Here is a 455,921-nt window from a genome sequence, read left to right as displayed (position 1 = left end):
TTACGAGATCCTGGTCAACCTCTCGGAGAGCCAAGACCGGCGCATGCGGATGAGCGACCTGGCGGACGCGACGATCCAGTCACGCAGCCGGCTGTCGCACCAGATCTCCCGCATGGAGGCCAAGGGCCTTGTGACCAGGGAGGATTGCCGCGACGACCGGCGGGGCACGTTCGCGGTGCTGACCGACGAGGGCTGGGAGACGATCCAGCGGGTGGCGCCGGACCACGTGGCGAGCGTGCGCGAGCACTTCGTCGACCGCCTCAGCGACGAGCAGCTCGAAGCGCTCGAGGCGGCCTACGAGCCGATCCTCGAGCATCTGAGGAAGCTGCGCTGACACTCAACCGATATGCGCGACGGCTCACGGACGTTCCCAAGCGCTCGCTACGATCCGCTCATGCTCCGAAAGCTTCTGATCGTGGCGGTTCTCGCACTGGTGTCGGCGTGCTCGTCGGGCGGCGGCGACGCACTGCCCGCCGGTCCCGACCTGATGAAGAAGGCCGCCGAGGCCATGAAGGGCGTCAAGTCGGCCAGCTTCTCGATCGCGACGGAGGGCAAGCCGAAGGTGCCGGTCAAGAAGGCCGACGGCAGGCTAACGGCCGCCGGTGACGCCGACGGAACGATCACGATCGAGGTGCTGGGAACCCTGCAGGAGGTCAGCTTCGCCCTGATCGGGGACACCGTGCACTTCAAGGGGCCGACGGGCGGCTTCCAGAAGATGACGCGGCAGCAGCTCGCGCAGTTCTACGACCCCTCGGTGATCCTCGAGCCGACCAAGGGCATCGCACAACTGCTCGCCTCGTCCACGGATCCCAAGGTGGAGGCGCTGGAGGGCGACTCGTACCGAGTGGCCACGACGTTCCCCGGGCAGGTTCTCGGGCAGATCATCCCGGGCGTCACGCAGGGCGTGAACGGCAAGGTCTGGCTCGACAAGGCCACCAGCAGGCTCACCAAGGCCAGCCTGCCGTTGCAGGGCGGCACGGTGACGGTGTCGTTCAGCGACTACGACGCGCCGGTCACAATCACGCCGCCCGCCGCCGGATGAGGGGCGCCCGCCGGGTCGTGCTCGGCGCCGGGGGCGCGGTGGTGCTGCTGGCCGCGCTCGACGCGTACGTGGTGGTGACGGTCCTGATCGACGTCGCCGAGGACGTGGGCATCCCGCTGAACCACCTGGAGCGGGCCACGCCGATCGTCACGGGGTTCCTGCTCGGGTACGTCGCCGCGATGCCCCTGCTCGGCCAGCTCTCCGACCGGTACGGCCGGCGGCCGCTGATCCACGCCTGCCTGGCCGCCTTCGCGCTGGGCTCGGTGCTGACGGCCCTGGCCGCCGGCGAGGTGATGGTGGTGGCCGGGCGTACCGTCCAGGGGGTGGCCGGCGGGGCGCTGCTGCCGATCACGATGGCCCTCATCGGCGACCTGTGGGACGAGCACGAGCGGCCGGTGGCGCTGGGGGCCGTGGGGGCGGCCCAAGAGCTCGGCAGCGCGCTCGGGCCCCTGTACGGCGGGTTGCTGGCGGGGATCCCGGCCACCGTGGTGGCGGGGGTGGAGCTGGGCGGCTGGCACGCCATCTTCTGGATCAACATCCCGCTCGCCGCCCTGGCCGCCGTCGCGGTGCAGCTCACGGTCCCGTCCGGTACGGCTGGTCGAGCGGCCCCCGCGAACGACCACCCGATCCCGCCGCCAACCGACACCGCCACCGCGCGCCTCCCGGCGAGCGCCGCCGACGCGACAGAGTGCCTCGGCACCGACCCCACCACAAACCCGACGGCAACCGCCACGGACGCGGCAGCGCGGACGGCGGGCGCCACGCGCGTGCCGCCGGGCTCGGCCGACGCCCTCGGCACCGCCGGACAGGAGGTCGCCACCATCGGCGTGGCGGGGCAGGAGGCAAGCGACCGGGGCCGGTCCGAGCCGTCGGCGAGGCGGATCGACGTCGTCGGCGGGGCGTTGCTGGCCTTGGCGCTCGGCCTGCTGGTCGTGGGCCTCTACAACCCCGACCCGGCCAAATCCGTGCTCCCGCCCTGGGGCCTCGTCGTCATCGCGGCCGGTGCGGTGACGGGTGGGGTGTTCGTGTGGTGGGAGATCCGCTCGCCGGTCCGCCTCCTCGATCTCTCCGCCACCCGCAAGGGCCCTCTGCTCGCCACCCTGGCCGTGAGCTTACTGGCCGGGGCAGCGCTGCTCGTGACCATGGTGTTCGTCCAGCTCACCGCCCAGACCCTGCTCGGCGAGGACCGGCTGGAGGCGTCGCTGGTCCTCGCCAGGTTCCTGGCCGCGCTCACCGTCGGGGCCCTGCTGGGCGGTCTCCTGGGCCGCAGGCTGGGCGACCGCACCGTGGCCGTGGCGGGCATGGCGCTGGGGGCGGCGGGCTACTGGCTGATGAGCCGGTGGCCGCTCGAGCTGGAGAGCGCGGGTCTCGTCGTGGACATCGACCTGGTGGTGGCCGGTCTGGGCCTGGGCGTGGTCATCGCTCCGGTCTCCTCGGCCGTGCTGCGCGTGAGCCCGGCGGCCCAGCACGGCGTGGCGTCGGCGGCGGTCGTGGTGGCCAGGATGATGGGCATGCTGATCGGCATCGCGGCGGTGTCGGCGTGGGGGTTCTACCGGTTCCAGTCGCTGACCGCCCACCTGGACACGCCCCTCCCGTTCGGTGTGGACATGGTGACGTACCAGCGGAAACTGGCCGAGTACACCGCGAAGGTGCAGGCGGCGCTGCATACGGAGTACACGGAGATGTTCCTGGTCACGGCGTTCATCTGCCTGCTCGGCGCGGCCGTCGCACTGCTGATGCCACGTCCCGGGGGTTCTCGCAGACCCGGGTGAGCCCGGGCCTCAGGCCGACCTGGTGATCGCCAGAATCGCCATGTCGTCATCGCGCGGACCGCCGGTCCAGCGCTCGACATCACGTACCAGGGCCTCGACCACCTCGTCCGGCTGCCGGAACGGGCCCTGGCCGCCGAGCCGGCGCGCCGGTTCGTAGAAGGTCCCGGAATGGTCCCGGGCCTCCGTCACTCCATCGGTGACCAGCAGGAGCGTGCTCCCGACCGGGAACGGCCAGTCCTCCGGCTCCGGCTGCGGCGCACCCAGGCTGCTCATGCACAGGGGAAGGCTCGGCTCGCCCGGGTCCAGCGAGGAGACCGTGTCGCCCTCGAGGAGATACGGCGGGGGGTGGCCGTAGTTCAGCAGCCGCACGCGGTCCGCGCCCGGTGTGATCTCACCGAGCACGGCCGTGACGAACCCCTCCATCCGGATGTCCTCCTCGCGCGACGAGGCCTCTTTGACCAGTGCGCGCTCCACACGCTCGGCCAGCACCACAAGGTCGGTTGCCTGGTCCGCCGCCTCCCGGAACGCGCCCAGCAGTACGGACACCGTGCCGACCGCGCCCAGGCCCTTGCCCCGCACATCGGCGATCAGCAGCCTGGTGCCGTACGGCGTGTCCTGTACGGCGTACGCGTCTCCGCCGATCAGTGCCTCGAACTGCGCGGTCCTGTAGGCAGCGGCGATGGCCAGCCGGCCGACGTATGTCGGCGGTGTGGGCAGTACGGCACGCTGGGCGGCCTCAGCGACGGAACGCACCGCTTTCAGACGGCGCTCATGGCGAGCGACCACGAGGTTCACCCCGAGGCCGACGAGCGCCGTGAACACCGCGTTGAGCAACGAGAACGTGCCGGGAGGATGACCGAAGTAACCGTCCTTGATCAACAGCGCCAGCTCGGCCAGGACGAGGGCCGCCCCGACCGCGATCGTCTGCCGTAGCGAGAGCAGCGCTCCGGCCAGCACGACCGCGGCCCCCATCTGGTAGTCGCCCCAATAGTCACGCGGAGACAGGAGGTTGACGAAGATCCCTGTGGCGATCAGGGCGACCGGTACGAGCGAGACATACCATGGCCACCTAGTGGTGAGCCGGTTCATCCGCGCCCCGATCTACGTCATTCCCCAGGTCCTGGCTTGATCCTTTCTAGTGAACGGTGAATGGCGTGTCGAGGCGACACTCCCAGGTCGTGCGCCGTAAGGGCCTATGGCGAGAGCCGGTGCAGGTCGCGGGGGAAGGCGGTGGTCTGACGGATGTTGGCGGCGCCCGTCAGCCGAGCAGTCCACCGTTCCAGCCCGAGCGCGAACCCGCCGTGCGGCGGCATCCCGTACCGGAACGCCTGCAAGTACCCTTCGTACGCCTCCGGGCCCTCCCCCCGGGCGGCCAGCGCCGCCAGGTAGTCCGCGTGGAGGTGCAGCCGCTGACCGCCCGTCACCAGCTCCAGCCCACGGAACAGCAGGTCGAACCCGTTGGAGTACCCGGGCCGCGCGGGGTCGGGGTGGGTGTAGAACGGCCGCTTGGACATCGGATACCCGGTGACGAACAGGAACTCCGACCCGTGCTCCCGCGCCGCCCACTCACACAGCCATCGCTCCTGCGCGGGCGACAGGTCCGGCTCCGGCGAGCCCGTCAGCTCCTGCGCCTCGGCGAAGTGGATGGCCGGGATCTCGGCGGGCACCTCGGGCAGCACGGCTTCGAGAAGCTCGACGGCGGCGGAGGCGCTGCGCCGTACCGACTCCAGCATGCCCGCCACCACCTCCCGCAGCACCGCCATCACGTCCCGGTGGTCACGGATGAAGCCCAGCTCGGCGTCGAGGCTGGTGTATTGGGCCAGATGGCGTACGGTGTCGTGCGGCTCGGCGCGGAAGACCGGCCCGACCTCGTACACCCGCTCGAACACCCCCACCATCGCCTGCTTGTAGAACTGCGGCGACTGCGCCAGGTAGGCGGGCCTGCCGAAGTAGTCGATGCCGAAGACGTTCGCGCCCGACTCGGTGGCCGAGGCGACGATCTTCGGGGTGTGGATCTCGGTGAACCCGAGTCCGTCGAGCGCCTCCCGGAACCCGGCCACGCTCGCGGCCGAGATCTCCAGCGGCGCCCTGAGCAGCGGGTGCCGCAGCGCCACGGGCGCGTGGTCGAGGATCGTCGGCAACCCGGCCGGCACGACGGGCCGGTACAGGTCGAACGGCGGAGTCGTACACGGCTCCGACAGCACCTCGATCTCCGGCTCCACCAGCTCGACGCCCCCGGGCGCCTGCGGGCTGGCCTTCACGGTGCCGGTGACCTCGACGACGCTCTCCTCGCCGGGGAGCTCGCGCGCGGCCACCACCTGGGAGAGGCCGGTACGGTCCCTGACGACGAGGAAGGACACGGATTTCAGCTGCCGGCGGCGATGGACCCAGCCGGCGATCGTCACTCGTTGCCCGGCGTGCTCAGCGAGCTCCGCCGACAAGACACGAGAGATCATTACAGCTCCTCATAAGGAATTGCATGACCCCTTGGGAGTGCGGGGGAGAAGGGAACTCCCGGTGCCACCGCACTTTCGCCGCCTCGCGAAGAGGCGGCCTCCACGACCCGATGACGGGGGTCAGACCGGCGGGGCATTGCCTCCCCGCACTCAGGAGTGTCTTCACCAGCGGAGCACGGGACCGCCTTCGCAGCTACCGGCGGCTCTCTGGACCCCTGCGGATCCGCTGGTTACTCGTCTCCGTCGACGCGTTGCCGTAAATCCTACGTGCCCGGCAACGGCAAAGCCATTACTTGTCCTTCTTGGCGCCGCGCTTCTCCCGGATCTTCATCGTGACCTCGATCGGCGACCCCGCGAACCCGAACTCCTCGCGGATCCGCCGCTCGATGAAGCGCCGATACGTGTCCTCTAGCCACCCGGACGTGAACAGCACGAACTTCGGCGGCTCCACGGAGGCCTGCGTGGCGAAGAGGATCTTGGGCTGCTTCCCGCCCCGCACCGGCGGCGGCGTCTGCTGCACGAGCTCCGTCAGGAAGGAATTGAGCCGCGCCGTCGGAACCCGGGTGGACCACGAGTCGAGCGCCTTCTCCAGAGCGGGCACCAGCCGGTCGACGTGCCTGCCGGTCTTGGCGGAGATGTTGACCCGCAGTGCCCACGGAGTGCGGACGAGCTGCCGGTCGATCTCCTTCTCCAGGTAGTAGCGGCGGTCCTCGTCGACCAGGTCCCACTTGTTGAACGCCACGACCATCGCCCGCCCCGACTCGATGACGAGGCCGATGATGCGCAGGTCCTGCTCGGTGAGCGCCTCGCTGGCGTCGATGAGCACGATCGCCACCTCGGTGCGCTCCAGCGCCGCCCGGGTGCGCATGGCCGCGTAGTAGTCGGCTCCCTGCAGCTCGCGGTCGCGCCGCCGGATGCCGGCCGTGTCGACGAAGCGCCAGGTGCGCCCGCCCAGCTCGATCAGCTCGTCCACCGGGTCGCGGGTGGTGCCGGCCATGGGGTCGACCAGCACTCGCTCCTCCCCCGCCAGCTTGTTGAGCAGGGAGGACTTGCCGACGTTGGGCTTGCCGAGCAGCGCGACGCGGGCCGGGCCACGCTCGTGCTCGAAGCTGACGGCGGGCGTTTCGGGCAGCGCGTCGAGCACCACGTCGAGCAGGTCGCCGCTGGACCGTCCGTGCAGAGCCGAGACGGGGTACGGCTCGCCGAGCCCCAGCGACCACAGCGCGGCGGCCTCCAGCTCGAGCTGCTGGTTGTCGACCTTGTTGGCGGTCAGGATGACCGGCTTGCCGGACTGCCGCAGCACCGAGCCCACGACCTCGTCGGCGTCGGTCGCGCCCACGGTCGCGTCCACGACGAACACGATCACGTCGGCCAGCTCGACGGCGACCTGGGCCTGCTCGGCGATGCGCAGGTTCATCCCGGTGGCGTCGGGGTCCCATCCGCCGGTGTCGACCACGGTGAAGCTGCGGCCGCGCCAGTTGGCGTCGTACGTGACCCGGTCGCGGGTGACTCCCGGCACGTCCTCCACGACCGCCTCGCGGCGGCCGATGATGCGGTTGACCAGCGTGGACTTGCCGACGTTCGGCCGCCCCACGATGGCGACGACCGGCAGCGGCGTGGTGTCGCCGTGCTCGGTGATCTCAAGCTCGTCGAGGTCGGCCTCGACCCAATCCCCCGTTGGCACGATTGAATTCCTTAATGTGAGTACCGCACCTGAAAGCCTCAGGTGCGCTCTTTAACCAGCCTCAACACCTCAGCGATCACTTCCTCAAGCGACAGCGGGGTGGTGTCGAGCTCGACGGCGCCATCCGCCATCGAGAGTGGGTCCGTCTTACGTGTCGAGTCCAGGGTGTCACGCCTGGCCATGGCCTCCTGCTGCGCCTCCACCGTCGAGCCGGCCAGCTCGGCGTTGCGCCGCATGGCACGGGCCTCCGCGCTGGCCGTCAGGTAGACCTTGACGGTGGCCTCGGGGCAGACGACGGTGCCGATGTCGCGGCCCTCGACCACGATGTCACCGGCGCCGATGATCTCCCGCTGGAGCGCGACCAGGCGTGCCCGGACCTCGGGAACGGCGGCCACGACGGAGACCGCTCCGGTGACCTCGGCCTCCCTGATCGGCCCCGCCACGTCGACGCCGTCGACGTGGATCGTGGGGCCGTCGGGGTCGGTGCCGGAGTCGATGCGCGGCTCGCCGCAGCGGGCCGCCACGGCGGCGGGATCGGCCAGGTCGACGCCCTGCCGGACCATCCACCAGGTCATCGCGCGGTACATCGCCCCGGTGTCGAGGTAGCGCAGGCTCAGCGCCCTGGCGACTCCGCGCGACACGCTCGACTTACCCGACCCCGAAGGGCCGTCCATGGCGACGACCAGACCGGTCACGGCCTCTCCCTCTTCACGAGCTTTCCAGCAGACACCAGGTCCTCGCCGTTTGGGTGGACCGGCTCGGATGCGTTCGATCCCGTCACCGCATCACCAAGAGAGAGTACCGTGTCCGGCTCAATCGGCGATCCAGCTCCCGTGGAAGCCGAGCGGCACCCTGGCGGGCAGGTGCACGGTGGCGACCGGCTCGCCGGTGAAGTCCTGCGCCGACAGGATCATCAGGTCGGCCGCTCCGCGGGCGGGGTTGTTGACGAAGGAGAGCACGTACCCGTCGTCCTCGGCCTCTCCGGAGGCCACGAACACCGGCTCGCCCACGTACGCGCCGCGCCCGAACTGCCGCGGCTCCTGTGTCCCCCGCTCCAGGTCGTGCTTGATGAGGGTGTTCTCGAACGCCTCGTCGGGCAGGTCCTCCAGCTCGGTGTCGCCCGGCGTGAGCACGCCGTCGAGGTCGCCGCCGACCGCGGTGTAGCCGTAGCGGTACGGCCGGCCGGTACGGCGCTCATCCATGCGCGGGAACTCCTGCGACCTGTCATCCAGCCGCGTCTCGCGGACCTTGCCGCCGGCCGGGTCGATCCGCCACCGGTCGAGCGTCGGCAGGCCGCCCTGGTCGAGCCGGCTGTCCACGAACCGCTTGGGGTGGCGGACCACGTCCACGACGACCTCGTCGCCGTCGTCGTAGGCGTTCAGCGTGTGGAAGACCCAGCACGGGTCCACCTCCACCCACCGCAGGTCGCCGCTCCGGCGCGACATGAGCCCGATCCGGGCGCCGTGGGCGTCGTTCCAGGCGTACGGCAGCGGAGATCCCTTCTGCGCGTGGTCCATGCTGAACGTGACCGGCAGGTCGTAGATCACCACGTACCGCTCGGTGAGGGCGAAGTCGTGCAGCATCGGGGCGTCGGCGATCGGGATGTTCCTGACCTGCGTGACCGTGCCCTCGGGGTCGATCACGATGTGCTGGTGGTGGTCCCAGCCGAAGAAGTAGGCCAGCGCGTGCAGCTCGCCGGTGGCCGGGTCGAGGTGGGTGTGCGCGGCGTACCCGCCGGGCAGGCCGCCGTCGAAGTCGCACGCGCCGATGGTGTCGAGCTCGTAGCTCAGCTCGTACGGCAACGCCCCCGCCTCGACGGTCGCGAACGTGCGCCCAGCCAGCCCGATGACGTGGGTGTTGGCGGCGAAGTCCATGCCCGCGTGCACGGGCCCGGGCCTGGGCGGCTCGCCGAGCCGTGCGGCGACGTCGGCGCTGCGTACCCAGCGGTTGCGGTACCACTCGGCGCGGCCGTCGCGCAGCCGCACGCCGTGCACCATGCCCTCGCCGACGAACAGGTGGCTCGCCCTCGGGTCGTCGAGGCCGAACGGGTTGGGCCCGTTACGCAGGTAGCGGCCGTTGAGCTCGGCCGGGATCTGTCCGGTGACCTCCAGGTCGAAGGCGGTGATCTCGTCGCTCACGGGAGCGAATCCGCCGGTGTACGGGGTGGTCATGGTGCGTTCCTCTCGTCGTGGGCCAGGAAGGGGGTGAGCACCGAGTCGTAGAGCAGCCGGTAGCGTCGCGCCGCCGTGGGTTCGTCGAAATGGCCGAGGATCTCCAGGCTTACGGCGCCGTGGACCGCCATCCAGAGCACGTCGGCGATCTCCACGGCCTCTCCCCCGCGCAGCGCGCCCGCCTCCAGGCACTTCCCGACGCCCCGCACGAGCAGGCCGAACGTGCGCCTGGCGGCCCCCACGGCCTCGTCACCCGGCTTGAACCCGGCCATGGCCCCCAGGAACATGACCCGGTAGTAGTCGGGCTCGGCCAGCGCGTAGGCACGGTAGGCGTCCAGGCCTCTGCGCAGCGAGGTCAGGGGATCGTCGCCGTCGTCGAGCTCCTCGAGCAGCCGCCGCTCGAACCTCGCGAACCCCTCCAGCCAGAGCGCCTCGCTGAGCCCGTCCTTGCCGCCGAAGAGCGTGTAGATCACCTTGGTCGAGCAGCCGACCTCGCCGGCGATCCGCCGCACGGTCAGCGCCGCCGGCCCCTCGGTGACGAGCAGGCGGGTGGCGGCGTCGAGGATCGCGGCCCTGACGACGTGCTGCCCCTCCTGCTGGGCCTGCTGGTACGCGGTGGTCACGGTAACGCCGTTTCTGATCGGTAACACTGTTACCCACCTTTTCTACGCTCACCCCGGAAGCACGTCAAGGACTAAGAACGGACGTCGCGGTTAGTGGGCCCCATGTGAGCGATGCGAGAGTCACCGTGGTGGTGGCCAGCAAGGACCGGCTGCGGGCACTGACACGTACGCTCCCCCTGCACCCGCGCCCGGTGATCCTGGTCGACAACGGCTCGACCGACGGGACCGCCGGATTCGTACGGCGCCACTTCCCGGACGTCCATCTGGTCGAGGCGGGCACGAACCTGGGCGCGCCCGCCCGCAACGTCGGCGTCCGGATGGCCGAGACCCCCTACGTGGCCTTCGCCGACGACGACTCCTGGTGGGCTCCGGGAGCGCTGGAGCGGGCCGCCGACGTGCTGGACGCCCATCCGCGGCTGGCCGTCCTGGGCGCGCGCGTGCTGGTGGGCCCCGAGGAGCGGCTGGACGCGGTCTCGGCGCAGATGCGCGACTCACCGCTCGGCGTGGAGCCGGACCTGCCGGGGCCGAGCGTGCTGGGGTTCCTGGCGTGCGGGGCGGTGGTGCGCAGGGAGGCGTTCCTGGAGGCGGGCGGGTTCGACGACGTGATCTTCTTCTTCGGCGAGGAGGAGCGGCTGGCCGTGGACCTGGCCGCGCGGGGGTGGGGGCTGGCGTACGTGGACGATGTGGTGGCCCATCACCACCCCTCGCCGGCCAGGGACCCGCGCGGCCGGCAGGTGCTGGCCGCCCGCAACGCCGTGCTGACCGCGGTGCTGCGCCGCCCGTGGCGGGTGGTGGCGCGGCGGTCGTTCGACGCCCTGCGGGGCGGGCCCGCGGGCTGGGAGGGGCTGCGTAGCGCCGTGCCGAGGCTGCCGCGGGCGCTGGCCGAGCGGCGGGAGCTGCCGCTCGCGGTGGAGGCGGCGCGGCGGAGGCTGGAGCGGTCCGGTGGCTGATCCGCGTACCGGCGCACCGTGTGAGCTTGGCGACATTTCAGGCAAATTCCCGCCGCAGGACGTTACGTCCCGTGAGCAGAGGGCAGCAGAGAGTTATGAAAACAACAATTAACCCGATCGAGCTGCAGAAGCACCTCGGTGGCGTCGACTACCCGGCCAACAAGCAGGATCTGATCCGGGCGGCCCGCGAGCACAACGCGAGCCAGGAGATCATCAAGGCCCTGGAGACCATTCCCGACCGTGACTACGACGGCCCGAACGCCGTCAGTGCGGCGGTCACCAAGCGCTGATCGTGGGGAGCGCGCGGGGCGGGGCCGGACGCGGCCCCGCCCCGCCGTGCTGTTCAGGCGGGCCCGGCGCTCAGCGCGAGCGCCCAGACCGGCGCCAGCCCGCGCTTGAGCAGCTTGAACGTGGGCATCGGGCTGCTGCTCACGACCTCCTTGTACGTGACCGCCGCGCGTCCCTTGAGGTACCCCCTGCGCGGGCTGTCGTCCGGCCGGGTGAACTGGATGACCGCGTCGTTCCTGCCCAGGGAGATGGGCTGGTGTATGTATCCGAACCTGAAGCCCCTGGGGGTCTTGCCGCGCAGGGTGGCGGCGAGCGAGTCGGCCGCGTGCAGGCCGGTGGGGATGCCGCCCTGGCAGGTGCCGTGCAGCACGCCGAACCGTTGGCTGACCGCGGCGGCGTCGCCGACGGCGTACACGTCGGGGTGGGACACCGAGCGAAGCGCGAAGTCCACCACGATCCGGCCGCGGGCGTCGACCGTCAGCCCGGACTCGGCCGCCGCCGGCAGGCCCCTGGTGCCGGTGGTCCAGAGCGTCGCGTCGGAGTGGACCAGCTCGCCCCCGGCCAGCTCGACACCGTCCGGCAGTACTTTGGTGATGTCCACGCCGGTGCGCACTTCGACGCCCAGCCGCCGCAGCGCCGCGTCCAGGTAGGCACGGGCCCGCTCGCCCATCATGGAGCCGGGCCGCCCCCTGGTCAGCAGGACGACGCGCAGGTGGGGGCGGGCCTCGGCGATCTCCGCGGCCGACTCGACCCCGGTCAGCCCGCCGCCGGCCACCACCACGGTGCCACTCTCGAGCGTGTCGAGGTGTTCCGCGAACCGTACGGTGCCCGCGTAGTCGTCGTAGACGTGGGCGTGCTCGGCGACGCCGGGCACCGAGGTGTCCGTGACGGTGCCGAGCGCGTAGATCAGCTTGTCGTAGCCGAGCACGCGCCCGTCCTCCAGGCGTGCCTCACGGCGCTCGACGTCCAGCCCGGCCACGCGGCCCTGGACGAACTCGATGCCGGTGCCCGCGACCACCTCGTCCAGCGGGTAGTCGGCCAGCCGCTGCCCGGCGGCCGTCTGGTGCAGCCTGAGGCGCTCGGTGAACCTGGATGAGGCGTTCACCAGCCGCACCCGTCCGCCCGTGCGGCGGGTCCTGACGGCGACCCTGATGGCCGCCGCGACGCCGGTGTAGCCCGCTCCCAGTACGAGAATGTCGGTCATTTTCCTTACCTCCTCGGTTCGTGGCTGAAGACGTATCGAGGAGGCGCGGATGTGACATCGGGCTAATCGGCGGCGGGCGTTGTTCGTGACGTCGACGTAGTGGGCCGGCAGCGTCATCGTCTTGGTGTCCACGATGAACTGCTCCTTGAGCACCGGTCCCTTCCGCTCGGAGACCGGCAGGGCGACCTTCTGCCCGGACCGGTTCAGCGGGTCCTAGGCCCTTGGTGGTCCTGGCGTCCTCGGCGGCCGCGTCGATCCACGCGCGCCCTGAGGGCCTCGGGATCGGCGTTCTGCTTTCACACGGGTCACGGCATCGCGCGCTCGCACCGCGGCGCGACAGCGAAGCTGCCGGAGGGAGGCCCTAGGGGACCTGCCAGCCGCGCTCGCGCAGGGCGTCGATGAGCGTGGGCACCGCGTCGGGCTGCACCGACAGCTCGGCGATGCCCAGGGGCAGCCCGGGGGCGTGCTCCAGGCGCACGTCCTCGACGTTGACCCCGACCTCGTCGCACACCTGGAAGAGGCGGGCGAGCTGACCGGGGCGGTCGCCGATGACGACCTGGACGACGGAGTAGGAGGAGGCCGGGCCGCCGTGCTTGCCGGGGATGCGGTCGTGGCCCGCGACGCCGCGCTTGAGCAGCTGGGTGATCTCCCCGGTGGCGGTGCCGTCGCCCTCGGCCAGCGCGCGCAGGGCGCCGGCGGCCTCGGCCAGGTCGGCGGCGACGGCCTCGAGCACCTCGGCGACCGGGGCGGCGTTGCCGGACAGGATGCCGAGCCAGAGCCCGGGGTCGCTGCCCGCGATCCTGGTGACGTCGCGTACGCCCTGGCCGGCCAGCCCGAGCGCGACGTCGGCGGCGTCGGCCAGCCGGGCGGCCACGGCGGAGGCGGCGACGTGGGGCGCGTGGGAGACGACGGCGACCGCGCGGTCGTGGTCGGTCGCGCTCACCTCGACGGCGTTGGCCCCGCACAGCTCGATCAGCCGCAGGACGGCCGCCTTCGCCTCGGGGCCGGACTCCTCGGTGGGGCACAGCGCCCACGGCCGGCCCAGGAACAGGTCTGCCCTGGCCGCCCCCGGACCCGACTTCTCACGGCCGGCGAGAGGGTGGGAGGCCACGTAGGAGGCCAGGTCGCAGCCGAGCTGCGCGGCCCGATCAAGGGGCTCGACCTTCACGCTGGCGACGTCGGTGTAGAACCTGGCGGCGCCGATCCGCTGCAGCTCCAGCAGCTCGGTCGCCACGTGGGCGGGAGGAACGGCGATGACCGCCAGATCCACCTGCTCGGAAGGCCCCTCGCCCGGCTGCCACTCCTCGCCGGCACCGAGCTCCCGTGCCAGCCGTACGGCGCCCTGGTCACGGTCGGCGAGCAGCACGCGTACGCCGCGCTTGCGCAGCGCCAGGGCCGCGGAAGTGCCGATGAGACCGGTGCCGACGACGAGCACGGTACGAAGTTCCATCTCGATGTCCTGATTTATCCGGCTATTGGAGGGTGTTGGAGTATTAGGTGTTTCGTGGTGCGCTTTCCAGGTGCTTACTGCGCGATATCCTGCCGCAACGCCACCGCGCCACGCAGGTAAACGTGCTGAATCTCGGACCGCGGGCGGTCGGTCTCGACGTGGGCCATGAGGCGCACCACGCGGGGCAGCGCGCCCGGCACGGCGATCTCGGTGCAGCAGATCAGCGGCACCTCGTGAAATCCCAGCTTACGCGCCGCGAGCGCCGGGAACTCGGCCGTCAGGTCGGGCGTGGCCGTGAACAGCACGCTGATCACGTCGTCCGTGGTCAGCTGATTACGCGCCATGAGCGCGTTGACCAGCTCGGTCGTGCCCGCGATGATCGAGTCGCGGTCGTCGGCGTCCACCTGGATCGCCCCACGGATCGCGCGCACCATGTGGTTCGTCCCCTTCTATAGCGGGAGAGCCCGTGCGGAGATTCGCACGGGCTCCTGCGTTCAGCCAGATTACAGCTTCACGGCAGCGTAAAGTTCGCCGACCTCCGTCAAGGTCAGCGCTCTGACCGTCCCGGGCTTGGTACGGCCCAGCTTCACCGGACCGAACTCGATCCTGGCCAGGTCGATCACCCGGTGTCCCGCCTCCTCCAGCATGCGCCTCACGACGTGCTTGCGGCCCTCGTGCAGGACGACCTCGACCAGCGCCTGCTGGCCATGCTCCTGCACGATGGCGAAGGAGTCGGCCCTGACGAGACCGTCCTCCAGCTCGATGCCCTGCTTGAGCCTGCGCCCCAGGTCCCGCGGGATCGGGCCCGGCACCTTGGCCCAGTACTTCTTCTGCACGCCGTAGCTGGGGTGCGTCAGCCTGTTGGCCAGCTCGCCGTCGTTGGTGAGCAGCAGCAGTCCCTCGGTCTCGGTGTCGAGCCTGCCCACGTGGAACAGCCTCGGCGCCAGCTCCTCGACGAAGTCGGCCAGGCACGGCCGACCCTGCGGGTCGTTCATGGTGGAGACGACGCCGATGGGCTTGTTCAGGGCGTAGTAGACGAGGTCGGGAGCGGTGGGGATGCGCTTGCCGTCCACGTGGATGACCTGCGTCGCCGGGTCGACCTTGGCGCCGAACCGCCGTACGACCTGGCCGTTCACGGTGACCCTGCCCTCGCCGATCATCTCCTCGCACGCCCTGCGGCTGGCCACGCCCGCCTGGGCGAGCACCTTCTGCAGCCGCACCCCGTTGGGGACCTCGGTGGTGTCGCGCTCGTCGGTGTAGCCCTCGGGGTAGAGGTCGCGGTCGCGGATGGGCTGGCGCGCGGCCTTCACACGGTCGCGCTGGGGGCTGCCGCTTCCGATGGTCTGTACGTCGTCGCGCCGGGACGGACGCGGGGCCCGCTCGGTCCGGGCGTCGGTGTCGCGCTTGCCGTACCTGGAGCGAGTGGAGGCCGGGGCGGCGCCTTCCCTGCGCCCGCTCCGATCGGCCCGGAACCCGCCGCGCTCCTCACGCCGCCCGGCACCGGAATCACCGCGCTCGTCACGACGCCCGGCACCGTAACCGCCGCGCTCCTCGCGACGCCCGGCACCGTAACCGCCACGCTCGTCACGGCGGCCGGCACCGTAACCGCCACGCTCCTCGCGACGCCCGGCACCGTAACCGCCACGCTCCTCGCGACGTCCGGCGCCGTAGCCGCCGCCACGCTCATTGCCGGACTCGTCACGCCGCCCGGCAGAGTAGCCTCCGCCGCGCTCGTCACGACGCCCGGCACCGTAGCCACCGCGCTCGTCACGCCGCCCGGCACCGTAACCGCCACGCTCCTCACGACGCCCAGCACCGTAACCGCCACCGCCGCGCCCGTCCTCGCGGCGCTCGGTGCGGTATCCGCCTCGGTCGTCGCGGGGCCGCTCGTAGGACTCGCGCTGGCGCTCGTCGCGCCCGTAACGGCCCTCACGGTCGCCGTAACGGCTCCCACGGTCGTCACGCGGGGCCTCGCGGTCGTCGCGCCGGTACCCCTGATCGCGCTGGCCGCGCGAGGACCTCTCCTCACGGGCACCGGAGCCGTACCGGGCACGCGACCCACTCCGGTCGGCGCGAAGGGAATCACCGGAACCGCCGCGGAAGTCGTCGCGCCGGCCCCCACCGCGGGAGTCGCCGCGGGCGTCGTTGGAACGGGAACCCGAACCGGAGTCGGAACGGAAGGCGGGACGTCCGCCGCGGCCCTGACTCGAGCCGCCGGTACGTCCGCGACCGCGTCCATCACCGGACGGGGTGCTTCGCCTGTTGATCACTTTGTTGTCTCCTCGAGGTTTTCCACGTCGTCGGGGAGGAAGGGCGCGAGCTCGGGGAGCTCGCTGAGGTCCCGCAGTCCCAGACGTTCAAGGAAGTATGAGCTTGTCCGGTAGAGCACTGCCTGGCTCTCCGGGTCGGTGCCGGCCTCCTCGACCAGCCCTCTCGCGACGAGCGTCCGCATGACGCCGTCGCTGTTGACGCCGCGCACCGCGGCTACGCGAGCCCGGCTCACCGGTTGCCGGTATGCCACGACCGCGAGTGTTTCCAGTGCGGCCTGGGTCAGCCGCGACTGCTGGCCGTCGCGTACGAACCGCTCGACCAGAGCCGCGCAGTCGGCCCGCGTGTAGAACCGCCAGCCACCCGCGACTTCCCGCAAGTCAAAACCCCGGCCGGCAGCGGTGTATTCCGCCGCCAGCCCCCGCAACGCCGCGGCGACTTCGTGGGTGGGCCGCTCCAGCACCTGAGCCAGAGTCACCTCGGCGACGGGTTCGTCAACCACCAGCAGGATAGCCTCCAGCGCCGCCTCCAGCGCCGGCCCCTCCCCGGGCTCCGGGGCGTCCACGTCCTCGGACGCGCGCGTCGCGCCGATTTCCGCCGCGCCACGACCCGCCGATCCGGCGCCCGGGGGACCCGGCGCATGGGCGGCATCGGAGGCACTCCCCGCCGGAGCCGCCTCCGACACATCCACGTCCTCCGACGCGCGTGCTGCGCCGAGCTCCGCCGGAGCGACGGCGGAAGCATCCACGGCCGGGCCGGCGCCCACGCTCGACTCCGCCGCACCACTGTCCACGGAGCCGGTGTCCGACGCCGGGGTGGGCGTCTCGCCGGAAGACGGCGAGACGTCATCCAACGGTGCGTCGTCCTCAGCCGCCTCATCCTCCACAGCCGGGGCGGAGGGCTGGGCGAGGGAGCCCGGGAGGCTCATCCAGGCGGGCAGCGGCGGATCAGAATCAGGGGATCGGCGAGGGGTGGGCAGTGGGTTGTCAGTCATTGCGTGGTTTCTCCGCGGATTCCTCGTAATCGTCGCCCACCGCGACGTCGCCGTCGTCAGCGCCGGTCCAGGTTACGTGCAAGTCCCCCAACGCCTCGACTTGCTCGAACGTCACCGCCGACTCACGGAAGAGCTCCAGCACGGCCAGGAACCGGGCGATGACCTCGAAGGTCCCCTCGCAGTCGGCCACGAGCGCGCGGAAGGTGGCGCGCCGGAGCCTGCGCAGGTGCATGACCAGGATGGCCGCCTGCTCCTTGACGCTCGCCAGCGGCTGGTAGATGTGCCCGACGCTGACGGTGGGCGGCAGCTTGGGGGTGAAGGCCTTGGCGGCGATCTTGGCGAGCTGCTCGGGCCCGATGCCCAGGATGAGCTCGGGCAGCAGGTTGGCGAACTGCGACTCCATCGGCACCGTGCGGGGAAAGCGCAGCGCCTCCTCCGCCATCCGCCCCGCGAAGAGCTTCGCCACCTCCTTGTACGCCTTGTACTGCAGCAACCGCGCGAACAGCAGGTCCCTGGCCTCCAGCAGCGCCAGGTCCTCCTCGTCCTCGACCTCGCCCGAAGGCAGCAGCCGGGCCGCCTTCAGGTCCAGCAGGGTTGCCGCGACCAGCAGGAAGTGGCTGGTCTGGTCGAGGTCCCACTCGGGCCCGCGCGAGCGGATGTAGGCGATGAACTCGTCCGTGACCTTGGAGAGCGAGACCTCGGTGATGTCCAGCTTGTGCTTGGCGATGAGGCCAAGGAGCAGGTCGAAGGGCCCTTCGAAGACGTCCAGGTGGACCTGGAACCCTTGAGGCTGCTCGGCTTCGGTCACCTGGCCATTGTGGCAGGCGCAGGCCAGCGCGAGAGCACTTCGCGGGCCAGCTCACGGTAGGCGTTCGCGCCGAGCGAGGACGGGTCGAAGGTGGTGATGGGCTCGCCGGCGACCGTCGCGTCCGGGAAGCGGACCGTACGGTTGATCACCGTGTGGAACACCTTGTCGCCGAACGCCTCCACCACGCGGGCCAGCACCTCGCGCCCGTGCAGGGTGCGGGCGTCGTACATGGTGGCCAGCAGTCCCTCGATCTCCAGGTCCTCGTTGAGCCGCTCCTGGACCTTGGAGATCGTGTCCATGAGCAGCGCCACGCCGCGCAGCGCGAAGAACTCGCACTCCAGCGGCACCATCACGCCGTGGGCGCACGTCAGCGCGTTGATCGTGAGCAGGCCCAGCGACGGCTGGCAGTCGATGAGACACACGTCGTAGTGCGGCAGCAGCGGCTTGATCACCCGGCCGAGCACCTGCTCACGGGCGACCTCGGTGACGAGCTGCACTTCGGCGGCCGACAGGTCGATGTTGCTGGGCAGCAGGTCGAGGCCCTCGACGCCGGTCTCCAGGAGCACGTCCTCGGCGGTGACGCCCCGCTCCATCAGCAGGTTGTAGACGGTCAGGTCGAGCTGGAGCGGGTTGATGCCCAGGCCGACCGAGAGCGCGCCCTGCGGGTCGAAGTCGACCAGCAGCACCTTGAGGCCACATTCGACGAGCGCGGCCCCCAGGTTGATGGTCGTCGTGGTCTTGCCGACGCCACCCTTCTGGTTGACCATCGCGACCACGCGCGCCGGGCCGTGCACCGAGGGCGGCACCGGCTCGGGGAACACGGGTCTGGGCCGCCGCGTGGGCCCCAGATTGACGCCGTTGGAAGGCGTGTTGGTCTTCGTGTCGCCCCAGGGGTTGTCGGGGGTCCCCGGGGTCGAACCCTTGGTCGTCACAGTCACCAGCTCGAACCTCCCTGACGATCCCGAACCGGACCGTCCGGACGGACACTATGGCGTCGCCACTTTATGCGGCAAGGCGGCACGCCGAGGGTGGCGCACGTCGCAAAAGACTATAGATCACTGCCGGGCACGCGGATGCGCGGCGGCATAGACCTCGCGGAGCTTGTCGACCGTGACCAGTGTGTAGACCTGTGTGGTCGTCACGGAGGCGTGGCCGAGCAGCTCCTGAACCACCCTAACGTCAGCGCCGCCGTCCAAGAGATGGGTTGCGAAGGAATGGCGAAGAACGTGGGGACTTATCCTGGCGAGTCCGGCACGTTCGGCGGCGGCCTGGAGCACCTCCCACGCTCCCTGCCTGGTCAGGCGGCCTCCCCTGGCGTTCAGGAACACGGCGGGAGTGCCGCGTCCGTGCGCGAGCAGCCCTGGACGGGCCCGTACGAGGTAGGCGTCGAGCGCGGAGCGGGCGTAGCGGCCCAAGGGCACGACGCGTGTGCGGCCGCCCTTGCCGCGCAGGCGCACCTGGTCGTCCTCGAGGTCGTCCACGGCCAGCCCCACGGCCTCGGAGATGCGGGCGCCGGTGCCGTACAGAACCTCGAGCAGGGCGCGGTTGCGCAGCGTTAGGGGCGCGCCGTCGGGGCCGGAGGCGGCGATGAGCCGCTCGACCTCGTCCACGGCGATGGCCTTGGGGAGCCTGCGGAGCTGGCGCGGCGGGCGTACCTCGTGGGCGGGGTCGTGGGCCGTGACGCCTTCGCGCAGGGCGAAGCGGTGCAGCCCGCGCACGGCGGAGACGGCGCGGGCCGCCGAACTGGCGACGAGCGCGGGGTGCTCGCCGTCGCCCTCACGCAGCGAGGCGAGGAAGGCCAGCACGTCGGCCTCCCCCACCTCGTCGAGCTTCAACCGGCCGCGCGCCTGCAGGTGTTGGACGTATCGCCGCAGGTCACGGCGGTAGGACGCGAGCGTGTTGGCAGCGAGGCCCCGCTCCACCGCCAGATGGGCGAGGTAGCTGGAGAGCACCGCCTCCACGAGCTGGTCCTTCCGTCACGCCTCAGGGGCGTCGGCGGGGCGCAACAGGGCGAACCCCTCAACCGAAGCCGCGTACGCGGCGAGGATACCGGCCACGGCCGGGGAATTGTGGATCATTCCCATGAGCGCCTTCTCGACCGCGTCCGGCAGCGGCACCCACTCCACCGGCATGTCGATTTCCTCATGCCGGTGGACGAAGTCGGTCTCGACCTTGGTCAGGTCGCGGGCGAGGAACACCCTGATCCGCTCGTCGCTCATGCCGGGCGAGGAGCACAGGTCGATGAGCGTGTGCCAGGTGTCGGCGCGGTAGCCGGCCTCCTCGGCGAGCTCGCGGGCTGCGCCGGCGACGAGCGATTCGCCTTCGACGTCGCGGAGCCCGGCGGGCAGCTCCCACATCAGCAGGCGGGTGGGGTGGCGGTACTGCCTGATCATCAGGACCCGGTCCTGGTCGTCGAGCGCGAGCACGGCGACCGCGCCCGGATGCACCACGTAGTCGCGGTCGGCGACCTCGTCGCGGGGCATCTTCACCGTGTCCGTGACCACCTTGATGACGTGGCCCCGGAACCGCTCCTTGGAGTCGACGACGTCCCAGGTCTCGGGCGTGTCTTCTATGTTCACTGGCCCACCTTCGCGCCGACCCGGGCGTCCGCGTACTCCAGGGCGGCGGTGATGAGGCCCTTGAACATCGGGTTGGCCCGCGTGGGGCGCGAGCGGAACTCGGGGTGCGCCTGGGTGCCGATGAAGAACGGGTGGATGTCGGAGGGCAGCTCGGTGTACTCGACCAGCCGGCCGTCGGGCGACAGGCCGGAGAAGACCAGGCCGACCTTCTCGAGCTGCTCGCGGTAGGCGTTGTTGACCTCGTAGCGGTGGCGGTGGCGCTCGTCGGCCTTGGCCTTGCCGGCGTACAGCTGCCTGGCCAGGGTGCCCTCGCCCAGCTTGGCGGTGTAGATGCCCAGCCGCATGGTGCCGCCCATGTCGCGCTCGCCGGCGACGACGTCCTCCTGGTCGGCCATGGTGGAGATGACCGGGTGCTTGGTGTCGGGGTCGAACTCGGCGGAGTTGGCGTCCTCGATGCCGGCCATGTTGCGGGCGGCCTCGATGACCATGCCCTGCATGCCGAGGCAGATGCCGAGCAGCGGGATCTTGCCCTCGCGGGCGTGGCGGATCGCGCCGATCTTGCCCTCGATGCCGCGCACGCCGAACCCACCGGGGATCAGCACGCCGTCCGCGCCGTCGAGCTCGCGCTCGGCGCCCTCGGGGGTCTCACAGTCGTCGCTCTTGACCCACCGGATGTTGACGCGCGCGTCGTTGGCGAACCCGCCGGCCCGCAGGGCCTCCGTGACCGAGAGGTACGCGTCCGGCAGGTCGATGTACTTGCCGACCAGGGCGATCGTGACCTCCTTCGCCGGCCGGTGCACCCGGCGCAGGAGCTGCTCCCACTCCTTCCAGTCGACGTCGCGGAACGGCAGGCCGAGCCGGCGCACCACGTACGCGTCGAGCCCTTCGGAGTGGAGCACCTTCGGGATGTCGTAGATCGAGGCCGCGTCCACGCAGGAGACGACGGCGTCCTCGTCCACGTCGCACATGAGGCTGATCTTGCGCTTTATCGCTATCTGCACGGGCCGGTCGGAGCGCAGCACGATCGCGTCCGGCTGGATACCGATGCTGCGCAGCGCCGCCACGCTGTGCTGGGTCGGCTTGGTCTTGAGCTCGCCCGAGGGGCCGATGTACGGAAGCAGCGACACGTGCAGGAAGAACACGTTGTCGCGCCCGACCTCGTGCCTGATCTGCCGCACGGCCTCCAGGAACGGCAGCGACTCGATGTCGCCGACCGTGCCCCCCACCTCGGTGATGACCACATCCACCTCAGGACCGGCCATGCCCCTGATCCGGTCCTTGATCTCATTCGTGATGTGCGGGATGACCTGGACGGTGTCACCCAGGTACTCGCCCCGCCGCTCCTTGGCGATGACATTGGAGTAAATCTGCCCGGTGGTCACATTGGCCGAGCCGTGCAGGTCGGTGTCGAGGAAACGCTCGTAGTGGCCGACGTCGAGGTCGGTCTCCGCGCCGTCGTCGGTGACGAACACCTCGCCGTGCTGGAACGGGTTCATGGTCCCTGGGTCGACATTCAGGTACGGGTCGAGCTTCTGCATGGTGACCCTGAGACCGCGTGCCTTGAGCAGGCGACCGAGGCTGGATGCCGTGAGCCCCTTGCCGAGACTGGAGGCGACACCGCCGGTGACGAACAGATGCTTGGTTTGCGATGCGCTGCGCAAAGGGGCTCCCGTGGCTCGAGGTGTGGTCGAACTGTCCACGGGCTCTCAGGATATCAAACAACGCCCCCGACATGCCCGAACGGTTAAACCTAGCGGTAACTTTGGTCCTTATGTCATTAGTACGGCGAGCAGTGGGCACGCTGGTTCACCGTGCCTACGGGGCGATCCGCCGCGCCGGCGCCATCACTCCGTTGAGTCCTGCGGGCTACCGATTCCGCCGGCTCGGCGACGGAGTCAGCATCGCCTTCCCCCCGGGCGCGATCTTCGGCGAGCAGTGGATCGAGATCGACGACCACACGCTCATCGGTGAGCGTGTGTCGATCTCGTGCGGCATGATGCCGGGTCCGGACCTCGGGCCCGACTCGATCCTCCGCATCGGCCGCGGCTGCTCGATCGGCCGCGGCTCGCACATCGTGGCCCACCAGTCGGTCGACATCGGCGAAGACGTCTTCACCGGTCCGTACGTGTACATCACCGACCAGAACCACGTCTACGACGACCCTGACGTCCCGATCGGGCGCCAGTGGCCCCGCAACAGCCCGGTCTCGATCGGCTCCGGCTCGTGGCTGGGGGCCGGCGCGATCATCCTCCCCGGCACGACGCTGGGACGCCAGTGCGTGGTGGCGGGCGGGGCGGTGGTCCGCGGCACGTTCCCGGACCACAGCGTGGTCGCCGGCGTCCCGGCCAAGGTGGTACGCGGCTACACGCCGGAGCTCGGCTGGCACAACCCTTCCCTCCCCATCCCCTTGAACCGCCGCGCCACCGCCTCCTGACCCCGCGTCCCCCACCGCACCTGCCCACCCGACCCACCGGCCCCACGCCGCCGTCCTGCGCCACCGGTCTTGCGCCTCCGGCCCACGCCGCCGTCCTGCACCACCGCCCTGCACCACCGGTCTTGCGCCGCCGGTCTCGCGCGGCCGTCCCTGCGCCTCCTGTCTCAGCGCTCGGCCGCCAGACGCCCAGGGACCCGCCCACCCCGCGCGGGCGACCACGATCCGGGCATCAGGACGCACACCGGGACAGCCACCCTCCCGCACCACACCCGGCGCCGGGTCGGCGAGAGGCACGACGGCACAGCCCGGCGCAACGCGCGCGGCAGCCAGGCGGCAATGGCAGCAATGGAGACATAGCGGGCGGGGCACCTGAACGGACCGCAGGCGCGCAGCACGAGCACGCGCAGGCCAAGGAGCAAGGCGTCGGGGGAGGCCGGACCCGGGCGAAGCGTGAACAACCGAGGGATAGACCGAACAAGCTTCTGCCGGATAGCGTCGAATCATGCGGACCGCCATCTGTGAGCGCCTGGGCATCGAGTTCCCGTTGTTCGCCTTCAGCCACTGCCGCGACGTGGTGGCCGCCGTCACGAACGCGGGCGGCTTCGGGGTGCTGGGCGCGATCGCGTACTCGCCCGAGCAGCTCGACACCGAGCTGACCTGGATCGACGGGCAGGTGGGCGGCCGGCCGTACGGCGTGGACGTGCTCGTGCCAGGCAAGCTCGACGCATCCGCGCTCGACCGGCAGGCGCACCTCATGGACTTCGTCCCCGACCGTCACCGAGACTTCGTCACCCACCTCCTGTCCAAGTACGGCGTGAGCGCCCCCGTTCAGCCGCTGACGGCGGTGGCGGACGAGATCGGCAGGCGGGTGACGGCGGCCGGGGCGACGGGGCTGATCGACGTGGCGCTCAAGCACCCGATCGGGCTCATCGCCAGCGCGCTGGGGCCGCCTCCGCCCGAGATGGTCGCCAAGGCCAGGGAGGCGGGCGTGCCGGTGGCCGCGCTGGTCGGCACGGTGGAGCACGCCCGCAGGCAGGTGGCGGCGGGCGCGGACCTCATCGTGGCGCAGGGCACCGAGGCGGGCGGGCACACCGGCGAGGTCTCCACGATGGTGCTGGTGCCGCAGGTCGTGGACGCGGTGGCCCCGATCCCCGTGCTGGCGGCGGGCGGGATCGCGTCGGGCCGGCAGATGGCGGCGGCCATGGCCCTCGGCGCGGAGGGGGTGTGGTGCGGCTCGGTCTGGCTGACCACGGAGGAGGCGGAGACCTCGCCTTCGGTCAAGCGCAAGCTGCTGGCCGCCTCGTCGCTGGACACGGTCCGGTCCACGTCCCGTACGGGCAAGCCGGCCCGGCAGCTCAAGTCGGCCTGGACGGAGGAGTGGGACTCCGGCCAGGAGAGCCCCGGTCCGCTGGGGATGCCGCTGCAGCTGCTGGTGGCCGAGGGCGCGATGGCCCGCATCGAGGCGGCGGCCGAGAAGGGCGATCCGGGTGCGCTGGAGCTGGTCAACTATTTCGTAGGCCAGGTGGTGGGCCAGCTCGACCAGGTCAAGCCGGCCCGCGAGGTGGTCTACGACATGATCAGCGAGTTCGGGGAGGCGGCGGAGCGGCTGCGGCGCCTGTCCGGCTCCGATTAGCTGAGAAGACGTAGAGGTACGGGTGGCGCGCCCGGACCTCGCCGGCGGCGGCCGCCCTGGCCAGGCGCCAGCGCGCCGTCGGCCAAAGTGCCTTGTGGCGGAGTGAAGCGGGCCTCGGGCAGCGGGGTCCGCACGCAGCCGCGCGGCGCATCACCGGAGGGTGGCCATGAATCCCTCAAGGCGGGCGATCCCTTCGCGGAGATCCTCCGTTGACGCGGCGTACGAGAGCCGGACGTGTGTCTCCGCGGTGTGCGTGCCGAAATCCCGGCCCGGGGTGAGGGCCACGTGCGCCTCGTGCAGCGCGCGCTCGCAGAACTGCCAGGAGGTGAGCCCCGTGCGGCTGACATCGAAGTACACGTAGAACGCGCCATCGGGTGGGACGGGCACCGGCAGCCCGATCCGCGCCAGCCCCTCGAGGACGAGCGCGCGCCGTTCGGCGAACTGGGCGCGGCGGGCCTCGCAGACCGCCAGGGAGCCGGGGGTGAAGCAGGCCAGGGCGGCCTGCTGGGCGGGGGCGGAGGCGCAGAGGAAGTAATTCTGGGCCAGGCGTTCCATGGCCGGCACCAGGGGCTCAGGGACGACGCACCATCCGAGTCGCCAGCCGGTCATGCCGAAGTACTTCGAGAAGCTGTTGATGACGATGGCGCCGGGATCGAGCGACAGCACGCTGCGCGGTGGCCGGCCCTGGTGGTCGGGGTCGCTCAGGTTGAGGTAGATCTCGTCGACCAGCCGCCACGCGTCCCGCTCGCGGGCGAGTGCGCAGATCGCGGCCAGTTCGCCGGCCGGAACGGAGGTGCCCGTCGGGTTCGACGGGGTGGCGACCATGATCCCGCGGGTCCTGTCCGTCCAGGCCGACTTCACCGATGCCGCATCCAACTGGAAACGGGTCTCGGCCGTGGCGGGGATGAGCGTGACGTCGGCGCCGAAGCTTTCGGCGATCTGCCGGTTGCAGGGGTACGACGGGTCTGCGATCAACACCTCGTCACCGGGGTTGACGAGTGCCGCGGTGGCCAGTACCAGGGCAGCCGAGGCTCCCGCGGTGACGATGACCCGGGACGGGTCGACCTCGACGTCGTGTTCGTCCAGGTAGAAGCGCGCGATCGCCTGCCTCAGCGACGGCAGGCCGAGCGCCGCGGTGTAGGGCATCGGCCTGCCGTCCATGGCCTCGCGCATCGCGTTCAGGACGGCCGGGGGCGCGCCGAAGTCCGGTTCGCCGAGGCTGAGCTTGATGACGTGGTGTCCCTGGGACTCCAGCGTCGCGGCGTGCTTGCCGAACTCCATCGCGTAGAACGGGGAGACGGCCTGCGCACGCTCCGAAATCCTCACGCCACGGCCTCCGATTCGCTCATCTCGTCTTCCTGTCGAGGCAGGGGTCGCGACGCCGGGTCGGGCCAGGCACGGCGACCAACGGAACCCTTGGGCATTTATGGGAGATTGTCCCTGTTTCTGCCTTTCAAGCTGCAAATTTTATACTTTGTGGCGCGGCAAATGATGCCGATCTTCCCCTTGTGTCGGCCATATCGTGCAAGAATCGGCCTCGATATTGCGCTCTACAGGTACGTTGTTGCGGCGTCACCCCCGGTGGAGAGTTGCCGGGCCCAGGCCGTACGGGCCGCGGCGGCCAGCACCAGCCGCTCATGTGGCGGACGGGGCCCGACCGGACGCCAGGTGAGCTCCGGGTCGCCGGTCGAACTGCTCCGCGTTCGCAGCGCCACCAGATCGTCCTGTCCGATGAGCGCATGGCGGAACAACGTGTGGCCGCCGTGCTCCTCCGTCACCGTCCCGGGCCTCCATCCGTGCTCGTCCAGGCGCGCGAGGACGGCGGCGGCATAGCCGCGGGCGCGCTTGGCGGGGAACCACAGCAGGCGCTGCCCTGCGAGCTGTGACCAGGTCAGCTCCGCGTGACGGGCGAGCGGATGCCGGCGGTGCAACACAACGCCCAGGGGCTCGTCGTTGACCGTGCGCAGCACGAGGCCCGCCTCGTCGACGGGGGTGCGCAGGATGCCGAAGGCCAGGTGACCGGCGCGCAGCAGAGCGCTCTGTTGTTGCGAGTCGACGGCCTCGTAGGTGATGCGCACCGGGTGGCCGCACGTGATGATCGCCTCCGCGCGGGCCAGGGTGGTCTCGGGCACACCGCGGCACACCCCTACCTGCGCCGTCGGGGGAAGGGCGCGCGCCGCCGCGATCGAGGCGTTCAGTTCGCCAAACGCCCGGTGGACGCCGTCCAGCAGCAACCGCCCCGCCTCCGTCGGCTCCATGCCCTGTGGCAGGCGCCGGAAGAGCGGCGTGCCGATGCGCCGTTCCAGGATGCGGATCTGCTGGCTGAGGCTGGGCTGGGCGATGCGCAGGCGGCGGGCGGCCTCGGTGACGGTGCCGGCCTCGGCGACCGCGGCGAAATAGCGCAACTGCCGGAGCTCGACCTCCGGTACGTCCTCCATGCCCCTCCTGTACCTATAGGTGCCAGCCTATGGGGGGATCGCGATCTGGTCTTGGCGCTGAAGGAGTGTCGTGCCGTTGACTGGGGTCATGTACGTCATCGTGATGCGATACCGGGCGCCGCTGGAGAAGATCGACACCCTTAAGGACGGGCATTACGCCAACCCCCATGGGCTGTTCTCGCAGGGAATGGTCCACCTCGCCGGGCCGTTGGACCCCCGTACCGGCGGGGTGATCATCGCCGACGGCGAGCGGCTGGCCATCGAGGCCGCTGTGGCCTGCGACCCGTTCGTCACCAGCCAGGCCGCTACCGCCGAGATCCTCCGGTTCCATCCGACCTGGATGGACGGAAAGCCTCTCGATCCGTCGTACGCGCCGTGAACCGGTGCCCGGGGCGGATGTTCGGGAGCGCGGACGATGCGAAATCGCGGGCACCGGGTCAGGGTGTCCCGCTCGGAAACACGGTTTCGTGGTGTGTACTGGGGTTCTGCCGCGCCGTTCCCGGTCACGCCTGCGACGATTCTGCGTTGGCATCGTGACCTCGTGGCGGGTAAATGGACCTTCACCGCCAGGCGGTGCCCGGGACGTTCTGAGGAGCCGCCCCACCGCCCTGTCAGGCGCGGATGGCGTCGGCGTGCTCCTCCACCCAATGACGCAGCGCCTCCAGGGGCACCGCGACGCTGCGCCCCAACTCGGTCAGGGCGTACTCGACGCGGACCGGGACTTCCGCGTACACCGTGCGCTCCACGAACCCGTACTCCTCCAGACGGCGCAGCGTGCTCGTCAGCACCTTGGGCGCGATGCGTTCAAGCCGCCGCCGCAAGTGCCCGTAGCGCTGGGGACCGTCGGCCAGGGCACCGATCGCCAGCGCCGACCACTTGTTGGCCAGCACCTCCAGGATGTCCCGGCACGGGCACTGCTCCATGTACACGTCGTGCTCGCGGTGCTTCCCCGTGCCGCAGGCCACGCTCACTGCTGCCTCCCAACGTCATAGCTCTCCAAAAGAGAGTTATGACCCTTGCGGGTGCGTACCGGATGGATCCTACGGTGAGCGGGCAGCACGCCACCAGCAGGAAGAGTGATCTATGACCGGCCCCCTCATGACCGCCATTGCCCAGAACGCTTACGGAGGTCCCGAAGTGCTCCGCCCGGTGGAAGTGGCCAGGCCCGAGCCGCTGCCCACCGAGGTGCTCGTCAAGGTCCACGCGGTCGGTCTCAACCCGATCGACTGGAACACCCGGGCCGGCCGCGGCCTGCCTGGCGTGTTGCGCCTGCCCATCGTGCTGGGCTGGGACATCGCGGGGGTCGTGGAGAAGCTGGGACCCGGCGTGCACACCCTACGGGTCGGCGACCGGGTCTTCGGTCTGCCCTGGTTCCCCAGGCAAGCCGGCGGGTGTGCCGAGTACGTCACCGCCCCCTCGCGGCAGTTCGTCCGCATCCCCGACAACCTCGACTTCGTCCAGGCCGCGGCCGTGCCGCTGGCGGCGCTCACCGCCTGGCAGTCGCTCCGGGACGCCGCCCGCCTGACTGCCGGGCAGCGCGTGCTGATCCACGCCGCCGCGGGCGGCGTCGGCCACCTCGCCGTCCAGTTCGCCCGCCACCTCGGCGCGTACGTCATCGGCACCGCGAGTGCCGCCAAGCATGACCTGGTACGCCGGTTGGGCGCGCACGAGGTCATCGACTATGCCTCGGTGGCCTTCGAGGACTCCGTCGAGCCGGTGGACGTGGTCCTCGACCTGGTGGGCTGGGCACGGCCGGACACGGGGCCGCGGTCCCTGCGGGTACTCAGGCCCGGCGGCGTCATCGTCACCGTGGCCCCCGGCCAGGCCCCCGAGCTGTCCCGTCTCGCGTACGAGCGGGGCGTGCGCGTGGCCGATTACCTCGTCGAACCCGACCACGCCGCGCTGAGCGAGATCGCGGCTCTGCTCCAGCAAGGCACCGTCCGGACCGTTGTCGACCGCACCTTCACGCTGTCCGACATCGCCGAGGCACACCGTGTCGGCGAACGGGGCCACACGGCCGGAAAGATTGTCCTTCAGGTCGCCGGCTGACCGGTCTTACCGGCGATCTGCCCGGCGGCCGGAAGCGGCGGCTGTTGATCGGGCTGAGCCTTGATGGCCAGCGCTTCCAGGGCGGCGGGCAGCTCTTGCTCCACGACGATGTCCCCCAGGGCGAGGGCGGACAGGAACCCGCTGGCGGCGATGGAGTCCAGGGCGTTCAGCAGGGGGCTCCAGAAGCCGCCTGCGTTCAGGAAGCCCACCGGTTTGCGGTGGAAGCGAAGCTGGCGCCAGGTCCACACCTCGAAGATCTCTTCGAGGGTTCCGAGCCCTCCGGGCAGGGCCAGGAAGGCATCGGCCTTCTCCGCCATGATCGCCTTGCGCTGGTGCATCGTCTCGCAGACGTGCAGCTCGGTGATGCCGTCGTGGGCCCACTCCCGATCGACCATGCTCCGCGGGATCACGCCGATCACCTCGCCGCCGGCCTCGCGGGCGCCGTCGGCCAGGGCCCCCATGAGCCCGGCGCGGCCGCCGCCGTACACCACGCCGATGCCCCTTGCGGCCAGCTCGCGGCCGACCTCGGCGGCCAGGTCGGAGAAGCCGGGGTCGGTGCCGGGGGACGATCCGGTGAAGATGGCGATGCGTTTCATATGTCTCCAGTGCCTCGCGGATCCGAGTCTCAAGATCGCCCGCTGCTGGGCGTTCTGCGGTCCCATGTCTGTTGGATGGCGGGGTAGATCGTGGCCAGGTCGGTGGGAACGGCTGTCTTGATCTGGCGGGTCCGCTCGTCGGCGAGCACCTCTTCAGCTCCGGCTTCGAGGGCGTCCAGCGTGGTGGTCGCGACGGTCTCGGGGCTGGCCTTGGTGTCTGTCACGCGGGCGGCCATGTCCGTGTCGATGTAACCGGAGTGCACGGCGACCACCTGTGTTCCCTGTCGGCGGAGCTCGACGCGGGCACCGTTGGTCAGCGCCCACGCGGCCGCCTTGGACGCCGCGTAGGAACCCATCGCCGGATTGGTGAAGAAGCTGGCGGCCGACAACACGTTGACCATCGCGCCGCCTCCGTTGCGGCGCAGGACCGGGGCGAAGGCGCGGCACATCGACAGCGTTCCGAAGTAGTTGACCTCCATCTCGGCGCGGCCCGCTTCCATCGAGGGCGCGGCCAGCAGCGGGCTGTCGGCCAGCACACCGGCGTTGTTGATCAGGAGCGTCACGTCCGCGCACCGCTCTGCCGCGTCCGCCACCTGGTCAGGGTCGGTGACATCCAGCCGGATCGGCACCACGCCGGCGTCGGTGACCGTGGCGGGATCACGGACACCCGCGTAGACACGTCGGGCTCCACGCTTCAGCAGCATGCGGGCGAACGCCGCGCCAAGGCCGCGATTGGCACCGGTCACCAGGGCGACACACTCGTCAATTCGCACGCCCGTCCTCCACGCATCTCATCCGTCCCCGGCAATCCTTCATATCTGACTCACATTCTGTCCAGTCTTGTCACAGTCAGATGGCGTTCGATAGGAATGCTATATGACAGAAGGACATTCACTGACGAGTCGGTCCGTGCGGAGCCTGCCCGAGGAGCAGCCGTGACCGAGTCGACCCCCACAGCCCTGCAGCGGGAGATCGCCCGAAATCTTCAGGTGGGCGCGGCCTTCGACGCAGAGCAAGAGATCGAACGCCGTGTGGCCTTCCTCGCCGACCAGCTGACCTCCACCGGCCGGCGCTCCTTGGTGCTGAGCATCAGCGGCGGTGTGGACTCCATGACCGCGGGCCGGCTGTGTCAACTCGCGGTCGAGCGAGTCCGTGCCACCGGCCGGGAGTCGACGTTCTACTCGATGCGGCTGCCGTACGGCGTCCAGGCCGATGAGCAGGATGCGCAACTGGCGCTGGAGTTCATCCGGCCCGACCAAGTGCTGACCGTCGATGTGCAGCCCGCCAGTGACGCCACGCTGGAGGGGATGCTGGCCGGCGGCGTGCTCTTCCGCGATGCGCGCCACCAGGACTTCGTGCTCGGCAACATCAAGGCCCGGCAGCGCATGATCGCTCAGTATGCGGTGGCCGGAGCACATGACGGCCTGGTCGTGGGCACCGATCACGCCGCCGAGGCGGTCTCCGGCTTCTTCACCAAGTTCGGCGACGGCGCGGCCGATGTGGTCCCCCTCACGGGCCTCACCAAGCGGCGCGTACGGGCCATCTCGCAGGCCCTCGGTGCGCCATCCGCGCTCGTTCACAAGATCCCGACCGCGGACCTGGAGACACTCGCCCCAGGCAGGCCCGACGAGGAGTCCCTCGGCGTCACCTACGACGACATCGACGATCTCCTGGAAGGCAAGCCGGTCGATGAGGCCGCCTTCGCCACCATCGTCCGCCTCTACCGGCTCACCGAGCACAAGCGACAGTTGCCGATCGCCCCCTGAGTCTCCTGTCACCACGGAATCCAGCACTACCGTGCCGCGTCCCGGCCCGGAACCGGCATCGGTCTCAGTCTCGGCTGGGCCTGGTGGTTTCCCGGATGCGGGGCTGGGCCGCGCGGGGACGCATGATGAGTGCGGCGACGTAGTACGTGCACGGCCCGGGGCCCGCGTTGGCGTAGACGTGGGTGACGTCCGCGGCGAAGTAGGCCGAGTCGCCCTCGTTCAGCTCAAGGGACCTATCACCGATGGACAGCCGGAGGACGCCGGACTCAACGACGATGTACTCGTGGGAGCCCGGTGCGTATGCCGGGAATCGGCCGGCGTCGCAGCCCGGCGGCAGGGTCGTACGGATCCACTCGAAATTTACCCCCGGCACCACAGGTGAGACGATCGTCCGCCGCCACCCGCCAGGCTCGTCGATGCCGTCCTGTTCGGCGGCGCGGCGCACGATCACCCGATGGTCCTCGGGCTGAGCGATGAGATCGACGAGAGCCACCCCGAGTCCGTCCGCGATGCGGGCGAGAACCACGATCGTGGGCACCTTGTGCCCGCGCTCGACCGAGGACAGCATGCTCACGCTCACATCGGACGCTTCGGCCAGCTGCTGCAGGGTCAGCATCCGGTCGTGCCGCAACGACTGAATGCGCCTGCCCAGTGCCACCAGATCCAGCATTCCTCTATAATAGCATTAGGTTTCGCTATAGAGAAATGAGGATGTCGTGACAGCCTCCGAGGCGATCATCCGCTCCGCACTTCCCGCAGATCTCAAGGACGTGGCCGAGATCTTCGCGTACTACGTCACCTCCACCGTGATCACCTTCGAGCAGACCCCGCCACTGGTCGCCGACTGGCAGCAGCGGCTCGACCACTTCACTGCCGAAGGGTTGCCGTTCCTGGTCGCCGAACGATGCGGCGAGGTGGTCGGGTACGCCTACGCCGGCCCGTGGCGTCCCAAGCCGGCCTACCGCTACACGGTGGAGAACTCGATCTACCTAGCCCCTGACGTGACCGGCAGGGGTCTGGGGAGCGCTCTGCTCGGCGTCCTGATAAACCGGTGCACGATGGCGGACCTTCGCCAGATGATCGCCGTCATCGCCGACAGCGGAAGCCACGCCTCGGTCGCGCTGCATGAGCATTTCGGCTTCACTCATGCCGGCCGGCTGATCGGCGTCGGTCACAAGCACGGCCGCTCGATCGACACGGTGCTCATGCAGCGAACACTGACCCCGGGCCAGGGCTGATGAGCCTGCGAGCGCAAGGCCCCGTGGCGCCCGGGCCGGTGTCCCAGCACGATCGGGCCGCCGAGTTGCTGGTGGGCGGCATCGAGCAGGCGGGCGTAGTCGGCCTCGCGGAAACCCTTGCTCGCCGCGGCCACCGTGATACAGCAGCATGCGTGGCATTGAGCTTCAGCGTCAGCTGTGTCTCCTGCTGGGCATCGCGCTGCGAGGAGGCCGCCTCCCAGGCGGCGGCGCCGGGGGCCGGTCCCCATTCAGGCGGAGAGGTCCCGGCAGGAGGGTGCGCGCCGGGACTTTTGGCGTTCACGCCCGAGCCCGTGTCAAGATGCGCGTGTGGTCGGGACACCGCCTGAGCTGGAGCGTGGCACCGGAGTCCCCGCGCACGTGCAGATCGAACACTGGTTGCTCGATTCGATCGCCGGCGGCGAGCTGGCGCCGGGCGACCGGCTGCCCGGCGAGCGGGAGCTGGCCGGGCGGCTCGGCGTGAGCAGGATGACGCTCAGGCAGGCGCTGGCCACGCTGGAGCGCGACGGCGTGCTGATCAGGGTGCCGGGCAGGTCGGGCGGCGCTTTCGTGGCCGAGCCGCGCATCGAGTGCGACCTGACGGGGCTGGCCGGGTTCACGGAGCAGATGCGGCGGGCCCATCTGCGGGCCGAGGCGCGGATCCTGACGGCCGCGACGGTGCCGGCGCCGCGGGCGGCGGCCGTGGCTCTGGAGGTCGAGGCGGGCTCGCCGGTGCACGAGGTGGCCAGGGTGCGCTCCGCCGGGCTCTCGCCGGTGGCGATCGAGCGCTCCTACTTCCCCCCGCTGCCCGGGTTCCTCGACCAGGACCTCACCGGCTCCCTCTACGCCCTGCTGGCCGCACACTACGACCTGGAGCCTCGTACGGCGGTGGAGCATCTCGACCCGGTGACCGCCCGCCCGGCGGAGGCCGCCGAGCTGGGCATCGCGCCCGGCGCGCCGCTCATGCTGATCGAGCGGACGGCCTACGCGGGTGACGGCACGCCGGTGGAGTTCGCCCGCGACCTGTTCCGTCCCGACCGGGTCCGGATCTCGGTACGCAGCGGGGTCACGGCACCAGAGGGCTCCTGACCACGACACCCGGCACCCAGAGGCCCTCGACCTCGATCTCCACCTGGGCTCCCGGCCCGACCGGCAGGTAGGCGTAGGCGATGGACTCCTTGGCCGTGTAACCGTACCCGCCGGAGGTGACCCTGGCCACGACATGCCCGTCCAGCCGTACGGGCTCGTTGCCGAGCGCGACGGCCCTCGGGTCGCCCAGCGTCACGCAGCGCAGCCGCCGCTCGGGCGACGGGTCCAGCGCGTCCTTGCCGAGGAAGTCCTTGTCCGGCTTGACGCAGAACCCCAGCCCCGCCTCGTACGGCGTCGTCTCGGGTCCGATGTCGGCGCCCCACACCCGGTACCCCTTCTCCAGCCGGAGGCTGTCGATGGCCCGGTAGCCGCCCGCCACCAGCCCGTACGGCTCCCCCGCCCGCCACAGCTCCTGCCACAGCGCCGGCCCGTACTCGCTGGAGCAGTACAGCTCCCAGCCCATCTCGCCCACGAACGTGACCCGCAGCGCCAGCACCGGCACGTCCCCGACGGTGATCTCCCGCGACGACATGAACGGGAAGTCCATCGGATCCGGGGTGAGCCCCGCGATGATCTCGGGCGCGCGCGGGCCCCACAGGGCGAAGCAGGCGTACTGGCCGGTGACGTCCGCGATCCTGGCCGCCGAGCCGGTGAGCTCGGCCTGCTTGCGCAGCCAGCCCAGGTCGTGCGAGCCGAGCGCGGTGCCGGTGACGATCAGGAACTCCTCCTCCCCGCGCCTGGTGACGGTGAAGTCGCACTCGATGCCGCCGCGCCGGTTGAGCGCCTGGGTGTAGGTGACGGCGCCGGCCTCGCGGGCGACGCGGTTGTCGCACACCCACTCCAGCAGGTCGGCCGCGTCCGGACCGGTGACCTCGATCTTGGCGAACGAGCTCTCGTCGAACAGCCCCGCCGTGGTGCGCGTGGCCCGGTGCTCGACCCCGATCGCGGGCGACCACAGCCGCCCGGCCCACCCGTCGGGGCGCTCGTCTGCACCGCTCTCGTTTGAGGAGTAGTAGTTGACCCGCTCCCATCCGGCCTTCTCGCCGAAGACGGCCCCGTGGGCGGCGTGCCAGCCGTACGCGGGCGAGACCCGCAGGGGGCGCCCCGCCGACCGCTCGTGGCCGGGGTAGCGGATGTCGTAGTACGTCTCGTAGTTCTCGACCGCCCGTTTGATCGTGTACGACGGCGAGTGGTACTGGCGGCCGAAGCGGCGGATGTCCATGTGCCAGAGGTCCATGCCGGGTTCGCCCGCGACGATCCACTCGGCCATCACCTTGCCGATGCCGCCGGCGCCCGCGATGCCGTGCGCGCAGAACCCGGCCGCGACGAAGAACCCGCCGACCTCCGTCTCCCCCAGGCAGAACTCGTTGTCGGGGGTGAACGCCTCGGGGCCGTTGATCAGTTTGCGGATGCCGACGTCGGCCATCGCCGGCACGCGAATCCGGGAATTGTCAGAAATTTCCTCGAATCTTGGCCAATCTTCGGACAGGAGACGACCGTTGAAGTCAGCGGGCACGGCGTCGAAGGCGTTCAGGGTTGCCGTCCAAGGGGCGCAGGTGCGCTCGTACCCGCCCATGACCAGGCCCTGCACCTCCTGCCGGTAGTAGACCAGCAGGTCGGGGTCGCGCAGCGTGGGCAGTCCCGTGTGGTCGTGGCAGGCGTCCGTCACCACGTACTGGTGCGACATGGGCACGATCGGGATCCGCACCCCGGCCATGCGGCCGATCTCGGCGGCGAACATGCCGCCGCAGTTCACCACGATCTCGCAGTCGATGTCCCCCTGGTCGGTGCGCACGCCGGTGACGCGGCCGTTCGCCGTCTTGATGCCGAGCACCCTGGTGTGGGTACGGATCACCGCCCCGCCCTCGCGGGCCCGCTGGGCCAGGGCGTAGCAGAGCTGGGAGGGGTCGATCTGCCCGTCGGTGGGCAGGTACGCGGCGCCCACGACCCCTTCGGGATCCATGAGGGGGAACAACTCGACGGCCTCGGCCACCGAGATCTCCTCCAGCGGCAGCCCGAACGTCCGCGCCCAGCCGATCTGCCGGCGGATCTCCGCCATGCGCTCCGGCGTGGAGGCCAGCTTGATGCCGCCGCACTCCGTCCATCCGGCGTCGAGGGTGCGGTAGAGCTCGACGGAGTACTGGTTCATCCTGGTCAGCGTGGGGTCGGCGCGGAGTTGGCCGACCAGGCCCGCCGAGTGGAAGGTGGAACCGCTGGTGAGCTCGTCCCGCTCCAGCAGGACGACGTCGCGTTCGCCGAGTTGAGTGAGGTGGTAGGCGACGGACGCGCCGCCCACCCCGCCGCCGATGATCACGATGCGGGCCGAGTCGCTCATGGGGGCGAGGCTAGCCTTCGGACAGTAAAAGGTCTAGACCGTTTAGCGGCGCGCGTCCTAGCATCGAGCATGGCCCTGCCCGAGGTGCTCGACCGCATCCCCTTGCTCTCCGGCGTGCCGCGTTCCGTCGAGGAGCTGCCAGGGGGGCTGACGAACCACAACTACAAGGTCACGACCCCCCGTGGGGTGTACGTGGCACGCGTGTGGGCCGGCGACGGCTCGCTGCTGGGGATCGACAGGGACGCCGAGCACGCCTGCTCGCTGGCCGCCGCGGCGGCCGGGGTGGGGGCGCCGGTGCACGAGTACCTGCCGGATCTGGGGGTGCTGGTGGTGGGGTTCCTGCCGGGGCGGACGTTCACGGAGGCCGATCTGCGGGACCCGGCGAACCTGCGCCGGGTGGCGGCGGCGTGCCGCCGGCTGCATGCCGGGCCGCGGTTCGTACGGGACTTCGACATGTTCGAGGTTCAGCGTCATTACCTGGGGATCGTGCGGGAGCGCGGTTACCGAATTCCTGCGAAATATCTCGATTTCATGCCTGCTGTTGACCAGATCCGGAAATGTCTGGAAATACGGGCGGAAGGCACCGTTCCCTGCAACAACGACCTCCTCCCCGGCAACATCATCGACGGCGGCCGCCGCCTCTGGCTGATCGACTACGAGTACGCGGGCAACAACGACCCCTGCTTCGAGCTCGGCAACATCTGGAGCGAGTCCGACCTTCCGCCCGGCCACCTGGAGGAACTCGTCACCGCGTACTACGGCCGCCGCCTGCGCCACAAGATCGCCCGTGCCCGCCTGCTCGGCCTCATGTCCAAGTACGGCTGGACGCTCTGGGCCTCCATCCAGGACGGCGCGAACGAGAGCATCGACTTCGACTTCTGGTCGTGGGGCATGGAGAAGTACGAGCGGGCGGTGACCGAGTTCACCGGATCGGGCCTGTCGGACATCATGGACGAGGCGGCGCGGGCAGACTAGGGGCATGTTCGCCGCACTGACCGGCCTGGGGCTGTCCACGGCCGCCGGGCTGAACGCCTACATCCCGCTCCTGGTCGTGGGCGTCCTGGCCAATTTCACGGACGCCGTGAAGCTCCCCGACGGCTACTCCTGGCTGTCCAACTGGGGCGTGCTGGCGGTGATCGCCGTCCTGCTGGTGGCCGAGTTCGTCCTGGACAAGGTGCCCGCCGTGGACAGCATCAACGACACCATCCAGACCGTGGTGCGCCCGGCCTCGGGCGGAGTGGTCTTCTCGGCCACGAGCGCGGCGGCCGAGCTGGACCACTCCACCTGGATGACCGAGCACCCGTGGGCGAGCTGGCTGCTGGGCATCGTGGTGGCGCTGGCCGTACACGCGATCAAGGCCACCGCCCGCCCGATGATCAACGTCGGGACGGCGGGCGTGGGCGCCCCGGTGGTGAGCACGGCGGAGGACGCGGGCTCGCTCGGCATGAGCCTGGTCGCCGTCTTCGCCCCCGCGCTGGTGATCGTCGCGCTGCTCGTGTTCGCCGTGCCGGCGTGGTGGCTGATCAGGCGGGTACGCCGATTCCGCGCCCGCAGAAGAGCGGCACGAGGTCAGCTCTGAGCGCGGCCGCTCCTCCACGAGGTCAACTCTGAGCGCGCAACCACTCCTCCACGAGGCTCACGAACTCGCCGGGACGTTCCTCGTGCAGCCGGTGGCCGGCGCCCTCCCAGTACACGACCTTGGACGCGGGATCCTTGAGCAGGCCCGACTCCCAGCTCGCCCGCTCCTGGTCCGACCAGATTGACAGCACGGGGCAGCGCCTGCGCGCCAGGTAGTCGTCGCTGGCCGGGCGGACGCCGATGGCGTCGTGGGCCGTGAACATGGCCTCGAACGCCTGGGCCAGCACGTGCGGCGGCATGCCGTACAGCCTGCGCTTGTGCCAGCGTCTGATGACCGGGGGCGTGCCGGCGTTCGTGCACCACTCGTCGATCCGCTCGGCGACGGCGTGGGGGTGCTCGCCGCGCAGGCCCGCGATCATTTTGGGGAAGCTCCGGGCGATCTCGTCCGTCATGCCGTAACCGGGGTCGACGGCGACGAGCCCGCGCACCAGCTCGGGGTGCTCGACGGCGAGGATGGACACGACCTGGGCGCCCATCGAGTGCCCGACGGCGATCACCTGAGGGATGCCGAGGCTTCCGAGGAGGACGCGTAGGTCCTCGGCCATCGTGCGCGGGGTGTTGCCGTCCTCGGGAACGGACGAGTAGCCGTGCCCGCGCAGATCGACGGCGACCACCCGGTGCGCGGCGGCCAGCGCGTCGATGTGCCAGGACCACTGGTGGGAGTCGGTGCCCCACCCATGGACGAGCAGCAATGGCGGCCCGTCCCCGTCATCGGTGTAGAAGAGCCGGATATTTCCGCCTACGTCCGCGTACGGCATCTACCGACCACCGCCCTGTGACATCGCTAGACAGCACTGAAGCACAGCCCCATGCTTCAATCAAGTGCTTGCTTGGTACGCGCGCTGCGCCGGACCCGCCCCCGCGCACTATCCTTCAAACCATCAACACCGACAGGGGGTGGCGGAGATCAGCGAGTTGCTTGTCGTCCTACTGGTGATCCTGGCGTTCTTCCTGTTGCTGGGAGGTGTGGGCATCTATCTCCTCGTCAAGCTGGGCAGGAAGGCGGCGTCCAAGGCCAAGCAGGCCACGACGCGGCTCACCACGCACGTCAACGCCATGGGCACGGGCGACGCCGCCGAGGTCGAGCGCCTCCGGCTCGACCTGCGCCGCGAGGTGTCCCTCGCCCGCCAGGCCGTCGAGCACGCCCTGAGCCAGGGCTGGGGCCTCGGTGACCTGCCCCGCCTCATGGCCGATCTGTCTGCGCAGGCGGACGTCCATGACGGGCAGCTCGGCATGTACGCCCAGCAGCGCCGCATGTCGCCGTACGTCGACCACGCCACGCTCGGCCGGCTCAGGGAGCACCAGGCCAAGCTGACGGCCATGTGCGCCCGCATCCGCGCCGACCTCCTGGGCGACCAGGTCCGGCACACGGCCACGGGCATCGCCGACCTCAGCTCCCGCACCGACCTCGAGATCGAGGCCCGCCGCCACGCGCCCGACCCGCTGGACCAGATCGACGAGCTCTACCGCCGCTCGATGGAGGAACGCAAAGACCTGCCCTGACGACTACGGAACGTGGCAGCATTGATTCGCCACGTGAGCCGGTCGAGGGAGGCACGACGATGACCACGGCACTTCCCGAGTGGTTCTACCCCGGGCCTCCCGGGGGCTGGACCGCCGACATGCTCGACCACCTGCCTCCGGAAGCGCCCCGGCACGTGCAGCTGATCGACGGGGCACTCGTCGTGCGGTCGCCGCAGACGTGCTTCCACATGGTCACCGTGCGTCTGTTCGAGCGGCACCTCCGTCCGCCGAAGGATCTGGTGGTCCTTCGGGGGATGACGGTGACATTGGGCGCACGCCAGCGTCCGGAGGCGGATGTCCTCGTGGTCAACGAGTGGGCGTTCACCCTCGCCACGACCTCCGTCAGCCCCACAGACGTCCATCTTGTGGTGGAAGTGGCGTCAGACGACTCGCTGGAAAGGGATCGCACCACCAAGCGCCACTCAAATACGCCGCGGCGGGCATCAAGCACTTCTGGCGCGTGGAGCAGGAAGGTGACCAGCCCGTGGCCTACACCTTCGAGCTCGAGCCCGCAGTCATGACGTATGTCCCCACCGGCATTCACCGTAAGCGGCTGCGGGCTGACATCGGATTCGACGTCGACATCGACCTCACCCTGGAGTGGCCGCCACGCTAGGCGTCGCCCCACTCGCGGTAGATGAGCGCGGCGAGCTCGGCTTCCGTGGCGCCGCCGTTGGCCAGGGCCTTGGTGGCCTGGGCCTGGGCCCGGGTGGGGAGGCGGCCCTCGAGGAGGACGGGCAGCGACAGGCGCCGGAGCAGCACCTCGGACTCCGAGATCCCGTACGGCCTGCGTGTGACGGCCACGTTCACCCGCAGCGCGTGCTCGTTGCCGGGCGGGACTGCGGGGCGGTCGATCTCGATGGCGGAGTAGCGGAAGCCGTTCGCCAGGTCGCAGGGCGCGCATCCGGCCGGGCCCCTGCTGAGCCGGCCGCGACAGTCGGGGCAGGTCAGGCGGTCGTAGGCGGCGTCCACCACGCGCCAGGGGTGCTTGTCGGGCTCGTCGGCGATCATCTCGGCGATCAGGCGCTCGTCGGACGGCAGGGACGTGCCGAACTCGCGCTCCAGGAACGCCCGCCAGCCCTCCTCGACGATCTCGTCCACCAGCCCGGCGCACCGTGCGCATGCGGGGGCACCGGCGGGCTCCCAGTAGTCGCAATGCGGGCATCGTCGCATGTCCCGCACCGTACAAGCGTGCCGGAGCCGCCGCACCGCATTTACGCGCGCGCCATTAATGGGTTGCGTGGCTCTCGCATGGCCCGGCATACTCGGCCGAGTTGATCGCTGAGCCTTGGTGCGAAGGGAGGGTGAGACCGTGACGACGACTGTTCGCGTGCCGTTTTCCGCGTCCCAAACCCTCCCACCGGGCGTCCGCCACTGATCTGATCGGCGCACCGGTGGGCCTCACACCTGGAGCAATCCCACCGTGCCGAAGCACTCGCAGCACCGCACCCGCGGCAAGCACGCCCTCGACGCCGACGACATCGAATGGCTGGAGAGCACTCCCGAGACCGACGACGGTCCGCCCGAGGGTGACCGCTGGTCCACCTGGGACCAGAGCACACCGACGGAGAAGGGACCCAAGCCGTACCCTGACTGGCTGGTCACCGAGTTGGCCGCCGTCGACACCGAGCACGGCGTGCTCAAGACCGGCAAGGAAGCCGACGTACATCTAATCTCCCGGGGCGTGCCCGGAACGGACCGGGTCTGCCTGCTGGCCGCCAAGCGCTACCGTTCCTCCGACCACCGGCTCTTCCACCGCGACTCCGGCTATATGGAGGGCCGCAGGACCCGTGAGAGCCGCATGAACCGCGCCATGGCCAACCGCACGGCGTACGGCAAGCAGGTGATCGCCGCCCAGTGGGCGGTCGCCGAGTTCTCCGCGCTGTGCCGGCTGTGGGAGCTGGGGGTTCCCGTGCCGTACCCGGTGCAGATCGTCGGGACGGAGATCCTGCAGGAGTTCATCGGGACGGCTGACGGGTACGCGGCACCGCGGCTGGCGCAGGTGTCCGACGACCTGGACGACCTGTGGGAGCAGCTCGTGGCGGCCATGGTAACGCTGGCCAGGGAGGGGCTGGCCCATGGAGACCTGTCGCCGTACAACCTGCTGGTCCATGACGGCAGGCTGGTGATCATCGACCTGCCGCAGATCGTTGACGTGATCGCGCACCCGACCGGCCCGTCCTTCCTCGACCGGGACGCGCACAACGTCGCCACCTGGTTCGCCGCCAAGGGCGTTCCGTCCGCCGACCCGGACTCCCTCGCCGCCCTCCTTCGGAAGGAGGCCGGGCTGGCCTCGTAGAGGTGGGTTCTCCGGACCTGCGCGCAACCCCGAGGACGGCCACAGCGGTCTCTTCACGGCACCGGCGTCGGGCGGTCGCCTCATGCGTCCGGACGAAGCGGTGCGCCGGCCCTTCCCGTTGCCGCATGCGAGCACTGTCCGAGCGCCGCCCGGCGCGACGATCGCACGGCCCGAGCACGCGACGCGAAGGACCACACGTCCTCAGCGCATGACGCGACGGGCCGTGCGTTCCTTCAGCGTGCGGCTGACCACACGTCCGGAGCACGCTACGCGCTGGGCAGGGCGCCCTTTCCGGAGCACTCAACGCGCTGAGCAGCGCGCCCTTTGGGTGCGGCGACGCGAAAGGCACCATGCCGCCGCAGCCATCCAGCCGCCGCCATCCGCTTGATCACCGCATGGGCGTAGGGTGGTAATTGGGCGGCGCGGCTGGTGAGGTCAACCGTCCAGCCGCCGTCGCGGACTTCCGCCTTTCCCTGGAGAAGGGCATCTCATCTGGAGAGCCGCGATGCGTGCCATCGTCATCGAGAAATTCGGCGGACCGGACTGCCTGGTCTACACCGAACTGCCCGACCCCGAGCCTCTCGCCGGTCATGTCGTCATCGACATCAAGGCATTCGGCATCAACCACGCCGAAATGCATATGCGCAGAGGTGAGTGGGCTGAGGCGGCGAAGGTGATCGGCATCGAATGCGTGGGGCTGGTGAAAGCCTGCCCCGGCGGCGAGTTCCCGATCGGTGCCAAGGTGGCAGCGCTGATGGGTGGTCTGGGACGTACCATCAACGGCAGCTACGCCGAATACACACGGGCACCGGTCTCGAACGTGGCACTGATCGAGTCCGACCTCCCTTGGGCCGAGCTCGCGGTCATCCCGGAAACGTACGCAACGGCTTGGACCTGCTTGTTCCGCAACCTCGAGATCACCGCCGGGCAGACACTGGTCATCCGCGGGGCGACCTCCTCCTTCGGCCAGGCCGCGCTCAATCTGGCGGTCAACGCCGGCGTGCGCGTCATCGCCACCACCCGCAACCCCGGGCGGTCCGCGATGCTGGAAGAACTCGGCGCACAGCGCACCGAACTGGAAGGGCCCGACCTGTCCGGACGTATCGCCGAGGCCAAGCAGGTGGACGCGGTGCTGGACCTGGTGGGCAACAGCACCATCCTCGACTCCCTGGCGATGCTGCGGCGCGGCGGTCGCGCCTGCCTGGCCGGCTGGCTGGGTGGCCTCGATCCGATCGCCGACTTCAACCCGCTGCTGCAAATGGCAAGCGGCGTCTACCTGACCTTCTTCGGCAGTTTCGTCTTCGGAACCCCGGGCTTCCCACTGTCCGACGTCCCCTTGCAGGAAATCGCCGAGCAGGTGGCGGCGGGTCAGCTCAAGGCCAAGCCGTCGCGCGTGTTCGGGTTCGAAGAGGTGCGCGAGGCGCACCGCGTGATGGAGGCCAATGAGGCCAGGGGCAAGATGGTGGTCGTCAACGCCTGAACGGCGGCGTGCATGATCCGGCAGGTCGAGCAGGCCATACAAAGATCTTCGGGGGTTGTCATGGTGGCTGTCCATCATCGCTACGCCGACGTGCAGGGCCGGCGGCTGTTCTACCGTGAGGCCGGACCGGCCGGCGCGCCGGCACTGGTGCTCCTGCACGGCTTCCCTACCAGCTCGTTCATGTTCCGCGACCTCGTCCCCGCCCTGGCCGACGACTACCACGTCATCGCCCCCGACCACCTGGGCTTCGGGCTGTCCGAAGCGCCACCCGCCGGCGAGTTCGCCTATACCTTCGACGCACTCGCCGCCCTGACCGCCGCCCTGCTCGACCACCTCGGCCTGTCCCGCTATGCCGTCTACGTACAGGACTACGGCGCCCCGATCGGATGGCGGCTCGCCCTGAACGACCCCGCAGCCATCACCGCGATCATCACCCAGAACGGCAATGGCTATGAGGCCGGCTTCGTCGACGCCTTCTGGCAGACCGTCTGGGACTACCAGCGCGAGCAGAACCCGCAGACCGAGGCGGCGATCCGTAAAGCCCTCACACTCGACGCCATCAAGTGGCAGTACCTCACCGGCGTATCCGACCCGACCCTCGTCAGCCCAGAAACCTGGCACCACGATTACGCCCTGGTCTCCCGCCCCGGCAACGACCGCATCCAACTGGCGCTGTTCCTCGACTACGCCACCAACCTGCCGCTCTATCCCCGCCTGCACGAATACCTGCGCACCCACCGGCCACCGCTCCTGGCCGTCTGGGGCAAGGGTGATGAGATCTTCGGGCCCGCCGGGGCCCGCGCCTTCGCCGACGACCTGCCCAGCGCGCGAATCCACCTCCTCGACGGCGGTCACTTCCTCCTGGAAAGCGCGCTCGACGAGGTCACCCCACTCATCCGGGACTTCCTCGGCGACATCGACTTCCGCCCCTGACCCGCGCTCGCGCGGCAGGTCGGGCTCCGGCTCTCCTACTCCTACAGCTCGGCAACCGACTGCCGGCCTTCGTCGAGACGCCGCGGCGGGCACTGGACTGGTGACCCGGCGCTGACTGCTTGACGACACCCCGATACGGATCGTCCGGGTGGAACCTCATCGCGATGATGGCGCAGTTCATCTGCCGGCCGTCGCCAACCTTGGTCTCGTGTCCCAGGGAGGCCATCTCATTCTCAGCGGCCCGCCGAACGGAGCAGCGGCACGGCGAAGGCTGGGGCAGCGCATACGGCCGTCACCGTGATCAGTAGCGGTCAACGAAGGCGACAGCGACCAGGCCACGCTGTGGGCCAACCCTCCACCGACCTGGTAAGCGCTCTCGAACGTCTACTCTGGCCTGGTCTGAAGCAGTCGCGTGTACTTTGACACCGGTCTTACCGGCAGCCCGTAGACGAGGAGGCCGTCATGCACGATGCGATCGTTCACCCCAGCGGCGCCCGCATGCGCTGGGTCGAGCTACCAGGAGCCGATCCGGCGCGCGTCTACGTTCACGGGCTCGGTGCCACCTCGGCTCCCTACTACGCGGAGGTCGCCGCTCACCCCCTCCTGCCGCGAAAGCGTTCTCTTCTGATCGACCTGCTCGGCTTCGGCATCAGCGACCGGCCGCGCGACTTCGCCTACACCCTCGAGGCCCACGCCGACGCCCTGGCCGAGGCTCTGCGCAAGGCCGGGGTCGCCGGGGCGTCGATGATCGCCCACAGCATGGGCGGTGCGGTGGCGATCGTCCTGGCCGCACGCCATCCGGAGCTGGTCGCCAACCTGGTCCTCGTGGACGCCAACCTCGACCCGTATCCGCCGGCCCCTGCCCGGCCGGGCACCAGCGGGATCGCGAGCTACACCGAGGAGGAGTTCGTGTCGCACGGGTGGAAGGAGGTACGCGACCGCGTGGGGCCCCACTGGTGGTCCACGATCAGGCTCGCGGACCTGCGCGGGCTCCACCGCACGGCCGTCAGCCTGGCCGCGGGCACCGCGCCTACCATGCGCGAGCTCCTCAAGGCCCTCCCGATCCCCCGCGCCTTCCTGTATCCGGAGGGCGACCCGCCCGAGGACGCCGACGGCCTGCGGGCGAGTGGCGTCCAGGTCGTCGGGATCCCCGAGTCGGGGCACGACATCATGCTCGACAACCCCGAGGCCTTCGCCCACACTCTGGCAGCTCTCCTGCCGTAACCGGACAGGCTCGCACCCTGACGGCCTGCCTCCCCCGGCCCCGGTTGACCGTCTCCCCAAGATCAGGGCAGCCCAAGTTGCGCGACTTCCGCCCGGGCATTGCCGACACGACCGGCGGATAGCGAACCCGGCCAGAGCGGCGAACCCGGCCGGGGTGGCGGACACGGCCGACCGCTTGGCGGCCACCGCGAAGTCACGCGCCAGGCAGCCGAGGGGCGCCTTTCCACGTCGCCCTCCCTCGCGCGCGAGCGGCGCCTCCCCATGTCGCCCCCAGGCGAGCGAACGGCGCCCCCGTCACGACGCAGACGAGCGAGCGCCGCCCCCACACGTCACGCGTCAGGCGCGCGATGGGGAGCTCCCCTCGTCAGGTGCCCAGCGAGGGGCGCGCGCCGGGTGGCGCGCCTGCCGTCACTTGACCCCGGCCTCGCGCATGTCGCGCAGCTCGCGCTTGAGCTCCTTGATCTCGTCGCGCAACCGGGCCGCCACCTCGAACTGCAGATCGGCCGCCGACTGGTGCATCTGCTCGGTCAGCGAGTCGATCAGGGACTCCATCTGCGCCCGCGGCATCTCGCCCGCGATCGCCTTGGCGTGCTGGCCGGCCTGCCGTGCCCCGAAGCCGGGCACCGGCGCCTTGCCCCGCGACTGCTGCCGGCCGCCGCCGAGCAGGCGGTCGGTGTCGGCGTCCTCGCGCTGCAGCGAGTCGAGGATGTCGGCGATCTTCTTGCGGAGCGGCTGCGGGTCGATGCCGTTGGCCTCGTTGAAGGCGATCTGCTTGGCCCGCCGCCGGTTGGTCTCGTCGATCGCCCGCTCCATCGACGGGGTGACCTTGTCGGCGTACATGTGGACCTGGCCGGACACATTACGGGCGGCGCGGCCGATGGTCTGGATCAGGGACGTCTCGGAGCGCAGGAAGCCCTCCTTGTCGGCGTCGAGGATGGCCACCAGCGACACCTCGGGCAGGTCGAGGCCCTCGCGCAGCAGGTTGATGCCGACGAGCACGTCGAACTCGCCCGTGCGCAGCTCCCGCAGCAGCTCGATGCGGCGCAGCGTGTCGACCTCGCTGTGGAGGTAGCGCACCCGGATGCCGAGCTCCAGGAGGTAGTCGGTCAGGTCTTCGGACATCTTCTTCGTCAGCGTGGTGACCAGCACGCGCTCGTCGCGCTCGGCCCGCTCGCGGATCTCGTGGACCAGGTCGTCGATCTGCCCCTTGGTCGGCTTGACCACGATCTCGGGGTCGACCAGGCCGGTCGGGCGGATGACCTGCTCGACGACCTCGCCCTTGGCCCGCCCCAGCTCGTACGGCCCCGGCGTGGCCGACAGGTAGACGGTCTGGCCGATGCGCTCCAGGAACTCCTCCCACTTCAGCGGCCGGTTGTCGAGCGCCGACGGCAGCCGGAACCCGTGCTCGACCAGCGTGCGCTTACGCGAGGCGTCGCCTTCGTACATGGCGCCGATCTGCGGCACGGTCTGGTGGGACTCGTCGAGGACCAGGATGAAGTCCTCGGGGAAGTAGTCGAGCAGCGTGTTGGGCGCGCTGCCGGGCTCGCGCCCGTCCATGTGGCGCGAGTAGTTCTCGATGCCGGAGCAGGTGCCGATCTGCCGCATCATCTCGATGTCGTACGTCGTGCGCATCCGCAGCCGCTGCGCCTCCAGCAGCTTGCCCTGGCGCTCCAGCTCCTCCAGCCGCTCGGCCAGCTCCGCCTCGATGCCCGTCACGGCGGCGGCCATGCGCGTCTCGCCCGCGACGTAGTGGGAGGCGGGGAAGATGTAGAGCTCCTCGTCCTCCGTGATGACCTCGCCGGTCAGCGGGTGCATGGTCGAGAGCTTCTCGATCTCGTCGCCGAACATCTCGATGCGCACGGCCAGCTCTTCGTACTTCGGGATGATCTCGATCGTGTCGCCCCGCACCCGGAACGTGCCCCGTGTGAAGGCCACGTCGTTACGCGTGTACTGCATGTCGACCAGGCGGCGCAGGAGCTGGTCGCGGTCGATGTCCATGCCGACGCGGAGCCTGGCCATGCGGTCGACGTATTCCTGCGGCGTGCCCAGGCCGTAGATGCACGACACGGAGGCGACCACGATGGTGTCGCGGCGGGTGAGCAGCGAGTTGGTGGCCGAGTGGCGCAGCCGCTCGACCTCGTCGTTGATCGAGGAGTCCTTCTCGATGTACGTGTCGCTCTGCGGGACGTACGCCTCAGGCTGGTAATAGTCGTAGTAAGAAACGAAATATTCGACCGCGTTGTTGGGCAGCATCTCCCGCAGCTCGTTGGCGAACTGCGCGGCGAGCGTCTTGTTGGGCTGCATGACCAGCGCGGGCCGCTGCAGCCGCTCGATCAGCCAGGCGACGGTGGCCGTCTTGCCGGTGCCGGTGGCGCCCAGCAGAACGTTGTCCTTCTCCCCGGCCTTGACGCGGCGCTCCAGCTCGGCGATGGCCGTCGGCTGGTCGCCAGAGGGAGTCATCTCGGTGACGACCTCGAACGGCGCCACCTTCCGCTGCAAATCTGTGACCGGTCGCATGTTGCCACTGTAGGCCGCCCCACCGACAGAAACGCCACCCCGCCCACCGGCCTGGAAACACTCACATGTCAGGCGGACCGCTCCCCTATCCGGGGGAAGGGAGTCGTGGAGAAGACCACCTCGACGGGCACCTCGAAGTACTCGGCGATCCGCAGCGCCAGGTAAAGGCTTGGGCTGTATTCGCCCCGCTCCAGATAGCCGACTGTCTGGTAGTGGACCCCCAGCGCGTCGGCGAGCTGCCGGCGGGTCACGTGCCGTTCGGCGCGCAGCAGCGCGATGCGGTTGTGGAGCTCTCTTTCCGCGCCCATCAACACTCCAGATAGCAGTTCTACTACATCGATAGCACATCTAGTACAGGAAGCAATAGGTATATGACATCCCATTGCAAGCGAACAGTAAGTCATACCCGATACGGTCGGATCCGCCTGTAGCGGAAAAGGAAGGTTCGATGTCACGACCCAGAGAGGCACTGATCCAGGCAGGGCAGGGCATAGCCCAAGCGGTGGCCCAAGGGGGTGACGTACGGCAGGCGATGGGGCAGGCCATGGGCCAGGTCGTCGACCAGGCGGGCCAGCTGACGGGCCAGGCCCGGGGCTTCGCGCTGAACCCGCACGACTTCGCCGCGGCCCGAGACGGCGGCGCCTCCGTCGGCACTCTCATCGAGGCCAGGTCGGCCTCGCTGAACGAGGCGGGCGAGATCGTCAACCGCAGCTTCGCCGAGAACGGCATGCACGTCATCTCGCCGGTGGTGATCCCCAAGGGCAGCACCGCGAAGGTGATCGTGCCCCTGGGCATCCTGGTGGTGCTGGGCCTGATCGGCGCGCTCGGAAACGTCATCCCGAACACCGATCTGGTCTTCGGCCCCCACTACTGGGTGGTGCTGGTCCTGGCGGCCGCGTTCCTGTGGTGGCGGCGCAGCGTGGTGATGGTGCCCGAGGGCTGCAAGGCGCTGATCACCCAGTTCGGCAAGCTGGTGCACATCGCGGACCCGGGCCGGGTGACGCTGTTCAACCCGTGGAAGCGGGTCAGCTACATCGTCAACACCACCCGCGAGTACCCGTTCAACGCGCCGATCAGCGAGGCGCCGACGCAGCAGGGCGTCAAGGCGAGCGTGGACCTGTTCCTGCAGTTCAGGATCGAGAACCCGGCGGAGTTCATCTTCGTGCTCGGCTCGGTCAGCGGCTTCCAGTCCAAGCTGCAGAACGCCATCAGCGAGGTCACCCGCTCCCTCATCTACGCCCAGCGGGCCGAGGAGATCTACGACCTGGTGGGCGAGAGCACGGTCGGCATGCTGGACAGCCTCAACCAGCAGTTCCTGCCCGCCGTACGGCTCACCGACGTGAACATCACGCACGCCGAGCCGTCCAGCCAGGAATACCGCATGGACCTGGCCGCCCCTGAGATGGTCCGCGTCGCCAAGGAGGCCTACACCTACGAGTACGAGCTCCAGCTGCGCAAGGAGCAGAACGAGGGCGACCTGGTCAAGGAGCTGGCCGGACTGCAGGAGACGCTGAGCGCCATCCAGGCGGAGATCGCCGGCTACCAGGCCCGCATGGACACCGCGCTCGAACGCGCCACCCATCAGGCCACGGCGCAGGCCAGGCAGCGCCTGGTCGAGGCCGAGTCCACGGCCAACGCCAACTCCGCTCTCCTGGAGGCGCAGGCTCTGGACATCCGGGCGCTGTCGGCCGCGGAGGCGCCCGAGATCCTCGACTACCGCTTCCAGCAGGACCTGCTGAACAAGCTGGAGTCGGTCGCCACCAGGCTGCCGCAGGTGGTGCAGGTGGGCGAGCAGACCGACATCGACTTCCTGGCCCTGGCCCAGCAGCTGGTGGGCGGCAAGGACGCGGCGCTGTTCTCGGCCGAGGACATGGCCGCGATCCGCTCCAGGCTCGACGAGATCGGCGAGCGGGTGCGGGGCCGCGAGGGCGAGATCGTCGCCCTGCTCAAGAAGGCCGCCGCCGACGTGACCGAGCCCCAGGACCCGCCGGAGCCCGACGCGGAGCTCGAGCGGACCGTCGAACGCCTGCTGCCCGGCAAGGGGGGGATCTGAGATGACACGCGAGTTCTCCAAGATCAAGGAGTCGCTGGCCTCCTGGGGCGACATCCGCCAGCTGCTGCGCGGCGGCGAGCAGGGCCAGCTCGTGCCCGTCGTGATCCCCAAGGACCGGCGCGGCTTCGCGTGGATGGCGCTGGTGTTCCTGGCTCTGTACTTCGCCGGGATGGCGGTCCTGACCGACCTCACATTGCTCCCCGCGCTGGCGGCGCTGTTCTTCCTGGTCGTGGCGCTGGTCACGATGTGGCGCAAGGCCATCATCGAGATCGAGGAGGGCACCACCGGCGTGCGCAGCCGCTGGGGCGCCATCACCGGCACCCTTCCGCCGGGCCGCCACTACCTCTGGCTGCCGTGGGACCGGGTGGACGCGGTCGTCGACACCTCCACCGAGATCCCGTACTCGGCGCCGATCGTGGCCTGCCCGACGGCCGAGAACGTGCCGCTGAAGTCGATCGAGTTCTTCCTCAAGTTCCGCATCGTGGACCCGGTCGCGTTCGTCCGCACGATCGGCGCGGGCAACTTCGACCTGGTGCTCTCCAGCGCGGTGCAGGACGCGATCAGGCAGCGCAGCCGCAGGGTCAACACCGAGCGCGCGTACGACCTGCGTGGCTCCGACGTCGGCGACATGCAGGACGCCCTCAACCGCCAGCTCGGCAGGTACGGCGTGCGGGTCACGGGCGCCAACATCCCCGACGTCCAGCTGCCCGACCAGTACCAGCAGCACCTGGCCACCCGCGAGAAGGTGGCCAAGGAGCTCTCGGCCTACGAGCGCGAGTGGGAGCTGACCCGCAAGCGCCGCATCGACACCCTGTTGATGGAGATCGAGCGCTCCAAGAAGACCCGTGACGCCCGTGTCGTCGAGGTCAAGGCCGCCCACAACAAGGCGCGCAAGGACGTGGCGCGCATGCTGGAGGAGCAGGAGACCGAGGCACAGCGGGTGACGTGGGAGATCGAGGCGCGCGGCCGGGCCGAGCTGACCGCCGCCGAGAACGAGGCCAAGGCGCTGCGCCGGCTGGCCGAGTCGTACCGGGACAACCGGGCCGTGCTGCAGTACGAGCTGGCCCGCAGGCGCCTGGACGTGGGCGCCAAGCTCGCGGAGAACGCCCCCCAGCCGCTGGTCGTACGGACCCAGCAGGGCCAGTCGGACTCCGCGCTCTCCACCCTCCTTCTCGCCCAGTTGCTCCCCCGCATCTCGGGCACAGGTACCGGCCAAATGAACGGCCACACACCTTCCGCTTAGGAGAACCCCATGGTGTTCCGCAAGTTAATGGCCGCGTTCGGCGCGGGTGTCGAGGTGGACACGGTGCTGACGAACACCGGCGTGCGCCCCGGCGAGATGTTGCGCGGCGTCGTCCACTTCCGCGGCGGCAACTCCGACTACAAGGTCGAGGGCATCTACGTCGACCTGACCGCGGTGGTCGAGGTCGAGTCGGGCGACAACGAGTACAAGACGACCTACAGCTTCCTGCGTCAGCAGGTCGCGGGGACGTTCCAGCTGGCCGCGGGCGCGCAGCACCAGCAACCGTTCGAGGTCGCGGTCCCGTGGGAGACGCCGATCAGCGCCATCGCCGGGCACCCGCTGCACGGCATGAAGCTGGGCGTCCAGACGGAGCTGGCGCTGGCGGGCGCGCTCGACAAGGGCGACCTCGACCCGCTGTTCGTCAGCCCGCTGCCCGCGCAGGACCACGTGATCGGCGCGCTCGACCGGCTGGGCTTCCGGTTCAAGAAGGCCGACCTGGAGCGCGGCACGCTGTACGGCTCGACGATGCCGTTCTTCCAGGAGATCGAGTACTACGCGGGCGGGCAGTGGCGGCGCCACTTCAACGAGCTGGAGCTGACGTTCATCGCCGGGCCGCGGCAGATGGACGTCATCCTGGAGGCCGACAAGCGGGGCGGCTTCCTGACCTCGAGCCACGACGCCTACAACCGCTTCACCGTGCGCTACGACGACTCGCCCCACTCGGCGGACGCGGCGCTGCAGCGCGGCCTGGAGGCGATGGCCCGCCACCGCGGCTGGTTCTGATCCGCCGCCTGGATCACCGCCGCCCCGCCGATCGACGGCGGGGCGGCGCGACCGCTAGGTGATCGCTCCTTTGCGCGCCCTGGCAGTCGCATGGCGCGGTCGTTACCATGACCTCGGGGACTGATCGTCGGACGGCGGGGCGAGGCGATGACACGGTTCATGGCGGCGGTGAAGCGGGCCGCCCCATGGGCGGCGCAGAATGCCGACGGCGCCATCGCCCTCCTGCTCGCGATCGTGATCGGCGTGCTGGGCGTGATGCCCGACGAGATCGTCCCGATCAAGGTGCAGACGCAACTGGTCAACGCCGCCACGCTGGTCATCATGGCGCTGGTGGCGACCGCGCTGCTGCGCGACCGCGCCCGTCAGGCCCCGGTCGAGGAGACGATCACCTCGGGCGCGCTGGCCGACCTGCCCGTGCGCCTGGCGCGCATGGAGGAGATCGAGACGCTGGTCGGCAGCACCCGCAAGGCCCTCGACTCCCTCCAGCTCGTCAGGGTGCTGGGCAGCAAGCAGGAGATCGCCCAGTACCACGCCGAGGCGCGTAAGGACACGCCCAGGTGGAGCTTCAAGGGCGGCACCGGCACCTATCTGCGCGCGGTCACCCTGCCCGAGTGCGTCGCGGCCGCCCGCAGGGACAAGCGCCACCTCACGGTCAGGGTCGAGGTGATCGACCCGTCTAACCTCGAGGTGTGCGAGACGTACGCGCACTACCGCCGCTCGCTGTCCGACGCCCCCGACGGCACCGGGGAGACGTGGACGGCCGACCGGGCCAGGAAGGAGTCGTACGCGACGATCCTGGCCGCCTTCTGGCACCGCCAGCGCTACGGCCTGCTCGACATCGCGGTGGGCCTGTCGTCGACGATGACCACGTTCCGCTGGGATCTGTCGGCCACCCGCCTCATCATGACGGTCGAAGACCCGAACAAGGCGATGACCGCGCTGGCCGGCACGTTCTACTACGAAAACTGCGACACCGAGCTGCGGCTCAGCTTCGAGCAGGCGCGGCGGGTGGCTCTGGAGATGTACAAGCGGGTGCCTCTGAGCGATGAGCCCACCATCGAGGAGGTGCAGGAGCTGTTCGAACGCATCGGGGTGCCCCTGCCCAAGTCCTACAACGGCCATGACGTCGTCGACATCGCCCGCAAGGCGTTGCGCGCCGTCGATCCCTATGGTGAGCCGCTTCCAGTCGCTCACCGACGAGACGGAACGTAAGCACCGGTCATGAGCCATCACGCGGTCCAGCAGCGCGTCCTCGGGGGCAAGGCCAGGTCGTGGGCGCTCGAGGCGCTCTCGGCCGGCGACCTGACCGCGGTGCGTCACCCGCTCGGATTCGTGTGCCTGCCGCTGGAGCGCGACGGCGGCGAGGGGGTATGCGTCCACCTGTGGTCCGACTCGCTCGCGCACGCCGAGAGCACCACCTCGCAGATCCACTGCCACAGCTGGGACCTGGTGAGCCACGTGCTCTACGGCCAGGTGCGCAACGTGCACGTGGTGGTCACCGACACCGGGGCGGACGCCACGCACCGGGTGTTCGAGGTGGTCAGCGGGGCCGACGGCGACCGCATCTCGCCGACCGGGCGCACCGTGCGGCACGCGACGGGCCTGGTGGAGGTGTTCGGTCCTGGCGATACGTACACGCTGGCCGCCGGCCGCTTCCACAGCAGCGTCGTGCCCGAGGGCGGCGAGGCGGCCACGATCGCGCTGGGGCGGGGCCGGCCCGGCAGCCGCGATCTGTCACTGGGCCCGCTGGGCGGCGGGCCGCACCACGTGGCCAGGCAGCCGCTGGACGCACGCGAGACCGAACTGGCCGTACGCCTGATCACCGCGCACCTGACCTGAGAGGCACCCGATGGACCTGGATCACGCTCGCACGGTCGCCGTCGAAGCCGCCGAGGCCGCGGGAGCGCTGCTCCTGGAGGGCATGCGGGGCGCGGTCGGCGTCCGGGCCAAAGGGGACGCGGGCGACGTGGTGACCGATCTCGACCTGGCCTCGGAGAAGCTGCTGCTGGAGCGCATCCTGACGGCGTACCCGTCGCACGCGGTGATCGCCGAGGAGTCGGGGCTGGTCGGGGCCGCGGGCGGCGAGTGGACGTGGCTGGTCGACCCGCTCGACGGCACCAACAACGTGGCGATCGGCCTGCCCGCCTACGTGGTGGGCGTGGCCCTGTGCCGCGACGGGCGTCCCGTGCTCGGGGTGGTGCACGACCCGGTCTCCGCGCAGACGTGGTCGGCGATCCGCGGGCGCGGCGCCCTGTCCTCGCCGGCCGGGTCGTCCTCAGGGGTACTGCTGGCGCCCCCGCACGTCCCGAGCCCGCACGGGCCGCTGCTGGCCTGGACCCAGGGCTACGACGTGCCCAGGGACGACGCGACGGTGCGCGCGCTGAAGTCGGCGCTGGAGCTCAACGCGCGCAGGCTGCTGCAGCTGTGGGCGCCGCTGCTGTCGTGGGCGATGCTGGCGCGTGGCGACATCGACGGCATCGTGGGCTACCGCGCCGAGGCGGTGGACCTGCCGGCGGGCGCGCTGCTGGCCAGAGAGGCGGGCATCGAGATCAGGGCGCTGGACGGCGGACCGTTCGAGGAGTGCTTCGACGGCACGCCCGACGACCGCAGCTTCGTCGCCGCCCATCCGCGGGCCTTGCCAGGGCTCCTCTCCGTCCTCGAATGAGGAAGAGTCCGCAGAAGATGTGTGTCTTTTGCCGATGAGTTCCGCCGCCGTTCGAGGTCTATTCAGAGAGAACGGCACAAGGGGAGGAGCCCGACATGATGACCACAATCGAGCTGGCGCAGGTGCTCTTCGCGACCGCTCTGCAGCCGTCCGACCGTCTGTCCCCGTTCCAGATCCGGGAGGCCGTGGACGAGCGGCTGTGCGCGTGCGGCGGCGACGCGGGCTGGTGCGCGGCGTACGTGGCGCAGGAGGCCGGCGACCACCCGGAGACGTACGTCGTGCGGATGCGCTGGGCGCTGGGCGCGGTCGCCGGAGCCTACGAGCCGGCCGCCGCCTGATCCGGGCCCGCTCAGCCGACGTGCACCAGCGCCCACACTGTGGCGAGCAGCCCCACCACGGCCAGGCCCGTGCCGGTGAGCAGGAAGCGGCGCATCGGCACCTTGACCTCGTGCCGGCGGCACGACTCGAACCACAGCAGCGTGGCCAGCGACGCCCACGGCGTGATGACCGGGCCCACGTTGGTGCCGGCCAGAAGGGCCAGCAGCTGGTTGCGATCGGTGGGCGGGATGACGGTCTCGACGGCCTTGTAGGCGGGCAGGTTGTTGATCGTGTTGGAGAGCCCCGCGCCGACGGCGGCGGTGCGGTAGGGGTCGCCCTCCGTGCCGACCATCCACGTCATGAGGTCGGACAGCCCGTGCCTGCTGAGCGTGGGCACCACGAGGAACAGCCCCGTGACGAAGATGATGAGCTGCCACGGGATGAGGCTCCAGGTGAGGCGGTGGCGGGCGCGCAGCAGGAACGCCCCCACGACGATCGCGGCCGCCGCCGTGGCGGCGACGGCCACGTGTGCCTTGAGCATCAGCAGGACGATGAACAGCAGGCAGCCCGCTGACGCGGCCCCGAACAGCACGCGGTCGGCCACCGGCTCCAGCAGCGGCGGCGTGTACCGCAGGTCGCGCCGCTGGCCGCGGCGCCAGTAGAACACCCACAGGAACGCCATCGTCACGGCGATCGAGGCCAGCTGCGGCGCCCACATGCGCGCGGCGAACTCCTGGGCGTCGAGGCCGATCTTCTCCATACCCAGGAGGTTCGTCAGGTTGGAGACGGGGAGCAGCAGGCTCGCGGTGTTGGCCAGCCAGATCGTGGTCATGGCCAGGGGCAGGGCGGCGATGCGGGCCTTGGGGGCCAGGGCGAGCATGACGGGGGTGAGCAGGACCGCCGTCGTGTCCAGATTCAGAAATATCGTGATAAATGACGCGAAGGCTGTGCAGAGAAAAAAGAGGGCGGCGTAGTTACCGCGTCCGAACACCGCCATCCTCGCCGCGATGGCGTCGAAGACCTGGGCCTCCTTGGTGAGCTCCGCCAGCACGATGATCGCGACCAGGAAGATCAGCAAGGGGCCGATCTCGTCGAGGCTGGCGAGCGCGTCCTCCCAGGGCAGCAGCCCGGTCACCGGGAAGAACACTCCGAGAACCAGCAGCCCGATCCTGATCAGGTCGAGGGTGCCAAGACGCCGCCACACCCGTCCGATCCTATGGCCTCGCTGAAACCCGCTGTCTCACAGGGGATACTGGGCTCATGGCGCGTGACGGCAGGCCGACCGAGATCTTCGTCAGCTACTCCCCGGCCGACACGGCCTGGGCCACCTGGATCGCATGGGAGCTCGAGGCGGCGGGCTACCGGACCATGATCCAGGCGTGGGACTTCGTCCCGGGCACCAACTTCATCGACTTCATGGACCGGGGCGTCAGCGAGGCGCAGCTGGTCGTGGCGGTGCTCTCGCGCAACTACCTCACCTCCCGCTACGGCCGGCTGGAATGGCAGGCGGCACTGCGGGCGGACCCCGACAACCCCTCCAACAAGCTCGTCACCATCAGGCTGGAGGACGTCCGGCTCGAGGGCCTGCTGTCCACGATCACCTGGGTCGACCTGCTGGGCGTCACCGACCCTGGGCAGGCCAGGGCGCTGCTGCTGGGCAGGGTGCGGGAGGCGATGGCGGGCAGGGCCAAACCGGAGGCGGCGCCCGCGTTCCCCGACGGGTCCAGCGTGCCGGCGCCGCCCCCGACGCTGCCGGAGCCGGGTGAGCGGGCCAGGGCGCGGCGCGCGCCGGTGACGGCGCCGAAGTTCCCCCCGGCGGTGAGGGCCGACCGGGGGCGCGAGTCGATCAGCGTGCTGCACATCGGCGGCCCCAGGTTCGGCAGGGCGCTGCCCGATCCCGGCGAGCCGTTCACGCCGGAGGACATGCAGGCGCGGATCTGGGCGGATCTGACCGCCATGTACGACCGCGGCATGCCTCGTCCCGACCTCATGGTGGTCAGCGGCGACCTGACCGAGTCGGGCAGCCTTGGGCAGTTCGGGCAGGCTACCCGGTTCGTGACCGACCTGCGGCTGCTGATCGGACTGGAGCCGCACCGGCTGGTGCTGCTGCCCGGGCCACGCGACGTGACCAAGGCCGCGGCCAGCGCCTACTTCATGACCTGCGAGGCCGACGACGTGAGCCCGCAGCCTCCTTACTGGCCCAAGTGGCGGCATTTCGCGGGGTTGTTCGGCGAGGTGTACCAGGGGCTGGACGACCGGGTGTTCGACGGCGGGCAGCCGTGGACGCTGTTCGAGGTGCCCGACCTGAGGGTGGTCGTGGCGGGGCTCAACTCCACGATGGCGATGAGCCATCTGGAACGCGACGCGTACGCGCTGCTCGGCGAGGCGCAGGCGGCCTGGTTCGCCGAGCGGCTGCGGCCGTACGAGGAGGGGGCGTGGCTGCGGCTGGGCGCGATCGGGCATCCGCCGGGCGAGCTGCGGGACGCCCCGGCGTTCGACCGGCTGCTCGCTCACCGGCTCAACCTGCTCTTCCACGGGGGTGCGGCCGACGCGGCCGAGGGCAGGATCGCCGCACCGCGCTCCGGGCGGCACCAGGTGGTCGAGATCACCCCTGACGGGCTGCGTACGTGGCTGCCCGACGCGGTCGTTCCCGAACTGGTCCCGCATCGGTGGAGGGCCGTGCGGGCCACGTTCACCGGCGAGAGCCCGTCGGCCGAGCCGCCCGCGCCCAAGCCGGACGAGCGCGCGCCCAGCCCGGTCGAGCTGCTGCTCGACCGGATCGCCGAGGTCTGCGAGGCCAGGCACGAGCGGGCCAGGATACGCAGGTTCGACTCGCATCTGGTGGTCACGCACCCCGAGGACGGGTTCGTCCGCCAGACGATGATCGGCGCGTACGTGGGCGAGCTGACCGGGAGCGCGGCCGACGGGTTCGTCCGGCAGGCGCACGCCACCGGCCTGGCCGCCGAGCTGGTCTATCAGGGGCCGCCCGCCTCCCGGGCGCTCCGCGACGACCTGATGCGCAAGGGCGTGCGGCTGCGCAGCTTCACCGAGTTCCAGGGCCTGCTCGACCTGACCGGCTACGTCAGCGAGCAGACGGCCAGGCTGACGACCGACCGGCGCTACCCGCCCGGCCTGTACGTGCCGCAGCGCTACCGTGAGCTCGACCGCCCGGGAAACCAGGTCAAGCAGGGCCTGACCGACGAGCTCATGCGGCTGCTGAACACCGACCACGGCCGCTTCCTGCTGCTGCTCGGCGACTTCGGCCACGGCAAGACGTTCGCGCTGCGCGAGCTGGCCCGGCGCATCCCGGCCGAGCTGCCGCACCTGACGCCGATCCTGATCGAGCTGCGCGCCCTGGACAAGTCGCACTCGGTGGACGCGCTGGTGGCGGCCCACCTGGCGAGCCATGGCGAGGAGTTCATCGACCTGAAGGCGTTCCGCTATCTGCTCAGGCAGGGGCGGATCGTGCTGCTGTTCGACGGGTTCGACGAGCTGGTGACCCGGCTGACGTTCGACCGGGCGGCCGATCACCTGGCCACGCTGCTGGCGGCGGCCGAGGACAAGGCGAAGATCGTGGTCGCCAGCCGCACGCAGCACTTCAAGTCGCACAGCCAGGTGCTGACCTCGCTCGGCGAGATGGTCGGGGTGCTGCCGCAGAGGCGGGTGCTCAGCGTCGAGGACTTCACGCACGACCAGATCCGCTCCTACCTGGCCAACCGGTTCGACGACGGCGACGAGGCCAGGGCCCGCATGTCGCTGATGGGCGAGATCGCGGACCTGCTCGCGCTGGCGCAGAACCCGCGCATGCTGAGCTTCATCGCCGACCTCGACGCCGACCGCCTGCGTACGGTGGCCGGCGCCCGCCACACGATCAGCCCCGCGCTGCTGTACGACGAGATCCTCAGCTCCTGGCTGGCCTTCGAGGAGCGGCGGGCCAGGGTTCCCGGCTCGGCCACCGCGCTGACCGTCGACGAGCTGTGGCGGGCGGTGACCGCGCTGGCGGTGCGGCTGTGGGACACCGGTGAGTCGCTGCTGGGCGTGGACGAGCTGACCGAGCTCGGCGAGACGCTGACCGACCTGGCCGACGGGCAGTTGTCGGCGGCGCACGCGGCGTACCGGATGGGCTCGGGCAGCCTGCTGGTGCGGACAGAGGAGGGGATGTTCGGGTTCATCCACGCGTCGGTGATGGAGTGGGTGATCGCCCGCCACATCGCCCTGGACAACCTGGCGCTGCTGTCACGCAGGCCGCTGTCGGCGCTGACGGTGGAGTTCCTGTGCGACCTGGCCGACGTGCGGGCGCTGCGCGCCTGGGTGGCCGACCCGCCGGGCGACGACGTGTCCAGGGCGAACGCGGTCAAGATCTCCGCCAGGCTGCGCACCCCCGCCCGCGCCGACCTGCGCGGCGCCAATCTGAAGGGCGAGGACCTGTCGGCCAGGGACCTGCGCGAGGTCGATCTCACCGGCGCCGACCTGTCCGAGGCCACCCTTGCGGGCACGAACCTGTCCAGGGCCACCCTGCGCGAGGCCAGGCTGGTCGGGGCGCGGCTCGACGGCGCGGCGCTGACCGGGGCCGACCTGACCGGCGCCGACCTGTCGGGGGCGCGGCTGGCGCAGGTGGACCTGAGCGACGCGGCGGTCGAGGGCGCCCGCTGGCACCGGGCCTCGCTGATCAACGTGACCGGCACGCTGCCCCATCTGCACGGGGCGGCGGTCGTGCCGGGACAACCGGTCGAGGTGGAGTTCGCCCCGGCCGGCATCGGCGTCCCCTACGGCTACCACTTCCAGACCAGCCGCCTGCCCGAGCCCATCGCCTACAGCCCCGACGGCAGCACGATCGCGATCGGCAACGAGGACGGCGGCGTGCTGCTCTGCGTCGGCGGCGCGCCCGTGCGCACACTGCAGGGGCACCGTGGCCGCGTCTACGCGGTGACGTTCGCGGGCGACCTGCTGGCCACGGGCGCGAGCGACGGCACCCTGGTGCTGTGGGACGCGCTCACCGGCGAGCGCCTGCGGCGGCTGACCGGCCACCCCGATGGCGTCTGGCCGGTACGCCTCAGCCCTTCGGGCGACCTGGTGGCGGCAGGAGGCGGCGACGGCGTCGTGCGCGTGTGGGAGAGCGCCACCGGGCGGCTCGCGCACGAGCTGGGCGGGCACCGGGCGCCGATCTACACGGCGTCGTTCGGCCGCTCGACGCTGGTGACGGGCGACGCCGCCGGTGTGGTGCGGGTCTGGGACCTGTCGTCGGGGCAGGTGAAAGAGACCCTCGACGGCCATCGCGGCAGCGTCTACCGCGCCGTGCACAGCCCGGACGGCCGCCTGCTGGCCACCGGCGACGAGGCCGGCACCGTACGCCTGTGGGACACCGCCACGTGGACGCCGCAGCACGTGCTGACCGGGCACGCGGGCAGCGTCTACTGCGTGACGTTCTCCCCCGACGGCTCGCTGCTGGCCACGGGAGACACGGCGGGCGGCGTGCGCGTGTGGGAGGCGTCGGGCGAGTCGCTGGGCGTGCACACCACGCACGCGGCGGCCGTCTATCAGGTGACGTTCAGCCCCGACGGGCAGACGGTCGCCAGCGGCGACTCGGACGGCGTGGTACGGCTCCAGCCCATCGGCGGCGGCCGGCGGGTCGAGCTGACGGGGCACCGCAGCTCGGTCTGGCCGTTCGTGTTCCGGCCCGACGGGCAGCAGCTGGCCACCAGCAGCAACGACGGCACCGTGCGGCTGTGGGACCCCGAGTCGGGCAAGTGCCAGCGGGTGCTGCGCGGACACGGGCGGCGCATCTCGTCCGTCAGGTTCAGCGCCGACGGGTCGATGCTGGCGACCAGCGGCAACGACGGCGTCGTGCGCGTATGGGAGCCGCGCACCGGACGGCGGCTGCGGGAGTTCACCGGCACGGCCGACCGGCTCATCTCGGCCATGTTCTCCCCTGCCGGGCCGGTGCTGGCCACCTCCAGCAACGACGGCGGCGTGCACTTCTGGAACGCCACCACCGGCGACTACGAGCGCGAGCTGCACGCCGAGACCGACCACGTCTGGGCCGAGGCGTTCAGCCCCGACGGCAAACTGCTGGCCACGGCCAACGACGACGACAGCGTCAGGATCTGGTACCGCCCGACCGGGCGGCTGGCGGGCAACCTGGCCGACCACCGCGGACGGGTCCGCTCGATCGCGTTCAGCCCCGACGGCGAGTACGTGGCCACCGGCTGCGACGACAAGCTCGTACGCCTGTGGCACGTGGCCTCCGGCGGCCGGGTGGCCACCCTCGAAGGGCACACCGACCGGGTCTACTCGGTGGCCTTCTCCCCCGACGGCCGCCACCTGGCCAGCGCCGGCAACGACGGCCGGGCGATGCTGTGGGAGCTGCGCCCCGGGCAGGCCTGGCAGCCCCGGCTGGTGCACGAGCTCCGGCACGAGGGGCGGCTGTGGAGCGTGGCGTTCAACGCTTCGGGCGACCGGCTGGCCACCGGCGGCGACGACCTGGTGGTGCGGGTCTGGGAGACCGCGACCGGGCGGACGCTGCACGAGCTGGCCGGGCACGCCCGGCGGGTGTGGTCGGTCGCCTTCAGCCCCGTCTCCGACCTGCTGGCCAGCGCGGGCGACGACGGCGTGGTGATCCTCTGGGAGGGCGGCGAGCGGCGGGCGACCCTGCTCGGGCTGACCGAGGGGTGGGCGGCGCTGGCGCCCGACGGCCGCTACAAGATCCAGGGGGAGCCCGCGGGGCAGTTCTGGCACGTCATCGGGATGTCGCGGTTCGAGCTGGGCGAGCTCGACGCCTACCTGCCGGGGGTGCGGCAGGTGCCGCTCGACTCACCCTTCTGAGACTCCTGGGGCTCGTCGTTCCGCGGACGGGTCTTCCGCCGTGCCGGACATCGGGCGGCCGAGCAGGCCGGAGGCCACGGTCTCCACGTGCGGCGCCAGGTCCGCCGCCGCGGCCCCGGCCAGGGCTGGGGTGGCGACCACCGAGCGCAGGATGCCGATGCCGACCAGCCAGGCGCTGAGCAGCTCCGCCCGCAGCTGCGCGTCCTCGCCCTGCACCAGGTCCTCCAGCGCCCGCACGTACGTGTCGCAGACCTCCTGGCGGATGCGCTGCCTGGTGTCCTCGTGGGCCGACGAGCGCAGCATGGCGACCAGGGGGTGCTCCCCGCCGTACATGGCCCAGTCGGCGAAGACGACCGTACGCAGCATGCGGGCGACCAGCTCCTCCTGCGGTCCCTCCAGCAGATCTTGCGGGATGTCGGCGGTGGCCTCGTCGAACAGCCCCTTCTTCGAGCCGAAGTAGCGGAAGATCAGGGTGGCGTCCACGCCGACGTCCCCGGCGATGTCGCGGACGCTGGTGGCGTCGTAGCCCCCGCGGGCGAAGCGCAGCCTGGCGGCCTCCAGCAGGCGCGCCCGGGTGGCCTCCCGATCTCTCTTCGGCACGCGGGTTCCTCCCCGTAGTCATCGAGCGTTGACATTGTACGCCTCGGCTGTGCTACGTTCCCCAAGTCAGCGTTCGATGACTTAAAGGACGAAATATGGGGACATATGTCGTGGCGGGTGGCACAACCGGAATGGGGCGCGGGCTGGCCCTGCACTTCCTGCGCCGAGGCGACCGGGTGACGGTCGTGGGCAGCGACCCTGCGAAGGGCCGGCTGGTCCTCGACGAGGCCGCCCGCATGGGGGCCGGGGACCGGGCCGCGTTCATCCAGGCCGACCTGACCTCGGTGGCGGCGAACGTACGGGTGATCGAGGAGGTCAAGGCGCGGCACGACGCCCTGGACGGGCTGGTCCTCACCGCGATACGCCACTTCTCCCGCCGAGTGGAGACCCCCGACGGCTTCGAGGCCACCTTCGCCCTCTACTACGTCAGCCGCTTCCTGCTCAGCTACGGCCTGACCGACCTGCTGGAGCGAGGCGAGAACCCGATGATCGTGAACATCTGCGGCGTCGGCATCACCAAGGGCGCCATCCACTGGGACGACCTGTCGCTGGAGCGCGGCTACGGCTCCATCCAGGCCATGCTCCAGGGCGGCCGCGCCACCGACCTGCTGGGGGTCGCGTACGCCGCCAACCACCCGGACGGGCGCACCCGCTACCTCCTGCACCACCCCGGCTTCACCGACAGCGGCACCGGCAGCCTGAAGCAGCCCACCAAGACGATCATCAAGCTGCTCGCGAAGCTCATGGGCCAGCCGGTGGAGAAGAGCATCCAGCCGATCATCGAGCTGATGGACGACCCGCCGGGCAAGGGCCTGCTCGCCTACGACCGGCGTACCCCCGTCGACCCGTCACTGCCGACCCTCGACCCCGAGAACGCCCGCCGCCTCTACGAGCTGACCCGCCACCTGCTCGGCTAGCTCGCTCACCACCCGCCGCACGAGGACCACAGGGGGCGGGCTCAGCCGCGGGCGGCGCGCCTGGTCAGCTCCTCCCAGACCTCGTCCACCCGGGCGTCCAGCTCGTCGAGCGCGCCCTCATTGAGGATCACGATGTCGGCCACGGCCAGCCGGTCCTCCCGGCTCGCCTGGGCGGCGATGCGGGCCATGGCGTCGGCCTCGGGCATGGCACGGTGCTCGGCCAGGCGCCTGATGCGGGTCTCGTCGGACGCGTCGACGACGATGACCACGTCGTACATGGGCGCCAGGTGGTTCTCCGCGAGCAGCGGCACGTCGTACACGGTGATCGCGTCGTCGGCCGCCCGGCTCTGCAACTCCGCCACCCGCTCCCCCACCAGCGGGTGGACGATCGCGTTGAGCGCGGCGAGCCGCTCTGAGTCGGCGAAGACGATGGAGCCGAGCTTCTCCCTGTTGAGCGACCCGTCGGGGCGGAGCACCTCGTCACCGAACGTGGCCACCACCCTGGCCAGCCCCGGCGTGCCGGGCTCGACCACCTCGCGCGCGATCCGGTCGGCGTCGATCACGACGGCGCCCTTGGCCGCGAGCCGTTTCGACACCTCGCTTTTGCCGGATCCGATCCCGCCCGTGAGCCCTGTCTTCAACACGGGAAAAGCCTACGGCGTCATCATCGTAAGTATGACGTCCGCGATCGTATGGGCCGCGCACGAGCAGGCCGCGGCCGTGGGAGACGACTGGGTGGGGCCGCAACACGTCGTCCTCGCCCTGCTGGCCGGCGACTCCGTGGCCGCGCGGGTGCTGGCCGGGGCGGGGCTGGACCGCGCGCACGCCCTCGAATGCCTGCCCCAACATGCCAAGCCCGCGCACCGGGCGGGCGGCTTCGCCAACCCGCGCTTCCACAAGCTGTACGGCATCGCGACCGGCCTGGCCCTCGCCGCGGGCCACCGGGTGCCGTCACCGGAACACTGGCTCCTGGCCCTGGCCTACGACGTCGAGGTGGACCGGGACCCGACGACGCTGCACCTGTTCGGGGTGGATCCCGCGGCCGTGGTCGAGGCGCTGCGCGCGCACGGGGTCCAGCCGCCGCCGCTCGACCCGCCCGTGCACGTGCCGTGGCGGGGCCGCCACCAGATCGTCGTGCCCGCCTCGGCCCTCCAGTCCGTGCTCGACCGGCTGAACGCCGACCATCCCGCCGGCTCTGAGTGGCGGTGGGGGTGGAACTGGGTGGACGACGACATGGGCCGCGCCATGATCATCGCGGAGGAGGGGATCGATCTGGCTGCCTACGCAGGTGGATCAGCGTCAGGTGGTCGTCCATCCGCTCCCGGTGCGTCTCCCGGTAGCCGAGGCGGCGGTAGAGCTTGAGGTTGGCCTCGGACAGGTGACCTGTGAACAGGTCGAACGCCTCCGCCTCCGGCACCGCCTCGTGCAGGGCCGTCAGCAGGGCCGTGCCGAGGCCCTGGCCCTGGCGGTCGGGGGCGACGACCAGGCGGGCGACCAGGCAGGTCGTGCCTGACACCTGCCCGCGCACCGACCCGACGACACGGCCCGCGTCGAGCGCCTTGAGCACGACGGCGCCCTCGATGACCTTGCGGACCTGCTCGAGCGACTCGACGAGCGGCGGGATGTACGGGTCGCCGTACAGCTGGGCCTCGCTCACGTAGGCCGCCCGCTGCACGGTGAGGATCTCGCCCGCGTCCGCCGCCACCGCCCGTTCGATCAGCACGGGCAGCACATTACCGCCACTCGTCACGAATACATGCCCGCGCTGAGCTCTCTCGGGCAGGAGGTGTCCTTGTCCGGGAGTACACCGTTGACGAGGTAGTCGTGCACGTGCGTACGCAGGCAGGTCGCGCGGAGCTTGTCGGCCCCCTGGAGCAGGTACGCGCCGGGCCCGTCACCGTGCCACAGCACCCGTGCCCCGGGGATCTCCCCGAGTGGCTGGGCGGAGGTGTCCAGCCGCCCGACGCCGACCAGCACCTGCCGGCCGTTGCGCACGTCCGGCGCGTGGGGGGGCCAGCTGGGGGCGGCCTGCCGCGGTATGCCCAGGCAGCGCGCGACCTCGTACCGGGCGGCCATCCACCCGACCCGCGGCGCCACCTCGCGCAGCCGCGTCTCCATGTCGAGGAAGCGCCGGTAGCCCGGCACGGCGGGCATGAAGTCGTGGCAGAACATGGAGCCCGCCACCGTCCCGGGCGGTGCCGGCGCGGTCACGGTGGCCATCGCGGCCAGCGCGCTCGCGTCGCCGTCCTTGGCCGCGGACAGGGCCTGGGCCAGCGCCGGCCAGTGCTGCGGGGCGAGCCCGGCGTTGACGGCGGCCAGCAGCCGCCTGGTCTTCACGGTTCGCCCTGGGCCGGCGCTGAGCGGCGTGCGGTGGCGCAGGTCGTCCAGGACCGACACGGCGTCATCGCCGTTGAGCGGGCAGCTCAGGCTGGTCCTGCACCAGTCGCGGAAGGCGATGAGCCGCTGCTCGGCCGCCCGCGCCTCGGAGGTCAGCCTCTGCTCCAGGTTGGGCTCGGTGTGGTCGAGCCCGCCCTCGAGGTACATCCGCCCGGTCCGGTGCGGGAACAGCTCCAGGTACGCCTGCCCGTACACGGCCCCGTAGGAGGAGCCGAAGTAGCGCAGCCGCGGCTCAGCGAGCGCGGCGCGCAGGGCCTCGAGGTCGTGAGCGACCTGCCAGGACGTGAGGCCGTCGTAGAGGGCCCCGGCGGCCTCCCGGCAGCTGTTGTCGTAGGCGGCGTTGTCGCGGGCGTAGGAGTGCCATGCGGCCTTCCCAGGGGCGAGGAGCAGGCGTAGCGGGTCGGGCTGCGCCACGGAGCAGTGCACCATGGCCGCGCTCCCCCGGTCGCCGAGCCCGCGCGACTCGACGAGCACCACGTTGAACCACCTGGTCAGCTCGCTCACGGTGTCGGGCTGAGCGCGCACCGCCTCGATGGTCGGGCCATAGCCGGTGTTCACCACCAGGGCGCCGAGGTTGTGCTCCGGGTCCTGCGCGGGCATCAGCGCGAGATCGATGTCGGTACGGGCCGCGCGCGGCCTGGCCCAGTCGACGGGCACGGACAGCTTGGCGCACTGCAACCCGTCGCCACAGTCCTGCCACTGGGGAAGGGCCGATGAGGCCCCGCCCCTCGCCGCCGGCGCGACCGCGGCGGCGGCCGCCAGAACAGCCGTCACGAGGATGGTCACCCGCTGAGCCTTGCCCACCGCATCGCCCCTGAGCGTCCGTAGGTGTCAACAGCGCCCGTCAGTCTGGCAGCGCCGGACCCGGCGGGTGGCGGGCTCGCGAGGACCTCCAGGTAAAATCTACGGCCCGCTCAGCGGAGCGTCCGGAAAAAGTGGCGTATGCCCGCCACCAGCGGGTCCGGCGCCGCCATGGCGACCATGTGGCTGGGGCTGTGGGCGTCGCCCCAGTACACGATGTCGTTGTCCCGCTCGGCGATCCGCCGCATCAGCGCGGACCCGCCGTGCGTCACACCGGTCGGCACGGCGGCCTGGTGGATCGGCAGCCCGGCGGCGCCCTCGTAGTACGTCCACGACGACGATCCGCCGGTGTCCGTCAGCCAGTAGACGCTCGCGTTGGTGAGCACCAGGTCCCGGTCGATCGGCTCGGCGCCCGAACCCCACCCGTCGAACTCCTTGAACCTCTCCACCAGGTACGCGAGCTGCGCCACCGGCGAGTCCGCGAACCCGTGCGCGAGCGTCTGCGGCCTGGCGGCCAGGTAGGGCCCGTACCCGCTGCCTCCGGTCATCCACGCCGTCATCTCCTCGAGCTCGGCCAGCTCCTCCTTGCCGAACCCTTCGAGCTGTGCGGGGTCCCCGGTGGGGATGCCCAGCCCGGCCGTGATGAGCGAGCCCACGACGTGCTCGCCGTCCAGGGCGGCCAGCTGCGGCGTGACCAGCGCCCCGGCGTCGTTGCCGTGGGCGCCGTACCGCTCGTATCCGAGCCTGCGCATGAGCTCGGCCCACGTACGGGCCACCCGCTCGATGCTCCACGGCCGCGCGCCGGCCGGTTCGGGGAACGGCGAGAAGGCGAACCCCGGGAGGGAGGGCGCGACGACGTGGAAGGCGATGCCGGGGTCGAGTCCGTGCCTTCGGGGGTCGGTGAGCGGGCCGATGACCTCGAGGAACTCGGCGACGGAACTCGGCCAGCTGTGCGTGATGATCAGCGGCAGCGCTTCGGGCTCGGGCGAGCGCACGTGCAGGAAGTGGATCTGCTGCCCGTCGATGTCGGTGGTGAACTGCGGGAACGCGTTCAGCCTGGCCTCCTGCGCCCGCCAGTCGAACCCGTCGGCCCAGTACTCGGCCAGCTCGCGCAGGTACGCCACGGGCACGCCCCTGCTCCACCCGCCGGGCAGCTGGCGCGCCCACCTCGTACGCCGCAGCCGCGCCCTCAGGTCGTCGAGGTCTTCCTGGGGGATGTCGATGCGGAATGACTTGATCTGTTCCATGGGGACGACCGTAGGAGCCCATGCGGCAAGATTTGTTCCGCATTCGCACCGGCTTTGAGCACGCCGCGCGCAGGCGAGCCGCTGGAAGGCCCCTCGTGCGAGGCGAGCCAGGCGCAGAAGGCGGAAGGCCCCGCACCACGTCGGGTGCGGGGCCTTCCGGAAAGGAACTCAGTCAGAGCCAGATGGTCAGCTCTGGCCGCCGGCGAGCTTCTCGCGCAGAGCCGCGAGAGCCTCGTCGGAGGCGAGGGCGCCGCCGGCCGGAGCCGACGTGGAGCCGCCCGCCGGAGGCTGCGACTCGCCGCTGTAGGAGGACGGCTCGGCCTCGCCGGCTTCCGCCTCCGCCTTGCGGGCGTCCTCGATCTGCTTCTTGTGAGCCTCGAAGCGCGTCTGGGCCTCGGCGTACTGCCGCTCCCACTCCTCACGCTGCTTGTCGAAGCCCTCGAGCCACTCCCCGGTCTCCGGGTCGAAGCCCTCGGGGTAGATGTAGTTGCCCTGGTCGTCGTAGGTGGCCGCCATGCCGTACAGGGTCGGGTCGAACTCGACCTCGGCCCCGACGCCCTCGTTGGCCTGCTTCAGCGAGAGGCTGATGCGACGACGGTCGAGGTCGATGTCGATGATCTTGACGAAGATCTCGTCGCCGACCTGGACGACCTGCTCCGGGATCTCCACGTGGCGCTCGGCCAGCTCGGAGATGTGGACCAGGCCCTCGATGCCCTCCTCGACCCGGACGAACGCGCCGAACGGCACCAGCTTGGTGACGCGGCCCGGCACGACCTGGCCGATCTGGTGGGTGCGGGCGAACTGCTGCCACGGGTCTTCCTGAGTGGCCTTGAGCGACAGGGAGACGCGCTCGCGCTCCATGTCGACGTCGAGGACCTCGACCGTGACCTCCTGGCCGACCTCGACAACCTCGGACGGGTGGTCGATGTGCTTCCAGGACAGCTCGGACACGTGGACCAGGCCGTCGACCCCGCCGAGATCGACGAAGGCGCCGAAGTTGACGATCGAGGAGACGACGCCCTTGCGGACCTGACCCTTCTGGAGGGTGTTGAGGAACGTCTGGCGAACCTCGGACTGCGTCTGCTCGAGCCAGGCGCGGCGCGACAGGACCACGTTGTTGCGGTTCTTGTCGAGCTCTATGATCTTCGCCTCGAGCTCGCGGCCGACGTACGGCTGCAGGTCGCGGACACGGCGCATCTCGACCAGGGACGCCGGGAGGAAGCCACGCAGGCCGATGTCGAGGATGAGACCACCCTTGACGACCTCGATGACCGTGCCGGTGACGATGCCGTCCTCGTCCTTGATCTTCTCGATCGTGCCCCAGGCGCGCTCGTACTGCGCACGCTTCTTGGACAGGATCAGGCGGCCCTCTTTGTCCTCCTTCTGGAGAACCAGGGCTTCGACGTGCTCCCCGACCTCCACGACGTCAGCAGGGTCGACATCGTGCTTGATCGAAAGCTCGCGCGAGGGGATGACACCCTCGGTCTTGTAGCCGATATCGAGAAGAACCTCGTCTCGATCGACCTTGACGACGGTGCCCTCGACGATGTCGCCGTCGTTGAAGTACTTGATGGTCTCGTCGATCGCCGCGAGGAAGGCTTCCTCGGACCCGATGTCGTTGACCGCTACCTGCGGGGTGCTCGAGGTGGCCTCAGTGCTGGACGTCATGTGTGGAATTGCTCCGAACGCGGACAGGATGTCGATGTGGCGGATGCGCGGCAGGCCCTCTTCCGCATCAAGCCGAGGAATTACGACATCGACGTGACCGAGCGCGAGCCCGCTCCGTCTGAGGCGCGCGCGAGCCCACAGCGCAGCGATCAGCATATGAGACGTTGGCCACGCGGTCAATCCAGGGGGCAATCAATACGCGATGACCTGGAGCCCACGCTTGGCGATGATATTACCCCGAAGTTTCTCCGGTATGGAGATCCGGTCCGGGTCGCCGTCGGAGACGTAGCGCTCGCCGGGGTGCTTGTTCAGCCACTCCAGCCAGTACTGCGAGCACCACTTGCGGCACTCGCCCTTCTTGCCGTTGCTCTGGATGCGCTGGATCGCTCCCCTGTCGAACTTTTTCGCGTAGGGCGAAAGCGACGGCTCGGCTCCAGCGAGGAACACGCCGGCGAAATCATAACGGGTGCCGTCCCAGGAGCCGGTGCGGGCGAGCTTCTTCGGCCGGGGCACCGAGCCGTACGGCAACGCCATGGTCTTGGCTGGCGGCGCGCCGAGCTTCTCGATCAGGCGCTCGAGCCGGACGATCTGCTCGCGGACCTTCTTCTTACTGAGCACGCGCAGGCTGGGGTGGCTCCAGGTGTGGTTGGCCACCTCGTAGCCGTGGTCGACCAGCCACTTCACGGCCACTGTCTGGGCCCCTCTGTCGACCAGCCCGAACGGCTCCCGGTTGACCCAGAACGTGGCGACCGGCCGGAAAGAGGGGTATTTCCTGGCCACTTCCTGAATGATGCCCACCGCCGTGTCGGGCTTGGGGTTGCCGCTCGCGTCGAGCGCGAAGTGGCTCGGGTGCCCGTCGTCGAACGTCAGCACGACGGGGAACCTCCCCGCCGGCACCCTGATGTCGCCGGTGGCGAACTCTCTGGCGGTGATCGGCACGTAGCCCTGCTCGGCGAGCTTCTCCAGCTCCTTCCTGAGCTGGTCCGGCGTCCGGTCGATCGAGGCCAGCCGCTTGGCGAGGATCCGGTGGTACATCAGCACCGGCACCAACCCGGCCTCGTTGGCGTGCACCTGCCGGGCGAAGTCGGGTGTGGCCACGACCCCCGGCGGCTGGCCCACCGGGGAGGGGTTCGGCGGCTCGACGCTGCCCTGGACCTTGGCCACGGTCCTCACCTTGGCCTGCGGACGCCTGTCGCCGGGTAAGAGGCCTAAGCCGATGACGGCCACTGTGACCACCACGACGTTCGCGATGCCGATGATCCGCGTGAGGGACGCTGATATCCGCACAGAACTCCCGACCGCTCGGTGAAATTACGTTCAGGCTAGTGCAGATCTACCCAAAAAATTCAGTGTCCTGCGTCCTCCCAGGTGCGCCCGACGCCCACGGACACCTCCAGCGGGACCCGCAGCTGGTAGGCGGCGTTCATCTGGTCGCGTACGAGCTGCGTGAGCTGCTCCAGCTCCCCTGACGCCACCTCGAACACGAGCTCGTCGTGGACCTGCAGCAGCATCCTGGAGGTCAGCCCCTCCTCGCGGATGGCCTGGTGGACGTTGAGCATGGCGACCTTGATGATGTCGGCGGCCGAGCCCTGGATGGGGGCGTTGAGCGCCATCCGCTCGGCCATCTCGCGGCGCTGGCGGTTGTCGCTGGTGAGGTCGGGCAGGTAGCGGCGGCGGCCCATGATCGTCTCGGTGTAGCCGTCGGAGCGTGCCTGCTGGACGATGGCGTGCAGGAAGTCGCGCACGCCGCCGAACTCCTCGAAGTACTCCTCCTTCAGCGCCCGCGCCTCCGCCACCGGGATGTTGAGCTGCCCGGCCAGCCCGAAGTCGGACAGGCCATAGGCCAGGCCGTAGTTCATGGCCTTGATGCGGGCCCGCAGCTCGCCGTCGATCTGCTCGGGCGGCAGGTCGAACACCCTGGCCGCGGTGGCCTGGTGGAAGTCGTGGCCGGACTCGAAGGCCGCGATCAGCGACTCGTCGCCCGACAGGTGCGCCATGATGCGCAGCTCGATCTGGCTGTAGTCGGCCGTCAGCAGCGTCTCGTAGCCCTCACCGACCACGAAGCCCTGGCGGATCCGGCGGCCCTCGGCGGTGCGGATCGGGATGTTCTGCAGGTTGGGCTTCTCCGACGACAGCCGGCCGGTGGCGGCGATGATCTGGTTGAACGTGGTGTGGATGCGCCCGTCGTCGGCGATCTCCTTGATCAGGCCCTCTACGGTGGTGCGCAGCTTCTGCTGGTCGCGGTGGCGCAGCATGATCGTCGGCAGCTCGTGATCGGTCTGTGTGGCCAGCCAGGCGAGCTGGTCGGCGTCGGTGCTCCAGCCGGTCTTGATCTTTTTCGTCTTGGGGAGGTTGAGCTTGACGAAGAGGATCTCCTGCAGTTGCTTGGGCGAGCCCAGGTTGAACTGCTCGCCGACGGCGCGGTGGGCCTCCTCCACGGCGTGCTTGACCGCGGCCCCGAACTCGGCCTCCAGCCCCGCGAAGTATTCGCCGTCGACCGCGATGCCCGCACGCTCCATCTCGGCCAGCACGGCCAGCAGCGGCTGCTCGACGTCGGTCATCAGCTGGGTGCCGCCGCGGCCGGCCAGGAAGCGCTCCAGCGCCTCGGCCAGCTCGCGCACGGCGTGGGCGCGCAGCGCGAGGTCCTTGGCCGGGGCGTCCTCGTCATCGCCGAACAAAGCGGCCTGCCCGGTGGACTCCTCCTCGGCCCGCAGGTCGCGGTTGAGGTAGCGCCTGGCCAGGTCTTCCAGCGCGAACGTGCGCTGACCCGGCATCGCCAGGTAGGCCGCGAGCGCGGTGTCGCAGCTCAGGCCGCGCAGCTCCAGGCCCTGCGCCCAGAGCGCCAGGATGGGCCCCTTGGCGTCGTGGACGGCCTTGGGCTTGGTGTCGTCGGCCAGCCAGGCCCGCAGGGCCGTCTCGTCGGCCTCGGTGAGCTTGACGGGGTCGATGTAGGCGGCGGTGCCGTCGGGCGAGGCGACGGCGATGCCGTCGATGCGGCCGGTGCCGCTGCCGTAGGCGCCCTTGAAGGCCAGCCCGGCCCGGCCCTCGGGCAGCGCGGACAGCCAGCCCGCCACCCGGTCGGGGCCGAGCAGCACGGTCTCGACCTCGAAGCCCTGGTCAGGCTCCTGCTCGCCGGAGCCGAACACCTTGAACACCCGCTCCCGCAGCTCGCCGCGGAACTGCAGGCTGTCGAACAGCTTGTTGATCTCCTCGCGCTCCCAGGTGCCCTGCGTGAGGTCGCCGAGGTCGGCCTCGAGCGGGACGTCGCGGAGCAGCTCGGTCAGCCGCCGGTTCATCAGCACCTGGGCGACGTGCTCGCGCAGCTTGTCGCCGACCTTGCCCTTGACCTCGTCGACCCGGTCGACCAGCGCGGTCAGCGAGCCGAACTCGCGCACCCACTTGGCGGCGGTCTTCTCCCCCACGCTCGGGATGCTCAGGAGGTTGTCGCTGGGATCGCCGCGCAGGGCGGCGAAGTCGGGATATTGCGCCGGGGTCAGGCCGTACTTCTCCACGACCGCCTCGGGCGTGAACCTCGTCATGTCACTGATGCCGCGCCGTGTCATCAGGACGGTGATGTGCTCGTTGACCAGCTGCAGCGCGTCGCGGTCGCCGGTGACGATCAGGACGTCCATCCCCTGCTCGAAGGCGCGGGTGGCGAGCGTGGCGATGAGGTCGTCGGCCTCGAATCCGGCCTTGGACAGGCGCGGGATGCGGAAGGTGTCGAGCAGCTCGAAGATGAGCTGCATCTGACCGCGGAAGTCCTCGGGCGTCTCGCTCCTGTTGGCCTTGTATTCGGAGTACGCCTCGTGGCGGAAGGTCGGCTCCGACCTGTCGAAGGCCACCGCCACGTGGGTCGGCTGCTCGTCGCGCAGGACGTTGGTCAGCATCGAGGTGAACCCGTAGACCGCCTCGGTGTGCTGACCGTCGGTGGTCATCAGGTTGGCGTCCTTCAGCGCGAAGAACGCGCGGTAGGCCAGGGAATGCCCGTCAAGCAGCAAAAGGCGCGGGCGGCTGGGGGTCACTTCACTCTTCGGCACACACGCAGCCTAGTCTGCGTCTGCGACAGAAAACCTGAGCTCGGAAGAGTGGAGACGTCCCTTTGACGCAGACCAACCCCCTGGACTTCTCGGTGTACGGCGCCACGCACGAGGGCACTCTGGCCGATCGCATGGGCATCGAGTTCCTCGAGGCCGGCCCCGAGCGGGTGGTGGGCCGGATGCCGGTCGAGGGCAACACCCAGCCCTACGGCCTGCTGCACGGCGGGGCGTCGGCGGTGCTGGCCGAGACGCTCGGCTCGGTGGCGGCGGCCATCCACGCGGGCCCCGAGCGCATCGCGGTGGGGATCGAGATCAACGCGACCCATCACCGCCCGGCGACCTCCGGGTACGTCACCGGTGTCGCGACCAGGCTGCACGGCGGCCGGACGCTGGCGACGTACGGCATCGAGATCACCGATGAGCGGGGAAAACTCGTCTGCACCTCTCGCCTCACGTGCATGCTGCGCGACAGGTGAAACTTGCGTCCCTTTGCGCGCAGCGCCTGTGGGTCGCTACGGTGGTCCGAACGCGAGCCCGCGGGAAGGCCCAGTAGATAACGTGTACGGCCGGGGAAGCCCTACACGGCCCCAAAGGCCGCCCCCGCGGGCTCGTCCATGTTTCCCGCTGATCGTTACGCATTCGTATGACAAAGCGCCAGGCGTCTACCCCGATTTAGCCCCTGACCAGGCTTGTTGTTTCCTCACATGAGTGACACGCACATGTCACTAATTGGTGACGAACGATACTGAACCGGGCGACACCAGAATAAGCTCCCGCCACAGCATCCCAGTTGTGCCTGCGATGCCCGCGTGTCGAGATGGAGGGGCACAACCCCGCCTTGACCTACTTGAGGGAGCACCATTGCGCAGAGCCGTGATCGCGTTCACGGCCTTCCTGGGTGGACTCGTCTTCCTGCTGGCCGTACCCGCCCAAGCGAGTACGGCCGACTGCCAGGGACTGAGGGGAACACTCAAACTCCAAGGCCAGCCAGTGAACGGCGCGAAAATCGCCGTGACCACCGAGAGCGGACAACCCGTCAAGGAGGTCACAAGTAACACACAGGGCACGTGGGATGTTCAGGTCGACAAACCAGGTAAGTACAAGGTCACCCTGGATGTCAGCAGCCTTCCGAAGAATGCCGAGGTGCGGGGCGGCAACAATGTCCGCACGCTGACGGTCTTCGAGGGCAACTGCTCGGCGGTCCTGTTCGCGCTCCAGCCCAAGGGCGCCCCGGGTCAGCAGCAGGCGGACACCGGCGGGGAGACCACGTTCTGGGAGCAGGCCGCCCAGCTGACGTTCGAGGGGCTCAACCTCGGCCTGATCATCGCGCTGGCCGCGCTCGGTCTCTCGCTCATCTACGGCACGACCGGCCTGACCAACTTCGCCCACGGAGAGCTGGTCACGCTCGGCGCGATCCTCGCCTACGCGTTCAACGTGGGCTTCGGGCTGCATCTCATCCCAGCCGCGCTGATCGCCGTCGTGCTCGCCGGCATCCTCGGCTACTTCCAGGACCGCTTCTTCTGGGGCCAGCTGCGCAGGCGCGGCACCGGCACCATCGCCATGATGATCATCTCGATCGGCGTGGCGCTCCTGCTCCGCTATGTGTTCCTGATCTTCTTCGGCGGCCAGAACGAGGCCTACGCGCAGTACACCGCGCAGCCGGGCATCGAGGTCGGCCCCATCACGGCGGCCCCGAAGAACTTCGTCGCCATGGGCATCGAGCTCGTGGTCCTGGTCATCGTCGGCCTGGCGCTCCTGCGCACCCGCACCGGCAAGGCGGCTCGCGCCGTGGCCGACAACCCCGCGCTCGCGGCCTCGTCCGGCATCAACGTCGACCGGGTCATCCGGATCATCTGGACCGCGGGCGGCGCCATCGCCGGGCTGGCGGGCATCATGCTCGGCCTGTCGCAGAGCCTCAAATACACGATGGGCCAGGACGTCCTGCTGCTCATCTTCGCCGGCGTGACGCTCGGCGGGCTCGGCACCGCGTTCGGCGCGCTGGTGGGCTCACTCGTGGTCGGCCTGTTCGTCCAGGTCTCCACCCTGTGGGTGCCGCCGGAGCTCAAGTCCGTCGGCGCGCTGGTCGTACTCATCATCGTGCTCCTCATCCGGCCGCAGGGCATCCTGGGCCGCCGCGAGCGGATCGGCTGATCGGGGGAGGATCAGAATGGACTGGATCACGATCATCAGCACCACCCTCAAGGCCGCGGTCGGCGTCGAGACGGTGCTCTACGGAATCGCCGCCATCGGCGTCAACATCCACTTCGGCTACACGGGCCTGCTCAACTTCGGCCAGGCCGCCTTCATGGGCGTGGCCGGCTACGGCCTGGCGGTCACCGTCACCGTCCTGGGCCTGCCGTTCTGGCTCGGCATCATCGTCGGCCTGGTCGCCGCCGTGCTCCTGGCGATCCTGCTGGGCATACCGACCCTGCAGTTGCGCGCCGACTACCTGGCCATCGTCACCATCGCGGCCGCCGAGATCGTACGGCTCATCTTCCGCTCGGTGGCGTTCAAGGACGTCTTCGGCGGCTCCGACGGGCAGCGCGGCTTCTCCGACGGCTTCTACGCGCTCAACCCCTTCCCGGAGGGGCAGTACGGCTTCAACCTCGGCCCGGTGCCCCTGTTCTTCAACAACCGGCAGCTGTGGGTCATCCTCGTCGGCTGGGTGCTGATCGCCCTGGCCTGCGCCATGGTCTACCTGCTCATGAAGAGCCCGTGGGGCCGCGTGCTCAAGGCCATCCGCGAGGACGAGGACGCCGTTCGCAGCCTCGGCAAGAACGTCTTCTCGTACAAGATGCAGTCGCTCATCCTGGGCGGCGTCATCGGCGCTCTGGGCGGCTTCCTCTACGGCCTGGCCTACGCCTCGGTGCAGCCCGACGTGTTCGGCACCGAGACCACGTTCTACATGTACACGATGGTCATCCTCGGCGGCGCCGCCCGCGTGCTCGGCCCCGTCATCGGCTCGATGCTCTTCTGGGTGCTGCTGGTCCTCGTCTACGGCGTGCTCTCCGAGGCGGTCGGCGCGGGGTACATCACCTTCCTGGATGTCAACCAGGTCGGCGCCGTGCGCTGGATCCTGGTCGGCCTCGGCTTGATCCTGTTGCTCATCTTCCGGCCACAGGGCATCTTCGGTGACAAGAGGGAGATAGCGATCGATGCACGCTGAAACCACCACCACCGAGCGCAAGGCCGCGGCCCTGGCGGCGTTCAAGGACCTGGCGCACGACCCCGGCGTGCCCAAGCCCGACCCCATCCTCGTCGTGGACAACGTGGTTCGCCGCTTCGGCGGCCTGACCGCCGTCGAGGTCGGCCACGTCGAGATCCAGCGCGGCTCCATCACCGCGCTGATCGGCCCCAACGGCGCCGGCAAGACCACGTTCTTCAACCAGCTCACCGGGTTCGACACGGCCGACTCCGGCTCGTGGACGTTCAACGGGCGGTCCATGAACGGCGTGCCCGCCCACAAGGTGGCCCGCGCCGGCATGGTGCGCACGTTCCAGCTCACCAAGGCGCTGTCCCGCCTGACGGTGCTGGAGAACATGCGCCTGGGCGCCCAGCAGCAGAAGGGCGAGAACTTCTTCCGCGCGCTCGTGCCGGGGTCCTGGCGCGGCCAGGAGGACGCGATCACCGAGCGGGCCGAGGAGCTGCTCACGCGGTTCAAGCTCGACGCCAAGCGCGACGACTTCGCCGGGTCGCTGTCCGGCGGCCAGCGCAAGCTCCTGGAGATGGCCCGCGCGCTCATGGTCCAGCCCGAGCTGGTCATGCTCGACGAGCCCATGGCCGGGGTCAACCCGGCGCTGACCCAGTCGCTGCTCGGCCACGTCAAGGACCTGCGCGAGCAGGGCATGACGGTGCTGTTCGTCGAGCACGACATGGACATGGTCCGCGACATCAGCGACTGGGTGATCGTCATGGCGCAGGGCGCGGTCATCGCGGAGGGGCCACCCGGGACGATCATGTCCGACGAGCGCGTGATCGACGCCTACCTCGGGGCGCACCACGACGCGCCGCTGTCGGAGAGCGAGCTGGAGAGCCAGCTCCACGAGGCGGAGGCGGCGCTGGAGGCCGAGATCGAAGAGGAGACGCAGAAGTGACCGTGCCTGAATCCAAGGCGGCCGTCACCGACCGCAGCGCCCACCTGGAGGGCGCCGAGGACGCCGTGCTGCGGTGCGACGAACTGATCGCCGGCTACCTGCCGGGCGTCAACATCCTCAACGGCTCCGACCTCTACGTCAAAGAGGGCGAGCTGATCGGCATCATCGGCCCCAACGGCGCCGGCAAGTCGACGCTGCTCAAGGCCATGTTCGGGCTGGTCACCATCCGCAGCGGCACGGTGCTGCTCAAGGGTGAGGACATCACGAACATGAAGGCCCACTCGCTGGTCTCCCGCGGCGTCGGCTACGTGCCGCAGACCAACAACGTCTTCCCCAGCCTCACCATCGAGGAGAACCTCGAGATGGGCGCCTTCCAGGTGCCGGGAAAGTTCAAGGAGCGCTTCGAGTTCGTCACCGAGCTGTTCCCGGCGCTCAAGGAACGGCGCAAGCAGCGCGCCGGGTCCCTGTCCGGCGGTGAGCGGCAGATGGTGGCGATGGCCAGGGCCCTCATGACCGAGCCGTCCGTGCTGCTGCTCGACGAGCCGTCGGCCGGCCTGTCGCCCAAGCTGCAGGACCTGGTGTTCATCCAGGCCCAGCAGATCAACAAGGCGGGCGTCACGGTGATCATGGTGGAGCAGAACGCCCGCCGCTGCCTGCAGATCTGCCACCGCGGCTACGTCCTCGACCAGGGCCGCAACGCCTACACCGGCACCGGGCGGCAGCTCGCCAACGACCCCAAGGTCATCGAGCTGTACCTCGGCACGCTGGCCAAGGCGTAATCAGGATCAAGACGGCGAAGGGGCTCCCGCGGGGCCCCTTCGCCGTTCTTTAATGAGCGCTGTGAAACGTTTAGCGACAGTCGCGCTCATCATCCCCGTCCTGCTCGTCGGTTGCCAGGACAACGCCTCGTCCGCGTCGAAGTACAGCACCGGCGGCGATCCGACCGACAGCCCCTGCGCCCGTGTGGTCTCGGCCATCGGGTACGCCAACCTCATGCTGAAGCCGAAAGGCCAGGAGGACCAGCAGTACTTCGAGGACGCCGTGATCGGCCGCCTGGCCGAGCTGCGCGGGATCACGCTGGAGTTCGGCGACCGGATGCCCGACTCGCTCAAGGGGGCCGTGCAGACGATCAAGACCACGACGGCGGGGTTGTCCAGGAACGACGTGCCGCGGGAGCGTCAGGTGGCCCTGCTCAAGCAGTACCGGGTGGCCGCCGACCAGATCGTGGCGGGATGCGGATAGCGACGAGAAGGGCCCGGCCATGGCGGCCGGGCCCTTCCGTGTGAGGCGGCGGTACTAGCCGGCGATGTTGCCGGTGCGGTACTCGAGCGCCTTGGTGGCGTACTTGTTGTTCGCGCCGTACTGGTAGATGCCGATGGTGGCGACGGCCGGGTCACCGGCCTCGTTGAACTCGACCGGGCCGCTGACGCCCTCGTAGTCGATGTCCTTGCCGGCCTTCAGCAGGTCCACGCACTCCTTGAAGCTCTTGCACTTCTCGCCGCCCTTGCTGACCTCGGCCAGCTTGGCCGCGATGTCCACGCCGGCGTCGCTCTTGGCGGCCTCGGCGGCCAGCGCGAGCAGGTTCGCCGCGTCGTACGACTCGGGGGCGTAGCTGAAGTCCTGCAGCTTGGGGTCGATGGCCTTCAGCTTGCTCTGGAACTCCTCGGGAGCCGCGGCGCCGGGGATCGTGCCCTTGACCCCGTCGAGCGTGCCCTTGGGCATCTTCACGTAGTTCGTGTTGGACGTGTTGCCGTCCACCATGTACCACTTGTGCTTGTCCGCGGGCAGGCCCTGCTTGACCAGCTCCGCCACGACCTTCGCCGTCTCCTCGAACCCGATCAGCACGATGCCCTTCGGGTTCTTCGCCTTGACCTTCGCCACGTCGGCGGAGAAGTCGGCCGCCTTCGGGTCGTAGTCCACGCGCTCGACGACCTCGGCGCCGCCGTCGGTGACGGTCTTCTGCACCTGGTCGGCCAGGCCCGTGCCGTACGAGTCCTGCATCGCGAGGATGCCGACCGTGTCGTTGCCGTCGGACACCACGAGGTCGCCCAGCACGCGCCCCTGCAGCTTGTCGGGCGGCGAAGTACGGAAGTACAGACCCTTGTCGTTGATCGTGGTGAACTTGTCAGAAGTGTTGGCCGGCGAGAACTGCACCACGCCCGCACCCGTGATCTTGTCGATCACCGACTCCGACACCGACGACGACGCGGCGCCGATGATGGCGTCGGCCTTCTGCGCCAGCAGCTTGTCCACCGACTGCGAGGCGATGTTCGTGGTCGTGTCACCCGAGTCAGTGTCGTACTTGGTGACCGGCTTGCCCAGCACGCCCCCAGCCTCGTTGATCTCCTTGACAGCGAGGCTGACTCCCGCGATCTCGGGCGGGCCGAGGAACGCCAGCGAACCGGTCTGGGGCAGCAGCGTACCGAGGGTCAGGGTGCCGTCGCCCTTCGCGGCGGCGGGCGCCGACGAGGATGGCGCGGCAGACTGGGAAGTCTGCGTGGCGGTGTCGCCGCCGCCACCGCCGCAGGCTGTCAGGGCGAGGCTGGTGGCAGCCACGACAGCCAGCGCCCGCCCCACGGGAGCAATGCGGATCATGAAGTGTCTCCTTCATTTCCAGGCCGGGATCCGTCAGCACCGCCGAGCGTTCCCGAACGAATGCAGGAAACGTACAAAACCGCAGCGTGCTCCAACTAGATGCGCTGAGGAACTGTCGGCACTTGGATGCGGAGTCGTAATCACTCCTCAACTTACGGGAGCTGCGGAAGGACGCTTAATGTGCGGTGGGTGAAGCGCTTTACGGTTCCCCTCGTGATGGCGGTACTCCTCACCGGTTGCGGCTCCTCCGAGCCGCCCGCCCAGCCTTCCGCCAAGCCCCCCGGCGGCGTATCCGTCTCGCTGGCGCAATGGCGTTCGGACGAGCCCGTGCACGCGATCGAGGTGGCCGTCCGCAATACCACCGACACACCGGTCTATTTCGCCGACGTCCAGCTCGTCACGCCCTCATTCAAAACGCTCCCGGCGCAGCGGATCGACAGCGCCATCAACAAGACCGAGCGTACGGACCTGCGCATCACGTTGGGCCCCGCCAACTGCCTCCCCAAGGGCCTGCCCGAGGTACAGCCCGCCACGGTCGTGGCGCACCTCAGCACCGGCTCGGAGCCGCCGCACAAGGTGGTGTTCGACGTGCCGCACCCGGACCCGCTCCTGGCCAGGCTGCTGCGGGACGAGTGCTCCGAGTTCCTGATCAAGGAGGCGGCGGACATCGAGTTCGGCCCTGAGTGGGAGGAGTCGGGCAAGGCCATGCGGGGGAACCTGGTGATCACCAGGCGCGGCGAGGGCGCGGTCACGCTGAACGACATGGGCGGGACCACCCACTTCATCGTCACGCCCAGGCACCGGCCCCTGGGCGTGCTGGCGGCCGGGCAGCAGCGGCTGGAGGTGCCGATCACGCTCACCCCCGGCCGCTGCGACCCGCACGCGTTCGCCGAGGCCAAGAAGGCGTTCCTGTTCCCCGTGCGGGCGAGCATCGACGGGGGCCAGGAACGCGTCGTCATCGTGGTGCCGCCCAAGCCGCTGCAGGATCGCCTCATCACGTACGCGCTGAAGACGTGCGGCCTGGGCTGAGGCTCAGCCCTCGATCTTGCCGGTGCGGTACTCCAGCGCCTTGCCGGGGTACTTGTTGTCGTCGCCGTACTGGTAGACGCCGATCGTCGCCACCGCCGGGTCACCCGCGTCGTCGAACTCCACCGGGCCGCTGATGCCGTCGTAGTCGATGTCCTTGCCGGCCTTCAGCAGGTCCACGCACTCCTTGAAGCTCTTGCACTTCTCGCCGCCCTTGCTCACCTCGGGCAGCTTGGCGGCGATGGACTTGCCGGTGTCGTCCTTGGCCGCCTCGGCGGCCAGCGCGATCAGGTTCGCCGCGTCGTACGACTCCGCGGCGTACGTGAAGTCCGAGAGCTTGGGGTCGAGCTCCTTGAGCTTCTTCCTGAACTCCTCGGGCGCCTCGGCGCCGGGGATGGTGCCCTTGACGCCCTTGAGCGTGCCCTTGGGCATCTTCAGGTAGTTGGTGTTCGACATGTTGCCGTCCACCATGTACCACTTGTACTTGTCGGCCGTCAGGCCCTGCTTGACCAGCTCCGCCACGACCTTGGCGCCCTCCTCGAAGCCGATCAGCACGATCGCCTTGGGGTTCTTCGCCTTGATCTTGGCCACGTCGGCGGAGAAGTCGGCCGCCTTCGGGTCGTAGTCCACGCGCTCCGCGACGCTCGCGCCGGCTTCCTCGGCCGTCTTGGTGATCTGGTCGGCCAGGCCGGAGCCGTACGAGTCCTGCATGGCCAGGATGCCGATGGTGTCGTTGCCGTCGGCGGCGATCAGGTCTCCGAGCACCCGGCCCTGCAGCTTGTCCGGCGGCGCCGTGCGGAAGTACAGCCCGTTGTCGTTGATCGTGGTGAACTTGTCGGAGGTGTTGGCCGGCGAGAACTGCACCACGCCCGCGCCCGTAATCTTGTCAATGATCGACTCCGACACCGACGACGACGCGGCGCCGATGATGGCGTCGGTCTTCTGCGCCAGCAGCTTGTCCACCGACTGCGAGGCGATGTTCGTGGTCGTGTCACCGGAGTCCGTGTGGACCTTGGTGACCGGCTTGCCGAGCACGCCCCCGGCCTCGTTGATCTCCTTGACGGCCTGGTCCACCCCGGCGAACTCGGGCGGGCCGAGGAACGCCAGCGAACCGGTCTGCGGCAGCACCGTGCCGAGGGTCAGCGTGCCGTCACCCTTCTCCGCGGGAGCCGAGGAGGCCGCCGCGGACGGGGCCGCCGAGTCGGACTGCTTCGCGGCCGTGTCACCACCGCCTCCACCACAGGCGGTCAAAGCCAGGCTCGCCGCGGCCGCGACGGCCAGTACGCGCCCTGTTGGAGCAATGCGGATCATAAAAGAGACTCCCCCTATCTCAACGAAGGAACGATCACCTTCGCTGGGTTTTCCGAGCTCAGCATGCCTGTTCGGGGAGGAGGTGGGGAGTTCTTACGCCGCTTTTATGCGGATTCGTAATGTCCCAAACACTCCCCGTAATTGTATGTTTCGTGAGAGTTACGGACTTCTGTCAGTGATGGTGACTTCAGGCCGAAATTTCGGGATCCAGGCCGCAATAAGGGGGCTTCAAGCCTTTGGCCTTGCCCCACGTCCACAGTCCGGCGTCGTATTCGGAGACAGGCCGGCCCAACTCGACGCCCGCGAACATGGGCGGCCCAGATACGTCCGCGGCAGCGCCGTACCGAAGACCAGCCCGCCATCCCCCCGGGGCGAGACCGAGGAGGACAGCGCGGACCCCGCAGCGGTCGCCCCTGAACACGCCACAGCACGGAGGCCCGGCACGCGACCTACCGAAAGACTCCCTCAGCCCCGCTCAGCCGCGTCATCGATAACGATCTGAGCAACCTCACGCATGCTCAACCGCCGATCCATCGACGCCTTCTGGATCCACCTGAACGCCTGAGGCTCACTCCAGCCGTGCTGCGTCATCAGCAACCCCTTGGCGCGCTCCACCAGCTTCCGCGTCTCCAGCCGCTCCGACAGGCTCGACACCTCGGCGGCCAGCGCCACCATCTCCTCGTGCCTGCTGACCGCCATCTCGATCGCCGGCACCAGATCCGCCTTCGTGAACGGCTTCACCAGATAGGCCATCGCCCCCGCGTCCCTGGCCCGCTCGACCAGGTCACGCTGAGAGAACGCGGTCAGGATCAGGCACGGCGCGATCCGCTCGGCCACGATCCGCTCCGCCGCCGAGATGCCGTCGAGCACGGGCATCTTCACATCCAGGATGACGAGGTCGGGCTTCAGCTCGGCGGCCAGCCGGATCGCCTGCTCACCGTCCCCGGCCTCGCCCACGACGACGTAGCCGTCCTCCTGGAGCATCTCCTTGAGGTCGAGGCGGATCAGGGCCTCGTCTTCCGCGATCACTACTCGCCGCTGCGTACTCACGAGCAGAAGAGTACCGATGTCCGGTAGATTAGATCCACGCCGGTGCGGCTCGGGGCGTTACACTCCCAGACCGTAGACCGGACAAACCCCGCCCGCCCCGGTATTCCAACGGCAGAGAAAGCGGATTCAAAACCCGTACAGTGTGGGTTCAAATCCCACCCGGGGCACCGATCAACCGCCCGGCTTTCACGGCCGGGCGGTTTTTGTCGTACCCGGCTGCGACACTCTCCGCATGCATGATCTCGCTGTGCGCAACCGTACGCTCCGCCTGCTGGACTCCGGTCTCAGCATCCGCGAGGCAAGCCGCCAGACCGGCGTCAACATGAACACCATCCGTCGGTGGCGCGACTTGCCTGAGACGCACCCTCCCACAACCCGCAGTTGCCCCCGTTGTGCACCGATTCCGCTCTCTCCGACGCCCGCCGACAGCTACGCCCATCTGCTCGGCCTCTACCTCGGCGACGGCCACATCGTGCACTGCCCCAAGGGGGTCTACCTGCTCACCGTCTACTGCGACGACAACTGGCCCGGCCTGATCGAGGAAGTCGCCGCCACGATGGCACAGGTGATGCCCGCCTCAGCAGTGAGCCGACGCAAGCGCAACGGTTGCACTGAGGTCAAGAGCCTCTCGAAGCACTGGCCGCACCTGTTCCCCCAGCATGGGCCAGGCAAGAAGCACAACCGGCCGATCGTGCTCGAGCTCTGGCAACGGGAGATCGTCACATCCCATCCTGGGCGGTTCGTCAGGGGCCTTATCCACTCCGATGGCTATCGCGGGATGAATCGGGTGCGCCGTCCACTCCCCAGCGGCGTGCGCTGGTACGAATACCCCCGCTACCTGTTCAAGAACGAGTCCTCCGACATCCTTGCCCTCTGTGGTGAGGCGCTCGACTTGCTCGGCGTCGCCTGGCGCTTCAACAACCGCAACGAGCTGTCCGTCGCCAGGCGCGAGGCCGTCGAACTGCTGGATGCCTACGTCGGTCCCAAGTACTGACGCTTCACGGTGTCCAGTCGGGCGAGCGGCCCAGGAGGGCGACGACCTGGTCCAGGGCCGAGGCGTCGGCGGGGGCGGACAGGCCGGGGAGGAATGCCTTGCCCTCGCCGCGCGACTGCGGCGTGTCCGGGACCTGGCGGGCCAGTGGGAGTGCGGCCGCGGCGAGGTCCTCGTCCACGTTGGGCGGGAGGCCCAGGGCCTTGGCGAAGTCCCAGCCGTGCACCACGCAGTCGATGAAGTGGAAGCCGATCGCCAGCTCCGCGGGGAACGGCCCGCCGTCGCGTACCTCCGGCAGGTAGAACGGGCGGTCCAGGACGCCGCCGGTCGCGAAGGCGGCCAGGACGGCGCGGGCAGAGGCGGCGTGCTCGGCCGCCGGGTCAGCGCCCAGTGGGCGGGGCCGCCAGCCGGCCAGGTCTGACCGCTGCCCCGTGGCCGCGAAGGCGAAGCCGTGGTTCTGCGCGATCTGGTGTTCCAGCAGATCGCGTACGGCCCATCCGGCGCACGGCGTCGGCCTGTCCAAATCGTCCGGCTTGAGGGTGTCAAGGAGGTCGATGGTGGCCTGCACGGATCGCCGGTTCAGTTCAATGATGTCTACCAAGGCACAATTCCTTCATCGTCGTAGAACCCGCCCGTCGGTCCGTCGGGGCCGAGGGTGGCCAACCTGATGATGATGGCGGCGCCGTCTGCGGCAGTGCGAGTGATTTTGTACGGCAGGTCCTTGCTGAAGTCGGTGGCGCAGGCGCCCGGGGCGGCGGCGTTGACCAGGATGCCGTCCTTGCGGAGCTCTTTGGCGTACTGGACGGTCAGGGAGTTGAGCGCGGTCTTCGACACCGGATAGGTGGCCATGGGTGGCAGGCCGGACATGTAGTGGCCGGGGTCGGTGTGGTGGGCGAGGGAGCCGACGCCGCTGGAGACGTTCACGATGCGGGCCGCGGGTGAGCGTCTGAGCAGGGGGAGCATGGCGTTGGTGACCATGAGGACGCCGATGACGTTCGTCTCGAACACCTCCCACACCGTCCGTGGGGACGTGGCGCTGGGCGGGACCCACGCGGTGCCCGAGATTCCGGCGTTGTTGACGAGCACGTCGAGGCGGGTCAGCGCGGCGGCGGCCGCCTCGATCGTGGCCGGGTCCGTGACGTCCAGTACGACCGGCCGCACGTCGCCGTCCGCCGCGCGGAGCCGGGCCGCGGCCTCCTCGCCTCGCTCGCGGTCGCGGGAGCCGAGCAGCACCGTCATGCCCTCGCGCGCGAGCCCGGCGGCGACCTCGTACCCGATGCCCTTGTTCGCCCCGGTCACCAGGGCGGTGGTCTTTTCGGTCATGTCGGGTAGCACACCACCGCTCGCCGCGTTGGGGCCAACACCGGGTGGGTCATGGCCAATACCCTGAAGGTATGGAAACGCGCGAGCTGGCCTACTTCGCCGCTGTCGCGGAGGAGCTGCACTTCGGGCGGGCGGCCGAGCGGCTGGGCATCGCGCAGCCGCCGCTGTCGAGGGCGATCCAGAAGCTGGAACGGCGGCTCGGGGTCATGTTGTTCGACCGGTCCGGGCGGCAGATCGCGCTGACGCCGGCGGGCGAGGTGCTGGCCAGGGAGGCGGCCAAGGTCCTCGACGCGGTGGCCGCCGCCGCGGTGCGCACGCAGCGGGCCGGGCGCGCCGAACCCCGGCTGGTCGTGGCGCTGAAGGCCGGCGGCGACGGTGGCCTGCTGCCGGAGATCCTCGCCGCCTACCGCGCCCATCCCGACGCCGTGGAAGTGGAGCTGGTGCTGTGCGCGGTGACGGAGCGGGCGCGGATGCTGCGTGACGGCACGGCCGACGTGGCGTTCCTGCACAGCCCGTACGAGGATCTGACGGGGTTCGACAGCGAGCCGCTCCGGATCGAGGGCAGCGTGGCGATCCTGCCTCCCGGGCATCGCCTGGCGGGGCGGTCCTTCGTGCGCCTGGCCGACCTGGAGGACGACCCGGCGCCCTGCTGGCCTGGCCAGCAGGGCGGCATCCGTGATGCCACTGTGTTGATGCAGCTGGTGGCGTTGGGCCGGTTGATCGCGGTGGCGCCGGAGTCGGTGGCGGAGCACCTGCGGCGTGACCTGGTGGCCGTGCCGGTGCTCGACGGCGCGCCGACGACCGTGGCGCTGGCCTGGCCGGAGGGGACGCGCTCGCGGGCGCTCGGGGCATTCGTCCACACGGCGACGGCCATCGCGACACGTCATCCTGCCGCTCAAGCCACCGTCTCAGCCCCACACCCCACCGCCGCCACCGTCTCGGCCCAGCACTCCGTCGCCGGCGTCGTCTCGACGTCCGCGACCACCGCCGTGGGACCGCTTTCGGCGCCGCTGGACGCGCTGCCGCCTTCCGCCGCCTCGGACGCGGAGGTGCCTTCCGCGACCCTGGACGCGCGGCCACCTTCCGCCGCGCGCGAGACGGGGTCGCCGCCTTCACAAGGTCGCAAAAGCCGTGGTGAGGAGCTTTCGGGATCGCTCCCACCGGGAATAGCCGTCTCAAGATCGATGCAGACGGGGGTGGGGCGGGATGCCGTTGAGCGTGGCGGCGCGGGAGGCGTTCCTGGCGGAGCCGCACATCGCGAGCCTGGCCGTGGAGGCGGGTGACGGGCGGGCACCGCTGATGGTGCCCGTCTGGTACTCCTACGTCCTGGGCGGCGATATCCGGTTCCTGACGGATGGGGACTCCCGCAAGGCCCAGCTGATCGCGAAGGCCGGCAGGTTCTCGATGCTGGTGCAGCGGGTCAGCCCGACATATCGGTACGTGTCCGTTGAAGGCCCCCTCATATCTTCCGAGCCCACGACGCTGGAGGACCTGACCCGCATCGCCTCCCGCTACCTACCGCCCGACGCGGTGGAGGGCTACGTGCAGGGCTCGGACCTCCATGTGCTCATGACGTTCAGGATGCGGCCCGAACGCTGGCTCTCCGCCGACCTGGGCGCTCTCGGCTGACCCGGGCACCCTCCCACGGACCTGCGCGCTGCCCGCTGACCCGTGAAACGGTATTTTTGGGCCCGTGACTGCTATCGATCCCACCTCGACCGGCGCGTTCGGCGTCGGACTTGCGACCATCGCCGCCGACGGCACCGTACTCGACACCTGGTTCCCCGCCCCTGAGCTGGGCGACGCGCCCGCGACGGGCACCGAGCGGCTCTCCGCCGGCGAGGCCCCCGAGCTGGACGAGCTGACGGAGCTCGCGGGTCCCGACGCGGCACGGGGCGTGGAGGTGGTGGCGGTGCGCACCGGCATCGCCAAGCTCTCCGAGGCGCCCGTGGACGCCCACGACGTCTACCTGCGACTGCATTTGATCTCCGCGCGCCTGGTCAAGCCGCACGGAGTGAACCTCGACGGCATCTTCGGCCTGCTCGCCAACGTCGTGTGGACCAACTTCGGCCCGTGCCCGGTGCCCGGCTTCGAGCAGACGCGCCTGCGCCTGCGGGCCAGGGGCGCCGTGACGGTGTACGGGGTGGACAAGTTCCCGCGGATGGTGGACTACGTGCTGCCTTCCGGCGTGCGGATCGCCGACGCCGACCGGGTGCGTCTCGGCGCCCACCTGGCCCACGGCACGACGGTCATGCACGAGGGCTTCGTGAACTTCAACGCCGGCACGCTGGGCGCCTCCATGGTCGAGGGCCGTATCTCGGCCGGCGTGGTGGTCGGCGACGGCTCCGACGTGGGCGGGGGCGCCTCGATCATGGGCACGCTGTCGGGTGGCGGCAAGCAGGTCATCTCGATCGGCGAGCGCTGCCTGCTGGGCGCCAACGCGGGGATCGGCATCTCGCTGGGCGACGACTGCGTGGTTGAGGCGGGGCTCTATGTGACGGCGGGCACGAAGGTCGCCCTCCCGGACGGCACGGTGGTGAAGGCGGCCGAGCTGTCCGGCTCGAACGGGATCCTTCTGCGCCGCAACTCGCAGTCCGGCGCGGTGGAGGCGGTCCCCCGCACGGGCGACGGCATCGAGCTCAACGCCGCTCTGCACTCCAACTGACACGCTGCCACGCGGGCGGCGGCCGTCGTCACCAACGCCGCCCGTGGTACACCCCGCCCGTCGATGTACCGGCCCGCCCAAGCCACGGAGACGGCCCGCGGCGCGCCGTTGCGGCGGCGCGCCGGTGAGGCGGGTGAGCGTCTCCCTGGAGGGCCCTCAGCCACGGTCGGCGGGTGGTGCCCGCCGTGCGCAGCCGTCAAGGAACTGAAGCGTCTCCCTAGAGCACGACTCGCCGTGCGCAGCCGTGAAAACCCTGAAAGCCCTTGATAGAGATCAGTGGGCGTGGGAGACCGCGGAGCCGATGGTGTGGACGCGGAGGGCGTTGGTGGAGCCCGGGGTGCCGGGAGGGGAGCCGGCCACGATGACCACCTTGTCGCCCTTCTCCAGGCGCCCGGACGACAGTAGCGACGCCTCCACCTGCCGCACCATGTCGTCCGTGTGGTGCACGAACGGCACGTGGAACGTCTCCACCCCCCACGTCAGCGACAGCTGCCCCCGCACGTGAGGCGACGACGTGAACGCCAGCAGCGGGATCGGTGAGCGGTAGCGGGCCAGGCGGCGCGCCGTCTCGCCCGACATCGTGAACGCCACCAGCGCCTTGGCGCCGACGATGGCCCCCACCTCGGCGGCGGCCCGCGCGATGGCGCCGCCGGTGGTCTCCGGCATGCGCTCCAGCGTGTGGGTGGCGCGCAGGGACGTCTCCTCGGCGGCGCAGGCGATGCGGTCCATCGTGGAGACGGACTCGATCGGGTAGTTGCCGACCGACGTCTCACCCGACAGCATGACCGCGTCGGCGCCGTCCATGACCGCGTAGGCCACGTCGGAGGCCTCGGCGCGGGTGGGCCGGGGGGCGTTCATCATCGAGTCGAGCATCTGGGTGGCGACGATGACCGGGTGGGCCTTCTCGCGGCAGAGCTCGATGATGCGCCGCTGCACGATCGGCACCTGCTCCAGCGGAAGCTCCACGCCGAGGTCGCCGCGGGCCACCATGATGCCGTCGAAGGCATCGACGATCTCGGGGAGGCGGTCCACGGCCTGCGGCTTCTCGATCTTGGCGAGCAGCGGCAGGCGTACGGCCTCCTGCTCCATGATGTTGCGCACCACGTCGGCGTCGGAGGGGCGGCGCACGAAGGACAGGGCGATCATGTCGCAGCCGGTGCGCAGCGCCCAGCGCAGGTCGGCCTCGTCCTTGTCGGTCAGGGCGGGGGCGCTGACGTTGACGCCGGGGAGGTTGAGGCCCTTGTTGTCGGAGATCATGCCGCCGATGACGACGCGGGTGACGATGCGCTCACCGTCGACGCGGGTCGCCTCGAGCACGAGGCGGCCGTCGTCGACCAGGATCGTGTCACCGGGGCGTACGTCGTTGGGCAGCCCCTTGTAGGTGGTGGAGACCTGCTCGCGGTCGCCCGGCACGTCCTCGGTGGTGATGGTGAAGACGTCACCGAAGCCCAGCCGGACGGGGCCCTCCTCGAACGTGCCGACGCGGATCTTGGGGCCCTGCAGGTCTGCGAGCACGCCTACACCGCGGCCGAGGTCGGCCGCCACCTCCCTGACCCGGTCGTAGACCTCTCTGTGCAGGTCATGGTTGCCATGGCTGAGGTTGAACCGTGCCACGTCCATGCCTGCGGCGATCAGCTCGCGCAGGCGTTCCTTGGAAGATGTGGCGGGGCCTAGGGTGCAGACGATTTTCGCGCGACGAGTCACGAGTCCTACCTTAATTGGTACAGACCACTTGGCAGTCACTGACGACGGAGAACGTAGCCGAGATAAGAGAACAGAACGAAAACGGCGCCCCCCAGTCGTGCCAAGTTCGTGTACTCCTCGGGGTAGACGACGCCGTCGACGCAGTGTCGATCGTACGCCGCCACCGCCACGCGACGAACCGCCCCCGACCAGGCAGGGCGAGAAAAGCGAAGCGCTTCACACCATCGCGGCTTCCGCGAAGATGCGATACGTCATGGTTCGACGGTAGCCGCCTTCCAGGCGTCCACGACGCCGTGGCCGAAGAAGCCGTTGTCGGCCTGGGTGCCCCCGCAGTCCTGCGTCACGGTCTGGCCGTAGGTCTTGTACACGTACTGGCGGGGCGTCGGGCACGCCTTCTGGGTCGCCGTCTTGTACAGCAGGTCCTCGACCGTGGCGGGAGAGAGTTCGAGGCCGCCCTTGCCTGGCTTGCCGAAGCGGCTGATGAGGATCGCGGCGACGCCTGTGGCGTGGGGGGCGGCCATGGAGGTGCCGTCGAGGTACTGGTAGTAGGAGCAGGGGCCGGCCGTGCAGTCCTTGACGACGTCCGGGCCCTTGGGCTCGCCCTTCGCGTCGATCCGGCCGGCGGCGCGCAGCACGCGCTCGGGCGCGGCGGCCAGGATCGACCTGGTGGCCTTGGCGCCCTTGCCGTCCAGCGCGTCGCCTCCGGGCGCGGCCAGGTCGGTCTGCTCGACACCGTAGTCGCTGTAGATCGCCTTGCGCCCGGAGGGACCGAGCGCGGAGACGGAGATGACGCCGCCCGACTCGGCGGGCACGTCGATGCAGGAGTTGTCGATCTGGCGGACCTTCTTCTCGCCCGTCGGGTAGCCGGGGCTCTCCTTGTCGACCTTGGGGTTGCCGAGGTCCACGGATTCGTTGCCGAGGGCGGAGATGAGCGTGACGCCCCGCTGGCGGGCGTAGTCGAGTGCCCGCTGCATGCCGGTGATGATGGCCTGCTGCTCGAGCTGCTGCTTCTTGGTGTCGGCCTTGTTGGCCTTGCAGTTGAACAGCCAGGGGTCGACGTAGTAACTCATGTTCACGACGTCCACGCCGATGTCGCCGGCGTAGGCGAGCGCGTCGAGGCTGGGCTTGAGGAAGAAGTACCCGGAGTCCTGCCCCGCCCGGATGTTCACGATCTGCACGTTCGGGGCCACGCCTGCGATGCCGATGTGGTTGATGGGGGAGGCGATCGTGCTGGCCACGTGGGTGCCGTGGCCGTCGTCGTCCTCGTCCACGGGGTCCTTGCAGCTGCTGACCTCGCAGGGGCCGTCGAGCGTCTCGCCGTTCTCGTCCTTGGGCTTGTCGGTGACGAAGTTGCGGCTGAGCCCGCGGTTGAAGTTCGGGGCGATGTCGGGGTGCTTGCCGTCCACTCCGGTGTCGATGACGCCGACCAGCACCTGCTTGCTGCCCGGCGCCTTGGCGTTGGCGCGGTCCGCGCCGATCATCCGCATGTCCCACTGGCGGCCCGCCAGCGGCTCTCCCGCGCGGTTCCTGGTGAACGATCCGGCGTCGGGGAAGGACTTGGATCCGGTACGGCCGGCGGCGGGTGCCATGACGCGGTTCGTGGTGAAGCCGATGCTCCGGTCCGGGGAGACCCCGACGATGGCCCGGTCCGCGCCCACCTGCTCCACGAACCCGCCGCTGCCCGAGGCCAGCAGGTAGCCGAGCCTGGCGTCCTCTCCCACCGTGGTCCCGCCGGCCCGCTCGACGGCCTCCCGCGCCAGGCGCTGCTGGCCTTCGGCGTAGAAGACGAGGTATTCGGCGCCCTTGGGGGCGGCGGGCTTTCGCGGGGCCGTGGTCGAGGTCGGGCTCGAACAGGCGGTGAACATGGCCACGGCGGCCAGCGCCATCAAGCCAGAGGCGACTCGCCGCATACTTCCCCCATTCACCCAGTGCCGCAGAATCTGCATCTTCCCGGCAGCCATCGGCTGAAGCAGCCTACTAGCGAAATTTGGGACGTGAAGGAGTGAAGCGGACCTCAGCCATGGGGTCCGCTTCGCATCGGGTCAGGACGAGGTGCCCCGGCATGGGCTCCGCCCGGGGTCAGGCCGGGGTGCTGGGCGTGGGCTCCGCCCGGGGCTCCGCTTCGGTCACGGGCTCCGCGGCGTGCGCCAGACGCAGATTCTTCAGGAACGTCAGGAGCACGGCCGCGGCCAGCATGATCGGTCCGACCCAGGCGAACACCCCGGTGATCGCGTCGGAGAAGGCGAGCTGCGTGGCGTGCCGCACGGCCTCGGGCAGCGCCCGGATCGCCTCGGGCGTGAGCGCAGCCTCTCCCAGCGCGAGCCTGCCGCTGAAGACGCCACCCAGCACGGCCATTCCCACGGCCCCGCCGACGCCCCTGGCGAACGTGACGGCCGAGGTCGCCGCTCCCCTGTCCGCCGCCGGGGTCGTGGTCTGCACGGCGAGCAGCACGTTCTGCATGACCATGCCGAGCCCGAACCCGAAGAGCACCATGTACGCGCCGGAGACGAACCCGCTGGTCCCGAGGTCCATGGTCGAGAACAGGATTCCGGCGATCCCGGCGAGCGTGGCCCCCGTGACCATGAACCACTTGAAGCGGCCGAACCGGTGCACGAGCTGCCCCACGACCGTCGACGAGACGACCATCCCGCCCATGAGCGGGAGCAGCAGCAGCCCCGAGTCCGCCGCGCTCGCCCCGGCGGCCAGCTGCAGGAACATCGGCAGGAACGTGGCCGCGCCGAGCATCGCGGTGGCCATGAGCACGACGGCGGCCACGGGGATCGTGAACGTGCTGTCGCGGAACAACCGCAGCGGCAGCACCGGCTCGGCCGCCGTCCGCTCCACCAGCACGAACAGCACCGCCAGCAGCACCGCGCCCGCGCCCAGCCCGATGATGACCGGCGAGGACCAGGCGTGGACGGTGCCGCCCCAGGAGGTGAAAAGGGTCAGGCAGGTCAGCAGCCCGGAGATCAGCACGGCGCCGAGCCAGTCGATCCGGTGCGGGGAGACGCGCCGCGGCAGCTTCAGCACGGCGAACGCCACGGCCAGTGCGATCAAGCCGAGCGGCAGGTTGATGTAGAAGATCCAGCGCCAGGAGACGTGCTCGGTGAGGTAGCCGCCGAGTATCGGCCCGGCGATCGAGGCCAGCGCGAAGACCGAACCGAAGATGCCCTGGTACTTGGCGCGCTCTCGGGGCGTGGCCAGGTCGCCGACGATGGTCATGTTCAGCACCATGAGCCCGCCCGCCCCGATGCCCTGGAAGGCCCGGAAGGCGATGAGCTGGCCCATGGACTGCGCGAAGCCGCACAGGGCCGAGCCGATGACGAACAGGACGATGGCCGACAGGTAGAGGTTCTTGCGGCCGTACATGTCGCTGAGCTTGCCGTAGAGGGGCGTGGCGATGCCCGAGGTGAGGGCGAACGCGGTGACCAGCCAGGACACGCTCTCCAGGCCGTGCAGCTCGCCCACGATGGTCGGCATGGCGGTCGCGACGACCGTCTGGTCGATGGCGGCCAGGAACATGGTGAGCATGAGTGAGCCCATGCTCACCATGAGTGACCGCCGTGGGGCGGCCTTCGCCGCCGTTGTGGATAGCATTGAGTTGTCTCCTTGCTTCTTTCGCGAGGGCAGGAGTTATCCGCGGCGATCGGGGGTGCCACCCCGGTCGCCGCTTTCTTCTATGGGTCAGAGTCCCTTTTCGAGCAGCGTGAACGCCTCGTCGAGCAGCTCCTCCACCGAGCCGCCCGCCTCCAGTGACTCCTGGACCGCCGAGATCGTCGCGCCGAACGACGCGATCATGAGCAGCCTGGCATGTATCGGGCTGGCGACGCCCGGACGGCCCCTGACGGCTTCGAAGACGGTCTCCATGATCTTCGTCTCGTCCACCGCCCTGGCCTTGGCCGTCAGCTCGGGGTAGCGCTTGCGCAGCTCCATGAACGGCTCCATGTCCGCCCAGATCGGCCGGACCCGGACGGCGAGGGAGCGCATCACCGCTTTCAGCGCCTGGAAGGCCGGCTCGTCCGCAGGCCTTTCCGCGAGCATGTCGACGACCTCCTCAGGGCGCCAGACCGGCTCCATGATGAGCGCCTCTTCCTTGGAGGCGAAGTAGTTGAAGAAGGTGCGCGGCGAGATGTCGGCCGCCGCGCTGATCGCCTCCACGGTCGCGGCCTCGATCCCCTCGGCAAGCGCGATCTTCACGGCGGCCATCCTGATGGCCTGCCGCTTCTCGGCCCGGCGACGGTCTCGACGCTGCTGTGGACTTTCCATACTTTGCACTGTACGCAACTCCTGCAGAGTGTGCAAGACATGCATGGTATGCAAATGCGAAAGCGCCCACCGTACGGGGCGGGCGCTTTCGGGGACGGAGCGTAGGTCAGCGGGTGAGGTCGAGCTTGACGCCGCCCAGCATGACCTGGCGCGGCATGGGGCGGTTCAGGAACTCGTGCGGGAACCCCAGATCCACCCTGCTGGCCTCCTCCAGCGTGGCCAGCTGGCTTTCACTGAAGCGCACCTCCAAGGCCCCCAGGTTGTCCTCCAGCTGCGCCAGTGTGCGCGCCCCGATGATGGGCGCCGTCACCCCGGGGTTGAGCGTCGTCCAGGCCAGCGCGACCTGCGACGGCGTCACGCCCAGCTCGGAGGCCACCCGCTTGACCACGTCGGCGATGTCCAGGGCGCGCTCGGTCAGCGACCCGTTGGCCGCCGCGACGTTCTTGCGCGTGCCGGACGGATCGGCGGAGACCTCCTGGGCGAGGTCCGCGCGGCTGTACTTGCCGGTCAGCACCCCGCTGGCCAGCGGCGACCACGGGATGACCCCGAGCCCCATCTCCCGGGCCATCGGGATGAGGTCCCGCTCGACGGTGCGCTCGACCAGGCTGTACTCGATCTGCAGCGCGATCAGCGGCGCCCACCCGCGCAGGTCGGCGATGGCCTGCATGCGGGAGACCTGCCAGGCGGGCGCGTCGGAGATGCCGGTGTAGAGCACCTTGCCCGCCCTGACGAGGTCGTCCAAGGCGCGCAGGATCTCCTCCACCGGGGTGGTGAAGTCCCAGGCGTGCAGGTAGAGCAGGTCGATGTAGTCGGTGTTCAACCGGCGCAGGCTCGACTCCACCGACTGCACCATGCTCTTGCGGTGGTTGCCGCCGGAGTTCGGGTCGCCGGGCCGTCTGGCCAGGGTGTACTTCGTGGCCAGCACCAGTTGCTCGCGCCGCCCCGACGCGAACTCGCCCACCAGCGTCTCCGAGGTGCCCTCCGTGTACTGGTTGGCGGTGTCGATGAAGTTGCCGCCCCGCTCCACGTACGTGTCGAAGATCCGGCGCGACTCGTCCTTGTCCGAGCCCCAGCCCCAATCCGTGCCGAACGTCATGGTTCCCAGCGCCACCGGCGAAACGCGCAGGCCGGACCGCCCGAGCAGGCGGTAAGTATCAAGAGTCGTCATGCCGTCAAGGCTGCTCCGCCGGGTGGCGGCGGGGAAGGGAAGACTCGTCCTGGGAAGAGCCTTCCTAGGCAGGCGCGTCGTAGGATCGAGGAGATGAACACCGTGGATCAGACCCGCGAGCTCGCGGCCTTTCTCCGCATCCGCCGCGAGCGCCTGACCCCCGGCGACGTCTCCCTGCCCGCCCGCCGCGCCCAGCGCCGCACTCCGGGCCTGCGCAGGGAGGAGGTCGCCGAGCTGGCGGGCGTCAGCGTCGACTACGTGATCCGCCTGGAGCAGGGCCGCGGGCTGCGCCCCTCTCCCGAGGTGCTGGAGGCACTGGCAGGCGCGCTGCGGCTGAGCGAGGACGAGCGGGCCTACCTGTTCGACCTGGCCCGCCAGCGGCCCACCAGGCAGGCTCTCCCGGCGGACGAGGCCGGTCCGCTGGCACAGCTCGTGCTGGACCTGTCGCCACTGCCCGCCATGCTGGTCAACCACCGCTTCGACATCCTGGCATGGAACCCCGAGATGGCGGCGCTGATGTCGATGGACCTGGCCACGCTGCCCCCGCCGCAGCGCAACACGCTGTGGCTGTGCATGCTGCATCCAGGCCTGCGCGACTTCTACCGCGACAGGGAGCGCACGCTGCGCGAGGGCATCGCCGACCTGCGGGCCTCGTGGGCGGCCCACCCCGACGACAAGGCACTGACGGAGCTGATCGACGAGCTCACCACCGGCAGCGAGGAGGTCGCCCGCCTGTGGGCGCAGCGCGACGTCCGGGTCAACGGCCGGGGCCAGAAGCGGCTGCTGCACAAGACGAAGGGCCCGCTGACCGTCGCTTTCGAGGTGCTGGCCCCGATCCAGTCACCCGAGCAGCGGCTGGTCATCTACCGCGCCGCCGACCCCGCCTCCCAGCGCGTCCTCGACGCCATCGCCCGCGAATGCACGTGAAAGGCCGGGGTCGCGACGAACGCGACCCCGGCCCTGAAAGGTCACACCAGCGGCCGCGCGGTCGGCAGGATCGGGTACGGCAGCGCCGTCTCCCCGGTCAGATACCGGTCCACGCCCGAGGCGGCGGCCCGCCCCTCGGCGATGGCCCACACGATGAGCGACTGCCCGCGCCCCATGTCGCCGGCCACGAAGACGCCGTCCACCTTGGACATGTACGTCTTGTCGCGTGAGACGTTCCCCCGCGCGTCGTAGAAGCCGTCACCGCCGGCCTCGGCGAGGTCCTGCAGCAACGCGCCCTTCTCCGGCCCGAGGAAGCCCATGGACAGCGTCACCAGCTCGGCCGGGATCTCCCGCTCGGTGCCCGGGATCGGCTTGAACCCGTTCTGCGGGCCCTCGACCTCGACCAGCCGCAGCGCCCGCACGTTGCCCTCGGCGTCGCCGGTGAACTCGGTGGTGGAGACGGCGTAGACCCGTGCTCCCCCGCCGTCCTCCAGCTCCTCGTGCGCGCTCTCCATCTTGAACAGGATGGGGAACGTCGGCCACGGCTGGCTGCCGGGCCTGGCCGCGGGCGGCCGCGGCATGATCTCGAGCTGGGTGACGGACTCGGCGCCCTGCCGGATCGCCGTGCCGATGCAGTCGGCGCCGGTGTCGCCGCCGCCGATCACCACCACGTGCTTGCCCTCGGCCGAGATCGGCGCCTTGTCGAAGTCGCCCTCCTGGACCTTGTTGGACAGCGGCAGGTACTCCATCGCCTGGTAGATGCCCTTGAGCTCGCGCCCGGCCACCGGCAGGTCGCGCCACTGGGTGGCCCCGCCCGACAGCACCACGGCGTCGAACTGCTCGCGCAGCTCGGCGGCGGTGATGTCGACGCCGACGTTCACGCCGGTGCGGAACTCGGTGCCCTCGGCCCGCATCTGCTCGAGCCGGCGCTCGATGTGCCGCTTCTCCATCTTGAACTCGGGGATGCCGTACCGCAGCAGGCCGCCGATCCGGTCGGCCCGCTCGAACACGACCACGTCGTGCCCGGCCCTGGTGAGCTGCTGCGCCGCGGCGAGGCCCGCCGGGCCTGACCCGACGACCGCGACCCTCTTGCCGGTCTTGACGGCCGGGGGCTGCGGGGTCACCCAGCCCTCGGCGAACGCCCGGTCGATGATCTCGACCTCGACCCGCTTGATCGCCACGGGGTCGGAGTTGATGCCGAGCACGCACGCCGCCTCGCACGGGGCCGGGCAGAGCCGGCCCGTGAACTCGGGGAAGTTGTTCGTGGCGTGCAGCCGCTCGATCGCCTCGCGCCAGTCGGTGCGGTAGACGAGGTCGTTCCACTCGGGGATAAGGTTCCCGAGCGGGCAGCCGTTGTGGCAGAACGGGATGCCGCAGTCCATGCAGCGGGCCGCCTGCTTGGTCAGCTTCTCCTGCGAGAAGTCCTGGTAGACCTCGCGCCAGTCGCTGATGCGGACGTCCACGGGGCGGCGCGCCGGCAGCTCCCGGTCATGCGTGAGAAAACCCTTGGGGTCAGCCATTCGGTACGCCTCCTTTAACCCTGAACAGTGGTTGACAAGCACAGCCCGCCATGGCGGCCTGGCTCATGACGGCGGGTCATGACTGCACCGCGGCCGCCATGACGGCCTCATCGATGTCCCTGCCTTCGATGCGGGCGGCCTCGGCGGCCGCCAGCACCCGCTTGTAGTCGCTCGGCATGATCTTGCCGAACCGGGCGAGCGCCGCGTCCCAGTCGGCCAGCAGCTCCTTGGCGACCGGCGAGCCGGTCTCCGCGAAGTGCTTCTCGACCGTCTCCTTGAGGAACTCGCCGTCCTCCTCGGTGAGCGTCTCGATGGCGACCATCTCGCGGTTGACCCGCTCGGGCTTCAGGTCGAGCAGGTACGCGATGCCACCCGACATGCCGGCCGCGAAGTTGCGCCCGGTCGAGCCGAGCACCACGGCCCGGCCGCCGGTCATGTACTCGCAGCCGTGGTCGCCCACACCCTCGACGACCGCCGTGGCGCCGGAGTTGCGGACGCAGAACCGCTCGCCGACGACGCCGCGGATGAACACCTCGCCGGACGTGGCGCCGTACAGGGCGACGTTTCCGGAGATGATGTGGCCGTCGAGCGGGGCCTCCTCGTGCGGCCGGACGGTGACCCGCCCGCCGGACAGGCCCTTGCCGAGGTAGTCGTTGGCGTCGCCGGTCAGCCTCAGCGTGATCCCGCGCGGCAGGAACGCGCCGAACGAGTTGCCCGCCGAGCCGGTGAACGAGATGTCGATCGTGTTGTCGGGCAGGCCCTTGCCGCCGTACCGCTTGGTCACCTGGTAGCCGAGCATGGTGCCGACCGTGCGGTTGACGTTGCGGATGGGCAGCTCCAGCGTGACCGGGGTGCCCTCGTTGAGCGCGCCCTCGGCGAGCTGGATCAGCGTGTTGTCCAGCGCGTGCTGCAGGCCGTGGTCCTGCTCGACGAGCCTGCGCAGCGCGGTGCCGGCGGGCAGCTCGGGCTGGTGCAGGATCGGCGACAGGTTGAGGCCGCTGGCCTTCCAGTGGTTCTCGGCCGCCGACATGTCGAGCATCTCGACGTGGCCGATCGCCTCGTCGAGCGAGCGGAAGCCCAGCTCGGCCAGGTATTCGCGGATCTCCTCGGCGATGAACTCGAAGAAGTTGACCACGAACTCCGGCTTGCCGGTGAAGCGCTTGCGCAGCTCGGGGTTCTGCGTGGCGACACCCACGGGGCAGGTGTCGAGGTGGCAGACCCGCATCATCACGCAGCCGCTGACGACGAGGGGCGCGGTGGCGAAGCCGTACTCCTCGGCGCCGAGCAGCGCGGCGATGACGACGTCGCGGCCGGTCTTGAGCTGGCCGTCGACCTGGACGACGATGCGGTCGCGCAGGCCGTTCAGCAGGAGCGTCTGCTGGGTCTCGGCCAGGCCGAGCTCCCACGGCGCGCCCGCGTGCTTGAGCGACGTGAGCGGCGACGCGCCGGTGCCGCCGTCGTGCCCGGAGATGAGCACCACGTCGGCGTGGGCCTTGGACACGCCCGCCGCGACCGTGCCGACGCCGACCTCGGCCACGAGCTTGACGTGCACTCGGGACTCGGGGTTGGCGTTCTTCAGGTCGTGGATGAGCTGGGCCAGGTCCTCGATCGAGTAGATGTCGTGGTGCGGCGGCGGCGAGATGAGGCCGACGCCCGGCGTGGAGTGCCTGGTCTTGGCGATCCACGGGTAGACCTTGTGGCCGGGCAGCTGGCCGCCCTCGCCGGGCTTGGCGCCCTGGGCCATCTTGATCTGCAGGTCGGCCGCGTTCACCAGGTATTCGCTGGTGACGCCGAACCGGCCGCTGGCGACCTGCTTGATCGCGGACCTGCGGGTGGCATCGTAGAGCCGCTCTGGGTCCTCGCCGCCCTCGCCGGTGTTGGACTTGCCGCCGAGCCGGTTCATCGCGATGGCGATCGTCTCGTGCGCCTCCATCGAGATGGAGCCGTACGACATCGCGCCGGTGGAGAACCGCTTGACGATGCTCTCGACGGGTTCGACCTCTTCGATGGGAATCGGGCTGCCCCCGCGCAGCTTGAACAGGCCGCGCAGGGTCATCAGTCGCTCCGACTGGGAGTCCACGAGGTTCGTGTACTCCTTGAAGATCTCGTAGCGGCGGGTCCTGGTGGCGTGCTGCAGCTTGAAGACGGTCTCGGGGTTGAACAGGTGAGGCTCGCCCTCGCGCCGCCACTGGTACTCGCCGCCGACCTGGAGCCTGCGGTGGGCGTTCTCCGCGCGCGGGTAGGCGTGGCGGTGCCGCTGCTCGACCTCCTTGGCCAGCACGTCGAACCCGACGCCGCCCAGACGCGAGGTCGTGCCGGCGAAGCACGAGTCGATGACCTCCTGGCTCAGGCCGAGCGCCTCGAAGATCTGCGCGCCGGTGTAGGAGGCCACCGTGGACACGCCCATCTTGGACATGACCTTGATGACGCCCTTGCCGTACGCCTTGATCAGGTTACGCACGGCCTTGCGCTTGTCCATCTGGAGCGCGCCGGTGTCGACCAGGTCCTCGATGGTCTCGATCGCGAGGTACGGGTTGATCGCGCCGGCGCCGTACCCGATGAGCAGCGCCATGTGGTGGCACTCGCGGGCCTCGGCGGTCTCGATCACCAGACCGATCTTGGTGCGGGTCTTCTCCTGGATCAGGTGGTGGTGCACCGCGCCGGTCAGCAGCAGCGACGGGATCGGCGCCAGCGTCTCGGACGAGCCGCGGTCCGACAGCACGATGATCCGCGCGCCGCCCGCGATCGCCTCGGACGCCTCGGCCTTGATCTCCTCCAGGCGGTGCAGCAGTGCCTCGCCGCCGCCGGCGACCTCGTACAGGCCGGTGATGACGTACGGGTGGAAGCCCGGCAGGTCGTGCTCGTCGTTGATGTGGATGATCTTGGCGAGCTCGTCGTTGTCGATCACCGGGTACGGCAGCACGAGCTGGCGGCACGACGACGGACCCGGGTTGAGGAGGTTGCCCTCGGGGCCGATGGTGCTGGCCAGCGAGGTGACCAGCTCTTCACGGATGGCGTCCAGCGGCGGGTTCGTGACCTGCGCGAACAGCTGCGTGAAGTAGTCGAACAGAAGCCGCGGCTTCTCGCTCAGCACGGCGACGGGCGTGTCGGTGCCCATGGAGCCGATCGGCTCCTGGCCGGCCTTGGCCATCGGCGACAGGATGATGCGCAGCTCTTCCTCGGTGTAGCCGAAGGTCTGCTGCCGCTTGACGAGCGCCTCGTGCGTGGGGATCTCCCGCTGCCGCGCGGGCAGCTCCTCGAAGCGGACGAGCCCCGCGTGCAGCCAGTCGGCGTACGGCAGCTCGGCGGCCAGCTCGGCCTTGATCTCGTCGTCCTCGATGATCTTGCCGCGGGCGGTGTCGATGAGGAACATGCGGCCCGGCTGGAGGCGGCCCTTCCTGACCACGTCCTCCGGCTTGAAGTCCAGCACGCCGGCCTCGGAGGCCAGCACGACCAGGCCGTCGGCGGTCACCCAGAAGCGGCCCGGGCGCAGGCCGTTGCGGTCGAGCACGGCGCCGGCCAGAGTGCCGTCGGTGAACGTGATCGACGCGGGGCCGTCCCACGCCTCCATCATCGAGGAGTGGAACTCGTAGAAGGCCCGGCGCGCGGCGTCCATCTCGGTGTGGTTCTCCCACGCCTCCGGGATCATCATCAGCACGGCGTGGGGCAGGCTACGGCCGCCGATGTGCAGCAGCTCGAGGACCTCGTCGAAGCTCGCGGTGTCGCTGCCATCCGGGTCACAGATGGGGAAAAGTCGCGAAATTTCGCCCGGGATGTGGGCAGACTGCAGCATCGCCTCGCGGGCCCGCATCCAGTTGCGGTTGCCCTTGACCGTGTTGATCTCGCCGTTGTGGGCGATGTAACGGTACGGGTGGGCCAGCGGCCAGCTCGGGAACGTGTTGGTGGAGAAGCGTGAGTGCACCAGCGCGATCGCCGTCTCGTAACGCTCGTCGCTCAGGTCGGGGAAGAACGGCTCGACCTGGTCGGGCGTGAGCATGCCCTTGTAGACGATCGTCCTGGCGGACAGCGAGGGGAAGTACACGTGGGCTTCGTGCTCGGCCCGCTTGCGCAGGCAGTACGCGAGCCTGTCGAGCTCCAGCCCCTCCCGGCCCTCAGGGTCCGAGACGAACAGCTGGGCGAAGTGCGGCATGACGGCCCTGGCGCTCGGCCCGGGCAGCGCGCGGTCGACCGGCAGCTCGCGCCAGCCGAGCACGGTGAGACCTTCCTCGGCGGCGATCTCCTCGATCAGGCCCTTGGCGATGCTCCTGGCCTGCTCGTCGATCGGCAGGAAGGCGATGCCGGTCGCGTACGCGCCGGCAGGGGGAAGCGCGAACGGCACACTCGCGCGATAGAACCCATCGGGGATCTGCGTCAGGATCCCGGCTCCGTCGCCGGTGTCCGGCTCGCTACCCTTGGCCCCCCGATGATCAAGATTGCACAGCGCCGTCAGCGCCTTGACCACGATCCCGTGCCCTCGGCGCCCGGCGACGTCGGCGACCATGGCGACACCGCAGGCATCATGCTCGTTGGCGGGGTGGTAGAGGCCCTGGGGCTCGGGGAACCCGAGGTGGGCAGCAGGCATTTAATCCCTCCCGTCGTCATCGTCTGTCTCGAACTGCTCTACAGGCGGGGACGACGTTGGCCCTGCTGCATATCGTGGGTAGAGATTACCCCACGCTGCCGGAATGGTGCCCAGCACGTCCGCATTGCGAACATTCGACCTCATCCCACCATCCGAACTCTCTATCCCAAACCCCGGATCCGGCCTCCAAAATTCCCGCTGGACAGCCACGTTTTCCGGCACGGGGAACGACTCGCACTCGGTGCCCACCCACCCGCCACACACCACGGTCAGGCATCTCACTTGACACACCGCCGAGACCGCACGCTGATCCCTCCGGCATCGCTACTCATACCTCTAGCCTCCTGCGCGCCCCCTTGCTCAAGCTCGCCCCCCGGCCCCTCAGGCGGAGGCCCTGCGAGACGTCGTATGGCGGCGATCGGCGCAACGCGGTCAGTGGCCAAAGCGCCCCACCGCCCGAAGCGCGGAGGGCATCGACGTGCGGCCGGGATCTGCGGTCGAAGAGGCTCGATAGGGTTGCCTCATGGAGCGTGACGGGGTGGAGCGCCTGCTCTGCGAGGCCGGGGCGGACAGCAGGCGGCTGAGGCACGCCCTGACCCTCCTGTGCGACGCCCAATGGTGGACGCTGGCGGACCTGGTCAGGGAGACCGCCACGTCCAGGCGTAGCATCGAGACCCTGCTGCGCGAGCTTCCCCTGGAGCGGAGGGGCGACGCCTTCCGGGTCCCCCTCACCCACGCCCCCGACTACCAGGACCTCATCGCCCTGGCCCCGCCGCCCGAGGACCCGGTGGCCCACCTGCTCCCCCACTACACGCACGAGCTGGACCGGCTGAAAGACCTCGTGGCCAGGGCCCCGCGCGCCCGCCACGTCCTCGACCACGTCTCGGCCACGCCGGAGACGATTCTGCGGCGGGCGCTGCTGCTGGGTGCCCGGTTCTGGCTGCCCGGCACGCGCCTCCTCTGCGTGGGCGACCACGACCTGACCTCCCTGGCGGTCAAGCTGGTCCACCCGGAGACCGACGTCACGGTGGTCGACATCGACGAGCGCATCCTGGCCTACATCGACGACCAGCAGCTGGGCGTCCGCACCCGGTGGGCCGACCTGCGCCTCGGCCTGCCCGCCTCCGCCCGTGACCACGACCTGGCGCTCACCGACCCGCCGTACACGCCGGAGGGCACGGGCCTGTTCGTGGCACGCGCCGCCGAGGCCGTGAAGGACAACGGCCGCGTCCTGCTCGCGTACGGCGCCAGCGAACGCACCCCGATGCTGGCGCTGAAGGTGCAGCAGGCCCTGACTGACCTCAACCTCGCCTACGAAGCCATCTATCCCGACTTCAACCGATACTTCGGAGCAGAGGCCATCGGTTCCGCCGCCGACCTGTACATTCTCCGCCCCACCACCAAGACGCGTCCGGCCGTGACATCCCGCCTAAGCCGTCAAACCACCGCCATCTACACACAGGGCCCACAGTCGGTCGAAAGCGCCCACAGCGTGCCCTCAGGGCCGGTGGAGGGCATTCAGGGCTTCGACCCCGACCTGCTGGTGGGCGACTGGCCCAAGGAGCTCACCCAGCCCCGGGCCCGGCTCTCGACCTGGCTTTCCAAGCCGTACGCCGCCGCCCCGGACCGCGTGGCCGTCGCCCTGCCGCCCGGCCTCGAGGCCGCCCTCCCGCGCCTGCTGCTGGCGACCCGCGCATCCCACGTACGCGTCGTGGGGTCCGCCCTCCCGCCCCTGCCGGACGTGCTGTCCACCGTCTACAAGCTGAGCGCCGGGGGCGACGTCCTGGACGCCGTACGCCTGCCGCAGCCGGACGGCGAAGCGGCCTCGGTGCTGCGCAGGATCCTGGACAACGGACACGCCAAGCTGGCGAACACCTGGCGCGAGGCCCTCATCGCGGTGGCCCGCGCCCAGGACACGACCCTCACCAAGAACGAGGCCCGCGCCCTCATCGGCGAGGCGGCCCCATGGGCGGAGGGCCTGACGCCGCTGGAGGCCCCACTCCACCGCCTGTCCAGCCTTCCTGAGGCCGTCACCGCGACCGTCATGGCCCTGACGACGACCACCTGACCTCCGCTCTGCCGGTCTGGGCCTCAGCCTCATGTCGGCCTTGAGGTCAGGTCGCGGCGACGATACGGCTCTGGACCACTCGTCCGAGCCCGTCAAGCGCCACGAGGGCGGTGACCAGGTCCTGGTCGGACGCCGTCCCTCCAACCCAGCTCACGGTCACGTAGTGGCCCATCGCCCGCGCCTGGGCCCGGCTGCGGGCGGCCTCGAACACGACGTCCTGCCGTACGAACCCGTCCTTGCCCAGCGCGGACACCAGCGCGTCGGCCGCCCGCCCGTCGCTCATGTTGAAGATGACGAACTGGCCCGCCGCCGTGCTCCCCTTGTACGTGGCCTGGAGCGCCTGCGTGCAGCCCGTGGCGGAGGTGCCCCAGAGCACCTCGTCGCAGTCGGTGACCTGCCGCGTGGAGTCCAGGCGCATGGCGCCCAGGGTCTGGGTGGCCGGAGTGAAGACCTCTTTCGGGGTCAAGGGGCTGGCGTCGTTCTGGCGGCTGTCGATGGCGGCGTAGAAGGCGGAGGTGGGCTCGGCGCGAAAGCTGGCCGGCCTGGGGTCGTCGCGGCGCAGCCACAACCAGCCGCCCACGGCGATGACGGCCAGGCCGGCGACCACAGCGGGGATGATGACACGAGGCGACATCAGCCGACCACCTCCGTGACCGCCACCACGTCGAAGCACCTCGGCGGAGCGCCCCTGCCGGCCGTGACGACATCACGGCGCATCGGCCGAACACCGCCGGATCGAGGGCAAGACGGGGCATCGACCAGACGCCGCCGGATCGAGGGCAACGAGGCGGAAGGCACCAAGCGACAGACCGCATCGGAACGTGGCGTCGTGGGAGGCGTCAGGCGGTCGGCGCTCCGGCCTGAGCGACTCGGCCGGCAGCAGGCGGCGGCCGGAGCCGGGTCCGGGCGGCGCGACGCGGCGACCTGGGCAACGTCGTCTGAAGAGGCGACCGAGGCCACACGGCATGACACGACGACCGGGGCCAGGCGGCATGACACAGCGACCTGGACCACGTGGGATGACAAGGTGACCGGGGCCTGAGGGCGTGACACGGCGACGTGGATCAGGCGGCGCGACACAGCGACGGAGCCCAGGCGGCGCGACACGGCGACCTGGACCATCGGGCGTGACAAGGTGACCGAGGTCAGGGGAGGCGATGCGGCGACCGGGGCCAGGGGGTGTGACGTCAAGAGGATGGTCCTGTGATCGATACGACGCGGCGGTATACGGCCTTCTCCGCCCCGCGCAACGCCAGCGTGAGCGAGACGTAGTCGTCCTTGGGGCCGGGCTCCGCGCCGTCGACCCTCCCGAGCCACACCAGGCCGACGTAGTGGCCGAGCGCGTAGCCGCCCGCCTCGGAGTAACCGCCCGCGGGGAAGGCGGCCTTGGGGGATTCAAGGGGTCGCGTCCACCCGCCCCGGTAGAGGGTCTTCAACGACTCGACCAGGTCGGCGGCGGACTTGCCGTCTTTGAGGTTGAGTAACGTGTACTGGCCGACGTAGCGGCCGTCGGAGCTGGCGTAGAGGCCGCGGGCGGCCTGGGTGCATCCGGCGTCCGACGTCTGCTCGAGAAGGCTCGCCCCCCACAGCGCCGCGGAGCAGTCGGTGTCGAGTTTCTTGGCGACGAGCTTGAGCTTGAGTTTCTTGGAGACGGAGAACTCGCTCTGGCCGAACACCTCCTTCTCGGTGAGCGCCCGCTCGTCCTTGGCCCGATCCGTGACGGGGTCGAACAACTTGGGCGAGCCCCAGCCCCTGAAGACGTGCGGCAGCGCCGTGTCGGGCCCGATCACGGCGGCGCTGGCCTGACGCTCCGGGGAGTAGGTGCCGAGCGACCTGACGGCGGCCACCAGCCCGCCCATGCCCGCCAGCGCCGCGACGACCGAGGCGATGATGACGAGGAGCCGTTGCTGCTCCGGCCGTAGCCCCCAGTCGGTGAGCAGGGGGAACTGCCAGTCAGAGCGTGGAGTACGCCGCCGCTTACGCGAGAACTCCCCCGACCGCCCGCCACCGACCTCGGCCGCGGACCCCCCACCATCGGCGCCCACCCCCGAAAGTGCGGCCCCGTCCGCGGATCCTCGACCAGAGGTGCCACCGGCGGCATGGCCACCATTCGCCCTTTCGGCGGACCGCCGACCCCGGGACCCGGTAGCCGAATGACCACCACTTGCCCCATCGGCTGACCGCCCCTCGCCCCCGAAAGCACCGCCATCCACCCAAGTCCGACCATCAGCCCCAGCAGCCGGAAGGCCTCCGTCAGCCGGACGTCGACCATGGGCCCCAGCAGCCGAAGCGCCAGTATCGGCCGGACGTCGACCATGAGCCCCAGCAGCCGAAGCGCCACCATCGGCAGTTACCCGGCCGCCATGGGCCCCCGCAGGCGAAGCGCCACCATCGGCGGGACCACGACCATAGGACCCATCGGCAAAAAAGCCGCCATCGGCCGGTCCTCGACCGTGCGCCCCGGGAGCCGAAGCGCCACTTTCCGTCGTCGAGTTGCCGCGATCGGCATCACCTGACGAGCGACCGCGACGCATGCGCGCCGCCCTCCGGCCACCACGAGACCCCGACGAGCGCCCGCCGTCATCGGCACCGGCCACCGACCGGCCACTGTCGGCACCAGCCTCCGGCCAACCACCAGAGACGCGGCCACCGCCCCCGCTTCCCGTGCCCGCCCCGGACCAGTCACCACTTTCCACGCCCGGCGACCGACCACCATCAGCCGCAGCCCAGCCGCCACCAGCACCACCGGCGCCCGACCTGGACCAATCGCCACTCTCCACGCCCGGCGACCGACCACCATCGGCCACAGGCCAGCTGCCACCAGCCCGACCAGCACCACCCGCGCTCGACCCGGACCAGCCGGAGCCGTCCGTGCCCTGCGCGGACCAGCCGCCACCATCCGAACCGTGCGCGGACCAGCCACCACCATCCGCGCCACGTCCAGACCAGCCATCACCGTCCGAAGCTGACCAGCCGCCGGTATCGGTGCCTCGGGCGGGGCGAGCGTCGTCCGGTCCGGTCCGGCCGTCGGGGCCGGGCGTCTGGCGGCCCCCGCGCGGGCGCCCCCCGCCGTCCGTGCCCGAGGAGGGTCTGCCGTGCGACCCGGGGCCGCCTCGTCTGCGGGCCATCACACCCCCGCCGCGCCGATGAGGTTGCCGACGCCGAACGTGACCGCGGCGGCGGCCCCGCCCACGGCGAGCTGCCGCAGCCCCGAGAACCACCAGCTGCGTGCCGTCACGGCCGAGACCAGCGCGCCAGCCGCGAACAGCGCCAGGCAGGACACCACGGCGGACACCATCAGCTCCCGGGCTCCGAACAAGTACGGCAGCAGCGGCAGCACCGCACCGACGCTGAACGACAGGAACGACGCCACCGCGGCCACCATCGGCGAGGGCAGCTCGCCCGGGCCGACGCCCAGCTCGTTGCGGGCGTGGACCTCCAGCGCACGGTCGGGGTTGCGGGAGATCTGCCTGGACACCTCGGCGGCCAGGTCAGGCGCCACGCCCTTGTCGACGAAGGTCTGCGCCAGCTCCGCCTGCTCGGCGTCAGGGTAGCGGGCCAGCTCGCGCCGCTCCACGGCGATCTCGGCCTGGGCCAGCTCGCGCTGGCTGGCCACCGAGACGTATTCGCCGCCCGCCATGGACAGTGCGCCGGCGGCGAGCCCGGCGACGCCTCCAAGGGCGATGACCTTCGTGTTGGCCGTGCCGCCCGCGATACCCGCGATGAGCGCGAAGTTCGACACCAGGCCGTCCATCGCGCCGAACACCGAGGGCCGCAACCAGCCTCCGGTGACGTCGCGATGCTGGTGGTGGATCTCCGCGCGACTACTCATCGAGGGTTCTTCTCCTTCGTCACGACTTCGCCGTCAGAGTCGGAGGCTTCGTCCGGGACCTCAGCCTCGGAGGCTTTCGGCTCAGAGGCGTCCGTCCCCGAGTCCTCCGGCTCAGAGGCCTCCTTCTCAGGAGCAGCGTCCGTGCCCGAAGGCTCGGTCTCGGAGACCTCCGACGCCGCGCCGTCCGGCGTGTCGTCCTCCGTTACCCGATCCTCCTCCGACCGGTCGGCGTCCGGCGCATCGGCCCCCGAACCGCCGTCCTCCGACGTCTCTGCCGTCGAGCCGGCCTGCTCGGCCGGCAGCACGATCTCCGCGCTGTCCCGCTTCCTGGCCAGCCAGAAGTACGCCAGCGCCGCCACGAACAGCACGATCGACGTCCACTGGTTGAGCCGCAGCCCGAGGAACGTCACCGCGTGGTCCACGCCGCCGACCGGGTCGATCCGCAGCCCCTCGATCCAGAAGCGGCCCAGCGTGTAGCCCGCGACGTAGAGGGCGAACAGCCGCCCGTGGTGCAGCGCGAAGCGCCGCCCCGCGAAGAGGAGCACGAAGCCGAGCGCCACGTCCCACAGCGACTCGTACAGGAAGGTCGGATGGTAGGTGGCCACGCCCTCGTAGCCTCGCAGCCGATGGTCGGCGTCGATCTCCAGGCCCCACGGCAGCGTGGTCGGCGAGCCGTACAGCTCCTGGTTGAACCAGTTTCCCCACCGGCCGATGGCCTGGGCGAAGGCGATGCCGGGCGCGACCGTGTCGGCGACGGCGCCCATGGAGATGCCGCGCCGGCGCACGGCAAACCAGACGCCGAGCGCACCGAGCGAGATCGCGCCCCAGATGCCGAGGCCGCCCTCCCAGATGAACAGCGCCTGGATGGGCTCCTTGATCGCGCGGCTGCCGAAGTAGGTCTGCCAGTCGGTGATGACGTGGTAGAGGCGGCCGCCGATCAGGCCGAAGATGACCGCGGGGACCGCGATGTCGACGATCGTCCCCTTCTGGCCACCGCGGGCCTGCCAGCGCCGCTCGCTCAGCCAGACGGCGACGATGACGCCGAGCACGATGCATAGCGCATAAGCCCGGATCGGGATTATTCCGAGATACCAGACCCCTTGGGAAGGGCTGGGAATCGAGGCAAGGGGCATGTCACGTGAGGGTAGCGGAAGAGAGCCTACTTAGCCGCCCCAGTAATCGCTTGGCGCAGTTGCTGCGGGTTGAAGAGTGCGGAATTGTCGATTTCCGTGCCGTTCAGTTTCACCGTCGGCGTATGGTTGAGCTTCTGCGCTTCGATGATCTTCTTGCTGAACGACAGCTGCGCGTCGGCGTTCTTCTCCGTGGTGACGCACTGCTCGAAGCCCGGTGCGGTCACCCCCGCCTCCTTGCCCCAGTTCTTCAGCTGGTCGGGCGTGAAGCCCGCCTCGGTCTCAGAGGGCTGGTTCTGGTAGAGCAGGTCGTGGAAGGCCATCCACTGCTTGCCGTCCGCGATGCACCGGGCGGCGGCGCCCGCGCGCACGGAGTTGGACTTGGTCGGCTCCTGCGAGAAGATCGTGATCGGGTGGTAGACGACCTTGGCCTTGCCTTCCGCGGCGAGGTTCTTGAACGTCTGCCCGCTGACCCGTTCGAGCTCCTTGCAGGCCGGGCACTGGAAGTCCTCGAAGATGTCGACCACGGGCTTGGTGACGCCCTGCTTGGCCATCACGACCGACCCGTCGGGCTGCACGGTGATCGGCGCGAGGCCGCCCGCGGCCTGCTCCGATTGCGAGCTGCTGGCCGCGTACCACCAGCCGAGCCCGACCGCCGCCACCGCGACCACCCCGGCGGTCACGTAGGTGGCGACCCGCCTGCGCTTGTCACGGACGCGTGCGGCGGCCTGCTGCTCCTTGATCTTCTCGCGCGCTGTCTTGGCCCTGGTGCGCTCAGCTTTGTTCATCGTCGTACTCCCCCTCATTACGATTGTCGCCCCCCAGGCCCAGGGCTCCGTCGAGCGCGTAGCGGCCCGGCGGGAAACGCGTGATCCAGGCGCCGAGCAGCACGAGCCCGAAGTCGCGCAGGATGTCGAGCAGGTATGCCGGCTCCTGTCCCACCCCCAGCTGGCCGCCGCCGCCGAAACAGCCGCAGTCGATCCGCAGGCCGTGCGTCCAGGCCCAGGCGATGCCGAACACGAACGCGAACATGAGCAGCCCGGCGATCACCGCGGCCACCCTCGTCAGCAGACCGACGACCAGCAGCAGGCCGACGACGATCTCCAGGATCGGCAGGGCGTAGCCCACCGTGACGGCGATCGACTCGGGCAGCAGTTGGTATGCCTTGACCGCCACGACCGAGTCGGCCGGGTTGCCGATCTTGAGCGCGCCCGCCGCGATCAGCACCCCGCCCAGGACCAGCCGGGCGACGGTCGTCACCCAGGGTATCGCTGAAAAGGCGCTGCGTGACGATAGTGACGCGTCCACAGGTCATCTCCTCTTTCTCTGTGCCGGGATGGGCACAGTACCGGGATCCCATATGACCATGCGGCAGATAAGCACTGACTAAGCCGAGGTTCTTGCCGGAATTACTCAGCCAAGTTAATATTTACTCATGTCAGTAACGGTCACTGGCTCCGCCAGGCGGGCGCAGATCGTGACCGCGACCATCGCGACGATCGCCGAGCTCGGCTACCAGCAGGCGTCGTTCGCCCGGATCGCCGAGCGCGCCGGGCTCAGCAGCACGCGCCTGATCTCGTACCACTTCGACGGCAAGGACGAGCTGATCGGCCAGGCCATCACCACGATCTACGAGGAGCTGTCGGCGTTCATGAGTGAGCGGGTGAGCGCCCGGCGCACGGCCGGCGCGGCGCTGGAGACGTACATCCGCTCGCTGGTGGAGTACATCAGCGAGCACCGCGCGGAGATGCGCGCGGCCATGGAGATCTTCCTCAACTTCCATCCGCAGGGCGGCTCGTCGGCGCGGGAGGCGGCCATCGACCTGTCGGTGCTGTCCCACGTCGAGCGGCTGCTGGCCTGGGGGCAGGAGACCGGAGAGTTCGGCGAGTTCAACGTACGGGTGACCGCCATGGCGATCCAGCGGGCGCTCGACGGGCTGCCGTTCCTGCTGGAGGCCGACCCGGACGCCGATCTGGCCGAGTACGCCGACGAACTGGCGGGGCTGTTCGCCCGCGCGGTCAAGGCATGAGCACGCGACTCAGGGGCCTGCTCACCCTGGCGGTGGACATCGGGCTCCCCATCGGTCTCTATTACGTGCTGCGCGCCTTAGGCACCGGCTACCACACCGCGCTGCTGATCAGCTCGCTCATCCCGGGCGTGAGCGTCGTCTCCGACCTCGTACGCCGCCGCAGGCCCGACCGCCTGGGCCTGTACATGACGGTCATGATGCTGAGCAGCGCCCTGATCTCCCTGCTCGTCCACGACACGCGGTTCCTGCTGGCCAAGGACGGCTGGTTCATGGCGGTGGCGGGCGTGTGGTTCCTGGCAAGTGCGCGCGGCGAACGCCCGCTGGCGTTCGTGTTCACCCGATTCGTGCTGGAGGGCCGGGTCGGGCCGAACCGCGAGTCGTGGGACGTGCTGTGGGAGCGGCTGCCCGCCTTCCGCAGGACCTGGCGGGTGGTCACCGTCATTTACGGCATGGGCCTGCTGGTGGACGCCGTGGTGCGGGTCGTCATGGCCTACACGCTGCCGGTGGACGTCGTTCCCGGGCTCAGCGGCGTGCAGTACGGCGTCTGGCTGGCGCTGATCCAGGTCGCCATCAACATCTACCTGGTGCCCACCGGCCTCTACAACCGCCACTCCAAGCTCTACGCCGGGCTTCGTGACGAGCTCAGCCACACCTGAACCTGGCCTCACCCCAATCCGCGTGGTCGTTGCCGTTCCCGTCGCCGCCGTCCCCGGCCACGAGGTCCACGTACCGGGCGCCGGACAGGTCGGCGCTCAGCTCGTACGCCGCGTCGGCGGCCCTCAGCACCGGGCTGCGCGCCTTCTCCACGCCGTCGGCCACCACGCTGAACTGCACCGACCCCCGCGTGGCCTGCACGTCGTCAACCCCGACGAACGCCGTGAATCCCGTACACGCTCCCCTCAGATAGAAACGGACTTTGGCCGGCGCATGCATGCCGAGTCCCTTGACGAACGTCCGCCCGCCGATCACGATCGGCCCGCCGTCGGCCTCGCCGGTGTCGCCGTTGGACCGGTCGCGCTCGACCGGCCCCCAGCCGTTGTCGGCGCTGACCCACCGCAGGTCGCTCGCGTAGGCGTCCCCGGCGGGCGGCGGGGGCAGCGTGCGCGCGGTGCCTGAGGCGGTGAGCCGCTTCGCCGCCCCTCCGGCGGTGTAGGTCGCGGTGGCCGTGAGCTCGTAGGCGCCGTAGGCGGCGTCCGAGGGTGGGGTGACCTGCCAGATGGTGGTCAGCTTCCCGCCGGGCTCGACGGCGCCGGTCCCGTCACCGCTGACCGCCCACCCGTCCGGTACGCCCAGCGTCACGCGAACATCCCCGGCCGCCACGTCCTCGAGGTTCGTGAACGTGGTGACGACCTCGCCGGCCGCCCCCTGCTCGAAAACGGCGGCGGGCGCCACGTCCAGCGACCCGCACGCCGGCGCGTCCGGCGCCGGGCCGAGGTCGGTCACGGAGAAGTCGTCGAGGATGAAGTCGGCCCCGGCCTGCTCGGCCTTGAGCGAGCGCAGCCCGACCCACACGTCACCGCACCCTCCTGCCACGCGCTCGGTGAACGTCGCCGTGGCGCGCCGCTCCGGGATCGGTGTGCGGCGCGTCTCGACGCCGGCACCGCCCTTGTCGTAGCCGGTCACCCACTGGTACGTGTCCGCCTGCGCGCTCTGGTAGCGGAACGACACCTCGTACGCGTGTCCCGGCGCGAACCGCGCCGTCCACGGCAGCGTGCGGTAGATGAGCCCCTGCCGCTCCTCGTGCGCCTTCAGCGACCAGTTCCCGTCCAGCACGTCGTCGACCGCCTTGCCGTTCCAGCCGGCCTGCGTGTACGGCTCGTGCCGCTCCGACAGGTGCGTGCGCGCGTCGAACGACCCGCCCGCGTCGCCCTTCACGAACGGTCCCCAGCCGGGCTCGACCGACTCGAACGTCTCCACCTCTCCCGCCGGCTCCCGCTGGAACAGCCGCACGTCGTCCACCCGCACGTCCCCGTCGGCGGCGGCGGCCGTGATCCGCAGCGTCGCCGATCCGCCCGGCGCGGTGAACGTCACCTTGGCCCGCTGGAAGAAGGTGTCGTGCTTCTCGTCGGAGGCGATGTAGTTTCTGGCCGTGGAGCGGCTGACCGTCACCGAACGCCCGGCGACCTCCAGGGTGGTCTCGCGGGTCTTGCCCGGTTCGACCTCGACGAACGCGGAGGCGGTGTACGTACGGCCCGGCTCCAGGCCCCTCAGCCGCTGCTCGAGCCGCGCCCGCGCCCCGCCGCCGAGCAGCGCCACCCGGTGGCCCAGGTCGTTCTTCCTGACGCTCACCGGGCCCGAGACGGTCCACCCGCCGAGCCGGTCGCCGTTGAAGCCGGGGTCGCGCACGCCGCTGCCCTGCCCCCAGCCCGGATCGGCCTGCTCGGGCGCCCTGCCGGGGTAGAGCACGTACGGCACGCCCGCCTCCGCCCGTAACGTGATCTTCCCGTCGACCGGAGTGACCGTGCCCGCCTTGACGCGGCCCTGGTCGGTGAGCTCGTAGACGGTCATCGTCCGGTCGGCGTCCCAGGTCGTGGCCCCGCCTGCGGGGTTGTAGTGGTAGTACTTGCCCTGCCACGGCAGCAGGTACGCGGACCCGTCGAGCACCTTGCGCCCGCCGGCGAACAGCTCACGTTCGCCGTTCCGGTACGTGCCGCGCACGCCGCCGGTGAAGACGATCTCGTCCGCGTCCCAATCCATGATCTTGTAGTGCTGCAGGAACTTGGCCGGCAGGTTGTTCTCCCAGATGTTGCGGTAGAAGGCCGTGAAGTCGTTCTTCGCCTGCCAGCCCTCGAACTCGACGATGCGGGCGTTGCCGAGGATCGGGTGGGCGTTCCAGACGTCCTTCTCGTCGTTGCGGATGAACCGGATGATCTGCGAGTTCAGCCCCTTGTTGGTGGCTCCGCCGTAGTTGAGGTCGTTGGCCCAGTGCGACCACAGGGACGACCGTTCCAGCTTGTCCGACCACTCGGTGCTCACCTGCCAGCCCTGCTCGCGCAGCTCGGCCAGCGTGCGGTCGGCGACCCAGCCGTGCGGCCTGAACACGTCCACGTACAGGACCGCGAGGTTCCTGTCGGTCTCCGCGCGCAGCTGCGCGAACCGCCGGGCGAGGGTGCCCCTGGTCAGGTCACCGCGCTGGTCGATCAGGTACGCCTGGTCGAGCCAGTTCCAGCCCTTGGTGTCCTTGTTGACGAGCTGCTCGCTGAAGCTCCTGGCCTCGGGGTAGGACTCGGTGGCGTTGACGTGCACACCGAACGTGGCGTTCCAGCCCTTCCCGGCCTTGACCAGCGTGTTCAGGTCCTTCAGGCCGCCGGCGCGCCGGTTGTAGTTGCCGCCGTAGTCGGGGTGGGCCGAGTCGTGGCCCTCCGACTGGTAGCCCTTGAGCAGCGCGAGCTGGCCGAGGCCATCGGTGGCCAGCGAGATGCGCTTGACGTCGTCGAGCGTGCGCAGGAACGGGTGCGTGGCCTGGCTGGAGAAGTTGAAGGGGATGTGCGTGACCACGCGGTCCCTGGTCTGCTCGGCGCCGGGCGGTTCGACGGCGATGTCCCTGAACGCCACCGCGCCGTCCTGCCAGTCGAGCGACCCGTCCCCGTTGGCGTCCGGGGTGACCACGACCTTGGCCCAGGGCGGCTCCTCGGTGAACGGCGAGCCGGTCGCGCGGTGCGTCCACTGCCCGCTCCACACGCCCACGGTGACCGTGCCGCCGGCGTCCTTCCTGGCCTGGTGCCAGAACCTGGCCGCGTCCTTGTCGGTGACACCTGAGGGGCGGTCGAAGGTGGAGTTCGACTCGACCGCCGCGGCCAGCCGGTCGGTGTTCACGATCGCGTACGTCGCCCCGACCGGCCCCGTGTCGGGCGCGGTGTCCGCCGTGACCCGGGCGAAGACGTCGGCGGTGCGGGTCGGGTTCGGGTCCAGCCGGGTGAACGCGGTCGCCGCGCCCGGCTGCGCGCTCGACACCGAGACCAGGTCGTGGCCCGGCAGGTCGATCGTGTTGACGCGGAACGCCTCGGTGTCGGCCACCGAGTCGATCCTGAACGTCGTCACCCGGCCACGGACCCCGATGCTGGCTCCCAGGAAGACACCCTCGAGGCCGGGGAAGGACAGCCGGTAGCGCGCGGTCGCACCGTCGTTCCCGGTCAGCGTCACGGCGGCGGTACGTACCTGGCCGTTGAGCACGACGGCGGGCACGCCCGCGCTGCCGCCGAGAAAGGCGCCGCCGGCCCGGTCGATGTAGCGCAGGACGCGCGGGAAGCCGGGGTCCAGCTCCACGCTGAGCGCGGACGACGAGATCGTGATCGGGTTGGCCACGTCCGCGGGCCTCGGCGGCACGTTCTGCGCCGTGGGGCTGGGCGGGGGCGCTCCGGCCGGAGACGGCTCAGGGGACGACAACGCGTAGGTGGGTGCGGGCGTGGGGTCGGCCTGCGCCGGGGCGGTCATGCTCGCGGCGGTGAGTGTGAGGGCTGCCGCGAAGATGACGGGACTGGGACGCATAGGTGTCCTTTCGGGTCATGCGTCACATCGCTCGGGGACCCGATCATCACCCGCGCCGGACCGCACGCCAAGGACTTAAGCGCCAGAACCTTGCACTAACCGCCAAATTTCGTCATACGGGCGGTAAAGTCCCGTACGCCTTACCGGCGTACGCCCTGGGCCATGTCCCTGGCCAGCTCGGCGATGGAGGCCCGGCCCGCGGCCTCGTCGGGCGCGTCGAGGAGGCGCCGGATGAACGCCGACCCCACGATCACACCGTCGGCGTAGGTCGCCACCTCGGCCGCCTGCGCTCCCGTGCCGACCCCCAGACCCACGCACACCGGCAGGTCAGTGTGCGCACGGGTGCGCTCGACCAGGCCCTCGGCGGCGGAGTTGACCGTCTCCCTGGCACCTGTGACGCCCATCAGCGAGGCCGCGTACACGAAGCCCGTGCAGCAGTCGACGACGGCCTTGATGCGCTCCTCCGTCGAGCTGGGCGCCACCAGGAACACCGTGTCGATGCCCGCGCCCGCCGAGGCGGCCCGCCACGGCTCCGACTCCTCCGGGGTGAGGTCGGGCGTGATCGTGCCCACGCCGCCGGCGTCGGCCAGGTCGCGGGCGAACCGCTCGGCGCCGTACCTGTCGATCGGGTTCCAGTACGTCATGACGAGCGTGGCGGCGCCGGTGGCGGCGACGCCCTCGACCGTGCGCAGCACGTCGGCGATGCGCGTGCCGTGGGTCAGCGACCTGTGCACCGCGTCCTGGATCGTCGGCCCGTCCATGAGCGGGTCGGAGTAGGGCAGGCCGATCTCGATGACGTCGCAGCCGGCCTCCACCAGGGCCGCGGCGGCGGCGACGTCGCCGCCCTTGGAGGGGAAGCCCGCGGGCAGGTAGCCGACGAGCGCGGCCCGGTTGTCCGCCTTCGCCTTGGCGAAAACCGTCTGAAGAGTCGTCATGTCTGTCCGTTTCGAAGGTCGAGTCTCACCATGGTGCCCTGCCGTACCCCTACCCCCGAACCAGCGTCTTGGGAGGATGCGCGGCGGGCGGCCCGGCGCAGGCCGTCGGCGGTTAGAGGTTGAAGTACTTCATGGCCGTGCCCATGTCCTTGTCGCCGCGCCCCGAGAGGTTGACCAGGATGGTCGCCTCGGGGCCGAGCTCGCGGCCCAGCTCCAGCGCGCCCGCCAGGGCGTGGGAGGACTCGATGGCCGGGATGATGCCCTCGGTCCTGGCCAGCAGCGAGAACGCGGCCATCGCCTCGTCGTCGGTGACGCCGTGGTAGGTGGCGCGGCCGGAGTCCTTCAGCCAGGCGTGCTCGGGGCCGACGCCCGGGTAGTCGAGCCCGGCCGAGATCGAGTGGGACTCGATGGTCTGGCCCTCGTCGTCCTGCAGCACGTAGGTGCGCGAGCCGTGCAGCACGCCGACCGAGCCCGAGGTGAGCGTCAGCGCGTGCTCGCCGCTCTCCAGGCCGCGCCCGGCGGCCTCGTAGCCGTGCAGCCGCACACCCTCGTCGCCGATGAAGGCGTGGAAGATGCCGATCGCGTTGCTGCCGCCGCCGACCGCCGCGCACACCGCGTCGGGCAGCCTGCCGGTCAGCTCCAGCATCTGGCGGCGGGCCTCGACGCCGATGATGCGGGCGAAGTCGCGCACGATCTCGGGGAACGGGTGGGGCCCCGCGACCGTGCCGAACAGGTAGTGGGTGGTGTCGACGTTGGTCACCCAGTCGCGGAACGCCTCGTTGATGGCGTCCTTCAGCGTCTGGGAGCCGTTGGTCACCGGCACGACCTTGGCGCCGAGCAGCTTCATCCTGGCGACGTTGAGGGCCTGGCGCTCGCAGTCGACCGCGCCCATGTAGATCACGCACTCGAGGCCGAGCAGGGCGGCCGCGGTGGCCGTGGCCACGCCGTGCTGGCCCGCGCCGGTCTCGGCGATCACGCGCTTCTTGCCCAGCCGCTTGGTCAGCAGCGCCTGGCCCAGCACATTGTTGATCTTGTGGGCGCCGGTGTGGGTGAGGTCCTCGCGCTTGAGCACGATCCGCGCGCCACCGGCCTGCTCGCTGAAGCGGGGCACGTCGGTCAGCGTGGTCGGCCTCCCCGCGTACGTGCGCAGCAGGTGATCGAACTCCCGCAGGAACTGCGCGTCGTTCTTGGCCTTCTCGTAGACCGCGGCCACCTCGTCGAGGGCCGGGATGAGCGCCTCGGGGACGAACCGGCCGCCGAAGATGCCGAACTTGCCGTGCACGTCGGGGTCGTCGCCGTGTGCGCCGTTGCCCGCCAGGTCGGCGGCGGTCAGGATGCTGCCTTCGTGTGCCATTGCTATCCCTCTGCTGAGTGGTCGGGACGCGTCGATGGATGGGCGCCCGCGGTCACCAGCGCCTCCACTGCCTTGCGCGGGTCCTTGCCGGTGACCAGGCTCTCTCCCACGAGGACGGCGTCGGCGCCGGCCCTGGCGTAGGCGAGCAGGTCATGCGGGCCCCGCACGCCCGACTCGGCGATCTTGATCACATTGTCGGGGATCTTCGGCGCCAGCTTCGTGAAGACCTCGCGGTCGACCTCGAGTGTCTTCAGATTGCGCGCGTTGATCCCGATGACCCGGGCGCCGGCGGCGATCGCCCGCTCGAGCTCCTCGTCGGTGTGCACCTCGACCAGCGGAGTGAGCCCGATCGACTCGGCCCGCTCGATCAGCGACACCAGCGCCTCCTGCTCCAGGCAGACGACCATCAGCAGCGCCAGGTCGGCTCCGTGGGCCCTGGCCTCCCAGAGCTGGTAGGAGGTCAGGATGAAGTCTTTACGCAAGATCGGGATGTCGACCCGGGCGCGGACCGCCGCCAGGTCGTCGAGGCTGCCGCCGAACTTGCGCCGCTCGGTCAGCACGCTGATGACGTGAGCGCCACCCTCTTCGTAGTCGGCCGCCAGCGCCGCGGGGTCGGCGATCGCGGCGAGCGCGCCCTTGGACGGGCTCGACCGCTTCACCTCTGCGATCACCGAGATCCTGTCACCCCCGAGCGCGGCCATCGCGTCCCTCGGAGCCTGCGCCCGCTCGGCCCGCCGCTTGAGATCGTCAATGGACACGGCCTCCTGACGGGCGGCGAGGTCGGCGCGCACCCCGTCGAGGATGTCGTCGAGGACACTCGGCCCTTCCGTCCGCTCACTCACGCGATTGGGGTCCCTCCGGTCGACAGTGGGGGCGGCGGAGAGTTCGCGTCGCGTCCGCTCTCTGCCTTGTCCTGCGATGGTATCGGCCCGTGTGGGGTCGCCTCACCACAGGCCCCCGAAGTAGGGAGGACCTAGGGAGCGAGGAACGCCCCGAACGGCAGGTTTCGGACGACCCAGTAGACCATGATGAGGGCGATGAAGGCCCACAGCCACGCCGGATGGGCGAGCGTGGTGCGTCTCGGCCGGCCCTGCCAGGCGCGTACGACCCATCTCCCCCACCAGAACAGCAGGAACGGAATCATGGCCACGGCGAGGGGGTTCAGCCCGAGCGCGGTGACGGGGTCGAGGTGGGCCAGCGCGTGGATGGTGCGCAACGTGCCGCAGCCCGGGCAGTAGAGGCCGGTGATCCACAGGAACGGGCAGGTCGGGTAGTGGCCGGGCTGATTGGGATCCACCACGCCGACGAACGCGAACACGACGCCCGTCGCGCCCGCAACACCGAGCGGCGCGAGCAGACCCTTGAGGCGAGCCGTGCCGCGTCGCTCGGTGGTTGCGATGCTCATGTTGCCAGTATCCGCCTTCCGGCTCAGTAGCTCGTGGTCGGGACGCTGGACGCCAGGAGGACGAACACCACGACGTAGAAGATGATCAGCAGCACCCACATGATGATGCCGACGATCAGGCTCCGCTTCCACCAGGTCTTCGCCTCTTCGGACGCCTGCACGGCTCCCTGGTAGTCGCCCACCTGCCACTTCGAGTTGACCTGCGACGACTTGACGATCGACACGATGCCCAGCGGAAGGCAGCAGAACAGGGTGGTGATGATGGCCCAGACCAGGTGGTTGTCCGGCGGGGTCCCCCCGGCCGGAGGCTGCTGGCCGTAGCCGCCGCCGTAACCGCCGCCGCTGGGCGGCTGCTGACCATAGCCGCCACCGCTCGGGGGCTGCTGACCGTAACCACCACCGTAACCGCCGCCGCTGGGCGGCTGCTCGCCATAGCCGCCACCGCTCGGGGGCTGCTGACCGTAACCACCACCACTGGGGGGCTGCTGGCCGTAACCACCACCACTCGGGGGCTGCTGGCCGTAGCCGCCACCGTAGCCACCGCCGCTCGGGGGCTGCTGACCGTAGCCGCCGCCCGGCGGCTGGGCGCCGTAACCGCCGTCGCCCTGGTTGCCGTAACTCATACTAATGACCCCTCATGTCGTCATCTTCGTGGTGAGTTGCGCGCGGCAGCCTAGCGAGGATGCATCTCCTACGTGGAAAAACGTCCATTTTGCGGACAATTCGTAATCGGACCGCAAGCGGGTCGTCACGGTCCGGCTACGCAAACTGCAGATGAAGCGGTCAGTAATTCGTGGACGACGTGGCGGCGGCGCTGAGCCCGATGAGGGACAGCAGCATCCCGCCGAAGATGATCCACCCCAGCACCCAGAGCACGACGGTGATGTACGAGGTGACCAGGCCGCCGACGGCCATGCCCGAGCCCTCCTCGCCGGTCTTCTTGATCCGGTTGAGCGCGATGTGGCCGAGGATCACGCCGGGGATGCTGGTGAGGCCGCAGAAGATCAGGCCGATGATGCCCAGGACCAGTGAGGCCACCGCCATGCCGTTGGTCGACTTGGCCGGCTGGGGCGGCGCGCCGTACTGACCGTAACCCTGCTGGCCGTAGCCCTGCTGGGCGTAGCCGCCGTAGCTCGGAGGCTGCTGGCCGTACCCGCTACCGCTGGGGGGCTGCTGGCCGTAGCCGAGCGGCTGCTCCTGCGGATAGCTGGGCGGCTGCTCGCCGTAGCCCCCCTGGCCGTATCCGCCGCCACTGCTCGGGGGCTGCTGGCCGTACCCGCCGCCGTAGCTGGGCGGCTGCTGGCCGTAACCTCCGCCTCCACTCGGAGGCTGCTGGCCATAGCCGCCACCCCCATTGGGGGGCTGCTGGCCGTATCCGCCGCCCGGCGGCTGCGCGCCGTAGCCGCCGCTACCGCCCTGATCCCCGTAGCTCATGCGCTTGGCTCCTCAAATGTTCGTGGCGAGTTGCAACGGCAGGTTACTGAGAAAACGTTTGCCAAGGAGACACAGGTTCAAAACAGTAAAGAAATCGTCATAGCGTATGGCACCCACCCCGCGGCCGCCGGGCGCAGCGGGGGCTGGGCCTGCAGGTCTCAGCTGGGGTCTGTGGGGTCGTCACCACGATCGAGCGCGTCCCAGAGCGCCCTGTCGTCCTTGGCCTGGACTCGGGCCTTGCCGGCGGTCCTGTCGTAGCGTGCCGACATCCCCGCCCACTTGCCACCGCGTACGACGGCGACGATCCCGCCGGCGATCATCAGGACCGCGCCGGCGGCGGCGACCGCCGGCCAGAGTGGCGTGATCTCCCAGGGGAGGCCGGCGGCGCCGCGCAGCACGTTGCGCTCGCGCAGCAAGGCAGTCACGGTGTCACCGCTCAGCCCCGTCCACGTCCCGGCCGCCGCGCCCGCCCCGCACAGGGCGATCAGCGCACCGACGACGCGCCGCCCCGCGCCCTTGGTGGCCAGCACGGCCACGATCCCGGCCAGCCCCGCCAGCGCCACGGGCGTCAGCACGGGGCTGAGCTCCCCGCCGGTGGGCGCGCCCGTGCCTCCCGCTTCCAGGAGCCGCACCCAGGTGCGGCTCGCGGCGAACAGCACGAGCACGCATCCCAGGGCGGTCGCCCCCACCCAGCCCCACAGCTCTCTGTGCCCCATCTGGCCCTGCTAACCGAGCGCGATCTCGAGCTGGTCGGCGTCGAAGCACGTGCGGTCTCCGGTGTGGCACGCGCCGTCGACCTGGTCGACCTTGACCAGGACGGCGTCGCCGTCGCAGTCGAGCGCGACGGACTTGACGTGCTGGACGTGGCCGGAGGTCTCGCCCTTCACCCAGAGCTGGTCGCGGCTCCGGGACCAGTAGGTGGCCCTGCCGGTGGTGAGCGTCCGATGCAGCGCCTCGTCGTTCATCCAGGCCAGCATGAGCACCTCGCCGGTGTCGTACTGCTGGACGATCGCGGCGACGAGGCCGTCGGGGTTTCGCTTCAACCGCGCGGCTACCTTGGGATCGAGGGACATGCCCCCATTCAACCAGCCCACCCCGACGCCCCGGCCCGGCGCCCTCGACCCGCACGAGCGTGCGGCCGCTCGGCCGATCGCCGTGAGCGACGGTGGCCGTCGCCCCAAGGCAGGCGACGCGTCACGGACCGCCGCCGGCACCCTTGGTCGACATGGGCGTGCCGGCCGCGCGGCCGTTGACCGTGGACGAGGGTGGCCGTCCTGGGGAGGCGGGATCTCATGGTGTCCTGACCCCCAAAGCGCTCCGGGCGGCGCTGGGTGATGAGGCCGCCGCCACCCCCACGGGCGCGCCCCATCGCGTGCGGGCGTGCCGCCACACGACGGATCGCCGTATGGGACGGTGCCCAGCCCCCCGAAGCGCTCCGGCCACGCGGGAGGCGGGGTCAGGTCAGGGCCTGGGAGAGGGTGTCGTAGATCGGGAACAGCGGCGCCAGGTTCGTACGGCGGAGCCGCCGGAGCACCTGGCCGTCCGGGGCCACCAGGGCCATCGTGCCGTTGCGCTCGCGCAACGTGGCCAGCAGGCGCACCAGCACCCCGAGGCCCGTCGTGTCGATGAAGGTCAGCCCCGTCAGGTCGACCACCAGCCGCGGCCTGGGCGCCGATGCCGCCTCGTCGAGGCACTCCCGGACCTGCGACACGTTGTCCACGTCCACCTCGCCCATCAGGCTGACCACCACGAGATCGCCGTGTTGACGTCGCGTCATCCGCAGGATATCCACGCCCATGCTCCTCATGACCTCTCCTGTGGGCGGCCCCGCCGAAAAGGTACACCTGTCCGCGGCTCGTCACGGTAGGTTTTGCAGAGAATGCGCTACGTGATGACGCCGGACGGAGTAGCTTCGGGGGCGCGACGCGTGCAGGGAGGACTCCAACGTGGTGCAGGGCTCCGTCCTCGATCCCGACCTGGGGGATCACGTGTGCCTGCCGTTCGAGGGCGAGCGCGACCGGATGGCGGCCACGGGGGAGTTCACGGTGAACGGCCTGCGCCGCCGTACCAAAGTGATGATCATCACCCATGCCGACAGCCCCGAGCGGACGCGCGGATGGCTGGCGCCGCTCGTGCCGGGGTTCGCCGACGCCGAGTCGGCCGGGCAGGTCGAGATCCTGGCCTGCGCCGACACCCACTTCACCGATGGCTACCTCGACCCGGACCGGGTGCTGAAAAAGCTGATCGACGCCAAGGACCGGGCGCGCAGGCACGGCCAGCACGGCGTGTACGCCCTGGTCGACGCGTCCTGGGGGGTGCGCGACGCGGCCGGGCAGGCGGCGTTCGAGGCGGCGGCCAACGAGCTGTTCGGCGAGCGGTGGCTGGCCGCCGTCTGCCAGTACGACCGCAACCTGTTCCCCCGTGAGGCCATCGATCGCGCCACGTCCGTGCACCCGATCGCCCCCGAGCAGGCACTGCTGCGCTTCGCCAACGAGCCGTGCGGGCTGCGGGTCTGGGGCGACGTCGACCTGACCAACAGGCAGGCGTTCGCGTCGCTGCTGGGGCGGCTGGAGAAGGAGCCGGCGGAGGTCGTGATCGACGCCTCCGGCCTCGCCTTCATCGACGCCGGCTCGGCGCAGCTGCTGGCCGTCACGGCCATGGCCAGGCCCCGGGGGTCCACCGTGGTCGTCTGCGGCGACTCCATGGCCAGGGTGCTCCGGCTGATCAGGGCGGATCAGTTCATCACCGTTCGCCGGGTGGGCGATGCGTAGACAGGTGCTGTGCGCGAGCTTCGCGCGCGGGCGCATCACGCTCCTTCGCAAGGCGGTCGCCGAGCACGCCGCCTACGAGGGGCTGAGCGGGCGGCGCCTGGAGGACTTCGTGCTCGCGGTCAACGAGATCACCACCAACGCGGTCGTCCACGGCGGGGGATACGGGCGGCTGCGGCTGTGGTCGCACGGCGGGCGGTTGTGGTGCGAGGTGACCGACGAGGGGCCCGGGCTGCCGGCGGGGTGGATGGGCGACACGCGGCCGCCCACGGGGTTCGAGTTCCGCGGGCGGGGGTTGTGGTTGACGCGGATGTTGTGCGAGCACGTCACGATCGTGTCCGGGCCCAGGGGCACGACCGTGACGTTCGCCGCCGTGGATCACTGATCAGGAATGGGCGGCCGAGACCCACGACGCGTGCAGGTCGGCGTACACCCCCGGATCCTTGACCAGCTCGGCGTGCGGCCCGCGCTGCACCAGGCGGCCCGCGTCGAAGACCAGGACCTCGTCGGCGTTCTCCGCGGTCGACAGGCGGTGCGCGATCGAGATGGCCGTACGGCCCCGCGTGACGCCCTCCAGCGCCCGCGCGAGCCGTACCTCCGTCGCCGGGTCCACCGCCGAGGTGGCCTCGTCGAGCAGCAGCAGGTCGGGGTCGGCGAGGTAGGCGCGCGCCAGCGCGACGAGCTGCCGCTCGCCGGCCGACAGCGACTCGCCGCGCTGGCCCACGGGAGTGTCCAGGCCCGCGGGCAGGCCCTCCAGCCAGTCGGTCAGTCCCAGCTCGGTCATCGCGAGCTCGATCTCCTCGGTGGTGGCCGACGGCTTGCCGTAGCGGACGTTCTCCTCCAGCGTCCCGTCGAACAGGAAGCCGTCCTGCGGCACCATGACGATCCGCTCGCGCAGGGAGGAGAAGCGGATGTCGCGCAGGTCGCTGCCGTCCACCGTGACCCGTCCCGAGACCGGGTCCATGAGGCGGGTCAGGAGCTTGGCGAACGTGGTCTTGCCCGACCCCGTCTCCCCCACCACGGCGACCCGGGAGCGCGGCGGGATCTCCAGCGTGAGCTCATGCAGCACGGGCGCGCCGCCGGGATAGGAGAAGTGCACGTCGTCGAAGGCGACCGAGATGGGGCCGCGGGGCAGCTCCACGCCCTCGTGGCCGGGGTCGGCCACGTCGGCCGGGGTGTCGAGGACGCCGAGGATGCGGCGCCAGCCGGCGACGGCGTTCTGCGCCTCGTTCAGCACCTCGGTGGCCGTCTGCAGCGGCGAGACGAAGAGGGTGACCAGGAACAGGAACGCCACCAGCTGCCCCTGCGTGATGTCCCCCGACAGGCCGAGCCGCACGCCGAGCAGCACGATCCCGGCGATGGCGACGGCGGCCACGATCTCGGTCAGCGGGAAGACGAAGCCGACGATGGTCTGCGCCCTGGTCTGGGCGCTCCTGTTGGCGTTCACGGCCTTGTCGATGCGCTCGGCCGTGCGGCGCTCGGAGGCGTACGCCCTGATGACGGCTGCCCCGACGACGGACTCGCTGACGGCCGCCAGCATGTCGCCCGTGCGCTCGCGCACGATCGTGTACGCCCGCGACAGCAGCTTCTGGAAGCGGGGCAAGGCGATCATCAGCGGGACGAAGCAGGCCCAGACGAGCAGCGTGAGCTGCCAGGAGTAGACGAACATCAGGACGGTGGCCACGAAGAGCTGGCCGAACGCCACGATGATCATCAGCCCGCCCCACTGCATGAAGTTGCTGATCTGGTCGATGTCGTTGGTGACACGTGAGACCAGGGCGCCGCGCCGCTCGGTGTTCTGGGTGAGCACCGACAGGTCGTGCACGTGGCGGAACCCGCGCACGCGCAGGGTCGCGAGCGACGACTCCGTCGCCTTGTAGAGGCGGACGTTCATGATGTACGCGGCCAGCGCCGTGAGCAGCACGGCCACCGCGCACACCAGGACGGCCTTGGTGATGTAGGGAATGTCCGGAGAGCCGCCCTTGAGGCCCGTGTCGATCGTCTGCTGGACCGCGATCGGCACGATGATCTTGCCAGTGGTCGCGACGACGGCCAGCGCCAGCGTCCCCGCCAGCCCCTTGCGGAACTCGGGGGTGAGCGCGAGCCCCTGCCGGATCGTGGCCAGCGCGGAACGTTCAGAATTGCCGTGGATACTCTGCACCGTCATGCGCTGACCTCTTTCTCTTCCACCTCGATGGCCGCACGCTCGGCCTCCTCGCGCTCGTAGGCGGTCACCAGGTTGCGGTAGCCGGCGCAGCGCTCGAGCAGCTCCTCGTGTGTCCCGCGGTCCACGACACGGCCGTGGTCCAGGTAGACGACCTCGTCCGCCAGGGCGATCGTGGCCATCCGGTAGGCGACGACCACGACGGTCGACGCCTCGGCCGCGTCCCGCAGCCCGTACAGGATCTTGGCCTCGACCTGCGGGTCCACACTGGAGGTGGCGTCGTCGAGGATGAGCAGGCGCGGCCGGCGCACGACGGCGCGGGCCAGCGCGAGCCGCTGGCGCTGGCCGCCGGACAGCGACGCGCCGCGCTCGCCGACCCGGGTGCCGAGCCCGTCGGCCAGCCTGGCGACGAACCCCTCGGCCTGGGCCAGCCGCAGGGCCGCCCACACGTCCTCGTCGCCGATCTCCAGCCCGAGCGTGATGTTGCCGCGCACGCTGTCGTCGAACAGGAACGTCTGCTGCGGCACCAGCGCCACCGACTCGGCGATGCCGCCGTAGGCCAGATCTCGCAGGTCCACGCCGTCGAGCAGCACCCGTCCCGCGTCGGGGTCCACGAGCCTGACCAGCAGCTGCACGAGCGTGGACTTGCCCGATCCGGTGGGCCCGACCAGGGCGACGGTACGGCCGGCGGGCACGTCGAAGGTGACGTCGTGCAGCACCTCGGCCTCGCCGTAGGCGTACGAGACGCCGGAGACCTCCAGTGCGGCCGGGGCGGAGGACCCGCTGTCGGCGGTGCCGTACTCCATGGAGCCGGTCGCGTCCAGCACGGCCTGCACCCGCTGCCAGCCGACGACGCTGCGCGGCAGCTCGGCCAGCACCCAGCCGAGCGCCCTGATCGGGAAGGCCAGCAGCGTGAACAGGTACGCCACCTGCACCAGGCCGCCGGAGTCGATCGAGCCGCCCGACAGCCGCATCGCGCCGACGGCGAGCACCGCGAGCACGCCGATCGTGGGCAGGGCCTCCAGCAGCGGGTCGAACAGCCCGCGCACGCGCCCGACCGCGATGTTGGCGTCGCGCAGCTCATGGGCGCGCCGCCTGAACCGGTCGGTCTCCAGCTCCTCCCTGCCGAGCGTCTTGACGACGAGCGCGCCGTCGAAGCTCTCGTGCGCGATCTCGCTGACCTCGGCGCGCAGCTGCTGGGCGCGGGTGGCGAGCGGGCTGAGCTTCCGCTGATAAATCAGATTAAGTACGGCAATAGCCGGAAAAATCAGGAAACCGACCAAAGCGAGCATGAGATCCGTGAACACCATGGCGATCGCCGCGGTGAACAGCATGACGATCACACCCACGGCCATCGGCAGCGGCGCGAGCGGCGCCCAGGCGGCCTCGGCGTCGGCGCTGGCGTTCGACAGCAGTTGCCCGGTCGGGTGCTGATGGTGCCAGGACAGTGGCAGCCGCAGGTACTGCTTGGTGACGTCCCTGCGCGACCTGGCCTGCATGCGGTACTGGATGACCCCGGCGAGGATGCGCCGCCCGGCCACGCCGAACGACTTGAGCAACGCCGCGCCCAGGATCAGGAACGTTCCTGTCCACAGCGCTCCTGAGGCGACGCGGTCCTGGGCGAACGCGGGCAGCACCACGTGCTGCGTCGCCCAGCCGAGCGCCCATGCGGAGGCCACGGTCATGCCGCCGTAGAGCCCGCTGGCCAGTACCGCGAGCGCGAATACCGCCTTCTCTGTGCGAATGGCCACCCCAAGGACGCGGAGCCCTTGACGCATCACGGCCGAGGTGACCTTGGTCGCCACGCGGAACTGATCCCTTCAATCTGCCATTTGTACCTAAGTCACTATCACTCCAGATCTGCACGTTATTCCCGCGGGTAGGGTTGCCCATGTGACTCATGCTCGCGATGAACGCTCGGCGCTCTGCGACCTGTTCGACCGCCTCGGCCCCGACGCGCCGACGCTCTGCACGGGCTGGAACACCTACGATCTGGCCGCCCACCTCGTGCTTCGCGAGCGCAGGCCCGACGCGATGGGCGGCATCGCGATCAAGCCCCTGGCCGGCTACACCGCCTCCGTGCAGAACGGTCTCAAGGCCAGGCACCCCTACCCCGAGCTGGTCGGCCTGGTGCGCAAGCCGGGCGGCGTCTACGGGCTGCTGCCGTTCCTCGACGACGCCGTCAACACGCTGGAGTACTTCGTCCACCACGAGGACGTGCGCCGCGCCCAGCCGGAGTGGGAGCCCCGCGAGCTGCCCGGCGACCTCGAACGGCTCATCTGGAAGCGCGTCGCCTCGGGAGCCCGGCTGATGCTGCGCAGGGCGCCGGTGGGCGTGGTGCTGCACCGGCTCGGCGGCGGCGTGGTGCTCGGCGGTCCCCGCGGGGGCGCCAGGGTGGAGGTCACGGGCCGGGCCGCTGAGCTGCTGATGTTCTGCTTCGGGCGGCAGCGGCACGCCCGGGTCGAGCTGACCGGCGACCCCGAGGCCGCCGACCGGCTCCGCGACGCCTCTCTGGGCGTGTAGCCGATCCGTCGCGTGATCCGGCTTGCCTATCGCAGAAATCCCGGTGTGGTAGGGGCTCGCACTCGGCTTCTAGCCCGTACCATGGCTAAGGAAAGAAGCCCCCCGGTTATGATCATGAACATCTTCATAGAAGATGCCAGTGATCGCCCAGATCCGGGTATATACGGCTGGGAATGGACTGCAGGAGGCCCCCATGCAGGTCAAGAAGGTGCTCACCTACGTGGCTGTCGCGTTCGTGGTGTTCTACCTTTTCACCAAGCCGGCCCAGGCCGCGGCGGCGGTCAACGGAGTGTTCGATGGAATTCTCCAGGGCGCCAACCAACTGGCCGTCTTCTTTACAAATGTTCTGACCTGACGCGGGCTTCTGTCTGCGTCAGATGCTTCCCCGCGCTGCCAGATCGTGTTACGCAGGCAGGATGAGAGATCGCCCTAGCGGCACAAAGATCAATCAGCTCGATCCCCATGCGCGGCGGATCCTCGAGCGAACCGAGCTCGAGGGCATCGAGCTGATCCGTTTTCTCTACGCCGACCACGGTGGCGTGATCCGGGGTAAAGCGGCATCCCGGTCGCGGTTGGCCGAACGGCTCAGCACGGGCATCGGGCACACGGTGGCCATGATGGCGATGAACATGCTCGACCAGCTCCAGGACGTCGAGCACCTGGGTCCGGTGGGCGAGGTACGCATCGTTCCGGACCCCGCCACGTACGTCCCGCTGCCCCACGCCCCCGGCGCGGCCGCGATGCTGTCGGATCTGCGCCTGCCGGACGGCACGCCGTGGGGGGCCTGCCCGCGCACCTTCCTCAAGGACGCCATCGCCGAACTGGCCACCGAGGGTTACACGCTGGTCGCGGCGTTCGAGCCGGAGTTCTCCCTCGGCCGCCGCCTGCCGGACCCGTCCGGCGGCCCCGACCGGCTGATCCCGCTCGACGACTCGCTCTGCTACGCGAACGCCGGGTTCGACACCGCCCACGACTACACGATCAAGCTCATCCACGCCCTGGAGCAGCAGGGGCTGCGCGTCGAGCACTACCATCCCGAGCTGGGGCCCGGACAGCAGGAGCTGTCCGTACGTCACGCGCCCGCGCTGCGCGCCGCCGACAACCACGTCCTCTACCGCGAGACCGTGCGCGGGGTCGCCCTGCGCATGCAGATGTGGGCCACGCTCGCCCCCAAGCCGCTGGCCGACCAGGCGGGCAACGGGGCCCATCTGCACCTCTCGCTGTGGAACGACTCGCAGAACGTGTTCGCCGAGGAGAGCGAGGTGCGCGACGGGTTCATCGGCGGCCTGCTCGCCCACCTGCCCGGCCTGACGGCGCTGACGTGCGGGAGCGTCAACAGCTTCCGGCGGCTGGCGCCCCGCACGTGGTCGAGCGCGTACGCCGTCTACGGGCCCGACAACCGGGAGGCCGCGATCCGCGTGTGCTCCCCCCTCGGTGAGACCGGCGAGCCCAACCTGGAACTCAAGCCCTCCGACTCCTCCGCCAACCCGTACCTGTCGCTCGGGGCCGTCATCCACGCGGGCCTGGACGGCATCCGGCGCAAGCTGGACCCCGGAGCCGCCGTGGACGTGGACCCTGACACGCGGCCCGGCCAGTACACGCGCCTGCCCTCGTCTCTGGACGAGGCGCTGGACGCGCTGGAAGCCGACGAGGTGCTCATGGAGGCGCTGGGGCCGCTGCGGCGCAGCGCGTACCTGGCGGTGAAACGTTCGGAGGCGGCGGCGTTCGGGGCCAAGGACGTCGCGTACGAGCTGTTCCACCACATGCGGGTGTTCTGAGGGGTCACCACCCGGCTGACGGGCGCGCGGCACCGCCCCGCGACACGGCGCCGCCCTGCGATACGGCAACGCGCAGCGATGCGACGCCGCAGCACGTCGCGGCGCCGCATCGCGACGGACACGCGCCCAGCCACCGGCGACGCGGTCAGCGGACCGGGTGGCCCGCCAGCCGGAGCGCGTCCTTGACCTCGGAGATCTTGAGCGTGCCGAAGTGGAACACCGAGGCCGCGAGCACCGCGTCGGCGCCCGCCGCCACCGCCGGAGGGAAGTCCTCCAGACGGCCGGCGCCGCCGCTGGCGATCACCGGGACCCGCACCGCGGCACGCACCGCCCGCAGCATCTCCAGGTCGTAGCCGTCGAGCGTGCCGTCACCGTCCATCGAGTTGAGCAGGATCTCGCCCACGCCCAGCTCCTCGCCGCGCGCCGCCCACTCGACGGCGTCGATCCCGGTGCCGCGCCGCCCGCCGTGCGTGGTCACCTCGAACCCGCTGGCTGTGCCCGGCGCACGCCGGGCGTCCACGGACAGCACGACGCACTGGGCGCCGAACCGCCGGGACGCCTCGGTGAGCAGGTCGGGCCGGGCGATGGCGGCCGTGTTGAGGGACACCTTGTCGGCCCCGGCCCGCAGCAGCCGGTCGACGTCCTCGACGGCGCGCACGCCGCCGCCGACGGTCAGCGGGATGAACACCTGCTCGGCCGTCCTGCGTACGACGTCGAGCATGGTCCCCCGCTCGCCGGACGACGCGGTGATGTCGAGGAAGGTGAGCTCGTCGGCGCCCTCCTCGTCGTAGCGCCTGGCCAGCTCGACGGGGTCGCCGGCGTCGCGCAGGTTCTCGAAGTTGACGCCCTTGACGACGCGTCCGGCGTCCACGTCGAGACAGGGGATGACTCTCACGGCTACGGTCATGCTCGAACAGCCTCGATTTCGATCTCGACCAGCATCCGAGGGTCGACCAGCCCGGCCACCCTCACTCCAGTGCAGGCGGGGCGCACCTTCCCGAAGACCTCGCCGATGGCCTGGCCCACGAGGTCGAAGTGGCGCTGCTCCACCACATAGTAACGGACCATGACCACGTCCTCGCAGGTCAGACCGCCTGTCGTGACGGCCTCCAGCGCGATGTCGATCGCGGTCAGGCTCTGTCTGTAGGCGTCGCCCACATGGCGTACCTCTCCGGCGACCGTGGCCGTGCAACCGGACACGATCACCCGATCACCCGCAATGACCGCGCGGGCGTAGCCGTACCTTTCCTCCCAGATGCCGCCGGAAAACACCCGCGACCCAGTGCTTTCCATGCCGAAGATGCCAACGCTCATCTCGCCCCCTCCCGGCAAGAGCTACACGCGTACTGCGGCAAGCGCGTTTTCCAGTGTGAACGCGTGAGCGTAAAGGGCACTGCCCACGATGGCCCCCTCGAGTCCGTCGGGGACGAGGGACGCCAGTGCGACCAGGTCATCCAGAGAGGAGACACCGCCGCTGGCCACGACGGGCCTGCCGGTGCGGGCCAGGATGCGGCGGTAGAGGTCGAGGTTGGGTCCCTGGAGCATGCCGTCCTTGGTCACGTCGGTGACGACGTAGCGGGGGCAGCCGTCGGACTCGAGCCGGTCGAGGACCTCCCAGAGGTCTCCGCCTTCCTCGGTCCAGCCGCGGGCGGCCAGCGTGGTGCCGCGCACGTCGAGCCCGACCGCGATCTTGTCGCCGTGCTCGGCGATGACCTTCCGGCACCAGTCGGCCTTCTCCAGCGCGGCGGTGCCGATGTTGACCCGGCGGCAGCCGGTGGCGAGCGCAGCGGCCAGGGAGTCGTCGTCACGGATGCCGCCGGACAGCTCCACGTTCACGTCGAGCCGCCCGATGACGTCGGCGATCAGCTCCCGGTTGCTCCCCCGGCCGAACGCCGCGTCGAGGTCGACCATGTGGATCCACTCGGCGCCCGCCTCCTGCCAGGCCAGCGCGGCGGCCAGCGGCTCGCCGTAGCCTTTCTCCGTCCCGGCCACACCCTGCACCAGCTGCACGGCCTGGCCGTCGACCACGTCCACGGCGGGCAGCAATACGAGCGACATTCAAATCCTCCGGTCGAAAGCGAGGGTCACGACAACGGGCGCGAGCAGCAGTGACAAGACGAACACGCCGAAACTGAGGAAGACCGATCCCCACAGCAGCCAGACGAGCGCCTGGACGAACAGGAAGCCCAGCCCGAGCACGATGTTCTGGGCGCGGTGGCGGCGGGCGATCAGGCCGCCCTGGCGGTAGAACCGCACCGGGCGCGGGACCAGCCTGGCCAGGAACGCGCGGCGGCGCGCCCTGCGCGCCTGCCGCTCCTCGTTGGCCCGGATCGCGCGCGCCCGCTCCGCTTCCCGCTCGGCCCTCCGGCGCGCGCGCTCCTTGCTCATGGTGTCCCGAATCCGGTTCTCGAGGCGCTCACAGCGTCTGCAGCCAGTTCTTCAGAAGCACGGCTCCGGCGTCGGCGGACTTCTCCGGGTGGAACTGGGTGGCCATGAGCGGGCCGTTCTCCACGGCGGCCACGAACGGCACGCCGTGCTCGGCCCAGGTGACGACCGGCTCGGCGAACCCCTCGCCGGTCTGCAGCTCCCACTCGCGCACGCCGTACGAGTGGACGAAGTAGAAGCGGGTCGCGGCGTCGAGCCCGGCGAACAGGACGCTGCCCGCGGGCGCCTTGACCGTGTTCCACCCCATGTGGGGGAGCACGGGAGCGTCGAGCCGTTCGACCGTGCCCGGCCACTCGCCGCAGCCCTCGGTCTCCACGCCGTGCTCGACGCCCCTGGCGAACAGGATCTGCATGCCGACGCAGATGCCCAGCACCGGACGCCCGCCGGCCAGGCGGCGGCCGATGATCCGCTCGCCGTGGACGCTCTTGAGCCCGGTCATGCACGCCTCGAACGCGCCGACCCCCGGCACCACCAGGCCGTCGGCGTTGAGGGCGGTGTCGAAGTCGGACGTCACGGTCACGTCGGCGCCCACCCTGGCCAGCGCCCGCTCGGCCGAGCGCAGGTTGCCCGAGCCATAGTCGAGGATGATGATGTTCTTCTTCACCACCACAGCACTCCCGCCGTGATCGCCATCGCCGCGCCGAGGGCGCAGACGGCCGCACCGATCTTGAGCCCCTGCTTGAACAGGGAGAACACGCCGCCGATGAGGAACAGCCCGATGAACACCATCACGCCGGCGATGAGGTTGTCGGTCATAGGACGCCCTTGGTGCTCGGCACGCCCGTGGCGCGCGGGTCGAGCTCGGACGCCTCGCGCAGCGCCCTGGCCAGCGCCTTGAACTGGGCCTCCACGATGTGGTGGGCGTTGCGCCCGTACGGGACGTGGACGTGCAGGCAGATCGCGGCCTGCGCGACGAGCGACTCCAGGATGTGGCGCGTCATCGTCGTGTCGTAGTCGTGGCCGATCATCGGCGCCATGCCCTCGGGCTCGGAGTGCACGAGGTAGGGCCGGCCGGACAGGTCGACGGTGACCTGGGCCAGCGACTCGTCCAGCGGGCACGACGCGCTGCCGAACCTCCTGATGCCCGACTTGTCGCCCAACGCCTCACGGAACGCCGCGCCCAGTGCGAGCGCGGTGTCCTCGATCGTGTGGTGGGAGTCGATGTGCAGGTCGCCCTCGGTCTTGACCGTCAGGTCGAACAGCCCGTGCTTGCCGAGCTGGGCCAGCATGTGGTCGAAGAACCCGACCCCGGTCGCGACCTCGACCCGGCCGGTGCCGTCGAGGCCGACCTCCACCAGGACCGAGGTCTCCTTCGTAACGCGCTCGACGCGGCCTACGCGACTCACAGGACTCCTTCCAGCGCGGCCCGGAAGGCCGCCATCTCCTCGCCGGTGCCGATCGACACACGCAGCCATTGTGGCGGGCCCACCTCGCGGATGAGCACTCCGCGCTCCAGCAGCCCCTCCCACGCCGCGTGCCGGTCGGGGAAGCGCCCGAACAGCACGAAGTTCGCGTCGGAGTCGGCCACGGCCAGACCCTTGGAGCGCAGCCACGCGACCGTGTCGTCGCGCTCGCGCCGCAGCACGTCGACCGAACCCAGCAGTTCGGCGCGGTGCCGCAGCGCCACGCGCGCGGCCGCCTGGGTGAGCGTCGACAGGTGGTACGGCAGCCGCACCAGCAGCAGCGCCTCCACCACGGCCGGGTGGGCGGCCAGGTAGCCGAGCCGGGTGCCCGCCATGGCGAACGCCTTGGACATCGTCCTGGTGACGATCAGCCTCGGGTGGGCGGGCAGCAGGGTGAGCGCCGACGGCGTGCCCTCGCGGGCGAACTCGGCGTAGGCCTCGTCCACCACGACCATGCCCTTGGCCGCCGCCAGCACGGCCTTGATCGTCTCGAGCGGCTGGGCGGTGCCCGTCGGGTTGTTGGGCGAGGCCAGGAACACGATGTCGGGCTGGTGCTCCTCGATCGCCGCCGTCGCCTTGCCGGGGTCGATCGAGAAGTCCTCCTCTCGGCTGGCGGAGATCCACTCGGTGCTGGTGCCGCTGGTGATGATCGGGTGCATCGAGTACGACGGCTCGAACCCGATCGCCGTGCGCCCGTGGCCGCCGAAGGCCTGCAGGATCTGCTGGAGCACCTCGTTGGAGCCGTTGGCGGCCCACACCTGCTCGGTGGTCAGGCCGTGGCCGAGATAGCCGGCCAGGTCGGCGCGCAGGGCCGTGGCGTCCCTGTCGGGGTAGCGGTTGAGCTCACCGGCGCTCGCCCTGACCGCCTCGGCCAGGTCGGCGACCAGCTCGGGCGAGGGCGGGTAGGGGTTTTCGTTGGTGTTGAGCCTGACGGGGACGTCGATCTGGGGCGCGCCGTACGGCGACTTACCCCGGAGGTCGTCTCGGATGGGCAGGTCGTCGAGGTTCACGCGGTCTCCGTGGGAACTTGCCAGTCGAATCGGGCACGGATGGCGGCGCCGTGGGCCGGAAGGTCTTCGGCGTCGGCCAGGACCGCCACATGGGCCGCCGCGCCCGCGAGCGCCTCGCGGGTGTAGTCGACGACGTGGATGCCGCGCAGGAACGACTGCACCGACAGGCCGCTGGAGTGGCAGGCGCAGCCGCCGGTGGGCAGCACGTGGTTGGAGCCGGCGAGGTAGTCGCCGAGCGACACCGGCGCGTACGTGCCCACGAAGATCGCCCCGGCGTTCCGGATTTTTCCGGCTATCTCCGCCGCGTTCGCGGTGTGGATCTCCAGGTGCTCGGCCGCGTAGGCGTCCACGACCTTGATGCCGTCGTCGATGGAGCCGACCAGCACGATGCCCGACTGCCTGCCGCTCAGCGCCTCGGCGATGCGATCGGAGTGCTTGGTCGCCGACACCTGGCCCGGCAGTTCCTTCTCGACCGCGTCGGCCAGCTCGACGCTGGTGGTGACCAGCACGGCGGCGGCGATCGTGTCGTGCTCGGCCTGGCTGATCAGGTCTGCGGCCACGTGGACCGGGTCGGCCGTCTCGTCGGCCAGGATAGCGATCTCGGTCGGGCCCGCCTCGGAGTCGATGCCGATGCGGCCCTTGAGCAGCCGCTTGGCCGCCGCCACCCAGATGTTGCCGGGACCGGTCACCATCGTGGCGGGCGGGCACTCCTCCGTGCCGTAGGCGAACATGGCCACCGCCTGCGCCCCGCCCACCGAGTAGACCTCGTCCACGCCGAGCAGCGCGCACGCGGCAAGGATCGTGGGGTGCGGCAGCCCGCCGTACGCCTGCTGCGCTGGGCTGGTCACGGCCAGCGAGCCGACGCCGGCCTCCTGAGCGGGCACGACGTTCATCACGACGCTGGACGGATAGACCGCGCGGCCGCCGGGCACGTACAGGCCCACGCGCTCGACCGGCACCCAGCGCTCGGTCACGGTGCCGCCGGGCACGACCTGGGTGGTGACGTCGGCGCGCCGCTGGTCGTGGTGGACCAGCCTGGCCCGCCTGATCGACTCTTCCAGCGCGGCCCGCACCTTGGGGTCGAGCTCGCTCAGCGCTCGCTCGATCGCCTCGGCGGGGACCCGGGTGGTGGCGATCTCGACACCGTCGAACCTGGCGGTCAGCTCCCGTACGGCTGCCGCCCCGCGATGGCGCACGTCGTCGCAGATGGGCCGCACCTTCTCCAGGGCGGCCTCGACGTCGAGCTCGGCGCGGGGCAGCACGTCGCGCAGGTTCTCCGGCAGAGAACCGCGCATGTCGATACGGGAAATCACCCGTACAGTCTACGGAGTCCGCCCGCTGAATCAGGTTCTGTCCACCATCCGGGACGCCGCCGCCGGGGTTCCAGGCAGGAGTACGGCGTGTCACAAATGGGCGGCCGTGGGCGGCGCTCGCCGACGTCGCGCCCACGGCCGCCGCGACCCCGGACCGGGCCTGCCGGGGCAGCCGCCGCGACCGTCACGGGGGGGTACGGCCACGGCCGGGAAAGTTCAGGGCAACTCCACTGCCCGCCACGGGCCCTCCGCTAACGCACCACACCAAAAAAGCACCAAGCGGTTTTTGCCGAGCGAACCGCCGAGCACGTGTCGCAGCGGGAGCCGCGTCACGACGGCCTTCGAGGTCATGTGAGTACTTTCACATTGCGTGTCCATTATGTCCGACCCCATACGCTTGCCGCGTGGGACAGTGGCGAGGCCCTGACGGGCTCCTGGTAGAGGCGATCATTCTGGACGATCGCCCGCTCCTGCGTGTCTCCCACCAGGTCAACGGCAGGACGTACCTGCGCGGCTACTGCGCCACCGTCTCCGAGCTGGCCGCCCACGGCGTGGATCTGGCCCAGCTCGTCGAAGACACCGCCTTTGACCATCTGTAGACCCCGGCTGGTCACTGTCGATCAGCCGGACGGGTAAGGCATGCACCATGGTTCGGCTGCCGGCCTACACGCCGATGCTGGCCCAGCTCGGCTCCCTGAACTCCGTCCAGGGCGCTGACTGGGCCGTGGAGATGAAATGGGACGGCGTGCGCGCCCTCGCCTTCATCGAGAACGGCGCCGTCCGCCTGATGTCGCGCAACAGCAAGGACATCACCCCCGCCTACCCCGAACTCCAGCTCATGGCCGGCGCCGCCGGCAGGCGCGACGCCGTGATCGACGGGGAGATCGTGGCGTTCGACGAGACCGGGCGGCCCAGCTTCGAGGCGCTGCAGCCCCGGATGCACCAGCGCAACCCCGCGGCGATCGCTGAACTGTCCAGATCGGTGCCGGTGACGTACATGGCGTTCGACATCCTGCACCTCGACGACGACAGCGTCATCTCCCGCCCCTACACCCAGCGCAGGGAACTGCTCGAGACCACGTTCACGCCCGGCTACCGCTGGGAGGTGCCGGTGTGGTTCGCCGACCACGCCGGGCTCGCGTTCGACTCCTCCAGGCAACTGGGGCTCGAAGGGGTCGTGTGCAAGCGGATGGGCTCGCCGTACCGGCCGGGCCGGCGCAGCGCCGACTGGACGAAGGTCAAGAACGTGCGCGCCGTCGAGGTCGTGGTCGGCGGGTGGAAGCCGGGGGGCGGGCGGCGGTCCGGAATGATCGGGTCGCTGCTGCTCGGCGCGTACGACCCCCAGGGCCGGCTGCGGTACGTGGGCCACGTCGGCACCGGGTTCACCGAGTCCATGCTGCGCGACCTGGGCGAGCGCCTCGCGCCGCTGGAGCGGCCGGAGCCGCCGTTCGACGAGGCGGTGCCGCGCGAGCACACCAGGGACGCCCACTGGGTGGAGCCCCGCCTGGTCGGTGAGGTGCAGTACGCCGAGGTCACCGGCGACGGCCGGCTGCGCCACCCGTCCTGGCGCGGGCTGCGACCCGACCGTGAGCCGCACGAGGCCACCACGGCGGAGATCACGCCGGGCCGCGACACCGACGCGGCAGCCGGCTGACCGCGGCGACACGCATTCACTCAATTACATTCCGCCTTCATAGCATGACTTAGAGTCATCGAGAGGTTCTCGATCCGCTCAAAGGGGGCACTGTGTCGAAGACTCTGGTCACCACGCTGATCACGCTGGCCGGCGGCGCGCTCGCGGTGCCCGCGGCCGCGGCCGCGGCCGAGCCACCGCCGCCCGCGTCGCCCGCCAAAGACGGTTCCTGGGGCGCCGTGTCGTCCCCGCTGATGCGCCCCGGCCGCGCCGTGCGCTACTGGAACGCCGGCAAGCAGGCCAGGGCCAGCGGCGCGGACCTGCCGGCGACCGTGCGGAAGTCCGCCCAGGGCGCGGCGCGGCACAGCGTGCCCACCAGCAAGCGGCTCACCCCGGACGGGGACGCCAACGGCTACGCCCGTGTGCACCGCCCCTACAGCGGCTCGGCGGTCAGCAGGAGCACCGGCCGGCTGTTCTACGTCAACGCGAGCGGGCGCGACGACGCCTGCAGCGCCTCCGTCGTGCGCTCCGCGGCCAAGCTGCTGCTCGTCACCGCCGCCCACTGCGTTTACGGGGTGCCGATGGGCTCCTCGACCGGCCAGTGGCACAGCCACTTCGCGTTCGTGCCCGCGTACGACGGACGGGCGAGCACCATGCGGCAGCGCGAGCCGTACGGGCGGTGGGGCGCCCGCCGGGCGTGGAAGCCCGACGGCTACACCGGCCTGAGCGGCGGCGACTGGAACTCGATCTACGACATCGCCCTCATCGAGGTCGGCAAGAAGAACGACCGCACGCTCCAGGACGCGGTCGGCGGCCTCACCCCGATGCTCAACCAGGGCATCCGGCACACCATCGCGACCACGGGCTACCCCGGCGTGTCCGGCAGAAGGCCGTACGACGGCAAGGACCAGCTCTGGTGCCTGGGCAAGACCGAGCCGTCCGGGGGGATCGCCGAGGGCGCCGTCATCTTCCCCTCCGGCACCGTCGCCGCGTCCGACGACGGGCGGATGGAGACGTACAACTGTCACCTGTTCAGGGGCCACAGCGGCGGGCCCTGGCTGCTCAAAGGCACCCGCGACCTGGTCGGCGTGCTGTCGGCGGGCAGCGAGGACGGCGAGGAGGGCGGCTTCTCCGTCGCCAACGCCCTCAACGCCGAGGGCTACGGCGCCATCGTGAAGAACGCCGACCCGGGCGGGGTGTATGACGCGCTGTCCATCAGCGCCTCAGGCCCGAAGCGTCCGGTCAAGCCCGGCGGCGTCGCCACCGTCACGGCCACCGTGACCTTGCGCGGGCTGATGTCCGCCGCGCAGGTGCCGGTCACGTTCACGCTGCCGCAAGGCACGACCCTGTCCTCGGTGGACGGCGCCTCCTGCAGGCACACGGACAGGCAGGCCACCTGCACGATCGCCGCCATCCACCCCGGCCGGCCGGTCCAGTTGTCGGCTCACGTCCAGGTCTCTCGCGACGCCGCGGCCTCACCGAGCATCACCGCCCACGTCGAATCCACCCGCCTCGACCCGTCCCAGAGCGACAACACCAGCACGATCACCGTTCCGTTGGCCACTTGATCGCCAGGTCACGACCGGCCGGCCCGGCGCCGGACGATCCCGGGCGCGGTGCTCGATCATGCCCGGTCATTACGGCGGAGCACGGGAGGACGCCACCCGCCGCCGTCACGACCGGCCCTCACTTCAACGCCACTCGGCCGCACGGGCCCGGACCGTGACGTCGCACTCTTGCCCGTCCGGGTGGGTGAATCGGGCCCCGGTCAGGCGGACGGCTCCAGAACGGGCTCCTTCAGCGTCCGCGCCATCAGCCAGGCCAGGGCCGGGAAGACGATCAGGCAGGCCAGCGCCGTCCTCAAGGTCGTGGCCTCGGCGAGCGCGCCCACCAGCGGGCTGGTCAGGCCGCCCACGCTCACCGCCAGCCCCAGGGTCACGCCGCCCGCCGTGCCGACCCGGGTGGGCAGGAAGTCCTGACCCAGCGTGACATGCAAAGAGAACGGGGCATACAGCGCGATCGACGAGGCCGCGACGAAGGCGTACGCGATGGGACCGGGCGCGAGCACCACACCCGCGACCGCCGGGACGGCCAGCGCATAGGCCAGGCGCATCGTGCGCACCCTGCCCCAGCGGGCCGCCAGCCTGCCGCCCAGCACGGTCCCCACCGCACCGCCCGCGAACAGCACGAACAGCGCCACCGCGCCCGCCGCCCCGCCTCCCATGAACAGGGCCACGAACGTGCTCAGCCCGACGTACACGATCGAGCGGAAGACGATCACCAGCGTCAGCCTGACGAACGACGGCCAGTCGTCCCGGCCGGACACCGGCGCCGCGCCCCGCGCCGCCCGCCCTCCCCCGGCCAGCGCCCGGACCGCCGGAAGCGTCGCCACCGCCCCCACCACCGCCGGCGCCGCGAGGAACGGCGAGGCGCCCAGCCCCCACCCCGCGAGCAACGGCGTCACCAGCACGGGAGCCGACGCGAAACCCAGCGTCCCGCCCATCGAGAACCAGCTCATCCGCACATGGCTGCCCTCGCTCGCGATCCTCGCCAGCCGCGCGGACTCCGGATGGTAGGCCGCCACACCCAGGCCGGACACCGCCACCGCCAGCCAGGTCAGCACGTAGGAGTCCGTCACGCCGCCGAGCGCCACCCCGGCGCCCGCCACGACCATGCTCAACGGGATCAGCCACGGCATCCGCCACCGGTCGGTCAGCATGCCGAACACCGGCTGCACGATCGACGACAGCAGCGTCGCGGCCAGCACGATCCCGGACACCGCGACGTACCCGTAGCCGCGCCCGGCCACCAGGAACGGCACGAGGGCGGGCACGGCGCCCTGGTAGAAGTCCACGGCCGCGTGGCCGGCGGCGAGCATGGGGATCCTGTTCACGCTCCGATCATTTCCCGGCAGCGGCTGGCTCGCTTCCGATAAAATGCCAATCCATGACGGAAATCCGCCACCTCTCCGAGGCGCCCACAGGGCGGCGGCCGCTCGCGCCGGGAGCGGGCATCGACGCGCACCGGCACGACACCCACCAGATCGTGTACGCCTGCCGCGGCATGCTCTCCGTCACCACCGGCGCGGGCACCTGGGTGGCCCCGGCGAACCGGGCGATCTGGATCCCGGCCGGCACGGTCCACGAGCACCGCGCCCACGGCGACACCGACCTGCGCCTGGTGGGCCTCACGGACAACCCCCTCGGCCTCGACCGCCCCGCCGTCCTCGCCGTCGGCCCCCTGCTCCGCGAGCTGATCATCGCCTACACCACCGACGACGACGCCCGTGGCGGCGGCGATCCCGGCGCCGGCGACCGCGACGATGGCGGCGAGCGCAGCCGGTTGTGGGCGGTGCTGCTCGATCAGCTCAGACGGGCGCCCGAGCAGCCGCTCCACCTGCCCACCGCCCAGGACCCCCGGTTGGCCGCCGTCTGCGCGATCCTGCACCGCGACCCCGCCGACGGCAGGACCCTCACCCAGCTGGCCGGGCAGGCCGGCACCAGCGACCGGACGCTTGCCAGGCTGTGCCGGCGAGAGCTCGGCATGAGCTTCCCGCAGTGGCGCACCCAACTCCGCCTGCACCACGCGCTCCTGCTCCTCGCCGACGGCGCCCCCGTGACCACCGTCGCCCACCGGTGCGGCTGGGCGTCGGCCAGTGCGTTCATCGACGTGTTCAGGCGGGCGTTCGGGTACACCCCGGGCCGGGCCTTTACAATGTAGATTCGCTACAATGGGCTCCCGTGAGCAAATCGAAAGGCAAGGGCGGCACCCCGGCCACCATGGCGCTGACCAAGGCCAAGGCCGAGTTCACGCTCCACCCCTACGAGCACGACGCCTCGGCGCAGGCCTACGGTGAGGAGGCGGCGGACGCGCTCGGCGTGCCGTACGAGCGGATCTTCAAGACGCTGGTGGCCGAGGTGGAGAGCGGACTCGCGGTGGCGGTCGTGCCCGTGTCGGGCAAGCTCGACCTCAAGGCCCTGGCCGGCGCGCTCAACAGCAAGCGGGCCGCCATGGCCGACGCCGCCAAGGTGGAGCGGGTGACCGGCTACGTCGTGGGCGGCATCAGCCCCCTGGGCCAGCGCAAGCAGCTGCCCACGGTCGTCGACTCCTCGGCCCTCGACTTCGAGACGATCTACTTCTCGGCCGGGAAACGCGGCCTGCAGATCGAGACCGCCCCCGACAACCTCATCACGCTCACCAGGGCCGTCACCGCCCCCATCGGCAAGCACGGCTAGCCGGTTCGCTCCGGACATAGGGGCGGGCTGATCGCCGGGGGGCGGACGCCGTTCCCCGCCGTCGAGCGGCGGCGGCGCCGCTACTCGTGCCGCCGTGGCTGCCCGAGCTCCGAGTCCAGGGGCGACTGGCCCAGCAGCCACATGAAGAGCCGCCGGTGCCGCCGGAAGAAGGGGTGGTCGCCGCGTCTTCCCCGTCCCTCCTGGCCCTCGCGCCGTCTCTCCTCCTCCAGCGCCTTCTCGAGCCCGGGCGTGTTGCCGCCGCCGAAGCGGGCCATGTCCGGCCCGGGAAAGCCCCTGGGCTCGACACGCCGCAGCGCGGGCCCCATCGAGTCCACCCAGATCGGCCCCGGCAGCGACGCCCCCTGCACCGCCCCGTAGTACTGGTCCCCGATCTGCACGTCCTGCAGCGGGAACCGGTACGAGCCCCGGATGTCCCCGACGCTGACCGCCGCGGCGAGCGCGGGCGTGTAGCCGGCGAACCAGGCCGACGTGTAGGCGTTGTTGGTGCCCGTCTTGCCGGCGGCCGGCCGGTCGATGCCCTGCCCGTGCATGGTGCCCTTGGTGAACACGCCCTGCAGCACGTAGTTGACCGCGTCCGCGACATCCTCCTCGAGGGCCCGCTCGCAGGACGGCGGCACGTGCGTGCGCCGCCCGTCCCTGCCGATGATCTCCACGATGGCCAGCGGCCGGCAGTAGACCCCCCTGGCCGCGAACGCCGCGAACGCCGCCGCCACCGTCACCGGGTCCATCTCGTTGACGCCCAGCGTGAACGTCGGCACCTCCTTCAGCGGCTGCCCGTCCGCCCTGGTGATGCCGAGCGCCTTGGCCGTGCGCACCACGTTGCAGAGGCCGACCTTGCGCTCCAGCATCATGTAGAAGATGTTCACCGACTTCCAGGTGCCGGTCTCGATGCTGTGCGGGCCGCCCGAGCCCTCGCCGCTGGCGTTGAGTATGCGGGTGTCCGGGTCGTTGACGGGCCGTCCCGCGCAGTCGCGGTAGCCCTGCGAGGGCACGAGCTCGCCCGGCGTCATGAACCCGTCGTTGAAGCGCCACCCCTGCTTGAGCGCCGTGGCCAGCGTGAACACCTTGAACGTCGACCCGGCCTGGAAGCCCTGGCCGCCGCCGTGGGCCACGTCCGCGCCCAGGTTGAAGGTGGTCTTGGGGCCGTTCTTCCGGTTGCCGGGGTTGCGACCGAACCGCTTGCTGGCCGCGATCGCCCTGATCCGCCCGGTCCGCGGCTCGACCATGGCCTCGGCGGCCACCTCGGTGTCCTCGGGCGAGACATAGCGGTGGATGGCCTGCTCGGCGGCGCGCTGCGCGATCGGGTCGAGGCTGGTCCTGATCACCAGGCCGCCCCTGGCCATCCTGGCCCGCCGCTCGGCCGCCGTGTTGCCGAACACGGGGTTCGACAGGAGCTCGCGCTGCACGTACAGGCAGTAGAACGGGTACGCGCTCTGCTCGCACCCGCCGGGCTCGGGCCTGAGCCTGATGCCGAGCGGCGAGGCCTTGGCCTGCGCCGCCTGCTGCTGGGTGATCAGCTTCAGCCCGGCCATGCGCTCGAGCACGAGGTCCCGCCGCATCTTCAGGCGCGCGAGATGCGCCCGGCCGAGCGAGGGATCGGTCGAGTACGGCATGCGCACGGCGCCCGCCAGCGTGGCCGCCTGGCCCAGCGTCAGCCGGGAGGCCGACGTGGAGAAGAAACGCCTGGCCGCCGCCTCGATGCCGTGCGCTCCAGCGCCGAAGTAGGCGATGTTGAGGTAGCGCTCAAGGATCTCGTCCTTGCGGTACTTCTTCTCCAGGGCCAGAGCCAGCCGCAGCTCGGTGATCTTGCGGGCCAGGTTCGGGGCGCGGGCCCTGTCACGCTCGGCCTCGGTGCGGGCGCTCTCGACCAGGATGTTCTTGACGAGCTGCTGCGTCAGGGACGAGCCGCCCTGCCTGATGCCGCCGGCCTGGGTGTTGGTGAGCAGCGCCCGGAGCGTGCCCCTGACGTCGAGGCCGCCGTGCTCGTAGAAGCGGGCGTCCTCGATGGCCACGATCGCCTGGCGCATCACCGGCGCGACGGCGCTGAGCGGGACGGCTGTCCTGTTCGCCTCGTAGAACTGGGCGAACGGCCGGCCGTCCTTGTCCAGCAGCCTGGTCACCTGCGCGAGCGGCTCCTCGCGCGGGGCGGGCGGCAGCTCGACGAAGGTGTTCGCGACGCTCTTGGCGGCCAGGCCGCCCCCGCTCACCACGGGCGCGGCCAGTGCCGCGGCCAGCACCCCACCGAGCGCCCCCGCCAGCCCAAGTGCGCCGACGGATCTGAGTACGGTCACGTAACTTGGTGTGCGACGACCTGATCCGTGCCAAACGACCGCTTGTCACCTGTTTACCGTGGCCTGCGGGACCCTTACCGCTCGCGGCGGATGTGCAGGCCAAGTGACGCGAACTGCTCGAACGGCCGGTGGTAACCGCGTTCGATGTGGTGCACGCCGCGCAGCGTCGACGGACCGTCCGCCACCGCGGCCGCCAGCACGGCCGAGAACCCGGCCCTGATGTCGGGCAGCGTCACATCGGCGCCCTTGAGCTTGGACACACCGCGGACGACGGCCGAGTGCCTGGCGTTGGTGTCGTGGTAGCGGCAGGCCGGGCCGCCCAGGCATTGATCGAACACCTCGATCTCGCAGCCCATCTTCTGCAGCGCGGGGACGTACACCAGGCGGTTCTCGAAGACCGTCTCGTGCAGCACCGACATGCCCTGGCTCTGCGTGAACAGCACCATGAGCGGCGTCTGCCAGTCCGTCATGAACCCGGGGTGGGTGTCGGTCTGCACGGCCGCCGACCGCAGCCCCTCCGGCGGCGCGGTGGCACACAGGTACTCGTCGTTGATGTCGAACTGGGCGCCCATCCTGGCCAGCGTGGTGATCGCGGTGACCAGGCGATCCTGCGGGCAGCCGTGCACCCGCACCTCTCCCCCGGTGACCAGCCCCGCCGCCAGGTACGAGAACGCCTCGATGCGGTCGCCGGTCAGCCAGGTGGAGGCGCCGTGCAACCGTTCGACGCCCTCGATCACGATCCTGCGGTCGGGCGAGAGCTCGATCCTGGCCCCCATCCGCTGCAGGAACAGCGCCAGCTCCACCACCTCGGGCTCCATCGCGGCGTTCTTCAGCACCGTCTTGCCCTCGGCCAGCACGGCCGACATCAGGACCGTCTCCGTGGCGCCCACGCTCGGGTACGGCAGCTCGATCCTGGTGCCCACGAGGCGGTTGGCCTTCGCGAAGATGCCGGTGTCGCCCACCTCCACCTCGGCGCCCATCGCGCGCAGGGCCTCCACGTGGAAGTTCACCGGCCGCCGCCCGATCGGGTCGCCTCCCACCAGCGGGACGAACGCCTCCCCCGCCAGGTGCAGCAGCGGGCCGAGCATGAGGATGGGGATGCGGTTCAGCCCCGTGAAGGCGTCCGGCACCCTCGGCTCGATCTCCCGGCCGCGCTCGATCCTGATCTCCGTGCGGGAGATCTCGACGTTGATGCCGAGCGCCCGCAACATGGCGGCCGTGATCTCCACCTCGCCCACCTCGGGGGCGTTGTGGATGCTGCTCTCACAGCCGCCCAGCATGGCGGCGACCATGTGCTTGGAGACTCCGTTCTTGGAGCCGCGTACCTCGACGTCCCCCCGGAGCGGGCCGGAGGGTTCTATCAACCAGACCTCTTCTTGCATCACGAAGCGAGCCTAGCCGGGGGATACCATCGAGCTGATTCGAATACACATGTGAGGGGGAGTGGCGTGACGAGGGAAGTACGCGCTTTTGCGGTAACTGTCCTCACACTCGCCACTCTTGGAGCAGCCGCCGGGCTCCTCTGGTCGGGGCTCACGCCACGGGCGCCGTACCAGGTCACGGAGCATGGGACGGTGCTGGCCGACCCGTCCACACAGGCGCTGATCGCGGCCGACGGCTGGTTCGCGGTGATCACCGGCGGGCTGGGGCTGCTGTGCGGCGGGGTCGGGTGGTTCATCGGGCGGCGATGGATGCTGCCGGTGCTCCTCGGGCTCTGCGCGGGCGGGGCGCTGGGCGCGATGCTGACGTTGTGGGTCGGGTCCACGTTCACCATCGGCGCGGTCGTGATCGAGGCCGCCGCCCAGCCCGGCACCAAGATCGTCCCCGGAGCGCTGAAGCTGACCGCCTCGGGGGTGCTGGTCTCCTGGCCGCTGCTCGCGGTGGGGTTGTTCGGGCTGCTTGAGGGCATGCACGGCTACCGCGAGTCACCGCTACGCCACCCGTACGGGGACCCGCCCGAACCCCTCTGACCGCCACGAGCCGTGTCACAGGGCCTGGAGCGGCGGGTGGCGTAGACCGTACCCGGTGGCCTGCTCGAACGCGCGGGCCACCCGCAGCACCCTGGCGTCCTCGAAGGGCCTGCCCACGATCTGCACCCCCACCGGCAGCCCGTCGGACGTGAACCCGGCGGGCACGGACGCGGCCGGGGCGTGCAGCACGCTGATCCAGTAGGCCGAGCGCATCCAGGCGAGGTAGTCGGGCAGCTTCTCCCCGTTGATCTCGTCGACATAGGGCTGCTCGATCGGGAACGGCGGCACCTGGCTGACCGGCGCGATCAGCACGTCGTACGTGTCGAAGAAGGCGGCCATCCGCTGGTAGAGGCGGCTGCGCGCCTGCTCGGCCCTGGCCAGGTCGGCGCCGGTGACCTTGCGGCCCTGCTCGACGTTCCACGCGGTGTTGGGGCCGAGCCCGGTCAGGTCGCCGAAGGACAGCGCGTAGTTCCACGCCCGGTAGGTCCTGAACGCGTCCTCCGCCTCCCACAGGTCCAGCTCCACCTGCTCGACGCGAGCACCCAGCCGCTCGAACACGGCCGGCGCCGTCGCGGTGACCTCCGCCGTCCTCGGGTCCACCGGCAGCCCGCCCAGGTCCGGGCTCCACGCCACGCGCAGGCCCGCCACGCCCTCCTCGGGCTCCGGGGTGAAGACCTCCTTGATCGAGTACGGGGAGCGCCGGTCGAACCCGGCGATGACCCCGAACATCAGCGTGACGTCCTCGACCGTCCGCGCCATCGGCCCCTGCACGGACAGGGTGTACCAGGCGGCGGTGTCGGACGGGTCGGGGACGCGCCCGGGAGTCGGGCGCAGGCCGACCACGTTGCAGAACGACGCGGGGTTACGCAGGGAGCCGCCCATGTCGGACCCGTCGGCCAGCGGGACCATGCCGGTGGCCAGGGCCACCGCGGCGCCCCCGCTGCTGCCTCCGGCGGACTTGGACAGGTCGTAGGGGTTCCTGGTGGCGCCGAACACCTGGTTGACGGTGTGGGATCCGGTACCGAACTCCGGGGTGTTGGTCTTGCCGATGGTGATGGCCCCGGCGGCGCGGAGCCGCTGGACGATCACGTCGTCCTGGGCGGGGACGTTGTCGGCGAAGAGCGGCGAGCCGTAGGTGGTGCGGATGCCGGCCGTGTCGACGAGGTCCTTGTGCGCGACGGGCAGGCCGTGCAGGGGTCCGGCCGGCTCCCGCTCGTCGGCCGCCTTGGCCGCGTCGAGCGCCTGCTCGGCGACCAGGGTCACGATGGCGTTGACGTGCGGGTTGACCTGCTCGATGCGGTCGAGGTGGGCTTGGACGACCTCGACGGCGCTCACCTGCCTGGACTTGATCAGGTGTGCCAGCTCGGTCGCGCTCAGGTAGTGCAGTTCGCTCACTCTTGCGATCCTGCCCCACGAGCTGCGGGGCGGCGACGGCGAGGGTTGCCCACCCTGCCCACGACCGCTCGTCGGATCACCACCTGAACGGTCACCTCCCGGTGCCGCCGCGTCCCGCTCGGGGCTCGTTTCCCGCTCAGGCGGGTGTCGCATCCTCGCTCGAGCACCGCACCCCCCGCTCAGGCGGCCTACACCTCGCCACCCAGGCGGCCCACTGTGCGCGCGTCACGGCGGCCGGCCCACGCCGCCCGGTGAGCGTCTCCCTGGACAGGGGCCGGCCACGTGCGGCGGGTGGACCCTCCCGCGCGCAGCCGTAAAGGATGGCTTGAAGGACCCCACAGCGGGAGTTTGCGTCAGGCACCCAGGCAGGCGGGGCCGAGGAGTTGCTTCAGGTCGCCCATCAGGGCAGGCGAGGGCGTCACGCGCAGCCGGTCGCCGACGCGCATCACCGTCGTCTTGGGCCCGTTGTGGACCTGCAGATGCACCTCCGACGTGCCCGGATGCGTCGTCAGGATCTCCTTGAGCCGCCCCACCACCTCAGGCGTGCAGCGGGCCAGCGGCAGGCTCACCAGCAGCGGCCCGCCCGCCTCCTGCGTCAGGTCGGGCGCCGTCACCTCCATGGCGATGATCTTCGCCACGTCCTCCCGCTTGTCGATCCGCCCCTTGACGAACACGATCGCGTCCTCGGCCAGGATCGTCGAGCACAGCTGGTAAGCCGACGGGAAGATCATCACCTCGATCGAGCCTTCGAGGTCCTCCAGCTGGGTCAGCACCCACGTGTCACCCTTCTTGGTGATCTTGCGCTGCACCCCGCTCAGGATCCCGCCCACGGTCACGACCTGCCCGTCGGCCCGGCTCTCGTCCTGGACGGCGGCGATCGAGCAGTCGGCCCCCGCCGCGAGGATGTGCTCGACGCCGAACAGCGGGTGGTCGGACACGTAGAGGCCGAGCATCTCCCGTTCGAACTGGAGCAGGGTGTTCTTGTCCCACTCCCCCACCGGGATCTGCACGTCGAAGGTCTGGTCCTCGCCGCCGTCGATCGCCCCGAACAGGGAGTCCTGGCCGATGGCCTCGTTCTTCTTGATGTCGATGATCGCGTCCACGGCCTGCTCGTGCACCATGACCAGGCCCTTGCGCACATGGCCCAGGGAGTCGAAGGCACCCGCCTTGATCAGCGACTCGATGACGCGCTTGTTGCAGACGACGGCCGGGACCTTGCGCAGGAAGTCCTTGAATTCGGCGAAGCGGCCCTTCTCCTTGCGCGCCTTCAGGATGCCGTCGACGACGTTGGCGCCCACGTTGCGGACGGCCGACAGGCCGAAGCGGATGTCGGTGCCGCGCGGCGTGAAGTCGAAGTCGGAGTCGTTGACGTCCGGCGGGAACACCTTGATGCCCATGCGGCGGCACTCGTTGAGGTAGAGGGCCGACTTGTCCTTGTCGTCCTTGACGCTGCTCAGCAGCCCCGCCATGTAGGCGGCCGGGTAGTTGGCCTTGAGGTACGCGGTCCAGTAAGCGACCAGGCCGTAGCCGGCGGTGTGGGCCTTGTTGAAGGCGTAGTCGGAGAACGGCAGCAGGATGTCCCACAGCGCCTTGATGGCCGCGGCCGAGAAGCCGTTGTCCTGCATGCCCTTTTCGAAGAACTCGAACTGCTTGTCCAGCTCGGACTTCTTCTTCTTGCCCATCGCGCGCCGCAGCAGGTCGGCGCCGCCAAGCGAGTAGCCGGCGACCTTCTGCGCGATGGCCATGACCTGCTCCTGATAGACGATCAGGCCGTAGGTCGTGTCGAGGATGTCCTTCAGTGGCTCCTCGAGCTCGGGGTGGATCGGGGTGATCTCCTGCTGGCCGTTCTTGCGCAGGGCGTAGTTGGTGTGGGAGTTGGCGCCCATCGGGCCGGGCCGGTAGAGCGCGAGGGCGGCGGAGATGTCCTCGAAGTTGTCGGGACGCATGAGCCTCATGAGCGAGCGCATGCCGCCGCCGTCGAGCTGGAAGATGCCGAGCGTGTCGCCGCGGGCCAGCAGCTCGTAGGACTTGGGGTCGTCGAGCGGCAGCTTCAGCAGGTCGATCTGCTCGCCGGTGGTGGCCTCGATCATCTTCAGGCAGTCGTCGATGATCGTGAGGTTGCGCAGGCCCAGGAAGTCCATCTTCAGCAGGCCGAGCGTCTCGCAGGTCGGATAGTCGAACTGCGTGATGATCGCGCCGTCGGAGTCGCGGCGCATGATCGGAATGTAGTCGGTCAGCACCTCGGCCGACATGATCACGCCGGCGGCGTGCACGCCGGTCTGCCTGATCAGGCCCTCCAGGCCCTTGCCGAGGTCCATCGTCGCCTTGACGTCGACGTCTTCCTCGTAGAGCCTGCGCAGCTCACCCGCCTCGGCGTAGCGCGGGTGGTCCTTGTCGAAGATGCCCGACAGCGGGATGTCCTTGCCCATGACGGCGGGCGGGAACGCCTTGGAGACCCGGTCGCCCAGCGCGTAGGGATAGCCCAGGACGCGGCCCGCGTCCTTGATGGCGGCCTTCGCCTTGATGGTGCCGAACGTGGCGATCATGGCGACCTTGTCGGCGCCCCACTTCTCGGTCACGTAGCGGATCACGTCGCCGCGCCTACGTTCGTCGAAGTCGATGTCGACGTCGGGCATGGACACGCGCTCGGGGTTGAGGAAGCGCTCGAAGATCAGGCCGTGCGGGATCGGGTCGAGGTCGGTGATGCCCAGCGCGTACGCCACCAGCGAGCCGGCCGCGGAGCCACGGCCGGGGCCGACGCGGATGCCGTTGTTCTTCGCCCACATGATGAAGTCGGCGACCACGAGGAAGTAGCTCGGGAAGCCCATCTGGATGATGACGCCCAGCTCGTTCTCGGCCCAGGCGCGGTGCTCCTCGTCGACGCCCTCGGGGAAGCGCCGCTCGAGGCCCTTCCAGACCTCCTGGCGGAAGAACTGCTCCTCGGTCATGCCGTCGGGGATGGGGAAGGTCGGCATGAGGTTCTTGAACTCGAAGAACCCGGCCGGGTCGACCTTCTCGGCGACGAGCAGCGTGTTGCGGCAGCCCTCGGCCCACAGGTCGGAGGAGTCGACCGCGCGCATCTCGTCGGCGGCCTTGATGTAGTAGCCGCTGCCGTCGAAGCGGAACCGGTCGGGGTCGGACAGCTGCTTGCCGGTCTGGATGCACAGGAGGGCGTCGTGGGAGGCGGCGTCGGACTCGTAGGTGTAGTGCGAGTCGTTGGTGACCAGCGGCGGGATGCCGAGCTCCTTGCTGATCCCGGTCAGCCCGTCGCGGACCCGGCGCTCGATGTCGAGCCCGTGGTCCATGATCTCCAGGAAGTAGTTTTCCTTGCCGAAGATGTCCTGGAATTTCGCGGCGGCCTTGAGCGCCTCGTCGTACTGGCCGAGCCGCAGCCTCGTCTGCACCTCACCCGACGGGCAGCCGGTGGTGGCCATCAGGCCGTCGGAGTGCTCGGCGAGGATCTCGGCGTCCATCCGCGCCCATTTGCGGACGAACCCCTCGGTGTAGGCGCGGGAGCTGAGCTTCATCAGGTTGTGCAGGCCCGTCTTGTCGCGCGCCCAGATCGTCATGTGGGTGTAGTAGCCACCCGCCGAGACGTCGTCCTTCTTCTGATGCGGCTCGCCCCACAGCACCGGCTTCTTGTTGTGGCGCAGCTCCGGCGCCACGTACGCCTCGATGCCGATGATCGGCTTGATCCCCGCGCCGGTGGCCTGCTTGTAGAAGTCGTACGCGCCGTGCATGTTGCCGTGGTCGGTGATCGCGATCGCGGGCATGCCCAGCTCGTCGACCTTCTTGAACATCTGCTTGAGCCTGGCGGCCCCGTCCAGCATCGAGTATTCGGTGTGTACGTGCAGATGGACGAACGACTCACTGGACGACATGGAGCGGCGTCTCCCGGTCTCGATGCGGTTGTGCGCTCCGACTCTAGTGGCCTGGACCGACATCCCGGAGCGCGTGGCGCGCACGTGCTCTGACCGGCGCGCCGGAACTCCCGCGATCAGCCTCACGGATATCTTCGTACTCACCGTAAGTAGCTGAGGGGACACTCCGTGCGGACGCAGACCGACGAGGGATACCGGCACGCGCTCGGCAACCGCCAGGTCCAGATGATCGCCATCGGCGGGGCGATCGGCGTCGGGCTGTTCCTCGGTTCCGGGGGCCGGATGGCCGCCGCGGGGCCCGCCCTGGTGCTCGCGTACGCCGCCGCCGGGGTGGCCGCGTTCTTCGTCATGCGGGCGCTCGGCGAGCTCGTGCTCTACCGCCCCGTGTCGGGTTCGTTCGTCGAGTACGCGGGCGAGCTCATCGGCCCGTGGGCGGCCTTCGCCAGCGGCTGGATGTACTGGATCAACTGGGCGTTCACCGGCATCGCCGAGCTGACCGCCATCGCCGCCTACATCCATTACTGGGCGCCCGCGTTCCCGCAGTGGCTCACGGCGCTCATCGCCCTGGGCTCCGTCCTGGCGGTCAACCTGCTGTCGGTACGGCTCTTCGGCGAGCTGGAGTTCTGGTTCGCCATGCTCAAGGTCCTGGCGATCACCGTCTTCCTGGTCGTCGGCCTGGTCCTGGTGGTGTTCACGATCGGCCAGGCGACCCCGCACAACCTCGTCGCCCACGGCGGCTTCTTCCCCAAGGGCTTCCCCATGGTGCTGATGAGCCTGCAGTCGGTGGTGTTCGCGTACTCGTCAATCGAGCTGGTCGGCATCGCGGCGGGCGAGACGGCCAGGCCGCACCAGGTCATGCCGAAGGCGATCAACGGCGTGGTGTGGCGCATCGCGATCTTCTACGTGGGCTCGGTGGCGCTGCTGGGGATGGTCCTGCCGTGGACCGCGTACCACGCGGGCGTCTCGCCGTTCGTGACGGTCTTCTCGGGCCTCGGCGTACCGTGGGCCGCCGACGCCATGAACCTCGTGGTGATCACCGCCGCGCTCTCGTCCTGCAACTCCGGCCTGTACGCCACGGGCCGCATCCTGCGCTCGATGGCCATGAAGCAGGAGGCGCCCCGTTTCGCGGGCAACCTGAGCTCCCGGTTCGTCCCGCTCGGCGGCATCCTGTTCACGGCGAGCATGTTCCTGGCCGGGGTGGCGCTGTTCTACTTCCTGCCCGAGCGCGCCTTCAACATCGCCACGGCCGCCGCCTCCCTCGGTGTCATCACGACCTGGGGCGTGCTGGTCTACTGCCAGATGCGGCTGCGCAGGACGGGACACCGTTCGGTGTTCCCGATGCCGGGCACGCCGTACACCAACTGGCTCACGCTGGCGTTCCTGGCGCTTGTCGTGCTGCTGATGCCCTTCGCCGACGAGGACCAGCGGGTGGCGTTCTTCCTCATCCCCGCACTGATCGTGGCCATCGCCCTGGGCTGGCAGGTGGTCAATCGCCGCCGTACCCGGAATCGCGGCACATCGCCGATCACCTGACTGGGTAGTCTCGATGTCGCTACTAGGGAGCAGCCGCTCGGGGGAGGCCGCACTGGACGAGGCGACACGGAAGACGCCGAAATGGACGCCGGAATCGACGGGGCGAGGGATCATCCAGACCGCGGCGGCGGTCGCCGCCGGCATCGCCCTCGCCTTGGCATGCTTACCTCTGGGCGTCTTCCCGAAGCTGGCCTGCGCCCTGCTGGACGCGGGCTGTCCGGCCGCCAGGGAGCCTGCCGGGCGGCTGCCGCAGGTGACCCGCCTGACGCCCGTGCAGGTGGCGCAGGGCGGCATGTACGTGGCGCTCGGCGACTCGTACTCCTCCGGCGAGGGCGTCTACGACCTCGACAAGAAGCCCGTCAACGACGGCGCCGACCGCTGCCACCGGGCGTCGGGCTCGTACGTGCCACTGGTGGCGCAGGCGTACCGCTTCGGCGGCGGCACCGCCTTCTACGCCTGCAGCGGCGCCACCACCGGCCAGCTCCTGTCCGGCCAGTACGGCCAGCGGCCCCAGATCACCCGCGTGGGCCCCTCCGCCAGCCTGGTGACGCTGAGCATCGGCGGCAACGACACAGGCTTCACGAAGGTGCTCACGGGCTGCATCGTCAAACTGCCGTGGTCGTCGGCGTGCGTCGAGCAGGACGCCGCCGTCGCCCGCCGCATCGAGGAGCTGGGCCCCAGCATGCTCAAGGTGCTGCGCGAGCTGCGGGTGCGGGCGCCCAACGCGCGCATCATCGTCCTCGGCTACCCGCGCCCGTTCCCCAAGGAGCCGGCGGCGAGCGTCGACAACCTCAGCGCGGCCGACCAGAGCTGGCTCAACGAGGTGACTCGCCGCCTCAACGACACGGTGGGGTCGGTGGTGGCCGACTTCGACCGCGCGATCGCGGCGTTCGGGGCGCCCGGGAGTGTGGAGTACGTGGACGCGTACGAGGCGTTCACGGGGCACGAGGTGGGGCGGCCGCAGCCGTACCTGAACGGGTTGAACGTGAACATGGAGGAGCTCACGGTCAACGCCCGCAGCTACCACCCGACGGGCGACGGCTACCGCCGCTTCGCCGAACTCATCACCAAGCAGATCGCCGCCGGCCCCGGCCGCCCCATGAACAACTTCGTCCTGGCCACCCCCTGACCCGCGCATGGGGTCACCGGGCTGAGCGTTCCTCGGCCAGGTGGAGGCCCGCCTCGATGACGGCGTTCATGATGGGCGCGAGCCGGGCCTCTCCCAGCGACGGCGCGCGCAGCGCCATCCGGGCCACGAGCGCGCGCTCCCGGGCGAAGTCGCGCCCCGCGAACCCGCCCACCGGCTTGATCCGCTGCACGATGCCCGCCAGCGCCGCCCGCCGCTCGAGCAGCGTGGCCAGGGCGGCGTCCACCCGGTCGATCGCCTGCCGGCACTCCGGCAACGTGGCGGGCGCCTCCGGCCGGAGCAGCGCCCCGACGACCGTCACGGCCTCCTCGGCCACCCGCAGCGCCGACGCCCCGGCCGGCGACTGAGCCGGCTCCGCGCGGCTCTCCGCCCCCGCGGACACGAACTCCAGGGCCCCGCCCTTCGAGAGCTCCACCGCCTTGGCACCGGTGAAGGTCCCGAGCCTGGCCCCCGTACCGCCGGCACCGGCCGCGTCCACCACGAGGCCGTCGGCGCCCGCCGCCACCGCAGCGGCCGACAGCCCCACGTCGCTGGACACGTCGGCGAGCACAGGACGCCCCGAGGCGGCGCGGGCCGCGCGCATCAGCCCCAGGTCCAGCCGGCCGCCCTCGCACAGGAGCACCCGCCCGTCCCCCGCGTCCGCGCAGTAACCGGCCAGCTCCAGCCACTCCTCCATGGAGGCCGACGCCCGCCGCTCCACCACCACCGGCAGCCCCAGCCCGGCCGCCGCGCGCACCAGCGGGATGTCGCGCGTCCACGACGAGCCCACCACCACCGCGTCCGCCCTGGAGGCGATCGCCGGCAGATCGGCCGCGGAGTACGGCTCCACCAGCGTGGCGTGCTCTCCCAGCGCTTCGTACGCGTCCACCTGCCCGTGGTACGCCCGTAGATTGACCCGGCCGCCGATCACCACGGCGGGCCCTTCGCCCACGAGCAGGTCGCCCACCGCCACAGAGCGCCGTTCCAAGGTCGATGACATTCTCGACTCCCCCAACTCGGGCCGGCCCCCAGAAGCCGGCGAGAAAACCAAAAAGGCAGAGACGGGTGTCTCTGCCTCGTGCCGGCTCCAGGTGGTCGCTAGCTGACGACCGGCTCTCCCGGAGCCGGCTCGGTAAACGCGTAGCGACAAGTCATGTCTGAAACCCTACACCCATGCCTCTACCTGCTGCGCGGTACCTCTCACATGACGGACTGACCTTCAGGCGAGTCGCCGTTGATCCCTCGCTATGGGAGTATTTCTTGGCCAGGAGGAGGGTTTGAGGCCGTTGATGTCGGATCGCAAGCAGGACGGACGCCGCATCGCCGGCCGCTACCAGCTGCAGGAACCCATCGGCAGGGGCGGAATGGGGATCGTCTGGCGCGCCTACGACGAGCTCCTTGACCGCACGGTCGCGGTCAAGGAGGTCAGGTACGCCGCCGCCCTGGGCGAGGAAGTGCAGCTGCTGAACCGGCGCACCATGCGCGAGGCGAGGGCGGCGGCGAGGTTCGAGCATCCAAACGTGATCGTCGTGCACGACGTGATCGAGGAGGACGACCGTCCCTGGATCGTCATGCAGCTCGTCCAGTCACGCTCGCTGGGCGCCGTGATCAAGCAGGACGGGCCGCTGGAGACCAAGCGGGTGGCCGAGATCGGCCTGGCCGTCCTGGACGCGCTGCACCGCGCCCACGAGGCGGGCGTCCTGCACCGCGACGTCAAACCCGAGAACGTGCTGCTGGCCGACGACGGCCGCGTCGTGCTCACCGACTTCGGCATCGCCACGCTGGAGACCGAGACGCAGCTCACCGTGACGGGCCTGGCGGGCACGCCGGCGTTCATCGCGCCCGAGCGGCTCAAAGGGCTGCCGGCCCGGCGCGAGTCGGACCTGTGGTCGTTAGGAGCGACGCTGTACACGGCCGTGGAGGGCCGCTCTCCCCACGAGCGGGGGATGGCCCTGGCGACCATGCACGCCGTGCTGACCGACGAGCCCGACCCCATGCCGCACGCGGGCCCGCTCGCCGACGTGATCAGCGGGCTGCTGCTGAAGGAGCCGGTGCAGCGGCTCACCTATGAGGAGGCGCAGCGGATGCTGCGCCAGGTCATCGCGCAGGCGAGCCCGCCGCCGACCATGCAGTTCCCCGCGGCTCAGACGGTGCGCGTCCCCACCCCGTTCCCCAAGACCGCACCGCCGCCGCCTCCGCCGAGCAAGGAGCCCTCCCCGGACAGGGCGCGCCCGTACGGCGAGCCGCGCGTATATGGCAAGCCGCGTACGTACGGCAAGCCGCGCCCGGCTCCCGTCGAGGACGACACCCCGACCGACCCGAACGCATCCCGATCGCCGGCACCGGCGCCGGCACCGGCCGTCCCCGAGACCGGCGCGCGGATCACACCCGCGCCGACCGTGGACCCGGTGCCTCATGCCGAGTCCACGATGGACGCGGCCAAGCCGGACCGGCTGCGGGCCGGGCCGGTCGTCGCGGCGGGCGTGGCGGTCGTGCTGGTCGCCGGGGTCGGCGGCTATCTCGGTCTGCGCTCGACCCCGGAGGACCGTACGCCGAAGAGGGACACCTCCCAGGCCACGGTCGCCACCACGCCCCCTTCCCAAGCTTCGGCGAGCCCTTCCCAGTCCTCGCCGAGCGCCTCCCCGCCGCCGCCGCCGTCGGCCACGGTGTCCCCGAGCGAGAGCCCGAAGCCCGAGAAGTCGGAGGACCCGCTGCCCAAGGGCTGGAAGCTGTACACGGACGACGAACTGGGCTTCTCCGTCGGCCTGCCCAAGGGCTGGGACGTGCTGACCCGCAGCGGCAAACAGGTCAGGTTCAGGGGCCCGGGCGCGGCCTCCAACGCGTACCTCCTGATCGAGGATGGGGGCAAGTCCGGCAAGGACCCGTACAAGGACTGGAAGAAGCAGGAGCCGGTACTCAAGAACAACTTCGGCGGCTACAAGAAGATCGGCATCCACAAGGTCGACTACCAGAAGGCCGCCGCCGACTGGGACTTCACCTGGAAGACCAACACCGGCCTGACCCGCGTGCGCAACCGGGGCTTCATCACCGAGAACGGCAGGGCGTACGCGATCTACTGGCACACGCTGAAGAGCCACTGGGAGAAGGACTACGACTTCTTCGAGGGGTTCTGCGCCACCTTCAAACCGGCCAAGTAGGCTTCACGGCGTGGAACGGCAGGTCAGCAACCGATACCGCCTCATCGAGCCGCTCGGCGAGGGCGGGATGGGCGTGGTCTGGCGAGCCTATGACGAGCTGCTCGACCGTACGGTGGCGATCAAGGAGGTCCGCTACACGGGCGTCGGCGACGCCAAGCGGGCCGAGCTCAACAGCAGGACCATCAGGGAGGCCAGGGCAGCGGGCCGGCTTGACCACCCGTCGGTGATCGTCATCCACGACGTCGTCGAGGAGGACGGCCGCCCGTGGATCGTGATGCAGCTCGTGCGCTCGCGCTCGCTGGCCGAGGTGCTGCGCGAGCAGGGGCCGCTCACGGTGGGGCAGAGCGCGGTGATCGGCGGGCGGGTGCTGGACGCCCTGCGCGCCGCGCACGCCACCGGGGTGCTGCACCGGGACGTGAAGCCGGAGAACGTGCTGCTGGCCGACGACGGCAGGGTGGTCCTGACCGATTTCGGCATCGCCTCACTGGAGGCCGAGGCGGGGCTGACGGCGACCGGCGGGCTGGTGGGCACGCCCGCGTACATGCCCCCTGAGCGGCTGAACGGCGAGCCCGCCCGGCCTGAGTCGGATCTCTGGGCGCTGGGAGCCACGCTGTACGCGGCCGTCGAGGGCGAGCCCCCTTTCAGGCGCGACTCGTGGGCCGCGACGGTGGCGGCGGTGCTGCGCGACGAGCCCCGGCCGCCGGCCAGGGCGGGCGCGCTGGAGCCGGTCATCATGGGGTTGCTGCGCAGGGACCCGGCCGAGCGGATGCCCGCCGGCGAGGCCGCGAGGCTGCTGTACGAGGCCGCCGCCACCCGCCACCCGCCCGGCGGCGGTCCCCACCCGCCGGGCGGCGACCATGGGACGGCCGCCTGGCAGCCGACGGCCGACAGCGCGCCGCACCCCACACTCTCCCGGCGCGCCAGACGTGGCGGCAAGGCGCTGCGGATCGGCCTGCCCGCCGCCGTGGCCACCGTCGCGGTGCTCGGCACGGGCGGCGTCCTGCTCTCCGACCGCTGGACGAACGCCCCCACGACGACCAGCCCGGCGCCCACCGGCACCCCTGAGACCACTGAGCCGGCACCCACCGACACCCCCGCGACCGCGAGCGCGGAGCCGACGCCCACGGTCACCGCGCGGCCGGTGCCCGCCGGCTGGCGGACCTTCACCAGCGCGGCGGGCCGCTTCTCGATCGACATGCCCGAGCAGTGGCAGGCGAAGAAGAACCCCACCAGGGACAGCATCTCCTTCAAGGGCCCCGGCACCTCCGGAGCGTTGATCGTCGAGTGGACCGTCCCTGAGTTCGCCTGGAAGGACCCGGCGCGGCAGTGGCTCGCGCTGGAGAAGGAGATCCAGGCGAAGGGCGAGTTCCAGCGATACTCCCGCGTCGGCATCACCTCCACCAAATACCTCGGCCTGAAGGCCGCCGACTGGGAGTTCACCCGGGTACGCGACGGCGTGCTGATCCACGTGATCAACCGCGGCTTCCGCACCGCCGACGGCCGCCCGTACGCCCTCTACTGGGAGACTCCCGACTCCCGCTGGGCCGCCGACAGGCGCTACTTCGAGACGTTCGCGAAGACGTTCAGGCCGCGATGAAGGAGCAGGCGCACTTCTGGCGGCATCCGGCGGTGCCGGGCACCGACCTGCTCAAGGCCCGCTACGTCACCCACCGCTTCACCCGGCACGTTCACGACGGCTACGCCATCGGCGTGATCGTCAGGGGCGTCGAGGAGTTCGACTACCGCGGCACCCTGCTGCGGGCGGTCGCCGGCGAGGTGGTGCTGGTCAACCCCGACTCCGCGCACACCGGCCAGGCCGGCACGCCGGACGGCTGGTCGTACCGCATGCTCTACCCGTCGATCGACACGCTGTCCGGGATCGCCGCCGAGCTGGGCGCGCCCTACGCGACACCGCACTTCCCCGAGCAGGTGGTGCGCGATGAGGGGGTGGCGGCGCTGCTGGCCAGGGCGCACCAGGCGGCCGAGCTCGGCGACGCGCTGGCCGCCTCGACGCTGAGCCGTACGTTGTTCGCCCGGCTGGTCACCCGCCACGCGACTCCCCGCCCCGCCGCGGTCCTGCCCGCCGAGGGCGGGCGGGCCGTGCGGGAGGCGCTCGACCTGCTGCACGTGAGCCTCCTCGACCCGCCGACGCTGGAAGACCTGGCCGGCGCGGTGGGCGCGCGGCCGTTCGCGCTGCTGCGGGCCTTCAAGGCCGCGACGGGCCTGCCGCCGCACGCCTACCTCACCTCGCTCCGGGTACGCCAGGCGCGCCGGCTCCTCCAGTCCGGGGTACGCCCCGCGCAGGTGGCCGCGGAAGTGGGCTTCACCGATCAGGCCCACCTCAACCGGCATTTCAAGCGCATAGTTGGCGTTCCGCCCGCCGCCTACCAGCGTGCCGCAGGAACGTACAAGACCGGCGGTTCACCCGCCTCCTAGCCTCTCTCACCATGGAACAGACAACACACCGTTCCGCCGCCGTGCGGGACGGCCTCGGCGTGGGCGTGCCCGTGGGGCTGTCGGGCGTCGCCTTCGGCGCCGCGGCGATCAGCGCGGGCCTCAGCGTGCCGCAGGCGTGCGTGCTGAGCCTGCTGACGTTCACCGGCGCCTCCCAGTTCGCGCTGACGGGGGCGGTGGGCGCGGGCGGCGACCTGGTGGCCGCCACTTTGAGCGCGCTGCTGCTGGGCGGCCGCAACACGCTCTACGGCCTGCGCCTGGCCGACCTGCTGCGGGTACGCGGGCCGCGCCGGCTGCTGGTGGCCCACGGGGTGATCGACGAGACGACGGCCGTCACGCTGGCCCAGCCGACCGAGGAGGCGGCGCGGACCGGCTTCACGGTCACGTTCGCCAGCCTCTACATCACCTGGAACCTGACCACGCTGGCGGGCGCGTACGGCGCGTCGTCCCTGGGCGACCCCGGCGTGCTGGGGCTGGACGTGGTGGGCCCGGCCGCGTTCCTGGCCATCCTCTGGCCCCGCCTGGCAGACGGCGCGCAGCTGCGCCGGCTGGCCGCGGTCGCGGCGGCGATCGCGCTGTGCGCCACCCCGTTCCTGCCGCCCGGCGTGCCCGTGCTGCTGTCAGCCGCTGCCGTTCTGGTGGTGATGGCGCGATGACGCTGTGGTGGGCCATCGCCGCGGTCTGCGCGGGCTGCTACGCGCTCAAGCTGGCCGGGCTGGCGGCGCCGCGCCGGGTGCTGGAGCATCCGGTGATGCGCAGGTTCGCGGAGCTGGTGCCGGTGGCGCTGCTGGCGGCGCTGATCGCGGTGCAGATGTTCACGGAGGAGGGTGGGCTGCGCTTCGACCCGGCGCGCACGGCCGGACTGGGTGCCGCGGTCGTCGCGCTGCTGCTGCGGGCGCCATTCCTGGTCATTCTGGCCGCGGCGGCCGTCGTCACAGCGCTTGTCCGGCTCTTTCTGGGGTAGTCGCGGTGCATGACCGATTCAGCGGGAATGGTCGGTGGACGATATCGGCTGCTCAGGACGATAGGCCGGGGCGGCATGGGCACGGTGTGGCACGCCCACGACGAGGTGCTGGGCAGGGACGTGGCCGTGAAGGAGGTCCTGCCGCCCCCCGACCTCACGGATCCCGAGCGCGATGTGTTCGCCGTACGGACGTTCAGGGAGGCCAGGGCGGCCGGCCGGGTGGCGCATCCGGGCGTGGCCACCGTGTACGACGTCCTCGAGGAACGCGGTCACCCCTGGATCGTCATGCAGCTCGTGCACTCCCGCACCTTAGGCGAGCTGATCCGCGACGACGGCCCGATGACCCCCGTCGAGGCCGCGGACATCGGGCTGCAGCTCTTCGAGGCGCTGCGCGCGGCCCATGCGGCGGGTGTGCTGCACCGTGACGTGAAGCCGGACAATGTGCTGCTCACCGAGGACGGGCGGGCCGTGCTCACCGACTTCGGCATCGCCACCACGGAGGACGAGGCGCCCGTGACCCGTACGGGCATTCTGATCGGCACCCCCGCCTTCATGGCGCCGGAGCGCGCGGCCGGCGCCCGGGCCACGCCCGCCTCGGACCTGTGGTCGCTGGGCGTGACGCTCTACATGGCCGTCGAGGGCCACTCGCCCTTCCAGCGGGACAACGCCCTGACCACGCTCGGCGCGGTCATGCACGCCGAGCCGGAGCCGCTGTCCCGCGCGGGCGTGCTCGCCCCCGTGCTGCTCGGCCTGCTGCGCAAGAACCCGGCGGAACGCATGTCGCTGGAGGAGGCCGAGCAGCGGCTGGCCACGATCATCGCGGGCGGCCCACCCGAGCAGACGGGTCCCGTCCCGGTGCCCGCGGTGGCGCCGCGACCGCGGCGGAGCGCGCTGCCGATGGCCGCGATCGCCGGGGGCGCGCTGGTCGTCGCCGCCGCCACGGGCGGAGCGGCCTGGTGGTCCAACCGCACACAAGACCTGCCCCGCACCCCGCGCCCCGTGCCCGCCGTCGTGACCGCCCCTTCCTCCACCCACCCCGAGCCGACCCCCGAGACGTCCCCCCAGACCACCCCCGAGACCACGCCTCAGACGACCCCGCAGACGGCCTCCACGCCCCCCGCTCAGCAGAGCTCACAGCCGCCCACCAGGGAGCGGCAGCCCGAGAGGACGCCGACCGGCCAGCGCAAGAGCCCCAGCCGCGCGCCGACGCCCACCGAGAGCAAGAAGGAGCAGCAGAAGGAGAAGGACCAGACGGCCTCCCAGGGCCCGGGCTCGGTCGAGCCGTCGGACTAGGGGGCGGAAGGTCCAAGCGGCGCTGACCGTGCAACCCCCGTGAGGCCCGGCCCTGTCTCCGGGGCATGAGCGAGATCGACCTGTCGGTGGTGATTCCCGCCTACAACGAGGAGGCCAGGCTCGGCGCCACCCTGGCCTCCGTCTGCACCCACCTGAGCACGACGCCGCTGAGCTGGGAGCTGATCGTCGTCGACGACGGCTCGGCGGACGGCACACTGGCCGTGGCGGCGGCCGCCGCCGGCGCCGAGCCCCGGATGCGCGTCATCCGCTGGCCCGCCAACCGGGGCAAGGGCCACGCGGTACGACGCGGTGTGCTGGTCTCGCGCGGCCGCCAGGTGCTGTTCACGGACGCCGACCTCGCCACCCCGATCGAGGAGTTCGGCCGGTTGAGGGCGGCGCTGAGCCAGGGAGCCGACGCGGCCATCGGCTCCCGCGCCCGCCCCGGGTCCCGCATCCTGGTGCGCCAGCACCCCGTCAGGCACCTGCTCGGCACGCTGGGCAACCGGCTCATCCGGGCGATGGCCCTGCCGGGGGTCGCCGACACGCAGTGCGGCTTCAAGCTGTTCGACGGGGACAAGGCGCGCGTGGTGTTCGGCCGCGCGCGGCTGGACGGGTGGGCCTTCGACGTGGAGATCCTGCGGGCGTTCGCGCGGCGGGGGTGGCCGGTCAGGGAGGTCCCGGTGCGGTGGTCCCACCGGCCCGGCTCCAAGTTACGCGCCCATCACTACCTGCTGACGCTGGGCGACCTGTGCTTGTTGCTGTGCGAGCGCCGGTGACTCGCCGCAGGGCCGGCCTCGTCGTGGCGTGCGTCTATCTCGCGCTGGCCGTCTTCGTGTACGTCCACCTGTGGGCCGACCCGTCGCGCCGCTATCTCGTCGACGGAGGCCAGGACCAGCACCAGTGGGAGTGGTTCTTCGCGGTCACCGCCCGCAACCTGGCCTCCTGGGACTCCCCGCTGTTCACGACCCTGCAGAACTACCCGCTCGGCGTGAACTTGATGGCCAACACCGTCATGCTCGGCGTCTCCGCGCCGCTCGCCCCCGTCACGCTCGCCTTCGGCCCCTCGGCGACGTGGGCGATCGTGCTCACCGGAGGCCTCGCCGGCAGCGCCGCCGCCTGGTACCGGCTGCTGTCGAGGCACGTGGTGAGCTCCCCCGTCGCGGCGGGGGTGGGGGGCGCGTTCTGCGCGTTCGCGCCGCCGATCATCTCGCACGCGAACGCGCACCCGAACTTCGTCGTGCTGTTCGCCATCCCGCTGATCATCGGCCGGTTCCTGCTGCTGGCCCGGCACCGCCGCGTCTGGCGTGACGGGACCGTGCTGGGGCTGCTGGTGACGTACCAGATCTTCCTGGGCGAGGAGGTCCTGCTGCTGGCCGCGGCCGGGCTCGCCGTGCTCGCCGCCGGGTACGCCGCCGCCCGCCCCGACGCGGCCCTGGCGGCGCTGCGGCCGCTGGTGGCGGGCACGGCGGTGGCAGCCGTGGTGAGCCTGACGCTGAGCGGGCCCGCGCTGTGGTTCCAGTTCGCCGGGGCGCAGAGTTACGCCTCACTGATCCACGGGCCCGCGGGCAACGACGTTCAGGCGCTCGTCTCGTACGCCGGGAGGTCGCTGGCGGGCGACGCGGGTGTGGCGGCGGCGCTGTCGCTCAACCCCACGGAGCAGAACGCGTTCTTCGGCTGGCCGCTGGCCGTCCTGGTCGCCGGGGTGGCGGTGTGGCTGCGGCGGATTCCGGTGGTGCTGCCGCTGACGCTGGTCGTCGTGGTGTCGGCGGCGCTGTCGCTCGGGCCAGAGATCACTTTTTACGGCGAAAAATCGAGTTATCTGGGGCCGTGGTGGTGGATGTCCCAGCTGCCACTGTTCGAGTCAGTGCTGGAGTCCCGCTTCACATTGGTGTGCGTGCCCGCCGTCGGGGCCCTCCTGGCGATCGCGGCCGACCGGGTGCTGGAGATGTCGTGGCGGGGCGCGCCGGCGCGGGTGCTGCTGGGGCTGGCGCTGGCCGAGGCACTGCTGCCGCTCGCGCCGAAGCCCCTGGTGGCCGCCGACCGCCCGGACACGCCCGCGTTCTTCACGACCGGAATGTGGCGCTCGTACGTGCGCCCCGGACGCTCCCTGGTGCCCGTGCCGCCACCCGACGCGGCCGACGCCACCGCGCTGCGCTGGCAGATCGACGCCGGGCTCGGCTTCCTCCTCCCCGAGGGCTACTTCGTCGGCCCGGTCGGCCCTGACCGGCAGGGCGCGTACGGCGCCCCGCCCCGCCCCACCGCCTCGCTGCTGCGCGACGTACGCGACAGCGGCGAGATCCCGGCGATCGGGCCGGCGGAACAGGCCGGGATGCGGACCGACCTGGCGTACTGGCGCGCCGACGCGGTCGTGCTCGGCCCGCACGAGCACCAGGACGCGCTCCTGCGCACCCTCACCACTCTCCTGGGGCAGCCCCGGTTCGTGGGCGGTGTGTGGGTCTGGGACGTGTGATGCAACCTTTCCCGCCCCCGGCGCTGTCTCAGGGAGAGAAGGATGATCGAGGAGGTGGCGGGTGCACGCGGCGGAGGAGCGGGACTACGTGGACTACGTGACCGCGCGGCTCCCATCGCTGCGGCGGCTGGCGTACTACCTGTGCAAGGACGCCCACCGCGCCGACGACGTGGTGCAGATGGCCATCACCAGGCTGTACGTCCACTGGAGACGCGCCCGTGCGGCCCGCGACCTGGACAGGTACGTGGACGCGATGCTGGTCAGGTGCTTCCTGAACGACCAGCGCCTCGGCTGGTGGACTCGCGTCAGGCTCGCCGGTTACTCCCACGAGGTCCCCGAGGCCGCGGGACACCCGCCGGACGTCGAGACCCGCTCGGTAGTGCATGCCGCGCTGGCCAAGGTGCCGCCGCGGCAGCGGGCGGTGCTCGTGCTCCGGTTCCTGTGCGATCTGCCGGTGACGGAGGTGGCCGAGATCCTGGGCTGTTCGACGGGCAACGTGAAGAGCCAGGCTGCCCGCGGCCTGGCCGCGTTACGCAGGCTGCTCGGCGACGATCCGGCGTCGATGGTGGAGGGAGCGATGCGACATGGACGCCCGTAAGCGCGAAACCGGGCGGACGCGCGGCTCTGAGGACGCGCCGGCACGCGAACCGGACGGCTCCGGCGAGTGGACGCGCGCCTTCGACGGCACCGGCCCCGGCCTGGACGGGGGGCGGCTGCTCGATCCGCTGCGTGACGTGGAACCCGCTCCGACGGGACGAGTCAACGTGGCGGCCGCCGTCCGGGCAGGGCGGCGGCGGGCGCGTACACGCGCGGCGCTCGGGGCTGCGGCGGCCGTGAGCGCCGTGGTCGCGGTGATCGCCATGACGACCGTGCTCGGCCGCCAGGCCGCCCAGCCCGCGCCCGCCGTCGCCCGGCAGTCCGGGTTCGACGTGCTGACCAAGGCCTTCACGGTGGGCTCCGCCGGCGGCTTCACCCCCGACACGTACGCGACGGGCCGCCTCGTCCAGCGGGTGACCCTGCGCCCCGCCGACCCGTCCCGCTCGGGGGACGCGGTGATCGAGCTGTACGCCCAGGGCGTCCTGCCCAGGAGCGCCGACGGACCGGCCGCGCCTTCGGTCAACGGCCGCCCGGCGATCTGGCCGCGCGATCCCGTCCTCAGGAAGGGAACGGCGGAGGTGGCCTGGCAGTGGGGGCCGCAGGCGTGGGGCGTCGTGTCGGTCAAGGGCGGTGACCGTGAGATCGCCCACCGGGTCGCCCAGAGCGTCCTGCCCGGCGGCGACGAACGGGTCGACGTGCCGTTCACCGTCCCGGGAGAGCCGGGCGTGCTGGTGGGCGCGGTCACCTCCTACAGCGCCCCGTACAAAGTGGGGCTCCGCTACGACGACGCCGGCTCGTGGCTGGAGGTCGGGGTCGAGGAGAGGACCTCGGCCCTGAAGCCCGGCACCACCGTGCGGGGCCTGCCCGCCGTGCGCGAGGAACGCCGCGTCACGGTGCTCAGGGACGGCTACGCGGCCTACGCCGAGGCCGGGCGCGCCGGCTGGGCGGATCGGCTGGGCGAGCTGGCGTCGGCGATCACACTGGCCCCGGACAGCGGGTGGCCCGGTGAGCCCTCGCCCGCCTGCACACGTCCGGGGAGCGGTACGGGAGCGACGACGCCCGCCTGCGCGACCGCCTCGCCCCGCTGAGTGGCACGGCCCGTCTCTTCAGGGCGGGTCAGGACTCGTCGCGGACGATGTCCAGCGCTTTCTGCAGGTCCTGCGGGTAGTCCGTGCTGAACGACATCCACTCCCCCGTGGCCGGATGCTCGAACCCGAGCGCCACGGCGTGCAGCCACTGCCGCGTGACCCCCAGGCGGGCCGCCAGCGTCGGGTCGGCGCCGTACAGGAGGTCGCCGACGCAAGGGTGCCGGAGCGCCGCCATGTGCACCCTGATCTGGTGCGTGCGCCCGGTCTCCAGCTTGATGTCCAGCAGCGAGGCCGCGCGGAACGCCTCGACGGTGTCGTAATGGGTGACCGACGGCTTGCCCCCGGCCACCACCGCGAACCGCCCGTCCCCGGAGGGGTGCCGGTCGATGGGCGCGTCCACCGTGCCCCTGAACGGGTCGGGATGTCCCTGCACCAGCGCGTGGTAGCGCTTGTCGACCGTGCGCTCCTTGAAGGCCCGCTTGAGCCGTGAGTACGCCACCTCGCTCTTGGCCACCACCATCGCCCCCGTGGTGTTGGCGTCGAGCCGGTGCACGATGCCCTGCCGCTCGGCCGCCCCGCTGGTGGCGATCGTGTGCCCGGCCCCGAGCAGCCCGCCGATCACGGTCGGCCCCGTCCAGCCCACGGTCGGGTGGGCGGCCACCCCGATCGGCTTGTTGACCACGACGATGTCGTCGTCCTCGTACACGACCGTCATGCCCGGCACCGGCTCCGCGACCGGCATCGGCGTGGTGACCGGCGGCGGCATCGTCACGTCGAGCCACGCTCCCGCGTGCACCCGGTCCGACTTGGCCGGCTGCTGCCCGTCCACCAGCACCTCGCCCGCGCCGATCAACTCGGCCGCGCGGGTGCGGGAGAAGCCGAACAACCGCGAGAGCGCCGCGTCGAGCCGCTCGCCCTCCAGGCCGTCGGGGACGGGAAGGCTGCGCTGCTCACTCACCCTTCGCCACCTCCTTGGACCCGTCGATCTGCACGTTCCGCCAGGCCAGGAGCACCGCCAGGATGCCGCCGCAGACGATGGCCGAGTCGGCGATGTTGAAGACGGGGAAGTAGTCGATGACGGGGAAATGCCCCGGGAGCACCTCGATGAAGTCGACGACGTGCCCCTGGAGCTGCGTGGAGCGCCCGATGCCCGAGGGGTAGCGCAGCAGCCGGTCGGTGAGGTTGCCGAGGGCCCCGCCGAGCAGCAGGCCCAGCGTGAGCGCCCAGGCCCGGCTGCCGAGCTTGCGGGCGGTGCGCACGATGGCCACGACCACGCCCGCGGCGATGAACGTGAAGATGAAGGTCATCCCGGTGCCGATGCTGAACGCGGCACCGGAATTGAAGATCACCCGGAACTGCAGCACGTCCGGGATGACGACGAGGGGCGCCCGGCCCTCGAGTGTGCGCAGCACCACCGTCTTGGTGATGAGATCGGCCGCGTAGATCACGGCCGCCAGCACGACGAGGACGGCGAACAGGCGGCCGCGGGGCCGGCCCGCAGGCGCTACCGGCGCTCCTCCTTCTGCTTGCAGGCCACGCACAGCGTCGCCCTCGGGAACGCCTGAAGGCGTTCCTTGCCGATCGGCTTGTGGCACGATTCGCACACTCCATAGGTCCCTGCGTCGATCCTGGCGATCGCACGTTCGTTCTGCGCGACCAGATCGCGCGCATTCAGGGTAAGGGCGATCTCGCGTTCGCGCTCGTACGTCTTGGCGCCGGCGTCCGCCTGGTCGTCGCCGGCTCCCTGGGTGACGTCTCCAGAGGCTATCTCCGTCTCGTGGCGGTGGATGTCCGCGTTGAGCTCGTCGATCTCGGTCTGGAGCCTGCCGCGTACCTCGGCCAGCTCCTGTTCCGACCACATCGACGGTGTAGCGGTGGTCTGCGTGACTGCCGCCATGGCTGCCTCCATTGCTGATCAAGGCCGTAAATGGTGCGGGCAGCTTAGGATCCTCATAACGGAACGGCAAACGACCCGCCGGACGGTTTACCTCCCCCGTACTATCCCGCCCCGCGCATTCAACTCCTCAACAGGGGCGTCCATTCCCACATCTTTGTCGGTTGCGTACCGACGCGGTCTCCGGAAGATGTGCCAAGGGAAACCAGGAAGCCTTCGCCTCCACTCTGCGTTATGGTTTGAGACTGCAAGGCGTTGATGGGGCCCGACTGTGAGGGATATCACCCCGGAGCCGCCGGAAGAACGGCTCGTGCGAGCTCATTAGACCCGGCAGCAGATCAAATGAAGAGGGCCTCCCCCCGGGCGAGGCCAAGAAGGGTGGTACCGCGGAGCCGTGTGGCTTCGTCCCTTCACGCTAGCCTTGCCGGCCGATGATGCGTGGAGGTCACGCCCGAAATGTCTTCCCCAACGTTCCGCTCTCTTCCCGCGCAGGTCGACCTGCCCGCGCTCGAGCGCGAGGTCCTGGACCGCTGGCGGGACGGGAAGATCTTCGAGCGTTCCGTGGAGCAGAACTCCGGTAACCCGTCCTGGGTCTTCTACGAGGGTCCCCCCACCGCGAACGGCCTGCCCGGCGTGCACCACGTCGAGGCGCGGGTGTTCAAGGATCTCTTCCCGCGCTACAAGTCCATGCGCGGATTCAGCGTTCCGCGTAAGGCCGGATGGGACTGCCACGGCCTGCCGGTCGAGGTCGGCGTCGAGCGCGAGCTGGGCCTGACCGGCAAGAAGGACATCGAGGAATACGGCATCGCCGAGTTCAACGCGAAGTGCCGCGAGTCGGTGCTGCGGCACGTGGACGCGTTCGAGCAGATGACCGAGCGCATGGGCTACTGGATCGACCTGTCCCAGGCGTACCGGACGATGGACCCGTCCTACATCGAGTCGGTGTGGTGGTCGCTGAAGGTCGTGTGGGACAAGGGGCTGCTGTTCCGCGACTTCCGCATCACGCCGTACTGCCCGCGCTGCGGCACCGGGCTGTCCGACCACGAGCTGGGCCAGCCCGGCGGCTACGAGAACGTCTCCAGCCCGTCGGTCTACGTCCGCATGCCGGTGACCTCCGGGCCGCTGGCCGAGCTGGGCGCCGCCCTGCTCGTGTGGACGACGACGCCGTGGACCCTCGTGTCCAACACGGCGGTCGCCGTGCACCCCGACGTGACGTACGTCGCGGCCCGCACGCCGGACGGCGAGGTCCTGGTGGTCGCCGAGCCGCTGCTGCCGGTGCTGGGCGAGGGCGTGACCGAGGTGGCCCGCTACACGGGACGCGAGCTGGAGCACACCGCGTACTCCCGCCCGTTCGACCTGGTCGACATCCCCGGCGCCCACTACGTCGTGCTCGGCGACTACGTCACGGTCGAGGACGGCACCGGCCTGGTCCACCAGGCCCCGGCGTTCGGCGCCGACGACCTGGCCGTGATCAGGCGGTACGACATGCCCGTCGTCAACCCGATCGGCCCCGACGGCCGCTTCCTCGACGACGTTCCCATGGTCGGCGGCCGGTTCTTCAAGGACGCCGACGAGGAGCTGACCGAGGACCTGCGCGCCCGCGGGCTGCTCTACCGCGGCGGCCACTTCGAGCACGCCTATCCCCACTGCTGGCGCTGCCACACCGCGCTGCTCTACTACGCCCTCCCGTCCTGGTACATCCGCACCACGGCGGTCAAGGACAAGATGCTGGCGGAGAACGCCGACACCAACTGGTACCCCGAAACGATCAAGTGGGGCCGGTACGGCGAGTGGCTGCGCAACAACGTCGACTGGTCGCTGTCGCGTTCGCGCTACTGGGGCACGCCGCTGCCGCTGTGGGTGTGCTCCGAGGACGAGTCCCACGTGACGTGCGTCGGCTCGCTGGAAGAGCTGGGCAGCCTGGCCGGCCAGGACATCTCGGCGCTCGACCCGCACCGCCCTTACGTCGACGACGTGACCTTCGGCTGCCCGTCGTGCGGCGCTCCCGCCAAGCGGGTGCCCGACGTCATCGACGCCTGGTACGACTCCGGCTCCATGCCGTTCGCCCAGTGGGGCGAGCGCGGCAAGCCGGAGGGCCTCTACCCGGCGCAGTTCATCTGCGAGGCCACCGACCAGACGCGCGGCTGGTTCTACTCGCTGATGGCCGTCGGCACGCTCGTCTTCGGCCAGTCCTCGTACGAGAACGTGCTCTGCCTCGGCCTCATCCTGGCCGAGGACGGCCGCAAGATGAGCAAGCACCTGGGCAACATCCTCGAGCCGATCCCGCTGATGGACCAGCACGGGGCCGACGCGCTGCGCTGGTTCATGGCCTGCTCGGGCTCGCCCTGGGCGGCGCGCCGGGTGGGGCACAACGCGCTGGAGGAGATCGTCCGCAAGGTCCTGCTGACGCTCTGGAACACCTCGTCGTTCTTCACCCTCTACGCGAACGCCGAGTCCTGGTCGCCGTCCATGCTCGCCGAGGCCACGCCGGTGGCCGAGCGCCCGCTGCTCGACCGCTGGGTGCTGGGGGAGCTGCACAGGACGGTGGCCGAGGTCACGGCGTCCCTGGACGAGTACGACACCCAGCGCGCCGGCCGCCGCCTGGCCGACTTCCTCGACGACCTGTCCAACTGGTACGTGCGCCGCTCGCGCCGCCGGTTCTGGCAGGGGTCGCTGGAGGCGTTCGCGACGCTGTACGAGTGCCTGGAGACGGTGACGCGGCTGATGGCCCCCATGACGCCGTTCATCACCGACTACCTCTGGGACGTCCTGCGCTCCCCCGAGGCGCCCTCCTCGGTGCACCTGACCTCCTGGCCCACGGTGCGCGAGGACCTGCTCAACCCGGTGCTGTCCGACCAGATGGCCCTGGTACGGCGCCTGGTGGAGCTGGGCCGCTCGGCCCGAGCCTCGTCGGGCGTCAAGACCCGCCAGCCGCTCCGCCGGGCCCTGGTGGGGGCGCACGGCTGGCCGTCGCTGCCCGGGGAGCTTCGCGGGCTGGTGGCTGACGAGCTGAACGTCCATGCGCTCGAGGACATGTCCGGGTTCAGCGCCGATCTCGTGTCCTACTCCGTCAAGCCCAATTTCCGGGCCCTGGGCAAGCGCTTCGGCTCCCAGACCAAGCTGGTGGCCGCCGCGGTCGCCGCCGCCGACCCCACCCGCGTGGCCCGTGCCCTGCGCTCCGGCTCCACGGTCATGGTGGAGGCGGACGAGCTGGGCGAGATCATGCTCGGCCCCGACGACGTGATCGTCAACGAGCAGCCCCGTTCGGGCTGGGCGGTGGAGACGGGCGCGATCGGCACCGGCGCGGGCGAGACGGTGGCCCTAGACCTGGAGCTCACGGACGACCTGCGCCGCGCCGGCCTCCTGCGCGAGGTCATCCGCCTGGTCCAGGACGCCCGCAAGTCGACCGGCCTGTCGATCACCGACCGCATCGACCTGTGGTGGACCACGTCCTCTCCCGACCTCGCCACGGCCCTGCGTACCGAGGGGCACGTGGTGGCGGAGGACGTCCTGGCGACCACGGTCACGGAGGGCACGGCCCCGGACCTTCCGTCCCACACGGACGAGGACCTGTCGCTGTCCTTCCAGCTCCGCCGCGCCTGACACCCGGGGTGGTGGGCCTTTCGGCCCACCACCCCCTCTTGTGCCGGCCTTCCTCGGCCTGTCGACCCTCGATCGACGACTCGACAGGCACCTGCTCGTGCCGCTATCACGTACAGATGCGTATTCGGCAGGCGACGAGCGCTGATGCCCGAGCGATCGCCGACGTCCACGTGCGGTCCTGGCAAGCCGCCTATCGAGGACTCGTCCCCCAGGACTACCTCGACGACCTGGACCCCGCGGAACGGCAATCCGGCTGGGAACGCCGGCTGGCCGAGACAGCCTGGCCCGGCAGGGGAGTCCTCGTGGCCGAGACCGGCGGCGACGTCGTCGGGTTCGCCGGGCTGCTGCCGACGCGGGACGAAGACGAAGACCCCGCGTCCGTGGGCGAGATCGCCACGATCTATCTGATCCCGGAGACCTGGGGCCGCGGGATCGGCAGGGCGCTCATGAACACGGTCCTGGCCACCCTTGCCCAAGCCGGCTACCACCAGGCCACTGCCTGGGTATTGGACACCAACGTCCGCGCCCGGCGTTTCTACGAGGCGGGCGGATGGCACGGCGACGGAGCCACGAAACGGGACACCACCCGGGGCTTCGTCCTCACCGAGCTCCGCTACCGGCGCCTCCTCGCCTGAGCGAATCGACCGGGATCGCCTGGTAGGCCGGCGGTTCATCGGCACGGCGGGAGCCGGGCTGGTCCAGTTCGTATGTGGTTGTCCCGGCCATCGAACCACGGACCCACGTCGCCCGCCGGCCGCATCGGTCAGGGCGCCCGCATTCCCGCTGTCTCGGGCTCACGTCACGAGGCCCCGACCACACGACCGCGGATGCTCGCTCGGCAGGCCCGAGGCACCGACGCTCAGCTCAGCGGCTCGCGGTGGCTCTCAGCTCACGGTCTCACGGTCGTGCTGGCAGACCGAGCAGCTCGTCAGCCCGGCGGCCTCCGCTGCGGCCAGTGTCATCGTCTCCACGCCCGTCTCCCCCGCGCCCCTGATCAACGGGCAGGCGGTGCTGTGGTAGCGGCGGGTGCCGACGATGACCTTCACCATCCGGGGGCGTTCGCCCTTGCCGCCCTGGCCGGCGCCCGCGGGGCCGGTGGACTCGTCGCCACCCTTGCCGGCTCCGGCGGCCTCAGGTTTGGAGGCGCCGGTCTTGGGCGCGGGCGTGGCGCCCGTCTTAGGGGCGGCCGAGGCGCCGCTCTCGGATACGGCCGAAGCACCCGTCTTAGGAGCTGCCGAAGCCCCAGTCGACGGTGTGGCCGGCCCACCCGTCTTGGGAGCGGGCGAGGAACCGGCCTTGGACGCGGCGCCGGTCTCCTCCCCTCTGGACGCCTCACCCTTGCCGGCGCCCGCATTGGGCGTGTCCCCCTTGGGGGCGGGCGGCTTGGCCGCGCCCGCACCCGTGGCGGGTGGCCGTTCGGGGCTGGTCTTGCCCGTCGGCACCGGCTTGGCGCCCCGGCCCGTACCGGAAGGGCGTCCCTCCGGCGACCTGGCGGCCCCGCCGGGGGGCAGCGGGCCCTTGGGCTTGGCCTGCGACTCGGCCGAGGACGCGGGCCGCTCGGGCACCACCAGGCTCTCCCCGGACGAGGCAGGCGCCTTGGCGGCCCCAGAAGGACGCTGTGGCGGCCCTGAAGCCCCGCTCGGGGCTCCCGGACGGGTCGGCACCGCCGAAGAAGGCACGCGCGGCTGCGGCGCCGTGGCAGGCCCCGAGGAGTCGTCCTCGTCGTCCACCACCGGCGGCTGCCCAGGCTTGCCCCCGGCCCGCTCAGGCCCACCAGCGCCCCGCTCAGGCGCACCGGAGGACTGCCTGGGCCCGGCCCCGGCGGACGGCCCGGACGCGGCCGAAGGCTGTCCCGGCTTCGTCCCGGACGGCCGGGGTGTGCTCGTGGACTGACCGGGCTTGCTCCCGGGCTGCCCGGGCGTGCCGGTCCGTTGCGACGGCTTGCCCGCCGGTGCTCCGGCCTTGCCAGGAGCAGGAGAGCCCGGCTCGCCCTTGGCAGGCGATGCGGAAGCCGTGGCAGGCGACCCGGAAGCGGGCGCGTCCGTGGAGCGTCCACCCGCAGAAGGCGTGCCGGAAGAGGCGCCGCTCGTGGACGAGGCGCCCGTGGAGGGCGCGCCCTTGGCGGGGCCGCCGGCGGAAGGAGCCGCCGAAGAGGGGCGGGGCGGCGTCGAGTCGGGCCTGCGCGCGGAGGGCGGCGGCCGGAAATAAGAAGTCTGTTTGTCCGCCTGATCGTCGTCAGACTCGGCGGCGGAGGGCCGGCCGAACCACCCGGTGGCGCCTTCCTCGTGGGCGGCGGCGGGCTCCGGGGTGGGGGTGGAAGCCTTCGTGTCGGGCTTCGGCGGGGCGACCGGCGGACGTACGTCCCGGGTCTCCGCGGAGTTTTCCGCCCGGCTCTCCGCCCTGACGGCGGGGCCGGCGGCGGCAGCGGACTCGGGGTCGGCGGCAGGCGGCAACTGCCGTCCACCGAGCGCTGCGTCAGGCAGGCACGTCGTGCAGGGCGTGAAGCCCTCCTCGCGTGCCTCCTCGTACGTGAGCTCCTCGCTGTCCCGACCGCTCAGCTGCCGGCAGCCAGGCATGTGGTAGCGCTTGCGTCCGGGGATCACCAGCACGATCGCATCCGGCGAGATGCCGCTCGCCGCGGGGCGGCGAGGAGCGGCGGCGGGAACGGTCGCCGTCCGCTGCGGCGCCTGAGGATGCGGTTGGGGTCGCGGTGGCTGCTGGGGAACCGTAGGACCGGTCTGGGTGTACGGCATGCCCGGCGGCATGAGCCCTTTCGGTGGGGTGGCCGGCGCAGCGGCCTGCCCACCACCGGGAAAAAGCTCGTTTCGCCGCAGGAACGCCCCGATCACGAGGAACAGCGCGGACAGCACGCTGACCACGATGGACCACATGATCAGGAACGGCTTGGCCAGTACGAAGCCCGCGATCAGCAGCACGACCGCCGCGAGCACCAAACCAGCACTGATAAGGATCACAGGGGAGCTCTTTCGAGTGACAGGTCCTAGTGACCCGCTACTTTACCGGCGGTCGTTGTGAGGACCGTCACCGCCGGGAAAGACGCCCTGCGGAGCCTCGCCGCCGAACGGGTTGGGACCACCGGGAAGAGGCTGCTGGCCGCCCTGCGACACGGCGTGCGACATGGCGGGAGCCTGACCCTGCGGACCACCGGACATCACCGGGAACCCACCGCTGCCCTCGGCGGAGACGTTGAGCTCGGCGAGCTGGTTTTCCAGGTAGAGCTTGAGCCTGCTGCGGTATTCGCGCTCGAAGCTCCGCAGCTCCTCGACCTTGCGCTCGAGCTCGTCGCGGGTCTGCACCAGCGAGCCCATCGCCTGGCGGTGGCGCTCCTGCGCGTCGCGCTCGAGCGTCTCGGCGCGGGCGCGGGCGTCGCCGATGACCTGCTCGGCCTGGCGGCGCGCCTTGGTGAGGATCTCGTCGGCCTCGCGCCTGGCGCGGGTGACCGTCTCGTCCGCCTCCCGGCGGGCGTCAGAGATCGCCTGGTCGGCGGTCTGCTGGGCGAGCGCGAGCACGCGGGCCGCGGTGTCCATGTTGTCCTCGGCGGGAGGCATGCTCATGGCCACGGGGACCGGCTGCTGCACCGGCGGCGGCTCCGGGGCCCGCATGGGCTCGGGCTGCGGCGGGGGAGCCATCATCTCGGGCTTGGGCTGCTCCTGGACCGGGGCGGAGGCCATGGGCATGTTCATGCCGCCCGGCACCTTCCCGCGCAGGCACTCCGCCAGCTTCGCACGGAGCTCTTCGTTCTCTTGGATCAGACGGTCGAGCTCAGCTTCCACCTCGTCGAGGAAGGCGTCGACCTCTTCCTCGTCGTAGCCCGGCCGCAACCGGGTGGTACTGAACTGCTTGTTCCGCACATCAGCGGGCGTCAGCGGCATTTTTTGGTCTCCTTGGCGCGCTTGGAGTCTGTCCGGAGGGACGGTAACCCGAATCACTTCAGCGCGGACACGAGTTGGATCACGACCGGTGCCACACCGGCCCGGCTCATCACAGCAATCCCGCGATCTGGATCAGGATCAGCACGACGATGAACAGGACAGTGAAGCTTAGGTCAAAGGCCACCGTACCCAACCGGAGCGGGGGAATGAAACGGCGGAGGAACTTGAGTGGTGGGTCGGTTGCGGTGTAAGTGGCCTCGGCCAGCACCAGCACGATGCCGGAAGGGCGCCACTGACGGGCGAAAGCCTGCACCGTCTCAAAGATCATCCTGCCTATGAGCAGCACCAGATAGAGAGACAGGACTACGACCAAGATCTGACCTACGATCCCCACGGCCTGGCCGCGCCTCCACTTCTGATGTGCCCTCCCGGTCTCGGCGAGACCTGGTTGGGTTCGATAGACATACAGAGACTCTAACTCTGATTGAAGAACCCGCGTTCCGCGATTCGGGCCTTGTCCTCGGCGGTCACCTCGACATTGGCAGGGGACAACAGGAACACCTTGTTGGTAACACGTTCAATGCTGCCATGTAGGCCAAAGACCAGACCTGCCGCGAAATCGACAAGCCGCTTGGCGTCGCTGTCAACCATCTCGGTCAAGTTCATGATGACCGGGGTGCCGTCGCGGAAGTGCTCTCCGATGGTACGCGCCTCGTTGTACGTCCGCGGGTGGAGGGTCGTGATGCGGGCCAGATCGGTCGTGCGGCGCTCCAGGACGGCCGCAGCGGGCCTCGGCGCGGGCACTCCTGCGTCAGGCTCGTCGTCGCGGTCCTGGACCGCCACGGGCCGTTCCTCGCCGGTTCGCTGCACCTCGTCGTCGTAGGCGTACTCGTCCGTGTACGTCTCATATCTCTCGTAGCGGTCGTCCTCCACGAGACCGAGGTAGACCGCCATCTTGCGCATCGCGCCGGCCATCGCTACGTCGTCCTCCTGCTCATGGTCGCACTCGCTCGGGTCCGTCGCCGGAGCCCGAGGCGGTAGCCGTACCCCCTTGGAGCTCACCGCTGATCGACCTCTACTTGATCGTGGGCCTGGAGACCCACTTGAGGGGACATTACCTGACGAAGGGCTTGCGACGGCCGAGCAACGCCGTACCGACCCGCACGTGTGTCGCGCCGTACGCGATGGCTTCCGTGAGGTCTTCGCTCATACCGGCCGAAATCATCGTTGCACGTGGGTGCTGCTCCTCCAGGCGCGTGGCGACCTCGCGCAGTCTGGCGAACGCCTTGGCGGGCTCCTCGTGCAGCGGCGCCACCGCCATGACGCCGCCCAGCCACACGCCTTCGGCCAGGGCCACCTCGTCGGCCAGCTCGAGCACGTCGGCGGGCCTGGCGCCGCCCCTGTCCGGGTCGTCGTCGAGCGCGACCTGGATGAGGCAGCCGATCCTGCGGCCCTGGAGCACCGCTTCCTTGCTGATCGCCTCCACCAGCCGCAGGCGGTCCACTGAGTGGATCACGTCGGCGTACGAGACGACGGAGCGGACCTTGTTCGTCTGGAGCTGGCCGACGAAGTGCCAGGTCAGCGAGAGCCCGGCGAGCTCGTGCGCTTTGGGCGCGGCCTCCTGGTCGCGGTTCTCGCCGATGTCGCGCACGCCCAGCTCGGCCAGGATCCGCACGTCCTCGGCCGGACGCGTCTTGGTGACGGCGATCAGCGTGACCTCGCCGCGGTCGCGCCCCACCGCGTGGCAGGCCGCCGCGATGCGCGCGTCGACCTCGGCGAGCCCGGCCGCGATCTCGTCCCTTCTCACTGACTCTCCCTTCCACTACAGGCCCGGCACAGGGTACGCCTTCGCGCACACGACGGCGCCGCTCCCGGAACCCTGCCGGGGAGCGGCGTCAGGCGCCCGGGCTATTTGAGGAAGTCGGGGACGTCGAGCTCCTCCTCCTGCTCCTCGAAGATCACCCTGGGACGTTTGGCGGGCTCCGACATGCGGGAGGTGATGGGCGTGGGCGGATTGGCGGGCTCGGGTGTGGGCCGGGGGATCGAGACGGGGGCGGACGGCTCCTCGGCGAGGGGCTCGTCGAGCGCGGGCTCGGGGGCCGGCGCCGACTCCACCGGCCGCACCGGCTCGGGACGCGGCGGCTCGGGACGGGACTCCGGGCGGGGCTCTGGCCTGAACTCGGCGCGCGGCTCAGGACGCGGCTCAGGGCGGAATTCGGGACGCGGCTCGGGCCTGAAGTCCGCACGCGGCTCCGGACGCACCTCAGCGCGCGGCTCAGGGCGCGGTGCGGGCTGCTCCGACTTCACGCTGGGGGAGGCGAGGCTCGGCCGGACAGGGGACGACACGGGCGGCGCGGCGGGCGGGGCGGCGGGGCGGCTCGCCGGGCGGGGCAACGGCTTCTCCACCGGCGGCGGCACGTCGTCGAAGCCTGCCGCGATCACCGTCACGCGCACCTCGTCGCCGAGGGCGTCGTCGATGACCGTACCGAAGATGATGTTGGCGTCGGGCGCGGCCGCCATGGACACGAGCTGCGCGGCCTCGTTGATCTCGAACAGGCCGAGGTCGGAGCCGCCCGCGATCGACAGCAGCACGCCGTGGGCGCCGTCGATGCTGGCCTCCAGCAGCGGGCTGGAGACGGCCATCTCGGCCGCCGCCACCGAGCGGTCGTCGCCGCGGGCGTGGCCGATGCCCATGAGCGCCGAACCGGCGCCCGACATGACCGACTTGACGTCGGCGAAGTCGAGATTGATCAGACCGGGAGTGGTGATCAGGTCGGTGATGCCCTGGACACCCGAGAGCAGCACCTGGTCGGCCGCCTTGAAGGCGTCGAGCACGCTAACCTGCCGGTCGGAGATCGACAGCAGCCGGTCGTTGGGGATCACGATCAGCGTGTCGACCTCGTCGCGCAGCGTCTCGATGCCGGCTTCGGCCTGCATGGCCCTGCGCCGCCCCTCGAAGCTGAACGGCCTGGTCACCACGCCGATGGTCAGCGCGCCGAGCGACCTGGCGATGTTGGCCACGACGGGCGCGCCGCCCGTGCCGGTGCCGCCGCCCTCGCCGGCCGTCACGAAGACCATGTCGGCCCCCTTGAGGACCTCCTCGATCTCCTCGCGGTGGTCCTCGGCCGCCTTGCGCCCCACGTCGGGGTTGGCGCCGGCCCCCAGTCCGCGCGTGAGCTCGCGGCCCACGTCGAGTTTCACATCGGCGTCACTCATCAGCAGCGCCTGGGCGTCGGTGTTTATCGCGATGAACTCGACGCCCTTGAGTCCCTCCTCGATCATCCGGTTGACGGCGTTGACTCCGCCGCCGCCGATGCCGACGACCTTGATGACCGCGAGGTAGTTCTGCGGTGCTGCCACGACGAGGGGCCTTTCCGCTCGTTGACTTGCCATTTCGGTGCGGATTGTCTCCGCTTTTGTCACTTCGGATAACTCTCAACCTCAGGTTGAGATTTAGATTTATGTCAACCTGAGGATTGATACGGACAGTAGGAGTCCCCTGCCTGGCGGGTCAACTAACCGCGCCGCAAGCACGTCCGGCGTGTCGCGGGCTGTCCGTTTCGCTCCGAAGTCGCGCCTGGTCGGGGGCTCCTGCGCCCGAGTACGACTTAAGGCTCTCACGCCGGGACCCCCACCTCGCACAAGCTCGGCCATGCCTTGCCGCGGACTTGCCCACTCTTGATCACTTCAGCGTCACCACATCAGGAGAGCTGACGTCAAACACGGTGGCTTTCTCGCGTTTGAGCAGCGAAATCAGGATGCGGCCCTTCTCCTTGGGCCGGTCGGCACCGCCCCAGATGACGGTCCGCCCGTCGGACAGCTTCAGGGTCACGCCTTCGGCCGTTCCCGCGCGTACTTCCCTGACCTTGGGCGCCACCTCATCCGGGACCGCCTGGATGACCTGGAGCGCCGCCATCATGGCGGGATCGCCCACCGCGGGTGTGTCGACCTTGAGCACCGGCAGTATCGGCGGCGGCGCGGACTTCACCTCGATCACCACGCCCTGCTTGTCGACGATCGCGAACTTGCCGCCCGCGGGGATCGAGGCGACGGGCTCGCGCTCGACCACCTCGATCTTGAGCGTGCCCGGCCAGACCCGGTCCACCTTGGCGCTGGCGAGCTGTCTGATGGCCAGCACGCGGCCCTCTACGTCGGCGAGGTTCACGGTGGCGAGGGGATGGAGGTCGGCCACGCCGGCCTGCTGCTTGATGCGCTCGCTCGGCACTGTGAGATTTCCCACGATCTCGATCGAGCGCACGCCCAGGACGGGCGAGAAGAACACCAGCCAGGCGGCCGAGCCCACCACTCCTGCCGTGAGCAGCACCAGGAACGCCGTCCGCGCCTTCATCGTCCTCCCCATGCCGGCCCCTGAGCGTCGGCACAGAACCTACGCCGACGCGCGTCGCAACACCGCACGCCACGCCCAAAACGGTCCATGCGTCGCCTCGCGCGACCGCCGCTTCCCAAGGGCCCCCGCCCCACGGGGGAAGGACTCTTTCGATGCCGCCCACCGTCCCCGCGGAGGTGTCCTCCGCGGGGAGCAGGGACGGATCGACCCGGACGGCGGGACAGCGGCGGCTCAGCTTCTCCGCGTACGGCCGGTGGGTGGTGGCCCGGCGCTCGTCGAGCACCCCGGCGGCGGCCAGGACGAAGCCATCGTCGGACGCCCAGGGTGCAGCGCCCCCGGAAGTGCGGTCAGAGGGAAAGACGGGCCACGATCTGCGGGCCGAGCTCCGTGACGTCGCCCGCGCCCATGGTGAGCACGATGTCGCCGGGCCGCGCCCGCTCGGCCACCAGCGCCGGCACCGTGGCCCGGTCCGGCGCGTACACGACCTGCTCAGACGGCAGCGGCACCCGCCCGGCGACCAGCGCGCCCGAGACCCCAGGCTCGGGATCCTCGCGGGCCCCGTAGACGTCGAGCACGATGGCCTCGTCGGCCAGCCCGAGCGCCGCGCCGAACTCGTCGGCGAAGAACCGGGTGCGCGAGTAGAGGTGCGGCTGGAAGACCGCGATGACCCGGCCGTCGCCGGAGTAGGAGGCGACCACGTCGCGGGCGGCCTTCAGGTCGGCGGCCAGCTCGGTCGGGTGGTGCGCGTAACTGTCGAACACCGCGATGCCGCCGGCCTCGCCCTTGGCCTCGAAGCGCCGCTTGGCCCCGGTGAAGGCGCCCAGACCCTGCCTGATCTCCTCGAACGGCAATCCGAGCTCGTCGGCCACGGCGATCACCGCGGTGGCATTGAGCGCGTTGTGCGCGCCGGGGACGGCCAGCCGCACGTCGCCCCGGCCTTCGATGTCGAAGACCGTGCCGAACCCGTCGGGCCTGACCCCCCGCACGCGGTAGTCCTCGCCCTGCAGGCCGTACGTCTTGACCCGCAGCCCGCGCTCCCGCGCCCGGCGCGCCACCTCGGCCGAGCCCGGGTCGTCGGCACAGGTGATGAGCAGCGAGCCGACCCGGTCGGCGAACCTGGCGAAGCTGTCGTGCACGGCCCGCGGGTCGCCGTAGTTGTCGAGGTGGTCGGCCTCGACGTTGGTCACCACGGCGATGTCGGGCGCCAGCATGAGGAACGAGCCGTCGCTCTCGTCGGCCTCGGCCACGAACACCTGCCCCTGGCCGTCGTCGGCGCCGAGCCCGGTGGTGACGAGCTGGCCGCCCACGCAGTAGGACGGGTCGGCCCCGCACTTCTGCAGCGCCACGGTCAGCATCGAGGTGGTGGTCGTCTTGCCGTGGGTGCCCGCGATGGCCACGGCGGTGCGCCCGGCCATGACGGAGGCCAGCGCGGCGGCCCGCGGGATGATCCGCAGCCCCTGCTTGAGCGCTTCGCCCAGCTCGGGGTTGGAGTCGCGGATGGCGGTCGAGACGACCACGGTGTCGACGTCTCTCACGTGCGACGCGGCATGGCCGATGTGGATGGTGGCGCCCAGCTCACGCAGCTCGGTGATCAGCTCGGAGCTGCGCGCGTCGCTGCCGGACACCCGCACACCGCGTTTCAGCAGGATGCGGGCGATGCCCGACATGCCCGCGCCGCCGATGCCGATGAAGTGCACCCGCCCAAGCTCCGCTACGGCGACGGGATCGACCAGCTTCACGAGACTCATCGGGCTATCTCCAACACTTTCCTGGCGAGCATGATATCGGCGTCCTTGCGTCCCAGTCTGGACGCCGCCTCGGACATGGCGGCGACCCGCTCGGGATCACGGAGGATGGGCAGCACGTTGTGGATGATCCATTCGGGTGAGAGGTCGGCGTCGTCGACCGTCAGGCCGCCGCCGCCCTGGGCGATGCGCCCGGCGTTGATGGCCTGCTCGCCGTTGCCGTGCGGCAGCGGCACGTACGCGGCGGGCAGCCCGACCGCGGTCAGCTCCGCGCATGTCAGAGCGCCGGCGCGGCACAGCACGAAGTCGGCGGCCGCGTAGGCGAGGTCCATGCGGTCGACGTAGGGCAGCAGGACGTACTGCGGGTCGCCCGGCGGGGGCTCGCGGTCGACGGTGTTCTGCGGGCCGAGCACGTGGAGCACCTGCACCCCCGCCCTGCGCAGCACCGGGGAGGCCGCGAGCGCGGCCTCGTTGAGCGACCTGGCCCCCTGCGAGCCGCCGAACACCAGCAGCGTCGGCCGGTCGTTCTCCAGCCCGAACCAGGAGCGCGCCTTGTCGCCCATGGACAGCCGGTCGAGGTTGACGATCTCGCGGCGGATCGGGGTGCCGATGTATTCGGCCTTGGGCAGCGTGGTGTCGGGGAAGCCGGCGAAGACGTGGTCGGTGAGCCGGGCGCCGAGCCGGTTGGCCAGCCCGGGGCGCGGATTGGCCTCGTGTACGACGATCGGCAGGCCGCGCCGCTTGGCCGCCAGATAGGCGGGGGTCGCGACGTAGCCGCCGAATCCGACGAGGATGTCGGCCTTGACCCGGTCGAGTATGCCGGCCGCCGCGTTGATCGCCCCTGCCAGTCTCCCCGGCACGGTGAGCAGGCTCGGAGTGATCGCCCTTGGCAACGGCACGGCCGGCACCAGCTCCAGCTCGTAGCCCCTGGCGGGAACGAGCCGCGTCTCCAGACCGCGCTCCGTGCCCAAACAGGTGATGCCGACGCCCCGGTCAAGATGGCGCAGCGCGTCCGCAAGGGCGAGCGCGGGCTCGATGTGCCCGGCCGTCCCCCCACCGGCGAGGACCACCCTCATCTCGGTCACTCCCTAACGTGTCACTCGGCCTCTGGTCGTACCCCCCAGGCCAAGCCAGCTTAGGGCCCGGGCGGCCGGTCCGGGGCCACGAGCTGCCAAGGCTTCTCGCGCACCCGGCTCGCGTTTGGCGAACGACAACAGCATGCCGAGCGCGGCGAGCGTGGGCAGCAGCGAGGAACCGCCGTACGAGACCAGCGGCAGGGGGATACCGGTGATCGGCAGCACACCGAGCACGGCGCCCATGTTGACGGTCGCCTGCCCGACGATCCAGGCCACCATGGCTGCGGCGGCGAGCCTGGTGAAGGCGTCGTTGACGCGGACGGCGACCCGCAGCCCCGCGTACCCGAGCAGCCCGAACAGCGCCACCACCATCAGCGTGCCCATCAGCCCGAGCTCCTCGCCGAGGATGGCGAAGATGAAGTCGCTCTCGCCGTGTGGCAGCCAGCTCCACTTCTGCCGGCTCGCGCCGAGCCCGAGCCCGAACCAGCCGCCCGAGCCCATCGCGATCTGCCCCTGTACGGCCTGGTATCCGGCGTTCTGCGCGTCGGCCCACGGGTTGAGATAGGCCCCGATGCGCGCCATCCGGTACGGCTCCACCTTGATCATGATGACCGCGGCGAGCACCGCCAGCGACAGGATGCCGCCGAACAGCTTCACCGGCGCCCCCACCACCCACAGCAGCGCCAGGAAGATCATGAACAGCACCAGCGTGGTGCCCAGGTCGCGGCCGAGCATGACCATGACGGCCAGGATCGCGGTGCCGGGCATGAGCGGGATCAGCATCTGCCGCCACTCGATGCGGCCCAGCCGCGCCCGCCTGGCCAGCAGGTCCGCGCCCCACAGCACGAGCCCGAGCTTGGCCGGCTCGGACGGCTGGATGGTGAACGGGCCGACGTAGATCCACCGCTGCGCGCCCAGCTCGCTCGAGCCGATGAACAGCACCATGACCAGCGCCAGGATCGACAGCGCCATCATGGGATAGCCCGCCCAGCGGAAGAACTTGACCGGCAGCCGCGAGCAGCCCCACATCAGCGGCGCGCCCACGGCGGCCGACAGCGACTGCTTGAAGAACCACGAGAACGGGCTGCCGGTCTTCTGCAGCGCCTCGATGCTGGAGGCCGACAGCACCATCATCAGGCCGAGCGCGAGCAGCAGCGCACTGCACATGATGATCAGGTAGTAGGTGGTCAGCGGCTTGTCGAGCAGCTCCTTCAGCGCGCCGAGCTGCTCGCGCGCCCAGCTGCCCGGCCCCGCGACGGCGCGCGGCTCCTCAGCGCTCGCGCTCACGTCGCAGCCTCAGCTCGTGTACGGCGCGTGCGAAGGCCTCCCCCCGCGCCGGATAGTTGGCGAACATGTCAAGGGAGGCCCCCGCCGGGGAGAGCAGCACGGTGTCCCCGGGCGAGGCCAGCCGGGCGGCTTCGGTGACGACTCTTTCCATCGCACCAGTGTCCCGATCGGCGATGTCCACGACGGGGACATTCGGCGCGTGTCGCGCGATGGCTTCCGCGATGGCCGCGCGATCGGCGCCCAGCAGCACCGCGCCGCGCAGTCTGGGGGCCGCCTGGCGTACCAGCTCGTCGACGTCGGCGCCCTTGAGCAGACCGCCCGCCACCCACACGATCGACTGGTACGAGGCCAGCGCGGCGGCGGCGGCATGCGGGTTGGTCGCCTTGGAGTCGTCGATGTAGTCGACCTCGCCGATCCGGTCGACGTGGGCGAGCCGGTGGGGGTCGGGCACGAAGTCCCGCAGGCCCTGGCGTACCGCCTCGGAAGGGACGCCGAGGGAGCGGGCCAGGGCGGCGGCGGCCAGCGCGTTGGCCACGTTGTGCGGCGCGAAGGGACGCACGTCCTCCAGCGTCGCCAGCTCCTCGGCCGCCTCCACGGGGTCCTCCACGAACGCCCGGTCGACCAGCAGGTCCTCCACCACGCCGATCTCACCCCGCCTGGGCACCCGCAGCGTGAACCCGACCGCTCCCGGGTAGGGCGCGGCCAGCCTGGTCGCCTCGGGGTCGTCGGCGTTGTAGATGACGATCTTTGCCCGCTCGTAGATGCGGCCCTTGGCGGCGGCGTACTCCTCCATGGAGCCGTGCCAGTCGAGGTGGTCGGGGGCCACGTTGAGGATGGCCGCGGCGTGCGGGGCCAGCGTGCTCGACCAGTGGAGCTGGAAGCTGGAAAGCTCGACGGCCAGCACGTCGTACGGCTCGGCGACGGCCCGCACCACGGGGACGCCCACGTTCCCGACGGCCAGGGCCTTGCGGCCAGCGGCCAGCAGCATCGAGGTGAGCATGCGCACGGCGGTGGTCTTGCCGTTGGTGCCGGTCAGCGCGAGCCACGGCGCCGCCTGCGCCGGCCGCAGCCTCCAGGCCAGCTCGACCTCGCCCACCACCTCGACGCCCGCTTCGAGCGCGGCGGCGATCAGCGGGTGGTGCGGCGCCCAGCCGGTGGTGACCAGCCGCGTCGCCCCCTCCGGGACCTCCATGGCCCCGAAGCGGGTCTCCACGCCTGCCGCGGCCAGCTCGGCGGCCGCGGCGAGCTGGCGCTCGCCCTCCACCGCCTCCACGACCACGACCCGCTCGCCGCGCTCGGCCAGGACCCTGGCCACGGCGGTGCCGGAGACGCCGAGCCCGGCCACACACGTCACACTCATGCCCCTGGCATCCACTCGACGTAGAACAGCCCGAGCCCGAGAGCCGAGCAGAGCATCGCGATCAGCCAGAACCTGACCACGATCGTGGTCTCCGCCCAGCCCTTCAGCTCGAAGTGGTGCTGCAGCGGGGCCATCCTGAACACCCGTTTCCCGGTCATCTTGAAGAACCCGACCTGGATGATCACCGACAGGGTGATCATCACGCACAGGCCGGCGAGGATGATCAACAGGAGCTGGGTACGGGTGGCGATGGCCAGCCCGGCCAGCACGCCGCCGAGGGCCAGCGAGCCGGTGTCGCCCATGAAGATGCGCGCGGGCGGGGCGTTCCACCACAGGAACCCGATCAGCGCCCCCAGCACGGCCGCGGCCACCACGGCCAGGTCGAGCGGATCTCGTACCCAGTAGCAGTTGGGGCCGAGCTGGTCGATGCAGTTGTTGCGGAGCTGCCAGTTGCCGATCAGCACGTAGGCCGCGAGCACGACGCCGGTCGCGCCGCTGGCCAGGCCGTCGAGGCCGTCGGTGAGGTTCACCGCGTTGGAGAACCCGACGATCATGAAGAGCACCCAGATGGTGAACCCGACGATGCCGATCGACGGGCCGATGTCGCGGAGGAACGAGATCCGGGGCTCGGCGGGGGTGATGCCGTAGACGTTCGGCTGGCGGACCACCAAGAACGCGAAGACCGCGCCGACGACGAGCTGGCCGAGCGCCTTGGCGCCACTGCGGAGGCCGAGGCTGCGCTGCTTGTAGATCTTGATGAAGTCGTCGAGGAACCCGACCGCGCCGAGCCCCGTCATCAGGAACAGCACCAGCATGCCCGACACGGTCGGGGCGGCGAAGGTGGCCAGATGGGAGGCTCCGTAGGCGAGCAGCGAGGCCAGCACGAACACGGTGCCGCCCATCGTGGGGGTGCCCCGCTTGCCGAGGTGGGCCTGCACGCCGTCCTCGCGGATCTCCTGGCCGTAGCCGCGCCGCGAGAACAGCCTGATCGCCAGCGGAGTGCCCAGCATCGAGAGGATCAGGCCCACCGCACCGGCGATGATGATCTCGGTCACTGGGCGGCACCTCCGAGCAGCAGCTCGGCTGTCCGTTCCAGTCCCATGGCTCTCGGTCCCTTCACCAGTACCGCATCACCCGGCCGCAGCCATCCGGCCAGCTCGGCCGCGGCCGCCTCGGCATCGGGCACATGCACAATTCGCATCGCCTGCGCAGGATACGCGGCCCCAGCCCCCGGCGGTCCCCCGCTCGGCGGTCCCCCGGCCGGCACCCCTGCCACCACAGGCCCGCCCACCGGCGCCCCACCCGTCGGCGGCTGCCCAGGCATGACCCCGCCCACCGGCGGCTGCCACCCTTCCGGCGCGGCGCCGCCCTGGGGGCTGCCTTGCTCGTGAGCGGCCGCGTGCCACTCCTGCGGCGCGCTACCGCCATCCGGCGCCTGCCAGCCCTGCGGGGCGGCGCCCGGCGCCTGCCACCCGGGCTGGGGCGCCCCCTGCTCCGGTACAGGCCCGTGCCAGCTTTGCGGCGTGCCCTGGGAAGGGGCGGAAGGCGGCGGTGCGACCGGAGGCCCTGCGGGGCCCTGATGGCCTGCAGACGCGTGCGGTCCAGGCGTGTGCGGTCCGGAGGCGGGTGGGAGGCCGGCTGCGGCGTCGGCCGCCGCCTGGGCGTCCAGAGACGCCTGGGCAGCCGCCTGGGCCTCGGCGGCGGCCGCGCGTGCGCCCTCCAGCACGGGCCCCGCGTCGGGACCCGCCACGATCAGCCCGGCCAGCCCTGAGCCGCCGGCCAGCCGGCCCAGCTCGGCGTTGAGCGCGGGCCCTTCCTCGCCCAGCTCCCGCAGCGCCGCGATGACGGCGAAGCGCCGTCGCCCCCGCCCCAGCACCGCGAACGCGTCGAAGGCCGCCCGCATCGAGTCAGGATTGGCGTTGTACGCGTCGTTGACGACCGTGACCCCGTCGCCCCGGTCCGTGACCTCCATCCGCCACCGGCTGCGCGGCGTGGCCTCCGACAGCTCCTCGGCGATGGTCGCCACCGGCAGGCCCAGCTCGTAGGCGGCCGCGGCGGCGGCGAGGGCGTTCGCGACCGCGTGCTCCCCGTACAGCTTGAGCGACACGGGCGCGGACCCCGAGGGCGTGCGCAGCGTGAACGAGGCCCGCCCGCGGGCGTCGACCAAGACGTTGTCGGCCCGGATGGAGGCGGACTCGGCGCGCCCGAAGTACGTGACGCGCGCCTCCGTGCGCGAGGCCATGGCCCGCACCATCGGGTCGTCGGCGTTCAGGATGGCCACGCCGGTGCGCGGCAGCGACTCCACCAGCTCGCCCTTGGCCTTGGCGATGGCCTCCTTGCCGCCGAACACGCCGAGGTGCGCGGTGCCGACGTTGAGCACCACGCCGATCTGCGGCGGCGCGATGCGGGTCAGCTCCTTGATGTGGCCGATGTTGCGGGCGGCCAGCTCCAGCACCATGAAGCGGGTGTCGAGGTCGGCCCGCAGCACGGTCAGCGGGTGGCCGAGCTCGTTGTTGAAGCTGCCGACGGGGGCGATGGTGGGCCCGACCCGGGCGGTCAGCTTGGCCAGGAGGTCCTTGGTCGTGGTCTTTCCCGCCGAGCCGGTCACGCCGATCACGGTGACCTTGGGCAGCGTGGCCGCCTGGGCGGCGGCCAGCTCGGCCAGCGCGGCGGCGGCGTCGGGCACGATCACCGCGGGGGCGTCGACCGGCCTGGTGGCCAGTACGGCGACGGCTCCGGCCCTGATCGCCTGCGCGACGTAGTCATGACCGTCGACCCGCGCGCCCCTGAAGGCGACGAACAGCGATCCCGGTTCGACGGCCCGCGAGTCGATCACGACGGGCCCGCGCACCACAGCGCGGGGATCGGCCATGCCCGACAGGGCGCCCGAGGTTATCTCGGCGATCCTGGCCAGAGGCAACGGGATCATCAGTGCTTCCTGCTTTCCGTGCTTTCCTTGCGTTCGGCAATCGCCTCGGCGACCACTTCGCGGTCGTCGAAGGGGATCACTTCGCCTGAAACGTACTGACCCTGCTCGTGACCCTTGCCGGCCACGACGATCACGTCGCCGCGTCCGGCCCGGGCGATCGCCAGGCCGATGGCGGCCGCGCGGTCGGGCTCAATGATCACATGAGCGCGGTCGTGCTGCGGAACGCTGAGCGCTCCCTCCATCATCGTCGCGAGGATGGCGAGCGGATCCTCCGAGCGCGGATTGTCGCTCGTGAAAATGGCCACATCCGCCAAGCGAGCTGCGAGTTCGCCCATGATAGGCCGTTTGCCCTTGTCGCGGTCGCCGCCGCAGCCGAGCACGATCGTCAGCGTGCCCGCCGTGACCGACCTCAGCGAGCGCAGCACCGACTCCACGGCGCCGGGTTTGTGTGAGTAGTCCACGACGGCCTGGAACTCGTCGTCCGCGGCCGTGATCCGCTGCATGCGCCCGGGTACGCCGGTGAGCGTTCCCACGCCGTGCACGGCGGTCTGCAGCGGCACTCCGGCCTCGACCAGGGTGACGATGGCGCCGAGCGCGTTGGCGACGTTGAACGGCCCCGGCAGCGAGATCTGCGCGTCGGCCTCGACCCCGCCGGGACCGACCACCCTGAACGCGCTGCCGTCCGCGCCCAGCCTGGCGTCCAGCGCCCGCCACCGGGCCTCCGGGTCGCCCAGCGCCGAGAACGTGGTCATCGGCACCTTGGCCAGGTCGAGCAGCTCCCGCCCGTAGCGGTCGTCGATGTTGGTCACGCCGGCCCGGCTCAGCTCCGGCTGGAACAGCCGCACCTTGGTCGCGAAGTAGTCCTCGAAGTCCTTGTGGAAGTCGAGGTGGTCCTGGGAGAGGTTCGTGAACAGGGCGACGTCGTAGAAGAGCCCGTCGACCCTGCCGAGCGCGAGCGCGTGGCTGGAGACCTCCATGACGGCCGCGCTCACGCCCTCCTCGCGCATCAGGGCGAACAGGCCGTGCAGCTCCGACGCCTCCGGCGTGGTGAGCGTGGGCTCGAAGCGCACGTCGCCCGCGTGGATCTCGACGCCGCCCACCAGGCCCGCCGTGTGGCCCGCGGCCCGCAGGCCCGCCTCGATCATGAACGTGGTGGTGGACTTGCCGCTGGTGCCGGTGACGCCGAGGATCTGGATGTCGTGGGCCGGCTGCCCGTACACCCAGGAGGAGACCTGCCCGAGCAGGGCGCGCGGGTCGGGCACGATCAGCACAGGCAGCCCGGTCGCGACGGCCGCGTCGCGACCGTCCTGGTCGGTGAGCACGGCCACGGCACCCTTCGCCATCGCGTCGGCGGCGAAGGCGGCGCCGTGGGCCTGCTTACCGGGCAGGGCCACGTACAGGTCTCCGCGCCTGACGTTGCGGGAGTCGATGGTGACGCCGGTCAGGGCGGCATGAGGCGACCGCGACGAGCCTGAGCCGGCGTCGAGCATGGTCGCGAGCCCGGTCAGCGGACGGGGCGGGCTGGTCGTGGGACGCATAGACGACGGGGGACGCACGGCGAGAGCGTACCTTCCCTGCTCACTGTCCCGCGCGCATCCGCACCGGCGGAGCGGTGGAGCCTGTGGGAGGAATCTTCTTGCTCTTGATGGCGAACGTCATCACGTCCTTGAACACGGGGGCCGCCAGCTGCCCGCCGAAGTGGCCGTTCTTCGGGTTCTGCAGCACCGACAGCACGACCAGCCGGGGCTGGTCGGCCGGCGCGAACCCGACGAACGAGGCCGTGTAGCCCTTGTAACGGCCGAGCTTGGCATCGTAACGGTTGGCCGTGCCCGTCTTGCCCGCCACCCGGTAACCCGGGATGGCCGCGAGCAGTCCCGTGCCCTCCGCGCTCACTGCGCTCTCCAGCATCGTCGTGATCTCCTTGGCCGTCGTCGCGCTCACCACCTTGGTCTGCTTACCTGCGGGAGCGGGAACGAACCTGCCTGACGTGTCGGTCGTGCCGGCGACGATCTGCGGCTCGACCTTGATGCCGCCGTTGGCGATGGCCTGGTAGACGCTGGCCATCTGCAGCGCGGTCACCGAAACGCCCTGCCCGTAGGCGACGGTGCAGTTCTGGCTGCCCGACCAGTTCTTGTAGTCGGGCAGCAGGCCGGCCTCCGCACTCGGCACGCCACCGCCGGGCTTCGAGCCGAACCCGAACGTCTTCAGCATCCGGTACAGGCGCTCGCTGCCGACCTTGCGCGCGGCCATGATCGTGGCCACGTTGCTGGACTCGGCCACGGCCTGGCGGAAGGTCATCGACTCGGACTTGTGCGCGTGGGCGTCACGCAGCACCTGGTCGGCGCACTTGATCCGGTCGGGGACCTGGAACACCGTGTCGGGCGTCACCTCGCCGGCCTCGATCGCGGCGGCCGCCGTGATCACCTTGTTGGTGCTGCCCGGCTCGAACACGTCGGCGGCGGCCTTGTTGATGTACGTGGAGGCGGGGGCCTTGCGCCAGTTGTTCAGGTCGAGCTCGGGGGCGTTGGCCATGGCGATGATCTGGGCGGTCCGCACGTCCATGACGATCACGGTGCCGCTGTCGGCGCCGGCCTTCTTGACCTGCTTGGCGATGGACTCCTGGGCGGCCCACTGGATGTCGCGGTCGATGGTCAGCCGCACGGACTGCCCGTTCACAGGGGCGGTGCGCTGGCTGCTGGTCATCGGGATGCGCAGACCGTCGCGGCCCGTCTCGACGCGCTGCTCCCCGTCGTGCCCGGCCAGCAACGTGTTCTTGGCCTGCTCCATCCCGCCGAGGCCGTCGCCCTCGTCGCCGACGAACCCGATCAGGCTGCCCGCCAGGTCGCCCGCCGGATAGACCCTGCGGTAGGTCTTCTTCGCCGACAACGCGGGCACACGGGCCTGCAGCAGGCGGCTGGCCACGACGGGGTCGACGTCCGTGGCCAGGCGCTGGTAGCGGGTGTTCGTCCTGGCCAGCTTCGCGGCGATCTCCTGCTCGCTCTTGCCGAGCTGCTGCGCCAGGAGCTTGGTCCATTTCGCCCGCGACTCGGCGAGGACCTTGGACGGGTCGATCGACACCTCGCGGGCCTCGACGGTGACGGCCAGCCCGTGGCCGTTGACGTCGGTGATCGAGCCGCGTTTGGCGGGGATCTCCTCGGTGTGCAGGCGCTGGCCCACCGCCGCGGCCTCGTACACCTTGGAGTCGAGTCCCTGCATCTGGATCAGCCGCCCGGCGAAGATCGACAGGATGAACGTCATGCCGATCAGGCCGATGTTGATGCGCCTGCGCGGGTTGCCCAGCCGCAGCACGTGCGGCGGCCTGGGCGGTTGCGGTGGCGGCCTGCGCGGCCCCCTGGGCGGCGGCACGTCCCCGCCGCGGCGCACCCCCACCCGTTCACGGCCCCGCGCCGGCTCCGGCCTGGGGCTGCCCGCCTGAGTGCGCCGGGCCCCTTCCGCTCTGCTCCCGTCCTCCGGCCTGCCGCGCCGCGGTGGGTCGTCCTCCTGCCTGCCGCGTGCCCGCTCGTCGCGTCCCTGATCGCGTCCCCGGAGCCGATCGGAGTCATCGCGTCCGCGGGGAGCACGCCCCCTGGGACGATCGCCCTCATCACGTCCCTGCCCGGCCCGCTCCCTCGGGCGGTCGTCCTCGTCGTGCGGGCGCCTGCGCGTGCCTGCCTCCCCGCGTGAGCTCCCGCGGGAAGCCTCACCGCGGTTGCGGCCCGTCGCGCCGTCCTGCCGGGCACGGTCCTGGCCGCCTTGACGCGCCCCACCGGAGTCGCCGGAACGGGAGCGGCCGGCACGGCCCTGACCGTTGCGGCCGGCGTCGTCCCGGGACGAACGGCCGGAACGACCCTGATCGGCGCGACCGGTGTCATCCCGGGAGGAACGGCCGGGACGGCCCTGACCGGCATCGTCTCGAGGGGGACGGCCGCGCGAGTCGTCACCGGAATCGCGCGGCGGGCGCCCCCGGGGCTCGTCGTCGGGACCGAACGGCAGGTCGAGAGGGTCCTGTGGGCGCTTGCGCGGCTGGCGCGGCGGGTTCTCCGGCGACGCCGGGCGGCCCGTCCCCTCAGAGCGGGAAGAGCCCCCTTGGCGCCCCGACCGTCCCGGACCGCCGGGCGTACGACGAGCGGCGCCGGGCCCTCCTTGAGAGCCGGCGCCGCCAGCACCGCGGCCGGGACCCTGCCCCCTGCCGCCTGAATCCCTCACCGTTCCGTGTCCGCCTGGCCGGCCGGGTCGTCATCGCCGGTCCAGCTGTTGACGTTGTCCCAGTCGCGGTGTTGCCCCTGGCTCTCAGCCATCTTCGAGAGGTTGTCCGGCTGCGTCTTGAGCAGGTACTCCTCGTCGATCTTCTCTTTCTCCTGCCGCGCCACCGCGATCTCGTCGCGCAGCTTGGCATCGGTGATGGCGTCCTTGGCGAGCATGGTGTTGAGCAGCAGCAGGCTCACCAGGCCGCCGCAGAGCAGCCCGACGACGAGCAGCACGAACGGCGCGCGCTGCCGCCGGGCGGGACGCCGCCGCGGCACCGGCCGCCTGAGCTTCGCGTCCGCCGACGTGGGCCGCGTGCCCGCGGCGCGGCGCACCCGCTCGGTTGCCGGCCGCTTCTCGCCGACGTCCGTACGCGCGCGCGTCGAGGCATCCGTCCGCACGCGCGCACCGCTGTCCGCACGCGTCCGCTCGGCGCCGTCCGCACGTGCCCGCTCGGCGCCGTCCGCACGTGCCCGCTCGGCGCCGGATCGCTTGCCGTCGAGTTCGAGGCGCGCCCGCTCGGCGGCCGACAGCTTGCTCTCGACGTCAGGACGGGGCCGCGGCTTGGACTGGTGTGTCGCCCCGAGCCGGCGCGTGCCCGTCTTGGGCCCGGGCTTGGGTACTGCGCGGCGGACGGGCGCACCCCGGCCGGTCTCCTGCTCAGTCGTCAACACGGATCCTCTCTGCCGCCCGTAGCCGGGCCGAGGCCGCCCGCGGGTTGCGGGCGAGCTCTTCTTCGCTTGGGAGCTCGGCTCCCTTCGTCAGCAGGCGGAACCTCGGCTGGTGAGCCGGCAGCGGAACGGGCAGCCCGGGGGGGCTCGTGTCCTTGGTTCGCGCCGTGAGGGCCTGCTTGGTGAGCCGGTCCTCGAGTGAGTGGTAGGAGAGCACGACGACTCGCCCACCGAGCGCCAGCGCGTCGAGTGCCGCGGGGAGCGCCTCCTCCAGGGAGGTCAGCTCCGCGTTCACCTCGATGCGTAGCGCTTGGAAAGTCCTCTTGGCGGGGTTTCCCCCGGTGCGCCGGGTCGCGGCGGGAATCGCCTCGCGCACGATGTCCGCAAGCCGCTTGGTCGAGGTTATTGCCTCTTTAGCCCGTTCCTTAATGATCAGGGCCGCGACACGCGGGGCGAATCGTTCCTCGCCGTAGTCACGCAGAATGCGGATCAGCTCTGCCGCGGAGTAGGTGTTGACCACTTTCTCCGCCGTCAGCTCCTGCTCCGTGTCCATCCGCATGTCGAGCGGCGCGTCGTAGGAGTAGGCGAACCCGCGCTCCGCCTCGTCGAGCTGCGGCGAGGAGACTCCCAGGTCGAACAGCACTCCGTTGACCGTGGTGCGCCCCGTGCGGGCGAGCACCTCGGCCAGGTCACCGGAGGATGCGTGGACCAGGGTGATCCTGTCCGTGTACGGGCTCAGTCTGCGGGTCGAGTAGTCGATCGCGAAAGGGTCGCGGTCGATACCGATCAGACGGACCTCGGGAAATGTGGCGAGCAGGGCCTCAGAGTGGCCACCGAGACCGAGGTTGGCGTCGACGACGACGGGCGACGCTCCGGACAGCGCGGGACCCAGCAGCTCCAGAACGCGCTCGAGCATCACCGGAACGTGACCGCCCGTGCCAGCGTTGTCCTGCATCTCCAACCCCCCTCTCGCGTCCTTGCTCGCGGATGACGCGTATAGATCGATCGCCGGTCACAGAGTCCCCACCCGGTGCCGTCCGGCCAGGTCCCCATCCGCACCCTCTTCGTGGACGCCTGCCATCTGACACCGGGGAAGGTGCATCAGCTGACAGGCAGTGGTTGCGGGTGGAGACCTCGCCGAACGACAACATCGACGGATCGACCGTGGCTACTACAAGATCCCTGGCAGCACCTCCTCCGACAGATCGGCGAACGCCTGCTCCTGCGCGTTGAGATAGGTGTCCCAGGCCTGCGCGTCCCAGATCTCCAGCCGGGTGTTGGCCCCGATGACCACGCAGTCACGCTCCAAACCCGCGTACTGACGCAGGCTCTGCGGGATCGTGATGCGCCCCTGCTTGTCCGGTTTCTCATCGGACGCGCTGGCGAAGAAGACGCGGCTGTAGTCACGTACCGCCTTGGCGGTGACCGGGGCGGTGCTGAGAGCCTCGGTAATGCGCTGGAACTCCTCCACGGGAAAGACGTAGAGGCATCGCTCCTGGCCTTTGGTGATCACAAGACCCTCCGCCAGCTCCTCACGGTACTTAGCCGGCAGGAACAGCCGTCCCTTGTCGTCCAGACGCGGTTGATGGGTGCCGAGGAACACCGGCCCCACCTCCCGTGCCTCGTGAAGCGCTCAGCGCTGGTGCACCGGGCCCTCCACTGCGCACCACCATACTCCACTTCTCCCCACCGTCAACTGATTCGAACCGTCTTCATCATTGGTTTCCGTTGCGTTACCGCAGGTCAGAGCGATGGAGCGGGGTGGAGCGGGGTGACCGCCCGGTCAACCCTCATGGGCGTGTCGAGGGTTCAAAAGGGCGCGGTAATAAGGGCCCGGCCCCTTCACGAAGCCCTCGGTGGGGGAAAGTGGAGCGCCCCGAGGGGTTCGTGTCACGGGATTCGCACTGCTATGCGACAAGAACGGGAACATCGCCGGGGTTCCCTGGAATATCCACAAATGTCGCTCGAGAACCCACAGCGTCGTAGGGTCGTACACACAATGGAAAAGGAATGGCATGGCTCCCGCAATGGCACAGTACGGGACAGCCGTCGCACTTCTCTCATGGAGGCCTGGTGGCAGTAACCCATGATGTCCCTCCCCAGCTCGACGAGCTGGTCTCCACGGCTCACCGGATTCGCAGCGCGATCGAATCGGTGATCGAGGGCAAGAGCGACGCCGTCCGCCTCACGCTCACCGTCCTGCTCGCGGAGGGTCACCTCCTGATCGAGGACGTGCCAGGGGTCGGCAAGACCATGCTGGCCAAGGCGCTCGCCCGCTCCATCGACTGCCCGGTGCGCCGTGTGCAGTTCACCCCGGACCTGCTGCCCAGCGACATCACCGGGGTCAGCGCGTACAACCAGCAGACCAGGGAATTCGAGTTCAAGCCCGGCCCGGTGTTCGCGAACATCGTGGTGGGCGACGAGATCAACCGTGCCTCTCCCAAGACGCAGTCCGCGTTGCTGGAGTGCATGGAGGAGCACCAGGTGACGGTGGACGGCGTGACGTACACGCTGGACTCGCCCTTCATGGTGATCGCCACGCAGAACCCCATCGAGATGGAGGGCACCTATCCCCTGCCCGAGGCGCAGCGCGACCGCTTCACCGCGCGCGTCGCGATGGGCTACCCCGAGCCGCACGCCGAGCTGGAGATGCTCGACGTGCACGGCGGCACCTCTCCGCTGGACAAGCTGGAGCCGGTGGCGACGACGGCCGAGGTGCGCGCCCTGATCGAGGCCGTACGCGGCGTCTATGTCTCCCAGGCGGTCAAGAAATACGCCATCGACCTCGTCGTGGCCACCCGCCACTCCCCCGACCTGCGGCTGGGCGCCTCGCCCCGGTCCACGCTGCAGCTCGTGCGGGCCGCCAGGGCGCACGCCGCGCTGGCCGGTCGCGACTACGTCATCCCCGACGACCTGCAGGACCTGGCCATCCCGGTGCTCGCGCACCGGCTGCTGCCCAGTGTCGAGGCCCAGGGGCAGCGCCGCCTGCCGGAGCAGGTGGTGACCGACCTCATCAGGCGCGTGCCGGTGCCGGAGACGCGAGGCCGGTGATGGATCCGCAGCGCAGCGAGGACATCCATCGACGGTACGAATCGAGTGGGGCACGGTGAGGGCCGGACTGCGGGCGCTGACCTCCAGGGGCAGGTCGTTCCTCGCGTCCGGGATCGCGGCGCTGCTGATGGCGATCATCCTGGGAGAGAACGACCTGTTCAGGATCGGGGTGCTGGTGACGGCGCTGCCGCTGCTCGCGGCGATGGTGGTGGCGCGCACGCGCTACCGGCTGAGCTGTGCCAGGCGCCTCGACCCGCCCAGGGCGGAGGTGGGCGGCGAGGCCACCGTGACCCTGCGGCTGGAGAACGTCACCAGGCTCCCGACCGGCCTGCTGCTCATCGAGGACACCGTTCCTTATGCGCTGGGCGTGCGGCCCAGGTTCGTGCTGGACCGCGTCGAGTCGCGGGGCGTGCGGGAGATCGACTACCGGGTGCGCTCTGACCTGCGCGGCCGTTACACGATCGGCCCGCTGTCGGTTCGCATCGCCGACCCGTTCGGGCTCGTCGAGCTGACGCGCTCGTTCACGATCAGCGACACGCTCGTGGTGACGCCGCACGTGGCGGCGCTGCCGCACGTACGGCTGTCGGGTGAGTGGACGGGCGGCGGAGACAGCCGTACCAGGAGCGTGGCGGCGGCCGGCGACGACGACGTGGCGCCGCGCGAATACCGGCAGGGCGACGACCTGCGGCGGGTGCACTGGCGCTCGACGGCCCGCCACGGCGAGCTGATGGTGCGCCGCGAGGAGCAGCAGTGGCAGAGCCGCGGCGCGCTCCTGCTGGACACCCGCAGGTACGCGCACCGCGGCGAGGGCCCGCGCTCGTCGTTCGAGGTGGCGGTCTCGGCCGCGGCCTCGATCGGCGTGCACCTCGCCCACGAGGGCCTCGGCCTGCGGCTGGTGACCGACCAGGGGGCAGAGCACCTGACGGACACCGGCCTGAGCTGGTCGCTGCTCGACACCCTCGCCGTGATACGGCACAGCCCGGCCCGCTCGCTGGAGATGGGCGTGTCGGCCCTGCGCCAGGGCGGCGGCGACGGGCTGATCGTCGCCGTGCTCGGCGATCTCGATCCGGAGGAGGCAAGGGAGCTGGCCAGGCTGAGGCACAGCGGCATCACCGGAGTGGCGGTCATGCTCGACGTGAGCACGTGGGACGGCGGCGACCGCGCCGCCGCCGAGAACCATCAGGCCGTACAGACGGTCCTGGCCGGGTACGGCTGGCGCATCGTGCGGCTGCCCGCGGGCACCTCGATCGCCTCCGTCTGGCAGGACGCCGCCAACCGCGGCAGATACGCGCTCAACCCGGCGGGAGGCGCGGCATGAGGGAGACCACTGCCGCAGGAGGTGCGACATGAGGCTGACGACCGCCTCCGGGGTGGCCTCGTTCGCCGCCGCGATCCTGCTCTACCCGCTCTTCCAGGGCGGTGCCTGGTTCTGGACGTCGCTGGGCGCCGTGCTCGCCGTGATGGCCGCCGGCCTGCTGAGCAGCCGGCTGTCGCTGCCAGCGTGGGCGGCGCCGTTAGTCGCGGTGGTCGCGACGTGGATCTACCTGACCGCGGTCTTCGCCGCCGGCAAGGCGTGGGTGCTGGTGGTGCCGACCAAGGAGTCGGTGGCGGAGCTGGGCAGGCTGCTCGGCGTCGGCTGGGCCGACATCCAGCGCTTCGCCGCTCCCGTGCCGACGACGGACGGCATCACGCTGCTGACCGCCGGCGGCGTGGCGCTGATCGCGATCTCCGTGGACCTGCTGGCCGCGCGGCTGCACCGGGCGGCGCTGGCCGGGCTGCCGCTGCTGGCGCTGGCCACCGTGCCGGCGACGATCCTGCCCGACCCGATCAGCTGGCCCGCGTTCATCCTGGCGGCGCTCGGGTTCGTCAGCCTGCTGATCGCCGACGGCCGCGAGCGGGTGGGCCACTGGGGCAGGGCCGTGCTGGTACGGCGCACGCGTGCGGCCACCTCGCAGTCCGCGACGCCTTCCCCGGCGGACACCAGCGGCCTGCGGCTGTCGGGCAAGCGCATCGGGTTCGCCGCGATCGCGCTGGCCGTGCTGGTGCCGGCGCTGCTGCCGGCGATGGAGCCGGTGTCGTTCTTCACGTTCGGCGTGGGCGGCAGCGGCCCGGGCAAGGGCAACTCGATCAGCATCCCCAACCCGATCGCCAACTTGAAGGGCCAGCTGGAGCTGCCGGAGCGGCGGGTGGTCCTCACCTACAAGAACAACGACGACAAACCCCGCTATCTACGGATCTACACGCTCGACACGTTCGACGGTCAGCAGTTCGGCATGACCGAGCCGAAGGGGGCGCCGCAGAACAGGACGGACAACGGTCCGCTCCCCGCGCCGCCCGGCCTGGGCCCGCAGCCGAAGATCGGCAACGTGGTCACGAACGTCCAGATCAGCGACGAGATCGAGAAGTTGCAGTTCCTGCCGCTGCCGTACCCGCCCAAGCAGATCCAGGTGGACGGCGACTGGCGGGCCGACGTGGACACGCTCATGGTCTTCTCCACCCGCGACGAGGCCGCGGGCCTGGAGTACGAGGTGGCCACGAGCGAGCCGCAGCCGACGGCGGACCTGCTGGAATCGCTCGGCGGGACCCGGCCGAGCACCGACCCCCGCTACCTGAAGCTGCCGGACAACCTGCCTCCCGAGATCGCCGAGCTGGCGGCCTCGCTGACCGCGAGCGCCAAGACGGACTACGACGCGGCGGTGAAGCTGCAGCAGTTCTTCACCAAGGACGGCGGCTTCACCTACAACCTGCGCACGCAGGGGCACAGCAACTCGGCGCTGCGGGACTTCCTGCTGCGTGACCGGGCGGGCTACTGCGAGCAGTTCGCCGCCTCGATGGCGGTGCTGGCCAGGCTGGTGGGCATCCCGTCGCGGGTGGCCATCGGCTACACGGGCGGCACGAAGGTCGGCGACCGGTGGCAGGTCGGTACGAACGACTCCCACTCTTGGCCCGAGCTGTATTTCGAGGGCGTGGGCTGGCTGCCGTTCGAGCCCACTCCCGCCGGGTCGCTCGGTCAGGGCAGCGCGCGCGTGCCCGAGTACACGCAGCCCAGGCCGCGGGCCACGGGCGAGGCCACGACGCCGACGCCAGGCGCGACCACCTCGTCCGCGGACGAGCCCATCGACCCGCAGACCCGGCGTAACCCCCGCGAGTTGGACCGTGAGGGCCTGGTCGCCACCGGCGGGCTACCGCCGGACGACTCCATGCCGCTGATCGGCAAGATCGGCATCGGCGCGGGGGCGCTGCTCCTGGTGCTGCTGATCCCCGCCGGCATGCGGCTGATCACCAGGAACCGGCGCGTGCGGACCCTGGGCTGGAAGGTGTCGGCGCCCGCCGACGATCTGACGGCCGCGATGGTGTCGGGGGCGACACACCGCAATCCGTCGGTGGCCCCGTCCGTAGCCGCGGCCTGGGCGGAGCTGGACGACATGCTCTACGACTACGGCATGGCCCGCCAGCCCAGCGAGACCCCGCGGGCGCTGGCGCGACGGCTGGCCCAGCAGTACGAGTTCGACGCGGAGTCGGCGGCGGCCGTCACGGCGATCGCCTCGGCGGTGGAGCGTGTGCTGTTCGCGCGGAATCCCGGGGAGATCGGGCCGATGAAGAAGGACCTGCGCAAGGTGCGCCAGGCCCTGGCGGCCACCGTGTCACGCGGGCGGCGGGTGCGGGCGGTGCTGCTGCCGCCGTCGACGCTGCGGCGGCTGCGGGCGGTGGGAGAGCGGCTGCTCGACGGGTTCGACCTGCTGGAGAACATCAGGCTGCGGCGGACGGCGGCCCACAAGGGCTCCTGACCGACGCGTCCGGCCGTTCCCTGGAGAAGGGAACGGCCGGATCGGTCACGAACTCAGGGGAACGGCCGCGCCGGTCAGCCTCCAGCACGACAGCCGGGGAACGACCGGGCCGGTCAGCCTCCACGTCAACCAGGGGAGCGCCCGGGCCGGTCGGCCTCCAGCACGACGGCCGGAGAGCGGCCGGTCAGGTCGCTACCAACACGACGGCCGCCCGGACAAGCCGGGCGGCTCCGCCGGGTCGGCGGTCAGCGATCGTCGTGACGGCGGCGCCAGCGCTCTTCCATGCGCTCCATGAAGCTGCCCCGGTTGCGGCGGGCCTGCTTGCCCGGAGGGGTGGCCGTACCGGAGGCGGGAGGGGAGTCACCAAACCCATTCATGCGTTTCCAACTGGACAAGCCCCACAGACACGCGGCGAGCATGACCACGAAACCGCCGACGCCGAGCGGGATCAGCGCACTGCCACTCATCACCACGCCGACCATCATGATGACGACGCCGAGAGCAAAGCCGATAGAGGCCTTGATCAGGCGACGCTTGTAATGGCTGCGCGGGTCACTGATCCTTACGGTGTTGGCCCACTTCGGGTCCTCGGCGTAGAGGGCCTGCTCGATCTGGTCGAGCAAGCGCTGCTCGTGCTCAGAGAGCGGCACGGCGCCTCCCAAGGACGGCCCCAGGACGGGGAAGACGGCAACGGACGACACGGGGTGTCCGAACCTCGCGGTCGGTTATCCCCAGAATACGAGGCTGTAGACGTAGGCGAAAGCAAACGTCCAACGCAGACCAAACCGGAGGTGTCGTCATGGGTCCATTGTGACCCATCTCGCCCCCTTTCCCCCAAAATCGCCACACCTTACGCCCACAGCAAATCCGGACATCGGCGTCATGTCTCTGCTTCATCAAGCTTGCCACGTACGAGCGAGGCTGGGAGCACCGCATCGGGACCGAATCTCCGGATCGCCTTGTCCATCGCCTGCTCGGCCTCGCGCCAGCCGGTCTCCCGCTCCCCGATGCCGAGCTGCCGGGTGGCCTCCTCGGCCGGCCGCAGGTTTTCCATCCGGACTCCGACCAGGCGCAGCCGCACGCGCTGGAGACCGGCCGCCTCGAACAGCTCGCAGGCGGTCGAGTAGATCACCTGAGCCACGTCGGTCGGCTCGCGCAGGGTACGCGAGCGGTTGATGGTGGTGAAATCGGCTCGGCGTAGCTTCACACTTACAGTCCTTCCCACATGGCCGCCCTTACGCATCCTGGCGGCCACTCGCTCGGAAAGACGCAGCAACTCCCGCTTGATCACCTCGGGATCGTCCACGTCGGACGCGAATGTCTCCTCGTTGCCGATGCTCTTGTCGGGCACATGGGCGGTCACCGCCCGCTCGTCGCGGCCCCACGCCAGCGCCGCCAGATGGCCGCCCACGGCCTGGCCGAGCTCGCGCTGGAGGGTGGCGGGCGGCACTCTGGCCAGGTCGCCGACGGTGCGGATGCCGAGGCGTACGAGAGACTGCTCGGTGCGCTCGCCGACGCCCCACAGCGCCGACACCGGCAGCGGGTGGAGGAAGTCCACGACCTGGCCGGCGGGCACCACCAGCAACCCGTCGGGCTTGCACTGCTTGGAGGCCAGTTTCGCCACGAATTTGCTGCCGGCCACGCCGACCGAGCACGTGATGCCGTAACGGTCGAGGACCTGCTCTCTGATCATGGCCGCGATGGCGGCGGGCGGGCCGAGTCTGCGCCTGGCGCCCCCGACGTCGAGGAACGCCTCGTCGGACGCGATGGGCTCGACCAGCGGGGTGATCGTGTGGAAGATCTCCATGACGCCCTTGGAGACCTCGGAGTATTTGCCGTGGCTGGGCGGGATGATCGTGGCCTGGGGGCAGAGCCTGCGCGCCCTGCTCATCGGCATCGCGGAGTGCACGCCTTGGGCCCTGGCCTCGTAGGTGGCGCTGAGCACGACGCCGCGCCCGGCGGGCGAGCCCACGATCACCGGGCGGCCGCGAAGCTCGGGGCGCTCGAGCAGCTCGACACTGGCGAAGAAGGCGTCCATGTCGACGTGGAGGATCGGGCAGCCGCTGTCATCGGCCCCGGTACGCGGAGTGGGGCCGATGCCTGTGATCTGCTTGCGAGACACGCCGCCGATTCTATCCGAACAGGCGTTCTATAGCCTATGGCCGAGCACGTGCAACTGCGTGGCGATGTCTCTCAGCACGGGGTGGGTGGCGGCGACCTGTTCGAGCGCGACAAGCGCCTCCGCAGCGCCGGGCTCGCCGTCGACGAGCCTGCTCGGCACCAGGTCGGTGAAGACCCGGACGCCGTGGACGGCGCTCACGGAGAACCCGGTCGCGGTCAGCAGCTCGGCGAGCGTCTCCGCGGCGAACCGCCTCGGCGTGGGATCGCGGTCGCCCCACGTGCCCTCGGGATCGTCCAGCACGGCCCGCGCCTCGTCGAACTGGCCCGCGAGCGCCCGGTGAATGGCGCTGGCGACGGGGTTGGCGGCCAGCACGCTCACCGCGCCGCCCCTGCGCAGCACGCCCGCGACGGCGGTCAGCGCGCTGATCGGGTCTTCGACGTATTCGAGCACGCTGTGGCACAGGACCAGGTCGGCGCTGTCCCGGCTGAGCAGCTCGCCCAGGCCGTCGGCGTCGCCCTGCAGGGCCCGCACGCCCACGCCCTTCTCCTTGGCACGGCGTTCGAGCGCGGCCAGCGAGTCGGGGCTCGGGTCGACGACGGTCACGCTGTGGCCCAGCGCGGCCAGCGGCACGGCGAACCCACCGGTGCCGCCCCCGGCGTCGACGATGTCGAGCGCCTCACGGCCGCTCGCCGCCGCCCGCTCGGTCAACACGGACCGCAACGCGTTCCAGACGACGGCGGTCCGCGCCGCCGGAGTCCTCGTGGCGCCTTCAGCACGCAACGTCGGCTCGCCTCCCTCTCCCCTCGCGACGGGGGCGTGGCGCCGGGCCGTCGCGAACGTGCACCCCGCGAACTGCTTCTCCGCGGACGGGCCCCAGCCTACGCCGTACGCCGACCCCCCGCTTCCCACGTGCTCCCACCCGCACGCCGATGCCGGAGACGAACACCCCGCCGCCCCGGCGGGACACTCCATGGCGGGATCCGGCGCGACTAAAAGGCACCCGGCCAGGCACGTCATCCGCCCGGACTCTCCCACGACGTGCCCCGCCGCACCCAGGAGAGTCGCCCCGGCCGACGCCGGCGTGCGTGCGGCGGGCAATCATGGAGATCGTCCGGCGGGAGCGTTCAGGCAGGGGGGTAGGGGCTAGGCGTCGAAAGCGGCCGCCAGCCTCTTCGGCGCCCGGAGCCGCCACGCGTCCGTCAGCAGCTCCCCCAGCTCCTCGACGTCCACCGCCCCGAACCGCATCAGCACAATGGCGTGCCCGTCGTAGTGCGACGTCGTGAAGAACGTGCCGGGCTCGGCCGCGATGAGCCCGGCCTTCTCCTCGTCAGAGCCCACCGGCAGCACCAGCACGTCGCCCTCGTCCCTGACCCGCGCGAACCATTTGCCGCGCACATAGAAGGCGGGCGTGCCGTACATGGTCTTCTCAAGGGTCTCTGGCAGCGCCAGCGCGAGCCGGCGCACGTCGTCCTCGGTCACCATGCCCACACGATACGCGCCGCGGGAAGGGCGGAAAGGGGCGCGTCGCGGCTGGTGACGCGCCACTGTCCGCCCGCTCCCACGCCACACGGCCCTCGCCCGACGGGGGCGCCTGACCGCGTAACGGTGCACGTGCTGACCTTCACGAGCGTGCAGGCCGGCGTGGTTGGAACCGTACCCCGAACACGCGCTCCTGACGGTGTCTAAAGGGTGAGGCTTGGCTTGAGCTGCTTGAAGCGGGCCAGCAGGCCGTTGACGAACTGCGGCGACTCGTCGGTGGACAGCTCCCCCGCCAGGTGCACCCACTCGCTGATGACCACGCCCTCGGGCACGTCGGGCATCCACAGCAGCTCGTAGGTGCCGCCGCGCAGCAGATTGCGGTCGACTGCGGGCATCCGGTCGAGCGTCCAGCCCTCTGCGTACGTGGTGATCAGCTCGTCGATGCGCGAGTGGTGCCGGGCGACGCCCTCGACGATGGCCGAGGTGTATTCGTTCACCGGGGGCTCCTGCCGCTCCACGCGCTCAGCGAGGATCTTCAGCGGATCCTCGCTGCGCAGCTCGGCCTCGAAGAGGATGTCAAGCGCCCGCCGGCGTGCTTTGCCGCGTGCCGACACCTCAGGCCCGGCCGAGGTATTCGCCGCTGCGGGTGTCGACCTTGACCTTCTCGCCGGTGGTGATGAACAGCGGGACCTTGATCTCGGCGCCGGTCTCCAGCGTGGCGGGCTTGGTGCCACCGGTGGAACGGTCGCCCTGCAGGCCCGGCTCGGTGTTGGAGATGGTCAGCTCGACGGCGGCGGGCAGGTCGATGTAGAGGGCCGAACCCTCGTTGAACGCGACCGTGGCCAGAGTGTTCTCCAGCATGTAGTTGGCGGCGGTGCCGACCGTGCCGCTGGGCACGTTGACCATGTCGTAGGTCTCGGTGTCCATGAACACGAAGTCGTCGCCGTCCTTGTACGAGTACTGCATCTCGCGCTTGTCGACGTTGGCCACCTCGACCTTCACGCCGGCGTTGAAGGTCTTGTCGACGACCTTTCCGGAGAGGACGTTCTTGAGCTTGGTGCGCACGAACGCGCCGCCCTTGCCCGGCTTGACGTGCTGGAACTCCACGACGGCCCACAGCTCACCGCCGTCGAGCTTCAGCACCATGCCGTTCTTGAGGTCGTTGGTCGTCGCCACTCGTTCTTCTCCCGCGTGCGGCCGCTCTACAGAACGAGCAGCTCCTTGGTCGTCTTGGTGAAAAGTTCCGGCCCGCCATCACGTGTCACGAGAGTGTCCTCGATGCGAACCCCGCCCCGGCCCGGGAGATAGATCCCAGGCTCGACGGTGATCGGAACTCGATCCTCTAGTCTACCGGTCCGAGAGGGGCCCAGGAACGGCTCCTCGTGGATCTCCAGGCCGACGCCGTGTCCGAGGCCGTGCCTGAAGTGGTCGCCGTGGCCGGCGTTCTCGATGATGGTACGTGCGGCGGCGTCCACCTCCTTGGCCCCCGCGCCGGGGGCGAGCGCGTGCCTGCCCGCCCTTTGCGCCTCGGCGACCAGCTCGTAGATGTCGTGCTGCCAATCGGCGGGCGCGCCCAGGCAGACCGTCCTGGTCATGTCGGCGTGGTAGCCCTGGTAGCGGGCGCCGAAGTCCATGGTGACCAGGTCGCCGGCGCGCAGTTCCCTGCCGGTCGGCGCGTGGTGCGGGATCGCGCCGTTCTCACCCGCGGCCACGATCGTGTCGAACGCCGGCTTGTCGGCCCCCAGCTCGGTCATGCGGTTGTCGAGGAGGCGGGCGAGGTCGCGTTCGGTGATGCCGGGAGTGATTTTCCCGGAAATATCGGCAAACGCCTGATCGGTGATCTGGCAGGCCGTACGGAGGAGCTCCAGCTCGCCGTCGTCCTTGACCGCCCGCAGCAGCTCCACGACCGGCTCCAGCGGCACCAGCCCCTCGTCCAGGCGCCGGTACGTGGCCACGCTCATCCACGCCGCCTCGATGCCGACGCCCGGCTCCGCCAGCGCGCCCGCCACGTCGTACGCCTCGACCGACGGGACATCCAGCGTGCGGGCCGCCTCGATGTAGCGGTTGTCGGTCGCCAGCAGCGCGGTGCCGTCGGCCCTGACCAGGACGGCGGCGTTCGAGCTGGACAGCCCGGTGAGGTAGCGGACGTTCACCGGGGAGGTGACGAGCAGGGCGTGGACCTCACGGGCGGGCAGCAGCTCGGCGAGGCGCGCGCGGCGCGCCACGTAGTCGAAGGTCATGGCGCCAATGTACGTGTTCCTGCCCTCACGTCACTATCGCCCACCTCGTCCCAGCGCGGCGGTCTGCTGGAGGAGCTCCTAGTTGTCAGGGAGCCGCCAGTCCCGCAGGACGTCCGCCGCCGGCCCGGTCTTTCCCATGTCGCCCTTCTCCTGAGCCCGCTCCAGGTCGTGGTACACACCGGCGACCTGGTTGATGGCCGGGTCGAGGTGACCCTCGTCGAACTTCCTGGCCGCCTTCCTGATCTTCTCGCGGGCCTTGTTCGCGACCTCGGGGTTGATCCCGCCCATCGCCTGCTGGGCCATCAGCGCCTTGTCGAACTCCGACAGCCACTTGTTCCACCCGCCCGGCGGGATCGCCTCACCCAGGGTCGCCTTGGGAGGGACCGTCTCCTGCAGGACGGTCGGGTCGGGTCCCAGAGTGGACACGAGACCGCTCGACGGCTCGGGGGTGGGCAGCTCGGTGGGCGGTGTGAACGTGGAGGGGGCGGCGGTCGGGGTGGTCACGGCGACCGGCTCCTCCTTCCGCGAGCCCGCCCACATCACCATGACCACGGTCACCACCGCGATGACCACCACGGCGGCGCCCAGCTGGAGGAGGAGCTTGCGGTTCGAGGCGGGCCGGGGTTCGAGGTCGCCCGCCTGGTAGACGGCGGTGTCACCGGCCCGAGAGCCCCCGCCGTGGTCCGCGACCTGGTAAACCTCGGTGACCCCTTGCCCGCTGCCGGGCCCGGCTCCCGCGCCAGTGGCCTGCCCGCCGCCCGCGGGCCCTACCCCGCCGGACGGCGGACCGCCGTCGCGGAGGGAGACGCCGGTCACGGGCATGGGCGGTGCGGCCGGATTGGAGCGCGGCCGGGCGATGGTCGCCAGCGCACGCCTGACCGCCTCTCCGCTGGCGGGCCGTCTGGAGGGCTCCTCAGCGATCATGGCCAGCACCAGCCGATCCAGCTCCGCGGGAACCTCGGCCCTGAACGCACTGGGCGGCGCGGGCTCACCCCCGGAAGCGGCTCCGCCATCCGAGCCCATGTCGCCACCGTCACCATCGGCCGCGTCACCGAAGGGCGGGCGGCCGCAGAGCAGCTCGTAGCAAACGCACCCGAGCGCGTACAGATCCCCGGAAGCCATCGCCTCCTGCCCCGCGACCCGCTCGGGCGCCAGGTACCGGCCGGACGACGGCACCCGATCGTCCATTCCGAACCCGACGACCTTGAGCACCCCGCTCCCGGCCCGCCGGAAGCTGTCCGGGCCGATCTGGCCGTGCACGACCCCGGCCCGGTGCGCGGCGTCGAGCCCGGCGGCCGCCTGCCCGATCAGGTCGCACACCTCAACGATCTTCAGGGGTCCGGCGGCGGCGAGTTCCTCGCCCAGGCTGAGCCCGGTGAGGTACTCCATCACCAGGAACGGCGCCCCCTCGTGATCGCCGACGTCCAGCACCATGGCCACGTTCGGGTGGATCACCCTGGCCACGGCCTGGGCGTGCTGCCTGAGCACCTCACGCGTGGCGGCCCCTGCCGCCCTGGCGCCGAGCACCTTCACGGCCACGACCCAGTCGGCCCGCGTGTCGTACCCCCGCCATACCTCGCCCATCGGCCCGCTGCCGATGCGCTCGTCAAGCCGGTAGCGATCAGCGACCAAGGACGGCGTCGCGTCGGACATATCCCCGCCAATTACTCGAAAATCAGGATTTTCGACCAACCATAGGGCCCCACAGCCACTGCCGCCCCATCATCCGCCCGCACCGCGCCCGGCGAACGTGGCGATCGGCGTCATCGGCACCGCCAACGGGATCCCCTGGATGCGTTCGATGTGCCGACCGCTGGCCCGACGACGGACAGCGCCCCGCCGGCTGGGCTGGGTCCTGAGCGCGGCCGAGGGCCACCATCTGGTGAGTGAGCGCACTGTGCGGGAGGTGCGCTGCCTGTGCGACGCGCTCGGCTGCCAGCCGGGCGACCTGCTCGCGTACGAGTAGATCGCCCGGTTTCCGCGAGGTCAGGCCGCCGCGGGCTCGGGCACGCGCCCCGCGGGGGCGGTGTCGAGCGGCTGCGGGGGCGCGTTGAAGACGGCCTCGTCCAGGCGGCCCTCAGAACGGGCGACCAGGACCGGCACGACCATCTGGCCCGTCACATTGGTCGCGGTGCGGATCATGTCGAGGATCGGGTCGATCGCCAGCAGGAGACCGACCCCCTCCAGGGGCAGTCCCAGCGTACTGAGCGTGAGCGTCAGCATGACGATCGCGCCGGTCAGGCCGGCCGTGGCGGCCGAGCCGACCACCGACACGAACGCGATCAGCAGGTAGTCGCCGACCCCGAGGTGCACGCCGAACACCTGGGCCACGAAGATCGCGGCGAGCGCCGGGTAGACCGAGGCGCACCCGTCCATCTTGGTGGTGGCGCCGAACGGCACGGCGAAGGAGGCGTAGTCGCGGTCCACGCCGTTGCGCTCGATGGTGACCCGCTGCGTCAGCGGAAGTGTGCCGACCGACGAGCGGGAGACGAACGCCAGCTCGATAGCGGGCCAGGCGTTGCGGAAGAACTGGAGGGGATTGACCTTGCCCCATACCGCCAGCAGCGTCGGGTAGACGGCCACCAGCACGATGAGGCACCCGGCGTACACCCCGAGGCTGAACTTGGCCAGCGGTGCCAGCAGCTCCCAGCCGTACGTGGACACGGCCTTGCCGATCAGACCTGCCGTGCCGATGGGGGCGAGGCGGATCACCCACCACAGCGCCTTCTGAACCAGCTCCAGGACGGAACGGGCGAGGTTCAGGAACGGCTCGGCCTTCTCACCGACCGCCAGGGCAGCCGCACCGAGCACGACCCCGAGGAAGACGATCTGCAGGACGTTCACCTCGGTGAAGGAGGTGACGACGTTGGTGGGCAGGATGCCGGTGACGAAGTCGAGCCAGGTGCCCGCGCCCTCGGTGTCGACAGCCTTGGCGGCGGAGGTGTCGAGGGTGACGCCCTGGCCGGGGTTGATGATCAGGCCGAGCCCGATCGCGAAGGCGACGGAGATGAACGCGGTGATGAGGAACCACACCAGCGTCTTGGACGCGAGCCTGGCCGCTCCGTTGACGTTGCGCAGGTTCGCCACGCTGACCAGCACGGCGGTGAAGACCAGCGGCGGCACGGCCAGCTTGAGCAGTTGGACGAAGAGCTGGCCGACCTTGGTCAGTGTCTCGGCCAGCCAGGCCACGTCCCAGATCTTGGCGACGAAGCCCAGCGCGATGCCGGCAGCGAGGCCGACCAGCAACTGGAGGGAGAAGGAGAATCTCTTCATGAGTGGGGGACTCCGGAGAATCACGGCATGCGGCTGCAAGCGGTGCAGGGCACACCAAGGGGAGAGGGGATGGCGGGCGTAACGGTCAGCTACAGAGAGATCCGTGCAACCGGCACAGATCGATGTGCAGCCGCTCGACGAGCCAGACAGACACCAGAGAGAGCCTCACGAGCCCGTGCAACACCCGCATAACCGGAGATATTCCCCATAAAACAGCTAGTCTTACCCAGCAATTTCCTTGATCGTCTCGATCAGCCGCACCCGGTCCTCGTGCGTCCTGCCGAACGGCGCCACGTTGAGCGTGGTCACCCCCGCCTCCTTCAGCGCCTGCACGCGGTCGCGCACGAACCCCTCGCTGCCGATCAGTGACATCTTCTCCAGCAGCTCGCCGGGCACCTGGGCGGCCGCCTCGTCCTTCTTGCCCTCGAGGTAGAGGTCCTGGATCTGCTCGGCCTCCTTCTCGTAGCCGTAGCGCCTGGCCAGGTCGTTGTAGAAGTTCTTGCCCTTGGCGCCCATGCCGCCGATGTAGAGGGCCGCCATCGGCCGCCCGAACTCCAGCAGCCCGGCCACGTCGTCGCCGATCGCCAGGGACGCCTGCGCGATCACGTCCAGCTCCCCCAGCTCCGGATCCCGCCTGGCCTTGCCGGCGGCCAGCGCCGGGCCCCACACGTCGGCGGCCTTCTCGGGTACGTAGAAGATCGGCTCCCAGCCCTCGGCCAGCTCGGCGGTCAGCTCGACGTTCTTGGGCCCGATGGCGGCGACCACGATCGGGATGCGGGGCCGTACCGGGTGGTTGATGAGCTTGAGCGGCTTGCCCAGGCCCGTCCCCTGCTCGGGCGGGAGCGGCAGCGAGTAGTTCCGGCCGTCGTGCTCCAGGCGCTCCCGCCGCCACACCTTGCGGCAGATCTCGATGATCTCCCGCGTACGCCCGAGCGGCGCGGTGTACGGCACCCCGTGGAACCCCTCGATCACCTGCGGCCCGGAGGCGCCGATGCCGAGCGTGAAGCGCCCGTCCGAGACGTAGTCCATGCCCGCAGCCGTCATGGCCAGCAGCGTCGGCGTGCGCGAGTAGATCGGCAGGATGCCCGAGGCGATCTCCAGCCGCTCGGTCCTGGCCGCGATGTAGCCCATCTGGCTGACGGCGTCGAACGAGTACGCCTCGGCCACGAACACGATGTCGAGCCCGGCCTTCTCATAGTCGGCCAGCTCGGCCACCGTCTCCTTGAAGCCGCCGGAGTAGTTGAGTGCCATTCCGATGCGCATGCCGGGCTCCCGCTGAAACCGAATGATATTCCGTTGCGACGCGAACAGGCTATCGCGTCGGCGCGGCGGGCAGTGAGCCACTAGCCTGGTTCGGGTGCTGAGCCGGCTCGTCATCTTCGTGAGCGCCGTGGTTGCCGCTGCCATGGCGGGGCACCAGCTGATCCCGGCGCTCGGCGGGTTCACGCCCGTCATGGAGAGCCTGCTGCCCTGGATCGGGCTGACCGTTCCGCTGCTGCTCCTGGCCGCGGCAGTGGCACGTTCCAGGGCCGCCGCCCTCGCGGCGCTGGCGCCTGGGGTGGTGTGGGCGGTGATGTTCGGCTCCACGCTCTTGCGCACGCCGCCCGGCGGCCCGAGCGACCTGGCCGTCGGCACGGTCAACGTGGGAGTGACCAACAACGCCTCCGGCGAGGCCGTGCGCGTGATCGCCAAGGATCTCGACCTGCTGGCCGCCCAGGAGCTGACCAGCGGCGGGCCGGCGGCCAAGCAGCTCAACAAGATGTTCAAGTACCACTACCCGGTCAGCACGGTCGGCCTGTGGAGCCGCTATCCGATCAGCGAGCCCAAGCCGCTCGACGTCGGCCTGGGCTGGCCGCGCGCCCTGCGCGCGGTGGTCAGCACGCCCAAGGGCAAGGTGACCGTCTACGTCATGCACCTGGCCTCGGCCCGGCCGGGAGCCACCACCTCGCGCGACGCCTCGCTCGCGCGAGCGCGCAAGCTCATCGACGCCGACCCCAGCAAGCGCATCCTGCTGCTCGGTGACCTCAACACCGCCACCACCGACCGGGGCATGCGGGGGCTGACCCCGCCGCTGGTCGACGCGCAGACCGCGGCGGGCGACGGGTTCGGGTTCACCTGGCCGTCGGAGTTCCCGATCACGCGGCCCGATCACATCCTGTTCAAGGGCATGACGGCGACCAAGGCGGGCGTCGCCCCGGCGACCGGCAGCGACCACCGGGCCGCCATCGCCTCACTGCGGCTCTAGCAGCCTCAAGTCGCGCGGCGTGTCGATGTCGGCGGGGTCTCCGTGCTCGTCGCACGGCACCTCGGTGACCAGCTCGGGATGGGCCTTCATGAACGGCCTGGCCCCGACGTCCCCGACGGCCAGCTCCGCCACACCGGCGAAGTGCTCGCGGGCGATCAGCACCGGGTTCCTGCGTTTGCCCCCATAGGTGGCGACCGCCAGCCCGGCACCCGAGCCGATCAGCGCCCGTACCGCACCCGGGCGGATGAGCGGCTGGTCCACCAGCGCGATCACCACGGACTCGGCCTCCTCCGGCAGCGCGGCGAGCCCGACCCGCAGGGAGGAGCCCATGCCGGAGGCCCAGTCCGGGTTGCGCACGGTCACCGCGCCGCGCACCTGTACGGTGGCCGCGCCGAGCACGACCACGACGGGATGGCAGCCACCCTCCTCCAGCAGCCGCACACCCCGGTCGACCAGGCGCTCACCCGCGTACTCGACCAGTGCCTTGGGCGTGCCCAGCCGGGAGCCCTGCCCCGCGGCCAGCAACAGGCCGGCCACCCTGGCGCCCTTCATGGGGTCTCGTGGTGGATGCGGCCTCGCGTGCTGGACAGCGGGCGCCCGGAGCCGCCCCAGCGGAGCTGGATCAGCTCGGCCGCGATCGACACGGCGGTCTCCTCGGGGGTGCGCGCGCCGAGATCGAGCCCGATCGGCGAGCGCAGCCTGGCCAGCTCGTCGTCGGTGAGCCCGGACTCACGCAACCGGGCGAGCCGGTCGTCGTGGGTACGGCGCGAGCCCATCGCGCCCACGTACCCGGCCTCCGTCCGCAGGGCCACCTCCAGCAGCGGCACGTCGAACTTGGGGTCGTGGGTGAGCACGCAGATCACCGTGCGCTCGTCCACCTGCACCGACGCCAGGTAGTCGTGGGGCCACTTGACCACCACCTCGTCGGCGTCGGGGAAGCGCTTGGAAGTGGCGAAGATCGGGCGGGCGTCGCAGACCGTGACGTGGTAACCGAGGAACTTGCCCACCTTGGCCACGGCGGCCGCGAAGTCGATGGCCCCGAAGACCAGCATGCGCGGCGGCGGCGCGAACGACTGGACGAACACCGACAGGTCGTCCAGCCGCCGCTCGCCCTGGCCGCCGTAGCGCCTGACGCCGGTCAGGCCCTGGGCGAGCATGCCGCGCGTGTCGTCGTCCACGGCCTCGTCGAGGCGCTCGAGGCCGAGGGTGCCGGAGGAGCGGTCCGGCCAGATGACCCGGCGGGCGCCGACCTGGCCTGGGCCGGAGATGATGGTGGCCACGGCGACCGGCTCGTGCGCCTCCACGGAGGCCGAGATCTCCCCCAGTTCGGGGAACGTCTCGATCGAGATGGGTTCGACGAGGATGTCGATGATGCCGCCGCAGGTGAGCCCGACGGCGAACGCGTCGTCGTCGCTCACGCCGTACCGCTGCAGGATGGGCTGGTCGATCTCGGCGGCCAGCTCGAACACGGCGCCCTCGACGCACCCGCCGGACACGCTGCCGACCACCTCGTCGCCCCGCACCGCCATGGCCGCGCCCGGCGGCCTGGGCGCGCTGCTGAACGTGCTCACCACCGTCGCCAGCCCGAACCTCAGCCCCGACCTCCACCACCTGACGATGTCCGGCAGCACGTCACGCATGGGCCAGCCTTTCACTGAGTTGCTCGAAGGCGGCCAGGCTGTGCCCGGCCACCAGGTCGTCAAGGTACGGCAGAGCGGCCCGCATGCCACCGGTGAGGGGCTGGTAGTCCTCGTACCCCTTGTGCGGGTTGACCCAGATCACCCGGTGCGCCTGCCTGGACAGCCTGGCCATCTGCGTGCCGAGGAGCTCCGGATCGCCGCGTTCCCACCCGTCCGAGGCGATCACGGCGATCGCCCCTCTCGCGCTGTAACGGGACAGGTATTCCCGGAGTTCGTCCCCCAGCCGGGTCCCGCCGCTCCAGTCGGGGATGGCCTTGGAGACCTCGTTCAGCGCGGTGCCGGGGTCGCGGTGGCGCAGCTCGGCGGTGATCGGGGTGAGCCTGGTGCCGACCGAGTAGACCCTGGTGGCCCTCGGCTCGCTCCTGACCAGCGCGTGGGCGAAGCGCAGCAGGGTCTCGGCGTACGGGGCCATCGAGCCGCTGACGTCCACGAACAGGACGACCGTGCGCGGGCGGGTCGTGTGCCTCTTGTGCCGGAGCCTGGCGACGTCGCCCTTCCTGAGCGCGTCGCGGATGGTGCGGCGCGGGTCGAGCACGCCCCGGTGCGCGCTCTCGAAGCGGCGCGAGCTCCGCCGGGCCCGCGCGGTCTTCAGCATGGCCAGCATCCTGTGCACCTCGGCCCGCTCGGCCTCGGTCAGCCCGGCCACGTCGCGCTGCCGCAGCACCTCGGCCCGGCTCGCCGTCGCGGGCGCGGCGGTCCCGTCGTCGCCGCTCTCCCCCTCCAGCTCGGCCGCCAGGTGCCTGGTGACGCTGGTCGTGCTCGTACGGGTGACGACCGCCTTCTGGCCGCCGAAGTACGCGGCGAAGCACCGGTCGTATCTGGGCAGGTCGTCGGGAGCGGCGCAAAGCGTGAGCCGCCCGGCCCAGTAGACCTCGCCCGAGTCGGCGACGTCGAGGTGGTCGAGCGCTCTGAGCATGTTCTGCGTCCGCTCGTGATCGGCCCCGACCCCTGCCGCCCGCAACGTCCTGGCGAACCCTGTCACGGTGGCGACCAGCTCATCCATGGGAGAGCAGCCCGTTGCCGAGCACGTTGGCGACGTCCTCGCGATACTTCAGCGCCGCGCCCAGAGTGGCCGCGGCCAGCCCCGGATCGAGCTCCTTGGCGCCCAGCGTCAGCAGCGCCTCGGTCCAGTCGAGCGTCTCGGCGACGCCTGGCGGCTTGACCAGGTCCGCCTGCCGCAACCGCTCGGCCGCCCGCGCCACCTGCGCGGCCAGCGTCTCGGTGCAGTCGGGCAGCCTCCGCAGCAGAATGGCGACCTCGCGGTCGAAGCTCGGGTGCTCGAGCCAGTGGTAGAGGCAGCGCCGCTTGAGCGCGTCGTGCACCTCCCGCGTCCTGTTGGAGGTCACCACGACCACGGGCGGCGTCGTGGCCCTGACCGTGCCCAGCTCGGGAATCGAGATCGTGAAGTCGGAGAGCACCTCGAGCAGGAACGCCTCGAACTCGTCGTCGGCCCGGTCGATCTCGTCCACCAGCAGCACGCTCGGCTGCGTCTCGATGGCCTTCAGCAGGGGCCGCGCGATCAGGAACCGGCGATCGTAGATCTCGCCCTCCAGCCTGCTCACATCGGTGATCCCGGCGGCCTCGGCGGCTTTGAGGTGGAGGAGCTGGCGGGCGAAGTCCCAGTCGTACAGGGCCTGGGCCGCGTCCAGCCCTTCGTAGCACTGGAGCCTGATGAGCGGCGCGTCGAGCAGCGTGGCGAGCGTCTTGGCCAGCTCCGTCTTCCCGACCCCCGCCTCGCCTTCGAGGAAGAGCGGCCGGCCCATCCTCAACGCCAGGAAGGCGGCCGTCGCCAGCCCTTCGTCGGCCAGGTAGGCGTGCCGGTCGAGCAGCTCGATGAGCTTCTCCGGCGACTCGATGTCCATTGCCCTGATTGTCCGGCGCAGCACCACTTCAGCCTACGTTCTTGCGCAGGCCCCGCCTAATCCTCGCTGGCCTCCCCGCGCTCCCGGATCAGGGCCTCCAGTTCGGCCGTGGCCCGGCGGGCGCGGGACTTCTCCGAGCCCTGGATGCCCATCGCCCCGATGGTGCGCCCGTCCGAGAAGTCGATCCGCGGCCAGGGGTCCCCCACGAGCAGCGTGACCTCCAGGATCTCCGGCCATGTGTAGCGGTGGCTGCGGACGGCGTTGACGATCGTGACGCCCTCGTCGTCCGCCTCCACCCGCACCCGCCCCAGCAGGTGCAGCACGAACGCCACCGCGCAGCCGAACAGCACGATCCCGATCCGGTCGGGCAGTTTGAACGGCTCGGCGATGAAGATCGCCATGATCACCGATCCCAGCACGACCAGGGAGGCGAAGCCGTACGCGACGATCCGCGGCCGGCGGGGCCGCCAGGTTACGGGCAGGACCGGTGGAGGCACGAGCTCTGGCACGAAGGAAACCTATCTCAGCCTAGTGGAGGTCCCTTAGCAGGAGGGCGGTCTCGAGCGCGGCGATGGCCGACTCGTACCCCTTGTCCTCCTTGCTCCCCGGCAGCCCGGAGCGGTCGAGGGCCTGGTCCAGGGTCTCGCAGGTGAGGACGCCGTTGCCGACCGGCGTCTCCTCATCCAGCGAGATCCGGGTCAGGCCCGCGGTCACCGAGTCGCAGACGTAGTCGAAATGGGCGGTCTCGCCCTTGATGACCGCGCCCAGTGCCACCACCGCGTCGCAGCGGCGGGCCAGCGCCTGGGCGACCACCGGGATCTCCAGCGACCCCGGCACCCGCACCACGGTGGCCGTGGCGCCGCTGTCGTCGCAGGCCTGCACGGCCCGCGCCACGAGCTGGTCGGTGATCTTGGCGTGCCAGCTGGCCGCCACCACCCCCACGGTCAGCCCCGAGGCGTCGGGCGCCGCGGCGCCCGGCCGTCCTTCTCCGCTCATGCGGCCTCCTTCGTAGGCCGCATGAGCGGAATCCGGCTGTGTCTATTTGATCGCTCGCTACGCTCGCTCATGAAGCCTCCGAGATCTGATGGCCGAGGCGCTCGCGCTTGGCCTTGAGGTATCGCTCGTTGTGCGGGTTCATGGCCACGGGCAGGGGCTCGCGGCCGAGTACCTTGATGCCGTACCCGTCCATGCCCTTGAGCTTGGCCGGGTTGTTGGTGAGCAGCCGCACCGACTTGACGCCGAGGTCGGCGAGGATCTGCCCCGCGTTGGAGAACTCCCGCGCGTCCACCGGCAGCCCCAGCTCGACGTTGGCGTCGACGGTGTCGCTGCCGTTGTCCTGCAGGCTGTACGCCTTGAGCTTGGCCAGCAGGCCGATGCCCCTGCCCTCGTGCCCGCGCAGGTAGACGACCACCCCCCGGCCCTCCTCCGCGATGGCCGACATGGCGTGGCCCAGCTGCACCCCGCAGTCGCAGCGCAGGGAGCCGAACACGTCGCCGGTCAGGCACTCGGAGTGGGCCCTGACCAGGATGTTCTCGCCATCCTCCAGGTCGCCGAAGACGAGGGCGACGTGCTCGCCGCCGTCGAGCGCGCTGGCATAGCCGTACGCCCGCCACATGCCGTAGACGTTCGGCAGCCGCGTCTCGGCCACCCTCGTCACCATGCTCTCGGCCCGGCGCCGGTAGTCGACGAGCTGCTCGATGGAGACCAGGGCCAGGTCGTGCTCGTCGCAGAAACGCCGCAGCTCGGGGAGCCTGGCCATGGTGCCGTCGTCGTTGACCACCTCGGCCAGCGCGCCCGCGGCCGACAGCCCTGCCAGCCTGGCCAGGTCGACGGCCGCCTCGGTGTGGCCGCGCCTGGCCAGCACGCCGCCCTCGCGGTAACGCAGCGGGAAGATGTGACCGGGGCGCACCAGCTCGTTGGGCTCGGTCGCGGAGTCGGCGAGCGTGCGGATGGTCTTGGCCCGGTCGGCCGCCGAGATGCCCGTGGTGACGCCGTCGCGGGCGTCCACGGTGATCGTGTACGCCGTACGCATGCGCTCCTTGTTGTGCACGACCATGAGCGGCAGCCCGAGCCGGTCGAGCTCCTTGCCCTCCATGGCCACGCAGATCATCCCGCTCGTGTGCCTGATCGTGAACGCGCACACGTCGGGCGTGGCCTTGGCCGCGGCGAAGATCAGGTCGCCCTCGTTCTCCCTGCTCTCGTCGTCCACCACCACGACGGGTTTGCCGTCGCGGATGTCCTCGATGGCCCGCTCGATCGGGTCCAGCTTGATGTCGGTCATTGCGCCACCGCCACGCTGAGCTCGGCCGCCCGGTATTCGCGCAGCCACTTCACGAACCCGATGACGACCAGGGCGAAGAAGATCCCGTACACCCAGCCGGAGACCACCAGCCCCGAGCTGAACGCCAGCGGCACGCCCACCAGGTCGACGGCCACCCACACGATCCAGAAGTCCACCAGCGCCCTGCCCTGCGCCCAGGTGGCCATCGCGCTGCCCACGAAGATGTAGGCGTCGGCGGCCACCAGGAAGGCACCCTTGGGCAGCGGCACGTGCGCGCCCCACGACAGGCCGGTGACGAAGAACAGCAGCCCAACGAGGGCCGTGCCCAGCAGCATGACGCCGATCAGCAGCGACCGCTCCCACCACTGGGCCGGGCGGACGGCGAGTTGCTTTCCGTCCTGCGTACCGCGCCGCCACGCCCACCAGCCGTAGATCGCCAGGCCGGCGAACAGGGCCTGCTTGAGCGCGTTGCCGGTGATGTGCGCGTTGATCGAGGCGATGAACAGCAGCACAGATCCGGCGAACTGCACCGGCCAGGTCCACATTGACTTGCGCATGGCGAGCAGGACCGTCGACAGGGCGGCGATGTTGCCGATCAGGTCGGTCCAGAGCACGTGAGTGCCGAATACCTCAAATCCGGCGTTCGCCCAGTTCACTGCCTGACCACCAGCCTTTCCACATATTTCGCGATCACGTCGACCTCGATGTTCACCACGTCGCCGACCTGACGGTCGCCCAGGGTGGTGAGCTTGAGCGTCGTGGGGATGAGGCTCACACCGAAGCTTTCGTCGTCAACCGTCGTCACCGTCAGGCTGATTCCGTCGATGGCGATCGAGCCCTTCTCCGCCACGTACCGGCCGAGCGCCTCGGGGAGGGAGAACCGCACGTCGTCCCATCGCTCGCCGGGCTCGCGGGACAGCAGCACGGCGGTGCCGTCCACGTGGCCCTGCACGATGTGGCCGCCGAGGCGCTGGTCGGCTCGTACGGCGCGCTCCAGGTTCACCGGGGAGCCCTCGATGAGACTGCCGAGGGAGCTGCGGTCGAGGGACTCCCTCATCACGTCCACGGTGAAAACGTCGTCCTTGGCCTCCACGACCGTGAGGCACACGCCGTTGACCGCGATCGAGTCGCCGTGCTTGGCGTCGGAGGTGACGACCGGGCCGCGCACCGACAGCACGGCCCCGCCGCCTGCCTGTTCGACGGCGACCACTTCGCCCTTTTCCTCGATGATTCCGGTGAACATCACTACTCCCTGCCTGGTTGGGAAGCGGGCCGGGCGATCAGCCGTAGATCCGGCCCGATAGGGGAAATTTCGTCAAATGTCAGGCGGTGGATCTCGCCGATCGTGCCCACCCCGGCCGCACCCAGCGCGGCCCGCCCGGAGCCGAGCAACGCGGGGGCGATGTACGCGACCACGCGATCGACCAGGCCCCGCCTGAGGAACTCACCGGCCAGCGTGGGGCCGCCTTCCAGGAACACGCTCACGACCTCCCGGGCCGCCAGCTCTCTCAGGAGGGCGTCCAGGTCGAGGCCGCGGTCGCGGCGGGGCAGGCGGAGGAGATCGGCCTTGAGCTCGGTGTCGGCGTCCTCGGCGATGGCGACGAGCGTGGGCGCGCTGTCGTCGAGCACCCTGGCGGACTGGGGCGTCCTGGCGCTCGTGTCCACCACGACCCGCAACGGCGCTCGCCTGCCCGCCTTCCGCCCTCCCCCGGGCCCGGCACCCACGCCCTGGCCTCCGGCACCACCGCCGAAGCCGCCCCCTCCGCCGCCTCCGGTCGCGCCCCCAGCGCCCTCGTCCCGACGCCCGTCCGCCCCTCCGCCTTCCGTACCGCGCCCCGCGCCCTCGTCCCGACGCCCCTCCACCCCGCCGCCGACGCCGTCTCCCGTACCGCGCCCCGCGCCCTCATACCGACGCCCGTCCGCCCCTCCGCCGACGCCGCCATCCCGGCGGAGCTCCGCGCCGCCGGCACCTCCGACGGAACGCGCCGCCGCAGCGGAAGCGACCGGACCGAAGCCGGCGCCTCGGCCACCTCCCGCGCCGTCACCGACGCCTGCCTCTCGGCCACTTTCCGTCCCGCGCCCCGCGCCACCGCCGGCGCCTTCCACGGGACGCGCCACCACAGGAGGAGCGGCCGAGCCGGCGCCGGCGGTGGGTGCGGGGCGGGCGGTGAGGTGGGGGTCGTCGGCGAGGACGGTGCCGATGCCGGCGACGATCGCGTCCGAGGCGGCCCGCAGCCGGTGCACGTCGGCCCTGGCCTCCGGCGAGGTGATCCACTGGCTCGTCCCGTCCGCGGCCGCCGAACGCCCGTCCAGCGTCGCCGCGAACTTCCACGTCACATGGGGCCGCCCGAGCCGCGCGTACGTCAGCCACTCCTCGTTGACCAGCGAGGCCTCTGCGGTCAGCACCCCGGTCGTCACGGAAACCCCGTGCGCCCGCAGCCGCGCCGCCCCGCCGGCGGCCTTCGGGTTGGGGTCGGCCACCGCGATCACCACCCGCGCGATCCCGGCCGAGAGCAGCGCCCAGCTGCACGGTCCCGTCCGTCCGGTGTGGTCGCAGGGCTCGAGCGTCACGTACGCGGTGCCGCCGCGTGCCCGCTCCCCCGCCTGCGCCAGCGCCACGACCTCGGCATGCGGCCCGCCCGCGTACGCGTGGAACCCCTCGCCCACGACCTGGCCGAAAGCGTTGAGCACGACGCAGCCCACGACGGGGTTGGGGCTGGTGGTGCCGTGTCCGCGCGCTGCCAGCTCCACGGCGCGCGCCATGTGCGCGGCGTCCTGCGGGGGATTCTCCACCCGGGTCTCCTACTCGCCAGTAGCTGCAAGCCACGGCGGGCCCCGGGGGATTTTTCTGCCGGGATGCGCATATGCACCACGGCAAGCGTCCGGCTGGGATGCCGGACACCTCGCGCGCTTCCTCCCATCCGGACTTTAACCGTCGGTCCCGGAATTTCACCGGGTCAACCGGCCGATGGCATCGGCCGGGTCGCGGACTTTTACCGCCGGTTCGGAATTTCACCGACCCCGGAGCACGCTAGCTCTCTTTCGCTACCAGTGTGCCATGTCCGAAATGCCGAGCGCGACCACCCCTACCCCCTAGACCAAGCGCTAGGTTTCAGGCGGCCATGAGCCGGCGTGCGCGGCGGGCGGCGGGACTGTAAAGGACGTCCCCGGGGACCAGCCCGATCCCGGTGTGCAACGTACGCAGCGTGGCCGTGGCCCACAGGTCGCCGACCGGCGTGGCGGGCAGCCCGTACAGGCGCCTCGCCCAGCGCGGCAGCGTGGCGAACGCGAGCAGCGTCAGCGCGGGCAGCGCGGGTTTGAGCGGCATCAGCTTGGGAGGGAGCGGGGCGTTCAGCGACAGGCGGAGCGGATGGGCCGCCTCGGGCACGAACCGCAGCCCCGGCCGCGCGCCCTCGATGTAGTCGTGCAGCTCGGCCACCGACGCGGGAACGTCCTCGGCCTTCAACCCCACGACCTCGGCGGCCCGCCGCCACTCCGCGACGAACCCGTCAGCCTCGGCGTCCGACAGCCGCACCCCGGCCCGGCGGGCGACCGACAGGTAGGAGTCGACCTCGCCGACGTGCACCCAGCGCAGCGCGTCGGGGTCGTCGAGGTGGAAGGTGGTGCCGGTGTCGGGGTCGTAGGCTGTCAGCTTGGCGTGGATCTTGCGGACGCGCCGTCCCGCCCGTTCGACCTCGGCGTTCGACCCGTACGTACGAACGCGTACGAACTCCGTGGTCCGTACGAACCGCGACCAGGCCTCTTGCGGATCCATGAGCGTGGAGTTCTGCAGCACACCGCGCATCGCCCTCGGATGCAGACCCTGCATCAGCAGCGCCCGGATGCCGCCCACCAGCAGGATCGGCTCGCCCATCACCCGCCACGTCACTGAGCGGGGCCCGAAGATCCCATGGTCGCCCATAAGTGAATGGTTACCCGGGCGCCGGCCGGTTTATGCGTTCTTGAAGGTGGCGGCGGCGCGGAGGGCATCGATGGCGGAGGCGGGATCGGAGGCCCCGTAGACGGCGCTGCCCGCCACGAACACGTCGGCGCCCGCTTCCGCGCAGCGCTCGATCGTGCCGGCGTCGACTCCGCCGTCCACCTGCAGCCAAACCCGTCCGCCGTGCCGCTCGATCATCTCTCGTGCCCGCCGCACCTTGGGCAGCACCCCGTCGAGGAACTTCTGCCCGCCGAACCCCGGCTCCACAGTCATCAGCAGGAGCATGTCGACCTCGCCCAGCAGGTCTTCGTACGGCTCGACGGGCGTGGCCGGGTTGAGCGCCAGGCCGGCCCTGGCGCCGAGCGCGCGGATCTCGCGCAGGGTCCTGATGGGCCCCTTGGCCGCCTCGGCATGGATGGTCACGCTGCCGGCCCCGGCCTCCGCGTACTGCGGCGCCCAGCGGTCGGGGTCGTCGATCATGAGATGGCAGTCGAGCGGTGTCGAGGTCACCTTACGCAGCGCCTCGACCACGGGCAGCCCGATGGTGAGGTTGGGCACGAAGTGGTAGTCCATGACGTCGACGTGCAGCCAGTCGGCGTTGGGCACGGCGGCGGCCTCGTCGGCGAGCCTGGCGAAGTCGGCGGCGAGGATGCTGGGAGAGATCTGTACGGCCATGATTCACCAAGTCTATTGACTACCCGCGCTGTAGAAGCGCCGGGGATTCCAGCGCTCGCCCGCTGGGGTGAGTGCCGGCCCGGTGCAGGAAGTCCCGCCGGGCCTCGCGCACCTTGCGGTGGGCGCGGGCGGCCTTGACCCGGTTGTCGCTCCCGCGCTGTTTGGGGGGCATCCTGCGCTCGTAGCTGGCCTTGCGCTCCAGAAGGCGAGGGCCGGCAACCCGATCCACGTCACTGGTCACGGCGAAGTCCTTCACGCCCAGGTCGACGTCGACCGCGTGCTCGGCCGGCTCGAACCGCTCGCCGTCGACCTCCTCGCCGTCGACCTCATCGCTGTCGACCTCCTCGCCGTCGCCGCCTTGAGTGTCGACGGCGAGGGAGACATACCAGCGGCCGTCCGGGTCGCTTCCACAGACGCGATCGAGGAGAACGCCGGTACGACCTCCACCCCGACCGCACCGCGCCCGATGCCCGAGCGGGATGTGGCCGGCGTCCATGGACCCGACGCGTGCCGCCTGCCGCCAGCCGATTGCCGCCCAGCTGCTCGGGCTAGATCGCTGATGTGAATTTGGGTTAGTGGTCGTAGGCGGTCAGGGACCGTTTCACGGGTGCGTCGGTGTTCCAGTTGTGCCAGATTGCGGCGTTGAGGGCGAGGATGCGCTGGCTGATACGGGCCCAGAGGCCGTCGGGGTGGCGGGCGTTGTGGCGTTCGAGGCCGAGCTGGTTCTTCAGTGTCCAGATGATCGCCTCGATGCGCTGGCGCAGCCAGCCGGGAAAGGGCAGGGCGCGTGCAGGCTCGTCTTCGCGGGTCGGCCGGATCAGGAGATGACCCAGATCGGCGGCGGCCTTCTCGATGCCGGCTCCGGCGAATCCCTTGTCGCACACGATCGGGCATGGCCCGTCGGCTATCTGGTGGACGTGCAGCAGGTGCAGGGCCTGCTTGCGTTCATCGAGCTCTTTGGGGTGGGCCAGGCTGAAGCCGGTCACCGCGCCATCAGCGGTAGTGATCAGCATCAGCTTGGCGCCCCAGTAGAAGGCGTGGTGGGACTTGTCCATGCCGTATCCGGCGATCTCACCCAGGTGTGATCTGTTGACCGTCACTCGCGAGGCGCCGCAGCGGATCGGGGTGCCGTCCATCAGCCGCAAAGGCTCGTGCCAGGTCGGGACCTGGCGGGCCAGCCACAACGCCGCCGCCGACATGGCCGGCCCCAGATCACGCAGTTGCCGGTTGTACTGCGACTGGGACGGCAGCCTGGGGAACAGGTGCCCGATCCGGCTGGCCGCCATCCGCATCCAGCGGCGTTCGTCATCACACCGCAGCAGCACCTGCGCCACTGCCACGACCACCGCCTCGGCCGGGGTCAGCACCGGCGGCCGGCCCCGTCCGCGAGGCCGTCCCCGCGAAGGCATCACGTGATCGTCCAGATGCACATAGAGTGCGGTCAGAAGGGCGTCTGAGTCAGTCTTCACACACCGACAATGGACGCCCTTCGTCACGCCCGCGGCCGATCACCAAAATTTCACATCAGCGATCTAGGCCTGCTATGGGCCCTGCCATGCGCAGACCGCCCACGCCGTGGCCCGGCCCTCATCGTGCCAAGCGCCGCTCAGCATGCGCCTCACGTGCGGGGACGCTTACGCAGCAACACCAGGAACATGGCGTCGGTGCCGTGCCGGTGCGGCCAGAACTGGGCGTGCGGGCCGTCGCCCAAATCCTCGACCTCGGGCAGGTAGTCGCGGGCGTCGAGCTGCTCGACGTCGTGCCTGCGCGCCATGACGTCCGAGACCACGACCCGGGTCTCGGCCAGGTGCGGGGAGCAGGTGACGTACGCGACGACGCCACCGGGACGCACGGCGTCCAGCGCGGTGTCGAGCAGCCGCCGCTGCAACTTGCCCAGCTCGGCGATCCCGGCCGGATCCCGCCGCCATCGGGCCTCCGGCCGCCGCCGCAACGCCCCCAGCCCGGTGCAGGGCGCGTCGAGCATCACCCGGTCGAACACCCCGGGCCGCCACGCCGGCTCGGTGCCGTCGGCCGTCACCACCGCCGCGTCCCTGGTCGTCTGCCAGACCAGCCTGGCCCGGTGCTGCTGCACGTCAGCCGCCACCAGCCGCGCTCCCCCAGGAAACGCCACGGGACCGGGACCGCCGTGCGCCGCAGGCGCGCCGGCGGGGGCGGGTGTGTGGGTGCGCTCTCCGCCCTCCTTGCTCAGACCCTCGAGATCACCATGGGTGGCGATGGCGTCGAGGAGGCCCGCCTTGCCGCCGGGCCCCGCGCACATGTCGAGCCACAGCTCGTCCTCGTCCCCCTCGAGAGGGACCCGGGTCAGGGCCAGGGCCACCAGCTGGCTGGCCTCGTCCTGGACGGCGGCACGCGTCTCCGCCACAGCCTCGATCTGCCCGGGATCGCCTTCGCGCAGGTAGGCGGCGTACGGCGAGTAGCGGGCGGGGGCGGCGCCGAAGGCTTCGAGCTCCTCGGCGGAGCTCCGCCCGGGCCGCGCCACGAGCGTCACCAGGGGACGGGCGTTGTCGGCGTCGAGCAGCTCGGCCATCTCGTCGGGACGGCCCAGCGCGTCGCGGAAGGCGGAGACGATCCAGCGGGGATGGCCGTAGGCGATGGCGAGATGGCCCACCGGGTCGTCGGCCGGGTCGGGCGCGACGATGGGGATCCATTCTTCGATCGTCCTGGAGCCGATCTTCCGCAGCACCGCGTTGACGAACTTGGCCGCCCCGGCGCCAATGCGCAGGCGTACGAGATCGACGGTGGTGCCCACTGCCGCGTGCGGCGGGACCCGCATGCGCAGGAGCTGGTGGGCGCCCAGCCGCAGGGCGTCGCGCACGTCGGGATCGGGCGCACGGTCACTGCACATCTCGATGATGGCGTCATAGGTGCCGAGCCCGCGCAGCGTCCCGTACGCGAGCTCGGTTGCCAGCGCGGCATCCCGTCCCTTGATGCCGCGCTCGCGAAGGAGCCGTGGCATGAGCAGGTTGGCGTACGCATCGCGCTCGTCGACCGCGCGCACGACGTCGAAGGCCGCGTTGCGTGCCTGGTCGCGTGCCGGTCTCGGTGGCTTCCGCGTACGGCTCCCGCCGCCCCTGCCTCCGGCCCCTTGGTCCCCCCTCGTCCTCATCCCCTCAAACTTTCCCTTACGCCTTGGCAGGCAGCCTGTCGAGCACCTCGCCGAGCAGCGCCTTGACGTCGATCATGTCGCCCTTGAGCCCCCCGACGTCCGTCTTGAGCCCTGCGACGTCCGTCTTCAGCTCCCCGACGTCCGTCTTGAGCCCTGCGACGTCCGTCTTCAGCCCCGCGACATCCGTCTTCAGCCCCGCGACATCCGTCTTCAGCTCCCCGACATCCGTCTTCAGCCCCGCGACATCCGTCTTCAGCTCCCCGACATCCGTCTTCAGCCCCGCGACATCCGTCTTGAGGACTGCAACGTCCGTCTTCAGCTCCTTGACATCCGTCTTCAGCTCCTTGACGTCGGCCTCTAGCACGGCCACCCGGCCGTCAAGGACGTCCAGCTTCTCCCCCGCTTGCATGGCTAGGCCGAGGGCCTTGTCGGTCTTCTGCTCGATCCGCGCGGCCTTTCCCTCCGCCTTGAGCATCGACCGGTCCATCCGGCGGGTCCAGCTGTTGATGTCGCGAAGATTGTCACGCGCGTCACAGAGCGTCGCAAATGCGACATCCTGGTCCTCGCGGAGGTTGTCCATTCGCGCGATGAGCGCCTGTGCTTCGTTACTGGTTGTAGTCATGGCGTCGATGTTACCGAGCGCGTCATGATCGACACGCCGGGTCACTTGAAGATCTCTTTACCCTCTGGGCGAACCCCGCGAGCCCACTCCACGGCCCCCATCACCCGCTTGCCCTGCGGCTGCACCTCACCCAGTTCGACCGCATCGGTCGCGGTCCCGACCAGCACGTACGTCTTCGTGGCGGCGATCTCGCCGGCAGGAATCCGCTCGCCGGGAACCACCCGCGCCGCCCCCAGCTTCACCCGCTGCCCGCGGAATTCGGTCCACGCCCCGGGAGCGGGTGTGCAGGCCCGGATCAGCCGGTCGACGTGCAGGGCGGGCTTGGTCCAATCGACGCGGGCGTCGGAGACGGTGATCTTGGGCGCGATCGTCACCCCTTCGGCGGGCTGCGGCCGGGCCTCCAGGGTGCCGTCCTCTACGCCGTCGATGGTGGCGGCGAGCAGCCCCGCTCCCGAGACCGACAGCCGCTCCAGCAGCGCCCCGCTCGTGTCGCTGGTGTGGATCTCCTCGGTCACCACACCGTAGACGGGCCCGGCGTCCAGCTCTTTGACGATCTGGAACGTCGTCGCCCCGCCGATCTCGTCGCCGTGCAGGATCGAGTGCTGTACCGGCGCGGCCCCGCGCCAGGCGGGCAGGATCGAGAAGTGCAGGTTGATCCACCCGTGCCGGGGGATGTCGAGCGCAGACTGCGGGAGCAGCGCCCCGTACGCGACCACCGGGCAGCAGTCGGGCTCCAGGGCGCGCAACCGGTCGAGGAACTCGGGGTCGCCGGCCTTGAGCGGGCGGAGCACCTCGATGCCCGCCTCCTCCGCGAGCTCGGCCACCGGCGAGGGGTGGACCTTGCGGCCCCGTCCCGACTGCGCGTCGGGACGGGTGACGACCGCCACGACCTCGTGGCGCGGCGAGTCGATCAGGGTCCGCAACGACGGCAGCGCCGTCTCGGGTGTGCCCGCGAAGACCAGACGCATGCTCTCAGAGCGCCCTTCCGCCGGTGGCGTGCGGCGAGACCTTGATCACGGGGGCGGCCAGGCCGCTCCACTCGGCCTCGCGCACGGCCTTCATGGCCAGCTTGCGCTGCTTGGGGTCCATGCGATCGATGAACAGGATGCCGTCGAGGTGGTCGGTCTCGTGCTGGAAGCAGCGCGCCATCAGGTCGGTGCCCTCCAGCGTGACGGGCTCGCCGTGCATGTCGAAGCCCTTGGCGACCGCGCGGACGGCCCGAGGCGTCGGGTAGGACAGGCCGGGGAAGGACAGGCAGCCCTCCTCGCCCTCCTCGTCCATCTCCGAGGACAGGTCGAGGTCAGGGTTGATCAAATGGCCGAGCTGCTCGTCCACATAGTAGGTGAACACCCGCAGCCCGACGCCGATCTGCGGCGCCGCCAGGCCCGCGCCAGGGGCGTCCATCATCGTGTCCGTCAGGTCTTTGACCAGCTTGCGGAGCTCCTTGTCGAAGTCGACGACCGGGGCCGCCGGGGTGCGCAGCACCGGGTCTCCGAACAGCCGGATCGACTGGATCGCCAAGGGGGTTACTCCGTTCTCAGGTGTGGATCAATCCAGTTTAGTGTGCTCGAGGGAGCGCGCCTTCATCGCGGCCTTGCGCGCCGCCTTGACCACGGCCTCGTCGTCGTGGGCGGCGGCGAGCATGTCGAGCACGGCGATCGTGTCGGGGTGGCCCACCCCGGGCATCTCGCCGACCAGCTTGATCAGGTCCTCCCCGGGCTCGGGCGTGTCGATCCGGCCCGCGGCGGGCCCCGACAGGTGCATGAGGGCGGCCAGGGAGTCGACCGCGATCCAGGTGTGGTCCTCGGGGCTGAGCGTGGGTGCCTCGAGATCGCGGATGTGCAGCCAGGAGGCGGCGTAGCGGCGCATCAGGGGGTGGTCGAGCGCCTCCCTGACGGGCTTCTCGGCCTCCGGGCCCAGCTCCTCGAGGATGGCCCCGACGGCGCCACGCTGCCCCGCCGTACCGGACGCGGCTATCTCGATCAGGTCGCCGGCCGCTGACTCCGGCGAGCGGCGCTCCAGCCACCCGGCCACGGCGCTCTGCGTGGCCGAGCCCTTGACCAGCGCCTCCACCAGCTCGGCCGCCGACAGGTCGGCGAACACCTCCACCTCGGCCGTCGTCGGCGCGTCGTGGCCCTCGCGCAGCAGGTCGCGGCGAATCGCCCAGACGCCGAGCGGGGTGAGCGCGGTGCGGCCGGCGGCGGTCTGCTCGACGAGCCCGCAGTACGCCAGCAGCGACAGCGCCTCCAGCAGCTCGGCGGGCAGCGCGGCGGCGAGCCTGCGCATCTCGACGGGGCCGGGCTCACAGGCCACCTCGTGGGACTGGAGTATGCCCCTGGCGAGGTTGGCGGTGGCGACGCCGGAGCGCACGGAGTAGATCGTGGCGAGCATCTCGGCCAGATGACCGTCGACCACGGTGGAGCCGGTCAGGCCCTCGTCGGCGCGGTCGAGCACGTCCATGACCACGCCGTCCCAGAACTCCAGCGTGGCCTCGGCCGTGAGCTGCATCGACAGCGGCCCCCTCGAGGCGCGGCCGCCGAGGATCCGGAGCAGCCCGGTGTTGACGGCGACGATCCAGATCAGGCGCAGCCGGGAGGCGGGCAGGCCCAGCTCCCGCACGGCGGCCGCGGCGTCCGCCTCGGTCAGGTGTCCTTCCGGGGTCACCTCGCGGGTGCCCGCCCAGGTGGTGAGCCTGATGGCGTCGGCGACGAGCGGCACCGTGGGCACCGCCGCCGCCAGCTCCGCGTCGGGCGCCGGCAGCACCGGCGGGAACGTCAGCGCTTCGCGCTCCACGGGAGCCTCCTCCGGAGGCCGTGGCGGCACGGCGGCCTGCTCATCGATCAGCTTGCGCAGCTCGGAGAGGTCGAAGACGTTGTTTGCCACCCACGAAACTTACTGCACAGCAGTCACATGAGCGTACTCAACGGATGGCCCGGGACCGGGCTTTGAACGCCGCCTTGCGTGCCGCCTTCGCGACCGTGCCGTCGGTGATGGAGCGTCCGAGCAGCTCCAGGACCTCGACGACGTCGGGGTGGTCGACCCGCCACATCTCCTCGATCATATGGGCGGGCGGGCCGGAGGCGGCCATGTTCTCGGCGAAGTTCTCGGGGTCCTCCTCGGCCGCGGGCATCGCGAGCGCGAGCATGTCGACGCTGACCCAGAGCAGCTCCTCCTGGGTGAGCTGAGGCGCGGGCAGCCCCCTGGCGGCCAGCCAGTGGATGGCGTGCGGGCGCACCTCCTGGTCGTCGAGGTAGTCGCGTATCTGCGGCTCGGCCTCGGCGCCCAGCCGGTCGACGATGGTGATCGCGATGCCGCGGGCCACGGCGGGCGCGCCCGAGGCCGCGCTCAGCAGCTCGGCCGCGGCCTCGCCCGGCGCCCTGCCGGTCAGCCAGCGGCTGATGTCCTGCTCGGCGAGTTCGGCGGGCACGCCGTCGAGCAGCCCTTCGATGAGCCCGCGCGCGTCGGCCTCGGCCAGGTCGGGGGCCTCGGGCGCGTCGAGCCCGAGCGACAGGTAGTGCCGGCGCAGCCCCCACACGGCGAGTGGAGTGAGCTCGGCGGTGTCGCCCGCGACATGGATCATGCCGTGCCGGGCGAGGTGGTCGAGTGTGGCGTCCAGGTCGATCTCGCCGTCGTCGGCGAACTCGTCGAGGTAGTCGCGGATCACAGTGACCGGGACACGCACCTGGACCCGGTAGAGCATGTCGAACAGGTCGTAGAGCCCCTGGTCCACGTCGTCTTCGAGGAGCCGGTCGACCCGCTGCGCCCAGGCGTCCAGCGGCTCGCCGGTGTCGGGCAGCGGGTCCTCGGCCAGCATGGGGACGGTGTCCAGGGCCGCGAGGAGGTCCTCCCGCGAGGCCAGCCGGGCGGCGGGCAGCGGCGTGCACGCGGGGCAGTCGCAGGGCGCCTCGCCCAGGTCGGGCACCTCGCCGGAGGGGATGACGATCGCCTGCTCGAGCGACTCCGGGCCGATGGCGCTGAACAGGGTCTTGGCCATGCCGAAGTTCGCCTGGTCGGCGAGGGCCTCGGGCATGCGCGGCGCGATGTCGTCGAGCCTGCCGCGCATGAGCGCCGCCGTCTCCTCGGACGCCGCGCCCGACTCGCTGAGGTAGTCGACGAGGGTGCGGGCGGCGGCGACGGTCTCAGCGGCGCTCTCCGGGGGCGCGATCACCTTGCGCGGGTAGATGGACAGCAGCAGCTCGTCGAAGGTCTCCGGGGTGAAGTCACCCAGTTCGTTGACGTTGAGGTAGTCGCTGGCGTAGTCGCAGAGCAGGCGGACCTCGTCCGCGTCCACCTCGACTTCCCGCGCGCGCCCCCAGGCGCGCAGGGCGTCGATGGCCCGGTTCACCCATTCGATCGACACAGGGGCACGCTAACGGCTGGTCTCCAGATGAGCGAATCGGGGAAACGGTCTAAATCAGGTCGAGTGGGTCGACACTTACCTTCACGACATCCGGCGTCTTACGCGCCGCACGTACCCCACTGGCCCCTTTGAGCGCGGCGGCCAGCGCGGCGCCGCCGGACCGCCGGACCCGGATCATGGCCCGTTCCAGGCCGGACTCGTCCATGGGGACGGGGCCGAGCACCTGGGCGCCGGGCGGGAGGCGTACCTCGTCGAGCATCTGCCTGACCGCGCTCGCCGCGCCGGTGAGCGTCGCCATCCGCACCGCCGGGGGGAACCCCAGCTCGGCGCGGTCGCCCAGCTCGCGCTCGGCGTGAGTCACGGGGTCCCACCGCAGCAGGGCCTGTACGGCGGGCAGCGCGGCGTCGCCGAGTACCACCAGTTCGGCGGCGGGACGGAGGAGGGCGGCGGCGTTCATCCACCGGCGGACCGTCTCCTCGGACGCCCTCAGGTCGGCCCTGCCCAGGAGTGCCCATCCGTCGAGGAGCACGGCGGCCGCGTACCCGCCCTGCGCCACGGGCTCGGCGCCGGGGGTGGCGACGACCAGCGCGCGACTGTCGGGGACGGTGGCCAGCACGCCGTCGCGGCCCGACGTGCGCACCTGCACGGAGGGGAAGGCCCTGCCGAGCTCCTCCGCCGTACGCCTGGCGCCGGTGACGACGGCGCGGAGCCGGGGGCTGCCACAGGACGGGCAGCGCCAGTCGGCGTCCACCCGGCCGCACCAGCGGCAGTAGGGGGCCGCGTGACCGCCTCTGAGGGCGAGCGGCCCGTGGCACAGAGGCCTCGGCCCGTCGGAGCCATGAACCGCCGACCCCGCGAGCGTCCCGCCACCGGCGCCTCCTGCCCCCGTGCCCATCGCGTCCGTGCCCGGGGCAGCGGTCCCCGCGCCGGGCGGACCGCCCGCCGCACCGACGCGCCCGCTCATCGTGGAGCCCCCCGGCGCGGCGGCCCCGCCTGGCGAGCCCAGCAGCGGTATGGCCATCCCGGCCGTGGCGGTGGGCGGGTCCGGAAAGGACGCGGCCATCCGGGTCGGGGGCAGGACGCACCGGGCGGGGGCGCGGCAGTGCCGGCAGGCCAGGGCTGGGAGGTAGCCGCGTCTGGGCACCTGCACCAGCACGGGTCCGCTCTCCAAGCCCTGCCGGAGGGCTCTCCAGGCGATGCTGGGGAGCCTGGCCTGGCGGGCCGCCTGGTCCTTGGCCAGCTCGGCGTCTTCTCCAGCGGGGCGTACCCGAGGAGCCAGGCTCCTGATCGTCGTACGGGCGGCCACGATGGGCCTGGCCCAGCGGCTGGTGATGAGCTGGGTGGCCTCGGCGGTACGCGCGTAGCCGCCGATGAGCATCGCCGCGCCCGTCCTGTGGGCGCGCAGGCCGAGAACCTCGCGGGCGTGCGGGTACGGGGCCAGGCGCTCAGCGTGAAGGTCGTCGCCGTCGTCCCAGATGGCCGCCAGGCCGAGATCGGCGACGGGTGCGAACATGGCGGCCCTGGTGCCGACGACGGCCCGTACCTGCCCTCTCAGCACCTTCAGCCACCGGCGGTAGCGCTCGGCCGGGCCCAGGTCGGCGGTGAGCGCCACGTGCCTGCCCGGCCCGAGCACCCGCTCGAACTCGCCGTCGGCCAGCGCCACGTCCTTCCCGTCGGGAACCACGACGACCGCGCCCTTGCCGCCGTCCAGCGCAGCCCGCACCGCCTCGGCCATCGCCCCCGCCCATCCCCTGGCGCCGGGCAGGGCCGACCACACGGCCCGGGGCGCGCGTCCGTTGCGCAGCGCGTCGAGGAAGGAGGGGCCGGTGGGGTACGCGTCCCAGACGCTGTCGCCCGTGGGCGCCGGCTCCGCGGCCGGATGGTCCTGCTTGGGCGGCTCTTCCGACTCGGCCTTGGCGTGGCGGGGCGGGACGGCCAGGCGGAGCACATCGGTCAGGGTGCCCGCGTACCGGTCGGCGACGACCCTGGCCAGCCCGGCGATCTCGGGCGTGAGCACGCGCTCCGGCGAGACCACGCGTTCGAGCGGCATGAGCTTTCCGTCGTGCTCGCTCTCATCGGCGCGTTCCAGCAGGAACCCGTCGACCAGCTTCCCCGCGAACCGCACCCGCACGCGCACTCCCGGCTCGGCCGTCTCATGCATGGAGCCGGGCACCAGGTAGTCGAAGGGGCGGTCGAGGTGCGGGAGCGGGCTGTCCACCACAACCCTCGCCACGGGCCGGTCAGGAGCGGGTACGGTGGCACCCTTTGTGTCCTTCGACGACGCTGGGGGCCGCACGGCTTCGAGCGGCAGAAGGGCGTCGTCGGAGTCGGTCACGCATAACGTCTACCAGACCGTTGCCAAGAACCGAGCATGAGTTGCGTGTGCTCAGCCGGATGCCCCGAACGGTGCCGGGCCCTGCGACGGCTGCCCGCCGGATGCGCACGGCGGCCACGAAAGCGCAGGCCACGTCGCCCACCACGCCTGGCCGGCGAGGGCCCGCCATCGCACGGAAGGCGGATCGTCACCCGACGCCACCATGGCGCATCTCGCCGACCGCCCGGTGGCGGGACGGCCGGCGGGCGGTGGCGGGAACGACCGGTGAGCGGTGGGGTCAGAGGCCGACGGCGGTCCGCAGGGCCTCGGCGCGGTCCGTGGACTCCCAGGAGAAGCCCTCGCGGCCGAAGTGCCCGTAGGCGGCGGTCTCCGAGTAGATCGGGCGCAGCAGGTCCAGGTCGCGGATGATCGCCGCCGGGCGCAGGTCGAACACCTGGAGCACGGCGTCCTGGATCTTCTCCACCGGCAGCTTCTCGGTGCCGAAGCACTCCAGGAACAGACCCACCGGCTGCGCCTTGCCGATCGCGTACGCGACCTGAACCTCGCACCGGTCGGCGAGGCCGGCGGCGACGATGTTCTTGGCGACCCAGCGCATGGCGTAGGCGGCCGACCGGTCCACCTTGGACGGGTCCTTGCCGGAGAAGGCGCCGCCGCCGTGGCGGGCCATGCCGCCGTAGGTGTCGATGATGATCTTGCGACCGGTGAGGCCGGCGTCGCCCATGGGGCCGCCGATCTCGAAGCGGCCGGTCGGGTTGACCAGCAGGCGGTAGCCCTCGGTGTCGAGGTCGAGGCTCGCCAGCACCGGATCGACCACGTGCTCCTTGATGTCCGGCGTGAGCATCTCCTTGAGGTCGATCTCCGCCGCGTGCTGCGTGGAGACGACCACGGTGTCCAGCCGGACCGGCGTGTCGCCGTCGTACTCGATCGTCACCTGGGTCTTGCCGTCAGGGCGGAGGTACGGCACCACACCCGTCTTGCGCACCTCCGACAGCCGCTGCGCCAGCCGGTGGGCCAGGATGATCGGAAGCGGCATCAGCTCCGGGGTCTCGCGGCAGGCGTAGCCGAACATGAGCCCCTGGTCGCCCGCGCCCTGGCGGTCGAGCTCGTCGCCGTCGCCGTCGACCCGGTGCTCGTAGGCGCTGTCCACGCCCTGGGCGATGTCGGGCGACTGCGCGCCGATGGACACCGACACGCCACAGGAGGCGCCGTCGAAGCCCTTGTGCGACGCGTCGTAGCCGATCTCCAGGATCTTCTCGCGGATGAGGGCCGGGATGTCGACGTAGGTCTCAGTCGTGACCTCGCCTGCGACATGGACCTGGCCGGTAGTGATCAGCGTCTCGACCGCGACCCGGCTCCTGGGGTCGTCCTTGAGCATGGCGTCGAGAATCGCGTCACTGATCTGGTCAGCGATCTTGTCCGGGTGGCCCTCAGTGACCGACTCGGAAGTGAACAGGCGACGTGACAACTCAGTGGCTCCTCATGCAGCGGCTGCTGACGAATGTAAGGCCCAGGGCGCATGGGCACGCCTGAGCCTCGCCGAAGTCTAGCCCTACCCGGCGCTGGGGCGCGAAACCGTCCACTATCTGGCTCCCGTCACAGCTCAGGCAGGGGGTCGGGTGGCAGGGTCTCCGGCGCGAAGATCTCCGCGTCGGCGGCCGCCACCACGGCGGCGTACTCCTCATCGAACTCGAACGTCATCGAGTCTAGCTCGATGATCGGTCCAGGCTTGATAGGGCCGAGCCGAGTGTTTCGCGGGAATGCCGCGAGCACCGCGACCGGCCGATCACTCCTGAGCGTCCTGGTGGCCACCACCGATATGGCCGAGCCCGTGACCACGATCAGGAAATTCCCTGTCCCCGTCGTTCCCGCGGACACCGCGGGGAAGACGTAGTGGATCTCCCCTTGGTCGCCGAGCAACGTTCTACAACGATCCCTGACAGCAGAACCCACCGGCATTCCATCCCCCCTTCGCCCAAGTATCCGCAGGCACGCGAGGATGTAGCAATAGCTGATCAGGTAATCGGTCTTGCGCCATTTGTGCGCTTCGCTGGGCCCTCGTCCCTTCTAGGACGTACGCACCGGGCCGAGGTCCTGCGTGGGTCAGGACAGCCGCGCGGCGACCAGGTCCCACACGGCGTCGGCGACGTCCTCCTTGGGCCCGAACGGCACCTCTACCGGCTCTCCACCCGCGACGAGCACGGTGGCCGCGTTGTCGGGGGTGCCGAAGGCGAGGCCCTCCCCCACCTGGTTGACGACCAGCAGGTCGCAGCCCTTGCGCGCGAGCTTGGCCTGCCCGTTGGCGAGCACGTCGTTGGTCTCGGCCGCGAACCCGACGATCACCTCCGGGTACGCCCCGCGGGGCGCGCCACCACCCGGACCCGCCTCAGCCGTCACCGGACGGCCCTGCGGGACGCCGTCACCCGACGCCGCCTCGACGTTCGCCCGCAAACCGCTGGAGGCACCGCCACCCCAGGCCAGGGCCGGGTCGCCCGGCGCACCATCGTGACAGGCGCCGCCGACCGGCTCCGGCGTCGAGCCGGCCGCCTGCGAGGCCGGCAGGGTCGGCGCTCCACCGCGAGGGCCGCCGCCGACAGGCAGCGACCTCGGGTCGGTGGGCGCTCCGCCACCTGAGACACCGCTGACAGGCTGCGACTTCGGGTCGGTGGCCGCTCCGCCGTGAGCGACACCGCTGACCGGCTGCGGGGTCGCGTCGGCCGGTGCTCCGCCGTGGAGGGCGCCGCCGGTGGGCTGCGGCGCGGGGATGGCCGGATACGGGGTCGCGCCACGCGCGGCTCCGGGGGTCGACGGCTGAGGGGCCGGTGGGGCCGGCGTTCCACCGCCGGAACGTGTCTCGGCCGCGCGGGCGTCGCGGCGGAGTGCGCCGAGTTCGGCGAGGATGTCGGGGTTCTTCGTCAGAAAGATCGGCTCGGGCTCGCCGTCCGTCTTCTTGATCTTCGTCTCGTGCCGCGTCGCGGGCCGGAAGTCGGCCACCGCTGCGGCCATGACCACCACGTCGGCGCCGGCCGAGGCGGCGAGCACCGCCTCGCGCAGCTGGGCCGCCGACTCCACCCGGACGACCTTTGCCCCGGCGGGGTCGGGCAGCGCCACGTTCGCCGCGACCAGGGTCACCTCGGCGCCCCGGGCGGCGGCCGTGCGGGCCAGTGCGTATCCCTGCAGCCCCGAGGAGCGGTTGCCGATGTAGCGGACCGGGTCGATCGCCTCGCGGGTGCCGCCGGCGGAGATGACCACCTTGCGCCCGGCCAGGTCGCGGGGCCGGCCGCGCAGCACGCGCAGGCAGAGCTGGAATATCTCGCCCGGGTCGGGCAGGCGGCCGGGGCCGGTGTCGGCCCCGGTGAGGCGGCCGACGGCGGGGTCGATCACGACGGCGCCCCGCTCGCGCAGCGTCGCGACGTTGGCGCGGGTGGCGGGGTGCTGCCACATCTCGGTGTGCATCGCGGGCGCGAACACGACCGGGCACGTGGCCGTCAGCAGCGTGTTGGTCAGCAGGTCGCCGGCCAGCCCGTGGGCCGCCCTCGCGAGCACGTCGGCGGTCGCGGGCGCCACCACGACGAGGTCGGCCTGCTTGCCGATCCGGACGTGGGGCACCTCGTGAACGTCGTCCCACACCTCGGCCGACACGGGGTTGCCCGACAGGGCGGCCCAGGTGGGCGCGCCCACGAACTTCAGCGCCTCGCGGGTCGGGACGACCCGCACCTCGTGCCCGGACTCGGTGAACAGGCGCAGCAGCTCACAGGCCTTGTACGCGGCGATGCCGCCACTGACGCCCAGGACGACCTTCATCGAAGGGGTCAGACCGCGCCTTCGATCGGCTCGGCGTTGAGCAGGCCCTCGGAGACCTCGCGCAGGGCGATGGACAGCGGCTTCTCCTGCGCGTGCGTCTCGACCAGCGGCCCGACGTATTCGAGCAGGCCCTCGCCGAGCTGGGAGTAGTAGGCGTTGATCTGGCGAGCGCGCTTGGCGCCCATGATCACCAGTGAGTATTTGCTGTCGACGATGTCGAGCAGCGCGTCGATCGGCGGGTTGGTGATGCCCTCCGCGGCCGGGGTGGTGCCTGCCACGATTGTCAGACCTCTCGGTTGGTGGTTGTCGTGACCCCCTGAGGGTCAGTCATCAAGGCTATCAGCCGAGAGCACACGTCTTGGACGTTCGTGTTCACGAGAGTCAGGTCGAACTCCGGCTCCGCGGCCATCTCGACCCGCCCCGCATCGAGGCGGCGCGCGATGACGTCCTCAGGCTCGGTGCCGCGGCCGCGCAGCCGCTTCTCCAGCTCCTCCCAGCTGGGCGGAGCAAGGAACACCAGCAGCGCCTCAGGCATGCTCCCGCGCACCTGTCTGGCGCCTTCGAGGTCGATCTCGAGCAGCGTAGGCACGCCGTCGGCGAGCTTCTTCAACACCGGCTCGCGCGGCGTGCCGTAGCGGTTACCCGCGAACTCCGCCCACTCGAGCAGCTCGCCGGCCGCCACGAGCCGGTCGAACTCCTCGCCGTCGACGAAGAAGTAGTGGACCCCGTTCACCTCACCGGGCCGGGGCCTCCTGGTGGTCACCGAGACCGACAGCCACACCTCGGGGTGTGCCCGCCGGAGCTCGGCGACGACCGTGGACTTGCCGACGCCCGACGGCCCTGAAAGGACCGTCAGCCGCCGTTCGCTCAAGGGCAAGAATCCGACCTCCGCTCCGGGCCCGAATGCCTCGTAGGCACTGACTTCGCCGGACCAGGACCCGTCGGTCACTTTCCTACCCCCCGTTGAACCTGCGCTTTCTTGTGGAACAGAGATTAGCTCTCGTTGCCACCGAACTCGCGCTCGAGGGATGCCCTCTGGTTCGCGCCGAGACCCCGCACGCGGCGGGACTCGGCGATGGCAAGCCGCTCCATGAGCTGCTTGGCGCGGACCTTGCCCACGCCGGGGAGCGATTCCAACAGGGCCGACACCTTCATCTTTCCGATGACGTCGTCGGTCTGCCCGTCCTTGAGCACCTCAGCCAGAGAAACCGCGCCATGCTTGAGCCGGTTCTTGACCTCGGCACGCTCTTTACGGGCCTTGGCAGCCTTCTCCAGGGCTGCGGCGCGCTGCTCAGGGGTCAGTGGAGGAAGAGCCACGCCGGGTCACCTCGAATTTCTGTCGATGTACTCGGACGGGAAGGGAAACTAGCTGGTCATCGCCCCCTAAGCAACGTCAAGAGCCGTTTCTCTCCTCACAAAATCCACTTCATCGCTCTCCGTATCCGTAAAATCACATTCCGCTGATGAAATCGCCCTCACTTCCCGCTTCGCGCGTCGGCTCACGACGGTGTCGCGAAACGCAACGATGATCACATTCCAGTCACCCACCAATGTCCGAAACCCCGCCCGCACCAGGCCCGAAACCAGAACGAAGATCGCGCACAAACGCCCTCACGAATGCATTACGATCTTGTGAGAGCGGCAGGCACCCATGATCCAAACCGCCCCACCCAACCGGCCTTCACACGGCGGCACCCGAGGGGTCCAGACGGCCATGATCCGGCGCCCCGGGACGGCGGGGGTCGCACGCGCGCACGTTGCGTCAAGGACGTCGGTTGGTGGCGCCCGGCGACACGTCCGCGCGACCGTGCCGGCGACTCGCCACGGTCATGGTCAAGCGTGCGCTCGTCACGGCGAGCAACCCGTGAGCCTTCACGACCGGCCATGAAAGACGGCAGGGGGCGTCGGCGCGTGAGGCCCACCGTGCGCAGCCGTAACGGATGGGCGGTTTGACGGGCGCGCGGCCCACCGTGCGCAGCCGTAACGGATGGATGGATTGACGGGCGCGCGGCCCACCGTGCGCAGCCGTAACGGATGGGCGGTTTGACGGGCGCGCGGCCCACCGTGCGCAGCCGTAACGGATGGATGGATTGACGGGCGCGCGGCCCACCGTGCGCAGCCGTAACGAATGGGCGGTTCGACGGGCGCGCCAGCCTGCCACGGCCGCAACGCACGGATGGGGCGAGGAAACGGGGATCAGCCGCAGCGGCGGGACATCAAGGAGATCACGATGCGCGGCGGAGAGACGCCGCGATGGAGGCGGCCGTTGCGCCGGGATCCGGGGAGCCGGTGATGGGGCGGCCGATGACGAGGAGGTCGGCGCCGTCGGCGAGTGCCTGTTCGGGCGTGGCCACCCGCGCCTGGTCCTGCGTGTCGGCCCCCGCGGGCCGCACTCCGGGCGTGATCAGCGCGATCCCCTCCCCCACCTCCGCCCGCACCGCGGACACCTCGTTGGGCGAGCACACCAGCGCCGTGGCCCCCGACTCCACCGACAGCGCGGCCAGGCGGCGTACGGCGTCGTCGGCCGGCCCCATGAGCCCGATGCGGCCCAGGTCGTCCTCGTTCAGCGAGGTCAGGATCGTCACAGCGGCGATCTTGGTGTGCGGGTCGGCGGCCTCCACGGCGGCGCGGATCATGGCCGGGCCGCCGGTGGCGTGCACGGTGAGGATCGCCGGGCGCAGCCGCGAGACCGCGCGGGAGGCGCCGGCGACGGTGTTCGGGATGTCGTGGAGCTTGAGGTCGAGGAACACCTGCACGCCGCTGGCCCCCCGCACGGAGGCGATCACGTCGGGGCCGTAGCGGAGGTAGAGCTCCAGACCCACCTTGACCGTGCTGACGTGCGGAGTCACCAGGGCCGCCCACCGGGCGGCGGTCTCCAGGTCGGGGGCGTCCAGGGCGACGGCGATGGGCGCGGGAGTCAGGAGGGGTGCGGGAGTCAAGACGTGCTCTCCTCGATATGGCAGATACGACAGAAATGGCGGATATGACGACTGATGGTCACGGGGCGCTCTCTTCGGAGTCGACGAGCAGGTGGCGAGGTGCGCTTCCCGGCGGGCGGTGGGCGAGGCCCACGGCGTCGGCCAGGCGCTGGAAGCCGCGGGCCCTCAGCAGGTCCTCCAGCTCGCGTTCGATGCGCAGGCAGGCGTAGGGGTCGTGGAACAGCGCCGTGCCCACACCGACCACGCAGGCGCCCGCCAGGACGAGCTGGAACGCGTCCCTGCCGGTCATCACACCGCCGATGCCGATCAGCGGCACCCCCGGGAGGGCCGCGTGCACCTGCCACACGCACCGTACGGCCAGCGGCAGGATGGCGGGCCCCGACAGCCCCCCGGTGACGGCGGCGAGCGAGGGCCGCAGCGACTCGGTGTCGATGGCCATGCCGAGCGGATTGTTGATCATGGACAGCGCGTCGGCCCCCGCGTCCACGCAGGCCCGGGCGACCGACACGATGTCCGCCACGTCGGGCGCGAGCTTGGCCACGACCGGCACGTCGTAGCGCATGATGGACCGCACCGAGGCGATCACCTCGGCCGCCGCGCTGCCCTCGCGGGCGAAGACGCGGCCGCGGTCCTCCATGTTCGGGCAGGAGAGGTTGACCTCCAGCGCGGTGACCCCGGGCGCGTCGGCGAGCCTGCGGGCCAGCTCGGAGTACTCGGCGACGGTGCCGCCGCCGATCGAGACGATGGTCTTGATGCCCCGCTGGGCGAGCCATGGCAGCTCCCGCTCCAGGAAGGCGTCGATGCCCGGGCCCTGCAACCCCACGGCGTTCAGCATGCCCGAGGGCGTCTCGGCCATGCGCGGCGTGGGCCGCCCCGCGCGGGGCGCCATGGTGATCGAGCGGGTGGTCAGCGCTCCGAGCCGGTGCAGGTCGAAGAACTGGGCCAGCTCCCGCCCGGAGGAGGCGCATCCGGCGGCCGTGGTGATCGGGTTCGCCAGCTCGACGTGCGCCAGAAATGTCCGCATATCAACTGACATGTCGCGCACCGCCTCCGGGGGCGCCGAGCGCGTCGAACGGGATCGTTCCCACGTCCTCGAAACGCACCCGTTCCCCCCGGAACACCGGCCCTTCAGCGCACGCCCGAACCATCCTGGTCACCCCGTCGTCCCCGATGACGGGCAGCACGCACGTCATGCACACCCCGATGCCGCAGGCCATCGACTCCTCGACGGCCACCTGCACCGGGATGTCGAACTCCATCGCCACCGCCGTCACGGCCCGCAGTGTCTCCATGGGCGCGCAGGCGTAGACGGCGTCGGCCCGCGTGTCGGCGATCACCGACGGTAGCGCGTCGGTGACCCTTCCACGTAGCCCGAGCGAGCCGTCCTCGGTGGTCAGCGTGGTGGTCTCGGCGATCCTGCGGGCCCGCATGGCCCCGAACACCCGCTCCGCCCCGGTGCCGCCCAGCACGAAGTCGACCCGGCAGCCCCGCTCCAGCAACGCGTCGGCCAGCGGGAACAGCACGGCGGAGCCGTAGTCGGAGCCGACCAGCACGCAGTGCGCGGGGTCACGCGGCAGCGGAAAGGGCCGGCCGAGCGGCCCAACCAGGTCGAGCGTGTCGCGGGCACGCCGCTCGGCCAGCCAGGCCGTGCCGGGCCCTGAGGCGGTGAAGACCATTTCGACCGTGCCGCCGTAGTCGGACTTGACGTCGTGGATGGTCAGCGCGCGGCGCGTCACCATCGACGTGTAAGCCCCGCCGACCGCCACGGAGACGAAGTGACCGGGGCGGTAGCGCTCGGCTATGCCGGGCGCCACCACCGTCAGCGCATGGTAGGCGTCGACCCGGCGCGTCGTCAGCACCGTGCCAGTCACCTGCACCGGAGTGCCGGCCAGTCGTCTTCACCTCCCGTGCGGGGTCAGCCCCGTAGTGCCTGTGCGTGCTCCTGGAGGGACCGTACGCCGACGTCGCCGCGCACGATCGCCTGAATGCCCGCCGCCGCGGCCGCCAGCCCCGAGACCGTGGTGATGCACGGGATGCCGCGCAGCACCGCGGCGGTGCGGATCTCGTAGCCGTCGAGCCGCGGGCCCGACTGTCCCGGGCTGCCGAAGGGCGTGTTGACGATCAGGTCGACCTCGCCGTCCAGAATGGCCTGCACGCTCGTGGGCTCACCTCCGGGACCCGTCCCCTCGCTGTGCTTTCGCACGATCTTGGCATGGACACCGTTACGGCGCAGCACCTCGGCGGTGCCCTCCGTAGCGAGGATCTCGAATCCGAGATCCGCCAGCGCCTTCACAGGGAAGATCATCGCACGCTTGTCCCTGTTGGCCACGGATACGAACGCGCGTCCCTTGGTCGGGAGCTCGCCGTAGGCGCCCGCTTGGGACTTCGCGTACGCGATCCCGAAGAACTCGTCGATGCCCATGACCTCGCCCGTGGAGCGCATCTCGGGCCCGAGCACGATGTCCACGCCCCGGAAGCGGTTGAACGGCAGCACCGCCTCCTTGACGGCGATGGAGGAGTCGAGAGGCAGCGTTCCGCCGTCGCCGGTCGCGGGCAGCATGCCCTCCTCGCGCAGCGAGGCGATCGACGTGCCGAGCATCACCCGGGCCGCCGCCTTGGCCAGCGGCACCGCGGTGGCCTTGGACACGAACGGCACGGTACGGCTGGCGCGCGGGTTGGCCTCCAGGACGTACAGGACTCCGGCCGACATCGCGTACTGGACGTTCAGCAGCCCGCGCACCCCCACGCCCCGGGCGATGGCCTCGGTGGCGGCGCGGATGCGCTTGATGTCGTGGCTGCCGAGGGTGATGGGCGGCAGCGCGCACGCCGAGTCGCCGGAGTGGATCCCGGCCTCCTCGATGTGCTCCATGACGCCGCCGAGATACAGCTCCGACCCGTCGTACAGAGCGTCGACGTCGATCTCGATGGCCTCGTCCAGGAACTTGTCCACGAGCACCGGGTGGCCGCCCTCCTGGGCCGCCATGTACGTCGTCAGCGTGTCCTCGTCGTACACGATGGCCATGCCGGCGCCGCCGAGCACGTAGGACGGGCGGACGAGCACGGGGTAGCCGATCTCGTCGGCGATCTCCCGCGCCTCGGCGACGGTGAGCGCGGTGCCGTGCTTGGGCGCGGGCAGGCCCGCCTCGGCCAGCACCCGCCCGAACGCGCCGCGCTCCTCGGCCAGGTGGATCGACTCGGGCGAGGTGCCGACCACGGGCACGCCCGCGTCCTTGAGCGCCTGCGCGAGCCCCAGCGGCGTCTGGCCGCCGAGCTGCACGATCACGCCCGCGACCGGGCCTGTCTGCTGCTCGGCGTGCACGACCTCCAGGACGTCCTCCAGCGTCAGCGGCTCGAAGTAGAGCCGGTCGGAGGTGTCGTAGTCGGTCGAGACGGTCTCGGGGTTGCAGTTGACCATGACGGTCTCGAACCCGGCCCTGGACAGCTCGAACGAGGCGTGCACGCACGCGTAGTCGAACTCGATGCCCTGCCCGATGCGGTTGGGCCCGGAGCCCAGGATGATGACCTTCTCGCGCTCGCCGCTGGGGACCTCGCTCTCCTCGTCGTACGTCGAGTAGAGGTACGGCGTCTTCGCGGCGAACTCGGCGGCGCACGTGTCGACGGTGTTGTAGACGGGCCGCAGGCCGAGGGCGTGGCGCAGGTCGCGCACCCTGGCCTCGTCGATGCCGCGGATCTCGCCGATCTGCGCGTCGCTGAAGCCGTGGTGCTTGGCCCGCTCGAGCACCTCGCCGGTCAGCTCGGAGGCGGCGGCGACCGCCTCGGCCTCCTCGTGGAGCAGGATGAGCTGGTCGATGAACCAGGGATCGACGTTGGTCGCCTCGAACAGCTCGCCGGGCGTGGCGCCCGCCCTGACGGCCTGCTGCATGGTGCGCAGCCGCCCGTCGTGCGGGGTGCGGCACTTGTCGAGCAGCTCGGCCTTGTCCCCGGGCGAGCCCGCCCAGGTGAAGGACGAGTCCTTCTTCTCCAGCGACCGGAGCGCCTTCTGCAGCGCTTCGGGGAAGGAGCGGCCGATGGCCATGGCCTCGCCCACGGACTTCATGTGCGTGGTGAGGGTCTGGTCGGCGCCCCTGAACTTCTCGAACGCGAACCTCGGCACCTTCACCACGATGTAGTCGAGCGTCGGCTCGAAGGAGGCCGGGGTCTCCTTGGTGATGTCGTTGGGGATCTCGTCGAGCGTGTAGCCGATGGCCAGCTTGGCCGCGATCTTCGCGATCGGGAACCCGGTGGCCTTCGAGGCCAGCGCCGAGGACCGGGACACGCGCGGGTTCATCTCGATGACGATCATGCGCCCGGTGCCCGGGTCGACCGCGAACTGGATGTTGCAGCCGCCGGTGTCCACGCCGACCTCGCGGATGACCGCGATGGCGACGTCGCGCATGTTCTGGTATTCGCGGTCGGTCAGGGTCAGCGCGGGCGCGACGGTGACGCTGTCACCGGTGTGCACGCCCATCGGGTCGATGTTCTCGATGGAGCAGACGATGACGACATTGTCGTTCTTGTCGCGCATGACCTCGAGCTCGTACTCCTTCCAGCCGAGGATCGACTCCTCCAGGAGCACCTCGGTGGTCGGAGAGGCGTCGAGCCCGGCGCCGGCGATGCGCCGCAGGTCGGCCTCGTCATAGGCGAACCCGGACCCGGCGCCGCCCATCGTGAACGACGGCCTGACCACGACCGGGTAGCCCAGCTCGCGGGCGCCGGCCAGGCACTCGTCCATCGTGTGGCAGATGACCGATCTGGCCGACTCGGCGTTGAGCCCGTGCTCACGGGCGACCTTGGCGACGATCTCCTTGAACCGCTCGCGGTTCTCCCCCGCCTGGATCGCGTCGAAGTCCGCGCCGATCAGCTCGACCTCGTACTTCTCCAGCACGCCTGACTCGTGCAGCGCGACCGCCGTGTTGAGCGCGGTCTGCCCGCCCAGCGTCGGCAGCAGCGCGTCCGGCCGCTCCTTGGCGATGATCTTCTCGACGAACTCGGGGGTGATCGGCTCCACGTACGTGGCGTCGGCGAACTCGGGGTCCGTCATGATCGTCGCCGGGTTGCTGTTGACCAGGATGACCCGGAAGCCCTCGGCCCGCAGCACGCGGCACGCCTGGGTGCCCGAATAGTCGAACTCGCACGCCTGTCCGATCACGATCGGCCCCGAGCCGATCACCAGGACGGACCTGATGTCCTCACGCTTGGGCACGGTTCATGACCTCACAGAACTCGTCGAAGAGATAGGCCGCGTCGTGGGGCCCCGCGGCGGCCTCTGGGTGGTACTGGACGCTGAAGGCGCGGCCGTCGAGCAGGCGCAGCCCTTCCACGCAGCGGTCGTTGAGGTTGACGTGGCTGACCTCGGCCTTGCCGTACGGGGTCTGGAACGGCCCGTCGAGCGGCGCCTCCACGGCGAACCCGTGGTTGTGCGCCGAGATCTCCACCTTCCCCGTGCGCACGTCCTGGACGGGCTGGTTGACGCCCCGGTGCCCGTACCGCAGCTTGTAGGTGGAAAGGCCCAGGGCCCGCCCGAAGAGCTGGTTGCCGAAGCAGATCCCGAAGAACGGGACCTTGGCCTCCAGGACGCTCTCGAGCGCGCTCACGTCCGCCGTGGCGGGGTCGCCGGGGCCGTTGGAGAAGAACACGCCGTCCGGCTCGACCGCCATGATCTGCTCGTAGGTGGCCGTCGCGGGCAGCACGTGTACCTCGCAGCCGCGCTCGGCCATCCGGTGCGGCGTCATGCCCTTGATGCCGAGGTCCACGGCGGCGACCGTGAACCTCTTCTCGCCGATCGCGGGCACCACGTAGGGCTCCGTGGTGGCCACCTCGGCGGCCAGGTCGGCGCCCTCCATGCGGGGCGACTGCCGCACGCGCTCGACCAGCTCCTCGACCGGCTCGGTGGGCGCGGTGAAGATGCCGGCGCGCATCGCGCCGCGCTCGCGCAGGTGGCGGGTGAGCGCGCGGGTGCCGGAGATGGCGATCCCGACGACGCCCTGCTCCTTGAGGTAGGCGTCGAGCGAGCGGTTGGCCCGCCAGTTGGAGACGACTCTGGACGGCTCGCGCACGACGTAGCCGGCGACCCAGACGCGCTTGGACTCCGGATCCTCGTCGTTGACGCCGGTGTTGCCGATGTGGGGCGCCGTCATGGCGACGATCTGCCGATGGTAGGACGGGTCCGTGAGAGTCTCCTGGTAGCCGGTCATGCCGGTGTTGAAGACCATCTCGCCGAACGTCTCGCCCTCGGCGCCGTACGGGGTCCCGTGGAAGACGCGGCCGTCTTCGAGGACGAGCACCGATGTGTTCAAACCAGCTTCCCTTCGAGAACGGTCGGCCTGCCGCGCAGGAACGTGGCCACTACCCTGCCGGGCAGCGTCATCCCCTCGTACGGGGTGTTCCTGCTCTTCGACGCGTATGCCGACGGATCCACCTCGGTGCGTACGGACGGGTCGTACAGCGTGATGTTGGCCGGAGCGCCCACCTCCAGCGGCTGCCCCTGGCCGGCCAGACGGCCGATGCGGGCGGGGACGACGGACATGCGCTCGGCGACGCCCGCCCAGTCGAGCAGCCCGGTCTCGACCATGGCCTCCTGGACCACGCTGAGCGCCGTCTCCAGGCCGATCATGCCCATGGCCGCGGCCGACCACTCGGTCTCCTTGTCCTCGACCGGGTGCGGGGCGTGGTCGGTGGCGACGACGTCGATCGTGCCGTCGGCCAGCGCGGCCCGCAACGCCTCGACGTCGGTGCGGGTGCGCAGCGGCGGGTTGACCTTGTAGATCGGGTTGTACGCGCCCACCGGGGACTCCTCGACGAGGTCGTCGGTGAGGAGCAGGTGGTGCGGGGTGACCTCGGCGGTGATGTTCCAGCCCTTGGACTTGGCCCAGCGGATGATGTCGACGGAGCCGGCCGTGGAGACGTGGCAGACGTGCAGCCTGGAGCCGACGTGGGCGGCCAGGAGGCAGTCGCGCGCGATGATCGCCTCCTCCGCGACCGCGGGCCAGCCGGTCAGGCCGAGCCTGCCGGAGATGACGCCCTCGTTCATCTGGGCGCCTGCGGTGAGCCTGGGCTCCTGGGCGTGCTGGGCGATGACGCCGTCGAACGCCTTGACGTACTCCAGGGCGCGGCGCATCAGCACGGCGTCGTCCACGCACTTGCCGTCGTCGGAGAAGACCCGTACGCGGGCGGCCGAGTCGGCCATCGCGCCCAGCTCCGCGAGCTGCCTGCCCTCCAGGCCGACGGTCACGGCGCCCACGGGATGCACGTCGCAGTGCGCGAACTCGTGCCCGAGCCGCCACACCTGCTCGACCACCCCCGCGGTGTCGGCCACGGGGGAGGTGTTGGCCATGGCGTGCACGGCGGTGTATCCGCCCCGGGCCGCCGACTGCGTCCCGGTCTGTACGGTCTCGGCATCCTCACGGCCGGGCTCGCGGAGGTGCGTGTGCAGGTCCACGAGGCCGGGCAGCGCGATCGCGCCGCCGCCGTCGACCACGAGGTCGTGCCACTCCGCTGACCCAGCGTCGCGACCCTGACCGCCGGACGCCAACGCCTCACCGGCCACGTTGCCGCCTTCAGCGGCCGCCGGGCCACCGTTCCCCTTCTCCCCCAAAGGACGGTCACCACTGACTGCGGCCACTTGGGGGTCGGCGGGAGTGATCGCCTTGATCACCCCGTCGGCGACGCGGATGTCGACGGGCTCCCCACCCAGAATCCGAACATTACGGATAATCATCATGCCTCCTTCGTCGGCACGATGATCAAAATGCTGTGCCCATTGGTTCGTTCGCTCCGCTCACTCACGCGCTCTCTCCCCCAAGCAGCAGGTACAGGACGGCCATGCGGATGGTCACGCCGTTGGCGACCTGCTCGACGATCGTGGACCGGGCCGAGTCGGCCACCTCGGCCGCGATCTCCATCCCGCGGTTCATCGGCCCGGGGTGCATGACGATCGCGTCGTCGGGCATCTTGGCGAACCGGTCGCGGTCGAGCCCGTACCGGCGGGAGTACTCCCGCTCGCTGGGGAAGTACGCGGCGTTCATCCGCTCCTTCTGCACCCGCAGCATCATCACCACGTCCGACTTGGGCAGCACCGCGTCCAGGTCGTACGACACCTCGCACGGCCAGCAGCCGACGGAGACGGGCAGCAGCGTGGGCGGCGCCACCAGCGTGACCTCGGCGCCCAGCGTGTGGAGCAGGAGAACGTTGGAGCGGGCGACCCGGCTGTGCAGCACGTCGCCGACGATCGTGACCTTGCGCCCCTCGAGACTGCCCAGGCGGCGGCGCATCGAGAAGGCGTCGAGCAGCGCCTGCGTGGGATGCTCGTGGGTGCCGTCACCGGCGTTGACGACGCTGCCGTGCACCCAGTTGGCCAGGCGGTGCGGCGCGCCGGAGGCGCTGTGGCGGATGACCACCGCGTCGGCGCCCATGGCCTCGAGGGTGAGCGCGGTGTCCTTGAGCGACTCGCCCTTGGACACGCTCGACCCCTTGGCCGAGAAGTTGATCACATCCGCGGACAGCCGCTTGGCCGCCGCCTCGAACGAGATCCGCGTACGGGTGGAGTCCTCGAAGAACAGGTTGACCACCGTGCGCCCGCGCAGCGTCGGGAGCTTCTTGATGGAACGTTCCGAGACTCTGGCCAGCTCCTCGGCGGTGTCGAGGATGAGCAGCGCGTCATCCTTGGAGAGGTCGCCGGCGGAGATCAGGTGGCGGTTCACTTGGCGTCCCCCTTCATGAGGAGCACGGCGTCGCGGCCGTCGATCTCCTGCAGGTAGACCCTGACCTTCTCGCTCTTGGCGGTGGGAAGGTTCTTGCCGACGTAGTCGGCGCGGATGGGCAGCTCGCGGTGGCCGCGATCGACCAGCGTGGCCAGCTGAACGGCGGTGGGCCGGCCGAGGTCGTTGAGCGCGTCGAGCGCGGCGCGCACGGTGCGGCCGGAGTAGAGGACGTCGTCCACGAGCACGACCACGCGGCCGTCGATGCCGTCCGGCGGCAGCTCGGTCCGGCCGAGCGGCCGGGCGGGCTTGAGCCTCAGGTCGTCGCGGTACATCGTGATGTCGATCGAGCCGACGGGGATCTTGACGCCTTCGAACTGCTGGATGCGCTCTCCGAGCCGGCGGGCCAGCGTGGCGCCGCGGGTGGGGATGCCGAGCAGTACGACGTCGTCGGCGCCCTTGGTGCGCTCGAGGATCTCGTGCGCGATCCGGGTCAGCGCTCGATGGATGTCCGGGGCTTCTAGCACGGCCCTGGAATCGGACATGGCGAATCTCACCACCTTTCCCGCCTCACGGGACGGGTCTTAAAGGGTGTTGGTCGGGACACACAGTACCAGGGGCTACCAGGAACAACGCGAGCGGCCTCCCGTGGCGTCGCGACGCGCCGACGGGGTACGGATGGCGTACCGACTTCCTCGGAGGGACGCTGATACCGCCCGAGAAAGCCGCCCTGGAGGGGAAACAGCGAAGATGACCTTTCACGTCGATTCCGAGGTAGGACGCCTGCGCCAGGTGCTCCTGCACAGGCCGGACCTGGCGCTCAAGCGGCTGACCCCGTCCAACAAGGACGCGTTCCTCTTCGACGACGTGCTGTGGGCCAAACGCGCGATGGAGGAGCACGAGGAGTTCCAGCGGGTGCTGACCGACCACGGCGTCAAGGTCCACCTCCTGGCCGACCTCCTCAGGGAGACCGTCGACATCCCGGAGGCGCGCAAGCACATCCTCGACGCGGTCATCGACGAGCGCTGGCTCGGCCCAGGGGCCATCGACGACGTGCGCAACACCCTCGACGGCATGGACTCGGCGACGCTGCAGCTCTACCTGACCGGCGGCGTCACCAAGCGCGAGCTGGTCGAGATGGGCTGCGACCCGGACTCGGTGACCTTCCACACCACCGGCGACGACGACTTCATCCTGCCGCCGCTGCCCAACCACCTCTTCACCCGCGACACGTCCTGCTGGATCTACGACGGCGTGTCGATCAACGCGATGAAGAAGAAGGCCCGCATGCGCGAGACGGTCAACATGGAGGCCGTCTACATGTACCACCCGACCTTCGCCGACGGCTTCGGCCAGCCCGGGAAGGGCGGCTTCCACTGCTGGATGCCGGGGCAGTCGGTGGCGCCGGCCACCATGGAAGGCGGCGACGTGCTGGTCATCGGCCGGGGCGCGGTGCTGGTCGGCATGAGCGAGCGCACCCAGCCGCAGGCGGTCGAGATGCTGGCGCAGCAGCTGTTCGCCGCCGGCTCCGCGCGCACGATCGTGGCGCTCGACATGCCGAAGGCACGGGCGTTCATGCATCTCGACACCGTGATGACGATGCTCGACGTGGGCGTGTTCACCGAGTACGCGGGCCTCGGGATGCTGCCCGCGTACACCATCGAGCCCGGCGGGTCGCACAAGGAGCTCAAGGTCACCGACCACCCGCCCGAGCACATGCACAAGGCCATCGCCCACGCCCTCGACCTGGACGACATCACGGTGCTGACCCCCACGCAGGACGTCCGCGCCGCCGAGCGGGAGCAGTGGGACGACGGCTGCAACGGGCTGGCGCTGGAGCCCGGCGTGGTCGTCGCCTACGAGCGCAACACCACCACGAACAACTACCTGCGCGACAACGGCATCGAGGTCATCACGATCAGGGGCAGCGAGCTCGGCAGGGGGCGCGGCGGCCCGCGCTGCATGAGCTGCCCGCTCGAACGCGACGGGGCATGAGGGGGTAGCCGGATGCGGGTCATCGTCGCGCTGGGCGGCAACGCGGTGCTCAAACGCGGCCAGGCGCCGGACGCGGACGTCCAGCAGGCCAACATCCGGGCGGCCGTCAAGACGCTCGCCCGGCTGGCCGTCGAGCACGAGCTGGTCATCACCCACGGGAACGGCCCGCAAGTCGGCCTGCTCGCCGTTGAGAGCGCCGCGGACCCGAGCCTGACCAGGCCGTACCCGTTCGACACGCTCGGCGCGCAGACGCAGGGCATGATCGGCTACTGGATGCAGCAGGCCCTGCAGAACGCCTTGCCGGGCCGGCAGGTGCTGGCCATGGTCACGCAGACGCTGGTGACGGCCGTCGACCCCGCCTTCGAGCACCCGGCCAAGTTCATCGGGCAGGTCTACGAGCGGGAGCAGGCGGAGAAGCTGGCAGCCGAGTACGGCTGGACGGTCAGGCAGGACGGCCCCCACTGGCGGCGCGTCGTCCCCTCCCCTGTTCCCCGCCGCATCGTCGAGACCCGGCTGATCCGCATGATGATCCGCGAGGGCGTGGTCGTGATCTGCGCGGGCGGCGGCGGCATCCCGGTCGTCCGCGACGAGCGCGGCCGGCTGACCGGCGTGGAGGCGGTCGTCGACAAGGACCTCACCGCCGCGATGCTGGCCGAGGCGCTGGACTGCGACGCGTTCCTGAGCCTCACCGACGTGCCGCGCGTCATGCGCGGCTTCGGCACGCCGCACCAGAGCGAGATCGCCCACACCACGCCGCACGAGCTGCGCGCCCTGGAGTTCCCCGCCGGGTCGATGGGGCCGAAGGTGGAGGCGGCCTGCCGGTTCGTGGAGACGACCGGCGACATGGCCGCGATCGGAAGGCTCGACCAGGCGGAGCGCATACTCGAGGGCTCCGCGGGAACGATCGTGACGCCCAACGGCAGGTGGCCGCTGACGAGCACGCTGTAGGGGGTGTCCGGTGGCACTGGCCCGGCGGCTCTTCCGCACCAAGCCCACCGAGCGCATCGTCGCGGAGGGCGGCCACGGGGAGGGCGGCGAGCTGCGGCGCACCATGTCGCTGTGGCAGCTCACGCTCTTCAGCGTCGGCGCCACGCTCGGCACCGGCATCTTCGTCATCCTGGGGCAGGCGGTGCCCAAGTCGGGGCCGGCGGTGGTGCTGTCGTTCGTGCTGGCGGCGATCACGGCCCTGTTCTCGGCCTTGTCGTACGCCGAGCTGGCCGGGACGATCCCGGTGTCCGGCTCGTCCTACTCCTACGCGTACGCGACGCTGGGCGAGCTGGTGGCCTGGGTCTGCGGCTGGTGCCTCATGCTGGAGTACGCCGTGTCCGTGGCGGCCGTGGCCGTGGGCTGGGGCGAATACCTGAACGCGTTCCTGCGGGCCCTGCTCGGCTTCACGCTGCCCGACGCCGTCACCCGTTCCCCCGGCCAGGACGGCGGCGTGGTCAACGTCACCGCGATCGTCATCGTCCTGCTCGCCACGTGGCTGCTGCTGTACGGGGCCTCCGAGAGCGCCACGGCGAACGCGATCTTCGTGGTGGTCAAGGTCGTGGTGCTGATCTTCTTCTGCGCGGTGGCGTTCACGGCCTTCCAGTCCCGGAATTTCACGCCGTTCGCCCCCATGGGGGTGGCAGGGATCACGGCGGCGGCCTCGCAGGTGTTCTTCTCCTACATCGGCTTCGACGCCGCCTCGACCGCCGGCGAGGAGGCCAAGAACCCCAAGCGCGACCTGCCGCTCGCGATCATCCTGTCACTGGTCATCGTGACGGCCGTCTACGTGCTCGTGGCCGTGGCGGCCGTCGGCGCGATGCCGTGGACGGACTTCGACCCGAAGAAGACCGAGGCCGTCCTCTCCCGCATCGCCGATCTGGCCGTCGGCGCGTCCTGGCCGGGCCTGATCGTCTCGTTCGGCGCGGTCATCGCCATCGCCAGCGTCGTGCTCACGGTCATCTACGGCCAGACCCGCATCCTGTTCGCGATGTCCCGCGACGGGCTGATCCCACGGATCTTCCAGCGGGTCGACATGCGCCACCAGGTCCCCGTCACGAACACCCTCATCGTCGCCGCGTTCATCTCCGTGCTGGCGGGGCTCGTGCCGCTCGGCCAGCTCGCCGAGGCCACCAGCATCGGCACCCTGTTCGCCTTCGCCATCGTGAACGTCGGCGTGCTCGTCCTGCGCTACCGCAGCCCCGAGCTGCCGCGCGGCTTCCGCGTGCCGCTGTTCCCCGCCACGCCGGTGCTCGGCGCGATCTTCTGCGTCATCGTGATGGCGGGCCTGGCCGGGGCCACTTGGCTGGCGTTCGGGCTGTGGATGCTCGTGGGCCTGATCTGCTACTTCCTGTACGGCTACGGCCATTCGCGGCTGAACGCCGAGGTGACCTGAATGAAGCTGCACAACGTGCTGGCCGGCTACGTCCCGGAGCCCCGGGGCAGGGACGGGCTGACGCTGGCCGTGCTGCTCAAGGACCAGGCGCACGGGCGCCTGACCGTGGCGTTCGTGCAGCCCCCCGCGTGGTCCGCGCCCGGGCCCGCCAGGGCCGAGGAGGGCGCGTGGCGGGCGTACCTGATGGAGCAGGCCGACGCGGCGCTCCGGCAGGCGCGCGAGCTGGCGGGCGAGGATGCCGGCTATGTGGCCCACACGCACAAGGGCAGCGGGCGCGGGCTGGTGGAGCCGGCGCGCGAGCGCGGCGCCGACGTCGTGGTGATCGGCTCGGCCCCTGACGGCGGCAAGGGTCGCATCGCCATCGGCAGCACCGCCGACCAGCTCCTGCACTCGTCCTCCGCTCCCGTGCTGCTCGCCCCGCGCGGCTACGCCGACAAGCCCCCCACCGCCCTCGAACGCCTCACCGTCGCCTACCGCCGCAGCCCCGGCTGCGACGCCGCGGTCAAGGACGCGACGGCGGTGGCCGCGTCGCTGGGCGTCCCGCTGCGGCTGGTCACGCTGGTGATCAGCAGCGGCAGGCGCGTCAGTGCCGAGGAGGAGATGCTCATGCGCCTGCGCGACGAGGCGGCCTCGAACCTGCGAGCGGCGGCCCGCGGGCGGCCACAGGTCGAGGTGGAGGTGCTGGAGGGCCGCAACGTCGCCCAGGCGCTCAGCACGACCTCGTGGCTCCCCGGCGAGATGATCATATGCGCTTCGAGCGCCACCGGACCACTCAGACGGGTCTTCCTCGGCGACACCTCGATCAAGATCGTACGGGCCGCGACCTGTCCTGTCATGATTCTCACTCGCCGGAACTGACCAGCCGAAATTGCCGTCAAACTATGACGAAGTACTGTTACAAATGGGACAGGATGGGCGTTTGTGGCGTTCTCTACCGGACCGGATTCGGCATCTTTTTTCCAATCAGCTTGACCTAAGGCGTCCGCCCCTTTACCGTCACTGTCCGTAACCACACCTCGCGGCGTTCCGGGTTAAACCCGGGGCCACGGCTACCGTTGGTGCCGAGCTCGGCACAGACCCCCCGGTGGCTAGGGCATACGCCGCAAGGGAGCACAATCTACTGAGAGCGATACATACGAGAGCCGGGGGGCCACACGATGCCGTCTGAGTACGCAAAGTCGCTGGGTGCACGACTGCGCGCCATCCGCACCCAGCAGGGCCTGTCCCTGCACGGGGTCGAGGAGAAGTCGCGCGGCAGGTGGAAAGCCGTAGTCGTGGGCTCCTATGAGCGCGGCGACCGAGCGGTGACCGTGCAGAAGCTTGCCGAGCTTGCCGACTTCTACGGGGTGCCAGTATCCGAGCTGCTGCCGGGTGGCGCCGCGCCCAGCCCGCTGGGGCCGACGCCGAAGCTTGTGATCGACCTGGAGCGCCTGGCCGCGCTTCCGAAGGAGAAGGCGGGGGCGCTGGCCCGCTACGCCGCCACGATCCAGAGCCAGCGCGGTGACTACAACGGCAAGGTGCTGTCGATCCGCCAGGAGGACCTGCGTTCCCTGGCTGTGATCTATGACAAGTCGCCCAGCGAGCTGACTGAGGAGCTCATCAGCTGGGGCGTCCTCGACGCGGAGGCGCGCCGCGCCGTCGAGTCGTTCTGAGCCGGACCTATTTGAAGCCGGTCTCGTTCTGAGCCGGTTTCGCCCTGGGCTCGTCGTCCACCCAAGGGCTCGCCGCCACCTCGCACGGCGAGCCCACCGGCTCCTCGCACCGGGGACGGCCTGCCTCGGCTTTCCTGGTTCGAGCTCGAGCTCTTCGATGTGACGAAGATCACCTTCGCTGCGCGTACGCCTGACCGGCTGCCCCGCGTGTGAGCCTCTGCCCGCGAGCATCGGGGTGCGGGCCTGCTTACCCGCGCGTCGGGCGCGTCCACGGGCATTCGGCGCCCAATCCGGCGCCGCGTTCCACGCCCGGGCGCGGGGTGTCCGTGCCCGTGAGTGGTGTACGCCTCTGGCAACGCGCAGGGCAGGCGGCCGTCCACGCGTGGGCGTCCGTGCGCAAAGCCGGCGCGCGTCCGCGGGCAGAGCGCGTCCGGCGTCCGGCGCCGAGCCGGTGCAGTGGAAGCACGCGCGACTCAGGCCGAGTATCGCCGCCCAGGGTCGGCGTTCCGGCAGACGGGCAGGGGCTCAGCCCGCCAAGGGGACGTCCACCGGCAGCTGGGGCTGGGAGGGGACGCCGAGGAGGTCTTCCACCGTGGAGACGAACGTCTCCGCCTCGGCCATGAGCTCGTCGGCGTCGGCCGCGCTGACCCTGCTGACCATGCCCGCCTCCGCGGCGGCGCGCTTGGCGGCGCTCACCGAGAAGTAGGCCGCCCACTCGGCCAGGTGCGGCTCGGCCTCGGGCAGCAGGTCCCAGGCGCTGCGCAGGCGGCGCCTGCGGCCCTCCATGGGACGGGGACGGGCGGCCAGCATCGCCGCCGCCGCTCGAAGGGCTGCCAGGTGGGCCGCCACATATCGCGATGCCGGGGTGCGGGCGCCGGCCGCCTCCGCCAGGCAGGAACGTGAATCAGTCAAGTGTGCCCGAACCGCAGGCGACAGCCGGGGCCCGGGTGTGTCTCTAGGCCGTGGTGCCATCTTGCGCGCCTCCTTGGAGTCGTGGGCGGCTGCCGGCGACTTGGCCGGTGGAGTCAACACTCGCAGACCCCACTGACATTTCCGCCGGGCTGGCCGGACGAGGAGCTTCCCCTCACCCCGTCCGGCCAGGACACGCCCACTCGTCTCCGCCGACGACGAGGACGTGCCTTTGCCCGTGGAGCCTGGCCGCGGGGTATCGCTTGGGGAAGCGAACGGCCCGCGACCAGGTCCTTGTGACGCTGAGCCGCGAGCCTCACCGTCACTAGGTCGAACATAATTTCGATCACGCTCGGTGTCAACCGATTCCACGAACACAGGTTCGACGAGTCGTCGCGCGTGTACGAAAAAGGGCCGTCACCGCAAGAGAGGCGGCGACGGCCCTCGGACCGTTCAGGCGTGTCAGGCGCTGGTCAGGCGATGGAGATGGCCCCCGACGGGCACAGGGTCACAGCTCGGCGGACGCCGTCCTCCAGCTCCTCCTGCGGCACTTTCTGCAGGAGGACCACCGTGCCCTCATCCTCGCTCTGGTCGAACACCTCCGGCACCGTCAGCGCGCACATGCCCGCGCCGATGCACACCGTCGTATCTGCCTTGATTTCCATGGAGACCTACCAAGTGACTGGGAGGCGGTGCACGCCATAGATGCCCATATCCGAGCGCATCGGCACCTCCTCGGGTGTTACGGCCAAGCGTAGACCTGGGAAGCGGCGCAGCAGTGCCGGGTAGGCGATGCGCATCTCGGCGCGCGCCAGCTGCTGTCCGAGGCACTGGTGGATGCCGTGGCCGAAGGTCAGGTGCCCGCCCGCGGGCCTGGTGACGTCGAGCTGGTCGCCGTCGGGGAAGCGGGACGGGTCGCGGTTGGCGGCGGGCAGGTGGAAGGCGACGGACTCGCCCGCCTTGATGAGGTTGCCCTCGATCTCGACGTCCTCCAGCGCGGTGCGTACCGGACCGACGTGGATGATCGTGAGGTAGCGCAGCAGCTCCTCGACGCCGTTGTCCACCACCGACGGGTCGTCGCGCATGGCGGCGAGCTGGGCGGGGTTCGTGAGCAGCGCGTACGTCCCGAGCCCCAGCATGTTGGCGGTCGTCTCGTGCCCGGCCAGCAGCAGCAGGAACGAGACGCCGGTGAGCTCCTCGTCGTCCAGCTCCCCGCCCTCGATGAGCCCGCTGAGCAGGTCGTCGGCCGGCTCTTCGCGCTTGCGCCGGATCAGCCCGTACAGGTACGTCATGACCCGGCCGATCGCGGCGATCGACTCCTCGGCCTTGGTCTCCAGGTTGATCAGGAGCTTGGAGTTCTCCTGGAACTGCGCCCGGTCCGCGTACGGCACCCCGAGCAGCTCGCAGATCACCAGCGACGGGATCGGCAGCGCGAACGTCTGCACGAGATCCACGGGACCGCCGGCGGCGGCCATGTCGTCCAGGCAGGCGTTGGCGATCTCCTCGATCCTCGACTCGAGCGCCTTCATCCTGCGCACGGTGAACTGCCCGGTGAGCAGCTTGCGGTAGCGCGTGTGGTCGGGCGGGTCCATTCGCAGGAAGACCCCGGCGGGCATCTTCCCCTCCCGCTGCATCTTCACCCGTTCGACCTGGGCCGGGAGCGCCGGGTGCACGAGATCTGGGCGGTTGCTGAAGTGCGGGTGCGCCAGGATGGCGCGGGCGGCCGAGTAGCGGGTCACCAGCCAGCCACGGTGGCCGTCGCCGTACGTCATGCGGTGCATTGCCGCCTGTTGTCGCAGCTCAGTGGCTTCGTCAGGCGGGTCGAACGGGCGCTGGCGGACCATGGGATACGTCACTTCGGACATGCTGCGGCTCCTTTCCGAGCGTCAATCCATAAAACCTCGCTCAGTGCAAAGTTTCAATGCATGAAAATCATCAAAGCGTGCAGTATAGTTTCCGGCATGGTGGAAAGCGGCGGCGTGGGACTGCGGGAGCGCAAGAAGCAGCGCACGCGCCGGGCACTGGTCGAGGCCGCGCTCCGGCTGTTCGACGAGAAAGGCTACGAGGAGACCACGCTCGCGGAGATCGCCGCGGAGGCCGACGTGTCGACGCGCACGTTCTTCAGCTACTTCGCGAGCAAGGAGGACGTGGTCTTCTACGACTCCGAGAGCCGGATGGAGCGGGCGGCCGCCGCGCTGGCCAACAGGGAGCCGGGCGAGTCGCCGGCCGACGTGCTGCGCAGGATCGTGGACGAGAGCCTGGACTGGCTCACCACATACGAGGAGTTCACGTTCGAGGACGAGGGGCTGCGGCTGCGGCTCGTCCTCAAGGAGCCCACGCTGCAGGCGCGGGCGCTGATGATGCTGCTCGAGAGCCAGGCCAGGCTGGCGCGGGCGCTGCACGAGGCGTACCCGGACAAGCTGGACACAGTGGAGGCCGCCGCCGCGGTGGGGGCAGTGTTCGGCGCGGTGAAGCTGGCGATCATCACGAACATGGACAACGACCGGTCCCTGGAGCAGATGGGGAACACGGCCCGGCGCGCGGCCGAGATCACACTGTCCGGCCTGTGCTCGCTCGGTTAGCCCCCGGACGGCGCTGTCTGGGAAGCTGTCCGGAGCGGAGGGGGGAGCCGGATGGCGAGGAGCAGATGGCCGGTCGCTCTCGGGCTGCTGGCGCTGGGGCCGGTCCTGGCGGCGGCGTACGCGGGCGTCAACCTCGTGGCCATCAGGACGGCCGTGAAGGCGCAGATCGCGGGCCCCGAGTGGGCGGGCGGGCGGCTCGGCCCCGACGGCATGACCGCGCTGGGCACGGACACCCGGCAGCTGGTCTTATGGACCGCGCTGCTCGCGGGCGTCCTCGGGGTGGCCTACATCGTCATAGGCGTGCTCCTGCGGCGGCGCGGCCGGGGTCGCACGTTCCTGTTCGTGCTGTCGGGCGTCCTGATCGTGCCGTACGTCCTGGCGGTCCTCGTCGCGCTGGTCAACCCCGTCAAGGCGCTGGCGAGGCTCTACGACTCCCCCGACTTCGCCGAGGGAGTGCCCGCGTGGCAGGCGGGCACGGTCCTCATCCTGGTGGCGGCCGGGCTGGCACAGGCCGCCGGGCTGACCCTGGCCCACGCCGAGGGAAGACGTGCGGCCAGGGCTCCGGGTGAAGGTCAGCCCTGAAGGCCGGACTTCACCGCCGCGACGATCACGTCCCGCACCGGCCGGGGCGAGTGCAGGAACGCGGGCAGGTCGCCGCCCCGGGCCTCGAGCAGGCCCGCGTTGATGTTGGAGAACGTCGAGACGGTGTGCCACGCCTGGAACGGCGCTATCGGCGCGAGCGCCGGCCGCACCTCGGCCAGGGGCAGCGTACGGTACTCGACGGGCCGCCCGAGCACCTCGGCGAGCACCTCCGCGAGGTCGTGCCCGCCGACCGCGCTCACCCCCTCCAGCTCGTACGTCTTGCCAGCGTGACGGCGCGTCCCGCCCCCGGACAGGTCCTGAGCCGCCTCGGCCGCCACGCGCACGGCCACGGCCGCCAGGTCGTCCCTGGCCACGACCGACACCCGCCCGTCCCCCAACGGCAACGCGAACACCCCACCCTCGGCGGCCGCCGCGGCACCGCCGAGCGCCAGCCCCGCCGCGAGCTCGGCATACAGGCCGTTGCGCAGCACGGTGGCGTCGAAGGGCGCCTCGGCCAACCGCGCCTCGGTCCACCGGTGCGCCAGAGCGAACGTGAGCCGCTCGCCGGACCCGGCCACGCTGGTGTAGATCACGTGCCTGACGCCCGCGGCGGTGGCCGCTCGCACCACCGCGCCGTGCCGGGCGAGGACGACGTCGTCCTCGGCGTACCCGGCCGACACGAACACCAGCACGTCCACGCCCGCGAACGCCGCCTCCAGCGTCTCCGGCCGGTCGAAGTCCGCCAGGCGGGACGTCGTACCGTCGCCCGAACTGCTCGCCCCCACCACCTCCAGCCCTTCCACGGCCCGCAGCCCGTCGAAGATCGAACTGCCCAGCGCCCCGGACACACCCGTAACAAGGATCATCAGACACCCCTAATGTGGAATCGCTCCGCGAACAACGCCAGCATGGGCGGAGTCCGGCACCCGGCATAAGGAGGCACTCTCATGTCAGCCGCGCACACGGAGGTAACCTGCCAGGCCGATGGCCCATGCGGGGACGAAGACTGCGGGATCCGCGACGTGCTCGACCGGATCGGCGACAAGTGGACAGTGCTGGTGATGGTGGAGCTGGTCAAGGGGGTGCGCCGATTCAGGGAGCTGCATCGGGCGGTTCCCGGCATCTCGCAGCGCATGCTGACGTTGACCACGCGGCGGCTGTGCCGTGACGGGCTGGTCGAGCGGACCGCCTACGCGACGATCCCGCCGCAGGTCGAATACCGGCTGACGCCGATGGGCCGCAGCCTCGCGGAGGCCATCGAGCGGCTGGCCGGCTGGTCGCGCGAGCACAAGTCCGCCATCGAGGACGCCCGCGAACAGTGGGACGCCGCCCACTAGGGTCTACTCGCAGCGCCTGTTCGACCAGGTCGTCCAGCCCGTCTGGGCGCCGCCCCGGCCTGTCGCGGCCCAGCCCGGAAGCGGGGCCGCCCCGTACGGGACGACGGCGGTGCACGCGCCCTCCGGGGGCCGCCCTTCGTAGAGCTCGATCTCGGTCCACGACACCCGGTACGCCAGCGGCACCCACAGGTTCCACCTCACCCGCCGGTCCACCGCCACCCGCCCTGGGGGCGGCGCGGGCAGCCAGTCCGCACCGGATGGGCGCGCGGGCGCCTGCCCGGCCGTGAACGCGATGTCGATCAGCGCCAGCACGCCCACGACCAGCAGCCGGGTGCGGCGGGCGGTGAGGAAGGCCGCCCCGGTCAGGCAGGCCAGCATGATCAGGGCAGGTACGGAGGCGGAGACCAGGTTCAGCGAGTCGCGCACACCGGTGAGGAAGATCACCTCGGGGAAGTCGAAAGCGATGAAGCCGTAGCGCTCCAGCCGGTCCCCGGCGTACCAGGCGGCTGACCCGCCGGTCACCGCCATCAGCCCGGCGGCGGCCAGAGAGTGCCGTACGACGGCCAGGCGCCCGCCCTTCAGCAGCGTGACCAGCCCGGCGAGGGTCCAGGCCACCGCGACGCAGGCCAGATAGCGGCCGTAGACGTAGTTGCCGACGCGGTGCTCGTCCGGCAGGGCGGCGGAGGACGCGTACGCGATGGCCAGGGTCGCGAGCAGCAGCGTGCCCGCCAGGACGCGGTGCTGGAAGGGCGCGGACCGCCGTACCAGCAGGGCCGCCGCGCCTGCCAGGCCGACGCCCGCGAGCCCCCAGGTGCCGGCGATGAGGTACCAGAGCTGCCCGGCCGCCCCCGCCAGCGCCCACGCCTGCCCCTCGAGGCTCGTGAGCCTGGACAGGAGCAGCCCCGACAGGTCACGGGCCCCGCCCGGGTACAGCGCGGCCGCCAGCGCCCCGTTGAGCGCCTTCCCCGCCACCGCCACCACCACGCCCGCGCTCACCAGCGCCGCGACCGCCGGCATCGTCGCCTTGCGGCGTGCCGACACGACCACCACGATCAGCACGCAGACTGCCAGGACGACCGTCCCCCGCAGGTGCACCGCCATCGCGAACGCCGACAGTCCGCCCGCCACCGCCCCGGCCCGCACCGACCCGTACGCGGCCAGGTCGTGCACCGCGACCAGCCAGGCGAGCACGAGCACGGGCAGGATCGCGTCGGTCAGCGCCAGCCCGGAGAACACCAGCAGCGCCGGCGACAGCCCCGCCACGAACGCCGAGATCAGCGCCACCCGCCCGCCCAGGCCCATCCGCCGCAGCAGCATGTACGCCAGCGGGTACGCGCCCGCCGCCGCCATCGACCCCACCACGACCACCAGCCGGTACGCCAGGACGGGGTCGGAGGTGAGCCAGAAGATCGGGACCAGCAGCACCGGGTACCCGCCCTGGTAGAAGGTCGAGCCGGTCAGGTCGGCGCCGGGCCCGCCCGCCAGCCAGCGGGCGGCGAGAAGGTACCCGGTCTCGTCCGGGTTGGCCACCGGTCCGGTGTGGTACCGGTACAACCACAGCCGCAGCCCCACGTGCGCGACCCACCCCGCCGCCAGCACCCACCACAGCCGGGACCGCCCCTCGCGCCGCCCTGTCACGTATGCGGGCGCGGGCGCCATGAACACCGTTGTCATGAACTCCCCCAAAAGGTCAGGAGGGAGTCCAGCAAAGGGGCCATAACCGGCCCGTCACCGTATTTGGTTATGCGCGCGTTATGCCACCAGGCCCACCGCCTCCGCCCTGTCCAGGCGGGCCTTCGCGGGTGCACCGGGCTTCGCGTCGGCGGCGCATACCGCCGCCCCACCACTACCGCGTCGGGATGGGCGTGCTGTCCAGCGATGCGAGCCACCACGTCACCGCGACGCGAGCCACGTCGCGATGTGGGGCCCACGTCGTCAGGGCGCGGGCCGCCCCTCTGGACGGCTCACCCGCGCACCGGTCAGCACGCGCGGCCGTCGCCAAGGCCACGCGCACGCTCGCCGGGCCCCACGCGGGCCCATCGCCAAGGCCGCGCGCGGGCGGGCGCATCAGGGCCTCGCCGCCGCTGGGGGCGCGAGGCCCGATTCGCCGGTCAGAGACGGTCAGCGCACGCGCGCGCCTCAGGCGCGCCTGAACTTGCCACGGACGTGCACAGGCACACCCTTGCCCAGCATCCCCGGCAGGACCTCGGCCACGTTCATCGGCATGCGCACGCACCCGTGCGAAGCCGGATACAGCGGCACCGACAGCGCCCCGTGGAAGGCGATGCCGCCGTTGAAGAAGATCGGGTTGTAGAGCTGCCCCAGGTAGGACCGGTGCCACCCGCGAGCGCGCCACGTCGTCTTGTAGTCGCCCGTCGGCGTGCCGGCCGAGCCGCAGAACCGCTGCCGCTTGCCCTGCCAGGTGGCGATCTCGCAGTAGGGGACGCCGCTGCCCGAGGAGATGTGGGTGATCAGCTTCACCTGGCCGCCCACGTACAGGACCATGATCTGCTTGGTGAGGTTGACCTCGGCGCGGGTCGGCTTGCCATTCCTGACCAGGATCTTGGGGGCCTTCGGCGTCTCGAGGGCGTCCCACGTGCGCTTGGCGACGGTGCTGGACGGCTTGATGCCGTTTACCTTCTGGAACGCCCACACGGCCGTCAGCGTCGACCCGCCGTACCGGCCGTCGGCCTTGCCGGGGCGGTAGCCGAGCTGGGCCAGGCGCGTCTGCAGCCAGCGGACGGCCTCGCCCTTGGAGCCGAGCTTGAGCGTCTTGCGTGGCGCGGTGACCGTGGCGGCGGCCGGGCCGGACTGCGCGCCCGACGCGATACGCGCGACGACCGGGGACACCGCCGTCGCGCCCGGCGATATGACCGGTGACGACGCCGTCGAACGTTGCGGCGCCTGCGTGCCGCAACCCGGGAGTGCGATGGCGCCAGCCGTCAGAAGAGCAGCCACCCCGGGCAGCCGTCGAACTCCCACCCGTACCACCTCTCATACCAATATCAAACAGATCAAAGGACACTACACCACTCACCATGAACCCGTAATGAAGCGGTCAGGTGTTTAGAGTGTGTCCATGTCTGAGAAGTTGCCGCCTAATGCCGTCGTCGTTCAATCCGCGCTGCGCGAGCTGGGAGCGAGCGGCGAGATTGTCGTACTGCCGGAAAAGGCCCCCACGGCCGCGACCGCCGCGGCCCAGGTCGGGTGCGAGGTCGGGGCCATCGCCAACAGCCTGATCTTCGACGCGGACGGCGCGCCGCTGCTGGTGCTGACGAGCGGGGCCCACCGCGTGGACGTGGAGCTGATCGCCCGCACGGCGGGGGTCGGGAAGGTACGGCGTGCGACGCCGGAGTTCGTGAGGGCGGCGACCGGCCAGCCCATCGGCGGCGTGGCCCCGGTCGGGCACCCGGCGCCCGTGCGGACCCTGGTGGACAACTGGCTCAGCAAGCACGAGGTAGTCTGGGCTGCCGGGGGGCATCCGCTGACCGTGTTCCCGACGACGTTTGACGAGCTGGTGCGGATCACCGGGGGCACAGCGGTGGACGTCGAGTAGGGTGCGACGGTGATCGAGTTTCGCGGGGCGGGTCCGGCCGAGTTCACGGAGCGGCTGGAGACGGTGATCGGCATTTACACGTCTGCCATGAACCCGCCCGCGGATCAGATCAACGGCCGTAAGACCATCATGCGAAATCACGCGACATATCCCCATTTCCAGTGTTATTTCGTAGAATTGCGGGATTCGTCCGTTTCTGCCCCTCTAACCGTCGGCTTCGCGTACGGCTTCCGCGGCGCGCCCGGGCAGTGGTGGCACGATGTGGTCTTCCGGGCCGTGACCGACCGCCTCGGCCGTGAGGCCGCCAACGCCTGGCTGGGCTACGCGTTCGAGCTGGCCGAGATCCACGTCCACCCGGACTACCAGGGCAAGGGCATCGGCCGCGCGATGATCCGCACGCTCTGCGCCGGCCGCCCCGAGCGCTCGGCCGTCCTCTCCACCCACGACCAGCCCACCGCCGCCCGCCACCTTTACGCCAGCATGGGCTTCACGGACCTCCTCACGAGGTTCGTGTTCCCGGGCGGCTACGAGGACTACGCCATCGTGGGCCGCCCCCTGCCCTTGACCTGAGGGCGCGACCTCCTGAGGAATCCGTGACCTGTGGGTTTGTTTGGGCATGGCTTGGGGCACCATCCATTACGCAAGGTATCCGCCCGTTTACCCACCGTCTACCGTCCCCTGCCCGTCACCCGCCCGGTCCCCCTGCGGGCGGGTGACGGGCCATCCCACTCCCGGGACGACGAGCGGTGCGCTGAGCGGCGGCACACCTCACCCAACGCCCCATCCCCCACGCGAGGACCCCCGCGCCGGTGCGGCGGGGCGGTGGTCGGCGGAACCCGGGGCCACCGTGCGCCGTTGCGGCGGGCAACCCCGTGCGGGTCAGCGAGCGTCTCCCTGGAGGCGCTCAGCAACGTACGGCGGGTGGCGCCGCCCGTGCTCCGCCGTAAACAATGAAGGATCACAGGCGGAGAGGGGGCCGCCGGCCGTGCGCCGCCGTGACCTACGAAAGATCTTCAGGCGGAAAGAGGCACCCGCTCGAGGCGCTGGAAGACCTCTCGCGACGCGCTGGAGCGGTTGAACGTGATGAAGTGGATGCCCGGCGCGCCCTCGTCGAGCAGCCGCTGGCACAGCTCGGCCCCGTGGTCGATGCCGAGCCGCCGCACCGCCGCCGGGTCGTCCGCGACCGCCTCGAAGCGGGCGGCCACCTCCGGCGGGAACGGCGCCCCCGACAGCTGCTCCGACCGCGCGATCGTGCTCATCTGCGTCACCGGCATGATGCACGGGATGATCGGCGTCTCGCACCCCCTGGCCGCCACCCGGTCGCGGAGCCGCAGATAGTCCTCCGCGCGGAAGAACATCTGCGTGATCGCGTAGTCGGCCCCCGCCTGGCACTTGCGGACGAAGTATTCGGTGTCGGACTCGATGGACGGCGAGCGCGGATGCTTGTAGGGGAAGGCGGCCACGCCGACGCAGAAGTCGCCCGCCTGCCTGATCAGCCGCACCAGCTCCTCGGCGTAGAGCACGCCGTCGGGGTGCTGCACCCAGTCGGCCGTCGGGTCGCCAGGGGGGTCGCCGCGCACGGCCAGGATGTTGCGCACCCCGGCGTCGGCGAAACGCCCCACCAGGTGGCGAAGCTCGCGCATCGAATGGTTGACCGCGGTGAAATGCGCCACGGGCGTGAGAGTCGTGTCGTGGGCGATCCGCTCGACGATGCCGACCGTGCGGTCACGCGTGGAGCCGCCCGCGCCGTAGGTCACCGACACGAACGTCGGCCGCAGCGACTCCAGCTCCCTGATCGCCTTCCAGAGCTGCCGCGCTCCCTCGTCGGTCTTCGGCGGGAAGAACTCGAAGGAGAACGACCGGCCACCGGCGGCCAGCAGGTCGCGGACGGTGGGAACACGATCGGGCAGGATGGAGGGTCGACCAAGCGCCATGCCCCAAGGTTACATTGCACCTCAGCGCCACAAGGTCACCGGCGCGTCACCTTAGGGGGCGGCGCGCCGGCCTAGGGGTCGCCGCCATGTCAGTCGTCGGGGCCGCCCACACACCTAGAGGACACCTGAGGATTCGGGTCCGGGCACCCGGCCACTAGTCTCAAGGCATGACCACTGACGCCGCCGGCATGGACACCTTGCGCAAGCAGGTGGAGCGCGCCCTCGGAGAGTTCGTCGAACGGCAGCTGCCCGCCCCCGGCGATCCCGAGCTCGGGCCGCTGCGCACGGCCGCCGACGAGCTGCTGTCCGGCGGCAAGCGGCTGCGCCCCGCGTTCTGCTACTGGGGCTGGCGCGGCGCGGGCGGCACCGACGTGCCCGAGATCTTCACCGCCGCCGCCTCGCTGGAGCTGCTGCAGGCCAGCGCGCTGGTGCACGACGACGTGATGGACAAGAGCGACCTGCGCAGGGGGATGCCGTCCGCGCACCGCCGTTTCCAGTCCCTGCACGAGAAGTCCGGCTGGTACGGCTCCGCGGAGCAGTTCGGCGAGGGCGCGGCGATCCTGCTGGGCAACCTGCTGCTGATCTGGTCGGGCGAGATGTGGCGCACCAGCGGCCTGCCGCCGGAGTCGCTGGCGGCGGCCCAGCCGGTGCACGACCACATGCGCACCGAGCTGATGTGCGGCCAGTACCTCGACCTGCTGGAGCAGGCGCACGGGGAGAACACGTTCGAGTCGGCGCTGCGGGTGGCGCTGTTCAAGAGCGGGAAATACTCGGTGGAGCACCCGCTCAGGCTCGGGCTGGTGCTCGCCGCCGGGAAGCTCGCGCCGTGGATGGACGAGCTGTGCACGGGCTACGGCACGCAGGTCGGCATCGCGTTCCAGCTCCGGGACGACATCCTGGGGGTGTTCGGCGACCCGGCGCAGACGGGCAAGCCCGCCGGGGACGACCTGCGCGAGGGCAAGCGGACGATGCTCGTCGCCCGCACGCTGGCGGCCGCCTCCCCCGGCGACGCGGCGACCGTGCGGCGGCTCCTGGGGGACCCCCGGCTGGACGAGCGCGGGGTGGAGACCTTGCGGCGGATCATCGACGACACCGGGGCGTTGCAGGAGTGCGAGGCTCTGATCGGCGACTACCTGGGCAAGGCGTTGTCGGCGCTGGACGAGGCCCCGGTGACCGCCGAGGCCCGCGTGGCGCTGACGGAGCTGGCCATCGCCGCCACCTCCCGCAAGACCTGACGCGCACGTCGAGGCCCACATCCTTACGGAACCACGCACGCCCCCCGACGAGGCCGTATGGCCCGAGACGCCCATGTGGTGGCGGGCGCCTCGGGACAGGCAGGGCCCCTCGCGGGTCAGCCGGAGGACAGGCGCTTGGCGAACTCCGCCGCGGCCGCCCCCGGGTCCTCCGCGTCCGTGATCGCGCGTACGACCACCACCCGGCTCACCCCGTACGACATCACCTCGTCCAGGTTCGCGAGGTCGATGCCGCCGATCCCGAACCACGGCCGCGAAGTCCCCAGCGCGGCCGCGTGCCTGAGCAGCGGCGGGCCGGGGGCCGGGCGGCCTGGCTTGGTGGGCGTGGGCCAGATGGGGCCGCAGCAGAAGTAGTCGACGCCCGGCTCCACGGCCGCGGCGGAAGCCTCGGCGGCGGAGTGGGTAGACCGTCCGATGACGATGTCGTCGCCGAGTATCTCTCGCGCGACCGTCACAGGAAGGTCGTCCTGCCCCAGGTGGAGCACGTCGGGCCGGGCGGCGTACGCGATGTCCGCCCGGTCGTTGACGGCCAGCAGCTTGCCGTGCCGGTCGCAGGCGTCGCGGAAGACTTCGAGGAGTGCGAGTTCTTCGCGTGCCTCCAGGCCCTTCTCCCGCAGCTGGATGATGTCCACGCCGCCGGCCAGCACCGAATCGAGGAACTCTGCCAGGTCGCCGCGGTCGCGGCGACCGTCGGTGCAGAGATAGAGGCGGGCCTCAGAAAGCGAGGGCTTGGGCACGCCGCTTGACCTCAGTGTGACGGCCGGCCTTGATCGCCTCGATCGGCGACCCGGGCAGGGACTCGTCTGGGGTGAAGAGCCAGCGCAGCGACTCGACATCGTCGTAGCCGGCGTCCAGCAACACGGTCAGTGTGCCGGGCAGGCCCTTCATCACGTCCTTTCCATCGAGGAACACCGCAGGCACCTGCGGCCCGCCGCTGCCCCGGCGCACGCCTAGCAGCTTGTGGTCCTTGAGGAGTTGCTTGGCCCGCCCGAGCGAAAGGTCCAGGCGCGAGGCCACTTCGGGGAGAGTGAGCCACTCGGCTACGAGCTGGTCGGTCTCCCGGTCGATCTGTGCAACAGAAAGCGTCACGAAACCACAACTACCACATGGCGTGCTTGCTCAAACAACACAATCCCGTAGGGGGACATCTGGATCTACCAGGCGTTCCGCGTCGAGCCGGTGTCCCGCGTCGATGATTCTGCGTCCCTGCACGAGGTCTCGCGGCCGGTCCACGGCGAGCACCGCGGCGAGCGCGTCGTCGGCCGTGAGCCAGACGGCCGACCACTTGCCCTCCGGGTCGCCGCGGTAGACGAGCCGCTCCCCCGCCGGATGATGGCCGGCGTACTGCACCATGTGCCCGAACTGCTCCGACCAGAAGTACGGAACGGGATCGTACGCCACGTCCTCGCCCAGCAGGCTCGCGGCGGCGACCTCGGGGGCGTTGAGCGCGGTGTCCCAGTGCTCGACCCTGAGCCTGGTCTGCCAGCGGCGCGACCACCAGGCGGCGCAGTCGCCGACCGCGACCGTGTTGGGGAGCGAGGCACGCAGGTGCTCGTCCACGACCACGCCGTTGTGGAGGTCGATGTCGGCACCGGTGAGCCATTCGACGGCCGGGCGCACACCGATGCCCGTGACGACCACGTGGGCGTCCACGAACTCGCCGCCGACCAGGCGCACACCGCCCTCGTCCACGGAGTCGACCATGGTGCCGAGCCGCAGGTCGATGTCGTCGTACCAGCGCTGGGTGCGGGCCCCGATCTCGGCGCCGACGGCGGTCGCGAGCGGCGCCGCGCCCGCCTCGATCACGGTCACCGCGCATCCGGCGCGGCGGGCGGCGGTGGCCACCTCGGCGCCGATCCAGCCCGCGCCGATGATCGCGACGCGGGCGCCCGGGACGAGCATGGCCCTGAGCTCGTGGGCGTCGTCGATCGTGCGCAGCACGTGTTGCGGGCCGTCGCCGGGCAGCCTGATCGGCTCGGCCCCGGTGGCGATGACCAGCCCGTCGTAGCGCACCTCGCCCTCGGTGGTCTCCACGACGCCCGCGCGCAGCGACTTGGCGCTGACGCCGGGGCGGAAGTCCACGTCGATCGCGGCCAGGTCGGTGCCGACGTAGCTGGTGTCGGCGTCGCCGAACAGCACGGCCTTGGACAGCGGCGGGCGGTCGTAGGGGCGATGGCGCTCCTCACCGATCAGAGTGACCCTTCCGTCGAATCCGCGCCCGCGCAGCGCTTCCACGGTGCGCACCCCGGCCAGGCCGGCTCCTACCACCACGACATGATTCACGTTCATGACCCTAACGGGGGCGGTGCCGGGCCGTCGCGCCGAGGCCGTAGGCTGGGGACGAAAAGACGCGCGGGAGTCCGGCCGTAACCGGGCTGAGAGGAAGGCTTCACCGGGCCTTCGACCGCAAGACACCTGATCCGGATCATGCCGGCGAAGGGAGCGCGGATGGATGTGATCGTGGGTGGCGGGGTCGTCGGGCTCTCCGTGGCCTGGCGGCTGGCTCGCGAAGGGCGGCCGGTCACCCTGGTGGACCCCGCTCCGGCCTCGGGTGCCTCGCACGCGGCCGCGGGGATGCTGGCGCCGGTGAGCGAGGTCGCCTACACCGAGCTACCGCTGCTGCGGCTGGGCGTGGCGTCGCTGCGCCGCTGGCCCGCCTTCGCCGCCGAGCTGGCCGCCGACGCGGGCCTGGCGGGTGTCGAGGCCCTGGATCTGCGTTCGGACGGGACGCTCGACGTGGCGTTCGGGGCGGACGACCTGGCGGCTCTGGACGAGCTGGCGGCGTACATGGAGAAGCTCGAGCTGCCCGTCGAGCGGCTGAGCGGGCGCGAGTGCCGCCGCCTGGAGCCCATGCTGGCCCCCTCCGTGCGGGGCGGGCTGCTGGCCCCCGGCGACGCCTGGGTCGACCCGCGCCGGGTGACGGCGGCGCTGCTCGCCGCTCTCGACCGCCTCGAAGTACCGCTGGTACGGGCGCGCGTCAGCGAGCTGCTGCGCGACGGCGACCGCGTCACAGGGGTACGCGTCGAGCCCCCCGGCAGCGCGAGCGCGGTCGCCGGTGAAGGGCCGCCCGAGGTGCGGGCGGAGCGGGTCGTCCTGGCGGCCGGGGCGTGGAGCGCCAGGCTGGCGGAGGTGCCGGTGCGGCCGGTCAAGGGGCAGATCATGCGGTTGCGTTCCCCGCAGCCGCTGCTCACCCGCTGCGTACGCGGCACCGTGCACGGCACGCCGGTCTACCTCGTCCCCCGGGGCGACGGCGAGCTGGTGGTCGGGGCGACCCAGGAGGAGATGGGGTTCGACACCCGGGTGACGGCGGGCGGGCTCTACGAGCTGCTGCGGGACGCCAGGGAGCTGGTGCCGGGCGTCACCGAGCTGGAGGTGGCCGACGTGGTGGCCGGGCTGAGGCCGGGCACGCCGGACAACCTGCCGGTCATCGGCCCGAGCGGCACGCCGGGGCTCGCGCTGGCCACCGGGCACCACCGGGGCGGCGTGCTGCTGGCCCCGCTGACGGCGGACATCCTGCTGGGCCGAGAGGGCGAGCTGGCGGCGCTGTGCGCGCCTGGAAGGTTTCGGGAAATTTCATGATTGTGACGATCAACGGGGCCGCGCACGAGGTGGCCGACGGCACGACCGTGGCGCAGGCCGTACGCACATTGACCTCGGCCACCACCGGAGTGGCCGTGGCCGTGAACGACGAGGTGGTCACGCGGAGCTCGTGGGAGACGACGGCGCTCGGCGACCGTGACCGGGTGGAGGTTCTGACGGCGGTGCAAGGTGGATGATCTGATCATCGCCGGGGAGAAGTTCGCTTCCCGGCTCATCATGGGGACCGGCGGCGCGCCCTCGCTGGAAGTGCTCGACCAGGCGCTGGCCGCGTCCGGCACCGAGCTGACCACGGTGGCCATGCGGCGGCTCGATCCGAGCTCCCGCGGCTCGGTCCTCGACGTGCTGCGCAAGCGGGACATCAAGGTGCTGCCCAACACGGCGGGCTGCTTCACCGCGGGCGAGGCCGTGCTGACGGCGCGGCTGGCCAGGGAGGCGCTCGGCACGAACTGGGTCAAGCTGGAGGTCATCGCCGACGAGCGGACGCTGCTGCCCGATCCGATCGAGACGTTCGACGCGGCGGAGCGGCTGGTGGCCGACGGGTTCGTGGTGCTGCCGTACATCGGGGACGATCCCGCGCTGGCGCGCAGGCTGGAACAGGCGGGGTGCGCGGCCGTGATGCCGTTGGGCGCGCCGATCGGCTCGGGCCTCGGCATCCGCAACCCGCACAACATCGAGCTGATCGTCGAGGCCGCCTCGGTTCCGGTGGTGCTCGACGCGGGCATCGGCACGGCCAGCGACGCCGCGCTGGCGATGGAGCTGGGCTGCGACGCCGTGCTGCTGGCCACGGCGGTCACGAGGGCGCAGCGGCCCGATCTCATGGCGGCGGCCATGAGAGGGGCAGTGGCGGCGGGACGGCTGGCGCGGCTGGCGGGCCGCATCCCGCGCCGGCGCTACGCCGAGGCCTCATCTCCGATGACCCCCTGAGGCGGCCTTATGAGGCGCTGAGGACTCCTGAGGCGCCTGGTGCCGTGACGCGGGTGCGGGGGCGTTCCGCAGGGAACGTCTCCGCATTGGTTTCGGGCGTCAAGGCCCTCCCGGTGGTAAATCGCCCGTAAACTCAGCGGGGTGGATACGACGACTGCGGACCCCCTGGTCGGGCGGCTCCTCGATGGACGCTACCGCATCGAGAGCCGGATCGCCCGGGGCGGTATGGCGACCGTCTACCTCGCGCTGGACATCCGGCTGGACCGGACGGTGGCGTTGAAGGTCATGCACCCCTCACTCGCCCAGGACCCGGCGTTCGTCAGGAGGTTCATCGGCGAGGCCAAGTCCGTCGCGAGCCTCTCACATCCCAACGTGGTGCACGTCTTCGACCAGGGCACCGACAACGACGTCGTCTATCTGTCGATGGAGTACGTGCCCGGCAAGACGCTCCGCGACATCCTGCGCGAGCGCGGCAGGCTGCCCGCCCGCGAGGCGCTCGAGATCATGATCCCGGTGCTCGCCGCCCTGGGCGCGGCCCACCAGGCCGGGATGGTCCACCGCGACGTGAAGCCGGAAAACGTCCTGATGACCGACGACGGCCGGGTCAAGGTGGTCGACTTCGGCCTGGCCAGGGCCATCGAGGCCACCAACCAGACCCGCACGGGCGTGATGATCGGCACGATCGGCTACATGGCCCCGGAACAGGTCACCACGGGCGCCGCCGACGTGCGCAGCGACGTCTACGCCGCGGGGATCATGCTCTTCGAGCTGGTCACAGGACAGCAGCCGTATGACGGCGAGACACCGATGTCGGTGGCCTACCGGCACGTCCACGACACCGTGCCCGCGCCGTCGTCGCTGGTCCCCGACGTGCCGCCGCTGATCGACACGCTTGTGGCGCACAAGACGGCCCGCGAGCCGGACAACCGTCCCGCCGACGCCACCGCGATGCTCGTGGCGGCCGTCGACACGCACCGGATGCTGCCGCGGATGACAAATCCGCCGATGTCCCACTCCCAGCCGCACGCCCGCACGACCTCCGCCGCCTTCTCCGTGCCGCAGGCCGCACCGGCCCACACCCGGATCCAGCCGCGGGAGGAGATGCCGAAGCGGCGGGGGTTCAAGCCGAACTGGTTCCTGGTGACCCTCGCCGCCGTCATGGTGGTGGCGGTGGCGCTGACCGGCTGGTACTTCGCGCAGCCCGAGCTCGTCCACGTGCCCGACCTGGTCGGCAAGAACCTGGAGCTGGCCAAGAAGACCGCCGTCGCGGCCGGCCTCAAGGTGCGGGAGGTCAACGGCGAGAACAACGAGAAGGTGGCCGACGGCCTGGTGCTCCGCACCGACCCGGCCGCCGACTCCGAGGTGAAGAAGGGCGACACGATCACGCTGGTGCCCTCGCTCGGCCCCAAGCGCATCGTCGTGCCCAACACGGCCGGCATGACCGGCGACGACGCCCGTGCCAAGATAGCCGCCGCCGGGCTGACCGTGGGCGTGGTCAAGCGACTGGCCAACCAGCAGGTCGAGCGGAACAAGGTGATCCGCACCTCGCCACAGGTGGGCGAGAAGGTGCGGGAGGGTGCCAAGGTCGACATCTACGTCAGCGCCGGGCTGGTCATGCCCGACGTCAGCGGCATGCCCAAGGACGAGGCCGCCGGATATCTGGGCGGGCAGGGCTTCCAGGTGCAGGTCAACGAGGTGGACGACGACGCCGAGCCGTGCACGGTCATCGCCCAGACGCCCAAGGCCAAGTCCGAGGTGGATCCTGGCGCGCAGGCCATGATCACGGTGGCGCGGTGCCAGACGGACTTCTGGGACTGGTTCCGCGGCGACAACCAGGCTCGGGACGACCAGCAGTTCGCCCTGGTGCCGGCGGTGATCGGCAAGGACGTCAAGGACGCCAAGGCGGAGCTGGAGGCGCAGGGGTTCAAGGTGCGGGTGCAGCGGCTGGGCAACCGCGGGGTCGTGCAGTTCCAGCGGCCCCTGCCGAACAGCGAGCGGCCTCAGGGGAGCACGGTCTACCTCTGGCAGTAGAGGCCCCAGCCCTCCTGGGCTGAAGAGCCGGACCGGCGGTGAGGGCTGGGATCCTCCGGGTGCGATCCCAGCCTCCCCAGGCGCGGGTGCGGGGTCTTGGACCATGACACGAAAAGTCCTGGCCATCGGGGCGGTCAGTTCGGAGTTCTTGCGGATGGACCGGGCACGAAGCGCACGTGTGTACTTCTGACATGCCCGACACGCTGACCGATTTCAATGCCAGGCCCCCGGACGGTGCCGAGGAGGAGCTGCTCACCTGCTGCGCCTCCCGGAACTTCGCCGCGAAGGTGGCGGCGCTGCGCCCGTACCGGGATCTCGGCGAGCTGGCCGCGGCCGCCGAGGCGGCCGTCAGGGACCTCGCGTGGGACGACGTGCTGGAGGCGCTCGCGGCGCACCCGCGGATCGGGGAGCGGGCCGCCGGAGGCGGCAGGGAGGCGTCGTGGTCCCGGCAGGAGCAGTCCGGGGTGGAGGACGAGGTACGCCAGGCGCTCGCCGAGGGCAACAAGGCGTACGAGGACCGGTTCGGGCACGTCTACCTGGTCTGCGCCACCGGGCTCACCGGGGCCCAGATGCTGGCCCGGCTGCGCGAGCGGCTGCGCAACGACGAGGAGAGCGAGCGCGCGGTGGTGCGGGGCGAGCTGGCCGCAATCACGCGGCTGCGGCTGGGCAAACTCATGAAGGAGGGGACATGAGCTTCTCGACGCACGTGCTGAACGCGGTCACCGGGTCCCCCGCGCGAGGCGTCCACGTACGCCTGGAGCATGACGGCCGGGTCGTGGCCGAGGGGCGCACCGACGACGACGGCCGCATCAAGGGCTGGAACCCGGGCGCCGGGGTGCACCGGGTCGTCTTCGACACCGGGGCCTACCTGGAGGACACGTTCTACCCCGAGGTCGTCGTCACCTTCACCGTCGCCGACCCCGAACGGCACTACCACGTGCCCCTGCTGCTCAGCCCGTACGCCTACTCCACCTACCGAGGGAGCTAGATGTCCATCAAGCTCGGCCCCAACCGCTACGGCAAGGCGGAGACCAGGCTCGTCCGGGTCGTCAGGGACGGCCCCGTGCACCACGTCAAGGACCTCAACGTCAGCACCTCGCTCTCCGGCGACATGGAAGCCGTCCACCTGACCGGCGACAACGCCGCCGTCCTGCCGACCGACACGCAGAAGAACACCGTGTACGCGCTGGCCCGCGAGCACGGCGTCGGTCAGATCGAGGAGTTCGCCCTCCTGCTGGCCCGGCACTTCGTCGAGTCGCAACCGACGATCCACCACGCCAGGGTCGAGATCGACGAGTACGCGTGGAGCCGCGGCGGGCCGCACTCGTTCGTGCGCGACGGCGGCGAGGTGCGCACCTGCGTCGTACACCATGACCGGGACGGCCGGTCCACGGTGGTGTCCGGGCTCAAGGACCTCGTGCTGATGAACACGACCGGGTCCGAGTTCCACGGTTACATCGAGGACGAGTACACCACGCTCCCGCCCACCACCGACCGCATCCTCGCCACCGCCGTCGCCGCGCGCTGGCGGCACAGCGGCGACACGCCCGCGTACGGCAAGTCGTACGAGCAGGTGCGGCGGTCCCTGCTGGACGCGTTCGCGGACACCTACAGCCTCTCGCTGCAGCAGACCCTGTACGCCATGGGCGAGCGAGCCCTGACCACCTGCCCCGAGATCTGCGAGGTCAGGCTCGCGATGCCGAACAAGCACCACTTCCTGGTGGACCTGTCGCCGTTCGGCCTGGACAACGAGAACGAGGTGTTCTACGCGGCCGACCGCCCGTACGGACTGATCGAGGGCAGCGTGCTGCGCGAGGACGCACCCGACGCCGGATTCGCCTGGGAGTAGGGGAAATGGACTTCTTGCGGCCCACGACGTGGGACGAAGCGCTGGCCGCCAAGGCGGAGCGGCCCGAGGCGGTGCCCATCCAGGGCGGCACCGACGTCATGGTCGAGATCAACATGGACGTGCGCAGGCCGGCGGCGCTGCTCGACCTCAACCAGGTGGCCGAGCTGCGGGAATGGGCCATGGTGGACGGGATGTGCCGGGTCGGGGCGGCGGTGCCGTACGTGACGATCATCGAGGAGCTGGGCGGGCCGCTGCGGGGGCTCGCCCAGGCGTCGCGCACGGTCGGCTCGCCGCAGATCCGCAACCGCGGCTCCGTCGGCGGGAACCTCGGCGCGGCCTCCCCCGCGGGCGACAGCCACCCGCCGCTGCTGGCCGCCGACGCCGTGGTGGAGGTGGAGTCGCGCGACCGCGGCGTCAGGATGATCCCGGCCGCCGAGTTCTACCTGGGGGTCAAGCGCAACGCTCTGGAGCCGGACGAGCTGATCAGGGCCGTCCACGTCAAGCCGGCGACGGGGCCCCAGTACTTCTCCAAGGTCGGCACGCGCAACGCCATGGTGATCGCGGTGTGCTCGTTTGCGATCGCGCTGCACCCGGACCAGCGTCGGGTCGGCACAGGGATCGGATCCGCGGCGCCCACGCCGCGCCGGGCGCCGGAGGCCGAGGAACTGCTGGCCCGCGAGCTCGACTGGAGCGCGCCGCTCGACCCGGCGCTGGCCAGGCGGTTCGGGGAGCTGTGCGCGGCCGCCGCCGCGCCGATCGACGACGTACGCGGCACCGCCGCGTACCGCGTGCACGCCGTCGGCGTGATGGCCCGCCGCACGCTCACCTGGGCCTGGAACGACCATCTCGGAAGGAGGGCGGCATGATGCGCGTGACCTTCACCGTCAACGGCCGCGAGGAGAGCGCCGACGACGTCTGGGAGGGCGAGAGCCTCCTGTACGTGCTGCGCGAGCGCATGGGGCTGCCCGGCTCCAAGAACGCCTGCGAGCAGGGCGAGTGCGGCTCCTGCACGGTCTATCTCGACGGCGTGCCGGTCTGCTCCTGCCTGGTCGCCGCCGGGCAGGCCGAGGGGCGGCAGGTGCGTACCGTCGAAGGGCTCGCCGAGGGGGACCGGCTCGATCCGGTGCAGGCGGCGTTCGTGGAGTGCGGGGCCGTGCAGTGCGGGTTCTGCACGCCGGGGCTGGTGGTGCAGGCGCACGACCTGATCGAGCGGTTGGGGCGGCCGTCCGACGCGGAGATCAGGGAGGCGCTCGCGGGCAACCTGTGCCGGTGCACGGGCTACGAGAAGATCATCGACGCGGTACGGCTGGCCGCGTCACGGAAGGCGGCCGCCGAGTGAGCCTGCTCATCGAGAACGTCTACATCGCGCCGGTCGTCGGCCCCGAGATCCAATCCGGATATATCAGGATCGAGGGGGACCTGATCGCCGAGCTGGGCCCCGGGCCCGCCCCCGACGTGCCGGGCACGACCAGGATCGACGGCACCGGCTGCCTGGCCACCCCCGGCCTGGTCAACACCCACCACCACCTGTACCAATGGGCCTCGCAGGGGCTGGCGCAGGACGCCACGCTGTTCGAATGGCTGGTGGCCCTCTACCAGGTGTGGGCCGCCATGGACGCCGAAGTGGTCAGGGGCGCCGCCTCGGCCGGGCTCGGCTGGCTGGCGCTGTCGGGCTGCACCACCTCCAGCGACCACCACTACGTCTTCCCCAAGGGCAGGGGCGATCTGCTCGCGGCCGAGATCGAGGCGGCGCGCGAGGTCGGCATCCGCTTCCACCCCGCCCGCGGCTCCATGGACAGGGGCGAGTCACAGGGCGGGCTGCCGCCGGACGTCGTGGTCGAGGAGCTGGACGAGATCCTGGCCGCCACGTCGGAGGCCGTGGACGCCTACCACGACCCGTCGTACTCCTCGATGCTGCGGGTCGCGGTCGCGCCGTGCTCGCCGTTCTCCGCCAGCGCCGAGCTGATGACCGAGTCCGCCGCCCTGGCCAGGGCCAAGGGCGTGCGCCTGCACACGCACATCGCCGAGACCCTGGACGAGGACGAGCACTGCGTGGCGCAGTTCGGGCTGCGTCCCGTGGACTACATGGAGAAGCTGGGCTGGCTGGGCCCCGACGTGTGGTTCGCGCACTCCGTGCACCTGAGCGACGCCGACATCGGCAAGCTCGCCGCCACGGGCACGGGCTCCGCGCACTGCCCCTCGTCGAACGGCCGGCTCGGCGCCGGGATCGCCCGCGTGTCCGAGATGCTGCGCCACGGCGCGAACGTGGGCCTCGGCGTGGACGGCAGCGCCTCCTCCGAGCTGACGTCGCTGGCAGGCGAGATGCGTCAGGCCCTGCTCTTCCAGCGCGCCAGATACGGCCCCGGCGCGCTCACGGCCAGGCAGGCCCTGGAGATCGCCACCCTGGGCGGGGCACGCAACCTCGGCCGCGACGGCGAGCTCGGCTCGCTCGAACCCGGCAAGCTGGCCGACCTCGCCCTGTGGCGCGTCGACGGCCCCTTCACCTCGGCCGTGGCCGACCCGGTCTGCGCGCTGGTCTTCGGGCCCCCGCCGCCGCTCGCCCGGGTGCTGGTGGGCGGGCGCACCGTGGTCGAGGACGGAGAGCTGCGGACCGTCTCCCAGGACGCCGCCGGGCGCGCGGGGGCGGCGGCCCACCGGCGGCTGATGGGGCTGGCCGAGCAGCGCGGCATCACCGCCGCTAAGGAGGTCCACCGCTGAGCCGCCCCGGGCCGCCTGGCTACGGCGCGAGCGCCAGCTCGTACCGGCTCACGAGCGTGACGGGACCGCTGGACTCGCGCTGGCCCGGCGCCCCGCCGACCGTCATGTCCCCGCGGTGCGCGAACCCGGCCGACTCGTAGTACGCGCGCAGCCGCCGGTTCGAGGCCACGCAGTCCAGCCGCAGGTACGCCCGCCCCTCGGCGCGCGCGACGTCCCCCGCCCAGCCCAGCACGCGCCCGCCGAGCCCGGCCGCCCACCGGCGCACGGCCATGCGGTGGACGTACCCGGCGTCGCCGTCCTCCTCCCAGAGCGGGTCGGACCAGTCCAGCGTGACGGTGGCCGCGACCTTGCCCTCGACCTCCACCAGCCACGTCTCGCCCCGGGCAACGGCCGGCTCGATCCACGCCCGCTCGAACCGCGCCGGCCACTGCTGAACCCCCCGCGCGGCCAGCCAGGCGGCGGTCTCGTCCAGCACCGCCAGTACCTCGTCCTCCTGGCCGCTCTCGGCACGCTTGAAAACCGGGTTCCAGTCACTCGTCATGAGTCCATGATGCCGGGGCGGCCAGGCCCGTTGATCGGCACCGTCACGTCACGCGGCGAAGCGGAGGAGCGCAGGTCAGTCGCGGGTGACGGGAGGAAAACGCGACTAGGGTGGAAACGTCCAGGAACGAGCAGGAAAGGGCGGTCCCGTGTCGGAGGAACTCCCAGACGAGCGGCTGGCGCAGCTCAAGAACACCTTCGCGTCGATCGACACCGACGGCGACGGGTACATCAGCGAGGCGGAGCTGAGGCAGCACTTCCCCGGCCTCCCGGCGGAGGCGCTCGGGGCGATGAGCCAGGCGGCCGACTCGGATCAGGACGGCCGCTATTCGCTGGAGGAGTTCATCCGCACGGTCTCCTGAGCCACGGGCCCGCCGGAAATCCGCCCCAGCTGGGCACGCTCGGACTTCAGCACGTGCCGGCGATGTCCTGAACCTCGTCTTCAACCACCTGCGCGGGCGCTGAGCCGGGGATGTGATGATGGGTCACGCCTTCCTGCCCGCTCGCACCGGGCAGGAAGGCGTGTCAGGACATTGTTCACCATCGTGTAGGGGTTCGTAGTGGTTCAGCAGGTTCTTGTCGCCCCCGACAAGTTCAAGGGGTCGCTGACGGCGGCCGAGGTGGCATCGCGCGTTTCGGCCGGCCTGGGCGTGCCCACGGTGGAGCTGCCGGTGGCCGACGGGGGCGACGGCACCGTCGACGCGGCCGTCGCCGGCGGGTTCGGCCGGGTCACGATCCAGGTGAACGGGCCCACCGGGGAGCGGATTCCCGCCTCCTACGCCTGGCAGGAGACGGACGCGACGGCGGTGGTGGAGCTGTCGGAGGCGTCCGGGCTGCGCCGCCTGCCCGGCGGGCACGAGCCGCTGACCGCCACCAGCTACGGCACCGGCGAGCTGATCGCGGACGCCGTACGCCGGGGCGCCAAGCGGGTGGTCCTCGGCCTGGGCGGCAGCGCGTGCACCGATGGGGGCGCGGGCATGGCGCAGGCCCTCGGCGCGCGGCTGCTGGACGCCGCCGGGAACGACCTCCCGCGGGGCGGGGCCGCGCTGAAGGATCTCGCCCGCATTGACATGACGGGTTTTGTGGATATTTCCGGCATTGAGTTCGTGGTGGCGAGCGATGTGGACAATCCGCTCCTCGGGCCTCACGGCGCCGCCGCCGTCTACGGGCCGCAGAAGGGCGCGACCCCGGAGGACGTCAAGACGCTGGAGGCGAGCCTGGCGCGGCTGGCGGCTGTGGCGACGGCGACTCATGGGCTGATGGGGGCCGTCGAGCACGACGACACCCCCCGCGCGATGGGCGTGGCCGGGGCGCCGGGTGCGGGGGCGGCCGGTGGGGTGGGGTTCGCCGCGCTGGCGTTCCTGCACGCCGAGATCCGGCCCGGCATCGGCTACCTGCTCGACCTGCTCGGGTTCGGCGAGCTGGTCAAGGGCGCGCGACTGGTGATCACGGGTGAGGGATCGCTGGACGAGCAGTCCCTGCGGGGCAAGGCGCCCGTCGGCGTGGCACAGGCCGCGGCCAGGGCAGGTGTCCCCGTGGTGGCCGTGTGCGGGCGCCGTACGCTCACCGACGACGAACTGCGGGCCGCGGGCATCGAGGCCGCCTACGCGCTCACGGACCTGGAGCCCGACCCCGACCGCTGCATGGCCGAGGCCGGGCCGCTGCTCGAGCGGCTCGCCGCCCGGCTGGCCGCCGTTCACCTCCGAGAGGAATAGATGATCGACCTGGTGATCCGATCCCGCAGGACCGTCACTCCCGAGGGCGAGCGGGCGGCGGCGGTGGCCGTGCGGGGCGAGAAGATCGCCGGCCTGTACGACTACGCCGCTGCCCTCGGCTCCGCCGAGGACATCGACCTGCGCGACCTGGCGCTCCTGCCCGGCCTGGTCGACACGCACGTGCACGTCAACGAGCCGGGGCGGACGCACTGGGAGGGGTTCGACTCGGCGACCAGGGCGGCGGCCGCCGGGGGCGTCACCACGATCCTCGACATGCCGCTCAACTCACTGCCGCCCACCGTGAACGTGGCGGCCTTCGAGGCCAAGCTGCGGGCCGCCGAGGGGCAGTGCCACGTGGACGTCGGCTTCTGGGGCGGGGCCGTGCCCGGGAACGTCAAGGACCTCGCGCCGCTGCGTGAGCGCGGCGTCCACGGGTTCAAGTGCTTCATGTCGCCGTCGGGAGTGGACGAGTTCCCGCCGCTGAGCGATGCCGAGCTGCGGGCGGCGCTGTCCGAGGTGGCCGGGATCGGCGGGGTGATGGTGGTGCACGCCGAGGACCCGGCGCTGCTCGGGGAGCCGGGCGGGCCTTCGTACCGTGAGTTCCTGGAGTCGCGGCCCGGCGAGTCGGAGCGCAGCGCCGTTTCGCGGGTCGTGCGGCTGGGCGGGGAGACCGGCGCTCGCGTGCACATCCTCCACGTCTCCAGCGCCTCCTGCCTGGAGGTGCTGGAACAGGCCCAGGCGGAGGGCGTGGCGGTCACGGCGGAGACGTGCCCCCACTACCTGACGCTGGCGGCCGAGCAGGTGCCCGAGGGGGAGACCGCGTACAAGTGCTGCCCGCCCATCCGCTCCGAGGCCAATCGCGACCTGCTGTGGGACGGGCTGGGCAGGGGTGTGCTGAGCTGTGTCGTGTCCGACCACTCGCCGTCGCCCGCCGACCTCAAGGTGCCCGACTTCGCCGCCGCCTGGGGCGGCATCGCCTCGCTTCAGCTCGGCCTGCCCGCGATCTGGACGGAGGCTTCGAGGAGGGGGTACGGGCTGGGTGACGTGGCCCGCTGGATGTCCACCAATCCAGCCTCAATGGCCGAAATTTCCGGGAAAGGCGGCATAAAGGTCGGCAATGATGCCGATTTGGTGGCGTTCGATCCCGCGGCCGACAACCCCGTGGACGCCTCGCTCCTCCACCACAAGAACCCGGTCACCCCGTACCACGGCCGCGTGCTCAAGGGCGCCGTACTGACCACCTGGCTGCGCGGCCGGCCCGTGGACGGCGTGCCGCTCGGACGATTCCTGTTGGGAGAGCACTAGATGTCACCCTTCATCACCCTGCCGGACCTCGCATCGCGCACCCTCGGCGGCTCCGTCGTGGCGGCCAGCGACGAGTCGTTCGCCGAGAAGGAGAGCCTGATCAGGCCGGGACGTCCGGGCTTCCAGGCGGAGACGTTCGGGAACAAGGGGCAGGTGTACGACGGGTGGGAGACGCGGCGCCGCCGCTCGCCCGGCCACGACTGGGCGCTGGTACGACTGGGGATTCCCGGCGTGATCCGTGGCGTGGTGATCGACACGGCGTGGTTCAAGGGCAACTACCCGCCGCATGCCTCCGTCGAGGCTGCGTCGGTCGAGGGCCACCCGTCCCCGGCCGAGCTGGAGGCCGCCACGTGGGTGGAGATCGTCCCCCGGGCCGAGCTCAAGGGGGACGCCGAGCACCACTTCGCCGTCACCGGCTCGCGCCGCTTCACCCACGTGCGGCTGAACATCTTCCCCGACGGCGGCGTCGCCCGCCTCCGGGTGCACGGGGAGGCACGTCCTGACCTGTCGGTGTACGACGGGCTCAGCCTCGACCTGGCCGCGCTGGCCAACGGCGCCCTGGTCACCGCCTGCTCCAACGAGTTCTATTCCGCCCCCGACAACGTCATCTCCCCCGGCCTGGCCCGCCACCAGGCGGAGGGCTGGGAGACCGCCCGCCGCCGCGGGGAGGGCAACGACTGGCTGGTCATCCGGCTGGCCGGACGCGGCGTGCTCAGGCTGGCGGAGATCGACACCACGAACCTGCTGTTCAACGCTCCGGGCGCGGTCTCGCTCACCGGACTCGACGGCGAACGCGAGGTCGAGCTCCTCCCGAAGACCCGCCTCCAGCCCGACACTTCGCACCGCTTCCGCCTCGACCACCGGGATCCGGTCACGCACGTGCGGGTGGACATCTATCCGGACGGCGGCCTGGCCCGCGTCCGACTCCACGGCCAGCTGGCCACCTGACCGAGGCCGGAGTGTTGGTAGTCTGACGGCCACTCACTGTGATGACTCGGGCCGCTCTGTCCGCACGAGCGCTCCGCCTAGACTGAGAGCCATCATGACCCCAACATCCCTGATCGGCGGGCACGTGCTCGTCACAGGCGGCCTGGCGACGGGCGGCCTCAAATACATGGCCGAGATCGGCGCCGAGATGATCCAGGTGTTCGTCACCAACCCGCGCGGGTGGGCGCTCACCGAGGGCAAGCCCGACGAGGACGCCAAGCTGGCCGAGTCGGGCGTCGACGCGTTCATCCACGTGCCCTATCTCGCCAACTTCGGCTCGCCCAGCCCGGAGACGCTGGCCAACTCCATCGCGATCGTGCGCCACACTTTGCGGCGCGGGGCGGAGATCGGCGCCAAGGGGGTCGTGGTGCACACCGGCTCGGCGGTCACGCAGTCGCGGGACGACGCGTTGCGCCAGGTGCGGGAGAACCTGCTGCCGTTGCTGGACGAGATCCCCGACGGCGGCCCCGACCTGCTGCTCGAGCCGATGGCAGGGCAGGGCGCCATGCTGTGCGCGACGATCCAGGATCTCGAGCCCTACCTGGCGACGCTCGAGTGGCATCCGCGGGCAGGCGTCTGCCTCGACACGTGCCATGCCTTCGCCGCCGGTCACGACCTCGCCGCGGAGGGCGGGGTGCAGGAGACGTTCGACGCCCTGCACGCGATCGCCCCAGGGCGGCTCAAGCTGATCCACGCCAACGACTCGAAGGACGTGTGCGGGGCCAAGAAGGACCGGCACGAGAACATCGGGGCCGGGCACATCGGCGCCCAGCCGTTCGCCGAGCTCATGCGGCACCCGGCCATGGCGGGGGTGCCGCTCTGCATCGAGACGCCGGGCAAGGCGCCCAAGCACGCCGAGGACATCGCGCTGCTGAAGAAGCTCCGCGACAGCTGACCGAACCCCCGGCGACGTACGGATCGTGACAGGGGCGCCTGCTCGCGCGATCCGGCCGCCCCCGCGGGCCGGATAGCGGGGCCTCTGAGGGCCTCAGCAGGCGCCCCTTCACGGGACCGGCATGGCGGGCCCTACCCCCGAATGAGGGCCCGGCAGCCGTGGTGACCAGCGCGGTCACCGGTGAAGCCGGCGCATCAGGCCTGTAATGAGCCCCCCGGCTCGTCCCCCCCGATGCGCCGGGTGGCTTTCCGATGCCGAAACACTACGGTCGCGATCTTGCGGGGGTAACCCCGTTTATGAGCAGCTCGTTGAACGGTCCGTAGTCAGCGATATACGGAGAGTGTTCTTACGGCGAGCGGTCACCATGGTGCGACGAGCGGTAGGTTCGTGGGCCCGCGAGATGCTCGGGCAGATGCATCTTGGCCATCATCCGCCCCACGCCGCGTGGCATCCGACCCGGTGTGACCAGGGAAATCACCACCATCGCGGCAAACGCGACCGGCACGGCGACCGGCGCGGGACTTGAGGTCAGCACGCCCGCTTTCACGCCCGCGTCCTGCCCGAACACGAGCACCGCCGTCACTCCCCCGCCGAGCGCGAACCCGGCCGCCACCCCGGCGTCCGTCAGCCGCCGCCACCAGATGCCCAGCACCAGCAGCGGGCAGAACGTGGCGGCCGAGAGGCTGAAGCCGATCAGGACGAGCGACACCGACGTCTGCGGGGTGCTGATCGCCGTCAGGACGAGCGCGGCCAGCAGGACCAGGCCCACGGCCGTGCGGAAGGAGCTCACCCCGGCCCGCGACAGGCACGTCGACACCGCGCCCCCGACCGCCACCAGAACGCCTCCCGTGGTGGCCAGGAAGGCCGCGAACGCCCCGGCGGCCAGCACCCCCGTGAGCGCGTCCCCCAGAGGCCCTGGAGCCAGCCTGGAGGGCAGGAGCAGCACGACCTCGTCGACCTCCGCGCCACGCACGTGCGCGTGCCCCAGGAGCCCGTACAGCGGCGGCACGACGCAGAACACCGCCAGCATGGCCTGCGTCGCCACGATCGACCGCCTGGCCCCGCGCCCGTCGCTGTTGGTGTAGACGCGGACGATCACGTGCGGCAGCCCCATGGTCCCCAGCGCGCAGGCCACCATCACCGCCAGCACGCCGGGCAGCGACGTGTCGCCCGCCCCCGCCGGTCCCGCCTCGCCTGCCCGGTAGGCCCCCTCGAACCAGGTGACCGACCGCGCGCCGCCCATCCACCAGCACACCACCCCGACCCCGGCGAACGCGACCAGCTTCAGCCAGAACTGGGAGGCCTGCACGCTGGTCACACTCCCCTGCCCGCCCGTGAACGCCACGACCAGCGCCGCCGCCGCGACGGCCGCCCAGCCGAGCCAGGGCGGCAGTCCGGTCAGCAGACGCACCACGACGCCGGCCGTGTGCAGCTGCGCGACCATGAACGCCAGCCCGATGACCAGCAGGAAGCAGGTGGTGAAGTGGCGCAGCCTGGCCGATCTCAGCCGCCACTCGGCGAAGTCCGGCAGCGTGTACGTCCCAGAGCGCCGCAACGGGGCGACGACCAGCGCCAGGATGACGACGAACCCGGCGGTGGCCCCCACCGGATACCACAACATCGGCCCACCCCAGGTGGCGATGAGCCCGCCCGCGCCCAGGCAGGCCGCGGCCGAGGTGAACTCGGACGAGATCGCGGCGCCGTTCCACCAGGGAGGTACCGCCCTGGCCGCCACGTAGAAGTCGGAGACACCGCTTGAGCGGCGAGGTCGCGCGGCGCTCACCATGACGCCCAGAACCAGCACGAAGGCGATCCCGGTCAGCACCGCGACGGTCATCTCGCCGTCCGCCTCAGCCGCAGCACCCTCATCTTTCCAGCCGCTCCGCCCGCCTCAGCTGCAGAACGGCCAGCCCGGCCCACGCACCCTGCAGGGCCAGCGTGAGCGCCACCCAGGCCCCCGGGGCGGGCACCCACACGGCGATCACCGGGACGCCCACCAGCAGTCCGGCGACGGCGCCCACGGTCAGCAGCGCCTGCCGTAACTGCCGCCCCATGATCGCCTTCACGTCGGGCCCGTCCTCGTCCGGGTCGAACCGGTCGCGGGCCCGCCCGAGCGCGGCCGGCCTGCGCGACACGATCACCCGCCGCTCCACCGTCACCAGACCACACTCCTGCGCGCAGCCATGAGACCCACCGTCACGAGATCACGCCCCTGTGCTGGCGTACGAGCTGCTCGCGCACCTGCCGGCTGTGCCGCCTGCTGACCTGCAGCGTCTCGGTGCCGACGGTGAGCGTCACCCGTCCCCCCTCGAACCTGAGCTCACTGACGTGCCGCCCGGAGACCAGTGTGCTGCGGTGGATGCGGATGAACCCGTCGTCCGACCAGCGCCGCTCCAGCGCGGCCAGAGACATGCGCACGAGGTAGCTCCCGTCCACGGTGTGCAGCCGCACGTAGTCGCCCTTGGCCTCGGCGTACCAGACGGCCTGCTGCGGCACGAACCGGGTGCGCCCGCCGAGCTCGACCGGGATCACGTCGTCCTGACCCGGCTCGGGGGCGGGCAGGGAGGACGCCTCCAGCCGGCGCACGGCCTCCGACAGGCGCTCGGCCCTGACCGGCTTGAGCAGGTAGTCGACCGCCTCCAGCTCGAACGCCTGCACCGCGCATTCCTCGTGCGCGGTCACGAACACGAGCTTGGGCGGGCTGGGGAACCCGCCGACCAGCCTGGCCAGATCGAGCCCGTCGAGCCCGGGCATCCGGATGTCCAGGAAGATCCCGTCGAGCCGCTCCCCTCCGCCGATCATCTGCACCATGTCCTGCAGCGCCGTGACGCCGTCGGCGGCGGTCGCGACGTGTTCGATCCTCTCGTCCTGGCGCAACAGATAGGCGAGCTCCTCCAGAGCGGGCACCTCGTCGTCGACGGCCAGAACTCTCAGCATGTCCTCCACGCTGCCGTATGAAAGCAAAGGTCACAAGCGACACGCCAGCATAGAGTAATGAATTGACTACAATGAGCTAAGCTGAGTTTTGGGCACTCGCAGCCTCACCTTCGTGCCCGCGCCCAGCGCCGTCTCCACGACGAGCCCATAGCCGTCGCCGTAGATCTGGCGCATCCTCAGGTCCACGTTCGCCAGCCCGATGCCGCTCCCCTCGCGGGCCGGGTCCTCGTCCAGCATCCGCCGCGCGCACTCCGGGTCCATTCCGGCGCCGTCGTCCTCGACCGTGATGTGCGCCTCCGGGCCCGCGTCGCGCACCACGACCCGCACCTCGCCGCCGCCGCCGCGGCCGCGCATGCCGTGCTTGATGGCGTTCTCGACGAGCGGCTGCAGGCACAGGAACGGCACGGGGACGGGCAGCACCTCGGGCGCCACCTGCATGCTGAAACGCAGCTTGTCGCCGAATCTGGCACGTTCCAGCAACAGGTAGCGGTCGACGCACGTCAGCTCGTCGGCCAGGGTCGTGAAGTCGTGGGCCCTGCGCAGCGCGTACCGGGAGAAGTCGGCGAAGTCGAGCAGGAGCTCGCGGGCGCGCTTGGGGTTCGTGCGGACGAACGAGGCGATCGTGGTGAGCGCGTTGTAGACGAAGTGGGGCGAGATCTGCGCCCGCAGCGCGCGCATCTCGGCCTCCAGGGCGCGCCGCCGCGAGGCGTCCAGGTCGGCCAGTTCGAGCTGACCCGACACCCAGCGGGCGACCTCGGTGACGGTACGCACGAGCCCGGCGCTCACCTCGTCGTCGAACGCCGCCAGCGTCCCCACGACCGTGCCGTCCACGGTCAGCGGCACCACGACACCACCCTGCGGCTCCCCCGCGAACACCTGCGCCCGGCCCGCCGCCAGCACGGCGCGGGCGTAGGTGAGCACGTCGTCGGTACACGGCCCCTCCCAGGCCAGCGCGGCCTCGGTCGAGGTGATCGCGACGGCACGGGTGCCGAGCAACGTGTGCAGGTGCCGCACGGCCTTGCGGGCGGAGTCGCGGTTGAGCCCGCCGCGCAGGGCGGGGGCGGCCATCGCGGCGATGTGCAGCGTGGTGAATGTCGCCTCGTCAGACCTGCGGCCCTCCGGCGGCGCATGGCGGCGCCGCCGAGCCCGGGCAAGCCCGTAGCCGGCAATGAAAGACAGGGAAGACAGCGCCACGCATGCGGTGGTCAGCATGCGGGAAACCGTAGCCAAAAACAGAGCGTGTCCGAGGGAAAACCAAGAGTGAAGTCTAAGGGGGTCCCTCGCCGGGTTCTTCCTGGTAGGAGTAGCGCTGCTCGCGCCAGGGATCGGCGAGGTTGTGGTAGCCGCGCTCCTCCCAGAAGCCTCGGCGATCTTCGAGGAGGTATTCGATGCCGCGTACCCATTTGACGCTCTTCCACGCGTACAGGTGGGGGACGACGATCCGCAGCGGGAAGCCGCGGTCGGGGCTGAGCGGCTTCTCGTCGAGCTCCATGGCGAACAGCGTGTCGGAGGCGATGAAGTCGGACATGCGAAGGTTGGCGCTGTAGCCGTACTCGGCCCAGATCATCACGTGGCGCACGCCGGGGTCGGGCGGGGCGGCCTCGAGGATCGTGGCGGGGGTGACGCCGCGCCATTCGTTGCCCATGAGGGAGAACTTGGTCACGCAGTGGAAGTCGGCGATGCGCGTCGCGCGGGGCAGCCGCTCGAACTCGTTCCAGGTGAAGCGGTGCTCCGCGCCGGACGCGGTGGCGCCGAAGACCCGGAAGTCCCAGCTCTCCGGCTTGAACTGAGGCACCCTGCCGTAGTGGATCACGGGTCGGCCGCGCGGCACGTACTGGCCTGGAGGCAGCCGCGACTCCTCCACGATCACTCCCCTCACTGGACTCGCCGTCTTGGGCCATCCTGCCATCGGATCGTCCGCGCCTCGCGGGCGGGTGCGGTGCGGTGGGCTCCGAGGCCGCCGTACTCATGAGTAACTTGAGTACGTGACCCCATGCGGCGGCCGGCCGCCCGGCGGCACGATGAGCGCATGACGAAGCCCATTCAGCCCACGCAGACCACCGCGTTCTACGTCCAGGCGATCCTGTCGTTCGCCGTCTCGCTGTCCTCCGTGGTGATCGCCCTGATCTACCTGCCCGTCGAGGGGTGGGTCAGGGCGTTCCTGGGGCTCGGCCTGCTGTACGTCGTCACCTCGACGGTCACGCTGTGCAAGGTCGTACGCGATCGTCAGGAGCAGTCCGTGGTGACCAACCGGGTGGACCAGGCCAGGCTGGACAAACTGCTGGCCGAGCACGACCCGTTCAAGGTCAGCACCTGAGCCCCGTGCCGAGGCTCTCCGCGGATCAGGCGGTAAGGAGTTCGCCAAGTGACGGTCCACCGGGCCGGCCGGTCACGACCATGGGCCTGTGCGAAAGATCCTCGTCCTCCTGCTGCTCGTGGCCGGGTGCGGCAGCGTGCCCCCGGCCCCCGCTCCTCAGCCGGTCTCCGCGCCGACGCCCACTGCCACCACGGGCGTACAGGAGTCCTGGCGCATCACCAGGCGTGGCGCGGAGCACGAGATCGAGGGTTACGCCGACCAGGTGAGCGTCCTGCCGGGTGAGCGCTTCCAGCTGCGCGTCTCCACGACCGCGCCGCACTTTTCCGCCATCGCCTTCCGCATGGGCGCGAACCCGGCCAAGGTCTGGGAGTCGCCCGAGGTCAAGGGGGAACGGCAGGCGCCCATGAAGATCGTCGGCGGCACGGTGACCGCCGCGCACTGGCGCCCCTCGCTCGGCGTGGACACCACGGGCTGGCCGGAGGGCGCGTACCTGATCAGGCTCGACGCCTCCAGCGGGGCCCAGCGCTATGTCCCGATCACTGTGCGCTCGGCCTCCACCGCCGGCCGCGTGGTGATCGTGAACGCGGTCACGACCTGGCAGGCGTACAACCTGTGGGGCGGACGCAGCCTCTACCAGGGCCCCGGCGGGTTCGACGGCCGCTCCCGCGCCGTCACCTTCGACCGCCCGTACGACCACGACGGCGCCCGGCTCTTCCTGGACTTCGAGAAGGAAGCGCTGGCCGTGGCCGAGCAGAGCCACGTGCCCCTGGCGTACCTGACGAGCCTCGACATCAAGCCGGGCGTGCTCGACGGCGCCCGCGCGGTGGTGTCGCTGGGCCACGACGAGTACTGGTCGCCCGGCATGCGCGGCGTCGTCACCAAGGCCAGGGACAGCGGCACGAACCTCGCCTTCCTCGGCGCCAACGCCGTCTACTGGCGGATCGCGACGCACGGCAGGACGGTCGCCTGCGACAAGGAGCGGCTGTGCCGGCTCTGGCGGGACTCGGAGCCGGAGAGCGGGCTGGTGGGGCAGATGTACGACTGCTTCCCCGCCGAGGGCGTCTACCGGGTGACCCGGCCGAGCCACTGGATCTTCGCCGGCACCAAGGGCGGGAGCTTCCCCGGGATGGTCGGCGTGGAGGCCGACAAGGTGTCGCCGGGATCGCCGGGGAAGGTCCAGGTGCTGGCGGAGTCGCCGTACTCATGCGGCGGGCGGGCGACCGTCTCCCACAGCACCTACTACGTGGCGCCCAGCGGGGCGGGGGTGTTCGCGTCGGGGACGATGCGCTGGGTGTGCGCGATGCGGGGACGGCGGTGCGGCCACGGCGTGCCCGACCGCGCCGCCGCCTTCACCCGCCGCGCCACGACCAACCTCCTGACCCGCTTCGCCAAGGGCCCGGCAGGCGCCCCGTAGCAGCGGGCTCAGGACGAGTTTCCCCCCAGCAGGATCTCGCCCAGCGCACGCGTGATCTCGCGCTCGACGGGCTCCTTGGTCACGCCCAGGCCGGCCAGCGCCCGCACCACCGGTCCTTCCTCGAGTGACAGCACGCCCAGCAGCAGGTGCTCGGTGCCCACGAAGCTGTGCCCGAGCCGCAGCGCCTCGCGCAGCGTCAGCTCCAGCACCTTCCTGCTCTCCGCCGTGAACGGGACGGACTGGGGCGGGTTCCCCTCGCCAGGGCCGACCGCGGCCGTGACGGCGTCCCTGACGGCGTCGGGCGAGGCCCCGAGCGTCACCATGGCCTTGGCCGCCAGCCCGTCGGGCTCGCTCAGCAGGCCCAGCACCAGGTGCCCGACCTCGATGTGACCGTGCCCGGCCGCCCGCGCCTCCTTCTGCGCCTGCACGACGACGCCCCGGGCCCGCTGGGTGTAGCGCTCGTACGTGCGCAGGTCATCGGCCAGCGAGCCGCCCCCCTTGGGCACGAACCGCTTCTGCGCGGCCTGTTTGCTGACCCCCATGCTGTGCCCGATGTCGGTCCAGGACGCCCCGGACCGCCTGGCCTGGTCGACGAAGTGGCCGATCAGGTGGTCGGCCACTTCGCCGATGTGCTCGCCCAGCGACACGGCGTCGGCCAGCTCGTCGAGGGGGGCGCCCTCGGGATGACGGTTCTTGATCGCGGAAATGAGATCGTCGAGACGAACGATGTTGTCCATGCGTCAACCATAGGTTGACGACAGCCATATCGTCAACCCAAGGTTGACGATTGAGACTGCCAGGGAGAGTTGTCACATCCCAGCGATACTTGTCACCAAGACCGGGTTGGCGGTGGCGCCGGGAGGCGGATCGGTGACGAGCGGTCTACTCGCTGGGTGGCCGGTGCCCCGTGTGATCACCCAGCGGGTGCGGCGGGACGGGCGTGGCCCAGGAGCGCACCTGCTCGGCAAGGGCGGCGACATTCTCCGGGGGCGTGGTCTTGATGATGCCGTGTCCCAGGTTGAACACGAACGGCCCCCCGCTCAGGGCACGCAGGATGCGGTCTGTCTCGGCGGTGAGTGCCGGGCCGCCGGCGGCCAGGAGCTGGGGGTCGAGGTTGCCCTGCACGCAGCGGCCGAGGCCGCGCTGTAGATTTCGCGCGGCCCAGTCAAGGGGGACCGTGGCGTCCAGGCCGATGCAGTCCGCGCCGGTCGCCTCGGCGAAGCCGTCGTAGGCGAGCCCGGCGCCCCGGGGGAAGGCGATGACGGGAACGCCCGGGTACTTGTCCTTCAGCGCCGCGATGATGGCGGCGACCGGCTTGACGCACCAGCGTTCGAAGAGGGCGTCGGGGAGGATCCCGGCCCAGGTGTCGAACAACTGGACCGCTTCGGCGCCCGCCTCGATCTGGCGGCCCAGGAACTGGATGACAGCAGTCGTGAGCACGTCGATCAGGGGCTGGAACCCCTCCGGGTCGCTCAGGGCCCACTGCTTGACGACGGCGTGCTCTGACGAGCCGCCGCCGCGTCCTTCGACCATGTAGGTGGCGATGGTCCACGGCGCGCCGGCATACCCGATCAGTGTCACCTCGGGAGGCAGGGCACGGGTAAGCTGCCTGACCGTCTCGTAGACCGGGGCCAGTTCCTCATGGAGGCGGGAAACGCCCAGGAAGTCGGCTATGTCCGCTGTCGAGCGGACGGGAGGCGTCAGTACCGGCCCGTCGCCGGCGCGGTAGTCCAAGGTCTGGCCGAGCGCGGCGGCAACCTGCGGAAGGTCCGCGAAGACAATGGCGGCATCGAGCGGGAAGCGGCGGATTGGCTGCAGGGTGACCTCGACGGCGTGCTCGGGCGAGTTGCAGAGCCCGACCATGCCGCCGGCGGCCTCGCGGACCCGGTGGTACTCGGGCAGGTAGCGTCCGGCCTGCCGCATCAGCCAGATCGGCGGCCGCTCGGTACGCTCGCCCGCGAGCGCGCGCAGGAGCAGCTTCCTGGGCCGGGCGCTGCCGGACGCCGGCTTCGGACTGATTTCTTCCTGTGTGCCGATGTCCACGCTGCTCCGTCCTGTTGAACTGCCCCGGGCTTCGAGGCGGTCCGGTGAGCAGGCCCCAACCCCGGTAAGGAGGGCGTTGTCATCGTAGCGGCGCCTGGTCCAGGGCTGCCCGGCAGGCGTCGGAACCGTGCCGGATCCGTCCCGTGCACGCCAATGACGAATGGCCGGACAGCTGAAAAATGGCCGGCTGGCCTGCAAGGTCAAACTGACTGTGACCCCTGGTTGTGCAGGCCGCCGTGCGTGGCCGGAGCGGGTAGGGGACCTTCTGCGTCCAGGAGGTCACAGCAATGCGAGAGAACCTCGCTTGTGTTACCCCCGGGAAGAAGTGACAGATACCGCTGGGCAAGGGGGTGCCGAAGGCCTGTACGCGATGGATGCTCAGTGACAGTTGCCGCTGGGAGTCACAACGATCCGCGGGATGCCAGCTCGACGGCCGCGCGCCACCGCTCGTAGCCGGCGTCGTCCCGGTCGCCGGGCACGAAGCGCCGCCCGAGCTGCCAGGTCTTGCGCAGGTCGGACTTCGACCCCCACACCCCGGAACCCAGTCCGGCCAGGAAGGCCGCGCCGAGCCCCGTGGTCTCCAGGACGGCCGGGCGCTCCACCGTCGTGCCGAGCTGGTCCGCCTGGAGCTGCATGAGCAGGTCGTTCATGCTGGCCCCGCCGTCGGCCTTGAGCACCGGCACGACGCCCCCGGTCATCGCCTCCACCACGTCCCGCACCTCGAACGCGATCGCCTCCAGCGTGGCCCTGACCAGGTGGGCCCGCGTGGTGCCGCGCGTGATGCCGGTGATCAGCCCGCGCGCGTGGGGATCCCAGTGCGGCGCCCCCAGCCCCGTCAGAGCCGGCACGAACACCACGCCCCCACTGTCGGGCACGGTCCGCGCCAGGGCCTCCGACTCCGACGCCGTGCCGATCAGCCCCAGCCCGTCGCGCAGCCACTGCACGGCCGCCCCCGTCACGAAGATCGACCCCTCCAGCGCGAACGTGCGCTCGCCCGACGGCGTCTGCCAGGCCACGGTGGTCAGCAGCCCCGCGTCGGACCTGACGATCTCCCCGCCGAGGTTGGCCAGCACGAACGACCCCGTGCCGTAGGTGCACTTCACGTCACCCACGTCGAAGCACATCTGCCCGAACAGGGCCGCCTGCTGGTCGCCGGCCACCCCGCTGATCGGCAACTCCAGCCCGAGGAAGGCCGACGGCTCGGTGTGGCCGAGCGGCCCGTAGTTGGGCACGATCTCGGGCAGGGCGTGCTCGGGCACCCCGAACAGCTCGCACAGCTCGGGCTCCCAGTCGCCGGACGCCAGGCCGTACAGGAGGGTGCGCGAGGCGTTGGACGGATCGGTCACGTGCAGCGCGCCCGCCGTGAGCCTGGCGATGAGGTAGGAGTCCACCGTCCCGACGGCGACGTTGCCGGTCTCGACGCCCTCCCACACGCCCTCCTCGTGCTCGGCCAGCCAGGCGAGCTTGCTGGCCGTGAAGTACGGGTCGAGCCGCAGCCCGGTCAGCTCCGACACGCGCTGCTCGTGACCGGCCTCGCGCAGCCGCCCGCAGATCTCCGCGGTGCGCCGGTCCTGCCAGACGATGGCCCGGCTGGGCGCGGCAAGCGTGCGCCGGTCCCAGAGGACGGCGGTCTCGCGCTGTGTGGCGAGCCCGACGCAGGACGGCGAGCCGGAGGCCCTGCTCAGTGCCGAACTGCACGCGGACAGCGTGGCCTGCCAGATGTCCTCGGGATTGTGTTCGACCCAGCCGGGCGAGGGAAAATGTTGCCTGAACTCCTCGTAGCCCATGGACTCGATTTGCCCGTTTTCAGTGACAACGAGCGCAGTCACCCCCGTTGTCCCGGCATCGATGGCCAACACACTCACGAAATCTCCTCGCAATCGATGTTTATGTCGCGGAGCTAAGCGTTTGGTCTAGACCACTGCCCGTGACGGCGGGCAGAATGCGAGTCTGACATTTAAGGTGACCCCCGTCGGGAGGAACCCGCCATGCGTATTGGAGTGCTCACCGGGGGCGGCGACTGCCCCGGTCTCAACGCCGTGATCAGGGCGGTAGTGCGTAAGGGAGTGAGCGTCTACGGTCACGAGTTCGCCGGCTTCCGTGACGGCTGGCGCGGCCCGCTTGAAGGCGACACGATGCCGCTCGACATCCAGGCCGTCCGCGGCATCCTGCCACGCGGCGGCACCATACTCGGCTCCTCCCGAACGAACCCGATAAAGATCGAGGGCGGGGTCGACCGCATCAAGGAGAACCTCGCCGCCACCAGTGTCGATGCCTTGATCGCCATCGGCGGCGAAGACACGCTGGGCGTCGCCAAGCAGCTGTACGACCGTGGCGTCAACGTGGTGGGTGTACCCAAGACCATCGACAACGACCTGTCGGGCACCGACTACACCTTCGGCTTCGACACCGCCGTCAACATCGCGATGGAGGCCATCGACCGCCTCCACACCACCGCGGAGTCCCACCACAGGGCGCTCATCTGCGAGGTCATGGGCCGCCACGCGGGCTGGATCGCGCTGCACGCGGGCATGGCGGGCGGCGCCAACGTCATCCTCATCCCGGAGCGGCCGTTCGACATCGACCGGGTCTGCGAATACGTCGAGTCCCGCTTCCGCACCCGTTACTCACCGATCATCGTCGTCGCCGAGGGCGCCCACCCGATCGAGGGGCAGATGGAGCTGCAGACGGGCGAGCTCGACGCGTTCGGCCACGTCAGGCTGGGCGGCATCGGCGAGAGGCTGGCCAAGGAGATCGAGAAGCGCACCGGCAAGGAGGCCCGCACCACGGTGCTCGGCCACATCCAGCGCGGCGGCACTCCGACGGCGTACGACCGGGTGCTGGCCACCAGGTTCGGGCTGCAGGCCATCGACGCGGCCCACGAGGGCGACTACGGCAAGATGGTCGCGCTGCGCGGCACCGACATCGTCCGCGTCGGGCTCGACGAGGCCACGGCCGAGCTGAAGACCGTGCCCGTCTCGCGTTACTCCGAGGCGGAGGTGTTCTTCGGCTAGCTGAAAGCGGCTTGCAAGCGCGCGGCCGTACCTTCTGAACCAGCGGGGTTACCGCGCAGCAACCCCCCTCGGGGTACGGCTTGCGCCGCGGCTAGTCGGCGGCCCACTACGCGCCGCAAGCCGTACCTAGGAGATGGCTCAACCGCGGGGCGTGCCGAAGAGATCCACTTCCGGCGCGCCCTCGTCGTTGTCGCGCAGCCGCGCCTTGAACGCCGCCTCGCTGCGGAGTTCCTTCTCCGAGGGCGACAGGATGATGGTGAGCAGCAGGCCCACGGTGATCACGCTGATGCCGACGATCAGCGGCAGGAGAAGGTCGATCGCCCTGGCCCCGGAGATGGGCTCCAGCTCCGGGTGCGTGGTCACCGACATCGAGTACATCCCCGTGTAATGCATGCCCGAGACCGCCACGCCCATGACCAGCGCCGCACCGCCGATCTTGAGCGCGCCCCTGACCCGCAGCGTGAACCAGAGCGACACGGTCGCCGCCGCGATCGCGATCAGGACGGAGAGGGAGACGATCACCGGGTCGTAGGAGACGTGGGCGGACATGTTCATCGCGGCCATGCCGAGGTAGTGCATGCTCGCCACGCCGCATCCGGTCAGGACGCCGCCGCCGAGCAGGAACCCCAGTCGCTCGCCGCCATAAGAGGCGAGGAACAGCCCCATCCCCACGACCACGACCGCGATGAACGCGGACAGAACGGTGAGGGGGACGTCGTAGCGGATCACCGAACCGGCCACAGAGAAGCCCAGCATGGCGATGAAGTGCATGGTCCAGATGCCCGTGCCGCCTATCGCGAGGGCCGCCCCGACCAGCCAGAATCTGCCCTCGCGCCCGCCGGCCAGGCGGGCTCTCGAGGTCAGCAGCAATCCCAGCATGGAGCCCACGCTGGACATGATGTACGCGAGAACGGGCGTTAAAAGCCCAAAAGAGAAATGATCGATCGGCGACATGACCCCCACCCATCCCTTACGCACCGATAAGGGAGTATGAACAGGGAGTTGTCGCCCGCGCAACTACCTTCTTCTGCGTGCCTGCATGGGCTGGCGCGGCTGGGGCATCGGCGCGACCGGCGCGGGATAGGCGAGCTGCTGCTCCTGCTGGGCCGTACGACGGCGCAGCTCCAGCTTGGCCACCAGCTCCGCGTCCTCGTGCAGCTCCTCCTCCGACGGCGAGAGGATCACCATGAGCAGCATGGTCAGCGTGATCAGGCTGATCACGGTCATGAGGGGCACGAGGAAGTCGAGCGCGTCGGCGCCGGAGACCATGCCGGGCTCGGCGTCGACCGTGACATGCATCGCGTACATGCCGGTGTAGTGCATACCCGACACGGCGACGCCCATGACGAGGGCGGCGAGGGTGATCCAGATGGTCTTCTTGACCCGGAGCGTGAACCACAGCGCCACTGTCGCGGCCACCACCGCGATGACGACGGAGGCGGCCACGGTGATGCGGTCATAGGAGACGTGGGCGGACATGTTCATCGCGTACATGCCGAGGTAGTGCATGGAGGCCACGCCGAGCCCCGTCAGCAGGCCGCCGCCGAGCAGCGCCAGGACCCGGCCGCCACCGTACGAGACCAGCAGCAGGCCGGTGCCCACGACCACGATGGCCACCAGCGCCGAGGCCGCGGTGAGCCACACGTCGTACTTGATCTGGGTGCCCTGCACCTGGAAACCCATCATGCCGATGAAGTGCATGACCCAGATGCCGGTGCCGCCGATCGAGATGGCCGCGCCGAGCAGCCAGCGCACCCGGGCACCGCCGCGCGAGGCGTGCGCCTGTGCGGTGAGCCGCAATCCGAGCATCGAGCCGATGCACGACATCACGTAGGCGAGCAAGGGCGTCAGCAGACCGTAGGTGAAATGATTAACAGCGGTGGTCATCTATCGGTTCCTTGGTATTAGGGGTCCCCGGATTGTTTCATCCGACATGTCCCATTCGCATGGATACCACGACTATCTGTCAACCCTCCCAGTCGGAAAACATGAGAGGGACTCATGGCTATCGAGGGGCCGTTCTGGCGCGCGATCGCGGTCTTCCGCATCGCGTCGCTCGTGTACGCGGCCGCGCTGATGGCCCAGTACCGCGGCTACGAGCACCCGGCGCTGGGCTGGCTGGTCATCGGCGTGATGGCGCTGTGGACGGCGGGGGCGACGTTCGCCTACTCGGCCGAGTCCCTGCGCCGGTGGCCGCTGCTGGCGATCGACCTGCTGGTGACGATGGCCTGCCTGCTGGCCTCCCCGTACGTCGAAGGCGCCAGCCAGGGCGCGCAGGGCACCATGCCCGTCCCCGCCACCTGGGTGGCCGGTCCCGTGCTGGCCTGGGCCGTGCACGGGGGCAGGCGGCTGGGCGCGGTGGCGGCGGCCGTCGTCGCGACGGGCGACCTGTGGCTGCGCGTCCGCACCCATGAGGCGCCCATCCTGATCAACGGCGCCGTCCTGCTCTTCCTGTCGGGCGTCGTGGTCGGCCACGTGGCCCGCCTGGCCAGGCAGGCCGAGGAACGCATGCAGCGGGCCATCGAGATGGAGGCCGCCCAGCGCGAGCGCGACCGGCTGGCCCGCGACATCCACGACTCGGTCTTACAGGTCCTGGCTCTGGTTCAGCGGCGAGGGCGGCAGATCGGCGGCGAGGCGGCCGAGCTGGGACGCCTGGCGGGCGAGCAGGAGGCCGCCCTGCGCGATCTCATCACGGCCGGCCCGCCGGCTTCGGGCGCGACGGACCTGCGCTCCCTCCTGCTGCGGTACGGCTCGCCCGAGGTCACGGTGTCCACCCCGGCGGCCCCGCTGGTGCTGCCGGCCGCGGTGGCTCAGGAGACCGCGGCGGCGGTCGGCGCGGCCCTGGACAACGTCCGCGCCCACTGCGGCCCGGGGGCCCGGGCCTGGGTGCTGGTGGAGTCCGGCGACGGCACGGTGACCGTCAGCATCAGGGACGACGGGCCGGGCATCCCGGACGGGCGCCTGGACGAGGCGCTCGCCGACGGCCGCATGGGCGTCTCCCGGTCCATCCGGGGGCGCGTGGCCGAACTGGGGGGCGAGGTCTCGATCGTGAGCGTCCCCGGTCAGGGCACCGAGGTCGAGATCACCCTCCCCGCCTGACCTCCGCCCGCGCCGGGACACCGCCTTGGAGCGTCGCCGGGTCCGGCGCCCGCCGTCCGTGCGCCTGCCGTCCGTGCACGCGCCGTCCGTGCACGCGCCGCCCGTGCACGCGCCGCCCGCGCATGTGCCGCCTGGCCGCGTGCTGTCTGCGCGTGCGCCGCCCGCGTGCGCTGCTTGTGCGCGCTGCTTGTGCGGGTGCGGCTCTTGGACGGGTCGTCTGTGCATGCGCCGCCCATTCACGTTGGCCGCCGTGCGAGCGTTCAGCCGTGCAGCGCCGGCCAACGGGGGGGACTCGGGCCACGCGCAGCACGCCGGGTACGCGCACTCGGGCCCACGCGGCCCCCGCTCGCGGGAATGGGGCGGCGGGGCGGGACGAGGGGACGCGGTTAGAGTTGCGGCATGGTGCGGGTGATGGTGGTGGACGACCACCCCATGTGGCGTGACGGCGTCGCCCGGGATCTCACCGAGGCCGGCTACGAGGTCGTGGCCGCCGTAGGCGAGGGGCGGCAGGCCGTGCGGGCGGCCGGGGCGGTGCGGCCGGACGTCGTGGTGCTCGACCTGCAGCTACCGGACATGCCGGGCCCGGAGGTGGCCGCCAGGCTCGCTTCGGTCGAGCCGCCGCCCAGGGTGCTGGTGCTGTCGGCCAGCGCCGGGCAGGACGACGTGCTGGAGGCCGTCAAGGCAGGCGCGTCCGGATATCTGGTGAAGTCGGCCAGCCGGGAGGAGTTCCTCGACGCGGTACGCCGTACCGCCGACGGCGACGCCGTCTTCACCCCAGGCCTGGCCGGGCTCGTGCTCGGCGAATACCGGCGGCTGGCCGCGCGGTCCGCGCCCGCCGAAGGGCCGAGGCTGACCGAGCGCGAGACCGAGGTGCTCAGGCTGGTCGCCAAGGGCCTGACCTACAAGCAGATCGCCGAGCGGCTCGTGCTCTCCCACCGCACGGTCCAGAACCACGTCCAGAACACCTTGGGCAAGCTCCAGTTGCACAACCGGGTGGAGCTGGTGCGATATGCGATCGAGCGGGGACTCGACGCGGACTAAACTCAATGGGTCGCGACGTTGGCATCAACGCGCGCAATTCCCCGTCTTCCCGGAGGTTCCACCATGACGATGTCCGCCCTGGGCGAGCCGTGCGTTCTGCTCAAGCTGGGCGAGATCGTCCTGAAGGGCAAGAACCGCGAGCTGTTCGAACGCCGTCTGATCAGCAACATCCGTGACGCGCTCCATTCGCTCGACCTCAAGGTCGACGTGCGCAAGCGGCACGGCGTGATCGCGATCTTCCTGCCTCAGGGCACCACAGCCGAGCAGGCGGACGCCGTGGCCCAGCGGGTCGCCGACGTACCGGGGCTGGTCTGGATCCACCGGGCCTGGCGGGTCGCCAAGGACCCCGACGCGGTGCTGAAGGCCGGTCTGGAGCTCGTGGGTGAGAGCGAGGAGGCCAGGCGGGGCGCCCGCTTCGCGGTCCGCTCCCGCCGCCGCGACAAGCGCTTCCCGCTGCGCTCCAACGAGCTCGACCGGCTCGTGGGCGGCGCGATCAACGACGAGTACGGCCTGCCGGTCGATCTCAAGAACCCCGAGCTCACGGTGTTCATCGAGGTCGACAGGGACGAGGTGTTCATCTTCACCGGCGGCATCCCCGGTCAGGGCGGCCTGCCGGTCGGCAGCAGCGGCCGGGCCCTGGTGCTCATGTCGGGCGGCATCGACTCGCCTGTGGCGGCGTACCGGATGATGCGGCGCGGCCTGCACGTCGACTTCCTGCACTTCTCCGGCATCCCGTTCACCACCTCGGAGTCGATCTACAAGGCGTACGCGCTGGTCAAGAAGCTCGACAGGTTCCAGGGCAGGTCGCGGCTGTGGGTGGTGCCGTTCGGCAAGGCGCAGCAGTCGATCCGCACCTCGGGGCAGGACCGCCTGGCGGTGATCGCGCAGCGGCGGCTCATGCTCAAGACGGCCGAGGAGGTCGCCCACCGCATCCACGCCTCGGCGCTGATCACCGGCGACGCGCTCGGCCAGGTCTCCTCCCAGACCCTGGCCAACATCACCGCCCAGGACAACGCGGTGGACATGCCGATCCTGCGCCCCCTGGTGGGCTGGGACAAGACCGAGATCATGGCCGAGGCGCGGCGCATCGGCACGCTGGAGATCTCCGAGCTGCCCGACGAGGACTGCTGCACCCTCCTGGCGCCCAAGCGGGCGGAGACGCGGGCCAAGATCGAGGACCTGAAGCTGATCGAGAAGCGGCTCGACGCCGAGGAGCTGTGCGTGCAGCTCGCCGACTCGATCCAGGAGTACACGCTGGACTGAGCCGGGCCTCAGAGCCGCGAGGAAGTCACATGATCAGCACGCAGGCCGGGCGTTCGACCTCGTACGCCTGCCCGGAAGGCTGGGGAACGCCGTCTTTCAGGTCGAAGACGGTGACGGCGTCCGACTGCTGGTTCGCGACGTACATGGTGGTGCCGTCGAGGGCGAAATGCCTGGGCCAGTGGCCGCCCGACGACACCTCGGCCACCGGCGAGAGGTCCGCGGCGCGCAGCACCGAGATCGTGTCGGGGCCGCGGTTGGCGACGTACACGAGGTCGCCCTCGATCTGGAGGTGGGACGGATAGTTCTCGCCCTCCTCGCGTGAGGCGGGGGCGACGGTGCGGCGCTCGCCGTCGATGAGGGTGACGGTGCCGTTGAGCTCGCCCGCCACGTACAGGCGCGACCCGATGAACCCGAAGTGGCGCGGGCCCGTGCCCGGGTGGATCGGGATCGGCTCCAGGACGGTGCCGTCGTAGCGGTAGCGGCGGATCTCGTCGGTGCCGAGGTCGGAGACGTGCAGGATCCCGTCGTGGAAGACGGCCTGGTGAGCGTGCGGCCCCTCCTGGCGGTCCTTGTTCGGGCCGGAGCCCTTGTGGCGCAGCACGATCGGATCGCCCTCGAACGCGCCACGGGAGTCAAGGCGGTAGATGACGGCCGTGCCGTCGCCGTAGTTGGCCGCCGCCAGCACACTGCCTGTCGGGTCCACGGCGACGTGGCAGGGGCTGTCGCCCTCGCTCGGCCGCTCGTCCAGCAGGCTCAGGCTCCCCCCGGCCTGGAACGCGGTCAGCCAGCCGCGCTGGAGCTCGCCCGCCGCGTACAGCACCGGCAAGGTCGGATGAGCGGCCAGGAACGACGGCGACGCCACTCTGGTGAGCCCGCCGCCGAGCGTGAAAATGCCCGGGCCATATCCGCCTACGTAGACCTGCTTCACAACCGGGATCCTTTCATGGTTGACTATGGCAATGAGTTCGTTGACAGAGGCAAGAGTCTCTGAGATCAGAGCCTTCAATCGGTTCTATACGAAAGTGATCGGCGTTCTGCAGGCAGGCATGCTCGACTCGCCGTATTCGCTGGCCGAGGTGAGGGTGCTGTTCGAACTGGCGCATACCGCGCCGATGGAGACCGGAGAGCTGCGCGCCCAGCTCGACCTGGACGCGGGCTACCTCAGCAGGATCCTGACCCGGCTGGACGGCGACGGTCTGGTCTCGCGCGAGCGGTCCGCGTCCGACGCGCGCAAGCAGCTCGTACGGCTCACCGCCGCGGGCGCGGAGACGTTCCGGTCGCTCGACGGGCGCTCGGCCGAGGAGATCGAGCGGCTGCTGTCCAGGCTGCCGGACGAAGGCCAGGAGCGGCTGGTCACCAGCATGGCCACGATCAGGCAGGTGCTGGGGTCCGAGGGCGCACAGCGGGGGTACGTGATCAGGCCGCCGCGCACCGGCGACCTCGGCTGGGTCGCCTTCCGGCACGGCGACCTCTACGCCCGCGAGTACGGCTGGGGCACCGGCTTCGAGCAGCTCGTCGCCAGGATCGTCGGCGACCTGGACTTCTCGCGCGACGCGGGGTGGATCGCCGAGGTGAACGGGGAGCGGGCCGGGTGCGTGTTCTGCGTGCGCCAGGACGAGACGACGGCCAAGCTGCGGATGCTGCTGGTGGAGCCCTCCGCCCGGGGGCTCGGGATCGGGCGGAGGCTCGTGGACGAGTGCCTGCGGCACGCCAAGGCCGAGGGGTACAAGCGGATCACGCTGTGGACCCGCGACTGCCTGGTGAGCGCGCGGCGCATCTACCAGGCGGCCGGGTTCGAGCTGGAGTCGGAGGAGAAGGGGACGGAGAACGGGGTCGAGGTCACCGAGCAGATGTGGTCGCGCGACCTCCAGGCCACCAGTTGAGCGGGCCCGCCAGGCGCATCAGGCTCGGCACGAGCACCGCCCTGATCACGGTCGCGTCCACCAGCACGGCCACCGCCATGCCGACGCCCAGCATCTGCACGAACGTCACCTGCGCCGTGGCATAGGCGGCGAACGTGAGCGCCAGGATGCCGCCGGCGGCCGTGATCAGCGGCGCGCCCTTCTGCAGGCCGCCGGCCACGGCCTCCTCGGTGTCGCCCGTCCTGTCGTACTCCTCCTTGATGCGGGAGAGCAGGAACACCTCGTAGTCCATCGACAGGCCGTACGCGACGCAGAGCATCAGGATCGGGATGCTGGGGTCGAGCGTGCCCGTCGGGGTGAACCCGAGCAGGCCGGAGAGGTTGCCGTCCTGGAAGACCCAGACGATGGCCCCGAACATGACGCCCAGGCTGAGGACGTTCAGGAGCGACGCCTTGATCGGGATGATCAGGCTTCTGGTCATCCCGAACAGCACCAGGAACGTGACGCCGAGCATGAGGGCCAGCACCAGCGGGAGCCGGTCGACGACCGAGGCCCGGTAGTCGGCCAGCTCGGCCGGGTAGCCGCCGACGAGGACCTCGAAGGGCGGCTCGACGGCTCGTACGGCCTCCACCAGCCGCACGGGGTCGCCGGCGAGCGCCTCACCGGACGGGACCACGGAGAGCCAGGCGCCCTGGCCCTGGAACCTTCGCGGGTCGCCGTCGGCCACCCGCCGGCCTTCCGCGAACGAGCCGGCGGCTGAGTCGACCTGGGCGACCCCGGGCAGGCGGGACAGCGTCACGGCGTACTGCGAAACATCCCCCGCTGCCCGATCTTTCGAGATGATCTGGATGGCGTCGGTCTCTTCCGCGGGGAAGGACTGGCGGATGACCTCCTGGGTCTGCCGGGACGACGCCTCCGGGGGCAGAATGCGATCGTCCGCAACGCCGAAGCGCAGCCCCAGGAACGGGGAGGCGAGCAGCAGCAGCACGGCCGTGGCCAGCCCACCGGACACCAGCGGCCGGCGCATCACCCTGGTGGCCAGCGCGTGCCAGAACCGGGACTCCCGCTCGGGCCCGGCCCGCTTGGGCAGCATCGTGCCGCCGATCGAGGCGAGCACCGCGGGCAGCACGATCACCGCCGCGAACAGGCCGCCGATGACGACGGCGATGCCCGCGTACGCGAAGGATCGCAGGAAGTCGAACGGCAGCGCGAAGAGCACGGCCAGGGACGCGGCGACGGTGAGCCCGCTGAACAGCACGGTCCGCCCCGCGTGCTCGACCGCGCCGGCGACCGCGCCCGCCCGGCCGGCGCCGCGCCGCGTCTCCTCGCGGAAGCGCTGGATCACGAACAGGCAGTAGTCGATGCCGAGCCCGAGCCCCATGGCCAGGGTCAGGTTCAGGGCGAACGTTGAAATATCGGTGAATGGCAGGACGCCGCGCAGGAGCGCCAGCCCGATCACCATCGCGAGCACCCCGGCCAGGATCGGCACCAGGGCCGCCATGGCCCGCCGCTGGTAGAGCCAGAGCAGCACGAACGCCAGCGGGAAGATGACCAGCTCGGCCCGTACGAAGTCCTGCCTGGCCAGCGGCACGGTCTCCCGGAAGACCTCCTCCCCTCCCCCGGCCCGCACCTCGAGCAGGCCGGTGCCCTTGGTGATCTCGGGCACGAGCCTGGGCAGCACCTGCGCGCGCACGTGGTCGGCGTCCCCGGGGATGCGCACCACGATCAGCGCGTGCTTGCCGTCCTCGCTGCGCAGGGTGGCGGGCTTGCCGCGTGTCCAGTAGGAGGCGGACTCGGCGACGCCCTCCTGCCCGGCGACCCGCTCGGTCAGCTGCCTGCCCTCGGCCTCCACCGCGGGATCGTCCACGGTGCCGGACCTGACGGTCGCCAGGAAGATCATGTCGGGGCTGCCGGCGCCGAAACGCTGGACCAGCTCGGCCTGCGCCCGGTCGGACTCGCTCCCCGGCGCCTCGAACCTGGCCAGCGACAGCCGCGGCACCGCCCCCACCGCCAGCGCCGCGGCCGCGACGAGCACCACGGCGGCCAGCGCGAGCACGATCCTGCGGCGCCGTACGAGCAGGAATCCCAGCCTGCGCAGCGGCGGCCCGCCCGTCTCCTCCCGAGCCGGCCGGACCTGTGTGTTCACCGCCATGTTCGCCTCCCCCCGAGCAAAACCCGGTAAACTACTCGTGTTTTCATCACCGGACCAGAAATACAAGTAAATGCTCGCATTTGTCAACGAGGAGACCCATGCCTGAACGCACGGTCCGCCGTCAGGCGCGCGGCCTGAAGCGCATGGCGGAGATCCTCGACGCCGCCGAGTCGGTGATCGCCGAGGTGGGATATCCGGACATGACGACGAACAACGTCGCCGCGCGGGCGGGGATGTCGCCGGGGTCGCTGTATCAGTTCTTCCGCAACAAGGAGGAGATCCTGGACGGGCTGGTCGCGCGCTACACCGTCGACCGGCAGGAGTTCTGGGCCGCGCGGCTGGCCGCCGTCACCCCGGAGGTACCGCTGGAAGTGCTGGTGGGGCAGCTCGTGGACGAGAGCGTCAGGTTCAAGAACGCGTCACCGGCGTACTGGTCGCTGCTGTACGGGTCGGCGACGGGCGATCAGCTGGCCGCGGCGTCGCGGCGGCTCCACACCGACATCGCCCGTCAGGTCGCCGCCATGCTGCGCCGCCGCTCCCCCGATCTGCCGGAGGAGCGCGCGATGCTCATGGGGACGATGGCGGTGGCCATGGTGAAGGCGGTGATGCCGCTGGTCACCTCCGCGCCGCCCGAGCGCGGCGCGGAACTGGTGGACGAGCTGAAACTCGCGCTGGTGCGCTATCTGACCTGATCAGGCGCGGAACGGCCCCGCCACCTCGAACGTGTGACCCTCGGCGCGGCCGCGCCTGGCCGAGAGGTAGAGCCGCTCGCCGCCCGGCGAGAAGGCCAGCCCGGTCAGCTCCGCCCCGGCGTGCCCCTCCAGCCTGAGGAACGGCGTGACCGCGCGGTCGGGGGCGATGACGTCGATCTCCGTCGTCTCCCTGGCCACGTAGAGGTCGCCCGAGGGAGCGGCGGTGATGGCGCGCACGCCCTCGCACAGCCGGTCGAGCGTGGCGGCCTGCGTGTCGTAGGCCCACAGGGCCGTGTCGCCCTTGGTGGTGAAGTAGCACACGCCGCCCGCGTAGTGGCAGCCGTCGCCGCCGTCGAAGTGGCGGGCGTCCTCGACCTGGTGGCGGGCCGCCGTGAACAGGGCCGCCGGTGAGGGCACCGCCTCCCAGCGGCCCCCGCTGCACAGGACCTCCAGCGTGCCCTCCGTCAGGTCGCCCCAGTCGCCGGGCCTGAACCGGTAGAAGCAGCCGTCGGGCTCGTCCTCGGTCATGTAGATCACGTGCCGCTCCGGGTCGCAGGCGGCGGCCTCGTGTCTGAAGCGGCCCATCGCCAGGCGGGGGCGCGCGGCCCGCGCGCCGTAGGGGTCGCACTCGAAGACGCGGCCACGGTCGCCGAGCTCGCACGACAGCCAGGTGTGCCACGGCGTGGCGCCGCCCGCGCAGTTGAGGTCGGTGCCCGACAGGATGCGGTACGCGTCACCGATGGTGCCGTCCGGGCGGAAGCGCAGCGCCGAGGCTCCGCCGAGCAGCGGGAGCTCGGAGTTGGACACGTAGATCCAGCCGGCGCCGTCGGGGAAGCAGGCGCCGCCGTCGGGCGCCGCGTGCCAGGTCAGCCCGGCGACCTTGTGGCCTGAACGGGCCACCACCCTGCCGGTGAAGCCGGACGGCAGCACGAGACCGTCGGCGTCCGGCAGGCCGAGCGGACCATACGGGCTGGTGCCGCCCCGCCAGAGCGGGCCCGTGCGGAGGAGAGTCTTGTGGGACATCGTGGGGCCTCCCTCTAGGTGCCACGCTAGTCGACCGCACTGACATGAATGACAGGGACTCGCGACATCAAACTCTGCGCAAACCCCGGACTCCCTCCACGCAGTCATGCGGCTAACGCACGTACCCGAACCGGCGACCCGCGTCTTCGTGACAGTCCCGCAGCGCGTCGGACGGTCCCGCATCGGGCGCACGTCGTATGGCCGGGGTGGTGACCGCCGTGCCGGTGCCGTCGCGTCCGCACTCGGCGGCCCAGCAGCCGCGTCCACGTACCCGATCGACGTCGCATCGGGTACGTGGACCCGGCGTAAGCCCGGGGGCCGTCTATCCGGCAGGGGAACCGTCCGGCATCCACCACCGGCGGGACCGCCGCCTCACGCGAGGCTCATGGCATGCCAAAGCCCGGGCTCCCTGATCGGGCTCCCGGGCTTTCCGGCAGGTCAGGCCATGGCCTGGAACATCCAGTGCTGCTTGTCGATGTCCTGTGCCACCGCGATGAGCAGGTCCTGCGTCACCGGGTCGGGCTCGTCGGTGATCCGGACGCGCTCGTGCATCCGCCTGCTGACGCCGTCCAGCAGGTCGGTGATCGTCGCCACCACCTTGCCGTCCTCCAGCCAGCCGGACTCCGGCTGCTGGAGCTTCGTGGCCCTGGCGACCGTGGCGGAACGGCCGTCCGGGTTGGCGCCGATCGCGACGGCGCGTTCGGCGATGGTGTCCATGTGTCTCCTGGCCAGCTCGGTGAGCTCGTCGAGCTGGAGATGGATCGAGCGGAAGTGAGGGCCGATGAGGTTCCAGTGTTCTTGCTTGGCGACCAGCGAGAGGTCGATGAGATCGACCAGGGCGCCCTGCAGAGCCTCCGCGACGGTGTTCTTGGCCTCACCCGAGAGAGGGCCGGTAATCGCGGCCATGTCGTATTCCTCCCCGTAGGTCGGACTTTTTCCCTACTTAGAAGGACAACGACATGACGGCGGGCATTCCGCCCCGTTGTTGACAGTGTAATAATGACAGTGTCATTGTGGAGGTATGAGCGACACCTGGACCATCGGCGAGCTGGCCGAACGAGCGGCACGTGCCCTGCGCGGCGGCGCGGCGCCGGTCAACGGCCGGGTCCGTGACGTGCCCGGAGAGCGGCTGATCAGGTGGTACACGACGATCGGTCTGGTGGACCCGCCCCTGACCCGGCGCGGCAGGATCGCCCAGTACGGCCGGAGACACCTGCTGCAGCTCGTGGCCGTCAAGCGCCTGCAGGCGGCCGGCCACTCGATCGCCCAGATCCAAGCGGCCCTGGCGGGCGCCACGGATCGCATGCTGGAAGCCACGACCGGCCTCGCGCTCTCCCCCACCGCCCACGGACTCGACGCCGCCCTCGGTTTGAGCGCCGCCCCGGCACCCGACGGTGCCCTCGGATCGAGCACCACCCCGAGACCGGACGCCGCCCCGGGGACGGCTGTCACCTCGAGAACGGACACCGCTCCGGGGCTGGACGCCGCCTCTGAGCCGGACGCCACTTCGAGGCTCGGTGGCGCTTCTTCCCCGGAGACCGCCCCCGCGCTGGAGGGCTCGTCGGCGATGGACGACGTTGCCGGGCCGGGTCGCCCAGCGCGGCCAGGCAACGCCGCTACACCAGACGCGACGCCTCAGCCGGACGCGGCACCTCAGGCGGACACGGCGGCTCGGCTGGAGGACGCGCTGCTGGGTGAGGCGCCGATGAAGCACGGGCCCGCGCCTGAGGGTCGTGCGTGGCCAGAAGCCGATGCCGCGCACGACGGCCCGGGACGCGATACCCATGCCACGCACGACGGCGCAGGTGCCGCAACCGGCATCACGCACACCCGAGACGGTGGCGCACGCGCCGGTGGGGAGACCGCGCGAGGGCGGTTCTGGGCTGATCGGCCGGGAAAGGCGGCCACACGGGCTCACGAGAAGGCCGGCCAAGGCGCGACCCGTGAAGAGACGGCCGGCCGGCCAGAGGGCCGTGGCGCTGCCCCCATGGTCACAGGGGTCAGGCTCGCGGACGGGGTGCGGCTCGTGCTGGACGCGGGCAGGGCCCTCACCGAGGAGGACGTTCAGGCGGTGCTGGCGGCGGCGGGACCGCTGCTCGCGGTGCTCGAAGAGAGGGAGCTGAGATGAACATCACTTCGCTGGAGCCCGCACGGTGCCTGCCGGTGCCGGACGCCGGGATCGGCGCGCTGCGGACGGAGCGCGGCAACCTGCCGCTGGAGAGCGTGGACGTGGCCGCCGACATCTCCGGGCTCATCGCCGGGGTCGAGGTCACGCAGGGGTTCAGGAACCCGTTCGACGTCACGCTCGAGGCCACGTACGTCTTCCCGCTGCCCGACAGGGCGGCCGTCACCGGGTTCAGGATGGAGGCCGACGACCGGGTGGTCGAGGGCGTGCTGAAGGAACGCGCCCAGGCCAGGGCCGACTACGACCAGGCGCTGCGCGAAGGCAGACGGGCGGCGATCGCCGAGGAGGACCGGCCCGACGTGTTCACGATCAGGGTGGGCAACATCCTGCCCGGTGAGCGCGTCTCGGTCAGGCTGACCATGAGCCAGCCGCTGCCGTACGAGGACGGGGCGGCCACGTTCCGCTTCCCGCTGGTCGTGGCCCCGCGCTACATCCCGGGCAGCCCCATCGACGGCCCGCCCGCGGGCGACGGCGCCGCGCCCGACACCGACGCGGTGCCCGACGCGTCCAGGATCAGCCCGCCCGTCCTGCTGCCCGGCTTCCCCGACCCCGTGCGCCTGTCACTGCGCGCGACCGTGGACGCGGCCGGACTGGAGCTGCGCGAGCTGGCCTCGAGCCTCCACGTGGTCGAGGAGGAGGGCAATACGGTACGCCTGCGCCCGGGCGAGCGGCTCGACCGCGACTTCATCCTGCGGCTGTCGTTCGACGCGTCCACGTCGTTGCAGCTCGACGGCCGATCGGGCGGCACTGGCACGTTCGCGCTCACCGTCGTGCCGCCGCCGCTCCAGTCCACGCGCGCGCCGCGCGACCTGGTGCTGGTGCTCGACCGTTCCGGCAGCATGAGCGGCTGGAAGATGATCACCGCCCGGAGGGCCGCGGCCCGCATCGTCGACACGTTGACGGAGCACGACAGGTTCGCGGTGCTGACGTTCGACTCCGTGGTGGAGGAGGCGTTCGAGGGGCTGGTGGAGGCGTCCGACCGTAACCGGTACCGTGCCGTCGAGCACCTCGCCCACGTGGACGCCCGAGGCGGCACCGAGCTGCTGGAGCCGCTGCGCCGGGCCATCGCGCTCCTGGGCGCAAGGAACGAGCGCGAACGCGTCGTGGTGCTGGTCACGGACGGCCAGGTGGGCAACGAGGACCAGATCCTGGAGCAGGCCGGCGGCGCGCTTTCGGCCATGCGCGTGCACACGGTCGGCATCGACCGCGCCGTGAACGCCGGTTTCCTCGGCCGCCTGGCCGGGCTCGGCGCGGGCCGGTGCGAGCTGGTCGAGTCGGAGGACCGGCTGGACGCCGCCATGGAGCAGATCCACCGCAGGATCGGCGCTCCCCTGGTGACCGACCTCTCGATCAAGGGCCTCGACGTCGAGCCGGACACGGTCACCCACCTCGGGTCGATCTTCCCCGGCGTGCCGCTGCGCGTGTACGGGCGCTACCGCGAGGGCTCCTCGCTGACCGTACGCGGGATGGCGGCCGGAGGACCGTGGGAGGAGCAGGTCGCGGGCGTGACGGTGGACAATCCGGCCATCCGCGCCGTCTGGGCTCGCGCGCACTTGCGCGAGCTCGAGGACCGGTACGCCATGGGCGAGCACGACCTGGAGTCACGGATCGTGCGGACATCGCTCGAGTACGGCGTGCTGTGCCGCTTCACCGCGTACGTGGCGGTCGACACCAGGCAGGTCGCCGAGGGTGGGCCGGAGCACCGGGTCATCCAGCCGGTCGAACCGCCGAGCGGGTGGGAGCTGCCGCAGAGCCCGCCCATGATGGGCTTCACGGCGCACGCGGCGGTGATGGCCGCCCCGCCGCCCGGGGTTCAGCGGATGCGGCTGCCGGAGCCCGGCCTCGGCCTCGGCGACGCGCAGCCGGACTTCCTGACCGGTGGGCCGGCGGGGGGCGCCGAGGGGTTCGGCGCGCCGCCGAGGCCGGCTCCTGCCGCGCCGAGCAGGCCCGGCGGCGGCTGGGCGCCGAAGTTCGCGCCGCGGCCCGCTCACCGGCTGGAGTCGGTCAGGCCACAGCTGGTGGCCGAGCTCGACCGGCTCAAGGCGCTGCCCATGGCCGACCTGCTGTACCTGGCGGACCTGGGCTCGCGGCTGGCGGCGCTGGCGGCGTACCTCGGAGGGAACGAGCAGCTGGCGGCACTGGCCCGCGAGCTCGAGTCGGCCGAGCGGCCGGGCGCCGACGCCCAGGCCCTGCACGACCGCGCCGTGGAGGTCCTCACGACCCTCGTGGGCGACGACCCCGGCTCAGGTGGTGGAGGCGGCCGCCGCGGCCCCTTCTGGAAGCGCACCTAGGACGCGTGAGGGCGGCTACATGATCGGGCTCCACTCCTTCATGAGCACGATCTCGTAGCCGTCCACCGCCGTGTACGGGTCCTCCTTGAGGAGGTCGCGCAGCTCGGCCTCGTCCGCCACCTCGTACACGTGGAGCGCCCCCGTGTCGTCCGCCCAGGGCCCGGCGGTCACCAGCCGCCCCTGGTCCTTGAGCCGCCGCAGGTGCTCCCGGTGCGCGGGACGGGCCGCGAGGCGGCTGGGAGCGTCGTCGAAGGCCAGTTGCAGTACGTATCTCGCCATGCCCGCACGCTAGGGCCGGACAGGCCGGGTGCTCAGCATCGCGGGTCACCGGGGTGGTGTATCACGGGATACATGACGTACACGCTGGCCGACCTGCCGATGCTCGGCGGGCTCGACGACGGGCGGCTGCGGGGGTTGGAGGCGCTGGCGCGGCGGCGGCGCTATCCGGCCGGGCAGGTGCTGTGCACGGAGGGCGATCCGGCCGAGCAGCTGGTGGTGCTGCTCGACGGGCGGGTCAAGGCCGGGCGGGTGAGCGCGGAGGGCAAGGAGGTGGTGCTCGCCGTGGAGGCCGCGCCGGTCGCGTTCGACAAGACGGCGCTCCTCGTGGACGCACCGCACCGGGCGACCCGGACGGCCTTGACGGCGGTGGAGGTGGCGTACCTGCCGCGGTCCGCGGTGCTCGAGCTCGTCGCCGCCGAGCCGTCCGTCGCGGCGCGGCTGCTGCGCACGCTGGCCGCGACCGTGCGGGACCTGGACGAGCGGCTCATCGACGCGGCGGTACGCGACGTGCCCTCGCGCGTGGCCACCTGGCTGGTACGCCGGTGCGCGGACGGCCGGGTGCCGCTCCACGCGGGGCAGGCGGGCCTGGGCGCCGAGATCGGCGCGACCAGGGTGAGCGTCAACCGGGCACTGCGCGGGTTCGAGCGCCGTGGATTGATCGAGATCCGCACCGGCGAGGTGATCGTGCTGAATCCCCAGGCCCTCGCCCGCCTCGCCGCCATCCCTGCCCCTGCTCTCTGAGCCTGCGCGGCCGCCATTCCGGTCCTGTCAGGCCGAGCACGCGCGCCGCCGGATCGTGCGCCGCGCGGGTGCTCGTACCCTGGAGAAGTGACTGCACTTGTCCTGGACGGCGGCCTGTCCACCCAGCTCGAACGGCTCGGCGCGGACCTCGGCGACGAGCTCTGGTCCGCGCGGCTGCTGCTGGAGCAGCCCGACCTGATCAGGCGCGTGCACGCCGACTACTTCGCGGCGGGCGCCGACGTGGCCACGACCGCCAGCTACCAGGCCACGATCCCGGGCTTCCTGCGGCGCGGGCTGGACGTGGCGGCGGCCGAGCGGCTGATCAGGTTGTCGGTGGAGCTGGCCGGGCAGGCCCGCGACGAGGCGGGTCGCGGGCTGGTGGCGGCCTCGGTCGGCCCGTACGGCGCCTACCTGGCCAACGGCGCCGAATACACCGGCGACTACGGCCTCGATGAGGACGGGCTGTTCGACTGGCATCTGCCGCGCTGGGAGATCCTCGCCTCGGCCGGGGCCGACCTGCTGGCCTGCGAGACGATCCCGTCGTACCCGGAGGCGCGCGCGCTGGCCAGGCTGCTGGCCCGCACGCCCGAGGTGAAGGCGTGGGTGAGCTTCTCCTGCCGCGACGAGCAGCGGCTCAACGACGGCACCCCGATCCGCGAGGCGGCCGCGCTGTTCAGCGGAAACCCGCAGGTGGTGGCCGTGGGGGCCAACTGCACCGCGCCGCGGCACATCCCCGGGCTGATCTCGTGCCTGTCGGGCGGCCTGCCCGTGGTGGTCTACCCGAACTCGGGCGAGACGTGGGACGCCGGGCACCGCCGCTGGCTGGGGCTGGCCGACCCGGTGGAGTTCGGCCAGGCGGCCAAGGAGTGGCAACAGGCGGGCGCGTCGCTGATCGGCGGATGCTGCCGTACGACTCCGGAGCACATCGCGCAGATCCGCGCCCACCTCTCCTGAGCGCGGACCCCGCGCACGCCCGGCTCGGGGTGCGCGGGGTCTCGAATGAGGAGCGCTAGGCGGTCACGGCCGCGGTGCTGCGGCGCCGGCCCAGGACGCTGTCGAGGGCCAGCGCGCCCCCACCGGTGAAGCCGATCGCCAGGCTGGCCGCCGCCAGCGCCAGGACGAACTCGTAGCCGCCCTCGCCGGCGTTGAAGCCGGCCCCGCCGTGCACGAACACGATGGCGCCGACCATGTCGACGGCCAGCAACGTGCCCGCGATCGGCAGCGCCGCGCCGAGGATCAGCGCCAGGCCGCCCACGACCTCCAGCACCGCCACGGCCGGAGCGGCCACGGACGCCAGCGGGATGCCCGCGGACTCGAAGAACTTGGTCGTGCCCGCGATGCCCATGGTCGCGAACTTCTGATAGCCGTGTACGAGGAAGATCACTCCGGTGGCGATCCTCGCGAGCAGCAGGACGACGGGGCGCGCCTGGTCGAGCATTCGATCTCCTAGAGAGTCATTCAGATTTGAACAACAACACTAGCACCGATTGTTCAAATCTGAACAACACGTAGAATGAACTGGTGACGGACCCCCGATGGCTGGACGCGACGGAGATGGCGGCGTGGCGCGCCTTCCTGTCCACTTCCCACCTGCTCGAGCGGCGTATCGAGGAGCAGCTCAAGAGCGCGGCCGGGCTGACGCACCCGCAGTACGAGATCCTGGTGCGGCTCGCCGACGCCCCTGGACGCCAGATGCGCATGACCGAGCTGGCCAGGGGCGTCGTGGTGTCGAAGAGCGCGCTGACGTACCAGATCACCCAGCTCGAGAAGGCGGGCCTGGTGGAACGCGCCACCTGCCCCAGCGACGAGCGCGGGGTGCTGGCGGTGCTCACCGACGCGGGCCTGAGCTGCCTGGAGCGGGTGGCGCCGGGCCACGTGGAGGTCGTGCGCGCGTACCTGATCGACCGGCTCAGCCGCGAGGAGCTGCACGCGATGACCACGGCCATGCAGAAGTCCGAGGCGGTGCTACGCGCCTCGGGGTGAGGTCAGTTCTTGGCGGCGGCAGCGGCGCGCGCGGCGCGCTCCATCTCGACCCGGGCGCTGGCGGCGTACTTGTCGACGTATTCCTGCCCGGACAGCTCCATCAGCGCGTACATGATCTCGTCGGTCACGGCGCGCAGCACCAGCCGGTCGTCCTCCATCCCGTAGTAGCGGGAGAAGTCGAGCGGCTTGCCGAACCTGACGCCGGGCCGGATCCCGAGCTTGGGCACCGGCCGTCCCGGCGGCATCATCTCGTACGTGTTGACCATGGCCCACGGGATGACCGGCGTCCTTGACTCCAGGGCGAGCCTGGCCACGCCGGTCTTGCCCTTGTAGAGGCGGCCGTCGGGCGAGCGGGTGCCCTCGGGGTAGATGCCGAGGATCTGGCCCTCGCGCAGGATGCGCAGGCCGGTGCGGAGGGCCGCCTCGCTGGCCTTGCCGCCCGAGCGGTCGATCGGCACGGTGCCGACGCCGCTGAAGAACAGGCGGGTGAAGAAGCCTTTGATGCCGCGCCCGGTGAAGTAGTCGGCCTTGCCGAGCGAGATGACCTTGCGGCGGATCTGCAGCGGCCCGAAGAAGTGGTCGGCGAACGACAGGTGGTTGCCGGCCAGGATCGCGGGCCCCTCTTTCGGCACGTTTTCCGCGCCCTCCGTCCACGGCCGGAAGACGGCGATGAGGAACGGACCCAAGATGGCCTTGACCACCCAGTAGAACACCCCGGCACCTCTTCTCCAGCACGCTTGTGGGCGACCATAGTCATCTTCCCATCCCGAACGCCATGCTCCTACATCAGCTCTCGCACAAACACCCCGGAACGTGCGACGATCGGGCAGTTCCGGGATGAAATTCCGTCAAGGAGCTGTTATGCCGCTCATGCCAGGCGCGGAGCCCTACCACCACGACGGAGGCCAGGTCGGTCTGCTGCTGTGCCACGGGTTCACGGGCACCCCGCAGTCGCTGCGACCATGGGGGGAGTTCCTGGCCGGGCACGGGGTGAGCATCTCGCTGCCCCGCCAGCCCGGGCACGGGACCACGTGGCAGGAGATGAACAGGACGCGCTGGGAGGACTGGTACGCCGAGGTGGAGAAGGCGTTCGCGGACCTCCAGGGACGCTGCCAGAATGTGTTCGTGGCGGGGCTGTCGATGGGCGGCTGCCTGGCGCTGCGCCTCGCCGAGGTGCACGGCTCGGCGATCAGCGGCGTGGTGGCGGTCAACCCGTCGATCGCGAACGACGTGCCACTGCTCAAGCTCGCTCCGCTGATCAAGTGGTTCGTGCCGTCGGTGGCCGGCGTCGCGAACGACGTCAAGAAGCCCGGCGTGACCGAGCTGGCCTACGCCCGCACCCCGGTGAAGGCGGCCGCGTCGCTGCCCGCGCTATGGTCGCTGGTGCAGGCGGACCTGGCGAAGGTGACACAGCCGCTGCTGGTTTTCCACAGCGCGGAGGACCACGTGGTCAAGCCGACGAGCGTGGCGATCATCCGCGAGAAGGTCCCGCAGGCCACGATCGAGGAGCTTACCGATAGCTACCATGTTGCGACGCTGGACAACGATGCCGACAGGATCTTTGCCGGGAGCCTCGACTTCATCCGGACACATGCCTCGGTACCCTTGCAGAGGGACTGATCGCACCCAGGGGGAAGTCGCGATCGTTGTGGAGAGGCCCATCTAGGTGACGCCCCAGAGTGAGGACGAGGTCTGGCGGCAGATCGTCGCGTCCTTCAACGACACCGCCGAGCGTGACTCGGCCGACCAGCCGTGGCCGGACAGCGAGAACGTCGCTCCGGAGCCCACCCGCCGGGTCGTGAAACCCTCGGAGGAGCCCGAGCCCGACGAGGACTCCGAAGAGGACGATGAGGACGAGGGGCACTTCGAGCCGCCCACGCCGCCTCCGCTGCCCAAGATCGACCTGCCGACCAAGCTGGCGTGGGTGGCGCTGTTCGGCGGCCCCGCGTACCTTCTGGTCGCGGCGATGGCGAGCTGGCACATGGAGGGATGGGCGCTGTTCACGGCGGTGGCGGCGTTCATCGGCGGGTTCGTGGCGCTGGTGGTGCGCATGGGCGACGGGCCGCCCAACGACTCGGGCTGGGACGACGGCGCCGTCCTCTGACCGCCTGCCCCCACCTACGCGTGATCGAGGAGCCGCCCCGCGTACCCCAGGAAGCCCTGTTCCCTCAAAGGATCCCAGCCCACGACGGCGGCATGGCCCGGCCGCGACGAGACGCCCTCACCGACCGCGGCCGAGGCCTCTTTGAGGGGACGTGGGGACGACGCTTCGGAGCCGCCCCGGGGCGGGAGCGCTACGACTTCGAGGTGACGGTCTTGGGCGCGAACGACTCGACCACGTCGGTGTAGCGGTCACGGGTGTCGACCGCGTGCCCCACGCCCCACACCGTGCTCTTGCCGGCAAGGTAGGCCACCGCCTGGAGCCGCACGCTGCTCCTGTCCTTCTGGGCGCCGCCGCGGATGGTCTCGCAGTCGCCCTTCTCGCACCGCATCATGAGCGGCTCCGTGGCCCGCGACGGGTCGTAGCCGGCCATCCAGTAGCGGCCCTTGCCGTCGCCGGTCACGCCGTAGAGCCGGGCGTCGGAGTCGGGCAGCGGCTGCTCGCTCCAGCGCTTGCCGTTCCAGGTCAGCATGAGGGGTGAGATGTCGCCGGGCCCGCGGTAGACGCCGCCGACGGCCACCGCCCGCTTGGCGCTGTCGACCTGCAGATCACGCAGGTAGCCGCCGGGGATCGAGGGCACCGGCATGGACTTCCACGCCCCGCCCGAGTAGTGCACGATCAGCGGCGCCGAGCCCGTGTCGCCGACGGCGAACCCGCCGGCCACCGCGTAGAGCGCGCCGTTCTCCTTGGTCTGCTGCACGGTCCAGGAGTTGCCCTGGCCGGTGAGGATGAGCCCCTGCTTGTCGCGGCTGCCGACCGCCACGATCCGCCCCGATTTGGCGTCGACGCCGCCGAGCCAGTCTCCTGCCCGCAGCCCCTGCGGCCTGACCCGGTCGAACCCCGTCACGTCGCCGTGGGCGATGTACGGCAGCCCGTCGTGCCCGTCGCCGACCGCCCACACATCGGACGGGGAGGCGGCGGCCAGCCCGCGCAGGTTTCCCGCGGACGCGGCGTCGCGGACGGAGATCTCGGACCAGCCGCTGCCGTCCCAGTGGCGGATGGTGCCGCGGTTCTTCCAGACGTCCCAGATCTCCTGCTGGCCGACGGCCCACACGTCGCTGGAGGAGACGGCGAGCACGTCGGAGAGCGAGCCGTCGGCCTGGAGGCGCACGCTGGTCGACTGCTGCCACGCCTCTATCGTGGCGGGGCGGCGAGGTTCGGCATGCGCGGCGGGCGTGACCTGCGTCAAGGCCACGGACGTCGCCAAGATCAAGGAGAGCGCACGCCGCTGAGAGCGACGGGTCATGAGCAAATGCTACGGGTTGGGGGGCGCCTCTTGCCCGTTAGTGCCCAACTCGCAACTCTGCGATAACGGGCAGATGGTCGCTGGCCCCGGCCAGATCGGCAATTGGGGCGTCCACTCCCCCGCACGACGTGACACGCGCGTCGCGCGCGGCGAACACGCCGTCGATGCGTAGCGCCGGCCGGGCGGCCGTGAACGTCAGGCCGTCGCCCTTGGGCGCCACGGCATAGCAGTCGGCCAGCCGGGCGGCGAGAAAGCGCCAGGCGGGCTGGTGTGCCTGCTCGTTGAGATCGCCGCCGAGCACGATCGTCGCCCCGAAGCGGCCGGCCGCCTGCTCCATCAGGGCCACGGCCTCGGCGGCGTGGTGCATCCTGGCCGGGTCGTTCAGATCCAGATGGAGGGAGCCGACCGCCAAGCGGGCCCCGTCGACCTCCACCACGGCGAGCGCGAGCCCGCGCCGTTCCAGCCCGAGGAAGACCCGCAGCGCGTGGCTCTCGGCGTGCAGCACCCTGACACGCGGGCCGGTGAACACGGCCACGCCGCCCACCCTGCCGGGGGTGGCCACCCGCAGGCCCGCGGCGGCGGCCAGGGCCGTGCGCCGGCTCTTCCTGAGCCTGGGCGCCTCCTGCACGCAGAGCACGTCGGCGCGCATGGCGTTGATCACCCTGGTCAACGCGGGCACACTGTCGCGCATCCCGCGTACGTTGTAGGTCCCGACCCTGATGGTCAGCGCTGCCTGGCCAGGTCGGCCGCCCCCACCAATCCCGCGGAGGCGCCCAGCTCGGCCAGCCTGATGTCGGCGAGCGGCCGGTGGCCGTGGCCGGTGAGCCGCTCGGCGAAGGCCTGGCGGGCCCGGTCGATGAACAGGTCGGCGGCGCGGGAGACGCCGCCTCCCACGATGAAGCAGCCGGGGTCGAGGACTCCGGCCAGGTCGGCCATGCCCTGGCCGAGCCAGTCGGCCAGGCTGGCGAACGCGGCCAGCGAGGCCTCGTCACCCAGGCGCGCGGCCTCGGTCACCTCCTCGCCCTCGATCTTGCCGTCGGCCAGCCCGAGCAGGATCTTCGCCTGCTCCGGGTGCGCGTCGGCGATCTCCCTGGCGTCCTTGACGAGGCCCTGGCCGCTGGCGTACTGCTCCCAGCAGCCGACGTTGCCGCAGCCGCACTGCCGCCCTCCGGGGAGGACCTGCATGTGGCCCAGCTCGGCGCCCATGCCCCAGCGGCCGCGGTAGAGGACGCCGTCGAAGACCAGGCCGCCGCCGATGCCGGTGCCGAGCGTGATGCAGACCACGTGGGACTGACCCCGCCCGGCGCCGAACCTGGTCTCGCCCCAGGCCATGGCGTTGGCGTCGTTCTCGATCACGACCGGCAGACCGACGAGGCCGCTGATCTTCTTCTGCAGCGGCTCCTCTCGCCAGGCTAGGTTGGGGGCGAAGCGCACCATGGAGCGGGTCTCGTCGACGAACCCGGCCGCGCCAACCCCGACGGCCTCGATGTCCCGGCCCGCGCTCAGCTCGCGAACGACGTCGGCCACCGTCTCGGCCACCACGTCGGGGCGGTCGGCGGCAGTGGGCCTGAGCGTGTGTGCGACGATCTGGCCCTTGTCGTCGACCACACCGGCGGCCACCTTGGTCCCGCCGATGTCGACACCGATCGTGAGCATTGCCCCGTTTCTCCCTATCCCAGGTCTATGTGTTCCACGTCGTCGTGACGGTCCCTGCGATCGCGGTCGTCGCTCGGCCTGCGGGGGGCGGGCCTGCTCAACGCGTCGAACGCGCCGCGGACCGCGGCGAACAGCTCGCCGCCCGCGGCCATCAGGTGCCCGGTCACGTCGCCGCCCGACTCACGCTGCGCCGCGATGGCCCGGCACCACGGGCAGGCGCGGCAGATGTACTCGTCGTGGGGCTCGGACACGGCCTCCTCCCACACGTCCCGTTCCCTGCGGCCGCCGCCGGTGAAGGAGTTGAACACGCTCTTGCCGACCTGGCGGGTGGCCCGCCCCTGGATCGACTCGAACAGTTTGCGCGCCTCGTCGGCGACCGTCCCTATCGGGTCTCGGTCGTTGCTGTTGTTGCTCTCGGTCATGGGGCCCTCCCTGCGTATGGGGTCGCTCATCCTCCTCAACTCCTCAGGTCGCGGATTCGCTCCCCGGGCTGAAACCTACCCGCAGTACGCCGTCTCGGAGCGCGGCTCCGCTGATCTTCCTTCGGGCCAGCGCCGCGGGCAGCGCCAGGATCCTCCGGTACGGCCCCGCCGTGATGATCAGCTCATCGCCCTTGCGGGCCAGGTCGACGTCGTCGCGGTCGGCGCCGGGCAGGGCGAGCTCCAGATCGTCCGCGCTCATCCGCAGCGGCGGCTCGACGGCGTGGGCGGCGAACGGGTCGGACTCGCCGTACATCGCCTCGCCCACCGAGGCCAGCGTTTCCTTGCCGACGGGCTCGGCGGGCAGGTAGGGGACGACGTGGATGGGCAGCGGCGCGAACGACTGCTCCGCCTCGGTCAGCAGCCTGGACTGCGCCGCCGCCCACTGGGCGCGCCACTCGTCGGCACCGCCGGAGGGGAAGACCCGGTTGGCGATGACGGCGTCGACGCGGTAGCCGTACAGGCTGAGTGAGGTGAGGGTGCGCCTGGCCTCGGCGAGCACCACGGACTCCGGCGTGAGCACCAGCCGCACGGAGGCGTGGTCGCCGGTGAGCAGCTCGCGCACCTCCATGAGGCCGCGGTGCAGGCGCTCGCCCGCGCTCATGACCTCCTCGCCGGGCGCACTGACGTGGGCCACGGTGCGCACGAACGGCGAGACGAGCCTCACGAGCTTGCGGCCGACCGGCAGGAGCCTGCTGACGTGCCAGTCGAGCGCCTCCGGCAGGGCCAGCAGCCGCAGCGTCTCGGCGGTGGGCGCGCAGTCGACCACGATCACGTCCCAGCGACCCTCGCGGGCGTGCTCGCGCAGCTCGAGCAGGGCGATGACCTCCTCGGCGCCGGGCAGCACGGTGATCTCCTCGGAGGTGATCTCGTCGAGGCCCAGCTCGCTCAGCACCCCCTTGGCGTACTGCTGCAGCTCGCCCCAGTGGCGCTCGAGCGACTTCTGCGTGTCGACCTGGTGGAGGTGGAGGCCCGGCGCGATCTCACCGGGCTCGACGGCGAGCGCGTCGGCCAGCGAGTGCGCGGTGTCGGTCGAGACGATCAGCGTCTTGAGCCCGCGCTTGGCGGCGAGCGTGGCTGTGGCGGCGGCGGCCGTGGTCTTGCCGACGCCGCCCTTTCCGGTGAAGAGCAGGACCCGGGGGCTCAACTCAGCGGCCCTCGACGCGCTTCTTGAGCCCCTTGAGCGCGGTGTCCACGATCACCTTCTCCGCCTTGCGCTTGATCAGGCCGATCATGGGCACGCTGAGATCGACCGTGAGCTCGTACGTCACATCGGTGCCACTGCCCGTCTCCGCGAGCCGGTAACTCCCGCGCAGATCGGAGACCATCTTCCCCGGCTCGGCCACCTTCCAGCTCACGCCGTCGTCGCCCTGCCAGGTGTAGCCGAGGGTGTACGTGTCGCTGATCACCCCGGCGTCGAGGACGAACCGCACCGTCTCCGGCCTGCCGTCGCCGTCGGTGGTGATGACCTCGGCGCTCTTGACCTGCCCGGCCCATTCCGGGTACGAGGGGAAGTCCGCGATGACCGCCATGACCGCGGGCCGGCCTGCGCTGATGGTGGTGCTCGAAGTGGTGCGATCAGCCATGCGACCACCGTAGTGCAGAAACCGCTACTTGCGGTGGAGCGCTCGACGAGGGCCTGGCGCGGTCACCACTCGAGGACGAAGGGAACGCCCTTTCCGCGGAAATGGCCCACATTCACGCATTCAGTGCGGCCGATGCGGGTGCGTACGTGGAGCGGGTTGTGGACGTGGCCGAACAGGGCGTAGCGCGGCTGTGTGCGCTTGATCGCCTCCAGCGTGGCCTCGCTGCCACGCTCGAACCTCCTGGCCACGACGTCGTAGAGCAGCTCGGGCACGGCCGGCGGGATGTGGCAGCACAGCACGTCGACCTCGCCGATCGCCTCGACCTTGGCCGCGTACTCCTCGTCGCCGATCTCGTACGGCGTGCGGTAAGTCGTCTTGAGCCCGCCGCCCACGAACCCGAACCGCAGGCCGCCGATCTCCGCCACCTCCCCGTCGAGCACATGGAGGCCGGGCCTGAGGTAGTCGGCCCACAGGCGCGGCAGGTCCACGTTGCCGTACGTGAGGTAGGCCGGGGTGGGCATGACGGCGAAGAGCGTCTCGTACTGGGAGCGCACGTGGCGCTCGATGTGCTCGCGCGGTTCGCCGTCGAGTGTGGCCCACAGGCGCGCGGACATGGCCCTGGCCTCGTCGAACCGCTTGGCCGTGCGTAGCGCGATGAACTCCGCGGCCTGCTCGGCGCCGAACAGGGCGGGGAAGATGCCCTGCGCGTGGTCGTCGTAGTCGATGAAGAGGATCAGGTCGCCCAGGCAGATCAGCGCGTCCGCGCCGTCGCCCGCCCTGGCCAGCGCGTCGGCTCTCCCGTGGACATCGCTGACGACATGGACCTTCATGGGGCAAATCCTAGACACACCCCGCTACCCGTGGCGGACCGCTGAACGCGGCCACTATATGAGTGAGTACGGCTGTTAACGTGACCGTTAAGACCTACCCGTCCGTAACATGACGCGGTAACGTCCAGGCGGTCCCCGAAGAGGAGTTTGATCCGTGCGCGAGTACAGCGTTCCCGTCCTGGTCGATGTGCCTGCTTCCGCCAGCCTGTCCGACACCGTCTTCCGGCGGGCCGAGCAGGAGCCGGGCACCGTGGTGATGCGCCGCAAGACCGGCGGGGGATGGCCGGTGGTCACCGCGTCCGAGTTCCGTGACCAGGTGGTCGAGGTGGCCAAGGGGCTGATCGCGGCGGGGATCTCGCACGGCGACAGGGTCGCGCTGATGTCGCGCACCCGGTACGAGTGGACGCTGGTCGACTACGCCATCTGGACGGTCGGGGCGGTCACCGTGCCGATCTACGAGACGTCGTCGGTCGAGCAGGTCCGGTGGATCCTGTCCGACAGCGAGGCCAAGGCGGCGTTCGTCGAGCTGGACACGCACGAGGAGACCGTCAGGGAGGCCGCGCCCGAGCTGAAGCCGGTCTGGCGGATCGACGGCGCCCTGGACACGGGCGACGTCTCCGACACCGACGTGGACCAGCGGCGCGAGCAGGTGCTCTCCACAGACCTCGCCACGGTCGTCTACACCTCGGGCACCACCGGACGGCCCAAGGGCTGCGGCATCACCCACGACAACCTGCTCTTCACCGCGCTCAATGTGCTGCGCGGCCCGCTGGAGCCGCTGTTCAGCAGCAAGGATCCGGCGGCCCTGCTGTTCCTGCCACTTGCGCACATCTTCGCGCGGATCATCCAGGTCGTGCTGCTCGAGGCGGGCGCGATCATCGCGCACACCCCGAACATGAAGAACGTCGCCCCCGACCTGCAGGACTTCAAGCCCACGTTCCTGCTGGGCGTACCGCGCGTGTTCGAGAAGGTCTACAACGGCGCCGAGCAGAAGGCCATCGCGGGCGGCAAGGGCAAGATCTTCGCCAGCGCCGTTGAGGTGGCGGTGGCCTGGAGCCGCGCCTCCGACGCCGGCGCGCCACTCGGGCTCCGGCTGAAGCACGCGCTGTTCGACCGGCTGGTGTACGCCAAGATCCGCGCGGCCACGGGCGGCCGCCTCTCGGCCGCGGTCTCCGGCGGCGGCGCGCTCGGCGAGCGGCTCGGCCACTTCTTCAGGGGCGCCGGCATCGAGGTCTTCGAGGGGTACGGCCTGACGGAGACCACGGCGCCGTGCTCGGTCAACATGCCGTACGCCAACAAGATCGGCACCGTCGGCAAGCCACTGCCCGGCGTGACCCTGCGCATCGCCGACGACGGCGAGATTCTCGCCAAGGGCAGGAACGTCTTCCAGGGCTACTGGAAGAACGACGAGGCCACCGCCGACGTGATCGACGCCGGCGGCTGGTTCCACACGGGCGACATCGGGGAGCTGGACGCCGACGGCTACCTGAAGATCACGGGCCGCAAGAAGGAGATCCTGGTGACCGCGGCGGGCAAGAACGTCGCCCCCGGCCCGCTGGAGGACGCGCTGCGCGCCCACCCGCTGATCTCCCAGGCCATGATCGTCGGCGACGGGCGGCCCTTCGTCGCCGCCCTGATCACACTCGATCCCGAGGCCCTGCCCGCCGGGGCCTCCGTGGCGGAGCTGCGCAAGGACCCCGCGGTGCTGGCGGACGTCCAGGCGGCGGTGGACCGGGCGAACCTGCAGGTGTCCAAGGCCGAGCAGATCAAGAAGTTCCTGCTCCTGGACGGTGACATCACCGAGGAGAGCGGGCACCTGACGCCCACGCTGAAGGTCAAGCGCAACCTGGTCATGCGCGACTTCGCCAAGGAGATCGAAGAGCTCTACGACGGGAAGTAGTAGAGGTTCAGGTGGCGGCCGTGAGAGCGGTCGCCGCGAGGATGGCGGCGAGCGAGTCCCTGGTTGCCTGCAGCTCGGTGAGCTGCTCGTCCAGGCTCGTGAGCCGTCCCTGCAGATGTCCGAGCGTGCAGGCGTCGAGCACGTCGCCTGACCCCGACGCGCACGGCAGCACGTCCCTGATGACCTTCGTCGGGAGCCCGGCCGCGAGGAGGGTCCGGATGCGCCGTACCACGACGGGAGCGTCGTCGCCGTAACGGCGATGACCGCCCTCCCCGCGGTACGAGGTCAGCAGCCCCTGCTCCTCGTAGTAGCGCAGAAGCCTCGGGCTGACCCCCGTCTCGCGGGACAGCGCTCCGATCTTCATGTGACACTCCTCACAGCCACTTGAATCTCACATCTGTGTGAGCTTCTAGCGTGACGGCCATGACAGAAATTCCTCGCGAAACCTTTTCCCTTGGCGGCGACCTCCCCGTGAGCAGGATCGGGTACGGGGCGATGCGGCTGGCCGACGGCCCCGAGCCCGCCCGCTCCGCCATGGAAGCGCACATTTGGCGCGCCCCCGCCGACCGCGCGGGCGCCATCGCACTCTTGCGCAGGGCCGTGGAGCTGGGGGTCGATCTGATCGACACGGCCGACGCCTACGCCTTGGGCGCCAACGAGGAGCTGATCGCCGAGGCGCTGCACCCGTACCGGGGCGACGTCACGGTGGCCACCAAGGTCGGCGTGGTACGTCCTTCGCCCACCGAATGGGTGACCCACGGCCACCCCGCCTACCTGCGCCAGCAGGCGGAGCTGGCCCTGCGGCGGCTGCGGGTGGAGCGGATCGACCTGCTGCAGCTCCACCGGATCGACCCCGGCTACCCGCTCGCCGACCAGATCGGGGCGCTCAAGCAGCTCAGGGACGAGGGCAAGGTACGCCACATCGGCCTGTCGGAGGTGAGCGTGGACGAGCTGCGCCAGGCATCGGAGATCACGCCGATCGCGAGCGTCCAGAACATGTACAACCTGGCCGCCCGCGAGCACGACCCCGTGGTGGACCACGCGGCCGAGCACGGGATCGCGTTCCTGCCGTTCTTCCCCATCGCCGCGGGCTCCCACGCCGGTCCGGGGAGCCCGCTGGCCGAGGTGGCGGCGGAGATCGGCGTCACGCCCGCACAGGCGTCGCTGGCCTGGCTCCTGCGCCGCTCCCCCACAGTGATCCCGATTCCCGGTACGTCCTCGATCACGCATCTTGAGGAGAATGTGGGCGCACTTTCGGTCAAGCTGACCGATGATCAGTACGACAGATTGTCCGGCGCGGTCTGAAAGGGGCTTGTTCGCTCACGAAGAATAGCCGCCATGACATTGGTGGATGATTTCGGATTTATGCCCCCACAAGCCGTCTGACCAGGGGAATTTCCTTTCGATTTCGGCTTGTGGTCGGCGACCCGCTGGGTATCCTCGATGCAAAGAGAGCGGGACCGGAGATCGCAAACATCCCCGGTCCCTTACCCCAAGGTAAGGGAGATCCAGTTGAGCATCAAGGAAGCCGGCCTCGAGTTCGGCACCGAGATTCACAACGAACTGGTCAAGATCCGGGCGGACCAGCGCGAGCTGGCAGAGGATCTCACGCAGCGCATCAACGGCGTAGCCAACCGCGTCAAGGCTCTCGACGCGAAGATGGACAAGAGGTTCGACCAGGTAGACGCACGGTTCGACCAGGTAGACGCACGGTTCGACCGGCTCGAGGCCACCATCGGGACCATGCAGGGCACCATCGGAACCATGCAGGGCGACATCGAGACCATGCAGGGCACCATCGGAACCATGCAGGGCACCATCGGAACCATGCAGGGCGACATCGGGACCATGCAGGGCACCATCGAGACCATGCAGGGCACCCAGATGCAGATGATGGAAATCCTCGTCGCCATCCAGCGCAAGCTGGACGTCAACTGACCCAAGCCAGAGAGCGGGCCCGTCTGCCGTACGGGCCCGCTCTTTTCATGTCCGCCAACGGATGATTGGCACGTCACAACCCAACAGGTTCCGACACGATGACGCCCCGAACAGCGGCTCGCCACAGACGGCATGACGTGCGCCAACCGCCCCGACCACATAGTCACACGGCGATTCGTCATGAAAACGTGCGTTGACAGTTGGAAATGTTGGGTTTTCGCTGAAAGAAGGTGAGTGAACTCGGGGGAATCTGAGGGTCCGGCTAGGAGGAACCCATCATGGCCCAACGTCTGCCGATCTCCCGCCGCAATCTCCTGCGCGGAGCCGCCGCGTTCGGCGTGCCCGCCGCGCTCGTCGGGTGCGGCTCGAGCAGCACTCCCGCCCCGGCCGGCGGCAAGTCCGCGGGGAAGCTGGGCACGGTAACGATCGGCTCCAACGCCTCCGACGAGATCCCGAAGAAGTCCCTGGAGACCCAGACCAAGGCCTTCACGCAGGCCGCAGTCAAGATCAACACGGTGGACCACAACACGTTCCAGGAGAACATCAACCGCTATCTCCGCGGCACGCCTGACGACGTGTTCACCTGGTTCGCGGGCTACCGCATGCAGTTCTTCGCCGAGCAGGGACTCGCGACCGACATTTCGGATGTGTGGCGGGAGATCGGCGGCGACTACACGCAGGCGTTCAAGGACCAGTCGACCGGGACCGACGGCAAGCAGTACTTCGTGCCGGCCACGTACTATCCCTGGGCGGTCTTCTACCGCAAGAGCCTCTGGCAGGAGAAGGGGTACGAGCCGCCGGCCACGCTGGACGAGCTCACCGCGCTGGCCAAGAAGATGAAGGCCGACGGGCTCATCCCGATCGCGTTCGCCGACAAGGACGGCTGGCCGGCGATGGGCACGTTCGACATCCTCAACATGCGGACGAACGGCTACGACTTCCACATCTCGCTCATGGGCGGCAAGGAGTCGTGGACCGACCCGCGGGTCAAGCAGGTCTTCGACACCTGGCGCGGGCTGATGGAGTATCACCAGCCCGCCGCGCTCGGCCGTACGTGGCAGGAGGCCGGGCAGTCGCTGGCGCAGAAGAAGACCGGGATGTACCTGCTCGGCATGTTCGTCGCGCAGCAGTTCCCCGAGGCCGACCGCGACGACATCGACTTCTTCACCTTCCCCCAGATCAACCCGTCGTACGGGACCGACTCGATCGACGCGCCCATCGACGGCTACATGATCTCCGCCAAGGCCAAGAACGTGGACGGCGCCAAGGCCCTGCTCAAGCACTTCGCCCAGGCCTCCTCGCAGAACATCGCCACCAAGCTCGACCCCGGCACGCTGGCCGCCAGTTCCAAGGCCGACACCTCGGGCTACAGCGCCCTGCAGAAGCGCGGCGCCGAGCTGGTGTCGAAGGCCACGCACATCGCGCAGTTCCTCGACCGCGACACGAGGCCGGACTTCGCCTCCACCGTGATGATCCCGTCGCTGCAGTCGTTCGTGAGCAAGCCGGACGAGGTCGACTCCTTACTGGCGAGCATCGAAAAGCAGAAGGCCAACATCTTCCGCTGATGGCGATCAAGACCCGTCGCTACTCCGCCCGCGACGTGACCATCCTGGTCATCGGGCTGGGGGTGGCCATCGTCGTCAACGTGGGCCTCATCTGGGGGCCCACGCTCGCCTCTGTCGGACTCTCCGCCACCGACTGGAACGGCATCGGTCCGATCGAGTGGATAGGCGGACAGAACTACCACGACCTGGCGGCGGAGTACCCGCCGTTCTGGTCGGCCGTCCGCAACAACCTGCTGTGGCTGGGCTTCCTCGGGCTGATCGCGACGCCGTTCGGGCTGTTCTGCGCGGTGCTGCTGGACCGGCGGCTACGGCTGTCACGCGTCTACCAGAGCGCGCTCTACACGCCGGTCGTGCTCTCGCTGGCCGTCGTGGGCTTCATCGCGCAGCTCGTCTACTCCTCCGACTACGGCGTGTTGAACGCGGTGACCGGGCTGAGCGTGGACTGGCTGGGGGACAGCTCGATCAACATCTGGGTCGTCATGATCGCGGCCGGCTGGCGGCACGTCGGCTACGTGATGATCATCTATCTGGCCGGGCTGAAGGCCGTCGATCCGGCGCTGAAGGAGGCGGCGGCGATCGACGGGGCCAGTGAGCGGCAGGCGTTCTTCCGCGTGGTGTTCCCGACGCTGCGGCCCGTGAACGTGATCGTCCTGGTCATCACGGTGATCGAGGCGCTGCGGGCCTTCGACATCGTCTACGCCATCAACAAGGGCAGGAACGGGCTGGAGCTGCTGTCCGTGCTGGTCACGGAGAACATCGTGGGCGAGGCCAGCAGGATCGGGTTCGGCTCGGCGATCGCGGTGGTGTTGCTGGTGATCTCGCTGGGGTTCATCGTCACCTATCTGTCGCAGATGTTCCGGGAGGAACGATGACGCCGGCGAACAGGTCCCGGAGGGAACGATGACGCTCACGGCTCCGGCCACCGCTCCCCCGGCCCAGGAGCAGCGTGCGCCCTCCCGGCGCGCGGTGCGACCGCTGCGGGTCCTGCTGCACGCCTTCCTGACGCTGGTGGCCCTGGGCTGGTTGCTGCCGCTCGCCCTGGCCGTCTACGCGTCGCTGCGCCCGTACGAGGAGACCGCCCGTCTGGGGTACTTCTCGCTGCCCGAGCACATCACGCTCGACTACTACGGGCAGGCGTGGAGCCAGGCCGAGCTGCCCCACTACTATCTGAACACGTTGATCATCGTCGTCCCGGGCGTGCTGATCACGTTGTTCCTGGCGTCGTTCACGGCGTTCGCCATCGCGCGGCTGCGCATTCCCGGGCGCAAGGCGCTGCTGATCGTGTTCACCGCCGGGAACCTGCTGCCGCCGCAGGTCCTCATCACCCCGCTCTACACCCTCTACACTCTCGTCCCGCTGCCCGCCTGGCTGTCGGACTCGCAGTCGCTCTACGACTCCTACCTGGGGCTGATCCTGATCCACGTGGCGTTCCAATTCGGCTTCTGCGTGTTCGTCATGTCGAACTTCATGCGCACGATCCCCGAGGAGATCAGCGAGGCCGCGCTGGTGGACGGGGCCTCGGTGTGGAAGCGGTACTGGCGGCTGACGCTGCCGCTGTGCCGTCCGGTGCTGGCGGCGCTGTCCACGCTGCAGTTCACCTGGATGTACAACGACTTCCTGTGGGCGCTGGTGCTGATGTCGTCGGGCGACAAGCTGCCGGTCACCTCGGCGCTGAACAACCTGCGCGGCCAGTTCTTCACCGACTACAACCTGCTGGCCGCCGGGTCGGTGCTGGTGGCCCTGCCCACGCTGATCATCTTCCAGCTGCTGCACAAGCAGTTCGTCGCCGGTCTGACGCTGGGGGCCACCAAAGGCTAGAGGAGAGTGTGGAAGCGGGCGGCCACGTGCTCCCACGCCCATTCGCGGGTGATCCAGTCGCGCCCGCCCGCGCCCATCTTGCGGGCTTTATCGGGGTCGGTCAGCAGCTCGACGATCGCCTGGGCCACCTCGCCCACGTCCTCGCCGTCCACGACCAGCCCCGTGTCGCCGGCGCGCACGGCGTCGGGAGCCCCGCCGGACGCGCCCGCCACCACCGGCAGCCCGGTGGCGGACGCCTCCAGGAACACGATCCCGAGCCCCTCCACGTCCACCCCCTTCCACCGGGTACGGCACGGCATCGCGAACACGTCGGCGGCGGCGTAGTAACCGGGCAGGCCGGCCGCGGGCACCGTGCCGGTGAACCTGATCGACTCCTGCCCCGCCGCCAGCCGTTCCAGGGTCCTGCGGTGGGGACCGCCGCCCACGAGCAGCAGCACCGCGTCCGGCACCGCCCGCAGCACCTCGGGCCAGGCCCTGATGAGCTGGTCCTGGCCCTTCCTCGGCACCAGCCGCGACACGCAGACGACCACCGGCCTGCCGTCCAGGCCCAGCTCGGCCTTGGGCGCGCCAGGGTGGAACTGGTCGACGTCCACTCCGGGCGCGAGCCGTACCAGCTTGTCAGGAGGGATGGCGGCGGCCAGGCGCCGGCGCGTGTACTCGCCCAGGTAGGTCACCACGTCGGCGTGCTCACCGATCCTGCGCAGCGCCGCGCGGAAGCCCGGCGCGCTCGCCCACGACGCCTCGTGGCCGTGCGTGAGCATCACCACGCGCCGCGCGCCCACACTGCGCAGGCGCGGCGCGAGCAGCCCGAGCGGCGCCGCCGCCCCGAACACCACGGTCTGCGCGCCGTACTCGGCCACCAGCCTGGCCGCCCTGCGTGCGACGGCCGGGGTCGGCAACATGAGCCGCGTCGGATGTCGCACGATCGGGTACGGCTGGCGCTCGTCGAACTCCTCGCAGCCCGGCCAGGCGGGCGCGTAGACCGCCACGCCCGGCGTTCGCAGCGCGAGGCCGTGCACGAACGACTGGATGCCGCCCGGCCTGGGCGGGAAGTCGTTCGTGACGATGAGCACCTTGGTCGCGGCGCTCGTCACTGCACTGGGACGCCGTTCAGCTTCGCCCATGCACGGGCCATGGCGATGCGCTCGGGGCTGGAGGGATGGGAGGCATAGAGCACATATTCCACCGCATCCGGCGACAAGTCCGAAACGTTGGTTACGGCCAGGCGTTTCTGCATGGATATGAACGTGGCCGGATCGTGCGTGAGGTCGAGCGCGTGCAGGTCGGCCCTGGCCTCAATGTGGCGGCTGATCAGGTTCTGCGCGGGGCCCATGATCAGCGAGCCGATGGTCATCAGGCCCATGATCACGCCGACCGCGCGGGGGTCGCCGATCGAGGTGACGCCGGCGCGGCGGCGTACCAGGCCGAACACCAGGAACAGCAGGATCGCGCCCAGAGCGGCGGCGAGGGCGCCGATGAACGTGCCGTAGAGGACGTCGTTGTACTTGGCGTGGCCCAGCTCGTGCGCCACGACCAGCTCGACCTCCTGCGGCGGGGCCTTGAGCAGCGTGTCGTAGACGACGATCCTGCGCGTGGCGCCGAAGCCGGACACATACGCGTTGAGCGCCGTCGTCCTGCGCGAGGCGTCGGCGACCAGCACGTCCTCGACGGACACGCCGTCGCGCCGGGCCATGGCGAGCAGGTCCGTGCGGAGCTGGCCCTGCTGCATGGGCGTGAAGTCGTTGAACAGCGGCTCGAACACCACCGGATAGATGAACGACATCGCCACCGTCAGCAGGAACGCCCCGACGGCGGCGGGGATCCACCAGCGCTTGAACCTGCGGGCCAGCGCCATGAGCACCAGCAGCATGAGGCAGAGCAGGAACGCCTCCACGCCGATGTTCTTGAACCGGTCGCCGATCCAGGACCCCCAGTCCTGGGTGGACAGGCCGTAGCCGCGCAGCAGCGTCTCGAACCAGATGCCGAGCGGCAGCCTGACCAGCTCGATGATGGCCGTGATGACGACGACGCCGAGCACCACCCGTACCCACCAGGGGCCCTTGAGCCAGCCCACCACCTTCGCGCCGAACGGCGTGGCCATGAGCAGCCCGGCGAAGACGAGCGTGAGCGCCAGAGACAGGTAGCTCGGCAGGCTGGTGGCCGTGTCGAACGCCTTGCTCCTGGCGATCTGCGCGGCGGTGAAGTCGCGCGCGGGGTCGGGCGGTCCGGAGGCCAGAAGGTGCCAAGGGGTGCTGAAGGCGGCCACGGCCAGGATGACCAGGCCGAGCAGCACGGCCGCCACCGCCGCCTGCCGCCTCAGCCGCCGCCCGTCCGCGGTTTCGCGCGGCCTGTCCCCGTTCACGGACACACCCGCCCCTTTGACGTTCCCCTGCGATTCCTTCGGCCGCGTCACCCCGTTGCCGGTCGGCTCGGCGCCCAGGGCGGGGACCGCGCCCCCTGCCTCCCCGCCGTGCTGCGCTGCTCCGTCCGTATCTCGCTGTTCGTCCATGTGCCTCCCCCTTTACGCGAGCTGGTCTCGCACGTAGTCGCGCCACCGTGCGGTCAGCGTCGCCGCGGAGAGCCCCAGCGCGGCGAGTGCCTGATCGACGCCGACTGACCGGGCCTCACGGTAGAGCCTCACCAGCGTCCCCTCACCGAACCGGTCAGCGAGGAAGCGACACGCCAGCCAGGCCTCCTGGTACGCCCGGGCGAGCCGTTGGGGGTCCCGCCCGTCGGCGGCGAAAGCGGCAGGTCCGGGCAACTCACCCGGCAACCGGCCGGACCGCACCTCGGCGGCGAGCTCAGCGGCGGCGGTCCTCACGGGCAGCCCGGAGTCGCGGTAGCCGACATAGTCGGCGAACCCCTCGTAGAGCCAGACGGGCAGGCGGTCGGTGCCCGCCACGACGTGGGTGAGCTCATGGGTGAGTACGACGTCCTTGCCGGTGGAGTTGAGCTTGGCGAAGAACTCGGGGACGACGATCACCCGCCCGCCGTCGGCCACCGCGGCCAGCCCCTCGACCTCTCCCGCCCCGGCCAACCCGGCCAGCCCGGCCGCTTCGGCGGCGGAGCCCGGAACGACGATCAGCGGTCGTACTGGCCCACCGAGCACGTCCGAGACCCGCTGCCCGGCCGCGTCGGCCCTGCGCGCGAGCTCGCGGAGCTCACCGGATGGGGCGTGGTGCCCGACGACGACGGACCGCGCTCCGCGGACGACGACCGCACCATCACGCCACAGGTGGTGGGCTTCCTGCGGAAGGATCGGCGAGTCGGGGGTGGGGGCGCCGGCGGAGGCGACGGCGAGGAGCACGATGGAGACCACCGCGACCCGCCGACTCACCCACCCGGACACGATGCCCGATCGTAGCCGCCCCGCAGGGGGCACCTTGGCCGCACCGCGCTCCGGACCAGCGGGCGCCGGGGTCTGGATCGACGGGCCTCTGAGCGTCGGTGGGCCACGCCGTCATGCCCGGGGACCATTGGGACACGCACCGGGCTCGACACGGACCCTCAGCCGCCGTCATGCGCCGCCGAACGCGAGCCGCCGGCCGTGCGCCGAGGCCCGTTCCAGCGGCCGGGGTCGCGTCGTGTGAAGCCGTGCGGCGCGAAGCCGGGGGTTGTGAGGCCGTGTGGCGCGGTGTCGAGCGGCGCGGAGCCAGGGGTGTGGCGAGGTGTGGGGTGGGAGGCAGACACCCTCCGCTGCGTGCGGCCGTCAAGGGTTGTGTGGTCCAACGTGCGCCGTTGCGGCGGCCAAGCCCGTGCGGGTCAGCGAGCGTCCCCCTGGGGGCCCTCAGCCACGTGCGGCGGGTGGCGCCGCCCGTGCTCCGCCGTACCAAATAAAAAAGGGACCTCAGCAAAAGAGGACGAGCCCCGCCCGAAACGGGTTCGGGCGGGGCTTGGTCACAGGCCGGGACGGACCGCGCCCACGAAGGACGACTTACGCCATCTGCCCAGCTTGTCGATGCGCACCCGTTCGCCTGTCCGCGGCGAGTGGATCATCTTGCCCTTGCCGACGTACATGCCCACGTGGCCGAGCCCGTTGAAGAACAGCAGGTCACCAGGCTGGAGATTCCGCCAGGAGACCTTGCTCTTGATGCGGGCGAACTGGCTGTTCGTCACGCGCGGGATCTTCACCCCAGCCTTCTTCCAGGCGTACTGGACGAGGCCGGAGCAGTCGAACGAACCAGGACCTGTGCCTCCGTAGCGGTACGGGTCACCGATCTGGTGCTTGGCCGCCGAGACGGCCTTGCGAGCCTTGGACTTCTGCCGAGCGATCTTGACTGCCCTGAGCGCTGCGGCCCTGGCCGACTTCGAGGTTCGGGCGGCCGTGGCCGCCTTGGCCGTCGAATCCGACGTGCTCGCCGCCGCCTGAGCCGTTGGGGCATGGAGGACCAGACCTCCGGCCGTCACGGTCATCGTGAGCGCTACGCCACTCAGGGCAAGGCGGGACAGACGGGGGTTCTGCGGGGAGGTAGACAGGATTTCTCCTTGAGTCTTCCACGAATGCCTACCGGGTTAGCTGACGGATTCGGGCCTGGAAGTAGCCCTACGGCGCGATCTGCGCGCCGATTCACCCCTGATCCCTGGGGAACTGGGATCGCTGGGTCCCCGGCTCCGTGCCTCCTGGCTGCACGGACTCGGCAAGCCACCGCCCGATCAAGATGTTGATATGGGGATATGGGCGGCGACCAGCGGATCTTTATCTGTCTCACATCGGGATAGACCGATGCGGGTTCGCGGAGGACATGGCTTGTTCACCGCGACGACGCCAGAAGCTACGCCGAACCGTCAAGAATCAGCAAAGCGAGACATGGGCTGTAAAGATCAGATAAAGGGGGCTGTAAGAGTGAAAATCCCTGCTGGAACCCCAGGCTCCTTTATCGAAATGTGACACTGCTCACACTTCGATTCGCCTGCGTTTGTCAGGCCGCAATTGTCGCCTTTTTCACATTTGTTGCGATGCCTCACACGACGCTCACGCGTAGGGAGCGTTCCCGCCGCGGGACGGTGGTGTCTCCGCCACCCCGGCTCGACCCCGGCCGCCCCGGCCGCCATCAACGACGCTGCATCGTAGAAGCGCTTCGAATGATCGTTCAGCCACAACATCCCGCACGAAGAACTCCACCCCGGCCGCCGTACATGTTGCGCCGGCCCCACCGCACAACACCTCGCCGACCCGGCGCAGGGAAGGCGGCAGAGCACCGCGACGTGCGGAATGGGCTTCAAGTCGATCAAGCGATCTAGCTGGTCAGACGCTTGAAGGTCATGAAGCCACGTAAGGCAAGCAGGCAACTGGATCGTCGAGAGGTCAACCGGCTCCCAAGCCGCCCGCGGTGTTCAGAGCCCTGGCTGAACAGGCGCTGCTTATGCCGGCTGTGCTGTATGCGGCGCGCCAGGTAGCGGGGGGCATGTCGGCCTGGCGGCTGTCAGTTCTCCGGGTGCACCATGAGAAGGACAGCGCGATTGTGCGCGGCCTGACCTCGGTACAGGTGCGGGCGAGCGGCATTGAACCGGATGGCATCGCCTTCGGCCAGTTCGGTGGGGGAATCGGCCGGGCCGGTGGTGACGCGTCCGTGGGTGAGCACGAGGCATTCCTCGACGCCGGGCAGGTGGGCGTCGGAGTGCTGGGTGCTCTGGGCGATGGCGATGTCATAGACCTCCACGGTGCCGCGCATTCTGATGCGGTGGAGGAGACGCGCGCTGACCGCGTCGCCCTCGACCCGCGGCCGCCTGTCGCCGGCGCGTACCACCTCGACCGTCGAGGCGGGCGTTTCCAGCAGCTCACCGAGAGACGCCTTCAACGCGGTGGCCAAGGCCCACAGGGTGCTCAGGGTCGGGTTGCCCTGGCCCTGTTCGATGCCGTGCAGCGTGGTCTTGCTGATGCCACTGGCGGACGCCAGGTCGGCCAGCGATATTCCGGCCGCCGTGCGCAGCCGGTGCACGTTCTGCCCCACCACTTGCGTAAGATCCATGCGTATCAGCATAGTGATATGCCTGTACCAGTGAAATGGTTCGACTGTGGAGGCGGCATGACGGTGACGCGGCTGCGTGACATCCCGGGCATCGGTGTGGACACCGTTGGTGACGCGGCCGACGCGGTGAGCGACCCAGAGTTCTTGCGACTGGAGAATCTCGACACCGACCTGCGTCCGCCCGCCGTCGCCATCGCCACCACGCATGCCGCCATCGACGACGACGCGGCCAACAGCTATCTGCCGTTCCAGGGGCATCGCTCCCTTCGCGCTGCCGCCGCGGCGCACGTCGGGCGCATCTCAGGACGCCGCTATGACGCCGGCACCGAGTGCGTCAGCGTGGCAGGCGGGCTCAACGGCATCCTCAACACGCTGCTCGCAACCGTGGAGCCCGGGCAGGAGGTCGTGCTGTGCGACCCCATCTACGCAGGCCTGGTCAACCGGGTGCGGCTCGCGGGCGGCGTCCCCCGCTTCGTCCCCGCACAGCCCACCGCGGACGGCTGGACCATCGACGCCGAACGACTCGCCGGCGCCGTCGGACCCGACACGGCGGCGGTCCTGATGATGGGGCCGGCGATGCCGACCGGCCTCGTCCTGGACGACCGCCACTGGTCCGCCCTCGCCGACGCCTGCGAACGCCACAACGCTTGGTTGATCTACGACGCGGCCATGGAACGCATCCGCTTCGACGGCCGCCCTCCCAGTCACCCGGCGGCCCACGAGGGCCTGGTGCGGCGCACCATCACCGTCGGTTCGGCCTCCAAGGAGCTGCGGCTCATCGGCTGGCGCGTCGGCTGGGTCGTGGGCCCCGCCGACATCATCGCCGACATCCGCCTCGTCGGCTTGACCAACGTCGTCTGCCAGGTCGGCCTGGCCCAAGACGCCGTGGCCGCCGCACTGGACGCACCCGACGCCGATGCCGACGTCGCCGCCGCCACCGCCGAATGGCAACGGCGCTGCGAGACGGTCCTGCATCAGCTCGCCGCCTACCCGGTCATCCGACCGCACGGCGGATGGTCACTCCTCATCGACACCAGGCCCCTGGAACTGACCGCTGTCGAACTGTCCCAGCGCCTGTTCGACCGGGCGAAGATCGCCGCCACTCCCATGGACGGCTGGGGCCCCAGCGGAAGGCACTACCTGCGGGTAGTGTTCGCCAACGAACCCGTCGAACGCCTCACCAGCCTCAGCGATCGCTTCCGCCTGGCCATCCAATGACAGGCCGGAAGCCGCAGGCGCCGCGGGGTGCGGTCGGCGCTGTTCTGGGTCCACATCAACCCTCAACGGAAGAGAATCCTCAGCATGGCCGTCATCCACCACACCACCCTCAAACCGACCAAGCTAGAACTGCTCACCTCCTGGCTACCCTCCCGGCCGTGGTACCACGGTGGCGCGGGCGAACCAGAATTGGCCAAGGCCGGCGGCTTCCGGCTGGATGACCCGCAGGGTGAGGTCGGGATCGAGTTCATGGTGGTCACCGACACCTCCGGCACTCACCCGACCAGCTACCTGGTGCCGCTCACCTATCGCGGTGCCCCGCTCGACGGGGCGGAGCACGCCCTCGTCGGCACCATGGAGCACGGGGTGCTGGGGCGGCGCTGGGCCTACGACGGCTGCCACGACCCGGTGCTGGTCGCCCAGTTGCTGGCTCTGATCGAGGGCCGGGTCCAGGCCCAGGACCAGAACACCAGCGACACCCCCGACCGGGAGGTCACCCGCTCCTACCTCGGTGGCAGCCTCACCCCCACGGACTTCACCACTGCCGCCGACGACCAAGAGGGCACTGAGCTGCCTGCACCGCGGGGTACGGCCCTCCGTTTGCACCGGGTCCTGCGTCCCGCCCCGGACGACGCACCTCTCCTTCCACCGGAAGCGACGGGCCACGTCGCCGGCTCCTGGCACATGCCGGATGGCACCCGCCCGCGGGGGCTGTTCGTTGTCTTGCACACCGGCCCTCGCGCCTGAGGGGCGATGGGGCCTCCGCAGTCGGTCGGTGGCCCAGCGCGAGAAGACGTGCCTCAGGCGGCGGAAACCCCGCCTCAGTGCCGGGAACTGCCAGAAACGGCACCCTACGGGCGGATGGCGCCCAGGAGCGAGTTGCCGTAGGAGGAGAGCTTGACGACCTTGACCACGTCGCCGGTTTGGGGCGCGTGGACAATGTCCCCGTTGCCGGCGTAAATCACGACGTGGCCCAAGCTCGAGCTGAAGATGAGGTCCCCCGGCTGGAGGTCGTCCAAGGAGACCCTGCGGTTGGCCCCCCACGCCCACTGTTGCCACGTCGTACGCGGCAACGACACGCCGCCGGCGCGCCACGACGCCTGGGTCAGGCCTGAGCAGTCGTAGCCTCCTGGACCGGTCCCGCCGTAAATGTACGGCTTGCCTACCTGGGCGAAGGCGAAGCGCAGGACTGCGGCGGCGTTGCCCGAGGCCGGGCCCGTGTACTTGATGCCGACGCTGTTCGGGTTGCCGGGATTGTAGGCGCCCAGCTTCCTCAGCAGCTTCTTCTGCTCGGTGATCAGCTTCATGATCTCCGAACGTTCCTTCTCGACCCCGTCCCGCTCCCTGTCCGCGGCCTCCAGCGCCTTCTGCGCATTGTCACGCTCGACCTTCAGCCCGCGGTTCTCGCGATCGAACGCGGCCAGCTTCTCCGCCCGCTCCTTCGATACCTGCCCGGCCAGCGTCAGCCCCGTCAGCAGGGCCTGGGGGTTGTCCGTGCTGATCAGCCCGGGCAAGGAGGTCAGGTCGGCGCCGTACTTGTAGCTGTCCACGGCCATGTCGATCACCTGGGAACGCAGGTCCGCGACGGTCGCCAGCTTGCGCTTGTAGCTGTCGTTCAGCTTGGTATAAGAGCTCTTGGCCTTCTTGTAGCGCTCCGTGGCCGTGTTGAACCGGTCGACGACCTTGTCGGCCTTGTCGTTGAGCTTTTCGAGCTTGGCCTTGGCCTGCCGGAGTGTGGGTTTGGGATCAGCGGTGGCAGCGCCTATCGGGGACAGGACCAGCCCAAGCGCGAGACCCGCGGCCACCGGTACCCTGCCAAACCTCACTGTGTCGCCTCCCAGGGATGATATCTGGGGCGAAATAGTACAGAAGTGGCGGGTGAGGTCTCACCTAAACGTACAAATCGTGATGGAGGGCCGTCCCAGCCGGTCCGTAATCTAAGCCCGGCCCAGCCTGCGCAGCAGCAGTCCAGACTGAACGGGTCTGGCTCCCATCCGCCTGACGGATTCGGCCACCTCGCGGTCCGACGACACCACGGCGATGGCCCGGCCGGGCGGCTCGGCGCGGACGAGCTGGCGGATCAGGTCGTCGGCGATCTCCCCAGGGTCGCTGAACAGCACCCGTACCCCCCGCGGCGCCACCACCTGCACGGGGGCGTTGAGCTCGGCCCCGTCGAACACCACGGTCACTTCGACCCTGGTCTGCGCCACCAGCCCGCCGAGTCCGGTCATCAGCCGGTTGCGCTGGTCGGCCAGGGTGAGCGTGCCGTAGCCGGTCTTGGTCACGTTGTAACCGTCGATGATCAGATGGACCTGCGGCAGGGCCAGGAGCTGGTCGAGGAGCTGCGGGTCGTCGTCGGCGAGAGCGCGTGCGGGAACGCCGCGCACACCGGGCCGCTCGCCGGTGATCGCGGCGACCGAGTCGGCGGGCCGGGTGATCGTCGTGGGCAGGGCCAGCTCCCTGCGCAACCCGGCGGAGGCGTCCTGCAGCGCGTCCAGCAGCACCCTGATGCGGGAGTCCTCGATGCTCCTGCCCTCACGGGCGGCCCGCCGCGAGGCCTCCAGCTGTTTCTCCACGTCGGCCAGGCGTTCGCGCAGCCGCCGCAGCTCGGAATCGCCCGCGGCGGAGGAGGCGGAGGCGGCCGACCTGGCCTCCTCCGCAGCATGCTCCATCTCCTCGGCGTGACGGACCGCGCCCTTGGCCCGCTCGCGGGCGTCGTGGAGCTTGCGCCGCAGGTCGGAGTTCTCCGCCCGGGCCGCCCTGATCTGCTCGCGCAGCCGGTCGGCCTCCTCCTTGGCGGCGCTTTTCTGCGCGGCGAGCTGCTCACGCAGCCGGGCGACCACCTCCTCGCGCTCCGACCCCTCGGCCGCCACCGCCGACTGCTCCAGGTCGGTGCGGGCGACCTCGATCATCTCGGCCCAGCCGGGCGGCCGGGTGAGGTATGCGGCCGCCGCCACGAGCACGGGGTCGGCGGCGGGCGGCACGTTTCCCTCGGCCAGCGAGGCGACCAGCTCAGGCCAGCCGGCGGCCACGGACTCGGCCACCAGCTCGCGGAACTTCTTGTCGTTCTCTAGCTGCGCCGCGATGGGAGCGCTGCCGAGCTTGGCGCGCTTACGAGGGTCGAATTTGGCGATCCCGCGCAACGGCGGAGGTATGGAGACAGCAGGCATCGTCCCGAGGACCTGAGACGCCAGATCCACGACATTTAGCCGCACCTGCTCGGGAAGCGGGCGAGACAGGCCTTCACCCGCTGAACTCATCCCACTTGTCCCTTCGTGACATGCCCTTTCAGACAAGGGTACGGCTGCCGCGTACCTGACCGTAACGGTCACCTATGTATGGACGAGCGCTTGGTTGGGGGTATACGACTGAGCCGGAGCAGGCGCTCACCCGGGAGGCCGACCGTGACAGAAGAGATCCGTACCTCCACCCGCGACCTGAAAGAGCTGCGCGAACGCCTGGCCGTCTGGCTGCGGGGCAGAGTCGGCGAGAGCGCTTCGGTGTCCGAAGTGTCCAGGCCGTCTGAGAACGGTATGTCGAGCGAGACGCTGTTCTTCACCGCCGCCTGGAGTGACGGAAGAACGCGCTGCGTAGCCAGGCTCGCACCTGCGGTGGAAGCCGTTCCGGTGTTCCCCACGTATGACCTGCGGACACAGTTCGGAATCATGGGTCTGGCCAGGGAAAAAGCTGGGATTCCAGCGCCCAGGCCCCTCTGGTTCGAACCGGATCCCGATCATCTCGGCACGCCGTTCCTCGTCATGGAGCGCGAGGACGGCGAGGTGCCGCCGGACGTGATGCCGTACACGTTCGGGAGCTGGCTGCTGGACGCGGCGCCGGCGGACCAGCGCAGGGTGCAGGACGCCTGCGTGGCGGTCCTGGCGGCGCTGCACCAGACCCGGTTCACGACCGAGGAGCTGGCCCCGCTCGGGCAGTCCGGGCTGCGTGCGCACGTGGAGGCACAGCGCGACTACTATGAGTGGGCGCACGGCGAGCGGCGGATCCCGCTGCTGGAGCGGGCCTTCCGGTGGCTGGAGCCGCACTGGCCGGACAAGCCCGGGCCGGGCGTTCTGTGCTGGGGCGACGCCAGGATCGGGAACATGATGTTCAGGGACTTCACACCGGTCGCCGTGCTCGACTGGGAGATGGCCGCCGTGGGACCGCGTGAGCTGGACCTGTCCTGGATGATCTTCCTGCACCGCTTCTTCCAGGACCTCACGGTCGCCGCAGGGTTTCCCGGCATGCCCGACTTCATGCGCCACGACGACGTTTGCCGAAAATATTGGGAATTAACGGGGTACGAGCCTCGCGACATGGATTTCTACGAGATGTACGCCGCCCTCCGGCACGGCATCGTCATGGCCAGGGTGTGGCAGCGCCGGATCCACTTCGGCGAGCAGCCGGCGCCGGACGACCCCGACGACCTGGTGCTGCACCGAGCCACGATCGAGGAGCTGCTGGCCAGGTGACTACGTACCGGCGTCGTAGACCAGCAGCGCGACCTGGACCCGGTTGTTGAGGCCGAGCTTGGTGAGGATTCGCGAGACGTGCGCCTTGACCGTGGGCACGCTCATGTAGAGCTCGCGTGCGATCTCTGCGTTCGACTTGCCCCGCCCCACGGCCTGCGCCACCTCCCGCTCCCGCTCGCTGAGCCGGCCGAGCAGCTTCCTGGCCCGTTCGGTGCGCTCCCCCGCCCCGCCGTCGGACACGTGCGTGATGAGCTGGCGCGTCACCGCGGGCGAGAGGATCGGCTCGCCCGCGGCCACCTTCCTGATGGCCTGCACCAGGTCGCCGGGCGCGATGTCCTTCAGCAGGAACCCTGCGGCACCGGCCCGCAGCGCCCGCAGCACCTGCGCGTCGGCGTGGAACGTGGTCAGCACCACCACCTCGGGCGGCGAGGACGTGCGGCGCAGCGCCTCGGTGGCGGTCAGCCCATCGACGCCGGGCATGCGGATGTCCATCAGCACGATGTCGGGCCGATGCTCGGCCACCAGCGGCGGCACCTCGGAGCCGTCGCCGGCCTCGGCCACGATCTCGATGTCGTCGACGCCGCCCAGGATCATCGACAGCCCCGCCCGCACCATCGCGTCGTCGTCGACGATCAGCAGCCTGATCATGCATCCTCCCGAGTCGTCTCCACCGGCCACGGCAGCCACGCGCGCACCACGAACTCACCGTCCGGGGTCGCGCCGTGCTCCAGCCGCCCTCCCGCCAGCTCGGCCCGCTCCGTCAGCCCGATGAGCCCGGCCCCCGCGCCCGGAAGGCGCAGCCCGTGGCGTGCCCACAGAGGATTGCGCACCTCCGCGGACAGCCCCTCGCCGGGCGCTCCCGAGACCGCCACCTTCACGGGCACCCCGCCCGCGTGCTTGCGCGCGTTGGTCAGCGCCTCCTGGACGATGCGGTAGACGTTGCGGCCGAGCCCTTCCGGTGCGTCGCCGTCGGCCTGCAGGTCGAGCCGTACATCCATGCCCGCGTGGCGGCACTCCCCGACCAGCGTGGGCAGGTCGGCGAGCGTGGGCTGCGGCCGGTCGGGCACCGGGTCGTCGCCGTCCGGGTGCGCGTGGCGCAGCACGCCGATCACCTCGCGCAGGTCCTGTAATGCCAGGTGGGCGTTGGTCCTGATCGCCCCGGCGGCCCTGGCGATCTCTTCGGCGGGCGCGTCCGGCCGGAACTCCAGCGCCCCCGCGTGCAGGCTCAGCATGGAGATGCGGTGCGCGAGCACGTCGTGCATCTCCCTGGCGATGCGCTCGCGCTCGAGCCGCTTGGCCTCCTCCGCGGCGCTGTCGGCGCGCTGCCTGAGCGACCAGACGAGCTGCCGCCTGGCCCTGATCACGACGGCCCACGCGAACACGGTCAGCGCGATCGTCACGCCGAGCGCCGCCGCCCATGGCCGGTCCAGACCGTCCTGGGGCCGCAGCATGACGTACGGGGCGAGGGCGACGAGTGAGAGCAGCAGTATCGGCCCGGAGACCTTGAACGGCCGGTGCACCGCCACGGTGAACAGTCCCACGAGCGAGGCCCCACCCGACAGCTCCAGATAGGACGAGAGCAGGGTCGTCACCAGCGCCAGCCCCACCGGCCACCTGCGCCGCAGCCACACCGCCGCGCACGACAGCGCCCCCACCACCTGCTCGAGGGCCAGCAGCGGCTCGGGCTCGTCCTGGAGCTCCGGCAGGGACAGGAGCGTGACGCCGCACGCGAGCAGGAACATGAGGATGTCGACGATCCAGTCGCGGGTCGAGCGGCGCACCCTGCGGCCCGCGCGCCCGTCGCCGAGCAGCACCGACGGCAGCGCCCACCGGTATTCGTGGGCGTGACCGCCGTCCCCCCGCAGTTCCGTCACGCTCATCGAGGTTAGGCCCTGCCAAGGGTACGGCGACAGCGACCAAAGTCGATGCCGGCCGAGACCTACGGCCGACGCGGGCCCCGCTCCCCCGCGGCGACGCTTGGACCCCATGAAGGCGATGCTGACGGTGCTCGGCTGGCTGCTGCTCCTGCAGGGTGTGGGCGGCCTGCTGAACACCCTGTTCGGATGGTGGCGGTGGGCGCACGGCCTGCTCGTGGTCAACCGGCTGCCGTTCCTGGAGGGGTATGAGGTGTTCGCGGCCATCGTGATCGGGGTGCTCGGGTTGGTCCTGCTGGCCGTGACCGACTCCGCGAAGAAGGCGGAGGGCGGGGAATGACCGGGATCGCTCAGGTGGAGCTGCGCCCGCCCCGTAACCAGGCCGACCCGCGGGCGGTCGCCTGGTGGACGGTGCAGTGGCTGATCCTCATGGTGCCGGTGGCCATCGCCGCGGTGGCGGCGTACTGGATCTTCACCTCGCGGCCGGTCTGGCTGGGCGCGTGCGTGGGGGTCTTCGCCGCGGGCTGCGTGGTGCTGGCTCTCGTGGCGCCGCGCGCCTACTACCGGGTGGAGCGGTGGGAGGTCACCGACCAGGCGGTCTACACGCGCAAGGGGTGGCTGACCCACACCTGGCGGGTGGCGCCGATGTCGCGGATCCAACGGGTCGACACCGCGCGGGGGCCGGTGCAGCGACTGTTCGGACTGGCCGACATCACGGTGACCACCGCTTCCTCGGCGGGGGCGATCAAGATCGAGGCGCTGGACCACGAGGTGGCGGCCGACCTGGCCGAACGCCTGACCGCCATCACACAGGCGACGCCGGGGGACGCTACGTGAACGGCTTTCGCGCATCGGAACGGCGCAGTGGAGACGGATCCGCCTCCGGGGGATGGCAGGACGCGGGCCCGCCGTCCTCGGACGGATGGCGCGGCACGGACGGGCCGTCCTCGTCGGAAGCCCGGCCGCCCATTGACGGCGGAGCACCCATCGAAGGCAGAGCACCCGTTGAGGGTGGAGCACCCGTCGGAGGCGGAGCGGTCGTTGGGGGTGGGGGGTGGCGGCGGCTGGCCGGGCGGAGCCGGTGGGCCTCCGGGGTGAAGTCGCTGGCGATCGTGGCGGGCGTGGTGGCCGCGCTGGTGCGCTTCCTGGTGGGCAACGACTGGCCGCCCGGCGGCGTCGTGGCGGTCTGCGCGGCCGCCGCGGTGCTGGTCGTGGCGGCCGTGGTGGCGTACGACGTGGTCAGGCTCCGCACCACCCGCTGGCGGCTCACCCCCGAACGCCTCGAACTGCGCTCGGGCGTCACCGTCCGCCAGCACCGCTCTATCCCCCTCGACCGGGTGCGCAGCGTGAACCTGAGGGCCGATCCGGCGCTCCGCGTCTTCGGCCTGACCGTCGTCAAGGTGGGCACGGGCGAGCACTCGGCCGAGGGAACCGAACTCGTGCTCGACCCGCTGACCAGGCACGAGGCGGAGTCCCTGCGCCGTACCCTGCTGCACCAGGGCGAGGAGCCCGCTGCCGATGGCGGGCCGCTGGTGGAGCTGCACTGGTCGTGGATCAAGTACGCGCCGCTGTCGGTGTGGACGTTCACCGGGGCCCCGCTGGTGCTCGGGGCCCTCTACAAGGCGCTCGACTCGTTCGGGGTCGAGAGCGTCACCACCCGGGCGGCGACCGGCCTGTGGGACTGGGTGACGGCGCGGCCGCTGGTGGCCGTCCCGCTGCTCCTCGCGGTGAACGTGGCCGCCGGAGTCCTCGGCGCCGTCCTGCTGTTCGCCGAGTCGTGGGGCCGCTACCGGCTGGAACGCGAGCCCGGCCGGCTCCGGCTCCGCCGCGGACTGCTGACCACCCGTTCTCTGACCCTGGAGGAGCGCAGGTTGCGCGGCGTGGAGATCAGCGAACCGCTGCTGCTCCGGCTGGGCGGCGGGGCCCGCGTCAAGACCATCGCCACCGGGCTGGGCAAGGCGGACGAGCACGAGACCGAGGACGCCGCCGCCCTCACCCCGCCGCTCCCCCGCGCCCTGGCCTGGCATCTCGCCGCCGAGATCGCCGGCACTCCGGCGTCGGCCACGATCGCCGCAGAATTGCCTTTTACGGACGCGACCGTCTCCGGGCACGCCGCGGAGGAGGCCGCAATCGACCCGGCCTCGGCCGCGCCTCGGCACGCCGAGCAGGCCGGTGCGGCGGCGGACGCGTCCTGGCCGACCGCGCGCGCTTCCGCCCAGGGCCCACCCGCGACGGGCCACCGCGCAGACGGGCGCGGACACGACGCGCGAACCGAAGTGCACCGGCCGACGGCGGGCGTGTCCGTCCCAGACGCCGAAAACGCGATCAGGAGCGGCCCTGACACGAGCACGATCAGGAGCGGCCCTGACACGGGCGCCCGCGAGCCGGACGCGACCGGGCGGTGTTCGAGCACGAGCGCCGGCGAGCCGAACGCGACGGAGCGGGGTTCAAGCACGAGCGCCTGCGAGCCAGGTGCGAAGGGGCCAGGCGCGGGAGCGCTGGTCGCGCATCCGAAGGCGGCAAGGCGGAGGCGGGTCGTGCGGGCGTTGGTGACAGCCGCCGTGCTGACCGCGGCCGCCGGGACGGTGTCCTGGCTGATCCCGTGGCCCTGGGTGCGGGCCTCCGTCTGGGCGGTCCCGGCGGTGGCGCTGGTGTTCGGGATGTGGGTGGCCGTGGAGGGCGCCAAGAGTCTCGGGCACGCGCTGAGTGGCCGCCATCTCGTCACCAGGCAAGGCGCGGTGGTGCGGCACACGATCGCCCTCGGCCGCAAGGGCATCTCGGGCTGGACGATCAACGAGTCGTTCTTCCAGCGCCGCTCGGGCCTGCTCACCGTCTCCGCCATCACCGCCGCGGGCAAGGGCCGCTACGACGTGGTGGACGTGGGCCGCGCCGACGGCCTGGAACTGGCGGCGCGAGCGGTCCCCGGCCTGCTCGAGCCGTTCCTGACCCGCGAGAAGCCGGTCCCGGAAGCCGGTCTCGGACCACTGAAAGCCGGTCACGGTGTGTGAGAAGCCGGTCCTGAACCGGAAAAGCAATGAGCCGCGTGATCCCCCCGGTTTGCCCATGCCCCTGTACTGGACAAACCCGATCCCGCGGCTCAGGTCTTGCAGGACATAACGGTATTTGGGCCACTTGCAACCGGGTTGCAACTCCATTAACCGTTGACGCGGATCACCGGCGAGGAGGATGATCCGCGGGTGGTGCCTGGACCGGCGCTCGCCTGCCGCGCCCGCCTGGCCGCCTCCTTCGCAGGACAGGGGCCGGGTCTCGCGCTGTTGCTGCTGGTGTCCGCGCTGGCCGCCGCCGCGCTGGCGCTCGGGCGTACCGTGCTCGCGCTCTTCACGGCGGTCAGGAGGCGGACGTACGAGCTGGCCGCGCTGGAGGCGTCGGGCGCCCGCGTGGCCGCGCTGCGGGTCGCGCTCCTGCTGGAGCAGGTGATCACGGTCGCCGCGGGCACCCTGGCGGGCCTGCTGGCAGGGCTCGTGGCGGCCAGGGCGGCTCTGGGGCGGATCCCGCAGTTCGCCGAGCCCCCGGTCACCCCGCCGCTGCCGCACGAGGTCGCGGCCCTGCCCGTCGCGGCCGTCGTCGGCGCCGCCCTGCTGGTCAGCCTGCTGGCCGCCGTGCTGGTGTCGGAGGCGCTGCTGCGCGGCATCCGCGTGGAACGCCTGCGCGACGCCCCCGCCTAGCTGCCCACGGGCTGCTTGGTGAGCTGAGCCATGTACGCCCTGGCCAGGGGGAGCACCCCGTCCATCGCCTCCTTCTGGGGCATGAGCTGCACCTTGGGCGAGTTCTGCGGCTCGTCCTCGGGCCGCTGGTGGCCGGAGAAGTCGATCCTGACGACTACCGCGCCCTTGCGCATGAGCACCGTGCCGGTTGACGCGGAGACCTCGCTGTGGCGGTTCTGGATGAACTGCTGGTACGCCTGGTCGCCCAGTCCCTTGACGTCGGCCAGCTTGCCCCAGGAGATGCCGCCGATCGACGAGCCCTCCGTGACCTTGTCGCCGCCGTACTCGCTGGCGTAGTAGCCCTTGGCGGCGGTCTCGTCGGCCGCGCCCGCCCGGTTGGTGAACCGGTGCACCGTGATCAGTACGCTGCGGATCTTCTTGACTCCCTCGCCGTCGCCGGGCAGGTCGAGGTTGAGCCAGCGGCACTCGGTCTGGGCGTCGTCGCCGACCTCGGAGCCGCGCGCCCGGGTGGTGGGCTGCGGCACCAGCCGCGTGGCCGCCTCGGTCACGGCGCCGCAGTCGCCCGGGAACGCCGCCAGCACGGTCGGTGAGGGCGTCGGGCGCGCGCTCGGCGAGGTCGTGGCCCGCGACGGCTCCGGCTGGGCCAGCACGCCGGGGTGCTGCGCCTGCCAGGCCGTCACACCCTTGGCGAACTGCCCGACCAGCCCGCTCACCTCGCGGATCGCGTTGCCCTCGTTGATCGACTGCGTGGAGTCGTTGGACAGGATCTGCGCGTCCTTGCGCTGCTGCCCGGCCTGGAACTTGACCTTGATCGTCATGTCGCCGACCCGGGCGTGGGCCTCGCCGAAGGAGTACCACAGCATCTTGCCGCTCCGGCGCCAGGTGTACTGCGCGAACGCGCCCTCGCCGACGCCCGGGATGTCCTTGACCGGGGAGATGTACTCCTTCTCGTCGGGGTCGAGCGAGGGCTTGGCGGTCTCGCCGTACTTGCCGCCTTCGTATTCGATCTCGTACGAGTTCTGCGCCATGGCCCGGCCCGTCTTGGCGCCGTCGCCCTTGTGCTGCTCGACCCGTACGTCGATCTCCCTGCTGCGCCAGTACTCGCCGAACGAGATGCGCTGGTTCACCCAGTTGCAGGTGAAGTTGACCGTGTAATCGCTGTCCTTGGACGTCTTGGAGACGGTCGCGTCGGGCACGAGCCGTTCGGCCTCCTCCTTGGGCAGCATGGCGCACACGTCGGGGCCCACCGCCGCGGCGGGAGCGCTCTGCGACGGCGCCTCGCTCCTGGCCGCGGGCGGCTTGGAGGTGCCGGAGACCTTGCCGACCAGTAAGTACGCGCCCACCCCTCCCGCCGCGACCACCACGACGAGGGCGGCGGCAATCGTGGGCAGCAGCCAGGCGGGCCGCCGCGGCGGGGGCGGCATCGGCGGCAGTGTCGGGGGCAGTGTCGGGGGGTGGAACGGGGGCTGGGCCGGCGGCCCGAACTGCCTGCCCTGCACCTGGTAGGGGTTGGTGGGCGGCTCCCACTCGCTACCGGGATTCACTGGAACTCCTGGGGTTGCCCTGACTTGCGGTGAAATATGCTAGTCACACCCCTTGCAGGGTGCTTGCAGTTCTCGTCTCGATCGGCTCACTTCGACAGGCTCACTTGGACAGGGCCGACGAGACCAGGCGGGCGGCGGCGAGGGCCGGTTCCTTGTCCGCCGGGGCCGTGGCAGGCACGTGGTCCCGATGCCAGACCACCTCGCCGAGCAGGTTGCTCGTGCGGAAGAGCACTGTGCTGTCGGAGAAGCCCTCGGCGTTGGAGTTCAGGGCGGCCTTGAAGCTGTTCTGGATGATCGCCGTCTCCCCGACGTCCTTGACGTCGCCGACCGAGCCACGGGAGGTGCGCAGCACCGTGCCCTTCGCCGCGGCGCGGCTGGCCTTCTCGCTGGCGAAGCGGCGCTGCGCCACCTGAGGGCCGGCGAGGTCGCCGTCGGGCTGCTCCGCCCAGGCGCGCACGATGAGGCGGCGACTGGGCTCCGTGCCCTCGCGGACGAGCCACTGGCACTCGCCCGGCCTGGTGAGCGTGCGTTCGGGCTTGCCCTTCACGATCTGGGCGGCCTGGGCGTCACTGAGCAGCGTGCAGGGATCGGGCGCCTTGGCGAACCTGCCCGTCTCGGGCCCGCTGTCGAGCGCGCCCACGGCGTACCAGCCGCCCGCGCCGAGCGCCACGGCCGCGGCGAGGACCGCGGGCACCAGCCACCACCGGCGGCGGGGAACCGGGGCGGGCCCGGCCAGGGCGCTCAGCGCCTGGCGGATCTGCTCCGCCGTGGGACGGGCCGCCGGGTTCTTCAAGAGCATGGCCATGAGCAGGCCGCCGAACTCACGGCCCGCCCTCATCGGGAAAGGCGGCTCGTGCAGCAGCACCGCCGCCGTCACCGCCGCGGACAGCTCCCGTTCGAACGGCGCGCGCCCCTCCACCGCGGTGTAGAGGCTGGCGCCGAGCGACCACAGGTCGGACGCCGGGCCGGAGGGCTGCTCGTTGAGCCGCTCGGGGGCCATGTAGCCGGGCGAGCCCGCGAAGCCGAACCTGTCGCCCTGCCCTCCCATCTGCGTCGCGATGCCGAAGTCGGTGAGCATGGCCGAACCGTCGGCGTCGAGCAGGATGTTGGCCGGCTTGACGTCCTGGTGGAGCATCCCGTGGGCGTGCGCCACCTCCAGCGCCGACAGCACGCGCAGCCCGACCGCGGCGACATAGCCCGGCGGCAGCGGGCCCTGCTCCTTGATCACCTTGTCCAGCGAGCGGCCGGTGACCAGGTCCATGATGATCCACGGCTGGTCCCCCTCGAGGACGACGTCGTGCACGAGCACGATCGCCGGGTCGCGCAGCCGGCCCGCCGACCTGGCCTCGTGGATCGCGATGCCGGCGAACTCGGCCCGCTGGGGCGGGGTCAGCCCCTCGGGCACGCGTACCTGCTTGACCGCGACCTGGCGGTCGAGGATCTCGTCGATGGCCCGCCACACCGTGCCCGCGCCGCCCTGCCCGAGCCGCTCGATCAGGCGGTAGCGGCCGGCCAGCAGGTAGAGGTCATCCAGCATTGCGCAACGCCTGCACGGTCGCCTGCGCCGCGTTCAGCGCCGTCTGCTTGATGTCCTCGTCGGTCGGCTTCTCGGTGAGCGTGGAGTATTCGACGACGACCACCAGGTTGGCCAGGCGGTAGTAGACCTGCGCGGAGTGGACGCGGCCCGTGGGGCCCTTCAGCTCGAAGCCGAACGCCTCCTCGCCGACGCCGGTGACCTGGTGGACCGGGGTGCGCGTGGCCCGCTGCGAGGCCGGCACGCCGATCTCGGGCCAGGTCCAGTCGACGGTGTCGTACCTGCCCCAGGTGCGTTTCTGGCTCTCGAAGAGCGTGTGCGCCGAGGCCGTGGTCATCGACCACGGGTCGACGGTGTCGGAGTCCTTCTGCACCTGCACGCCCACGCCGGTGTAGTGGACCGGCCAGTCACACTTGGGGCCCTCCTCGTCGGAGCCCGGCTGGCCCTTCGGCGGGCTCTGCGTACGCAGGAGCCTGCCCACGTCCTGCCTGCTGAGCAGCGTGCACACGTCCATGGGCACGGTGAACGCGGTCGGCGCCGCGTTCGCCCCGTCCCGCAGGACGAGGAAGGCGGTCGTGCCGCCCGCGGCCAGGACCAGCGCCGCCGCCGCGGCGATCCAGAGCGCGGCCCTGCCGCCACGCCGGCTGACCTTGGTGGGCGCGGTCGCGTCGTGGTTGACCGGCAGCGGCGGCGCCTGCCTGCCCGCGGCCACCTGCCGGAGCGCGTCCACGACCACGCGCGCGTCGGGGCGGGCGGCCGGGTGGTGCGCCATCATGGCGGACAGCAGCGGCCCCAAGGGCCCTGGAGCGGCCGGTACGGGCTCCGTCAGCGTCGCCCGCACCCGCTGGGCCGCCGACCCCTCGTAGGCTGGCGCGCCCGTCAGCGCGACGTACAGCGTGGCGCCGAGCGACCACAGGTCGCTGGCCGGGCCGCCAGGTTCGCCCTCGAGCCGCTCGGGCGCGATGAACCCCGGCGAGCCGATCATCAGGCCCTGCTCGGTGAGCGTGGCCTGGCCCTCCTGCCGGGCGATGCCGAAGTCGGTCAGGACCACCCGGCCGCTCTCGGTCAGGAACACGTTGCCCGGTTTGACGTCGCGGTGCTGCATCCCCTGCGCGTGGGCCACCATCAACGCCTCCAGCACGTCGGCGCCGACGCGCGCGGCATAATCAGCCGGCATGGGTCCGAACTCGCGCACCGTCTCGCCGAGCGTGCGGCCCCGCAGCAGCTCCATGACCAGCCAGGGGCGCTCGTGCTCGACGACCACGTCGTGCAGCGCCACGATGCCGGGATGCCGCAGCCGCGCGGTGGCCTGCGCCTCGCGCACCGCCCGCTTCACCGAGTCGGAGCGCTCTTTGGGCGACATGCCTTCGGCCAGCGTGAGCTCCTTGACCGCGACCTCGCGGTCAAGCATCTCATCCCTGGCCAGCCACACCGTTCCCATGCCGCCTGCGCCGAGGGGGCGCAGCAGGGCATAGCGGCCGGCAAGTCTTCCCGCGGACATACAGGGAAGGGTAACTAAGGATCAAGAGGGATGGTTATTCGTTCCTGTCGGTCCTTCTCTCTATGGTCTTGATTCGTGGATGCGGTTCAAGGCACTCTCGACGAGCTCGGCACTCCGCTGAGTGACGTCACGTTCGTCGTGTTCGACCTCGAGACGACCGGCGGCGCCCCGTCTGACGACGCCATCACCGAGATCGGCGCGGTCAAGGTGCGGGCGGGCGAGGTGCTCGGCGAGTTCTCCACGCTGGTCGATCCCGGTGGGCCGATCCCGCCGTTCATCTCCGTGCTGACCGGCATCACCGACGCCATGGTCGTGGCCGCGCCGCGGATCGAGGCGGTGCTGCCGAGCTTTCTCGAGTTCATCAGCGGGGCCACGCTGGTGGCCCACAACGCCGGCTTCGACACCCGCTTCATCAAGGCCGCCTGCGCCGCCCAGGGCTATCCTCCGCCCGCCAATCCGGTCGTCGACACCGTCGACCTGGCCCGCCGGGTGCTGACCCGCGACGAGGTCCCCAACGCCAAGCTGGCGACGCTGGCCAGGTTCTTCCGCAGCCCCACCGAGCCGTGCCACCGCGCCCTGCAGGACGCCAGGGCCACCGTCGACGTGCTCCACGGGCTGATCGAGCGGGCCGGGGCGTTCCAGGTGCACACGCTCGAAGAGCTCAAGTCGTTCGTCCGCGCCCCCACGCCCGAGCAGCAGCGCAAGCGCCACCTGGCCGAGTCCGTCCCGCACGCCCCGGGGGTCTACTTCTTCGAGGACGAGCGTGGCGAGGTGCTCTACATCGGCAAGAGCACCAACCTGCGCAACCGCGTGCGCTCCTACTTCACGGCCGGCGAGACCCGCCCGCGCATCCGCGAGATGATCGGCATCGCCGAGCGGGTGCGCCACATCGTCTGCTCGACCGCCCTGGAGGCGGAGGTCAGGGAGCTGCGCCTGATCGGCGGCGCCAAGCCCCGCTACAACCGCCGCTCCCGCTTTCCCGAGAAGGTGCTCTGGCTCAAGCTCACCACCGAGGCGTTCCCGCGCCTGTCCATCGTCCGCGAGCTCAAGGACGACGGGGCCACCTACCTCGGCCCGTTCACCAGCGGCCGCCTCGCCGACGACGCCCGCATCGCCCTGCACGAGGCGGTCCCGCTGCGGCAGTGCACCCAGCCCATCGCGCTGCGCACCCGGCGGGCGGCCTGCGTGCTCCACGAGATGGGCCGCTGCGGCGCGCCCTGCGCGGGCAAGGAGAGCCAGGAGGAGTACGCGCTCCACGTCGAGAGCGCGCGCCGGGCCATGACGCTCGACGCCTCGCTCGTCTTCACCGCCGTGTCGGCCCGCATGGAGCGGCTGTCGGTGGAGCAGCGCTACGAGGAGGCGTCGGTCGACCGCGACCGGCTGGCGTCCTTCGTCCGCACGGCGGCCCGCATGCAGCGCCTGAGCTCCATCACGCGCATCCCGCAGTTAGTGGCCGCCAGCCCGGCCTTCGACGGCGGCTGGGACATCCACGTCATCCGGTACGGGCGGCTCGCGGCGGCCGGGGTCATGCCGAAAGGCACCCATCCGACCCCTTTCGTGGCTTCCCTTACGGCCACGGCCGAGGCCGTCATCCCTGGCCCCGGCCCGATCCACGGCGCCAGCGCCGAGGAGACCGAGTGCATCCTGCGCTGGCTGGAGTCGCCCGGGGTGCGGCTGGTGGAGGTGGACGGCGAGTGGAGCGTGCCCGCCTGGGGCGCCGCCCGCCACAAGGCCCGCATCGACCTGGCATACCGGCATCTCGACCAGCGGCGGAGCCGGGAGGGGCGACCTCTGAGGTGAAACGATAGAGTTGATCCATGGTCACGGCTATCGTCCACATCAATGCAGAGGTAGACCGGATCCCGGAGGTCGCCCAGACGATCGCCGAGATCGAAGGGGTCAGCGAGGTCTACTCCATCACCGGCGACTACGACCTGCTGGCGATGGTGCGGGTGGCCGCCTATGAGGAGATCGCCGAGGTGGTGCCCGGGCGGATCAACAAGGTGGCCGGGGTGCTGCACACGGAGACGCACATCGCGTTCCGCGCGTACTCCAAGCACGACCTGGACGCCGCCTTCTCCATCGGCTTCCCCGAGGCCGACTGACCGGTTCCCGCGCCCGCTCCCCGGGCGCGCGGGCTGCCGTCCAGGCGCCGCGTCCTTGGGTTCACCGGGCGCGCGAGCTGCCGTCATCCCGAGGACGGGAACGCATGGGATGCGGCCACACCATGCCTCATGCCGACCCGGCACCGCCGACGGGAGCCCAGCCAGCCCGTCCCGCCCGGCCGCGGTGAGCGCGTACCACGGCCTTGGCCCAGAATGTGCTCCGTCACGGCGAGCAACCCGTGAGCCTTCACGACCGGCCTTGACAGACGGCGACGTTCTACGGCGCGTGCGGGCAACCCCGGCGCAGCCGTAAAAGATCATCGGACAGAGAACGGGCCCGGACGGAGAGATCCGTCCGGGCCCGATTTCCGAAGAGCATCAATGAGTCAGGCTGCGATCGTCGTCGCCGGGGGCGATGGCGGCGGGCTCTTCCTCGTGTCCGTGCCCGTGCCCGTCGTCCAGCGGGATCTTCTCCCCGCCGTACGCCTTCGACATGCGTGCGCGCAGCTTGCCGAGCGGGCCGCGCATGCCCTTCGGCGGGATGCCCGCGGCGTCCTCGGCCACCGGCAGCATCGCCACCGGCTCCTTGCCGCGCACGTGGGCCTCGATGTCGTCCGCCTGCGGCGTGTGGACCTCGATGAACTCACCGTGCGGCAGCCGCTTGATGACGCCGGACTCCACGCCGTGCGAGACGACCGCGGCGTCGGAGCGCTGCAGGCCGAGGCACATGCGGTAGGTGATCAGGTACGCCAGCGCAGGCGCCACGAAGATCAGCACACGCCCGGAGTACGTCGTCCAGTTGAGGCTGACGTGGAAGTTCGCCGAGAGCTCGTCGTTGGCGCCGAGCAGCCAGAGCACGCCGTAGAACGTGATGGCCGCCATGCCGATCGAGGTGCGGTGCGGGTTGTTGCGCGGCCGGTCCGCGACGTGGTGCTCGCGGTGGTCGCCCGTCACCCAGCGCTCGATGAACGGATAGAGCGCGAGCCCCGTCATGATGAGGCCCATCGGCACCAGCGCCGGGATGATCACGCTCAACGGCAGCGTGCCGGCGTTGGCGGTGCCGAAGAGGTTGATCTCCCACGGCACCATGATGCGCAGCGCGCCCTCGAGGAAGCCCATGTAGAAGTCGGGCTGTGAACCGGCCGACACGTCGGCGGGCGTGTACGGGCCGAACAGCCAGATCGGGTTGATCTGGGTGAACGTCGCCAGCCCCGCCACCGTGGCGAGCGTGAACAGGAAGTACGCCCCCGCCTTGGCCATGAAGGCCGGGTAGAACGGCGCGCCCACCACGTTCTTGTTGTCACGCCCCTTGCCCGGCATCTGGGTGTGCTTCTGCACCCACATGAGCACCATGTGGGCCGAGATCAGCGCCAGCAGGATGCCCGGGATGAGCAGGATGTGCAGCGAGTAGAACCGGGAGATGACCGCCTCACCCGGATATTCCCCGCCGAACAGGAAGAACGTGATGTACGTGCCGACCAGCGGCAGCGAGATCGCCACACCCTCGGTGATCCGCAGACCCGCGCCGGACAGCAGGTCGTCGGGGAGCGAGTAGCCGGTCAGGCCCTCGGCCAGCGCCAGCGTCAGCAGCAGGACACCGATGATCCAGTTGAGCTCGCGCGGCTTGCGGTAGGCGCCCGTGAAGAACACCCGCAGCATGTGGACCATCATGCCGGCCACGAACATCAGGGCCGCCCAGTGGTGCATCTGCCGGATCAGCAGACCACCCCGGACGTCGAAGCTGATCTCCAGCGACGACGCGTAGGCCTCAGACATCATCACGCCCTTGAGCGGCGCGTACGAGCCGTCGTAGGCGATCTCCATCATGCTCGGCTTGAACCAGAACGTCAGGAACGTACCGGTCAGCAGCAGGATGATGAACGAGTAGAGCGCGATCTCACCCAGCAGGAACGACCAGTGGTCCGGGAAGATCTTGCGCAGGTTGCGCTTGAGGAAGTTGGCCCCGCCGAGGCGGTCGTCGAGGAACGTCGACGGCCCCGCGATGGCCTTGGGAACGGCATTGAGCTCGCTCATGCCTGGCCTCCCTTCTCCCTGGCCGCCTGCTCGGCGTCACCGCGTTCCCAGTAGCTGGGGCCGACCGGCACCTCGAAGTCGCCCTTGGCGATGAGGTAGCCCTCGGCGTCGACGGTGATGGGCAGCTGCGGCAGCGGCCGGGCGGCCGGACCGAAGATGACCTTCGCACCGTCGGCCGCGTCGAACGTCGACTGGTGGCAGGGGCAGAGGATGTGGTGGGTGTTCTGCTCGTAGAGGGCGGCAGGGCAGCCCACGTGGGTGCAGATCTTGGAGTACGCCACGATGCCGTCGTGCGTCCAGTTCTGCCGGACGCCGCTCTTGAGCTCCTCCGGGCGGAACTTGATCAGGATCAGCGTGGCCTTGGCGAGGGCGTTGAGGTCGTGCTGGTAGCCCTCGGGGACCACCGACAGGATGCCGCCGGGCGAGTTGAAGTCGGCGGCCCGGATCGGCTGGCCGGTGCCCTCGACGACGAGCCTGAGCGGCTTGCCCTCCTTGGTCTTCTCACCCCAGACCGTGTGGCGCAGCAGCTTGTTGAACTTGGCGCCGGGCATCTTGGTGTTGTCGAGGTCGCGCAGCAGCACCACCGGCACCAGGCCGAGGGGCGCGGCGGCCAGCAGCAGCGTGCGGCGCAGCATCTTGCGCTTGACGAAGCCGCTCTCGTTGGCGCCCTGGACGAACGTGTCGGCGACGACCTCGCGGTCGTCCTCCTCGGAGGCCATCAGGTGGCGCTCTTGGACCAGGGAGTACTTCGGCATGATCTGGCGGACCCAGATCACGATGCCGACCGCCAGCCCCAGGATCGCCAGCGTCAGCGTGCCGCCCAGCGCGAGGTTGGACACTCCGGTCTTCTCGGGGCTGCCGACCTGGAAGACCACGTAGGAGATGATGAACGCGATGGCTGCCAGGAACGTGATCGTGAAGCAGAGCGCCACGATCTTCTCGGCCTTGCGGGCCTTGGTCTCGTCGGGCAGCGTGACGCCGGGGACTTCCTTCTCGACGTCCGCCGCTTCCGCGGTGCCGAGCATCGAGGTGCCCGGCGCGGGGGTGCCGATGACGCGCTTGGGTACGCGCTCATCGGGCTGCTCGATCTCGTGCTCGTTGTCTGTCATGACTTCTGTCGCTTCTTCGCGGTGATCCAGATGGCGGCGAGTGCGAGGACGCTGAGGCCCACGACCCACGCTACGAGACCTTCGGTGACCGGTCCAATGCGCCCCAGGGCGAAACCTCCCGGGTCCTTCTGCTCGCGAACCTGGGTGATGTAGGCGATCATGCTGCGCTTCTCTTCAGGCGTGATCGTCGAGTCGTTGAAGACGGGCATCGCCTGCGGGCCGGTGACCATCGCCTCGTAGATCTGCGTGGGGGTCGCCGAGTTGAGGTTGGGGGCGTACTTGCCCTGCGTGAGGGCGCCACCGGCGCCGACCCAGTTGTGACACTGGATGCAGTTGGCGCGGAACAGCTCGCCGCCCTTGCCGGCGTCGCCGAGCTTGGGATCGACCTGCTCCGAGGCGGGGACCTGCGGGCCGCCGCCGAGGGACTGCACGTAGGCGCCGATCTGCTTGATCTTCGTCTCGTCGACCCAGGGGGCGAGCGGCTTACGCGGGGCCTGCGGGCCGGGGTTGGCGGCAGGCATGCGGCCGGTGCTCATCTGGAAGTCGACGGCCGCGGCGCCGACGCCGACGAGCGTGGGCGCCGTCGTGGTGCCCTGCGCGTTCATGCCGTGGCAGCTGGAGCAGTGCTGAACGAACAGGCTCCTGCCCTCGGCCACGTCATCGACCTTGCCTGCCGCCAGTGCCGCGTCGGCAGGCTTGCCCGCCTGGACAAAGGCGGCGTATACCATCCCGACCAGCGCCAACGCCAAAATCAGGACGGCATATCTCGCGAGGGGATGCCGCCGCCAAGCGGTGATCCTAGTCACAGAGATCCCGTTCCTTAACGAATGATGTAGATGGTCGAGAAGAGACCAATCCAAACGACATCTACGAAGTGCCAGTAGTAGGACACGACGATCGCGCTGGTGGCCTGCTCATGCGTGAAGCGCTTCGCGGCGTACGTGCGTCCCAGCATGAACAGGAACGCGAAAAGGCCACCGGTCACGTGCAGGCCGTGGAAGCCCGTCGTCAGGTAGAACACCGAGGTGTAGGCGTTAGCGGACAGGGTCGCGCCCTCCGACGCCAGCTCGCCGTACTCGTACAGCTGCCCGGCCACGAAGACCGCGCCCATGAGGAAGCTGATGAAGTACCAGAAGCGGAGCTTTCGGACCTGCCCCTTCTCTGCGGCCCACACGCCCAGCTGGCACGTCACACTCGACAGAACCAGGATGATCGTGTTGACCGTCGCGAACGGGACGTTCAGGTGAGCGCCCTCTGCGACCTCGAGGCCCGCCTTGTGCAGCGCGGGACCCCAGACGAGGCCGTTGCCCTCGCTCACCGACCGGATGGTGAAGTACATCGCGAACAGCGCCGCGAAGAACATGAGCTCGGAGGACAGCCAGACGATCGTCCCGACACTGACCAGATTGGGTCTGCGGTACGACTGTGCTGTCGTCGTCGAAGTTATTGCGGATGCTGTCGCCACGGGCAGCATTATTGCGGCTCCAGTGGTCGGTCCCGCGCACGACCCCCCGGTTAGCAGGTACAAACCGGGAAGCAACCTGGGAAAATCGCCCCAAAACCCCCTGCCAGACATGGTGGCCTGGGAATGCACACCGGCGCACCGGTACCATCCGAGGTGACCATACCGCTACAAGGGATAGTGAGCGCGACAGTGACGTCCACTGGGAGCACCGGCGACACGATGAGGGTCCTCGTCTACAGCGACGACGCCGCCACCAGGGCTGAGGTGAGCCAGGCCATCGGCAGGCGCCCCGCGGCCGACGTACCCCTCGTGGAGATCGTGGAGTGCGCCACCGAGCCGAAGGTCCATCAGTGGCTGGGCTCAGGCGAGATCGACGTGGCCGTCCTCGACGGCGAGACGCAGCCCGCGGGCGGCATGGGCATCTCGCGCCAGGCCAAGGACGAGGTCTACGACTGCCCGCCCATCTGCCTGATCATCGCCAGGCGCGACGACCGCTGGCTGGCCGAGTGGTCCAAGGCCGACGCCGTCGTGTCGCAGCCGCTGGAGCCCATGGTCGTCGCCGACACGGTGGCCGACCTGATGCGCCGCCGCTCCTCCACCCGACTCAACGCCAAGTAGGTGCCCATGGACTCCCGGACGACCTGGCCCACCCTGCTCTCCGCTCTCCTGTCCGGAGAGCACCTCACCTCCGACGAGACGGCCTGGGCGATGCGGGAGATCATGTCCGGCGCCGCGACGTCCGCCCAGATCGCCGGTTTCGCGATCGCGCTGCGCGCCAAGGGTGAGACGGTGGCCGAGGTGGTGGGCCTGGCCCGCACCATGCTGGAGCTGGCCACGCCGCTGAGCGTGGAGGGGCCCGTGGTGGACATCGTCGGCACGGGAGGCGACCGCGCCCACACCGTCAACGTCTCGACGATGGCCGCCATCGTGGCCGCCGCCGCGGGCGCCCGGGTCGTCAAGCACGGCAACCGCGCGGCCTCGTCCTCGTGCGGCGCCGCCGACGTCCTGGAGCACCTGGGGATCCGGCTCGACCTCACGCCCGAGCAGACCGCCCAGGTGGCGCGCGAGGCAGGCATCGCCTTCTGCTTCGCCCCGGTCTACCACCCCGCGCTCCGCTTCGCCGGGCCGCCGCGCAAGGAGATCGGCGTGCCCACGGTCTTCAACTTCCTGGGCCCGCTCACCAACCCCGCCCGCCCCGCCGCCCAGGCCATCGGCGTCTTCGACCCGCGCATGCTGCCCGTGCTGGCCGGCGTCTTCGCCGAGCGCGGCGTCACGGCCCTGGTGTTCCGTGGCGACGACGGGCTCGACGAGCTGACCATCGCGGGCACCTCAACGGTCTGGGTGGTCAGGGACGGCACGGCCACGCAGGCCACGTTCGACCCGGGCGTGCTCGGCATCCCGCGCGCCGACGTGGGCTCGCTGCGGGGCGGCGACGTGACCTTCAACGCCCAGGCCGTGCGCGACCTGGTGCAGGGCAAGACGGGTCCGGTGCGCGACGCCGTCCTGCTGAACGCCGCCGCGGCCCTGGTGGCGCTCAACGGGCCCGGTGACGACCTCGACGCCGCCATGACCGACGGCTACGCCCGCGCGGTCCAGGCCGTCGACTCGGGCGCGGCCGCCGCCACCCTCGACCGCTGGGTCGAGGCCAGCGCCTCCTTCGGCCACGCCTGACGCGCGCCCCTCACCGTTCGCGCCCGGCCATCCGCATTCCCGGAACAGGGCGCGGCACGGTGGCACGCGTGCGTCTCGGACTGCGGCCGAGCGCCAAGACAGCCCCGGCCGCAACGGTCCAGGCGACGACAGCGAGCGGCACGGCCAGGGGACGGATGTGGCGGCCAGGGCGTTACGGAACCGGCATCAGAACGTGACGGTCGGGCCCGCCTTGAGCACGCTCCACTTGAGCCAATCCTTCCAGTTCTCCTGCCAATGCCCCCACCCATTCGTGGGCTCGAGCTTCCGCGGCGACCCCGTGATGATGATCGGGTCCCCGATCAACGTGTTCTTGAGGAACCAGATGGCGTTCTCCGGGCTGACGTTCACGCATCCGTGGCTGACGTTCGAGTTGCCCTGCGACCCCACCGACCAGGGCGCGCTGTGGACGTACTCACCGCTGTTGGAGATGCGGACGGTGTTGTAGACCGTCAGCTGGTAGTACCCGGCCTGTCCCGGCCCGGCGTCAGGCGAGGTCATGACCGTGACGGGCTCGCGCGACATCGCCAGGTGGATGCCCGAGGTGGTGTAGTGGTTCCACGCATCTCCCTGCCCCGCGCTCATCGGCATCTCGCGGATCTTCTTGCCGTCCCGCCGGACGATCAGGAAGTGCTCGTCGGTGCTGCCCTTGGTGATCTGCTCACGGCCGATCTTGAAGTCGAGCCGTACGTTGCGCTTGCCGTACAGGGCGGGACCTCCGCGCACGCCGGCCAGGTTCGCCTCCACTTGCACCTTGGTGTGCGCGGGCCAGTACTTCTCCGGGCGGAAGTCCACGTGGCTGTCGTCGAACCAGTGCCAGGCCCCCTCCACCGGCTTGGAGCTGCGGACGGTCAGGTTGCGCTCGACGGACACCCGGTCGGCGATGGGCTTGTCGAAGGCGATCATGATGGGCATGCCGACGCCGACCGTCAGGCCGGTGTCGTCCTTGTTGGGGGTGATCGTCTTGATGTCGAACGTCTTGTCGCCCTTGACCGTCGTGAACGTGCTCGTCGTCTGGCTCTCCTTGCCCGCTCCGTCGACGGAGACGGCCGTGACCGTGTACACCGTGCTGGGCCTGGCGGTGACGGTGCTGCGCCAGCGGGTGCCGTCGCCGCTGAGCTCGCCCTGCAGTGGGCCGGACTTGCCGCCGTCCACCCGTACGCTCTTGAGCGTGCCCGTACGGGCCGAAACGACCACGGGGTGGTCCGTGGCCACGTTCGCGGCCTTGTCCTGCGGAGAGAACGTCACAGAGGGCGCCTGCGCCCCGCCCGCCATGGCCATCCCGTCAGGTTTCGATGTGCTGCCCGCGGAGCACGCTGACAGCAGTGCCAGGGCCAGCAGCCCGGCCGATCCCTTCGCTACACGCCCCACGAGTGACTCCCTCGTCCGCGATCGAACCGCTTCTGCCTCCTTTATTACCCTCAGTGATCGATTAACCACATCCGCGTACTCGTAAAGAACGCCAAAAAGCGGGCGTTCCCCCCGCAAGGGAAACGCCCGCTTCGGCAAACAGGTCAATCAGTGCGAGAACTGGCCCCGGTAGTACTGGAACACGAACCCGATCATGGCCATGATCACCAGGAAGACCCCGATCAGGAACATCCAGAAGCCGATCACGAACCCGGCGAAGGCGAAGGCCGCCGCCAGGCACAGGAACAGCGGCCACCAGCTGCTCGGGCTGAAGAACCCGATCTCGCCCGCGCCGTCGCTGATGTCGGCCTGCTTGTTGTCCTCCGGCTGAGCGCCGATGCGCCGCGCGGTGAACATCAGGTAGTAGCCGACCATGAACGCGAACCCGACCGAGATCGCCATGGCCGTGGTGCCGACCGGCTCACCGTGGCCCGTCGACGCCTTGGTCCAGAACCAGTAGGCGACGTCGACGCCCGCGAAGAACAGGCCGCACGCGAGGAACAGCCAACCCTGGACTCTCATCAGGCCTCAACCTCCTCCTTCGCCGGCCTGGCCGACACGTGCGGGTAGTGCAGGTCGAACGCCGGGCGCTCGGACCGGATGCGCGGCAGCGAGGTGAAGTTGTGCCGCGGCGGCGGGCAGGAGGTCGCCCATTCGAGCGAGCCGCCGTAGCCCCAGGGGTCGTCGACCGTGACCTTGGGCGCGCTGCGCCAGGTCTTCCAGACGTTGTAGAAGAACGGCAACGTCGAGGCGCCCAGGATGAACGCGCCCACCGACGAGATCAGGTTGAGGTCCGTGAAGCCGTCGGCCGCGCTGTAGTCGGCGTACCGGCGCGGGAAGCCCAGCATGCCCAGCCAGTGCTGGATGAGGAACGTCGTGTGGAAGCCGATGAACAGCAGCCAGAAGTGCAGCTTGCCGAGCTTGTCGTTGAGCATCCTGCCGGTGAACTTGGGCCACCAGAAGTAGAAGCCCCCGAACATGGCGAACACGACCGTGCCGAAGACCACGTAGTGGAAGTGGGCGACGACGAAGTAGGAGTCGCTGAGGGGGAAGTCGAGCGGCGGCGAGGCCAGGATGACGCCCGTCAGGCCGCCCAGGAGGAACGTGATGAGGAAGCCGATCGAGAACAACATCGGCGACTCGAACGACAGATGCCCTCGCCACAACGTGCCGATCCAGTTGAAGAACTTCACCCCGGTCGGCACCGCGATGAGGAACGTCATGAACGAGAAGAACGGCAGCAGCACTTGCCCGGTCGGGAACATGTGGTGCGCCCAGACCGTGATCGACAGACCCGCGATGGAGATCGTCGCGACCACGAGGCTGATGTAACCGAAGATCGGCTTACGGCTGAAGACCGGCAGGATCTCGCTCACGATGCCGAAGAACGGCAGCGCGATGATGTACACCTCGGGATGGCCGAAGAACCAGAACAGGTGCTGCCACAACAGCGCGCCGCCGTTGTCGGTGGCGAAGACGTGCGTGCCGAGCTTGCGGTCGGACTCCAGCACGAGCAGCGCGGCGGCCAGCACGGGGAAGGCCATCAGCACGAGCATGCTGGTGAGCAGCACGTTCCAGACGAAGATCGGCATGCGGAACATGGTCATGCCGGGCGCGCGCATGCAGATGATCGTGGTGATGAAGTTCACCGAGCCGAGGATGGTACCCAGGCCCGACAGGGCCAGGCCCATGATCCACAGGTCGCTGCCCATGCCGGGCGAGTTGATCGCGTTGGACAGCGGCGTGTAGGCGAACCAGCCGAACGAGGCCGCGCCGCCCGGCGTGAAGAAGCCGGACACGGCGATGAGGCTGCCGAACAGGTAGAGCCAGTAGCTGACCATGTTGAGGCGCGGGAACGCCACGTCGGGGGCGCCGATCTGCAGCGGCATCAGCTCGTTGGCGAAGCCGGCGAACAGCGGCGTCGCGAACATCAGCAGCATGATCGTGCCGTGCATGGTGAACAGCTGGTTGAACTGCTCGTTGCTGGTGAACTGCATGCCCGGCTGCGCCAGCTCGGCCCGCATGATCAGCGCCATGACGCCGCCGATCAGGAAGAAGGCGAACGACGTGATCAGGTAAAGGTGCCCGATGATCTTGTGATCAGTGGAGGACAGCCACTTGGCGATCACCTGGCCCTTGGTGACGGGCCTGGCAGGCGCGCGAAGGGGTTCTTGAATGGCGGTCACTGGGCACTCCCAGCCTGGTGTGTCGCGATGTATTGGTCGAACTCAGCCTGCGGGACGAGCTTCACCGAGAACAGCATGCGGCTGTGGTCGACGCCGCAGAGCTCGGCGCAGCGGCCCGCGAAGACGCCCGTCCTGGCAAGGGTCGTGATCTGGAACTTACTGCCCGGGTTGTCAGGCTTGATGCCCGGGATGACGTCCCGCTTGAACAGGAACTCCGGCACCCAGAACGAGTGGATGACGTCGTCGGTCGACAGGTTGAACTCGACCTTCGTGTTCACCGGCAGGACCAGCTGGGGGCCCTGGTGGTAGTCATGCACCGGCACGCCCGCGACCGGGGTCAGCGTCTTGCCGTTGACGGTCGTGGTGAAGCGCCAGCTCCACTGGAACGCCTCGACCTTGACCTTGACGGGCGCGTCGCCGTCCACGTGGGTCAGTGTCTGGCTGTCCCGGGCGGTGAAGAAGAAGAACACCGACACCATGACAAGCGGGATCAAGGTGTAGAGCATCTCGATCGGCAGGTTGTAGCGCACCTGCGGCGGGAGATCGGCCTTGGCCTTGCGCTTGCGGTGGAAGATCGCCGCCCACACGATCAGGACGACGACGACGGCGCCCGTGGCGAGGGCGGCGATCCAAGCCCCGTTCCACAGGCTCTGGACCACGTCTCCCTGTTCGGTGACATGGTCAGGAAGAAGGCCGCGGGACCAGTCGGCCTTGGGTACGTCATTAGCACACGCCGTAGCAGTGGCCAGCAGCAACGCCAAAGCGGCGGCGCGTGGCACCCTGCGCCGGGCCAACGAACGCCGCGTCGTACGGCGAGTCGGACTCACGGATCGCCTACCCCACAGATGAAGCCCAAGAGTCTTTCCCTTGGGCGCTCCTATTTCCAGATGCACAGCTGATTGCAGACACATTAGCGTGCAGGTGCTTCGCCCTACCGCGCGACCCCTCGATGGCGCCGCAAGTGGGACGATAAGTCTCGTGGCGTACTTCGACGCGGCTTCGAGCGAGCCGCTCCACCCTCAGGCACGCGAGGCGCTGCTGGCGGCGATCGACGTCGGCTGGGCCGACCCCGCGAGACTGTACGGCCAGGCCCGCCGCGCGCACCTGCTGCTCGAGCAGGCTCGCACGGAGGTGGCCGAGGCGCTCGGCGCGCGTCCCGACGAGGTGTCGTTCACCTCGTCCGGCACACAGGCCGTGCATCTCGGCGTCCTCGGCACCCTACACGGCAGGCGCAGGGCCGGGCGCCACCTGGTGACGAGCGCGGTGGAGCACTCCAGCGTGCTGCACGCCGGTGGAGTGCACGAACGCGACGGCGGCACGGTCGAGACGGTGGGCGTGGACCTCACGGGGCGGGTCGATCTCGACCGGTTCGCCGAGGCGGTCGCCCGTCCCGGCACCGCGCTGGCCTGCCTGCAGACGGCCAACCACGAGGTCGGCACGGCGCAGCCGGTGGCCGAGGCCGCCGCGGCCTGCCGCGCCCATGGGGTCCCGCTGCTGGTGGACGCGGCGCAGACGGCGGGCAGGATGCCGATACCGCCCGGCTGGTCGGTGCTCACCGCCAGCGCCCACAAGTGGGGCGGCCCCGCGGGGGTGGGCGTGCTGGTGGTGCGCAAGGGCACGCGGTTCCGCTCGTTCCTGCCGGAGGACGAGCGGGAGCGGCGGCGGGTGCCGGGGTTCGAGAACGTGCCCGGCATCGTCGCGGCGGCGGCCGCCCTGCGCGCGATGGCCGCGGAGGCGGCGCAGGAGCAGGCGCGGCTGTCCGAGCTCGTCGGGAGGATCAGGGAGACGGTGCCGAAGATCGTCCCGGACGTGGAGGTCATCGGCGACCCCGTCGATCGGGCGCCGCACATCGTGACCTTTTCGTGCCTGTACGTCGACGGCGAGGCGCTCCTGACCGAGCTGGACAAGGCCGGTTTCGCCGTTTCGTCAGGAAGCTCGTGCACCGCTAGTACGCTTCGTCCATCGCACGTTCTTGAAGCGATGGGCGTGCTGACCCATGGGAATGTCCGGGTGTCGCTGCCCAGGGGCACTTCCGCGGCCGAGGTCGACAGGTTCCTCGCCGTGCTGCCCGATCTGGTGCGCCGCATCCGCCAGGACGCAGGAGTCGCATGACCGAGGTTACCCAGCCGGCTCTGACGATCGACGCACTCGGGAAGAAGTGCCCGATCCCGATCATCATGCTCGCCGAGCAGATCAACTACATCCCGCTCAACGCCGTGGTGGCCGTGCTGGCCGACGACCCGGCGGCTTATACGGACGTGCCGGCGTGGTGCAGGCTGAAGTCGCACCGGCACGTGGGCTCGTACGAGCTGCCCGAGGGCGGCTGGGCGATCCACGTAAGGCGTAATTACTGACTTTTCCCGAAATGGGTGGGTAGAGGCTCCCCGTACGAAGTCACCGACTTTCGGGGGAAAGCCATGACCAGCGGACATCCGCACGAGACCGCCCGTGACCTGATGAGTCCGGGAGCGCAGTGTGTCGGAGCGCACGAGACGCTTGACCGGGCGGCCCAGCTCATGCGCGACAGCAACGTGGGGTCGCTGCCCGTGTGCGGGCCGGACGAGCGCGTTAAGGGCATCATCACCGACCGCGACATCGTGATCAAGTGCATCGCGGCGGGGCACGACCCGTCGAAGGTGACGGCGGGCGAGCTGGCCGGCGGGCTCGTCTTCGTCACCCCGGACACGAGCGTGGACGAGGCGCTCACCAAGATGGAGGAGAACCAGATCAAGCGGCTGCCGGTGCTGGAGGGCGACCGCATCGTCGGCATCATCAGCGAGTCGGACCTGGCCCAGCACCTGCCCGACGCCCAGCTCGCCGAGTTCATGCACCACGTGTACGCCAGGGGCTGAGCCCGGCCGTACCGGAAAGCCTGGGGAAACGGGCCAAGGAGGCCGCCCCGCCACGTCGGGCGGGGCGGCTCATCACGGTTACGGGTGGTAGCAGCGGACGTGCTCGGCGATGTCCGCCGCGGCGTCGGCGCCGTAGGCGGCGCTGAAACGCTCGAGGAAGACCTGCTGACCGAGCTCGTACTCCTGGCCGCCGACGCGCTCCAGCACGTGGGTGGCGGTCAGGTTGCCGATCTGGCCGCAGCGCTCCAGCGGCAGCCCCCAGGCCAGGCCCGCCAGGAACCCGGCGCGGAAGGCGTCGCCGACGCCGGTGGGGTCGGCCTTGCCCCGCTCGGGCGAGGGGGCCACGGCGATGGACGGCTCGTCCCTCCGGTCGATGACGGCGCCCTTGGGACCGAGCGTGGTGATCCGGACGCCGACCCGGTGCAGGATCTCCTCGTCGGACCAGCCGGTCTTCTGCTCGATGAGCCCCTTCTCGTAGTCGTTGGAGAACAGGTACGCGGCGCCGTCCACGAGCTGGCGGATCTGCTCGTCCTCCATCCGCGCGAGCTGCTGGGAGATGTCGGCGGCGAACGGGATGCCGCGCTGGCGGCACTCGTCGGTGTGGCGCAGCATCGCGTCGGGGTCGTTGGGGCTGATCAGCACCAGGTCGAGGCCGCCCAGTCGGTCGGAGACCGGCCGCAGCTCGATCAGCCGCGCCTCGGCCATGGCGCCGGTGTAGAAGGAGGCGATCTGGTTGTGGTGCTGGTCGGTGGTGCACAGGAAACGCGCGGTGTGCTGGGTCTCAGAGATGTGCACGGAGTCGCAGTCGACGCCGTGGCGCTCCAGCCACGAGCGGTAGTCGGCGAAGTCGTTGCCGACGGCGCCCACCAGGACCGGCTTCAGGCCCAGGCAGGCCATGCCGAACGCGATGTTCGCCGCGCAACCGCCGCGACGGATCTGAAGGTCATCGACCAGGAACGAGAGTGACACCCGGTCAAGCTGCTCGGCGATCAACTGATCGCCAAAACTTCCTGGGAAGGTCATCAGGTGGTCTGTCGCGATGGAGCCGGTAACGGCGATGCGCACGGGATTCTTCTTCCTCGTTGTCAGCAGGCCAATGAGCCCCACGAGAATACGCGAAGGTCCCGCTCGCATGAAGCAAGCGGGACCGCGCAAGCAACCCCTAGTTGAACGAGTCGCCGCAGGCGCAGGAGCCCGTGGCGTTGGGGTTGTCGATGGTGAAGCCCTGCTTCTCGATGGTGTCGACGAAGTCGATGGTGGCGCCCATCAGGTAGGGAGCGCTCATGCGGTCGGTGACCACGCCGACGCCCCCGAAGTCCGACACCACGTCGCCGTCCATCGAACGGTCGTCGAAGAAGAGCTGGTAACGCAGTCCGGAGCAACCACCCGGCTGCACGGCGACCCGCAGCTGCAGACCTTCCTCGCCCTGCTGCTCGAGCAGGTTCTTGACCTTGGCGGCGGCCGCGTCAGTCAGGATCAGGCCCTGCGCCGTGGTCTCGCTGCTCTCAACCGTCATCTGCTGACTCCCTAACCCGGCTGTCTGTTTCCGACGTCCTACTAATGACGCTACCAACACCTGGCCCATGCCACACATTCCCGAGGCACCTACCCCCGTAATAAGCAGGTTCGTCCATGTGCCATGATGAGTATCGTCAATTCGACGATAAGGGGGTGTGGCCATGGCCACCCAGACTGGGCTGCCGCTCTTCGTCCTCGGCCAGGGCGCCGATCCGCACAGCGAGAAGGGGGTCGAGTGCCCGGGCGAGCTGCCGCCCGCCTCCGACCCCGACCTGGTGGAACGGGCCCGGAAGGCGAAGGAGGCGCTCGGCGACCGCCTGTTCGTGCTCGGGCACCACTACCAGCGCGACGAGGTCATCCAGTTCGCCGACGTGACGGGCGACTCGTTCAAGCTCGCCCAGCAGGCGGCGGCCCGGCCGGAGGCGGAGTTCATCGTCTTCTGCGGGGTGCACTTCATGGCCGAGTCCGCCGACATCCTGACGGTCGATACGCAAAAGGTGATATTGCCTGATATGGCGGCCGGGTGCTCGATGGCGGACATGGCCACGTTCGACCAGGTCGAGGAGTGCTGGGACGCCCTGGAGGACGCCGGTCTCGCCGATCAGGTGATCCCTGTCACATACATGAACTCCAGCGCCGACATCAAGGCATTCTGCGGCAGGAACGGCGGCGCGGTCTGCACCTCCTCCAACGCCCGCCGCGCCCTGGACTGGGCGTTCTCGCGCGGCGAGAAGGTGCTGTTCCTGCCCGACCAGCACCTGGGCCGCAACACGGCGGTGCTGGAGATGGGCATGTCCCTGGAGGACTGCGTCGTCTGGAACCCGCACCGCCCGAACGGCGGCCTCACCCAGGAGCAGCTGGAGCGGGCGAGGATGATCCTGTGGCGCGGCCACTGCTCGGTGCACGGCCGCTTCACGGCGGACTCGGTCGACGACGTACGGTCCCGCATCCCCGGCGTGAACGTCCTGGTGCACCCCGAGTGCCGCCATGAGGTCGTGCTCAAGGCCGACCACGTGGGCTCGACCGAGCACATCATCAAGACGCTGGAGGCGGCTCCGGCCGGCTCGAGCTGGGCGATCGGCACGGAGCTCAACCTGGTCAAGCGCCTGGCCCAGATGTTCCCCGACAAAAGCATCTCGTTCCTGGACAGGACGGTGTGCTACTGCTCGACCATGAACAGGATCGACCTGCCGCACCTGGTGTGGGCCCTGGAGTCCCTGGTGCTGGGCGAGGTCGTCAACCAGATCACGGTGGACGAGGACACCGCCCACTGGGCCAAGGTGGCCCTGGACCGCATGCTCGCCCTCCCTTGACCACGCGAACCTCCGGCCGCGCCCTCCACCGCCCCTGTCTCGGACCGGGATCGGAGGGGGCGGCCGGAACAGACGGCAGCAGCGCGCGTTACTCCGGCGCCGGTTCCGGCACTCCGGTGCGGACGGAGCCCGGGCATCGGCGGTGAGGCGGGGTCAGCGGAAGGCCGCGGCGTTGCGGCGGGCCCAGGCGGCGAACGGGCGGGGAGCTCGGCCGAGCACGTGCTCGACGTCCGGGCTGATCCGCCGTTCGGCCGGGGTCGGCTCGCCGAGGATGGCCAGGGTGGTGTCCGCGACCGGCCCCGGCATGAACGCCAGCATCTCCGCGCGAGCCTCCTCGCGGCTCTGCTCCACGAACGTGACCACCTCGCCGAGCGCCTCGCCGATGGCGGCGGCGCTCTGGCGCGGGGTCACCAGCTCCGGTCCGGTGAGCTCGTAGATCCGCCCGTCATGGCCGGGCTCGCGCAGCACCGCGGCCGCCACCTCGGCGATGTCGTCGGGGTCGATGACCGGCAGCCCGACGTCGCCGAACGGCGCGGCGACCGTGCGGCTCGCGCGAACCGGCTGGGCCCACGCGAACCTGTTGGAGGCGAAGCCGCCCGGCCGCAGGATCGTCCATCCCGTTCCCGAGTTCATGACCGCGCGTTCCATCTCCGCTCCGAAGCGGCCGTGTGACTCGCTCTCCGGGCGGGTCACGACACCCTGCGAGGAGAGCAGGACGACCCTGCCCGGCCCGCTCACCGCTGCGACGATCTCCTTGGGCTCCCTGGCGAACAGGTCGCCGCCCGTGAGGAGGAACACGGCGTCGGCACCCTCCAGGGCCGGGCGCAGGCCGGCGGGGTCGGCCAGGTCGGCGGCGAAGGCGCGTACGCCCTCTGGCACGTCCGCGCCGGTGATGCGGCGGGACACGGCGGTGACCTCCTCGCCTGCCTCGGCCAGCAGCCGGACCAGCGTACGGCCGACGTTCCCCGTGGCTCCCGTGACGACGATCATGATGATTCTCCTCGAAGTTAGTTAGTCGGCTGACTCACTGACAAGGGAGACCATAGCACGACTCCGGCGCCTATAGTTAGTAAGGTGACTGACTCAACGCGCTCCCGGGTCAAGACCGCGGCCGCCAAGCGGCAGCGGCTGATGGCCGCCGCCGCCCAAGTCGTGCACAGGCAGGGGGCGGAGCGCACCACCATCGCCGACATCGCGCGCGCCGCCGACGTCCCGGTGGGCAACGTGTACTACTACTTCAAGACCAAGGATGAGCTGGTCGCGGCCGCGCTCGCCGAGCACGCCCGGCAGCTCGAGATCCTCACCGACCGCCTCGAGCGCCTCGACGACCCGAGGGAACGGCTCAAGAGCCTGGTGGAGGGGTGGGTCAGCCAGCGTGACCTCGCCGCCCGCTACGGCTGCCCGACCGGAACCCTCGCCGCCGAGCTCGACAAACGCGACGAGGGCGGCCTGGACGTGGAGGCGGGCAGGGTCATCCGGCTGCTGATCGACTGGGCCGAACGCCAGTTCCGCGAGCTCGGGCAGCCCGACCCCGAAGGGCTGGCCCTGACCCTGGTGGGCGCCTACCAGGGCATGTCCCTGCTGGCCAACGCCCTGCGCGACCCCGAGATCATGACCCGCCAGTGCGCCCGCCTGCTCGACTGGCTCGACTCCCTCTCCGGCGAAACCGTCTGACCCGCACACGCCGCTTCCTCAAGGGACCCCGCCGAAGTACGGCGGGGTGGCGGAGGAGCGCGGGTGCGTTCTAAGCGAAGTCGTAGCCGAGCTGGACGGTCACCGTCAGCGTCTGGCGGCCCGGGCTGATGGACGCGCCGCTCTCGGCCGCCGCCGCGGCCAGGCGGAGGGGCTGGGGGCCGCCGCCCTTGATCTCCTCGCTCACCGAGACCACCCTGCCCAGGGGGCGGCCGGCCAGCTCGGCGTAGTGGGCCGCCTTGGCGGCGGCGTCTCGGAAGGCTCTCGCCCTGGCTTCCCTCAGGAAGCCGGACGGGTCGGACACCTCGAACGCCACGCCGTTCAGCCTGGCCTCCTCCCCTACTCCGGCCACCGTGTCGATGACGTGGTCGGCCCGGGTCAGGTCGCGGACGATCACCTCCACTCCCTGGGCGGCCCGGTACGCGCCCACCTTGGGGTATGCCTCGTACTCCGGCCCCAGCGACAGCTCCACCGTGCGCACGTCCTCCGCGGCGATGCCGGCCCGGGCCAGCGCCTCTGCCAGCCGGGCGGCGGCGGATCTGACGGCGGTGAAGGACTCCGCCGCGGAGGCCCTGCGGACCTCCACGCCCGCGTGCAGCCGCAGGACGTCGGGTGCGGCCAGGACGGCGCCTTCGCCGACGACGGTGATGTCCACGCCTACCCCCTATGAATAGGTCCCGGATCGATCCTAGGCTGTCGTCACCCGTGCCGGCCGTCTGAGACGGCGTCGGCGATCGCCTGGGGATTCTCGAGCTGGACCGGGCGCCCGGATCCCGGCAGACGTACGAGCCGGGCGGACAGGAGGCCGGCCAGCCGGACCGCGTTCCGGGCGCCCGTGCTGATCACCGTGACCGGCACGTCAGGGAGCGGCCTGTCCGCCCTCAGCCGGTGCAGGTCGGCGATCATGTCCCGGCGGGCCAGCCACTCCCCCGCCACCGCGGCGGACACCTTGCCCACGCGGTAGACGCCGTACGGGTCGCGTACGCCGGTGAGCAGCCGGTGCGCCGCGGGCCCCGCGAGGCAGGCCAGGGCGGCCGCGCCCCACGTGCCGCCCAGCGCGGGCAGCCACCGGCCGGCGCTCCCGGCCGCGGCGAACGGCCTGCGCTCCCCCGCGCCGGCCGGGTCGATCAGAACGAGCTTCGCCACGCGGAGCGGGTGCAGCCTGGCGAACGCCTCCGCGTGCCAGCAGCCCACGCCCTGGGCGACGACGATCACCTGTTCCGGATGCGAAGGTGCCAGGCCGGCCAGGCGGGCGGCCTCCCCGTGCAGGGTGGGCGGGTCGGGCGAGCACGGGCTGAGGCCGAGGCCCGGGCGGTCGAAGCGGATGACGCGGTGGGTGGCGGCCAGCCGCGCGGCCACCGCGTCCCAGTGGAACCAGGCGCCGCCGAGTCCCGCGGTGATGAGCACGGCGGGCCCGGAGCCCTGCTCGACCACGTGCGGCCGCGCGTTCCCGTGCGGCACCGATGCGCGGGCGGTCACGTCGTCCGAGACGAGCAGGTGGAGCGCCGCGTACACCAGCCAGATCGCGAACATCGTCAGCTGCGCCCGGTGCGCGATCCCCACCCCGTGCCGGTCGGCGTTCGCGGCCATCACGAGCAGGGTGGCCGCCAGCCCCAGCCACGTGAACAGCCACGACACCCACGAGCGCCATCGCGCGCTGAGCAGCACCATGGCGACCAGCACGGCGGCCGTGGCCAGCGCACCCACCAGCAGGTGCGCGAAGTGCCCGGACGACATCGGCCGCCGCCCGCAGGACGGATCGCTCAGCGTGGCGCAGTCCAGCGGGAACAGCCCCGCCGCGAGGGTGAGCAGCCCGAAGGCGGCCAGCGCCAGCCAGCCCCGCCCCTCGCGCGCCGCCGTCGGCACCAGCGCCACCCCGAACACGCACGCCAGCCCCGACAGCGCGTCGCTCACCCGGAACAGCCGCGTCCACGGCTGGTCACGCGCGGCCAGCTCGCTGACGTACCCGTCGGTCCTGTCGACCCGCGGCGTCGTGAACTGGCCGGTGATCCACGCACTGCCCAGCACCGCCGCCACGATGAGCGCGGAGGCCGCGAGCACGTACAACCTTCGCTCCACGTGATCATTAGATCACTCAAAGTGGCGGGCGCTCCGTCAGAGACCGGGCGCGCCCCAGACCGGAAACCAGCGGCTGAGGTCCTTCTCCAGCGGCAGCTCGCCCTCCAGGACGCCTCTCACCTGAAGTTCGAGCGGGTTGTCCCGCCTCTGCCCGGCGAGCGGGGCGAACGGGTAGAACGTCCCGCGCTTGTAGAGGTACACGATCGCCAGCCGCCTGCCGTCGTCCTGACCGGCGAAGGACACCAGCGAGCACAGCAGGGAGGGCCCGAACCCGGCCGACTCCAGCGACGAGTTGACCGCGTGGAGCTCGGTGACCAGGTCGCCGAGCTGGTCGGGCGAGCGGCGCACCAGCAGCCAGGTGTAGCCGTACGAGTCGTGGGACTCCTCGACGCGCTCGCCGAGCAGCGCCTTGATGTCGCGTTCGAGTGTGGCGAACGCGCCGCCCTCCGCGGCCCTGAACGCCACCGAGCCGAGGCCGGTGGGCACGAGCCCGGTCGCGGCCTGCAGCGTCACGGCGGCGGACGGCAGGGCGAACAGCGCGTCGAGGTTGGGTTTGACCGGTTTCGAGCGGCCGAGCAGCGCGTCGAGCCAGCCCATACGGGTTCAGCCCCTTCCGAGCTGTTTGGAGATGTTCGTCAGCTGCTCCAGCCGCCGTTCGAGCGACGGGTGGGTGGAGAACAGGTTCGCCAGCGACTCGCCCGGGCGGGCCGCCGGGGCGAAGTAGAAGGCGTTGAACGGCGCCGCCTCGCGCAGGTCCTCGGTCGGAATCCTCGCCATGTCACCGCTGATCCGCACCAGCGCGCTGGCCAGGGCGGACGGGCGTTGCGTGAGCAGCGCGCCCGCGCGGTCGGCCGACAGTTCGCGGTAGCGCGACAGGGCGCGGGTGAGCAGGAAGCTGATGGCGTACACGACGACGGAGACGAGCAGGATGATCAGGCCGACGGGCACGCCGCCCTGGTTGCCGTTGCGGCGGCCCCCGAGACCCGAGAAGAGGGCGAACCTGGTCATGAGCCCCGCCACGATGCCCAGGAACGAGGCGATCGTCATGACGGCGACGTCGCGGTGGGCGACGTGCGACAGCTCGTGCGCGAGCACGCCTTCGAGCTCCTGAGGCTCCAGGCGGCGCAGGATGCCGGTCGTCACGCAGACGACGGCGTTCTTCTGGTTGCGGCCGGTGGCGAACGCGTTGGGGACGTCGGAATCCGCGATGGCCACCCGCGGCTTGGGCATGTCGGCGAGCGCGCACAGCCGATCGATCAGGCCGTGCAACTCGGGGGCCTCCTGCGGCGAGACCTCCCGGCCGTGCATCGCGAACAGCGCGATGCGGTCGGACAGGAAGTACTGCACGAACAGCAGACCCCCGGCTATCACCAGCACAGTCAGCGCCCGCACGCCCAGGGAGATCAGGACGCCGACGAACACGACATAGAGCAACCCGAGCAGGAACATCGTCACGGCCATGCGGGTGGTCAGCCCCCGGTCGGACGCGAACCGCGTGCCCATGGCTTAGCCCGGGATGAGGCCCTGGTCGCCCAGCATCTCCCGGACCTCCTCGATCGAGGCGTCCGCGGGGGGAAGGATCAGCTCTGACGGCTCAAGGCTGTCGTTGGGAAGCGCCTTGCCTACCTGGCGCACCTTGTCGAGCAGTGCGTGCAGCTTCGTGCGGAAGACCGGCTCGTCGCCCACCTCGATGGCGGCTTCCAGCTCGCTGTCGAGCTCGTTGAGCACCGCGATGTCCTCGGCGGAGATCTCCACCTGGCCCTCGCCCATGATCCTGACAATCATCATGCGCCCTCCCCGGGCTGGCGAAGCTGCTGGGTCTGGCTCTGACCCTGCTGCGGCTGGGGCTGCTGCTGCGGCTGGCCCTGCTCGATGGCAGACTTGGGCGCGGGGCCCTGGCCCAGCTCGGCCTTCATCCTGGCCAGCTCCAACTCTACGTCCATGCCGCCGCCCATGCGGTCGAGCTCGGCCTGGATGTCGTCGCCGCGGGTGCCGGTGTAGTCGTCGAGCGCGCCGCTGGCCAGCAGCTCGTCGATCGCGCCCGCGCGGGCCTGCATCTGCGCCGTCTTGTCCTCGGCGCGCTGGATCGCCAGGCCGACGTCACCCATCTCCTCGGAGATGCCGGAGAACGCCTCGTTGATGCGGGTCTGCGCCTCGGCGGCGGTGTAGGTGGCCTTGATCGTCTCCTTCTTCGTACGGAAGGCGTCGACCTTGGCCTGCAGCCGCTGGGAAGCCGTGGTCAGCTTCTCCTCCTCGGCCTGCAGGTTGTCGTGCTGCAGCTTGAGGTCGGCCATCTGCGTCTGCAGATTGGAGCGACGCTGCAGCGCCTCGCGGGCCAGGTCCTCGCGCCCCACGGACAGCGCCTTGCGGCCCTGGTCCTCGTAGCGCTGAGCCTGCTTCTCAAGCCCGGTTATCTGGAGCTCCACCCTCTTGCGCGACGTGGCGACGTCGGCCACGCCCCTGCGGACCTTCTGCAGCAGCTCGAGCTGCCGCTGATAGGAGTAGTCAAGGGTCTCGCGCGGATCCTCCATCTTGTCCAGGGCCTTGTTGGCCTTGGACTTGAAGATCATCGAAAGTCTCTTCATCACGCTCATGCGCGTCGGCCGTCCCCTTCTAGGTCGTGCTGGTGTTCACCCAATGCAGCGCAGCCGCCTTGGGATTACCCTACGCATAACGCACGAGGGCGTCACTAAGTTGCAGTCCAGGTAGGGTTGACGTCGTGTTGCGACGCCGTTCCCAAACCTCCGTGGACGACACCCCCGTCCCCGATGACGATCCTAAGCCCCAAGGTAAAGGTCGTCCCACACCCAAGCGCCGTGATCAGGAGAGCAGGCGGCGCCAGCCCGTTCACGCGCCCAAAGACCGCAAAGAGGCTTATCGCCAGATGCGGGTCAAACAGGCCGCTGAGCGCGACAGGGCCCGTAAAGGCATGCTCGCAGGCGACGAGAAATATCTTCCCGCTCGTGACAAGGGCCCCGCGCGCAAGTTCGCGCGTGACTGGGTCGACGCACGGCGGCTGCCGAGCCAGTATTTCCTGCCTTTCTCGCTACTGATCCTGCTGGCGACGTGGGTCCCGTGGCCGATGGCGGTCCGCGCCCAGGTGCTGGGCTACGTGGTCACCATCGGGTGGCCGATCATGATGATCGGCGTGCTGTTCACCTCGGTCTACGTGGCCTGGAAGGTCAAGCGGGAGGTGGCGGAGAAGCTGCCCGGCGAGAGCGTCAGGGGTGTGGGCTTCTACGCGGCGATGCGGGCCCTGCAGATCCGCAGGCTCCGCTTCCCGCCGCCCACGGTGCTGCCGGGCGGCAAGCCGGTGCCGCCCAAGAAGTAGGCCGCGGCTCCTTACGGTCCGCGGCCGCGGGGACGGCCGCGGACGGCTCCGTCGCCACGCCCGCTCACAGGGCGTCGGATGCCTCACTCATCGGGACCAGCGGAGCAGGCCGTGCTCGACCGTGGGCCGCACGCCGTGCACAGGGCGGCCCCGCTCCAGCGCGGCGGCCACGTCGCGGAGCATCGCGTGGTACGAGGGCCAGAGCGGGTCGCTCTCCATCTCCATCATCGGCACCTCCACGTGACGGGTGTCCGCGTCGACCTCCGTCAGGCTGCCGACGGGGATCAGCCGGCCGATCGGGCCGCCACCCCCCGCGGCGCAGTCCCTGCGCCAGAGGTCTCGGATCTCCCGCACGCCGTGGACGTCGTCCCCGCCGAACGTGAAGCGGGTCTCGGGCGGCCCTGACATGCCGTTGTGGCGCAGGAGCGAGGCGCGCAGATCATCGGGGAACTCCAGGCCCGTCTGGGCCTCGGCGACCGCGATGGTGCGGGCCCTGCCGGGCTCCCCCAGCGTGGCGTACGTCTTCGGCGCGTGCGCCTTCAGCCACCGCTCGATGCGCCGCCACTGCCGGTTCACCGCCGTCCGCACGCGCGGGCTGATCGGCCGCACCGTCACCTGACCGCGCAGCATGCACGCGGCCGGGATGTCCGGGGTCTGCGTCGAGGCCGGCACCGCGGGCGTCTGCGCCGAGGCCGGGACCGTGGGGGCCGACGTGGGCGCGGCCCGCATCGGCATCGGGGTCATGGTCTCCATGGCCGCGGCGATGGAGGCCTGCTCGGCCTGGTACGCGCGCCACTGCGCGGCGGACGCCCCCTGCGACTCCGTGGGGACCAGGGCGACCACCAGCGTCAGCGCCACGATCCCCGCGATGGCGGCCCACACCAGGACCATCCGCATGCTCCTGCCCGGTCTCGGCGCCGGGGGCGGCGGAGGCTGCTTGTCGGGCATCTGGGCGCGGCGGCGCAGCCGTACCGCTATCGCGGTCAGGATGGCCGCCGTCAGCGCCAGGCGTACGAGCTTCAGCACGTCGCGCACCCTATCCCGAAACCGATCACCACATGGGTCAGCGTTAAGGTCGAACCCATGGAATTCCGACACCTCGGCCGCAGCGGTCTAAAAGTAAGCGAGATCAGTTACGGAAACTGGCTGACCCACGGCTCCCAGGTCGAGGAGGACGCCGCCAAGCAGTGCGTGCAGGCGGCACTCGACGAGGGCATCACCACGTTCGACACCGCGGACGTCTACGCGGCGACGAAGGCCGAGGAGGTGCTCGGCCGCGCGCTGAAGGGCGTGCGCAGGGAGTCGCTGGAGATCTTCACCAAGGTCTACTGGCCGACCGGCCCCGGCCAGAACAACCGCGGCCTGTCACGCAAGCACATCACCGAGTCGATCAACGGCTCGCTGCGCCGCCTCCAGACCGACTACGTCGACCTGTACCAGGCGCACCGATTCGACTACGAGACTCCGCTCGAGGAGACGCTCAAGACGTTCGACGACCTCGTCCGCCAGGGCAAGGTCCTCTACATCGGCGTCAGCGAGTGGACCGCCGACCAGATCGCCCAGGCCCTGAAGATCGCCGACGAGATGGGCTTCGACCGGATCGTCTCGAACCAGCCCCAGTACTCGATGCTGTGGCGGATCATCGAGGGCGAGATCGTGCCGCTGAGCGAGAAGGAGGGCGTGGGCCAGATCGTCTGGTCGCCGATCGCCCAGGGCGTCCTCACGGGCAAGTACCTGCCCGGGCAGCAGCCGCCCGAGGGCTCGCGGGCGACCGACAACAGCGGCAGCGCCATGATCGCGCGGTTCATGAACGACGACGTGCTCACCCGCGTCCAGGAGCTCAAGCCGATCGCCTCCGACCTCGGGCTGAGCATGGCGCAGCTGGCCGTCGCCTGGGTCCTGCAGAACCCGAACGTCTCCAGCGCCATCGTGGGCGCCAGCCGGCCCGAGCAGGTGCGCGACAACGTCAAGGCCGCGGGCGTCAAGCTGGACGCCGACGTGCTCAAGCGGATCGACGGCGTGCTCGGCCCTGTCGTGGAGCGCGACCCGTCCAAGACGCAGAGCCCGCCCACCCGCCCGTAACCCGTCCCCAGACAAAAAACCCCTTGAGCCACAATGGCGCTCAAGGGGTTTTTCCATTACCCCGATTCACTCGGGACGCAATGACAAACCCGTGTACTCCACGCGGTCCTCGTCGAGCAACGCCACCCGCTCCACCCCGGATTCGAGCAGGTCGCGCCAGTTTTCGCCGAGCCAGGACTCGGCATCCGCCTGGCTCGGAAAAACTTCTCGCGGCAAAGGGCGATCCGTCACCTCACCACCATTTGCATTTTCATAACGCCACCGCCATGTCATGCCATACGCTCCTTTTCCGCGGGTTCGCCGGCGCACCCTCCGCAGGCACTGGAACCCTACTCCCGAGCTTGGAGGTCAATCGATGCTGCGCGCGTATCGTGTTGCGGCCGGAGCCGCCCTCGGGGCGGCCGCCTTACTTTCCTTCCCCCACTCCGCCCCTGCCGATCCGGGGGCCGCGCGCGCGTGGAGCGTGTGGCAGAGCGACGGCACGGCCTGGCTGGCCGCGACGGCCGAGTACTCCCCGCCGGACGGCTCCGTCATCGGGTGGCGCTTCTCCGTGGCCCCGGACGGGGCGGCGGGCGAGTCGCCCGGCGGGGACCTGCCGTCGTACCAGGCTGTTTGCGGCAAGGACACGGCCGCGTCCGGGCACAAGCGCGTGGTGGTCGCGGTGGACTACGGCGACGGGGACGCCGACGCGTATCCCGGCGAGCAGCCTCCCGGGCAGGGGATGCTGAAGTGCGTCGCGGGCGCCGAGAACGCCACCACCGCCCAGCTCCTGGCCTCCGCCGCCAAGGTCCGCGTGAACGCCCAGGGAGCCGTCCTCGCGGTCTCCGGCTACCCGTCCAGAGAGAAGGGCGGCACAGAACTGACGGCCGCCGCCACCGCCACCGGTTCCGGGTCCGGCATGCCGATCACGCTGATCGCGGCCGGCGCGGGCGCGGCCGCCCTGCTGGCGAGCGGCGCCGTGGTGGCCACCCGCCGCCGCTCCAGGGCCAGGGCAGGCGTGGGTCGCTGATCTGGAACGTTCCAGATCCCGGTGGCCGGGCTGTGCGGTGAGGCGGCGGCGACACCCGGCCGGGCCGGAACGTGCCGGGGTTTGTACGCTCGGCGCGGTGAAGGTCCTTCTCTCCGGTACGGCGGGCGGTGCAGGGTGGCCGGAGCCCGGCTGCCGGTGCGCCTCGTGCGCCGGGCTCCCGTCCGGTCACCGCCGCCCGCTCGAGGTGATCGTGGACGGCGTGGTCCGGCTTCCGCACGGCGACCTGCCCCGCGGGTACCGGGCCTGCGCCGGCGGGCTGGGCCTGGTCTGCCCAGACGGCTCCCGGCTGCTCCACCTCCCGGTGGGGCGGACGGTTCCCACGGACGGGCCCGCAGGGCACGACGCTGCCCGGCACGACCCCGCCCGCTACGACATCGTGCTGATCGACCTGCTCGACCGGCCGGAACGGCTCGGGGAGCTGCGGCGGGCGGGCCTGGCGGACGACCGGACCCTGGTGGTGGCCGTCGGACTTGATCACCGGGTCCGCTCGGAGGCGGAGTTGGCCAGGCGGCTGCGGTTGTGGGGCGCGCTGGCCGTTCCCGACGGGACGGAGCTGGAGATCCGGCCAGGCCGGCCGCCATCCGTTCTGCCGGAAGGCAGGGCGCCGTGGCGGGCGCTGGTGCTGGGCGGGTCGCGGTCGGGGAAGTCTGCCGAGGCCGAGCTGCGACTGGCGGCGGAGCCGTACGTCACTTATGTCGCCACCGGGCCGGGCGGCGCGGGGGACGGCGAGTGGGCGGCGCGGGTGCGGGCGCACAAGGAGCGGCGGCCCGCGCACTGGGCCACCGCCGAGACGACCGACCTCGTCTCGGCCATCAGGGACGCCTCCGCGCCGCTGCTGATCGACGGGCTCGGTACGTGGCTGGCCGCGGTGTTCGACGAGCACGGGGCCTGGGAGGGGGACCGCATTCCGGTCGGCGAACGCTGCGACGGGCTAGTGGCGGCATGGCGGCAGGCGCCGGTGCGGATCGTGGCGGTGTCCGACGAGGTGGGGATGGGCGTGGTGCCCGCCACGGCCAGCGGGCGGGCGTTCAGGGACGCGCTCGGGCGCCTCAACGAACGCCTCGCCGCCGAATCCGAGTACGTGGCACTGGTGGTCGCGGGCCGCCTGCTGGAGCTGTGAGGGGCCTGCTGGAGCCGCGAGGAGTCAGGGGCGGACGGCTCTGGCGTACCAGCGGCCGTCGAGGCGGTCCACGTGCAGGGGGCGGCCGAAGCAGTCGGAGAGGTTGGCCGGGGTGAGCACCTCGTCCACCGGGCCCGCGGCCAGCACCCTGGCGTCGCGCATGAGCATGGCGTGCGTGGTCGTCGCGGGCACCTCCTCCAGGTGGTGGGTGACCGTCACGGTGGTGAGGACGGGCCGGGTCGCGGCCAGGCCCTCGACGGCGGTGATGAGGTCTTCCCTGGCCGGCAGGTCGAGCCCCGCGAACGGCTCGTCGAGCAGCAGCACCGCCGGGTCTCCCATGAGGGATCTGGCCACCCTGATCCTGGCCCGCTCGCCCTGCGAGCAGACCCGGAACGGCCGGTCCGCCAGATCCTTGCACCCCAGGTCGGCCAGGAGCCGGTGGGCCCGCTCCCGCTCTACGTCGCCGTACTTGTCCCAGAGGGGAACGCTCGTCCCCGTGTGCCCGGTGAGCACGACGGTGTGCGCGGTCGCCCCCTCCTCCTCCATCAGCTCCTCGTCGACCAGCCGCTGGCTGGCCGCGACCAGGCCGATGTGGCGGCGCAGCTCCCGCATGTCCACCCGGCCGAGCTTGTGGCCGAGCACCTTGACCGTGCCCTCGCTGGGATGCCGCACGGCGGCCGCGAGGGAGAGCAGCGTCGTCTTGCCCGCGCCGTTGGGGCCGAGGATCACCCAGTGGTCGCCGTAGTCCACCTGCCAGTCGACGCCGTCCAGCAGCCACTTGCCGACGACTCGGACACCTACGCCTTCGAGTTCAACCACGTGCATCCCGCCACACTAGTGGGCCTACGATCGTCCGATATGCGTCTCTGGGAAGGACTGAGGCTCGCGATCGGCACGCTCAGCGTCTTCCCGGTACGGGTCGAGCGGGTGGATCGGGAAGTCGCGGGGCACGCGATGGTGCTGGCTCCGGCCGTCGGGCTCGCGCTCGGCCTGGTCGCCGGGCTGCCGTTGTTCCTGCCGGGGCCGCGGCTGCTGGGGGCGGCGCTGGCGGTCGGTCTGCTGGCCGTGCTGACCCGGGGGCTGCATCTGGACGGGCTCGCCGACCTGGCGGACGGGCTGGGGAGCGGCAAGCCCGCCGCTCAGGCGCTCGACATCATGAAAAAGTCGGACATCGGGCCGTTCGGCGTGATGACACTGGTGTTGACGCTGGTCATCCAGGTCGTCGCGGCGGCCTACGCCGGGTTCGCGGCGTTCGTGATGGCCTGTGTGGCCGGGCGGCTTGCGCTGGTGTGGGCCTGCCGGGCAGGCGTCCCCGCCGCCCGGGCCGACGGGCTCGGGGCGATGGTCGCGGGCACGGTACGCCGCCCCGCCGCCTGGCTCGTCACCCTGCTCGCCCTGCTCGGCGCAGCCGTCCTCGGCCTGGGCGTGCTCCCTGACCATGAACCGGCGACGTGGGCCCCCTCGTTCGCCGTCCCTGGCGACGGCACGGGGACGGAGCGCTTCGATACGTGGCTGGACGATTCGGATGCGCCGGTGTCCGTAGACGTCGCCGTGTCCCCGTCGCCCAGTGTCCCCTTCACGTACGACATGATCGTGCTGCCGCTCGGCCTGCTCACCGGGATGGGCACCGCTCTGCTGCTGCTGCGGCACGCGCGGCGGCGCCTCGGCGGGATCACGGGTGACGTGCTGGGTGCGCTCGTGGAGGCCGCCACGGCCACGGCGTTGGTGGTGTGCGCGATCCTCGGCTGAGCGCCCGGGAAAGCCGGAGCGCCCAGCCGAAGCTGCCGGCCGGGCGAGGCGGCGGGTCAGGCGACCGGTTGCGGCCGGCGTACGGGAGAGAAGCGGAGCAGGGCCGCGCCGACGATCGCCAGCAGGACCCAGCCCACCAGGCCTGTCACGCCGACCAGCACCTCGTTCGGCGGCGCGGCGGCGTCGCCCAGCAGCAGGGCGGGCGCGGCGACCGCGTTCAGGGAGCCATGGGCCACGACGGACGGCCACACGCTCCCCGTACGCAGCCGCAGCCACCCGGCCAGCACTCCGAACAGCACGCAGAAGCCGATGAAGAACAGCGCAGCCCATGAGCCGAGGCGCGGGTAGTTGTAGCCCAAGAGGGTGAGGGGAGCGTGCCAGGCGCCCCATATGGCGCCGGTGAAGACCAGCCCGGCGACCATGCCGTTCGAGGAGACGAGCCGGGGCAGCAGCCAGCCGCGCCAGCCCCACTCCTCCCCCAGCGCCGGGATCGCGTTCAGCGCGGGCCCGGCGAGAGCTGCCACCACGATCTGCAGCACGGCCACCCCGCCGAGGTCGGCGGGCACCGTCATGCCCCGCGCCCGCAGGGCGGCCCTGAGCAGGCTGAGCTGGTCGAGGTCCAGCGAGACCACCCCGACGGCGGCGCTCAGCCCCATCGCCAGAAGCACCAGCAGCGGCACCCCGAGCCAGGTCGTGAGCAGGAGAACAGCCGTGCGCTTCTTGCGGTCACCGAACGTGAGCCCGGTCTGCCTTGCCCATTCGCGGAACGGCGTGCGAGAGACGGCCCACGCGCCGAGCACGCCGGCCGTGGGCGTGAACATCATGAGCGTGGCCACCCAGGCCAGCTGCGGCGAGGCCAGCCCCTTGCCGAGCCACAGGGGCAGCGCCGCCGCCCACGACAGCCCGAAGGCCAGGACGATGAAGATGAGGAGAGGTCTTTTCATTGATCGACTCGCTCCGCGATGAGGGCGTTGATGAGGGATGCGCCGCGTACGGCGTCGTCGACGCTGATCGCGAGCCGGCCGCCGGAGCGGTAGCCGATGACCAGACACTCGCCGCCACGCAGCATGATGGTCCTGTTACCTGGCAGCCCGCGGAAGCCCCAACCTCCGACAGTGCTCGGATGGCGGGTCTCCGACCAGGCCGACTCGATTCGCGACAGGGGGATCCTGCGCGCAGGCCAACCCAGCGGGCCGCACTGGATGACGACGCGGCCGTCGCCGACCCGTACTGACACGGACGAGGTCAGCAGCCCGACCACCAGCAGGATGACGAGCGCCGGCACTGCGCGCCCCGCCGCCTCACCGGGCACCACACCCACGACGTAGAGCAGGCCCAGCACGACCAGAGCGACCGGCGCCAGAACGGAGATGAGGGCGAGCCACCGGTTCGCGACGTGGCCGACCCACACGGTCCGCTGTCCGGCCCTCAGCTGGAGGAGGGGCGGCCGCCCGGCATCGGGAGCCGGGTCGTCGGGGGCGCCCCTGCCCAGGTAGCCGGCGAGCGCGGCGACGCCGATCGCGGCGACGATGACCACGGGGACCTGCCAGCCATGCAGCCGGGCCTCTGTCCAGTGGGCGACGTCGAGGTTGGCGAGCAGGGTCACGGCCTTCAGGCCGAGCGAGAACACGCTCATCGCGAACAGCACGCCCCACCACAGCACCCGGCCCTGCCTGCGGGCCAGTGCCCGCTCGGCCGCGGCCAGCGCGGACAGCCAGACCACCGCCCAGATCAGCAGCTCCATCGCGAGGAACACCGGGAAGGACATCGAGCCGTTGGGCCTGCCGCCCAGCCCCCAGTGCGTGGCCAGCGGATCGGGCAGCCGGTCGCGCAGCGCCAGGGACAGCGCGACCTGGACCGCGGTGACGGCCAGCCCCCACACGACGGCGACGGCTCGGGCGTTCATGGCAGCTCCTCAAGGATGGTGATGAGGTCGTCGCGGCCGTAGCCGTACTTCCTGGCCTCTTCCAGCAGCTCACGCGCGCGTTGGGCGAGCAGGGCGCGGCCGTCGGCACGGCCGGCCACGCTCACCCCCCGGCCGCGCCGGAACTCCAGCAGCCCCTCGTCGCGCAGGTCGCGCAGCGCGCGCAGCACGGTGTTGGGGTTGATGCCGAGAGCCTGGCCCAGGTCGCGGGCCGGGGGAAGGCGGTCGCCAGGGCGGTACGCCCCCTCGCCGATGGCGCGGCGGATCGCGCCCGCCACCTGTTCGTGCAGGGGGCGCGCGTCGTTCAGGTCCAGCGTGAGCAACATGGTGCTAATGACAATAGCACCATGTTGCAGGTCGCGTTATTGGTAGGATGAACCCCTGTTTGTGAGTACGTAGAAGACCTGGATAGCATCGGTTTACGTGACCACTGTGCGGCTGAACTCAGCAGATCCAGTCTCCTTTGACACCGACGCGTTGATCGTCGGCTTCAGGTCAGGCCAGGAAGGCCCACGGGCCGCCACGGGCGCCGAGTCCCTCGAGGCCGCCTTCGGCGGCAAGCTCGCCGGCTCCCTCAAGGCCGTCGCCTTCTCCGGCAAGGCAGGTGAGCTGGCCAAGCTGCCGACGTTCGGCGCCATCGCCGCGCCGCTGCTGGTGGCGGTCGGCCTGGGCGACTCCACCGACGCCGAAGGGCTGCGCCGCGCCGCCGGCGCCGCCGTACGGTCCCTCGCCGGCACCGCCAGGGCCGCGCTCGCCCTGCCCGCCGACACCCCCGAGGAGGCCGAGGCCGTCGCGCTCGGCGCGCTGCTCGGCGCGTACGCCTTCTCCCGCTACCGCACGAACGGCGAGCAGAAGGCGCCGGTCGCCGAGCTCACCGTGGTCTCGGGCCAGTCCGACGCCGTCGCCGAGCGCGCCGGTGTCCTGGCCGACTCGGTCGCCCTGGTCCGCGACCTGGTCAACACGCCTCCCTCCGACCTGTGGCCGGCCAAGTTCGCCGAGATCGCCGAGCAGGAGGGCGGCAAGACCGGCCTGACCGTCGAGGTGCTCGACGACAAGCAGCTCAAGGACGGCGGCTACGGCGGCCTCATCGGCGTCGGCCAGGGCTCGGCCAACCCGCCCCGCCTGGTCCGCGTCGCCTACACCCACCCGGAGGCCGGCAAGCGGCTGGCGTTCGTGGGCAAGGGCATCACGTTCGACTCCGGCGGCCTGTCGCTCAAGCCGTCGGCCGCCATGGACTGGATGAAGTCCGACATGGGCGGCGCGGGCGCGGTGCTCGGCGCCATGATCGGCATTGCCAGGCTCGGCCTGCCGGTGAACGCCGTCGGCTACCTCTGCCTGGCGGAAAACCTGCCGAGCGGCACCGCGCAGCGCCCCTCCGACGTCATCCACAGCTACAGCGGCAAGACGGTCGAGGTGCTCGACACCGACGCCGAGGGCCGTCTGGTGCTCATGGACGGCATCGCCAGGGCCGCCGAGGACCAGCCCGACCTGATCGTCGACGTGGCCACCCTCACCGGCGCGCAGATCGTCGCGCTGGGCTGGCGCACGGCCGGCGTCATGGCCAACGACGACGCCGTCAGGGAGCTGGTCGTCGAGGCCGCCACGGCCGCGGGCGAGGGCGCGTGGGGCATGCCCCTGCCCGAGGAGCTGCGCAAGGGCCTCGACTCACCGGTCGCCGACATCGCCAACCTCCAGCCGGAGCGATGGGGCAGCATGCTGGCGGCGGGCATCTTCCTCAAGGAGTTCGTGCCCGAGGGCGTGCGCTGGGCCCACATCGACATGGCCGGGCCCGCGTTCAACAAGGGCGAGCCGTACGGTTACACCCCGAAGGGCGGCACGGGCGCCATCACCCGCACTCTCATCGGACTCGCAGAGCGGCACGCGAGCATCTGAAACAAATGAAAAGATGACGGCATCACGAACACCCCGACAAGGAGCCTTCCTGTGGCCTATGACATCGTCGTCCTAGGTGGCGGCAGCGGCGGTTACGCCTGCGCGCTTCGGGCGGCTGAGCTGGGCAAGTCGGTCGCGCTGATCGAAAAGGACAAGATCGGCGGCACCTGCCTCCACAGGGGATGCATCCCCACGAAGGCCCTGCTCCACTCCGCCGAGGTCGCCGACGAGACCCGCGAGAGCGAGTCGTACGGCGTCAAGGCGCGCTTCGACGGCATCGACGTGCAGGGCGTGCACGCGTTCAAGGACAAGATCGTGACGCGGGCCTGGAAGGGCGTGCAGGGCCTGCTCAAGGGCGCCGGCGTGACGATCGTCGAGGGCGAGGGCCGCCTGGTCGGCCCCAACCGCGTCCAGGTGGGCTCGGAGGTCTACGAGGGCCGCAACCTCGTCCTGGCCACCGGCTCGGCGCCCAAGTCGCTCCCCGGCCTGGAGATCGACGGCGAGCGCGTCATCACCAGCGAGCACACCCTGAAGATGGACCGCGTGCCCACGTCCGTCATCGTGCTGGGCGGCGGTGTGATCGGCGTCGAGCTCGCCAGCGTCTACCGCTCGTTCGGCGCCGAGGTCACGATCGTCGAGGCGCTGCCGCACCTGCTGCCGACCGAGGAGGAGTCCAGCTCCAAGCTGCTGGAGCGGGCCTTCCGCCGTCGCGGGATCAAGTACGAGCTGGGCGTCTTCTTCGACAGCGCCAAGACCACCGAGACGGGTGTGGTCGTCACCCTGGCCAACGGCAAGACCCTCGACGCCGAGCTGCTGCTCGTCGCGGTCGGGCGGGGCGCGGTGTCGGCGGGCATGGGCTTCGAGGAGCAGGGCGTCGCCATCGAGCGCGGCGCGGTCGTGGTCGACGAGCACTGCCAGACCTCCGTGCCCGGCGTCTACGCCATCGGCGACCTGATCCCGACCCTGCAGCTGGCGCACGCCGGGTTCGCAGAGGGGATCATGGTGGCCGAGCACATCGCCGGCCTCAACCCGCCGCCCATCGACTACGCGGGCGTTCCCCGCATCACCTACTCCGACCCCGAGGTGGCCTCCGTCGGGATCACGTCGGCGCAGGCGGCCGAGCGCGGCATCGAGATCGTCGAGCAGGTCTACGACCTCGCGGGAAACCCCAAGAGCCAGATCCTCGGCACCTCGGGTGCCGTGAAGGTCATCGCCCAGAAGGACGGCCCGGTCGTCGGTGTCCACATGGTGGGCCGGCGCATCGGCGAGCTCGTCACCGAAGGGCAGCTGATCTACAACTGGGAGGCGCTGCCCGCAGAGGTCGCCCAGCTCATCCACGCACACCCGACCCAGTCCGAGGCCATGGGTGAGGCGATGCTGGCCCTGGCCGGCAAGCCGCTGCACGTACACAACTAGTCCAAGCCCTCGAGATCAGAACGCGAGAGAAGATAACGATGCCGGTCTCCGTACAGATGCCCCAGCTCGGCGAGAGCGTGACCGAGGGCACCGTAACCCGTTGGCTGAAGAAGGAGGGCGAGCGCGTCGAAGCCGACGAGCCGCTCCTCGAAGTGTCGACCGACAAGGTCGACACCGAGATCCCGTCGCCCTCCGCGGGTGTCCTCACGAAGATCGTCGTTGCTGAGGACGAGACGGTGGAGGTCGGGGCCGAGCTCGCCGTCATCGACGAGAAGGCCGAGGCGGGCGCCGCCGCCCCTGCTCCTGAGGCGCCCCCCGCTCCGGCTCCGCAGCCGGAGCCCGAGCCTGAGCCCGCGCCGGCTCCCCCGGTTTCCTCGATTCCTCAGCCTGCTCCCCCGCAGCCCGCTCCGGCTCCCGTCCCGGCGCCCGCGCCCGCTCCTGCCCCGGCTCCCGCCCCGCAGGCCGCTCCCCCGGTCGCGCAGCCCTCGCCGCTGCCGTCGGGTGAGAGCCCGTACGTGACGCCGCTGGTGCGCAAGCTGGCCAACGAGCACGCTGTCGACCTCGACGCGATCACCGGCACCGGCGTCGGCGGCCGCATCCGCAAGCAGGACGTGCTGGAGGCGGCCAAGGCGCAGCGCGACAAGGCCGCCGCGGCCCAGGCCGCTCCGGCTCCGGCCCCGGCCCCCGCCGCCCAGGCCGCTCCCGCCGCGGCTCCGGCCGCTGCGGCTCCGGTCACCGCGGGCCCCGAGCCCGTGGAGGTCGACACGACGCTGCGCGGCCGTACGGAGAAGATGACGCGGCTGCGGCAGACGATGTCCAAGCGGCTGGTCGAGTCGCTGCAGACGGCGGCCCAGCTCACCACGGTGGTCGAGGTCGACGTCACCAAGATCGCCAGGCTGCGCGACCAGGCCAAGGCCGACTTCCTGCGCCGCGAGGGCGTCAAGCTGTCGTTCATGCCGTTCTTCGAGCTGGCCGCCATCGAGGCGCTCAAGCAACACCCGAAGCTCAACGCGACGATCAACAACGAGACCATGGAGGTCACGTACTTCGACGTCGAGCACCTGGGCATCGCGGTCGACACCGAGCGCGGCCTGATCGCGGCGGTCATCAAGAACGCCGGCGACCTCAACCTCGCCGGGCTGGCCCGCAAGACGGCCGACCTCGCCGAGCGCACACGCGCCAACAAGGTGACACCCGACGAGATCACGGGCGGCACGTTCACGCTGACCAACACCGGCAGCCGTGGGGCCCTGTTCGACACCCCGATCCTCAACCAGCCGCAGGTCGGCATGCTGGGGACCGGCGCCGTCGTGAAGCGGCCCGTGGTGATCGACACGCCTGAGGGCGAGGTCATCGCGGTGCGGTCGATGGTGTACCTGGCGCTGACGTACGACCACCGGCTGGTGGACGGGGCCGACGCGGCCCGCTTCCTGACGACGGTCAAGCGCCGTCTGGAGGAGGGGCGCTTCGAGGCCCAGCTCGGTCTCGCCTAGCCCCGCGTCCCGGCTCGGGCTTCTCGGCCGGGCGGCTCCCCTGGGGGCCGCCCGGCCTTCCGCTTTCCTGGGAGGCCACGCCTACGTGTGGGCGGCGGGTGGCGGGCGTACTGTGGGGTCATGGCGATCATCGTGACGGGCTCGTCCGGGTTGCTCGGGTCGGCGCTGGTGCGGGCGCTGCGGGACGACGGGCGTGAAGTCGTCAGGCTGGTACGGCGCGAGCCGCGCGCGGCCGACGAGGCGTTCTGGCAGCCGAGCCGGCAGGAGATCGACCAGGCCGCGCTCGAAGGGGCGGAGGCCGTGGTCCACCTGGCCGGGGCGTCGATCGGGGGCAGGCGGTGGAGCGAGGCGTACAAGCGGGAGCTCCTCACCAGCCGGGTCCAGAGCACCAGGGTCCTCGTCGAGGCGATCGCCGGGCTGTCCGGCAAGCCGGAGGTGCTCTTGTCGGCCTCAGGGGTCGACTTCTACGGCGACACCGGCGACCGGGTGATCGACGAGAGCCAGGGCAAGGGCACCGGCTTCCTGTCGGATATGTGCGAGCAGTGGGAGGGCGAGGCCCTGCGGGCGGGCGAGGCCGGCGTCAGGACGGTGGTGATGCGCTCCGGGCTGGTGCTGAGCCGGGAGGGCGGGGTGCTCGAGCGGGTGGTGCCGATCTTCAGGATCGGGCTGGGCGCGCCGCTCGGGTCGGGAAAGCAGTACTGGTCGTGGATCACTGTGGACGACTGGGTCAGAGCGGCGGTGCATGTGCTGAAAAATCGTGACATTACGGGGCCGGTCAATTTCACGTCCCCATCGCCCGTCACCAACGCCGAATTCACCCGCACCCTCGGAAAAGCCCTGCGTAAGGGCACGATGCCGATCCCGGTGCCGGCCTTCGCGCTGTCCGCGGGGCTCGGCGAGTTCGCGCGGGAGGCGCTGCTGCCCGGTCACCGCATCCAGCCGAAGAAGCTGCTCGACAGCGGCTACGGGTTCGCCCATACCCGCCTCGACGAGGCTCTGAGCGCCGTACTCTAGGGAACCGTGCGTCCTTCAACAGGTGGGAGAATCTTGACATGAGCCGGTCAGGACAGTCACACATCCTCGCCATCGGGGGCGGATCGTTCCGCCCGAGCAGGCGCCACAGCTTCATCGAGGCCAGCCCGCTGCTCCGCTACGGCCTCGACCTGACGGGGCAGGACCGCCCGAAGCTCGGGCTGGTCGCCACCGCGGTCGGCGACTCCGACGAGTGGCTGCTCAAGATGTACGGCGCCTTCGCGGGGTGGGACGTCGAGTTGAGCCACCTGACCGTGTTCCCCATGCCCAATGTCGAGGACCCGCGGGCCTGGATGCTCGAGCAGGACATGATCTACGTCAGCGGCGGCAGCGTGGCCAACCTGATGGCGCTGTGGCGGCTGCACGGCTACGACGAGGCGTTCGAGGAGGCATGGCGGTCCGGCGTCGTGCTGTCCGGCCAGAGCGCGGGCGCCCTGTGCTGGCACGTGGGCGGCAACACCGACTCCTTCGGGCCCGACCTGCGCGTGTGGGCGGAGGGCCTCGGCTTCCTGCCCTACTCGTGCGGCGTCCACTACGACTCCGACCCGCAGCGCCGCCGGCTGCTGCAGGAGTCGGTGGCCGGCGGCGAGCTGCCCGACGGATACGCCGCCGACGAGGGCGTGGGGCTCCACTACGTGGGCACGGAGTTCATCCAGGCGGTCACCGTCGAGCCGGGCGGCTACGCGTACCGGGTGGAGAGCGACGGGGCGAGCGGCGTCAAGGAGTTCAGGATCGAGCCACGACTCTTGACCCCCTGATTACCCTTCGCGGGGGAGGGAACGGCACAATAGGCTCATGCGCCCCATCCACGGGGTCGATCCCCACGCACTCGCCATCGTCCGCCTCGGCGTCGACGTCCCCTACGAGCAGGCCTGGTCGCTGCAGCGCTGGGTGCACGGCAAGCGGGTCGCCGGAGAGCTGACCGACACCGTTCTCATCCTCGAGCACGCCCCCGTCTACACCGCGGGCAAGCGCACCGCGCCGCACGAGCGCCCTGCCGACGGCACCCCGGTCGTCGACGTCGACCGGGGCGGCCGCCTCACCTGGCACGGTCCCGGGCAGCTCGTGGCGTACCCGATCGTCGCCGTCACCGACGTGGTCACGTACGCCTGCCGCCTCGAAGAGGCGATGATCCAGATCTGCGCCGACTTCGGCGTCACGGCGAGACGGGTGCGGGGGCGCGGCGGCGTCTGGGCGATCGGCGACGCCAACCTGGGGCTGCCCGACCGCCAGCTCGGCGCGGTCGGCCTGCGCGTCGCGCGTGGCGTCACCATGCACGGATTCTCGCTCAACTGCTCCAATGACCCCCGCTGGTTCAACCGCATCACACCGTGCGGCATCCCCGAGGTGGGCGTCTCCTCGCTGTCGGCGGAGACGGGCCGTCGCATCGTGGTCGAGGAGGTCATGCCGATCGCGGAGAAGCGGCTGGCGGAGGCGCTCGGCATGGAGTCGTACGAACTACACGAAGAAGACCTTCTCCGCAGATGATCTGCGGCCTACGATCGGCCGTGTGAAGCGCCTCCTCGCTGTCTTAATCGCCCTCGTGGTGCATCTGCTGACACTCGGATTCGTCGCGCTCGGCGCGTGGATCATCCTGGGCAACCTGGGTTCCTTGGTCGCATGGCTGCTCGGCGGCGTGAGCCTGGCCATCGGGTGGGCGCTGCGGCCGCGCCTGGGCGGCCTGCCCGCCGACGCCGAGGTGCTCGACCGCTCATCGGCGCCGGAGCTGTACGGCATCGCGGACCGCGTGGCCGACCGGGTCGGCGTCCGGCGGCCGGGAAAGGTCGCGGTCAGGGACCTGGCGGCCGAGACCCGCTACGAGCGCGTGGGGCTGCCGCGTACCCCTGTCCTGGCGGTCGGGCTGCCGTTGTGGCTGGCGCTGCCGCCCAGGCAGCGGGTGGCCCTGCTGGCCACGGCGTACGCACGCGTCCCGACCGCCGAAGAGCTGGTCGTGGACGGGGCCCTGTTCACGCTGGAGGCGTGGCGGGACGCGCTGCTGGGGGCCGAGCCGCTGCGGGTCAGGGAGGATGCGCAGACCAAGATCGCCGGCTCCTCGCTGGGCGCGGTGGACCACCCGGGGACCACGTACGAGGTGATGGGAACCTTCGGCCGCCTGCTCGGGCGGCTGCTCGGCGGCCCCGTACTGCTGGTGCGGTACGCGCTGACCCGGCTGGCCCGCGCCGGAGAGGCCCGTACCCTGGCCCGGCATCGGGCGCTGGCCCTGCGGGCGGTGTCCGAGCAGGAGCTCGCTGAGCTGGACGCACTGGCGGGCGGCGGCTACCTGGCGCCGATGCAGGCCGCGGCGCTGCGCGGCGAGAGCGCGGCGGCGATCAGGCAGGGCGCGCTGGCCCGGTTCAGGCTCACCGACGACGGCGTGCTCACCTCTCCCCCGCACTCCGAGCTGCTCGGCACGCGCGAGTCGGAACGCATCGACGAGGAGCTGCTCGGCCACTACACGCGGGCCATCCGCGGATTCGGCCTCATCTCGTGACCCACGACCGGGCAGGTTTCCCGGGAGACGTAAGCTGTGAGCGTGACCGTTGCTCCTGAAGGCCGAAAGCTCCTCCGCCTGGAGGTGCGTAACGCCGAAACCCCTATCGAGCGCAAGCCCCCGTGGATCAAGACCAAGCTGAAGACGGGCCCCGAATACACCGAGCTGAAATCGCTCGTGCGCCGGGAGGGCCTGCACACGGTCTGTGAAGAGGCGGGCTGTCCCAATATCTACGAGTGCTGGGAAGACCGCGAGGCGACCTTCCTCATCGGCGGCGACCAGTGCACGCGCCGCTGCGACTTCTGCCAGATCGACACGGGCAAGCCGAAGGAGTACGACCGCGACGAGCCGCGCAGGGTGGCCGAGTCCGTCCAGCAGATGGGCTTGAAGTACGCGACCGTGACCGGCGTGGCCCGCGACGACCTGCCCGACGGCGGTGCCTGGCTCTACGCCGAGACGGCGCGCCAGATCCACGGGCTGCTGCCCGGGTGCGGCGTCGAGCTGCTGGTGCCCGACTTCAACGGCAACCGCGACCAGCTGGAGGAGGTCTTCTCCAGCCGGCCTGAGGTGTTCGCGCACAACATCGAGACCGTGCCGCGGATCTTCAAGCGGATCCGTCCCGCGTTCCGGTACGACCGCTCGCTCGCGGTGATCACGATGGCCCGCGAGGCCGGGCTGGTCACCAAGTCCAACCTGATCCTGGGCATGGGCGAGACGCGCGAGGAGGTCGTCTCGGCGATGCGCGACCTGCACGCCGCGGGCACCGACCTGCTGACCATCACCCAATACCTGCGGCCCACGCCCCGCCACCACCCGGTGGATCGTTGGGTGAAGCCGGAGGAGTTCGTGGAGCTGCAGGCCGAGGCGGAGGCCATCGGGTTCGCCGGTGTGCTTTCCGGGCCGCTCGTGCGCTCGTCGTACCGTGCTGGCCGCCTCTACCAGCAGGCCATCCAGGCCCGCCAGACGGCCTGATCCCCACCGTCAGCCCCGGGACCCGCGCCCATGCGGTCCTGGGGCTGCTTCGTGCCCGGCGCGGTCGCGAGTGACACCGTGACGAGCCGCGCCAACGGCGCAACGGGGCCACCACGTTCAGGGGGGCCGGTGGGCATGAGGCCGGGGCGGGGCGGCTGCGGGTTTCGTGAGGTGTCGTTAGCATTGCAGGGGCAGCCGACGGAGGAGCGACGGGATGGCCGTTCTGATCCGCACGAGTGACCTGCCCGCCAAGCAGCGCCACGACGCCTGGCGGGCCATCGTCTGCGACACGCTCGGGCCGCTCGACCTCAGGATCGACCCCGGCGCCCCGCTGCGGGGGCAGATCGAGGCCGGACAGCTCGGCCCCGTGGGCGTCGGGAGGGTGCGCACGTCCACGCCCCACAGCGTGCACAGGACCCCGGGCCTGATCCACCGTGACAGCCCCGAGCTCTACCGCCTCGTGCTGGCCCTGGAGGGCAGCCCGCGGGTGGCCCAGGACGGGCGGTACGCGCAGCTCAGCAGGGGCGAGTTCGCGATCTACGACTTCACCAGGCCCTACGAGCTGGCCTACGACTCCGCGGTGCAGCTCGCGGTGTTCAGCCTCCCCCGCGACCTGCTGTCCCTGCCGGACGGCGCCCTGGACACGCTCACCGCGCTCCCCATCACGGCCGAGTCGGGCACCGCCGCGCTGGCCGTGCCGCTGCTGCGCCGGGTGGCCGTGGACATCGAGACGTACCGGCCGGAGAGCGCGGCCCGGCTGTCCACGGTGGTGACGGATCTGATCAGCACCACCGTCGCCGAACGCCTCGAGCAGACGCGGTCGTTACCGGAGGACTCCCGGCAGCGCATGCTGCTGCTGAAGATTCACGCCTTCATCGAGCAGCGGCTGGGCTGGGCCGACCTCGACCCGGCCACCGTCGCGGACGCGCACCACATCTCGGTGCGCTACCTGCACCGGCTCTTCGAGACGGAGCACACCACGGTGGCCGCCTGGATCAGGCAGCGGCGGCTGGAGCGGTGCCGCGCGGAGCTGGCCGAGGGCGGCACCCGGTCCGTGAGCGAGATCGGGGCCCGGTGGGGGCTGCCGGACTCGGCCCACTTCAGCAGGCTGTTCAAGCGCGCGTACGGGATGCCGCCCGCCGAATACCGCCGCGCCAACGCGGTGCGCTGAACGTCAATCCGCCTGGCACCCGGATCCAAGACCCGCGACCCCTTCGACCAGCAGACTGAAGGCACAAAGGAAGAAGGAAGGGGTACGGAAATGCAGCTGTTCGTCAATCTGCCGGTCAAGGATCTCGAGCGGTCGAAGAAGTTCTTCACCGAACTCGGCTTCAACCTGTTCGGCATGGCCGAGGGCATGGCATCGGTGGTCATCAACCAGGAGACGCAGGTCATGCTGCTGACCGAGCCGACGTTCGGCTCGTACATCACCAAGGAGGTCGCCGACGCGGGCAAGGGCACTGAGGCGATCCTGGTGCTGGGCATGGAGAACCCCGCCCAGGTGGACGAGCTGGTGGACAAGGCGCTGGCGGCCGGGGCCACCCCGGCGGGGGTCAAACAGGAGGACGGCGTCAGATACCAGCGCGGCTTCGCCGACCTCGACGGGCACCACTGGGAGGTGCTGTGCCTGGTGCAGCCGGCCGGCTGAGCGGCAAGGCGACCTCTGCGGACGGCACCGTCATCGCCTTCGACAGGTACGGCGCCGGGCCTGCGGTCGTCCTGGTCCACGGCGCGTTCACGGCCAGGGGGCATGCCACGCTGGCGGGCGTGGCGGCCGGTCTGGCGCCGTGGTTCACCGTGTACGACTACGACCGCAGGGGGCGCGGCGACAGCGGGGACACCCCGCCGTACGCCGTCGAGCGGGAGATCGAGGACCTGGCGGCCGTCATCGAGGCGGCGGGCGGGTCGGCCATGGTGTTCGGCGGCTCGTCGGGGGCCGCGCTGGCGCTGGAGGCCGCCGTACGGAACCCGGCGATCTCCAAGCTGGCCCTGTGGGAGCCGCCGTACCACGTGGACGACAGCGCGCCCCCGCTGCCGGACGACTTCGCGGCGCAGCTCGACGCGCTGGTGAGGTCGGGCAGGCGCGGGGAGGCGGTGGAGCGGTTCATGGTGGAGGCGGCCGAGGCGCCCCCGGAGGCGGTGGCCGCGATGCGCGCGCAGCCGTCGTGGGCGGAGCTCGAGGCGCTGGCTCACACCCTCTCCTACGAGGCCGCCGTGATGGGGCCGGGCAACACGCTGCCCACCGAGCGGCTGGCCGGCATCACGCAGCCGACGCTCGTGCTCAACGGCGAGGACAGCCCCGGCTGGATGTCGAACGCGGGGCCGGCGGTCGCGGCGGCGGTGCCCGGCGCGGTGCGACGGGTGCTGGAGGACCAGACACACAACGTGGCCCCCGAGGCGCTGGTCCCCGAACTGCTGGAGTTCTTCGTCGCCGCCTGAGCCGCCCGCGGCAGCCCGGCGTCAGGCGGCCACGGCACTGAAGATGGCCGTGCCGGGGATGTGGCGGCCGCGCAGCGGGCTCCAGCCGCCCCACACCCGCTCGTGCCCCTCGGGCCACTCGGGCTCCAGCAGCCCGGTGACGGTCAACCCGGAGGCGACCAGGAGGTTGACCCAGTCGCCCAAGGTGCGGTGGTGCTCGACGTACGTGACCGTGCCGTTTTCGTCCCGTTCCTCATAGGGAGAGCGGTCGAAGTAGGACCGGTCGGACGTCAGCCCGCGCGGCCCCGGATCGTCGGGGAAGGCCCACCGGATCGGGTGGCTCACCGAGAACACGAACCGGCCGCCGGGCCTGAGCACCCTGCGCACCTCGCGGAACACGGCGAGCGGGTCGGCCACGAACGGCAGCGCGCCGAATGCGGAGCAGGCCAAGTCGAAGGCGTCGTCGGCGAACGGCAGCGACTCGGCGTCGGCCTGGACCACGGGCACGTGCAGCCCGGAGTCGAGGTCGATGCGCTGGGAGTGGCGCAGCTGCCGGTGCGAGATGTCGAACGCGGCCACCCGCGCCCCCTGCGTCACCAGCCACCGCGCGCACTGCGCCGCGCCACAACCGATCTCCAGCACGTGACGGCCGCGCACCTCGCCAAGGAGGTGCGCGTCGGCCTCGTCCACGCCCTCGGGGCACCAGACGAACCCCGTGTCACGCAGGAACCCGCCGTGCTCGACCTGGTAGTCGTCGGCGTTGCCGTCCCACCACCAGCGGTTGGCCCGCGACGAACTCGACAGCACTAGCGCATCTTGGGGCCGCGCGGCATGCGGGCGCCTCTGGGCATCGGGCCCTTGGGCATCGGCATGTTCTTCGGCAGCGAGCGCAGGCGGTCCTTCACCTCGTTGACCGCCGGCTTCTTCAGGTTGCGCGGCAGCTTCATGAGGTGGCGCTGCAGTTTGCCGAGCGGCACCTGCCCCTCGCCGTCACCGCACTGGACGTCGTAGATCTCGACACCCAGCACCACCCTCGCGACCCGCTTCTTCTCGGCCGCCAGCATCTTCGCCACCCGGTTGCCGGGCCCCTCCGACACCAGCACGACGCCGGGGAAGCCGACCACCAGGTGGATGAGGTCCTGGTCGCGGTTGACCGCGATGGCCGGGGTGACCTGCCAGTTGCCACGCATGCCCTGCAGCACCGCCGCCGCGGCGCCGGTCTGGCCGTGCAGGATCGAGTACTGGGCCTTCTGGGCGAGCTGCCCGAACACCACCAGCCCGACCGTGAGCGCGGCCAGCACACCGATGAACACCGAATACCACAAGTAGTCCGTGACCAGGCCGATCACGACGACCACAGCCAGCGTGCCCACCGCCGAAAGGAAGACGATGGGCAACCCCTTGGGGTTGGCCTGCTTGATGATCTGCGCGATCATGCGGAGCTGCTTGATGCGCCCCGGCTTCTCTGGATCCTCGGACTTTGCCATGCTCTGAAGGATACAAACCAACTGGTGCGATACGGAAAACGCGACCGGCCATTTCTCGCGTGGCTAGATCTTCACGACGGCCGGCAGGCGGAGATCGCCCACGTTGGGGCCCGCCTCGACCGCGTACTCGCCCTCGGCCGTCCGCCAGCCGCCGTCCCAGACCTGGAAGGCCCGCTCGGGCAGGAAGATCGTCGTGAGCACGGTCTCCCCCGGCCCGGCCTCCACCACGTCGAACCCGGCCAGCACCTTGGAGACGTACACCTGCACGATCTCCCGGCCCGGGCGGTCTCCGGTGTTGGTGACGGCCACCGTCACGGTCGTCCCCTCGGCCGCGATCGAGTCGTACGACCAGGTCGTGTACCCCAGGCCGTGCCCGAACCAGAACGCGGGCGCGCGCCCCGACCGCTCCCACGCCCGGTATCCGATCGACACCCCCTCCTCGTAGGCCACCACGCCGTCCACCGGCGTCACGTTGACCACGGGAGCGTCCTCCAGCCGCCTCGGCCACGTCGTGGGCAGCCGCCCGCCCGGCTCGGCGTCCCCGAACAGCACGTCCGCCAGCGCCGTCCCCGCCTCCTGCCCGGGGAACCAGGTGAGCAGCACGGCCGCCACCTCCTCGGTCCAGGGCATCTCGACCGGTGAGCCCGCGTTGACGACCACGACGGTGCGCGGGTTGGCCGCGGCGACCGCCCGGATCAGCTCGTCCTGCCGTCCCGGCAGCCCGAGGTCCGTACGGTCGAAGCCCTCGCTCTCCACCTCCGGCGTGGTCGCGGCCACGACCACCGCCACATCGCACTCCGCCGCCACCCGGACGGCCTCGGCCAGCAGCTCCTCCTCGCCCGGGCTCGGATTCGCGTGGCCGACCGTGAAGGACACGAACGCCATCCCGCCGAACGCCCCCGCCGGGTGCGTCACGACCACCTCGTACGGCTCCCCGGCGGTCATGGGCACGCTCAGCCTCCGCTCGGGCGGCGACAGGAACGCCGCGGCCGGGTCGTCGCCGTCCGCCTCGAGGGTCCCGTCGAAGACGGTCTCACCGTTCACGACGACGGTGAAGGCCCCCACCCCCGCGACGGACAGCTGGTGCTCGCCCGAGCTCTGCGGCGTGTACGTGGTACGCAGCCGGACCGCCTTCAGCCGGTCGCCGTCCACGCCGGGCGGCAGCTGGCCGATCCACCGCGCCTCGGCCGTGGCCAGCGGTTGCTCGGACAGCGTCGCGCCCCCCGCGTCCAGGAACGTGGCCGTGGCCGGGCCGGGGAGCGGGGACAGGCGGATCCGGGGGTCGGTGCCGAGCGCGTACCGGACCTCGGCCCGATCGCGGAGGCCCTGGAGCGGCGAGACGATCCTGCCGGGGAAGACCTGCGCGCTCCCGCCGCCCATCACGCGTGCCTCGGCGGCGGCCGCACCGATCACGGCGACCGTCCTGACCTGCCGGAACGGCAGGATCCCGTCGTTGGTCAGCAGCGTGAAGCCGCGCGTGGCCACCTCCCGGGCCAGCGCCCCGCCGTCAATCGGGCGTTCGGCGGCGGGCCGGTCCTCGGTCCCGCGCAGGGCGCCGACGCGCTGGGCCAGGCGCAGGATACGGCGCACCCGGTCGTCCACGACGGACTCCGGCACACGCCCCTCCCGCACGGCCGCCTCCAGCTTCTCGCCCCAGGGTCCGAACGGGCCGGGCATCGCCACGTCGGTGCCTCCCATGGCGGCGGCCTCGGTCGAGCGCAGGGCCGTCCAGTCCGACACCACGAACCCGTCGAACCCCCACTCGCCCTTCAGCACCCCGTTCACCAGCTCGGAGTGCTCGGTCATGGTGGTGCCGTTCACCGAGTTGTAGGCGGTCATGAGGCCCCACGCCCCCGCCTGCACCACCCGCTCGAACGGCCGCAGGTACGCCTCCCGCAGAGCCTTCTCGCTCACCCGGACGTCCGCGGTGAAGCGGTCGGTCTCGAAGTCGTTGGCCACGAAGTGCTTGGGCGTGGTGGCGACGCCGCCCTCCTGGACGCCCTCGACGTAGGCCGCGCCGATCTCCCCCGTCAGGTACGGATCCTCGGAGAAGCACTCGAAATGGCGGCCTCCGAGCGGCGAGCGGTGCAGGTTGATCGTGGGCGCGAGGAGCACGTGCACGCCCTTGCGCCTGGCCTCCTGCGCCAGCAGCGCGCCGGCCCGCCGCACCAGCTCCACGTCCCACGTGGCGGCCAGCGCGGTCGGGCTGGGGAGCGCGATCGAGGGGTCTCCCGCGCTCCACTGCTCCCCGCGTACGCCGATCGGGCCGTCACTCATGACGAGCCGGTCGAGGCCGATCTCGGGCAGCGGCGGGAGCGACCACATGTCGGCCCCGGTGAGCAGACGGATCTTGGTGCTGAGGTCGAGCCGGGCGATGAGTTCGTCGAAGTCCACCAGCACAGTCTTCACCAGCGGGCCGAGCATCCGGAAGACGAAACCGAACGTGGTTCAAGATGAATACGGGCTCAGCCCTAGGTCGCTGACCTGCGTGAATACCTGGCCGCCATGGCGTGGAAGACCTCCTTGGGCTCCCAGCGCCGCTCGTCGAGCATCTTCACCACGCCGTACGAGCCGATGTCGGCCTCGCCGGTCCTGTTGTAGGCCGCGAACGTGAACCACAGCGCGGTGTCCACGCCCTCCTGCTCGAAGACGTCCATCAGCTCGGTGAAATAGCGCACCTGCTCGCCCTCGTCGCGTACGGCGCCGTCGGGCACCACCCACGCCGAGCCGCCGCGCTCCCCCGCGCCGCGGTAGGCGCACGTGCCGAACTCGGTCACGGCGACCGGCTTGCCGTGCTTGAAGTGGGCGCGCAGCTCGTCCACGAAGTCGTGGGCGTTGTAGGAGGCGCGGTAGGCGTCCACGCCCGCCACGTCGAACGGGGCCCAGTCGACCGGCTCCCACGGCCCCGAGGCGTAGCTCAGCCTGCCGCCGAACAGCGGCCGCACGGTCTCGGCCACCTTCGCCAGGTAGGCGTTGAAGCGCGGCATGACCCGCATCAGGGACGTCCACCACTCGACGTCGCCGCTCATCATGGCGGTGAGCCGGTCGCCATAGTCGTCGCCGTCGATGAAGCCCTTGCCGAAGCCGGTGATCTCACAGCCGGTGACCAGCACGATCTCGGCGCCGTCGCGGCGCAGCCCCTCGGCGCGCCTGGCCGAGTCGGCGAAGACCTCGAGCATCTCGTCCTGCGCGAGGTCCACGGGGAACGGGGTGAACCAGACCTCCAGCCCGGCCGCCGCGGCCTCCCTGGCCGCCGCCTCGACGCGCTCGGGGTCGCGGCCGGAGATACGTACCGACGCGCAGTGCAGGTCTTCGGCGATCGTGCGCATGTCGCGCCGGACGTCCTCGATGTGGAACGACTTGCGGCTCAGGCCGTCGCCCGGGAGAAACCCGACGTCATAGTTGATCCCCTTTTTCATGATTTATCCCCTCTTTGTGTCAACCCGTGCTCCAGGAGGTCGAAGGCCAGCTCCACGTCGCCCGCCAGGCGCCTGCCCGCCTCCTCCAGGGGCTCCCCCGCGGCGATGCGCTGGAAGAACGCCTCCTGGAGGGTGGTGACGGCGGCGGTGATCAGCGCGGCCATGAGCTGCGCGGCCAGGTCGTCGCCGGGATGGGCCGCCTTGAGCGCCTCGGCCAGCTCGTACCGCTCGCTCATGCGCACCCCGTGCAGCGCGCCCATCAGGGCCGGGCTCGAGGCGATCACGCGGACCCTGGTCAGCAGCGCCTCCACGTCCACCTCGCCCGCGCCCTGGGCGGCCAGCGCCCGGTAGTGCTCGCGCAGTGCCTCGAGGGGCGAGCGCCCCTCCGCGCGCCCGGCCACGATCGCGGCCAGGTCGTCCTTGACCCCCTCGGTGACGAGGCAGTCCTTGGTCGGGAAGTAGTTGAACAGCGTCACCTTGGCGACCCCGGCCGCCTCGGCGATCTCGTTGACGGTCACCGCGTCGTAGCCGCGCTCGTCGAACAGCCGCAGCGCCACCTCCGCGATCCGCCGCCGCGTCTGCTCCTTCTTCCGCTCCCTGAGCCCCATGAGGGCAGCATAAAGCGAACCGGGTTCATTTTTAAACCCGGTTCGGATTTTTCTGAGGGCTACATGCGGACGACCATGGTGTTGGACACGCGGTCGTGCACCCCGCGGTGGTCGCGGTCCCAGATCAGGGCGGGCACGGCCACGCACAGCAGCACGGTGCGCACCAGCACGGGCAGCCAGCGGGGGTTGCCGCCGTCCATCGCGGCCACCCTGATGCCGGCCAGCCGATGCCCGAAGGTCTGCCCCATGAAGCCGACCAGGATCAGGTACTGCAGGGCGAAGACGACCGCGGGCGCCCACGGCTGCTCGGCCGGGTTCATCCTGAGCAGCAGCTGCACGATGGCCCACGTGCAGATCATCCAGTCGATGACCAGCGCGGCGATCCTGCGGCCCCAGCCGGCGATCGACCCGCTGCCCTCCTCGGGCAGGCCCAGACGCTCCCCCGGGTATCCGAGATCGACCCCGGCGGACCTGATCCCGCCCAGCCAGGTCTGCGTCCACCGAGGTTCCTTGCTGCTCATGCCTTCAACGGTATCCGCCAGATGGGCCGGTCCGCTTTGTGACCCAACCGCGTCGCAAAGCGGCCATCATGTACGCCATGCCAAACGGGGATGACCTTGATGCGCGCTTCAACGAGCTGGTCGCGCAGATCGATGAGGAGCAGCAGCGCAGGATGCGGGCCGCGGCCGTCAAAGGCGCCAAAGAGCAGCGGCGTACAGACCGCTTAGAACGGCGCATGAAGAAGGAAAGGCGCTCTGACTTATATGAGCGCTCGGGCTTGTATGAGAGCGAGGCGGCCCCCCGGCGGCGGGTCGGCCGGGCCTGGATCGCGATGGCCGTGATCACGGGGCTGATCACGGCCTCGGGCGTGGTCGTGACCTTCCGCCCCGACCTGCTCACGCCCTCGGGCGCGGTGCCCGACGACGCGCTGCCCAAGGATGCGGTGATCACGGCGCCGTCGGCGGAGCTCGCCGGAGACCCAGCCGAGGGCGGCGGCGAGGAGCCGCCAGGCCCGTTCGCCGGATCCCCCGCCGAGGACTACGCCGAGGGGATCGCCGGCTTCGTGATGCCGGAAGCGAAGGCACTGGGCGGGCTGTCGAAGAAAGACGTGGCGAAAGGGCTGGAGCGGACGCGCGAACTGTTCGGGGCGGCCTTCCTCGACCGCGAGACGCTCATGGGAGGCAAGCCGACGGCGTTCGCCGAGCTCCTGCCTCCCGAGCTGCGTGCGGACTTTCTCGGCAACCTCAAGCACGACGACGAGGAGGGCCCGGGATACGTCATCCGCTTCGCGCCGGGCACGGCTGAGCTCGCCACCGATGTGATCAAGGTGCATGGACGAGCGACGCTGGACACCTTCAAGGAGGACGGCAGGCACGGCGTCAAGGTGAAGCTGAACCACCTGGTCGTTTACGCCCTGCACCGCCCGGGCCGGCCCGAGACCACCATCAGGCTCGTCGCCCATCCCATCGGCAGTGTGCTGCTCTATCGCGAATCCGGGCGCCTGGTCGTCTGGCCGGACCCCTGGAACCCGAGCACAACCCCCGCCAGTTGCGACACGCGCGACGCGTTCGTGCATCCCGTTTACGAGGACTCGCCTCCCGAGACGGTGGCGCCCACCGGATTGCCGGTGGATCCGTACCAGCTGGAGGAGGATGAAAGCACTGGTTGCACCGCATCAAAGGGCACCTGATCTGCGTAACATGTGCGAAACAAACGAGACACCATATGGAAACGGCCACGCCCTAGCGTCGGCATGATGGCCAGTCCCCAGGGAGGTTCGAGAGTGTTCAACTCCGCCGACGACGTCCTGAAGTTCATCAGTGACGAAGGGGTGCAGTTCGTCGATGTCAGGTTCACCGACCTGCCGGGGACGACTCACCACTTCACCTTCCCGGTAGAAAACTTCAGCGCGAGCGTCTTCACCGACGGACTCATGTTCGACGGCTCATCGATCCGCGGTTTCCAGGCGATCCACGAGTCCGACATGCTTCTGCTGCCCGACCCGTCCAGCGCCGTGGTGGACCCGTTCCGCCAGCACAAGACGCTCAACCTGAACTTCTTCGTGCACGACCCGCTGACCGGCGAGGCCTACAGCCGTGACCCGCGCAACGTCGCTCGCAAGGCTGAGGAGTACCTCAAGGGCACGGGCATCGCGGACACGGTCTACTTCGGCCCCGAGGCCGAGTTCTACATCTTCGACGACGTGCGGTTCGAGACGAAGCAGAACGCCGGCTACTACTACATCGACTCCATCGAGGGCGCCTGGAACACCGGCAAGGCGGCCGAGGGCGGCAACCTCGGCTACAAGCCGCGCTACAAGGGCGGCTACTTCCCGGTGCCGCCGATGGACCACTTCACCGACCTGCGCTCCGAGATGGTGCGCAACCTCATCGAGTGCGGCATCGACGTCGAGATGCAGCACCACGAGGTCGGCACGGCGGGCCAGGCGGAGATCGACTTCAAGTTCGGCACGCTGCTCAAGACCGCCGACAACCTGATGCTCTACAAGTACGTGATCAAGAGCACGGCCCTCGAGTACGGCCACACGGTCACGTTCATGCCCAAGCCGCTCTTCGGTGACAACGGCTCCGGCATGCACTGCCACCAGTCGCTCTGGAAGGACGGCTCGCCGCTCTTCTACGACGAGGTCGGCTACGCGGGCCTGTCCGACACGGCCCGCTACTACATCGGCGGCCTGCTCAGGCACGCGCCGTCGCTGCTGGCCTTCACCAACCCGACGGTCAACTCCTACCACCGCCTGGTGCCCGGCTACGAGGCCCCGGTCAACCTGGTCTACTCCCAGCGCAACCGCTCGGCCTGCGTCCGCATCCCGATCACGGGCTCCAACCCGAAGGCCAAGCGCATCGAGTTCCGGGTGCCCGACCCGTCGTGCAACCCGTACTTCGCGTTCGCGGCCATGCTGATGGCGGGCATCGACGGCATCCGCAACAAGATCGAGCCGCCGGAGCCGGTCGACAAGGACCTCTACGAGCTGCCGCCGGAGGAGGCCCGCAACATCCCGCAGGTCCCCGGCTCGCTGCCCGAGGTGCTCAGCGCCCTGGAGGCCGACCACGACTACCTGCTCGAGGGCGGCGTCTTCACGCCTGACCTGATCGAGACGTGGGTCTCGTACAAGCGGGAGAACGAGGTCGACCCGATCCGGCTGCGCCCGCACCCGCACGAGTTCGAGATGTACTACGACGTGTGACGGCCGGTTTCCCTGGCCTTGGCGATCTTCCCGGAGACGGGCGCTGAGCTGGGAAACCCTTGCCGTTGGTTGCCGTTGTTTCTCGTTGCTGAGCAACGTCAGCCGGAGCAGAACCGGAACAGAACGGCCCGGCACCGTGATCGGTGCCGGGCCGTTCTTTGCTGGTGGAGGAGTTGATAGCGGTTCCGCAATCTTCAGGGCACTGGACTGTCTCCCCCTCCGCTCGATGCCACTGGGTGTAGCAGCCATGGCACAGTAAGTCGTCACTTGGGGTAATACCGTCGTTCCATTCGCCCGTCGCTCGAATGATCCCGACCTGCGATAATCCCAATCTCGTCACTCCGGTTCCCATAATTGGACCCGCCGGGATGCAATTGGGATATGTGGCGCGACACATGGTGTACCGGTTCCTATTCGAACCGTGGGAGAAGCCCCCACCTATCTGGGCGATGCTCGTATGTCGTAGGCGGGCCTGGCGACCCACTCGGCGCCGTCCACGCCGACGTGCGCCTCTGAGCTTGGGGTGCGGATTGTCCGGGCCGTAGCGCCAGGCGGAGCTGAGGCGTCCGCCGGGGCGCCGTGGTCAGGACTGTGTGAGGCCGCGCCCGTGGTCGACGGCGTACGCGGTGAAGACTTCCGTCGGTGTTCCGCCGGTGTGGAGGAAGCGCTGGTCGAGGATGGTGGCAAGGTCTTTCAGCGCGCCGGCGAGCAGGTCGCCGGTCAGACGCACATCCGGCCGCCGGGCCGCCTTTCCACGCTGGGCGAGGTCATCGGCGTAGCCGATCGTGGCCGGCAGGGACGAGTGGTCCTCCCCGTCATGGAAGTAGTAGGCCTCGGCGTACTGGGTGAAGTCGATCCGGACACGCGCCACCTCGGTGGCCAGACTCTCCAGCAGTGTGGCGCCCACGGTGGAGTCGAGCTGCTGAACGGACGGGTCCGATTGTTGGAGGAGCGCCAACCGGACCGCCAGGACCCTACGGCGGGTCAGCGCCGGGTAGATCTCGAGCACCCAGGAGACCGTGGCCGTCAGGAGGACGAAACCGACGAGAGCCTCCAGCGGCGAGACCAGGCGAAGCCAGCCCTCGGCGGGCACGATGTCCCCCAGCCCAAGGGTGGCAACGGTGACGAGCGAGAAGTAGACGGAGTCGAGCAGCGGCGACTGCTGCGCCGCCTTGGAACCAGGCGTGAAGGTGAACGCCTCAGGCATGTGAGGCCAGTAGACGATGGCCCAGCCCAGGATGATGATGGCGGCCCACGTGCCGACCACCGTCACCATGGCAAGCGGCCCCACGAGCCCGACCACGCGCCTGCGTGCACGGACCTGCCGGGCCAGTCCCCACATCGCCATCATGACGAATCGGCTGAGACCGCCGTGACGGGTGGGGTGCCAGAGCGTATGGAACAGGTCCCGTAGGGCGGCCATGATTATCGCGGCCCCTACCAGCGAGACCAACCAGTCCATGTACGTCTCCCGCGGCCCTGTTCCGTGAAGCGGCCTGGGCAGTCAGGCAGCGAGGGCCGCAGCTCCTGCCGCCCGAATTCTCAGAGCCTAAGCCGAAGGACAGCACCGCAGGGCGCCGAATCGCCGCACTCCCAAGCTGCAGCGCGCCTGTTTCCCCGAGCTGACCCCCCGGCCGCCACGGCCCGGGGCCTAGAACTCGAAACGGGGAGAGGACCGGGTCAGGGTCGCCGTCTTCGGGGTGACGGGCCAGATGGCGGCCAGCTCGTCCGCGATCGTGGCCATCAGGCGTTCGACGTCCGCACCGGCCGTTTCATGCAGCGCCTCCGCGACGATCAGGACGTCTGTGGTCGTGTCGCGGACGGCCGAGTGGCCGCTCTGGCGGTTGGTCCAGCGGCGGGCGTGCGCCCTTCCCTCCGCGTCGGCGAAGACCACCTCGCCGGGCGGCGGGTGCTCCGTCTCGCCGGAGAAGGTCAGGTACGTCTCGTCGCCCGCCGCGTATCTGACCTCCACGTACCGCTCGATCTTGGAGACGTCGAACACCGCCACCGGGACCGCGTACGCGATGGAGACAGCGTTGCAGAGGTCGATCAGCGGATGCAGGCGCGGCAGCGCGCCTTCCTTCCTGAAGCGCCGCAGCAGCGACTCCGACGCGCAGCGGTACTGGGTCGGCTTGAGGCCCATCTTCGAGAACGCCCGCCGCCACGCCTGGATCTCCGGCAGCTCGCCCTCCGAGGAGGTCGCGAGCCGCTTCGCGGCGAGCTCACCGAACCGGGCGACCTGGTCGTCGACGGAGACGTCTGCCGTGATGCCCTTCGCGAAGAGCACCCCGGGGACGAGCTCGGGGAAGTCTCGCCAGATGTCAGTCGAATGCTGGAAACGCACGGTCACCTCGTCATCCCCGTCGTGGAGCACGGCCGTTCGGCCCTTCGCCGCGCCGATCACGATACTCGCCTCGGCGCGGCCGGACCGGCAGGGTCACTGCAAGACGATCGAGCGGGCGCGTCGCGCGTTCACCGCGTAGCAGGCGCAGGTCAGTGCGGTCAGGACGGCCGCCGCCGTCAGCGGCTGGCCGATGACGCCCATGACGGCCACGCCGAGGGTGGCGCCGAGCTGGCGGAACGCGTTCAGGACGCCGCCCGCCGTGCCGGCCGTGCCCGGGGGTGCGCTGTTGACCATGCCCGCCATCAGCGCGGGCAGCACGAACGACAGCCCGAACCCCATCACCACCAGCCACGGCGCCAAAGCGTCCGTGAGGGCGACGCCCGTCAGGCCGGTCGCGAGCAGGGCGAGGCCGCCGAGGATGGGCGGGCGGGGGCCGTAGCGGGCCACCAGGCGGCCGGTGAGCAGCGGATTGACGGTCATGGGGAGGGTGAGCGGGAGGAAGGCCAGCCCGGCGGCCAGCGGGGTGAGGTGTCGGGTGTCCTGCAGGAGGAGCGTGAGGACGAACAGGGCGCCGGCGAAGGCGAAGTTGGCGACCGTGCCCGCCAGCAGCTCGGGCCAGGTGGCCGCGAGGAGGCCGCCGGGCAGGGCCGGGGCGTGGCTGCGGCGCTCCGTGAGCACCAGCGCCGCCAGGGCGGCCGGCGCCAGGACTCCCGCCACCGTCGAGGCGTCGATCAGGGCCTCCGCGACCAGGGCCAGGAACACGCAGGCCAGCGCCTGCACCCGCCAGTCGATCAGGCGCCGGCCGCGCGGCGAGTGGACCCGGCGCATGGCCAGCAGGCTGATCAGGGCGATGGGCGGGTTGAGCAGGAAGACGGCGCGCCAGCCGTACAGGTCGACGAGGAGGCCGCCGAGCAGCGGGCCGGCGGCGAGCGCGCTGCCGGTGATGGCGGCCCACAGACCGGTGGCGCGGGCGCGGGCGGCCGGATCGGGGAAGAGCTGGCCCAGCAGGCCGAGCGAGCCGCCCGTGCAGAGCGCCCCCGCCACGCCGAGCAGGGCGCGCAGCCCGATCAGCACGCCCAGGTGCGGCGCCGCGGCGCTCAGCAGCGAGATCACGCCGAACGCCGCCACGCCGGCCTTGAAGATCCGGGCCGCGCCGTACCGGTCGGCCACCGCTCCCCCGATGAGCAGTGAGGCGGCGAAGGCGACGGTGTACGCGTTCACCGCCCACTGCTGCCCGGCCAGCGAGCCACCCAGTGAGGCCCGCAGGTCGGGCAGCGCGATCGTCAGCACGGTCGTGTCGAGGATCACGAGGAAGTAGGCGAGGGAGAATCCGAACATCATGCGCCTCAGCCTGCTGAAACGCCCCGTCCGCCCTCAACAGGCATGATCTGAGGGGGCATTCGGGAAAACCGTATGCTGACATTTATGGATTTGCGCCAGTTGCGGGGGTTCGTCGCGGTGGCCGGGGCGGGCACCGTCACCGGGGCGGCGAACAGCCTCGGCCTCGCCCCCGCGTCCGTGTCGGAGCAGGTGCGCAGGCTGGAGCGGAGCCTCGGGGTCTCCCTGTTCGAGCGCACGCCCCAGGGCATGCGCCTGACCGAGCAGGGCGCCAGGCTGCTGGCGCGGGCGCAGGGGCTGCTCGACCACGCCGACGAGGTGCGCCGCGCCGTAACCGGGCAGCGCCGCCGAGTGCGGATCGGCGCGCTGGAGATGCTGGCCGCGGCCCGGCTCCCCGCCGTGATCCGCCGCCTGTCGGAACGCCGCCCCGACCTGGACGTGGACGTGTACTCGCTCACCCGGCAGCCGCTGCTGGCCGCGGTGGCCGGCGGCGAGCTGGACGCGGCGCTGCTGCTCGACACGGGCCTGCGGATCGGCGGGCTCGGCTTCACCGTGCCCGAGGACACGGGCTCGGTCGCCACCGCCGGGTCGAGGTCCAGGCCCAGCCCGGCGCCCGACCTGGACTTCCTGGATGTGGGCGAGGTCAGGCTGTTGCTGGTCGCGGCGCCGGACGGCGACCGAGAGCCGCTGCTGGTCAGCGCCGACGGCTGCTCGATCCGGCTGGCGGCCGACCGGGCGTTCGGCCCGGAGGCGCCGCGCAGGGAGCTGACCAGCATCGCGACCGCTCGCGAGTGGGCCAAGCAGGGGCTCGGCAGCGCCCTGCTGCCTGACTTCGTGCTGGAGCCCGACCTGGCCTCCGGCGCGCTGGTGCCACTCGACTTCTACGCGCCGGCGCTGGCGTTGCGGCTGGTCTGGCTACGCGGCCGCGAGCCCGCCCTGCGTGACGTCCTCTACGCCATGAGCGCCTGACGTGCCTACGGGCGCTTGAGGTGGTAGACCACGTGGGGGTAGAGAGGACTGTCCGGCGCGAGCCGCGTGTGGTTGAAGTCGGCCAGGTGGGTCATCCCCAGGCGCTTCATCACAGCCTGGGACCGGGTGTTCCGCTTGGCCGTCATGGAGATGATCTCGTCCAGCCCGGCCTCGTCGAACGCGTACCTGACGGCCTCCCTGGCCGACTCGGTGGCGTACCCGCGCCCCCAGGCCGGCCGCGCCAGCCGCCACCCCACCTCCCACGCGGGCAGGAACGGTGCGTCGAACGTCTGCCAGATCAGGCCGGTGAAGCCGATGAACTCCCCGCTGTCGCGCACCTCCAGCGCCCACAGCCCGTAGCCGTGCTTGTCGAACTCCTCCTCGATCCTGTCGGCGAAGTGGTCACTCTCCGCGCGGGTGAGCGTGGCCGGGAAGTGCTCCATCACCTCGGGGTCGGCGTTCATGGCGGCGAAGGGCTCCCGGTCCTCGTCGCGCCACCTGCGCATGATCAATCGCTGGGTCCGCATCCGAGCCACGATAATGCGGGACGGGCGTTCACAGCACGCGGCTGAGGAAGGCCTTGGTACGCGGGCTGCTGGGGTTGTCCAGGACGTCCGCGGGCGTGCCCGACTCGACCACGACGCCACCGTCCATGAACACCACCCGGTCGGCCACCTCGCGGGCGAACCCGATCTCGTGAGTCACCACGATCATGGTCAGCCCGTCCTCGGCGAGGCCCTTCATGGTGGCCAGCACCTCCCCCACGAGCTCCGGGTCGAGCGCGCTGGTCGGCTCGTCGAAGAGCATCAGCTTGGGCCGCATGGCCAGCGCCCTGGCGATGGCGACCCGCTGCTGCTGCCCGCCCGAGAGCTGCCTCGGGTAGGCGCCCGCCTTGTCCTCGAGGCCCACGCGCCGCAGCAGGGCGAGCGCACGTTCCCTGGCCTGCTCCCGGGGCTCGCGGCGGACGCCGACCGGCGCCTCTATGACGTTCTGCAACACCGTGAAGTGCGGGAACAGGTTGAACTGCTGGAAGACCATGCCGATCTCGCGGCGCTGACGGGTGATCTCGCCCTTGCGCAGGTGCCGTACCTTGCCGCCGGACGCCTGGAACCCGATCAGCTCGCCGTCGACGTGGATGGCGCCGCCGTCGATGGTCTCCAGGTGGTTCACGCAGCGCAGGAACGTCGACTTGCCCGAGCCGGACGGGCCGAGGACGACCACGACCTCCCCCGGGTGGACGTCGAGGTCGATGCCCTTGAGGACTTCGAGATGGCCGAAGTGCTTGCGTACGGCACGGGCGTGGACCATGGGGACGGTCACGACGTCACCTCCGAGGGACGGCGGCGGCGGAAGGCCAGGAAGGCCCAGAAGCTCTGCGGGGCGTTCCTGGTGGCGCCGCGCGCGTAGTGCCGCTCGATGAACGACTGGCCGACGTACAGGATCGAGGTGATCACCAGGTACCAGACGCAGGCGACGATCAGCAGCGGGATGGTCTGGAAGGTGCGATTGTAGATCGACTGCACCGTGTACAGCAGGTCGGCCAGCGCGATGACGCTCACCAGCGACGTGGCCTTCAGCATGCTGATCACCTGGCTCCCGGTGGGCGGGATGATGAACCGCATGGCCTGGGGCAGCACGATCCTGCGGAAGGTGCGGGCGTTGCTCATGCCGAGCGCCGAGGCGGCCTCGGTCTGCCCGGGGTCCACCGACATGAGCCCGCCGCGGATGATCTCGGCCATGTACGCGCCCTCGTTCAGCCCGAGCCCCAGGATGGCCGCGAGCAGCGGGGTGATGACCTGGTTGGTGTCGGCGCTGAGGAACTCCGGCCCGAACGGGATGCCGAAGGAGACCTTCGGCAGCAGGTACGACAGGTTGTACCAGAGCACGAGCTGCACCAGCACCGGCGTGCCGCGGAAGAACCAGACGTAGAGCCCGCAGGCCGCCCGCGCGACCGGGTTGTCCGAGATCCGCCCGATCGCCAGCAGCACCCCGAGCACCACGCCCACGGCCATCGCGATCACGGTGAGCAGCAGCGTGGTGAAGATGCCCTGGCCGATGATCTGCGCGTTGACGTACCTGAAGACCACGTCCCACTGGAAGTTGGGGTTGGTGACCAGCAGGCTCACGAGCTGGGCGGCCAGCACCAGCAGGATGATCGAGGCCACCCAGCGCAGCGGATGGCGGGTACGGGACGCGCCCGCGACGTCGACTTCCGGCAGGCTCATGATGCCGCCAGGTTGACGCCGGCCTTGTCCAGCTTGTTGTCGGACGTGCCCCACTTGTCCATGATCTTGGCGTACGTGCCGTTGTCCATGAGCTTCTGGATGCCGTCCCTCAGCACGTCACGCAGCGGCGAGTCCTTGCCGACGACGGCCCCCTGGTAGAGGTCGTCGAACCCGTTGCTCTGCCCCTTGCCCGCCAGCTCCAGCTTGCCGCCGGACTGCGACACGAAGTACGTGAGCGGCGCCTGGGAGGAGAAGAACGCGTCGGCCCGGCCCGAGCTGACCGCCAGCACCGAGGTGGGCTGGTCCTTGTACGACTGTACGGTGATCTTCGGCTTGCCCTCCTTGGCGCACGTCTCGGACTGGTTCTTGATCACCGCCTCGGCGGAGCCGCCGGCCATGACCGAGATCTTCAGACCGCAGGTGTCCGCCACCGAGTTGATCTTGTGCGGGTTGCCCTTCGGCACGGCGAAGACGACGAACTCCTTGACCCAGTCCACGAAGTCGTTGGACTTCTGCCGGTCGGGGAAGTCGCCCACCGGCCCGATGGCCACGTCGTAGCGGCCCGAGGCGATGCCGGTGAGCTGGCTGGGCAGGCCGTCCACGGTGACGTGCTCGATCTTGACGCCGAGCAGCTGGCCGAGCGCCTCCGACAGGTCGGCCGCGGCGCCGGTCATGGACTTGCCGTCCGCCCCGGCGATCTCGTACGGCGGGAAGGAGCCGTTGTTCACCGAGACCAGCTTGCCCGCGGTCTTCACCTTCTCGGGCAGCCGGTCGTACAGGGCCTGGTCCTTGCCCTGGGCGGCCACGGTGCCGGAGGCGGCCGGCTGGGAGCTGAGCGCGCCCTCGGCCTCCTCCGGGTTGGCGCCGCAGCCGGCCAGCAGGAGGGCGGCGCCGAGCAGGGCAGCCGTCGCGGACTTAGACATGTCGCTCCAATCGGGGGTCGACGGCGAAGCGCCGGTTCTCGAGGACGGGGAGGCTGAGGCGGGCTCGCTCGAGCTCTTCCGCCGAGGCGTCGGCCCACAGCAGGCCCGGCGCGTCGCCGAGGCGGGCCCGGGTGATGCCGAGCGGGTCGACGACCATGCTGGCCCCGATGTTGCGGCGTCCGCACTCGCCGGACGCCGCCACGTACACGGTGTTCTCCAGGGCGCGGGCGGTGACCATGACCTCCCAGTGCCATTCCTTGGCCGGGCCGCGCACCCACGCGGTCGGCAGCGCGATCACCTGGGCGCCCTGGTCGGCCAGGAGCCTGGCCAGCTCGGGGAAACGCACGTCGTAGCAGGTCATCATGCCGACCTTCCAGCCCGCCACGTCGATCACCACGGGCGCGTCGGTGCCGGGCACGACGTTGTCGGACTCGCGCCGGCCGAAGGCGTCGTACAGGTGCAGCTTGGTGTACGTCCCGACGATCTCGCCGTCCCTGGCGGCCACCAGGACGTTGAACACGCGGCCGTCGCCCGACGGGGTGTGCACCCCGACGATCACGGTGGTGGACGAGCCGCGCGTGTGCTCGACCAGCCCGCTGACGAACGGCCCGTCCAGCGGCTGGGCGGCCTCGCGGATGCGTACGGGGTCGTCGATGAAGAGCGCCATCGCCCCCTCGGGCAGCACCAGCAGGTCGGCGCCGCCCGCGACGGACCGGTCGATCAGGTCCTGGCAGGTCTTGAGGTTGTCCGTCCACTCCTCGGAGGTGGCGAACTGTCCAACGGCGATTCTCATAGGTCGAAGACCTCCTCGGGTCCGATCGGGCGGGATGAGATTCCCTGGGCGTGGAGCTCCTCGCAGAAGGCGGCGACCATGGCGGCGTTGGGCGCGAGGCCGTACGGCATCCAGTCGGGGCCGAAGGTCCTGGGCGTCTCCGTCAGGTCGGCGAGCAGCCACGGCGTGGTGTCCGCGAGCAGGCGCCGCCGGGCCAGCCAGTGCCGCTTCGACCGCTCGAACAGGTCCTGCACCGCCCGCGGCAGCCCCGGGTCGCGCTCGACGGCCTCGCGCTTCAACGTCACCAGGTGGATGCCGGGCACGAAGCCGGTCTGCCGGTAGTAGGCCAGCTCGGCGGCGCGGTGGTCGGGGAGCAGGTGGCGGAAGCGGCTCTCGGCGGTGAACATCTCCTCTGGCATGAACGGGGTCATGATCGCGTCGTAGCGGCCCCCGGCGAGGTCCTCCGCGAGGCCGTCGCCGGTCAGCGAGACGTTGTCGGGGAAGGGCACGGGGCCGACGCGGTCCTTGCCGGTCTCGCCGGCGACCAGCGGGCCGACCGTCCACTCGATGCCCCTGATGTCCACGCCGGCGGCCCTGAGCAGGGCGCGGGTCCAGGTGTTGCCGGAGTCCGGCCAGCCGGTCAGGCCGATGCGCGCGCCCTTGAGCTCCTCGAGCGAGGTCAGCTCGCTGTCGCGGCGCACCAGGAAGCACCGGTGCCGGAAGCCGCGCATCACGAAGACGGGCAGGCCGACCAGGCGGTCGTCGCCTGCGGCGCGGCCGAGCACGTACCTGCTGAAGGACGTCTCGCCGCCGTCCAGGTCCGGCTCGCTCAGGACGTCGGGGGTGACGGCACGGGACTCGAGGTCCAGCTCGAACCCCTCAGGCCGCACCTCCCCGGTCGCCACCGGCACGAGATGGTCCCAGTCCCGCAGACCTAGCCGAATACGCACAAACACCCCAAAGTTCGCTTGCGTTGAATTGCTCGAAACCATATGTTCAGAGCGTTTCCCCACACAAGACGATCTTTGTTGCTGAACAAAGATTTACAGGAGGTCACGTGGAAGCCGCCTGGCTGGCGCACCAGATCGGCGAGCCGACCGCGCGCGGGATCGCCGCCGCCCTGACCGACCTGATCAGGCAGGGCACGGTCACCGCGCAGACGCGCCTGCCGACGGTGCGGAGCCTGGCCAGGGAGCTGGGCGTCAGCTCGGGGACCGTGGCGGAGGCGTGGTCGGAGCTGCGCCGGCACGGGATGATCCACACCGACCGCCGCCGCGGCACGGTGGTGCTCGGGCCGCCCGACGTGCCGCGTCCCATCCGGTACGAGCGCATCGGCCACTGGGGCGACCGGCTGGCCATCGACCTGGCCATTGCCTCGCCCGACCCGGCGCTGCTGCCGCCGCTGGAGGCCGCGCTGATCGCCGCCGCCGGTACGGAACGGCTCAACGACTACACGCGGGAGACGATCACGCCTCGGTTGCGTGCCGCCGTGGAGCCGACCTGGCCGTTCCCCGCGCGGGGCTGGCTCGCGGTGGGCGGCGGGTACGAGGGAGTGCAGCTGCTCTGCCAGACGACGGCGCTGCCCGGCGACAGGATCGCGATCGAAGAGCCGACCGGCGCCCGGCTGCTGGACATCCTGGAGACGATCGGCGTCCAGATCATCCCCGTGGCCTGCGACGAGCACGGGCCGATCCCCGACGCGCTGGCCAAGGCCCTGCGGGCCAGGCCGGTGGCGTTCGTCTACCAGCCGCGCGGCCAGTCGCCCTGCGGCCACGCCGTGACCGCCGAGCGCTCGGCCGAGCTGGCCGCGCTCCTTGAGCCGACGTCGACGCTGATCGTGGAGGACGACGGGATAGGCGAGCTGTCGGTCTCACCGATGGTGAGCATGGGGACGCGCTTTCCCGACCGTACGGTGCTGGTGCGCTCGTACTCCAAGTCGCACGGCCCCGACCTGCGCATCGCGGTCATCGGCGGGGCCGCGGACGCGGTGGAGCGGGTGCGCGTGCTGCGCAGCTTCGGCACCGGCTGGACCAGCCGCATCCTGCAGGACACACTGGCCCACCTGCTCGGCGACGGCGAGGTACGGGCCCGCGTCGAGCACGCACGCGCCGTCTACGCGGGGCGGCGGGCGCGGCTGGCCTCGGAGCTGGGGGCACGCGGCGTGCGCACGGGCGGCGGGGACGGGCTCGTGCTGTGGGTGCCGGTGCGTGAGGAGTCGGCGGCGCTGGTCACGCTGGCCGCGCACGGGATCTCCGTCGCGGCCGGCAGCCGGTACGTGATCCGGCCCGCCGCCACGCACCACCTGCGGCTGGCCACGGCCAGGCTCACCGACGACCCCTCCGAGCTGGCGGACCTGGCCGACGTGATCACCCTGGCGGCCAGAGGCGAGTCCTGATCACCCCGCTGGGCTCAGCGTCGCGTCTTGATGCCGGTGATGCGCCGGAGCACGTCCCACCAGAACGGCGCCCCGAACATCAGCGCCACGTTTGTCAGCAGGAAGCCGGGCCAGTGGCTCGGCGTGGTGACCCGGTCCCACCACACGCCGCCGTTCCAGTGCACGGACGGATCGCCCTGCGCCGGGATCGACAGGCTGACCAGCGCGTGGTCGGCCATCCTGACCAGCGCGGGCTGGCTGAGCGTCTCGGTGACGCACTGCACCGGGTCTCCGCCCGTGCAGCGGGCCTTCAGCTCGTTGTACGCGTCGGGCCCCGCCTCCGCGACAGCCGTCACCGAGGTGCGGAAGGCGTTGTCCCGCAGCAGCGTCTTGGCGTACTCCAGCCCGTCCATGGTGAACACCAGCGTCACGAGCAGGCCCAGCACAGCGACGACCCACTTGACGTACCGCTTGTAGAGCATGGACAGCCGCTGCATCTCCCCGTCGAACCAGGTCTCCACGCCCTGCCTGAACCGGTCGAGGTCGCGCTGCGCCGTCTCCCACACGCCCTTGAGGTGTCCGTAGAGGGGGCTGCGCATTTCCTTGAGCCTCTCCAGGAACCCCTCGACGCCGTCCGGCTGGCCCGCGGCCAGCTCCATCAGCGCCACCGCGAAGCGCCCAGGAGGGATGTTCGCGATGCTGGTCCGGCCCCTCTTGGGGTGGTCGATCTCCTGGACGCGCTGGTAGAGCAGGTTGACCATGGTGTCCTCGGCCTTGCTCTCCCGCGCCGGCAGGGCGCCCGGCTCGGCGGGCGAGGGCTGATCGCTGTGCTTGGGGCGCGGGTCGCGGACGAAGGGCAACGCCGCGAAGACGTCACGCACCTTGGCCGGCAACCATGACCTACCCTGTTTGTCGGAGCCGTCCATGGTGTCCCTGAGGTAGGCCCACAGGAACTTGCTGCGGATGGCGAGCACCCGCACGAACGCCTCGTTCAGGCCGCTCACCAGCAGCGACAGCAGCAGGAACGACACCACCAGGCCGAGGGCCAGATCCACATAAATGGATAACACCTGCGCCTTGATACACCAGTTCGCCGTGCTCGATCAAGCCCCGTAGAAGACTCGATCCACTACTTGACGTGCGCGGCGCGTCACGCGGCGGTAGTCGTCCAGGAAGTCCTCCGAGCCGTCCGGCGGGTAGCCGAGCGTCTGGGCGATCAGCTTGCGCTCCCCCGAGTCGCGCGGGACGCTGTCGCCCGGGCGGCTCTTGACCAGCATGATCGCGTCGCGGATGCGGGAGGCGAAACGCCACGCCTCGGCCAGCACGGCCTCGTCGGCCGGGGCGAGCAGGCCCTCGCCCACGGCCGCGCGCAGCGCCTCGAGCGTACGGGTGGTGCGCAGCGACGGCAGCGTGCCCGCGTAGCGGAGCTGCAGCAACTGCGCCACCCACTCCACGTCGGACAGCCCGCCCGGGCCCAGCTTGGTGTGCAGGGCCGGGTCGGCGCCGCGGGGCAGGCGCTCGGCCTCCATACGGGCCTTGAGCCTCCTGATCTCCCTGACGGCGTCGTCGTGCAGCCCGCCCTGCGGGTAACGCAGCTCGTTGATCATCGACGTGAACTGCTCGCCCAGCTCCCGGTCGCCCGCCGAGAACCTGGCCCGCAGCAGCGCCTGCGACTCCCACGGCGACGACCATCGCGAGTAGTAGGCGCGGTACGAGGCCAGCGTCCGCACCAGCGGGCCCTGCCGCCCCTCGGGACGCAGGTCCGGGTCGACGGCCAGCGGCGGGTCGGGGGCTGGCAGCGAGAGCAGCCGGCGCACCTCGTTGGCCACGGCGAAGGCGGCGTCCGTGGCCTCGCGCTCCTCGACCCCGGGCAGCGGCGAGTGGACGAACATGACGTCGGCGTCGCTGGCGTAGGAGCACTCCATGCCGCCGAGCCGGCCCATGGCGATGATGGCGAACTTCGTGGCGTTCGGGACCTTGGTGAGGGCAGCGTCGAGCGCGGCCTGAAGGGTCACATCGGTCAAGGCGGACAAGGCGCTCCCGACCGTCTCGATGTCGATGAGCCCGAAGATGTCGGCCACAGCCGTACGGAACAGCTCTTTCCTGCGCAGTGCCCGCACGGCCGCCACGGCGGTCACGGGATCGCCCGCGTGCCTGGACACCGCCGCGGCGGCCTCGTTGAGCAGGGACTCGCGGGAGCGGACGGCGAGCTCCTGGTCCGCGCCCAGCATCGCGACCGCCTCGGGCGCGTGCAGGATCAGGCCGGTCGCGTAGCGGCTGGCGCCGAGCACGCGCGCCATCCTGGCCGCCACCGCCGTCTCGTCGCGTAGCAGCCGCAGATACCACGGCGTGCTGCCCAGCTTGTCGCTCACCTGTCTGAACCCGAGCAGCGCCCCGTCCGGGTCGGGTGTATCGGCGAACCAGCCGAGCATGACGGGCAGCAGCGTGCGCTGGATCGCGGCCCGCCTGGACACGCCGGAGGCGAGGGCGGCGATGTGGTGCAGCGCGCCGGCGGGATCGACGTAGCCCAGCGCCTCCAGCCTGGCCTTCGCCGCCGTGGCCGAAAGCCGCGCCTCCGACTCCTGCAGCCGCGACACGGCCTGGAGCAGCGGCCGGTAGAACAGCTTCTCGTGCAGCCGCCGCGCCTCCATGGCGTGCCGCCGCCACCTTGCCGTGAACTCTCTCACCGGATCGGGCTGCATGCCGAGCGCCCGGCCCAGCCTGCGCAGATCGGACTCGCCGGAGGGCACGATGTGGGTGCGCCGCAGCCGGTGCAGCTGCAGGAGGTGCTCCACCTGGCGCAGGAACGAGTACGCCTCCGCCAGCCCGCGCGAGTCGTCGCGGCCCACGTACCCGCCCCTGGAGAGCGCGGCCAGCGCGGGCAGCGTGGCCCTGCGCCGCAGCAGGGGGTCGAGCCTGCCGTGGACGAGCTGGAGCAGCTGCACCGCGAACTCGATGTCGCGCAGCCCGCCAGGCCCCAGCTTGAGCTGGCGGTCCCCTTCCGCACGCACGTGCGCCTCGACCCGCCGGCGCATGGCCTGCACGTCCTCGACGAAGTGCTCGCGGGTGGCCGCCGACCACACCAGGTCGTTGACCGCTTCGACGTAGGCGGCGCCCAGCTCCATGTCGCCCGCGACCGGGCGGGCCTTGAGCAGCGCCTGGAACTCCCACGTCTTGGCCCAGCGCCGGTAGTAGGCCAGGTGGCTGCCGAGCGTGCGCACCAGCGGGCCCGACCTGCCCTCCGGCCGCAGGCCCGCGTCCACCTCCCACAGGGAGCCTTCGGACGTGGTGTCGGCGCAGGCCCGCATCATGGCCTGGGCCAGCCGGGTCGCCGTGCGCAGTGCCTTCGTCTCGTCGGCCCCTTCTCGCGGCTCGGCCACGAAGATCACGTCTACGTCGCTGATGTAGTTGAGCTCCCTGGCGCCGCATTTGCCCATGCCGATGACTGCCAGGCGTACCTGGCTGTCGTCGATCTCGGCCCGCGCGATGGCGAGCCCGGCCTCCAGCGCGGCGCCCGCGAGGTCGGACAGCTCCGCCATGACCTCGGCCAGCGTGGCCTCTCCCGTGAGGTCGCGCGCGGCGAGATGCATCAGCCTGCCGCGGTAGGCCACGCGGAGCGCGTTCAGCGGGTCGTCGCCCGTGGCGGCCTCCCCGGGCTCGGCGCCGACCGCCCGCAGCAGCTCCGCCCGCGCGTCGCCCAGCCGAGGTTCGGCGAGGAGCGCGATCTGGCCGGGGTGGCGCACCAGGTGCTCGCCGAGGGCGGCGCTGACGCCGAGCACGGCCAGCAGCCGGGCACGCAGGTGTTCGTCTCGGCGGACGGTGCCGAGCACGGCAGGCTCGCGCTCGACCAGGCGGGTCAGCGAGACCAGCGCCTGGTCGGGGTCGGCCACGTCCACCAGGAACTCCAGGAGATCCTCCACGTCGGCTCCAGCCTGCCGGACGAGCTGAGCGGCCCTGGCGCCATCTGCGAAGCCGAGCTTGGCGAGCCGCGCGGCGGTGGATTCGATCCTGGGCACCCCTCCATCTTGACAGCCGCTTCCGGCGTAGCATAGGAACGCAACGTTGCGTTGCATTCTTCTCGGAGGTGGTTTCGATGGTTCCCTCTACCGTCACGTGGGGACTGCTGGCGGCGTGGGCGGTGCACGACGCGGAGGAGCTGGCGACCATGGCGGGCTGGGCGCGTAAGGCCCGCGAGCGGTGGCCCTGGGTTCCCGAGGTGTCGCAGAGGCACGTGAACGTGGCCATCGGGCTCATGGGCGGGGTGGTGGCCGGGGCCTCGGCGCTGGGGGCGCGCACGGGCGGGCGGAGCCCGGTCTTCCAGGCCGCGCTGCTGGGGTTCGGGGCGCATGGGGTGGCGCATCTGGCCCAGGCCGCGGTGGCGCGGAGGTACACGCCGGGAGTGGTGACCGCGCCCTTGGTGGTCATCCCGTTCTCGGTGTGGGCTTGGCGGCGCTTGCGGGCCGCCGGGGTGCCGGTGCGGGCGGGGGCATCGGGCTGGGCGGGGGTGGCGGCGTTCCCGCTGGTCGTGGGCGGCGTCCACGCCCTGGCCCACACGCTCACCAGGCCCCGCGCGCACGGGAGCGCCACCGCCGCCACCCCGCACCCGGACGCACGCGCCGGGCACCGCCACGCCGCGTTGGATCGCCGATCACCTCGGCGTGGTCGACGTCATTCCTTCTGAGCGATGGATCAAGCCCTGATCGCGGTGCCCTGGGCGGAGACGAGGCGCCAGGCGCCGTGGGCGTCGGCGGCGTAGACGTGGGTGTAGCGACTTCCGGCACTGAACGTGGCGCCGTCGGGGTTGGTGAAGTTCATACCGGTACGCCCGACGACGATGCCCACCGTGCCGATGACCCGGACGATCGCCTCGTCCGGGAACGAGTCGATCTGCGGGAACCGGAGGGAGCCGGAGGCCACCAGGTCGAGCAGGATCCCCCTGTCGGCGACGGCCCCGTCCTCGATCCCGACCAGGACGAAGTCGTCCGCCAGCAACTCCTCCAGAACGGCGAGATCGCTTGCCACCAGGGCGTCGAAGAAGCTCTGGTCGTGCTTGAGGAGGGTGACCCGTTCCAAGGTGCTCATGTTGCGACGCTAAACGTTGACGCCGGTGACAAGGTCAAGCCACGCTCAGGTTCGGGCCCGCGGACGGTTGTGGCGCTCTGCTGTGTATCGCGCATGTCCAGCTTGTGTCCAGGCGGTGGCGGTCTCGGGCGCGCTCGTACCCGGCCACCTGCTCGGCCTTGGCGAGCACGGACGATGAGGCTGGAGGCCCGTTACTCCAGGCCTTCGACACGGTCCGCGAGGCGTTCGTGGCGTTGCCTGGCAGCTTGTGCGGTGCCGAGCCCGAGCCCGAACGCGATCTCCTGCCAGGTCATGCCGCGACCCCGCGCCATCTGCAGCAGGCCGGCCTCCAGCGCGTCCAGCTCTCCGCGCACCAGCGGGAGGAGGCTCAACGCCGCGGTGATGTCGGCGTGATCGACCTCCGGCTCGCCGTCATCGAGCCGTGCGGCTCCGCTGAGCAGGAACGCGACAAGCCTGACGGCTTCGTGCGGGCCGATGGCCGACGCATGGGCCTGCCGACCGCGCTGCTCATCGGTGGCCGCGTGCCGCTCGGCGATGCGGAAAAGGGACGCGTGCACGCGTTGGGCGCGCGCCTGCTCCGGATGCGGAGGGGTGAAGGGATCGGGGTGATGATCGGCATGCGTAGGCATGGGGCTCACGATGCCGCAGCAATCGAAGCGTTGTCAACTTTCCGTTTTGAACAAAGTGTTCAAAGGCATCGTGTCCTCTGGCTCTGATCACCTCTGACTCTGATCACCTCGGCGAACGCCTCCGCCACCGGCCGCCAGGTGGCGACGAGCGCGCTCTCGGCGGCCTTGACCTCGGCATTGAGCTCCTCGGCCACGTCCAGGTCGGACTCGGCGGTCCAGGAGGCGAAGATCTCCGGCGTGGCCTCGGGATGGAACTGGACCGCCCACGCGGCCTCACCGAGCCGGTAGGCCTGGTTCGTATACTGGGCCCCGGTCATCAGCGGCACCGCACCGTCGGGCAGCCGCGTCATGGCGTCCTGGTGATACTGGATGGCCACGGCCGTGCCGACCCCCGCGAGCAGCCGGTCATCGCCTGCCGCGGGCAATGCGACCACCTCGCGAGCACCCACCTCGAGCCCGTTCGACCCTCGCTCGACCGTGCCGCCGCAGGCCATGGTCAGCAGCTGCGCCCCCAGGCACACGGCCAGGGTGGGGGTGCCCTCTTCGACGGCCCGGCGCAGCAGGTCGCGGGCGGCGGGCTGCCAGGGGCTCCGCTCGTCCTCCCAGGCCGCCGCCGCACCGCCGAGCACGATCAGCCCGTCCGCCGGGCGCGCGGGAATCTCCTCGCCGAGGTACGGACGTACGACGTCGCAGGCCAAGCCCAGCCATTCGCCGAGGTACCCGAGGCCGGCCTCGGGCTCGTGCTCGATCACGGTGATACGCATATCAGGCAATTTATCCGCCACATGGGAGAGCGACCGCCCCAGGGCCGTGCATACCGTAGCCGGGCGTTTGTCCCTAAGCTCCGTTTATGACATTCGAGTTCGACGATGTCGCCGGTCAGCGCATCGCAACGTTCGGAACGGGACCGCGCACGATCATCGCGGTACACGGGATCACGGCCTCGCTGATGGCGTGGGGCGCGGTGGGGCGGCGGCTGCCCGAGGGATGGCGGCTGGTCGCGATGGACCTGCGCGGTCGCGGGCACAGCGACTCGCTGCCCGGGCCGTACGGGCTGCCGAGGCACGCCGAGGACGTCCTGCGTGTCGCCGACCACGTCGGGGCGGGTCCGGACGCGGTGCTGACCGGGCACTCGATGGGCGCCTACATTGCCGCCCTGGTCGCCGCGGAGCGAGACTTCGCGCGGGTGGTGCTGGTGGACGGCGGGCTGCCCCTGCCACCGCTGCCCGAGGATCTGGATGTCGACGAGGTCCTGGAAGCCACGCTCGGACCGGCGATCGCCCGGCTGCGCCAGACGTTCCCCACCGCCGACGCGTACGTCGACTTCTTCAAGGCACATCCGGCCTTCGTCGGCCACTGGAACGCCGACGTGGAGGCGTACGTCCGCTATGACCTGACGGGGCCCGAGGGGGCGCTGCGGTCGCGGGCGGTCGCTGAGGCGGTGATGCAGGACGGGCGCTGGCTGCGGCTGGAGCCGGAGGCCATCGCGGCCGCTCTCGAAAGCGTCCAGTCACCGCTCTCTCTGCTCAGAGCGCCCCGCGGCCTGCTCAACCAGGACGTCGGCATGCTCCCCGACGATCTCGCTCTCCCCTGGGCCGCCCGCCTCCCGGGTCTTCGGGACGAGGTGATCCCGGACTGCAATCACTACACGATCCTGTTCGACGACCGCTGCGTGTCGACCGTCGTCACCCACCTCACCGCCGCACCCTGAACTCACGACCCGCACCCGGCTCCCCCACCGATTCGGCCTCCAGTCAGACGACACCACATCCCCACACGTCGGGACCGGCTCGCCGCCACCCGACGGCCGGAGGCCGTGCCCGCAGGAGGCGGGGCTGTGACGCCGGAGCAGAACACCACACCATCGGCCTCAAGCAACAGCCAACCCACCCCACCGCGAGCCCGACGACCAGCGGGGGCGGGCGGGCATCCGGCGCCGCCTCACCACAGGGCAGGGCAATGCGTACGGCCCCTGAGCTGCTCGTTCGAGCTCAGGGGCCGTACGCAGTCGCAAGTCAGCGTGGAGCGATCCAGGTCGCGCGAGCGGCGGCCACGAGCGTGCCGTCCATCTCGTAGATGGCGCTCTGGCCGTACATCTTGCGCCCGTCGCGGCCGGTCGGGCGGGCCACTACGGAGTAGCGGCCGCCGGGGTTGACCGGGCGGTGGATCTGCACCGCGAGCCGCCCGAGCAGCGCGGACTCGCCGGGGCCGAAGTGGGCCCAGCCGGTGATGCAGTCGAGCACCGCACCCACGATCGACGCGGGCACCCCGTCCTCGCCCGCCACCGTGAACGGCACCCGCCAGCCGGCCGCCACCAGGTCCGTGCCCTCCACCGGGCCGGGGAAGATGCGCAGGCCGTCACCCGGCTCGCGCATGCCGCACGCGAAGCACTCGGCGAACGGGTGCGCCTTCAGCCCCACGAACCCCGCCTCGGCGCGGGCGGCGTCGTTGAACGCCACGAATCCGGGGCCCTCCAGGTCCTCGGCCACGGGGATGGCCTCGACCAGCAGCTTGTCGCCGTCCGAGAGGGACACGGAGTTGGCGACGTGCTCCAGGCGTAGCTCGGTTTCCAAGGGCGTGGGCGCATGCAACGTGACCTCGACGGCTGATCGACCACCGTTCAGCGCTTCCGCCATGGTGCCCGCTATCCAGCCGCCGTTGGCGACTCCCACAGGGCCCCGGAAACGCTCCGGAACGGTCAACACGGTCTGCAGGGCAGCCGTCGTCATGCCACACCCTCCAATATCGCCACATATGGCGGGAAGTCCGGAAATGCCAAAAGGAACAGGCCGATTTTACTGGACTCCCGGTTTCGCCAGATCTCGGGGGTCCTGAGGCTGATCGACACCACCACATAACGCCTCGAGGGGGCCCGAAACTTCCCGGCCCATCCCGACCGGCCTGTCACCAGGTGTATCGAGACGCTAGGCGCCGCACATCGCCGGGATGTGACTCGGGGGTCAGAAGCAACGAAAATCGGCCTCACTCCGAACTTGCACCTGGAGTGAGGCCGATCAAGGCGTTGGGAGTACCTTATCCCGGCTTTCCCCGCCCCGCGACCAATCCCCCGATACGGCCGACGCGGATGTGTCGCGGGTGACCAAGTCGGCAGGCGTGTGAGCGGAGGCGTCGCAGGCGGCCGGGCCGTGGACGCGCCGCGAAGGGGCGGTGGCTGATGCGTGATGAGGCGCGCGTCTTCGGCCGGCCTCGGAGAGGCTGTAGGCACGGCAACATGAGAGAAAGCGGGGGTGAGCCTGTGCAGGGCGCGAGGTTGCGGTATCCGTCCGGTTCCCTGGTCGTCTTGACGGGGCTTCCGGGCGCGGGAAAGACCACCTTGTTGCGACGCCTGTACCGGATGCACGGCGCGGAGAGTCTGCCCGTCACCATAGGCACGGTCGCGGTGATCGACTCGTTCCAGTCAAAGCGGCACTGGTACGGGCGGCTGGCCTGGGCGCCCCAGCCGGTACGCCGCGCTGTCGTCTTCGTCACCCACCTGAGCCGCATCCGCCAGGCCCTGACCCGCGGCCACTCGGTCGTCGCGCACAACCGGGGCTGCGCCCCGTACGTGCTGCGGGGTTTCGCCTGGCTGGCCCGCAGGCACCGCGCGAGCTTCCACCTGCTCCTGCTGGACGCGCCGGCGGAGGCCGCACTGGCGGGGCAGCGGACCAGGGGCCGGCTGGTGGCGCCCAGGACGTTCGCGCGCCATCAGCGCCGGTGGGAGAGCCTGGTGACCAGGGTGAAGGGCGGCGATCCCGCCCCCGCCGCGGGCGCGCACATCGTGGACCGGGCGGGGGCCGACCTCCTGCAGGAGATCGTGTTCGACGAGACGGTGATCGGCCCCTGGAAGGCTCAGAGCACCGGCAGGTAGCGGCCCAGCTCGAACTCGGTGACGTGGCGGCGGTATTCGCGCCACTCCGCCCGCTTGTTGCGCAGGAAGAAGTCGAAGACGTGCTCCCCCAGCGTCTCGGCCACCAGCTCGCTGCGCTCCATGACCGCGATCGCGTCGTTGAGCGACCCGGGCAGGGGCTGGATGCCGAGGGCGCGCCGCTCGGCGCTGGTCAGCGTCCACACGTTGTCCTCGGCCGCGGCGGGGAGCTCGTAGCCCTCCTCGATGCCCTTCAGCCCGGCCGCCAGGATCAGCGCGAAGGCGAGGTAGGGGTTGCACGCCGAGTCGAGCGACCTGAACTCGATGCGCGTCGAGCCGCCCTTGTGCGGCTTGTACATCGGCACCCTGACCAGGGCGGAGCGGTTGTTGTGGCCCCAGCACACGTAGGAGGGCGCCTCGCCGCCCTGGCCCGCGATGGCCTCGGCCCCGCCCCAGAGGCGCTTGTAGGAGTTGACCCACTGGTTGGTGATGGCGGTGATCTCGGCGGCGTGCTTGAGGAGCCCGGCGATGAACGACCGGCCGATCTTGGAGAGCTGGTATTCGGCCCCGGCCTCGTAGAAGGCATTCCTGTCGCCCTCGAACAGCGACATGTGCGTGTGCATGCCGGAGCCCGGGTGCTCGGTGAACGGCTTGGGCATGAACGAGGCCCAGATGCCCTGCTCCAGCGCGACCTCCTTCATGACCAGGCGGAAGGTCATGATGTTGTCGGCCGTGGTGAGCGCGTCTGCGTAACGCAGGTCGATCTCCTGCTGCCCGGGCGCGCCCTCGTGGTGGCTGAACTCGACGGAGATGCCCATCGACTCCAGCATCAGCACCGCCTGGCGCCTGAAGTCGTGGCCCGCGCTGTGGGGCGTGTGGTCGAAGTAGCCGCCGGAGTCGATCGGCTCGGGCCGCTCGCCGGGCTCGGGGCGGTTCTTCAGCAGGAAGAACTCGATCTCCGGGTGGGTGTAGAACGTGAAGCCCATGTCGGCGCACTTGGCGAGCGTGCGCTTGAGCACCCAGCGCGGGTCGGCGTGGGAGGGGGAGCCGTCCGGCATGAGGATGTCGCAGAAGATGCGCCCCGCGCCCGGCGTCTCGCTGCGCCAGGGCAGTATCTGGAACGTGGCCGGGTCGGGCTTGGCGAGCATGTCGGACTCGTAGACGCGGGCGAAGCCCTCGATGGCCGAGCCGTCGAACCCTATGCCCTCCGCGAACGCGCCCTCCAGCTCGGCTGGGGCGATCGCCACTGACTTGAGGAAGCCGAGCACGTCAGTGAACCACAGCCGGATGAACCGGATGTCGCGTTCCTCGAGCGTGCGGAGCACGAACTCCTGCTGGCGGTCCACAGCGTCCCCTCTATCTGTCAGTACAGGTCTACCTACCAGCATGCCGTGTCCGTGTTTCGCACACGTTACGGGGGGTGCCGGTGCGAGCCTCGCTGACAAAGCCCCCCGCCCCACTTAATGTGATCACGCAGTCAGTCTCGGGGGAGGCATTGGTGGCTATCGACCTGCTCAATCACAAGCTAGACCGGGCATTCGACCACATCGACGCGTGCGGCAACGGCGTCGTGGAGCGTGAGGACCTGCTGGGGCTGGGCGCCCGCATCCTGGTGGGCTTCGGGGAGTCCCCCACCTCGCTCACCGGGTCCAGCCTGGTCGACAGCTTCGACGGCATCTGGGCCACCCTGTCGCAGACGCTCGAGCGGGACCCCGACTTCAGCATCGCGCGGCCGGACTTCCGTACCGGGATGGTCGCGGCGTTCGTCACAGGCGATCTGTATGACGCGGTGTTCAGGCCGGCCACGGTGGCGGTGGCGAAGCTGTGCGACGGCAACCGGGACGGGGAGATCGGCCCCGGCGAGTTCCGCACGATGCTCAGCGCGTTCGGCGTGGCCTACGACGACGTGGACGAGGCGTTCGACCGGCTCGACCGGACGGGCAGGGGCGCGCTCACCGTGGACGAGCTGGTCCTGGCCGCCTCCGACTACTACCGCAGCGACGACCCCAACGCCGCGGGCAACTGGCTTTTCGGCCCCCTGTGAAGATCGCTGTGAAGACCTCCGTGGAAGCCTCTGTGAAGACCTCCGTGAACACGACGAACACCACGAACACCGGCGCGAACACCACAGTTTTCGCCGCGGTGCGTACCGCGCTGCGTTCGGCCCTGACCTCGATGCTGCCGCTGCCGCGCAGGGGCGGCTCGGCGGCGCTGGCGCTGATGCCGCTCACCGAGCGGGTGCCCGCGATGGCGGCGCCGTGCAGGATGCACCCGGCCGTGTACGCGATCGAGGCCGCGGTCATCGACTGGGCCAGGAGGACAGGGCTGCGCGCCGCGCCCGGCGTGGGCTACCACCGGATGGCGGGCCGGGCGTTCGCCGAGTTCGACGCGGCCGCGGCGGCGCTGTTCGCGCAGTGGCTGACGTGGCTGTTCCACCTGGACGACGAGCTGGATGAGGGTTCGTGCCCGCTGGACATCTTCGACGGCATGCTCAAGGGCGCGGCTCGGCATCCGCTGGAAGCGGCGTTCGCGGACCTGTGGCGGGTGACGAGCGCGCGGATGAGCGACCGGTGGCGGGCCAGGTTCGCGGTCGGGCTGCAGCGCCAGCACGACGCCTGCCGTACCGAGGCCGACAACAGGGCGGCGGGGCGGATGCCGACGCTGGAGGAGTACCCGGTGCTGCGCAGGGGCACGGTGGGGCCGTACCTGTACGACCTGGTCGAGCCGTGCCTGCGGGTGGAGGTGCCGGCGTGGATGCATGAGTGCGAGCCGTGGCAGCAGCTCGTGAACGCGTGCAGCGACGTCACGGCGTGGTGCAACGACGTGGCCTCGCGGCCGAAGGAGCGCGGCGACGTGCACAACTTCGTCGTGCTCGCGATGCGCCAGCTCGGTCTGGGCGAGCGGGAGGCGACGGCCTGGGTGCTCGACCGGATAGCCGCGCGCTGCCAGGACATGCACAAGGCCGCGAGGCGGCTGCCGCTGGAGGACCTGGAGCCGAAGCAGGCGCGGGACGTCAGCAAGGTCGCGTGCGCGTACCTGGCGGCGCCGCGCGCCCACCTCGACTGGCTCCTGGAGTCCAAGCGCTACGCGTGACCCGCCAGGGTGTCGCCCATGGGGGTGCGGCGGTAGACGACCTGCTTGCCGACCCGCATCCCCACCGCGAGCCCGCCGCCGCTGAGCACCCCGAGGTGCTGGCTGACCGCGCCGGGCGTGAGCTCCATGCGCGTGGCCAGGGCGGAGGTGGTGGCGGGCTCGGCGAGCGCGAGCAGGATCTGCGCCCTGCTCCTGCCGATCAGCGCGGCGAGCCCTCCGGGCGCGGGCGGCCGTCCCTGCTCCCACAGCGTGCCCACGCCGAGCACGGGATAGACCAGCATCGACTGGTACGGGGCCGACATCACCGCCACGGCCGGCCCCCAGAACGCGCTGGGCACCAGCAGCAGCCCATCGCCGTGCAGCTCTTCCACGGCGCACCACGGCCGGTCGACGAGCAGCCGCTTCCCCGTCCACGTCACGGCCGGATCGAGCGCGGCGAACAGCTCATGCGCCCCGCCCTGGGCGAGCTGCCGCGTCCGGCGGAGCACGTCCCGCTCCAGCAGCCCGTAGACGCGCGGCCAGAACTCGGCGAAGCACCTCTCCCAGTACGCCTCCAGCGTGCCGGCCACCCTGGCCACGCCCGCCTCGGGGTCGGCCATGAACCGCTCGAGCAACGCCCGGTCGGCGCCCACGATCTTCGCCGCCTCCTCGCGGGCGAGCTCAGGCGGCGTGCGCCTGACCCGGTCGAGCTCGGCGGCGAACTCCGGCATCGGCGTGTCGGGGGGCGGCGTGATGAAGTCGGCGATGTACCCGGTCTGGGGCACGAGCGCGAACAGCTCGGCCAGGTCGAGCCCCGCGAGACGGGGGCGTACGGCCTTGAGCCAGGGCAGGTGGATCGAGTGCCGGGACGGCTTCTGGAGGGTGCGCAGGCTGGCGACCAGCTCCCACATCGGCGAGAACGCGAACCGGATCCGGGCCACGGCGTCCGGGTTCATCACCCACGAGATGGACATGCTTTTAGCGTGCACTAAATCGTTCGCCCTGACAAACCTCGGCATATCACGCTTTGTCGCGTGACAAGCGCAACTGTTGAGCGGGCTTCCTTCCTCCGGTCGAAGCTCGGCGGCCTGCCCCGCCCGTTCTGGGCCCTGTGGGGCGGCACACTGGTGAACCGCCTGGGCACCATGGTCATGCCCTTCACCGGCGTCTACCTCACGCAGAGCCGCGGCCTGTCGGTGACGGCCGCCGGCCTGGTGATGGGCGTGTTCGGAGCGGGCTCACTGCTGTCGCAGCTGCTCGCGGGGGTGCTCACGGACCGGATCGGGCGCCGGGCCACGCTGTCGGGCGGCATGCTCGCCACGGCGGCCACCTTGCTGGTGCTCGGCTACAGCACCTCACTGCCCGCGATCCTGGCCTCGATGTTCGTGCTCGGGCTGGTCATCGACGTCTACAGGCCCGCCTCGAACGCCCTGGTCGCGGACCTGGTCTCGCCAGACGAACGGCCACGGGCGTACGGGCTGCTGTTCTGGGCGATCAACCTCGGGTACGCGGTCGGCATGACGGCCGGGGGCCGGCTGGCGGGGCTCGGGTTCGTCTGGCTGTTCTGGATCGACGCGGTGTCCAGCGTGCTCTTCGCCGTGCTGGTGTGGCGGGCCGTCCCGGAGACCAGGCCGCCGGCCGGGGAGTCCGCCGGCGGGTTCGGCGTGGTGCTGCGGGACCGGCTGATGGTGGGCTTCACGCTGGTGATCCTGGCCGAGGCGCTGGTCTACTCGCAGACGATGACCATGCTGCCGGTGGCGATGACGGAGGTGGTGGGGCTGTCGCCGGGGCAGTTCGGGCTGGCCATGGCGCTGAACGGAGTGCTGATCGTCGTCGTCCAGCCGCTGGTGTCGGGGTGGCTGGGGCGCCGGGACGCCGCCCGTACCTTCGCGCTGGGGGTGGCGGTGATGGCGCTGGGGTTCGCCATGACCGCGTTCGTCCACGACACGTTCGGGCTGGCGGTGACGATCGTGGTGTGGACGATGGGCGAGATCATCCAGGCGGGCATCGCGGGCACGATCGTGGCCGCGCTCGCCCCGGCCGAGCTACGGGGGCGGTATTCGGGGCTGTTCGGATTCGCGTGGTCGCTGGCGGCCGTGCTGGCGCCGCTGCTCGGCGGGCCACTGCTGGAGATCGGGACGTGGGCGCTGTGGTTCACGATCGGCGGGGTGGGGGTGGTCTCGGCGGTGGGCATGCTCCTGCTCGGGCCCGCCATCAGACGCCGCTGACCGGCGGCGGGCACCGCCGCCTCTGGGAGAATTCGCCGTATACCTCAACACCTTCTCCCTCTACAGTTACGCCTGAAATGCTGACATTCACCGCGCTCGGACCGTTCCAGGCATGGTCCGACGGCAACCCTGTCGACCTCGGCGGCCAGCGGCAACGGGCGGTGCTCGCGCGCCTGCTCGTGGCCGGCGGCCGTGCCGTCCCCGTGAGCACCCTCATCGACGAGCTCTGGCCGGGCGGGCCGCCCGCGCAGGCCCTGTCCACCATCCAGGGGTACGTCTCGCGCCTGCGCCGGGCCCTCGAGCCTGATCGCGCACCCCGCGAGGAGGCCCGCGTGCTGGTCTCCGCGCCGCCCGGATACGCCCTGCGCGCCGGGACGGACCAGGTGGACGCGTGGCGGTTCGAGAGCCTGGTGAAGTCGGACGGCGCCCCGGCGCAGGTGTGGGCGGCCATGGACACCGCGCTGGAGCTGTGGCGGGGCCCGGCGCTGGCCGAGTTCGCGGAGCTGAGCTGGGCCACGACGGAGGCGGGCAGGCTGGAGGAGCTGCGGCTGATCGCCGTCGAGCGCCGGGCCGGCGCGGGTCTCGCGCTGGGCAGGGCGACGTCGCTGGTGGCCGACCTGGAGGCGCACGCGTCGGCGTACCCGCTGCGTGAGGAGGCGTGGCGGCTGCTCGCGCTGGCGCTGTACCGGCTGGGGCGGCAGGGGGACGCGCTGGGGGCGCTGCGCAGAGCGCGCGCGGCCTGGCGCGACGAGCTGGGCCTCGACCTGTCGGCCGGGCTGCAGCGCCTGGAGGCCGACATGCTCGCCCAGCGCCTGGAAGACGACGGCGGCGCGGGGACGGCCGCCGGGCTCCCTCCGTACCCGGAGGAACCTACGCCGCTGCGCGTGCTCGTGGCCGACGACCAGGCGCTCGTACGGACCGGAGTCCGGGCGATGCTGGCCGGCGAACCGGGGGTCACGCTGGCCGGCGAGGCGGTCGACGGCGAGGAGGCGATCGCGCTCGTGGCCGAGACCCGCCCGGACGTGGTCCTGCTCGACATCCAGATGCCGCGCCTCGACGGACTGGCCGCCGCCCGCCGGATCCTGGCCGAAAACCGGCCACCCAAGGTGATCATGATGACCACCTTCGGCAGCGACGAGAACCTGTATGCGGCGCTGCGAGCGGGAGTGAGCGGATTCGTGCTGAAGACGTCGGCTCCCGAGCAGTTCCTGGCCGCGATCAGGGCGGCGGCGGCCGGAGACGCGCTCATCGACCCGACGATCACCACCCGGCTGATCGCGTCGTTCGCCGGTCGCACCGACCCGGCCGCTCCCCCGGCGCTGGCCGGGCTCTCCGATTCCCGGCTCGACGTGCTGAAACTCGTCGCACGCGGCCTGACGAACCGCCAGATCGGCCAGACGCTCTCCTGGCCCGAGGAAGAGGTGTCCATCATGGTCAAGTCGCTCTTGGAGCACCTCGGGCTGTTCGACCGGGCACAGCTGGTTATGGCCGCGTACGAGTCAGGTTTAGTGACACCCGGCGAAAAGTCTTCCTTTTCGTCTCTTTGACGATAAAAAGCGCACCGTACTAGGCTTGGCGACGTGGCCCAACTGCGCATTGCCCTCGCACAGACGAACCCGGCCGTCGGCGACCTTGACTCCAACGCCGACCAACTGATCACGTGGTCCCGTGACGCCGCCGCGCGCGGGGCTCATCTCGTGGTCTTCACCGAGATGTTCCTCACCGGTTATCCCGTGGAGGACCTCGTCCTGCGTACGTCCTTCGTGGACGCCAGCATCCGCACGCTGGAGGAGGTGGCGCGCAGACTGGAGCGGGAAGGCCTGGGAGAGCTTCCGGTGGTCGTCGGCTACGTCGACCGCGCGGGCCTGGCCCCCAGGGTCGGCCAGCCGAAGGGCGCCCCGCTGGACGCGGCCGCGCTGCTCCACAGGGGCGAGGTGGTCACCCGGACGGCCAAGCACCATCTGCCCAATTACGGGGTGTTCGACGAGTACCGCTATTTCGTGCGCGGCGACCGGCTGCCGATCTTCCGGCTGCACGGGGTGGACGTGGCGATCGCGGTGTGCGAGGACCTCTGGCAGGAGGGCGGGCCCGTGTCCGTCGTGGGCCAGGCGGGGGCCGGGCTGCTGGTCGCGCCGAACGCGTCTCCGTACGAGAAGGAGAAGGACGACGTACGCCTGGAGCTGTGCGCGCGGCGGGCGCGTGAGGCGGGATGCGCGCTCGTCTACGTGAACCAGGTCGGCGGGCAGGACGAGCTGGTCTTCGACGGCGACTCGATCGTGGTGGACGGCTCCGGCTCGCTGGTGGCACGGGCGGGGCAGTTCAAGGAGGAACTGCTGGTCGTGGACCTGGACCTGCCGGTCTCGGAGGCGGAAACCGGCACGTTCCCGTACGACGCGGGCGACGGCAGCACCATCACGGTGGACCGCATGGTGCTCTCCTCCACCCCCGTGGAGCCCTACGAGCCGATCCCCGCGACGATCGCGGAGCGCCTGGACCTGCACGCCGAGGTGTACTCGGCCCTGGTCCTGGCCGTACGGGACTACGTGACCAAGAACGGCTTCCAGTCGGTCATCCTCGGCCTCTCCGGCGGAATCGACTCGGCGCTGACGGCCACGATCGCCTCGGACGCCATCGGCCCGTCGCGCGTCAACGTGGTGCTCATGCCGTCCCGCTACTCGTCCGACCACTCGCTGGCGGACGCGGAAGAGCTGGTCCGCAGGCAGGGCGTGACCTCGCAGACCGTCCCGATCGCCGACATCGTCAGCGCTTTCGAGAAGGAGATCGACCTCTCGGGCCTGGCCGCCGAGAACCTCCAGGCGAGGGTACGCGGCACGACCCTCATGGGCCTGTCGAACGAGCACGGCCACCTGGTGCTGACGACGGGGAACAAGAGCGAGCTCGCGACGGGCTACTCGACGTTGTACGGCGACTCGGCCGGCGGCTTCGCCCCCATCAAGGACGTGCCGAAGACCATGGTGTGGGACCTCTCGAGGTGGCGCAACGCCCACGCGCTCCCCGGGTTCCTGCTCGAGGCGAAGAACCCCATCCCGGAGAACTCCATCGTCAAGGAGCCGAGCGCCGAACTCCGCCCCGGCCAGCGGGACACGGACTCGCTCCCGCCGTACGAGATCCTCGATCGCCTGCTGGACGACTACGTCGAGAAGGACATGGGCTCGCAGGAGCTCATCGAGGCGGGCCACGACCCGGCGCTGGTCACGAGGGTCATCAGGCTGGTGGACCTGGCCGAGTACAAGCGCCGCCAGTATCCTCCAGGCCCCAAGATCACGCCGAAGAACTTCGGCCGCGACCGCCGCCTGCCCATCACCAACAGGTGGCGCGAAACGGCGGACTGAAGGCGGGCCGTGCCGGGGAAAGGGCTGCCAGGCGACGGGTCCTTCACGGAGCCGCGGGGATTGTCGGTGGCGGCTGGCAGAGTGGACGCCGTGGCTCAACCGCTCAAAGAGATGATCAACGCGGAGTCCGTGTCCGTGCTGGCCGACGGGCTGGCCGCCGCGTGGGCGCCGTTCCCCCGGCGCCGCTTCACCGAACGGGCTCTGGCCGGGCTCGGCGGGCTGGAGCTCAAAGACCGCGTCAGGCACGTCGCCGCGGCCCTGCACGAGGCCCTGCCGCTGCCCTATCCGCAGGTGGCCGGGATCGTGCGCGAGAGCGCCTCGCGGGCGGCGCTCGACATGTGGAGCGGCTGGCCGGCCACCGACCACACGGCTGCGCAAGGGCTCGACCACCTGGAGTCGGCCATGGGCACGCTGGCCGTGCTCACGCCGTACTCGACGGGCGAGTTCGCCGTGCGGCCCTATCTGGAGCGCTACCGGGAGGACGCGCTCAAGATCATGTACGGCTGGGCGGAGTCGCCTGACGAGCATCTGCGCCGCCTGGCCTCGGAGGGGTCGCGCCCGCGGCTGCCCTGGGGCTCCCGGGTGCGCTGGCTGATGACGCCGGGGCCGACGCTGTCCCTCCTCGACCGGCTGCGCGACGACCCGAGCGAATACGTCCGCCGCTCGGTCGCCAACCACGTCAACGACCTGGCCAAGGACCATCCCGAGGTCGCCCTGGAGCTGCTGTCCCGCTGGCGTTCCGACGGCGGCTCCCACGTGGAGGCCGTGCTGCGCCACGCGGTGCGCGGGCTGCTGCGCTCGGGCCATCCCGAGGCGCTGCGGCTGGTGGGCGCCACTCCGGGCAGCGGCTCGGTCGAGGTGCTGGCCCTGGAGTCCGACACGGTGGCCGTCGGCGGGAAGCTGTCCTTCGCCGTCACGGTCACGGCCGGTGCGCCGGGGCCGGTGCTGCTGAAGTACGCCATCCGGCGAGCGGGCTCGCGGCGGGTGTTCCATATGGGCCGGCGCGAGGCGGCGGCTGCGGGGGCGGCGTTCACCGTGCGGAAGAGCCACTCCTTCCGCCCGGTCACCACGCGCGACGAGCCGCCCGGCGCGAGGGAGCTCGAGGTGATCGTCAACGGCAGGGCCGCGGCGAGCGCGACGTTCACGCTGGTGGCGCCGTGAGCGTGGATCTGCTCCGCGTCGAGCTGGGCGTCATCTGGCGGCTCGACGAGCGGGGCAGGCTGCCGGGGCCGGAGGACTTGGTGATCGGCGTGGCGGCCGACGGCATGACCGCGGCGGCGTCCGGGCGCGTGCCCGACGCACTCGTCGCGCGGCTGCTCGATCTGGTCTCCCAGGGCGTCCCGTCGCCTCCGGGCCGCCCGCCGGACGTCCTCGAGCGGTGCCGCGCGCTCCTGGGCGGCGGGCCGGCTGTGTCCGGAGGGCCGAGCTACCTGGTGGACCCGCCGGTCCGCTTCGACGTGCCGGCCGAGGTCCTCAGGTCGGACGATCCGGCACACGCGGAGCGCGTACGCCCTCTGCGGACGTCGGACTGGACTTCTGACGAATGGGACGCGCTTGTCGGCGGTGGCGAGGGGGCGCCGTGGGCGATGATCGTCGAGGACGGGCAGGTGGCCGCCATCTGCCACAGCGCGCGCCTGACCCCCGAGGGCGCCGAGGCGGGCACCTGGACGTCGCCCGCCTTCCGCGGCCGCGGATACGCGGCGGCGACCACCGCCGCGTGGGCCGGCCTGCTGCCGGGCATCCCCCTCTTCTACAGCACCAGCGCCGGCAACCACTCCTCCCAGCGGGTGGCCGGGCGGCTCGGGCTCCGCCCGATCGGCTGGCTCTGGAAGCTCACGCCCTGACGCCGCCACCGGCGTGGAGCACCTCCCTCTCCCATCGGTCGCGAGGCTGGGTGTGCAGGCGCCAGTAGTGCTCGGCGATGTCGTCCGGGTCGAAATCCGTGCCCGGCGCGACGGGCCCGGCCACGGTGACACTGGCCACGTGCACACCCGATTGCCCGTACTCCTGGTCGAGCAGCTCCACCAGCGTCCGCACACCCGCCTTGCCGAGCGACAGGCTGACGTACCCCGCCTTGGGCTCGGGCATCCCGCCGGTGATGAGGAACGACCCACTGCCGCGCCGGGCCATCGCGGGCGCCACGTGCGCTGCCGCGACCAGCGCGCCGACCACGTTCACCGCCCAGGCGTCCAGCTGGACCCTCGCGCTCGCCTCGCCCGGCGCGTCGGGCCGGATGATCGCCGCGTTGTAGACCACGACGTCCGGCGTGCCGAGCTCGGCGGAGGCCGCGTCGAGTGCGGCGCGCAGCCGCTCCTCATCGGCGACGTCGGCCTCGTACGCGAGCGCCCCGTCCAGATCGAGTGTCGTGCCGCCGCGCGAGATCAGGGCGACAGGCAGCCCCTCCCGCGCGAACCGGTGGGCGACGGACCGGCCGATCCCCGGCCCCGCTCCGATGATCACAGCTCCAGGCATCATCGGCTCCTTTCCGTTGTTGTGATCGGAAGTTAAGGCGTCACATCGATGTGAAGGTCAAGGAGCACATGAGGATCGGAGACCTGGCCCACCGGACCGGGGTGAGCAGGCGGCTGCTGCGTTACTACGAGGAGCAGGGGCTGCTGCGGCCGGTGCGGCTGCCCAACGGCTACCGCGAGTACGGCGAGCCGGACGTCGCCGCGGTCCGCCACATCCGCGCGATGCTCGCCGCCGGCCTGCCCACGACGGTCATCGCCCGCCTGCTGGACTGCGTCCACGACGACGGGGGCGAGATGGTGCCGACGGCCTGCCCGGGCATGGTGAGCAACCTGCGTAAGGAGCACCGGCGCATCACCGAGACGATCGAACGTCTCCAGACGTCGCAGCGCGCCCTCGACGCCATGCTCGCCGCCGTCCGGTCAGGGACGTAGGCCGGTCAGGGACGTAGGCCGGTCAGGGACGTAGGCCGGTCAGGGACGTAGGCCGGTCGCCGCCTCGCCCGTGCCCGGGTCGTACGGGTAGGAGACGTGCTGGTGGATCATCACCCACGCCCCGTTCCGCCGCTCGAACACCCGGGTCCCGCGTGACCAGGTCTCGGCGGACCCGCCGACGAGGACCCGGTTGAGACCCCAGGCGACCGCGAGGTCCTCCCTGGCCAGGATCTTCAGGTCGGGCACGTCGAAGCGGACGTCGGGGTCCTCATCGAGGCCGCGTGCGCAGACCTCCCGCACCGCCTCGACGCCGACGTGCCGCAGCGGCGCGTCGTGCTCGTACGAGACGACGTCGTCGGCGATGGCGGCCATCATGCCGTCCAGGTCCTTGGCGGCGGTGCCCGCGTACCAGCGCTCGTGCACCCGCCGCACCTCCCGCACGGCCTCGTCCTCGTCGGCGATCGGGAACGAGTGGTGCTCGTGCGCGACGACCCACCGGCCGCCCTCCTTGCGCAGCCCGAGCGTCAGCCGCAGCCGGCGGTCGTCACCGGGCATGCCGCACCGCAGCAGGGCATGGGCGAAGGCGACGTCGTCACCGGCGACGACCTCCAGGGACTCGATCTCGAACGCCGCCCCCTGCGCCTGCCATTCGAAGAACGGCGGCCAGGTCTTCTCGTACGCCTCGATGCCGCGGACGTTCTGCGGCACGTCGTACATCACGATGTCCGCGGCGTGGCCGGCGAGCACCGTGCCGAGGTCACCGCGGTGCACCGCCTCGGCCCAGTGCTCGATCAGGTCGCGGATCTGCTCTTCGTTCGCAGGCATGGACGGGTGTCCTTCCGGGTCGATACTTCCGTTCCGGACGTACAACCCGGGCCGAGCCGGAAAGTCATCGCAACTCAGCGGGTAGCCCGAACTCCGCGAAATCCGCGTCCAGGAACGACACCACCTCCGCCACCCGGCCGTCCCGCACCACGAGCAGGTCCAGGCCCGCGGGGACGTAGGCGTTCCCGTCCCACATGTACGTGCCGAACGCCAGCTGCCCGTTGGCCCGGGCTGGCAGGAGCCGCCAGCGACGCTTGAGCGGCCCCTCGAGGAGGAAGGCGCGGATGCCGTCGTGGCCCGCGTACCAGGCGGTGAGCGGCGGCATCGAGTATTTCGCGTCCTGCGTCAGCAAGGCCACGATGGCCTCCACGTCACCGGCCTCCCAGGCGGCCGCGCACCTGCGGGCGAGCTCCCGCCGCCCCGTCTCGCCCAGGTCGTCGAGGGCCCGCCGCCGGCTGTCCGCCGGGAGCACCTCGGCGAGGCTCTTCCGCGCCCGCTGCAGGGCGCTGTTGACCGCCGGGACCGTGGTGTCGAGCAGGTCGGCGGCCTCGCGGGCGGCGTACCCGAGCACGTCGCGCAGCAGCAGCGCGGCCCGCTGGAGGGCCGGCAGGCGCTGCAGCGCCGCCACGAACGCCAGCTCCACGCTCTCACGCGCCACCACCCGCGCCTCGGGGCCCAGCTCCGCCGTCCACGACATGAGCCGGTCCGGGTACGGCTCGAGCCAGGCCACCTCGGCGCTGCCCGGGTCTAGGGCGGTGGGCAGCTCGCGGCGGCCGCGGCGCTCGATGAGGGTCAGCGCCCGGTTCGTCGCGATCTTGTACAGCCACGGCCTGATCGACCCGCGGTCCTCGAACCGCTCCAGGCCCCGCCACGCCCGGTCCAGCGTCTCCTGAACGGCGTCCTCAGCATCGTGTACGGACCCCAGCATCCGGTAGCAGTGGGCGCGCAGCTCGTCGCGCAGCGGGCCCACCAACCGCCCGAACGCCCCGTGGTCGCCGCCACGCGCCGCGGCCAGCAACTCCGCCGCCGGCACTTCGCCGCTCTCCGCCATCGCCCCACGCTACAGCGGGTCGCCGCCGCGCCGGTCTCGTACGCCGGCACCGCGATCTGCGCGGGGTGAGGTTGGCGTGGATGCGACCGATGTGGCTCTTGACGGTCGCCTCCGAGAGCGTCCGCTCCAGCGACGCCTGCAGAGGTCCCTGGCGGGCACTACCGACCTGAGGATGATCCCTGAGCCTTCAGGCCTGCGCCGGAAGCCTGGTTTGGACGCCCTGACGTGACGCGTTGGCTCTCATGTTCAAAGCAGGAGCGTCAAGCCTCCGATCGTGTAGCAGACCATCAGGACGAACAGCGGGATCTGGCCCGCGACCGCGCGGGCCGGCGGCAGGAGGCGGACGGAGCGGTCGTGGGCGGCCACCACGCCGACGACGTGACCGATCACGATGGCCAGCACCTGGACGGTGGCGATGGTCGCGGCTTCTATGGCGTTCGGGTCGGCCTTGGCGTCCAGGCCCAGAGCCATGAGGATGCCGTGCCGTCCCTCGATGACCAGGAGCGAGAAGTAGTGGGCGATGAGGTAGCCGGTGGCGATGGGCACCAGCGAGTGGGCGAAGCGGGCGGTCAGCCCCCTGGCACCGCCGATCAGCCCGGCCGCGCCGAGGCAGGCGGCGTACAGGACGGCCACGCCCGCGACGGCCGCCAGCAGGCCGAGCGTGCCCAGCCCCGTGCGGCCCAGCGGGCCTGACTGCAGTGCGCCCACCCAGGCCGGGGTCGTGGAGAAGCCGTCGTAGGCGGTGCCGCCGAGCAGGACGCAGACGGTGACGACCAGGCCGGGGGCGGGCTCGATGGCGTCGAGGCCGTCGAAGGGACTGCGGAGGACGCGGTCGCCGTTCGCCCTCCTGCCGAGTGGTGACAGGTGGCCGATCAGGGTGGAGTACACCTCGAACGGGTCGCCCCGCTCCAGCCAGGCGTGGCCGTACACGAGGGTGCCGGTGAGCTGGGCGGCGCCGTACAGGGTGAGGAAGATCAGCAGGGTGACGGGGGCGGACGGCTCGGGGGCGACCAGCTCCATCCAGGTGAAAGCGAGCAGTCCCGCGGCGGCCGGCCAGTAGCCGAGCCGCGGCGGGAGCGGGCGGCGGGGCCGGTCGGGCAGCAACCGGAACGGGCTCACCTCCCGCCACACCGGGCCGAACAGCAGCGACGCCGGGACCAGCCCCACCCAGAAGAGCACGTACACCAGGTACGGCCCCGCGTTCGGTTCGGCTGGGCCGGCGACGAGCCAGCCGAGCGTGTAGAGGGCGACGAGGAGCGCCAGAACGCGGGCGGGGCGGGCGGGCAGGCGTAACGGGATCAGCCTGCCCGCGCGGTCGCCGCGGAAGCGGGAGTCGGCCCAGAGGAGACCGAGCGCCAGGAACGACACGACGAGCGCCGCGAACGCGCCCGCGTAGGCGTAGAAGAGCGGGATCGGCAGGTCACTGCGCGAGCCCACGCCATGCGCGAGCACCCCTGCCGCGGGGCCACCGCCACGGAGCAGACCCGCCACCGGGCCGCCACCCTCCAACGCACCCACCACCGGGCCACCGCCACGGAGCGGACCCGCCATCCCCCAACCGTCGCCGCCGTGGAGTGCGGCGGCCGCCGGCTCCGGCAGGAGCCTCATCGGACCGCCAGTTGCGTGAGGACCAGCTTGCTCTTGTGGGTCTCCACCTCGAACACGCCGGTCAGGTCCGCCGTGAACCGCACCGTCGCAGGCACCCCCGGCCGCAGCTCGGCCTCGATGTCGTAGCCGTGCACGTGCAGCTCGTCGGCCACGTCGCTGGTGACCGTGATGCTGACCTGCCGCCCCTTGGCCACCTCCAGCCAGCCCGGCGGCGGGCTCACCTGGCCGTGAGCGATGGTGATCTCGGCGTCCGCGCGGCCGCTCGGCGCCGCCGTCGCGACCTCATGGCTGTTGCCCGGATTGTGGTGGGTCTCCGACAACGGCCCGCACGCCGCGACGAGCCAGCCCGCCAGCACGCACCCCAGCACCCGTACGGGCGCGCCTGCCCGCACCTTGAGTGCGCGAACCGGCACGCCTCCGCCCGCTTCGAGAACCCGACGCGTCACGCGCGCACCTCGGCCTCGGCAGGCGTCTCCTCCACGGTACGGTCGCGCCTCGGCGCCAGCGCCACGACCGCGCACAACACCCAGAGCCCGGTCACCAGCCCCCGGACCCACCCGGGCCCCAGCGGGACGACCGGGATGAGGTGCACCATCCGGTCGAAGGCGTCAGCGCAGGCCAGCACCCCCACCACGATCGTGAGCCACCCGAACGCCGGCCGCTTCGCCCGCAAGGCCGCCCCCAGGCACAGCCACCACGCCCCCATGAGCAGCAGCGCGACCCCGGCCTGCATCGTGCTGTCCACGGCCGCCGCCACCACGTCGAGCACGAGCCCGGCGACGCCGGCCACGGTCCCGGCCATGACCAGCCGGTGGCGTCGCAGGATGATCGCCGTCACCGCGGGCGCCACGCCGTTCCCCGACGGCTCTCCGCCGCTGTGCCGCACGGCCCCGGAGCGCGATATCTCCGAGCCGAAGCGGAACCTTGCCACCGAGCCCGACCGCGATCTCTCCGAGCGCGGCCTCGTCACCCAGCCGAAGCGGAACCCTGCCGCCGAGCCTGAGCGCGATCTCTCCGAGGCGGAGCGTGGCTTCGTCGCAGAGCCGCGGCGAGAACTCGTCGAGGAGCCGGGCCGGTACGCCGCGCCCGAGCGGCCGGCTCCGCTGTGCCGTAGCGCGCCCCGCCGCGAGCGCCACCAGAACAGCCCCAGCAGCAACCCCAGCACCGCCGATCCTCCCAGCGCGAGCTGCGTCTCCACCTTGCCGAACCCTGACGCGCCGAACCAGTCGCATCCGGCGGGCAGCCGGGCATCCGAGGCGCTGAAGTCCGCGCACAGGTACAGCTTGGCGAGCTTCACGGGCTCGGCCAGCAGGCGGTTCGCCCCGCCCGACAGCGCCGGCGCCGCGGCGGCGCAGACCGGCAGCACGGCGGGCGACGACACGCCGGTGTCACCCTGCCAGCAGTTGCCCGTGCCCTGCCCGTCCCACCACACGTCCAGCCCGTTCGGCCGCCGCTCCCCCGCGGGGCCGACGCCGAAGACGTTCCCCTCGTAGCGGTTGTAGTCGGACGTGTCGGCCTGCTTGGCCAGGTCGTTCTCACCCCTGATGAACGCGGGCACCCCGAACAGCTGGAACGCCGCCCGCCGGTGGCCCCAGACCCGGTTGTTCCTGAAGATGTTGTAGTTGCCCCCCGCGACCAGGATTCCCGTTCCCGGCGGCGCACCCACCTGCGAGCACACCACGCCCCGCTCGTAGCCGCGCTCGGCCGGCGGCTTGGCGCAGGTGCCGTCGCGCGTGTACCGGTAGTAGTCACGGTTGTTGTCGTAGATCTTGTTGTTCTCGAACTTGGCGTGGTTCTGCGGCAGACCGGGGTGCGAGGGCCAGAGGCTGTCCATCGTGGCGCCGACCATGTTGTTGTAGAACTCGTTGTCGTGCACCCACATCGAGTCGCCCGCGGTGCCCGAGTAGCCGAGCGCGTTGTCGTGGCTCTTGCAGCGGCGGATCTCGATGGCGTACCTGGGGACGTCGTGGCCGCGGCCGTTGTTGAGGTTGGAGGCGCTGCCCGGGTAGAGGCCGCCGTCGCCGTTCCCGTACGCCTCGCAGTCGGTGTAGAGGCCGTGGTCGCTGGCGAAGGTGAGGAAGCCGTACTCATCGTTCCAGCGGGTGAGCACGCGGTCGATGACGAAACCGTCGGTTTCGAGCACGTACAGGGAGTTGAATGTAGTGCGCTGCGCGGTGAAGTTCCGGAAGTAGATGCCGTCGGTACGGTCTGCGCGGATGGCGTTGAGCTTGCGGTATTCCGCGTCGATCACGACGTCCAGGGGGTCCGCGCCGGTGCCCTCGATCTGCAGGTCCTTCTTGTCGAGGATGGCGACGAGGTTCTGGTTGTGGGGGCACTGCTGCTGTTGCTCGAAAGAGAGGATTTGGTAGCCCCACTTGGACCAGCGGGCCGGGAGGGCGGTGCAGGCGCCGGCGGGGGCGGGCTGGCTGGGTTCCTCCCGATAGAGTCCGGGGAGGATGGCGATCGTCATTCCGGGGCGGTTGACCTGGTCAACGGCCTCCTGGAGGTGTCGCACCCCTTTTTGCTGACATTTTGCGAAAAGGTCGAGGTTGCGGGCTTTCAGCCCCACCGGAAATTTCGCGATTCGACGCTCGAAGTCGACCTTGTCTGTCTTGCACACCAGCAGGTCGGGCTCCCCCGAACGCATTGCCGGCACCGCACCCGTACCGTCAGGAAGCGTCACGGGACGCTCCTCATGGGCGAATGCGGCGCCGCCGGATAACAGAAGAGCCGAGGTGAGCACGACGATTGTCGTGAATGTTCGCATTGGGGGCATGGCCGCGAGATTAGAGCAATGCTCACGTTCTGCCTAGGTCAGAACGATCTTCCCCACACGCCCCTGCTGCTTCAAGCCCGGGCCTTCGCCGAGAACCGCGGTGACCGGGCTGCTACGGGTGAGCCCGACGGAGGCGGCGCTCCGCACACCTCCGCCGGGGGTTCATCAGCCCCGCCCATGGGACGTTCCGTCGAAACGACGGCCGTCAAGCGCGATCTCCCATCACGCGCCCGCCGCCGCCAGAAGCCGGACCGGCCGCCTTGCGCAGGCGGCCGTGCGCACGATCAGCCCCCAGCACACGTCCGCCCCGCCGCAAGCCGGACCGGCCGCTTCGCGCGGACCAGCCCGCGCCGGGGAGCCGGACACATGCCTGCGTAGCCTCGGGGCCGGGGAAGCCGCCGTTAAGAGGCCATCCCCGCCAGGGCCGCGTCCACGACGCGTTCGGCGAGGTCCGGGGCCAGGTCGCCGGCCGGGCCCCACTTGGTGTGCCAGAGCATGGCGCCCTGGAGGATGGCCATGCACATGGAGACTTCCAGGTCGGGGCGGAGCTCGCCGGTGGCGATGCCGCGCTCGATCAGGGCGCGCATCGCCTTCCTACGGGGTTCGACGGCCCGCTTGACGAACCGTGCCATCATCTCCGGGTAGCGGTCGGCCTCGCTCATCGCGATGTTCATGACGCAGCGGCTGCGGGGCTCGCCCGACTCCTTGCGCATCGCGTCGAGCAGGCTGATCAGGTCGTCGCGCACCGACGTGCCGGTGAGCGGCGGCAGCGGCGCCTTGAGCGTGGCGAGGGCGTCGACGATCAGGTCCTCCTTGTTGGACCAGCGCCGGTAGATGGTCGTCTTGCCGACGCCCGCCCTCGACGCGATCGCCTCGATGGACAGCTCGGAGACTCCCATGCCCTCGCCGATCAGGTCGAGGGTCGCCTCGATGATCGCCTTTTCGGCCTTCTCGCTACGCGGACGACCCGCCGGGCGGGCAGTCCCCGATTCCTGGATCGTCATCGCGGGGCCTCACACTACCGCTGGTGCCTTCTGTTCCACCTGCTGAACCGGGCGTGCCTTGCCCGGCATCCACCTTGCCACGATCACGACACCGAGCAAGGCGATCACTGCCGAGACTAGCGCCGTGACATGCATGCCGTCGATGAAGGCGGCGAACGCCGGCTTGATCAGCGCGTGGCCGTTGTCACCGAGCGCCTGGACGACACCCATCGTCTGCACGATCGACTCGCCGGCGGTGTGCTGGACGTTCGCGGGCAGCCCGGCCAGCGCGGGCGTCATCTCGCTGCGGTAGTTCGACGACAGGACCGAGCCGAGCACGGCGACGCCGAGCGCACCGGCCACCTGGCGGACGGTGTTGCTCATGGCCGAGCCGACGCCGGCCTTCTCCCTGGGCAGCGACTCCATGATGGCGGTGGTCGCGGGCGGCATGATGTTGGCCATCGCGGCGCCCTGGACGAAGAAGACGATCTCGATCAGCACGATCGGCGTGTCCTGCTCCATGAACGCGTAGCTGGCCAGGGCGGCCGTCACCACGATCATGCTCACGGTGGCCGACAGCTTGGCGCCGAACCGCTCGTTCACGCGCTGGCTGAGCGGCGCGAAGATGAGCTGCGCGGCGGCGAACGGGATCATCAGCGCCCCCGCCTGCACCGGCGAGAACCCCAGCACGATCTGCAGGTAGAAGGTCAGGAAGAACATCCCGCCCATCATCGCGAAGAAGACCATGCCCATCATGCCGATGGCCGAGCTGAATCGGACGTTGCCGAAGTTGCGCACGTCGAAGATGGGGTGGTCGATGCGCCGTTCCCACCACACGAACACGCCGAGCACCACCAGCCCGAGCAGCGTGGGCACCAGCACCTCGGCGCTGGCCACGGTGCCCAGGTAGCCGCCGCGGATGATGCCGTACACCACGGCCACCAGCCCGATGATGGACAGCACCACGCCGAACGGGTCCAGCTTGGACGGCTTCGGGTCACGCGACTCGGGCACGAGGGTGGCGATGAGGATCATGGCGATGATCACGATCGGCACGTTGATCAGGAAGACCGAGCCCCACCAGAAGTGCTGGATCAGCAGGCCGCCCGTGATCGGTCCGACCGCCACCGCGAGCCCCACACCACCGGCCCAAATGCCGATCGCCTTGCCTCGCTCGCCGGGCGGGAAGACGTTGGAGATGATCGCCAGCGTCGCCGGCATGATCGCCGCGGCGCCGATGCCCATCGCCGCCCTCGCCAGGATCAGCTGCATCGGATCCTGGGAGTAGGCGCTGGCGAGCGAGGCCAGACCGAACATCGCCATGCCGATGAACAACATCCGCTTGCGCCCTGTTCGGTCGCCGATCACTCCGAACGTGAACAGCAAACCGGCGAACACGAGCGTGTAGGAGTTGATCGCCCACTCCAGCTCGCTCTGCGTCGCCCCCAAACCGACCGTCTTGTCGGCGATGGTCTTCATCGCCACGTTGAGGATGGTGTTGTCCAGCACGACGGCCAGCAGGCTGAACACCAGCACGCCGAGGATCCCCCAGCGGCGTGGATGACCCAGTCTCGGGTCCACGACTGTGTCGCTCATGGAAGCGTTCCTTAATTTCGATACGTCTGAGTTTCGCAACGACACCGTATCGCAATCTATTCCGATACGCAACGGTCCCGTTTCGTAAACCCTGGGTAAACTCTGACCAACACCGCCGAGACGGCCGTTTATGCCCCTGTCACCACCGGCGGCCCCGCCTCGACAGCACCCCGTCCGGCCAGCGCATTCACGCCGTCCGCTGCTCCGCGCCGCCCGTCGGGTCGCGTCGCGGCAAGCCACCCGCCGGCGCACCGCCCGCCCCGGCCCTGGCTCAGCCGCCCTCGGCCCGACGCCCCGTGCCGGGCCCTTGGCTCGGACGCTCTTGGCTCATCCGCCCAAAGCCCAGCCCCCTGGCTGGTCCGCCCCAACCCTCCGGGCCTGGTTCAGCCGCCCCGTCCCGGGCCTTTAGCTCGGCCGCCCTTGCTCGGCCGCACCTGGCCCGTGCCTCTGGCTCGGCTTCCCCCGGCCACGCCGTCTGCCCAGACTGGCCCCGCGCCGTCCGCCGCGGTCCCCTTCCGCCGACCGCCTCCAACGACGCCCAGCCGAAGTCCGGCCTGCACCTCCGGCGAGGCGCCGCGTGCGGCTGGCCTGTGCCCCGCACCCGTCGCACCGTTGCATCCGCCGCACCGGAAGCACCGAGCACCGAGCACCGAGCACCGAGCACCGAGCACCGAGCACCGAGCAAGCGTCGATGGCGCCTCAGCCCGCTGCCAAGTGCTCCGCCCCTGGTGGGCCGTCACCCGCGCTCAACGTGTGGACAACGTGCCCGTAGCTCACCCCGTGGAGGGTGAAGCGGTCGCCGGTTCGATGCCCGTCACCGCCCCTTCCTCCTCGAGTGGCACGGTAGGAGCCTCAGGCGGGCGGCGGGACCAGAACGGGGCGGCGACGAGCACCATGCCCATGCCCACGAGGCCCGCGATCACGAACCCCCACGCCGGTCCGCTCCCGTCGATCACGGCCCCCACGATGGGAGCCGCGGTCGCGCCGCCGATCAGCAGGGCCGTGCCGTGGAAGCCCATCGCCTCGCCTCTCGCCCCGGCGGGCACCCACCGGGAGAGCACGTCGACCGAGGACGACAACGACGGCGCGCAGAGCAGACCGGCCGGAACGAGCGCCAGGACCAGCCACTGCCAGCCGCCCCCCACCAGCCCCACCGGGATGGTGAGCAGGCCCATGGAGGCGATGAGCGCCAGGGGCGAGAAGCCACGCGACAGGCCACCGTACACGAAGCCGCCGATGAGAGAGTAAACACACCAGACGGCCACGGCGAGACCCACCCACTCGGTCTGCCCGGCCTTATTGATGGTCGCGACCAGCGACAGCTCGGTCGCCGTGAGCACGAACGTGGCCGCCGCGGTCGTGCCGAGCAGCGCCGCGAACCCGGACGTGATCCACTGCCGCCGCGGCACCTTCGTCGCGTTCGCCTCCAGCTCTTCGGCCGACCGGGTGGGCGGGTTGAGCGCGATCAGGCCCAGGCCGGCGGCCGCCGTGCCGGCCCCGATGACGGTCATCGTCACCCCGCTGCCGAACGCCGTCAGCCCCGCCACCGCGAGCGCGGGACCCACCATGTACGACAGCTCGACCAGCATCGAGTCGAGCGCGAACGCGCTGCGCCGCTGGCCCATCGGAACCAGTGCGGCCAGGCACTGCCTGGCCACGCTGAAGACGGGCAGCGCCAGCAGCCCGGCCAGCGCCGCCGCCCCCACCAGGACGGGGAACGGCAGCGCCCACGCGCACGCCCAGAACGCCGCCTGCGCCACAGTCGTGATGATGAGCACGGGACGAAGGCCGTGCTTGTCGACGAACCTTCCCGACAACGGCGACCCGATCGCCATGCCGATCGTGTTGGCCATGGTGATCAGACCGGCCTTGCCGTATCCCAGGTCGAGCACCACGGCGACGTGCAGGGTCAGCGTCATGCCCATGGCTGTGGATGGAACCCGCGCAAGCAGCCCCACCAACAGTAACGCGGGGACGCCCGGGATCTTGAGCAGTCGTCGGTAAGGGTCGAGAGCCATGTCGTTTTCAACCTCCGCGCTGATTCTGGCAAGAGGTACCGACAGTTTCGCCACGGGTTTTTCGCCGCGTGACAGCGCGTGACATCATCGAAAGGAGTCCGGGGACGCCGCTGGGGCGCCTCGAGACGTTTTCTGGAGGGTTCAACTCATGTCCTCTTCAACCACGCTGTACGGGGGCGCGTCCGGGCGCCGGGTCACCGTCCGCGACCTCACCGCCGCCAAGGAGCGCGGAGAGCGGTGGCCCATGGTCACCGCCTACGACGCGATGACGGCCAGGGTGTTCGACGACGCCGGCATTCCCGTCCTGCTGGTGGGCGACTCGGCGGCCATGGTCGTCTACGGGTACGACTCCACGCTGCCCGTCACGGTCGACGACCTCCTGCCCCTCACGGCGGCCGTCGTACGTGGCTCGTCACGGGCCCTCGTGGTCGCGGACCTGCCGTTCGGGTCGTACCAGTCCTCGCCCCAGCAGGCGCTGGAGTCGGCGGCGCGCTTCATGAAGGAGGCGGGGGCGCACGCGGTCAAACTCGAGGGCGGCCGGCGCATCCTGCCCCAGGTGGAGGCGCTGGTCTCAGCCGGGGTCCCGGTCATGGCCCACCTCGGGCTCACCCCCCAGTCGGTGAACGTCCTGGGCGGCTACCGCGTCCAGGGGCGGGGGCAGTCGGGCGACGAGCTCATGGCGGACGCGAAGGACCTGGAGCGGGCGGGGGCGTTCTCGGTGGTGCTGGAGTGCGTGCCGTCCGACCTGGCGCAACGGGTGACGGCGTCGCTGGCGATCCCGACCATCGGCATCGGGGCGGGTGCCGGGACGGACGCGCAGGTCCTTGTGTGGCAGGACATGATGGGGCTCACGCCGCGACCGGCCCGCTTCGTCAAGCGGTACGCGGATCTGGCCGAAGAGATGGACCGCGCCGTCCGCGCCTTCGCCACCGACGTGGCCTCGGGCGTCTTCCCCGCTCCGGAGCACACCTACAGCTGAGGGGGTCGGGTCCGGGGCGGCCCAGGGCTGGATCCGGCCGCGCGCCACCGCGGTCGTGCGCCCAGGCGTGAGGCGTACGTCACATGGCGCGTCACATGATCCCGCATCGTGAGGCGCACGTCGCGTCGTCCCACACCGGCTGGCGCACATCGCGTGGTCCCCACCGACCGCTCCCGCACCGGACGCCCGTCGGACGCTCCCGCACCGGACGCGTATCGGACGGTCCCACATCGGGTGCATGTCGTATGGCCGTGCCGGGCCGCCGTGCCCGCACTCGGCGGCCCGGCAGCCGTGGCCGCACTCGGCCGAGCCGGGCGCGGCGGCACCGGCGACCCGATCGACGTTGCGTCAGGTACGTGGACCCGGCGCAGGAGCGGGGGCCGCGTCAGGTGGTGAGCGTCGAGGGGTCGGTGTTGGAGCCGCAGAGGACCACGGCCACCCGCTCGCCAGGAGCGGGGGTGTAGGCGCCCGACAGCAGCGCCGCGTACGCGGTCGCGCCCGCGGGCTCAGCCGCCACCCGGTGCCGCGCCCAGAGGGTACGCCGAGCTTCCACGATCGCCTCCTCGCTCACCAGCACGCTCTCCACTCGAGGCGACGAAAGGATCTCGAAGGGCACAGAACCGATCTTGGTGGCGCCCAGGGCATCGGCCGCCACACCCCCCACCTCGACAGGCACCGGCTCCCCCGCGCGCAGCGCCTCGTGCAGGGTGGGGATCCGCTCCGGTTCCACCGCGACGATCCGCGGCCCGGACACCACCCCAGGCTCCGAAGCGGACCCGGGCAAGCCCCCAGACGCGGCCTGGGGCGAGCGTCCCGTCGCGTCATCAGATGCGATCCCAAGCGAGCGCCCCGGCGCACCACCGGACGCGACCCCACCCGAGAGGCCCGGCGCACCGCCGGAGGTTCCCAGGGTGATCCCCGCGGCGAAGCCGCCCCCGCCGACGGCGACCAGCACCGTGTCGACGCCACCCGTCTGCTCCACGATCTCCAGCCCCGTGGTCCCCTGCCCCGCCACCACCTCGGCCTGGTCGTACGCGTGCACCGCCAGCGCCCCCGTCTCCGCGCCGCGCTTGGCGGCGGCCTCCGCGGCGTCCGAGTAGATGGCACCCGTCTGCGTGATATGCGCCCCCAGCGCCGACAGCCCGGCCACCTTCACCGGGCTGGTCACCTCGGGCACGAAGATCTCCGCCCGCACCCCCAGGGCCCGCGCCGCGTAGGCCACCGCCAGCCCGTGGTTGCCCCCGCTGGCGGCGATCACCCCGCTGGGCGGCAGCTCGCCGGCCGACAACATGCGGTTGAACGCCCCCCGCACCTTGAACGACCCCGAGTGCTGCAGCAGCTCCAGCTTGAAGAAGACCCCAGGCGAGACCTCGAGAACCGGCGTGCGGAGCACGTGCTCGTCGATACGACCGGCCGCGGCCAGCACATCCGAATAATCCACAGTGGCCACTATGCCAGCGCCTGGGACACGTCGGCCCACAGGTCCTCGGGGTGCTCGATGCCCACCGAGATGCGTACGGTGCCCTCGCCGATCCCGCTCCTGGCCAGTTCCTCGGCGCTCAGCGAACGATGCGACGTCGTGGCGGGGTGCAGGACGAGCGTCTCCACGCCCCCGAGCGAAGGAGCCAGGAGCGCCAGGCGTACGGAGCTCATGAACTTCTCACCGGCCGCCCGCCCACCGGCGAGGTCGAACGAGAGCACCCCGCCGAAGCCGGACAGCAGCTTCCCTGCCAGCTCGTACGAGGGATGCGAGGAGAGCCCCGGCCAGTGAACGGCGGTGACGGCGGGGTGCGAGGCGAGCTGGGTGGCGAGGAAGCGGGCGTTGGAGCAGTGGCGCTCCATGCGCAGCCCCAGCGTCTGCAGCCCCCGCAGCGACAGCCAGGCCGCGAACGGATCCGCCGATGCCCCCAGCTCGATCGCGAAGTGCCACACCTTCTCGTAGAGCGAGGAGGAGGCGAAGACGGTGATGCCGCCCACCACGTCGGTGTGCCCGGACAGGTATTTGGTGGTGGAGTGTACGACGATGTCCGCCCCGTACTCGATGGGCCGGCAGAGCAGGGCCGTGGCGAACGTGTTGTCCACCACGGACAGGATCCCCAGCTCGCGGGCCACCGCGCACATCCCGGGCAGGTCGGCCACCAGCGTCATCGGGTTGCTGATCGTCTCCAGGTAGACCAGCCGGGTCTCCGGCCGGACGGCGGCGCGCAGAGCCGCGGGGTCGTTCTCGGGCACGTACGTGACCGCGATCCCGAACCTGCCCACCAGGTCGTTGATCATGGCGGCGGTGCCGCCGTACAGGGAAGCCTGGGCGATGAGGTGGTCGCCGGGCTTGAGCAGGCCGAGCAGGACGGTGTTGATCGCGCCCATGCCAGAGCCCGTGGCGATGGCCCCGGCCCCGCCCTCCAGGTCGGCGACGGCCAGCTCCAGCGAGCGCACGGTGGGGTTGGTGTAGCGCCCGTACACGAACGGCCCGTCGGCCCGGCCCATCGCGTCGGCCATCACGGCGGGGTCGTCGAAGATGAACCCGGAGGTCTGGTAGATCGGCATGCTGATCGGGCGGCTGCCCTCGATGGAAGGCTGCGGCACGTGGACGGCGCGGGTCTCCGGACGGAGCATCTCAGGGCGGGAGTCGGTCATACAGCCAGGATCGCCGTAAGCAGGGTCCGATGTGAGAGCCAATACGACAGAATTGGTCCATGAATGGGGCCAATCTTGACGACCTCGTCGATCTGCTGAGCCGCTGGGCGTCGGGGCGTGGCCCGCTGTACCTGCTGCTCGCGGCCAGGCTGCGCGCCCTGATCGACGACGGCGTGCTGCCGCCCGACCAGCCGCTCCCGCCCGACCGGGTGCTCGCCAGGCGGCTGGCGGTGGGCCGGGGCACCGTGGTGGCCGCGTACGACCTGTTGCAGCAGGAGGGCCGCGTGGTGCGCCGCCAGGGCAGCGGCACAAGGGTGGCCGCGCTCGATCTGCCCGCGACGAGGACCGCCGACGGCGTGGTGGCCAACCCGCTGCTCCTGCACATCCTGCATCCGCCGGACGGCGTGCAGCTCCTGACGTGTGCCGCGCCGCAGGACCCGCCGGCCGCGATGTTCGAGGCGTACGAGGAGGCGGGCGCGCGGCTGGCCCAGGTGCGCGACCTGGGCTACCAGCCGGCGGGCAACCCGGCCCTGCGCACGGCGCTGGCCGCCTACTACACCGGCCGCGGCGTGCCCACGACGGCCGAGGAGATCATCGTGACGACGGGCGCGCAGCAGGCGCTCACGCTGCTGACCGGGCTGCTGGTGGCGGCCGGTGACACCGTGCTGACCGAGACGCCGACGTACCCGGGCGCGCTGGAGGTGTTCCGGCACGCCGCGGCCGTCATCCGGCCGGGGACGGCGGAGGACATGCGCGAACGCCCCACGCTGGCCTACTTCGTCCCCACCGCCCGCAACCCGGACGGCTCGGTCATGGACCATCCGTCCCGCAGGCGGCTGGCCGCGCTGGCCGCCGAGTACGACGTGCCGCTGATCGACGACGAGGTACGCGCCGAACTCTGCTTCACCGGCGAGACTCCGCCGCCGCTGGCCTCGTTCAAGGGCGGAGATCACCTGATCTCCGTCGGCTCGCTGAGCAAGCTCGTCTGGGGCGGGCTGCGGGTCGGGTGGATCCGCGCGGCGGCGCCGCTGGTCTCGCGGCTGGCCAGGCTGCGGGCCGTGCACGACCTGGGCGGCGAGGTCTTCAGCCAGCTCGCCGCCGTCGCCCTGCTGCGCCGCCTGGACGAGGTACGCGCGGCACGCGTGCGCACGTTGCGCGAGCGCCACGACCACCTGTGCGCCGAGTTGCGCGAGCACCTGCCGTCGTGGTCCTTCGAGCCGGCGGCCGGCGGCCAGACCATCTGGGTACGGATCCCGCGCGGCGACGTCGACTCGTTCGCCCAGGTCGCGCTCAGGCACGGCGTCGCGGTGCCGCCGGGGAGGTCGTTCGATCCGCTCGGCGGGCACGCGGATCGCATGCGCCTGCACTTCCTCTTCCCGGAGGAGGAGCTTTCGCGAGCAGTGAACAACCTGGCCTCGGCCTGGGCGGTCTACGACGGAGCCGGCCGCTCGGTCTCCCGCCACCCCCTGATCGTCTGACAGGGTAGAGCCATGGAGACGACCTTCGTACTCGTGCACAGCCCTTCTGTCGGGCCGTCGACGTGGGCTCCCGTGGCCGAGTCTCTGGAGCGCCGGGGACACGCGGCCGTGGTGCCCGACCTGACTGGCGTGGCGGCGGGCGGCGCGCCGTACTGGCCGCGGGTGGTGGAGGCGGTGCGCGCGGCCACCCCGGACACGCCCGTCGTGCTGGCCGTGCACAGCAACGCGGGCTTCTTCCTGCCGCTGATCAAGGAGGGCCTGGGCGAACGGGTGGTGGCGTGCGTGTTCGCCGACGCGCACATCCCTCCGCGTGACGGCCTGATCAAGACCGCGGAAGAGGGCTTCCTGCCGTTCCTGCGCGACCTGGCGGGCCCCGACGGTGTGCTGCCGCGCTGGACCGACTGGTGGGACGAGGAGGACGTGGTGGCCATGCTGCCCGATCCCGCCGTCCGCATACGGGTGGCGGCCGAGCAGCCGCGGTTGCCGCTCGACTACTACACCCAGCCCATCCCCGTGCCCGCCGGGTGGGACGACGTCAGGTGCTCGTGCCTGTGGTTCGGCCCGCCGTACGAGAACGTCGCCGAGGAGGCGGCCCGGCGCGGCTGGCCCGTGACCCGCGTGCCCGGCATGCACCTGCACCAGATCGTCGACCCGGAGGGCGTCACGGACGCGCTGCTCAAGCTCTCACGGAAGTCGTGAATTCCTCACTGTCGCCCCGCGATCGGCCCCGGAAGACTCGTACGCATGACAGCGATCGAAGTGAACGGGCTCAGGAAGAGCCACCACGGGTTCGAGGCGGTGAAGGGCATCTCGTTCGAGGTGGCCGAAGGTCAGATCTTCGCGCTGCTGGGCAGGAACGGCGCGGGCAAGACCACCACGATCGAGGTGCTCGCCGGCTTCCAGCGGGCCGACGGGGGCACCGTGCGGGTGCTCGGCCTCGACCCGTACGCCGACCGCGCGGCCGTCAGGCAGCGCACCGGGATCATGTTGCAGGAGGCCGGGTTCTTCCCTGACCTGACAGTGGCCCAGACCGTCGACACCTGGCGTGACTTCACCGCCGCGCCCCGCCCTCGTGACGAGGCGCTGGAGCTGGCGGGGCTGGCGGGCAAGCACGCCACCAAGGTCCGCCAGCTCTCGGGCGGCGAGAAGCGCAGGCTCGATCTGGCGCTGGCCCTGCTGGGCCGTCCCGACGTGCTGTTCCTCGACGAGCCGACCACCGGCATGGACCCCGAGGCGCGCAGCAACACCTGGACCGTCGTCCGCGACCTGGCCAGGCAGGGCACCACGATCCTGCTCACCACGCATTACCTGGACGAGGCTCAGCGCCTGGCCTCCGCCATGGCGATCATGGATGAGGGCGAGGTGGTCGCGTCGGGCGACATGGCGGAGACCCTCGCCGCCATGTCGGGACGGGTGGCGTTCCGGCTTCCCTCGCATGTCGACCCGGCCGACCTGCCGCTGCCGGTCACCGTGGAGGGCGAGAGCGCCGTCTGCCGCGCCGCGGACCCCGACCTGGCCGCGCAGACGCTGCTGACCTGGGCGGCCGAGCGCGGCCTGCGCCTGGCGGGCCTCGAGGTCCGTACGGCCACCCTCGAAGACCTGTTCCTGGACCTCGCGAGGAGCGCCCGATGAGCCTGGCCGCCACCTACCGCCTCGGCACGCGCCTGTTCTGGCGGGACAAGACCATGCTGTTCGGCTCGGTGGTCACCCCGGTGGGGCTGGCCGTCGGGCTGCCGCTGCTGATGAAGAACGTCCAGAGCGTCTCCGCCGCCACCTCGGTCTTCCAGAGCGCGATCTCGATCCTGCTGGCGATCACCGCGTTCATGAACATCACCGTCGCCCTGGCCACCCGCCGCGACCAGCTCGTGCTCAAGCGGCTGCGGGCCGGCCGCCTGACGGACGGGCAGATCCTGCTCGGCCAGATCGCCAGCACGGCCACGCAGACCATGGCCATGATCGTGCTGTGCACGGTGGCCGTGCGGCTCGTGGCCGATGTCCCGCTGCCCGGTGACCCGCTGGGGTTCGCCGCGATCACGGTGGCGGGGTCGGCCGTGCTGTCCCTGCTCGGCGCCGCGTACACGGCCGCGATCCCGCGCGCCGAGCTGGCCGCGGCGTTCACCACGCCCGTCTTCCTGGTGGCCGGGGTCGCGGCGGGCGCGATGGGCCCCATCCCGCTGCCCTCGTGGCTGCGGCCCGTCCTGGACCTGCTGCCCACCACGGCCGTCGTGAACGCCCTCAAGACCGGCGACCTGGCCGTGCCCGCCCTGGTCCTGGCCGCCTGGACGGTCGTCGGGCTCGTCGCGATCCGGCTGTGGTTCCGCTGGGAACCCCGTCGTTCGTAGGGCAGGTCATAATCGTCGCCGTGGTCTCCAAATCGGCGAGGCGGCTCGCGAGCGGCCTCATCACCGCCGTCTCCGTCGCCTACGCGGTGATCGCGCTGCTCTACTTCCTGCACGGCCCGGCCTTCGGCACGACGGCCGGCCTCGCGATCCTCGCCGTGATCTCCACGCACTACCTGAACATGCGCGCGGGCCTGCGCGGCGAGCGCCCGCCCGGCTTCCCGCTCACGCTCGTGCTCCAGGCGGTCGCCACGTACCTGCCGGACTTCCTGCTGCCCGGCGGCATGTCGGCGGTGGCCGCGCCGATGCTGGCCGGGACGCTGCTGGTGTTCCTGCCGCTGGGCTGGGGCGGCGCGCTCGTCGGGCTCATGATGCTGTACGAGGGCTCCGCGTTGTGGATGAGCGTCGACTTGTCGGTGGTCACGCTCTTCTACGTCGTCACCGTGCCGACGACGGGCGCCATGATCTACGCGCTGGTGCGGTTCGTACGCGTGACCGCGGACCTGGAACAGGCCAGGGCCGAGCTGGCGGACGCCGCGGTGCTCAAGGAGCGTCTACGCATCTCCCGCGACCTGCACGACGGCCTCGGGCGCAGCCTCACCGCGATCGCGCTCAAGGGCGACCTGGCCTCCCGGCTGGTGGAACGCGACCCCGCCACCGCCCGGACGGAGGTGCGCGAACTGGTGCAGGTCGCCAGGGAGGCGGCCCAGGACGTGCGCCAGGTGGCCAGGGGCTACCGGGCGATGTCGCTGACGGGCGAGGTGGACCGGGCGGTGGCGCTGCTGGAGTCGTCGGGCATCGGCGTCCAGGCGCACCTGGCCGACGTGGCGGTGCCGATCCGCTCGGAAGAGGCGCTGGCCTGGGGCGTACGCGAGGCGATCACCAACGTACTGCGCCACAGCAGGGCCACGACCTGCACGATCACCACCTCCGTGAACGGCGGCAGGCTACGGCTCGAGGTCGCCAACGACGGCGCCCTCGAGTCCTCGAGCCCTGCTGGCGGGGGTCTCACGGGGCTGGCTGAGCGGGCGGCCCAGGCGGGCGGCTCGTGCACCGCCACCCCGACGGGAGAGGGCGGCTTCCTCCTGGCCATGGAGGTCGCCGCGTGATCAGGGTTCTGCTGGCCGAGGACATGCACATGATCCGCGCGGCGCTCACCGCCCTGCTCCGGCTGGAGCCGGACATCGAGGTGGTCGCGGAGGTGACCCGGGGCAACGAGATCGTGCCCGAAGCCCTCCGGGTCCGGCCCGACGTCGCGGTGGTGGACATCGACCTGCCGGTCGTGGACGGCATCACCGCGGCCGCCACACTCATGGAGCGCCTTCCGTCGTGCCGGGTGCTGGTGCTCACGGCCATGGGCCGGCCGGGCCACGTACGCAGGGCGCTGGCCACGGGCATCGAGGCGTTCCTGGTCAAGGACGCCCCCGGCGACCGGCTGGCGGACTCGATCAGGCGCACCGCGTCGGGGCTGCGCGTGCTGGACACCGAGCTGGTGTCCTCGGCGATGCAGTACGGCGAGAGCCCTCTGACGCCGCGCGAGTCCACGGTCCTCAAGGAGGCCGCCAGGGGCGCCTCGGCCGAGGAGATCGCCTCCCGCCTCCACCTCTCGCCCGGCACCGTACGCAACTACCTGACCGGGGCGATCATGAAGACGGGAGCCCGCAACAAGATCGACGCCATCCGCATCGCCGAGGACGCCGGCTGGCTGTGACCCACCCGGGCCGAAGTACGGCGGCGCCTCCGGGTCAGATGTCGGTGATGCGCAGCCCGGCGTGGGCCTTGTAGCGCCGGTTCACGGCGATGATGTTGGCGGTCAGCGCCTCGATCTGGTGGGCGTTGCGCAGCCGCCCCCCGTAGACGCCGCGCACCCCCGGGATCACCTCGGCCAGCGCCTGCACCGTGTCGGTGGCCTCGCGGTCGTCGCCGAGCACCAGGATGTCGAGATCCACCTTCTCCACCGCCGGATCCATCAGCAGGACCGCCGACACGTGGTGGAAGGCCGCCACCACCCGGCTCTCGGTCAGCACCGCGGCGGCCTGCTGCGCCGCGCTCCCCTCCTCCACCGGCAGCGCGTAGGCGCCCTGCTTGTCGAACCCGAGCGGGTTCACGCAGTCGACCACGATCTTCCCGGCCAGCTCGGCGCGCAGTGATTCCAGCAGCGCCTTGTGCCCCTCGTACGGCACCGCCACGATCACGATGTCGGCCTGGGCGGCGACGACGGCGTTCTCGGCGCCGGTCGCGCCGCCGCCGATGTCGGCGGCCGCGTCCTGGGCGCGCTGCGCGCTACGCGACCCGATCAGCACCTGGTGCCCCGCCAGCGCGAACCGCCGCGCCAGCCCCTTCCCCTGGTC

429 protein-coding genes, 1 tRNA gene and 3 riboswitches (2 of these 433 running past the window's edge) are annotated in these 455,921 nt (G+C 70.7%); of the genes, 177 read left to right on the top strand and 253 right to left on the bottom strand.

Going from position 1 to position 455,921, the window contains the following annotated elements:
* The 3 genes in view from ACQPWU_RS20300 to ACQPWU_RS20290 are tightly spaced (at most 60 nt apart) and all read left to right on the top strand, a layout consistent with a single transcriptional unit that may run on beyond the window.
* On the top strand, positions 1-334 hold the 3' portion of the coding sequence (locus ACQPWU_RS20300; RefSeq protein WP_433442251.1) for a MarR family winged helix-turn-helix transcriptional regulator. 125 nt of this gene lie to the left of the window's left edge; 334 of the gene's 459 nt are visible here — the last part of the coding sequence; the start codon falls outside the window, past its left edge; the stop codon is at positions 332-334.
* A 60-nt stretch (positions 335-394) separates the two neighbouring features.
* Positions 395-1,042, top strand: coding sequence for an LppX_LprAFG lipoprotein (locus tag ACQPWU_RS20295; protein WP_433442249.1), 648 nt, complete (start codon positions 395-397; stop codon positions 1,040-1,042).
* Entirely contained in the window at positions 1,039-2,814 is a 1,776-nt protein-coding gene (locus tag ACQPWU_RS20290; RefSeq protein WP_433442247.1) for an MFS transporter, read from the top strand. The genes ACQPWU_RS20295 and ACQPWU_RS20290 overlap by 4 nt, the downstream gene beginning before the upstream one ends.
* A 9-nt stretch (positions 2,815-2,823) precedes the next feature.
* On the opposite strand, the gene ACQPWU_RS20285 is transcribed toward ACQPWU_RS20290, so the two are convergent.
* The 6 genes from ACQPWU_RS20285 to ACQPWU_RS20260 form a co-directional block, all read right to left on the bottom strand.
* Positions 2,824-3,903: a PP2C family protein-serine/threonine phosphatase gene (locus ACQPWU_RS20285; RefSeq protein ID WP_433442245.1), complete on the bottom strand. Its 1,080-nt coding sequence runs from the start codon at positions 3,901-3,903 to the stop codon at positions 2,824-2,826.
* 104 nt (positions 3,904-4,007) lie between these two features.
* Positions 4,008-5,270 (bottom strand): aspartate--tRNA(Asn) ligase, encoded by a 1,263-nt coding sequence (gene aspS / locus ACQPWU_RS20280; RefSeq protein WP_433442243.1) that lies wholly within the window; start codon positions 5,268-5,270, stop codon positions 4,008-4,010.
* Positions 5,271-5,559: 289 nt separating this feature from the next.
* Complete coding sequence (der, locus tag ACQPWU_RS20275) at positions 5,560-6,954, bottom strand: ribosome biogenesis GTPase Der (protein WP_433442241.1); 1,395 nt, start codon at positions 6,952-6,954, stop codon at positions 5,560-5,562.
* A gap of 38 nt (positions 6,955-6,992) precedes the next feature.
* Positions 6,993-7,649, bottom strand: a complete 657-nt coding sequence (gene cmk / locus ACQPWU_RS20270; protein ID WP_433442239.1) for a (d)CMP kinase — start codon at positions 7,647-7,649, stop codon at positions 6,993-6,995.
* 117 nt (positions 7,650-7,766) lie between these two features.
* Entirely contained in the window at positions 7,767-9,125 is a 1,359-nt protein-coding gene (locus tag ACQPWU_RS20265; RefSeq protein WP_433442237.1) for a carotenoid oxygenase family protein, read from the bottom strand.
* On the bottom strand, positions 9,122-9,775 hold the full coding sequence (locus ACQPWU_RS20260; RefSeq protein WP_433442235.1) for a TetR/AcrR family transcriptional regulator: 654 nt from the start codon (positions 9,773-9,775) through the stop codon (positions 9,122-9,124). The genes ACQPWU_RS20265 and ACQPWU_RS20260 overlap by 4 nt, the downstream gene beginning before the upstream one ends.
* 77 nt (positions 9,776-9,852) lie before the next feature.
* Here ACQPWU_RS20260 and ACQPWU_RS20255 point away from each other — a divergent pair, with 77 nt between their 5' ends.
* Together ACQPWU_RS20255 and ACQPWU_RS20250 are read left to right on the top strand one after the other, a co-directional pair.
* Positions 9,853-10,698 (top strand): glycosyltransferase family 2 protein, encoded by an 846-nt coding sequence (locus tag ACQPWU_RS20255; protein ID WP_433442233.1) that lies wholly within the window; start codon positions 9,853-9,855, stop codon positions 10,696-10,698.
* A gap of 95 nt (positions 10,699-10,793) precedes the next feature.
* The gene (locus tag ACQPWU_RS20250; RefSeq protein ID WP_433442231.1) at positions 10,794-10,988 is read left to right on the top strand and encodes a DUF2795 domain-containing protein; all 195 of its coding nucleotides are present in this window, start codon (positions 10,794-10,796) and stop codon (positions 10,986-10,988) included.
* 53 nt (positions 10,989-11,041) lie between these two features.
* On the opposite strand, the gene ACQPWU_RS20245 is transcribed toward ACQPWU_RS20250, so the two are convergent.
* The 10 genes from ACQPWU_RS20245 to ACQPWU_RS20200 all read right to left on the bottom strand — a co-directional run bounded on the left by ACQPWU_RS20245 (position 11,042) and on the right by ACQPWU_RS20200 (position 21,950).
* Positions 11,042-12,190, bottom strand: a complete 1,149-nt coding sequence (locus ACQPWU_RS20245) for an NAD(P)/FAD-dependent oxidoreductase (protein WP_433442229.1) — start codon at positions 12,188-12,190, stop codon at positions 11,042-11,044.
* 361 nt (positions 12,191-12,551) lie between these two features.
* Positions 12,552-13,640 (bottom strand): prephenate dehydrogenase, encoded by a 1,089-nt coding sequence (locus tag ACQPWU_RS20240; protein ID WP_433442227.1) that lies wholly within the window; start codon positions 13,638-13,640, stop codon positions 12,552-12,554.
* A gap of 74 nt (positions 13,641-13,714) precedes the next feature.
* Complete coding sequence (gene aroH, locus ACQPWU_RS20235; RefSeq protein ID WP_433442225.1) at positions 13,715-14,074, bottom strand: chorismate mutase; 360 nt, start codon at positions 14,072-14,074, stop codon at positions 13,715-13,717.
* Positions 14,075-14,143: 69 nt separating this feature from the next.
* Positions 14,144-15,910 carry a pseudouridine synthase gene (locus ACQPWU_RS20230; protein ID WP_433442223.1) on the bottom strand — a complete coding sequence of 589 codons (1,767 nt, stop codon included), beginning with the start codon at positions 15,908-15,910 and terminating at the stop codon, positions 14,144-14,146.
* Positions 15,907-16,500: an SMC-Scp complex subunit ScpB gene (gene scpB, locus ACQPWU_RS20225; protein ID WP_433445250.1), complete on the bottom strand. Its 594-nt coding sequence runs from the start codon at positions 16,498-16,500 to the stop codon at positions 15,907-15,909. The genes ACQPWU_RS20230 and scpB overlap by 4 nt, the downstream gene beginning before the upstream one ends.
* 394 nt (positions 16,501-16,894) lie before the next feature.
* Positions 16,895-17,710: a segregation and condensation protein A gene (locus ACQPWU_RS20220; RefSeq protein WP_433442221.1), complete on the bottom strand. Its 816-nt coding sequence runs from the start codon at positions 17,708-17,710 to the stop codon at positions 16,895-16,897.
* The gene (locus ACQPWU_RS20215) at positions 17,707-18,648 is read right to left on the bottom strand and encodes a ParA family protein (RefSeq protein ID WP_360709635.1); all 942 of its coding nucleotides are present in this window, start codon (positions 18,646-18,648) and stop codon (positions 17,707-17,709) included. The genes ACQPWU_RS20220 and ACQPWU_RS20215 overlap by 4 nt, the downstream gene beginning before the upstream one ends.
* A gap of 117 nt (positions 18,649-18,765) precedes the next feature.
* The gene (gene xerD, locus ACQPWU_RS20210) at positions 18,766-19,671 is read right to left on the bottom strand and encodes a site-specific tyrosine recombinase XerD (RefSeq protein ID WP_433442219.1); all 906 of its coding nucleotides are present in this window, start codon (positions 19,669-19,671) and stop codon (positions 18,766-18,768) included.
* A gap of 15 nt (positions 19,672-19,686) precedes the next feature.
* Positions 19,687-20,289 (bottom strand): NUDIX domain-containing protein, encoded by a 603-nt coding sequence (locus tag ACQPWU_RS20205; RefSeq protein ID WP_433442217.1) that lies wholly within the window; start codon positions 20,287-20,289, stop codon positions 19,687-19,689.
* Positions 20,286-21,950 carry a CTP synthase gene (locus ACQPWU_RS20200; protein WP_360710576.1) on the bottom strand — a complete coding sequence of 555 codons (1,665 nt, stop codon included), beginning with the start codon at positions 21,948-21,950 and terminating at the stop codon, positions 20,286-20,288. Before ACQPWU_RS20200 ends, ACQPWU_RS20205 begins: the two co-directional genes overlap by 4 nt.
* Before the next feature lie 131 nt (positions 21,951-22,081).
* On the opposite strand from ACQPWU_RS20200, the gene ACQPWU_RS20195 reads away from it, so the two are divergent.
* Together ACQPWU_RS20195 and ACQPWU_RS20190 are read left to right on the top strand one after the other, a co-directional pair.
* Positions 22,082-22,723 carry an acyltransferase gene (locus ACQPWU_RS20195; RefSeq protein WP_433442215.1) on the top strand — a complete coding sequence of 214 codons (642 nt, stop codon included), beginning with the start codon at positions 22,082-22,084 and terminating at the stop codon, positions 22,721-22,723.
* Between the two features lie 502 nt (positions 22,724-23,225).
* Entirely contained in the window at positions 23,226-24,356 is a 1,131-nt protein-coding gene (locus ACQPWU_RS20190) for an NAD(P)H-dependent flavin oxidoreductase (RefSeq protein WP_360710579.1), read from the top strand.
* A 150-nt stretch (positions 24,357-24,506) separates the two neighbouring features.
* Here ACQPWU_RS20190 and ACQPWU_RS20185 read toward each other — a convergent pair whose 3' ends face one another.
* Positions 24,507-25,682, bottom strand: coding sequence for a pyridoxal phosphate-dependent aminotransferase (locus ACQPWU_RS20185; protein ID WP_433442212.1), 1,176 nt, complete (start codon positions 25,680-25,682; stop codon positions 24,507-24,509).
* Between the two features lie 224 nt (positions 25,683-25,906).
* Entirely contained in the window at positions 25,907-26,794 is an 888-nt protein-coding gene (locus tag ACQPWU_RS20180) for a LysR family transcriptional regulator (protein WP_433442210.1), read from the bottom strand.
* Positions 26,795-26,864: 70 nt separating this feature from the next.
* On the opposite strand from ACQPWU_RS20180, the gene ACQPWU_RS20175 reads away from it, so the two are divergent.
* Entirely contained in the window at positions 26,865-27,173 is a 309-nt protein-coding gene (locus tag ACQPWU_RS20175) for a YciI family protein (RefSeq protein ID WP_433442208.1), read from the top strand.
* Positions 27,174-27,405: 232 nt separating this feature from the next.
* Here the strand turns inward: ACQPWU_RS20175 and ACQPWU_RS20170 are convergent, their stop codons facing one another.
* Positions 27,406-27,765, bottom strand: coding sequence for a winged helix-turn-helix transcriptional regulator (locus tag ACQPWU_RS20170; RefSeq protein ID WP_433442206.1), 360 nt, complete (start codon positions 27,763-27,765; stop codon positions 27,406-27,408).
* Positions 27,766-27,877: 112 nt separating this feature from the next.
* Between ACQPWU_RS20170 and ACQPWU_RS20165 the strand changes: the two genes are divergently transcribed.
* Positions 27,878-28,843 carry an NADP-dependent oxidoreductase gene (locus ACQPWU_RS20165; protein WP_433442204.1) on the top strand — a complete coding sequence of 322 codons (966 nt, stop codon included), beginning with the start codon at positions 27,878-27,880 and terminating at the stop codon, positions 28,841-28,843.
* Here ACQPWU_RS20165 and ACQPWU_RS20160 read toward each other — a convergent pair.
* Complete coding sequence (locus ACQPWU_RS20160; RefSeq protein ID WP_433442202.1) at positions 28,828-29,439, bottom strand: TIGR00730 family Rossman fold protein; 612 nt, start codon at positions 29,437-29,439, stop codon at positions 28,828-28,830. The genes ACQPWU_RS20165 and ACQPWU_RS20160 overlap by 16 nt on opposite strands.
* Positions 29,440-29,468: 29 nt before the next feature.
* The gene (locus tag ACQPWU_RS20155; RefSeq protein ID WP_433442200.1) at positions 29,469-30,212 is read right to left on the bottom strand and encodes an SDR family oxidoreductase; all 744 of its coding nucleotides are present in this window, start codon (positions 30,210-30,212) and stop codon (positions 29,469-29,471) included.
* Positions 30,213-30,374: 162 nt separating this feature from the next.
* Here ACQPWU_RS20155 and nadE point away from each other — a divergent pair, with 162 nt between their 5' ends.
* Positions 30,375-31,205: an ammonia-dependent NAD(+) synthetase gene (nadE, locus tag ACQPWU_RS20150; protein ID WP_433442198.1), complete on the top strand. Its 831-nt coding sequence runs from the start codon at positions 30,375-30,377 to the stop codon at positions 31,203-31,205.
* Between the two features lie 64 nt (positions 31,206-31,269).
* Here nadE and ACQPWU_RS20145 read toward each other — a convergent pair whose 3' ends face one another.
* Entirely contained in the window at positions 31,270-31,875 is a 606-nt protein-coding gene (locus tag ACQPWU_RS20145) for a helix-turn-helix domain-containing protein (protein ID WP_433442196.1), read from the bottom strand.
* A 46-nt stretch (positions 31,876-31,921) separates the two neighbouring features.
* Here ACQPWU_RS20145 and ACQPWU_RS20140 point away from each other — a divergent pair, with 46 nt between their 5' ends.
* Positions 31,922-32,443, top strand: coding sequence for an N-acetyltransferase family protein (locus ACQPWU_RS20140; RefSeq protein WP_433442194.1), 522 nt, complete (start codon positions 31,922-31,924; stop codon positions 32,441-32,443).
* A gap of 327 nt (positions 32,444-32,770) precedes the next feature.
* Positions 32,771-33,529, top strand: a complete 759-nt coding sequence (locus ACQPWU_RS20135; protein ID WP_433442192.1) for a GntR family transcriptional regulator — start codon at positions 32,771-32,773, stop codon at positions 33,527-33,529.
* Here the strand turns inward: ACQPWU_RS20135 and ACQPWU_RS20130 are convergent.
* The gene (locus tag ACQPWU_RS20130; RefSeq protein ID WP_433442190.1) at positions 33,507-35,864 is read right to left on the bottom strand and encodes a GcvT family protein; all 2,358 of its coding nucleotides are present in this window, start codon (positions 35,862-35,864) and stop codon (positions 33,507-33,509) included. The genes ACQPWU_RS20135 and ACQPWU_RS20130 overlap by 23 nt on opposite strands.
* Positions 35,865-35,933: 69 nt before the next feature.
* Here ACQPWU_RS20130 and ACQPWU_RS20125 point away from each other — a divergent pair, with 69 nt between their 5' ends.
* Together ACQPWU_RS20125 and ACQPWU_RS20120 are read left to right on the top strand one after the other, a co-directional pair.
* Entirely contained in the window at positions 35,934-36,839 is a 906-nt protein-coding gene (locus ACQPWU_RS20125) for a phosphotransferase (RefSeq protein WP_433442188.1), read from the top strand.
* 4 nt (positions 36,840-36,843) lie between these two features.
* Complete coding sequence (locus ACQPWU_RS20120; protein ID WP_433442186.1) at positions 36,844-37,443, top strand: DUF4126 domain-containing protein; 600 nt, start codon at positions 36,844-36,846, stop codon at positions 37,441-37,443.
* A gap of 22 nt (positions 37,444-37,465) precedes the next feature.
* Here the strand turns inward: ACQPWU_RS20120 and ACQPWU_RS20115 are convergent, their stop codons facing one another.
* Positions 37,466-38,260, bottom strand: a complete 795-nt coding sequence (locus ACQPWU_RS20115) for an alpha/beta fold hydrolase (protein ID WP_433442184.1) — start codon at positions 38,258-38,260, stop codon at positions 37,466-37,468.
* Between the two features lie 139 nt (positions 38,261-38,399).
* Here ACQPWU_RS20115 and ACQPWU_RS20110 point away from each other — a divergent pair, with 139 nt between their 5' ends.
* Both ACQPWU_RS20110 and ACQPWU_RS20105 read left to right on the top strand, forming a co-directional pair.
* A complete protein-coding gene (locus ACQPWU_RS20110) occupies positions 38,400-39,005 on the top strand; it encodes a hypothetical protein (RefSeq protein WP_433442182.1) in 606 nt (201 codons plus the stop codon).
* A gap of 59 nt (positions 39,006-39,064) precedes the next feature.
* Entirely contained in the window at positions 39,065-39,547 is a 483-nt protein-coding gene (locus tag ACQPWU_RS20105; protein WP_433442180.1) for a Uma2 family endonuclease, read from the top strand.
* 91 nt (positions 39,548-39,638) lie between these two features.
* Here the strand turns inward: ACQPWU_RS20105 and ACQPWU_RS20100 are convergent, their stop codons facing one another.
* Positions 39,639-40,199 carry a hypothetical protein gene (locus tag ACQPWU_RS20100; protein WP_433442178.1) on the bottom strand — a complete coding sequence of 187 codons (561 nt, stop codon included), beginning with the start codon at positions 40,197-40,199 and terminating at the stop codon, positions 39,639-39,641.
* Between the two features lie 250 nt (positions 40,200-40,449).
* Between ACQPWU_RS20100 and ACQPWU_RS20095 the strand changes: the two genes are divergently transcribed.
* The 4 genes from ACQPWU_RS20095 to ACQPWU_RS20080 all read left to right on the top strand — a co-directional run bounded on the left by ACQPWU_RS20095 (position 40,450) and on the right by ACQPWU_RS20080 (position 44,962).
* Positions 40,450-41,325, top strand: a complete 876-nt coding sequence (locus tag ACQPWU_RS20095; RefSeq protein ID WP_433442176.1) for a serine protein kinase RIO — start codon at positions 40,450-40,452, stop codon at positions 41,323-41,325.
* Between the two features lie 505 nt (positions 41,326-41,830).
* On the top strand, positions 41,831-42,805 hold the full coding sequence (locus tag ACQPWU_RS20090; protein ID WP_433442174.1) for a zinc-binding alcohol dehydrogenase family protein: 975 nt from the start codon (positions 41,831-41,833) through the stop codon (positions 42,803-42,805).
* Positions 42,806-42,865: 60 nt separating this feature from the next.
* The gene (locus tag ACQPWU_RS20085; RefSeq protein ID WP_433442172.1) at positions 42,866-43,738 is read left to right on the top strand and encodes an alpha/beta fold hydrolase; all 873 of its coding nucleotides are present in this window, start codon (positions 42,866-42,868) and stop codon (positions 43,736-43,738) included.
* Positions 43,739-44,200: 462 nt separating this feature from the next.
* Positions 44,201-44,962 carry an alpha/beta fold hydrolase gene (locus ACQPWU_RS20080; protein ID WP_433442170.1) on the top strand — a complete coding sequence of 254 codons (762 nt, stop codon included), beginning with the start codon at positions 44,201-44,203 and terminating at the stop codon, positions 44,960-44,962.
* Positions 44,963-45,370: 408 nt separating this feature from the next.
* On the opposite strand, the gene uvrB is transcribed toward ACQPWU_RS20080, so the two are convergent.
* Both uvrB and ACQPWU_RS20070 read right to left on the bottom strand, forming a co-directional pair.
* Complete coding sequence (gene uvrB, locus ACQPWU_RS20075; protein WP_433442168.1) at positions 45,371-47,479, bottom strand: excinuclease ABC subunit UvrB; 2,109 nt, start codon at positions 47,477-47,479, stop codon at positions 45,371-45,373.
* A 68-nt stretch (positions 47,480-47,547) separates the two neighbouring features.
* Entirely contained in the window at positions 47,548-47,787 is a 240-nt protein-coding gene (locus tag ACQPWU_RS20070) for a helix-turn-helix transcriptional regulator (protein ID WP_433442166.1), read from the bottom strand.
* A 140-nt stretch (positions 47,788-47,927) separates the two neighbouring features.
* On the opposite strand from ACQPWU_RS20070, the gene ACQPWU_RS20065 reads away from it, so the two are divergent.
* From ACQPWU_RS20065 to ACQPWU_RS20035, 7 genes are all read left to right on the top strand, one after another.
* Positions 47,928-49,532 carry an SPFH domain-containing protein gene (locus ACQPWU_RS20065; RefSeq protein ID WP_433442164.1) on the top strand — a complete coding sequence of 535 codons (1,605 nt, stop codon included), beginning with the start codon at positions 47,928-47,930 and terminating at the stop codon, positions 49,530-49,532.
* 1 nt (position 49,533) lies between these two features.
* A complete protein-coding gene (locus tag ACQPWU_RS20060; RefSeq protein ID WP_433442162.1) occupies positions 49,534-50,775 on the top strand; it encodes an SPFH domain-containing protein in 1,242 nt (413 codons plus the stop codon).
* A gap of 9 nt (positions 50,776-50,784) precedes the next feature.
* Positions 50,785-51,558: a sporulation protein gene (locus ACQPWU_RS20055; RefSeq protein WP_433442160.1), complete on the top strand. Its 774-nt coding sequence runs from the start codon at positions 50,785-50,787 to the stop codon at positions 51,556-51,558.
* A gap of 147 nt (positions 51,559-51,705) precedes the next feature.
* Positions 51,706-52,770, top strand: a complete 1,065-nt coding sequence (locus tag ACQPWU_RS20050) for a hypothetical protein (protein ID WP_433442158.1) — start codon at positions 51,706-51,708, stop codon at positions 52,768-52,770.
* 9 nt (positions 52,771-52,779) lie between these two features.
* On the top strand, positions 52,780-53,397 hold the full coding sequence (locus ACQPWU_RS20045; RefSeq protein ID WP_433442156.1) for a hypothetical protein: 618 nt from the start codon (positions 52,780-52,782) through the stop codon (positions 53,395-53,397).
* A gap of 10 nt (positions 53,398-53,407) precedes the next feature.
* Positions 53,408-54,223: an inositol monophosphatase family protein gene (locus ACQPWU_RS20040; protein ID WP_433442154.1), complete on the top strand. Its 816-nt coding sequence runs from the start codon at positions 53,408-53,410 to the stop codon at positions 54,221-54,223.
* Positions 54,224-54,318: 95 nt separating this feature from the next.
* Complete coding sequence (locus tag ACQPWU_RS20035; RefSeq protein WP_433442152.1) at positions 54,319-54,561, top strand: hypothetical protein; 243 nt, start codon at positions 54,319-54,321, stop codon at positions 54,559-54,561.
* A gap of 11 nt (positions 54,562-54,572) precedes the next feature.
* Here the strand turns inward: ACQPWU_RS20035 and ACQPWU_RS20030 are convergent, their stop codons facing one another.
* Positions 54,573-55,745, bottom strand: a complete 1,173-nt coding sequence (locus ACQPWU_RS20030; protein WP_433442150.1) for an SLC13 family permease — start codon at positions 55,743-55,745, stop codon at positions 54,573-54,575.
* A 56-nt stretch (positions 55,746-55,801) separates the two neighbouring features.
* Here ACQPWU_RS20030 and ACQPWU_RS20025 point away from each other — a divergent pair, with 56 nt between their 5' ends.
* Complete coding sequence (locus ACQPWU_RS20025; protein WP_433442148.1) at positions 55,802-61,363, top strand: TIR domain-containing protein; 5,562 nt, start codon at positions 55,802-55,804, stop codon at positions 61,361-61,363.
* Here ACQPWU_RS20025 and ACQPWU_RS20020 read toward each other — a convergent pair.
* Positions 61,352-61,963 carry a TetR/AcrR family transcriptional regulator gene (locus ACQPWU_RS20020; protein ID WP_433442146.1) on the bottom strand — a complete coding sequence of 204 codons (612 nt, stop codon included), beginning with the start codon at positions 61,961-61,963 and terminating at the stop codon, positions 61,352-61,354. The two genes, ACQPWU_RS20025 and ACQPWU_RS20020, sit on opposite strands and share 12 nt — an antisense overlap.
* Before the next feature lie 95 nt (positions 61,964-62,058).
* Here ACQPWU_RS20020 and ACQPWU_RS20015 point away from each other — a divergent pair, with 95 nt between their 5' ends.
* The gene (locus tag ACQPWU_RS20015) at positions 62,059-62,880 is read left to right on the top strand and encodes an SDR family NAD(P)-dependent oxidoreductase (protein ID WP_433442144.1); all 822 of its coding nucleotides are present in this window, start codon (positions 62,059-62,061) and stop codon (positions 62,878-62,880) included.
* Between the two features lie 41 nt (positions 62,881-62,921).
* Here ACQPWU_RS20015 and coaE read toward each other — a convergent pair whose 3' ends face one another.
* Positions 62,922-63,524: a dephospho-CoA kinase gene (coaE, locus tag ACQPWU_RS20010; RefSeq protein WP_433442142.1), complete on the bottom strand. Its 603-nt coding sequence runs from the start codon at positions 63,522-63,524 to the stop codon at positions 62,922-62,924.
* A 31-nt stretch (positions 63,525-63,555) separates the two neighbouring features.
* Here coaE and ACQPWU_RS20005 point away from each other — a divergent pair, with 31 nt between their 5' ends.
* Positions 63,556-64,242, top strand: a complete 687-nt coding sequence (locus ACQPWU_RS20005; RefSeq protein WP_433442140.1) for a Clp protease N-terminal domain-containing protein — start codon at positions 63,556-63,558, stop codon at positions 64,240-64,242.
* Here ACQPWU_RS20005 and ACQPWU_RS20000 read toward each other — a convergent pair.
* From ACQPWU_RS20000 to polA, 6 genes are all read right to left on the bottom strand, one after another.
* Positions 64,130-64,600, bottom strand: a complete 471-nt coding sequence (locus ACQPWU_RS20000) for a GNAT family N-acetyltransferase (RefSeq protein WP_433445248.1) — start codon at positions 64,598-64,600, stop codon at positions 64,130-64,132. The two genes, ACQPWU_RS20005 and ACQPWU_RS20000, sit on opposite strands and share 113 nt — an antisense overlap.
* Positions 64,601-64,626: 26 nt before the next feature.
* The gene (locus ACQPWU_RS19995; protein WP_433442138.1) at positions 64,627-66,063 is read right to left on the bottom strand and encodes a hypothetical protein; all 1,437 of its coding nucleotides are present in this window, start codon (positions 66,061-66,063) and stop codon (positions 64,627-64,629) included.
* Positions 66,064-66,191: 128 nt separating this feature from the next.
* On the bottom strand, positions 66,192-67,325 hold the full coding sequence (locus ACQPWU_RS19990) for an epoxide hydrolase family protein (protein ID WP_433442136.1): 1,134 nt from the start codon (positions 67,323-67,325) through the stop codon (positions 66,192-66,194).
* A gap of 186 nt (positions 67,326-67,511) precedes the next feature.
* Positions 67,512-68,993 carry a 30S ribosomal protein S1 gene (rpsA, locus tag ACQPWU_RS19985; RefSeq protein WP_433442134.1) on the bottom strand — a complete coding sequence of 494 codons (1,482 nt, stop codon included), beginning with the start codon at positions 68,991-68,993 and terminating at the stop codon, positions 67,512-67,514.
* Positions 68,994-69,185: 192 nt separating this feature from the next.
* A complete protein-coding gene (locus tag ACQPWU_RS19980; protein ID WP_433442132.1) occupies positions 69,186-70,220 on the bottom strand; it encodes a polysaccharide deacetylase family protein in 1,035 nt (344 codons plus the stop codon).
* A gap of 119 nt (positions 70,221-70,339) precedes the next feature.
* Entirely contained in the window at positions 70,340-73,030 is a 2,691-nt protein-coding gene (gene polA / locus ACQPWU_RS19975) for a DNA polymerase I (RefSeq protein WP_433442130.1), read from the bottom strand.
* Between the two features lie 131 nt (positions 73,031-73,161).
* Here polA and ACQPWU_RS19970 point away from each other — a divergent pair, with 131 nt between their 5' ends.
* From ACQPWU_RS19970 to ACQPWU_RS19945, 6 genes are all read left to right on the top strand, one after another.
* Positions 73,162-73,506 carry a PaaI family thioesterase gene (locus tag ACQPWU_RS19970; protein WP_433445246.1) on the top strand — a complete coding sequence of 115 codons (345 nt, stop codon included), beginning with the start codon at positions 73,162-73,164 and terminating at the stop codon, positions 73,504-73,506.
* Between the two features lie 385 nt (positions 73,507-73,891).
* Positions 73,892-75,181 carry an ABC transporter permease subunit gene (locus tag ACQPWU_RS19965; RefSeq protein WP_433442128.1) on the top strand — a complete coding sequence of 430 codons (1,290 nt, stop codon included), beginning with the start codon at positions 73,892-73,894 and terminating at the stop codon, positions 75,179-75,181.
* A 16-nt stretch (positions 75,182-75,197) separates the two neighbouring features.
* Complete coding sequence (locus ACQPWU_RS19960; protein WP_433442126.1) at positions 75,198-76,196, top strand: branched-chain amino acid ABC transporter permease; 999 nt, start codon at positions 75,198-75,200, stop codon at positions 76,194-76,196.
* Positions 76,186-77,124, top strand: a complete 939-nt coding sequence (locus ACQPWU_RS19955) for an ABC transporter ATP-binding protein (protein WP_433442125.1) — start codon at positions 76,186-76,188, stop codon at positions 77,122-77,124. Before ACQPWU_RS19960 ends, ACQPWU_RS19955 begins: the two co-directional genes overlap by 11 nt.
* The gene (locus ACQPWU_RS19950) at positions 77,121-77,903 is read left to right on the top strand and encodes an ABC transporter ATP-binding protein (RefSeq protein WP_433442123.1); all 783 of its coding nucleotides are present in this window, start codon (positions 77,121-77,123) and stop codon (positions 77,901-77,903) included. Before ACQPWU_RS19955 ends, ACQPWU_RS19950 begins: the two co-directional genes overlap by 4 nt.
* A 61-nt stretch (positions 77,904-77,964) precedes the next feature.
* Complete coding sequence (locus ACQPWU_RS19945) at positions 77,965-78,366, top strand: hypothetical protein (protein WP_360695765.1); 402 nt, start codon at positions 77,965-77,967, stop codon at positions 78,364-78,366.
* 54 nt (positions 78,367-78,420) lie between these two features.
* On the opposite strand, the gene ACQPWU_RS19940 is transcribed toward ACQPWU_RS19945, so the two are convergent.
* Positions 78,421-79,719 (bottom strand): ABC transporter substrate-binding protein, encoded by a 1,299-nt coding sequence (locus ACQPWU_RS19940; RefSeq protein WP_433442120.1) that lies wholly within the window; start codon positions 79,717-79,719, stop codon positions 78,421-78,423.
* A gap of 213 nt (positions 79,720-79,932) precedes the next feature.
* Between ACQPWU_RS19940 and ACQPWU_RS19935 the strand changes: the two genes are divergently transcribed.
* Positions 79,933-80,748: a hypothetical protein gene (locus ACQPWU_RS19935; protein WP_433442118.1), complete on the top strand. Its 816-nt coding sequence runs from the start codon at positions 79,933-79,935 to the stop codon at positions 80,746-80,748.
* Positions 80,749-80,751: 3 nt separating this feature from the next.
* On the opposite strand, the gene ACQPWU_RS19930 is transcribed toward ACQPWU_RS19935, so the two are convergent.
* Positions 80,752-82,056: an ABC transporter substrate-binding protein gene (locus ACQPWU_RS19930; RefSeq protein WP_433442116.1), complete on the bottom strand. Its 1,305-nt coding sequence runs from the start codon at positions 82,054-82,056 to the stop codon at positions 80,752-80,754.
* Positions 82,057-82,521: 465 nt separating this feature from the next.
* A complete protein-coding gene (locus ACQPWU_RS19925) occupies positions 82,522-83,106 on the bottom strand; it encodes an ANTAR domain-containing response regulator (RefSeq protein ID WP_360711417.1) in 585 nt (194 codons plus the stop codon).
* A gap of 94 nt (positions 83,107-83,200) precedes the next feature.
* On the opposite strand from ACQPWU_RS19925, the gene ACQPWU_RS19920 reads away from it, so the two are divergent.
* Together ACQPWU_RS19920 and ACQPWU_RS19915 are read left to right on the top strand one after the other, a co-directional pair.
* A tRNA-Leu gene (locus tag ACQPWU_RS19920) sits at positions 83,201-83,273 on the top strand.
* An 80-nt stretch (positions 83,274-83,353) separates the two neighbouring features.
* Positions 83,354-84,100: a hypothetical protein gene (locus tag ACQPWU_RS19915; RefSeq protein WP_433442114.1), complete on the top strand. Its 747-nt coding sequence runs from the start codon at positions 83,354-83,356 to the stop codon at positions 84,098-84,100.
* A 4-nt stretch (positions 84,101-84,104) separates the two neighbouring features.
* On the opposite strand, the gene ACQPWU_RS19910 is transcribed toward ACQPWU_RS19915, so the two are convergent.
* Positions 84,105-84,698 carry a TIGR03086 family metal-binding protein gene (locus ACQPWU_RS19910; RefSeq protein ID WP_433442112.1) on the bottom strand — a complete coding sequence of 198 codons (594 nt, stop codon included), beginning with the start codon at positions 84,696-84,698 and terminating at the stop codon, positions 84,105-84,107.
* Entirely contained in the window at positions 84,692-85,420 is a 729-nt protein-coding gene (locus ACQPWU_RS19905) for an SDR family NAD(P)-dependent oxidoreductase (protein WP_433442110.1), read from the bottom strand. Before ACQPWU_RS19905 ends, ACQPWU_RS19910 begins: the two co-directional genes overlap by 7 nt.
* Positions 85,421-85,491: 71 nt before the next feature.
* Between ACQPWU_RS19905 and ACQPWU_RS19900 the strand changes: the two genes are divergently transcribed.
* The 3 genes from ACQPWU_RS19900 to dapD all read left to right on the top strand — a co-directional run bounded on the left by ACQPWU_RS19900 (position 85,492) and on the right by dapD (position 88,085).
* Positions 85,492-86,703: a LysR family transcriptional regulator gene (locus tag ACQPWU_RS19900; protein ID WP_433442108.1), complete on the top strand. Its 1,212-nt coding sequence runs from the start codon at positions 85,492-85,494 to the stop codon at positions 86,701-86,703.
* A complete protein-coding gene (locus ACQPWU_RS19895) occupies positions 86,627-87,049 on the top strand; it encodes a pyridoxamine 5'-phosphate oxidase family protein (RefSeq protein ID WP_433442106.1) in 423 nt (140 codons plus the stop codon). The genes ACQPWU_RS19900 and ACQPWU_RS19895 overlap by 77 nt, the downstream gene beginning before the upstream one ends.
* 64 nt (positions 87,050-87,113) lie before the next feature.
* A complete protein-coding gene (gene dapD, locus ACQPWU_RS19890; protein ID WP_433442104.1) occupies positions 87,114-88,085 on the top strand; it encodes a 2,3,4,5-tetrahydropyridine-2,6-dicarboxylate N-succinyltransferase in 972 nt (323 codons plus the stop codon).
* A gap of 273 nt (positions 88,086-88,358) precedes the next feature.
* Here dapD and pyk read toward each other — a convergent pair whose 3' ends face one another.
* The 5 genes from pyk to ACQPWU_RS19865 all read right to left on the bottom strand — a co-directional run bounded on the left by pyk (position 88,359) and on the right by ACQPWU_RS19865 (position 95,223).
* Positions 88,359-89,789, bottom strand: coding sequence for a pyruvate kinase (gene pyk, locus ACQPWU_RS19885; protein WP_433442102.1), 1,431 nt, complete (start codon positions 89,787-89,789; stop codon positions 88,359-88,361).
* 251 nt (positions 89,790-90,040) lie between these two features.
* Positions 90,041-91,699, bottom strand: a complete 1,659-nt coding sequence (locus ACQPWU_RS19880; RefSeq protein ID WP_433442100.1) for a S8 family peptidase — start codon at positions 91,697-91,699, stop codon at positions 90,041-90,043.
* A 169-nt stretch (positions 91,700-91,868) separates the two neighbouring features.
* Positions 91,869-93,386 (bottom strand): MDR family MFS transporter, encoded by a 1,518-nt coding sequence (locus tag ACQPWU_RS19875; protein WP_433442098.1) that lies wholly within the window; start codon positions 93,384-93,386, stop codon positions 91,869-91,871.
* An 87-nt stretch (positions 93,387-93,473) separates the two neighbouring features.
* Positions 93,474-94,055: a TetR/AcrR family transcriptional regulator gene (locus tag ACQPWU_RS19870; RefSeq protein ID WP_433442096.1), complete on the bottom strand. Its 582-nt coding sequence runs from the start codon at positions 94,053-94,055 to the stop codon at positions 93,474-93,476.
* 106 nt (positions 94,056-94,161) lie between these two features.
* A complete protein-coding gene (locus ACQPWU_RS19865; RefSeq protein ID WP_433442094.1) occupies positions 94,162-95,223 on the bottom strand; it encodes an aldo/keto reductase in 1,062 nt (353 codons plus the stop codon).
* Positions 95,224-95,316: 93 nt separating this feature from the next.
* Here ACQPWU_RS19865 and ACQPWU_RS19860 point away from each other — a divergent pair, with 93 nt between their 5' ends.
* Positions 95,317-96,150: a helix-turn-helix domain-containing protein gene (locus ACQPWU_RS19860; protein ID WP_433442092.1), complete on the top strand. Its 834-nt coding sequence runs from the start codon at positions 95,317-95,319 to the stop codon at positions 96,148-96,150.
* A 41-nt stretch (positions 96,151-96,191) separates the two neighbouring features.
* Here ACQPWU_RS19860 and ACQPWU_RS19855 read toward each other — a convergent pair whose 3' ends face one another.
* Together ACQPWU_RS19855 and gltB are read right to left on the bottom strand one after the other, a co-directional pair.
* Positions 96,192-97,670 (bottom strand): glutamate synthase subunit beta, encoded by a 1,479-nt coding sequence (locus ACQPWU_RS19855; protein ID WP_433442090.1) that lies wholly within the window; start codon positions 97,668-97,670, stop codon positions 96,192-96,194.
* 76 nt (positions 97,671-97,746) lie between these two features.
* Positions 97,747-102,252 (bottom strand): glutamate synthase large subunit, encoded by a 4,506-nt coding sequence (gltB, locus tag ACQPWU_RS19850; RefSeq protein ID WP_433442088.1) that lies wholly within the window; start codon positions 102,250-102,252, stop codon positions 97,747-97,749.
* Between the two features lie 523 nt (positions 102,253-102,775).
* On the opposite strand from gltB, the gene ACQPWU_RS19845 reads away from it, so the two are divergent.
* Positions 102,776-104,320 carry a bis-aminopropyl spermidine synthase family protein gene (locus ACQPWU_RS19845; protein WP_433442086.1) on the top strand — a complete coding sequence of 515 codons (1,545 nt, stop codon included), beginning with the start codon at positions 102,776-102,778 and terminating at the stop codon, positions 104,318-104,320.
* A gap of 46 nt (positions 104,321-104,366) precedes the next feature.
* Here the strand turns inward: ACQPWU_RS19845 and ACQPWU_RS19840 are convergent, their stop codons facing one another.
* The 6 genes from ACQPWU_RS19840 to ACQPWU_RS19815 all read right to left on the bottom strand — a co-directional run bounded on the left by ACQPWU_RS19840 (position 104,367) and on the right by ACQPWU_RS19815 (position 110,542).
* Positions 104,367-104,954 (bottom strand): hypothetical protein, encoded by a 588-nt coding sequence (locus tag ACQPWU_RS19840; protein WP_433442084.1) that lies wholly within the window; start codon positions 104,952-104,954, stop codon positions 104,367-104,369.
* A 553-nt stretch (positions 104,955-105,507) separates the two neighbouring features.
* The gene (locus tag ACQPWU_RS19835) at positions 105,508-106,365 is read right to left on the bottom strand and encodes a hypothetical protein (protein WP_433442082.1); all 858 of its coding nucleotides are present in this window, start codon (positions 106,363-106,365) and stop codon (positions 105,508-105,510) included.
* 1,082 nt (positions 106,366-107,447) lie between these two features.
* Positions 107,448-108,152 (bottom strand): VIT1/CCC1 transporter family protein, encoded by a 705-nt coding sequence (locus ACQPWU_RS19830; RefSeq protein WP_433442080.1) that lies wholly within the window; start codon positions 108,150-108,152, stop codon positions 107,448-107,450.
* Positions 108,149-109,201 (bottom strand): prolipoprotein diacylglyceryl transferase, encoded by a 1,053-nt coding sequence (gene lgt / locus ACQPWU_RS19825; RefSeq protein WP_433442078.1) that lies wholly within the window; start codon positions 109,199-109,201, stop codon positions 108,149-108,151. The genes ACQPWU_RS19830 and lgt overlap by 4 nt, the downstream gene beginning before the upstream one ends.
* A gap of 110 nt (positions 109,202-109,311) precedes the next feature.
* Entirely contained in the window at positions 109,312-110,070 is a 759-nt protein-coding gene (locus tag ACQPWU_RS19820; RefSeq protein ID WP_433442076.1) for a DsbA family protein, read from the bottom strand.
* Positions 110,057-110,542, bottom strand: coding sequence for a MauE/DoxX family redox-associated membrane protein (locus ACQPWU_RS19815; protein ID WP_360693752.1), 486 nt, complete (start codon positions 110,540-110,542; stop codon positions 110,057-110,059). Before ACQPWU_RS19815 ends, ACQPWU_RS19820 begins: the two co-directional genes overlap by 14 nt.
* Before the next feature lie 175 nt (positions 110,543-110,717).
* Between ACQPWU_RS19815 and ACQPWU_RS19810 the strand changes: the two genes are divergently transcribed.
* Positions 110,718-111,311 carry a TetR/AcrR family transcriptional regulator gene (locus ACQPWU_RS19810; protein ID WP_433442074.1) on the top strand — a complete coding sequence of 198 codons (594 nt, stop codon included), beginning with the start codon at positions 110,718-110,720 and terminating at the stop codon, positions 111,309-111,311.
* Positions 111,308-111,967, top strand: a complete 660-nt coding sequence (locus ACQPWU_RS19805; RefSeq protein ID WP_433442072.1) for a VC0807 family protein — start codon at positions 111,308-111,310, stop codon at positions 111,965-111,967. Before ACQPWU_RS19810 ends, ACQPWU_RS19805 begins: the two co-directional genes overlap by 4 nt.
* Here the strand turns inward: ACQPWU_RS19805 and ACQPWU_RS19800 are convergent.
* The 10 genes from ACQPWU_RS19800 to ACQPWU_RS19755 all read right to left on the bottom strand — a co-directional run bounded on the left by ACQPWU_RS19800 (position 111,954) and on the right by ACQPWU_RS19755 (position 122,719).
* Positions 111,954-115,799 (bottom strand): endo-alpha-N-acetylgalactosaminidase family protein, encoded by a 3,846-nt coding sequence (locus ACQPWU_RS19800; protein WP_433442070.1) that lies wholly within the window; start codon positions 115,797-115,799, stop codon positions 111,954-111,956. The two genes, ACQPWU_RS19805 and ACQPWU_RS19800, sit on opposite strands and share 14 nt — an antisense overlap.
* A gap of 140 nt (positions 115,800-115,939) precedes the next feature.
* Positions 115,940-116,734 carry a tryptophan synthase subunit alpha gene (gene trpA / locus ACQPWU_RS19795; RefSeq protein WP_433442068.1) on the bottom strand — a complete coding sequence of 265 codons (795 nt, stop codon included), beginning with the start codon at positions 116,732-116,734 and terminating at the stop codon, positions 115,940-115,942.
* A gap of 112 nt (positions 116,735-116,846) precedes the next feature.
* Positions 116,847-118,088: a tryptophan synthase subunit beta gene (gene trpB, locus ACQPWU_RS19790; protein WP_433442066.1), complete on the bottom strand. Its 1,242-nt coding sequence runs from the start codon at positions 118,086-118,088 to the stop codon at positions 116,847-116,849.
* Between the two features lie 2 nt (positions 118,089-118,090).
* A complete protein-coding gene (gene trpC / locus ACQPWU_RS19785) occupies positions 118,091-118,930 on the bottom strand; it encodes an indole-3-glycerol phosphate synthase TrpC (RefSeq protein ID WP_433442064.1) in 840 nt (279 codons plus the stop codon).
* A gap of 131 nt (positions 118,931-119,061) precedes the next feature.
* Positions 119,062-119,493 carry a DUF2752 domain-containing protein gene (locus ACQPWU_RS19780; protein WP_433442062.1) on the bottom strand — a complete coding sequence of 144 codons (432 nt, stop codon included), beginning with the start codon at positions 119,491-119,493 and terminating at the stop codon, positions 119,062-119,064.
* A 23-nt stretch (positions 119,494-119,516) separates the two neighbouring features.
* Positions 119,517-120,116 (bottom strand): CD225/dispanin family protein, encoded by a 600-nt coding sequence (locus ACQPWU_RS19775; RefSeq protein WP_433442060.1) that lies wholly within the window; start codon positions 120,114-120,116, stop codon positions 119,517-119,519.
* 160 nt (positions 120,117-120,276) lie between these two features.
* A complete protein-coding gene (locus ACQPWU_RS19770) occupies positions 120,277-120,927 on the bottom strand; it encodes a DUF4190 domain-containing protein (RefSeq protein ID WP_433442058.1) in 651 nt (216 codons plus the stop codon).
* 158 nt (positions 120,928-121,085) lie between these two features.
* Positions 121,086-121,643: a Trp biosynthesis-associated membrane protein gene (locus ACQPWU_RS19765; protein WP_433442056.1), complete on the bottom strand. Its 558-nt coding sequence runs from the start codon at positions 121,641-121,643 to the stop codon at positions 121,086-121,088.
* A 9-nt stretch (positions 121,644-121,652) separates the two neighbouring features.
* Positions 121,653-122,000, bottom strand: a complete 348-nt coding sequence (gene hisI / locus ACQPWU_RS19760; protein ID WP_433442054.1) for a phosphoribosyl-AMP cyclohydrolase — start codon at positions 121,998-122,000, stop codon at positions 121,653-121,655.
* Positions 122,001-122,383: 383 nt separating this feature from the next.
* The gene (locus tag ACQPWU_RS19755) at positions 122,384-122,719 is read right to left on the bottom strand and encodes an STAS domain-containing protein (RefSeq protein ID WP_433442052.1); all 336 of its coding nucleotides are present in this window, start codon (positions 122,717-122,719) and stop codon (positions 122,384-122,386) included.
* 154 nt (positions 122,720-122,873) lie between these two features.
* Here ACQPWU_RS19755 and ACQPWU_RS19750 point away from each other — a divergent pair, with 154 nt between their 5' ends.
* Together ACQPWU_RS19750 and ACQPWU_RS19745 are read left to right on the top strand one after the other, a co-directional pair.
* Positions 122,874-123,698 carry an MEDS domain-containing protein gene (locus ACQPWU_RS19750; RefSeq protein ID WP_433442050.1) on the top strand — a complete coding sequence of 275 codons (825 nt, stop codon included), beginning with the start codon at positions 122,874-122,876 and terminating at the stop codon, positions 123,696-123,698.
* Positions 123,691-124,080 (top strand): ATP-binding protein, encoded by a 390-nt coding sequence (locus tag ACQPWU_RS19745; RefSeq protein ID WP_433442048.1) that lies wholly within the window; start codon positions 123,691-123,693, stop codon positions 124,078-124,080. The genes ACQPWU_RS19750 and ACQPWU_RS19745 overlap by 8 nt, the downstream gene beginning before the upstream one ends.
* Here the strand turns inward: ACQPWU_RS19745 and ACQPWU_RS19740 are convergent, their stop codons facing one another.
* Positions 124,081-125,862: an ABC transporter ATP-binding protein gene (locus ACQPWU_RS19740; RefSeq protein WP_433442046.1), complete on the bottom strand. Its 1,782-nt coding sequence runs from the start codon at positions 125,860-125,862 to the stop codon at positions 124,081-124,083.
* Entirely contained in the window at positions 125,859-127,637 is a 1,779-nt protein-coding gene (locus tag ACQPWU_RS19735) for an ABC transporter ATP-binding protein (protein ID WP_433445245.1), read from the bottom strand. The genes ACQPWU_RS19740 and ACQPWU_RS19735 overlap by 4 nt, the downstream gene beginning before the upstream one ends.
* 115 nt (positions 127,638-127,752) lie before the next feature.
* On the opposite strand from ACQPWU_RS19735, the gene ACQPWU_RS19730 reads away from it, so the two are divergent.
* The 3 genes from ACQPWU_RS19730 (at position 127,753) to ACQPWU_RS19720 (ending at position 130,160) form a co-directional block, all read left to right on the top strand.
* Complete coding sequence (locus tag ACQPWU_RS19730) at positions 127,753-128,382, top strand: TIGR03085 family metal-binding protein (RefSeq protein ID WP_433442044.1); 630 nt, start codon at positions 127,753-127,755, stop codon at positions 128,380-128,382.
* A gap of 193 nt (positions 128,383-128,575) precedes the next feature.
* Positions 128,576-128,737: a hypothetical protein gene (locus ACQPWU_RS19725; RefSeq protein WP_357598428.1), complete on the top strand. Its 162-nt coding sequence runs from the start codon at positions 128,576-128,578 to the stop codon at positions 128,735-128,737.
* 61 nt (positions 128,738-128,798) lie between these two features.
* Positions 128,799-130,160 carry a glutamine synthetase family protein gene (locus ACQPWU_RS19720; protein ID WP_433442042.1) on the top strand — a complete coding sequence of 454 codons (1,362 nt, stop codon included), beginning with the start codon at positions 128,799-128,801 and terminating at the stop codon, positions 130,158-130,160.
* 145 nt (positions 130,161-130,305) lie between these two features.
* On the opposite strand, the gene hisF is transcribed toward ACQPWU_RS19720, so the two are convergent.
* From hisF to hisD, 9 genes are read right to left on the bottom strand one after another with little or no spacing between them, the layout of a single operon-like run.
* Positions 130,306-131,067, bottom strand: coding sequence for an imidazole glycerol phosphate synthase subunit HisF (gene hisF / locus ACQPWU_RS19715; RefSeq protein WP_433442040.1), 762 nt, complete (start codon positions 131,065-131,067; stop codon positions 130,306-130,308).
* Positions 131,064-131,474: a Rid family hydrolase gene (locus ACQPWU_RS19710; protein WP_433442038.1), complete on the bottom strand. Its 411-nt coding sequence runs from the start codon at positions 131,472-131,474 to the stop codon at positions 131,064-131,066. The genes hisF and ACQPWU_RS19710 overlap by 4 nt, the downstream gene beginning before the upstream one ends.
* Positions 131,475-131,495: 21 nt before the next feature.
* Positions 131,496-132,218: a bifunctional 1-(5-phosphoribosyl)-5-((5-phosphoribosylamino)methylideneamino)imidazole-4-carboxamide isomerase/phosphoribosylanthranilate isomerase PriA gene (priA, locus tag ACQPWU_RS19705; RefSeq protein WP_433442036.1), complete on the bottom strand. Its 723-nt coding sequence runs from the start codon at positions 132,216-132,218 to the stop codon at positions 131,496-131,498.
* Positions 132,219-132,548 (bottom strand): hypothetical protein, encoded by a 330-nt coding sequence (locus ACQPWU_RS19700; protein ID WP_433442034.1) that lies wholly within the window; start codon positions 132,546-132,548, stop codon positions 132,219-132,221. It abuts the gene before it with no gap.
* A gap of 28 nt (positions 132,549-132,576) precedes the next feature.
* Entirely contained in the window at positions 132,577-133,209 is a 633-nt protein-coding gene (hisH, locus tag ACQPWU_RS19695) for an imidazole glycerol phosphate synthase subunit HisH (protein ID WP_433442032.1), read from the bottom strand.
* Positions 133,206-133,361: a hypothetical protein gene (locus ACQPWU_RS19690; protein ID WP_433442030.1), complete on the bottom strand. Its 156-nt coding sequence runs from the start codon at positions 133,359-133,361 to the stop codon at positions 133,206-133,208. Before ACQPWU_RS19690 ends, hisH begins: the two co-directional genes overlap by 4 nt.
* Positions 133,358-133,951 carry an imidazoleglycerol-phosphate dehydratase HisB gene (hisB, locus tag ACQPWU_RS19685; protein ID WP_360704443.1) on the bottom strand — a complete coding sequence of 198 codons (594 nt, stop codon included), beginning with the start codon at positions 133,949-133,951 and terminating at the stop codon, positions 133,358-133,360. The genes ACQPWU_RS19690 and hisB overlap by 4 nt, the downstream gene beginning before the upstream one ends.
* Complete coding sequence (locus ACQPWU_RS19680; RefSeq protein ID WP_433442027.1) at positions 133,948-135,018, bottom strand: histidinol-phosphate transaminase; 1,071 nt, start codon at positions 135,016-135,018, stop codon at positions 133,948-133,950. Before ACQPWU_RS19680 ends, hisB begins: the two co-directional genes overlap by 4 nt.
* Positions 135,015-136,331 carry a histidinol dehydrogenase gene (gene hisD / locus ACQPWU_RS19675; RefSeq protein WP_433442025.1) on the bottom strand — a complete coding sequence of 439 codons (1,317 nt, stop codon included), beginning with the start codon at positions 136,329-136,331 and terminating at the stop codon, positions 135,015-135,017. Before hisD ends, ACQPWU_RS19680 begins: the two co-directional genes overlap by 4 nt.
* Positions 136,332-136,735: 404 nt before the next feature.
* On the opposite strand from hisD, the gene ACQPWU_RS19670 reads away from it, so the two are divergent.
* The 3 genes from ACQPWU_RS19670 to ACQPWU_RS19660 all read left to right on the top strand — a co-directional run bounded on the left by ACQPWU_RS19670 (position 136,736) and on the right by ACQPWU_RS19660 (position 139,532).
* Entirely contained in the window at positions 136,736-136,930 is a 195-nt protein-coding gene (locus ACQPWU_RS19670) for a hypothetical protein (protein WP_360709955.1), read from the top strand.
* Positions 136,931-136,977: 47 nt separating this feature from the next.
* A complete protein-coding gene (gene ligD, locus ACQPWU_RS19665; protein WP_433442023.1) occupies positions 136,978-137,985 on the top strand; it encodes a non-homologous end-joining DNA ligase in 1,008 nt (335 codons plus the stop codon).
* A gap of 92 nt (positions 137,986-138,077) precedes the next feature.
* Positions 138,078-139,532, top strand: a complete 1,455-nt coding sequence (locus ACQPWU_RS19660) for a hypothetical protein (RefSeq protein WP_433442021.1) — start codon at positions 138,078-138,080, stop codon at positions 139,530-139,532.
* 200 nt (positions 139,533-139,732) lie between these two features.
* Here ACQPWU_RS19660 and ACQPWU_RS19655 read toward each other — a convergent pair whose 3' ends face one another.
* A complete protein-coding gene (locus ACQPWU_RS19655) occupies positions 139,733-140,857 on the bottom strand; it encodes an MFS transporter (RefSeq protein WP_433442019.1) in 1,125 nt (374 codons plus the stop codon).
* A gap of 53 nt (positions 140,858-140,910) precedes the next feature.
* Here ACQPWU_RS19655 and ACQPWU_RS19650 point away from each other — a divergent pair, with 53 nt between their 5' ends.
* Together ACQPWU_RS19650 and ybaK are read left to right on the top strand one after the other, a co-directional pair.
* A complete protein-coding gene (locus ACQPWU_RS19650; protein ID WP_433442017.1) occupies positions 140,911-141,684 on the top strand; it encodes an AraC family transcriptional regulator in 774 nt (257 codons plus the stop codon).
* Between the two features lie 59 nt (positions 141,685-141,743).
* Positions 141,744-142,199 carry a Cys-tRNA(Pro) deacylase gene (ybaK, locus tag ACQPWU_RS19645; RefSeq protein ID WP_360709957.1) on the top strand — a complete coding sequence of 152 codons (456 nt, stop codon included), beginning with the start codon at positions 141,744-141,746 and terminating at the stop codon, positions 142,197-142,199.
* Positions 142,200-142,279: 80 nt separating this feature from the next.
* On the opposite strand, the gene ACQPWU_RS19640 is transcribed toward ybaK, so the two are convergent.
* Both ACQPWU_RS19640 and murA read right to left on the bottom strand, forming a co-directional pair.
* Entirely contained in the window at positions 142,280-144,511 is a 2,232-nt protein-coding gene (locus ACQPWU_RS19640; protein ID WP_433442015.1) for a transglycosylase domain-containing protein, read from the bottom strand.
* 74 nt (positions 144,512-144,585) lie between these two features.
* Positions 144,586-145,893 carry a UDP-N-acetylglucosamine 1-carboxyvinyltransferase gene (gene murA, locus ACQPWU_RS19635; protein ID WP_433445243.1) on the bottom strand — a complete coding sequence of 436 codons (1,308 nt, stop codon included), beginning with the start codon at positions 145,891-145,893 and terminating at the stop codon, positions 144,586-144,588.
* 66 nt (positions 145,894-145,959) lie between these two features.
* Here murA and ACQPWU_RS19630 point away from each other — a divergent pair, with 66 nt between their 5' ends.
* Positions 145,960-146,481, top strand: coding sequence for a hypothetical protein (locus ACQPWU_RS19630; RefSeq protein ID WP_433442013.1), 522 nt, complete (start codon positions 145,960-145,962; stop codon positions 146,479-146,481).
* A gap of 15 nt (positions 146,482-146,496) precedes the next feature.
* On the opposite strand, the gene ACQPWU_RS19625 is transcribed toward ACQPWU_RS19630, so the two are convergent.
* Together ACQPWU_RS19625 and dnaE are read right to left on the bottom strand one after the other, a co-directional pair.
* Positions 146,497-147,876 (bottom strand): amidase, encoded by a 1,380-nt coding sequence (locus tag ACQPWU_RS19625; RefSeq protein ID WP_433442011.1) that lies wholly within the window; start codon positions 147,874-147,876, stop codon positions 146,497-146,499.
* 353 nt (positions 147,877-148,229) lie between these two features.
* Complete coding sequence (dnaE, locus tag ACQPWU_RS19620) at positions 148,230-151,757, bottom strand: DNA polymerase III subunit alpha (protein ID WP_433442009.1); 3,528 nt, start codon at positions 151,755-151,757, stop codon at positions 148,230-148,232.
* A 168-nt stretch (positions 151,758-151,925) separates the two neighbouring features.
* Between dnaE and ACQPWU_RS19615 the strand changes: the two genes are divergently transcribed.
* On the top strand, positions 151,926-153,290 hold the full coding sequence (locus ACQPWU_RS19615) for an amino acid permease (RefSeq protein WP_433442007.1): 1,365 nt from the start codon (positions 151,926-151,928) through the stop codon (positions 153,288-153,290).
* Positions 153,291-153,303: 13 nt separating this feature from the next.
* The gene (locus ACQPWU_RS19610) at positions 153,304-154,419 is read left to right on the top strand and encodes an SGNH/GDSL hydrolase family protein (protein WP_433442005.1); all 1,116 of its coding nucleotides are present in this window, start codon (positions 153,304-153,306) and stop codon (positions 154,417-154,419) included.
* 13 nt (positions 154,420-154,432) lie between these two features.
* On the opposite strand, the gene ACQPWU_RS19605 is transcribed toward ACQPWU_RS19610, so the two are convergent.
* Positions 154,433-155,416, bottom strand: a complete 984-nt coding sequence (locus tag ACQPWU_RS19605; protein ID WP_433442003.1) for a chorismate mutase — start codon at positions 155,414-155,416, stop codon at positions 154,433-154,435.
* A gap of 289 nt (positions 155,417-155,705) precedes the next feature.
* On the opposite strand from ACQPWU_RS19605, the gene ACQPWU_RS19600 reads away from it, so the two are divergent.
* The 10 genes from ACQPWU_RS19600 (at position 155,706) to ACQPWU_RS19555 (ending at position 166,440) form a co-directional block, all read left to right on the top strand.
* Entirely contained in the window at positions 155,706-157,574 is a 1,869-nt protein-coding gene (locus ACQPWU_RS19600) for a serine/threonine-protein kinase (protein WP_433442001.1), read from the top strand.
* 10 nt (positions 157,575-157,584) lie between these two features.
* On the top strand, positions 157,585-159,171 hold the full coding sequence (locus ACQPWU_RS19595; RefSeq protein ID WP_433441999.1) for a protein kinase domain-containing protein: 1,587 nt from the start codon (positions 157,585-157,587) through the stop codon (positions 159,169-159,171).
* Entirely contained in the window at positions 159,168-160,010 is an 843-nt protein-coding gene (locus ACQPWU_RS19590; RefSeq protein WP_433441997.1) for an AraC family ligand binding domain-containing protein, read from the top strand. Before ACQPWU_RS19595 ends, ACQPWU_RS19590 begins: the two co-directional genes overlap by 4 nt.
* Positions 160,011-160,021: 11 nt before the next feature.
* The gene (locus tag ACQPWU_RS19585) at positions 160,022-160,684 is read left to right on the top strand and encodes an AzlC family ABC transporter permease (protein WP_433441995.1); all 663 of its coding nucleotides are present in this window, start codon (positions 160,022-160,024) and stop codon (positions 160,682-160,684) included.
* Entirely contained in the window at positions 160,681-160,992 is a 312-nt protein-coding gene (locus tag ACQPWU_RS19580) for an AzlD domain-containing protein (RefSeq protein WP_433441993.1), read from the top strand. Before ACQPWU_RS19585 ends, ACQPWU_RS19580 begins: the two co-directional genes overlap by 4 nt.
* A 9-nt stretch (positions 160,993-161,001) precedes the next feature.
* On the top strand, positions 161,002-162,285 hold the full coding sequence (locus ACQPWU_RS19575) for a protein kinase domain-containing protein (protein WP_433441991.1): 1,284 nt from the start codon (positions 161,002-161,004) through the stop codon (positions 162,283-162,285).
* A 65-nt stretch (positions 162,286-162,350) separates the two neighbouring features.
* Positions 162,351-163,061 carry a dolichyl-phosphate beta-glucosyltransferase gene (locus ACQPWU_RS19570; protein WP_433441989.1) on the top strand — a complete coding sequence of 237 codons (711 nt, stop codon included), beginning with the start codon at positions 162,351-162,353 and terminating at the stop codon, positions 163,059-163,061.
* Positions 163,058-164,755, top strand: a complete 1,698-nt coding sequence (locus ACQPWU_RS19565; protein ID WP_433441987.1) for a hypothetical protein — start codon at positions 163,058-163,060, stop codon at positions 164,753-164,755. The genes ACQPWU_RS19570 and ACQPWU_RS19565 overlap by 4 nt, the downstream gene beginning before the upstream one ends.
* Before the next feature lie 61 nt (positions 164,756-164,816).
* On the top strand, positions 164,817-165,353 hold the full coding sequence (locus ACQPWU_RS19560; protein ID WP_433441985.1) for a SigE family RNA polymerase sigma factor: 537 nt from the start codon (positions 164,817-164,819) through the stop codon (positions 165,351-165,353).
* Positions 165,340-166,440, top strand: a complete 1,101-nt coding sequence (locus ACQPWU_RS19555; protein ID WP_433441983.1) for a hypothetical protein — start codon at positions 165,340-165,342, stop codon at positions 166,438-166,440. Before ACQPWU_RS19560 ends, ACQPWU_RS19555 begins: the two co-directional genes overlap by 14 nt.
* Before the next feature lie 28 nt (positions 166,441-166,468).
* Here the strand turns inward: ACQPWU_RS19555 and ACQPWU_RS19550 are convergent, their stop codons facing one another.
* From ACQPWU_RS19550 to ACQPWU_RS19540, 3 genes are read right to left on the bottom strand one after another with little or no spacing between them, the layout of a single operon-like run.
* Positions 166,469-167,398 carry an RluA family pseudouridine synthase gene (locus tag ACQPWU_RS19550; RefSeq protein ID WP_433441981.1) on the bottom strand — a complete coding sequence of 310 codons (930 nt, stop codon included), beginning with the start codon at positions 167,396-167,398 and terminating at the stop codon, positions 166,469-166,471.
* The gene (lspA, locus tag ACQPWU_RS19545; RefSeq protein ID WP_433441979.1) at positions 167,391-167,981 is read right to left on the bottom strand and encodes a signal peptidase II; all 591 of its coding nucleotides are present in this window, start codon (positions 167,979-167,981) and stop codon (positions 167,391-167,393) included. The genes ACQPWU_RS19550 and lspA overlap by 8 nt, the downstream gene beginning before the upstream one ends.
* Entirely contained in the window at positions 167,945-168,337 is a 393-nt protein-coding gene (locus tag ACQPWU_RS19540) for a TraR/DksA family transcriptional regulator (RefSeq protein WP_433441977.1), read from the bottom strand. Before ACQPWU_RS19540 ends, lspA begins: the two co-directional genes overlap by 37 nt.
* 453 nt (positions 168,338-168,790) lie before the next feature.
* On the opposite strand from ACQPWU_RS19540, the gene ileS reads away from it, so the two are divergent.
* Both ileS and ACQPWU_RS19530 read left to right on the top strand, forming a co-directional pair.
* The gene (ileS, locus tag ACQPWU_RS19535) at positions 168,791-171,937 is read left to right on the top strand and encodes an isoleucine--tRNA ligase (RefSeq protein WP_433441975.1); all 3,147 of its coding nucleotides are present in this window, start codon (positions 168,791-168,793) and stop codon (positions 171,935-171,937) included.
* Between the two features lie 116 nt (positions 171,938-172,053).
* The gene (locus ACQPWU_RS19530; protein ID WP_433441973.1) at positions 172,054-172,572 is read left to right on the top strand and encodes an N-acetyltransferase family protein; all 519 of its coding nucleotides are present in this window, start codon (positions 172,054-172,056) and stop codon (positions 172,570-172,572) included.
* Positions 172,573-172,821: 249 nt separating this feature from the next.
* Here ACQPWU_RS19530 and ACQPWU_RS19525 read toward each other — a convergent pair whose 3' ends face one another.
* From ACQPWU_RS19525 to mraZ, 18 genes are all read right to left on the bottom strand, one after another.
* Positions 172,822-174,912: a hypothetical protein gene (locus ACQPWU_RS19525; RefSeq protein ID WP_433441971.1), complete on the bottom strand. Its 2,091-nt coding sequence runs from the start codon at positions 174,910-174,912 to the stop codon at positions 172,822-172,824.
* 42 nt (positions 174,913-174,954) lie between these two features.
* Entirely contained in the window at positions 174,955-175,830 is an 876-nt protein-coding gene (locus ACQPWU_RS19520; protein WP_433441969.1) for a DivIVA domain-containing protein, read from the bottom strand.
* Between the two features lie 109 nt (positions 175,831-175,939).
* A complete protein-coding gene (locus tag ACQPWU_RS19515; protein WP_433441967.1) occupies positions 175,940-176,224 on the bottom strand; it encodes a YggT family protein in 285 nt (94 codons plus the stop codon).
* 80 nt (positions 176,225-176,304) lie between these two features.
* On the bottom strand, positions 176,305-176,805 hold the full coding sequence (locus tag ACQPWU_RS19510; RefSeq protein WP_360711324.1) for a cell division protein SepF: 501 nt from the start codon (positions 176,803-176,805) through the stop codon (positions 176,305-176,307).
* A 139-nt stretch (positions 176,806-176,944) separates the two neighbouring features.
* Positions 176,945-177,637 (bottom strand): YggS family pyridoxal phosphate-dependent enzyme, encoded by a 693-nt coding sequence (locus ACQPWU_RS19505; RefSeq protein WP_433441965.1) that lies wholly within the window; start codon positions 177,635-177,637, stop codon positions 176,945-176,947.
* A 101-nt stretch (positions 177,638-177,738) separates the two neighbouring features.
* Entirely contained in the window at positions 177,739-179,190 is a 1,452-nt protein-coding gene (ftsZ, locus tag ACQPWU_RS19500) for a cell division protein FtsZ (protein ID WP_433441963.1), read from the bottom strand.
* A gap of 322 nt (positions 179,191-179,512) precedes the next feature.
* Complete coding sequence (locus tag ACQPWU_RS19495; protein ID WP_433441961.1) at positions 179,513-180,190, bottom strand: cell division protein FtsQ/DivIB; 678 nt, start codon at positions 180,188-180,190, stop codon at positions 179,513-179,515.
* A 335-nt stretch (positions 180,191-180,525) separates the two neighbouring features.
* Entirely contained in the window at positions 180,526-181,926 is a 1,401-nt protein-coding gene (gene murC / locus ACQPWU_RS19490; RefSeq protein WP_433441959.1) for a UDP-N-acetylmuramate--L-alanine ligase, read from the bottom strand.
* Positions 181,923-182,999 (bottom strand): undecaprenyldiphospho-muramoylpentapeptide beta-N-acetylglucosaminyltransferase, encoded by a 1,077-nt coding sequence (murG, locus tag ACQPWU_RS19485; RefSeq protein WP_433441957.1) that lies wholly within the window; start codon positions 182,997-182,999, stop codon positions 181,923-181,925. Before murG ends, murC begins: the two co-directional genes overlap by 4 nt.
* A 12-nt stretch (positions 183,000-183,011) precedes the next feature.
* Entirely contained in the window at positions 183,012-184,286 is a 1,275-nt protein-coding gene (ftsW, locus tag ACQPWU_RS19480; RefSeq protein ID WP_433441955.1) for a putative lipid II flippase FtsW, read from the bottom strand.
* Positions 184,270-185,646: a UDP-N-acetylmuramoyl-L-alanine--D-glutamate ligase gene (gene murD, locus ACQPWU_RS19475; protein WP_433441953.1), complete on the bottom strand. Its 1,377-nt coding sequence runs from the start codon at positions 185,644-185,646 to the stop codon at positions 184,270-184,272. Before murD ends, ftsW begins: the two co-directional genes overlap by 17 nt.
* Entirely contained in the window at positions 185,643-186,701 is a 1,059-nt protein-coding gene (gene mraY / locus ACQPWU_RS19470; RefSeq protein WP_433441951.1) for a phospho-N-acetylmuramoyl-pentapeptide-transferase, read from the bottom strand. The genes murD and mraY overlap by 4 nt, the downstream gene beginning before the upstream one ends.
* Complete coding sequence (locus tag ACQPWU_RS19465; protein WP_433441949.1) at positions 186,698-188,575, bottom strand: UDP-N-acetylmuramoyl-tripeptide--D-alanyl-D-alanine ligase; 1,878 nt, start codon at positions 188,573-188,575, stop codon at positions 186,698-186,700. The genes mraY and ACQPWU_RS19465 overlap by 4 nt, the downstream gene beginning before the upstream one ends.
* On the bottom strand, positions 188,575-190,113 hold the full coding sequence (locus ACQPWU_RS19460; RefSeq protein ID WP_433441947.1) for a UDP-N-acetylmuramoyl-L-alanyl-D-glutamate--2,6-diaminopimelate ligase: 1,539 nt from the start codon (positions 190,111-190,113) through the stop codon (positions 188,575-188,577). The genes ACQPWU_RS19465 and ACQPWU_RS19460 overlap by 1 nt, the downstream gene beginning before the upstream one ends.
* Before the next feature lie 40 nt (positions 190,114-190,153).
* A complete protein-coding gene (locus ACQPWU_RS19455) occupies positions 190,154-191,965 on the bottom strand; it encodes a peptidoglycan D,D-transpeptidase FtsI family protein (RefSeq protein WP_433441945.1) in 1,812 nt (603 codons plus the stop codon).
* Positions 191,966-192,777: 812 nt separating this feature from the next.
* Positions 192,778-193,491, bottom strand: coding sequence for a hypothetical protein (locus ACQPWU_RS19450; protein ID WP_433441943.1), 714 nt, complete (start codon positions 193,489-193,491; stop codon positions 192,778-192,780).
* Complete coding sequence (gene rsmH / locus ACQPWU_RS19445; RefSeq protein WP_433441941.1) at positions 193,481-194,446, bottom strand: 16S rRNA (cytosine(1402)-N(4))-methyltransferase RsmH; 966 nt, start codon at positions 194,444-194,446, stop codon at positions 193,481-193,483. The genes ACQPWU_RS19450 and rsmH overlap by 11 nt, the downstream gene beginning before the upstream one ends.
* Positions 194,447-194,662: 216 nt before the next feature.
* Entirely contained in the window at positions 194,663-195,094 is a 432-nt protein-coding gene (gene mraZ / locus ACQPWU_RS19440) for a division/cell wall cluster transcriptional repressor MraZ (protein WP_357728740.1), read from the bottom strand.
* Positions 195,095-195,501: 407 nt separating this feature from the next.
* On the opposite strand from mraZ, the gene ACQPWU_RS19435 reads away from it, so the two are divergent.
* From ACQPWU_RS19435 to ACQPWU_RS19425, 3 genes are read left to right on the top strand one after another with little or no spacing between them, the layout of a single operon-like run.
* Positions 195,502-196,542 carry an AAA family ATPase gene (locus ACQPWU_RS19435; RefSeq protein ID WP_433441939.1) on the top strand — a complete coding sequence of 347 codons (1,041 nt, stop codon included), beginning with the start codon at positions 195,502-195,504 and terminating at the stop codon, positions 196,540-196,542.
* Between the two features lie 55 nt (positions 196,543-196,597).
* Complete coding sequence (locus ACQPWU_RS19430; RefSeq protein WP_433441938.1) at positions 196,598-197,860, top strand: DUF58 domain-containing protein; 1,263 nt, start codon at positions 196,598-196,600, stop codon at positions 197,858-197,860.
* Positions 197,861-197,888: 28 nt separating this feature from the next.
* Positions 197,889-200,330, top strand: a complete 2,442-nt coding sequence (locus ACQPWU_RS19425) for a transglutaminaseTgpA domain-containing protein (protein ID WP_433441937.1) — start codon at positions 197,889-197,891, stop codon at positions 200,328-200,330.
* 245 nt (positions 200,331-200,575) lie between these two features.
* Here ACQPWU_RS19425 and ACQPWU_RS19420 read toward each other — a convergent pair whose 3' ends face one another.
* The 8 genes from ACQPWU_RS19420 to ACQPWU_RS19385 form a co-directional block, all read right to left on the bottom strand.
* A complete protein-coding gene (locus ACQPWU_RS19420; RefSeq protein WP_433441935.1) occupies positions 200,576-200,980 on the bottom strand; it encodes a DUF3040 domain-containing protein in 405 nt (134 codons plus the stop codon).
* A gap of 230 nt (positions 200,981-201,210) precedes the next feature.
* Positions 201,211-202,452: a DNA polymerase IV gene (gene dinB / locus ACQPWU_RS19415; RefSeq protein ID WP_433441933.1), complete on the bottom strand. Its 1,242-nt coding sequence runs from the start codon at positions 202,450-202,452 to the stop codon at positions 201,211-201,213.
* A 27-nt stretch (positions 202,453-202,479) separates the two neighbouring features.
* The gene (locus ACQPWU_RS19410) at positions 202,480-203,232 is read right to left on the bottom strand and encodes a methyltransferase domain-containing protein (RefSeq protein WP_433441931.1); all 753 of its coding nucleotides are present in this window, start codon (positions 203,230-203,232) and stop codon (positions 202,480-202,482) included.
* A gap of 363 nt (positions 203,233-203,595) precedes the next feature.
* Positions 203,596-203,934, bottom strand: coding sequence for an MmcQ/YjbR family DNA-binding protein (locus tag ACQPWU_RS19405; protein ID WP_433441929.1), 339 nt, complete (start codon positions 203,932-203,934; stop codon positions 203,596-203,598).
* Between the two features lie 200 nt (positions 203,935-204,134).
* Positions 204,135-204,545, bottom strand: a complete 411-nt coding sequence (gene nusB, locus ACQPWU_RS19400; protein ID WP_433441928.1) for a transcription antitermination factor NusB — start codon at positions 204,543-204,545, stop codon at positions 204,135-204,137.
* A gap of 1 nt (position 204,546) precedes the next feature.
* Positions 204,547-205,107: an elongation factor P gene (gene efp / locus ACQPWU_RS19395; RefSeq protein WP_360703515.1), complete on the bottom strand. Its 561-nt coding sequence runs from the start codon at positions 205,105-205,107 to the stop codon at positions 204,547-204,549.
* Between the two features lie 26 nt (positions 205,108-205,133).
* Positions 205,134-206,171, bottom strand: a complete 1,038-nt coding sequence (locus ACQPWU_RS19390) for a M24 family metallopeptidase (RefSeq protein WP_433441925.1) — start codon at positions 206,169-206,171, stop codon at positions 205,134-205,136.
* A gap of 78 nt (positions 206,172-206,249) precedes the next feature.
* Entirely contained in the window at positions 206,250-207,824 is a 1,575-nt protein-coding gene (locus ACQPWU_RS19385; RefSeq protein ID WP_433441923.1) for a serine/threonine-protein kinase, read from the bottom strand.
* 97 nt (positions 207,825-207,921) lie between these two features.
* Between ACQPWU_RS19385 and ACQPWU_RS19380 the strand changes: the two genes are divergently transcribed.
* Positions 207,922-208,137, top strand: a complete 216-nt coding sequence (locus ACQPWU_RS19380; protein WP_433441921.1) for a helix-turn-helix domain-containing protein — start codon at positions 207,922-207,924, stop codon at positions 208,135-208,137.
* Between the two features lie 20 nt (positions 208,138-208,157).
* Here the strand turns inward: ACQPWU_RS19380 and ACQPWU_RS19375 are convergent, their stop codons facing one another.
* On the bottom strand, positions 208,158-209,444 hold the full coding sequence (locus tag ACQPWU_RS19375; RefSeq protein WP_433441919.1) for a dicarboxylate/amino acid:cation symporter: 1,287 nt from the start codon (positions 209,442-209,444) through the stop codon (positions 208,158-208,160).
* Between the two features lie 222 nt (positions 209,445-209,666).
* Positions 209,667-210,707 carry an LLM class F420-dependent oxidoreductase gene (locus ACQPWU_RS19370; RefSeq protein WP_433441917.1) on the bottom strand — a complete coding sequence of 347 codons (1,041 nt, stop codon included), beginning with the start codon at positions 210,705-210,707 and terminating at the stop codon, positions 209,667-209,669.
* 94 nt (positions 210,708-210,801) lie between these two features.
* Between ACQPWU_RS19370 and ACQPWU_RS19365 the strand changes: the two genes are divergently transcribed.
* Positions 210,802-211,689, top strand: a complete 888-nt coding sequence (locus ACQPWU_RS19365) for an endonuclease/exonuclease/phosphatase family protein (protein WP_433441915.1) — start codon at positions 210,802-210,804, stop codon at positions 211,687-211,689.
* Here the strand turns inward: ACQPWU_RS19365 and ACQPWU_RS19360 are convergent.
* The 35 genes from ACQPWU_RS19360 to pyrR all read right to left on the bottom strand — a co-directional run bounded on the left by ACQPWU_RS19360 (position 211,675) and on the right by pyrR (position 248,572).
* Positions 211,675-212,241 (bottom strand): nucleotidyltransferase family protein, encoded by a 567-nt coding sequence (locus tag ACQPWU_RS19360; protein WP_433441913.1) that lies wholly within the window; start codon positions 212,239-212,241, stop codon positions 211,675-211,677. The genes ACQPWU_RS19365 and ACQPWU_RS19360 overlap by 15 nt on opposite strands.
* Positions 212,238-213,329, bottom strand: coding sequence for an XdhC family protein (locus ACQPWU_RS19355; protein WP_433441911.1), 1,092 nt, complete (start codon positions 213,327-213,329; stop codon positions 212,238-212,240). The genes ACQPWU_RS19360 and ACQPWU_RS19355 overlap by 4 nt, the downstream gene beginning before the upstream one ends.
* Positions 213,322-214,392 carry a vWA domain-containing protein gene (locus ACQPWU_RS19350; protein ID WP_433441909.1) on the bottom strand — a complete coding sequence of 357 codons (1,071 nt, stop codon included), beginning with the start codon at positions 214,390-214,392 and terminating at the stop codon, positions 213,322-213,324. The genes ACQPWU_RS19355 and ACQPWU_RS19350 overlap by 8 nt, the downstream gene beginning before the upstream one ends.
* Positions 214,385-215,251: an AAA family ATPase gene (locus ACQPWU_RS19345; RefSeq protein WP_433441907.1), complete on the bottom strand. Its 867-nt coding sequence runs from the start codon at positions 215,249-215,251 to the stop codon at positions 214,385-214,387. The genes ACQPWU_RS19350 and ACQPWU_RS19345 overlap by 8 nt, the downstream gene beginning before the upstream one ends.
* Before the next feature lie 56 nt (positions 215,252-215,307).
* Positions 215,308-215,760, bottom strand: a complete 453-nt coding sequence (locus ACQPWU_RS19340) for a PH domain-containing protein (protein WP_433441905.1) — start codon at positions 215,758-215,760, stop codon at positions 215,308-215,310.
* Positions 215,761-215,779: 19 nt separating this feature from the next.
* On the bottom strand, positions 215,780-216,247 hold the full coding sequence (gene ribH / locus ACQPWU_RS19335) for a 6,7-dimethyl-8-ribityllumazine synthase (protein WP_433441903.1): 468 nt from the start codon (positions 216,245-216,247) through the stop codon (positions 215,780-215,782).
* 67 nt (positions 216,248-216,314) lie between these two features.
* Complete coding sequence (locus ACQPWU_RS19330) at positions 216,315-217,532, bottom strand: bifunctional 3,4-dihydroxy-2-butanone-4-phosphate synthase/GTP cyclohydrolase II (RefSeq protein ID WP_360714152.1); 1,218 nt, start codon at positions 217,530-217,532, stop codon at positions 216,315-216,317.
* Positions 217,529-218,188: a nicotinamide mononucleotide transporter family protein gene (locus ACQPWU_RS19325; RefSeq protein WP_433441901.1), complete on the bottom strand. Its 660-nt coding sequence runs from the start codon at positions 218,186-218,188 to the stop codon at positions 217,529-217,531. Before ACQPWU_RS19325 ends, ACQPWU_RS19330 begins: the two co-directional genes overlap by 4 nt.
* Entirely contained in the window at positions 218,185-218,775 is a 591-nt protein-coding gene (locus tag ACQPWU_RS19320; protein ID WP_433441899.1) for a riboflavin synthase, read from the bottom strand. The genes ACQPWU_RS19325 and ACQPWU_RS19320 overlap by 4 nt, the downstream gene beginning before the upstream one ends.
* A 2-nt stretch (positions 218,776-218,777) precedes the next feature.
* A complete protein-coding gene (gene ribD, locus ACQPWU_RS19315; RefSeq protein ID WP_433441897.1) occupies positions 218,778-220,325 on the bottom strand; it encodes a bifunctional diaminohydroxyphosphoribosylaminopyrimidine deaminase/5-amino-6-(5-phosphoribosylamino)uracil reductase RibD in 1,548 nt (515 codons plus the stop codon).
* A 110-nt stretch (positions 220,326-220,435) separates the two neighbouring features.
* A riboswitch (FMN riboswitch) is annotated at positions 220,436-220,566 on the bottom strand.
* 78 nt (positions 220,567-220,644) lie between these two features.
* Complete coding sequence (locus tag ACQPWU_RS19310; RefSeq protein WP_433441895.1) at positions 220,645-221,454, bottom strand: oxygenase MpaB family protein; 810 nt, start codon at positions 221,452-221,454, stop codon at positions 220,645-220,647.
* A gap of 30 nt (positions 221,455-221,484) precedes the next feature.
* A complete protein-coding gene (gene rpe, locus ACQPWU_RS19305; RefSeq protein ID WP_360710981.1) occupies positions 221,485-222,147 on the bottom strand; it encodes a ribulose-phosphate 3-epimerase in 663 nt (220 codons plus the stop codon).
* 19 nt (positions 222,148-222,166) lie between these two features.
* A complete protein-coding gene (locus ACQPWU_RS19300; RefSeq protein WP_433441892.1) occupies positions 222,167-222,643 on the bottom strand; it encodes a hypothetical protein in 477 nt (158 codons plus the stop codon).
* Between the two features lie 76 nt (positions 222,644-222,719).
* Positions 222,720-223,616: a transposase gene (locus ACQPWU_RS19295; RefSeq protein ID WP_433441890.1), complete on the bottom strand. Its 897-nt coding sequence runs from the start codon at positions 223,614-223,616 to the stop codon at positions 222,720-222,722.
* 149 nt (positions 223,617-223,765) lie between these two features.
* On the bottom strand, positions 223,766-225,274 hold the full coding sequence (locus tag ACQPWU_RS19290; RefSeq protein ID WP_433441888.1) for an RsmB/NOP family class I SAM-dependent RNA methyltransferase: 1,509 nt from the start codon (positions 225,272-225,274) through the stop codon (positions 223,766-223,768).
* 16 nt (positions 225,275-225,290) lie between these two features.
* Positions 225,291-225,941: a hypothetical protein gene (locus ACQPWU_RS19285; RefSeq protein WP_433441886.1), complete on the bottom strand. Its 651-nt coding sequence runs from the start codon at positions 225,939-225,941 to the stop codon at positions 225,291-225,293.
* Positions 225,938-226,864, bottom strand: coding sequence for a methionyl-tRNA formyltransferase (fmt, locus tag ACQPWU_RS19280; RefSeq protein WP_433441884.1), 927 nt, complete (start codon positions 226,862-226,864; stop codon positions 225,938-225,940). The genes ACQPWU_RS19285 and fmt overlap by 4 nt, the downstream gene beginning before the upstream one ends.
* Positions 226,865-226,868: 4 nt before the next feature.
* The gene (gene def / locus ACQPWU_RS19275; protein ID WP_360712052.1) at positions 226,869-227,417 is read right to left on the bottom strand and encodes a peptide deformylase; all 549 of its coding nucleotides are present in this window, start codon (positions 227,415-227,417) and stop codon (positions 226,869-226,871) included.
* Between the two features lie 27 nt (positions 227,418-227,444).
* Complete coding sequence (locus ACQPWU_RS19270) at positions 227,445-228,779, bottom strand: hypothetical protein (RefSeq protein ID WP_433441882.1); 1,335 nt, start codon at positions 228,777-228,779, stop codon at positions 227,445-227,447.
* A 37-nt stretch (positions 228,780-228,816) separates the two neighbouring features.
* Entirely contained in the window at positions 228,817-230,256 is a 1,440-nt protein-coding gene (locus tag ACQPWU_RS19265; RefSeq protein WP_433441880.1) for a hypothetical protein, read from the bottom strand.
* A gap of 49 nt (positions 230,257-230,305) precedes the next feature.
* Positions 230,306-232,591, bottom strand: coding sequence for a primosomal protein N' (locus ACQPWU_RS19260; RefSeq protein ID WP_433441878.1), 2,286 nt, complete (start codon positions 232,589-232,591; stop codon positions 230,306-230,308).
* 277 nt (positions 232,592-232,868) lie between these two features.
* Positions 232,869-234,056, bottom strand: coding sequence for a methionine adenosyltransferase (gene metK, locus ACQPWU_RS19255; protein WP_433441876.1), 1,188 nt, complete (start codon positions 234,054-234,056; stop codon positions 232,869-232,871).
* A 128-nt stretch (positions 234,057-234,184) separates the two neighbouring features.
* Positions 234,185-234,547, bottom strand: coding sequence for a hypothetical protein (locus tag ACQPWU_RS19250; protein ID WP_433441874.1), 363 nt, complete (start codon positions 234,545-234,547; stop codon positions 234,185-234,187).
* 144 nt (positions 234,548-234,691) lie between these two features.
* Positions 234,692-236,392, bottom strand: a complete 1,701-nt coding sequence (gene coaBC / locus ACQPWU_RS19245; protein WP_433441872.1) for a bifunctional phosphopantothenoylcysteine decarboxylase/phosphopantothenate--cysteine ligase CoaBC — start codon at positions 236,390-236,392, stop codon at positions 234,692-234,694.
* A gap of 8 nt (positions 236,393-236,400) precedes the next feature.
* On the bottom strand, positions 236,401-236,670 hold the full coding sequence (gene rpoZ, locus ACQPWU_RS19240) for a DNA-directed RNA polymerase subunit omega (protein ID WP_043638590.1): 270 nt from the start codon (positions 236,668-236,670) through the stop codon (positions 236,401-236,403).
* 5 nt (positions 236,671-236,675) lie between these two features.
* A complete protein-coding gene (gene gmk / locus ACQPWU_RS19235; protein ID WP_433441870.1) occupies positions 236,676-237,269 on the bottom strand; it encodes a guanylate kinase in 594 nt (197 codons plus the stop codon).
* A 116-nt stretch (positions 237,270-237,385) separates the two neighbouring features.
* The gene (gene mihF / locus ACQPWU_RS19230; protein WP_020541698.1) at positions 237,386-237,709 is read right to left on the bottom strand and encodes an integration host factor, actinobacterial type; all 324 of its coding nucleotides are present in this window, start codon (positions 237,707-237,709) and stop codon (positions 237,386-237,388) included.
* Positions 237,710-238,617: 908 nt separating this feature from the next.
* Entirely contained in the window at positions 238,618-239,313 is a 696-nt protein-coding gene (pyrF, locus tag ACQPWU_RS19225) for an orotidine-5'-phosphate decarboxylase (RefSeq protein WP_433445242.1), read from the bottom strand.
* A gap of 76 nt (positions 239,314-239,389) precedes the next feature.
* Complete coding sequence (locus ACQPWU_RS19220) at positions 239,390-240,367, bottom strand: dihydroorotate dehydrogenase (protein WP_433441867.1); 978 nt, start codon at positions 240,365-240,367, stop codon at positions 239,390-239,392.
* Entirely contained in the window at positions 240,357-241,223 is an 867-nt protein-coding gene (locus ACQPWU_RS19215; RefSeq protein WP_433445240.1) for a dihydroorotate dehydrogenase electron transfer subunit, read from the bottom strand. The genes ACQPWU_RS19220 and ACQPWU_RS19215 overlap by 11 nt, the downstream gene beginning before the upstream one ends.
* 23 nt (positions 241,224-241,246) lie before the next feature.
* Positions 241,247-244,534, bottom strand: coding sequence for a carbamoyl-phosphate synthase large subunit (gene carB / locus ACQPWU_RS19210; protein ID WP_433441865.1), 3,288 nt, complete (start codon positions 244,532-244,534; stop codon positions 241,247-241,249).
* Complete coding sequence (gene carA / locus ACQPWU_RS19205) at positions 244,521-245,627, bottom strand: glutamine-hydrolyzing carbamoyl-phosphate synthase small subunit (protein WP_433441863.1); 1,107 nt, start codon at positions 245,625-245,627, stop codon at positions 244,521-244,523. Before carA ends, carB begins: the two co-directional genes overlap by 14 nt.
* The gene (locus ACQPWU_RS19200) at positions 245,624-247,051 is read right to left on the bottom strand and encodes a dihydroorotase (RefSeq protein ID WP_433441861.1); all 1,428 of its coding nucleotides are present in this window, start codon (positions 247,049-247,051) and stop codon (positions 245,624-245,626) included. The genes carA and ACQPWU_RS19200 overlap by 4 nt, the downstream gene beginning before the upstream one ends.
* A gap of 61 nt (positions 247,052-247,112) precedes the next feature.
* Positions 247,113-248,030 (bottom strand): aspartate carbamoyltransferase catalytic subunit, encoded by a 918-nt coding sequence (locus tag ACQPWU_RS19195; RefSeq protein ID WP_433441859.1) that lies wholly within the window; start codon positions 248,028-248,030, stop codon positions 247,113-247,115.
* Positions 248,027-248,572, bottom strand: a complete 546-nt coding sequence (gene pyrR, locus ACQPWU_RS19190; protein WP_360697289.1) for a bifunctional pyr operon transcriptional regulator/uracil phosphoribosyltransferase PyrR — start codon at positions 248,570-248,572, stop codon at positions 248,027-248,029. Before pyrR ends, ACQPWU_RS19195 begins: the two co-directional genes overlap by 4 nt.
* A 205-nt stretch (positions 248,573-248,777) precedes the next feature.
* On the opposite strand from pyrR, the gene ACQPWU_RS19185 reads away from it, so the two are divergent.
* The 5 genes from ACQPWU_RS19185 (at position 248,778) to bldD (ending at position 254,054) form a co-directional block, all read left to right on the top strand.
* Positions 248,778-250,022 carry an arginine deiminase gene (locus tag ACQPWU_RS19185; RefSeq protein WP_433441857.1) on the top strand — a complete coding sequence of 415 codons (1,245 nt, stop codon included), beginning with the start codon at positions 248,778-248,780 and terminating at the stop codon, positions 250,020-250,022.
* A 12-nt stretch (positions 250,023-250,034) separates the two neighbouring features.
* The gene (gene arcC / locus ACQPWU_RS19180; protein ID WP_433441855.1) at positions 250,035-250,970 is read left to right on the top strand and encodes a carbamate kinase; all 936 of its coding nucleotides are present in this window, start codon (positions 250,035-250,037) and stop codon (positions 250,968-250,970) included.
* A 10-nt stretch (positions 250,971-250,980) separates the two neighbouring features.
* Positions 250,981-252,402: an amino acid permease gene (locus ACQPWU_RS19175; RefSeq protein WP_433441853.1), complete on the top strand. Its 1,422-nt coding sequence runs from the start codon at positions 250,981-250,983 to the stop codon at positions 252,400-252,402.
* Complete coding sequence (locus tag ACQPWU_RS19170; protein ID WP_433441851.1) at positions 252,403-253,260, top strand: universal stress protein; 858 nt, start codon at positions 252,403-252,405, stop codon at positions 253,258-253,260.
* Between the two features lie 299 nt (positions 253,261-253,559).
* Positions 253,560-254,054, top strand: a complete 495-nt coding sequence (gene bldD / locus ACQPWU_RS19165; protein ID WP_055503136.1) for a transcriptional regulator BldD — start codon at positions 253,560-253,562, stop codon at positions 254,052-254,054.
* A gap of 525 nt (positions 254,055-254,579) precedes the next feature.
* On the opposite strand, the gene ACQPWU_RS19160 is transcribed toward bldD, so the two are convergent.
* The 3 genes from ACQPWU_RS19160 to ACQPWU_RS19150 form a co-directional block, all read right to left on the bottom strand.
* Positions 254,580-254,966, bottom strand: a complete 387-nt coding sequence (locus ACQPWU_RS19160; RefSeq protein ID WP_360702207.1) for an SAV_6107 family HEPN domain-containing protein — start codon at positions 254,964-254,966, stop codon at positions 254,580-254,582.
* A gap of 470 nt (positions 254,967-255,436) precedes the next feature.
* Complete coding sequence (locus ACQPWU_RS19155; RefSeq protein WP_360702210.1) at positions 255,437-255,628, bottom strand: ferredoxin; 192 nt, start codon at positions 255,626-255,628, stop codon at positions 255,437-255,439.
* A gap of 6 nt (positions 255,629-255,634) precedes the next feature.
* Positions 255,635-256,828 carry a cytochrome P450 gene (locus ACQPWU_RS19150; RefSeq protein WP_433441848.1) on the bottom strand — a complete coding sequence of 398 codons (1,194 nt, stop codon included), beginning with the start codon at positions 256,826-256,828 and terminating at the stop codon, positions 255,635-255,637.
* A gap of 96 nt (positions 256,829-256,924) precedes the next feature.
* On the opposite strand from ACQPWU_RS19150, the gene ACQPWU_RS19145 reads away from it, so the two are divergent.
* On the top strand, positions 256,925-257,545 hold the full coding sequence (locus tag ACQPWU_RS19145; RefSeq protein ID WP_433441845.1) for a TetR/AcrR family transcriptional regulator: 621 nt from the start codon (positions 256,925-256,927) through the stop codon (positions 257,543-257,545).
* Positions 257,546-257,596: 51 nt separating this feature from the next.
* Positions 257,597-258,127, top strand: coding sequence for a hypothetical protein (locus tag ACQPWU_RS19140; RefSeq protein ID WP_433441843.1), 531 nt, complete (start codon positions 257,597-257,599; stop codon positions 258,125-258,127).
* Here the strand turns inward: ACQPWU_RS19140 and ACQPWU_RS19135 are convergent.
* Positions 258,118-258,993 carry an NAD(P)H-binding protein gene (locus ACQPWU_RS19135; RefSeq protein WP_433441841.1) on the bottom strand — a complete coding sequence of 292 codons (876 nt, stop codon included), beginning with the start codon at positions 258,991-258,993 and terminating at the stop codon, positions 258,118-258,120. The two genes, ACQPWU_RS19140 and ACQPWU_RS19135, sit on opposite strands and share 10 nt — an antisense overlap.
* 81 nt (positions 258,994-259,074) lie before the next feature.
* Between ACQPWU_RS19135 and ACQPWU_RS19130 the strand changes: the two genes are divergently transcribed.
* A complete protein-coding gene (locus ACQPWU_RS19130; RefSeq protein ID WP_433441839.1) occupies positions 259,075-259,464 on the top strand; it encodes a winged helix-turn-helix transcriptional regulator in 390 nt (129 codons plus the stop codon).
* 3 nt (positions 259,465-259,467) lie between these two features.
* Here the strand turns inward: ACQPWU_RS19130 and ACQPWU_RS19125 are convergent, their stop codons facing one another.
* Together ACQPWU_RS19125 and ACQPWU_RS19120 are read right to left on the bottom strand one after the other, a co-directional pair.
* Positions 259,468-261,138 carry a hypothetical protein gene (locus ACQPWU_RS19125; protein WP_433441837.1) on the bottom strand — a complete coding sequence of 557 codons (1,671 nt, stop codon included), beginning with the start codon at positions 261,136-261,138 and terminating at the stop codon, positions 259,468-259,470.
* A 465-nt stretch (positions 261,139-261,603) separates the two neighbouring features.
* Positions 261,604-262,446 carry a L,D-transpeptidase family protein gene (locus tag ACQPWU_RS19120; protein ID WP_433441835.1) on the bottom strand — a complete coding sequence of 281 codons (843 nt, stop codon included), beginning with the start codon at positions 262,444-262,446 and terminating at the stop codon, positions 261,604-261,606.
* Positions 262,447-262,543: 97 nt separating this feature from the next.
* Between ACQPWU_RS19120 and ACQPWU_RS19115 the strand changes: the two genes are divergently transcribed.
* Both ACQPWU_RS19115 and ACQPWU_RS19110 read left to right on the top strand, forming a co-directional pair.
* Positions 262,544-263,020, top strand: a complete 477-nt coding sequence (locus tag ACQPWU_RS19115; protein ID WP_433441833.1) for a YbaK/EbsC family protein — start codon at positions 262,544-262,546, stop codon at positions 263,018-263,020.
* Positions 263,021-263,029: 9 nt separating this feature from the next.
* A complete protein-coding gene (locus ACQPWU_RS19110; protein WP_433441831.1) occupies positions 263,030-263,590 on the top strand; it encodes a GNAT family N-acetyltransferase in 561 nt (186 codons plus the stop codon).
* A gap of 443 nt (positions 263,591-264,033) precedes the next feature.
* Here the strand turns inward: ACQPWU_RS19110 and metF are convergent, their stop codons facing one another.
* Positions 264,034-264,954: a methylenetetrahydrofolate reductase [NAD(P)H] gene (gene metF / locus ACQPWU_RS19105; RefSeq protein WP_360702238.1), complete on the bottom strand. Its 921-nt coding sequence runs from the start codon at positions 264,952-264,954 to the stop codon at positions 264,034-264,036.
* A 167-nt stretch (positions 264,955-265,121) separates the two neighbouring features.
* Here metF and ACQPWU_RS19100 point away from each other — a divergent pair, with 167 nt between their 5' ends.
* A complete protein-coding gene (locus ACQPWU_RS19100; RefSeq protein WP_433441829.1) occupies positions 265,122-266,189 on the top strand; it encodes a polyprenyl synthetase family protein in 1,068 nt (355 codons plus the stop codon).
* Positions 266,190-266,305: 116 nt separating this feature from the next.
* Here ACQPWU_RS19100 and thiE read toward each other — a convergent pair whose 3' ends face one another.
* Genes thiE through ACQPWU_RS19085 form a run of 3 tightly spaced genes read right to left on the bottom strand, consistent with a single transcriptional unit; the run spans position 266,306 to position 268,490 of the window.
* Positions 266,306-266,944, bottom strand: coding sequence for a thiamine phosphate synthase (thiE, locus tag ACQPWU_RS19095; RefSeq protein WP_433441827.1), 639 nt, complete (start codon positions 266,942-266,944; stop codon positions 266,306-266,308).
* A complete protein-coding gene (locus tag ACQPWU_RS19090; RefSeq protein WP_360712300.1) occupies positions 266,922-267,296 on the bottom strand; it encodes an Rv2175c family DNA-binding protein in 375 nt (124 codons plus the stop codon). Before ACQPWU_RS19090 ends, thiE begins: the two co-directional genes overlap by 23 nt.
* 30 nt (positions 267,297-267,326) lie before the next feature.
* Positions 267,327-268,490, bottom strand: coding sequence for an NAD(P)/FAD-dependent oxidoreductase (locus tag ACQPWU_RS19085; RefSeq protein ID WP_433441825.1), 1,164 nt, complete (start codon positions 268,488-268,490; stop codon positions 267,327-267,329).
* Between the two features lie 59 nt (positions 268,491-268,549).
* Positions 268,550-268,666: riboswitch (TPP riboswitch) on the top strand.
* Between ACQPWU_RS19085 and thiO the strand changes: the two genes are divergently transcribed.
* The 10 genes from thiO to ACQPWU_RS19035 all read left to right on the top strand — a co-directional run bounded on the left by thiO (position 268,656) and on the right by ACQPWU_RS19035 (position 277,329).
* On the top strand, positions 268,656-269,786 hold the full coding sequence (thiO, locus tag ACQPWU_RS19080) for a glycine oxidase ThiO (protein ID WP_433441823.1): 1,131 nt from the start codon (positions 268,656-268,658) through the stop codon (positions 269,784-269,786). Its footprint overlaps the riboswitch before it by 11 nt.
* Entirely contained in the window at positions 269,783-269,983 is a 201-nt protein-coding gene (thiS, locus tag ACQPWU_RS19075; RefSeq protein WP_360714437.1) for a sulfur carrier protein ThiS, read from the top strand. Before thiO ends, thiS begins: the two co-directional genes overlap by 4 nt.
* Positions 269,976-270,731, top strand: a complete 756-nt coding sequence (locus tag ACQPWU_RS19070; RefSeq protein ID WP_433441821.1) for a thiazole synthase — start codon at positions 269,976-269,978, stop codon at positions 270,729-270,731. The genes thiS and ACQPWU_RS19070 overlap by 8 nt, the downstream gene beginning before the upstream one ends.
* Before the next feature lie 141 nt (positions 270,732-270,872).
* Positions 270,873-272,762: a Stk1 family PASTA domain-containing Ser/Thr kinase gene (gene pknB / locus ACQPWU_RS19065; RefSeq protein WP_433441819.1), complete on the top strand. Its 1,890-nt coding sequence runs from the start codon at positions 270,873-270,875 to the stop codon at positions 272,760-272,762.
* Between the two features lie 191 nt (positions 272,763-272,953).
* Positions 272,954-273,454 (top strand): 2-oxo-4-hydroxy-4-carboxy-5-ureidoimidazoline decarboxylase, encoded by a 501-nt coding sequence (uraD, locus tag ACQPWU_RS19060; protein ID WP_433441817.1) that lies wholly within the window; start codon positions 272,954-272,956, stop codon positions 273,452-273,454.
* Positions 273,451-273,750, top strand: coding sequence for a hydroxyisourate hydrolase (gene uraH, locus ACQPWU_RS19055; protein WP_433441815.1), 300 nt, complete (start codon positions 273,451-273,453; stop codon positions 273,748-273,750). The genes uraD and uraH overlap by 4 nt, the downstream gene beginning before the upstream one ends.
* Positions 273,751-274,611 carry a factor-independent urate hydroxylase gene (pucL, locus tag ACQPWU_RS19050; RefSeq protein ID WP_433441813.1) on the top strand — a complete coding sequence of 287 codons (861 nt, stop codon included), beginning with the start codon at positions 273,751-273,753 and terminating at the stop codon, positions 274,609-274,611.
* Positions 274,612-274,616: 5 nt separating this feature from the next.
* Positions 274,617-275,477, top strand: a complete 861-nt coding sequence (locus ACQPWU_RS19045) for an FAD binding domain-containing protein (protein WP_433441811.1) — start codon at positions 274,617-274,619, stop codon at positions 275,475-275,477.
* The gene (locus tag ACQPWU_RS19040; RefSeq protein ID WP_433445239.1) at positions 275,477-275,950 is read left to right on the top strand and encodes a (2Fe-2S)-binding protein; all 474 of its coding nucleotides are present in this window, start codon (positions 275,477-275,479) and stop codon (positions 275,948-275,950) included. The genes ACQPWU_RS19045 and ACQPWU_RS19040 overlap by 1 nt, the downstream gene beginning before the upstream one ends.
* Complete coding sequence (locus tag ACQPWU_RS19035; protein ID WP_433441809.1) at positions 275,947-277,329, top strand: 8-oxoguanine deaminase; 1,383 nt, start codon at positions 275,947-275,949, stop codon at positions 277,327-277,329. Before ACQPWU_RS19040 ends, ACQPWU_RS19035 begins: the two co-directional genes overlap by 4 nt.
* 19 nt (positions 277,330-277,348) lie before the next feature.
* On the opposite strand, the gene ACQPWU_RS19030 is transcribed toward ACQPWU_RS19035, so the two are convergent.
* The gene (locus tag ACQPWU_RS19030) at positions 277,349-277,870 is read right to left on the bottom strand and encodes a GNAT family N-acetyltransferase (RefSeq protein WP_433441807.1); all 522 of its coding nucleotides are present in this window, start codon (positions 277,868-277,870) and stop codon (positions 277,349-277,351) included.
* Between the two features lie 148 nt (positions 277,871-278,018).
* Here ACQPWU_RS19030 and ACQPWU_RS19025 point away from each other — a divergent pair, with 148 nt between their 5' ends.
* From ACQPWU_RS19025 to ACQPWU_RS19005, 5 genes are all read left to right on the top strand, one after another.
* The gene (locus ACQPWU_RS19025; RefSeq protein WP_433441805.1) at positions 278,019-278,231 is read left to right on the top strand and encodes an EF-hand domain-containing protein; all 213 of its coding nucleotides are present in this window, start codon (positions 278,019-278,021) and stop codon (positions 278,229-278,231) included.
* A gap of 198 nt (positions 278,232-278,429) precedes the next feature.
* Positions 278,430-279,584, top strand: a complete 1,155-nt coding sequence (locus ACQPWU_RS19020) for a glycerate kinase (protein ID WP_433441803.1) — start codon at positions 278,430-278,432, stop codon at positions 279,582-279,584.
* Complete coding sequence (gene allB / locus ACQPWU_RS19015) at positions 279,585-280,889, top strand: allantoinase AllB (protein ID WP_433441801.1); 1,305 nt, start codon at positions 279,585-279,587, stop codon at positions 280,887-280,889. It abuts the gene before it with no gap.
* Positions 280,890-281,837, top strand: a complete 948-nt coding sequence (gene alc / locus ACQPWU_RS19010) for an allantoicase (RefSeq protein ID WP_433441799.1) — start codon at positions 280,890-280,892, stop codon at positions 281,835-281,837.
* Positions 281,838-281,931: 94 nt separating this feature from the next.
* Positions 281,932-282,771 (top strand): deoxyribonuclease IV, encoded by an 840-nt coding sequence (locus ACQPWU_RS19005; RefSeq protein WP_433441797.1) that lies wholly within the window; start codon positions 281,932-281,934, stop codon positions 282,769-282,771.
* Between the two features lie 346 nt (positions 282,772-283,117).
* Here ACQPWU_RS19005 and ACQPWU_RS19000 read toward each other — a convergent pair whose 3' ends face one another.
* From ACQPWU_RS19000 to ACQPWU_RS18980, 5 genes are all read right to left on the bottom strand, one after another.
* Complete coding sequence (locus ACQPWU_RS19000; RefSeq protein WP_433441795.1) at positions 283,118-284,608, bottom strand: sodium:solute symporter family transporter; 1,491 nt, start codon at positions 284,606-284,608, stop codon at positions 283,118-283,120.
* A 28-nt stretch (positions 284,609-284,636) separates the two neighbouring features.
* Entirely contained in the window at positions 284,637-284,930 is a 294-nt protein-coding gene (locus ACQPWU_RS18995; RefSeq protein WP_433441793.1) for a hypothetical protein, read from the bottom strand.
* 37 nt (positions 284,931-284,967) lie between these two features.
* Positions 284,968-285,708, bottom strand: a complete 741-nt coding sequence (locus ACQPWU_RS18990) for a LytR/AlgR family response regulator transcription factor (protein ID WP_433441791.1) — start codon at positions 285,706-285,708, stop codon at positions 284,968-284,970.
* 66 nt (positions 285,709-285,774) lie between these two features.
* The gene (locus tag ACQPWU_RS18985) at positions 285,775-286,920 is read right to left on the bottom strand and encodes a sensor histidine kinase (protein ID WP_433441789.1); all 1,146 of its coding nucleotides are present in this window, start codon (positions 286,918-286,920) and stop codon (positions 285,775-285,777) included.
* A 55-nt stretch (positions 286,921-286,975) separates the two neighbouring features.
* The gene (locus ACQPWU_RS18980; RefSeq protein ID WP_433441787.1) at positions 286,976-287,617 is read right to left on the bottom strand and encodes a molybdopterin-dependent oxidoreductase; all 642 of its coding nucleotides are present in this window, start codon (positions 287,615-287,617) and stop codon (positions 286,976-286,978) included.
* Between the two features lie 120 nt (positions 287,618-287,737).
* Between ACQPWU_RS18980 and ACQPWU_RS18975 the strand changes: the two genes are divergently transcribed.
* Both ACQPWU_RS18975 and ACQPWU_RS18970 read left to right on the top strand, forming a co-directional pair.
* Complete coding sequence (locus ACQPWU_RS18975) at positions 287,738-288,025, top strand: YiaA/YiaB family inner membrane protein (RefSeq protein WP_360707293.1); 288 nt, start codon at positions 287,738-287,740, stop codon at positions 288,023-288,025.
* A gap of 88 nt (positions 288,026-288,113) precedes the next feature.
* Positions 288,114-289,439 carry a N,N-dimethylformamidase beta subunit family domain-containing protein gene (locus tag ACQPWU_RS18970; protein WP_433441785.1) on the top strand — a complete coding sequence of 442 codons (1,326 nt, stop codon included), beginning with the start codon at positions 288,114-288,116 and terminating at the stop codon, positions 289,437-289,439.
* An 8-nt stretch (positions 289,440-289,447) separates the two neighbouring features.
* Here ACQPWU_RS18970 and ACQPWU_RS18965 read toward each other — a convergent pair whose 3' ends face one another.
* From ACQPWU_RS18965 to ACQPWU_RS18955, 3 genes are all read right to left on the bottom strand, one after another.
* Positions 289,448-290,176 (bottom strand): Clp protease N-terminal domain-containing protein, encoded by a 729-nt coding sequence (locus ACQPWU_RS18965; protein ID WP_433441783.1) that lies wholly within the window; start codon positions 290,174-290,176, stop codon positions 289,448-289,450.
* Positions 290,177-290,321: 145 nt separating this feature from the next.
* Complete coding sequence (gene hemE / locus ACQPWU_RS18960) at positions 290,322-291,482, bottom strand: uroporphyrinogen decarboxylase (RefSeq protein ID WP_433441781.1); 1,161 nt, start codon at positions 291,480-291,482, stop codon at positions 290,322-290,324.
* Positions 291,483-291,883: 401 nt separating this feature from the next.
* Positions 291,884-293,347, bottom strand: coding sequence for an FGGY family carbohydrate kinase (locus tag ACQPWU_RS18955; protein ID WP_433441779.1), 1,464 nt, complete (start codon positions 293,345-293,347; stop codon positions 291,884-291,886).
* A gap of 123 nt (positions 293,348-293,470) precedes the next feature.
* On the opposite strand from ACQPWU_RS18955, the gene ACQPWU_RS18950 reads away from it, so the two are divergent.
* A complete protein-coding gene (locus tag ACQPWU_RS18950) occupies positions 293,471-294,496 on the top strand; it encodes a 6-phosphofructokinase (RefSeq protein WP_360707281.1) in 1,026 nt (341 codons plus the stop codon).
* A 138-nt stretch (positions 294,497-294,634) separates the two neighbouring features.
* Here the strand turns inward: ACQPWU_RS18950 and ACQPWU_RS18945 are convergent, their stop codons facing one another.
* The gene (locus tag ACQPWU_RS18945; RefSeq protein WP_433441777.1) at positions 294,635-295,375 is read right to left on the bottom strand and encodes an MHYT domain-containing protein; all 741 of its coding nucleotides are present in this window, start codon (positions 295,373-295,375) and stop codon (positions 294,635-294,637) included.
* Positions 295,376-295,513: 138 nt separating this feature from the next.
* Positions 295,514-296,383, bottom strand: coding sequence for an MHYT domain-containing protein (locus ACQPWU_RS18940; protein WP_433441775.1), 870 nt, complete (start codon positions 296,381-296,383; stop codon positions 295,514-295,516).
* A 114-nt stretch (positions 296,384-296,497) separates the two neighbouring features.
* On the opposite strand from ACQPWU_RS18940, the gene macS reads away from it, so the two are divergent.
* The 3 genes from macS to thiI all read left to right on the top strand — a co-directional run bounded on the left by macS (position 296,498) and on the right by thiI (position 299,899).
* A complete protein-coding gene (gene macS / locus ACQPWU_RS18935) occupies positions 296,498-297,595 on the top strand; it encodes a MacS family sensor histidine kinase (protein WP_433441773.1) in 1,098 nt (365 codons plus the stop codon).
* Positions 297,596-297,994: 399 nt separating this feature from the next.
* Positions 297,995-298,636, top strand: coding sequence for a response regulator (locus ACQPWU_RS18930; RefSeq protein WP_433441771.1), 642 nt, complete (start codon positions 297,995-297,997; stop codon positions 298,634-298,636).
* Between the two features lie 63 nt (positions 298,637-298,699).
* On the top strand, positions 298,700-299,899 hold the full coding sequence (gene thiI, locus ACQPWU_RS18925) for a tRNA uracil 4-sulfurtransferase ThiI (RefSeq protein ID WP_433441769.1): 1,200 nt from the start codon (positions 298,700-298,702) through the stop codon (positions 299,897-299,899).
* A gap of 25 nt (positions 299,900-299,924) precedes the next feature.
* Here thiI and ACQPWU_RS18920 read toward each other — a convergent pair whose 3' ends face one another.
* Entirely contained in the window at positions 299,925-300,827 is a 903-nt protein-coding gene (locus ACQPWU_RS18920; RefSeq protein WP_433441767.1) for a lactonase family protein, read from the bottom strand.
* Between the two features lie 94 nt (positions 300,828-300,921).
* Between ACQPWU_RS18920 and ACQPWU_RS18915 the strand changes: the two genes are divergently transcribed.
* On the top strand, positions 300,922-301,782 hold the full coding sequence (locus ACQPWU_RS18915; RefSeq protein WP_433441765.1) for a bifunctional helix-turn-helix transcriptional regulator/GNAT family N-acetyltransferase: 861 nt from the start codon (positions 300,922-300,924) through the stop codon (positions 301,780-301,782).
* Here the strand turns inward: ACQPWU_RS18915 and ACQPWU_RS18910 are convergent.
* Positions 301,739-303,913 carry an MMPL family transporter gene (locus ACQPWU_RS18910; protein ID WP_433441763.1) on the bottom strand — a complete coding sequence of 725 codons (2,175 nt, stop codon included), beginning with the start codon at positions 303,911-303,913 and terminating at the stop codon, positions 301,739-301,741. The genes ACQPWU_RS18915 and ACQPWU_RS18910 overlap by 44 nt on opposite strands.
* 98 nt (positions 303,914-304,011) lie before the next feature.
* On the opposite strand from ACQPWU_RS18910, the gene ACQPWU_RS18905 reads away from it, so the two are divergent.
* Positions 304,012-304,605 (top strand): TetR/AcrR family transcriptional regulator, encoded by a 594-nt coding sequence (locus ACQPWU_RS18905; RefSeq protein WP_433441761.1) that lies wholly within the window; start codon positions 304,012-304,014, stop codon positions 304,603-304,605.
* On the opposite strand, the gene ACQPWU_RS18900 is transcribed toward ACQPWU_RS18905, so the two are convergent.
* Together ACQPWU_RS18900 and ACQPWU_RS18895 are read right to left on the bottom strand one after the other, a co-directional pair.
* Complete coding sequence (locus tag ACQPWU_RS18900; protein WP_433441759.1) at positions 304,606-305,628, bottom strand: alkaline phosphatase PhoX; 1,023 nt, start codon at positions 305,626-305,628, stop codon at positions 304,606-304,608.
* Between the two features lie 438 nt (positions 305,629-306,066).
* On the bottom strand, positions 306,067-306,534 hold the full coding sequence (locus tag ACQPWU_RS18895) for a Dps family protein (protein WP_433441757.1): 468 nt from the start codon (positions 306,532-306,534) through the stop codon (positions 306,067-306,069).
* A gap of 115 nt (positions 306,535-306,649) precedes the next feature.
* Here ACQPWU_RS18895 and ACQPWU_RS18890 point away from each other — a divergent pair, with 115 nt between their 5' ends.
* A complete protein-coding gene (locus tag ACQPWU_RS18890) occupies positions 306,650-307,756 on the top strand; it encodes a MerR family transcriptional regulator (RefSeq protein ID WP_433441755.1) in 1,107 nt (368 codons plus the stop codon).
* Positions 307,753-310,104, top strand: coding sequence for a VIT domain-containing protein (locus tag ACQPWU_RS18885; protein WP_433441753.1), 2,352 nt, complete (start codon positions 307,753-307,755; stop codon positions 310,102-310,104). Before ACQPWU_RS18890 ends, ACQPWU_RS18885 begins: the two co-directional genes overlap by 4 nt.
* Before the next feature lie 15 nt (positions 310,105-310,119).
* Here ACQPWU_RS18885 and ACQPWU_RS18880 read toward each other — a convergent pair whose 3' ends face one another.
* A complete protein-coding gene (locus ACQPWU_RS18880; RefSeq protein WP_433441751.1) occupies positions 310,120-310,383 on the bottom strand; it encodes a YciI family protein in 264 nt (87 codons plus the stop codon).
* Positions 310,384-310,455: 72 nt separating this feature from the next.
* Here ACQPWU_RS18880 and ACQPWU_RS18875 point away from each other — a divergent pair, with 72 nt between their 5' ends.
* Together ACQPWU_RS18875 and mmuM are read left to right on the top strand one after the other, a co-directional pair.
* On the top strand, positions 310,456-311,124 hold the full coding sequence (locus tag ACQPWU_RS18875) for a Crp/Fnr family transcriptional regulator (RefSeq protein ID WP_433441749.1): 669 nt from the start codon (positions 310,456-310,458) through the stop codon (positions 311,122-311,124).
* An 87-nt stretch (positions 311,125-311,211) separates the two neighbouring features.
* A complete protein-coding gene (mmuM, locus tag ACQPWU_RS18870) occupies positions 311,212-312,078 on the top strand; it encodes a homocysteine S-methyltransferase (protein ID WP_433441747.1) in 867 nt (288 codons plus the stop codon).
* A 55-nt stretch (positions 312,079-312,133) separates the two neighbouring features.
* Here the strand turns inward: mmuM and ACQPWU_RS18865 are convergent, their stop codons facing one another.
* Entirely contained in the window at positions 312,134-312,562 is a 429-nt protein-coding gene (locus ACQPWU_RS18865) for a DoxX family protein (RefSeq protein ID WP_433441745.1), read from the bottom strand.
* Between the two features lie 83 nt (positions 312,563-312,645).
* Between ACQPWU_RS18865 and ACQPWU_RS18860 the strand changes: the two genes are divergently transcribed.
* The gene (locus ACQPWU_RS18860; RefSeq protein ID WP_433441743.1) at positions 312,646-313,107 is read left to right on the top strand and encodes a MarR family winged helix-turn-helix transcriptional regulator; all 462 of its coding nucleotides are present in this window, start codon (positions 312,646-312,648) and stop codon (positions 313,105-313,107) included.
* A 2-nt stretch (positions 313,108-313,109) separates the two neighbouring features.
* Here ACQPWU_RS18860 and ACQPWU_RS18855 read toward each other — a convergent pair whose 3' ends face one another.
* Positions 313,110-313,820 carry a lysophospholipid acyltransferase family protein gene (locus ACQPWU_RS18855; protein ID WP_433441741.1) on the bottom strand — a complete coding sequence of 237 codons (711 nt, stop codon included), beginning with the start codon at positions 313,818-313,820 and terminating at the stop codon, positions 313,110-313,112.
* 148 nt (positions 313,821-313,968) lie between these two features.
* On the opposite strand from ACQPWU_RS18855, the gene ACQPWU_RS18850 reads away from it, so the two are divergent.
* Positions 313,969-314,727 (top strand): alpha/beta hydrolase, encoded by a 759-nt coding sequence (locus ACQPWU_RS18850; protein ID WP_433441739.1) that lies wholly within the window; start codon positions 313,969-313,971, stop codon positions 314,725-314,727.
* Positions 314,728-314,773: 46 nt separating this feature from the next.
* Positions 314,774-315,211 carry a hypothetical protein gene (locus tag ACQPWU_RS18845; protein WP_433441737.1) on the top strand — a complete coding sequence of 146 codons (438 nt, stop codon included), beginning with the start codon at positions 314,774-314,776 and terminating at the stop codon, positions 315,209-315,211.
* A gap of 190 nt (positions 315,212-315,401) precedes the next feature.
* Here ACQPWU_RS18845 and ACQPWU_RS18840 read toward each other — a convergent pair whose 3' ends face one another.
* The 7 genes from ACQPWU_RS18840 to ACQPWU_RS18810 all read right to left on the bottom strand — a co-directional run bounded on the left by ACQPWU_RS18840 (position 315,402) and on the right by ACQPWU_RS18810 (position 321,065).
* Positions 315,402-316,514 (bottom strand): hypothetical protein, encoded by a 1,113-nt coding sequence (locus ACQPWU_RS18840; protein ID WP_433441735.1) that lies wholly within the window; start codon positions 316,512-316,514, stop codon positions 315,402-315,404.
* Positions 316,515-316,551: 37 nt separating this feature from the next.
* Positions 316,552-317,205 carry an endonuclease/exonuclease/phosphatase family protein gene (locus ACQPWU_RS18835; protein WP_433441733.1) on the bottom strand — a complete coding sequence of 218 codons (654 nt, stop codon included), beginning with the start codon at positions 317,203-317,205 and terminating at the stop codon, positions 316,552-316,554.
* Positions 317,206-317,237: 32 nt separating this feature from the next.
* On the bottom strand, positions 317,238-318,170 hold the full coding sequence (locus ACQPWU_RS18830; RefSeq protein WP_433441731.1) for an ROK family glucokinase: 933 nt from the start codon (positions 318,168-318,170) through the stop codon (positions 317,238-317,240).
* 14 nt (positions 318,171-318,184) lie between these two features.
* The gene (locus tag ACQPWU_RS18825; RefSeq protein ID WP_360696580.1) at positions 318,185-318,592 is read right to left on the bottom strand and encodes a DUF5304 family protein; all 408 of its coding nucleotides are present in this window, start codon (positions 318,590-318,592) and stop codon (positions 318,185-318,187) included.
* A 43-nt stretch (positions 318,593-318,635) separates the two neighbouring features.
* Positions 318,636-319,796: an ArsA family ATPase gene (locus ACQPWU_RS18820; RefSeq protein ID WP_433441729.1), complete on the bottom strand. Its 1,161-nt coding sequence runs from the start codon at positions 319,794-319,796 to the stop codon at positions 318,636-318,638.
* A gap of 1 nt (position 319,797) precedes the next feature.
* Complete coding sequence (locus tag ACQPWU_RS18815) at positions 319,798-320,235, bottom strand: SRPBCC family protein (protein ID WP_433441727.1); 438 nt, start codon at positions 320,233-320,235, stop codon at positions 319,798-319,800.
* A 62-nt stretch (positions 320,236-320,297) separates the two neighbouring features.
* Positions 320,298-321,065: a metallophosphoesterase gene (locus tag ACQPWU_RS18810; RefSeq protein WP_433441725.1), complete on the bottom strand. Its 768-nt coding sequence runs from the start codon at positions 321,063-321,065 to the stop codon at positions 320,298-320,300.
* A gap of 154 nt (positions 321,066-321,219) precedes the next feature.
* On the opposite strand from ACQPWU_RS18810, the gene ACQPWU_RS18805 reads away from it, so the two are divergent.
* The gene (locus ACQPWU_RS18805; RefSeq protein WP_433441723.1) at positions 321,220-322,965 is read left to right on the top strand and encodes an AMP-dependent synthetase/ligase; all 1,746 of its coding nucleotides are present in this window, start codon (positions 321,220-321,222) and stop codon (positions 322,963-322,965) included.
* Positions 322,966-322,972: 7 nt separating this feature from the next.
* On the opposite strand, the gene ACQPWU_RS18800 is transcribed toward ACQPWU_RS18805, so the two are convergent.
* The gene (locus tag ACQPWU_RS18800) at positions 322,973-323,329 is read right to left on the bottom strand and encodes a MerR family transcriptional regulator (RefSeq protein WP_433441721.1); all 357 of its coding nucleotides are present in this window, start codon (positions 323,327-323,329) and stop codon (positions 322,973-322,975) included.
* Positions 323,330-323,388: 59 nt separating this feature from the next.
* On the opposite strand from ACQPWU_RS18800, the gene ACQPWU_RS18795 reads away from it, so the two are divergent.
* The 5 genes from ACQPWU_RS18795 (at position 323,389) to ACQPWU_RS18775 (ending at position 328,286) form a co-directional block, all read left to right on the top strand.
* Positions 323,389-324,270: an aldo/keto reductase gene (locus ACQPWU_RS18795; RefSeq protein ID WP_433441719.1), complete on the top strand. Its 882-nt coding sequence runs from the start codon at positions 323,389-323,391 to the stop codon at positions 324,268-324,270.
* A 207-nt stretch (positions 324,271-324,477) separates the two neighbouring features.
* Positions 324,478-324,903, top strand: coding sequence for a hypothetical protein (locus ACQPWU_RS18790; RefSeq protein WP_433441717.1), 426 nt, complete (start codon positions 324,478-324,480; stop codon positions 324,901-324,903).
* A gap of 278 nt (positions 324,904-325,181) precedes the next feature.
* A complete protein-coding gene (locus ACQPWU_RS18785; RefSeq protein ID WP_433441715.1) occupies positions 325,182-326,468 on the top strand; it encodes an ABC transporter substrate-binding protein in 1,287 nt (428 codons plus the stop codon).
* Entirely contained in the window at positions 326,468-327,340 is an 873-nt protein-coding gene (locus tag ACQPWU_RS18780) for a carbohydrate ABC transporter permease (RefSeq protein ID WP_433441713.1), read from the top strand. The genes ACQPWU_RS18785 and ACQPWU_RS18780 overlap by 1 nt, the downstream gene beginning before the upstream one ends.
* 28 nt (positions 327,341-327,368) lie before the next feature.
* Positions 327,369-328,286, top strand: coding sequence for a carbohydrate ABC transporter permease (locus tag ACQPWU_RS18775; RefSeq protein ID WP_433441711.1), 918 nt, complete (start codon positions 327,369-327,371; stop codon positions 328,284-328,286).
* Here the strand turns inward: ACQPWU_RS18775 and ACQPWU_RS18770 are convergent.
* The 5 genes from ACQPWU_RS18770 to ACQPWU_RS18750 all read right to left on the bottom strand — a co-directional run bounded on the left by ACQPWU_RS18770 (position 328,283) and on the right by ACQPWU_RS18750 (position 334,255).
* Entirely contained in the window at positions 328,283-329,380 is a 1,098-nt protein-coding gene (locus ACQPWU_RS18770; protein WP_433441709.1) for a glycosyltransferase family 4 protein, read from the bottom strand. The two genes, ACQPWU_RS18775 and ACQPWU_RS18770, sit on opposite strands and share 4 nt — an antisense overlap.
* Entirely contained in the window at positions 329,377-330,795 is a 1,419-nt protein-coding gene (locus ACQPWU_RS18765) for a M48 family metallopeptidase (RefSeq protein WP_433441707.1), read from the bottom strand. The genes ACQPWU_RS18770 and ACQPWU_RS18765 overlap by 4 nt, the downstream gene beginning before the upstream one ends.
* A gap of 12 nt (positions 330,796-330,807) precedes the next feature.
* Complete coding sequence (locus ACQPWU_RS18760) at positions 330,808-331,635, bottom strand: hypothetical protein (protein ID WP_433441705.1); 828 nt, start codon at positions 331,633-331,635, stop codon at positions 330,808-330,810.
* 548 nt (positions 331,636-332,183) lie between these two features.
* Positions 332,184-332,699 (bottom strand): C40 family peptidase, encoded by a 516-nt coding sequence (locus tag ACQPWU_RS18755; RefSeq protein ID WP_433441703.1) that lies wholly within the window; start codon positions 332,697-332,699, stop codon positions 332,184-332,186.
* 73 nt (positions 332,700-332,772) lie between these two features.
* Positions 332,773-332,936: riboswitch (cyclic di-AMP (ydaO/yuaA leader) on the bottom strand.
* A 773-nt stretch (positions 332,937-333,709) separates the two neighbouring features.
* Positions 333,710-334,255 (bottom strand): helix-turn-helix domain-containing protein, encoded by a 546-nt coding sequence (locus ACQPWU_RS18750; RefSeq protein WP_433441701.1) that lies wholly within the window; start codon positions 334,253-334,255, stop codon positions 333,710-333,712.
* Positions 334,256-334,312: 57 nt separating this feature from the next.
* Between ACQPWU_RS18750 and ACQPWU_RS18745 the strand changes: the two genes are divergently transcribed.
* Both ACQPWU_RS18745 and ACQPWU_RS18740 read left to right on the top strand, forming a co-directional pair.
* On the top strand, positions 334,313-335,473 hold the full coding sequence (locus ACQPWU_RS18745) for a pyridoxal phosphate-dependent aminotransferase (RefSeq protein WP_433441699.1): 1,161 nt from the start codon (positions 334,313-334,315) through the stop codon (positions 335,471-335,473).
* Between the two features lie 84 nt (positions 335,474-335,557).
* Positions 335,558-336,220 (top strand): maltokinase N-terminal cap-like domain-containing protein, encoded by a 663-nt coding sequence (locus ACQPWU_RS18740; RefSeq protein ID WP_433441697.1) that lies wholly within the window; start codon positions 335,558-335,560, stop codon positions 336,218-336,220.
* Positions 336,221-336,324: 104 nt separating this feature from the next.
* Here the strand turns inward: ACQPWU_RS18740 and ACQPWU_RS18735 are convergent, their stop codons facing one another.
* Together ACQPWU_RS18735 and ACQPWU_RS18730 are read right to left on the bottom strand one after the other, a co-directional pair.
* Complete coding sequence (locus ACQPWU_RS18735) at positions 336,325-337,299, bottom strand: NlpC/P60 family protein (RefSeq protein ID WP_433441696.1); 975 nt, start codon at positions 337,297-337,299, stop codon at positions 336,325-336,327.
* 111 nt (positions 337,300-337,410) lie between these two features.
* Positions 337,411-338,733, bottom strand: coding sequence for an NYN domain-containing protein (locus tag ACQPWU_RS18730; protein WP_433441694.1), 1,323 nt, complete (start codon positions 338,731-338,733; stop codon positions 337,411-337,413).
* 144 nt (positions 338,734-338,877) lie between these two features.
* On the opposite strand from ACQPWU_RS18730, the gene ACQPWU_RS18725 reads away from it, so the two are divergent.
* Positions 338,878-339,939: a phosphotransferase family protein gene (locus ACQPWU_RS18725; protein WP_433441692.1), complete on the top strand. Its 1,062-nt coding sequence runs from the start codon at positions 338,878-338,880 to the stop codon at positions 339,937-339,939.
* Here ACQPWU_RS18725 and ACQPWU_RS18720 read toward each other — a convergent pair whose 3' ends face one another.
* A complete protein-coding gene (locus ACQPWU_RS18720; protein WP_433441690.1) occupies positions 339,940-340,587 on the bottom strand; it encodes a response regulator in 648 nt (215 codons plus the stop codon).
* Positions 340,584-341,813: a sensor histidine kinase gene (locus ACQPWU_RS18715; protein ID WP_433441688.1), complete on the bottom strand. Its 1,230-nt coding sequence runs from the start codon at positions 341,811-341,813 to the stop codon at positions 340,584-340,586. Before ACQPWU_RS18715 ends, ACQPWU_RS18720 begins: the two co-directional genes overlap by 4 nt.
* Before the next feature lie 112 nt (positions 341,814-341,925).
* Here ACQPWU_RS18715 and ACQPWU_RS18710 point away from each other — a divergent pair, with 112 nt between their 5' ends.
* The 4 genes from ACQPWU_RS18710 to ACQPWU_RS18695 all read left to right on the top strand — a co-directional run bounded on the left by ACQPWU_RS18710 (position 341,926) and on the right by ACQPWU_RS18695 (position 345,499).
* The gene (locus tag ACQPWU_RS18710) at positions 341,926-342,153 is read left to right on the top strand and encodes a hypothetical protein (protein WP_433441686.1); all 228 of its coding nucleotides are present in this window, start codon (positions 341,926-341,928) and stop codon (positions 342,151-342,153) included.
* Positions 342,150-342,650 carry a PH domain-containing protein gene (locus ACQPWU_RS18705; protein ID WP_433441684.1) on the top strand — a complete coding sequence of 167 codons (501 nt, stop codon included), beginning with the start codon at positions 342,150-342,152 and terminating at the stop codon, positions 342,648-342,650. The genes ACQPWU_RS18710 and ACQPWU_RS18705 overlap by 4 nt, the downstream gene beginning before the upstream one ends.
* Before the next feature lie 257 nt (positions 342,651-342,907).
* The gene (locus ACQPWU_RS18700; protein WP_433441682.1) at positions 342,908-344,821 is read left to right on the top strand and encodes a PH domain-containing protein; all 1,914 of its coding nucleotides are present in this window, start codon (positions 342,908-342,910) and stop codon (positions 344,819-344,821) included.
* 153 nt (positions 344,822-344,974) lie between these two features.
* The gene (locus ACQPWU_RS18695) at positions 344,975-345,499 is read left to right on the top strand and encodes an FtsX-like permease family protein (RefSeq protein ID WP_433441680.1); all 525 of its coding nucleotides are present in this window, start codon (positions 344,975-344,977) and stop codon (positions 345,497-345,499) included.
* Here ACQPWU_RS18695 and ACQPWU_RS18690 read toward each other — a convergent pair.
* From ACQPWU_RS18690 to ACQPWU_RS18680, 3 genes are all read right to left on the bottom strand, one after another.
* Positions 345,496-347,043, bottom strand: a complete 1,548-nt coding sequence (locus ACQPWU_RS18690) for a hypothetical protein (protein ID WP_433441678.1) — start codon at positions 347,041-347,043, stop codon at positions 345,496-345,498. The genes ACQPWU_RS18695 and ACQPWU_RS18690 overlap by 4 nt on opposite strands.
* Before the next feature lie 100 nt (positions 347,044-347,143).
* Positions 347,144-348,580 carry a serine/threonine-protein kinase gene (locus tag ACQPWU_RS18685; protein WP_433441676.1) on the bottom strand — a complete coding sequence of 479 codons (1,437 nt, stop codon included), beginning with the start codon at positions 348,578-348,580 and terminating at the stop codon, positions 347,144-347,146.
* The gene (locus ACQPWU_RS18680; RefSeq protein WP_433441674.1) at positions 348,570-350,078 is read right to left on the bottom strand and encodes a serine/threonine-protein kinase; all 1,509 of its coding nucleotides are present in this window, start codon (positions 350,076-350,078) and stop codon (positions 348,570-348,572) included. The genes ACQPWU_RS18685 and ACQPWU_RS18680 overlap by 11 nt, the downstream gene beginning before the upstream one ends.
* Positions 350,079-350,153: 75 nt before the next feature.
* On the opposite strand from ACQPWU_RS18680, the gene ACQPWU_RS18675 reads away from it, so the two are divergent.
* Complete coding sequence (locus tag ACQPWU_RS18675; protein WP_433441672.1) at positions 350,154-351,878, top strand: DEDD exonuclease domain-containing protein; 1,725 nt, start codon at positions 350,154-350,156, stop codon at positions 351,876-351,878.
* A gap of 17 nt (positions 351,879-351,895) precedes the next feature.
* Positions 351,896-352,183, top strand: a complete 288-nt coding sequence (locus ACQPWU_RS18670) for an Lrp/AsnC family transcriptional regulator (protein ID WP_344985341.1) — start codon at positions 351,896-351,898, stop codon at positions 352,181-352,183.
* A gap of 378 nt (positions 352,184-352,561) precedes the next feature.
* Here the strand turns inward: ACQPWU_RS18670 and qcrB are convergent, their stop codons facing one another.
* From qcrB to ctaE, 4 genes are read right to left on the bottom strand one after another with little or no spacing between them, the layout of a single operon-like run.
* The gene (gene qcrB, locus ACQPWU_RS18665) at positions 352,562-354,217 is read right to left on the bottom strand and encodes a cytochrome bc1 complex cytochrome b subunit (RefSeq protein WP_433441670.1); all 1,656 of its coding nucleotides are present in this window, start codon (positions 354,215-354,217) and stop codon (positions 352,562-352,564) included.
* Positions 354,214-355,326 carry a cytochrome bc1 complex Rieske iron-sulfur subunit gene (gene qcrA, locus ACQPWU_RS18660; RefSeq protein ID WP_433441668.1) on the bottom strand — a complete coding sequence of 371 codons (1,113 nt, stop codon included), beginning with the start codon at positions 355,324-355,326 and terminating at the stop codon, positions 354,214-354,216. The genes qcrB and qcrA overlap by 4 nt, the downstream gene beginning before the upstream one ends.
* A complete protein-coding gene (qcrC, locus tag ACQPWU_RS18655) occupies positions 355,323-356,132 on the bottom strand; it encodes a cytochrome bc1 complex diheme cytochrome c subunit (RefSeq protein WP_433441666.1) in 810 nt (269 codons plus the stop codon). Before qcrC ends, qcrA begins: the two co-directional genes overlap by 4 nt.
* Positions 356,133-356,146: 14 nt before the next feature.
* Positions 356,147-356,800: an aa3-type cytochrome oxidase subunit III gene (gene ctaE, locus ACQPWU_RS18650; protein ID WP_433441664.1), complete on the bottom strand. Its 654-nt coding sequence runs from the start codon at positions 356,798-356,800 to the stop codon at positions 356,147-356,149.
* 210 nt (positions 356,801-357,010) lie between these two features.
* On the opposite strand from ctaE, the gene ACQPWU_RS18645 reads away from it, so the two are divergent.
* Both ACQPWU_RS18645 and trpD read left to right on the top strand, forming a co-directional pair.
* Complete coding sequence (locus ACQPWU_RS18645) at positions 357,011-357,409, top strand: hypothetical protein (protein ID WP_360694136.1); 399 nt, start codon at positions 357,011-357,013, stop codon at positions 357,407-357,409.
* Positions 357,410-357,415: 6 nt separating this feature from the next.
* Positions 357,416-358,462, top strand: coding sequence for an anthranilate phosphoribosyltransferase (gene trpD / locus ACQPWU_RS18640; protein ID WP_433441662.1), 1,047 nt, complete (start codon positions 357,416-357,418; stop codon positions 358,460-358,462).
* A 186-nt stretch (positions 358,463-358,648) separates the two neighbouring features.
* Here the strand turns inward: trpD and ACQPWU_RS18635 are convergent, their stop codons facing one another.
* From ACQPWU_RS18635 to ctaC, 4 genes are all read right to left on the bottom strand, one after another.
* Positions 358,649-359,851, bottom strand: coding sequence for a L,D-transpeptidase (locus ACQPWU_RS18635; protein ID WP_433441660.1), 1,203 nt, complete (start codon positions 359,849-359,851; stop codon positions 358,649-358,651).
* Positions 359,852-359,998: 147 nt separating this feature from the next.
* Entirely contained in the window at positions 359,999-360,412 is a 414-nt protein-coding gene (locus tag ACQPWU_RS18630; RefSeq protein ID WP_433441658.1) for a cytochrome c oxidase subunit 4, read from the bottom strand.
* Positions 360,412-362,076 (bottom strand): aa3-type cytochrome oxidase subunit I, encoded by a 1,665-nt coding sequence (gene ctaD / locus ACQPWU_RS18625; RefSeq protein WP_433441656.1) that lies wholly within the window; start codon positions 362,074-362,076, stop codon positions 360,412-360,414. Before ctaD ends, ACQPWU_RS18630 begins: the two co-directional genes overlap by 1 nt.
* Positions 362,073-362,855, bottom strand: coding sequence for an aa3-type cytochrome oxidase subunit II (gene ctaC / locus ACQPWU_RS18620; protein ID WP_433445238.1), 783 nt, complete (start codon positions 362,853-362,855; stop codon positions 362,073-362,075). Before ctaC ends, ctaD begins: the two co-directional genes overlap by 4 nt.
* A 199-nt stretch (positions 362,856-363,054) precedes the next feature.
* On the opposite strand from ctaC, the gene ACQPWU_RS18615 reads away from it, so the two are divergent.
* From ACQPWU_RS18615 to ACQPWU_RS18605, 3 genes are all read left to right on the top strand, one after another.
* Positions 363,055-364,188 carry a cysteine desulfurase family protein gene (locus ACQPWU_RS18615; RefSeq protein ID WP_433441654.1) on the top strand — a complete coding sequence of 378 codons (1,134 nt, stop codon included), beginning with the start codon at positions 363,055-363,057 and terminating at the stop codon, positions 364,186-364,188.
* A complete protein-coding gene (locus ACQPWU_RS18610) occupies positions 364,185-364,430 on the top strand; it encodes a sulfurtransferase TusA family protein (RefSeq protein ID WP_433441652.1) in 246 nt (81 codons plus the stop codon). The genes ACQPWU_RS18615 and ACQPWU_RS18610 overlap by 4 nt, the downstream gene beginning before the upstream one ends.
* Before the next feature lie 63 nt (positions 364,431-364,493).
* Positions 364,494-364,928, top strand: a complete 435-nt coding sequence (locus ACQPWU_RS18605) for a CBS domain-containing protein (RefSeq protein WP_360694113.1) — start codon at positions 364,494-364,496, stop codon at positions 364,926-364,928.
* A gap of 78 nt (positions 364,929-365,006) precedes the next feature.
* Here ACQPWU_RS18605 and ACQPWU_RS18600 read toward each other — a convergent pair whose 3' ends face one another.
* Positions 365,007-365,993, bottom strand: a complete 987-nt coding sequence (locus ACQPWU_RS18600; RefSeq protein WP_433441650.1) for a carbohydrate kinase family protein — start codon at positions 365,991-365,993, stop codon at positions 365,007-365,009.
* 97 nt (positions 365,994-366,090) lie between these two features.
* Entirely contained in the window at positions 366,091-366,444 is a 354-nt protein-coding gene (erpA, locus tag ACQPWU_RS18595) for an iron-sulfur cluster insertion protein ErpA (protein WP_360694118.1), read from the bottom strand.
* Positions 366,445-366,607: 163 nt separating this feature from the next.
* Here erpA and nadA point away from each other — a divergent pair, with 163 nt between their 5' ends.
* Positions 366,608-367,759, top strand: coding sequence for a quinolinate synthase NadA (gene nadA, locus ACQPWU_RS18590; RefSeq protein ID WP_433441648.1), 1,152 nt, complete (start codon positions 366,608-366,610; stop codon positions 367,757-367,759).
* Between the two features lie 153 nt (positions 367,760-367,912).
* On the opposite strand, the gene ACQPWU_RS18585 is transcribed toward nadA, so the two are convergent.
* Complete coding sequence (locus ACQPWU_RS18585) at positions 367,913-368,749, bottom strand: NAD(P)H-binding protein (RefSeq protein WP_433441646.1); 837 nt, start codon at positions 368,747-368,749, stop codon at positions 367,913-367,915.
* Between the two features lie 84 nt (positions 368,750-368,833).
* On the opposite strand from ACQPWU_RS18585, the gene ACQPWU_RS18580 reads away from it, so the two are divergent.
* Complete coding sequence (locus ACQPWU_RS18580; RefSeq protein WP_433441645.1) at positions 368,834-369,433, top strand: TetR/AcrR family transcriptional regulator; 600 nt, start codon at positions 368,834-368,836, stop codon at positions 369,431-369,433.
* A 70-nt stretch (positions 369,434-369,503) separates the two neighbouring features.
* Here ACQPWU_RS18580 and ACQPWU_RS18575 read toward each other — a convergent pair whose 3' ends face one another.
* Genes ACQPWU_RS18575 through ACQPWU_RS18550 form a run of 6 tightly spaced genes read right to left on the bottom strand, consistent with a single transcriptional unit; the run spans position 369,504 to position 374,100 of the window.
* Positions 369,504-370,106 (bottom strand): SIMPL domain-containing protein, encoded by a 603-nt coding sequence (locus tag ACQPWU_RS18575; protein ID WP_433441643.1) that lies wholly within the window; start codon positions 370,104-370,106, stop codon positions 369,504-369,506.
* A gap of 44 nt (positions 370,107-370,150) precedes the next feature.
* Entirely contained in the window at positions 370,151-371,530 is a 1,380-nt protein-coding gene (locus ACQPWU_RS18570; protein WP_433441641.1) for an alpha/beta fold hydrolase, read from the bottom strand.
* Between the two features lie 36 nt (positions 371,531-371,566).
* A complete protein-coding gene (pspAB, locus tag ACQPWU_RS18565; RefSeq protein ID WP_360711063.1) occupies positions 371,567-372,127 on the bottom strand; it encodes a PspA-associated protein PspAB in 561 nt (186 codons plus the stop codon).
* A 6-nt stretch (positions 372,128-372,133) separates the two neighbouring features.
* Positions 372,134-373,033 (bottom strand): zinc metalloprotease HtpX, encoded by a 900-nt coding sequence (htpX, locus tag ACQPWU_RS18560; RefSeq protein WP_433441638.1) that lies wholly within the window; start codon positions 373,031-373,033, stop codon positions 372,134-372,136.
* 3 nt (positions 373,034-373,036) lie between these two features.
* Entirely contained in the window at positions 373,037-373,315 is a 279-nt protein-coding gene (gene pspAA, locus ACQPWU_RS18555) for a PspA-associated protein PspAA (protein ID WP_433445237.1), read from the bottom strand.
* The gene (locus tag ACQPWU_RS18550) at positions 373,315-374,100 is read right to left on the bottom strand and encodes a PspA/IM30 family protein (RefSeq protein WP_433445235.1); all 786 of its coding nucleotides are present in this window, start codon (positions 374,098-374,100) and stop codon (positions 373,315-373,317) included. Before ACQPWU_RS18550 ends, pspAA begins: the two co-directional genes overlap by 1 nt.
* A gap of 149 nt (positions 374,101-374,249) precedes the next feature.
* On the opposite strand from ACQPWU_RS18550, the gene ACQPWU_RS18545 reads away from it, so the two are divergent.
* Entirely contained in the window at positions 374,250-374,861 is a 612-nt protein-coding gene (locus ACQPWU_RS18545) for a DUF3043 domain-containing protein (RefSeq protein WP_433441636.1), read from the top strand.
* A gap of 87 nt (positions 374,862-374,948) precedes the next feature.
* Here ACQPWU_RS18545 and ACQPWU_RS18540 read toward each other — a convergent pair whose 3' ends face one another.
* Entirely contained in the window at positions 374,949-375,887 is a 939-nt protein-coding gene (locus tag ACQPWU_RS18540; RefSeq protein ID WP_433441634.1) for an SMI1/KNR4 family protein, read from the bottom strand.
* A 57-nt stretch (positions 375,888-375,944) separates the two neighbouring features.
* Here ACQPWU_RS18540 and ACQPWU_RS18535 point away from each other — a divergent pair, with 57 nt between their 5' ends.
* Entirely contained in the window at positions 375,945-376,943 is a 999-nt protein-coding gene (locus tag ACQPWU_RS18535; protein ID WP_433441632.1) for an aldo/keto reductase family protein, read from the top strand.
* Positions 376,944-377,009: 66 nt separating this feature from the next.
* Here the strand turns inward: ACQPWU_RS18535 and ACQPWU_RS18530 are convergent, their stop codons facing one another.
* Entirely contained in the window at positions 377,010-377,216 is a 207-nt protein-coding gene (locus ACQPWU_RS18530; RefSeq protein ID WP_360709791.1) for a hypothetical protein, read from the bottom strand.
* 82 nt (positions 377,217-377,298) lie between these two features.
* On the opposite strand from ACQPWU_RS18530, the gene ACQPWU_RS18525 reads away from it, so the two are divergent.
* Together ACQPWU_RS18525 and ACQPWU_RS18520 are read left to right on the top strand one after the other, a co-directional pair.
* The gene (locus ACQPWU_RS18525; RefSeq protein WP_433441630.1) at positions 377,299-377,952 is read left to right on the top strand and encodes an SCO2322 family protein; all 654 of its coding nucleotides are present in this window, start codon (positions 377,299-377,301) and stop codon (positions 377,950-377,952) included.
* Positions 377,953-378,049: 97 nt separating this feature from the next.
* A complete protein-coding gene (locus ACQPWU_RS18520; protein WP_433441628.1) occupies positions 378,050-379,093 on the top strand; it encodes a bifunctional adenosylcobinamide kinase/adenosylcobinamide-phosphate guanylyltransferase in 1,044 nt (347 codons plus the stop codon).
* A 24-nt stretch (positions 379,094-379,117) separates the two neighbouring features.
* Here ACQPWU_RS18520 and ACQPWU_RS18515 read toward each other — a convergent pair whose 3' ends face one another.
* Positions 379,118-379,918 carry an ABC transporter ATP-binding protein gene (locus ACQPWU_RS18515; protein ID WP_433441626.1) on the bottom strand — a complete coding sequence of 267 codons (801 nt, stop codon included), beginning with the start codon at positions 379,916-379,918 and terminating at the stop codon, positions 379,118-379,120.
* A gap of 33 nt (positions 379,919-379,951) precedes the next feature.
* On the opposite strand from ACQPWU_RS18515, the gene ACQPWU_RS18510 reads away from it, so the two are divergent.
* Positions 379,952-380,842 (top strand): adenosylcobinamide-GDP ribazoletransferase, encoded by an 891-nt coding sequence (locus ACQPWU_RS18510; RefSeq protein ID WP_433441624.1) that lies wholly within the window; start codon positions 379,952-379,954, stop codon positions 380,840-380,842.
* Between the two features lie 56 nt (positions 380,843-380,898).
* Here ACQPWU_RS18510 and ACQPWU_RS18505 read toward each other — a convergent pair whose 3' ends face one another.
* The 3 genes from ACQPWU_RS18505 to ACQPWU_RS18495 are packed head-to-tail and all read right to left on the bottom strand — an operon-like array spanning position 380,899 to position 383,092.
* Positions 380,899-381,786, bottom strand: a complete 888-nt coding sequence (locus ACQPWU_RS18505) for a CPBP family intramembrane glutamic endopeptidase (protein ID WP_433441622.1) — start codon at positions 381,784-381,786, stop codon at positions 380,899-380,901.
* Positions 381,783-382,748: a DUF1648 domain-containing protein gene (locus tag ACQPWU_RS18500; protein WP_433441620.1), complete on the bottom strand. Its 966-nt coding sequence runs from the start codon at positions 382,746-382,748 to the stop codon at positions 381,783-381,785. Before ACQPWU_RS18500 ends, ACQPWU_RS18505 begins: the two co-directional genes overlap by 4 nt.
* The gene (locus ACQPWU_RS18495) at positions 382,745-383,092 is read right to left on the bottom strand and encodes a GntR family transcriptional regulator (RefSeq protein ID WP_360713602.1); all 348 of its coding nucleotides are present in this window, start codon (positions 383,090-383,092) and stop codon (positions 382,745-382,747) included. The genes ACQPWU_RS18500 and ACQPWU_RS18495 overlap by 4 nt, the downstream gene beginning before the upstream one ends.
* Positions 383,093-383,189: 97 nt before the next feature.
* Between ACQPWU_RS18495 and ACQPWU_RS18490 the strand changes: the two genes are divergently transcribed.
* The 11 genes from ACQPWU_RS18490 to ACQPWU_RS18440 all read left to right on the top strand — a co-directional run bounded on the left by ACQPWU_RS18490 (position 383,190) and on the right by ACQPWU_RS18440 (position 394,502).
* On the top strand, positions 383,190-384,659 hold the full coding sequence (locus ACQPWU_RS18490; protein WP_433441618.1) for a leucyl aminopeptidase: 1,470 nt from the start codon (positions 383,190-383,192) through the stop codon (positions 384,657-384,659).
* A gap of 51 nt (positions 384,660-384,710) precedes the next feature.
* Entirely contained in the window at positions 384,711-386,075 is a 1,365-nt protein-coding gene (gene lpdA / locus ACQPWU_RS18485; protein WP_433441616.1) for a dihydrolipoyl dehydrogenase, read from the top strand.
* A 38-nt stretch (positions 386,076-386,113) separates the two neighbouring features.
* Positions 386,114-387,568 carry a 2-oxoglutarate dehydrogenase, E2 component, dihydrolipoamide succinyltransferase gene (gene sucB, locus ACQPWU_RS18480; protein ID WP_433441614.1) on the top strand — a complete coding sequence of 485 codons (1,455 nt, stop codon included), beginning with the start codon at positions 386,114-386,116 and terminating at the stop codon, positions 387,566-387,568.
* A gap of 120 nt (positions 387,569-387,688) precedes the next feature.
* On the top strand, positions 387,689-388,582 hold the full coding sequence (locus tag ACQPWU_RS18475; RefSeq protein ID WP_433441612.1) for a TIGR01777 family oxidoreductase: 894 nt from the start codon (positions 387,689-387,691) through the stop codon (positions 388,580-388,582).
* A 38-nt stretch (positions 388,583-388,620) separates the two neighbouring features.
* Positions 388,621-389,358 carry a Type 1 glutamine amidotransferase-like domain-containing protein gene (locus ACQPWU_RS18470; RefSeq protein WP_433441610.1) on the top strand — a complete coding sequence of 246 codons (738 nt, stop codon included), beginning with the start codon at positions 388,621-388,623 and terminating at the stop codon, positions 389,356-389,358.
* 37 nt (positions 389,359-389,395) lie between these two features.
* Positions 389,396-390,088: a lipoyl(octanoyl) transferase LipB gene (gene lipB, locus ACQPWU_RS18465; protein ID WP_433441608.1), complete on the top strand. Its 693-nt coding sequence runs from the start codon at positions 389,396-389,398 to the stop codon at positions 390,086-390,088.
* Positions 390,089-390,110: 22 nt separating this feature from the next.
* Entirely contained in the window at positions 390,111-391,091 is a 981-nt protein-coding gene (locus tag ACQPWU_RS18460) for a M48 family metallopeptidase (RefSeq protein WP_433441606.1), read from the top strand.
* Positions 391,092-391,133: 42 nt separating this feature from the next.
* Complete coding sequence (gene lipA, locus ACQPWU_RS18455) at positions 391,134-392,063, top strand: lipoyl synthase (RefSeq protein WP_433441604.1); 930 nt, start codon at positions 391,134-391,136, stop codon at positions 392,061-392,063.
* Between the two features lie 214 nt (positions 392,064-392,277).
* Complete coding sequence (locus ACQPWU_RS18450; protein ID WP_433441602.1) at positions 392,278-393,234, top strand: helix-turn-helix domain-containing protein; 957 nt, start codon at positions 392,278-392,280, stop codon at positions 393,232-393,234.
* A 90-nt stretch (positions 393,235-393,324) separates the two neighbouring features.
* On the top strand, positions 393,325-393,711 hold the full coding sequence (locus tag ACQPWU_RS18445; protein WP_433441600.1) for a VOC family protein: 387 nt from the start codon (positions 393,325-393,327) through the stop codon (positions 393,709-393,711).
* Positions 393,687-394,502: an alpha/beta fold hydrolase gene (locus tag ACQPWU_RS18440; protein WP_433441598.1), complete on the top strand. Its 816-nt coding sequence runs from the start codon at positions 393,687-393,689 to the stop codon at positions 394,500-394,502. The genes ACQPWU_RS18445 and ACQPWU_RS18440 overlap by 25 nt, the downstream gene beginning before the upstream one ends.
* Positions 394,503-394,523: 21 nt before the next feature.
* On the opposite strand, the gene ACQPWU_RS18435 is transcribed toward ACQPWU_RS18440, so the two are convergent.
* The 6 genes from ACQPWU_RS18435 to ACQPWU_RS18410 form a co-directional block, all read right to left on the bottom strand.
* Entirely contained in the window at positions 394,524-395,288 is a 765-nt protein-coding gene (locus ACQPWU_RS18435; protein ID WP_433441596.1) for a class I SAM-dependent methyltransferase, read from the bottom strand.
* Positions 395,288-395,968 carry a DUF4191 domain-containing protein gene (locus tag ACQPWU_RS18430; protein WP_433441594.1) on the bottom strand — a complete coding sequence of 227 codons (681 nt, stop codon included), beginning with the start codon at positions 395,966-395,968 and terminating at the stop codon, positions 395,288-395,290. Before ACQPWU_RS18430 ends, ACQPWU_RS18435 begins: the two co-directional genes overlap by 1 nt.
* A 63-nt stretch (positions 395,969-396,031) precedes the next feature.
* Complete coding sequence (locus tag ACQPWU_RS18425) at positions 396,032-398,377, bottom strand: glycoside hydrolase family 3 protein (protein WP_433441592.1); 2,346 nt, start codon at positions 398,375-398,377, stop codon at positions 396,032-396,034.
* Positions 398,378-398,439: 62 nt separating this feature from the next.
* Positions 398,440-399,387 (bottom strand): hypothetical protein, encoded by a 948-nt coding sequence (locus tag ACQPWU_RS18420; protein WP_433441590.1) that lies wholly within the window; start codon positions 399,385-399,387, stop codon positions 398,440-398,442.
* Positions 399,384-399,995: a TetR/AcrR family transcriptional regulator gene (locus tag ACQPWU_RS18415; protein ID WP_433441588.1), complete on the bottom strand. Its 612-nt coding sequence runs from the start codon at positions 399,993-399,995 to the stop codon at positions 399,384-399,386. Before ACQPWU_RS18415 ends, ACQPWU_RS18420 begins: the two co-directional genes overlap by 4 nt.
* A gap of 59 nt (positions 399,996-400,054) precedes the next feature.
* The gene (locus ACQPWU_RS18410; RefSeq protein ID WP_433441586.1) at positions 400,055-400,516 is read right to left on the bottom strand and encodes an RDD family protein; all 462 of its coding nucleotides are present in this window, start codon (positions 400,514-400,516) and stop codon (positions 400,055-400,057) included.
* 77 nt (positions 400,517-400,593) lie between these two features.
* Between ACQPWU_RS18410 and ACQPWU_RS18405 the strand changes: the two genes are divergently transcribed.
* Both ACQPWU_RS18405 and glnA (ACQPWU_RS18400) read left to right on the top strand, forming a co-directional pair.
* Positions 400,594-401,685, top strand: a complete 1,092-nt coding sequence (locus ACQPWU_RS18405) for a hypothetical protein (protein WP_433441585.1) — start codon at positions 400,594-400,596, stop codon at positions 401,683-401,685.
* 93 nt (positions 401,686-401,778) lie between these two features.
* On the top strand, positions 401,779-403,203 hold the full coding sequence (gene glnA / locus ACQPWU_RS18400) for a type I glutamate--ammonia ligase (RefSeq protein WP_433441583.1): 1,425 nt from the start codon (positions 401,779-401,781) through the stop codon (positions 403,201-403,203).
* A 583-nt stretch (positions 403,204-403,786) separates the two neighbouring features.
* Here the strand turns inward: glnA (ACQPWU_RS18400) and ACQPWU_RS18395 are convergent.
* The 3 genes from ACQPWU_RS18395 to ACQPWU_RS18385 all read right to left on the bottom strand — a co-directional run bounded on the left by ACQPWU_RS18395 (position 403,787) and on the right by ACQPWU_RS18385 (position 406,888).
* Positions 403,787-404,665 (bottom strand): potassium channel family protein, encoded by an 879-nt coding sequence (locus ACQPWU_RS18395; protein WP_433441581.1) that lies wholly within the window; start codon positions 404,663-404,665, stop codon positions 403,787-403,789.
* A 189-nt stretch (positions 404,666-404,854) separates the two neighbouring features.
* Entirely contained in the window at positions 404,855-405,607 is a 753-nt protein-coding gene (locus tag ACQPWU_RS18390; RefSeq protein WP_433441579.1) for a B3/B4 domain-containing protein, read from the bottom strand.
* Between the two features lie 33 nt (positions 405,608-405,640).
* Complete coding sequence (locus ACQPWU_RS18385) at positions 405,641-406,888, bottom strand: MFS transporter (RefSeq protein ID WP_433441577.1); 1,248 nt, start codon at positions 406,886-406,888, stop codon at positions 405,641-405,643.
* 84 nt (positions 406,889-406,972) lie between these two features.
* Between ACQPWU_RS18385 and ACQPWU_RS18380 the strand changes: the two genes are divergently transcribed.
* The gene (locus ACQPWU_RS18380; protein ID WP_433441575.1) at positions 406,973-407,854 is read left to right on the top strand and encodes a LysR family transcriptional regulator; all 882 of its coding nucleotides are present in this window, start codon (positions 406,973-406,975) and stop codon (positions 407,852-407,854) included.
* A gap of 5 nt (positions 407,855-407,859) precedes the next feature.
* On the opposite strand, the gene ACQPWU_RS18375 is transcribed toward ACQPWU_RS18380, so the two are convergent.
* Genes ACQPWU_RS18375 through ACQPWU_RS18350 form a run of 6 tightly spaced genes read right to left on the bottom strand, consistent with a single transcriptional unit; the run spans position 407,860 to position 412,724 of the window.
* The gene (locus ACQPWU_RS18375; RefSeq protein ID WP_433441573.1) at positions 407,860-408,381 is read right to left on the bottom strand and encodes a GNAT family N-acetyltransferase; all 522 of its coding nucleotides are present in this window, start codon (positions 408,379-408,381) and stop codon (positions 407,860-407,862) included.
* Between the two features lie 28 nt (positions 408,382-408,409).
* The gene (locus ACQPWU_RS18370) at positions 408,410-409,162 is read right to left on the bottom strand and encodes an amino acid ABC transporter ATP-binding protein (protein WP_433445234.1); all 753 of its coding nucleotides are present in this window, start codon (positions 409,160-409,162) and stop codon (positions 408,410-408,412) included.
* Between the two features lie 8 nt (positions 409,163-409,170).
* Positions 409,171-410,079, bottom strand: coding sequence for an amino acid ABC transporter permease (locus ACQPWU_RS18365; protein ID WP_433441571.1), 909 nt, complete (start codon positions 410,077-410,079; stop codon positions 409,171-409,173).
* The gene (locus tag ACQPWU_RS18360; RefSeq protein ID WP_433441569.1) at positions 410,076-411,002 is read right to left on the bottom strand and encodes an ABC transporter substrate-binding protein; all 927 of its coding nucleotides are present in this window, start codon (positions 411,000-411,002) and stop codon (positions 410,076-410,078) included. The genes ACQPWU_RS18365 and ACQPWU_RS18360 overlap by 4 nt, the downstream gene beginning before the upstream one ends.
* Positions 410,995-411,795 carry a deaminated glutathione amidase gene (locus tag ACQPWU_RS18355; RefSeq protein WP_433441567.1) on the bottom strand — a complete coding sequence of 267 codons (801 nt, stop codon included), beginning with the start codon at positions 411,793-411,795 and terminating at the stop codon, positions 410,995-410,997. Before ACQPWU_RS18355 ends, ACQPWU_RS18360 begins: the two co-directional genes overlap by 8 nt.
* Entirely contained in the window at positions 411,792-412,724 is a 933-nt protein-coding gene (locus ACQPWU_RS18350; RefSeq protein WP_433441565.1) for a hypothetical protein, read from the bottom strand. Before ACQPWU_RS18350 ends, ACQPWU_RS18355 begins: the two co-directional genes overlap by 4 nt.
* A gap of 107 nt (positions 412,725-412,831) precedes the next feature.
* Here ACQPWU_RS18350 and ACQPWU_RS18345 point away from each other — a divergent pair, with 107 nt between their 5' ends.
* Entirely contained in the window at positions 412,832-414,169 is a 1,338-nt protein-coding gene (locus tag ACQPWU_RS18345) for a PLP-dependent aminotransferase family protein (RefSeq protein ID WP_433441563.1), read from the top strand.
* Positions 414,170-414,183: 14 nt separating this feature from the next.
* On the opposite strand, the gene ACQPWU_RS18340 is transcribed toward ACQPWU_RS18345, so the two are convergent.
* Both ACQPWU_RS18340 and ACQPWU_RS18335 read right to left on the bottom strand, forming a co-directional pair.
* A complete protein-coding gene (locus ACQPWU_RS18340; protein WP_433441561.1) occupies positions 414,184-415,218 on the bottom strand; it encodes a hypothetical protein in 1,035 nt (344 codons plus the stop codon).
* A 33-nt stretch (positions 415,219-415,251) separates the two neighbouring features.
* On the bottom strand, positions 415,252-418,164 hold the full coding sequence (locus ACQPWU_RS18335; protein WP_433441559.1) for a bifunctional [glutamine synthetase] adenylyltransferase/[glutamine synthetase]-adenylyl-L-tyrosine phosphorylase: 2,913 nt from the start codon (positions 418,162-418,164) through the stop codon (positions 415,252-415,254).
* Positions 418,165-418,241: 77 nt separating this feature from the next.
* Here ACQPWU_RS18335 and ACQPWU_RS18330 point away from each other — a divergent pair, with 77 nt between their 5' ends.
* Positions 418,242-418,829, top strand: coding sequence for an HXXEE domain-containing protein (locus ACQPWU_RS18330; protein WP_433441557.1), 588 nt, complete (start codon positions 418,242-418,244; stop codon positions 418,827-418,829).
* An 8-nt stretch (positions 418,830-418,837) separates the two neighbouring features.
* Here the strand turns inward: ACQPWU_RS18330 and ACQPWU_RS18325 are convergent, their stop codons facing one another.
* The 3 genes from ACQPWU_RS18325 to ACQPWU_RS18315 all read right to left on the bottom strand — a co-directional run bounded on the left by ACQPWU_RS18325 (position 418,838) and on the right by ACQPWU_RS18315 (position 420,623).
* Positions 418,838-419,230, bottom strand: coding sequence for a nuclear transport factor 2 family protein (locus tag ACQPWU_RS18325; protein WP_433441555.1), 393 nt, complete (start codon positions 419,228-419,230; stop codon positions 418,838-418,840).
* Between the two features lie 191 nt (positions 419,231-419,421).
* Positions 419,422-419,859 carry a DNA-binding protein gene (locus ACQPWU_RS18320; protein ID WP_433441553.1) on the bottom strand — a complete coding sequence of 146 codons (438 nt, stop codon included), beginning with the start codon at positions 419,857-419,859 and terminating at the stop codon, positions 419,422-419,424.
* A 59-nt stretch (positions 419,860-419,918) separates the two neighbouring features.
* A complete protein-coding gene (locus ACQPWU_RS18315; protein WP_433441551.1) occupies positions 419,919-420,623 on the bottom strand; it encodes a type 1 glutamine amidotransferase in 705 nt (234 codons plus the stop codon).
* An 86-nt stretch (positions 420,624-420,709) separates the two neighbouring features.
* Between ACQPWU_RS18315 and ACQPWU_RS18310 the strand changes: the two genes are divergently transcribed.
* The gene (locus ACQPWU_RS18310; RefSeq protein WP_433441549.1) at positions 420,710-421,570 is read left to right on the top strand and encodes an alpha/beta hydrolase; all 861 of its coding nucleotides are present in this window, start codon (positions 420,710-420,712) and stop codon (positions 421,568-421,570) included.
* 304 nt (positions 421,571-421,874) lie between these two features.
* Here the strand turns inward: ACQPWU_RS18310 and ACQPWU_RS18305 are convergent, their stop codons facing one another.
* The gene (locus ACQPWU_RS18305) at positions 421,875-422,588 is read right to left on the bottom strand and encodes a PaaI family thioesterase (RefSeq protein ID WP_360699132.1); all 714 of its coding nucleotides are present in this window, start codon (positions 422,586-422,588) and stop codon (positions 421,875-421,877) included.
* Positions 422,589-423,160: 572 nt separating this feature from the next.
* Between ACQPWU_RS18305 and ACQPWU_RS18300 the strand changes: the two genes are divergently transcribed.
* Complete coding sequence (locus tag ACQPWU_RS18300) at positions 423,161-423,727, top strand: AAA family ATPase (RefSeq protein WP_433441547.1); 567 nt, start codon at positions 423,161-423,163, stop codon at positions 423,725-423,727.
* Here the strand turns inward: ACQPWU_RS18300 and glnA (ACQPWU_RS18295) are convergent.
* Complete coding sequence (glnA, locus tag ACQPWU_RS18295) at positions 423,709-425,070, bottom strand: type I glutamate--ammonia ligase (protein ID WP_433441545.1); 1,362 nt, start codon at positions 425,068-425,070, stop codon at positions 423,709-423,711. The genes ACQPWU_RS18300 and glnA (ACQPWU_RS18295) overlap by 19 nt on opposite strands.
* A 152-nt stretch (positions 425,071-425,222) precedes the next feature.
* Here glnA (ACQPWU_RS18295) and ACQPWU_RS18290 point away from each other — a divergent pair, with 152 nt between their 5' ends.
* Both ACQPWU_RS18290 and ACQPWU_RS18285 read left to right on the top strand, forming a co-directional pair.
* Positions 425,223-425,768 (top strand): EF-hand domain-containing protein, encoded by a 546-nt coding sequence (locus tag ACQPWU_RS18290; protein ID WP_433441543.1) that lies wholly within the window; start codon positions 425,223-425,225, stop codon positions 425,766-425,768.
* A 32-nt stretch (positions 425,769-425,800) separates the two neighbouring features.
* On the top strand, positions 425,801-426,817 hold the full coding sequence (locus ACQPWU_RS18285; protein ID WP_433441541.1) for a terpene synthase family protein: 1,017 nt from the start codon (positions 425,801-425,803) through the stop codon (positions 426,815-426,817).
* Here the strand turns inward: ACQPWU_RS18285 and ACQPWU_RS18280 are convergent.
* A complete protein-coding gene (locus ACQPWU_RS18280) occupies positions 426,808-427,770 on the bottom strand; it encodes a DUF5937 family protein (RefSeq protein WP_433441539.1) in 963 nt (320 codons plus the stop codon). The genes ACQPWU_RS18285 and ACQPWU_RS18280 overlap by 10 nt on opposite strands.
* 60 nt (positions 427,771-427,830) lie before the next feature.
* On the opposite strand from ACQPWU_RS18280, the gene ACQPWU_RS18275 reads away from it, so the two are divergent.
* The 5 genes from ACQPWU_RS18275 to ACQPWU_RS18255 all read left to right on the top strand — a co-directional run bounded on the left by ACQPWU_RS18275 (position 427,831) and on the right by ACQPWU_RS18255 (position 434,221).
* The gene (locus ACQPWU_RS18275; protein ID WP_433441538.1) at positions 427,831-429,024 is read left to right on the top strand and encodes an MDR family MFS transporter; all 1,194 of its coding nucleotides are present in this window, start codon (positions 427,831-427,833) and stop codon (positions 429,022-429,024) included.
* A gap of 77 nt (positions 429,025-429,101) precedes the next feature.
* Positions 429,102-430,571: a BTAD domain-containing putative transcriptional regulator gene (locus tag ACQPWU_RS18270; RefSeq protein ID WP_433441536.1), complete on the top strand. Its 1,470-nt coding sequence runs from the start codon at positions 429,102-429,104 to the stop codon at positions 430,569-430,571.
* Positions 430,572-430,604: 33 nt separating this feature from the next.
* Positions 430,605-432,377 (top strand): NAD+ synthase, encoded by a 1,773-nt coding sequence (locus ACQPWU_RS18265; RefSeq protein ID WP_433441534.1) that lies wholly within the window; start codon positions 430,605-430,607, stop codon positions 432,375-432,377.
* A 90-nt stretch (positions 432,378-432,467) separates the two neighbouring features.
* Positions 432,468-433,538: a hypothetical protein gene (locus ACQPWU_RS18260; protein WP_433441532.1), complete on the top strand. Its 1,071-nt coding sequence runs from the start codon at positions 432,468-432,470 to the stop codon at positions 433,536-433,538.
* The gene (locus tag ACQPWU_RS18255) at positions 433,535-434,221 is read left to right on the top strand and encodes a GNAT family N-acetyltransferase (RefSeq protein WP_433441530.1); all 687 of its coding nucleotides are present in this window, start codon (positions 433,535-433,537) and stop codon (positions 434,219-434,221) included. The genes ACQPWU_RS18260 and ACQPWU_RS18255 overlap by 4 nt, the downstream gene beginning before the upstream one ends.
* Here the strand turns inward: ACQPWU_RS18255 and ACQPWU_RS18250 are convergent.
* Complete coding sequence (locus ACQPWU_RS18250; RefSeq protein WP_433441528.1) at positions 434,211-434,852, bottom strand: SDR family NAD(P)-dependent oxidoreductase; 642 nt, start codon at positions 434,850-434,852, stop codon at positions 434,211-434,213. The two genes, ACQPWU_RS18255 and ACQPWU_RS18250, sit on opposite strands and share 11 nt — an antisense overlap.
* Positions 434,853-434,917: 65 nt before the next feature.
* Here ACQPWU_RS18250 and ACQPWU_RS18245 point away from each other — a divergent pair, with 65 nt between their 5' ends.
* Complete coding sequence (locus ACQPWU_RS18245; RefSeq protein WP_433441526.1) at positions 434,918-435,280, top strand: MerR family transcriptional regulator; 363 nt, start codon at positions 434,918-434,920, stop codon at positions 435,278-435,280.
* A 39-nt stretch (positions 435,281-435,319) separates the two neighbouring features.
* On the opposite strand, the gene ACQPWU_RS18240 is transcribed toward ACQPWU_RS18245, so the two are convergent.
* From ACQPWU_RS18240 to ACQPWU_RS18205, 8 genes are all read right to left on the bottom strand, one after another.
* Entirely contained in the window at positions 435,320-436,105 is a 786-nt protein-coding gene (locus ACQPWU_RS18240; RefSeq protein WP_433441524.1) for a YybH family protein, read from the bottom strand.
* Positions 436,106-436,169: 64 nt separating this feature from the next.
* Positions 436,170-437,156, bottom strand: coding sequence for a sigma-70 family RNA polymerase sigma factor (locus ACQPWU_RS18235; RefSeq protein WP_433441522.1), 987 nt, complete (start codon positions 437,154-437,156; stop codon positions 436,170-436,172).
* Between the two features lie 246 nt (positions 437,157-437,402).
* The gene (locus ACQPWU_RS18230) at positions 437,403-438,764 is read right to left on the bottom strand and encodes a hypothetical protein (protein WP_433441520.1); all 1,362 of its coding nucleotides are present in this window, start codon (positions 438,762-438,764) and stop codon (positions 437,403-437,405) included.
* Positions 438,761-439,210 carry a hypothetical protein gene (locus ACQPWU_RS18225; protein ID WP_433441518.1) on the bottom strand — a complete coding sequence of 150 codons (450 nt, stop codon included), beginning with the start codon at positions 439,208-439,210 and terminating at the stop codon, positions 438,761-438,763. Before ACQPWU_RS18225 ends, ACQPWU_RS18230 begins: the two co-directional genes overlap by 4 nt.
* Complete coding sequence (locus ACQPWU_RS18220) at positions 439,207-441,447, bottom strand: right-handed parallel beta-helix repeat-containing protein (RefSeq protein WP_433441516.1); 2,241 nt, start codon at positions 441,445-441,447, stop codon at positions 439,207-439,209. The genes ACQPWU_RS18225 and ACQPWU_RS18220 overlap by 4 nt, the downstream gene beginning before the upstream one ends.
* A gap of 494 nt (positions 441,448-441,941) precedes the next feature.
* A complete protein-coding gene (locus tag ACQPWU_RS18215; protein WP_433441514.1) occupies positions 441,942-442,544 on the bottom strand; it encodes a TetR/AcrR family transcriptional regulator in 603 nt (200 codons plus the stop codon).
* 9 nt (positions 442,545-442,553) lie between these two features.
* A complete protein-coding gene (locus ACQPWU_RS18210; RefSeq protein WP_433441512.1) occupies positions 442,554-444,119 on the bottom strand; it encodes an MFS transporter in 1,566 nt (521 codons plus the stop codon).
* 773 nt (positions 444,120-444,892) lie between these two features.
* Positions 444,893-446,137, bottom strand: a complete 1,245-nt coding sequence (locus ACQPWU_RS18205) for an MFS transporter (protein WP_433441510.1) — start codon at positions 446,135-446,137, stop codon at positions 444,893-444,895.
* 148 nt (positions 446,138-446,285) lie between these two features.
* Between ACQPWU_RS18205 and panB the strand changes: the two genes are divergently transcribed.
* On the top strand, positions 446,286-447,116 hold the full coding sequence (gene panB / locus ACQPWU_RS18200) for a 3-methyl-2-oxobutanoate hydroxymethyltransferase (protein ID WP_433441508.1): 831 nt from the start codon (positions 446,286-446,288) through the stop codon (positions 447,114-447,116).
* 385 nt (positions 447,117-447,501) lie between these two features.
* Here panB and ACQPWU_RS18195 read toward each other — a convergent pair whose 3' ends face one another.
* Together ACQPWU_RS18195 and ACQPWU_RS18190 are read right to left on the bottom strand one after the other, a co-directional pair.
* Positions 447,502-448,557 (bottom strand): threonine/serine dehydratase, encoded by a 1,056-nt coding sequence (locus ACQPWU_RS18195; RefSeq protein WP_433441506.1) that lies wholly within the window; start codon positions 448,555-448,557, stop codon positions 447,502-447,504.
* 8 nt (positions 448,558-448,565) lie between these two features.
* Positions 448,566-449,753 carry a trans-sulfuration enzyme family protein gene (locus tag ACQPWU_RS18190; protein WP_433441505.1) on the bottom strand — a complete coding sequence of 396 codons (1,188 nt, stop codon included), beginning with the start codon at positions 449,751-449,753 and terminating at the stop codon, positions 448,566-448,568.
* A 59-nt stretch (positions 449,754-449,812) separates the two neighbouring features.
* Between ACQPWU_RS18190 and ACQPWU_RS18185 the strand changes: the two genes are divergently transcribed.
* The 6 genes from ACQPWU_RS18185 to ACQPWU_RS18160 are packed head-to-tail and all read left to right on the top strand — an operon-like array spanning position 449,813 to position 455,281.
* A complete protein-coding gene (locus ACQPWU_RS18185) occupies positions 449,813-451,231 on the top strand; it encodes a PLP-dependent aminotransferase family protein (RefSeq protein ID WP_433441503.1) in 1,419 nt (472 codons plus the stop codon).
* A gap of 12 nt (positions 451,232-451,243) precedes the next feature.
* A complete protein-coding gene (locus ACQPWU_RS18180; protein WP_433441501.1) occupies positions 451,244-451,930 on the top strand; it encodes an alpha/beta hydrolase in 687 nt (228 codons plus the stop codon).
* A gap of 45 nt (positions 451,931-451,975) precedes the next feature.
* Positions 451,976-452,863 carry an ABC transporter ATP-binding protein gene (locus ACQPWU_RS18175; protein WP_433441499.1) on the top strand — a complete coding sequence of 296 codons (888 nt, stop codon included), beginning with the start codon at positions 451,976-451,978 and terminating at the stop codon, positions 452,861-452,863.
* Positions 452,860-453,573, top strand: a complete 714-nt coding sequence (locus tag ACQPWU_RS18170; protein ID WP_433441497.1) for an ABC transporter permease — start codon at positions 452,860-452,862, stop codon at positions 453,571-453,573. The genes ACQPWU_RS18175 and ACQPWU_RS18170 overlap by 4 nt, the downstream gene beginning before the upstream one ends.
* Positions 453,574-453,593: 20 nt before the next feature.
* Positions 453,594-454,679 carry a sensor histidine kinase gene (locus tag ACQPWU_RS18165; protein WP_433441495.1) on the top strand — a complete coding sequence of 362 codons (1,086 nt, stop codon included), beginning with the start codon at positions 453,594-453,596 and terminating at the stop codon, positions 454,677-454,679.
* The gene (locus ACQPWU_RS18160; RefSeq protein WP_433441493.1) at positions 454,676-455,281 is read left to right on the top strand and encodes a response regulator transcription factor; all 606 of its coding nucleotides are present in this window, start codon (positions 454,676-454,678) and stop codon (positions 455,279-455,281) included. Before ACQPWU_RS18165 ends, ACQPWU_RS18160 begins: the two co-directional genes overlap by 4 nt.
* 34 nt (positions 455,282-455,315) lie before the next feature.
* Here the strand turns inward: ACQPWU_RS18160 and npdG are convergent, their stop codons facing one another.
* Positions 455,316-455,921, bottom strand: partial view of an NADPH-dependent F420 reductase gene (gene npdG / locus ACQPWU_RS18155; protein ID WP_433441491.1) — the 3' portion only. 48 nt of this gene lie beyond the right edge of the window; the window shows 606 of its 654 coding nt (coding positions 49-654); its start codon lies beyond the right edge, outside the window; it ends in the stop codon at positions 455,316-455,318.

Origin of the sequence: Nonomuraea sp. CA-141351 (assembly GCF_050944675.1) — a bacterium.
GTDB lineage: Bacteria > Actinomycetota > Actinomycetes > Streptosporangiales > Streptosporangiaceae > Nonomuraea.
Note: the sequence above shows the minus strand (reverse complement) of the source record. Positions and strands in the feature narration are given on the sequence as shown.

Bases quoted from the DNA above. Each gene is read 5' to 3' on its own strand.
- ACQPWU_RS20295 (WP_433442249.1), top strand. From the start codon at position 395: ATGCTCCGAAAGCTTCTGATCGTGGCGGTTCTCGCACTGGTGTCGGCG.
- ACQPWU_RS20290 (WP_433442247.1), top strand. From the start codon at position 1,039: ATGAGGGGCGCCCGCCGGGTCGTGCTCGGCGCCGGGGGCGCGGTGGTG.
- ACQPWU_RS20285 (WP_433442245.1), bottom strand. From the start codon at position 3,903: ATGAACCGGCTCACCACTAGGTGGCCATGGTATGTCTCGCTCGTACCG.
- aspS (WP_433442243.1), bottom strand. From the start codon at position 5,270: ATGATCTCTCGTGTCTTGTCGGCGGAGCTCGCTGAGCACGCCGGGCAA.
- ACQPWU_RS20265 (WP_433442237.1), bottom strand. From the start codon at position 9,125: ATGACCACCCCGTACACCGGCGGATTCGCTCCCGTGAGCGACGAGATC.
- ACQPWU_RS20250 (WP_433442231.1), top strand. From the start codon at position 10,794: ATGAAAACAACAATTAACCCGATCGAGCTGCAGAAGCACCTCGGTGGC.
- ACQPWU_RS20245 (WP_433442229.1), bottom strand. From the start codon at position 12,190: ATGACCGACATTCTCGTACTGGGAGCGGGCTACACCGGCGTCGCGGCG.
- ACQPWU_RS20240 (WP_433442227.1), bottom strand. From the start codon at position 13,640: ATGGAACTTCGTACCGTGCTCGTCGTCGGCACCGGTCTCATCGGCACT.
- aroH (WP_433442225.1), bottom strand. From the start codon at position 14,074: ATGGTGCGCGCGATCCGTGGGGCGATCCAGGTGGACGCCGACGACCGC.
- ACQPWU_RS20190 (WP_360710579.1), top strand. From the start codon at position 23,226: ATGCGGACCGCCATCTGTGAGCGCCTGGGCATCGAGTTCCCGTTGTTC.
- ACQPWU_RS20180 (WP_433442210.1), bottom strand. From the start codon at position 26,794: ATGGAGGACGTACCGGAGGTCGAGCTCCGGCAGTTGCGCTATTTCGCC.
- ACQPWU_RS20165 (WP_433442204.1), top strand. From the start codon at position 27,878: ATGACCGGCCCCCTCATGACCGCCATTGCCCAGAACGCTTACGGAGGT.
- ACQPWU_RS20160 (WP_433442202.1), bottom strand. From the start codon at position 29,439: ATGAAACGCATCGCCATCTTCACCGGATCGTCCCCCGGCACCGACCCC.
- ACQPWU_RS20145 (WP_433442196.1), bottom strand. From the start codon at position 31,875: ATGCTGGATCTGGTGGCACTGGGCAGGCGCATTCAGTCGTTGCGGCAC.
- ACQPWU_RS20130 (WP_433442190.1), bottom strand. From the start codon at position 35,864: ATGAGCGACTCGGCCCGCATCGTGATCATCGGCGGCGGGGTGGGCGGC.
- ACQPWU_RS20125 (WP_433442188.1), top strand. From the start codon at position 35,934: ATGGCCCTGCCCGAGGTGCTCGACCGCATCCCCTTGCTCTCCGGCGTG.
- ACQPWU_RS20120 (WP_433442186.1), top strand. From the start codon at position 36,844: ATGTTCGCCGCACTGACCGGCCTGGGGCTGTCCACGGCCGCCGGGCTG.
- ACQPWU_RS20115 (WP_433442184.1), bottom strand. From the start codon at position 38,260: ATGCCGTACGCGGACGTAGGCGGAAATATCCGGCTCTTCTACACCGAT.
- ACQPWU_RS20105 (WP_433442180.1), top strand. From the start codon at position 39,065: ATGACCACGGCACTTCCCGAGTGGTTCTACCCCGGGCCTCCCGGGGGC.
- ACQPWU_RS20100 (WP_433442178.1), bottom strand. From the start codon at position 40,199: ATGCGACGATGCCCGCATTGCGACTACTGGGAGCCCGCCGGTGCCCCC.
- ACQPWU_RS20090 (WP_433442174.1), top strand. From the start codon at position 41,831: ATGCGTGCCATCGTCATCGAGAAATTCGGCGGACCGGACTGCCTGGTC.
- ACQPWU_RS20085 (WP_433442172.1), top strand. From the start codon at position 42,866: ATGGTGGCTGTCCATCATCGCTACGCCGACGTGCAGGGCCGGCGGCTG.
- ACQPWU_RS20080 (WP_433442170.1), top strand. From the start codon at position 44,201: ATGCACGATGCGATCGTTCACCCCAGCGGCGCCCGCATGCGCTGGGTC.
- uvrB (WP_433442168.1), bottom strand. From the start codon at position 47,479: ATGCGACCGGTCACAGATTTGCAGCGGAAGGTGGCGCCGTTCGAGGTC.
- ACQPWU_RS20070 (WP_433442166.1), bottom strand. From the start codon at position 47,787: ATGGGCGCGGAAAGAGAGCTCCACAACCGCATCGCGCTGCTGCGCGCC.
- ACQPWU_RS20065 (WP_433442164.1), top strand. From the start codon at position 47,928: ATGTCACGACCCAGAGAGGCACTGATCCAGGCAGGGCAGGGCATAGCC.
- ACQPWU_RS20060 (WP_433442162.1), top strand. From the start codon at position 49,534: ATGACACGCGAGTTCTCCAAGATCAAGGAGTCGCTGGCCTCCTGGGGC.
- ACQPWU_RS20055 (WP_433442160.1), top strand. From the start codon at position 50,785: ATGGTGTTCCGCAAGTTAATGGCCGCGTTCGGCGCGGGTGTCGAGGTG.
- ACQPWU_RS20050 (WP_433442158.1), top strand. From the start codon at position 51,706: ATGACACGGTTCATGGCGGCGGTGAAGCGGGCCGCCCCATGGGCGGCG.
- ACQPWU_RS20045 (WP_433442156.1), top strand. From the start codon at position 52,780: ATGAGCCATCACGCGGTCCAGCAGCGCGTCCTCGGGGGCAAGGCCAGG.
- ACQPWU_RS20040 (WP_433442154.1), top strand. From the start codon at position 53,408: ATGGACCTGGATCACGCTCGCACGGTCGCCGTCGAAGCCGCCGAGGCC.
- ACQPWU_RS20035 (WP_433442152.1), top strand. From the start codon at position 54,319: ATGATGACCACAATCGAGCTGGCGCAGGTGCTCTTCGCGACCGCTCTG.
- ACQPWU_RS20025 (WP_433442148.1), top strand. From the start codon at position 55,802: ATGGCGCGTGACGGCAGGCCGACCGAGATCTTCGTCAGCTACTCCCCG.
- ACQPWU_RS20015 (WP_433442144.1), top strand. From the start codon at position 62,059: ATGGGGACATATGTCGTGGCGGGTGGCACAACCGGAATGGGGCGCGGG.
- ACQPWU_RS20005 (WP_433442140.1), top strand. From the start codon at position 63,556: ATGACGTCCGCGATCGTATGGGCCGCGCACGAGCAGGCCGCGGCCGTG.
- ACQPWU_RS19990 (WP_433442136.1), bottom strand. From the start codon at position 67,325: ATGGAACAGATCAAGTCATTCCGCATCGACATCCCCCAGGAAGACCTC.
- rpsA (WP_433442134.1), bottom strand. From the start codon at position 68,993: ATGACGTCCAGCACTGAGGCCACCTCGAGCACCCCGCAGGTAGCGGTC.
- ACQPWU_RS19970 (WP_433445246.1), top strand. From the start codon at position 73,162: ATGGGCATCGAGTTCCTCGAGGCCGGCCCCGAGCGGGTGGTGGGCCGG.
- ACQPWU_RS19960 (WP_433442126.1), top strand. From the start codon at position 75,198: ATGGACTGGATCACGATCATCAGCACCACCCTCAAGGCCGCGGTCGGC.
- ACQPWU_RS19955 (WP_433442125.1), top strand. From the start codon at position 76,186: ATGCACGCTGAAACCACCACCACCGAGCGCAAGGCCGCGGCCCTGGCG.
- ACQPWU_RS19940 (WP_433442120.1), bottom strand. From the start codon at position 79,719: ATGATCCGCATTGCTCCCGTGGGGCGGGCGCTGGCTGTCGTGGCTGCC.
- ACQPWU_RS19930 (WP_433442116.1), bottom strand. From the start codon at position 82,056: ATGATCCGCATTGCTCCAACAGGGCGCGTACTGGCCGTCGCGGCCGCG.
- ACQPWU_RS19905 (WP_433442110.1), bottom strand. From the start codon at position 85,420: ATGACCGAAAAGACCACCGCCCTGGTGACCGGGGCGAACAAGGGCATC.
- ACQPWU_RS19900 (WP_433442108.1), top strand. From the start codon at position 85,492: ATGGAAACGCGCGAGCTGGCCTACTTCGCCGCTGTCGCGGAGGAGCTG.
- ACQPWU_RS19895 (WP_433442106.1), top strand. From the start codon at position 86,627: ATGCCGTTGAGCGTGGCGGCGCGGGAGGCGTTCCTGGCGGAGCCGCAC.
- ACQPWU_RS19880 (WP_433442100.1), bottom strand. From the start codon at position 91,699: ATGCGGCGAGTCGCCTCTGGCTTGATGGCGCTGGCCGCCGTGGCCATG.
- ACQPWU_RS19875 (WP_433442098.1), bottom strand. From the start codon at position 93,386: ATGCTATCCACAACGGCGGCGAAGGCCGCCCCACGGCGGTCACTCATG.
- ACQPWU_RS19870 (WP_433442096.1), bottom strand. From the start codon at position 94,055: ATGGAAAGTCCACAGCAGCGTCGAGACCGTCGCCGGGCCGAGAAGCGG.
- ACQPWU_RS19865 (WP_433442094.1), bottom strand. From the start codon at position 95,223: ATGACGACTCTTGATACTTACCGCCTGCTCGGGCGGTCCGGCCTGCGC.
- ACQPWU_RS19860 (WP_433442092.1), top strand. From the start codon at position 95,317: ATGAACACCGTGGATCAGACCCGCGAGCTCGCGGCCTTTCTCCGCATC.
- ACQPWU_RS19855 (WP_433442090.1), bottom strand. From the start codon at position 97,670: ATGGCTGACCCCAAGGGTTTTCTCACGCATGACCGGGAGCTGCCGGCG.
- gltB (WP_433442088.1), bottom strand. From the start codon at position 102,252: ATGCCTGCTGCCCACCTCGGGTTCCCCGAGCCCCAGGGCCTCTACCAC.
- ACQPWU_RS19845 (WP_433442086.1), top strand. From the start codon at position 102,776: ATGGAGCGTGACGGGGTGGAGCGCCTGCTCTGCGAGGCCGGGGCGGAC.
- ACQPWU_RS19840 (WP_433442084.1), bottom strand. From the start codon at position 104,954: ATGTCGCCTCGTGTCATCATCCCCGCTGTGGTCGCCGGCCTGGCCGTC.
- ACQPWU_RS19830 (WP_433442080.1), bottom strand. From the start codon at position 108,152: ATGAGTAGTCGCGCGGAGATCCACCACCAGCATCGCGACGTCACCGGA.
- ACQPWU_RS19820 (WP_433442076.1), bottom strand. From the start codon at position 110,070: ATGAACAAAGCTGAGCGCACCAGGGCCAAGACAGCGCGCGAGAAGATC.
- ACQPWU_RS19810 (WP_433442074.1), top strand. From the start codon at position 110,718: ATGTCAGTAACGGTCACTGGCTCCGCCAGGCGGGCGCAGATCGTGACC.
- ACQPWU_RS19805 (WP_433442072.1), top strand. From the start codon at position 111,308: ATGAGCACGCGACTCAGGGGCCTGCTCACCCTGGCGGTGGACATCGGG.
- ACQPWU_RS19800 (WP_433442070.1), bottom strand. From the start codon at position 115,799: ATGCGTCCCAGTCCCGTCATCTTCGCGGCAGCCCTCACACTCACCGCC.
- trpA (WP_433442068.1), bottom strand. From the start codon at position 116,734: ATGACGACTCTTCAGACGGTTTTCGCCAAGGCGAAGGCGGACAACCGG.
- trpB (WP_433442066.1), bottom strand. From the start codon at position 118,088: ATGGCACACGAAGGCAGCATCCTGACCGCCGCCGACCTGGCGGGCAAC.
- ACQPWU_RS19780 (WP_433442062.1), bottom strand. From the start codon at position 119,493: ATGAGCATCGCAACCACCGAGCGACGCGGCACGGCTCGCCTCAAGGGT.
- ACQPWU_RS19775 (WP_433442060.1), bottom strand. From the start codon at position 120,116: ATGAGTTACGGCAACCAGGGCGACGGCGGTTACGGCGCCCAGCCGCCG.
- ACQPWU_RS19770 (WP_433442058.1), bottom strand. From the start codon at position 120,927: ATGAGCTACGGGGATCAGGGCGGTAGCGGCGGCTACGGCGCGCAGCCG.
- ACQPWU_RS19765 (WP_433442056.1), bottom strand. From the start codon at position 121,643: ATGGGGCACAGAGAGCTGTGGGGCTGGGTGGGGGCGACCGCCCTGGGA.
- hisI (WP_433442054.1), bottom strand. From the start codon at position 122,000: ATGTCCCTCGATCCCAAGGTAGCCGCGCGGTTGAAGCGAAACCCCGAC.
- ACQPWU_RS19745 (WP_433442048.1), top strand. From the start codon at position 123,691: ATGCGTAGACAGGTGCTGTGCGCGAGCTTCGCGCGCGGGCGCATCACG.
- ACQPWU_RS19740 (WP_433442046.1), bottom strand. From the start codon at position 125,862: ATGACGGTGCAGAGTATCCACGGCAATTCTGAACGTTCCGCGCTGGCC.
- ACQPWU_RS19735 (WP_433445245.1), bottom strand. From the start codon at position 127,637: ATGCGTCAAGGGCTCCGCGTCCTTGGGGTGGCCATTCGCACAGAGAAG.
- ACQPWU_RS19725 (WP_357598428.1), top strand. From the start codon at position 128,576: ATGCAGGTCAAGAAGGTGCTCACCTACGTGGCTGTCGCGTTCGTGGTG.
- ACQPWU_RS19720 (WP_433442042.1), top strand. From the start codon at position 128,799: ATGAGAGATCGCCCTAGCGGCACAAAGATCAATCAGCTCGATCCCCAT.
- hisF (WP_433442040.1), bottom strand. From the start codon at position 131,067: ATGACCGTAGCCGTGAGAGTCATCCCCTGTCTCGACGTGGACGCCGGA.
- ACQPWU_RS19710 (WP_433442038.1), bottom strand. From the start codon at position 131,474: ATGAGCGTTGGCATCTTCGGCATGGAAAGCACTGGGTCGCGGGTGTTT.
- priA (WP_433442036.1), bottom strand. From the start codon at position 132,218: ATGTCGCTCGTATTGCTGCCCGCCGTGGACGTGGTCGACGGCCAGGCC.
- ACQPWU_RS19700 (WP_433442034.1), bottom strand. From the start codon at position 132,548: ATGAGCAAGGAGCGCGCGCGCCGGAGGGCCGAGCGGGAAGCGGAGCGG.
- ACQPWU_RS19690 (WP_433442030.1), bottom strand. From the start codon at position 133,361: ATGACCGACAACCTCATCGCCGGCGTGATGGTGTTCATCGGGCTGTTC.
- ligD (WP_433442023.1), top strand. From the start codon at position 136,978: ATGGTTCGGCTGCCGGCCTACACGCCGATGCTGGCCCAGCTCGGCTCC.
- ACQPWU_RS19650 (WP_433442017.1), top strand. From the start codon at position 140,911: ATGACGGAAATCCGCCACCTCTCCGAGGCGCCCACAGGGCGGCGGCCG.
- ybaK (WP_360709957.1), top strand. From the start codon at position 141,744: ATGGCGCTGACCAAGGCCAAGGCCGAGTTCACGCTCCACCCCTACGAG.
- murA (WP_433445243.1), bottom strand. From the start codon at position 145,893: ATGCAAGAAGAGGTCTGGTTGATAGAACCCTCCGGCCCGCTCCGGGGG.
- dnaE (WP_433442009.1), bottom strand. From the start codon at position 151,757: ATGTCGTCCAGTGAGTCGTTCGTCCATCTGCACGTACACACCGAATAC.
- ACQPWU_RS19610 (WP_433442005.1), top strand. From the start codon at position 153,304: ATGTCGCTACTAGGGAGCAGCCGCTCGGGGGAGGCCGCACTGGACGAG.
- ACQPWU_RS19605 (WP_433442003.1), bottom strand. From the start codon at position 155,416: ATGTCATCGACCTTGGAACGGCGCTCTGTGGCGGTGGGCGACCTGCTC.
- ACQPWU_RS19600 (WP_433442001.1), top strand. From the start codon at position 155,706: ATGTCGGATCGCAAGCAGGACGGACGCCGCATCGCCGGCCGCTACCAG.
- ACQPWU_RS19590 (WP_433441997.1), top strand. From the start codon at position 159,168: ATGAAGGAGCAGGCGCACTTCTGGCGGCATCCGGCGGTGCCGGGCACC.
- ACQPWU_RS19585 (WP_433441995.1), top strand. From the start codon at position 160,022: ATGGAACAGACAACACACCGTTCCGCCGCCGTGCGGGACGGCCTCGGC.
- ACQPWU_RS19580 (WP_433441993.1), top strand. From the start codon at position 160,681: ATGACGCTGTGGTGGGCCATCGCCGCGGTCTGCGCGGGCTGCTACGCG.
- ACQPWU_RS19575 (WP_433441991.1), top strand. From the start codon at position 161,002: ATGACCGATTCAGCGGGAATGGTCGGTGGACGATATCGGCTGCTCAGG.
- ACQPWU_RS19570 (WP_433441989.1), top strand. From the start codon at position 162,351: ATGAGCGAGATCGACCTGTCGGTGGTGATTCCCGCCTACAACGAGGAG.
- ACQPWU_RS19555 (WP_433441983.1), top strand. From the start codon at position 165,340: ATGGACGCCCGTAAGCGCGAAACCGGGCGGACGCGCGGCTCTGAGGAC.
- ACQPWU_RS19540 (WP_433441977.1), bottom strand. From the start codon at position 168,337: ATGGCGGCAGTCACGCAGACCACCGCTACACCGTCGATGTGGTCGGAA.
- ileS (WP_433441975.1), top strand. From the start codon at position 168,791: ATGTCTTCCCCAACGTTCCGCTCTCTTCCCGCGCAGGTCGACCTGCCC.
- ACQPWU_RS19530 (WP_433441973.1), top strand. From the start codon at position 172,054: ATGCGTATTCGGCAGGCGACGAGCGCTGATGCCCGAGCGATCGCCGAC.
- ACQPWU_RS19520 (WP_433441969.1), bottom strand. From the start codon at position 175,830: ATGCCGCTGACGCCCGCTGATGTGCGGAACAAGCAGTTCAGTACCACC.
- ACQPWU_RS19510 (WP_360711324.1), bottom strand. From the start codon at position 176,805: ATGGCCGGCGCGATGCGCAAGATGGCGGTCTACCTCGGTCTCGTGGAG.
- ACQPWU_RS19495 (WP_433441961.1), bottom strand. From the start codon at position 180,190: ATGGGGAGGACGATGAAGGCGCGGACGGCGTTCCTGGTGCTGCTCACG.
- murC (WP_433441959.1), bottom strand. From the start codon at position 181,926: ATGAGTCTCGTGAAGCTGGTCGATCCCGTCGCCGTAGCGGAGCTTGGG.
- murG (WP_433441957.1), bottom strand. From the start codon at position 182,999: ATGAGGGTGGTCCTCGCCGGTGGGGGGACGGCCGGGCACATCGAGCCC.
- murD (WP_433441953.1), bottom strand. From the start codon at position 185,646: ATGAGTGTGACGTGTGTGGCCGGGCTCGGCGTCTCCGGCACCGCCGTG.
- ACQPWU_RS19465 (WP_433441949.1), bottom strand. From the start codon at position 188,575: ATGATCCCGTTGCCTCTGGCCAGGATCGCCGAGATAACCTCGGGCGCC.
- ACQPWU_RS19460 (WP_433441947.1), bottom strand. From the start codon at position 190,113: ATGCGTCCCACGACCAGCCCGCCCCGTCCGCTGACCGGGCTCGCGACC.
- rsmH (WP_433441941.1), bottom strand. From the start codon at position 194,446: ATGCAGGACAACGCTGGCACGGGCGGTCACGTTCCGGTGATGCTCGAG.
- ACQPWU_RS19435 (WP_433441939.1), top strand. From the start codon at position 195,502: ATGGCATGGCTCCCGCAATGGCACAGTACGGGACAGCCGTCGCACTTC.
- ACQPWU_RS19425 (WP_433441937.1), top strand. From the start codon at position 197,889: ATGAGGCTGACGACCGCCTCCGGGGTGGCCTCGTTCGCCGCCGCGATC.
- ACQPWU_RS19405 (WP_433441929.1), bottom strand. From the start codon at position 203,934: ATGGTGACCGAGGACGACGTGCGCCGGCTCGCGCTGGCGCTGCCAGAG.
- ACQPWU_RS19390 (WP_433441925.1), bottom strand. From the start codon at position 206,171: ATGACCTTCGACTACGTGGCGCGCCGCGCGCGCCTCGCCGAGCTGCTG.
- ACQPWU_RS19385 (WP_433441923.1), bottom strand. From the start codon at position 207,824: ATGTCCGACGCGACGCCGTCCTTGGTCGCTGATCGCTACCGGCTTGAC.
- ACQPWU_RS19375 (WP_433441919.1), bottom strand. From the start codon at position 209,444: ATGAAGAGATTCTCCTTCTCCCTCCAGTTGCTGGTCGGCCTCGCTGCC.
- ACQPWU_RS19370 (WP_433441917.1), bottom strand. From the start codon at position 210,707: ATGCGCATCGGAATGGCACTCAACTACTCCGGCGGCTTCAAGGAGACG.
- ACQPWU_RS19360 (WP_433441913.1), bottom strand. From the start codon at position 212,241: ATGAAGGGCGCCAGGGTGGCCGGCCTGTTGCTGGCCGCGGGGCAGGGC.
- ACQPWU_RS19355 (WP_433441911.1), bottom strand. From the start codon at position 213,329: ATGCGTGACGTGCTGCCGGACATCGTCAGGTGGTGGAGGTCGGGGCTG.
- ACQPWU_RS19350 (WP_433441909.1), bottom strand. From the start codon at position 214,392: ATGGATGAGCTGGTCGCCACCGTGACAGGGTTCGCCAGGACGTTGCGG.
- ACQPWU_RS19345 (WP_433441907.1), bottom strand. From the start codon at position 215,251: ATGGACATCGAGTCGCCGGAGAAGCTCATCGAGCTGCTCGACCGGCAC.
- ribH (WP_433441903.1), bottom strand. From the start codon at position 216,247: ATGAGCGGAGAAGGACGGCCGGGCGCCGCGGCGCCCGACGCCTCGGGG.
- ACQPWU_RS19330 (WP_360714152.1), bottom strand. From the start codon at position 217,532: ATGACCGACATCAAGCTGGACCCGATCGAGCGGGCCATCGAGGACATC.
- ACQPWU_RS19320 (WP_433441899.1), bottom strand. From the start codon at position 218,775: ATGTTCACCGGAATCATCGAGGAAAAGGGCGAAGTGGTCGCCGTCGAA.
- ACQPWU_RS19310 (WP_433441895.1), bottom strand. From the start codon at position 221,454: ATGGGCGACCATGGGATCTTCGGGCCCCGCTCAGTGACGTGGCGGGTG.
- rpe (WP_360710981.1), bottom strand. From the start codon at position 222,147: ATGGCCGTACAGATCTCTCCCAGCATCCTCGCCGCCGACTTCGCCAGG.
- ACQPWU_RS19300 (WP_433441892.1), bottom strand. From the start codon at position 222,643: ATGGACGCCGGCCACATCCCGCTCGGGCATCGGGCGCGGTGCGGTCGG.
- ACQPWU_RS19290 (WP_433441888.1), bottom strand. From the start codon at position 225,274: ATGAGGACGAGGGGGGACCAAGGGGCCGGAGGCAGGGGCGGCGGGAGC.
- fmt (WP_433441884.1), bottom strand. From the start codon at position 226,864: ATGCGTCTGGTCTTCGCGGGCACACCCGAGACGGCGCTGCCGTCGTTG.
- ACQPWU_RS19250 (WP_433441874.1), bottom strand. From the start codon at position 234,547: ATGCCGGTGGGTTCTGCTGTCAGGGATCGTTGTAGAACGTTGCTCGGC.
- coaBC (WP_433441872.1), bottom strand. From the start codon at position 236,392: ATGAAGGTCGTCCTGGGCGTCAGTGGCGGCATCGCCGCGTACAAGGCC.
- ACQPWU_RS19220 (WP_433441867.1), bottom strand. From the start codon at position 240,367: ATGTCAGTTGATATGCGGACATTTCTGGCGCACGTCGAGCTGGCGAAC.
- ACQPWU_RS19200 (WP_433441861.1), bottom strand. From the start codon at position 247,051: ATGATGATTATCCGTAATGTTCGGATTCTGGGTGGGGAGCCCGTCGAC.
- pyrR (WP_360697289.1), bottom strand. From the start codon at position 248,572: ATGTCCGATTCCAGGGCCGTGCTAGAAGCCCCGGACATCCATCGAGCG.
- ACQPWU_RS19185 (WP_433441857.1), top strand. From the start codon at position 248,778: ATGACCTTTCACGTCGATTCCGAGGTAGGACGCCTGCGCCAGGTGCTC.
- arcC (WP_433441855.1), top strand. From the start codon at position 250,035: ATGCGGGTCATCGTCGCGCTGGGCGGCAACGCGGTGCTCAAACGCGGC.
- ACQPWU_RS19170 (WP_433441851.1), top strand. From the start codon at position 252,403: ATGAAGCTGCACAACGTGCTGGCCGGCTACGTCCCGGAGCCCCGGGGC.
- bldD (WP_055503136.1), top strand. From the start codon at position 253,560: ATGCCGTCTGAGTACGCAAAGTCGCTGGGTGCACGACTGCGCGCCATC.
- ACQPWU_RS19155 (WP_360702210.1), bottom strand. From the start codon at position 255,628: ATGGAAATCAAGGCAGATACGACGGTGTGCATCGGCGCGGGCATGTGC.
- ACQPWU_RS19150 (WP_433441848.1), bottom strand. From the start codon at position 256,828: ATGTCCGAAGTGACGTATCCCATGGTCCGCCAGCGCCCGTTCGACCCG.
- ACQPWU_RS19145 (WP_433441845.1), top strand. From the start codon at position 256,925: ATGGTGGAAAGCGGCGGCGTGGGACTGCGGGAGCGCAAGAAGCAGCGC.
- ACQPWU_RS19140 (WP_433441843.1), top strand. From the start codon at position 257,597: ATGGCGAGGAGCAGATGGCCGGTCGCTCTCGGGCTGCTGGCGCTGGGG.
- ACQPWU_RS19135 (WP_433441841.1), bottom strand. From the start codon at position 258,993: ATGATCCTTGTTACGGGTGTGTCCGGGGCGCTGGGCAGTTCGATCTTC.
- ACQPWU_RS19130 (WP_433441839.1), top strand. From the start codon at position 259,075: ATGTCAGCCGCGCACACGGAGGTAACCTGCCAGGCCGATGGCCCATGC.
- ACQPWU_RS19125 (WP_433441837.1), bottom strand. From the start codon at position 261,138: ATGACAACGGTGTTCATGGCGCCCGCGCCCGCATACGTGACAGGGCGG.
- ACQPWU_RS19115 (WP_433441833.1), top strand. From the start codon at position 262,544: ATGTCTGAGAAGTTGCCGCCTAATGCCGTCGTCGTTCAATCCGCGCTG.
- metF (WP_360702238.1), bottom strand. From the start codon at position 264,954: ATGGCGCTTGGTCGACCCTCCATCCTGCCCGATCGTGTTCCCACCGTC.
- ACQPWU_RS19100 (WP_433441829.1), top strand. From the start codon at position 265,122: ATGACCACTGACGCCGCCGGCATGGACACCTTGCGCAAGCAGGTGGAG.
- thiO (WP_433441823.1), top strand. From the start codon at position 268,656: ATGGATGTGATCGTGGGTGGCGGGGTCGTCGGGCTCTCCGTGGCCTGG.
- thiS (WP_360714437.1), top strand. From the start codon at position 269,783: ATGATTGTGACGATCAACGGGGCCGCGCACGAGGTGGCCGACGGCACG.
- uraD (WP_433441817.1), top strand. From the start codon at position 272,954: ATGCCCGACACGCTGACCGATTTCAATGCCAGGCCCCCGGACGGTGCC.
- uraH (WP_433441815.1), top strand. From the start codon at position 273,451: ATGAGCTTCTCGACGCACGTGCTGAACGCGGTCACCGGGTCCCCCGCG.
- pucL (WP_433441813.1), top strand. From the start codon at position 273,751: ATGTCCATCAAGCTCGGCCCCAACCGCTACGGCAAGGCGGAGACCAGG.
- ACQPWU_RS19045 (WP_433441811.1), top strand. From the start codon at position 274,617: ATGGACTTCTTGCGGCCCACGACGTGGGACGAAGCGCTGGCCGCCAAG.
- ACQPWU_RS19040 (WP_433445239.1), top strand. From the start codon at position 275,477: ATGCGCGTGACCTTCACCGTCAACGGCCGCGAGGAGAGCGCCGACGAC.
- ACQPWU_RS19030 (WP_433441807.1), bottom strand. From the start codon at position 277,870: ATGACGAGTGACTGGAACCCGGTTTTCAAGCGTGCCGAGAGCGGCCAG.
- allB (WP_433441801.1), top strand. From the start codon at position 279,585: ATGATCGACCTGGTGATCCGATCCCGCAGGACCGTCACTCCCGAGGGC.
- alc (WP_433441799.1), top strand. From the start codon at position 280,890: ATGTCACCCTTCATCACCCTGCCGGACCTCGCATCGCGCACCCTCGGC.
- ACQPWU_RS19005 (WP_433441797.1), top strand. From the start codon at position 281,932: ATGACCCCAACATCCCTGATCGGCGGGCACGTGCTCGTCACAGGCGGC.
- ACQPWU_RS19000 (WP_433441795.1), bottom strand. From the start codon at position 284,608: ATGACCGTCGCGGTGCTGACCGGGATCGCCTTCGTGCTGGTTCTGGGC.
- ACQPWU_RS18990 (WP_433441791.1), bottom strand. From the start codon at position 285,708: ATGCTGAGAGTTCTGGCCGTCGACGACGAGGTGCCCGCTCTGGAGGAG.
- ACQPWU_RS18985 (WP_433441789.1), bottom strand. From the start codon at position 286,920: ATGCTGACCACCGCATGCGTGGCGCTGTCTTCCCTGTCTTTCATTGCC.
- ACQPWU_RS18980 (WP_433441787.1), bottom strand. From the start codon at position 287,617: ATGGCAGGATGGCCCAAGACGGCGAGTCCAGTGAGGGGAGTGATCGTG.
- ACQPWU_RS18975 (WP_360707293.1), top strand. From the start codon at position 287,738: ATGACGAAGCCCATTCAGCCCACGCAGACCACCGCGTTCTACGTCCAG.
- ACQPWU_RS18965 (WP_433441783.1), bottom strand. From the start codon at position 290,176: ATGGACAACATCGTTCGTCTCGACGATCTCATTTCCGCGATCAAGAAC.
- ACQPWU_RS18950 (WP_360707281.1), top strand. From the start codon at position 293,471: ATGCGTATTGGAGTGCTCACCGGGGGCGGCGACTGCCCCGGTCTCAAC.
- ACQPWU_RS18945 (WP_433441777.1), bottom strand. From the start codon at position 295,375: ATGCTGGGATTGCTGCTGACCTCGAGAGCCCGCCTGGCCGGCGGGCGC.
- ACQPWU_RS18940 (WP_433441775.1), bottom strand. From the start codon at position 296,383: ATGACCACCGCTGTTAATCATTTCACCTACGGTCTGCTGACGCCCTTG.
- macS (WP_433441773.1), top strand. From the start codon at position 296,498: ATGGCTATCGAGGGGCCGTTCTGGCGCGCGATCGCGGTCTTCCGCATC.
- ACQPWU_RS18930 (WP_433441771.1), top strand. From the start codon at position 297,995: ATGGTGCGGGTGATGGTGGTGGACGACCACCCCATGTGGCGTGACGGC.
- thiI (WP_433441769.1), top strand. From the start codon at position 298,700: ATGACGATGTCCGCCCTGGGCGAGCCGTGCGTTCTGCTCAAGCTGGGC.
- ACQPWU_RS18910 (WP_433441763.1), bottom strand. From the start codon at position 303,913: ATGGCGGTGAACACACAGGTCCGGCCGGCTCGGGAGGAGACGGGCGGG.
- ACQPWU_RS18905 (WP_433441761.1), top strand. From the start codon at position 304,012: ATGCCTGAACGCACGGTCCGCCGTCAGGCGCGCGGCCTGAAGCGCATG.
- ACQPWU_RS18900 (WP_433441759.1), bottom strand. From the start codon at position 305,628: ATGTCCCACAAGACTCTCCTCCGCACGGGCCCGCTCTGGCGGGGCGGC.
- ACQPWU_RS18895 (WP_433441757.1), bottom strand. From the start codon at position 306,534: ATGGCCGCGATTACCGGCCCTCTCTCGGGTGAGGCCAAGAACACCGTC.
- ACQPWU_RS18890 (WP_433441755.1), top strand. From the start codon at position 306,650: ATGAGCGACACCTGGACCATCGGCGAGCTGGCCGAACGAGCGGCACGT.
- ACQPWU_RS18885 (WP_433441753.1), top strand. From the start codon at position 307,753: ATGAACATCACTTCGCTGGAGCCCGCACGGTGCCTGCCGGTGCCGGAC.
- ACQPWU_RS18880 (WP_433441751.1), bottom strand. From the start codon at position 310,383: ATGGCGAGATACGTACTGCAACTGGCCTTCGACGACGCTCCCAGCCGC.
- ACQPWU_RS18875 (WP_433441749.1), top strand. From the start codon at position 310,456: ATGACGTACACGCTGGCCGACCTGCCGATGCTCGGCGGGCTCGACGAC.
- ACQPWU_RS18865 (WP_433441745.1), bottom strand. From the start codon at position 312,562: ATGCTCGACCAGGCGCGCCCCGTCGTCCTGCTGCTCGCGAGGATCGCC.
- ACQPWU_RS18850 (WP_433441739.1), top strand. From the start codon at position 313,969: ATGCCGCTCATGCCAGGCGCGGAGCCCTACCACCACGACGGAGGCCAG.
- ACQPWU_RS18840 (WP_433441735.1), bottom strand. From the start codon at position 316,514: ATGACCCGTCGCTCTCAGCGGCGTGCGCTCTCCTTGATCTTGGCGACG.
- ACQPWU_RS18835 (WP_433441733.1), bottom strand. From the start codon at position 317,205: ATGCGCGACAGTGTGCCCGCGTTGACCAGGGTGATCAACGCCATGCGC.
- ACQPWU_RS18830 (WP_433441731.1), bottom strand. From the start codon at position 318,170: ATGCTCACGATCGGTGTCGACATCGGCGGGACCAAGGTGGCCGCCGGT.
- ACQPWU_RS18825 (WP_360696580.1), bottom strand. From the start codon at position 318,592: ATGACCGAGAGCAACAACAGCAACGACCGAGACCCGATAGGGACGGTC.
- ACQPWU_RS18815 (WP_433441727.1), bottom strand. From the start codon at position 320,235: ATGGCTGATCGCACCACTTCGAGCACCACCATCAGCGCAGGCCGGCCC.
- ACQPWU_RS18810 (WP_433441725.1), bottom strand. From the start codon at position 321,065: ATGAAGGTCCATGTCGTCAGCGATGTCCACGGGAGAGCCGACGCGCTG.
- ACQPWU_RS18800 (WP_433441721.1), bottom strand. From the start codon at position 323,329: ATGAAGATCGGAGCGCTGTCCCGCGAGACGGGGGTCAGCCCGAGGCTT.
- ACQPWU_RS18795 (WP_433441719.1), top strand. From the start codon at position 323,389: ATGACAGAAATTCCTCGCGAAACCTTTTCCCTTGGCGGCGACCTCCCC.
- ACQPWU_RS18785 (WP_433441715.1), top strand. From the start codon at position 325,182: ATGGCCCAACGTCTGCCGATCTCCCGCCGCAATCTCCTGCGCGGAGCC.
- ACQPWU_RS18780 (WP_433441713.1), top strand. From the start codon at position 326,468: ATGGCGATCAAGACCCGTCGCTACTCCGCCCGCGACGTGACCATCCTG.
- ACQPWU_RS18775 (WP_433441711.1), top strand. From the start codon at position 327,369: ATGACGCTCACGGCTCCGGCCACCGCTCCCCCGGCCCAGGAGCAGCGT.
- ACQPWU_RS18765 (WP_433441707.1), bottom strand. From the start codon at position 330,795: ATGGACGAACAGCGAGATACGGACGGAGCAGCGCAGCACGGCGGGGAG.
- ACQPWU_RS18755 (WP_433441703.1), bottom strand. From the start codon at position 332,699: ATGACCGTGACGGCCGGAGGTCTGGTCCTCCATGCCCCAACGGCTCAG.
- ACQPWU_RS18750 (WP_433441701.1), bottom strand. From the start codon at position 334,255: ATGGATCTTACGCAAGTGGTGGGGCAGAACGTGCACCGGCTGCGCACG.
- ACQPWU_RS18745 (WP_433441699.1), top strand. From the start codon at position 334,313: ATGACGGTGACGCGGCTGCGTGACATCCCGGGCATCGGTGTGGACACC.
- ACQPWU_RS18740 (WP_433441697.1), top strand. From the start codon at position 335,558: ATGGCCGTCATCCACCACACCACCCTCAAACCGACCAAGCTAGAACTG.
- ACQPWU_RS18730 (WP_433441694.1), bottom strand. From the start codon at position 338,733: ATGAGTTCAGCGGGTGAAGGCCTGTCTCGCCCGCTTCCCGAGCAGGTG.
- ACQPWU_RS18720 (WP_433441690.1), bottom strand. From the start codon at position 340,587: ATGATCAGGCTGCTGATCGTCGACGACGACGCGATGGTGCGGGCGGGG.
- ACQPWU_RS18710 (WP_433441686.1), top strand. From the start codon at position 341,926: ATGAAGGCGATGCTGACGGTGCTCGGCTGGCTGCTGCTCCTGCAGGGT.
- ACQPWU_RS18705 (WP_433441684.1), top strand. From the start codon at position 342,150: ATGACCGGGATCGCTCAGGTGGAGCTGCGCCCGCCCCGTAACCAGGCC.
- ACQPWU_RS18685 (WP_433441676.1), bottom strand. From the start codon at position 348,580: ATGCTGGATGACCTCTACCTGCTGGCCGGCCGCTACCGCCTGATCGAG.
- ACQPWU_RS18680 (WP_433441674.1), bottom strand. From the start codon at position 350,078: ATGTCCGCGGGAAGACTTGCCGGCCGCTATGCCCTGCTGCGCCCCCTC.
- ACQPWU_RS18670 (WP_344985341.1), top strand. From the start codon at position 351,896: ATGGTCACGGCTATCGTCCACATCAATGCAGAGGTAGACCGGATCCCG.
- qcrB (WP_433441670.1), bottom strand. From the start codon at position 354,217: ATGAGCGAGCTCAATGCCGTTCCCAAGGCCATCGCGGGGCCGTCGACG.
- qcrA (WP_433441668.1), bottom strand. From the start codon at position 355,326: ATGACAGACAACGAGCACGAGATCGAGCAGCCCGATGAGCGCGTACCC.
- ctaE (WP_433441664.1), bottom strand. From the start codon at position 356,800: ATGCTGCCCGTGGCGACAGCATCCGCAATAACTTCGACGACGACAGCA.
- ACQPWU_RS18645 (WP_360694136.1), top strand. From the start codon at position 357,011: ATGAGGGTCCTCGTCTACAGCGACGACGCCGCCACCAGGGCTGAGGTG.
- trpD (WP_433441662.1), top strand. From the start codon at position 357,416: ATGGACTCCCGGACGACCTGGCCCACCCTGCTCTCCGCTCTCCTGTCC.
- ACQPWU_RS18630 (WP_433441658.1), bottom strand. From the start codon at position 360,412: ATGAGAGTCCAGGGTTGGCTGTTCCTCGCGTGCGGCCTGTTCTTCGCG.
- ACQPWU_RS18610 (WP_433441652.1), top strand. From the start codon at position 364,185: ATGACCGAGGTTACCCAGCCGGCTCTGACGATCGACGCACTCGGGAAG.
- ACQPWU_RS18605 (WP_360694113.1), top strand. From the start codon at position 364,494: ATGACCAGCGGACATCCGCACGAGACCGCCCGTGACCTGATGAGTCCG.
- erpA (WP_360694118.1), bottom strand. From the start codon at position 366,444: ATGACGGTTGAGAGCAGCGAGACCACGGCGCAGGGCCTGATCCTGACT.
- nadA (WP_433441648.1), top strand. From the start codon at position 366,608: ATGGCCACCCAGACTGGGCTGCCGCTCTTCGTCCTCGGCCAGGGCGCC.
- ACQPWU_RS18585 (WP_433441646.1), bottom strand. From the start codon at position 368,749: ATGATCGTCGTCACGGGAGCCACGGGGAACGTCGGCCGTACGCTGGTC.
- pspAB (WP_360711063.1), bottom strand. From the start codon at position 372,127: ATGGGCTGGCTCGACGCGCTGCTCGGCCGCTCGAAACCGGTCAAACCC.
- htpX (WP_433441638.1), bottom strand. From the start codon at position 373,033: ATGGGCACGCGGTTCGCGTCCGACCGGGGGCTGACCACCCGCATGGCC.
- pspAA (WP_433445237.1), bottom strand. From the start codon at position 373,315: ATGATTGTCAGGATCATGGGCGAGGGCCAGGTGGAGATCTCCGCCGAG.
- ACQPWU_RS18550 (WP_433445235.1), bottom strand. From the start codon at position 374,100: ATGATCTTCAAGTCCAAGGCCAACAAGGCCCTGGACAAGATGGAGGAT.
- ACQPWU_RS18535 (WP_433441632.1), top strand. From the start codon at position 375,945: ATGGAATTCCGACACCTCGGCCGCAGCGGTCTAAAAGTAAGCGAGATC.
- ACQPWU_RS18530 (WP_360709791.1), bottom strand. From the start codon at position 377,216: ATGACATGGCGGTGGCGTTATGAAAATGCAAATGGTGGTGAGGTGACG.
- ACQPWU_RS18525 (WP_433441630.1), top strand. From the start codon at position 377,299: ATGCTGCGCGCGTATCGTGTTGCGGCCGGAGCCGCCCTCGGGGCGGCC.
- ACQPWU_RS18515 (WP_433441626.1), bottom strand. From the start codon at position 379,918: ATGCACGTGGTTGAACTCGAAGGCGTAGGTGTCCGAGTCGTCGGCAAG.
- ACQPWU_RS18510 (WP_433441624.1), top strand. From the start codon at position 379,952: ATGCGTCTCTGGGAAGGACTGAGGCTCGCGATCGGCACGCTCAGCGTC.
- ACQPWU_RS18505 (WP_433441622.1), bottom strand. From the start codon at position 381,786: ATGAAAAGACCTCTCCTCATCTTCATCGTCCTGGCCTTCGGGCTGTCG.
- ACQPWU_RS18500 (WP_433441620.1), bottom strand. From the start codon at position 382,748: ATGAACGCCCGAGCCGTCGCCGTCGTGTGGGGGCTGGCCGTCACCGCG.
- ACQPWU_RS18495 (WP_360713602.1), bottom strand. From the start codon at position 383,092: ATGTTGCTCACGCTGGACCTGAACGACGCGCGCCCCCTGCACGAACAG.
- sucB (WP_433441614.1), top strand. From the start codon at position 386,114: ATGCCGGTCTCCGTACAGATGCCCCAGCTCGGCGAGAGCGTGACCGAG.
- ACQPWU_RS18475 (WP_433441612.1), top strand. From the start codon at position 387,689: ATGGCGATCATCGTGACGGGCTCGTCCGGGTTGCTCGGGTCGGCGCTG.
- ACQPWU_RS18470 (WP_433441610.1), top strand. From the start codon at position 388,621: ATGAGCCGGTCAGGACAGTCACACATCCTCGCCATCGGGGGCGGATCG.
- lipB (WP_433441608.1), top strand. From the start codon at position 389,396: ATGCGCCCCATCCACGGGGTCGATCCCCACGCACTCGCCATCGTCCGC.
- ACQPWU_RS18450 (WP_433441602.1), top strand. From the start codon at position 392,278: ATGGCCGTTCTGATCCGCACGAGTGACCTGCCCGCCAAGCAGCGCCAC.
- ACQPWU_RS18445 (WP_433441600.1), top strand. From the start codon at position 393,325: ATGCAGCTGTTCGTCAATCTGCCGGTCAAGGATCTCGAGCGGTCGAAG.
- ACQPWU_RS18430 (WP_433441594.1), bottom strand. From the start codon at position 395,968: ATGGCAAAGTCCGAGGATCCAGAGAAGCCGGGGCGCATCAAGCAGCTC.
- ACQPWU_RS18420 (WP_433441590.1), bottom strand. From the start codon at position 399,387: ATGAAAAAGGGGATCAACTATGACGTCGGGTTTCTCCCGGGCGACGGC.
- ACQPWU_RS18415 (WP_433441588.1), bottom strand. From the start codon at position 399,995: ATGGGGCTCAGGGAGCGGAAGAAGGAGCAGACGCGGCGGCGGATCGCG.
- ACQPWU_RS18410 (WP_433441586.1), bottom strand. From the start codon at position 400,516: ATGAGCAGCAAGGAACCTCGGTGGACGCAGACCTGGCTGGGCGGGATC.
- ACQPWU_RS18405 (WP_433441585.1), top strand. From the start codon at position 400,594: ATGCCAAACGGGGATGACCTTGATGCGCGCTTCAACGAGCTGGTCGCG.
- ACQPWU_RS18395 (WP_433441581.1), bottom strand. From the start codon at position 404,665: ATGGACTGGTTGGTCTCGCTGGTAGGGGCCGCGATAATCATGGCCGCC.
- ACQPWU_RS18385 (WP_433441577.1), bottom strand. From the start codon at position 406,888: ATGATGTTCGGATTCTCCCTCGCCTACTTCCTCGTGATCCTCGACACG.
- ACQPWU_RS18380 (WP_433441575.1), top strand. From the start codon at position 406,973: ATGGATTTGCGCCAGTTGCGGGGGTTCGTCGCGGTGGCCGGGGCGGGC.
- ACQPWU_RS18375 (WP_433441573.1), bottom strand. From the start codon at position 408,381: ATGCGGACCCAGCGATTGATCATGCGCAGGTGGCGCGACGAGGACCGG.
- ACQPWU_RS18370 (WP_433445234.1), bottom strand. From the start codon at position 409,162: ATGGTCCACGCCCGTGCCGTACGCAAGCACTTCGGCCATCTCGAAGTC.
- ACQPWU_RS18365 (WP_433441571.1), bottom strand. From the start codon at position 410,079: ATGAGCCTGCCGGAAGTCGACGTCGCGGGCGCGTCCCGTACCCGCCAT.
- ACQPWU_RS18360 (WP_433441569.1), bottom strand. From the start codon at position 411,002: ATGTCTAAGTCCGCGACGGCTGCCCTGCTCGGCGCCGCCCTCCTGCTG.
- ACQPWU_RS18355 (WP_433441567.1), bottom strand. From the start codon at position 411,795: ATGAGAATCGCCGTTGGACAGTTCGCCACCTCCGAGGAGTGGACGGAC.
- ACQPWU_RS18330 (WP_433441557.1), top strand. From the start codon at position 418,242: ATGGTTCCCTCTACCGTCACGTGGGGACTGCTGGCGGCGTGGGCGGTG.
- ACQPWU_RS18325 (WP_433441555.1), bottom strand. From the start codon at position 419,230: ATGAGCACCTTGGAACGGGTCACCCTCCTCAAGCACGACCAGAGCTTC.
- ACQPWU_RS18320 (WP_433441553.1), bottom strand. From the start codon at position 419,859: ATGCCTACGCATGCCGATCATCACCCCGATCCCTTCACCCCTCCGCAT.
- ACQPWU_RS18315 (WP_433441551.1), bottom strand. From the start codon at position 420,623: ATGCGTATCACCGTGATCGAGCACGAGCCCGAGGCCGGCCTCGGGTAC.
- ACQPWU_RS18310 (WP_433441549.1), top strand. From the start codon at position 420,710: ATGACATTCGAGTTCGACGATGTCGCCGGTCAGCGCATCGCAACGTTC.
- ACQPWU_RS18305 (WP_360699132.1), bottom strand. From the start codon at position 422,588: ATGACGACGGCTGCCCTGCAGACCGTGTTGACCGTTCCGGAGCGTTTC.
- ACQPWU_RS18280 (WP_433441539.1), bottom strand. From the start codon at position 427,770: ATGTCCATCTCGTGGGTGATGAACCCGGACGCCGTGGCCCGGATCCGG.
- ACQPWU_RS18270 (WP_433441536.1), top strand. From the start codon at position 429,102: ATGCTGACATTCACCGCGCTCGGACCGTTCCAGGCATGGTCCGACGGC.
- ACQPWU_RS18250 (WP_433441528.1), bottom strand. From the start codon at position 434,852: ATGATGCCTGGAGCTGTGATCATCGGAGCGGGGCCGGGGATCGGCCGG.
- ACQPWU_RS18245 (WP_433441526.1), top strand. From the start codon at position 434,918: ATGAGGATCGGAGACCTGGCCCACCGGACCGGGGTGAGCAGGCGGCTG.
- ACQPWU_RS18240 (WP_433441524.1), bottom strand. From the start codon at position 436,105: ATGCCTGCGAACGAAGAGCAGATCCGCGACCTGATCGAGCACTGGGCC.
- ACQPWU_RS18235 (WP_433441522.1), bottom strand. From the start codon at position 437,156: ATGGCGGAGAGCGGCGAAGTGCCGGCGGCGGAGTTGCTGGCCGCGGCG.
- ACQPWU_RS18230 (WP_433441520.1), bottom strand. From the start codon at position 438,764: ATGAGGCTCCTGCCGGAGCCGGCGGCCGCCGCACTCCACGGCGGCGAC.
- ACQPWU_RS18215 (WP_433441514.1), bottom strand. From the start codon at position 442,544: ATGACGATCCAGGAATCGGGGACTGCCCGCCCGGCGGGTCGTCCGCGT.
- ACQPWU_RS18210 (WP_433441512.1), bottom strand. From the start codon at position 444,119: ATGAGCGACACAGTCGTGGACCCGAGACTGGGTCATCCACGCCGCTGG.
- ACQPWU_RS18205 (WP_433441510.1), bottom strand. From the start codon at position 446,137: ATGGCTCTCGACCCTTACCGACGACTGCTCAAGATCCCGGGCGTCCCC.
- panB (WP_433441508.1), top strand. From the start codon at position 446,286: ATGTCCTCTTCAACCACGCTGTACGGGGGCGCGTCCGGGCGCCGGGTC.
- ACQPWU_RS18190 (WP_433441505.1), bottom strand. From the start codon at position 449,753: ATGACCGACTCCCGCCCTGAGATGCTCCGTCCGGAGACCCGCGCCGTC.
- ACQPWU_RS18185 (WP_433441503.1), top strand. From the start codon at position 449,813: ATGAATGGGGCCAATCTTGACGACCTCGTCGATCTGCTGAGCCGCTGG.
- ACQPWU_RS18180 (WP_433441501.1), top strand. From the start codon at position 451,244: ATGGAGACGACCTTCGTACTCGTGCACAGCCCTTCTGTCGGGCCGTCG.
- ACQPWU_RS18175 (WP_433441499.1), top strand. From the start codon at position 451,976: ATGACAGCGATCGAAGTGAACGGGCTCAGGAAGAGCCACCACGGGTTC.
- ACQPWU_RS18170 (WP_433441497.1), top strand. From the start codon at position 452,860: ATGAGCCTGGCCGCCACCTACCGCCTCGGCACGCGCCTGTTCTGGCGG.